We start from the raw sequence: 454326 nt of genomic DNA, 5'->3' as shown, positions 1-454326 counted from the left end.
GCCAGGATCGCCCCGTCGCGCATCACCGCCAGGTGTTCGCGGCGGATCACGTCCCGGTTCCCGGTGGCGGTGACGAACACGTCCCCGACCGGGGCCGCGGTCTCCATGGTCGCGACCGTGTACCCCTGCATCACGGCGTCCAGCGCCTTGACCGGGTCCACCTCGGTGACGACCACGTTCGAGCCCATGCCCCGGAACCTCTCGGCCAGTCCCCGGCCGCAGTAGCCGAACCCGGCCACGACGACGGTCCGACCGGCCAGCAGGGTGTTGGTGGCGCGCAGGATCCCGTCCACGGTCGACTGCCCGGTGCCGTAGCGGTTGTCGAACATCCGCTTGGTACGGGTGTCGTTGACCGCCACCATCGGCAGCCGGAGCTCGCCCTCCGCGCTCATCCTGCGCAGCCGGATCACCCCGGTGGTGGTCTGCTCACACCCGCCGAGGACCCCCTCCAACAGCTCGGGACGGCTCACGTGCGCGGTGTTGACCAGGTCGCAGCCGTCGTCCAGCAGCAGGTGCGGCCGGGACTCCAGGACGGTGACCAGGTTGCGGTCGTAGGCGGCCGTGTCCATGCCCGCCCACGCGTGCACGGCCACCCCGTACTCGGTGACCAGGGCGGCGGCGGTGTCGTCCTGCGTGGACAGCGGGTTGGAGGCGGCCAGCCACACCTGCGCCCCGCCCGCGCGCAGGACGCGGAGCAGGTTGGCGGTCTCGGCGGTCACGTGCAGGCACGCGGCCACCCGCAGCCCTTCGAGCGGGCGTTGGTCCGCGAACCGGGCGCGGACGCTGCGCAGGACCGGCATGGAGCGTTCGGCCCATGCCACACGGCGGACCCCGGCCTTCGCGAGGCCGAGGTCCGCCACCTCGTGTGAGGGAGGAGTCATCTGAGTAAGGACTCGCCCCTAGTAGCGGTAGTGGTCGGGCTTGAACGGCCCGGACACGTCCACGCCGATGTAGGCGGCCTGCTCCTTGGTGAGCTCGGTCAGCTTGACGCCGAGCGCGTCCAGGTGCAGACGGGCGACCTTCTCGTCGAGGATCTTCGGCAGCGTGTACACGTCGGTCGGGTACTCGTCGGGCTTGGTGAAGAGCTCGATCTGCGCGATGACCTGGTTGGTGAAGCTGTTGGACATCACGAAGCTGGGGTGGCCGGTGGCGTTGCCCAGGTTCAGCAGGCGGCCCTCGGAGAGCACCAGGACGGACTTGCCGTTGTCCTGGGTCCACTCGTGGACCTGCGGCTTGATCTCCTTCTTGGTGATCCCGGGGACCTTCGCCAAGCCGGCCATGTCGATCTCGTTGTCGAAGTGGCCGACGTTGCCGACGATCGCCTGGTGCTTCATGCGCAGGATCTGGTCGGCCATGATCACGTTGAAGTTGCCGGTGGTGGTGACGAAGATGTCGCCGACCTCCAGCACGTCCTCCAGCGTGGTGACCTGGAACCCGTCCATCGCGGCCTGGAGGGCGTTGATCGGGTCGATCTCGGTGACGATGACGCGGGCGCCCTGGCCGCGCAGCGCCTCGGCCGAGCCCTTGCCGACGTCGCCGTAACCGCAGATCACGGCGACCTTGCCGCCGATGAGCACGTCGGTGGCGCGCATGATGCCGTCCGGCAGCGAGTGGCGGATGCCGTACTTGTTGTCGAACTTGCTCTTGGTGACGGAGTCGTTGACGTTGATCGCCGGGAACGACAGGCTGCCGTCACGCTGCATCTCGTAGAGGCGGAGGACACCGGTGGTGGTCTCCTCGGTGACGCCCTTGATCTCCTTGGCGATGTTGGTCCACTTGCCGGAGTCCTTCTTGAGGCTCTCCTGGAGGAGGGTCAGGACGACCTCGAACTCCTCGCTGTCGGCCGTGGACGGGTCCGGGACGGCACCGGCCTTCTCGAACTCGGCGCCCTTGTGGACGAGCATGGTGGCGTCACCGCCGTCGTCCAGGATCATGTTCGGGCCCTCGCCGGGCCAGGTGAGGGCCTGCTCCGTGCACCACCAGTACTCCTCCAGCGTCTCGCCCTTCCAGGCGAAGACGGGCACGCCCTTGGGGTCGTCGACGGTGCCGTCGGGGCCGACCACCACGGCGGCCGCGGCGTGGTCCTGGGTCGAGAAGATGTTGCAGGAGACCCAGCGGACCTCGGCGCCCAGGGCGACGAGCGTCTCGATGAGGACGGCGGTCTGCACGGTCATGTGCAGCGAGCCCATGATGCGGGCGCCCGTGAGGGGCTTGCTGTCACCGAACTCGGCGCGGGTGGCCATGAGACCGGGCATCTCGTGCTCGGCGAGACGGATCTCGTTGCGGCCGAACTCGGCCAGGGAGAGATCTGCGACCTTGAAGTCGAAAGCCATGCGTTCCTCACTCGTCAAGTCATGGTTGCCACCCGATTCTAGGCCCGCGGCCACCCTCCGCACACAAACCTCACACAGAGATGTCAGATTTGCGCTTCAGGACGGTGGCGGTGGGTTAGGGTCACCTGCATGGCCGCCCTCGACGACGACCCCACAGCGCCCGGACCGCACGGCGCTCCGGTCCCCATCTCCGCCGCCGCCGAGCGGGTCGGCAGCACCGCCCGGATGCTGCGCTACCGCGAGGGTCTCGGTCTGCTCCCCCGCACACAGGAACAGCCCACGGGGCGCGGCCACCGGCACCGCCGGTTCACCGAGGAGGACCTGCGCACGATCGCGGGCGGGCTGGAGCTGGAGCGCGAGTTCGACATCCCGCCCGCCGCGCTCGCCTTCGCCCTGCGGGTCCTGGCCGAACCCGAGGTGCTGGCCCGGGTGCGCGCGCACGGCGAGCGTCTGGGTCGGCTGGCCGCCGCCCCCACCCGCGCGCTGGACTTCGAGAAGGAGAAGGCCATGCGCCTCCTTCACGCACGTCGCCCGACCCCCCAGGGTCCCGGGACGCGCGGCGGCCGTTCCGGTTGACCTGAGGCCACGGCCGTCACCGGACACCCAGACCAACCGTTCGGCATGTTTTGGCAAAGACTCCACGGGCTACGGATGAGACCGTGGACAGCCAACTCGGAGACACGCCCTGGGAAACACTCCCCGAGCGCGTGCGCGCAGACCTCAGGGACGTCGACCTCCTCCGGACGGTCTGGGCCCACCGGCGCCAGGACCGCCCCCACCAGCGGCACGGCGCCGCGCGGCGGGAACTGACGCGGGACCGCGTCCGCGAGTGGGGTGGCGGCGCCGACCTCACCGACCTGCTGCTGACCGGCGAGTCCGTGTCCGGAGAGCCCATGACCGGACCCCACGTCGCCGCGCTGGCGGGACGGGTGGCCGAGCTTCCCCCCGGAGGGGAACGCCGGGGCGTGCCCGACGGCCCCCCGTTGCGCCCGCTCCGGACGGCGCTGTCCACCGAACACACGCTCCGCCTGGCCCGGGCCGCGACCGTCCCCGCCCACCCCGTGGTGCGGGCCGCGCACACCTACGCCGAGTGCGTGCGGGTGGCGGCCGAGGCCTCCGGGGAGGAGACGCACGGCGCCGGGGCCGCCTGGACGCTGCCGTGGGTACTGGCCTCACGGGTCCTCCAACGGGCCGACCTGCCCCCGCTGCTCCTCGACCCCGGCACCCCTCCGCCCGACCCCGCGGGCAAGCACGACCCCGAGGAACCGCTCGCGCCCCTGGTCTCCCACATGGCCCGGCTGGTCACGGGCGCCCTGCGCGACGAACTCGCGTGGCATCCGGAGGAGGCGGTCGCGACGGGGCGGCCGGTTCCCCCGCTGACCGCCGTGACGCGGCGCCGCGTCCTGGAGCACGTGCGTTCCCGGCGCGGCTCGGTCGCGCTCCTGCTGAGCGCCCTGGACCCGGCGGCGACCACCACCGTGACCTCGGGCGACGGCGGCCGGGGCGGAGACGCCGCGCACTGGTGGACCTGTCTGGAACTGCTGGCGGACGGGGTCTCACTCGCCCTGTACGTGGTGGTCCGGGACGTGGGCAGCCCGCCCTCGGGGGTGCTGGCGGTCACCGCGCACGCGCGCCTGGCCACCCCGGAGGGGGTTCGGCGGGCGCTGGAGATGTCCCGGAGCGACAGCGTCACCGTCCTGCCGACGGACTGCGTGGACGACCGCTGGCCCCAGGTACGGGACCTCGTGGACGAGGCGGTGTCGCGCGCCGTGCACGAACTCACCCGCGGGTGAGCGGGGCCGCCCGTCAGCCGCTGAGGCCCAGGATCAGCAGGAGCAGCAGCAGGATGATGATGGTGACCAGCACCGCCGGGATCACCCAGCCCTGCTGGAGGATCGAGTCCTGCTGGCTCGGCCGCTGGTGCGGCGTGTAGGTCTGGTTCGGGTTGACCGCCCCGGTCATCATCGGGTTGGCGCCCTGGTGCATGGCGTGCGGCTGGTGGTGCGGGCCCGGCGCGCCCGGCCTCGGGTTGGACATCCCCGGGTGGGCGCCGAAGCCGCCGTGCCGGGGGTCCGAGTTCACCGGGTGGCCGCCCATCTGGCCGGGGCGGGGATTCGAGGTCCCCGGGTGCGCGCCGAAGGGGCGCGGGTTGGACACGCCGGGCGGGTACCCCATGCCCGGCTGTCCGCCGGTGTGCGGGTACTGCGGTGCCTGCGGGTGCACGGGGGGCAGCGGGTTGCCGTTGAGCAGACCGGTCTGCGCCACCCGCTCTCCCTGCTTGAGCGCGTCGTCGGCGTCGTTCGAGGGGCCGACCGGGCCGTCGTGGCCGAGCAGCCGCATGAGCAGGGTCTGGGCGTTCGGGCGGCGGTTCGGGTCCTTGTCCAGGCACGACTCGACGATCGGCCGCAGAGCGTCGTCGACCCCGTCCAGGTCCGGCGGGGCGCTCACCACACGGTGCACGACGGCCGGGACGGTGTCCGAACCGAACGGCGCGCGGCCGGTCGAGGAGAACGCGATCACGCAGCCCCAGGCGAAGATGTCGCACTTGTCGGTGATCCCGCGGCCCTCGATCTGCTCCGGCGCCATGTAGGAGGGCGTGCCGACGATCGAGTTGGTCATCGTGGCGGTGCCGTCGTCGACCCGGGCGATGCCGAAGTCGATCACGCGCGGGCCGTCCGGGCCCAGCAGCACGTTCCCGGGCTTGAAGTCGCGGTGGACGATCCCCGCCTTGTGGATGGCCACGAGCGCCGTGGCGGTGGAGACGGCCAGGCGCTGGAGCGCGGCGCCGCGCACCGTCTTGCCCTTGGCCACCGTCTCCTGGAGGTCCTTGCCCGGAACGAACTCGCTGACCACGTAGGGAGGGTCACTGTCGAGCTGGGCGTCGATGATCGCCGCCGTGCAGAAGGACGCGACCCGCTGGGCGGCCCGCACCTCCTTCTCGAACCGCTTGCGCAGGTCGGCGTCGGCGGACCACTGGTCGTTGAGGACCTTGACCGCGTACTCGTCGCCGTCGCGGTCCTCAGCGAGGTAGACGACCCCCTGACCGCCCTTCCCCAGCCGTCCGGTCACGCTGTATTCACCGAAAGCGGAGGGGTCGCTCGGCAGTAGCGATTCGGGACCGGGCATCGATGTCCTCCTGGGAGGTGGGCTTGAGCGGGGGCGCAGCATCAGGTTAACGGGCACGGGACGCCGGGTGGGGCCGCGACCGGTCGCGGCCCCGCAGGTGTCCCCTCACCCGGACGTACCGGATATGACTGCCGGAACGCGGAGTTCGTTCCGTTCCCCACCCAACCTTTTCCGCCCGTTCAGGAGAGCGTGCGCGCCTCGTCCACCAGCAGGACCGGAATCCCGTCGCGGATGGGGTAGGCCAGGCCGCTCTCGTCGCAGACCAGTTCGTCGGTCTCCGGGTCGTGGCGCAGCGGGGCCTGGCTCTGCGGGCAGGCCAGGATCTCCAGCAGCCAGCCGTCGATCTTCGTGCTCATGGTTCTCGTTCCTCGTGTGATGGCCGTGTCAGGCGCGGACGATGGCCAGGACCTCGTCGCGCAGGCGCGCCACGGCGGTGTCGTCAGGGGCCTCGACGTTGAGCCGCAGCAGCGGCTCGGTGTTGGAGGCGCGCAGGTTGAACCACGCGCCGTCCGGCAGGGTGACGCTGAGGCCGTCGAGCTCGTCGACGGTCACCCCGTCCCGGTCCCCGAACGCGGCGCGCACCGCGGCCATGCGGCCGTCGGCGTCCTCGACCCTGGAGTTGACCTCGCCCGAGGCCGCGTACCGGGAGTACTCCTCCGTGATCCGCGAGAGCGGACGCTCGTCCGCACCCAGGACACGCAGGACGTGCATGGCCGCGAGCATACCCGTGTCGGCCTTCCAGAAGTCCCGGAAGTAGTAGTGGGCGGAGTGCTCCCCGCCGAAGATCGCACCGGTCTCGGCCATGGTCGCCTTGATGAAGGAGTGGCCGACGCGGGTGCGCACGGGCTTCCCGCCGCGCTCGGTGACGATCTCGGGGACCGCCGCCGAGGTGATGAGGTTGTGGATGACGGTGCCGCCGGGCTCGCGCTTGAGCTCCTCGGAGGCGACCAGGGCGGTGACGGCGGACGGGGAGACGGGCTCGCCCCGTTCGTCGATCACGAAGCAGCGGTCGGCGTCGCCGTCGAAGGCCAGGCCGAGGTCGGCCCCGGTCTCACGGACCCTGGCCTGGAGGTCGACCAGGTTGTCGGGGTCCAGGGGGTTGGCCGGGTGGTTGGGGAAGGTGCCGTCCAGCTCGAAGTACAGGGGGACGACGTCCAGCGGCAGGCCCTGCTCCAGGACGGCGGGGACGGTGAGGCCGCCCATGCCGTTGCCCGCGTCCACGACGACCCTGAGCGGGCGGGACCCGGAGAGGTCGACGAGCTGGCGGAGGTAGTCGGCGTAGCCGGGCAGCAGGTCCCGCTCGGTGACGGTGCCCTTCGGGCCCTCGTGGGCGTCGGGGTCCTCGGCGCCGGACAGGAAGTCCTCGGCGAGTCGGCGGACGTCGGCCAGGCCGGTCTCGGCGCTGATCGGCGCGGCGCCCGCGCGGCACATCTTGATGCCGTTGTACTCGGCCGGGTTGTGGCTGGCGGTGAACATGGCACCGGGCAGGTCCAGGGAGCCCGAACCGTAGTAGAGCAGGTCGGTGGAGCCGAGTCCGGCGAAGACGACGTCCACGCCCTGGGAGGTGACGCCGTCCGCGAAGGCACGGGCGAGCTCCGGCGAGGAGGGTCGCATGTCGTGGGAGACCACGACGGCGGGCCCACCGGCCACCCGGGCGAAGGCGGCGCCGACCGCGTGGGCGATCCCGGCGTTGAAGGTGTCCGGGATCACACCGCGTACGTCGTATGCCTTGAAGATGCTTCCGAGGTCAGCCACGTCTGCTCCGGCCAGGTCGATCCTGCGACGAATTCGGTCCAGCGCCCCGTTGTTCGAGCGCCGTACAAAACTAGCAAGAGCGGGCCGGGTCAGCCGTTCGGGTGGTGCGGCGGGCGTTGCTCGCCCCGGTCGGACTTGACCACGCGCAGGTGGCCCCGGCGCAGCGTCTCGTGACCCTCCCCCACGGGTTCGCCGGGGGACGGCTCTTGACGCGCGGGCGGCCGCGCCGCCTCACGTACGGCGTCGGCGAGGGCCTCCAGGTCGTCACTGCCGGGACCTCCTCCCGACGTCTCGACCGGAAGCCGAACGACCTCCCAACCACGCGGCGCGGTCAACCGTTCGGCGTGGATCGCGCACAGGTCGTAACAGTGCGGTTCCACGTAGGCGGCGAGCGGACCGAGGACGGCGGTGGAGTCGGCGTAGACGTACGTGAGCGTGAATACGGCGGGCTGCCTGCACGCGGTGCGGGAACAGCGTCGAACATGGCTCACAGCGTTTGACTGTATGCCTTTACCGAGGGACACGCCAGCATCGTCCCATGACCTGCACAGTTTTTGGGCGACTGTTCTTGACCCGGGAGGGTCGACGTCCGATTCTTCCGAGGCGCCAGGACTTCGCGCAGGGCCCGTGATGGCTTAGTCTCGAAGTGTGCGACGAGTGCGCCTTTCCAGTGGCCAACCAGACAGAGTGCGGCGCCGGGACCGCCGGGGCCGGGGCATCCGCGGCCCTCTCGTGCCCTCCGACCTGCCCGTCTCCCGCAGTCGGGCGCAGGCCTTCGACGACCTTGTCCTGGACGCCGTCGAACGCCTGGAACGCCTGTGGGCGCGTGAGCTGGCGAACGTCGACTTCCTCGTGGAGGACGTTCCCCCGATCCCGCCCCACGGCGACCTGACCGAGGCGATCCCCTTCTCCCGACTGGAGAGCGAGCCCACGGGCCGCGCGCGGATCATCGTCTACCGGCGCCCCGTGGAGATCAGGACCAAGGACCCCGAGGAGCTGGCCCTCCTCGTCCACGAGACCGTGGTCGAGGAAGTGGCCAACCTGCTCGGCGTCGAACCCGAGTCCGTGGACCCGGAGAACTGATCACACCTCGTCGAGCGACCTCTCCAGCTCGTCGAGGCAGGACCGCCAGCCCTCCGCCGTGCGCTCGGCCCACTCCCTGCCCGTGAACGTGTGCGCCAGCACCAGGTGTCCGTCCTCACCGACGGTGAGGCGCATCTGGTGCTCGCCCGTCTCCGGGTCGAACTCCCGGAAGCCGAACGCCCGTGGCGGGTCCACCTCCGTGACCACGGCGGTCAGGTCGCCGCCCTCCTCGTCGGCGAAGACGATCTCCCCACCGACCCTCAGGTCCAGCCGGTCGACCGTCATCGGATACCACCGGCTCAGCTCGGCGGGCTCCGTGAGGGCCCGCCACACCCGCTCCACGGGTCTCCCGAGGTCACGCTCCAACGTCAGCGTCCACCGGTCGTCCCCCAACGACGCCAGCTTGGTCTCACCCATGTCCGCCCCCTCCGGCCGATCCCTCTCGCAGACCTCACTACCCACATCCACCCCACCACCTACCCCGCGCCCCTCCTCCACCTGTGTGGGAGGGGGTTCGCACGGGGGCCGAGGGGACCGGCGGTCAGGGGACGATGCCGGTCATGCTGTCGCGGACCACGGGAAGCTGGACCCTCACCGGGGCGGGAGTGACGGGCAGGACGCTGACGCCGTCGCCCGAGCGCAGGACGCGGGCGGCGTAGACCGGGCCGGAGTCCTCCAGCAGCTCCAGGCGGACCGCGTAGCCGTCCTCGGGGTCGGCCCCCGAGGGGACCCCCCAGCCCTCGGTTTCCGTGCCGAACACGTGGGTGGTTCCGGCGGCGACCTCGGCGCGGACGGCGTCGCCCATGCTCCCGTCGGCGGCGATCGGGGTGGCCACCACCCTGGCGTCCCGGTCCAGGGCTCCCAGGACCAGTTCCACGTCGACGTCCTCGGGCATGTCCGGGATGACCGCCGTGGTGTCGAGCGGACCGGTGAGGGGGTCCGCGGCGGCCGTGTAGGCGGTCTCCACGACCTTCTTGCCGTCCACGGCCTCCGCGACCACCCCGGCCACGACCGGGCCGTCAGCCTCGACGACGACCGTTCCGGGCGCCTCGGCCAGCGCGCCCTCCAGGGTGAGCCAGGCGGAGGCCGCCGGCGGGACGTTCAGGACCAGGGGTTCGTCGTCGGTGCCGTTGGGCTCCTCGGTCACCACGCGAACGCGGGCCTCGACCGGAGCGTCACCGGGGGCGGCCACGAACAGGCGGCGCGTGCCCTCTCCCCCGGGCACACCGGGGATGACGTGCTCCTCGTCGGGCGCACGGGTCGGCGGGACCCAGTCGCTGTTCCCCGAGGAGTGTTCCGCGAGCAGGGACGCGGCGACGCGGCCGGTGCTGGTGCGCACGTGGACGCCGAGCGAACCGGTGCTCTGGATGAGCTCCGTGACGTCGAGCTCGGTCGACTCCCCCGGCCCGAGATGGATGCCCCGGCTGTCCGGGGAGTAGGACGGCCCCTCCATGGTGTAGAGGTCGATGCTGACCGTGGCCCGGAAGTCCTCCGGGTTGGCCAGGTGCACGGTGAGGGTCTCCAGGTCGACTCCGTCGGGGTCGTCCGCGCCGGGAAGGGCGAACCAGGTACCGATCGACGGGGCGGCGCAGCGGACCTCGGTGATGCCGTCGTCGGAGACGGTGGTCTGCGCGGCGTCGAGCCCGGAGGCCAGGGAGCCCTCGGCGTGCAGGGCGGTGGGCCGGGTGGCGTCCCCGGTGTCGGTGCTCCAGACCCGCCCGGGTTCGGTGAGCTCCTCCCCGAGCGTGTCGGTGTCGGGCTCGTCTCCGTCCACCGGGGACAGCGGGACGGCCCACAGCTGACCCTCGTCGTCACGGCTGACCCGGGGGGCGAAGGCTGCGATCGAGCTGTCGGCGTCGTCGGAGGGCTCGTGCGGGGCGGGGCAGACGCGTGCCGCCAGGTCCGGACGGACGGTGTCGGGCTCGGACACGCCGAGCTCGGCGTTGACCGGCCGGATCACGAACGCCACCCCGAACAGGGCGAGCAGCGCCAGCGCGACCAGCCCGAACAGGGCGAACCGGTTCTCCACGATCAGTCGCATGTCCTACCCCTCGTCCTCGGTGCCCGCGCGGCGCCTGGACGCCCTGCGGGTCCCGGCCCGTCGTGTGCCCCGCGTGCCTCGGCGCCTGCCTCGGACGGCGGGGATGGAGCCGGTGGTGGTCGGGCCGGGATCCGGTTCCGGCTGTTCCTCCGGCACCTTCTCCGTCGCCTTCTCCGTCGCCTTCTCGGGAGCCTTCTCCGGTGCCGCGCGGCGGGACCTCCCCGTACGGCGGGGACGCCGGGGGCGGGGCATCGGGGTGGCCTCGATGAGCCTGCGCTCCTCCTCCGTCCGCACGCCGGGGGCGGCGAGCACCGCCACGATCAGCAGCAGCGCCCCCTGGGTGATCCGCCAGGCGGTGTGGACGAGGTCCGTGTGCCACACCCGCAGCTCGCCGCCGTGCACCGGCAGGGCCCACGCCTGGGTCCCGTTCTCGGTGTCGACCGGGGTGAGATCGTCCCCGTCCAGGGTGGCCCGCCATCCGCCGTCGGCGGGTTCCGCGAGGGCGAGACGGCGGCCGGTGTGGCCCTCACCGATCTCGGCCGTGAGCTGGTCCGCGGAGCCCTCCACGCGCAGGGCCTCGGCTTCGAGGCCGTCCTCGGAGACCGTCCGCAGCACGCCGGTGGGTTCCGCGATCCGCCAGAGGCCGTAGTGGTCGGACAGCGACTGCCGTCCGAGCCCCGGGGTGCCGTCGAGGGTGTCGACCATGGTGGCGTCGGCGGGCCCTCCGAGCTCGGGACGCGGGTAGAGCACGTACTGGACGCCGTGGTCGAGCAGGGTGACGAGTTGGTCGCTGCCCTGGCCCGCGGCCAGCTCCGCGACGGCCTGGTCCATGGCGGCGCGGGTCCGGGGTTCGGGAACGACGCGCTCCTCCCCCAGCCGGGGTTCGCGGCCCCGGACCACCACGTAGTCCACGCCGCCGTCCTCGGCGGGGGTGACGATGACGGTGCGGGGCTCGGTGCCGTCCGCGCTCACGCTCTCCAGGGCCCCGGGCACGGAGCGGGGCGCGTTCGCGGTCATCGGCCCGTCCACGCCCTCCCACATCCACAGGGCCGCCGCCGAGACGGGCGTGGCCAGCGCGAGCAGTGCCACGGCCAGCGCGAAGTACCTCCGGAGGCCACCGAGGCGGATCATGTTCCCGAAGGCGCGGGCCGCCGTGGCCGCCGTCAGGAGGACGGCGGTGGCGGCGAAGGACAGGGCGACGCCGGGCCAGACCAGGGCGGGCGGGCCACCGAAGTAGGGCTCGATGACGATCCTGCTGGTCAGGACGGCGACGAGCATCCCGAACAGGGCGAGGCTCCAGCCCGCCGCCACCAGCATGCGGTTGCGGAGCAGCAGCAGGGAGCACAAGGCGGCGGCGATGAACCCGGCGGTCACCCAGACCGGGGGCGTTCCCGGGCCGCCCGGGGAGAGCATGAGCAGTTCCGTGGGGGTCGCCCCCGGGTTGGACAGCTCGGGCCGGTGCAACCCCGCCTCCAGCAGCCACAGGCTGGGGTGCATCAGGAGTTCGAGGGTCCACGGCATGAGGAGCACCGCGGGTGTGCCCAGGCTGATGCCCATGCTGACGAAGATCCGGCGGCCGAGGTGCCCGAAGGCGACCGCGACCAGGACCCCGGTGACCAGGCACAGGAGCCAGACGACGGGCACGAAGGCGGTGGCGACGGTGAGCGCCAGGCCCAGCCCCCAGGCGGCCCGGCGCGAGGGCTTGGGCGGCATGGAGACCAGGCGGACCAGCAGCAGGCCGAGGACGGGCAGCAGCGCGTGGACGAGGGCGGTGCCCAGCCTGCCCTGCGCGACGGCGCCGGTGGCCATGGGGAGCAGGGCGTAGGCCCCGGCCATCCACAGGCGGGCCGGGCGGAAGCGCAGCACCTCGCGGGCGAGCAGGTAGGAGGTGAGCCCGGCCAGCGGCACGCAGCCCAGGAGGATCACCATGACGGCGATCCACGGCTGCCCGAAGGTGAGGGTGGACAGCAGCGCGAGGAACCCGACGTAGGGCGGGACGGCCCCGGACGAACCCACGCCGCTGTCCGGGTGGCCGGCCAGGTAGAGGTTCCACAGGTCGAGGGCGTTTCCGGTGACCGGGGGCAGGGCGCCTCCGGCGAGCATCCCGCCGAGGAGGAGGGAGCGCTCCGCGATGATCGTCACCACGGTCAGGCCGATGACCAGCAGGACGCCCGGTTGGAGGACCACGCGGCGCAGGAAGGACGAGGAGTCGTCGGCGGGGCCGTCGTCCTCCTCGCCCGGGGGCGCGGTGACCGCCTGGTGGCGCCCTGCGGTGTCGGCCATCCGTTCCCCGGTGAGGATGCCGGTGACGGCGTCCGCGAACTGCCGTATGGCCACCCCCCGGGCCAGGAACGGCCGGATGGCGCTGTAGGTGCGGCGGCGGTCGCGGCGGCGCCGGAACCGGGCCCGGGCCAGGCGGAACGGCCGACCGTAGACCAGGGTGATCGCGGCGGCCTCGTCCAAGGCGTTGGCCGGTTGCTTGATGAGCAGGTACATGACCACGCGCAGCAGCGAGCCCACGGAGTTGCGCAGCAGCGCGAACACCATGCCGCCGACGGGCAGGTTGGCCAGCAGCACGAACACGGCGTGTCTGCGGTCCACGCGGCGCGGGTGGTTGCGGGTGGCGGTGATCTTCCTGCGGCGGCGGGCCGAGGCCTCCGCGTGGTAGGCGACGGCGTCGGTGACCAGGCGGACCCGGAGCCCGGCGCCGCCCACCCGCCAACAGAAGTCGATGTCATCGCGGAACAGCGGCAGCGCCGGGTCGAACCCGCCGAGGCGTTCCCACACGTCGCGGCGGACCAGCATGCCCGCGCTGGAGACGGCCAGGACCTGGCGGGTGCCGTCGTGCTGGCCGTGGTCGAACTCCCGCTGCTCCAGCCCGGTCTCGCGGCGCCCGGCGCCGTCGATGGTGACGCCCGCCTCGACGAGGAGGCGGCGGTCGAACCAGTCGCGGAGCTTGGGGCCCAGGACCGCGCTGCGGGGGTCCTGGTCGGCGGCGGCGAGCAGGTGTTCGAGTGCGTCCTTCTCCGGGGTGAGGTCGTCGTGGATGAGCCAGATCCACTCGGTGGCGTCGTCCTCGAACCCGTGCACCTCGGTGGTGGACCTGGGCAGGTCCAGGGCGGCCTTGACGGCGTCGCCGTATCCGGTGCGGGCGGGCAGGTCGATGACGGCGTCGGCCGGAAGGTGGTCGGCGAGGACGTCGGGGCTGCCGTCGGTGCTGCCCGTGTCGGCGGCCACGACCCGCTGTACGGCGCGGGTCTGGGCTCGGAGCGCGGACAGGGTTTCCGACAGCCATCGTGAGCCGTCGTGGGACACGATGACCGCGGTGACGACGTGGCGGGCGGAATCCAGGTCAGGCACGGCTGTGGTCGGGTCTCTCCGGGAGAAGGGGCGGGCCCGTGCGCGGGCCCGGGGTGTGCCGACCGGAGCGGTCGGTGGGCGCCTCAGTGCGCCGGGGCGGTTCGCGGACGCGAACGCGGGTCATCACGATACGCCACCGCACACCATTACGGATCATTTTGGTCGGGGACGTGAGGGGCGACCATAGCGGTGCATTCGGCGCCGAGCGGACCTCACGGACCAATCAGGCCCAAGGGCCCGAAGGGTACGGAACATGAAAAAGGCGCGCCCGGGCTCGTGGCCCGGGCGCGCCGTGACGCGTACCCCTACAGCATGTCCGCCAGGAAATCGAAATCTCCCCCGGCGGCCTTCTTCAGCCTTCGGCGCTCGCGCTCGGAGAGTCCCCCCCAGATGCCGAAGCGTTCGTCATGCTCCAGCGCGTACTCCAGGCACTCCGCACGTACCTCGCACGACTGGCAGACCTTCTTCGCCTCCCGTGTCGAGCCGCCCTTCTCGGGGAAGAACGCCTCCGGGTCGGTCTGCGCGCACAGGGCACGTTCCTGCCAGCCCAGATCTTCGTCCGAGCCGTGCGCCAGCGGGATGACCTCGCTCATGCGCACCTCCTGTAGCCCCCCAATAGATGTCCCCGACCCTTTTCGTCCCCCAGGTCGGGTGGAAATCCCACATTGGAATTACACGCGTGCGCTTCACTGTGAGTCAAGCGCGCTGCGTGGTAATCCACTGAATATCATGTAACGAACCTCCAGCGGCAGGCCCGCGATGTCCGTTCTGTGGATTACCACGCAATTCACGTACCTTCCCAAGGCGTGGAGAGCGCGGCGATCAGGGCCGGTTCAGCGCTGGCCGTCGTTGCCGTACCAGTTCTGCTGGCCGTCGTTGCCGCCCTGTCCTTGCTGGTCAGAGCCGTATCCGGCACCGGAGCCGTACTGGGCGCCGTAGCCGCCGCCGCTCTGGTCGGCGGCCTCGGCCCCGTTGTTCTCACCGGAGTTAAAGAATGGTTCAACTCCGGGGGCGGCCTGGGGGTCCTGCCCCTGCTGGCCCTGGGCCTGGGCGGCCGGGTCCTGGTACCAGCCGTTGGCGATGGCGTCCTGGGCCTGCTGGTCGGCGGCGGGCTGCGGCGCGTACTGCGACGGGTCGTAGGCCTGGCCGTAGGCCGCCTGCTGCTGGGCGGCGGCGTCCTGACCGTAGGCGGCCTGCTGGCCGGAGGGGTCGTAGTTGTACGCCTGCTGCTGGCCGGAGGCGTCGTAGCCGTAGGCCTGCTGGGCACCGGTCCCGTACGCCTGCTGCTGAGCAGCCGCGTCGTAGCCGTAGGCCGCCTGCTGCTGCGCGGCGGGGTCGTAGCCGTAGGCCTGCTGGGCACCGGTCCCGTACGCCTGCTGCTGAGCAGCCGCGTCCTGGCCGTAGGCCGCCTGCTGCTGCGCGGCCGGGTCCTGGCCGTAGGCCTGCTGGGCACCGGTCCCGTACGCCTGCTGCTGAGCGGCCGCGTCCTGACCATAGGCGGCCTGCTGCTGCGCGGCGGCGTCGTAACCGTAGGCGGCCTGCTGCTGCGCGGCCGGGTCCTGGCCGTACGCCTGCTGGGCGGCGGCGTCGTAGCCGTAGGCCTGCTGCTGGGCGGCCGGGTCGACCGTCTGGTAGCCGGTCTGGGCGAAGGACTGCTGCGCACCGGTCGCGGGCGCGAACGGCTGCTGGTTGTACACCTGCTGCTGCGGCTGCGCGCGGGGGACCACGGTGGGGTCGTTGAAGATCTTGATCAGGTAGAACCCGAAGAAGCCGAGCACGGCGCCCTGCACCGCGCGGCCCAGGAACCCGGCGAAGGCGACGCCGCCCTCACCCGGACGAATGTCGATGAAACCGCTGATCAGGGCGATCAGGCAGAACAGCAGACCGACGCCGACCAGGATCATCGCGGTCAGGATGACCGGGAAGGAGCTGGGTCGGGTCCGCTCACTGGTCAGTACCAGGGCGATCGCGGCCGCGAGCAGAAGGGTGACGGTGAATCCGTAGAAGTCCCCGCCGTTCGCCACCATCGCCAACGGGAAGCTGTAGCCCTGCGCGCTGGAGCTGATGATCACCGAGATGAGCCCGGCCAGCATGTGGACGCCCAGGGCTCCCAGCAGGACCCAGGCCCCGGGCAGGCGCAGGCGGTCGAGTGTTTCGTTGTTCAAGAGAGGTTCCCCTCTGCTGCTTCGCCGTCGCGTCGGAGGAAGCTTGGCATATCGTCGGGCTGTCGGGTGAATCGGCCGGAATGCGCTCGAAAGGACGTGGGGACACCGAACGCGGGGCCGATGAAGTGGGATGGCGACCACCGCCCGAAGGTTCACACACCGTCGGTACCGGTTCGGTCACGCTGGATCGTACCCACGCAGGGGCAGACGACCCATACTCGCCCCCAGCCTGCCAGACTTGGGCGCATGCGGATAGTCGTACCGGCTGGCGGTATCGGCGGCGCGCGTTTCCTCCGTGGCCTCAAGGCCGCTATGGGAATCGACGCCGCGACCGAATCCGACCAGGCCACAGACCACCAGATCACCGTCATCGGGAACACCGGTGACGACATCACCCTCTTCGGTCTCCGGATCTGCCCGGATCTGGACACCGTCATGTACACCCTCGGCGGCGGGATCAACGAGGAACAGGGCTGGGGCCGCACCGACGAGACCTTCACGGTCAAGGAGGAGCTCGCGGCGTACGGGATGAAGCCCACCTGGTTCGGGCTGGGTGACCGCGACACCGCCACCCACATCGTCCGGGCTCAGATGATCGCCGCCGGATACCCGCTCTCCGCGATCACCGCGGCGCTGTGCGACCGCTGGCAGCCGGGCGTCCGCCTCCTCCCCATGACCGACGACCAGGTCGAGACGCACGTGATCGTCGACGACGAGGACGGGCGCCGGGCGATCCACTTCCAGGAGTGGTGGATCCGACACCGGGCCGCGCTGCCCGCCGAGCAGATCATCAGCATGGGCGCCGAGAAGGCCAAGCCCGCCCCCGGTGTGATCCGCGCCATCCGCAACGCCGACGCGGTGATCATCCCGCCGTCCAACCCCGTGGTGAGCGTGGGTTCCGTCCTCAACATCGAGGGCATCCGCGAGGCGATGGCGGGCAAGACCGTGGTGGGTGTCTCACCGATCATCGGCGGCGCCCCCGTGCGCGGCATGGCCGACGCCTGTCTGACCGCCATCGGTGTGGAGACCAGCGCGGGCGCGGTGGCCGAGCACCTCGGCTCCGACCTGCTGGACGGCTGGCTGGTGGACGAGGCCGACGCCGGCACCCGGGTGGACGGCGTGGAGGTACGGTCCCGCCCGCTGTACATGAACGACCCGGAGACCACCGAGGCGATCGCCCAGGCCGCCCTGGACCTGGCCGTCGAGCTCTCCGAGCGCGGGGAGCGGGCCCGGTGAGCATCGAGACGCGGACGGAGCGGAACCGGGTGGACGGACCACGGGTGAACGAGCTGCGGGTGCGCGGACTGCCCGGCATCCCCGAGGTGCGCGCGGGCGACGACCTGGCGGCACTGGTCACCGAGGCCGTGGCCGCTTCCGGCCAACCCCTCGTGGACGGCGACGTCCTGGTGGTCACCTCCAAGATCGTCAGCAAGGCCGAGGGGCGCTCCCAGCCGGGCGACGACCGTGAGGCCGCGATCGACGCCGAGACCGAGCGCGTGGTGGCGCGGATGGGCCACATCCGGATCGCCCAGCACCGGTCGGGCCTGGTCATGGCCGCCGCCGGGGTGGACGCCTCGAACGTCGCCCCGGGCACCGTGCTCCTGCTGCCCGAGGACCCCGACGCCTCCGCGCGCGCCCTGCGCGCCCGGCTGGCCGAGCTCCTGGGCGTGCGCGTGGGCGTGGTGGTCTCGGACACGTTCGGCCGCCCGTGGCGGATGGGCCAGACCGACGTGGCCATCGGCGCGGCCGGGATCACCCCGGTGCAGGACCTGCGGGGCACCACCGACGCCCAGGGCAACGTCATGGAGGCCACCATCAACGCGGTGGCCGACGAGGTGGCCGCCGCCGGTGAGCTGGTCAAGGGCAAGACCTCCGGGATTCCGGTGGCCGTGGTCTCGGGCCTGGTCGGGATGGTCACCGAGGAGGACGGCCCCGGAGCGGCGGAGCTGGTCCGCCCGGCCGACGACGACCTGTTCCGCTACGGCTCCAGGGACGTGGTGGCGGCCCGGCGGACGGTGCGCTCCTTCACCGACCGGCCGGTGGACCCGGCCCTGGTGCGCCGTGCGGTGGCCACCGCCGTGACCGCACCCGCCCCGCACCACACGACTCCCTGGCGCTTCGTCCTGGTGGAGTCGCCGGACACCCGCGAGCGGCTGCTCGACGCGATGCTCGCGGCCTGGGTGGAGGACCTGCGGCGGGACGGGTTCACCGAGGAGCAGATCGCGCGGCGGACCCGGCGCGGCGACGTGCTGCGCGGCGCTCCCACCCTGGTGGTGCCGTTCCTGGTCGCGGACGGCGCGCACCCGTATCCGGACGAGCGCCGTGCGGACGCCGAGCGGTCGATGTTCCTCGTGGCCATGGGCGCGGGCGTGCAGAGCCTGCTGGTGGGCCTGGCCATGGAGGGCCTGGGCTCGGCGTGGATCTCCTCCACGATGTTCTGCGCCGACGTGGTGCGCGAGGTCCTGGAGGTGCCCGAGGACTGGCGTCCGATGGGCGCGGTGGCCGTGGGCTACGCGGCCGAGGCGCCGAAGGAGCGCCCGCCCCGGGACCCGGACGCCTTCATGGTGGTCCGCTGACCCCCACGTCGGAGGCGGCGCGTCCTCCGTCGTGACCCGACCCCGTCCCGGCATGCTGGGGCGGGGTCGGGCCGTCGGGGGGAGCCGGGATGTCCGTTGAGCACTACGTGATCGTCACGCTGGTCGTGGTGGTCGCGGTCGTCGTGGGCCAGCTGGTCGCGGGGCGGATCAGGATCCCGGGAGCGGTGGTCCTGGTGATGCTGGGCATGCTCCTCGGGGTGGTGCCGTGGATGGACTCCATGGCCATCCCACCGGAGGTCGTCCTCCTGGTCTTCCTGCCGCCGCTGATCTACAACGCGGCGTTCTTCTCCTCCCCCAGGGACATGCGGGACCTGGCGCGGCCCATCATCGTGATGTCGGTGGGGATGACGTTGGCGACGGCGTTCGGCCTGGCCGCCGTCGTCCACCTGCTGATCCCGGACGCGGGCTGGCCGGCCGCGATCGCGCTGGGCGCGGCGATCGCGCCGACCGACGCCGTGGCGGCCTCCGCGATCCTCAAGCGGGCGGGCACCCCGCGCCGGGTGCTGACCATCCTGGAGGGCGAGTCCCTGATCAACGACGGGGTCGCCCTGACCATCTTCAGCCTGGCCGTCACCGCCATGATGCGTCCGCTCACCCCGGGGGACGCCCTCTTCGAACTGGGCAAGGTCGTGGTGGGCGGGCTCCTCTACGGGGCCGTGGTCGCGGTGGTGATCGCGTGGGGGCGTGGCCGCATCCAGGACCCCTCCCTCCAGCTGATGACGGTGCTCATCACCCCGTTCGTGGCCTACATCCCCTCCGAGATGGCGGGGTTCTCCGGGGTGCTGTCGGCGGTGGTGGCCGGGTTCTACCTGGGTACGCACGGCGAGGGTCTGCTGCCACCGCGGGTACGGGTGAGCGGGCAGACCATCTGGAGCACCCTGGTGAGCCTGTTGGAGGCGATGCTGTTCGTGCTCCTGGGCTTGCAGCTGGACTCCGTCGTGCGGTCGGTACGGGAGAACTTCGCGTTCGTGCAACTGCTGGTGGCGGCGCTCGTGGTGACGGTCACCGCGATGGTGCTGCGCATGGTGCTGATGTTGTTCCTGACGTCGTTGCAGCGCTTCGTGTCACGGTCCCGGTTGGACGTGTCGGGCTTCCGGGAGCGCGTGGCGATCGGCTGGAGCGGGATGCGCGGGGCGATCTCCCTGGCGATCGCGCTGTCGTTGCCCGCCACCCTGGGCGGGCAGGAGTTCTCCGAGCGGGGCGCGCTGATCTTCATCGCCGGCGTCGTCGTGATGGGCACGCTCGTGGGGCAGGGCACGACACTGCCGTGGCTGCTGCGCAGGCTGCGACTGACCGACGAGGGCACCCGTCACCGGGAGTTCCTGCGGGCCGAGTACGAGATGGACTGCGCCGCCGTGCGCAAGGTGGACGAGATGCTCACCGGGGGTGACCTCGACGACCGGTCGGCGGACGCCATGCGCGACAGGTTCAGCAAGCGGATCGGCCACGTGAAGGGGCTCCTGGACGGGGGCGGCCTCGACCGGGTGAAGGAGGACGCCCGGGACCGCAGGGAGACGCTCGCCCAGATCAACCAGGCCCGACGGGACTCCCTCACGTCCCTGTACCGCTCGGGGGACATCGACCACGACGTGTTCACGAAGCTCGCCCGGGACATGGACATCCGGGACAGCGGGAGCGGTCAGTACGGAATGTGACTGGTACCGGGTGCCCAAGAAAACCGCAAACTTTCCTAACCATTTCCGTTGACTGTCGCGGAACGTAACTTTAAAGTTTCCTAACAATTACCGGCTCACAGAGCACGCCTTCGTCACCCCGCTCGGCGAAAGGAACACTCCCCATGCTCAGCCCCCGTAAGACCAGGCTCGCGATCCTCAGCGGCCTCGCCGCGGTGGCCACCGCGTTCGTCACCTCGGTCGGCGCCCTGACCCCCGAACCCGCGCAGGCCTCGACCGCCCCCGTCGAGACCCAGCAGACCAGCCAGTGGCTCACCGGCTACTGGCACAACTTCAACAACGGCTCGACCGTGATGCCGCTCTCGGAGATCCCCGCCGAGTACAACCTCGTGGCGGTCGCCTTCGCGGACAACCATCCGCAGCTCGACGGCGGCATCACCTTCAACCTGGCCAGTGACGAGCTCAACGGCTACACCGACGCGCAGTTCCGCGAGGACATCGCCGCCATCCAGGCCCAGGGCCGCAAGGTGATCATCTCCGTGGGCGGCGAGCTCGGCCACGTGAACGTCACCAACCCCACCCAGGCGAAGAACTTCGCGGACACCACCCACGCGCTCATGCAGGACTACGGGTTCGACGGCGTGGACATCGACCTGGAGCACGGCATCAACGCCGAGCACATGACCAGCGCCCTGCGCGACCTCAGCGGCAAGGCGGGCCCCGGGCTCATCATCACGATGGCGCCCCAGACCATCGACTTCCAGAGCCCCAGCGCCGGGTACTACCAGCTGGCCAGCAACATCTCCGACATCCTCACCATCGTGAACATGCAGTACTACAACTCGGGCAGCATGCTCGGTTGTGACAGCAGCGTGTACCAGCAGGGCACCAGCGACTTCGTCGCCGCGCTGGCCTGCATCCAGCTGGAGATGGGCCTGAGCCCCGACCAGGTCGGCCTGGGCCTGCCCGCCGTGCCCTCCGCCGCCGGAGGCGGCTACCTCGCCCCGAGCGGGATCATCTCGGCCCTGGACTGCCTGGAGACCGGCACCAGCTGCGGTTCGTTCTCCCCCACCACCCCGTACGGGCCGATCGGCGGCGTGATGACCTGGTCCATCAACTGGGACGCCACCAACAACTACGCCTTCGCCAACGCCATCTCGGCCCGACTGCAGTAGCCCCCCGAACCCGCGGGTCCACTCCCTCCCCGCGGCCAGCGCCCCGTCGCCTCACTCCCATCCCCGACGGGCCGCGCGAGAAAAAGGGGCGGGACGCCACCCCCGGCGTCCCGCCCCTCCTTCGTGCCCCACTCCCGAGGAGTGGATCAGGCCCCCGCCGGGAAGGTCAGTTACCCCGCCCCCGTCTGAAAGGAAACCCATGGATCGTCTCTGGGACGTCGACCCCTCAGCACGCTTCGCGAGGCGTCTCGGCAGGACCGCGGCGGAACTCGGCGCCAGCAGGGACAACGACGACTGCCCCGAGATCTGGGAACTCGACAACGGCGACGTGGCCGTGGTCGGTCGCGACGCCACCGAACTCCTCCGCGACCGGCTTCCCGCGGATCTCAGGGTCGGCGGCGACGAGCGCCTGGTGGTCATCCCCGGGAGCATGCTCCGATCCGCCAAGGACGACATCCCCGACGCCTGACCCGGGGGTGCGGGGCGCTCTCGGGCGTCCCGCACCCCTCCGTGGCTGGTCAGGCCATGGGCAGCTGTGGGCGCAGGATGCTGGCGGCCACGCCGTCGCTGGCCTCCGCGACGCGGCGGCGCTCCTCCGGGACCGGCCCGTAGGTGGTGGTGCGCTGGCGGACCGGTCGGCCCGTGGGCTCGACCAGCGCCTTGATGTCGCTGATGGTCTTGTACGAACCCTGGCCGGAACCGGCCATGCGGCTGATGGTCTCCTCCATCAGGGTGCCGCCGACGTCGTTGACTCCCCCGCGCAGCAGCTGGCGGAAGGTGTCCTCGGCGAGCTTGACCCAGGAGCCCTGGATGTTGTCGATGCTCCCGTGCAGGAGGAGGCGGGCCAGGGCGTGCACCGCGCGGTTCTCCCGGACGGTCGGCCCCGTGCGGGCCAGCCCGGCGAGGTAGATCGGCGCGTTGGTGTGCACGAACGGCAGCGGGACGAACTCCGTGAAGCCCGGCCTGCCGTTGCGCTCCATCGACCGCTCCTGGAGCGAGCGCAGCAGCTTGATGTGCGCCACCCAGTGGTGCGGGGAGTCCACGTGCCCGTACATCATCGTCGACGTGGTCGGGATGCCCAGGTCGTGGGCGCTCGTGATGACCTCGATCCACTCGCTGGCGGGGAGCTTGCCCTTGGTCAGCACCCACCGGACCTCGTCGTCGAGGATCTCGGCGGCGGTCCCCGGGATGGACCCCAGCCCGGATTCGCGGGCGCGGGTCAGCCAGTCGCGCACCGACAGGTTGGTACGCGCGGCGCCGTTGACCACCTCCATCGGGCTGAAGGCGTGGACGTGCATGTCGGGGACGCGCTCGCGGACGGCGGCGGCGATGTCGAAGTAGGCGGTGCCGGGCAGGTCCGGGTGGATGCCGCCCTGCATGCACACCTCGGTGGCCCCGGCCTTCCAGGCCTCCTCGGCGCGGTCGGCCACCTGGTCGAGGGAGAGGGTGTAGGCGTCGGCGTCGGTGCGCCGCTGGGCGAAGGCGCAGAAGCGGCAGCCCGTGTAGCAGACGTTCGTGAAGTTGATGTTCCTGGTCACGACGTAGGTGACGTCGTCCCCGACGGTGTCGCGGCGGACCCGGTCGGCCAGGTCGGTGAGCGCGTCCAGGGCGTCGCCGTCGGCGTGCAGCAGGGCCAGCGCCTCGGAGTCGCCGAGTCCGGCCGGGTCGCTCTCGGCGCTGCGCAGGGCGGCGGCGATCTCGGGGTCCAGGCGTCGGGGCGCGGCTCCCTCGCGGTCCACACCGGAGGCGAGTTCGTCCCAGTCGCCGTAGACGGCGTCGAAGTCGCCGCGCCGGTCGCCGGTACGGCCCTCACCGTCGATCTCCGTGTGCAGGTCGGTGCGCCCCGAGGAGACCAGGACCGCCTCGGGCTCCTGCCAGGGACGGCCCACCAGGGGCGCGTCCGCACGGGCCAGGCCGGTCTCCGGGTCCACGAGCGCGTGGACGTGCTCGCGCAGACGCGGGTCGACCCAGGGTTCCCCCGCCCTGATGTACTCGGGGTACACCGTGAGGCGTTCGCGCAGGTCGAAGCCCTGGGCGGCGGTACGGGCCGCGAGGTCGTCGATCTGCGGCCAGGGGCGTTCGGGGTTGACGTGGTCGGCGGTGAGCGGGGAGACCCCGCCCCAGTCGTCGATACCCGCGCGGATCATCAGCTCGTACTCGTCCACGCCTCCCCGGTCCGCGCCGATGAGGTTGGGCGGGGCCTGTACGTGGGCCTTGGGGCCCATCACGAGACGGGTGACGGCGATGGTGGCGGCCATCATGTCGCGTTCGGCGTCGGGGCGGTGCATCATCGCGGTGTCCGGCTTGGCCCGGAAGTTCTGCACGATGACCTCCTGCACGCCGCCGTAGCGGCGGGAGACCCCGCGCATCGCGAAGATCGACTCGGCGCGGTCCGCGACCGTCTCACCGATCCCGAGCAGGATGCCGGTGGTGAAGGGGACGCTGGAGCGTCCGGCGTCCTCCAGGGTGCGCAGCCGTACGACGGGGTCCTTGTCGGGGCTGCCGTAGTGGGGCTGGCCCTTCTCGGTGAACAGCCGCCGGGAGGTGGTCTCCAGCATCATCCCCATGGAGGGGGCGACGGGCTTGAGCCGCTGGAGGTCGGACCAGGTCATCACCCCGGGGTTGAGGTGCGGGAGCAGCCCGGTCTCCTCCAGGATCATGATCGCCATGGCGCGCACGTAGGAGAGGGTGTCGTCGTAGCCGCGCGAGTTGAGCCACTCGGCGGCCTGCTTCCAGCGGTCCTCGGGCCGGTCGCCCAGGGTGATGAGGACTTCCTTGCAGCCCAGGGCGGCGCCCTCGCGGGCGATCTCCAGGACCTCGTCCGGCGACATGAAGGGCGCGTCCAGACGCCCGGGGACGGTGGCGAAGGTGCAGTAGTGGCAGCGGTCGCGGCACAGGCGGGTCAGGGGGACGAAGACCTTGCGGCTGTACGTGATGACGCCGGGGCGACCCGCCGCCTCCAGGCCCGCGTCGCGGACCCGTCCCGCGTACTCCAGGAGTTGGTCGAGGTTCTCGTCGCGGGCGTGCAGCAGCACCTCCGCCTCGGTGACGTCGAGGGTCTTGCCGTCCCGGGCGCGGGCCAGGGCCCTGCGCATGGCGGACGCGGTCGGTGTGGGAATGGGGGCAGGGTCGTTCGCACCACTCATAAGCGATCACCCTACGCGTCCGGCCGTTCCCGTTCGCGGGCGCCACCCGGTCGGGCCTGTGGACAACCCGGGAGGGCGGGGGTCCGCGGCATAGGCTTGGGGGGTGCTGACTCGGCTTCGACGGAACTCCTGGGTGCGCCTGGCCCTGCTCGCGCTGGTGTGCGCGTGCGCGGGCGCCGCCCTGTACGCCAACTGGACGCAGGCGCGGACCGCCGTGTCCGAGCTCCCGCTGTGGGTGCTGCCCGCCGCGGTGCTGGCGGGGATGCTGGGGCTGGCGGCGCAGATGATGGCGTGGCGCTCGTTGCTGGCCGGTCTGGGCTCGCCGTTGCCGACGGCGGCGGCCGCCCGGGTGATGTTCGTGGGCCAGCTCGGCAAGTACCTGCCGGGGTCGGTGTGGGCGTTCGTGGCCCAGGTGGAGCTGGCCCGTGACTGGAGGGTGCCGAGATCGCGCGGGGCGGCGGCGACCCTGCTGGCGATCGCCGTGACGGTGGCCGTGAGCCTGGCCGTGGCGGCGGTGGCCCTGCCGCTGTCCTCCGCCGAGGCGGCCCGGCGCTGGTGGTGGGCGCTGGCCGCCGCACCGCTGCTGCTGGTCTGTCTGCACCCGAGGGTGCTGGGGTGGGGGGTCCGGCTGGCGGCGCGCCCGTTCGCGCGGTTCCGTGAGGTGGCGGAGGCGGGTCCGCTGGAGATCGGCGGGCGTTCGGTCGCGGCGTCGGTGGCCTGGACCCTGGTGGCGTGGGTGCCGTTGGGCTCACACGTGTGGTTGCTGACCTGGGCCGTGGGTGGCGAGGCCCTGAGATCGGTGGGCCCGGCGGTGGGCGCCTACGCGCTCGCCTGGACGCTGGGGCTGCTGGTGGTGTTCGCACCCGCCGGGTTGGGCGTGCGCGAGGTGGTGCTGGTGGTGGCGCTGGCCCCGGTGGTGGACGCGGGCGCGGCCCTGGTGGTGGCGGTGCTGTCCCGGCTGGTGATGACGGTGGCGGACGTGGGTTGGGCGGGGTTGTCGCTCCTGCTGTCCGGACCGCCGGAGTCCGCTGCCGCCGATGCGGAAGGTGATGGGAGAGACGGGAGAGAGGGGAGAGAGGGGAGAGAGGGGAGACCCGTCCGGGGTTCGGGGTCGGCTCAGGAGCCGGGGGTGTCGGGCCCGGGTCCGAAGGCGCGCACGGGCTCCGAGCAGGACCCCGAGTAGGACCGCCCACCGGAAGGGGCGCCAGGGGCGGCCCGTCCACCGGTGATCCACGGGCCGGGCGGACACCGGGGCCGGGCGAAGCGAGACCCGGGGGCCGTACCGGGCTTCACGTGGTTCAAGGGCCGGGCGGGCACCGGAGCCGGGCAGAGTAGGGGCTCCGGGGTCCGCGCGAGGCCAGGCCCGGACCAGCGTCCGCGAAGGAGTCGTCTCCGGCACGAGGAGGCCCGGGAGCCGAGGGAACCGGGCACGGGGCCCGAAGGCGGACCGTGAGCCCGGTGCGCCCGGAGCGGGGTCCGCGAAGGCCGGGAACACCCGTGCAACAAAACAGGAAAGAAACCTTCCTTTGCGCGTGGGTGCGGCCTATGCTCATGCCGTATGAACTGGGCCCCCCGCTTCCCACGTGTCCTGTCCGCCCTCGCCGTGACCCTCACACTGGCACCGGCCACCCTCGGCGCGGCCGATCCGGCGGCCGATCCCACCCCCGAAGGCCCCTCCCACGCGTACGTGAAGCCCGCCGAGGTGGCGTGTGACCAGGGCGCCGGAACCCTCACCGTGGTGGGTCAGCTCTTCCCCGTGGTGAGCGACTCCCCCGACGGCCAACCCGAGTTCTCCCTGAGTCTGGCCGCCGAGCTCGCGTCCGAGGAGGAGACCGAGGACGAGACCGAGGACGAGACCGAGGGAGAGGAGGGGACGGCCGACCTCGAACTCGAACTGGTGCCGAACCCCGAGCCGCTGCCCGGGATCAGCGCCGAGGAGATGGGCGCGGCCGCCGAACGTGCCGGAACCCTCACCGCCACGCTCTCCGGCAGCGACGGCAGGCTGCTGACCGGTGACGATCCGCCCGCCCTGGCCTGGGAGGACTGGGAGCCGCCGCTGGGCTTCTACGAGGTGCGCGTGGCCACCGAGACCTTCGCCCTACCCGGGTTCGGGGACTGCTCGGTGACCGCCGCGACCCCGGTGAGCAGCGTCCAGGTGGGTACCGAGGACGAACTGGAGGAGCAGCGGGCATCGGGCGTGGACGAGTCCTCCGGCCTGCGCGAGTACCTCCCGTGGGTCCTCCTGGGCGTGGGTGTGCTCGGCGCCGTCTGCATGCTGGTGCCCGCCGTGCTCCACCTGCGCCGCCGCCGGGCGTCCTGAGGTCAGGCGGACAGCAGCCGGTCGGTGTAGGCCCTCCAGTACGGTTCGGCGTCCACCGGCCGGACTCCCGCTCTGAGCCGGGCGGGCGTGCCCGGCTCGTAGAAGGCGGCCAGCGCCCGGGCGAGGTCGGCGGTGTCCCCCGGTTCGCAGAGCAGCCCGTCCACACCGTCGCGCACGTGGTCCGCAAGGGTGCCCGCACGGGTGGCGATCACCGGCAGACCGTGTTCGTGCGCCAGCCACACGTTCTGGGTGGCGGTGGCGGACCGGTAGGGCAGCACCAGGGCGTCGGCCCCGGCGAGCAGCCCTGGCAGCTCGTCGGCGGGCACGTACCCCTCGCGGAACCGGACCCGGTCGGCCACGCCGAGCTCCTTGGCCAGGTCGGCCAGGTCGGCGGACCCTCCCCAGAACTCACCGGCGACGGTCAGGGTGACGTCCTGTGGAGCCCCCTCGGCCAGCGCGCGCAGCAGTACGTCCACCCCCTTGTACGGGCGGACGATCCCGAAGAACAGCAGGCTCCGGTGCTCCTCCGCCCCTCCGGCGGGCGCCCCGCCGGTGTCGGGCAGGTGCGGCGGCATCTCCGCGACCACGGGGCGCGGTCGGCCGGGGCCGAGCAGCCCCTCGGCGAGGCGGCCCTGTTCGGCGGAGTGGGTGAGCACCCCGTCCACCCGGCGCAGCAACGCGCGGACCAGGGAGACGTCCACCGCCCGGCGCTCGTGCGGCAGCACGTTGTGGCACAGCGCCACCACCCGGGTCCCCCGCCTCCGGGACCTGATCCCGGCGAGGAGGCCGAGGTAGGCGGGCACCTGCACCGGTGAGAACAGGGTGAGCACCACCAGGGCGTTCTCGTCCGCGAGCCGGCGTCCCGTGCACCACCAGCCGTCCGGCCGGTACCAGGCCAGATCGTGGCGGGTGTCCGGGTAGGGCTCCCCCTCGGGGTCGGTGATGGTCTGCGTGCCCGGGTAGAGCGCCGCCGGGTACTGCGCCCGCCACGACTCGATACCCGTCTCGTGGCCGAGGCCGCTCAGCCGGTGCGCGAGTTCGGTGGTGTGCCGGGCCCCGCCGCCCTTGTAGGGGTGCGCGGGTCCCACGAGGGTGGTCCTGCCGGTCACGGGTGCTCCCTGGAACGGACGATGAGGTCGGCCAGGAGCGCGATCGCCGCGATGATCAGCCCGGTCATCAGGATCATGACGGTGTTGTTGGGCATGTAGAGCGGGTTGCGGACCTGGTCGTAGACGAACTTGGCCGCCCCGATCCCCAGCAGCCACAGGGCGGGCGGCATGAGGACCTTGAGCGGGTTGAAGTACATGACCATGCGCAGCACCTGGAGGATGTACCGGTAGGCGTCGCGCACGAAGTGGAACTTGGACGTGCCCGCCCGCTTGGCGTACTCGATGGGCACGTACCTCAGCGGGTGCTGGTTGGACAGGAACGCCAGCGTGATGGTGGTGACGCAGGAGAACCCCGGGGGCAGCAGCCGCAGGTAGGGGCGGGCCACGTCCCGGCGGAACACCCGGAGCCCGGAGTTGAGGTCGGGGATGCGGGTGTTGGTGAGGCGTTCCGCGACCTTCCGGATCATCCACTTGGCGGGGACCCGCAGCGCCTTGTGCGATCCCATCTCCTGGGTGCGCGCGCCCACGACCTGGTCGATCTCCGGGTCGTTGTCGAGCATGGCGACGAACTCGGGGATGCGCTCGTTGGGGTAGCTCATGTCGGCGTCGGTCCACACCACGAACTCGCCGCGCGCCCGCTGGCTGCCGATCCGCCGCACGGTGCCCGCGCCGCCGTTGTGGCCGAAGGGGACCACCCGCATGTGCGGGAAGAGGCCCTCCACCTCGCGCAGCCGGGTCAGGGTCGCGTCGGTGGAGGCGTCGTCGACGGCGAGCAGTTCGTACCCGTACCCCGAGGAGTCCATCGCCGAACAGATCCGTTTGATCTCGTCGACGACGTGCTCCTCCTCGTTGTAGCAGGGGAGGACGATCGTGACCCGCACCGGCGGGGCGTCGTGCTCCGGGGCTCGGCCTTGGGCGTCTGCGTGGCTCATGGTCCTTCTCAGCGGGGTGGTCGGGGAGGAGTGGGTCTCACGCCGGATCGTTCGTGGCGGGCAGGACGGCGGTCCACACGCTGCCGTTGAAGGTCCAGTGTCCGGTCGGGGGTTCCATGAGGGTACTGGGGTCCATCCGGGCGACGACGTGGAAGTGCCGTTGGGGTTCCACGGCGGAGTCGGTGAGCGCGTCGAGCGGTTCCCAGTCGGGGGCGGCCAGCACCGCGTCCCGGCCCCGCTGGTGCACGGCGGCGACGACCCTGTCCACCGCCTCCGGGGAGGGGTCGTCCAGGGCGGCGGTGGGCACACCGCAGACGTTGCGCAGCAGCGGCATGTAGTTGCCCGCCATCCCGGAGTCGACCACGATGACCGAGGCGTCGGGTGGCAGGGACGCGCAGAGGTCCTCCGTCGCCGCCACGGTGCCCACGTCCTGCCGGTACCCCATGATCCCCGACGCCGAGGTGATCGCGCCGGGCCCGAGCATGGCGACCGCGGAGCCGGCTGCCACCACGACCGGGAGGGTGCGGACCATCGAGGTGGCGCGGGTGTGGCGGACGGAGTTCTCGCAGTAGCGGGTCAGCCAGGCCAGGAACCAGACCGCGAACAGCACGAACGCGGGGATCACCAGCACGATCAGGCGCCTGCTGGCCCAGGGGTGGTCAGGTGTGATGGCGGGGCGCAGGAGCGTGGTGGAGACCGTCCACACGAGCAGCATGGCGGGCAGCAGCCACTGGAGGTCGCGGCGCAGGGTGAGGCGGCGCAGGACCAGGGCCACGCCCAGGGAGGCGAACAGCACGGTGCTCAGGCCCACGTACCAGCCCACCCAGTACAGGCTCATGTCGTAGTAGGTGCGGCTGCCCTCGATCGGCAGTCCCTCGATCTCCTGGACGGAGGCCACCCACTGGTCGGTGAAGTCGCTGCCGTGCCCGTAGTCCGGCCAGAGCAGTGGGCGGACGGCGAAGCCGACCATGACGAGCAGCGCGAGGAGCGCCATCGCGTTGGGCAGCCAGCGGACCCGTTCGGTGTGCGGCAGCCCGAACCGCCACAGGGCGGCGGTGAGCGCGACGGTGGCTCCGATGACGGCGGCGCTGATGAGCAGGAGGGGGTTCAGGGAGTCGGACAGGTACTCCAGGTACGGCAGTGAGTAGCCGTACCCCGCGACCAGCCCGTAGCCCACGCCCACGCCGAGCCCGGTGAGCAGGGGAAGCGCCTGCCCGCGCCGGGCGACCAGCAGCAGGCCGACGAAGCCCACCACCGGCAGGAGGTCGCGGATCGCGTCGATGCGCACCAGCACGCCGAGGCCGAACACCAGCCCGGCCACCAGTGCCAGCGCCTGGGGTGCTCCCCAGCGGTCGGTGAGGGACCGTCGGCGGCTCAGGGCGTCGAAGGCGAGGACCATGCCGCCCAGGAGCAGGATCTGCGCGAGGGGCTCGCTGTAGGTGAACCGGCTGACCCACTGCTGGGGCAGGCAGATCGCCAGGATCAGGGCGGCCAGCGGGGCCCAGCGCGCGCCGACCAGACGGGCGGTGAGACCCGCGAAGGTGAGCACGCCCAGTGCGCCCAGCACCGGGGTGGTGACCAGCATGCCGTCCAGCCCGCCGAGCCAGTAGCCGACCGCCAGCACCAGTGGCGCCCCGGCCATGAACTGCGGCCAGATGACGTCGTCGCGCTGGTAGTGGGCGAGGCTCTGGTAGCTCAGGGCCGGGTCGTCGCCCGCGATGAGCTCGCGCTGCTGCGGGATGGGCAGGAAGCCGTTCTCCGCGATCCAGGCCGTGTACATGGCGTAGGAGGCCGGGTCCCGCCGGATCACCAGGGCCTCGGCGTGGTAGGCGATCTGGACGGCGGCGAAGCCCACGGTGACGAGCAGGACCGCGACCACCGGCCACCAGGGCACGTCCTCCTCGTCCGGCGGGTCCGGGAGCAGGCGCGGCACCAGGGCGCACGCCGCGACCACGGCGGGCAGTCCCAGGACGAGTCCGGCCAGCGGGGTGAACTGGCCGAGGACCAGCAAGGGGAAGGCGACGAGGAGCCAGGCCGAGAGGGCGATCGCGGGGAGCGCGGTCACACGGGCGAGGAGCCGTCCGGGAAGCAGGCGCATGAAGGCAACTCTGGCACTTCGCCCTTCGATACGCACACTCCGTCCTCAACCATGGCGCGACCGTGACAAAGGGGGTCGCGTCCGGAGGGGCGGGCTGACGGGCGGGAGGAATGATCCGACGCACGACCTAGCATGGGCGCCATGTCCGACTCTCCCGCGCGGCTCTGGCGCGCCCTCGTCTCCGCCGATCCGACCCGACCGTTCGTGACCTCCTACGACGATCTCGGGGACCGGATCGAACTGTCCCGGGCCACTCTCGACAACTGGGTGTCCAAGACCTCGAACATGCTCGTGGACGGCTTCGGCACCCAGCCGGGTGACCGGATCTCCCTCGCCCTGCCGCCGCACTGGCAGTCGCTGGCGTGGGTGCTGTCCTGCTGGTCGGTGGGGGCGGCCGCGGTGCTCTCCGAGGGCGGCGCGGCGCCCGAGGTCGCGGTGGCCGGGCCGGACCGCGTCGCGGCGGCCCTGGACAGCGGCGCGGAGGAGGTCGTGGGCACCTCCCTGGACCCGTTGGGCCTGCCGCTGCGCGAGGTCCCGCCGATGGTCACCGACTACACCGTGGAGGTGCGCGGGCACGGCGACCACTTCCCCGCCTACCCGGTGGACGCCGCCGAACCGGCCCTGGAGTCCGCGGGGCGCACGCTGACCGGCGCCGAGGTCGTGGCGGCCGGGCAGGCCCTGGCCAAGGCCTGGGACCTGGGTGAACGCGACCGCCTCGCGGTGGTCACGGCCCTCGACGCGCCGCTGGACTCCTTCGGCGCGGACCTGGCCGTGGTCACCGCCGCCGTCGTCTCCGGGGCTCCCCTGGTACTCACCCCGCCGCCCGCCGAGGACGGACTCCAGCGGTTCCTGGACCGGATGGGCGCGGAGGGCGTGACCGTCCTGTACGGCACCGAACCCGCCGGGGACCTGCCCTTCCGCCGGGTGGCCCGGTAGGAACCGCGGCGGCCCCCGCCTACGTCCCGTGGGCGGGGCGCCAGCCGCCTCCGTTCCGGCGCGACTCCGAGGGTGACCGGTCGGCCCCCTCCGCCTCCCGGGCCCGTTCGGCGGCCCGGTCCCTCCGTGCGGCCTCCCGCTGCTCCTTCTGCGCCCTGCGCGCCGCGCGCTCCTCGCGGGCGGCCCGTTCGGCCTCGGCCCGGTAGAGGTCGGCGGCCTGTGCGGCGAAGTCCGGGTGCATGGTGTCCCCCTGCTGGTCCGTGTCGGCCGGGAGGCTCCTCCCGGCTGGTTCCAGACTCCGGCTAAGGCACCCGGCCGCACATCGGGAGACTTCACCAGATGACGGCGCCGTGCCCCGCCTCAGAAGGGCGCGGGACACGGCGTGGGGACGTCTGAGGTACCTCAGAGGACAGGCGGGGGGTGGGGGCCGCAGGGCGGGCCGGGCTCAGGACTCCCGGTAGTAGGCGTCCGCGATGGTCCCGGCGCGCTTCGACTCGTCGTAGGTGTACACCTCGCGGCCGTCGACGAACACGCGCTGGGCGCGGCTCATGATGTCGAGCGGGTCGCCGGACCACACGACGACGTCGGCGTCCAGACCGGGCCGCAGGGACCCGACCCGGTCGTCCAGGCCCATGATCTCGGCGGGGTTGACGGTGAGCGCGCGGATCGCGGAGTCGCGGTCCATGCCCTCCTTCACGCACAGGATGGCCTGGTACACGAGGAACTCGATCGGGATGACCGGGGCGTCGGTGGTGAGGGCGACCTTCACGCCCGCGCGGTCCAGGATGCCCGGGTTGGCCAGGGTCCGGTTGCCCACCTCCACCTTGGAGCGGCTGGTCATCAGCGGTCCGGTGATGACGGGGATGCCGCGCTCGGCGATCTCGTCGGCCAACAGGTGGCCCTCGGTGCAGTGGTTGATGATGAGGCGGTAGCCGAACTCGTCGGCCAGGCGCATCGCGGTGTGCATGTCGTCGGCGCGGTGCACGTGCTGGCACCAGGGCACCTCGCCGTCGAGCACCTGGACGAGGGTCTCCAGGGTGTTGTCGCGGTCGAAGGGCGTACCCTCCTGGACGGCGTGGTCCCGCTTGGCCTTGTAGTCCTGGGCCTTGGTGAAGGCGTCGCGGATGACCGCGGCCACGCCCTGCCTGGTGGAGGGGAGGGTGTCCTTCTTGCCGTAGACGCGCTTGGGGTTCTCACCGAGTGCGCTCTTGACGCTGGCGGGCTCCTTGAGGAGGCGGTCCTCGACGCTGCGGCCCCACATCTTGAGGGCGACGGTGCGGCCGCCGATGGGGTTGCCGGAGCCGGGCTTGATCACCGAGCTGGTGACGCCTCCGGACAGGGCGTCCGCGAAGCCCTGGTCGGCGGGGTTGATGGCGTCGATGGCGCGCATGCGGGCGCCGTTGGGGTCGGTCATCTCGTTGGTGTCGTCACCGGCCCAGCCGATGGTCTCCTCGTGGATACCCACGTGGCCGTGGGCCTCGACGAAGCCGGGGAGGACCCACTGTCCCGCGGCGTCAACGATCTCAGCGCCTTCGGGGACGGTGACGTCGGCGGCCGGTCCGACGGCGGCGATCTTCCCGTCGGAGATGAGGACGGTGCCCCCGTCGATCGGGTCGCCGTCGACGGGCACCACGTATCCGGAAGTGATTGCGATATCCATGGCGGGCAACCTAGCCCATGGACGGTCACGTTCCCAAGGGTGTTCAGTGACCGATCACCCAACGACCGCTCATCCCTCGGGCCAGCGCGCGGTGAGGAGTTCGGACTCGGGGGCGAGGTCCACACTGGCCTCCTCAATGGAGTCGCGCACCATGCGGCAGTGGCCGACGTCCTCGGTGTCCCCGGTGAGCTCACCGCCCTGCGCGGCGAAGGCGTAGACCATGCTGGGGCGGTCCGCGAACTCCATGATCCGGAACGCGCCGCCGAGCCCCGGGTGGTGCGGGGTCTCCTCGGGGATCACGGCGAGGCTGAGGATGCCCGCCTTGACGAGGTCCCCGAGGAAGTCGCGCTGTCCGTTGAGAACGTCGGCTCCGCCCTGGGGCCGCTGGAGCACGGACTCGTTGAGGACCACGCGCAGGGCGGGGCCGTCCGGTCCGGTGGTGGCGGCGCGTTCGGCCATCTCGTCCTCCACCATGGCCTCGATCTCCTCGCGGTCCAGGTTGGGGTGGCGCGGTTCGAGGATGGCCCGCGAGTACTCGCGCGTGCGCAGGAAGACGGGGACCGCCATCGGCTGGTGCTCCCAGAGGCGGGCGGCGTGCGTGCCGAGCTCGCTCATGTCTCCGAACTCGCTCGGGAAGGCCTCGGCCTGAAGGGTGATCGCCCAGGCGTCGACCAGCTGGTGTTCGGTGCCGAGCGCGGTGTCGACCCGTTCGACCAGCGATCGGGCCGGGCGGCAGTGCGCGTCCTCGACCTCGCGGAGCTTGTCGTCGGTGACCCCGACGTTCCTGGCGAGCTCGGCGCGTGAGAGACCCCGGTCGGAGCGGGCACGCAGCACCCGCGCCCCGAAAGGGAGCCACATCGCCGACGGCAACACGGTGTTCACGCCCATAACCTCTCCCGTCCTAGGCCGGTCAGCAGACACCTGTGGAGGGCAGGTGGTGGCGTACCCTCTGTGCGACGCCCCAGCCCCTGTGGTCCGACCTTCTCCCGGTTCGGGGCGGCTGGTCAAGCGACCGGGCGGGTGCGGCCATCCGTGATAAGTCCGCACAAATCCGTTGATGTCGCCCCAGCGCTGTCGAGTGTTTCCCCCGATTGGAAGGTCCGTTGGTCTACTTCGCCCTCTTCCTCGCCCTCCTGTCGCTCGTCTTCTGGGTCTACGTGCTCTTCGACGTCATCGGCTCCGACTCCGCGAGGATCCGACTCCTGCCCAAGCCGGTGTGGGCGGTGATCGTCCTGTTCCTGCCCAAGGTCGGCGCCGCGCTCTGGTTCCTGCTGGGCCGCCCGCCGCGCGACCCCGCGCTCGCCCAGGGCCCCGCGGGTCCGCCGCCGCCCTTCCCCGAGTACGAGCACCCCGGACGCGCCCGTGCCGTCTCCCCCGAGGAGGACGAGGCGTTCCTGCGGCGCTGCCGTGAGCGCGCCGAGGAACAGCGCCGCCGCGCCAGGGAGATCCAGGAACGCGAGTCCCGGGAGCGCCGGGAGCGCGAGCACGGTGGCCGCGAGGAGAGGGGGCGTGAGGCCGGAGGCGCGTCCGGCTCGGAGGACGCCACCCTCGACGGGGACGAGGACCCGATCGGACCCTCGTCCTGATCCTCTCCCCCGAAGACCCCCGGAACACGCCGGATCCACGATCGGGCCAGCCCACGGGACCGGCGCCCACCCGTCCGCAGTAACCTGTGTGCCGCCCCGCCGCGAACCCGACCCCGGAAGTGAACCGATGAACCGCTTGACCCTGCCGGTAGCGATCCTCGCCTCCACCGCCCTCCTCGCCACGGCCGCGTGCCAGAGCGAACCGGAGTCGCCGGAATCCCCCGAGGCCACGGAGTCGGAGGTGGAGGTTCCCGACGTCGACGGCGCCACCCTGCACACCAGCGAGGGCGACATCGAGGTGGAGTTCTTCGCCTCGGACGCTCCGCGCGCCGTCACCAACTTCGTCGAGCTCGCTGAGGGGGACGGTCCGAAGAACGAGGAGACCGGTGCCGCCGAGTTCTACGACGACACGGTGTTCCACCGCGTGATCGACGGGTTCATGGTCCAGGGCGGCGACCCGACCGGGACCGGTCGCGGTGGCCCCGGCTACCAGTTCGAGGACGAGTTCGAGTCGGGTCGCGAGTTCGACGAGCCGGGTCTGCTGGCCATGGCCAACTCGGGCCCCGACACCAACGGCTCGCAGTTCTTCCTCACGGTGGCGCCCACACCGCACCTGACCGGCCTGCACACCATCTTCGGCAAGGTCGCCGACGAGGAGTCGATGGAGGTCCTGGAGGCGATCTCGGTCGTCGAGACCGACGGAGCCGACCGCCCCACCAGCGACATCGTGCTGGAGTCGGTCACCGTCAAGCACGCGGGAGACTGACCTCCGCACGGCAGACCCGACGGCGGCGGCGGTGCCCTGAGGCACCGCCGCCGCCGTCGTCGGGTCACACGTCCGTGGTCGTCAGCGCCGCCGCTTGGCCCTGGCCGCGCGGGCGCGCTCCACCGCCGGACCGATCGCCTCGACCAGCCGGTCGACGTCCTCCTCGGTGGACGTCCGCCCCAGTGACAGCCGCAGACTGCTCAGGGCCGTGTCCGGGTCGGCGCCGGTGGCGAGCAGCACGTGGCTGGGCTGGGCCACCCCGGCCGAGCAGGCCGATCCGGTGGAGCAGGAGATGCCCCTGGCATCGAGCAGCATCAGCAGGGCGTCGCCCTCGCAGCCGGGGAAGGACAGGTGGGCGATCCCCGGGAGCCGCAGCTCCGGATCGCCGTTGACCACCACGTCGGGCACGACGTCCCGGACCCGGGCCTCCAGTTCGTCGCGGAGCGCGGTCAGGTGCTTGGCGTGTTCCTCGCGCCCGCGGACGGCCGCGTCCACGGCGGTCGCGAGTCCGCGCGCGAGCGGGGCGGAGAGAGTCCCGGAACGGATGTCGCGCTCCTGGCCGCCTCCGTGCAGCACGGGGGTCGGGGCGAGTCCGCGGGCGACCACCAGGGCTCCGGTGCCCACCGGACCGCCCAGCTTGTGGCCGCTGAGGGTCAGCGCGCTCACGCCGCTCGCCGCGAAGTCCACCTCCCGGGCGCCCACGGCCTGTACCGCGTCCGTGTGGAAGGGGACACCGTACTCGGCGGCGACGGCGGCCAGCTCGCGAACCGGCTGCACGGTGCCGATCTCGTTGTTGGCCCACATCACGGAGACCACGGCCACGGAGGCGGGGTCGCGCCCGATCGCCGCGCGCAGGACCTCGGGGGCCACCCGGCCCAGGGCGTCCACGGGCAGTTCCTCGTACACGGCGCCCTGGTGGTCGGCCATCCAGCGCGCGGGGTCGAGCGCCGCGTGGTGTTCGACGGCGCTGACCAGGATGCGGGTGCGCCGCGGGTCCTCGGCGTTGCGGGACCAGTACAGGCCCTTGACCGCGATGTTGTTCGACTCGGTCCCGCCCGCGGTGAAGACCACCTCGTGCGGGGTGGAGCCGACCGCCTCGGCCACGCGTTCTCGGGACTCCTCGACGGTACGCCGAGCGGCCCGTCCGTGGCCGTGCAGGGACGATGGGTTACCGAGCGCGCCGAGCTGGGCCGCCACATCGGCGATCACCTCGGGGCGGACATCGGTCGTGGCTGCGTGATCCAGATACACCATGGCGCATTCCAGGATACGTACGACCACATCCGCCCCTACCCCCCTGCCCCTCCTCTTTCGTCAACGGAGACCGCGGGGCGGGTCCGCCGCACCCGCCCGCCGTCGAGCCGCCGCACCCCGCCCTGTGCGGTCGCCCCGCCCGACTCCTTGTCCACAGGCCCACCACGACCTCCTCCGCACCCGACCACGGACCGATAACCTTGGACCATGCCTGACTCCGTGCCCACGCCGTCCGCCTCGCCCGCCACCCCCGCCGGGGAGCACTGGTCCGCGCCCGTCGCGCGGCAGCCGGTGCGCGCCCGCGTCTCCCTGCCCGGATCCAAGTCCGTCACCAACCGGGCACTGATCCTCGCCGCGCTCTCCGAGACGCCGTGCGTGGTGCGCCGCCCCCTGGTGAGCAGGGACAGCGAGCTCATGGTGGACGCCCTGCGCGCCCTGGGCACCCGGGTCACCGAGATCCCCTCCGACGACCCCGGGGTCCCGGACCTGTCCGTCACCCCGGTGGCCCCCCGGGGCCCGGCCAGCGTGGACGTCGGCAACGCGGGCACGGTCATGCGCTTCGTGCCGCCGCTGGCGGCCCTGGCCTCCGGGGACGTGCGCTTCGACGGCGACCCCCGCGCCCGTGAGCGGCCGGTGGACGAGCTGCTCGGCGCCCTGCGCGCCCTGGGCGCCGACATCGACGACGAGGGGCGCGGCGCCCTGCCGATGACCATCCACGGCACCGGTGCCGTGCGCGGCGGCGAGGTCACCCTGGACGCCTCGGGGTCCTCCCAGTTCGTCTCCGCGCTGCTGCTCAGCGGCGCCCGTTTCACCGAGGGCGTGCACGTGCGGCACGAGGGCCCACCGGTCCCCTCCCAGCCGCACCTGGACATGACCGTGGAGATGCTGCGCGCCGTGGGCGTCCGGGTCACCACCGGCGAGAACTCGTGGAGGGTGGAGCCCGGGCCGGTCCGGGCCTCGGAGATCACCGTCGAGCCCGACCTCTCCAACGCCGCGCCCTTCCTGGCCGCCGCCCTGGTCAGCAAGGGCGAGGTGACCGTCCAGGGGTGGCCGGAGCACACCACCCAGCCCGGCGACGCCCTGCGCGATCTGTTCACCCGGATGGGCGGCGAGGTCTCCCGCTCCGGTGCGGACCTCACCCTGCGCGGCACCGGCGAGATCCACGGGATCACCGCCGACCTGCGGGACGTGGGCGAACTCACCCCCACCATCGCCGCCGTGGCGGCCCTGGCCGACTCCCCCTCCCGCCTCACCGGGATCGCCCACCTGCGCCGTCACGAGACCGACCGCATCGCGGCGCTGGCCGCCGAGATCAACCGCCTGGGCGGGGACGCGGAGGAGCTCTCCGACGGGTTGCTCATCCGGCCCCGGGCCCTGCACGGCGGGGTGTTCCACTCCTACGACGACCACCGGATGGCCACGTCCGGCGCGGTGATCGGGCTCGCGGTGCCCGGGGTGGAGGTGGAGAACATCGCCACCACACGCAAGACGCTGCCCGACTTCCCGGGCCTGTGGTCGGAGGTCCTGGCATGAGCCGCACGCGGGGCGGCGGACGCCACCTGGACGAGGACGACATCCGTGTGCGCGCCCGGGGCGGCTCCAAACCCCGCACCCGTAACCGGCCCAAGCACGAGAACGCCGTGGAGGGCCTGGTCACCGCCGTGGACCGGGGCCGGTACCGCTGCCTGGTGAACGGTGTCCCCGTGGTGGCGATGAAGGCCCGCGAGCTCGGCCGCGGGTCGATCGTGGTCGGTGACCGGGTGGACGTGGTCGGTGACCTGTCCGGGAGACCCGACACCCTGGCCCGCGTGGTGCGGGTGCGCGAGCGCGCCTCCGTGCTCAGACGCACCGCCGACGACACCGACCCGGTCGAGCGCGTGATCGTCGCCAACGCCGACCAGCTCGCCATCGTCTGCGCCCTCGCGGACCCGGCACCGCAGCCGCGCTTCGTGGACCGCTGTCTGGTCGCCGCCTACGACGCCGGGCTGGAACCGCTGCTCTGCCTGACCAAGGCCGACCTCGCCGCACCCGACGAGATGCTGGGCACCTACAAGCCGCTCGGGCTCCCCTACGAGGTGCTGAGCCCGGAGGGTGACCTCGACGAGCTGCGTTCCCGGCTGACGGACCGGACCACGGTGTTCGTGGGCTCCTCCGGTGTGGGCAAGTCCACTCTGGTCAACCGGCTGGTCCCGGGCACGGACCGCGCGGTGGGCCACGTGAACGCCGTCACCGGCCGTGGCCGCCACACCTCCACCTCCGCGCTCGCGCTGCGGTTCGAGGGCGGTTGGCTGATCGACACCCCGGGCGTGCGCAGCTTCGGCCTGGCACACGTCTCCCCGGAGGAGATCGTGTCGGGGTTCCAGGACCTCTCGGAGCTCGCCGCCGACTGCCCGCCCGCCTGCTCCCACCAGCCCGACTCCCCGGAGTGCGCCATCGGCGCGGCGCTGGCGCGCGGCGAGGTGGACGCCGAACGGGTGGCCTCACTCCGCAGGCTCCTCAGCAGCCGCGAGGGCGACGACGACACCGAGAACGCCCCGCCGACGGGCCCCCACTCCTGACGTCCCGGCGAGTGGTCGGAGGCGGTGCGCGCCAAGGGGGCACCCGAGAACTCAGGCGGTCCGCGCTCCGGTGTAGTCGGCGGGCAGGCGGTGCTCGCGGCCCCAGGCGCCCAGGGGCTCCAGCGCGCGGTTCAGGCTGCGGCCGAGGTCGGTCAGCGAGTACTCCACTCGGGGCGGGACCTCCGCGAAGTCCTCACGCCGCACGATCCCGTCGTCCTCCAGCTCGCGCAGGTGCGAGGCGAGCACCTTCTCCGTGATCCCCGGCAGGGCCCGGCGCAGCTCACCGAACCGGTGCGGCCGCTCGTCGAGCGCCCACAGCACGAGCACCTTCCACTTGCCGCTCACCACGTCCATCGCGGCGTCGATCCCGCAGTGATACCCGAACTGCCCCTGCTTGGCGGCCATGTCCCCACCCCGTTCACCTGCTCGCTTACCCCGAAGTGCGCGCCCACTTCGAAGTGCGTACTTGTCCCGCTTCGAGCGCGGTACAAGCCTAGACACATGACCAACGACAACAAGCCCCGCGTCGTCCTGCTCGGACTCGGCGCGATGGGCACCGCCCTCGCCAAGGCCTGGCTGAACGCCGGGCACCCCCTGACCGTCTGGAACCGCACCGCCGCACGGACCGAGCCCCTGCGCGCGCTCGGCGCCGACGTGGCCCCCACCGCCGCCGAGGCCGTCGCCGCCGGAACGCTGGTCGTCACCTGTCTGATGGACGACGCCTCCGTCGGCACGGCCCTGGACGGGGCCGACCTCGTCGGCAAGGACCTGGTGGACCTCACCACGGGAACCCCGAAGGAGGCGGACGCCCGCGCGGAGTGGGCGCACGACAGGGGCGCCCGCTTCCTCAGCGGCGGCATCATGTCGAGCCCGTCGATGGTGGGTGTCCCCGAGGCCGGGGGCTACGTGTTCTACAGCGGCTCCCGCGAGCTCCTGGACCGGTACGAGTCCGCGCTGGCCGCCGTCCTGGGCGTGCACTACACCGGCTCCCGCCCCGGCTCGGCGGCCCTGTACGACATCGCGCTGCTGAGCGCCATGTACGGCATGTTCGCCGGGGTCACGCACGCCTTCGCCCTGGTGCGCGACGAGGAGATGCCCCTGAAGGAGTTCTCGGGTCTGCTCACCTCGTGGCTCACGGCGATGCTCATGTCCAACGACACGGTCGCGGACCAGCTCGACAGCGGTGACTACACCAGGGACGTGCAGGCCAACCTGGCCATGCTGGTCTCCGGCTTCCGCACCTTCGAGGTCGCCGCGCGGGAGCAGGACGTGGACTTCCGCCTGCTCGCGCCCTACCTGGAACTGTTGGAGGAGCGTCTGGGCCAGGGATACGGCGACGAGGGCACCGCGGGTGCCGTCGGGCTGCTCGCGAAGCGCTCCTGACCGGCCTCAGAGGTCGACGGTCCCGCCGCAGCGCCAGTAGTGGGTGCGGTCGCTCTCCATGAACCCCTCGTCGACGAGGCTGCGGCGCAGCACCACGTGGTCCGCGCTGTACCGGCGCAGGACCGCGTTGAGCTGGTCCTCGGTGTAGCGCACGCCGGGTTCGAAGGCCCGCGCGACGTGGTCGAGGAGGACGAGGCGGTCGGGGCGCCGGACGGGGACGGACGTGATCCTGCCCCGGGGCATGTACGCGCGCAGCACCTCGGCGCGTTCGGCCCGCCCTGGCCGCTCCGTCACCCGCGCCTCCTCACGGTCCACCAGCAGCATGCCGTGCACGACCGTCTCCACCCGGTGGGCCGCCTGGTCGGGGTCCACGGGCTGGAGCGCGTACGAGACGGTCAGTCTCAGGCTGACGTCCGCCACCGCCTCGGCGGTGGCGGGCGGCACCTGCGGGCAGTGCTCCGCCAGGGTCCAGGCGATACGTTCCCGCAGCGCGTCCAGGAGCGGCGCCGCCCGGGTGGTGAGCACCGGGAGGAGCTGGTCGTCCCCGGTGACCACCGCGCGCAGCAGCGGATTGTCCCGCGCGGCGAGCAGGACCATCCGGGTGGTGCGGCTGACCGCGTGGGCGGGGTCGTGGCCGTCGGCCGCCAACATCGCCTCGACGGTGTCCAGGAGCGCGGTGACCTCCCTCACCACCACCGCCTGGAGAAGGCCCTCCTTGCTGCCGAACACGTTGTAGAGGGTCTGCCTGGACACGCGGGCGGTGGCGGCGACGTCGATCATCCGCCGCTCGCCCCAGTGCCCCGCCAGCACCTCGGTGTAGGCGGCGTCCATCAGCCGTTCACGAACCCCGGTGCCCTCCCGGGGCCGTTTCTCTCCGCTCACCCCACCATCCTCGCACCCGTTCCCCGGGGCCGTCCTCCCCCTAACACTCTGGTCACGCCGGGGGCGGCGCTTTGGGCATGTTCGTGCCCGGGACGGTAGCGTTACCGGCCATGGTGTCCTTTGACGATGATCTGCGGCTGGCCCACGTGCTCGCCGACGCTGCCGACGACATCGCGGTGAAGCGGTTCCGCGCCCTCGACCTGGTGGTCGACACCAAGCCGGACCTCACCCCGGTGACCGAGGCCGACCGCATGGTCGAGGAGACCCTCCGCGGGGTGCTCTCCCGCGCCCGACCGCGCGACGCGGTCGTGGGCGAGGAGTACGGCCGCAGCGGCAACAGCAACCGCGTGTGGGTCATCGACCCCATCGACGGCACCAAGAACTACGTGCGCGGCGTCCCCGTGTGGGCCACGCTCATCGCCCTGCTGGAGGGCGACCGCCCGGTGGTCGGCGTGGTGTCGGCCCCGGCGCTGCATCGCCGCTGGTGGGCCTCGAAGGGAAGCGGCGCCTGGACCGGCCGCAGCCTGTCCAAGGCCTCCCGCTGCCAGGTCTCCAAGGTCCAGGAGCTCTCGGACGCCTCGCTGAGCTTCTCGTCGTTGAGCGGCTGGGAGGAACAGGGGCGGCTGGAGTCGTTCCTGGGGCTGACGCGGTCCGTGTGGCGGACCCGCGCCTACGGTGACTTCTGGTCCCACGTGATGGTCGCTGAGGGCACGGTGGACATCGCAGCCGAGCCCGAGCTCTCGCTCTGGGACGCGGCCCCGCTGCCGATCATCCTGGAGGAGGCCGGCGGTCGCGCCACCAACCTGCGCGGTGACGGTTTCGAGGACGGCGGCCCCTTGGTGTGCACCAACGGCGCCGTCCACGACCAGGCGCTCACCTGGCTCAACGGCGGTCCGACCCCGTTGCGCCGTCCGGAATAGCCACCGGCAACCACGAAAAGCACCTGCGCGATTACTTTCAGTAGTAGCGTGCGCTGTGTGCTGACCAAGACAACGCATCGACGCCGCGCTGTCGCGCTGTGCGCGGCGGCCCTCCTCCTGGCCACGGGGTGCGGCCAGGGCCACGGCCAGACCCCGCAGCAGCTCAGCGAGATGATCGCGGACACCGTGCGCGACTCCGCCGCCTCGGGCCCGCTCGGGCTCGGCGTGCCCGACACCCTGTTCGACCCCGCCCGCTACACCTGCTCCCCCGCCGTGGACCCGGGGCTCCCGGGCGGCTGGCGCAGCGAGGCCCCCCGCAAGGCCGTGGCGGACGGGGATCCGGTGGAACTGGGTCTCTCCGACTCCGAGGGCGGGCACTCCGGCCCGGTCGCCGCCACGGTGACCGACCCCGCCGGGGAGAGCTCCACTGCCGAGGCCGACCCGTCCGGCGGCGACTGGGCCCGCCTGGACTACCCGGACGCCTTCGACGGTGCCGCGGATCTCACCACCGGCGTGTACACGGTGGTGTGGTCGGACGCGGGCACCGGAGCACCCATCACCTGCGACGGCTTCGAGGTCGAGTAGGCCGCCCCCTTCGTCGTGACCCCGTGTGGCCGGGAACGGCCAAGAGAATAATCCTCCCGGTCTGAACCGAAACCCCCCGCAATGGCGATGGGTCTGGTGAAACCCCGCGCAACGCGGGGCGACCCGGCGCCGCCCCTCGCCGCGCCGGGCTCCACAGACACACGGGAAGGGGCTCCATGCTGCGTTCCCTCAAAGCTGGGATCGTGCTGGCCTTCGCCGGTTCCCGAGCCAACGTGGCCCGAACCATCCTCTCCTGCGCGGGCATCGTCGTCGGTGTCGGCGCCCTCATCATGGTGGTCACCGCCGGCGAACTCGGCCAGCGCTACGCCACCGCCTTCGGTGAGGCCAACGCCGGTCGGGCGGCGACCATGGAGGTCACCGTCTTCGACAAGGTCACCGACCTCGACGCGTTCGAGGAGGACCTCGGCCGCGCGGGCGGGCTGGAGGTCTCGGTCCACACCCGGTCCGAGTCCCCGCCTCCGCTCCGCCAGGGCGACCAGGTCTTCGGCGACGTCGACATCATCGGTGTCGACGTCGCGCTCGGTGACATCCGCCGGATCAACCTGACCCAGGGCCGGTGGTTCACCGAGGCCGACCTGGAGTCGCGCGCACCGGTGCTGGTGGTCAACGAGGCCCTGGCGGAGGAACTGGGCGACTTCGCGGACGTCCAGCTCGGCAACGGCCGCTGGTCGGACGTGCGAATCGTCGGCGTCACCCAGGGTTCCGTCTACGAACGGGGCTGGTACAGCGCCTACCTGCTGAACGCGCCCTCCACCGGGGAGATCCTCTTCGGCCCCGAGTGGTCCCCAGAGAGGCCCACGGCCTCACAGGTCACCTACGTGACGCGGATCGACCCCGCGGACTCCGCCGCCGCGGAGATGGACTTCGGTGAGGAGTTCACCGACCGCCTCGTCTCGGCGAGCTGGCGCTGGGGGGTCGACAGCCGGGACAGCCTGATGGCCTACCGCACCGACAACTCGGAGATGACCGACGAGCTCATCGGCTACCTCTCGATCGGGCTGATCGGGGTCGCGGTGATCACCCTGTCCACGGGCCTGCTCGGCGTCCTCAACGTCGGACTCGTCACGGTCCGGGAGCGGCGCCGGGAACTGGCCACCTACCGGGCGCTCGGCGCGAGCCGGTTCACCCTGTTCGTGGCCGTGGTGATGGAGGCGGTGGTGGTCGCGGTCGTCGCCGGTCTGATCGCCCTCGCCCTGTCCTGGTTGCTGGTCGCCGTGGCCTCGGTGGTCATCGGAAACCTCATGTGGCTGCCACCCGACATCAGCATGACCGTTCCGCCCTCCGCCGCGCTGGTCGGACTGGGCAGCGCGGCCGTCGTCGGGCTCTTGGCCGGGATCATCCCCGCGATCCGGGCGCTGCGCGCGTCCGTCGTCGCCGGGCTGCGGGAATAGGAGACACAAGTGAAGAAGTGGATCATCATCGGCGCGGCCGTCACCCTGGTGCTGGGACTGCTCGGTTCGGGCTACTTCCTGCTGTCCAGCTTCGGAGGTTCCGGAGCGGACGAGGAGGAGTTCCTCGGTGAGGCGGCGGTGGACGTCGGCGGCGCCCCGATCGAGGTCGAGCTGGGCACGGTGAGCTCCCTGCTGGTGCTCGACGCCACGGTGCGCCCGGAGCCGGGCAGGGCGCTCAAGGCCCCCAAGGGCGGCACCGTCACCCACCTGTGGCTGAACAACGGCGACGCGGTGGAGAACGGCGCTCCGATCATCAACGTGAAGGTGCCCGCCGAGACCACCGCGGGCGCGGACGAGGAGGGCGAGGAGGCCGCCGCCTTCAGCGAGGTCTCCCTGTACGCGCCCACGGCCGGGACGATCAAGGGCATGGGCGACGTGCAGGTCGGTGACGTCCTGGAGCCCGGCGCGACCGTGGCGACCGTCGCCCCGGACCAGTTCCGAGCGGTGGCCACGGTCCCCGCGAACGACCTGTACCGGCTCTACGAGGACCCCGACGACATCATGCTGAAGATCGACAAGGGTCCGCCCGCCTCGGAGTGCTCGTTCATCTCCCTGGGTTCGGGCGAGGGCGGCGCTCCCGCCGAGCAGTCCGCGCAGGACGAGTTCGGGGAGGAGACCGAGGGTGGCGGAGGCGGCGCCGAACTGTCCTGCCGCGTCCCCGCCGACCTCCAGGTGTTCGACGGCGTCCAGGGGCAGATGTCGGTGAGCACCGGCGAGGCCGAGGACGTCGTGGTCATCCCGGTGACCGCCGTGCGCGGCACCTCCGAGGAGGGCGAGGTGCTCGTGGTGGCCGAGGACGGCTCCGAGGAGCCCCGCGAGGTCACCCTGGGCCTGTCCGACGGCCAGTTCGTCGAGGTCACGGGTGGTCTGGAGGTGGGCGACACCATCATGGACCCGGTGCCGCTGGACCCGCGCTTCGACGTCCCCGGTGCGGAGTCCGAGGAGGACTTCGACGAGGAGTTCCACGGGATGGGTGGCTAGATGACCGCCGACGCTCCCTACCCCTCGGTCGTGGCGCCGCGCCGACCCGGCCCCCCGCTCCTCCAGGTGCAGGACCTGACCAGGCACTTCATGGTGTCGGGGACCCGGATCGACGTGCTGCACGACTGCACCTTCGACGTCGCCCGGGGCGAGGTCGTGGCCATCGTGGGCCAGTCGGGGTCGGGCAAGTCGACCCTGCTGAACGTCCTGGGTCTGCTGGACAAGCCGAGCACCGGCTCGTACGTGTTCGACGGCGTGGAGACCACGCCCCTGCGCGAGGGCCGGATGTCGCGGCTGCGCGGCGACGGGATCGGTTTCGTGTTCCAGCAGTTCCACCTGCTGGAGCGGCGCTCGGCCCTGGCCAACGTGGGCGTTCCGATGGTGCTCGGCGGTGTGCCGGTGCTGCGCCGCCGCAGCCGTGCCAAGGAGCTGCTGGAGTCGGTGGGGCTGGGGCACCGCCTCAACTCCCAACCGCACCAGCTGTCCGGCGGTGAGCAGCAGCGTGTGGCCCTGGCACGGGCGCTGAGCCGGGAACCCGCGCTCATCCTCGCGGACGAGCCCACGGGCGCCCTGGACGCGGCCAGCAGCACCATGATCATGGACCAGCTGATCGACCAGGCCCGGGAGCGCGACGCGGCGGTGGTCGTGGTGACACACGACTCCAAGGTCGCTGAGCGCGCCGACCGCGTGGTGGAGCTGGTGGAGGGCCGCACCCGCTGAACCGGACCCCGGTGCCGCCTCTTCCCCAGGCGGCACCGGGGAACGCTCCTTTCCCCATGGCGTGGGAACACGAAGAAAGCGCCGGGTGGATTTCTCCACCCGGCGCTTCTCTTTCTTGGTAGCGGGGACAGGATTTGAACCTGCGACCTCTGGGTTATGAGCCCAGCGAGCTACCGAACTGCTCCACCCCGCGTCGTTGTGATCTCTACTTTAGGGCCTTTCGCCCCAGGTGGCAAATCGGCTCTTTGTGAAACTGAACCGATCGGAGATCCACCCGTTCGTCCCGGTCAGCTTCCCGACCGGGCCTATTGGCTACTCTACCAGGCTTTCCTCGCGGTCCGCACCGGCATTTTCGCCGCGCACACATATTGGCGACCGAAGAGCCACCGATATGCGCTTCCCGAATCACCTGTCGGAACAGATGGCCGGGAAAAGCACCGGACCCGGGATTTCTCCCGGGTCCGATCTTGGTAGCGGGGACAGGATTTGAACCTGCGACCTCTGGGTTATGAGCCCAGCGAGCTACCGAACTGCTCCACCCCGCGTCGTTGTGTCTTCAGATTAGCGCGCCCCGGCGGGAAAGCCAAATCGACCTGCGCGGGCCCTCCCCCGCCCGGCCTCCCGCGCCCCCGGACACGGGAACGGGGCGGGACCCGGCAGGTCCCGCCCCGTCGTACTCGGCGCGCGCCCCGAGGGGCGGTCGGTACGGCTACGGACTAGTTGCCCGCGGCCTCCTCCAGGGCCTCAAGGGCCTCACGCAGGCGCTCGTTGGCCTCGTCGTTCGACTCCTGGGCCTCCTCCCAGGCCTCGACCGCCTCGTTGAGGGCCTCGGTGAGGTCACTCGGGTCGCCTCCGCCCGAGCCGCCCTCAGAGGTCTCCTCCTCGGAGGTGCCCTCCTCCGTCTCCGGGTCGGGCAGCGGGCCCTCTCCGCCCTCGAACAGGTTGTTCAGGGCGTCCTGGAGGTTGCTGCCGATGGCGACCTCCTCGCCGAAGCCGACCATGACCTGCTGGAGCAGCGGGAAGGACGCGGCTCCGCCACCACCGGCCTGCACGTAGAGGGGCTCCACGTAGAGCAGGCCGCCGGCGAACGGCAGGGTCAGCAGGTTGCCCCGGGTCACCTCGGCGTTGGACTGCTCCAGCGGGAGCAGGACCTCACGCACGTCGGCGTCCGAGTCGAACGCGTTCTGCACCTGGCCGGGGCCGAAGATCACCGTGCTCCGGGGCAGCTCCAGCAGCTTGAGCTTGCCGTAGTCCTCGGACTCCGGGTTGCTGTCCACCGCCATGAACGCGGCCAGGTTCTCACGACCGCGCGGCACGAACGTCGTGGTCAGCGAGAAGCTGGGCTCGTCGGCACCGGGGTAGTTGATGGTCTGGCGGTAGGGCGGCTCGGAGACCTCGCCCTCCTGGGTCGGGTCGTTCGGGACCGACCAGAAGTCCTGACCGCCGTAGTAGGCGGCGGCGTCGGTGACGTGGTACTCACGCATGATCTCGCGCTGCACCTTGAACAGGTCGTCCGGGTAGCGCAGGTGCTGGACGAGCTCGTCGCTCATCTCGTCCTTGTCGGTGATGGCGCCCGGGAAGGCACCCTCCCAGGTCTTGAGGACCGGGTCCTCCTCGTCCCAGCCGTACAGGGTGACGGTTCCGTCGTAGGCGTCGACGGTGGCCTTCACCGAGTTCCGGATGTAGTTGACCTCGTTGCCGGGCAGCGCGCCGACCTGCTGCGCCGAACCGTCGGTGAAGGTGTCGGTCACCGCCTGCGTGAAGTCGATCCGGTTGGCGTACGGGTAGCCGTCGGAGGTGGTGTACCCGTCGACGATCCACAGGACCCTGCCGTCGACGACCGCCGGGTAGGGGCGGCTGTCGACCGTGAGGAAGGGAGCGACCTTCTCCACGCGGTCCAGCGGGTCGCGCTCGTAGATGATCCGCGAGTCGCTGGTGATGGCGCTGTTGAGCAGGATGCTCGTTTCCTGGTACTTGATCGCGTACAGGATGCGGTCGAAGAAGTTGTTGAGCTCGACGCCGCCGTCGCCCTCGTAGCGGTTGTACTCCTGGGAGTCACCGCCGGTGCTCTCCTCGGCGCCCTCGTCCGTGGCCTCGGCGTCCTCGGCGGGGGCCTCCTCGGCGGGACTCTCCTCCGCGCCGTCGGCGGGCGCGCGGGCCTCGTCCGGGCTCGGGCTCGCGTCGACCGCGTCCTCCAGCGTCGGGACCTCGGGTTCGTCCGAGGCGGGGTCGACCGGGTGGTCGTACTCCTCCTCCGCCTGGACGATGACGTACTCGGCGCCCTCGCGGCCGTAGTAGATCCTCGGCTCGTACTCGCCCGCGACCTCGCTCAGTTCACCGCGCGGCGGGATGTTGTACTCGGTGAAGACCGGACGGCCCTCGTTGTCGATCAGGTTGCCCGCGGCGGCGACCATGCCGAAGCCGTGGGTGTAGATCAGGTGGCGGTTGAGCCAGTTGTCCTGGTCGGCGGGCGGGCCGTCCAGCTCGCGGACCGCGACGATCGTGTCGATGAGGTTGCCCTCGGCGTCCGGGTAGCGGTCCACCTCCAGCACGTCCGGGAACTGGTAGAAGCCTCGGACCTGCTGCATCTGCTGGAAGGTCTGCGAGACCACGGCCGGGTCGGCCAGACGCACGCTGGGGATGGTGTCGGCCTCGGCCGCCAGCTCCTGCGGGGTGAGCTCCGTGGTGGCGTCGTAGGTCTCCACCTCGGCGTCGGCGATCCCGTACGCCTCGCGCGTGTTCTCGATGTTGCGCTCGATGTACGGGCTCTCCAGGCGCTGCTCGTTCGGGTCGACCTGGAAGCGCTGCACGATCTCGGGGTAGGCCACACCGACGACCACGCCGGACAGCACGAGCAGTCCGAGGGAGGCCACCGGGATCATCGTGTTCTTGAAGACGATGTTGGCGAAGAACAGGACCGCGCAGATCACCGAGATGACGGTGAGGATGGTCAGGGCGGTCTTGACCGCGTTCACGTCCGTGTAGGAGGCACCGAACGTGTAGCCGCGGTCGGAGAACACCAGCCCGTAGCGGTCCAGCCAGTAGGAGCCCGCGCGCAGGAGTACGAACAGGCCCAGCAGCACCGACAGGTGCACGCGGGCGGCGGGGGTGGCGCGCTGCCCGGAGTCGTTCTGGAGGCGGACGCCGCCGTACAGGTAGTGCACGATCACGGCGGCGATGAAGGCCAGGATGACGGCCGCGTACAGGTAGCCGAGCAGGATGCGCAGGAACGGGTAGGTGAACGCGAAGAACGCGACGTCCATGCCGAACTCGGGGTCGTTCACCCCGAAGTCGACTCCGTTGACGAACTGCAGGTAGGAGCGCCAGTCACCGCTGGCGGCCGCTCCGGCCAGGAGCGCCAGGGCGCCGACGGCGATCCAGAAGAAGAGCTTGCGGTGCGGGTCGATGGACTGCCGGTAGCGGTCCAGGCCCTGCTGCTCCAGACTCATCGGTCTGACACCGGGCCGGGCCCGGTACGCGAAGAAGATGCTCGCGCCGACGATGACCGCCATCACGAGCGCCGCTACGGCGAAGAGCAGGACCCGGGTCCACAGCTCGGTCAGGAAGACCGAGGTGTAGCCGACGGAGCTGAACCACTTGAAGTCGGTCCAGAAGTTCGCGGCGAACATCAGTCCCGCGATGATGACGACCACGGTCGCCGCGACTGGCGCGAGCAACCTTGATCGGCGAGGCATACGCGCAGGTGGTGCGCCGGGCGATCGGAAGCTCACGCCTCCCCCTCGTTCTGGCTTGGTAGGTGCGTTGGTTGCGCGTGTGGCGCCTTCATTACTGAAAACTTAATCGGTGGCCGTCGGGTTCCCGAAATCACCCTCCACCCGGTGACAAGGCTGCATCGTTGGTGTATCGGAGTCGCAACCGGAGGGCACCTTGCGACCCTACTGCCGCCGAACGGGCCCGGCGAGGTTCCCACATCGGGGACCATGGAAACGTGTCGAACATTCGCGAAGCAGTCATGGACCTGGAACGCCACGCCGCCGAGCAGGGGTGGGACCGCCCGTTGGGCCTGTACGCCCTGGTCCCCACCTCGGAGCTGCTGGCGGCGGAGCCCGCTCTGGCGAGCATGCTGGGGATCGCCTCCCCGGCCGACCCCGACGAGCTGACCCCGGTCGAGCAGGAGGCGCTGTCCCCGGACGTGCCGTTGGAGGAGGCGTTGGGGCGCATCCTGTGGCCGGAGGGCGTGGCCGGGTGCGCACTGGTCATGGAGCGCCTGGTGGTGAAGGGCTCGGACGAGACCCTGGCCGCCGGTGAGGACCCCTCCGCCTCCGGCAAGGAGACCGAGGAGATCCGCATGGTCGCGGGCGTGCTGCGGGACGGTTCGCGGCACTGCGCCATGCGGATGCGCAGCCACGACAGCGAGACCGAGGTGCTCAACGGCCCGGACCTGATCCCGGCCCTGACCTCAGCGCTCGCCCTGACCCTCGACCTGGACGAGGAGCTCCCCGAGAAGGAGAGCTGACCCCACCCGTACGAAGGACCCCCGGACCACACGGTCCGGGGGTCCTCTCATACCCACATGTTCGCCTCAGCCCCAGGCGTGCTTCCTCTCTGTACGCCCCGGCCCCTCTGCAAAGGCGCCGAACACGCATCGAAGCGAAGCGGAGATGCAAGGAAAACACTGCTACTCGCAGCGCGGCAGTTCGCCCTCTCCCCCGCGGATGACCTCCAGGGCGTCCATGGCGTCGGTGAGGGTCTCGACCCGGACGACGTCGAGGTCGCCGTAGGCGGCGGACTGGGAGATCTGGGAGCAGCTGTCGGCGGCGACGAAGAAGTACTCGGCGCCGTCGCGCTTGGCGCTCACCATCTTCTGCGGGATGCCACTGACCCCGCCGACCTGGCCGTCGGAGGTGATGGTGCCGGAACCGGCGATCCTGGCTCCTCCGGTGATGCTGTCCTCGCTGAGGCGGTCGATGATGCCCAGGGAGAACATCATGCCCGCGCTGGGGCCGCCGATCTCGCCCACGGAGATGGAGATGTCGACGGGGAAGTCCATGTCGTCCGCGATGAGGACGCCCACGGCGGCGTTGCCCTCCTCGCCCGCGACGGTGTCCATGTCGACCTCGACCTCCTCGCCGTCGCGCTCCAGGACGAGGGAGACCGGTTCGCCGGACTCGCGGTCTCCGACCCGTTCGACCACGTAGGAGCTGCCGACCAGTTCCTCGGTGTCGGCCCCGGTGGTGTGGGTGGGCACCTTCTCGCCGTCCACCTCGATGATGCGGTCGCCGGGCTCGACGACGCCGTCGGCGGGCATGTCCGCGACGGTGTCGGCCACCAGCGGGACCGCCTCGTAGTCGATGTTGAGCTGGTTGAGGGCGGCGGCGGTGGCGTCGGTCTGCGAGTCGTTCATCTGGACGGTCTGCCGCTCGGTGACCTCCTCCTGGGAGCGTCCGGCCGGGAACAGCAGTTCCTCCGGCAGGACGGCCTGGCTCGGTGAGAGCCACGCGGTCACCAGCGTGAAGAGGTTGAGCCGGTGGTCCGGTCCGCCCGCGTACTGGACGGTCACCATGGAGAGCGATCCGTCGTGCTCGTAGTTCTCGGCGCCCTCGACACCGATGACGGGCGCGCCGTCCTCCTGCTGTCCCAGGGTGTCCAGGGTGACGCCCGGGGCCGCGACGAGGTAGGGCATGGGCAGGTGGAGACTGCCGTACCCGAGCCCGGCAAGCAGGACGAGAGCGGCGACAAGGGTCATGACACGACGAACCATGCTGACACCTTAGAGCCCTTCGGGACCTGGACGGGAGGACTCAGGGCGAGCCGACCCACTCCGTCCCGCCGTCCTCGAAGGCCTGGTTCTTCCAGATGGGCACCTGGGCCTTGAGGTCGTCGATGAGCCTGCGGCAGGCCGCGAAGGCCTCCTCGCGGTGGGCGGCGGAGGCCGCGACGACCACGGCGAGGTCACCGATCTCCAGGTCCCCGACGCGGTGCGTGGCGGCCATCCGCACGACCGGGCGGTCCGGGGCGGTGGTGTCGCTCAGCACCTTCTCCATGACGACGCGCAGCTGCGCCTCGACGGTCGGGTGGGCCGAGTACGAGAGGGCCGCGACGTCGCGCCCGTGGTCGTGGTCGCGCACGGTGCCGATGAAGACGGCCGTGCCGCCCGCCCTGGGGTCGGCCACGGCCGCCAGGACCTCGTCGACGGACAGGGGCGTGTCGCGTACGGCCGCGAGAGTGATCTGATCCACCCGGGAACCGTATCAAGCGGCACGGATCAGGACTTCCCGCGCTTGCGCAGATGGCGGATGGCGGCGGCGGTGCCGATGGCGGCGGCCGCCGCACCGGCCGCGCCGGCGGCCGTGATGGTGACCTCCTTGCGGCCGAGGCTGCGCCCGGCGATGGCGTGCTTGCCGCTCTTGGAGTCCAGCAGGGCGGCCAGCGCCGACTCGTTGTCGTGGTCGGGCTTCCACCCGGCCTCGCGCAGGGAGGCGCCGTCCACCACGCAGGGGTAGACGAGGAACTTGATCTCTCCGGCGGCGGCCGGGGTGATGCGGGCCTGGTGGAGGCGGCGGACGGCCCCGAAGGCGAGGTTGGCGGGCACCTCGAAGTGCTTCATCCCCGCGATCTCCTCCACCTCCCCCTGGGTGAGTGAGCCCTCGCTGGCCACGGCGACGACCCCGTCGGTGCCGGTCACCTCGTGCAGGGCGCAGAAGGCGAGCGCGGAGGCGAGGTCGTCCTCGTGGCAGAACTGCCAGTGCTGTTCGTGGCCCTTGACGGTGAGCAGCCGGGGCGCGGAGAAGTGGCGGCTGAGGAGGGTGTCCAGCTCGGGGCCGACGAGCGGCGCGGGGCGCACCACGGTGACGCTCAGGCCCGGGTGGGCCCTGCGGGCGCGCTCGGCCAGCTCCTCGACCTCGGCGAAGTCGCCCATGAGGCCCTCGCTGTTGTCCGAGACGCGGGTGGCGTTCTCGGGCAGCGGGACCGGGTTGTCGGGGGCCGCGCCGTAGACCATGGTGCTGGTGATGAGGAGGACGCGCGGGACGCCCGCGGCGGCGGCCGCCGTCAGGACGGTCTGCGCGGCCCGGATGTTGTGCGCCCGGCGCGACGACGGCCTGGTCTCCAGCGAGCGGTCGTCGGCGGTGTGCACGAGGACGTCGATCCCGTGCAGGCGGGAGACCAGGCCCGGGTCCTGGACGTCCGCGATGCGCCAGGTCACCCCGCGCAGGTCGGCGAACTCGTCGTCGATCGCCACGACCTCACGCGCCGAGATGGAACCTTCTGGGGCGGCCAGGCGTTGCACGAGGAGTCGGCCCACTCCGGAGGCGGCACCGGTGACCGCCACCACCATGCCCGCCCGATCCGAGGGGCTGTGCTGTGGGCGAACCTGGCTGCTTTCGGTATTCACTCCGGGCGACTCCCAGCTAACGTGACAGTGGAGACCAAACCTAATCCTGCCTGAGGTCTGATTGTGAGCGACCTGCCTTTCGGTTTCAGCATGCCGAACGATCCCGATGACGAGTCCGGACGCCGTTCAGGCGACTCCGGCTCGGGTGCCGGCAGCGGCGGCCCGGGCGGGGGGAACCCCGGAACACCGGACGGATTCCCGTTCGGTGACCCGCAACAGATGGCCAACATGCTCCGCCAGTTCGCGGACATGATGTCGTCCCAGCCCGCCCCCGGTGCGCCGGAGGCCGGTCAGACGTCCCCGACGTCCGGCATCAACTGGGACATGGCCAAGAACATCGCGCGGCACGCGGTGTCCCAGAAGGGGGACCCGAGTGTGCCGCCCGCCGACTACGCACGGATCGAGGAGGCACTGCGCCTCGCCGACCTGTGGCTCGACCAGGCTACCGACCTGCCCTCGGGGCTCCAGACCGCCCAGGCCTGGAGCCGGTCGGAGTGGATCGAGAAGACGATGGACTCGTGGGCGCAGCTGTGCGACCCGCTGACCGCCAAGACGGTCCAGGCCATGGGGCAGAACCTCCCTGAGGAGATGGCTTCCATGGCCGGTCCGCTGCTGGGGATGATCCAGCAGATGGGCGGCATGATGGTCGGCCAGCAGGCCGGTCAGGCCATCGGTGAGCTGGCCCAGGAAGTGATCGGAACCACCGACATCGGCCTTCCGCTGGCCGGTGAGGGCAACGCCGCCCTGCTGCCCTCGGGGGTGGCCCGCTTCAGTGAGGGCCTGGAGATCCCCGAGGACGAGGTGCGCCTCTACCTCGCCGCCCGTGAGGCGGCCGTGCACCGCCTGTACTCGCACGTGCCGTGGCTGCGTTCCCACGTGTCCCGGTTGGTCGAGGAGTACGCGGCCGGGATGTCGTTCGACGTCAGCGGCCTGGAGGACAAGCTCGGCGGGGTCGACCTCTCCAACCCGGAGGCGCTCCAGGAGGCCCTGTCCGGCGGGCTGGGTGGCGAGGGACTGCTCCAACCGGAGGACACCCCCCAGCAGAAGGCCGCGCTGAAGCGCCTGGAGACCACCCTCGCCCTGATCGAGGGCTGGGTGGCGACCGTGGTGTCCTCGGCCGTGTCCGAGCGGCTGCCGCAGTCGGGAGCCCTCGCGGAGACCACCCGGCGCCGCCGCGCCACCGGTGGGCCCGCCGAACACACCTTCGCCGCCCTGGTCGGCCTGGAGCTGCGCCCGCGCCGTCTGCGCGAGGCCGGAGCCCTGTGGGCCGCGCTGGAGGAGGCCCGTGGTGTGGAGGGCCGGGACGCCGTGTGGCAGCACCCGGACCTGATGCCGACCGCCGACGACCTGGACGACCCGGACGCCTTCGTGCACGGGCGCAGCGAGTTCGAGGGCACGGACTTCGACATCTCGTCGCTGACCGACCCGGACGGCTCCGAGCGCCCCCGGCCCGGCGACGACGACGAGGACGGCAAGTAGGTGACTCTGCACGCCGACGCCCGGTCGGTGCTGGACGCGTGGACCGCGCCCGACGCCGAACAGGAGCAGCTGCGCCGTTCCTACCTGGGGCACCTGGACGCCCACGGTGACGCCATGTGGCGTACCTGCCTGCCCGGGCACCTGACCGCGAGTTCCGCGATCGTCTCCGCCGACGGTTCCCGGGTGGCCCTGGTGCTGCACCGCGTCCACCGGATGTGGTTGCAGACCGGGGGCCACTGCGAGCCCGAGGACACCACCCTGGGCGGCGCCGCGCTGCGGGAGGCCACCGAGGAGTCCGGGATCCGGGGTCTGACCCTGCTGCCGGAGCCGGTGCGGCTGGACCGCCACGCGGTGCCGTGCGGCGGGGGCAGTTTCCATCTGGACGTGCAGTACGCGGCGGTGGCTCCGGCCGACGCCGTGCTGGTCCGGGACCCGGAGGAGTCCGCCGGGCTGGACTGGTTCCCGGTGGAGGCCCTGCCCGAGCCCAGTGACGACTCCGTCCGGGCCCTGGTGGACGCCACCGTCCGCGCGCACCGGCGGATCACCGCCGCGAACTGAACCACGAGGGGCCCGCCCGGAGGAGATCCGGCCGGGCCCCTCGTGGTGCGTACCCCCGACGCCCGACGGAACGGAACAGACCATGCACCTCCGGCCCGCTGTGAGGCGTTCGCCGTGTCCCTGATCACCGTGGTCGGCATGCTCGGCGGGCTGGTCCTGGTCCTGTTGGCCAGACGGGTCCGCAAGGCGGCCGACAGCCTCCTGGCCGACGAACGCGCCGGGCTGGTCGGTCCGCGTGAGGTCGCCCGCGCCCGGGTGGAGCAGAAGCGGCGTTCGCTGCGGCTCGGGCAGGGTGTCGTCGGGTTCATGGGGGTGCTGCTGGTCGCGGTCCTGGGCCGTGCCGCCGTCTCGGGATCGTGGGGCGGGACCACCACCTACTACGCCGCCGTCTTCGGGGTGCTGCTCGTGGTGAGCGCCGTGGTGCTGGTGCGCGTCGCCGCCGACGTCAGGGCCTCCGAACGGGAGCTCGACGCGTCGGGTGACTGAGGGACCCTACTCCTCGAAGGCGACCTCGTCGGGTTCGAGGGCCTCGTCCGGGTCCTCGTCGTCGCGGTCGGAGCGGCTGCCCGCGCTGAACCCCTCCAGGTAGCCGCGGGCGCGGTCGGCCTTGGGGTAGCGCCGGACCAGGTCCCAGAAGTCGCGACCGTGGTGCGGGATGCGCAGGTGGGCCAGCTCGTGGACGAGGACGTAGTCCACCACCCACGAGGGCATGCCGGCGACGCGGCGGGAGATGCGGATGGTGCGGGTGTCCGGGGTGCAGGAACCCCAGCGGGAGTTCTGGTTGTCGACCCAGCGGACGCTGTCCGGGAGGTGGGTCCCGTCCAGGTAGCGTTCGGCCAGTTCGACGGCGCGGTCCTGGAGTTCGCGGTCACCGGGGTGCCTGCGGCCCTCCCGGGCGCGGAGCTTCTGCAGCATCTGGTCCACCCAGCGCTTTTCCTCTGCGCGGGAGAACGTCGCGGGCACGAGGACGACCGTGGTGTCCCCGTCCCTGTAGGCCGACACGGTGCGGCGGCGACGAGGACTGCGTCGTACCTCGACTTTGGTGTTCGAGGGCACAGTGTTTACGGTATCCGAGGTGGGCCCTCGCGAACAGGTGTGGGTTGTCCGGATATGTGATTTCTTTCGCGCCGTGTCCGGCCCGGGCCTTCGGGGGCGGAATCGGGGTCCCGTCGCGGATTCCCCTCTGACCAGGGGGCTTCAGGCCTGGTGAGACAGGACACACTGGGACCGGATTCGGGGCCTCCCGCTGGTTTTGGTTACACAAACGAGACCGAACGGCGCGTTCCTGACGCCCTTCGGTCTCGTTCGTTCACTCACTTGTCAGTCCGCGTCAACATAGCCTTGACCACGCGATTTCCATGATCGCCTGCTCCGCACGGCGCTCCTCGCGCTGCCGGGCGCGCAGCTGTCGGGCGCCGAGCCGTCTGATCTGAAGGTCGCGGGGCTCCTCGTCGGTGCGCTCCACCATCTGCATGAGTTCCTGCATCATCGTTTCGAGTCCTCTGGGTTTCGTGGGTTCTTGGGGTGTTCAGGCCGCGACGGGCGCGGGGTTCTTGCGGGGACGGCCACGGGGGCGCTTGCGCGCCACGACCTGACCGGAGACGAGCAGCTGCCCGCCCCAGACGCCCCACGGCTCACGCCGTTCGAGCGCGTCCGCCAGGCACTGCTCCCGGATGGGGCAGGAACCGCAGATCGCCTTGGCCGCCTCGACCTCCGCGGGGGACTCCGCGAAGAACAGGTCCGGCTCCATACGGCAGGGAATGTCGACCTCGCCCAGCTGGGGCGCTTCCAGGACCGACGCGAGCATCGGTGCCCTCCAAGATCTTTGATCGTTCGTACAACGCGGTCGGTGTTCAGTCACCGGAACGGGTCCGGTGAGGGACCTGGACTTGCGATGCCGCCGCCTGTTCCCGCGCCCCTGGGGGACGGAGAACGAACGGAGATACAAAGAAAGCCGCGGCCCCTGTGTCGGGGTCCGCGGCCACGGTCGAGGATCTCGGCCTGTGCTGCTCTAGGCCGGAATCTTCCGTGGACACTCCCCCGATGCGCCGTAGCGCGGGGTTTCGTGCGATGCCTCGATGACGCCACCGGTGAACTTGCCGCGATCAAGGGCAGGCTCGGACTCGTGGCGCGGCTCGCCGATGACGCCGGACTCGGACACACCGGTCCCCTGGAACACGAGGCCAGATCCGATGAGCTGGACCATGCCGAGGGACTGGATGCCGTTCTGGGCGCTCGGACGACCGCCGATGGTGCTACCGCTCAGGCCGATGCCCGACACGACTCCTGTCGGGAACGGACGCCAAGCGGCCTCGGAAGCGAGGGACAGCGAGGTCATCGAGTTCATCTCCGTGGTGGTCATTTGATCGGGCACCTCCTTCGAAGTCGGGCACAGGGTCTCGCACCTGTACCGAGAGCGGTTGGTTCGACGAGTACACACTACGGGCCGCCCACAAAGATCGGCAACCCATTTTTGACCTGGGAAAACGTCCGCATCCGGCCAGAACTCACCGGGAATGACGAAGGGCCCGGGAACGTTGCCCCGAGCCCTGTGGTGCCGGTCCGTCAGGACCAGCCCTCCGCGTCCACGACGCGGATCATGCCCTCCTGCACCACGGAGCAGACGAGCTGGCCGTCGCGCGTGTAGACCAGGCCCCGCGCCAGCCCCCGGGCGCCCTGGGCGGTCGGGGACTCCTGCGCGTACAGCAGCCACTCGTCGGCGCGGAACGGGCGGTGGAACCACATCGCGTGGTCGAGGCTGGCCATGGCGATCCCCGCGAACGACCTCCCGTGCCGGAGCAGCACGGTGTCCAGCAGGGTCATGTCCGAGGCGTAGGTCATGAGGCAGACCTGGGTGAGGCGGTCGTCCGGCAGCTCGCCGTCCACCTTGAACCACACCGGGTTGGTGGCCGTGCGCAGCTCCGGGTCGCGTTCGGCCTCGAACGACATCGCGCCCACCGGCCGCATCTCGATGGGGTGCCACTGCACGAAGTTGGGGACCTTACCGAACGCCTCGCGCAGCCGCTCACGGGTGCTGAGCAGCTCCTCGGGCGGCGGGACGTCCGGCATGGGGATCTGGTGGTCCAGTCCGGGCTCCTCCTTGTGGAAGGAGGCCGAGAGTGTGAATATCGCCTTCCCGTGCTGGACGGCCACGACCCGGCGGGTGGTGAACGAACGCCCGTCGCGGACCCGGTCCACCTCGTAGACGATCGGCACGGTGGGGTCGCCGGGCCGTATGAAGTAGGCGTGCAGTGAGTGCACGTACCGTTCGGCGGGCACGGTCCGGCCCGCGGCCACGAGCGCCTGCCCGGCGACCAGTCCGCCGAAGACCCGCTGCGGCCCCTCCGCCGGGCTGATCCCCCGGAAGATGTTGACCTCGATCCGCTCCAGGTCCAGGACCCTCAGCAGGTCGGCCAGCGACTGGCCCCTGCGTTCGGCGTCGTGTTCACTCATCCTCGTCCTCTCCGTCCCCGGCCTCCCCCGCCGGTTCCCTCCCCGCGACCAGCGCGAGCACCGCCTCACCGTAACGGTCGAGCTTGGTCGGACCCACCCCGGACACCGCCGTGAGCTGGGAGACGCTGGAGGGTTCCTGCTCGGCGATGGCCTGGAGGGTGGCGTCGGTGAAGATCACGTAGGCGGGCACCTTCTGCTCCTGGCAGGTGCGCTTGCGCCAGTCGCGCAGCCGTTCCAGGAGGGCCTCGTCGTAGGTCGAGGGGCAGTCCACGCACCGGCCCAGCTTGCGCTCGGTGGCGTCGGAGAGCACGTTCGAGCAGACCCGGCAGCGCGCCGTTCCGCCCTTACGCCGGTCGCGGCGGTTCGCGGTGGAGGGCGAGGCCGGGCGCAGGCCGTCGAGGAATCGGGAGGGCTTGCGGGACTTGCGGCCGCCCGGGGAACGCGAGAGGGACCAGGACATGGCCAGGTGTTCGCGGGCGCGGGTGACCCCCACGTAGAAGAGCCTGCGCTCCTCCTCCACCTGTTCGTCGGTCTCGGCGTAGATGATGGGGATCATGCCCTCGGTGAGGCCCACGAGGAAGACCGCGTCCCACTCCAGGCCCTTGGCGGAGTGCAGGGAGGCGATGGTCACGCCCTCGAACCCGGGCGCGTGCTCGGTGGCCATGCGCGTCTCCAGCTCCTCGACGAACGTGCCCATGGTGGCGGGGCGTCCGTCGGGGCCGGGCCTGGCGGCCATGTCCTCGGCCAGCTGGGCGAGCGCGGACAGCGACTCCCAGCGCTCCCGGGCCTGGCGGCCCTCGGGCGCGCTGTCGGTGAGGCCCATCTGGGAGAGGAGGCCGCGCACCGTCGCGACCAGGGGTTCGGCCACCTCGTCGGCGGCGGCGTGCCGGGCCCCGCGCAGGGTGTGCACGGCCTGCTTGATCTCGGGGCGCTCGAAGAAGCGGGTGGTGCCGCGCACGGTGAACGGGACGCCCTCGTCCGCGAGGGCCTGCTCGTAGGAGGCCGACTGGGAGTTGGTGCGCACCAGCACCGCGATCTGGCTGGCCGGGGTGCCGTCCTCCAACAGGACGCTGATCTTGCGTGCGACCCCGGTGGCCTCGGCGGGCTCGTCGTCGTACTCCTGGTACAGCGGGTCCGGTCCTTCGGGGCGCTGCGCCTGGAGGGTGAGGTGGTTGGCGGAGGTGGTGTCCCTGGCCTGCGCGATGACGTGGTTGGCCACCCGCACCACCTGGGGCGTGGAGCGGTAGTCGCGGACCAGCCGGACGACGGTGGCGTGCGGGTAGCGGTTGGCGAACCCGGTGAGGTAGCTGGGGGTGGCCCCGGCGAACGAGTAGATGGTCTGGCTGGGGTCGCCCACCACGCACAGGTCGTCGCGGTCGCCCAGCCAGGCGTCCAGGAGGAGCTTCTGGAGGGGGTTGACGTCCTGGAACTCGTCCACGACGAAGTACCGGTACTGGTCGCGGACCCGCTGGGCGATGGCCGGGTACTCGGTGATCATCCCGGCGGTGAGTTCGAGCATGGACTCGAAGTCGAGGAGGTTGTGCTCGCGGCACAGCTCCTCGTAGGCCTCGAAGACCCGGGCGACCTCGCCGGCGTTCATGGGGGCCTGCCGCCCGGACTTGGCCACGGCCTTGTCGTAGTCGCTGGGCCGCACCTGGGTGACCTTGGCCCACTCGATCTCGCTGGCGAGGTCGCGCAGCCCGAGCCGGTCCGGCTGCTGGCCGACCGAGTTGGCGGCGCGCGCCACCACCGAGAGCTTGCTCTCGATGAGCTTGGGCTTCTCCCCGCCGATCACCTGCGGCCAGAAGAACCCGAGCTGGCGCAGGGCGGCCGCGTGGAAGGTGCGGGCCTGGACCCGGGGGGCGCCCAGGGAGCGGAGCCGACCGCGCATCTCCCCGGCGGCGCGGGCGGTGAAGGTGACCGCCAGGATCTGCTGTTCGGAGACGACCCCGCTGGCGACGGCGTGCGCGATCCGGTGGGTGACGGCCCTGGTCTTCCCCGTTCCGGCACCGGCGAGGATGCACACGGGGCCGCGCAGGGCGCGCGCCGCCTCGGTCTGTTCCGGGTCCAGTCCCTCCAGGACGCGGTCGGGGTCCATGGTGCTCCTGAATCTGGTTGGGGAGGCTGCGTCCGCCGGGGCGGCTGACTCGCCGTGGGCGCACAGTCTCTCAAGTATCGGTCGTCACCGGGAGCGGATGGGCCGGGTGCGCGGGTGTCGGCGGCGGCGCTTCCCCGAGCTGCGCGAACAGTCCGGGTGAGACATTCCAGAACCAGGAGGCCCTGTGAGGCGTCCCACGTTGTGTCGATCGGTCATGGGAAGCGGCGGGACCCCCTTGGTGTTGGAATGGGGGTACTGATCCCCGAACATGACCGTCGACCAGGAAGACGTGAGCGAGATGACGAGTACGGGCACCGAACGATTCACGATGTACAGCACCCCCTGGTGCGGGTACTGCAAGCGCCTCAAGAGCCAGCTCTCCCGTGAGGGCATCGCGGTGCGCGAGGTGAACATCGAGGAGAATCCGGAGGCCGCGGAGTACGTCATGAAGGTCAACAACGGGAACCAGACGGTCCCGACGGTGGTCTTCAGCGACGAGACCGCGATGACCAACCCGTCCCTCGCTCAGGTGAAGAAGAAGTTGGCCGAGCTGTCCTGAGGACTAACGGCGCGGGCCGCCCTGGTGCGGCCCGCGCGGCGGGACCCCCTCCCCCAGGGGGCGGACACCCCCGCGTTCCGTACGGCGGCGAGGTCGGCACCGTAGCGCGGACGATGACGGGGAGTGTTGAGTTGGGGGACGATATGAGGCCTCATGACGTGGCGGTCACCGACACGGTGACCGTCGAAGTGGTGCGGCGCACCCCTAACGGGTGGCGCGTGGGCACCGAGCAGCACGGGCACGATGCGCCTGACCTGGTCAGCGCCATGGTCCTGGCGGATCTCCTCACCTCCGAGGCGGGGACCGGCCGTCCCCGCACGCAGGCGCCCGGCCGGGCCCCGGAGGGGGCCTCCGAGGTGGAGCGGCTGCGGCACACGATCACGCAGCTGGAGCACGCGCTGCACTCGCGGGTCGTGGTGGAGCAGGCCATCGGCGTGCTGGCGGAGCGGCACACGATGCCGCCGCGCGAGGCGTTCGAGAGACTGCGCTCCTCGGCCAGGTCGCGTGGCAGGAAGGTCGCCGACCTGGCTCAGGACGTGGTGGACAGCAGCACGAGTCCGCTGACCGTCCTTCCGGACGAGCTGACCGGGACCGGGACCGCCTGAACCGCCCCGGGTGACTCGGCCCGGGTCGCGGGTCCCGGTGGAGCGGGCCCGAGGGTGTGGGCCGCGGGCGTCCGGTGCGGGGGGACGGACGGCCCGCGGTTCCGGTCCGCCCGTGCGCGCGGTGACGGTTCCGTCGCCGCGGCTCACCAGCCTCCGGGCAGCTCCGCGCCGTACCAGTGCTCGATCAGCGTGCGCGCGATGGAGACCCGGCCGGGGAGGCTGACCTCCTCGGAGTGCACGGCCTCGGCCAGTGCGGCCCGGGTGAACCAGCGGGTCTCCGCGATCTCGTCGTCGGTGCGTTCGGTCTCGCCCACCGCGCGTGCGGTGTAGCCCATCATGAGGCTGCGCGGGAACGGCCACGGCTGGGAGGACACGTAGCGGGGCGACTCCACGACCACGCCGGCCTCCTCCGCGACCTCGCGGATCACGGCCTGTTCCAGGGACTCGCCCGCGTCGACGAACCCGGCCAGCACGGAGAAGCGCTTCGCGTCCCAGTGGGGGTTGTTGCCGAGCAGGCACTCCTCCTGGCCGTCGCGTTCACGGTGCACCAGCATGATCACGGCCGGGTCCATCCGGGGGAACTGTTCGGTGCCCTCCTCCTCGCAGACGCGGACGTGACCGGCCTTCTCGATGCGCGTGGGTGCGCCGCAGCGGGGGCAGAAGCCGTGGCTGGCGTTCCAGTTGGCGAGGGCGATGGCACGGGTGAACAGGCCGGTGTCGTGGTCGCTGAGGATCGCGCCGACCTCGCGCAGGGACGCGGGTTCGGCGACGGGATTGGGCTCCAGCTCCTGGTGGGAGCGCACGGCGAAGTAGGCGCGGTCGCCGTCGCTGCCCAGGAGGTAGCGCTCGCCCAGGGGCGCGTGGTGGGGGTCGGTCAGGACCAGTTCCCGGGTCTGCCCGGTGGTGACGAGGGCGCGCGACTGCTTGGCCATGAGCGCCTGCCAGCCGTAGCTGCCGGGTTCTCCGCCCTCCAGGACGAGGACGCGGGTGCCGGGGTCGGCCCAGGCGGCGGCGAGCCAGGCGTCGTCTCCGCGCCGGTGTCCGGCGGGGTCGACGGTGGACCGGGCGAGCAGGGGTGTGGCTTCGGTTTCCATGGGACCTTCCGACGTGGTGGTTCTCCCCCAGGTGTAACGCCTTCGGGGGGTCCGCGCACTCCCGTTGGGCAAACCCGCGCGGCCGCCGCCCGGACTGCGGCGGCCGCGAACGGATCCGGGGCGGGGGCTCAGGCGTCCGTGGCGGCGCCGAGCTCCTCCCACAGGTGGGCGACGCTCTCCGCGCCCTTGAGCAGGAGCGGCGTCTCGACCTTCTCGTTGGGGGCGTGGATGCGGTCCTCGTTGAGGCCCACGGCCACGAACACCAGCGGCGCCTCCAGGATGTCCGCGATGTCGGCCTCGGGGCCGCTGCCGCCCTCGCGGGTGAAGAGGACCTCCTTGCCGAAGGCGCGCCCCATGGCGGAGCGGGCGGCCTTCAGGGCCGTGGAGGACAGGTCGGAGGCGCAGGCGCGCACGCCCGGCCCGCCGAACTCCAGCTCGGTGCGGACGCCCTCGGGGGTGGCGGCCTCCACGTAGGCGCGGACGCGGTCCTGGATCTCCAGGGGTTCCTGGCCAGGGACGAGGCGGAAGCTGATCTTGGCGTGGGCGGAGCGGGGGACGATGGTCTTGCCGCCCGCGCCGGTGTGCCCGCCCCACATGCCGTTGATCTCGGCGGTCGGCCGCAGCCAGACGCGCTCCAGGGTGCTGTACCCCTTCTCCCCGCGCGCGGCGGTGGAGGCTGCGGTGGCCAGCCACTCGGCCTCGTCGAAGGGCAGTCGTGCGATGAGCTCGCGCTCCTCGGCGCTGGCCTCGACGACACCGTCGTAGAAGCCGGGGATCGCGACCCGGTCGTCGGCGTCGTGCAGACCGGAGAGGACGTCGCTCATGATCTTGAGCGGGTTGGGCACGGCGCCGCCGAAGGAGCCGCTGTGGAGGTCGCGCTCGGGGCCGTACAGGCTGATCTCGACGTCGGTGACGCCGCGCATGCCGACGCACATGGACGGGGTGTCCGCCGCCCACATGGTGGTGTCGGAGATGACGGCGACGTCGCAGCGCAGGCGCTCGCGGTTGGCCTTCATGAGGTCCGCGAAGTGGACGGAGCCGGACTCCTCCTCGCCCTCGACGAGAAACTTGAGGGTGACCGGCGGGGCCTGTCCGCCGGAGGCGGCCAGGGCGGCGCGCACGCCGAGGGCATGGAAGAGGACCTGGCCCTTGTCGTCGGAGGCGCCGCGCGCGTACAGGGAGGTGCCGCGTTCGGTGGGGACGAAGGGCTCGGTCTCCCACTCCTCCAGGGGGTCCACCGGCTGCACGTCGTGGTGGCCGTAGACGAGCACGGTCGGCGCTGCGGGGTCGGCGGCCGGCCACTCGGCGTACACGGCGGGCAGGCCGGGGGTCTCCCAGACCTCGACGGTGGGGAACCCGGTGGCGGTGAGGTGGTCGGCCAGCCAGCGGGCCGAACGGCGCACGTCGTCGTGGTGCTCGGGGTCTGCGGAGATCGAGGGGATCGCCAGCCACTCCTTGAGCGAGGAGAGGAACTCGTCCCGGTGGGCCTCGATATAGGCGCGCGCGTCCATCAGCCGTCCTTGTCCTAGACATCCTTGTCAGGATCGACCTTAGAACCTGGACAAAGAGGACTTGACCTCGCGACTCCTTGTCACGGGGGTGGACTGCGCCGACGATGGGTCGTACACAGTGCGTCCAACGAGGACGAGTGCGTGGACCTGATCTTCCACGCCCTGTCGGAGACCACGCGCGACGACATCCCGTACCACCGGTGGAGGGGGAGCTGTCGGTGCGGGTCCGGCCCCGCCGATCATCACGGCGCGGCCCGAGACGGAGCGCTCCGACCAGACCGAGGCGCCCGGCGCGTAGCGCCTCGGACCACCACGAAGGGATCGAACCGATGGCTGTCACCAGTGTTGACAAGGACTTCGAGAACCAGACCCTCACGCTCACCTGCGACCTGCACGCCACCGTGGAGCGGAGCTGGGAGCTGTGGTCGGACCCGCGCCAGCTGGAGCGCTGGTGGGGGCCGCCGACCTACCCGGCGACGGTGGTCCTGCACGAGTTCACGCCCGGGGGCGCCGTCACGTACTACATGACCGGCCCCGAGGGCGACCAGCACCACGGATGGTGGCAGGTGGAGAGGGTGGAGGCGCCGCGTTCGCTGGAGTTCACGGACGGTTTCGGGGAGACACCGGGCGACCCGGGCGACCTGCCCGTCGCCTCCGTGCGGGTGGACATCGGTGAACACGGCGGCGGCGTCCGCATGACCGTGCGCACCACCTTCGCGTCCACGGAGGCGATGGAGCAGATGCTGGACATGGGTATGGCCGAGGGCATGCAGGAGGCCATGGGCCAGATCGAGGACGTCCTCGCCTCCTGACCCGGACGGACCCGCACCAGGCGCCCCCGCACCGCGACGACGGTGTGCGGGGGCGCCGCGTGTCCGGGGCCGGGATCAGCCCCGGGCGGCCTCGCGCTCGGTGAGCAGGTCCGGCAGGGCGGCGACGGAGTCCAGCACGTGGGTGGCCCCGGCCGCGCGCAGGGTGTCGGCGTCGTGGGCGCCGGTCAGGACCCCCGCGACGAGTCCGGCCCCGGCACTGAGCCCCGTGCGCACGTCCGAGGCGGTGTCACCGGCCACGGCCACCGCCGCCACCGAGGAGACCCCGGCGCGCAGGGCGGCCGCCAGGACCATGTCCGGGTGGGGGCGGCCCCGCCCGCCCACGTCCGACGGGCACAGGGTGTGGTCCACCAGGTCCCGCCAGCCGAGGGCCGCGAGGATTCGGTCCTGGGTGTCGCGGGCGAACCCGGTGGTCAGAGCGACGACGCGGCCCTCTTCGCGCAGACGGCGCAGGGTCCGCTCCGCTCCGGGCAGCGGGGCGCAGTGGCCCCGGTCCACCAGGTCGGCGTACGCGGTCTCGAAGGCGGTGTTGGCGTCCCGGGCGCGCTCCTCGTCGCCGCCGGTGAGGTGGCGGAACACGGTGATCTTGGATTCGCCCATGGTGGCGCGCACGTGCGCGAGGTCGGACTCGGTGAAGTCCGGCAGGGCGGCGCGGAAGGCGCGCTCGACCAGGCCGTCGTCGGCGACGGTGGTCCCGGCCATGTCCAGCACGACCAGTTCGGTGCGGACGGGGTTCTCGGTCATGGTCACCATTCCAGTTGGTCCGCGGTGGTCTCGGCCAGGGCGGGGGCGCAGGTCATGCCCCGGCCGCCGGGCCCGGTGACCAGCCACGCGGAGTCGGCGACGGGGGCGCGGTGGACGACGCGCGCGGTGTCGACGCACTGGGCGTAGACCCCGGCCCAGCGGCGGCGGACCGGCGGGACCGGGCGGCCGAGGAGGCGTTCGGCCACCCCGGCGAGGTGTTCGTAGGGGTCCTCGACGGTGTCGAAGGAGAAGGGGTGTGCGTACTCGTGGGTGTCCCCGATCGTGAGGGAGCCGTCCGCGCGCTGGACCATGAGCAGCTGCGTGCCGTGGTCGCGGGCGGTGGGCGGCTGGGGCTGCCCGTCGTTGAGGGCGTCCAGCTCCGCGCCCCGGTAGGCCGGGTAGTAGCGGAAGCTGTCAGCGTCGGCCACCGAGGTGGTGAGGGCCTCGTCCAGCGGGGCGGTCTGCATCATCTGGAGGCGGACCCGGCGCACGGGCAGGTCGGGCGCGAGTTCGCGGACCAGGCCGCCGAGCCAGGCGCCGGTGCAGAGCACGACCTGGTCTCCGTGGTGGACCTCGCCGTGGTCGTCGCGGATGGCCCCGGGCGCGGGGAGGTCCCGGACCTCCCGGCCGGTGAGCAGGGTGTACCGACCGCTGCGGGCGAGCTCAGCCTGGAGGGCGCGCTGGGCCACACGGGGCTCGACCTGGGCGTCGCGGCGGCACCACAGGCCGCCGAGGAGGTCCCCGCGCAGGGCCGGGTTGACCTCGCGGACACGGTCGGGGGTGAGCAGTGCGAACCCTCGCCGCTCCGCCTCAGGGCCCCGGGCCGCGGCCTCGGCCACGGCCAGCTCGGCGTCGGTGGTCACGGCGGTGAGCGAACCCGAAGGGCGGAAGCCCAGGTCGGGGACGCGCTCAGCGATCCCCTCCCACAGTTCCCGGGCCCGTAGCGCGGTCTCCAGTTCCGGTCCGGAGGAGCGGCCGCTGACCCACACCAGGCCGAAGTTGCGGACGGAGGCGCCCCGGGCCGCGGCCTCGCGTTCGATGTGGACGACCTCATGGCCCCGGGAGACGGCCTGCCAGGCGTGCATGGTGCCGAGTACCCCGGCGCCGACGATGATCACTCTCATGCCCCGAGCGTGGCGGGCGCGGGTGGAGCGGCCGGTTCCCGGCGGGGAAGCGCGGGTGAACCGGCCCCGAACTCTGTCCCGACCGGCGGGGCGAGGGACGGTTTCCGCGTGAACACCCCGTGTGAACAGGGAACCTTCTACGCTGACCGGGACTCTGAGTCAAGGGGCGGGAAAGGCCCGCCCACTCGCACAGGAGGCCCGCGTGAGCAACAACCCCCAGATCGCCGCCAGGTTCGGTGACCTCTTCGACACCCTGGACACCGACGGCGACCAGGCCGTGACCTGGGCGGACTACCAGAGGCTCGTGAACCGGTACCTGTCCGGCTACGGCATGGAGGCGTCGGCGCCCAGGGCCGTCGCGATCCAGGAGGCGTACGAGTCCCTGTGGGGCACGCTGGTGCGGACCTCCGCCGAGGTGCGCCTGAACCGCGAGCAGTTCGTGGACGCCATGCAGGAGGCCACGGAGGACCGGAGCCGGTGGAACACGGCCGAGGCCGTCGCGGAGGCCGTCTTCGACCTGCTGGACGGGGACGGTGACGGCACCATCAGCCAGGAGGAGTTCCTGGTGTACGCCAAGGCCCTGGGCGCCCAGGAGGAGGACGCCCGCAAGCGGTTCGCCCACGTGGACACCGACGGGGACGGCGACATGAGCCGCGAGGAGTTCGTGCAGTCGGCCCGCCTGTACCTGTTCGGTGACGACATCGACTCCCCCGGCGGCTTTGTCTTCGGCATCGTCTAGTGCGCCGCCCCGGTCAGGTGGTCCGCGCCCGGCTGACCGGGGCAGGAGCTGGTCCGGAAGTCCCCTCTCACCCCTCACTCCGGAAAGCGGCTCCCCGCCTTCCGCGCCTGGTGGAAGAGATCGAAGAGGGTCGCCTCGATCGCCATGTCCGCGATGGTCCGCAACGTGTCGTCGGACCAGGGTTCGAGGTCGGGAAGGCGTGAGGAGGCGTCGCTCCTCATCGTCGACATGACCGTGTCCAGGTTGGCGCGACCGAAGCACCAGAGGATGGTCTCCGCGTCCGGCGTCCAGCCTTCGCTCCCGCTCGTTACCATGCGGTCCAGGTAACCAGATCTCGCCTGTTCAGCGGGGTTGCGACAGTCCGGCAGGCTGGGCGGGCAGCGGAGGGGGCGATGAGGGAAGCGGGGTCCTTGGGCCTGTGCGGAACGGTGAGCCGTGTCGCGGCCGGTCAAGGAAAGACGGCAGCGAAGGTGGGTCCGGCCCCAGGTCTGTGCGGAGCGGGCTTCGTGTCGCGGCCGGTAGGTGGCCAGCGAAAAGCGGCGGCGAAGGTGGTCGTTCCTCCGGGTCTGCGCGGAACGGTGAGCCGTGTCGCGGCCGGTCAAGGAAAGACGGCAGCGAAGGTGGGTCCGGTCCCGGGGCTGCGCGGAACGGGCCTCGTGTCGCGGCTGGTCAAGGTGAGTGGCGAAAAGCGGCAGCGAGGGCGGGTGAGGGTTTGTGTAGCACACCCGTGCGACCTTTTTGGGGTTATCCACAATGGTCGGGCGACCATTTCTCCTGGCCAATGGGAACGCTTTTATGGCCACTCGGCTATAGTGCCACAAAGAGCTATTGGCCTACTATGGGAATATGGATCTCCTTCCCGCAGCACCCGCCTCTTCCACCGGGTCCACCCCGGTGGAGGAGGCCGTGCGCGCTGCCCGGGAACAGGCCACCGCCTTCTTCACCCGCGACCTGGCGCCCGGATGTGAGGGCGAGGTGCTGGACCAGGCCACCCGCCTGTGGGAAGAGCTCGACCAGATCAAGTTCCACATGGTCACCGCCCTGGCCCGTATCGAGGCCAGTGGGCAGCTTCTGGGTGAGGGTGGTCAGCGCGACCTGGCGAAGTGGATACGACACTCCTTCGGTATTCCCGCCGCCCAGGCCAACGAAATGGCGACCGTGGGACGCTCCGCAATACGTGAGACTTTCCCGGGAACCACGCGGGCCATGGAAGCGGGTGAGCTTTCCTTCGGAGAAGCCGCCGCAGTGGTGTCGGGGGTGGAACGGGCGGTGGAGAAAAGGAACCCCGCCGACAACCCCGACCCCGACCTGTTCCGCGCGAAAATGGAACACGGGCTGCTCGCCTTCAAACAGGAACGCCCCCACACCTGCGTGGCGGGGCTGGGTAGGGCCGCCCTGCAGATGGGGGCCAGGCTCGACCCGAACCGGATCGAACGCGACCACGAAGCCGCCCACGCCGAGCGGGGCGCGATGCTGTCACGGACCTTCGGTGGGAGTTTCCTGTTCCAGGCGTGGGGGTCGGCCGCTGACGCGCTGCGGTTGGAAGCGGTGTTGGAGGGTTACGCCAACCCGCACCACCCCGAGGAGGGTGTGGGTCGGGCGCAGCGGGACTATGACGCGTTCTTCAACGCGGTGGGCCACGCCCAGACCCACCAGGGGTGTGAGAAGCCCTCCACCCCGGCGGCGCTGATCAACATCCTCATCCCCGCCACCACCCTGGCCGGGAACGAAGGCCAGGACCCGGCGACCACGCGGGAGGGGCGGGTGGTCCCCACCAGCGCGGTGCGGGAGCTGCTGGGGGAGAGTCTGGTGCGGCACCTGATGGTGGAGCACCGCAGTGGTGCGGTGCTGGACGTGGGGCACGAGTACCGGACCGCGACCCCGCAGATCAAAGCAGCCGCGTACCTGGGGCACACCACCTGCGCGTGGCAGTACGGGTGTGATGTGCCGTTGAAGTGGACGCAGGCCGATCACATCGTGGAGTGGTGGCAGGGCGGGCGTACCAGCGCGGACAACATCCAGCCCTTGTGCTCGACTCATAACCGGTTGAAGCACCGGTGGGGGCTGCGCAAGGACCGCAGGATGTGGGCTGGCCGCAACCGGGGCCGACCACCCACCCCACCAGGCCTACCGGGCCTACCGGGCCGGGTGCCAGCACCACGCCCACCCCGCGAATAACCCCCGAACCCCGGCCCCCTACCCCCGCACGCCCTACCGCACTTCTGCACGCCCGCCCGCACTTCTGTGTGCCTGGAGTGAGAGGAACCCCGTCATGCCCACACCCGACACCCCCACCCAGGGCGTGACAGCCCTGGGTCCAGGCCCGCAGACAGGCGCGAACACTCCCCCCGACAGCACGTCCCGCCCTACGGACCACCGACCCCGACCCCGCTCGCTCCCTCGCTACCGCAGTTCCGTTGGGGCGGGTGACCGGCCGCGACACGACACACGCTCCGCACAGGCCCGAGGACACACCCACCCTCGCTGCCGCAGTTCCGTTGGGGCGGGAGATCGGCCGCGACACGATGCACGCTCCGCACAGAGCTGGGGACACACCCACCCTCGCTGCCGCAGTTCCGTTGGGGTGAGTGACCGGCCGCGACACGACACACGCTCCGCACAGACCCCAGGAAACACCCGCCTTCGCCGCCGCAGTTCCGTTGGGGTGAGTGACCGGCCGCGACACGACACACGCTCCGCACAGACCCGGGGACACACCCGCCTTCGCCGCCGCAGTTCCGTCCGGGTCAATGACCGGCCGCGACACGAAGCCCGCTCCGCACAGAGCTGGGGACACACCCACCTTCGCTGCCGCAGTTCCGTCCGGGTCAATGACCGGCCGCGACACGATGCACGCTCCGCACAGGGCCGAGGACACACCCACCCTCGCCGCCGTAGTTCCGTTGGGGCGGGTGACCGGCCGCGACACGACACACGCTCCGCACAGACCCCAGGAAACACCCGCCCTCGCTGCCGCAGTTCCGTCCGGGTCAATGACCAGCCGCAACACGAAGCCCGCTCCGCACAGACCCAGGGACACACCCACCCTCGCTGCCGCAGTTCCGTCCGAGTGGATCGGGCTCCGTCATGTCCGGGGGCATCGCCCGAGCGCTCAGCAGGGTTCGGGGATATTGGTGATCAGGGCCGCCAGTCCATCCGCGTCCAGCAGGTCGGCGGGGCGCACGGTCTCCCCGGCCCGCACGTAGTGGAACGCCGCGCGAACCTCCTCCAGCTCCACCCCGGCCAGGTCGGCCCAGGCCAGACGGTAGGCGGCGAGCTGCACGCCGACCGCCCGACGCTCGACGTCGTTACCCGGCGGCCGACCGGTCTTCCAGTCCACGACGTCGTACCGCCCGGTCTCGGCGTCATGGAACACCGCGTCCATCCGGCCACGGATCAGCCGGTCACCGATGACCGTCTCGAACGGCACCTCGACCTCGGCCGGAATCCGCGCGCCCCACTCGCTCTCCTCGAACCGGCGCTGGAGTTCGGCCAGGTCCTCGTCCTCACCGGCGGTCTCGTCGGCGGCCCCCGGCAACTCGTCCAGCAGCGTCGCGTTGTGGCCGAACCGCTGCTCCAACCACGTGTGGAAGGCCGTGCCCCGGCGCGTGTGCGGCGCGGGTGGCCTCGGCAACGGACGGCGGATCTGCCGGGCCAGCGCGGAGGGATCGCGCGCCAGCCAGACCATGGAGGACACGGACAGGTGGTCGGGCAGCTCCACCTGGACCGGCCCCTCCCCCGGACCCTTGGCGGCCCGGTCCCGGTGGGCGAGCAGCAGTTCGGTGTCGCGCTCCCAGCCCTGGAGCCTGCGGCGCAGCCCCTCGGGGGGCTTCCTCGGCCCGGCCGGTTTCCCCTCACGCAGACGCGCACGCGCCTGCTCGACCAGCTCCGCACCGGCCAGGATCTGGGCACGGCGGGAGTCGGCGGGGGGCTGTTCCCCCGGGGTCGGCTCGCGCTCCGGTACCGAATCCGGGTCCAGGTCGGGCTCGGGCTCGACGATCGCGTCGAAGTCGGGCGCCGGGACCTCGTCGAACTCGGGGTCGTACTCCGGCTCGTACTCGAAGTCCGGTTCCGGGCCGAACTCGAAGTCCGGCACGGGCTCCGGCACGGCCGGGACCGGCAGCAGCACCGGGGCGGGCTCGGCGGAACCCGAGGCGGCGGGCACGTCCTCGGGCGGCCAGACCGCCGAGGACTCCTCCTCGTCGTGCGGGTTGGTGTCCTCCGGGTCCGGCGGCGGATCCCAGCGCACCACTCCCCCGGCGCCCTGCTCACAGGCCTCCCGGATCTCCTCCAGGAACTCCGAGGGCCCGCGCGGGGTACTGCCGGTCCGTCCCCACCAGTGACCGGTGCACACCAGCTCGTAGGAGGCCCGGGTGACCGCCACGTACGCCAGCCGCCGCTCCTCCATCAGGTGGCGGGCCTCCTCGGCCTCCTTGAAGGCGGCGATGTCCTCCTTCTCGACCCCGCGCAACGTGGGCAGGCTGGAGCGGTCGCCGCGCAGCGGGTACGGCAGCTGGTGGTCGGCCTTCAGCCAGGCGTGGGAGTCGCGGGCCTTGGCGGGGAAGAGCGGCGCGCGGGCTCCCGCGCTCACCCCGGGCACGATCACCACGGGCCACTCCAGGCCCTTGGCGCCGTGCATGGTCATGAGCTTCACGCTGTCCGAGCCGCCCACGCGCTCCCCCGGGCTGAGGGCGCTCTCGTTCTCCTCGGCCGCGTTGAGGTAGCCGAGGAAACTCCCCAGGGTGGGGTCCTCGGAGTTGCCGACGAAGCGGACGGCGTGGTCCACGAAGGCGTCCAGGTCGGCGCGGGCCGAGAGGGGGTCGCGGTTGGTGCGGGCGCCCACCTCGATGTCCAGGCCCAGCATCCGCTCGATCTCGGTGATCAGGTCCGGCAGCGGCTGCCCCACGAGCTTGCGCAGGGTGCGCAGCTCCTCCGCGAGACGGCCGAGGCGTTCGTAGGCGGTCTCCGAGTAGTTCTCGGCGGGACCGGGGTCGTCGACGGCGTCCACGAGACTGCCGCTCTCAGCGGTGAGGTCCAGGACGGTGCGGCGCAGCAGGTCCTCCGACTCCTCGTGCGCCCCCTCCTCCGCTGCCGGTCCGGTGAGGTCGCGGCGGGTGTGCCGGGCCAGCTCGGTGGCGCGGGTGCCGAGGGCCGCGAGGTCACGGGGGCCCATCCGCCAGCGCGGACCGGTGAGCAGGCGGGCGAGCTCGTTCCCGGCGGAGGCGTCGTGCACCACGCGCAGGGTGGCGATGATGTCGCGGACCTCGGGCACCAGCATGAGCCCGCCCAGGCCGACCACCTCCACGGGGATGCCGCGCGCCTCCAGGGCGTCGCGCAGCGGCGGGAACTGGGACCTCTTACGGCACAGCACCGCGACGTCGCCGGGGCTGACCCCGCCGTCGGGCCCCCCGCCGGACTCGCTCTCGGGCCACACCAGCCCGTCCGGGGCGAACACCTGGCCACCCGGCCGGTCGGCGTCGGCACGGAGCAGGTCCCGCACGTGGTCGGCGATCCACTCGGCCTCCTCGGTCTCCGTGGCGAACAGCCCCGCGCGTGCCGTGCCGCGCCCCTGCCTGGCCTGGCTGGGGTGCAGCACCGGGACGTCGGCCGCCTCGGCGCGCAACGGTTCCGAGATGCGCTTGGCCACCCGCAGGACCCGTTCACCGTTGCGGAAGCTGAAGGTGAGGCGGCGGACCGGAGCGGGGCGTCCGGGCGCGACCGGGAAGTCGGTGGGGAAGCTGGTGAGGTTGGCGGCGATCGCCCCCCGCCACCCGTAGATGGACTGGCAGGGGTCGCCCACGGCGGTCACCGCGTGCCCCTCACCGAACAGCGCCCGCAGCAGCACCAGCTGGGCGTGGCTGGTGTCCTGGTACTCGTCCAGGAGCACCACGCGGAACCGGCCGCGCTCGATCAGCCCGACCTCGGCATGGTTCTGGGCGATGCGGGCGGCCAACGCCATCTGGTCCCCGAAGTCCATCGCCTCGCGCGCGTGCTTGGCGTGGTCGTAGCGGTCCACCAGCGGGAGCAGCTGCTCGCGGCGGCGCTGGGTGTCCACCAGGTCCCGGGTGGGCTGGGTGGGTTTGCGCGACATCGCGTCCACCCCGGCCTGGATCCAGCGGCCCACGCCGCGCACCTGGTCGGTGGTGGTGAGGTGGTCGGAGATCTGCCCGGACAGGTCGAGGACCCGGCGGGTGACGGTGTCCGCGCCGACGTTCACGTGCTCCATGGGGCCGTCGTACTCACCGACGATCCGGGCGGCCAGCTGCCAGGCCTGGCCCTCGCTGAGCAGACGCGACGTGGGCTCGACCGCCTCGCGCAGGGCGTGGTCGGCGACGATCCGTCCCGCGTAGGAGTTGTAGGTGGAGACGGTGGGCTCGCCGTCCAGCAGCTCGTCCGGGAACTGCTCGGTGTCGCGCAGCTGCTCCAGGCGCTTGCGCACGCGCTCGGCCAGCTCGGCGGTGGCCTTGCGGGTGAAGGTCAGCCCGAGGACCTGTTCCGGGCGCACGTGGCCGTTGGCGACCAGCCACACGACGCGGGCCGCCATGGTCTCGCTCTTGCCCGAACCCGCGCCGGCGATCACCACCCCGGGCTCCAGCGGCGCCGAGATGACCTGGGCCTGCTCGGCGGTGGGTTCGGGGCGCTTGAGGAGCCGGGCCAGCTCGGCCGGGCTGAAGCGGGGCCTGTGGGGGTCGGGGGATGCGGAGGCGGGGGTCCCGGGGATGGGTTCAGACATGTCGGCCCTCGTCCTGGACCGGGCAGCAGGCGCGCACGGCGCACGCGTTGCACCCGGTGTTGCGGGTGGCGGCGAAGCGGGACCCGCCCATGCCGGTGGCGACCTCGCGGACGAGGGTCTGCGCCCATCCGGGGTCGGGGTCCTCGCCCAGCGGGGGCTGGGCCTGCTCGCGCGCCTTCTTGCTGAGTGCGGCCTTGCCGACCTGGACGAGGGCGGCGCCGCCGGGTTCGGCCAGGCCGAGCTTGGCGAAGGCGCCCCGGAGCACGGCCATCTGGTAGACGCCGAGCTGGGGGTGGCGGGCCAGGTCGTCGGCCTTGGTGCCGCCGGTCTTGATGTCCACGACCACGGCGCGGCCGTCGGAGTCGCGTTCGAGGCGGTCCACGCGGCCGGTGATCTCGATCCCGCCCACGTCCACCTTGAAGCCCTCCTCGGTGACGACCAGTTCGCGGTCGTTGACGGCGTCCCAGGTGATGAACTTGCGGACCATCTCGTCGGCGCGGTCGCGCTGCTTGTCGGACTGCCAGGGGCCGCCGAAGTCGAGGTCGGCCCAGATCTCGTCCATGCGGGCGCCGACCTCCTCGGCGGTGCCGCCCTCCGCCACCAGGACGGCGACGGCGTGCACGACGGTGCCCAGCGCGGAGGCGGAGTCGCCCGAGGAGGCCCCGGCGGCGCGCTCCAGCAGCCACCGCAGCTGGCAGTTGGTGAAGCTCTCCACCTGGGAGGGGGACACCCGGATGGTGTCCTCGGGGTCGGAGAGCGGTCGGGCGTCGGAGAAGGGGGTGAGCGCGTACCACTCCGCCGGGTCGGCGCCCCGGACGCCCTCCTCGGCCAGGCGGGCCAGGTGCGCGGCGGCGGCGGTGCGCAGGGGGTCGGGCGCCTCGGGGTCGGTCACCACCGAGCGCAGGTCCGCGACGAGCGCGGGCAGGGAGAGCCAGCGGCGGCCGGTGCTGACCGGCTCCGGGTCGCCCAGGCCCATCTCGTTGAGGAAGCGGGAGGGGCGTTCGTCGGTGTCGTCACCGCCCACGCAGGTGACGTAGAGGGAGCGGCGGGCCCGGGTGAGGGCCACGTAGAACAGGCGGCGCTCCTCGTCCAGGAGTTTGGAGGCCAGGGCGGCGCCGAAGGAGTCGGCGGCGTGGCTGCCGGAGTCCACCAGCTCCTCCACGCCGAGCAGGGAACCGCGCAGCCGCAGGTCCGGCCACTCTCCTTCCTGGGCGCCGGCGACGACGACCAGCCCCCACTCCAGGCCCTTGGAGCGGTGTGCGGTGAGGATGCGCACCGCCTCGCCCTCGGGGGCGCGCTCAGCGAGGCTGTCGCCGGGGATCTCCTGGGCGGCCAGGTCCTCCAGGAACCCGTCCGGGGTGCCCGGCGGCAGGCGGTCGCAGTAGCGGGCCGCGCTCTCGAACAGCGCCACCACGGCGTCCAGGTCGCGGTCGGCGGCGGCGCCCCGGCGGCCCCCGGCCAGGCTGGCGCGCATGAAGCGGTCAGCGAGGCCGCTGTCCCGCCACAGCTCCCAGAGGACCTGTTCGGCGTCGGCGCCCTTGGCGGCCAGCTCCCGGACGGTGCGCAGGGCGTTGGCCACGCGCAGGGCCGGGGCGGCCACGGCGGGGTCCACCAGGGTGAGTTCACCGGGGTCGCGCAGGGCGTCCACGAGGAGCCGCGCGGAGGGCCGGTATCCGGTGTCCTCGGTCCCGGCGGTGGTCTCGTCGGTCTCCGCGTTCGCGACCCGGTCCAGGTCCAGGCGGCGCAGGGCGCGCACCAGTCGGCGCAGCCGCACCGAGTCCGCCTCCCCGAAGGGGCTCATCAGGAGCTCGCGGGCGGCGTCGTCGTCCAGCTCCTCGGGGCGCAGGCCGTGGCGGATCAGGCCGAGCAGGGGGCGGACGATGGGCTCGGCCGCCACCGGGAGGTCGTCGGAGCCCACGACCACCGGCACCGAGGCGGCGGCGAGCGCGCGGCGCAGCACCGGGAGCTGGCGGCTGGAGGAACGCACCAGGACGGCCATGTCCGACCACGGCACCCCGTCCACCAGGTGGGCGCGGCGCAGGGTGTCCGCGATGACCGCGGCCTCCTGGGTGGAGCTGTCCGCCATGAGGACGTGCACCTCGCCGTCCGGGACGCCCTCGGCCGGAACGAGGTCGCGGTGCGCGTTGACCCGGCCCCGAGCGGAGGCCACGGCGGGAAGGCGGCGGGTGAGGCCGCGTGAGGCCGCGAGGAGGACGGAGCCGCTGCGACGGCAGGTGCGCAGCGCCACGACCGGGGCGTCTGCGCGCCGCAGCGTGGGGAAGCGGCGCGGGAAGTCGAGGATGTTGTCCACCTCGGCGCCGCGGAAGCCGTAGATGGACTGGTCGGGGTCGCCCACCGCGACGAGGTCGCGGCCGTCCCCGGCCAGGGCCCGCAGCAGCTCCTCCTGGGCCGGGTCGGTGTCCTGGTACTCGTCGACGAAGACCACCTCGTGGGCGGCGCGCTCGCGCTCCTGCACCTCGGGGTCGGAGAGCATGTTCGCGGCCACCCGCACGAGCTCGGCGTAGTTCAGCGTGGGGACCGGAGCGATGTCGAAGCGGCCGTTCATCCGGGACAGGAACCCGGCGGCGGCGGTCCAGTCGTCGCGGTCGCGCTCGGCGGCGGCCAGGGCCAGCTCGGCGGGGCCCAGCCCGCGTTCCTGGGCGCGCATGAGGAAATCGCGCAGCTCCTCCGCGAACCCGCGTGTCTCCAGGGCCGGGCGCAGCCGCTCGGGCCACTCCTCGGCGCCGTCCTGGAACTCCCAGTTCAGCAGCTCGCGGACCTCCATGAGCTGCTCGGGCCCGGACAGCAGACGGGGCGGGGCGTCGCCCATCCGCTGGAACTCACGGCGGATGAGGGCGTAGGCGTAGCTGTGGAAGGTGAGCGCGAGGGGCTCCCTGGTGGTGCGCCGCAGGCGGCCGGTGATGCGCTCGCGCAGCTCCTGGGCGGCCTTGCGGCTGAAGGTGAGCACCAGGATGCGGGAGGGGTCCACGCCCCGGTTGTCGATCCGGTCCACCACGGCCTCGACGATGGTGGTGGTCTTGCCGGTCCCGGGACCGGCCAGGACCAGGAGCGGACCGCCGGGGTGGTCGACCACGCGCTGCTGGTTCTCGTCCAGCACCGGAGGCGGCAGCACCTGGTGGGCGCGCCGCACAAGACGGTACGGGGATGTGTTCACGCCTCCAGTTCACCAGAGGTCGACGACCATCGCGGACGCCACGGCGGCGCCCGGCACCCCCGTCAGGCCCCGCTTCCCCCGTCCCATCGGGCTTCCCGCATGTCCACCCGGTCGCCGCTCGGGCGCATCGGTGTGGCCTCGGCCGCGTAGTGGGATCGGGCACGTACGAGGTGCCCCTCGGCGGGGCGCCCGTCCGAGCGCACCACCCGCCACCAGGGCACCGCCCCGCCCCAGCGGGACATCACCGACCCCACCTGCCGGGGGCCGCCCCGACCGACGTACTCCGCGATGTCGCCGTAACTCATGACCCGGCCCGGCGGGATCCGTTCGACCACCGAGAGGACCTCCTCGGTGTACTCGTCGACGGGCTCCGACTCGTCCTCGCCGGGTTCTCGGGGGTGGGGCTCGACCATGCGCCGAGCCTATCCACCCCCGCCGACACCCGTCGGCGTCGGCTACTCGGACACGACGTTCATGTGGGTGCCCCACGCCAGCTCCGGGTCGCGCCTGCGCGCCGCGCGGGCCTGCACCAGCCCGTAGGCGCCCAGGGCGGCGATGATCGCGCCACCCACCCACGCCGTGATCGCGGCCCCCAGGACGTCGGTGTAGCCCAGCGCCCACGGCAGGACGAACAGCAGGACCCCGGCCGCCGTCACGCCGAGTTCGGTCACCAGCGCTCCGGGCCTGGTCAGGGACATCGTGGCCATGACGATGACCGCCAGGCCCACCAGGAGGAACGTCGCCCCGGAGAAGCCGTACATCCCGTGCCCGACCCAGCTCAGACCCACGGCGAGTCCGAGGACGACCGTGGCCACGTCCGCCCAGCGTCCCTTCTCACGCATCACGCCACCTCCTCGCGGCAGGGGCCGGTGCCGAGGGTCGGCAGCGCGCCCCGTGCGTGATTCGTACCCGTCTATCCCACTTGGTAGGGCTTCGGGCCAGGGAAAACTCCACCCGGAAACACGAAGGGCGGCGCCGGTGCTCCGGCGCCGCCCTCTCGGTTCGCTAGTACTCGGGCAGGCTCGGGTCGACCTGGTTGATCCAGGCCAGCACGCCGCCGCCCACGTGCACGGCGTCGGAGAACCCGGCGGCCTGCACGGCGGCCAGCGCCTCCGCCGAGCGCACGCCGGACTTGCAGTGCAGGACCACGCGCTTGTCCTGGGGCAGCTGCTCGAAGGCCTTGCCGTTGAGGAACTCGCCCTTGGGGATGAGCGTGGAGCCCGGGATGCTGACGATCTCGTACTCGTTCTTCTCGCGCACGTCCACGAGGAAGATCTCGTCGGGCTTGTTGTCCAGCAGCTCCTTGAGCTCCGGAGCGGTGATGGTGGAGCCCGAGGCGGCCTCGGTGGCCTCCTCGGACACGGCGCCGCAGAAGGCCTCGTAGTCGATGAGCTCCGTGACCGGCTCGGTGTCCGGGTCCTTGCGGACCTTCACCTCGCGCCAGGTCATCTCCAGGGCGTCGAAGATGAGCAGGCGGCCGACCAGCGGGTCACCGATGCCGGTGATGAGCTTGATCGCCTCGTTGACCATCACCGAGCCGATGGACGCGCAGAGCACGCCCAGGACGCCGCCCTCGGCGCAGGAGGGGACCATGCCGGGCGGCGGGGGCTCCGGGTAGAGGTCGCGGTACTGCGGCCCGTACTCGTTCCAGAAGACGCTGACCTGACCGTCGAACCGGTAGATCGAACCCCACACGTAGGGCTTGTTCAGGATGACGGCGGCGTCGTTGACCAGGTACCGGGTGGCGAAGTTGTCCGTGCCGTCCAGGATCAGGTCGTAGCCCGCGAGGATGTCCAACGCGTTGTCGGACTCCAGGCGGTCCTGGTGCAGGATGACCTCGACGTTGGGGTTCACGTCCTTGATGCTGTCCCGGGCGGACTCCGCCTTGGGACGGCCGACGTCGCTCTGCCCGTGGATGATCTGACGCTGGAGGTTCGACTCGTCGACGACGTCGAAGTCGATGATGCCGAGCGTGCCCACACCGGCGGCGGCCAGGTAGAGCAGGGCCGGGGAACCGAGACCGCCCGCGCCGACGACCAGCACCTTGGCGTTCTTCAGGCGCTTCTGGCCGTCCATGCCCACGTCGGGGATGATCAGGTGGCGCGAGTAGCGGCGCACCTCGTCCACGGTCAGCTCGGCGGCTGGTTCGACCAGCGGCGGCAGCGACACGGTGACTCCTCATGACTGTTCGGATCGCTCCGCGTCCACCTGGGGGGCGGTGCGCGGAGCTGCTTGCAGTTATACCCAACCTAACGGGTGGGGTATTCCATTCCCACCCCGGGTGGGCGTGGTACTCGTCGCTTCCTGACCTCCGTCAACCACCGAGGCCCGGGAGTTCATTCCACGCGGTGCGCGGCGGTCGGCCGCGCGGCTCCCCTTGCCCCGACACCCGGCGCGGGTAGTGTCACTCGTACGCTCCGCGACGATGTTGGGAGGACCCGGTGGCAACTGACAGTGGGAACCGACGCACCGCCCCCGTGGAGGAGGACCCCGCCTCGGCGGTGCCCGAGGCCGACGCGGCCGAGCAGCGCGAACGGGCGGACGACGGCGAACCCCGTGAGGACTGGACCGAACGGGCCTCGGAGGAGAACTTCGACCAGGCGGACGAGGCCGACGTGATCGAGCAGGTCCGGGAGGCCGGACAGGACGAGGACGAACGCCGCTGACCACGGGCGTCCCTCCGTCCTCACCGCCCACACCGAACCTACGCCGGAGTAGGATGAGAAAAAAGCTGCGGGCCGCGTCACAGAGCCGAGGCCGGGCCCGACAGCGTCAGCCACGCAGATGTCCGGTGAACGGCGTGCATCTGCAATGCCGAGTTCGGAGGGTGTGGGTGTGACAGCTCCATCAGACGCCCGCGCCCGGGGCACGCGACTGCCCCGGGTCCGGCGCCGCCGCCAACTCCTGGCAGCGGCTCAGGAGGTCTTCGTCGCCCGCGGCTACCACGCCGCGGCGATGGACGAGATCGCGGACCGCGCGGGAGTCAGCAAGCCGGTCCTGTACCAGCACTTCCCCGGGAAGCTGGAGCTCTACCTGGCCCTTCTGGAGGAACACTCCGAGGCCCTGGTCGAGAAGCAGCGGGAGGCGCTGGAGAGCACCGACGACAACCGTCAGCGCGTCACCGCCAGTTTCCAGGCCTACTTCGACTTCGTCGCGGGCGACGGAGAGGCGTTCCGGCTGGTCTTCGAGTCCGACCTGCGCAATCTCCCGGCCGTCCGGGAGAAGAGCGAGCAGACGTTCCAGCGCTGCGCGGAGCTGATCGGCAAGGTGATCCGCCAGGACACCAGCATCTCCGACGACGAGGCGCACCTGCTCAGCATCGCGCTGGTCGGCATGGCCGAGACCAGTGCCCGGTACTGGCTGAACAACCACGGCGCGATCCCCAAGGACGCCGCCGAGCAGCTGGTGGCCCGGCTGGCCTGGCGCGGGATCAGCGGCTGGGACCTGACCCGGCCCGCCGACGAGGACGAGACCGGGGACTGACCCCCGGGCCGCACACGTCACGGCCCCCGGAACACGATCGTGTTCCGGGGGCCGTTCTTCTTTTTCCGCAATTACGCCCCGGCATTGTCCCGAATCACCGGTCGAAAAAGAACCACAGAATGGCCATTCCTCGTCCAAGACTGGGCAATCAACGCGACACCGGCATTCGGAACGGTTCAATTATCGTGCGACGGGTATCGCGGAACTGAGAAGTAACGCGCTTCTCTTCGCCGTATCCGCCCGGCACCGGCAACCGGTCAACCGGACGGAACCGACGATTCGGGGGTGAGGACGTATGGACATCGGTCAGGGCCTGATGGACGCCTGGCAGACGGTGGCGGGTTTCGTGCCGTTGCTGCTGGGCTTCCTGGTGATCCTGGTACTGGGCTGGATCATCGCCTGGTTCGTGGGGAAGGGCGTCGCCAAGGGCCTGCACAGCGTCGGTCTGGACCGCGCACTGCACCGCGGAGGCGTGGGCGAGTACTTCGAGCGCAGCCGCTGGACCGCCAGCGAGCTGGGCGGGAAGATCATCTACTACGTCGGCCTGTTGTTCGTGCTGACGCTGGCGTTCAACGTCTTCGGACCGAACCCGGTCAGCACGCTGCTCAACGACGTCATCGCCTGGATTCCGCACGGCATCGTGGCGCTGGTGATCGTCGTGGTGGCGGCCATGATCGCCAAGGCCGTCCGGGACCTGATCACCGGTGCCCTGGGAGCGCTGTCCTACGGCCGCTTCCTGGCCAACGTGGCGGCCGTGGCCGTCCTGGCCCTCGGTGTCATCGCCGCGCTGAACCAGATGGGCGTGGCCACGACCGTCACCCTTCCGGTGCTGGTCGCGGTGCTCGGCACCATCGGCGGCATCCTGGTGGTCGGCGTCGGCGGCGGACTCATCCGGCCGATGCAGTCCCGCTGGACGAACTGGCTGGACGCGGCCGAGCGCGAGACCGCCCGCGTGAGCGGCGGCGAGAGCAGCTACAAGGCGGGACGCGAGGCGGCCATGGGCCGACCCGGCGCCACCGCGGAGGAGGGCTCCAAGGAGGAGGCCTCCAGCCTTCCGGGGCAGCGCGGGAGGGGCGGTGAGCCCACCTCGTAGCCGCGAGGGAACAGAGCAGCAGTAGAGGGCGGGGCCGTCGGCCTCGCCCTCGTCGTGTGTGCGCCGCCGGTGCGGCGCCCCGTCACAGGAACTCGGAGTCCCGCAGCTCCTGCCGGGACAGGCTCTCGATACGTCGGAACGCCAGCACGCCCGTGGCGATCATCGGCAGGAACGCCAGCCAGAAGACGACGCTCCTGGGACCGGTGAACACCATCGACACGAGCGCGACGACGAAGATCAGTGCGAAAAGCGCGAAGTCGACGCGATCCTGTTGGATCAGGACGCCGACCGGTGGGCGCGCCGCCCCATGCCGACCGCTCCTCATTCGCTTTCCTTTCTCGCGGCTCTTCGGGCCGCTCCGCCGGTCACGGTGCCCGGGTACCGCCTCGCCCCTGGAACACCGAGAATGCCACGTTGCATTCCGCAGGCCACTGGAACCGGCGCGGTGCGCCGATCCGGGTCGGGCCGTCGTGGTTCACCGGTGCCAATTCAGCGTACGCCCAAGAGGCGGCTTCCGCCGGAGAACCAGAAGGGCGATGACAGCGAGAGGAATCGCGTCGCAGATCACACCCGCCTGCGGACGTCACCAACCTAGCGGACGAAACCACGGTCCTTCGCCAGTCGGCAGATCGCGAGAATACGGAGTGTCTCCCAGTCATAGCTGGCGTCCTCGGAGTCCCAGCCGCGTTCGAGGCAGCCGTCGAGGAATCCGTGCAGGTACGTTCCGAGCGTGTTGGCGGTGAGCTCGGCGCCGCCGGAGACGATGCCTTCGCACACCTGTGCGGCGTGCTGGTCCAGCTCAGCGCTCATCCAGGGAGGCACCGGCGCGTCGAGGGGGCCGATCTTGTGGAAGTCACGGGTGAGTCCGGCCAGCGGGTGGCGCACGGAGGTCCCACGGGGCATGGAAGTACCTACTCGCGTGGTCAGGAGACGGGAAACTCCATCGACTCTATGTGCGCCGAGCCAATGGATCGTAACGAATGTGTTGGAAATTACCCGCTCTTGACCAAGTGGGACCAAGTCCCGGTCAAACTCCCGAGAAGGCGGCAACCACCACCGGACGGGCGATCCGGACGCCTATTCGGCCAGACCCATGGCGGAGAGTCGGGCCGCGTGCCCCTCCGTGAGCGAGGCGAACATCCGGCTGACGGCGGCGAGGTCGCCCAGACCCGAGTCGCCCGCCCTCCCGTTCCGCTCGGCCACCTTCGGGTCACGCGCCAGCAGCGCGGCCAGCCGGGGCCGGTCCACGGCCACCGCCTGCGCCTGGCTCAGCGCCTCCCCCACCAGGCGACGGGCCCACAGGGACAGGCGCCCGGCCAGCTTCGGGTCCTCCGCGAGTGCGGCGCGCACCTGGCCTGCGACAAACTCGGCCCGCTCGGTCTCCGCCAGCACGTCCTCGACGAGGGCGCGGGTGTCGGCGTCGGCCAGCTCGGCGACCCTGCGGTAGAAGTCACCCGCGATGCCGTCACCGACATAGGTCTTGACCAGGCTCTCCAGCCAGCTCTGCGGTTCGGTGCGCTCGTGCCAGGCGTCCAGCGGCCGCAGGAACGGGGCCATGGCCTCCTCCGGGTCCACCCCGAGCTCCGCCAGGCGCCGGTGGAGCGCCTGGTAGTGGTTCTGTTCCGTGGCGGCCAGACCGGCCAGCTGACCCTTGGTCCGCAGCGAGGGCGCCAGACCGGCGTCGTCGGCCAGACGGAAGAAGGAACCGAGCTCGGCGTAGGCGAGCAGGCCGAGCAGATCGATCACGCCGGGATCGGCAGAGGAGCCTTGGGTCATGCCCGTCAGGGTATCGTCCGGCCCCTCCTGCACCCAATCGGGGACTAAACGCCTCCTGGGAACGGTTGCACCGGCTGGGAGCGGGTACGGTCACGCCCGTCGGAGCCCGCCACGCGGCGGGGTCCACAGCACAGTGACCAGCTATGTGCACCGGGCTAACCAGCAGCTAGACTCAGCGTGATGACCGGCGCGCACGATCGCGGCGCCGCGTCCCGCACCCCCGCGACGCGGGCCCTCCCGCGCGCACCTTCCGGCGCCGCGGACGCGGGCGCCCAGCGACGTGCCAGCCGGACACCACAACGTGTCCTCACGAGCAGTGCGGCGTGAGGGAGCAACGGCCCACGCGCCCAGCTACGCACCGCACACGACAATCCAGCGGATGGAACCGAGACATCGTGACCAGGGAACCCCCCGGGCCGCGCGGGTCCAGTCGGCAGCGCCACCGGGGCTCCCTCGCCGAAGCGGGAACCGGTGAGCCGCGCCCTCCGCGGCGGCCAGAAGCCGCCCGCGACCGCACCCCGCCGCGGCCACGAACAACGCTGCGGCCCGCCTAGATGGAGGCTTGAGCCCTGAGCAGCACAGAAGCATCAACGACACCCACGACCACCTTCCGCGACCTCGGCGTGAGCCCGGAGATCGCGGACGCCCTGGAGGCGGAGGGGATCATCTCCCCGTTCCCGATCCAGGAACTCGCCCTGCCCATCGCGCTGAACGGCAGCGACATCATCGGCCAGGCGCGCACCGGCACCGGCAAGACCCTCGCCTTCGGTCTTCCGCTGCTCCAGCGCGCGCAGGACAAGCCGGGCACGTCCAAGCGGCCCCGCGCCCTGGTCGTCGTCCCCACCCGTGAGCTGGCCATCCAGGTGGCCGCCGACCTCACCACCGCCAGCAAGCGCAGCGGCGGCCGCATCCTGACCGTCTACGGCGGTCGCTCCTACGAGCCGCAGATCAACGGGCTCAAGGAGGGCGTCGACGTCGTCGTCGGCACCCCGGGCCGTCTGCTCGACCTGGAGAACCAGAAGCACCTGCGGCTGGACGAGGTCGCGGCGGTGGTCCTGGACGAGGCCGACAAGATGCTCGACCTCGGTTTCCTCCCGGACATCGAGCGCATCCTCAAGAAGATCCCGACCGAGCGCCAGGTGATGCTCTTCTCGGCCACCATGCCGAGCGAGATCGTCACGCTCTCCCGGAACTACCTGCGCCAGCCCACCCACGTGCGGGCCGGCGACGACAACGAGATCGACGGCTCGGCCATCACCAAGCGGATCGCCCAGCACGCGTTCCGCACCCACCAGATGGACAAGCCCGAGATGCTGGCCCGGCTCCTCCAGTCCGAGGACCACGGCCAGAGCATGGTGTTCTGCCAGACCAAGCGGGCCTGCGACCGCGTCGCCGGGGAGCTCAAGGACCGCGGCTTCGCCGCCGCGGCCGTCCACGGTGACCTCGGCCAGAGCCAGCGTGAGCGCGCCCTGCGGGCCTTCCGCAACGGCAAGATCAACATCCTGGTCGCCACCGACGTGGCCGCCCGCGGACTGGACGTCGACGACGTGACCCACGTGGTCAACTACGAGACGCCCGAGGACGAGAAGACCTACACGCACCGCATCGGCCGCACCGGCCGCGCGGGGCGTACCGGTACCGCGGTCACGTTCGTGGACTGGCAGGAGATGCCGCGCTGGAAGCTGATCAACGGCGCCCTCGACCTGGACTTCCACGAGCCCGAGGAGACCTACTCCACCTCGCCGCACTTCTTCGAGTCGCTGCGCATCCCCAAGGGGACCAAGGGCAAGCTGGCCATGGACAAGCGCGGGGAGCACGCCGGTCTGGAGGCCGAGGAGGTCGAGGACATCGGTGACACCGGGCAGCCGCGCGGCGGCGACCGGGGCGGCCGCAAGGGCCGTGGTGACCGCAAGGAGCGCGGCGAGCGCGGTGAGCAGGGAGGCCGTAAGGCTTCCACCACCCGCGACCGCGACCGCGGCCGTTCGCGCCGACGCACCCGCAGCGGTGAGAACGTCGGCCACTCCGAGGGCACGGCGGAGAAGGCCGCGGTGAAGGCCGACGTCCCCGCCAAGGGCCCGGAGCAGTCCGGCGAGGGTGACGGGGCCCGCCGGGTCCGCCGTCGTCGTCGCACCCGGGGCGCCGTGCGCCGCGACCCCGAGAACACCTGAATCACCTGATCCGAGAACGGTCGAATCCGCGTCGGGTACCCCCGGACCGGTAGTCCCATCGTCTAGGGTGGCCCGACGTGAGTACACCTGAGTTCCTCGATCCGCCGCCGGGTGTGCGGCGCACGGACCTGCGTCTTTCGTATGGTCCGGTGGCCGCACTCCGGGCCCAGCCCACCTCCGGCGGCACAGTCCTCGCCCCCGCTGTCCTGGTGCACGGTTTCACCGGCAGCAAGGAGGACTTCATCGCCCTCCTCCAGAGCCTGGCCCAGGCCGGGCGGGAGGTGGTGGCGATCGACCTGCCCGGCACGTACCGTTCGCCGGGCCCCGAGACCCTCACCCCGCCGCCCGGGGTCGAGCTGCCCGACTACCGCCTTTCCTCCCTGGGCGCGGTGGTCGGAGAGGTGCTCGACGTCGTCGGCGACGGCGGCCCCGTTCACCTGGTGGGGCACTCCTTCGGCGGCCTGGTCTGCCAGGAGGCGGCGCTGACCGAGCTCGCGCCGCTGGCCTCCCTCACCCTGATGTGCTCCGGCCCCGGTGCCCTGAGCGGCCCCGCGGCGGACCGGGCACGCAACCTCATCGCCGCGCTGTCGATGGACCCCACCCCGGAACGGCTCCGGACGCTGTGGGACGAGCGCTTCGCCGCCGAGGCGCGCGCCCGCACGGCCAAGCCCGAGGTCGTGGACTTCCTGCGCGAGCGGTTCCTGGACACGAGTGCCCTGGCCTTCATCCGGATGGCCGAGGACCTGCTGGGCGCCCGGGACCGGATCGACGAACTGGCCGGGGTCGACCTCCCCGCCCTGGTCCTCTACGGCGAGAACGACGACGCCTGGCCGCTGGCCGAGCAGGACGGCATGGCCGAGCGCCTGGGCGCGCGTCGGCTGGTGGTTCCCGGCGCGGGCCACTCCCCCAACGTGGAGGCCCCCGAGACCACGTCGAGCGCGCTCACGGACTTCTGGAACGAGACGGAGTCCGTCGGTCGGCGCTGAGCCCCGTCCGCGGACTCGTGGCAGCTGGAAACGGCCGGGTGGCCGCCCCCGTGGGGAGCGGCCACCCGGCCGTTCGCGGGTCCGGAGGGATCAGACCCAGGAGTCGAAGTTGCGGCCCTCGGCCTCGACCGTGGTGGACGGGCCGCGGTCCGGGAGGACGCGGGTGTCCGGCGGCAGGGACAGCAGGCCCTCTCCGATGGACGCGAGCTGGGTGGTGTAGTCGATGTACGTGTTGCCGACCATGCCGGGCTCGCCCTTGCGGAGGATGTCACCGCTGAACACGGCGCCGAGCTCGCTCACGTAGTAGCCGACGGAGCCGTTGGTGGTGCCGGGCAGGGCCAGGACGTCGATGTGCAGGTCACCGATGTCCAGGGCGCCCTCACCCTCGACGTCGATCTCGGGGCGGTGCTCCGCGCCGTGGAGGCGGCGCCAGGCACGCATCTCGCGGGGGTGCAGGGCGATGTCGGCCTCGGTCTCCTGGGCGATGGCCAGGGCCGACTCGATGTGGGGGCTGTAGCCGTTGGTGCAGGCCACCAGGTAGACCTCGCGGTCACCGACGGCCTTCAGGATCGCCTCGGCGTCGTGGGCGGGGTCGATGACCACGACTCCGTCCTTGTCGGCCTCGATGATCCACGTGTTGCTGATGATGTCGTACTTCTCGCCGTCGAACTCGAAGGTCCCGGCGGTGCGGACACGGGTGACGCCGTCGGAGTCGGGGCCGGTGACTCCGACCTCCACCGCCTCGTCGTCCTCGTCCTCGTCCACGGACCCGGCGGCGGTCTCGTCCTCCGCCTTGTCCTCGTCCTCCGCCTCGGCGTCGGCCTCGGCGGCGGTCTCGTCGGCGTCGTCCTCGGACTCACCGGCCCCGTCGGCCTTGGCGTCGTCGTCCTCGGTCTTCTCCGCGTCGGTCTCCTCGGACCCGGAGTCCTCGGCGTCGGGCTGGTCCTCGGCCCTGACGTCCTTCTCCTCCGCCTTCGCGTCCTCGGACCCGACCGCGTCGGTCTCGGTCTCCTCGGTGGTGTCCTCCGCGACCTCCGCAGCGGAATCGGTGGCCTCCTGGCCGTCCTGCTTCTTCGGCTTCCGCTTCCAGAACACGGCTACAGACCTCTCATCCAGGGGTAAGTGCTACAACACTGCGACCATTCTCGCGTCCCCGCGCAGTGGTCCGTACCGTACCGAACACCGGGCTCCGGCGGCAGGTCACCCCACGATCAGCGGAACCCCGGTCGCGGGGGCCGTGAGCTCCTCGAACGCCTCGGGCGCCGTGGTGCGGCAGCCCAGCCGGTGCCCGGTCAGGGATCCGTGGTCGTCACTGGATCCGGTCACCACCACACCCAGATCGGCGGCGACGCCCCGCCAGAACTTGCGCTGGGTCCGGTTGTGCGAGGGGTGGTCGGCCTCGATCCCGCCCAGACCGGCCGCCGCCATGCGCTCGGCCAGCGCCACCGGAACGGCGCCGTTGGTGGCGCCCTCGGCCCGCCCCGGGTGGGCCAGGGAGCAGACCCCGCCCGCCTCCCGGACCAGTTCGACGGCGCGGACGGGGTCGATCGCGTACCGGGACGCGTAGGCGGGGCCGCCCGAACCGATCCACTTGTCGAAGGCGTCCTGCACGTCCCGGGCCGCGCCCGCCTCCACCACCGCGCGTGCCAGGTGGGGGCGGCCGATGGTGTTGGCGTCGGCGTACTCCGGCTCGCCCGCCCCGGCGATCTCCAGCACCCGCTCCCAGGTCACGTCCACGCCGTGCTCCTGGAGTTTGCCCACCATCTCCTCGGCCCGCGAGGCCCGGTCCGACCGGACGCGGCGGAGCTCGGCGGCCAGACCGGCGGAGTCGGGGTCGAACAGGTAGGAGACCAGGTGGACGCTGGAGCCCTCATAGGCGCAGGACAACTCCATGCCGGGGACCAGGGTGAACCCGGACGGCAGGTGCTCCGCGGCCTCCCCGATCCCGCCGACCGTGTCGTGGTCGGTCAGGGCGAGTACGTCGAGTCCGGCGGCGACCGCGTACGCGATGACCTCGGCTGGGGCGTCGGTTCCGTCGGAGACCGAGCTGTGGGAGTGCAGGTCGATACGTGTCACCGGGCGATTGTACGTAAGCGGGGGCGTTCCCCGCTCGGTACGGGGACCCGACCCCGGTCAGTCCTGTTCGCCGTCGACCACCAGGATCCGGCTGAGGAACGGGCTGGGCGCCCCGAACGGCGGTTCCAGGGCGACGCCGCCGTCCCGGAGGTCGCGCAGGTCGCGCAGTGAGCTGACCTCGCACATCACCAGACCGGTGTCGGCGGAGGCGAAGACCAGCCACAGCCAGTGGGAGAGCGCCTCACCGGCGTAGGCGGCTCGGTCGCGCCCCACGTCCAGGTTCCACAGCGCCATCTCGTGCCCGTCGAAGCGCACCTTGGCGTCGGGCGGGCCGGAGTCGAAGCCGTGGCCGGGGTCGGGCCCCTCCAGACCGGCGATGCGGGCGCCCAGGCCGATCCCCGGGTCCTCCGCGACGATCACCGCCTCACCCACGCCGCCGAGCGGGTTGGGGCCGGACAGGGCCACGGCCACCGCCAGGGCGCCGCTGCGCTCGTCCCCGACCTCCGCGAACCCGGTGACCACCCACCCCGTCGGCAGCGGCCACGGGACCCACACGGGGACCCCGGCCTGTGCGAGGAGAGTGTCGAGTGCGGCGGGGCCGGGTGCTCGTACGCCCTGGAGGGGTGCCACCGCCCCGTGGGCGTCACACCTCCACGCGCTGGTCCACAACCCCGGGGGTTGTACGGCGCGTCCGCAACGTGGACACGAGGGCTGGGCTTTCATGTCCTACGTTTTTACCCGAGTGGTGTCCTGCGAAAACGCGGAGCGGGCGGGGTGCGATCGCACCCCGCCCGCTCCGGAACCTGAGGACCGACGGCCCCCCGTTCACTGCCTACTGCTGCTGACGCTTCCGGTTCGCGGTGATCCGGCCGCGCTCCTTCTGGTCGAGGATGACCTTGCGGATGCGGACGTTCTCCGGCGTCACCTCGACGCACTCGTCCTCACGGCAGAACTCCAGGGCCTGCTCCAGGGAGAGCTTGCGCGGCGGCACCAGGCGGACGAGCTCGTCGCCGGTGGCCGAACGCATGTTGGTGAGCTTCTTCTCCTTGGTGATGTTGACGTCCATGTCGTCGGAGCGGGAGTTCTCCCCGACGATCATGCCCTCGTACACCTCGGTGGTCGGCTCGACGAACAGCGTGCCGCGCTCCTGGAGGTTGAACATCGCGAACGCGACGGCCACACCGGCGCGGTCCGCGACCAGGGAGCCGTTCGGCCGGGAGCGGATGTCACCGAACCAGGGCTCGAACTTCTCGAAGACGTGGTTGGCGATACCGGTGCCGCGCGTCTCGGTGAGGAACTCGGTCCGGAAGCCGATGAGGCCGCGGGACGGGACCAGCCAGTCCATGCGGACCCAGCCGGTGCCGTGGTTGACCATGTTCTCCATACGGCCCTTGCGGACGCTCAGGAGCTGGGTGATGGCGCCCATGTACTCCTCGGGCGCGTCCACGGTGAGGCGCTCGACCGGCTCGTGCACCTTGCCGTCGATGTTCTTGGTGACCACCTGCGGCTTGCCCACGGTCAGCTCGTAGCCCTCGCGGCGCATCTGCTCGACCAGGATGGCCAGCGCCAGCTCGCCGCGGCCCTGTACCTCCCAGGTGTCAGGGCGCTCGGTCGGCAGCACGCGCAGGGAGACGTTGCCGACGAGCTCCTTCTCCAGGCGGTCCTTGACCAGGCGGGCCGTGACCTTGGCACCCTTGACCTTGCCGACCAGCGGCGAGTTGTTGGTGCCGATGGTCATGGAGATGGCGGGCTCGTCCACCTTGATGAGCGGCAGCGCCACCGGGTTCTCGGGGTCGGCGAGGGTCTCGCCGATCATGATCTCCTCGATACCGGCGATGGCAGCGATGTCACCGGGGCCGGCCTTCTCGGCGGGCTTGCGCTCCAGACCCTCGGTCATGAGCAGCTCGGTGATCTTGACCTGCTGGGTGGTGCCGTCGGTGCGGATCCACGCGACCTGCTGGCCCTTGCGGAGCTCGCCCTGCTGGACGCGGACCAGGGCCAGGCGGCCGAGGAAGGGGGAGGCGTCCAGGTTGGTGACGTGGGCCTGGAGGGGCGCGTCCGGGACGTACTCGGGGGCCGGGATCGTGTCCAGGATGGTGGAGAACAGCGGAACGAGGTTGTCGTTGTCGGGCACGGTGCCGTTGGCGGGGCGCTCCAGGGAGGCCTTGCCGTCACGGGCGCACGTGTAGACGATCGGGAACTCGATCTGCGACTCGTCGGCGTCCAGGTCCATGAACAGCTCGTAGGTGTCGTCCACGACCTCGGCGATCCGGCTGTCGGGCCGGTCCACCTTGTTGATCACGAGGATGACGGGGAGCTTGGCCGCGAGGGCCTTGCGGAGCACGAAGCGGGTCTGCGGAAGGGGGCCCTCACTGGCGTCGACGAGGAGGACGACACCGTCCACCATCGACAGACCGCGCTCGACCTCGCCACCGAAGTCGGCGTGGCCGGGGGTGTCGATGATGTTGATGACCACGTCCTCGCCCTCGGGCGTGGTGTAGTGCACCGCGGTGTTCTTCGCGAGAATGGTGATGCCCTTCTCGCGCTCCAGGTCGTTGGAGTCCATCACACGGTCGTCGACATCCTGGTTCTCCCGGAAGACTCCGGACTGCCAGAGCATGGCGTCAACGAGGGTCGTCTTGCCGTGGTCGACGTGAGCCACGATGGCGACGTTGCGCAGGTCACTGCGGCGGGCGGAGCCCTCGACGGGCGTAGCGCTGGACATGCTTAAGTCTCGATCTCCTGTACTGGGTAGAGACCGCAGAGTGCCACGGCCCGTAGCCAGTTTATGCGGTCATAGCGGGCTGGTTGGGAAACGTACAGGTCACCCCGGTTAGTTTCGTCACCCTGGAAGGGGTGCGGACCGGGGTCCGCCGATCGCCCGGAATCCCTGTCAGGAAGGGCTTTCGTGCGTTCGGAGGAGCGGGGGGAGCGCCTCCAGGAAGGGGACGTCGGCGGGCATCCAGTCGAGGTCGCGGAGCCCCTCCGCGGGCACCCAGCGGACCTCCCGGTGCTCCAGCGCACGGGGTTCCCCGGCGAGGAGTTCGGCCCGCAGCAGGCGCAGCACGGCGGGGCGGGTGTGTCCGTCGGAGGGCGCGGGGAAGGGCACGTCGGCGCCGACCGGTTCCCCGGCTCGGACGGTGACGCCCAGTTCCTCCCGGCACTCGCGGACCAGTGCCTGGGCGGGGGTCTCCCCCGGTTCGGTCTTGCCGCCGGGGAACTCCCACAGTCCGCGCAGGCGCTCGGGTTCGGCTCGCTGGGCGGCCAGGACGCGTCCGTCTCGGATGATGGCCGCGCCGACCACGATGAGTGTCTCTCCCACGGGGAACCACCCTAGGCCCTCGCGACGAACTCAGGGGCTGTCGAGGCCCCCTCCCGCCCCGGTGCCCACGCCGCCGGGGTCGGCCGCCGCGAGGTGCCCGCGACGGTCGGCCCCGGAGGCCTCCCCGCTACGCCTCCACGGCGGAGGCGTTCAGCACCCCGGGGATCCGCAGCAGCCTGCCCTGCCGGTCGCTGACGTAGACCGCGTCGTGGGCGTGGTCCAGCCCGATCCCGCAGACCTGGCCGAGACCGTCCGCCGCCGCGCGTTGGAGGCCCTTCTCCTCGCCGTCGGTGCGGACGACCTCGTGCAGTCTGCCGCCCGCCGGGTCGGCCACGTAGGCGTGACCCGAGCCGTCCAGCGCCACGCGGATGCTCTGTCCCAGGGCGGTGGCCACCCGCTGCGGGGTGGCCTCCTCCGCCGACAGGTCGACCTCGTACAGCTCGCCCCGGTCGTACTGGCCGACGTAGGCCCGGTCACCGTTCAGCGCCACCCCGGCGGCCCTCGGCACCGGCCAGCTGCGCCGCCGCTCCGCCGAACCGCCGTTCAGGTCGTACTCGACCAGCCTTCCGGCCCCGAGGTCGCTGACGTAGACCCGGTCGTTCGCCGGGTCCACCGCGACGCCGTAGGCGTACACACCGTCCACGACCGTCACGGGTGCGGCGGAGGGGTCGGAGAGCCTCACCGTGATCAGGCGCCGGTTGTTGTGGTCGGTGAGGTAGGCCCTGTCCCCGGGCAGGTCCAGCGCCACGTCGTTGGTGTCCCCCAGGCCCTCCGCGACCCACTCGGTCTCGCCGCTGTCGAGGTCCACTTTGTGGAGCCGACCGCCGCGACCGCGCTCGACCACGTACGCCTTCCGGCGGTCCGGGTCCAGTGCGAGGCCCTCGGCCCTGCCCAGCCCCGTGGCGACCTCGTCCGGGGTCGCCTTCGGGACCTCCGGTCGCGCCAGGTCGACCTTGTGGAGGGGGTGGTGCTTCTCCTCGAAGACCAGGTTCTCCAGCTCGAAGACCTCGTGCTCCCCTGCCAGGGTGGAGACGACCTCGGCCTCGCCCCTCTGCATGAAGGGTTTGCCGTCGTCGGTCAGGTCGAAGGCCTCCTTCTCCTGGCCGGTCTCGTTGAGTTTCCACGCGAGGACCCTGGAGTACCGCGGGTTCTGTGACTGGGGTCCGGCGGGCCGCACCTCCTTGACCTCGACCGGCTCGGGGTAGTAGAGCGCGACCCAGCCGCCGAAGGTGATGGGGAACTCGTAGTCGAACCGGCGCACCTGGCGGCGCTGGGTGGCCAGCACGTCGACCCGGCTGCCGACCTCACCGCTCAGGGTGGACGACGTCTTGAACCCGGTGGTGAGTGAACCGCTGACCGAGCCGGTGATCCCGAGCATCAGCTGGGCCGACAGCTCCCCGGTGCCCGTCGCGGTCCCCGTGGCCGTGGTCGTGCTCGTGGTCTGCGACTGGGACTCCGTGTCGACGCCCTGGTTGTCCTTGCTGTTCTTCAGGGTGGTCTTCTGGGAGTTGTTCAGGGCCATGCTCTTCTGGAGCTGCTGTTGCAGCGAGGCGGTGGCCTTCGCGCCGAAGGTGAGCTGGACCTGCCCCTGGAGCGACCAGCTGATGGTGTTCGAGATGGAGAACTCGACCGTGTGCGACCAGGTCGTGGGGGTCGGGTCGGTCCGGTTGACGTACGTCTGCTTGGAGACGACGTCGGGCGGCGGCTGCGTGATGTCGCCGCGCTCCTCGACGAGGGGCACGCCGACCGTCATGTAGGCGCGCCACTCGCGTTGGTGGGCCGTGTCCTCCCGGTCGGGGAAGTCCCCGAACCGCCCCTTGTTCAGGGAGAACCCGGTGGGGTACACGTACCGGTCCTTGCCGTCGGAGGTCTTCCGCTCCGCCTTTCGCCTCAGTTTCTCCCGGTCCCGTTCCAGGATGACCGGCGCCTTGGCGGCGATGTCGAGTTCCTTGAGGTTCCGCCCCGTCATCGGGTGCCGGATGAAGCGTTCTCCGAGACGGGTCGTGCTCACGTGGTTCTTGGTGGGGCCGCCCATGGCCTTCTCCTTTTCTCGTGACGGAACTCAGGTGGTGGTGCCGATTCCCGAATGGCGACCGGGCGTCATTCCCTGGGCGGCTCGCGGTCGAAGCCCCTGACGTTCGCCGTCGACTCCTCGTTGTCCTTCTTCAGCCCGTCCCGTTCCTCGGCGCTGATCCTCGGTTCGTCCTCCTCCTCGACCTCCACCCGCACCCTGCTGAAGGCCTGGTCCTTGGCGGCGGAGGCCGTTCCGGCGGTGGACTCGGGGTCCTCGCTGGCGTCCTGCTGCTCGGCGGCGACCGTCCGGGTGTTCCCGAACAGCGGGGTGACGAAGTTGGTCAGGATCTCCAGCGCCTCCGGCGAGGTCTCGCGCACGAGCTTCGGATCGCGCTCCACCTCGGGGATTCCGTCGAAGAGCTCCGGGTCCACGCCCTCCCACTCGGGGCGGGCCCCCGGGACCCTTCCGTGCACGTTCCGGGCGGACTCCTCGGCGGACCCGGCCTCGTTCCCGCCGGTGCCGAAGATGTTCTTGAAGGTCATGGCCCTCTCCCATTTCTGCTCTGGTCTCTCACGGGATCACTGCTACTGCGAGGCCTCGCTTTCGCACCACCGGGTTTCGATCGAAGGGTTCACCGCGCACCACTGATGAGGGCGAATCGCCACGGGGCGCATTCACCGGATTTCACTGATGAGTCGGGGGGTCGAGGGTGACGTCATTTCCGGGACGGGGACTCCGCGCCCGTCCATACCCCCATGATGAACCATGTACGCGGTTCATGCATGCTTTTTCCGGACAGAAACCCACCAGCCTCGCAATTGGTCTGCAAAGTCTGGAATAAGAACCTCACGAATTAGATAGACCTATGTCCGGACATGCGAATTTCGAGGGCGCGCCGGGTCGGCCGAGGCGAAGCGGGGTTCAGTCCCCGAGGGGTCTGAGCAGCCGGTGGGCGAGGGAGGTGTGCCGCCGCCCCGAGGAGGCGTTGGCGACCGCGCGGTCCAGGGCACGGCGCGAGCCCACCAGCACGACCAGCCTCCTGGCCCTGGTGATCCCGGTGTAGAGCAGGTTGCGTTGGAGCATCATCCACGCCGAGGTGGTGACCGGGATGACCACCGCCGGGTACTCACTGCCCTGGGAACGGTGCACGGTCACGGCGTAGGCGTGCGCGAGCTCGTCGAGCTCCGCGAAGTCGTAGGCGACCTCCTCGTCCTCGTCCGTGCGCACGGTGAGCTCCTGGGCCACCGGGTCGATGCCGGTGACCACCCCCAGGGTCCCGTTGAAGACGCCGTTCGCGCCCTTGTCGTAGTTGTTGCGCACCTGGGTGACCTTGTCCCCCACCCGGTACACCCGGCCACCCAGCCTGCGCTCGGGTACGTGTTCCCCCGGCGGGGTCAGCGCGGCCTGGAGCGCGGCGTTGAGGTTCACCGCACCGGCCGGTCCGCCCTTCATGGGGGTGAGGACCTGCACGTCACGGCGGGGATCCAGGGAGAAGCGCCGGGGGATGCGCCGCGCGACCACGTCCACCACCGTCTCGGCGGCGTCCTCGGCCTCCTCGCACGCGAACAGGAAGAAGTCGGACATCCCCTGGAACTCCGGCGGCTCCCCCTGGTTGATCCGGTGCGCGTTCGTGACCACACCGGACTGCTGGGCCTGGCGGAACACGTGGGTCAGGCGCACGCGGGGGACGGGCGAGCCCTCCTCCATCAGGTCGCGCAGGACCTGCCCGGCGCCCACGGACGGCAGCTGGTCCACGTCACCGACGAACACCAGGTGCGCCCCGGGCGGAACCGCCTTGACCAGCTTGTTGGCCAGGACCAGGTCGAGCATGGAGGCCTCGTCCACCACGAGGAGGTCGCAGTCCAGCGGGTTGTCGCGGTCGTGCGCCGCCTCACCGCCGGGGCGCAGTTCGAGGAGCCGGTGGACGGTGGAGGCCTCGTGGCCGGTCAGCTCGGTCAGGCGCTTGGCGGCCCGTCCGGTGGGGGCGGCCAGGATGATCCTCGCGTCCTTGACCGACGCCATGGTGACGATGGAGGACACGGTGTAGGACTTGCCGCAGCCCGGACCGCCGGTGAGCACGCAGACCTTCCTGGTCAGCGCGGTGCGCACCGCCTCGCGCTGGGCCCGCGCCAGGGTGGCCTCGGAGCGCCGGTCGAGCCAGTCGAGGGCCCGGGGCCAGTCCACGTCGGTGAAGGCGGGCAGCCGTTCCAGCGGCGTCTCCAGCAGGGACCGCAGCCCGCTGGCCAGTCCGATCTCGGCACGGTGGAAGGGGAGCAGGTAGACCGCGCGAACCGGCGCGCCCTCCGGTCCGGGCACGGTCTCGCGGACCACGCCCTCGGCGGCGACCAGCTCGGCCAGGCACTCGATGACCAGCCCCGCCTCCACCTGGAGGATCTTCACGGCGGCGGAGATGAGCCGTTCCTCGGGCAGGAAGCAGTGCCCGTCGCCACTGGACTCCGAGAGGGTGAACTGGATGCCCGCCATCACCCGCTGCGGGCTGTCGTGCGGGATGCCGACCGCCTGGGCGATGGTGTCGGCGGTCCGGAAGCCGATGCCCCACACGTCCGAGGCCAGCCGGTAGGGCTCCTCCTGGACGACCCGGATGGAGTCGTCGCCGTACCTCTTGTAGACCCGCACCGCCAACGAGGTGCTGACCTGGACCCCCTGGAGGAAGACCATCACCTCCTTGATGGCCTTCTGTTCCTCCCAGGCGTCGGTGATGAGCCCGGTCCGCTTGGGGCCCAGCCCGGGTACCTCGATCAGCCGGGCGGGCTCCTCCTCGATGACGTCGAGGGCGTCGGTGCCGAAGTGGTCGACGATCCGCTCGGCCATTCGCGGCCCGATCCCCTTGATGAGCCCGGAGCCGAGGTAGCGGCGGATGCCCTGCACCGTGGCGGGCAGCACGGTGGTGAAGTCGTCCACGTGGAACTGGCGGCCGTACTGGGGATGCGATCCCCAGCGGCCGTACATGCGCAGTGACTCGCCGGGCTGGGCGCCGGGGAGGGAGCCGACCACGGTGAGCAGGTCGGGGCCGCCGCGCCCGGTGTCGACCTTGGCGACGGTGTAGCCGCTCTCCTCGTTGGCGAAGGTGATCCGTTCCAGGACGCCCTGGACCACCGCCCGCGCGGGCGCCGACATGGCGTTCTCCGTCCTCTCAGCGGCCGTCCGTACCGGGGAGCGGTGGGGCGTCGTCCCCCAGGACCGCCAGCACGCGGTCGCGGTCGGCCCGGCGCAGGCCCCCGGCCACCCGGGTGTAGGAGTGCGCCAGCATCTCCAGCAGTTCGTCGTCGGGGACGGTGCCGTCCAGCAGCACGGAGTTCCAGTGCCGCTTGTTCATGTGCCAGCCCGGTGTGACGGCGGCGAACCGTCCGCGCAGCTCCAGGGCGAGTTCGGGCTCGCACTTGAGGTTGACGGTGGCGCCCCGCTCTCCCGGGCCTTCGGTGAGCAGGGCGAACATCTTCTGGTCGGCCACCTTGTACACGAGTGCCCCCGGCCCGAAGGGCTCGCTCTCCCCGGCCTCGGGAAACCACAGCGCGGCGTCGATGAACTGTTCCGGTGTCATGCCCTCTCCCCCCGTCCGCTTCCGAGCCTGCCAGACCGCACCGACCTTCGGGAGCCCCTCCCCCGGCCTGTGGACAACTCTCCCGGCGCCGCACGGGGACGGGCCGCGGCGGGGGCCCGCGGATATGATCCGGCTCTCACCTCCCCACGGCCGGTTGGAGTGCCCATGAAGGCGCGCGGTGTACGCAGACTCGCCCCGCTCGTGCCGGGGGACCCCCTGGAAGTCGGCGGGCACCGGGTGCGCGGCCGGGTCGGTTCGGGGGGCATGGGCACCGTGTACGCCGCCGAGTCACCCGGCGCGCACGGCTACCTGGCCGTCAAGGTGGCCCACCCGGAGCTCGCCCGCGACCAGCGGTTCCTGGAGCGGTTCACGCACGAGGCGCGCCTGCTCGCCAAGGTGGACAGCCCCTGCGTGGCGCGGTTCGTGCGCGCGGACGTGGGCGCCCGGCCGCCGTGGATGATCACCGAGTACGTGCCGGGTCCGACCCTGCGCCACCACGTGGAGCGGTTCGGGCGGCTGCGCGGCGGGATGCTGCTGGGGCTGGCGGCGGGCGTGGCGGAGGCCCTGCGCGCCGTGCACGCGGCGGGGGTGGTGCACCGCGACCTCAAGCCCGGCAACGTGGTGCTGTCCGGTCGGGGGCCCAAGCTCCTGGACTTCGGGATCGCGCACGCGGTGGAGGACCCCGACCCCACCAAGTGGCGGCGGCTGCGCCGGATGCGCCGCGCCTACCGGGCGCTGGGGATGCCCTCACCGGCGGGTCTGTCGGACGAGCGCACCGCCCGGATGCTCGACCGTCGGGGCACCCCCGGGTGGATCAGCCCGGAGCAGTACCGGCGCCAGCCCACCACGCACGGGTCCGACGTGTTCCTGTGGGGCGCGACGGTGGCCTTCGCGTCCGTGGGCCACGACCCGTTCGGGACCGCGCCGCCCAGGGAGATGGCCCGGAGGGTGACCGCTGAGGAGCCCGACCTGCGGTACCTGCCCGTGGGGCTGGAGAAGCTGGTGGTGGCGGCGCTGAGCAAGGACCCCGACGACCGTCCCCGCTCCGGGGAGCTGCTGCGGGCCGTCCTGGACCTGGAGGGCCCGGAGGGCGGGGTCCGCACCCCGGCGGGCGCGGGGGACGGCGGTGTGCGCGGGCTGCTGGAGCGCCACTGGACCAGGGTCGCGGTGCGGCCGCCGCTGCCGCCCCGCGAGTGGTCGGGGCTCAGAGGAGGCCGAAGTAGGCGCGGCTCTCCTTGGACCACATGAAGGCCAGCATGGCGGCGGCGAAGCCCAGCGGGACGATCGCGAGGAGCTCACCCGAGAGCAGGGCCCACAGCAGGATGCCCGCGGCGGCGCCCTGGAACAGCAGGGCGCTCCAGAAGACCCCCACCGTGCGGCGGCGCAGGCGGGTGGCGACGAGGACGGACAACGTCCCGTAGACCCCCGTCACCAAGGCCATCAGCCCCATGTACGAGCGCATCATGTCGGCGTCGAAGGCCAGGTCCACGCCCTGCTCGGCGGCGAGCGCGGCCTGCTCGTCCAGGGCCTCCTCCATCACCTCGGCGGGCGCGGACAGCCCCATCACGAAGAGGAGCAGGAGCAGGAGGCCGCTGACGCCGCCGATGAGCATCAGCGTGCGGACGGTCACGACCCGGCGGGGCATGGGTGCGTCGGGACGCAGGGCCTCCAGATGGGGGGCGTCGAAGTCGGGCATCCCCCGTTGCGAGGGCACCCCGCCCTGTCCCGAGTCGGGGTCGTACGGGTCCTGGCCAGAGGGAAACACGGACGTCCTCCGAGGGAATCGAGCCGACTGTCCCCTCCATGGTAGGGGCGTGCCGTCGTGGGGGCGCGGGCCGGAGGCGCCCGGGCGCGCGTCGGTCCGAAACCGGCTACGGACCGCGACCGCAATCGAACCCCGGCCACGCTGGGCTATCGTCTCAGGGCGAGAACCAGCCTGCACACGGAGATTCCGCAAATCGTAACCCCCCGTCCCGTGTCCTCACCCCCGTCCCCATCTAGGGTGAAAAAACTCCGACCCCTCCCGCCCCCGGGGCGGAATCCCCGCACAGTCCCCCAAAGGAGTCACAGCAGACATGTCCAGACTCGTGCGCGCCACCGGCGCACTGATCCTGACAGGCGCGCTGGTGGTGCCCCTGGCCCCCGCGGCCAGCGCGTACGCACCCACGGACACCCCTGACAGCGACGCCGCCTTCACCCTCACCCTGCTGCACGGCAACGACCCCGAGTCCGCGCTCCTGCACGCCTCGGCCGACCCGGACTTCGGCGGCGCCGCGCGCTACACGACCCTGCTCAACCAGCTCCGCGACAGCGAGACCGCGGGCACCGGGGCCGGAGACGGCGAGGCCGCCCACCGCGGCGTGGTCGCCGTGAACTCCGGCGACCTGTACCTGCCCGGACCGGAGTTCGCCGCCTCACGGGAGGAGGGCGCGCCGTTCTACGACGCGATCGCCACCTCCTTCGCGGAGTACGACGCGGTCTCCATGGGCAACCACGAGTTCGACTTCGGCCCCGACGTGTACGCCGAGTTCATCGGCGCCCTGCCCGAGAGCACCCCCGTGGTCGCCGCCAACGTGGACGTGTCCGGCGAGGCCGCCCTGGCCGCCCTGGAGGCCGAGGGCCGGATCGCCCCGAGCACCGTCGCCGAGGTCGAGGGCGAGCGGATCGGCATCGTCGGCGCGCTCTACCCGCCCCTGGCCTCCATCACCAGCCCGCGCGACGTCGTGGTCGACGAGGTCGTCGGCCCGGTCCAGGCCGAGGTGGACCGGCTCACGGCGGAGGACGTCGACAAGATCATCCTCATCTCGCACCTCCAGAACATCACCTACGAGGAGCGGGTCGCCAAGGAACTGACGGGTGTGGACGCCATGGTGGCCGGTGGCGGCCACGAGGTGATGGCCAACCCCGACGACGCCCTGGTCCCCGGTGACGAGGTCACCGTCCACCCGGGTTCCGGTGAGCCGCTGTCCTACCCGCTGGTGGTGGACAACGCCGACGGCGAGACGGTGCCCATCGTCACCGCGGGCTCGAACTACAAGTACGTGGGCCGCCTGGTCCTCAACTTCGACGCGGCCGGCGACCTCCTCTCCGTGGGCGACCGCTCCGGCCCGGTGCGGGTCTCCGGCACCGGCGCCGACGCCGTGGAGCCGCACCCCGAGGTCGAGGCGCAGGTGACCAAGCCGGTCACCGACTACGTCGCGGAGCTGGCCGAGACCGAGGTGGCCCAGAGCGAGGTCGCCCTGGACGGCACCCAGAACCCCGGTGTGCGCACGCAGGAGACCAACCTGGGCAGCCTCATGGCCGACGCCCTGCTGGACACCGGTCGGCGCAACGCCGACGAGTACGGCGTCCCCGAGCCGCAGATCGGCATCCAGAACGGCGGCGGCATCCGCAACGCCTCGGTGATCCCGGCCGGTCCGCTGACCGTGCTGGACACCTACTCGGTCGCGCCGTTCGCCAACCAGGTGGCCGTGGTCCCCGAGATCCCGCGCGGCCAGATCAAGGAGCTCCTGGAGCGCGGTGTGGCCTCCGCGCCCGCCGCCGACGGCGGGTTCATGCAGGTCGCCGGGGTGAACTTCGCCTACGACCCCGAGCGGACCGCGCAGGTCGTCACCGAGGACGGCGAGGTGACGACCCCGGGTGAGCGGGTCCGCAACGCGATCCTGCACGACGGCACGGTCATCGTCGAGGACGGCGAGGTCGTGGACGGCGACGCCATCTCGGTCGTCACCAACGACTTCTCGGCGGGCGGCGGCGACATGTACCCGTTCCGCGGCGCCGACTACACCGTGGTGGGCTCCACCTACCAGGGCGCGCTGGAGCGCTTCCTCACCGGGACCCTCGACGGCCGGATCAGCGCCGAGGACTACCCCGAGGGCGGCGCCAACCGCATCGTGGTAGGGGAGAAGGCCACGGTGCCCTCCGGCGGTGACGACGACGATGACGACGACACCGACCCGACCGAGCCGCCCGCGTCGCCCGGCCCCAGTCCGAGCCCGAGTCCGAGCGCCAGCCCGACGGACGGTCCCTCCGGTGGGCCCACCGACGGCCCGGGCGACGGGAAGCCCGGCGACCCGGACGACAAGAAGGGCGGCACCCTGCCGGTCACCGGTGGGGCCCTGACCAGCCTGGTGATCGCCGCCGTGGTCGCCATCGGCGCCGGTGGAGGAGCCCTCTACCTGAGCCGCAGGCGCGGGTCGGCCGCGGGAACCGGCGGGATCGAGGGCTGATCCCCTCCCGTTCGCCCGCGCCGAGCGCGGACGCCGAACAGTGAACGCGGGCCCGTCCGAGTGGACACTCGGGCGGGCCCGCGTCGTCGTGCTCGGGCGGTCCTGGGACGGGGGTCAGCAGCGCGGCAGCCCCTCGATCGGCTTCCAGGGCTCGCCGTTCCGGAAGGCGGTGGCGCTGACGAAGACGTCGCGGTTGCCCGTGTCGTCGTCGGTCAGCGCCCACCAGGTCGAGTAGCCCTCCTCGCCGTCGGAGTGCGGCTCGCCCTCCACCTGGCAGAAGAAGTAGTGGCGCCCGGCCCAGAGCCAGCCGCCCGTGGGGTACCGGCTCTCCTGGGACCAGTAGGTCCGGGCGTCGCGCCAGGTCGTGTAGTAGTGGCGGCGGGAGAACGGGGTCGCCGCCGGTTCGTTGGCCGGTTCGGCGGTCGGCTCGGCGGTCGGCTCGGCCACCGGTTCGGCCGGGGGTTCTGCGGCCGGGGCGGACGTCGGCTGGGCCGTCGGCTGGTCGGCCGGGGCGGTGACCGGCTTGTCGGTCGGCCCGTCGGCCGGTCTGTCAGCCGGTCTGTCAGCCGGTCGGGGCGGTCCCGCGTTCGGTGCGTCGTCCCGGGGGTTCACCGGGACCTCGACCCGGACGGCCTCCGCCACGGTGGTCCCGGAGGCCGGGGCCGCGAGAACGGTCGGGAGGCAGACCGCGAGGGCCAGGGCCAGGGTGAGTCCGGCGGGGGTGCCCCGCCGCCACGTGCCGGGCTCCGACGACGCCGCCGACTCCCGCCACCCCCTGGGTCGGGTCGGCCCCTTCGGGCCGCCGGGTCGGTTTCCGGCCTTCTCTTCGCGACGCACCATCCGCACTCCTCGCGTACCCCCGGACCGGGATCGGGGTCCGAGTGGGGTGACGGGTCCGGTGGAGGTGCGCGCCCTGGGGCCCGCCAACCACCACCAACACCACCATTGCCACCCCTATCATCACTCAGAGTGTTCAAGAGGACACGTCACGACGCGGCAGATTCGTCGGAAGAGGGTTCAGCAACCGGCGAAGGACCTGGCGTCGCGGGTCATGTCGTCGCGCTCGGACTGGTCCATGCCGCTGCCCTCGAACCAGATGAACACGATGTGGCAGGCGTTCTGGGCGTCGACCATGTCGTTGTCGTCCTCCTCCGCCTGGGCGCGCAGGTTCACGATGACGATCGAGGCCGTCAGGATGTCGTCGAAGTCGATGACGCGGGCGAGGTTGGTGTCCATCGCGCTCGTGCAGGAGAGGGCCTCCTCCTCCCCGCCGCCGCAGAGGTCGTCGGTCACGTCCCGACCCGCCTCCAGGTCGTAGTCACCGCTGAGCTCGGAGATGACCTCCTCGACGGTCACCTTCTCCTGGGGCTCCTCCGTGGGAGGGTCGCTCGGCTCCCGGGTCGGTTCGGCGCTGGGGAAGGGGTCCTCGGTCGGACTCGGGGACTCCTCGGGCGCGGGCGTGGGAGAGGGGGACGGCGAGGGCTCCGGTCCGGGCTCCCGTTCGGCGGCGATCCGACCGGTCACGACTCCGCCCAGGGCGAGCCCGCCGCCGAGGAAGGAGGCTCCGGCCAGGATGGCGATGACGGCGAGCACAGCGACCACGCCGGTGCCGTACCGGCCCCGGGGGCGAGGTGCCTGGGGAAAGGGCGCCTGGGGAGGCGGCCCCTGGGGAGGGGAGCCGAATTCGTTTCCGCCCGGGGGCGGCGGCTGGGGATTCACGTCCTGGCTCCTCTGCTGTCCGGGAGTTCTGTCGAAGGGCACTCCTACACCCCGCGTTCCAGCTTCCCAGTTTCACCAAGAACGTGCAAAGAAAGAGCTCCTGGTAGCCATTTGCACTATTTGACCGGTATGTGATTAGCGTATTTTCGGCCAACCTTGGGCCATCCGGCGCGCATAATAGGGAAATGCGCCACCCTGGACCTACGATCGGCTCCATGACCTGCGTTTTGCTGGCCGAAGACGATGTCTCGATCTCCGAGCCTCTCGCGCGCGCACTACGCCGCGAGGGTTACACGGTAGACGTGACCGTCAACGGCATTGAGACACTCGACCGCGCCCGTGCGGGAGACATCGACCTCATGGTCCTGGATCTCGGGCTCCCCGAAATGGATGGCCTTGAGGTGGCACGTCGGCTCCGCGCCGAGGGTCACGGAACGCCGATCCTCATCCTGACCGCCCGAGCGGACGAGGTCGACACAGTCGTCGGCCTCGACGCCGGTGCCGACGACTACGTGACCAAGCCGTTCAGGCTCGCCGAACTCCTGGCCCGCGTCCGCGCCCTGCTGCGGCGCGGCGGAGCCGAGGTGCCGGTGGTCCACGGAGTCCGCATCGACAACGACTCGCGCCGCGCCTGGCTGGGCGACCGCGAGCTCCAACTGACCACCAAGGAGTTCGACCTGCTGCGCGTGCTCGTGCGCGACGCGGGCAAGGTGGTCACCCGTGAACAGATCATGCGGGAGGTGTGGGACACCAACTGGTGGGGGTCGACCAAGACCCTCGACATGCACATCTCCTGGCTGCGCCGCAAACTCGGTGACGACGCCAACCAGCCTTCCTACATCACGACCGTCCGGGGCGTGGGGTTCCGGTTCGAACGAGACTGACACGACCTTGGGTTCGACGCGCTTGCCAGTCGACCGCCCAGGGGGTCGGACGGACGTGAGGTGACATGCGCAGGCGGATGGTTTTCTCCACCCTGGTGGTGACCGTCATCGCCGTCATGCTGCTCGGGCTGCCCCTGGGTGCGCTCACCTACAAACTGGTGCACGACGAGGCCAGTCGGCAGCTTGAGGGCGAGGCCGAACTGATCGGCGCCGAGAGCGACAACATGCTGGAGCTCCACGGCGAACTGGATCTGGCCGAGTTCGACCGGGAACACCCAAACCGGTTCGTCCGCATCACACCCGCGGGCGAACCGACCGCCGTGACGGCGGGCGATCCCGCGTTGAACCCCGAGGCCGTGGACTCACCGCGCCTGCTCAGGGCCACCGTCACCACCGGCCGCGACACCAGGGTCGAGGTGTGGAGTGACGGCGAGGACGTCCAGGAGAGCGTCGTCCGCGCCTGGCTGGGCATCGCCTCGCTCTCCCTGCTGGCCATCGGGGTCGCCGTGGGCCTGTCCATGTTCCAGGCCCGCCGCCTCACCCTGCCGCTGGTCGATCTGGCCGCCACCGCCGAACGGCTCGGCTCCGGGGTCACCACGCCCTGGGGACACCGCTACGGCATCCCGGAGGCCGACCGCGTCGCGGAGGTCCTGGACCGCAGCGCCGAACGCATCGCCGGGCTCATCGCCACCGAACGCCACTTCGCCACCGACGCCTCGCACCAGCTCCGCACACCGCTGACCGCGCTCACCATGCGGCTGGAGGAGATCATCGCGGAGTCCGACAACGCGCAGGTGGTCCGTGAGGAGGGCGAAGCCGCCCTCGCCCAGACCGAACGCCTCGTGGAGACCGTCGAGAGCCTGCTGGGCCGCGCCCGCAAGAGCCAGAACCCCGAGGTGGAACCGGTGGAGCTCGACCCGGTCCTCAACCACCTCCAGGCCGAGTGGTCGCCCGTCTTCCAACAGGAGAAGCGCCGACTCCTCGTCACCGGAGACCCCGGACTGACCGCCATGACCGTCCCCACCGACCTCGCACAGATCCTCGCGACACTGGTGGAGAACGCCTACAAGCACGGTGCGGGGACGGTGACCATCCGCCGCCTCGACACCGGTCAGTCCGTCCGGGTCGAGGTCAGCGACGAGGGTGAGGGTGTCCCCGAGCACCTGTCCGGGCGGATCTTCGAACGCGAGGTCAGTGGCGGCGGCGGTACCGGTCTGGGGCTCGCCCTGGCCCGCCACATCGCGGAGTCCGAGGGGGCGAGGGTGGAGCTGGTCCAGACCCGGCCGACCACCTTCGCGCTGTTCCTGCCCGCCGGGGCCGGGGGGCTGTCAAAGATGACGGGGCCCGTCTGATCGTGCTTCTTGGGCCTCCGCTTCGCTTCGGTGCGTGTTCGGGCGCCCCCCTTGTGGCAAAGGTTCAGGGCGGGACTCACGCCCGTGGCTGAGCCGGGCCGTTGGCTCCTCGGCCGAGGCTGAGGAGCCACGCCCGCTCGCCCAGCCCCGGGCTCACGGCGAAGTGCGAACAGCACACATCGATGCGGGGCCTAGTTGGCGCTGGCGTGGGCGGTGGAACCCTGGGCGGCGGGGGCCTCGCCCCGGACCACCAGGTCACTCCACAGCCCGCGGACCCGCTCCAACCCGTAGACGGACGTCACCTCCGCGCGGGCGCGCTCGCTCTCCTCACCGAACCGGCCCTCGGAGACCGTCGCGTGGATGGACTCGGCCATGGCCACCGCGTCGTCGTGGATCCAGTGCGGGTCGTAGATGGTGTCCGAACCCGGCCACGCGAGGAGGGCCGGGACCCCGCCGGAGGCCGCGCACTCGGCCGGAGCCAGGTGGAACGACTCGTCGTCACTGGTGGACAGCACGATCCCCACCCGGCGCAGCCAGGTGGCCACGTCCGGCCCGAAGCCGTCGAAGACCACACCGGAGGCCAGGCTCTCGTCGCGCTGGATGCGCCGGTACACCCGCTCGAAGTAGGAGCGCTCCTCCGGCCGGTTCCAGATCCACCAGTACTCCCACGGCTGCTTCGTCTTGACCGACAGCGTGTAGCGGGGGTCCATCCGGCGCAGCTCCGAGAGCACGTCCAGTCCCCGGTCGAGGCGCTTGCGGGACGGCGCGATGCCGATCATGCCGAGCGAGTACTCGGCCCCGGCGAGCTTGGGGCGGTCCAGCTGGCGGTCGTCCACCCAGTTGGGCAGCACCACGACCTTCTCGGCGGGCCAGCCGGTGATCTCACGGGTGAGGTCGGCGTAGTGCGGGCTCACGCAGACGACCGCGTCCACCTTGGCGATCTCCAGGCGGCGCGGCCACTCCGCGTACAGCTCGAAGCGGTGCAGGCGCACGATCAGCCGCTGGTCGGGGCGCTTCCACTTGGCGTAGAAGAGCGCGTTGGGCCCGCACCACTCGCAGATGACCACGTCGGCCCAGGCGGCGAGCTCCCGGGACCGGTACTGGTCGTGGGTGCTCAGCCCCTCCCACTCGTCGATGCGCACGTCCAGGCCGGGCAGCGAGTCCAGGTACTCGGCCAGGCGGGTGAAGAACTTGAGGTCGTGCCCGGCGATGACCACCTTGAGCGGGCGCTCCGGGTCGGTGCCCTCGGGGGCGGCGGGGATGGCCTCGGCCAGGTACCCGCGCAGGCGCTCGGCCGCGCGTTCCAGGGTGTGGTTCGCGGCGGCGGCCCGGCAGCGTTCGGCGGCCTCGGCGTAGACGGCGCGGTCGTGGTAGGCGCGGGCGATCACGGCGGCCACCGAGGCGGTGTCCTCACCGGCGAACAGCGGGTAGTCCGCGCCCAGCAGGGCCTCGTGCATGGGCGTGCGGTTGAGGACCACGGGCAGGCCGAGCGCGCCGAGTTCCAGGACCTTGGTGGACAGCTCCAGGCTGGCGTCCATGTCCGGGTCGCGCCAGGAGAGGCCGAAGTCGCACTCGGCGGACTGGCGGAGGGCGTCGGCCCGTGCCATGCCGCCGCGCCAGTCGACGTGCGGGGTGCTCTCCAGGGCCCTGCGCATGCGCTTGGCCCAGTCGGCGGGTTCCGCGTGGATCTTGTCACCGATCATCACCAGCTCGGAGTCCACCCCGAGGCGGGCCAGCTCCTCGGGCAGGCCGGTCATCTCCAGGGTGTTCCAGCGGGGCGCGAACTTGCCCGTGTAGGCCAGGCGGGTGCGCGCGTGCGTCTGCCCGTCGGCGGCGATCCCCTCGGGCACGGCCGCGACGGGCGGGAACAGGACAGAGCGGCCACAGGCGGCGGGGACCGTGGACTCCAGGAAGGCCCGCAGCTCCTCGGTCTGGCAGAGCACGAACCGGGAGGCCAGCGCGATGTCGGTGAGCTCGGCGGTGGCGGTCGCGGAGAGTTCCCCGACGCTGTGCGGGAAGTCCGTGAGGTACGTCCACAGCCTCCCCGACAGGCTCTCCTCCTGGGCGGCCAGCCCGGCGAGCCGACGGCCCCGGACCACGACCAGGTCGAAGGGCCTGCGGGCGTGCATCCCGCCCATGAGTTCCACGGCCTGCTCGGGCGTGAGTCCGCGAGGTCCGAGGTCGGACAGGAGCTTGTCCTCGTAGGGGCGGATCAGCCTGACCGCGGGGTTCGCGGTGAGCGGCGCCGTGAGCCGGTCGGTGCGGACCTGGGCCTTGAGCAGCAGGGTGACCTCGCAACCCGCCGCCGCCAGGGCCTGCGCCATCGACTGCGCCCAGATCGCCGAGCCGTCGATGATGTTCAGGTCCACGTCCCCGTACAAGAGTGCGCGCGGAGGAGCTGTGCTCACGTTCTTCCCTTCGGATGCTGATGGGTGGCCCGAGTCTTGCGTACTACCGCGCCGCGCGCGTCCGTCGGGGGCGGACCGGGCGACGACCGGTCGGGCGGCGTCACGGTGGTCAACCGACCGCGCCCGTCGAGGCGTCGGCGTGGGTGGGTCCCTCGTTGTCGCCGTCGGTGCCGGAGCCGTGGTCCGGGCCCAGGGCCAGGAGCCGGGTGCCGCGCCGGTTCCACTCCGCCGGGAGCCAGCCCCGGCGCAGGAGGTCGGTGCGCGCCAGCTCCGGGGTGACGGAGGTGACGAACACGTACTGTCTGCCCCCGGTGTCGCGGTCGAAGAAGCCCCGCTCCCCCATGCCCGGGGCGCCCGGGTCGTCGGAGTCGGGCGTGCCGACGGCGTCCGCGTCCGAGCACTCGGCGGCGCAGGCGAGGTCGGCCAGGCGGTGGCGGCCCACCGGACCGGTCCACAGGTGCGCCCACGGCGAGGTGGCGCGTTCGGCCAGGGCCGCCCAGTGCTCCGGTTCGAACCCGCCGACCTGGGAGCGGGTGCCCTCCCGGGTGAGTTCCTCGGGGGTGTCGGGCGCGATGGTGCGGACCGTGCGCACGGTGAGGCCCTCCGACCGCAGGCGCTGGACCCCGGGCATGCGCGCGGCGGTGTCGGGGACGACCACCTCGGCGGGGCGCAGGCGTGAGCCGAGGAGGTCGGCGGCGAGGCGTTCGGCCTCGGCCTCGGAGGCCGGGTCGGCCAGGACCGCGACGCCCCTGCCGCTCAGCGGGAGTTCGGTGCCGGGCGTGCCCGACGCGAAGTCGAGGCCCTCCAGGAGGGCGGCCAGCCGGACGGGGGCCGCCTCGTCGAGGAAGACCTGGCGCAGCATGGCCCGCACCTCGCGGGGCGTGGGCGGTTCCGCGCGCAGCCGGGGCACGGTGACCGCGAGGTCCTCGGTGTCGGGCGCGGGCACGGCCGGGTGCGAGACCACCCGGGTGCCGCAGGCCCAGGCGCGGCGGCGCAGGCGCAGGTCGCCGTGGCCCGACTCGGGGATCACGGCGACGTTGGCGGCGCGCAGGGCGTCGGGCAGGTCCGGGGAGTCGGCGTCCACCACACCCGCGCCGAGGTCCACGAGGACGTCGGGGACCGGCTGGTCCGGGGAGGTGCGGACGAAGACCGCCTCGGGGCCGGAGACGAGTTCGGCGGCCACCGGGTTGAACTGGTGCAGCGGCACCCCGGCGTCGCCCTTGTGCACGCGGTCGAAGCCGAGCTGGCGCAGGGCGGGCGGGGCGGGTGCGTCGTCGAGCAGGACCGTGGGGATGCCGCGCGCGGCCGCAGACTCCAGCACCCAGTGCAGGGCGCGGGTGCGGTCGACGGCGGCGGGGTCGCCCACGTGGGCCCACGGGGAGCCGGGCGCGGCGGCCGAGGACGACACCAGGAGCAGGTCGACGTCGACCGCGTCCATGACGATCTGGGCGTCGTGCGGGCGCAGCGGAACCGTACGGAGGTAGGGGTCCACGGCCTTCTCCACGGCCGGGCCGAGGACGGTGGCGACGACCAGCAGGTCCTCGCGGCCTCCGCTCAGCCCGGTGAGGAGGCGGGCCTCCTGCCGGTCGGCGTCGAAGGAGCGGACCGGCTCGACCCCGCGGCGCTGGGCGTGGTTGGTGCTGCCGCTGCGGCGCCACAGCCGGTAGAGGTCGCGCGGGAGCCTGACCAGGGAGCGGCCGGGTCGTTTGGCGGCGGCGGTGAGCGCGCGGCCCACCTGGAGGGAGGTCGATCCCTCAAGCGAGGCGAGGCGGGCCTGCGCCTCCTGGAGCTGGGCCTCGCGCTCGGCCAGGGCTTGCCGAAGCTGTTCGGTCTGGCTCTGTTCACGCCGTTTCACGGTCTGCCACCTTGTGCTCGGTTCGGGAAACCTCGGGTCGGGACACCGGGGTGTCCGTGGTGTGGTCCGGGTGCCGGGGGGCGCCCTCGCGGATGGGGGACACGGCCGGTCACCGCGACCACTGGGTGAGGACGGCGGCGATGCGCTCGCCCGAGCGGCCGTCCCACAGCGGTGGCACGTCACCGATCCGTTCCCCGGTCCGGCCGTCCAGGACCTTGCCGAGGGTCTGGAGGAGGTCGGCCTCCGTGACCAGCTGGTTGGTGCCGTGGGTGATGGTGATCGGGCGTTCGGTGTTGGGGCGCAGGGTCAGGCAGGGGACGCCGAGGATCGTGGTCTCCTCCTGGACCCCTCCGGAGTCGGTGACGACGGCGGCGGCGCCCCGGGTGAGGGCGACGAAGTCGAGGTAGCCGAGCGGTTCGAGCAGGCGCACGCGCGGGTGGTCGCCCAGCCCCGCTCGGTCGAAGGCGGCCTTGCCGCGCGGGTGCACCGGCATGACCACGTCGGTGAGGTCCGCGATCTCGTGCAGCCGCTCGGTGAGGAGGGCGACGTTGGCCGGGTCGTCGACATTGGCGGGGCGGTGCAGGGTCGCGGCCACGTACCGCTCGGGCAGGTCGAGGCGGGCGCGCAGGGCGTCGGCGTCGAAGCGGTCGAGGTTGCCCAGGAGCGTGTCGATCATCGGGTTGCCGACGAGGTGGACGCGGTCCGGGGAGATCCCCTCGGTGGCCAGGTGGCCGACGGCCTCGGGGCTGGTCGCGAAGAGGAGGTCGCTGAGCTGGTCGGTGACCCGCCGGTTGATCTCCTCGGGCATGGTGTTGTCGAAGGAGCGCAGGCCCGCCTCGACGTGCGCGACGGGGATGCCGAGCTTGGCGGCGACCAGGGCGGCGGCGACGGTGGAGTTCACGTCGCCGTAGACCACGACCATCCCGGGCGTGTTCGCGGTGAACTCGCGCTCCAGGCCGACCATGAGCGCGGCGGTCTGGGCGGCGTGCGAACCGGAGCCGACACCGAGGTCGACGTCCGGGGTGGGCAGGCCGAGGTCCCGGAAGAAGACGGCGGACATGCGGTCGTCGTAGTGCTGACCGGTGTGCAGGACCGTCTGGTGCGCGCCCCGCCCGCGCAGGGCGGAGACGACCGGCGCGGCCTTCACGAAGTTGGGGCGGGCCCCGACCACGTGCACGATCCCGGTGTCCTGGCTGCCAAGAGGCGCACTCGTTGCCACGGCTGTTTCCTTCTGCTTCTGGTGGGGGTGTCTGCTGTGCTGGTGTGGGCCGGGGCCCGGCCGGGCGGTCGGTGCGCGCGGTCCGGGTGACGGAGTTCTTTGCCCCAGCCGTCCCGTCCGTGTCGCCGTGTTGTCACCATCCGGCCACGTCCACGTGGTTGTGTGACTGACCGTGCATGACTCCCAGATTTCCGAACCCCGTGTTCCGCGTTCGCGCGTCCTCTGGCCGAGGGCGGTGACCTTCACCGCGACGCTGGCCTGGCACCACCTGCGTTCCGATCCGGCCCGCCTGCCGCTGCTGGCACTGCGGCTGATGCCCGGCCCGGTGCGGACCCCGGCGCGTGCCGTGTCCGCCCGTTCGGGCGCGCTCCCGCGCGCCTACTCCCTGTGGGACCAGGGACGGCGCGCGGAGGCACGCGAGGTGCTGCTGTCCGCCGCCACGAACGCCTCGCCCCGCAGGGTGGGACGCCTGGTCGCGGCGGCACTCGCCGCCGGTGACGCCGACACAGCTCGTGACCTGGTCGAACGTCTTCCTCCGGGGCCGCACAGGACCTCGGCGGAACATCGGACGGCCCTGGCCACGGGGCGTGCCGTCCCCGCGTCCCCGTCCGTTTCGCCTGACCGTCACGGGTTCACGTTAACCCGCGGTGCGCCAACGCGGCCTGACGACACGGTGAACGCTCAGCGACCGGCCACCGGCACGGATGACGGCGGGCGCTGGCGGGTGGCGGCGGACCCGGGGCGGCCCGGGGCGGGGATCCGGGTGCTGCATCTGGTCACCAACGCGCTGCCGCACACCAACGCTGGCTACACCCAGCGCACGCACCGGATCGCGGTGGCGCAGCGGGAGGCCGGGATGGACGTGCACGTGGCCACCCGGGCCGGGTATCCGCTGACCAAGGGGGTACCGGACCCGCGCACGCTGGTGTCGCTGGACGGTGTGGCCTACCACCGGCTCCTGCCGTGGGCGGCGCCCCGGGACCACGCCGACGAGCTGGAGTCGGGGCTTCGGCTGGCGTCGGAGCTGGTGGAGGCGGTCCGCCCGGACGTGCTGCACGCCGCCAGCAACCACCACAACGCGCGGCTGGCCCTGGAGCTGGGCCACCGGTTCGGGCTGCCGGTGGTCTACGAGGTCCGGGGGTTCCTGGAGGAGTCCTGGCTGTCCCGGGATCCGTCCCGCAGCGTGGACGATGCCTTCTACCAGGTAGAACGCGCCAGCGAGACCGAGTGCATGCTGGCCGCCGACCTGGTGGTGACGCTCGGGGAGGCCATGCGCGCCGACATCGAGGCGCGCGGGGTGCCCCGGGAGCGTCTGCTGGTGGTCCCCAACGCCGTGGACGAGTCGTTCCTGGAGCCGCTGCCGTCGGGGGACGAGGTCCGCCGGGGGCTGGGCATCGGACCGGACGAGTTCGTGGTGGGCACCACCACGAGCTGTTTCGGTTACGAGGGTCTGGACGTGCTCCTGGACGCGGTGGCGTCCATGCGTGAACGGGGCGAACGGGCCCACGCCCTGGTGGTCGGCGACGGGCCGGAGCTGGCCACGCTGCGTGACCGCGCCCAGCGGCTCGGGCTGGAGGGCGCGGCGCACTTCCCGGGGCGGGTCCCCGCCGACCGGGTCCGCCACCACCACGCCGCGCTGGACGTCTTCGCCGTGCCACGACTCGATGAACGCGTGTGTCGCTTGGTGACACCGTTGAAGCCGGTGGAGGCCATGGCTGGTGGGCTTCCCGTTGTCGCGAGTGACCTTCCCGCACTGCGAGAGATCGTGGAACCGGGGGTGTCCGGTGAGTTAATTCCGGCGGGCGAATCGGCACGTCTAGCTGATGTCCTCACAAATCTCGCCTACAGTCATCCAAAGCGGACGTCCTACGGTCAAGCTGGTCAGAAGCGTGTCGGGGCCAACCGAACGTGGACCGAGGCCGCATACCGCTACAGCCAGGCGTATCGGGTTCTTATTCGAAAAATGTCCGAACCAGGACAGATCCCGTAACCGAGGACAACGTCTACCTACACTCGGACGTCCAGCACTCCGAATGGTGGATCCAAGGCAGTCCTCGACTATTTGCGCCCGTTCACGAAATGAATGCGAGTGTGACCGCGAAGTGGATGCCGCAGCCTCCAACCCAGTCCCTGTCCCCGAGCAGAGCTCCGGTTCGGCCAGCGATCTCGTCGTCCTCGGCCTCGGTTACGTCGGTCTCCCGTTGGCGGCGGAGGCCGTCTCGGCGGGACTGAGGGTGACCGGATTCGACGTGAGCACGAGAGTGGTCGACGGTCTCAACGAGTCCGTGTCGCACATCGACGACCTGTCGACGGACGACGTCGCCTCGATGCTGGCCCGAGGGTTCAGCGCGACCACCGACCCGGCGTGCCTCGCCACGGCGCGCACCATCGTCATCTGCGTTCCCACGCCGCTCTCCCCGGAGGGCGGCCCGGACCTGGGCGCGGTCACCTCGGCCTCCAGGGCCATCGCCGCGCACCTGTCCCCGGGCACCCTGGTGATCCTGGAGTCCACCACGTACCCGGGCACCACCGAGGAGGTCGTCCGGCCGCTGCTGGAGGAGTCCGGCCTGGTCGCCGGCGCCGACTTCCACCTGGCCTTCTCGCCCGAGCGCATCGACCCGGGCAACCCGACCTTCGGCGTCGCCAACACCCCGAAGGTGGTCGGGGGCCTCACCGAGGAGTGCGGCGAGGCGGCCGCGGCGTTCTACGGGAACTTCGTGAACACCGTGGTCCGGGCGCGCGGCACCCGTGAGGCCGAGATGGCCAAGCTGCTGGAGAACACCTACCGGCACGTGAACATCGCGCTGGTGAACGAGATGGCCGTCTTCTGCCAGGAGCTCGGCATCGACCTGTGGGACTCGATCTCGGCGGCCGCCACCAAGCCGTTCGGCTTCCAGGCGTTCTACCCGGGTCCGGGCGTGGGGGGTCACTGCATCCCCATCGACCCGAACTACCTCTCCTACAAGGTCAAGACGCTCGGCTACCCGTTCCGGTTCGTCGAGCTGGCCCAGGAGATCAACGGGCGGATGCCCGCGTACGTGACCCAGCGCGCCCAGGAACTGCTCAACGAGTCCGGCCTGGCGCTGTCCAGGTCCAAGGTCCTGCTGCTGGGCGTCACCTACAAGGCCGACATCGCCGACCAGCGGGAGTCGCCCGCGCGCCCGGTGGCCCGCAAGCTGGCCGCGAAGGGCGCCACGCTGACCTACCACGACCCGCACGTGGACTCCTGGGAAGTGGACGGGACGGACGTGCCGCGCTCCACCGACCTGGAGCGGGCGATGGCCGAGGCCGACCTGACCATCCTGCTCACCGACCACGCCGACTACCGGCCCAAGCTGCTCACCGAGTACGCGCGGCTGCTGCTGGACACCCGGGGTGTCCTGCGCCGCTCGGACCCGGAGGCCGACGCCGTGGCCGAGGTTCCCTCGCAGGCGCGCCGCCGCGTGCAGCGTGAGGGTGTCCAGGTCCTCTGACCAGCCGCTAGATCCGGTACCACCGAGGCACGCCGCTTCGGACGCCACCGCGCGTTCGACGGCGTGCCTTCGTGCGTTCACGGTGACCCAACGAAGGGTTCACCGGAATCACCCCACGCGTCCACTCAGCTTTCCTCGGCGTGTTTCCGCTGGTGAATACCGTGTCGTTCAGCTGATTCCGCACCCTCGGGGCGGATCATCGAATACGGACGAGTCGTACAAACGGTGACATAAGTAGGTGAACCCGATGCACGCGCTTGTGGCCACGATTGTGCACCACCCCGAGGACGCCCGGATCCTGCACCGACAGATCCGCGCCCTCGTGGACGCCGGACACACCGTGACGTACGTAGCCCCGTTCCGGGAGTGCGGGGTGACCCCGTGGGACCAGGTGCGTTCCGTGGACGTACCCCGCGCCTCGGGCCGCGACCGCCTGTCCTCGCTGAGGGCGGCCCGGTCCGCGCTGGCGCGTCTGGCGCCGGAGGCCGACCTCCTCCTCTTCCACGACCCCGAGCTGCTGCTGGCCCTACCGGCCAAGCGCCCGGTGACGGTGTGGGACGTCCACGAGGACACCCCCGCCGCGCTCCTCACCAAGTCCTGGATCCCCGAACGTCTGCGCAGACCGCTCGGCGCCGTGGTGCGCCGGTTCGAGCGCCGCGCGGAGCGCAGGATGCGCCTGCTGCTGGCCGAGGAGGGGTACCGGCCCCGCTTCCGGGGCGCCCACCCGGTGGTCCCCAACACCACCGAGGTCCCCGAGACCCCGCTCCGGCCGCCCGGCGACGACCGGGTCGTGTACCTGGGCCAGCTCTCCAGGGCCCGGGGCGCCCACGACCTGATCGAGGTGGGCCGCCAGCTGCGCGACCACGGCGTGCGCCTGGAGGTCATCGGCGGCGCCGACCACGAGATCCGGCCGCTGCTGCGCGACGCCCACCAGGAGAACGCGCTGCACTGGTACGGGTTCGTACCCAACGACCGGGCCCTGCGCATGGCCGCGGGCGCCCTGGCCGGGATCAGCCTGCTGCACGACACCGACAACTACCGGCACTCCCTGCCCACCAAGGTCGTGGAGTACATGGCCCACGGTCTGCCGGTGGTCACCTCACCGAACCCGATGGCGCGGGCCCTGGTGACCCAGCGCCCGGAGGGCCCGGCGGGCCTCATGGTCCCGTTCCAGGACCCGTCGGCCGCCGTCCGTGCCGTGCTGGAGCTCCGCGACGACCGGGTCCGGCGCGAGGAGTACGCGCGCACCGGCCACCGGATCGCGCAGACCTCGTTCCACTGGCCGGTGCAGGCACGCCTGTTCGTGAAGCAGCTGGAGGAGTGGGTCACCGAGGCCAGCGGGCCGCGGCCGTCGATACCGCGCCCGCGCGTGCCCCGGCCGGGCAGCCGCCGTCCGGCGCCGCTCGCTGAGTGAGTGAGCTCACCAATGGTTCCCTGGTGAAATATCTTCCTGGCAAACCAGGTTGTGCTCGGTAGCCGGCCCCCAGCGGCATGCCCTGAACCGCTCAAGCACAGCTGAGGTTTCCCTATGAGTGACGCTCTCGTTCTGGCCAAGGACGCGCAGGACCTTCTGTTCCGCAGCGCCCGTACCGCCAACTCCTTCACCGACGAACCGGTGACCGACGAGCAGCTGCGCGCCATCTACGACCTGGTCAAGTTCGGCCCCACGGCGATGAACAACCAGCCCCTCCGGGTGACCGCCGTCCGCTCCCCCGAGGCCCGGGAGCGCCTCGTCAAGCACATGGCCGGGAACAACGCCCCCAAGACCGCCAAGGCCCCGCTGGCGCTGGTGCTGTCGGCCGACAGCTCCTTCCACGAGCACTTCCCCACGACCTTCCCCGTCCTCCCGGACGCCCGTGAGAACTTCTCCGGCATGCCGGTCGAGGCCCGTGAGGACATGGCCCTGCGGAACGCGTTCCTCCAGGTCGCCTACCTGATCGTCGGCGTGCGCGCCGCCGGTCTGGCCGCCGGGCCGATGACCGGCTTCGACGCCGAGGGCCTGCGCGAGGAGCTCTTCGGCGCGGACTCCACCCAGACCCCGCTCGTCGTCATGAACATCGGCCGTCCCGGGCCCGACGCCTGGTTCGACCGTCTCCCCCGCCTCGACTACGAAGCGGCCGTCACCGAGATCTGATCCTCCGTGGCGGGAAGGGGCGGGGCGCCGCACGGGCGCCCCGCCCCTTTCGCGTGTCCGGGACCCCGGTGGCCGGTCGGGCCGCTCCGGGTGTCAGATGACCGGGGGGCGGCCGGCGCGGGTCATCCGCCAGGCGGTGCGCCAGCTGATGGGCGTCCGGCGTCCCGCGTCCTCGCGCCAGCCCTCGCGGAAACCGGAGAACCACGACTTCAGGGCCTCGCGGTCCCGCTCGCGCAGGACGGTCAGCCCCACCCAGGTGCCCAGGTAGGCGAAGGCCAGGGGCCACGGCAGGTTGCGGCGGGCCAGCCACACCCGGTTGCGGGCGTTGAGCCGGTAGAAGTTCTCGTGCCGGGTCGGCGCCACCGCCGGGTGGTACATCACGGCGTCGGCGTCGTACTCGATCGTGTACCCGGCGTCCATGATCCGCCAGGCGAGGTCGGTCTCCTCGTGGGCGTAGAAGAACTCGCCGGGGAGGCCGCCGCCCTCGTCGAAGGCGGTCCGGCGCACCGCGCTGGCCCCGCCGAGGAACGTGGTGACCACGCTCGACTTGCGGGAGTCGCCCACGCGCAGCCGGGGCACGTGGCGGCGCTGGTCGGGGCCGCCGTCCGGGTCCGCGATCCGGAACGAGAGAGCGCCCAGCGCGGGGTCGGCCGCGAACCGGTCGCGCACGTGCCGGGCCAGGTCCATGGACCGGTACCAGCCGTCGTCGTCCAGGAACAGGACCACGTCGCCGCTGGTCGCCCGCACGCCCTCGTTACGGCCGGCGGGGATCCCCACGTTCTCCGGAAGCCGCACCGTGGTGACGCCCTCGGGCAGCTCGGGCAGGTCCGCGCCGTTGCCGACGACGACCACCTCGACGTCGGCGTCCTGCTGCTCGAACACGCTCGTGATCGCACGCCGCAGCTCGGCCGGGCGGTTGCCCATGGTGAGCAGAACACAGGACAGTGTGGGCTTTCCGGGCACCTGGGAACTGCTCCGTTCGGCTCTGGGCGCACGGTTGTCGTGCGCGGAGGGCGCGCCGGAGCCTTGCGATGGAGGGATCACGGGTGTGGCCATGGTTGCGACCGTTCAGTGGACGACGTGCGGCTGACAGGTGGACACATGCCAACGTTCGCAGAAACAGACTAACGAAAGAATAAAAGCGACGTGTACGGAGCCGTGGACGGGGTAACGTCCACGGCTCCGTCAGTGACGTCGAGCGTCGGCGCCCCGCTACTCCAGGCGGCGGGAGGCGAGCACGCTCACGAAGTGCGCGAAGCTCATCAGCACCGCGACGGCGGCGCAGGCCACCACCAGGACGCGGGTCGCCAACAGGTCCCCGAGGAAGAGGTCGGCCACGGCCGCCACCACCACGATCAGGGACAGCTCCACCGCCTGGATCAGGCGGTGGACCTTCAGCGCCGAGGCGAGTCGGCGAGCCAGGCTCAGACCCGAGGACTTCGGCCGCATGGCCTCCTCGGTGATCTTCTCCGGCAGCCCGGCCTTGGCCCGGGCCACCACCACGTTGTCGGTCTCGGCCTTGATCAGGACGACGCCGAGCGCGGCGGCCATGCCCAGGATCACCCAGCCGCCCGACTCGAACTCGCCCTGGGCACGGATGCCCAGGCCGACGAGCAGGGCGACCTCGGACACGTAGTGCCCGATGCGGTCCAGGTAGATCCCCGCCACGCTGGTGCGGCCCGTGTACCGGGCCACCTCTCCGTCGGAGCAGTCCAGCAGGAGGTAGATCTGCACGAACACGGCGGCGAGGACCGCCGACCACAGACCGCCGAAGGCCACGATCACACCGGCGAGCACGCCGAACACCATCATCAGGTAGGTGATGGGGTTCGGTGGCACGCGCAGCCGCACGAAGAGGGTCGACAGGTACGGGGAGAGGTCCCTCATGTAGAGACGGCCCGCCCAGTGCTCCTCGTTGACGCGCTCCTTGATCCCCGCGGGCTGGCCGCCCGCGCGGACCTCAGCGACCGACGGCTTCGACATAGTCCGCGACACTCCGCCCGATCTCGTCCTCGGAGAGGTTCAGGTGTTCAAGGATGGTGAACCGACCCGGGCGGGTGCCCGGGGCGTGGGCCACCGCGCGTGCGAACGAGGCCTCGTCGAGCCCCACGTCGGAGGGCACGATCGGCAGCGAGTGGCGGAGCAGGCAGGACCTGATCTCCTCCAGCCGCGCCTGCGGCCAGTCCAGGTGCTTCACCCGCAGGTAGGACGCGAACAGCGCGCCCAGACCGGCGAGCTCGCCGTGGTTGCTGGTTCCCGGGTACAGCTGCGTGACGGCGTGCAGGATCTCGTGGCAGGCGCCACTGGCCGGACGGCTGGAACCGGCGACCGACATGGCCATCCCGGACAGCACCAGACCCTCGGCCAGGACCTTGAGGAACCCGTCGGAGTCGATGGAGTCGGGGCGGTGCAGGACCGCCTCGGCCGCCACGCGGGCGAAGGTGACCGCCATGCCGTCGACCGGCTCGCCGTTCACCCTTCCGGCCAGTTCCCAGTCCTCGATGGCCGAGATGTTGCTGACCACGTCACCGACGCCGGACCGGACCAGGTGCGGGGGGGCCGCCTGGACGTAGTCGACGTCGATGACCACGGCGATGGGCATGGTGACGCCGATCGACGGCTTGCCGCCCTCGTGCTCCAGGGAGCTGACGGGGGAGGCGATGCCGTCGTGGGCCAGGTTGGTGGCCACGGCCACCATCGGGATGCCCGCCATGGTCGCGGCGAACTTGGTGACGTCGATGGTCTTGCCGCCACCGATCCCGGCCACGGCCTCGTACGCGCCGGAGCGCAGCTTCTTGCCCAGTTCGGTCGCGGCGTCGACGGTGCCTTCCTCGACCTGGAAGACCTCGCACTGCGGCAGGTCCAGGTCAGCGGCGATCTGCGCGCCCTGCCCCGGGCCCACGGCCACGGCGATGCGTCCCTCGGTCGCGATGCGGCGGTCGGCCAGCACCGTCCCGAGCGAGGCGATGGCTCCCCTGCGGACGTCGATCGCCAGCGGGGAGGGAAGCATTCGGGCTAGTAGTGGCACGCGATCTCCCTCGCCTTGGCCAGGTCGTCGTGGTTGTCGACCTCGACCCAGTCGACCTTGCCGATGGGGGCGACGGAGATCTTCTCGCCGCGGCGGACGAGCTCCTGGTAGCCGTCCTCGTAGTACAGCTGCGGGTCGCGCTCCCAGGTGGCCTTGAGGGCGTCGGCCAGGCGCGGGGCCAGCGAACCCTCGATGAGGGTGGCGCCGATGTACTCACCGGCGGCGGTCGCGGGGTCCATGAGCTTGGTGATGGTGCTGAGGTGACCGTCCTCGTCGAGGGTCACCTTCATCTCCTCGTCGGCCAGGTTTTTCACGTTGTCCACCGCGAGGAGGAGTTCCGGCCCCCGGGCGGCGAGTAGCGTTTCCTCGACACTGACGGGGTGGACGGTGTCGCCGTTCACGAGGAGGACGCCCTCGGAGAAGAACTCACGCGCGGTCCAGAGGGAGTAGGCGTTGTTCCACTCCTCGGCCTTGTCGTTGTAGCTGAGGGTGAGCTTGACGCCGTGGCGCTTCTCCAGCGCCTCCTTGCGCTCCTCCACGGCCTCGGCACGGTAACCGACCACGACGACGACGTCGGTGAGCCCGGCGGCGGCCAGGTTGCGCAGCGAGATGTCCATGATGGTCGTCTCGCCGTCGACTGGAACCAGGGCCTTGGGCAGGGTGTCGGTGTAGGGACGCAGACGGCGCCCCGCGCCTGCGGCGAGAACCATTCCGAGCATGAGGGCGTGTTCCTCCTTAGTTCGAGGAGGCTGTCACGCCTCCCCGTTCGTTCCGGCGGCCGGTTGGCCCCCGTCTCCCTGGCGGGCGATCGGGTGATCCCCCAGGACGTCGGCGCCGTCGCCGCCTTCCGTCGCGGTACCGACGCGGACGTCGGTCACCGGTGTGGCGCTCCAGGTGCGCACGGCCTCGCGAACGAGCAAGATCGCCAGGTATGCGGCGAGTATGCCGTAGGCGGCGGTGAGGGCGGAAAACGCGCCCCCGACCGCGATGACGAGCATGCGGCCGTCCCAGCCGAGCGCGGCGCGCCGTACCCGTTCCGGCCGGTGCACACCGACCGCGGGACGTGCGACGTCGTCACGGTGGTGGCAGACGACCGTCACCAAGAGTACGAACACCAGGGGACCGGGCACACCGGACGCGAGCCCGACCACCGCCAGGTAGCTGTACTCGGTGACGCGCAGGAGCGGAGGTACGAGCCAGTCGTACCGCCCGTCGTGGGGGTGGCCCGAGGCCAGACCGGACAGTAGCAGGGCAGCGACCGGTGCGAACAGGGTAATGCCTGTCAGCCGTCCCCCGTCCGCCGCCATCAGGACGAGCACGACGACGGCCCCGGCGACCGTGGTGAGCAGCGGCGGGGCGAGGCCCGGCACCAGCCTTCCCAGCAGCGCCCCCATGTGACTGTCATCACGGAGGAACCTGAGGTCGGGGACGGTCGGCAGGAACCTCTCCCGCTCGGGCACCTCCCCCGCGCTCACGGACGGGCCTCCCGCGAGGAGGGGTCGACCAGTTCGCCGGTGATCGCGATGACGCAGCCGACCACGAGGCTGAGGAAGGCGATCCGCGCGTCGAAGGCGACGGTGGCGACGGCGATGACGAGGAACCGGGTGGGCTGGCCGAAGACCATGATCCGGCGGGCCAGGTGGGCCAGGGAGAGGCCCCCGGCCGCCTCAGCGGACTCCGCCCCGACGGTCGGCCGGGCCCGGGTGACGGTCTCCGCGGCGCCGTCCCGGGGCGGGGGCACCCTGGGGCCGGGGATTCGGAGGCCCTCAGGGCGACGCTGTGAGGGCGGGGCGAGAGGATTCGGGCTCGAGGGCGCCGGAGGGGCCGAGCGGGCCACCAGGAGCGCGTCACGCAGGGCCAGGGCGATCAGCGCCCCGGCAGCCCACCCCCAGGCGCTGGCGAACCCGGCGGCGGCCGCTCCGAAGGCCAGGCCGACGTAGACGACGTACTCACGGAGCGGGGCCACCATGGACACGGTCCAGACGGTGAGCGCGTCCCGGCGGTGGGCGCGCATCCGGGCGCGGACGGCGTCACAGCACAGGATCAGCCCGAGCAGGGCCGATCCGGCCGCGGCGCCGACGTCGTCGGCCCGGCTGAACCAGACCGCCGCGCCGACCGCCACCACGAGGCTGATCCGGGTCACCCCCGAACGGGTGACGTGCCTGCGCTCCAACATGCGCGCGGTCACCCGCGCCACCGTGCCAGTCATGTCCGTGCCCTCCCAGTATCAACTGAGAGTCACCGTCGCCCACGCTCTGTGCGCAATCAACCACTGACACGCGTATGGCGCCGGTCGTCCCCACTTCGGCCTTTACGGACAGTTCCAGACACGAAAGAGCGCACCTCCGGAACAGTCCGGGATGCGCTCTTTCGGATGAATCAGGCGGCCTGTCCGCCGTCCTTGCCCTCGTTGCCGTCCTTGGGCTGCTCCGGGGCGGGGTCGGCGGCCTTCTCCTCGGCCTCGACCTTCTTCTCCGCCGCCTCGGCGCGCTTCTTCTTGGCGGCGTCCTTCTTCTTGCGCTCCTCGATCTCCGCCTTGGTGTCCTCGTTGTAGGCGGCCAGCGCGGAGTCGATGTCGGTGTCCAGGGCGAGCGCGCCGCCCTTGATGTACAGACCCCGGTTGCAGAAGCGGCGCAGGTCCTTCTCGTTGTGCGAGACCAGCACCATGGTGCGCTCGTTGGCGAGCATGCGGTCGATGGCCTCGTAGCACTTGCGCTTGAAGGCCTTGTCCCCGACCGCGAGGACCTCGTCCACCAGCATGATCGGGTGCTCCAGCTGCGAGATGAGCGCGAAGCCCAACCGCACCTTCATACCGCTGGAGTAGTGCCGGACCGGGGTGTCGATGAACTTCGGCTTGACCTCGGCGAAGTCGACGATGTCCTCGAAGCGCTCGTCGATCTCCTTCTCGCTCATGCCGTGCAGCGAACCGACCAGGTACACGTTCTCGCGCCCGGTCAGGTTGTCGTTGAACCCGGCGCGCAGCTCCAGCAGCGGGGCCACCTTGCCGTGCACGCTCACCTTGCCCTCGTCGGGGAGGAGCACCCCCGCGATCATCTTGAGCAGGGTCGACTTGCCGGTGCCGTTCTTGCCGACGATGCCGACGCAGTCGCCCTTGGCGATGTCGAAGGAGACGTCGCGCAGCGGCCAGAACTCGTTGCCCTCGGCGTTGGGGTCGCGCTTGCTGCCGTGGATGAACATCTCACGGAGGCTCCGCTTGCGGCGGCGGTTCACGGCGAACTTCACACCGAGGCCCTGGGCCTCGATGACCGGACCGCTGGCGACCGCGGCCTCGTAGGTGGACGCCATCACAACTCCTTCAGAACGGACATCTCCAGGCGCCGGAACGTCCAGTACCCGATGACGAGCATCAGGATGGAACCGACCACCGCAGAGGTCAACGCGAGCGGGCTCGGCGTTAGTTCCGCGTACCCGGGGAACCACACCGTTCGGTGCATCTGGAAGATACCCATCAGCGGGTTCAGCTCGTAGACCGTCTTCGCCCAGCCCGGCGCACTGGAGTCGAGCACCATCGCGGCCGGGAACAGGATCGCCGAGCCGTAGAACAGGATGCGAGTCAGGATACGCGTCAGCCGTTCCACGTCGCGGAGCAACACGTTGACCGCGGACAGGAACAGGGTCACGCCCAGGCCGAACATGAAGGTCAGCACGACCGCCAGCGGCAGCCAGAGGAACATGCCCTCCCAGCTGAACCGGCCGCCCAGAGCGAACACGAAGATCAGCAGGACCGGCCAGGTCAGCAGGTACTCGATGAACTTGGTGCCCACGGTGGCCATGGGGAAGATCTCACGGGGGACCTTCATCGTGGTGATCAGCTTCGAGTGCGTGATCATCGCGCGCGGCGCCTCGCTGAGGATCGCACCGAAGGTGGTCCACGGCAGGATCCCCGCCACGAGGAAGAGGATGTAGCCGCCGGGGGCCCCGTCCGGCATACCGCGATCCGCCTGGAGCACGATGCCGAAGACGAACCAGTACACCAACGTCAGCGCGAGGGGTTCCAACATCGTCCAGGCGTATCCCAGCACGGACTGCTGGTACTTGACCTTCAGGTCGCGCCGGACCAGGAGGCCGACGACCTTCCGGTTCTCCCAGACGGCCAGCGTCCTTGACGCCACCGCCACCTCCAAGGTTTGAGATCGTCCGGATCACGATGTGCCGGACGTCGCGTCTACGAACTCGCCTGCGCGCACCGACCGTCTGCTCGGTCGGTTCCTCACCGGACCGGAAGAGGGGGCATCCGGGCGACCGGGGGAAGTCGCGCACCGCGCCCGGCTCCACTACCGAATCAGAGGAGGTAGCGACCGGGCACGCCCAACAGGCGTCCATAGGTTACCGCTGCATGGGACAGACCGTGCCAACCACGTGCCGTGCCAGCCTCATTCGTATTGTTCGCGACCAAGCACGGAAGTCCCCCGATCCGGCGCGACCGCCGGTCAGGAACGAGGGGGGCGTGGACGAGGATGCTGTGCTGTACTCGATCCGAATCCCTCCGCGAAGGCGCCGAACCCGGGCCGAAGCGAAGCGGGGGCCCGAAGAGAAAGAGAATCCCATGCGCGTGATCGCGGCCGTGCTGGCCGGAGGGGTCGGCTCACGGATGGGCGCCCCCTCCCCCAAGCAGCTGCTGCCGTTGGCGGGTCGCCCGATCATCGAGCGTTCGATCGCGGCCTTCGAGGCCAGTCCCGTGGTGGACGAGATCGTCGTGCTGATGGTGGACGGGTTCGTGGGCCGGGTCGAGGAGATCGTGGCCGACGCGGGTTTCACGAAGGTGACCCGCGTGCTGCCGGGCGGGGCGACCCGGACGGACACGTCCTTCGCGGCGCTGGCCGCGATGGCGGAGGCGGACGACTCCGACCTGGTGCTCCTCCACGACGCGGCCCGCCCCCTGGTGCGGCCGGAGACGATCGCGGCCTGTGTCGCGGCGCTCGGTTCGGCCGGGGCCGTGGGGGTGGCGGTGCCCAGCGCGGACACGGTGGTCGAGGTGACGGCGGGGAGCGACGGCGGCGAGGTGATCGTCCGGACCCCGGACCGTTCCCGGCTGCGCAGGATGCAGACGCCGCAGGGGTTCCGGCTGGGGGTGGCCCGGCGCGCCTACGAACTGGCGATGGCCGATCCGGAGCTGGTGGCCACCGACGACTGCGGGGTGGTGCTGCGGTACCTGCCCGAGGAGGAGGTCCGGATCGTGACCGGGGACGAGAGCAACGTCAAGGTGACCAACCCGGGTGACGTGGAGGTCGCGGAGACGCTGCTGCGCCGGGCAGGGGAGAGCGCCGGTCCGGGGGCCGCGTCGTGAGCGGGGTGTTCGAGGCGACCGAGGTGATCGGCCACCGTGGCGCGGGCCGGGGTGTGGTCGACGGGGCGCTGGAGAACACGCCCGCGTCGTTCGAACTGGCGGCCCGCACCGGCGCGGACTGGATCGAGATCGACGTGCGCCGCACGGCCGACGACCGGCTGGTGCTGTTCCACAACGCGGCGCTGGACGACGGCCGGGCGATCGTGGACCTGACCGAGGCGGAGTGCCGTGCGGAGGGTCTGGTCGGCCTGGAGGAGGGGTTGGCCGCGATCCCGCCCGAGCTGGGGCTGGACGTGGACGTGAAGACGGTCATGGAGGACGGGGTGGACGCCCCGTCGCGGCGGACGCTCTCCCTGGTCCTGCCGTTCCTGCGCCGCGAGGCCGGACGCCGGAGGGTGTTCGTGTGCTCCTTCGACCCGGGTCTGTTGCTGGGGGTGCGCGAGGGCGCGCCGGGGGTGGCGACGGCGTGGATGCCGTACGTCCGCAACCCGGCGGACAGCGCGATCCCGGGCGCGGTGGGTATGGGCTGTCCGGTCGTGGCGGTGGACGCCCGGGCCCTGGGTCTGGCGGAGGACGGGCCGAAGCCGGGCCGTCGCACGCTGGAGTACACGGTGGAGACGGCGCACCGGGCCGGGCTGGAGCTGATCTCCTGGTGCCCGGACCCGGTGGACGCGGCGCGGTTCGCGGCGGCCGGGATGGACGCCGTGGTCGTGGACGACGTGCCGGGCGCGGTGGCGGCGCTCGGTCCGGCCGGGAACCCGGGGTAGGGGCCCGCTCAGATCCGGTCGAGGAGTTCGGCCTTCTTCTCGCTGAACTCCTCGTCGGTGAGCAGGCCCTTGGCGTGCAGGGCGCCGAGCCGTTCGATCTGCTCGAAGATCCACGCGGTGTCCGCGCCCGTCGTCACTTCGGCGGCGGGTTCGGGACTGGTCCCCACGGGAGCCCCCGCGCCGTCGTCCGGCCGCGCGTCGCCGCCCCCGGGGAGGTTCACGGTGAGCCGGGGGGCGCGCACGGCCTCCACGGCGCTCCGGGCGGCGTCCTTCCACCACTCCGGGTCGACGGGGCCGGGCCGGGTGTCCGCGTCGGCGACCTCGCCGGAGCCCAGCGCGTGCCTCTCGGCGCCGCGCGCCCACCGGTGCGCGGTGACGGTGGCCGCGAGCAGGAAGACCTGGTGGATCTCGTTGCCCTCCTCACCCGCGCGCAGCAGGTTGAGGTCGTTCCTGGGCTTGGCCGAGGCCTCCAGCGCGCTCTGCTCCGTGACGATCCGGACGAAGCCCCAGCCCGTCTCGTCGAGGGGCGCCCACTCGGCGGCGCGGATCTCCGCGAGGTCGTACTCGCGGCGCTGTTTCTTCTTCTTGTAGCCGCTCGCGTAGATGCCCGCCCAGACCAGGGTGAGGCGGTCGCCCTCCAGACGCGCGGTGCCCTCACAGGTCATGATGTGCAGCGGCAGGGCGGGGACCAGGCGGGTCGGGGTCGCGGGGTGGGGCTCCTCCGCCTGGCTCGCGGCGAAGCGGAGCTGGTCGGCCAGGTACTCCGCGACCAGTTCGGTCTTGGCGGATCCGGTGAGCCGGAAGGGCTGGGCCTTCTCGTCGAGCATCGCGCCGACGGCCTCGTAGGGGTCCATGCGCTCGTGCAGCCGCAGGTTCATCACCCAGCCGTTCTTGCGGCCGGCTCCGGGACGGAAGTCGACCTCGCGGACGGCCGCGACGGGTACCTCCAGGGTGCCGAGGAGTTTGAGCAGCGGGCTCCTGAACCAGCCCTTCGTCTCGTACCGGATGGAGACCGACTCCCCGTCGAAGCCCCAGGCGGCCTGGTCGCCACGCAACTCGTCCATTGACACCTTCTCCAGTTCTCAGCAGCCCACTGACCCCTGCCTAGCAGAACGTCCGCCCCCGTTCGAGGGCGGACGTCGTCCACTTGTGGCCGATGCGGCCTCCGCGCGGCGGCGCGGGCGGGTACCGGTCAGGCGTTGCCGGAACCGTTCGCGGGCTCACTGCTGGTGCGGGCGGTGCGGGAGTCCGCGCCGAGCCCGGGCGGGCTGGTGATGAAGCCGACGCCCCACGACATGTGCATGGTGGCGAGCGCGACCGGGATCAGCGGCCACGAGGACGCGGGCAGGCCGCGGGTGAGCGGCGCCGAGGCGGCGGTGATCAGGGCGAGGTAGGCGGCGGGCACGAGCCAGAGCGGCCAGAGGAACACGCCGCCGACCAGACCGGCCGCGATCCCCGCCACCGCCACCGGCGGGGCCAGGTAGCGCAGGTTGATGGTGCCCCGGTGCTGGCGGGCGACCACGCGCCGCCAGCGCCCGTAGTGGAAGTACTGCTTGGCGAGCAGCCGGACGTTGCGGCGCGGTCGGTAGGAGACCCGCATCCGGGGCTGGAACCAGACGGTGCCGCCGGTGGTGCGGATGCGGTGGTTCATCTCCCAGTCCTGCGCCCGCAGGAACGCCTCGTCGTAGCCGCCGACCCGCACCAGGGCCGAGCGGCGGAAGACGCCGAGGTAGACGGTGTCGGCGGGACCGCCCTCACCGCCGGTGTGGAAGCGGGCGTTGCCCACCCCCACCTTGGAGGTCATCGCGGCGGCCACGGCGCGCTCCCAGGGCGTGGTGCCCTCGGCCGCCATGATGCCGCCGACGTTGTCCGCCCCGGTCTCCTCCAGGGTCTCCACGGCCACCCGGAGGTAGTCCGAGGGCATCATCGCGTGCCCGTCGATCCGGGCGACGACGTCGTGCGTGGAGGCGCCGATGGCGGCGTTCAGCCCGGCGGGGGTCTTCCCCGTGGGGTTGTCCACCACCTTCACGCGCGGGTCGGCCGCGGCGAGGCCGTCGGCCACCTCGCGGGTGCGGTCCGAGGAGGGGCCCACGCCCAGAACGACCTCCAGCTCGCCCGGGTACTCCTGGGCGAGGACGTGCTCCACCGCTGCGGCGAGGTGGCGCTCTTCGTTCAGTACGGGCATGACGACGGAGACAGGCGGCCAGGACACGGGCACTTCCCAAGGTCAAGACTGTCGGGACTGCGTGACACCGTGAGGGCTCCAGGGGCGCTCGGGCCCCGGGCTCGCTCGACGGTGGCGCGGCCTCAACGGTACTGCACGCGGAACCGCCGGACGGCCGCGTCGTCCGGGTGTGCGGGAGTGGCGCGCGGGGAGGGCGTGTCGGGACGTCCGGGCCCCGGAGAACTCCCCCGCTGATCACGGCGTCCCACCCAAAGGGGAGAACAACACGCCGAGGGTTGACATCTCGCACCCTTCGGCCGATCGGGTGACAACCTAGATACCCAGGTACCTGGATGCCTAGGACACCGTAGAACGGGTGGGACGGGGACGCCGATGAGCGACGAGGACGCCGGACGGCAGAGGAACACGGGCGAGTTCCGACGGGCACGCTCGCAGCCTCAGCCACCCGGTCGGCGGCGCTCGTCACGGTCCGGTCGGTTCACCGTCCCCGAACCGCGCGTGCGCCGCCGCCGCAACGGCCTGGTCCTGATGAGCGTGCTCTCGGTGCTGGTCCTGCTCGCCTCCGGGACCTCGTGGGCGATCACGGGGTGGATGTCCGGGGCGCTGAACCGGTTCGACGTGTTCGGCGGTCTCTCCGAGGGCGACCGTCCGGAGGAGACCGGCGGGTTGACCTTCCTCGTCATCGGCTCCGACAGCCGGGACGAGATGAGCAAGGAGGACAAGAACGCGCTCAGCGTGGGGTCCACGCCGGGGCAGCGTTCGGACAGCATGATGCTGGTCCGCCTCAACCACGAGCGCGACCACCTCACCGTGGTGGGCCTCCCCCGCGACCTGTGGGTGGACATCCCCGGCGAGGGCGAGGACAAGATCAACGCGGCCTACGCCTACGGCGGCCCGCAGCTCGCCGTGCAGACGGTGGAGTCCGTCACCGACGTGCGGATCGACCACTACGTCGAGGTGGACTTCAACGGGTTCGTGGAGGTGGTCGACGCCCTGGAGGGGATCGACGTGTGCCTGCCCGAGCCCATCAACGACCCCAAGGCGCACCTGGACATGCAGGCCGGGACGCACCGGGTGGACGGCGCGGAGGCGTTGGCCTTCGCCCGCACGCGGGCCACCCCGCGCGGCGACCTGGACCGGATCGACCGCCAGCAGCAGGTGCTGTCGGCCATGCTCGACCGGGCCATGAGCACCGAGACGCTCTCCGACCCGCGCAAGCTGACCGCGTTCCTGGACAGCGCGCTGACGTCGGTGACGGTCGACGAGGGGCTGGACACCAGCACCATCAACGACCTCGCCTACCAGATGCGCGACGTCGACCTGGGGAACGTCACCTTCGCGCAGGTGCCCATCGCGGACATGGAGCACTGGACGCCGCGCGGCGACGTGGCCCTGCTGTGGGACGAGACCGCCGCCCGGGAGATGTTCGCGACGATCAACGCCGACCGCCCCCTGTCGGAGCCCGAGGAGGAGCCGGAGGCCGCCGAGGAGGACGGCGAGCCGGTCCCCTCCGACATCAGCCTGCGGGTGTTCAACGGCACCGCCACCCCGGGGCTGGGTTCGCAGATGGACTCCCAGCTGTCGACGGCCGGGTTCGACGTGACGGACGGCGCCGAGAACTGGAGCAGCCGCGACGTGGCCACCACGGAGGTCAGGTTCGGGCCGGGGCAGGAGCAGGCCGCCGAGTACCTGGCGGGCACCCTCCCGGGTTCACAGACCGTGGAGGACCGGACCCTGGACGAGGACCTCCAGGTCGTGATCGGATTCAACTACACGACGTTCGAGGCCCCCCGGGTCGAGGCGACCGAGGCGGCGCCGGAGGAGGAGCCCTCCGCTAGCGCCGAACCGGCCACCACGACCGCGAAGGACAACATCTGCGGGTGACCCCGCGAAGAAAGGGACACGTGCTCCGCCACCTGGTCGGTCTGCTCTCCGGAATCGCCCTCGCACCCGTGCTGTGGGTGGGTGTCGCGTGGTCGGCCGACCTCCTCCCGAAGATCACCCAGGGCGAGGTGACCGTCGCCACGGTGTTCTCCGTGGTGGTGCTGTGCCTGGTGGGGATCGTCGGCGCCTACCTCGTGGCGTCCGGGTTCTCCCCGCTGGCGGCGGGCGCCTCCGGACTCCTGCTCGTGGCCCTGTGCCTGTGGCCGGTGGTCGCGCGGGACACGGTGGAACCGGCCCTGTACTGGCTCAACGAGGAGAGCTTCCTCTACCCGAACGGCGCGGGGCTCGGTGTGGCGCTCCCCCTGGGCGTGCTGCTGCTGGTCTCCGCGACGACGCCGACCCGGTGGCGGGCGGCCGCCGACACCGGCCCGTCGGGCCTCCCTGCCGCCCGTGTGGTGGCCAGCCACAGCCGCGAGGAGTTCCAGCGGGGCGGGCGGCCCCCGGCCGAACCGGCGTACGACGGCGAGTCGGTCACCCTGGTCGACCCGAAGCGGGTCTGGAACGACGGCGGACCGGCGGGCGACACCGTTCCGGACGTGCCGCCGCCCTCCTCACCCGTGCGGCGGTACGACGATCCCAGCAGGACCACGACACCGTTTCGTCGCGGAGAGAGCGGCGCGGTGTGGACCCCGGTGGACGAGGATCCCGGTCACAGCGGGTCGTTCGGGGACGGACGCTACTAGTCGGCACCAGGGTGTGTGACACCGCACGAACCCCGACAGTCCTCCCCCGGTGCCGAGCGACCCCAACCCGCCGGTAATCTGACCGCCTGACTGTTCACGTGTTGTTCGGTCACGCGCCAGACCCCGACGCGTAGGGTGATGCACCGTCCCCCACGGACTACCCGTCGGCCGAACCATGTCCGTTTTCTGCCCTCATGCGGGATGTGAGCCGCCACCAGCGGGCACACCAGCTGGTGAGGCGCGTGCGGAAGCAAGGAAGGAACACCAGTGGTCGAAGCGGAACGTATGCGGGTCTCCGTCATCGGAACCGGCTATTTGGGCGCCACCACGGCCGCCTGCCTGGCCGAGATGGGCTACGAGGTCATGGGCCTCGACGTCGACGAGGCCAAGATCAGCATGCTGCGCTCCGGCAGGGTCCCCTTCTACGAGCCCGGACTCGACGAGCTGCTCACCGCCAACCTGGAGACCGGTCGGCTGCGCTTCACCACGGACTTCGCGGAGACCGCCGAGTTCGCCGACGTGCACCTGATCTGCGTGGGCACCCCCCAGCGGGACGACTCCGGCGCCGCTGACCTGCGGTACGTCAACTCCGCGGTGGACCAGCTCGCCCCGCACCTGACCCGGCCGACCGTGGTCGTGGGCCGCTCCACCGTTCCGGTGGGCACCGCCGCCACCCTGGCCGCCCGCCTGGCGGCGCTCGCGCCGGTCGGTGCGGAGGCCGAGCTCGGCTGGAGCCCGGAGTTCCTCCGTGAGGGCTTCGGCGTGGAGGACACCCTGCGGCCCAACCGGATCGTGATCGGCACGGACTCCTCCCGGGTGGAGAAGACGGTCCGCGCCCTCTGGCAGCAGCAGGTGGACGAGGGCATCCCCTTCCTGGTCACCGACCTCCAGACCGCCGAGCTGGTCAAGGTGTCGGCCAACGCGTTCCTGGCCACCAAGATCTCCTTCATCAACGCGATGGCCGAGGTGTCCGAGGTCGCGGGCGCGGACGTCATCCAGCTCGCCGAGGCGCTGTCCTACGACGACCGCATCGGCGGGAAGTTCCTCGGCCCGGGCCTGGGCTTCGGCGGAGGGTGCCTGCCCAAGGACATCCGCGCGTTCATGGCCCGCGCCGACGAGCTCGGGGTGGAGCCCGCGCTGTCGTTCCTGCGCGAGGTGGACGCGATCAACCAGCGCCGCCGTGCGCGCACGATCGACATCGCCCGCCAGCTGATCGGCGGCAACTTCGCCGGGCGCACCGTGACGGTCCTGGGTGCGGCGTTCAAGCCGAACTCGGACGACATCCGCGACTCACCGGCGCTGGACGTGGCCTCGACCATCGCGTCCCTGGGCGCTCGGGTGACCGTGTACGACCCGGCCGCCCTGGAGCGTGCGCGCGAGGCGCACCCGGAGCTGAACTACGCGGACTCCATGCTGGAGGCCGCGCGGGGGGCCGACGTGGTCCTGCTGCTCACGGAGTGGGCGGAGTTCCGCGAGGCCAATCCGGAGGAGCTGGCCACGGTGGTGGCGCAGAAGAGGATCGTGGACGGGCGCAACGCCCTGGACCCGATCTACTGGCGCGCCTCCGGCTGGACCTACCGCGCACTGGGCCGCCAGTAGCGCACGCACCGAACGGGCCGTCCCCTGGGGGGCGGCCCGTTCGTCGTGTGCGCCCGACCCATGATTGACTTCGCACCGTAGTCATACGGTGACCCTTGGTACTCCCAGGGGTCCAGTCGAACGGAGTCCGATGTCGAAGTTCCCCTTGGTGGTCGGTGCCGTCCTCGCCCTGATGGTGGCCACCACCGCCTCCGCCGCCCCCTCGGGCCACCCGGCGCCCGGCTCCCCGCGCGCCGCTTCCCACCTGGGGCAGCCCTCCTCCGCGGGCAACCCGGAGACGGAGTACGAGCTGCTCAGGAACCTGTCCCCGGTGGAGTACCTGGACCGCTGGTGGACCGTCGAGGGCAGCTGGAACCGGCCCGGACACGACGCGGTGGTGGCCGACGCCCAGTCCCTGAAGGAGCTCCAGGAGCTGCCCTCGGGCTGGATGCTGGACCGCGTCGGTTCCCCGTGGGGCTCGTTCCTCGCCCACGCGCCCGCGCCCGCCTCCCGGCACGCGTCGTAGCGCCCCCGGCCCGACCGGCCCGGAACAGGGCCACTGCTCCTGGCGGTTCGCCTCGTCCACCTTCTCGCGCAGCCACTCGGGGATGGACCCCTCAGCCCGAGGGACACGCCGGTATGTACGTACGTCAAAATGTTAGGCTGGCGGCATGAGCCAACGTGAGGACCTGCTGGTGGGCGCGAAGAAGTGCCTGGCGGAGAAGGGCTACACCAAGACCACCGCCCGGGACATCGCCGCCGCCTCCGGCGCGCACCTGGCGTCCATCGGATACCACTTCGGGTCCAAGGACCGCCTCATGAACACCGCCGTGATCGAGGCGACCGGCGAGTGGGGCGACGTCTTCGTCGCGGCCGTCGCCCGGGCCCGGCCGGAGACCGCGCGGGACCGGGCCCGGCTCCTGCTCGGCACGCTGTTCGAGACCCTGCCCGAGCACCGCGACCTCATGGTCTCCAGCGTCCAGGCCTTCGGCCAGGCCCAGTTCGACGAGGCCATGCGCGCGAACCTGGCCGAGGGGATCGCGGAGGCCCGCCGGGAGTTCAGCGCCCTGATCCTCGGCGTCCCCGTGGCGGAGGTCGACCCCGGGACCGCCGCGGGCCTGGGGTCGATGGTCTACAACCTGGTCACCGGGTACGTCCTCCAGTACCTGGTCGACCCGGACTCCCTGCCCACGGTCGACCAGGCGATGGACGGGCTGCGCGCGCTCCTGCCCGAGTGACCTACCGGCCGAACCCCATGGTCCGGCCGCCGTCGGCCACCTCGCGGCGCAGCCGCTCGCCCTTGGCGTGCGCCTGCTCCCTGAGCTCCTCCTGGAACACGGTCATCCGCTCGGCCAGCCGCTGGTCGTGCGCGGCGAGCTGGCGCACGGCCAGCAGACCGGCGTTGCGGGCGGCGCCCACCGCGACGGTGGCCACCGGGACCCCGGCGGGCATCTGCACGATGGACAGCAGCGAGTCCATGCCGTCGAGGTACTTGAGCGGCACCGGGACGCCGATGACCGGGAGGGTGGTCACCGAGGCCAGCATCCCCGGCAGGTGGGCGGCGCCGCCCGCACCGGCGATGATCGCCTTCAGGCCCCGGCCGGCGGCCTCCGAACCGTAGGAGATCATCTCGTGCGGCATGCGGTGCGCCGAGACCACGTCGGCCTCGAAGGGGACCCCGAACTCCGTGAGCGCGTCGGCCGCGTCACGCATCACCGGCCAGTCGGAGTCGGACCCCATCACGATGCCCACCACGGGTTTGCTGTCGGTCACTTCTGGTCTCCTCGCAGGTAGGAAGCGGCGTCGCGGGCGCGCTCCAGCAGGTCCTGGTAGTCGTCGCCCATCACGGTGACGTGCCCGATCTTGCGGCCCGGACGCACGTCCTTGCCGTAGAAGTGCACCTTCACCTCGGGGTCCTTGGCCATCACGTGCAGGTAGCGGCGGTAGACGTCGGGGTCCTCGCCGCCCAGCAGATTGGCCATGACGGTGTAGGGGGCGTTGGTGCGCGGTGAACCCAGGGGCAGGTTCAGGACCGCGCGCAGGTGCTGCTCGAACTGCGACGTGCGGGCACCCTCGATGCTCCAGTGGCCGGAGTTGTGCGGGCGCATGGCCAGCTCGTTGACGACCACGTCGTCGGCGGTCTCGAACAGCTCCACCGCGAGCACGCCCGTGACGTCCAGGGCGTGCGCGATCTCGATGGCCAGCTTCTGGGCGCGCAGGGCCAGCTCCTCGGCCAGGCCCGGCGCGGGGGCGATCACCTCGTGGCAGATCCCGCCGCGCTGGACGGTCTCCACGACGGGGTACACGGCGACCTGCCCGTGCGGCGAGCGGGCCACCTGGACGGCGAGCTCGCGGGAGAAGTCCACCTTCTCCTCCACGAGCAGCGGGACGTCCTCGGCGGCGGCGCGGTCCACGACCTCGCGGGCCTCCTCGGGGCCGTCGACGACCCACACGCCCTTGCCGTCGTAGCCGCCGCGCGCGGCCTTGAGCACGACCGGCCACCCGGTGTCCCCGGCGAAGCCGGTGACGTGTTCGAGGGTGGTCACCGCCCGCCAGCGCGGGGACGGCGCGTCCAGTTCGGCCATGCGGGTACGCATCCGCAGCTTGTCCTGGGCGAAGCGGAGGGCGTCGCGGCCGGGCCTGAGCAGCCCGCCCGCCTCCTCCACGGCCCGCAGGACCGGTTCGGGCACGTGCTCGTGGTCGAAGGTGACGACGTCGTTGGCCTTGGCGAAGGCCAGGACGTCGTCGAGGCCCCGGTCGTCGCCCAGGGTGACGTCGCCGCAGACCAGGGCCGCGCTGTCCCGGGGATCGGCGGCCAGGACGGAGAAGTCCACTCCCAGTCCGATGCCCGCCTGGTGGGTCATCCGGGAGAGTTGGCCTCCGCCCACCATTCCCACACGGGGGACGATGCGGTTACGCTCGCTCACAGTTCCTCAACTCAATGCTCGTCAACCGCGGATGCGGGGCGGCCCCGCGCACGGCGGAACCTGGCCGTTCGGCTCGGAACCCGCGGCCGGGGTGTCTCTCGAAGGCCCCGGATAGAGTCTAGGGCGTGCGGGTGCGCCACCCCAGGGCCCACTCCCCCGCCGCCGTGACCCCCACAAGGACCCGGAGGGCGCAGGCCATGCGCGAGTTCCTCTCCCGTCGCCCCCGGCTGGCCCGGCTGGCCTCCGAGGTCGGCAAGTTCGGCTCCGTCGGCGCGATCGCGTACGTGGTGCAGCTGACCGCGACCAACCTGCTGTGGGCGGGCGGCATGGGGTCGATGGCGGGGCAGGTGGCGGGCACCTCGTGCGCCATCGCGGTGGCCTTCGTGGGCAACCGGTTCTGGACCTTCAACGACCGCGCCAGCACCGGCCTGGGCCGGGAGACCTTCCTGTTCCTGGTGATGAACGGCGTGGGGATGCTCATCCAGGTGGGCTGCCAGGCCTTCTCGCTGTACGTGCTGGGCCTGGAGGGCACCCTGGCGCAGAACGTCTCCGGCAACGTGGTGGGGGTGGGGCTGGGGACGCTGTTCCGCTTCTTCGCCTACCGCACCTGGGTGTTCCCGCCCGATCCCGTCCCGGACGCCGCCCGGTCTCAGACCTGAGCGGCGGCGCTGCGGCTGCGGACCCCGTGGCGGCGCGCCATGGTGCCGACCAGGAGCAGGTAGAGCCCCACCTGCACCACGGCCAGGCCGAGGGTCATCGGGGTGTTGGTGCCCAGGGGCAGGCCCCCGCCGAGCACGACACCGGTACCCACCTCGTCCAGGCGGCCCTCCACGGCGCACACGCCGAACTGGACGAGGCTGTTCACCACGTGCAGGCCGATCGCGGCCTCCAGGCCGCCGGTGCGCCAGGTCACCCAGGCCATCCCCAGGCCGAGGACGGCGAGCGCCGCCGTGTTCCACAGGTCCCCCGGGTGGGTGGCCGCGTACAGGGCCGCGAACAGCGTCCCGCCCGCCAGGATCGCGGGCCACGGGGAGCGCAGCACCCGGGAGAACGCGGTGTCTCCCGCGGGTGACCCCAGCGAGCCGACGAGCTGCATGACCATCCCGCGCAGCGTCATCTCCTCGGCCACGGACTGGAGCGGGACCAGCAGCACGATGACGAGCATCGCCGCCGCGAGGACCTCGACGCTTCCGTAGTCGACGGTGATCGGCAGGTCGGTGGGCCCCTCCCCGGTGAACGCCAGGAGCAGCGCGGTGCCCGCGGTGACGGGGACGGCCGCCGTGAACACGCAGCGGGCCAGCCAGCGCCAGCGCAGGTGTCCGGTGACCGAGAGCAGGGAGCCGGGTCTGCGCCACTGCACGACGCGGGCCACGAAGAGTGTGACCGGTGCCAGCAGGGCTATCGCGGCCAGACCGAAGGCCAGCCCGGCGATCTCGCCCACCCGGACCGAGTCCGGGGCCAGTCCGCTGCCGCCGAGGATCGCGACGATGGTCATCACGACCACCACGCCGACCCACAGGAAGAACAGCAGGACGGCGAAGACCAGGAGCGCCAGCGGCGGCACCCACCAGCGGAACCTCGTGGTCCGGGCGAGCCTGTGATACGACTCACCCTCGGGGATCTCCGCGCAGGCGAAGAGGTTCGGCCGCACCGGACGCGGTGGTGGCCAGGCCCACACCGAGGGGTCCGGGGTCAGGGCGGGGTGCCCACCGGGCGGGGTCTGACGTGCGCCGCCGGGCGGCCAGGCCCAGGTCTGCTCCTGGGTGTGGCCACCAGAAGTCTGCCCCTCCGGCCCCTCAGGCGCGGCGGGCCAGGACGAACCAGGCGGTGGCGGCACATTTCCCATCGTGCGCTGAGACTACTATCCGGGCATGTATCGCCTGCGTTAAGGCCACGCCGTTATCGCCTGGTCACGGTACGGGGCAGAAGCCCCGAAGGCCCCCGGACGGCGGAATAGCGGACCGCCCCTCCCCTGTTGGAACTAGTGGTCCTGCGGGCGGTCACTCCGGCGACTCCACAGGCCAACCACCCCGTCCCGCTGACCTACGATTGAGTACATGTCCTCCACACCAACCACCGAGCAGGTCCACGAAGCCCTGGCCACGGTGCAAGACCCGGAGATCCATCGACCCATCACCGACCTCGGCATGGTCAAGAGCGTCGAGATCGGTGACGACGGCGCGGTGCACGTCGGTATCTACCTCACGGTGGCCGGGTGCCCGATGAAGGGCCGCATCGAGAAGGACGTGACGGGAGCGGTGACCAAGGTCGCCGGCGTCACGAAGGTCACCGTCGAGCTCGACGTCATGAACGAGGAACAGCGCAAGGAGCTCCAGACCAAGCTCCGCGGCGGCCAGGCGGAGAAGGAGATCCCCTTCGCCAAGCCGAACTCCCTCACCAAGGTCTACGCGGTCGCCTCGGGCAAGGGCGGTGTCGGCAAGTCGTCCGTCACCGTGAACCTCGCCGCCGCGCTCGCGGCCCAGGGTCACAAGGTGGGCGTCGTCGACGCCGACATCTACGGCCACTCGGTGCCACGCATGCTCGGTGCGTCGGACTTCCCGACCAAGGTCGAGGACATGATCCTCCCGCCGACCGCGCACGACATCAAGGTCATCTCGGTGGGCATGTTCACCGAGGGCAACACCCCGGTGGTGTGGCGCGGCCCGATGCTGCACCGCGCCCTCCAGCAGTTCCTCTCCGACGTCTTCTGGGGCGACCTGGACGTCCTGCTGATGGACCTGCCCCCGGGCACCGGTGACATCGCGATCTCCGTCGCCCAGCTCCTCCCGGCCGCCGAGCTGATCGTGGTCACCACGCCGCAGCAGGCCGCCGCCGAGGTCGCCGAGCGCGCGGGCGCGATCACCGCCCAGACGCACCAGCGCATCGCCGGTGTCATCGAGAACATGTCCTACTACCAGCCGGAGGACGGCGGCGAGCCCGTCCACCTCTTCGGCCAGGGCGGCGGCCAGACGGTCGCCGACGCGCTGACCAAGACCCTCGGCGCCGAGATCCCGCTCATGGGCCAGGTGCCGCTGGACACCCGTCTGCGCGAGGGCGGCGACGAGGGCCAGCCGCTGGTCCTGACCCACCCCGAGGCCGAGGCCAGCAAGGTGATCGTCTCGATCGCGGAGAAGCTGGTCGGCAAGCCGCGCGGGCTGGCCGGGATGCAGCTCGGCATCTCCCCCGCCGGTCGCTGACCGACCCCCGGGTCGACTGGAAGACACGCGTACGGCCCCCGGATCCCTGCGGATCCGGGGGCCGTCGTGTTTCTCCGGGGTCGGCGGTCGCCGGTCAGTCGCCGGAGCCGAGGGTGACGGTGACGGTCTCCCGTTCGCCGTCCCGCTCGTACTCGATCTCGACCTCCTCGCCGGGGGTCCGGTCGCGCACGAGGGCCTGGAGCTCGCCGTGGGAGTCGACCCGGCGGCCGTCGAAGGTCACGATCACGTCGCCCGGCTCCAGCCCGGCCTCGTCCGCGGGGCCCCCGGACTCGACGGCGCGGGGGTCGTCCGCGATCACCGCGCCGACGACCGAGCTCTCCTGGTCGAAGGTGACCCCGAGGTCCGCGTAGGTGGTCTCGCCGTGGTCGATCATCCGGGTGACGACCTCCTCCGCCTCCGTGGAGGGGATGGCGAAGCCCAGCCCGATGCTGCCGCCCTGCTGCTCGCCCATGAATCCGCCGCCCATGGTGATGATCATCGAGTTGACGCCGATGACCCGCCCCTGGATGTCCACGAGCGGACCGCCCGAGTTGCCGGGGTTGATCGCGGCGTCGGTCTGGAGGGCGAAGAACTGGCTCTCGCCCTCGTCCGAGCTGACCGGCCGGTCCTTGGCGCTGATGATGCCCTGGGTGACCGTCCCGTCCAGGCCCAGCGGGGCGCCGATCGCGATGACCTCGTCACCCACGACCGCCTCCTCGGAGTCACCGAACTCCAGCGGCTCGACCTCGTTGGGCTCCTCCAGCTGGAGGACGGCCAGGTCGGAGCTGGGGTCCGAGCCCACGACGGTGGCCGCGCTGGTCTTGCGGTCGCTGTACTCGATGACGATCCCGTCCTCCTCCAGCGGGGCGGAGACGTGGTCGTTGGTGACGACGTAGTCGTCCGCGATGACGAAGCCGGAGCCGGTCGCCCCGACCCGTCCGCCCGCGCTGCGCAGGGAGACCACGCTCGGACTGACGCGCTGCGCCACGCCCGCGATGGTGTCGGCGGCGCGCTCGGGCGCCTCGGGCGGGGGTTCGTTGATGGTCGGCCCCTGCTGGGAGTCGGGGGCCGCCTGCTGGCCGGAGCCGAGCAGGCCCCCCGCGAGGCCGCCCGCTCCGCCCGCGATGAGGGCGACGACCAGCATTCCGCTCAGCGCGGCCCAGGCGGGGACTCCGCGTCTGCGGCGTCCGGCCGAGGGGGCGGGGGCGGGCTGGCCGTACCGGGTGGGGGCCCCGGGAGGGGCAGCGAAGTGTCCGTGGGTCGGTGCCTGCTGGGTCGGCTGGCCCTGGTGGGAGGTGTGCCCCTGGGGCTGCTGTGACTGCTGGGTCTGGTGGGAGGCGGGGGTCTGTGCTGCGGGCTGCCCTTGGGACTCGTGGTACGCCTGCGGTCCCTGAGCCTGTTGGCCCCGCCCGGTGGGCTGCCCCGGGAGGGAGGGCTGGCCCTGGTGTGACGGGTACGCCTGCGACCCCTGGGACTGCTGGGGCCACTGCTGGGCGGGGACCTGGCCGGAACGGTCTCCGGGCGGGGGCGGCTGGGGGTTCGTGGGGTCCGCGCCGCCCTGGCCCACCGGGGGGTCCGGGTGGGGAGGCTGGCCTCCCTGCGGGTGCGGCGGGGCGATCCACGCACCGGCGGGGCCCCGCGGAGGTTCGGCGGGCACCTGCCCGGGGGCGGGCGCGTCCGGCGCGCCCGGCTGGGGTGCGCCACCGTTCGGCGGGGGCGGGGTCCACCCCTCGGCGGGTTCCGAACGGTCGTTGTCCTGACTCAAGACCTGCTCCGTTTGTCGCTCGGCTTTCGGTCCCGGCACGCGCCGCGCCGGTCGGCCGGGCCTACAGCAGGCCCAGCCGGGACAGACCTCTCAGCACCCTGGCCCAGAAGCCGGAGTCCTCGGGGCCTGGCAACGCGGCCACCGCCGAGGAGGCCAGGTCCGCGGGGGCGTCGGCCAGGACCGTGTAGACGAATCCGTTCGCCTGCCACACGCTCTGGTACTGGCCCGCGTCTCCGCCGAAGATCGTGTCGTGCCCTGTTGTGACGCCGCCACCCCCCGTCCCGGTTCCGGTGTATCCGTTACCAAGTGTGGAGGGATGTTCGGTTCCCAGCTTGCCACGCTGGACGAAGACCGAGACCTGGGAGAGCCCGTCCGAGTAGACCGCGTGGACCACCCGCTCCCCCTCGTAGCGTTTGGAGCGGGTGTCGACCAGCCTCAGGTCCCAGGTCAGGTGCTCGGGCAGCACCCACCCGGCCTCCCGGAGCTCCTGCCGTTCCCCGTCGTCGAGGGCGTCGCCCCAGGGTGAGTCCCCGAGGGCCTCGTCCGGCCAGGCGCCGTCGCCCAGGTCGAGGTCGGTGAGGTGGCTGCTGAACGCCTCGTCCCCCGAGCGGTCGTACACCACGTGCCCCAGCAGGAGGTGGGTCTCGTCGTCCACCCAGAAGCGTCCGGCCACCGTGGAGTCCGCGCGCAGCGCCTCCACCAGGTGCGCCGGACGGCCGTCGAGGCGTTCCCGCCCCGCGTCGACCACCTGGTAGGTCTCCTCCAGCACGGCCAGCAGCCGCTCGTCGAGGGACTCCAGTGCGGAGGAGCTGAGCACGACGAACGCCGACTCGGTGTCCTCCTCCCCCAAAGGGGACATGGCGACGCCGGAGTCGGGGCGGTTGACCACACTGAGGTCCACCCCGTCCCGTCCCCGTGGTCCGCGTACCTCGCGGACCGCGGTGTAGGCCACCCGGCCGTGCGCGTCGGAGGCGCGTTCCAGGACGGCCATGCCGTGGTCCTCACCCTCGGCCGGGACCGCGGTGGCCTCCGGGTGGACCGCGCCGGTGAGCACGAGGGCGCACAGCAGCGCGGCGACGACCGCGGGGGCGGGGGCGGAGTTCGGTCCGAGAGAGGGTCTGCCAGCCCTCACCGGGTCGTTTCGGTCGAGGCCGAGGACGGGGATCCCTCGGCCGCGACGGGCAGGGGCTCGAACGGCGGGTGGTCCGTGGGCAGCGGTTCCACCACGGGGATCTGGCGGCTGGTCACCGCGTGCTCGACCGCGAAGTCGGCCAGGTGCGGCTCGACGATCGGGGTCTCCTCCCCCTCACCGCCCGCGACGAACGCGCTCCCCAGGAGCGCCGTCGCCACCGCCAGCCCCGCGACGGCGTAGCGTCCGCCGGAGAAGTGCGGCAGCAGGCCGGAGAACCGGTCGCCGCCCCGGGGTTCCGGCCTGGGCGGGACGTACCGCTCCGGCTGGGTGCGCGGCTGGGTCCTCTGCCGACCGGGTGACGCGGTGTCCGGGGTGGGCGAAGCCTCGCCCCGGTGCACCGGTTCGCTCGGGCGGGTCGGCCCGCCCACTCCCATCAGGGGTCCGCCCGTGGGGAACCCGCCCAGGGGGCGGGAGTGGCCCAGCGGCGGGCTGGACCCGAAAGGGCCGGGGGGCGGAGGGTCCGAGGGGCCGCGATCACCCCGATCACGTGCCCCCGGGCCGCCCGGGCCGCCGAGGCCCGGCTGGGACATGAGGCGTCCCATGAAGTCCATGTCGGGTTCGGGTTCGCCGAGCCCGGTCAGCCTGCGCTTGAGTCTGCGCATCATGTCGGCCTCGAACCGGCACGACTCGCACTTGGCCAGGTGGATGAGGGCGCGCTCGTGGTCGGCGGCGCCCAGTTCCCCGTCGATGAGCGCCGACAGGCGCTCCCCGAGGTGGTCCATGCTCATTCCGCCTCCCCGTGCATCACGTTGGCAGTGGCGCCGCCGGTCCCCTCGGTGCCCCCCTGGGCCCCGTTCGCGGCCGCCAGGGACCTGCGGTGCTCCAGGGCGCGGCGCAGCTGGGCGCGGCCCCGGTGGATGCGGCTGCGGACGGTGCCGAGCTTGACGTCGAGGGTGGCCGCGATCTCCTCGTAGGAGAGCCCCTCGATGTCGCAGAGCACGACGGGGGCGCGGAACTCGGCGGGCAGGGCGTCCAGCGCGCTCTGGACGTCGGCGTCGAAGTGCCGGTCGTCGTAGCGCTGGGCCGGTGAGGGCTCGCGGCCCTCCAGGCGTTCGTCGGCGTTGTCGGCCAGCCCCTCGAAGCGGATGCGGGCCTTGCGCCGGGCCATGTCGAGGAAGAGGTTGGTGGTGATGCGGTGCAGCCACCCCTCGAAGGTGCCGGGGGTGTAGTTGGCGAGGGAGCGGAACACACGGATGAAGACCTCCTGGGTGAGGTCCTCGGCGTCGTGCTTGTTCCCGGTGAGGCGATAGGCCAGCCGGTAGACGCGCGGCGAGTGGACGCGCACGACCTCTTCCCAGCTCGGGGGTTCCCATGCCTCGAACTCGACGGCAGGGCCGGTCTCTGGCACCGCTGCTCCCTTCATCCCGCTGAGTTCACCACGCGAGGACAGGTCGGGGGGCGTTCACTTCGTGGCGATCAACGTGCGTTCATCCCGATTCAACGTCGGAGGGCGCCGATTAAGTTCCCGCCACCACACTCGGAGTTCCGGCTGGTTCAGGCTAGTCTTTTGCCCAGGGACATACCTGGCCGCGACCACCATTCTACGGTGGGTGACGATCCCCCGGTCAGAACGCCTGGCCATGACATTCAGCAGTGCTTGGGAGGCCGTCATCAGCGCAGAAGAGAGCGTCGCCCGGACCGCGTGGGTCCGGACCGAGCAGGCTCGGTTCGAGGAGTCCGCCATGGGGGACGGACCTCTGGCGGACGCCTACGACGCGGGGGTACGCGCCGCGGCCTCGCCGGTGGACGCGGCGACGGGGGCCGCGCTGCGGTTCCTCACCGCCGCCATCGGGGCCCGTTCGGTGGTGGAGATCGGCACCGGCTGCGGGACCTCCGGGATCTGGCTGCTGCGGGGGATGGTCCCCGAGGGCATCCTGACGACCGTGGACGTCAACGCCGCGTACCAGGACTACGCGCGCTCCGCCTTCTCCCGGGCGGGGTTCGGCGCGGGCCGGGCCCGGCTGATCCGGGGGACGGCGCTGGACGTGCTGCCCCGGCTGACCGACGGCGGGTACGACATGGTGTCGGTCGACGCCGACCAGGCCTCCTACCCCGCGTACCTGGAGGAGGCGCTGCGACTGCTGCGGCCGGGCGGGGTGCTGGTGTTCAACAACGTGCTGACGGCGCCCACCGAACCGGACAGCCCGCTGCGGGTGCCGGACCCGGCGGAGATCGCGGTGCGCGAGGTGATGCAGCGCATGCGCGAGGACGAGGCGTTCATCCCGCTGCTGGTGCCGGTGGGTGAGGGGCTGCTCGCCGCCATCCGCCCCTAGACCGTGTTCCGGGATCCTTCCGCGCTCGCGGCCCGTGCGGCCGGGACCCGTCGGAGGGGGCGCCGCCGGTACCCGGACACACGTCGGGCCCGGACGGAGGGGGTGTCCGCCCGGGCCCGTGGTCGGTCGGCGCCGACCGGGACGCCTACCTCGCGGCGAGCCAGCGGAGCAGGGTCCGGGTGGCGAAGGCCGTGCCGCCCTTGGTGAGCAGGCCGCTCTCCTTCATGGACCGGCCCGGACCGGCGATGTCCAGGTGGGCCCAGGGCAGGCCCCCGGTGAACTCGCGCAGGAACAGGGCGGCGTCGGTCGCCCCGGCCGGACCGAAGTCACCGCCGCGGGTCCCGATGTTGGCCAGGTCCGCCACCCGGGATCCGGTGGTCGGGACGTAGTCCTCGGTGAGCGGCATCCGCCACAGCGGCTCGCCCGACTGCTCTCCGGCGGTCTCGATCTGCGCCGCGACCGTGTCGTCGGTGCTGTACAGGGCGCCCGTGCCGGTGCCCAGCGCCAGCTTGGCGGCGCCGGTCAGGGTGGCGACGTCCACCAGCACGTCCGGCTCGAGGCGGGTACTGGCGTAGCCCATGGCGTCGGCCAGGACCAGGCGGCCCTCGGCGTCGGAGTTGAGCACCTCGACGGTCCGGCCGGTGTAGGTGGTCAGCACGTCACCGATACGCGTGGCGTCACCGGAGAAGGCGTTCTCCGCGAGGGCGAGCAGACCGGTGACCCGGACGCCGGCGCCCACGGACGCCAGCGCCGACAGGACGGCCAGCACGATCGCCGCGCCGCTCATGTCGGTCTTCATGAGCTTCATGTTGTCGTTGGGCTTGAGCGAGAGCCCGCCGGTGTCGAAGGTGATGCCCTTGCCGACCAGCACCACGTGCGCGGTGGGGTTCTCCGGCGTGTAGCCCAGCTGGACCAGCCGGGGCGGCCGGGAGGAGCCCTGGCCGACACCGAGGATGGCACCGAAGCCCTCGTCACCCAGGTCCTTCTCGTCCCACACCCGCACGTCGAGCCCGACCCGGTCGGCGGTCTCGCGCGCCCGGGTGGCCATCCACTCCGGGTCCTTGGTCAACGAGGGGGTGTTGATCAGGTCCCGGGCGAGGGCGGTCGCCGTGGCCAGGGTGGTGCCCAGGGCCAGGGGCGCCGCGAGGGCGGCGGCGTCACCGACCACGTCGATCACCGGCGCGGGGCGCTGGGACCTCGGGGGTTCGGTGGTCCTGTAGGTGAAGGTGTACGAGGCCAGCAGGGCGCCCTCGACGAAGGCCGTGGCGGCCTCGCCGTCCGCGCCGGGCCAGGCCAGGGCGACGCGCTCGTTGCCCCGTGCGGCCCGGGAGAGGGCGGCGCCGGCCTTCCGGAGGTCGGCGGGGCTAGCCGAACCGACTCCGAGAAGGGCCAGGCGGACCAGGCCCCCGTCCCGGGACACCGGGAACTGGCAGAGCTCACCGGACCCGCCGGTGAGTGCGTAGTGCGCGAACAGCTCCGCGAGCGACGACGGAAGGACCTGTGTCAGTCCGCCGTCGGTGACCCCTTCGACCGCCTCGGGGCCTTCCTCGCCCGCGAGTACGGGGAGGACCAGCAGGTCCGCGGTGGATTCGGCGAGGGTCCCCGGTACGGGGTGGATCTCCGTGGCGAATGGCACAGGCCGCTCACAATCGTTCACTCTTCGGGGAGGTTCACGCAGGTGGGAGGTGTGGAACCTCGGGGGTCATCAGGGCGTTCCGGCCCAGGTGGGGGACTATTGGTGCCGGTTAACCGACGACGCCCCGAAGCGCGTCCCGGAGCTCGGTCGCCTCGTCCGGCGTGAGCTCCACGACCAGACGGCCGCCGCCCTCAAGCGGGACCCGCATGATGATGCCGCGACCCTCCTTGGTGACCTCCATCGGCCCGTCGCTGGTCCTCGGCTTCATCGCCGCCATGCCATTCCCCTTTCTAGGTGTTCCTCGCAGGTGACCGGGGCCGACCCACAGCACCGACGCCCGATCCGCAGGGTCGTCTCGGCTCCGGAGCCGTCGGCCGGTTCCGGGTGACTCGCGCCCGTGTGGCTTGAGGGTCGGGAATCACTCTTCGACCATTATCTCGGAGGTTGACCCCTGGGTGTGCGCCAGGCGACAGCCGGGGCACCTCCGTGAGCGCCCACCGGCGAGGAATCGTTGGTCAGTAAGGTTATATCGGTCTCGACCGAAACCCGCGCGGTGTGCGGGCGTCCGTGCGGCCTCCGCCCCGGGCGGTCCCGGCCGCGGCGCGGGCCCTCCGGCCCGCTCAGTCCAGCGCGCCGGTGGAGACCATCCGCGTCCCCTCACGGGTCACGGAGGACCACTCGGCGTTGAGCCCGTCGCCCTCGGCGGGCCAGAGGGTCAGTTCCGACTCGTCCACACAGCGGTCCTCGGGGTCGGAGGTCTCGGTGTAGGCGTACACGAGGCGGTCGCCGTCGCGTGCCGACAGCTCCAGGGTCCCGGAGCAGGAGAAGGTGGTCCAGGCGGTGCTGCCGCGTTCGGCGCCCTCCTCGATCCGCACCTCGGCGTCCCACTCGGCGACGGGCTGGCCCTCGGTGTCCACCTGGCTCATCCGCCCCGACCAGGCCCCGACGAACTCCTCGGGGTCGGACATGGTGGTGACGGTGTCCTCGGGGGCCCCGTCCAGACGGGACCAGGCCGCGAAGCCGCCCCCGCCGATCAGGAGCAGCGCGGCCAGGGCCACGGCCGTCCTGGCGAACTGGCGGCGGCGCCTGCCCGTGTGCCGGGTCGATCGGGGCGGCGGCCAGAGGGACATCTGGCGCACCGGGGTGGAGGAGTTCCCGGGCTCGTCCTCGGAGCCCGCCCGGAGTTCGGGTGCTGTGTCCATCCTCGCCATCCTCACGACGGTCCACCCGCTCCGGCGGAGCAGGGGTACGCATGTACAGCGACCGAGAATAGATCACCCGAACGCACCACATCCGACCAAGAACGACAAGACGGATGTGATGCACGGCATAGGAGACCCGGGCGTGCCGGGGCCCCTCCGGGCCTCCAGGCGGGGTCAGGACCGGTCGTCGGCCCGACCGCCGACCGAGGCGTCGTCAGCCTCGGGGGTGGTTTCGGACACGATTTCGGGGGAGGTTTCGGGGGTCGCCTCGGGGTCGGCACCGAAGTCGGACGCCGGAGCGGCGTCCGAGGGCGCGTCCTCCGCGCGGGCGTCGGCCACGGTGGGCGCGGGGACGAGGGTCACGCTCTCGACGTCGTCGGTGGCCCCGTCGAGCTCGTCCTGGCCCGGCAGGTAGGCGCCCGGGCTCGGTCCCGTGCCCCGGGGCACGTAGGACGGGTCCAGGCGGGCCAGCCGCCACTCCAGGTCCTCGATCCGCTCCTCGCGCTCGCGCAGGGTGGACGTGAGCCGCACCAGCAGCTCGTCGACGGCGCGCACGTGGTACCCCCACATGGACAGCGGAACGAGGAGACCGGCCAGGTCACGGGAGCCCACCGGGCGCCCCTCCGGCAGGTTCAGCGGAGGGAAGTCGGCCTCGAACCGGGCGAGCTGCCCGCCCTTGCCGAGCACGACGAAGACCACGCCGACGAGGACGGCGAGCGCGGCGGCGGCGACCAGGATCAAGATGAAGAAAGGCACGGGACCGATCGTGCCACACCGCCGCACTCCCCAGGGAGCGCCGGGCATGGGAGACTCGGCGGGTGTCGAACGCACCCTTCCGAGTCCTGACCCCGACCGCGCCCGGCGCGGACGCGGGGGATCCCGCCCCCTCCGAGGACGGTCCGGGGAACGGCGCCCCCTGGACGGTGGACGCCGGTCACCGGCCCCCCGCCGCCCGGGTCGAGGCCCTCGTCGCGGAGGGGCACACCGTCCTGGTCCGCTGCACGCGGCCGGACGGCGGGGAGCCGCGCACGGACCTTCCCCCGGCGCCGCCGGGGATCGTGGGCGCGGTCCCGGTCGCGGCGGCCGAGGAGGTGGCCCTGGCGACCGTGTACGCCTGGACGGGCGCGAGGGTGTTCGTCACCGACCACCCGGAGCGGGTCCGGCGGGCCCTGGACATGGTCGCCTCGGTGCGCGGCGATCGCCCGCCCGCCGCCGTGCGCAGGGGGCTCGCCTGAGCGGCGGCTAGCTGGAGGGGCCTGCCTCGTCGCGCTCGAACCTGTTCTCCAGGTGCAGGTGCGCCTGCTGGATGATCCGCACGGCCTCCTCCGGGTCGTCGGTCACGTACAGGAGCTCCATGTCGTGGTCCGCGACGAGGCCGTGCTTGAGCAGGCTGTCCTCCACCCAGCCGCGCAGGCCGCCCCAGAACTCGGTGCCGATCAGCACCACGGGGAACCGGGTGATCTTCTTGGTCTGGACGAGCGTGATCGCCTCGAACAGCTCGTCGAGGGTCCCGAACCCGCCGGGCAGCACCACGAAGGCCTGCGAGTACTTCACGAACATCGTCTTGCGGACGAAGAAGTACCGGAAGGTCATCCCCATGTCGATGTACGAGTTGAGCGACTGCTCGAAGGGGAGCTCGATGCCCAGGCCCACGGAGAGCCCGCCCGCCTGTTGGGCGCCCTTGTTGGCCGCCTCCATCATGCCGGGGCCGCCGCCGGTGATCGTGGCGTACCCGGCCTCGGCGAGCCGCGCCCCGACCTGCACGCCGAGCTCGTAGAACTCGGAGCCGGGCTTGATCCGCGCCGAGCCGAACACGCTCACGGCGGAGGGGAGCTCGGACAGCAGCCCGAAGCCCTCCACGAACTCCGACTGGATACGGAGCACGCGCCAGGGGTCGGTGTGCACCCAGTCGGCGGGGCCCCGCCGGTCGAGGAGCCGTTGGTCGGTGGTGGTGTCGGGGATCGCGCGGCCGCGGTAGGTGAGCGGTCCGGCACGCCTCACGTTCTCTTCTTCCGTCATGCTCGTAAAGCTATCCATCCGTGGCGGGACCACACCCGAACGACGCGTGTCGGTCCGGTGACCGGTAGCGGACACGGAACCGCCCACCAGGGCCGGGGCCCCGGCGGGCGGTTCGCTGTCCGGGTTCGCTCAGCGCCGTCCGGTGAGCCAGGCCACCATGCGCTCCTCGGCCTCGCGGATCTGCGTGATGCTCGCGTACTCGTCACGCGTGTGGGCGAGCATCGGGTCGCCGGGGCCGTAGTTGACCGCGGGCACCCCCAGCTCGGAGAAGCGGGAGACGTCGGTCCACCCCAGCTTGGCGCGGGCCTGCCCCTCACCCACGGCGGTGACGAAGGCCGCCGCCGAGGGGTCGTCCAGACCGGGGCGGGCCGGGGCGGAGGAGTCGGTGACCGTCACCTCGAAGCCCGCGAACACCTCGCGCAGGTGCGCCTCGGCGTCGGCCGGGGAGCGGTCGGGGGCGTACCGGTAGTTCACGCGGACCACGCACTCGTCCGGGATGACGTTCCCGGCCACGCCGCCCTCGACGAACACCGCGTTCAGCCCCTCGTGGAAGGTCAGGCCCTCCACCTCGGGCTGGCGGGGCGTGTAGGCGCGCAGCACGTCCAGGATCGCCCCCGCCTTGTGGATGGCGTTCTCGCCCTTCCACGAGCGCGCGCTGTGCGCCCGCCTGCCGTAGGCCGTGACGTCCACGCGCATGGTGCCCTGGCAGCCGCCCTCGATGACGCCGTCGGTGGGCTCCATGAGGATCGCGAAGTCACCGGCCAGCCACTCCGGGTGGTTCCGGCTGAGGCGGAGGAGGCCGTTGCGGACGGCGTCCACCTCCTCGTTGTCGTAGAAGACGTAGGTGACGTCGTGGACCGGCCCGGTGACCAGAGCGGCCAGCTTGAGCTGGACGGCCACGCCCGACTTCATGTCGGTGGTGCCGCAGCCGTAGAGGCGGTCGCCGTCCACGTGCGAGGGGACGTTGTCCACGATCGGCACGGTGTCGAGGTGCCCGGCGATCACCACGCGTCGGTCCCGCCCGAGGTCCGTGCGGGCCACGACGGCGTCGCCGTCCCGGGTCACGGTCAGGTGGGTCAGGGCGGACAGGGCGTTCTCGACCGCGTCGGCGAGGGCCCTCTCGTCCCCGCTCTCGGAACGGATGTCCACGAGGGCGGCGGTCAGGTCCGCCACGTCCGAGGTCAGGTCCAGCATGGTGTCGCCCCGTTTCGGTGAGGTGAGTGGATGGGTCTCGCGCATGGCCACCCTAGAACAACGGCGGGGCGCCCTCCCCGGATGGGAGGACGCCCCGGACGTGGGCGCGCGGTGCGCGACCGGGCGCGGAGCCTAGGCGTTGACGCCGTGCTCGCGCAGGAGGTCGTTCAGGGCGAGCTTGTCGTGCTCCTGGCCCTCTTCGAGGCGCTTGAGCACCAGCAGGACCGGCATGCCGAACTCGCCGCCGGGGAAGCTCTTGGTCCGGCTGGAGGTGACGCACACCGACCAGGCCGGGGCCTCGCCCCGGGCCAGTTCCTCGCCCGTCTCGGCGTCGAAGACGCGCGTGGAGGAGGTGAGGATGGTGCCCGCGCCGAGCTTGGCGCCCTTGCGCACGCGGGCGCCCTCGACGACCATGCTGCGCGAGCCCAGGAAGGCGTCGTCCTCGATGATCACCGGGGAGGCCTGCGGCGGCTCCAGGACGCCGCCGACACCCACGCCGCCGGAGAGGTGGACGTTCTCACCGATCTGCGCGCAGGAGCCGACCGTGGCCCAGGTGTCGACCATGGTGCCGGAGCCGACGTAGGCGCCGATGTTGGTGAAGGACGGCATGAGCACGACGCCCGGGGCCAGGAAGGAACCCCAGCGGGCGATGGCGCCCGCGACGACGCGGACGCCGTCGAAGCGGGTCTTCAGGGGCATGCGGTCGTGGTGGTAGAAGTCACCGACGTGCGACTCCTTCATGTCCAGGACCTTGAAGCCGAGGAGGATGGAGCGCTTGGCGCGCTCGTCGACCACCACGTCGTCCGTGGCGGGGTCGACGAAGGCCACGCGGGCCTTGCCCTCGTCGATCTGGTCGATGGCGCCGGTGATGACGGCGCGCGCCTCGGCGTGGTCGGGGGTCAGTTCGGAGCGCCGCTCCCAGAGTTCGTCGATCTGGTCGGGCAGCGGACTGGTGTACGAGCTGGTCATGTGAACCCACGTTAGCCGCTCGTCCGGGGTGGGTCGTCTGCGCCCCGCCCGCTCCGGATGAGCCTTTGGCCACTCGTGCCGACGGCCTCCCCGGGCCGGGGCCGACGGCGGTCCGGAGACGGGCCGGGTGGCCCGGTCACGAGGCGGAACACACGTTCCACGAGGGTTCCCGTCCACGGTTCGCGGCGCAGACTACAATTTCGCGCAGGCTCGTCCGGGAACCGCCTCCGACAGGGAACCCGACGCGCCCAGCACACCGCCTCGGCCCTCCCCTCGGGTCCGCGACCGGTGGGCTCCACCCGTCGCCGACCCTTGGTTCGCCCGTGCCCAGTAAACGCAGGACGTTCTCCGCGTTCGCCAAGATCCTCCTCATCCTCACCTTCGTCTGCGGGCTGTTCGTGGGCGGGGCCTACTACGTGCTGACCACGTTCGAGCCGCTGGACACGCGCGAACGCCCCGAGCCCGGCTGCCGTCTGGCGCTCCCCGAGGGCCGCTACGACATGGAGATCACCCAGGCGGCGAACGCGGCGACCGTGGGCGGCGTCGCCTTCAGCCGCGACCTGCCGGAGGAGGCGGTCACGGTGGCGTACGCGACCGTGTGGCAGGAGTCGACCTTCTACAACGTCGAGTACGGGGACCGCGACTCGCTGGGCCTCTTCCAGCAGCGGCCCTCGCAGGAGTGGGGCGACCCCGAGGAGATCCTGGACCCGGTGTTCTCCAGCCGGTCGTTCTACGACGAGCTGGAGGAGGTCGGCGGATGGGAGGACCTGCCCGTTTACGAGGCCGCCCAGCGGGTGCAGCGCAGCGCGCACGGGTTCGCCTACGACCAGCACGAGGAGCTGTCCTCCGGGATGGCCGAGGCCTTCACCGGGCGCGGCGGAGCAGCGGTGACCTGCTGGTTCGACGAGGCGACCCTGGAGTCGCTGCGGGCGGGGGACGCGGACACCGCCGGGGCCGAGGAGGAGATGGCCCGGGTGTTCGGCACCGACCCGGCGGAGCTCCCCGTGCCGGAGGGGCAGGAGGGGCGGACCGGTGACCTGGGCTGGGCGATGGCCCACTGGGCGGTCGTGCACGCCGAGGAGTACGGGCTCACGTCGGTGTCGTACGGAAACCAGCGGTGGCGGGCCTCGGAGGGCATGGACGGCGCGCAGAACTGGACCGAGATCGAGGACGCGAGCCAGGACACGGGCGGCCGCGTCGTCCTGAGGTAGGGCCGCCCCCGGACGGAACGGGTCCGTCTCCGGGGGCGTTCCGAGCGGCGGCGCGTTCCGTGGCCGGGGGCCCGGACCGCACCGCCGGACATCACTCGGCCAGGCGCTTGGCCGCGGCCTCGACCCGCTCGTCGGTGGCGGTGAAGGCCACGCGGACGTGGCGCTCGCCGGTCGGGCCGTAGAAGGCGCCGGGGGCCACCAGGACGCCGCGCTCGGCCAGCGCCTCCACCGCGCCCCACGAGTCGTGGTCGGGGTGGCTGGCCCACAGGTACAGGCCCGCGTTGGAGTGCTCGACGCTCCACCCCGCGCCCTCGAAGGCCGCGCGGAGCCGCGTGCGACGGGCCCGGTAGCGCTCCTTCTGCTCGGCGGCGTGCGCGTCGTCGTCCAGGGCCGCCCTCATGGCCGCCTGCACGGGCGCGGGCACGATCATGCCCGCGTGCTTGCGCACCGCGAGGAGTTCGGCCACCAGGTCGGGGTCGCCCGCCACGAAGGCGCCGCGGTACCCCGCGAGGTTGGAGCGCTTGGACAGCGAGTGGACCGCGAGGAGGTTCTCGTGGGAGCCGCCGCACACGTCCGGGTGCAGGATCGAGACGGGCTCGGCGTCCCAGCCCAGGTCCAGGTAGCACTCGTCGGAGGCGACGATCGTGCCGCGCTCACGGGCCCACTCGACCACCTTGCGCAGGTGGTCGGCGCCGAGGACGCGGCCCGTGGGGTTGGCGGGCGAGTTGACCCACAGCAGCTTGACGTCGGCCGGGCCGAGGGCGGTGAGGCTGTCCGAGGCGACGGCGGTGGCCCCGGCGATGCGCGCGCCCGCGTCGTAGGTCGGGTACGCCAGTTCGGGGTGGACGACCGTGTCGCCGGGGCCCAGGCCGAGCAGGGTGGGCAGCCAGGCCACGAGTTCCTTGGAGCCGACCGTGGGCAGGACCGCGCCGTCCGCGACCCGGACGTCGTGGCGGCGCTCCAGCCAGCCCTGGATGGAGGCGCGAAGTTCGGGGGTGCCCCAGGTCAGCGGGTACCCGGGCGAGTCGGAGGCGTCGGCGAGCGCCGCGCGCAGGTTCGCGGGCACCGGGTCCACGGGGGTGCCGACCGAGAGGTCGACGATCCCGTCCGGGTGGGCGGCGGCCGTTCTCTTGTACGGCGTCAGCCGGTCCCACGGGAAGGTCGGAAGCCGATCGGTCACCGGTCGACGTTCACCCATCGGTGCACTCTCCATTCGGTTCTCGGGCCGTTCAGGTCTCGGTCGGGCCCCACACAACAGCGTCGCGCCGACCCCGGGTGGGATCGGCGCGACACGTCACGTCGGCCACGCGACCTCTGCGCCAAGGGGTCGCGCGCGGCTCACTCGGCCTGCGGGGGCAGCTTGGCGACGATCGGGTGGTCGCGGTCGATCTTGCCGACCTTGGAGGCGCCGCCGGGGGAGCCCAGGTCGTCGAAGAAGTCGACGTTGGCCTTGTAGAACTCCGACCACTGCTCGGGCAGGTCGTCCTCGTAGTAGATGGCCTCCACCGGGCAGACCGGCTCGCACGCGCCGCAGTCCACACACTCGTCCGGGTGGATGTAGAGCATGCGGTCACCCTCGTAGATGCAGTCCACGGGGCACTCGTCAATGCACGCCTTGTCCAGCACATCAACACAGGGCTGCGCGATGACGTAGGTCACGTCGTACTCCTTGTCTCACCCCCGCTAACCCGCGGGGAGGCGGGGACCTTCAGAGGGCACCGGCACCGGTTCCGACGTGCGGGCGTCGTTCGTGGTCCGGGCTCTGTAAAGCGATTGGCACAGATGTCGTACTCCTAGTATGGCGTCGGAGAACACCCATCGCACACTCGGGGGGTTGGAAACCATGCACCTGGGCGGTCGACTCGTCCACAGGATCACTCCGGAGGACCTCGGCGCAAGGGTCTCCGTGCGAATCACCCGCGCCGAGGGCGGCTTCACCGATATCGTCGGCGTGGTGGAGTCCTGGACCGACGGCGTGCTCACGCTGCGCAGGAGGGACGAATCGACGGTGGAGGTCACCGAGGCCGACGTGGTCGCGAGCCGTGTCGTTCCCCCGGTACCCCCGCGTCGGCCCCGCTAGGGGGCGAGGCGCCCACAAGCTGGAATTCTTCGGCCTTTCCGGGGTAGGACAGGCACAGCCCGGGACGGTGAACCCCCAACCGTGACCCCGGGCCGACAACGGAGCACCGTACCCGGCCGTCCCACCCCCGGACGGGCCGGGCACGAGGTACGCGGGGAGGTGGCGCCCATCATGAGGGAGGCAGTCGCGTCCGCACTCGCCGAGCTGGCCCGGCGGGACGAGCGGGCCGCCGACCTGGCACGACTGGCTCTCGACACGCTCGCCCCCGAGCAGGAGATCCAACGGCTCAACCAGCACGCGGTACAGCGGTTCTGCTGGTACGAGCTCCCCATGCGCTTCCAGGACTCGGCCGACGACCGGCTGTTCGCGGCCCGTTCCCTCGGCCACCTCTTCCAGCTCCTGAAGCTGAACCGGTACGCGGACGTGTGCCGGGCCTCGGAGACCGCCACCCTGCTGGCGCTGTACGACGCCGACCACACGGCGGGCCTGGCCATGTACGAACGGCTCATGTGGGAGTCCGGGGTGGAACCGCCGGACCTCCCCGAACTCACCTGGGGCACCAGCGTGGGCGACGTGGAGCTGCACGCCCGGGGGGAGACCGCCGCCGCGCTCGAACTCGCCATCACGCTCGGGGACATCCGCCCCGGGAAGAGCGGCTGGCGGCCCGCCCAGGAGCGGTTCGCCCGGTCCTTCCTCACCCAGCCCGACCACCGGGGGCTCAGCCACCTCGACCGGGTCCGCGAGGAGCGGGTCCGGGCCTGGATCTCCTCGTCCGCGCACCCGCACCGGCAACGGCTGTGGCCGCTGGTGGGTCAGATCATCGCCGGGGCGGACGTGCCGCGCGGTTCGACGGCCGCGATGGCGCCGCTGCAACGGATGCTGGACCTGGCCGCCGACGGGATCGCCCTCACACAGATCGGGTACATTTCCCCCGGCGTGGTCAGGCAGCTGTGTGAGGACTTCGGCTGGACCACCACCCCGGAACCGCCGCGCAGCGAGACCGACGCCACCCAGATCATCGCCCTGCACCAGGTACTGCGCACGATGCGCGCCGTCCGCCGGTCCGGGCGCCGACTCGAACTCACCCGGCGCGGGCAGCAGCTGCGCGAGGACCCCGAGGCGCTGTGGCAGGCCGCCACCGAGACGCTGTGCCGGACCGGCGGCATCCAGCAGGCCGCCGCCGAGACCCTGCTCGGGATGCTGCTGGGCCGCTCGCCCCAGGGGCTGGGCTCGCACGCCCGCCCGGCCACCTCCGACGCCGAGGCGGCCGAGCGGACCCTGACCGAGTCCGGGTGGCGACCGGTGGACCCGCCGGTGGCCGCCGGACGGCACGCCGCAGCGCACCGCCGCACCGCGGAGACCGCCTCCGACCGGGTGCGCGCCATGGTGATGGCGGTGGGCTGGCTGCTGGAGGCGCTCGGGCTGGTCACCGGGGACGACTCCGACGGCCGCAGGGAGCTCACCCCGGCGGGGCGCGCGTTCGCGGTGGCGTGCCTGCACAAGTCGGCGGTCGCGCCCCGCGCGGTGGTCTGAGGCGGCGTCCGCGCCCCGGACACCCGATGCCATACTTCCCCTCGGCCAGCGCCCCGGGGACGGGTGCGGCCGTCGATCCGGGGAGGCACCCATGTCGCGTCAGGTCACCGTCGTCACGGGCGGGAGCCGGGGCATCGGCGCGGCCACCTGTGCCCGGCTGGCACGGGACGGCCACGACGTGGTTCTCGGATACGCCCGTGACGAGGCCGCCGCGCTGCGGACCGCGGAGCGGGTGCGCTCCGCCGGGGGCCGGTGCGCGACCGTGCGTGCCGACACCTCGGAGGAGGCGGGGGTGGAGCGGATCTTCGACACCGCCGTCGCGGAGTTCGGCCGGGTGGACGGTCTGGTCAACAACGCGGGGGTGACCGGTCCGCTCGGCGCGTTCGCGGACGTGTCCACCGAGGACCTGCGCCGCGTGGTCGACGTGAACCTGCTGGGTTACCTGTTGTGTTGCCGACGCGCCGTGCGGGAGATGAGCGCGGGCGGGGGCGCGATCGTGAACGTCTCCTCCGCCGCGGCCACCCTGGGCAGCCCCGGCGAGTACGTGCACTACGCCGCGACCAAGGCGGCCGTCGACACCCTCACGGTGGGGTTGGCCAAGGAGCTGGGACCGGTGGGCGTGCGGGTCAACGCGGTCTCCCCCGGCATCACCGAGACCGACATGCACGCCGCGATGGGCGCTCCCGACCGCCCCGTCCGGGCGGCGTCGCGCATCCCGCTCGGTCGTGCGGGGCGTCCCGAGGAGATCGCCGGGGCGATCGCCTGGCTCCTGTCCGCGGACGCCTCGTACACGACCGGCACGGTCCTGAGGGTCGCCGGAGGAATGTAGGGCGAGGTCAGGGCGGGGACCCGGTGGGTGAGGCACCCGCTGCGAGGAGGTGCGCGCCAGGGCCTAATCTGGAGCGCGAACCACCCGCGACCAGCAGGAGCATCATGCCCACGCCCGAGCCGCCGCAGCCGGCGGACCCCGACGCCGTGACCGTTCCCGACAGCGAGGCGGACCCCGGCGAGCGGGAGCGCGCCGCCGACCCGTGGTCGCGGATGCCCGACGACGCCCTGAACGCCTCGGGGGTCGGCTCCGACCACGCGGACGGCGGGGACGACGCGGAGGGCACCGGTTCCGCGCCGGATCGCGGGGCCGACGGGGGCTCCGACGCGGGAGGGGACGCGCCCGAGCGCGCGGAGAGCTGGGCGGACTTCCTGCCGAGCCCGGTGTTCCTGCTGCTGCTCGGCCTGGCCGGGTTCGCGGGCTGGCTGTCCTGGACCCACGCCGAGCTGGACTGGGCCGCGGAGGGGACGTCGGTCACCCCGCTGATCCCGCCGCTGCTGATCCTGTTCGGGTGGATCGTCTCCGTGGCCGTGCACGAGTTCGCGCACGCCCTGGCCGCCTACCTCGCCGGGGACCGCTCCCTGCGCGGCAGCGCCTACCTGCGGTTGAACCCGTTCGCCTACCGTGAGGCCTTCGGCGGCCTGGTGCTGCCGATCGTGTACCTGGGGGTCGGCGGGTTCGGCCTGAACGGGCCGCCCACCTACGTGGACTGGGACCGCGTGCCGAGCCGGGGGCGCCGGGTCATGGTGGCGCTGGCCGGGCCGCTGGCCAGCCTGGTGCTGTCGGCCGTGCTGGCGCTCACCGTCTCACTGCTGGTCCCGGTCGGCCAGGACACCACGAACTGGGCGATCTCCTCGCTGGCCTTCCTCGCCATGGCCAACATGACCAGCGCGGTGGTGAACCTGCTGCCGCTCCCCGGTCTGGACGGGTACCACGTGCTGGCCGCCTTCCGGGGCGCCGGGTGGACGGAGTTCGTCCGGGTCAACGGCCTGTTCTGCTCGATCGCCGTGTTCGCCGTCCTGTGGCTGCCGGTGGTCCGGGACGTGTTCGAGAAGGCGGGGTACGCGCTGTTCGACCTGATCCTGCCCAACCCGACCATCCCCGGGATGATGTTCCACGGGAAGCTGCTGCTCCAGTTCTGGGCCTAGCCGGGCCTAGATCGCGTTGGTGACCGCGGGGGTGGGGCGCGGCGGCAGGACGAGGCTGCGCATCACCCCGACGGCCAGGGCGATCATCGAACCGAACAGGAAGACGTAGTTGGCCGGTTTGGCGGAGAACACGATGTTCCCGCCGGTCAGGTAGCCGACCATGGCCAGCATGACCACCAGGTAGCCGACCGCGAAGGCCACGGCACCGGACTGGCGGCGGCTCCCCCACCCGGCCAGACGGCACAGGGCGTACACCACGGCCAGGTAGGCGACCACCGCCACCACTCCCCCGACCTGCTGGGAGAGGCCGAGGTCCCAGAAGTGGGAGACCCAGCCCATGGCGAAGCCGGAGAGCACGCCCACGCCCAGGCCCGTGACCAGCAGCACCGCGAAGGAGAGCACGGTCATCGCGGACGACGCGAACGGGTGGGGGCTGCCGTGCGGCACCGGGGCCGGGCTCGCCTCGTTGTCGGGAGTCTCAGGAGTGGTCACGGAAGACGAGGGTAGGCGCTCCCGGGCGGGAAGGTGGCACGCTCCCCCCGCCGCACCACGTCACAGCCCGGCGAACAGGTCCGACTCGTAGCCGCCCTCGTCCGGACGGGGCGGCGACCCCAGCAGCAGGGTGAAGTACTCGACGGCGTCGATCTCCTGGGCGATGTCGTTGGACAGCGCGAACCGCTCCCCGTCCACGGTGATCTGGGTGGCGTGCGCCCGCATCGCCAGGGCCTTGGCCGCCCAGTGGTCGGAGGCGTCGATCCGGGTGGTGACGATCGCGTCGGGGGTGCCCCGGGCGATGTCCGACACCTGCTTGGGCGGGGTGAAGGGCCCCGCCTCCTCGTTGAGCCGCGCGATGGACTCCTCGATGCGGGACACCGGCTGGGCGATCGCGTAGAGCTTGCCGACCCGCCACGGTGTGCCGGGCATGGCCCGCTCGTTGGCCTTGGCGCAGGCGCGGCGGGTGATCCGGTGGGCCTGCACGTGGTCGGGGTGGCCGTAGCCCCCGTGTTCGTCGTAGCTGACCAGCACGTGCGGGCGGACCTCGCGGATGATCTCGGCCAGGCGGCGGGCCGCCTCCTCGACGTCGGCGCCCCAGAAGGCGCGGGGGTGGTCGTTGGTGGGGCCGCCCGCCATCCCGGAGTCCCGGTAGTGGCCGGTCCCGCCGAGGAAGCGGTGGTCGCGCACGCCCAGGGCCACGCAGGCCCTGTCGAGCTCCCCGACCCGGTACTCACCCAGGGTGTCCTCGCGGTCGGAGGTCAGGTGGGCGAGATCGGCGGGGATGACCTCGCCCTCCTCGCCCAGCGTGCAGGTCACCAGGGTGACCCCGGCCCCCTCGGCCGCGTACTTCGCCAGAGTGGCACCGGTGACGATGCTCTCGTCGTCCGGGTGCGCGTGCACCATCATCAGTCGCCTGTCCATCACGCAGCGAACAATACCGGGCGGATACGTGCGTCCCAGCCCAAACGCGACCATCCACCCGACGGCGGAGGCCTCTCATGACGGGCGAGGGCCACGGGGGCGGCCGGGGCGTGCCATGGGACACAATCGGCGTATGAGCTTTCCTCGCCAACAGGCAAGAACCCAGCGCTTCACCATCGGAGTCCCGCGCTCGTTCCAGATCTCCCCGGACGGGGAGCGCGTCCTCTTCCTGCGCGGGCGTGACGGTACCGACCGGGCGACCTGCCTGTGGTCGTACTCCGTGGAGACCGGTTCCGTGTCGGTGCTGGCCGACCCCAGGGACCTGGGCGCCGACGACGAGAACCTGCCCCCGGAGGAGCGGGCCCGCCGCGAGCGGATGCGCGAGCACGGCGGCGGCATCGTGTCGTACACGGTGGACGACGCCTTCACCCGCGCCGTGTTCACCCTGTCCGGCCGGGTCTTCTACGTGGACCTCGTCGGGGACGACGCCGCCCCGCGTGAGCTCCCCGTGGCCAGCCCGGCCGTCGACCCCCGCGTCGCCCCCGCCGGCGACCGGGTGGCCTACGTCCACCAGGGCGCGGTCCGCGTGGTCGACATCGCCGACGGCGGCGACCCGGACCGGGACCGCGTCCTCGTGGAGCCGGACGGCGAGCACGTCACGTGGGGTCTGGCCGACCTGGTCTCCGCCGAGGAGATGAGCCGGGTACGCGGATTCTGGTGGGCCCCGGACGGGAGTTCACTGGCCGTCAGCCGGGTGGACGAGTCCGAGGTGAACCGCTGGTTCGTCGGTGACCCGAACCACCCCGGCCAGGAGCCGCAGCCGCTCCGCTACCCGGCCGCCGGAACCGCCAACCCGGACGTGCGGCTGGCCGTGCTCGCCGTGCCGTCCGCGACCGCGTACCGGCGCGACGGCCTCCCCGAGCCCACGCCGATCGAGTGGGACCGCGAGGCGCTGCCGTACCTGCCCACCGTGGGGTGGACCACCGGACCGGACGGCAACCCCGTCCTGGTGTTCACCGCGCAGAGCCGCGACCAGCGCACCCTCACCCTGTTCAGCTCCGACCCCGCCACCGGCCTGGTCTCGGCGGTCCGTACCGAGAGCGACGACGTGTGGGTGGAGATCATGCCGGGCGTGCCCGCGTTCACCGCGTCGGGCGACCTGGTGTGGATCGGCCGCGACGGTGCCCGGGGCGAGCGCCGGGTGTTCGTGGGCGGGAGCGCGGTCAGCGCCGAGGGCGTGTACGTGCGCGGTGTGGTCGACGTCGACGGCGACCGGGTGCTCTTCACCGGTTCGCCCGCGGGGCGCCCGGGCGACGTGTCGCTGTGGCTGGCCGACACCCGGCTGGGCACCTGTGCCCCGCTGGAGCTGCCGGGCGGCCCGGACGACGGCCACGGCGGGCTGCGCTCCGGTCGGCTGCGCGGGGACACCCTCGTGGCGCAGCACCGTTCGATGGACTTCACCGGGGTGCGGACCCTGGTGGTGCGGGACGCCAGCCGGGAGACCCGGCGCGCCCACGGTGAGATCGAGAGCCTGGCCGAGACCCCCGAGCTGCCGGAGGTCCGGGTGCACACCTGGACGGCCGGTGACGGGATCCCCACCGCGCTGGTGCTGCCGTCCTGGTACCGCGAGGGCGAGGACCCGCTGCCGGTCCTGGTCGCCCCCTACGGCGGCCCCCACGCGCAGCGGGTGCTCAACGCGCGCGGCGCGTACCTGTCCTCGCAGTGGTTCGCGGAGCAGGGCTTCGCGGTGCTCATCGCGGACGGTCGGGGGACGCCCGGGGTGGGCGTGGACTACGAGCAGGCGGTCCACCACGACCTCGCGGAGCCGGTCCTGGAGGACCAGGTGACGGCGCTGGAGGAGGCGGCGGAGCGGTTCGGCTGCCTGGACCTGACCCGGGTGGGCATCCACGGCTGGTCGTTCGGCGGGTACCTGGCGGCGCTGGCCGTGCTGCGTCGCCCGGACGTGTTCCACGCGGCCGTGGCGGGCGCCCCGGTGATCGACTGGGCCCTGTACGACACGCACTACACCGAGCGCTACCTCGGCACGCCTCAGGAGGAGCCGGAGGTGTACGAGAGGACGTCGCTCATGGCGGACGCCGCCAAGCTGGAGCGGCCGCTGATGCTGGTCCACGGCCTGATCGACGACAACGTGGTGTTCGCGCACACGCAGCGGCTGTCCGAGGCGCTGCTGGCCGCCGGCCGCCCGCACACGGTGCTGCCGCTCACGGGCGTGACCCACAGCCCGTCGGACCCGGTCACGGCGGAGAACCTGCTGCTGTTGCAGGTGGACTTCCTGAAGCAGAACCTGAAGGGCGCGTAGGCCCCCGGCCGTGGCCCCGGTCCCTCACTCCCGTGCGGGAGTGAGGGACCGGGGCCACGGCGTGTTCGCGCCGGGTCAGGGCCGTCGCGTGCGAACGGGGTCGGGAACGGCCCGACACCCGGTTCAGGGGCGGGTCGCCTGGATCTCGGTCGGCTCGGGGACCTCGACCTCCACCGGGAGGTCGAACCGGAGGAAGTCCAGGTGCTGCGTGTAGCTCCGCGGTTCGCCGCTCTCGGCCACCGCGTCCGGGTCGGGCACTCCCACCACGACGAAGCGAACCGGGTACCCCTCCTCGGAGACCCAGAGGTCGAACTCGACCTCCACGGGGCCGTGCGAGAGCTCCACGAACTCGTGCTCGAACGTCCCGGTGTAGTGGTGGCCGCCGCGTTCCAGCGGGTCCACGTCGCCCAGCAGCTCCTCGGGGATCTCCGCGTCACCGATCGTGCCCCGGCCCTCGTAGGTGACCTGCGCCCCCTCGGCCGTGAGCCCCTCCAGGGTGCGGAGCTTCCGCTCCCAGAGGTCCCGGGGCGCCTCGGTCTCGGTGCTCCCGGGGCCAGGGTCGCGGAAGTAGCGGCGTTCCCCGCCCCCGATCACACCCGTGTTCTCGGGGGCGAAGTGCACGAGCTCGGACAGGTCGTCACCGTAGGACAGCTCACCGTTCGTGCTGGGTCCGAAGTGGACCGTCCGGGACATGGCGGGCTGCGGCTCCTCCGTGTACCGGTAGTGGGCCTGTGTCTGGTCACCGATGTCGTTCGTGTAGAGGCGGTCGTAGGTGGTGAAGCTGGACGCCCCCAGGGCGAGCTCCACCGCGTCGGCCACGACCGCGTCGATGTCCTCGGGCACCTCGGCCACGGCGGGGCCGGTGCGCTCCTCCTCGACGGCGTCCCCCGCCGCGTCGTCGGTGTCCGGACTTCCGGCGCCGACCGGGCTCCCTACGGTGCTGATCAGCGCCCCGCCGCCGATCAGAGCCCCGACCAGCACGGCGGCGGTTCCGGCGAGCAGGAAGGGCCCGAGCGCGCGGCGCGGGCGGCCCACGGGGCGGAGTCGCGGAGCACTCACCCCGGTCCACTCGGCGGCCAGCAGCCCGGACACCGCCGTGACCGGGTCCTCCCCCACGGTGAGCTCCTGGAGGAGCTCCAGTGCGGTGGGGCGCTGGTCGGGCTCCTCGGACAGGGCGCGGCGGACCAGCGCGTCGAGGTGCGCCGGGACGGTGCCCGTCGCGCCCCCGCCCGTGGCGGCGAAGCGCACCAGCGAGCCCCAGGCGTACACGTCGGCGTATCCGGTGACCCCGGCGGGGTCGGCGGAGCGCTGCTCGGGAGCGGCCCACCGCGGGGCGGAGACCGGCTGCCCGGTGGCGCGCGCGACCCCGAGGTCCACCACCCGGGGGCCCTCCGGGGACATGACCACCCGGTCCGGGTCCAAGGCCAGGTGGAGCGCCCCGGCCGCGTGCCCCGCGGCCACGGCCTCGGCGAGTCCGGCGGCGAGAGCGGTGAGCATGCCACCGTGCAGCGGACCGTGCTCGGCCACGTGCGCGGCGAGGGTGAGCCCGGGGGTGTACGCGGAGGCCAGCCAGGGTCGGGCAGCCTGGGCGTCCGCGCCCCGGTGGCCGGCGACGCAGAGGGAGCGCACCCGGGCCAGGCGGTCGAACTCCGCCTCCAGCCGGGCGCGCGCCTCGGGGGTCTCGGCCGACGGAAGCACGCGGATCACGGAGGCCGCGCCGGAGTCGTCCGTCGCGAGCAGGACCGTGCCCGCCGCGTCCCGGGAGATCCGACCGATGACCCGGTGGCCGCCCAGCGACGCCGGGTCGCCCTTGGCCGGACGGTCCACGCCCGGTGGCAGGTGGTCACGGTCGGGGGTCGGTACGGCGGCGGACGGGCCAGCAGAAGGGTTCATGGGGGAGGTGCTTCCGGTCGGAGGAGGGGAACGCGGAACCAGTATGGGCCCGGCAGATCTGATGCGGTCCGCGCCGGGGTGGTTCACGCCGTCACGCTCGGTCTCCGGCGGAGGTCCCGAGCCCCGCCGGAGCGGGAGCCCGGTCCGGGTCTAGCCTGGGGGTATGCGCTCGTACACCCCGTTGCTGGCCCTGGTGGCCGACCTGCTCTGCGTGCTCGTGTTCGTCGTGGTGGGCAAGGCCGACCACGCGACCGGCCTGGGCCCGGCCGAGGTGGCCGCGACCGCGTGGCCGTTCCTGGCCGCCCTGGCCCTGGGGTGGGTCGTCACCCTGGCGTGGCGCTCCCCTGGCCGGATCTGGCCGACCGGTGTCCTGGTGTGGGCCGTGACCGTCGTGGGCGCCATGCCGTTGCGCCTGCTCAGCGGGGAGGGAGCACCCCTGTCCTTCGTCGTGGTGACCTCGCTGTTCCTGGCCGCGACCATGCTCGGCTGGCGCGCCGTGACCCAGCTGGTCTCCCGGAGGAAGCGACAGACGACGGCCTGAGGGGGAAGACTGGGGGTGTACACCCGTCTCCGCACCCTCAGGGAGCCCCCCGTGTCCGATCCCGTCACCGCCGCCGTCGTCGCCGCCCTCGCCACCGCCTCGGCCACCAAGCTCGGGGACGGCCTCGGGGAGGGCGTGGTCTCGACCTTCAGGTCCCTGTACCGGGCGGTGACCAAGCGGTTCCGCTCCGAGCCGGAGGCCCTGGAGGCGCTGGACGACCTCCGGTTGGAGCAGGACGACGCCGAGGCCGTGGAGACCGTCTCCGTGCACCTGGAGCGGGCCGCGCGCGAGGACCCGGAGATCGGGCGGCTCCTGGCGGAGCTCCGCTCGGCGGTACAGCAGATCAACCAGGAGGGCGAGGGTTCCGTGGTCAACCAGATCCACGGTGACGTGAGCGGGTCGGCCCGGGTGATCCAGGGCCGCGACTTCCACGGGGGCATCCACCTCTAGGGGCCGCGCCCGGTCGGGGACGGTGTGACCGGCTCGGGTGGCCGTGGGCGGTTCGTAAGCTGGAGGCGATGAACGAGCACCCCGCCACCGAGGCCACCACCGTGATCCCCGTCGAGCACCCCTCCGGGGAGGACGAGGCCCGTGAGGTGGGCGTCGGACCGTGGGAGGGGACCTGGCCCGAGGGCGACCAGTACGACCCGGAACTGCTGGCCAACGGCGACCGCCGCAACGTGGTGGACCACTACCGCTACTGGCGGCGCGAGGCGATCGTGGCCGACCTCGACACCGTCCGGCACGAGTTCCACGTGGCGGTGGAGAACTGGTCGCACGACTTCAACATCGGTTCGGTCGTGCGCACCGCCAACGCCTTCGGCTGCGCGGCGGTCCACATCGTCGGCAAGCGGCGCTGGAACCGGCGGGGCGCGATGGTGACCGACCGCTACCAGCACGTCCACCACCACCCGGACACGGAGTCGCTGGTGGCCTGGGCGGCCGAGCGCGACCTCGTGCTGGTCGGGGTGGACAACCTGCCCGGAGCGGTCCCGCTGGAGACCCACCCGCTCCCCCGGAACGCCGTTCTGGTGTTCGGTCAGGAGGGTCCGGGCCTGTCCGAGGAGGTGCGGGAGGTCTGCGCCGCGGTGCTGTCGATCGCCCAGTTCGGGTCGACCCGGTCCATCAACGCCGGCGCGGCCGCCGCCGTGGCCATGCACGCCTGGGTGCGGGCGCACGTGTTCGACCAACGGCTGACCTAGGGCCCGACCACCCCTCGTCCGTGATTGTCCCGTGATCTAACATGGGCGGGTCGCGCCCCCTACCAGGAAGTAGCCAGGATGAGTCCGATCGTCACCTCCACCGCCCGCTCCGCCACCCTCGACGACGTGCCCGGGGTGGCCCGGGTGCTCAGCCGCTCGCTGCACGACGATCCCCTCTTCCGGTGGCTGTTCCCCGACGACGAGCAGCGCATGGCCAGGGTCCGCCGGTTCTTCGCCCTGACCGTCGGCTACGGCTACGTGCCCGCGGGCGACACCCGGGTCACCGAGCTCGCTGAGGACGCGGGGGCCGCGCCGGTCGTCCGCGCCGCCGCGCTGTGGGCCCAGCCGACCAGCAACCCGGAGGGCCCGATGGTGTCCGTGCGCACCTGGCCGCACTGGGGTCCGCTCATCGGCCGCGCCCGCCTGGCCGCGTTCGTCCGGATCTTCGCGGAGTGGAAGATGGCCGCCCCGCAGGAGTCGCACCTGTACCTGGCCGCGTTGGGCGTCGACCCGAGCGCGGCGGGCACCGGGCTGGCGGGCGGGCTGCTCACCTCCGGGCTGGACCAGGCCGACTCCCACGGGCTGCCGGTCTTCACCCAGACCCTCAACGACAAGAGCGTCGGCTTCTACGAGAACTTCGGTTTCCGCTGCGTGCACCAGGTTCCGCACGAGGGTGTCGGCACCAGCTACTTCCTGCTGCGTCCCGCCTCCTGACACCCCGGTCGCGCCCTTCCCGGAAAACCGCCCACCCGTGATGATTCCGTGATCTAGCATGGGCGGTGACGACCCCGGGACGAGGGAGACTGCGCAGATGACCCCGATGGCCACCACCGTCAAGTCGGTCCGCACCGCCACGATGGACGACGTCCCCGGGGTGGCGCGGGTCCTGAGCAGGGCCTTCTACCACGACCCCTTCTTCCGCTGGCTCTTCCCGGACGACAACCGCCGGATGGCCCAGACCGCCCGTGCCTTCGCCCTGATCGCCGGGTTCGGGAGCATTCCGGACGGCCACACCACGGTGTACGAGGTCAAGGAGGATCCCGGACGCGCCCCGGTGGTGCGCGGCGCCGCCCTGTGGACCCCGCCCGAGGTGTCCGGCGACCGGCTGCCCGTGATGCTGCGGTCGCTGCCGCACTGGCTCGAACTGGTCGGCCTGTCCCGCCTGCCGGAGATGGTCCGGTACCTGGGCGAGCTGCGGGCCTCCGAGCCCGAGGAGGCGCACTGGTACCTGTCGGTGCTCGGCACCGCCCCCGTGGCGCGCGGGACGGGCGTGGGTGCGCGGCTGCTGCGCGCGGGCCTGGCCCGGGCCGACGCGGACGGCGTCCCGGTCTACCTGGAGACCATGAACTCGGCCAACATCGGCTACTACGAGAGGTACGACTTCCGGGTGGTCCGCGCGATCAACGACCCGTCGTTCCCCTCCACCTACTGCATGCTCCGCCCCGCCGTCTGACCGTCCGACCGTCTGTCGGTACTCGCTGGAAGAGTGAGGGGCATGCTGATCGCGATGGCCGGGCTGCCCGGCACCGGCAAGAGCACGCGGTCGGCGCCTGGGCGCATGGACGGGACACGGAACGGGCCGCACCCCGAGGGGTACGGCCCGTCCTGACGAGCGGGGTCGGACTAGCCGATGCCCTTGCTGAGCGAGCCCAGCAGGTCGCGGTTGAGCTGCGAGATGGTGTCCAGCGGGATGCCCTTGGGGCAGACCGCCGCGCACTCACCGATGTTGGTGCAGCCGCCGAAGTCCTCGTGGTCGTGCTGGTTGATCATCTTCACCACGCGCGAGGCCCGCTCCGGCTGCCCCTGCGGGAGCATGCCGAGGTGGGTGACCTTCGCGGCGGTGAACAGCATGCCGGAGGCGTTCGGGCAGGCCGCCACGCAGGCGCCGCAGCCGATGCAGGTCGCGGCGTCGAACGCGCGGTCGGCGTCCGGCTTCGGGATCGGGTTGGCGTGGGCGTCCGGCGCGGTACCCGTGGGGGCGCTGATGAAGCCGCCCGCCTGGATGATGCGGTCGAACGAACCACGGTCCACGACCAGGTCCTTCACGACCGGGAAGGCCTTGGCCCGCCACGGCTCCACCGTGATGGTGTCGCCGTCGTTGAAGCTGCGCATGTGCAGCTGGCAGGTGGTGGTGACCTCCGGGCCGTGGGCCTCGCCGTCGATCACGACGCCACAGGCACCACAGATGCCCTCACGGCAGTCGTGGTCGAAGGCGACCGGGTCCTCGTTCTCGAGAGTGAGCTTCTCGTTGAGGACGTCGAGCATCTCCAGGAAGGACATGTCCGGCGAGACGTCCGTGAGCTTGTACGTGACCATCCGGCCTTCGTCGTCACGGCCCTTCTGGCGCCAAACGCGCAGGGTGATGTTCACTTGTAGCTCCGCTGCTTCATCTCGACGTACTCGTACTCCAGGGCTTCCTTGTGGAGCACGGGCTTGCTGTCAACGCCACCGAACTCCCACGCGGCGACGTAGGCGAACTCGTCGTCGTGGCGCAGGGCCTCGCCGTCCTCGGTCTGGCTCTCGGCGCGGAAGTGGCCGCCGCAGGACTCGCGGCGGTGCAGGGCGTCGATGCACATGAGCTCGCCCAGCTCCAGGAAGTCGGCCACGCGGTTGGCCTTCTCCAGAGCCTGGTTGAGCTCCTCGTTCGTGCCCAGCACCTTGACGTCGCGCCAGAACTCGGCGCGCAGCTCACGGATGAGCTCGATCGCCTTGCGCAGGCCCTCCTCGTTGCGCTCCATGCCGCAGTAGTCCCACATGATGTGGCCGAGCTCCTTGTGGAAGGAGTCGACGGTGCGGGAACCGTTGATGGAGAGCAGCTTGTCGATGCGGGAGGTGACCTCCTCCTTCGCCTTGACGGCGTCGGGGTGGCTCTCGTCCAGCTTCTCGAACGGGCCGTCGGCCAGGTAGTCGTTGATGGTGTTCGGCAGGACGAAGTAGCCGTCCGCCAGACCCTGCATCAGCGCGCTGGCACCCAGGCGGTTGGCGCCGTGGTCGGAGAAGTTGGCCTCACCGGTCACGAACAGGCCCGGGATGGTGCTCTGGAGGTCGTAGTCGACCCACAGGCCACCCATGGTGTAGTGCACCGCCGGGTAGATGCGCATCGGAACCTCGTACGGGTTCTCGCCGGTGATGCGCTGGTACATGTCGAACAGGTTGCCGTACTTGGCCTCGACGGCGTCGCGGCCCAGACGGGCGATCGCGTCGGCGAAGTCCAGGTAGACGCCCAGGCCGCCGGGGCCGACGCCGCGGCCCTCGTCGCAGACGTTCTTGGCGGCGCGGGAGGCGATGTCACGCGGCACCAGGTTGCCGAAGGCCGGGTAGATGCGCTCCAGGTAGTAGTCGCGCTCGCCCTCGGGGATCTGACGCGGGTCGCGCGTGTCGCCACCCTCCTTGGGCACCCAGATCCGGCCGTCGTTACGCAGCGACTCGCTCATCAGGGTCAGCTTGGACTGGTAGTCGCCGCTGACCGGGATGCAGGTCGGGTGGATCTGCGTGTAGCAGGGGTTCGCGAAGTGCGCGCCCTTGCGGTGGGCACGCCACGCGGCGGTGACGTTGGAGCCCATGGCGTTGGTCGACAGGAAGAACACGTTGCCGTAGCCGCCGGTGGCCAGGACCACGGCGTCGGCGAAGTGCGTCTCGATCTCGCCGGTGACCATGTCACGGGCGATGATGCCGCGCGCCTTGCCGTCCACGACGATGACCTCGAGCATCTCGTGGCGGGTGTTCATCTGAACGGTGCCCGCCGCGATCTGCCGCTCCTGCGCCTGGTAGGCGCCGATCAGCAGCTGCTGACCCGTCTGGCCGCGCGCGTAGAACGTACGCGAGACCTGCACGCCGCCGAAGGAGCGGTTGTCGAGCAGACCGCCGTACTCACGGGCGAACGGCACGCCCTGGGCCACGCACTGGTCGATGATCTCGACGCTGGTCTGGGCCAGGCGGTAGACGTTCGACTCACGGGAGCGGAAGTCGCCGCCCTTGACCGTGTCGTAGAACAGGCGGTGGATGCTGTCGCCGTCGTTGCGGTAGTTCTTCGCGGCGTTGATGCCACCCTGCGCGGCGATGGAGTGCGCGCGGCGGGGGCTGTCCTGGTAACAGAACGAGATGACGTTGTAGCCCGCCTCGCCCATGGTGGCGGCGGCGGCCGCACCGGCCAGGCCGGTGCCGACGATGATGACGGAGAGCTTGCGCCGGTTCGCGGGGTTGACCAGCTTGGCCGAGAAACGGCGCTGGTCCCAGCGCTCGTTGATCGGGCCCTCGGGCGCCTTCTCGTCGCGGATCGGGGCGCCCTCGGTGTAGAGGTCGTTCTCAGACATTTACTTCACCAGTCCAAAGGTGACCGCCAGGGGCGGAAGCAGGAAACCGACCGTCACGACCAGCGCGATCGCCACGGCGACGGCGTTGATCTTGCTCTGGCGGCTGGCCTTGTTGACACCGAGCGTGGCCATGCCACTCCAGATGCCGTGCCGCAGGTGGAAGCCCACGGCGATGACGGCCAGGACGTAGAACAGGGTCACGAACCAGAACTCGGGCTGGAACCCGTTCACCAGTCGTTCGAAGGGACTGTCGGACTTGCCGCCGGGAGCGATGACGTTCACCGTGAGGTGGAGGATGTGGAAGATCACGAAGAGCGCGATCAGCACACCTCCCCAGCGCATGGTGTAGGAGGCGTAGGTCCGCTGGACCCGCTTCTTCACCACGTAGCGCTGCTCACGGGCGTTGCGCGCGCGGATCGTCAGAACCGCGGCGGAGTAGATGTGGATCAGGATGCTCGCGAGGAGCACGATCCGGAAGACCCAGAGGAAACCGCTCTCGGGAAGGAGCGGGTACCCGATCTCACGCAGTGCGTGCGCATAGCTGTCGAAGGCCTCCTGGCCCGCGAAGACCTTCAGGTTGCCGTACATGTGCGCGATCAAATACAGCACAAGGATCGCACCGGAGGCCGCCATTGCTGACTTGAGCGCCACCGTGGACCCGTAGGCCGTAGACCGCTTCTTGGTCAAGGTACTGTTCGCCACAGCCTGCCACTTTAAATTCGAGTTAAGTCTGACGTCCAAGTCATCAGGACCCTGGTGTCGATAGCCGTAGGCTATGGACCATGCAGTTCCAACAGCTGGCCTACTTCGTCGCTGTGGCCCGCACGCGCCATTTCACCCGCGCAGCAGAGCTTTCTCGCGTCGCCCAGCCGAGTTTGAGCAAACAGATCCGGAGCCTTGAGCGCGAGTTGGGCGCGCCGTTATTCAGTCGTGCTCGGGGAAACATCACACTCACACCCGCAGGTGAGGCCCTGCTTCCGCTGGCCCAGCGCATCCTCACCGACCTGGAGACGGCCCGCCGGGAGGTCGCGGAGCTGGCCGGGGTCCGGCGGGGCCGGGTCCGGTTGGGGGCGACGCCGTCGCTGTGCGCCGGGTTGCTGGCCGACGTGCTCTCGGACTTCCACAGGCGCTTCCCCGGGATCGAGCTGCACGTGGAGGAGAGCGGCTCCCGCGACCTCATCCGGGATCTGGGGAGGGGGGAGCTGGACCTGGCCCTCATCATCCTGCCACTGCACAGCAGCGACCCGGACTTCTCGACCACCCCGATCCTGAGGGAGAACCTGGTGGTGGCGAGCCCGACCTCGCGCCCCTCCCCCAACGGGCGGGCGTCGATCCGCATCACGGAGCTGGAGCACCGTCCGCTGGTGATGTTCCGGCGGGGTTACGACGTCCGCGAGGCGACGCTGCGCGCCTGCCGCGCGGCCGGGTTCGAGCCGGACCTGGCCGTGGAGGGCGGCGAGATGGACGCCGTGCTGAGGTTCGTGGAGGCGGGGCTGGGCCTGGCGGTGGTGCCGAGCATGGTGCTGCGCAACCGCCCCGGCCTGAGGGGCACTCCGCTGGCCCGGCCGAGGCTGCTGCGCACGGTGGCCCTGGCCCGGCGCAAGGACGTGGAGCCGTCCCATTCGGCGGAGGCCTTCCGCCGCCACCTCAACGAGTACCTGTTGGCGATGTCGCCGGAGGACCTGGGCCCGGACCTGGAGGTGCTGATCTCGGCGGCCGACGCGGGCGACCCCGGCCACGAGCGCCGGTGGGAGGGGCCGGGCGGCGGTACGCGGGTCGACGGGGATCCCACGGACTGACGCGGAGCCGCGGGCGGACGCGGCTCCGGCAACCCCTGGCACTCCCGGAACGGGTTCCGGCCCGCTGACCTGCTGATCCCGCGTCCGTGCCGATCCGGTATCGGCCACTTCGCGCCGCTCTGTCACCGACCCTCCTCCGAACCGGGGTTCCTTCGCCGCGCGGCCCCTCTGGGTGACCCTTGGTGGCACCCGCCGCTCCACCGGCCGTCCCCCACCGGATCCGCGCGGGAGACAGGCATCCCCTATGCGGAACGTGGTCGCCATGAGTCTCAGTTCGATTTCCCTGAAGCAGGTCGTCTCGGTCGCCGTCGTCGCGGTCACCGCGGCGGTGGCGCTCAGCCCACCGAGGCTGGCCCTGGCGCTGGTCTTCGCCGGGCTCGCCGTCCTCGCGCTCGCGGTCGCCTTCGCCGTGGACAGAGAGCGCAGAACCCTCGCGGAGAAGATGGAGGAGGTGCGCGTCCAGCTGGACGAGATGGCGCTCGACCGCCGTGACGAGGTGGGCGCGGCGCGCGACCGCGACGTGCGGGTGCGCCAGACCATCCAGGAGGCCGCCGACGCCTGCGCGGACCGGACCGTGGAGGGCTGGGCCCGGTACGAACGCCAGCAGGCGAGGAGGTCGGCGTCCCGGACCCCGGACGCGGGGGCGGACGGGCGCTCGGGCGGAGGTTCGCACCGGAGCCCGGGTGGCGGCTCCGGTCGGGACTCGGACACGGCGCGAACGCCGGCGGAACGGAACCTCTCCGAGGCCCAGGACCTGCTCTGGAACGGGTACAGCTCCCTGGGGCTGGAGCGGTTGCGCCGTCTCGGCGCGGACCACGAGGCCACCCCGTCCGTGCGCGCCGAGGCGCACAAGACGCTCTCCAACTGGCACCGTGCGACGGGGCAGCCCGACAACGCCCGCGACCACGCCCACCTGGCCGACCTCGCCGCCCCACGCGCCGCCCGGGGAGCCTCCGGCGTCCCCTCGCTGCTGACCGCGCGCATCCGCGCGCCCCGTGCGGCCCGGCACTTCGACGTGGTGCTGATGTCGGACTTCCGCCTGCCGGGCGGCAGCACCGGAAGCAACGTCCAGGAGATCACCGCGCAGCGTGACGCGGGGCTGACCACCGGCCTCGTGCACCACCCCGTGCTCCGCGCCGACCAGTCCCGCGGGGTGAACCCCAGGATCCTGGCCACCGTGGACAACGACCGGGTCCGTTTCGTGGCGCCGGACGAACGCGTCACCTGCGATCTGCTGGTGGTGCGGTTCCCGCTGATCGGTCAGCACCCGATGGACGTCCTTCCGTCGGTGGAGGCCGCGCGGCGGATCGTGGTCCTCAACCAGACCCCGAACCGCCGGTACGGGGCGGGGGCGGAGGAGTCCGGGCACGGGGAGCACGGGGAGGCCGCCCCGAACGAGGCGTGGGACGTCGCGCGCTGCGTGGAGGGGTTCACCGGCATGCTCGGGGAGCACAGCTGGTACCCGGTCAGCGCGCGGGTGCGTGAGGCGATGGTCCTGCACCACGCCTCGGAGATGGCGGGGGTTCCGCTGGCGGACGAGGACTGGACCAACATCATCGACCTCGACGCGTGGCGGCGCGGCGGGCGCCGGAACCCGGACGGCCGTGTGCTGCTCGGCCGCCACTCGCGGGACGACCGGGACAAGTGGCCGGAGGACCCGGCCCTGCTGGCGGCCGCGTACCCGGCGTCGCCCGGGTGGGAGACACACGTGCTGGGCGGGACGAGACACGCCGAGCGCACGCTGGGCGGGCTGCCCGAGCACTGGACCGGGCACGCGTTCGACGCGATGGGCGTCCGCGAGTTCCTGCACGGGCTGGACGCGTACGTGTACTTCACGGGTCAGGGGTACCTGGAGTCGTTCGGCCGGGCCCCGTTGGAGGCCATCGCGGTCGGACTCCCGACCGTGCTCCCGCACGCGTTCGCCCCGGTCTTCGGGGACGCCGCGCTCTACGCGGAGCCGGAGGGCGTCCGCGGGGAGATCGAGGCTCTGATGGGCGACGAGGAACGGTACGCCCGACAGGTGCGGACCGGTCACGAGGTGTTGCGTGAGCGGTTCAGCCGTCAGACGCATCTGCGCAGGCTCGCGGAGCTGGGGGTGCGGGTCCCGGCGGAGTTCGTGGAGGCGCCGAGGGCGCTGCTGGTTCCCTGACCCGGAGTGGGGTCGGGCGGAGGGGGTGAGGGGGCGTGGCTCCCTCACCCCCTCCTCCGCATTAACACAGGAATCCTGGAAACCGAAAAGGGCAATGGTTACATAAGGGATTTCTGACTATAAGTAGCAGCAAAAGACAAAGGAATAGTGGCGCACATCACAACAATTCCGAGCCGTTTTCCCCGACCTGGAACGTGACCGTGATCACAACGGCCTAGCGTTGCGTAGCAGACCGGTTCGCTACTGCTTCCCCCGCAGCACTGCTCGCCCACAGCGATCCAGCATCCGGGAGCGGTCACGGCCACCGGAGGCACGGGTCCGCGCCCCGTCTTCGGGTCCGACCGCTCTCCACAGGAGGTGGAGACCACGGTGACCCCCACTCACGACGCGCGCCCCGGCGGCGGCCGGGCACGCCTGAGCCAGCGAACACTGCGCACCGACCGATGGTGGCTGGGCCCGACCCTGACGACGTTGGGCCTGGCCGCCTTCCTCGTCTACGGGGCGGCCCGGGTGTTCCAGCAGGACCACTACTGGGTCCAGGAACACCACTACCTGACCCCCTTCTACTCCCCCTGCCTCGCCCAGCAGTGCGTCCCCGACGCCTCGCTGTTCGGGCGGCTGCCGTGGGAGTTCCCCCCGATCCTCCCCTACGCCCTGCTCAGCCTGCCGATCCTGCTGCTGTTCCGGGTGACCTGCTACTACTACCGCAAGGCCTACTACCGCTCGGTCTGGCAGGCGCCCACCGCCTGCGCCGTGCGCGAGCCGCACCGGACCTACACGGGTGAGACCCGCCCGCTGATGCTCCCCCAGAACGGCCACCGGTACTTCTTCTACTTCGCCGGAGCCATCGTCCTGGTCAACACCTGGGACATGCTCGTCCCGTTCTTCCACGGCACGGAGGGCGGGTTCGGCATCGGGCTCGGCAACCTCGTCATGCTCACCAACGTGGTGCTGCTGTGGGGCTACACGTTCGGCTGCCACTCGTGTCGGCACATCATGGGCGGCCGACTGCGCAGCTTCGCCGGGCGGCCGGTCCGCTACTGGCTCTGGTCCCGCGCCTCCGCGCTGAACAACCGGCACATGCTGTTCGGCTGGCTGAGCATCGCGTCGCTGATCGCCACGGACGCCTACGTCGCGCTGGTCGCCAGCGGCACCATCACGGACCCGCGCATCCTCAACTGAGCGTGAAGGAGTACACGCGCCCCATGCCCCCCACGCCCGGCCTTTCCTCCAGGCTCTCCCCGACGTCCAGGATCTCCCCGACCTCACCCGGGTCACCGTCACCGGCCACGGCCGCGGGACGCACACCACCCTCCGGAACCACCTCCGCCGACGAGCCCTCGCCGCGGTCACGTCGCGGTGAGGGGGACGGGATCACCCGGCACCGCTACGACGTCGTGGTGATCGGCGCGGGCGGCGCCGGGCTCCGCGCCGCGATCGCCGCCCGGGAACAGGGAAAACGCACCGCGATCGTGTCGAAGTCGCTCTTCGGGAAGGCCCACACGGTGATGGCCGAGGGCGGCGCAGCGGCCGCCCTGGGCAACACCAACGCGGCCGACAGCTGGAAGGTGCACTTCCGCGACACCCTGCGCGGCGGCAAGTTCCTCAACGACCCGCGCATGGCGGAACTCCACGCCAGGGAGGCCCCCGAACGCATCCTGGAACTGGAGTACTGGGGCGCGCTGTTCGACCGCACCGAGGACGGTCGGATCAGCCAGCGCAACTTCGGCGGGCACGAGTACCCCCGCCTGGCGCACGTGGGCGACCGCACCGGGCTGGAGCTCATCCGCACGCTCCAGCAGCGGATCGTGACCCTCCAGCAGGCGGACGCGGCGGAGTTCGGTGATCCGGACGAGCGGCTGACGGTGTTCGCCGAGACCGCCGTGACCAGTCTGATCAGGGAGGGAGGGGACGACGGACGGATCGTCGGCGCCTTCGGCTACCGCCGGGTGGACGGCGGGTTCGTGCTGTTCGAGGCCCCCACCGTCATCCTCGCCACGGGCGGCATCGGCAAGGCCTTCCGCACCACGTCCAACTCCTGGGAGTACACCGGCGACGGGCACGCCCTGGCCCTGCGCGCGGGAGCCTCGCTGATCAACATGGAGTTCGTCCAGTTCCACCCCACCGGCATGGTCTGGCCGCCGTCGGTCAAGGGCATCCTCGTCACCGAGTCCGTGCGGGGTGACGGCGGCGTGCTGCGCAACTCCCGGGGCGAGCGGTTCATGTTCGACTACGTGCCCGACGTCTTCCGGTCGCAGTACGCGGAGACCGAGGAGGAGGCGGACGGCTGGTACGACGACCCGGCGCACCACCGCAGGCCGCCGGAGCTGCTGCCCCGGGACGAGGTGGCCCGGGCGATCAACAGCGAGGTCAAGGCCGGACGGGGCTCCCCGCACGGGGGCGTGTTCCTGGACGTGTCCTCGCGGCTGCCCGCCGAGGAGATCCGGCGGCGCCTGCCGTCCATGCACCACCAGTTCAAGGAGCTGGCGGACGTGGACATCACGGCCGAGCCGATGGAGGTGGGGCCCACCTGCCACTACGTGATGGGCGGGGTGCGGGTGGACGCCGACACCGCCGCGTCGGACGTGCCCGGACTGTTCGCCGCCGGGGAGGTGGCGGGCGGGATGCACGGCTCCAACCGGCTGGGCGGGAACTCGCTGTCCGACCTGTTGGTGTTCGGGCGGCGGGCGGGACTGGGCGCCGCGGCGTACGTGGACGCGCTGGAGGCGGGCCACGAGGACCGCGCCCGGAGGAAGGGCGCGCTGGAGCGGGCGACGGCGGAGGCGGTCGCCTCGTCGCTGGCACCGCTCAAGCAGGGGGCCGGGGAGAACCCGTACGCCATCCACTCCGAGCTCCAGGACACCATGAACGACCTGGTCGGGATCATCCGCAAGGGCCCGGAGGTGGAACGGGCCCTGGAGCGGCTGGCCGGGCTGGCCGGGCGGGTGGACGTGCTCAGCGCCCCGGGAGACCGGGTGTACAACCCCGGCTGGCACCTGGCGCTGGCCCTGCCCAACATGCTCCTGGTGTCCGAGGCGGTGGCGCGGGCCGCGCTGGAGCGCACGGAGTCGCGCGGCGGGCACACACGGGACGACTGTCCGGAGATGTCGCCCGAGTGGCGCCGGGTGAACCTGTCCGTGCGCGCGGTCGACGGGCGGGTGGAGCTGGAGCGGACCCCCGTCGCGGACATCCCCGGTGAGCTGCTCGCCCTCTTCGACCGGGACGAGCTGGCCAAGTACCTGACCAAGGAGGAGCTGCCCGACGAGGAGCAGGACCGGGCGGGTGCCGGAGATCCCGGCGGGACTCACGGGGCGGACGGCACGGGCGGTGGCGACGGAGCAGGGGCGAGCGAGGAGGGCACGTCATGAGCGAGCGGACGTTCCGGGTGTGGCGCGGCGGACCGGACGGGGAGCTGACCGAGTACCGGTTGGAGGTGAACGAGGGCGAGGTCGTCCTCGACGTGCTGCACCGGCTCCAGGCCACCCAGACCCCGGACATGGCGGTGCGGTGGAACTGCAAGGCGGGCAAGTGCGGCTCCTGTTCGGTGGAGATCAACGGTCGGCCCCGCCTGTCCTGCATGACCAGGATGAGCGTGTTCGAGGACGACGAGGTCGTCACGGTGACCCCGATGCGCACCTTTCCCGTGGTCCGTGACCTGGTGTGCGACGTCTCCTTCAACTACGCCAAGGCCCGGGAGATCCCGTCGTTCACCCCCGCCCCCGGGACGGAGCCGGGCGACTTCCGGATGCGGCAGTCGGACGTGGAACGTTCGCAGGAGTTCCGCAAGTGCATCGAGTGCTTCCTGTGCAACAACGTGTGCCACGTGGTCCGTGACCACGAGGAGAACAAGGAGCACTTCTCGGGGCCGCGCTTCCTGATGCGGGTCGCCGAGTTGGAGATGCACCCGGAGGACACGGCGGACCGGCGCCGGACGGCCCAGGAGGAGTTCGGGCTCGGCTACTGCAACATCACCAAGTGCTGCACGGAGGTGTGCCCCGAGGGGATCCACATCACGGACAACGCCCTGATCCCGTTGAAGGAGCGCGTGGTGGACCGCAAGTACGACCCGCTGGTGTGGCTGGGGTCGAAGATCGGCAGACGGCCGAAGGACACCCCGATCGCCCCGAACGTCCGACGCCCGGAGGAGGGCCGGGGAACGGCGGAGTAGGCGGAGGAACGGGGTCGGCGGAGCCCGGTGGGAGGAGGGGCCGGAAGGAGTGTCGGGCGGTGGGCGTCCCCGCCGCCCGGCCCCTTCCGCCGCGCGGTCACGGACGCGGGTTCCGGGGCTGTCGGTCCTCGGGGATCGTTCTCGACTTCGGTCGGACCACGGTATAGCTTGACCGTTCCGACACCGGTGTCGCCTCTCCCCGAGCCCCGGCTGGGCGGGCGACGACCGGATCGGGGTACGGGCGGGGGACGTGCCATGGCCGGGGAGTACAGCCTCAAGGACCACTTCGACGGGGTCAGCGCACGCGTCCTCGGGGAGTCGGTCCACCGGGTGTACGCGGGCTTCGACGTCGACGGGTACGTGGCGGAGGTCGAGGGGCTGGTCGGGCCGCTGGAGCTCAAGGAACGGGTCCTGGTGATGGCGAGGGGCCTGCGCGACCGCCTGCCGGAGCACGTCCCCGACGCCGTCGGCGTGCTGGTGGCCTCGCTGGGGGACGACGCCCTCGGTGAGGGCGAGGGCATGTTCAACGAGGGCTTCCACCTGATGGCCGTGGCCCGGTTCGTGGAGGAGTACGGGCTGGACCACCCGGAGGTCTCGCTGCCCGCCCTGCTGGAGATCACCAAACGCCACACGAGTGAGTTCGCCGTGCGTCCGTTCGTGCTGCGGCACTACGAGACCACGATGGAGCTGATGCGGACCTGTGCCCTCGACCCCGACCCCAACGTGCGCCGGTTCGCCAGTGAGGGCATCCGACCGCGACTGCCGTGGGCACGCAGGTTGACGAGGTTCGTCGAGGACCCGGCCCCCGTGCTGGAGGTCCTGGAGGCGCTGAGGTCGGACCCGTCGAAGTTCGTGCGCACCTCGGTCGCCAACAACCTGAACGACGTGTCGAGGGAACACCCCGGGCTGGTGCTGGACGTGGCGGAGCGGTGGACCCGGGAGAGCCCGACCCCGGAGACGGCGTGGACCGTCCGGCACGCCCTGCGCACCCTGGTGAAGAAGGGCGACCAGAGGGCACTGGCGCTGCTCGGGGCCACGGGCGGTGAGCGGGTGACCGCGGAGGGCCTGACCCTGAGCCCGCAGGTGCTGGAGCTGGGCGGGGCGCTGTCGGTGCGGGTCGACCTGGTGAACGGGGACGACCGGCCGCACACGGTGATCGTCGACTACGTGGTTCACCACGTGCGTGCGAACGGGGGACGCAGCCCCAAGGTGTTCAAGTGGACGACATTGGAGCTGGGCGCCGGGGAGCGGAGGACCCTGGAGAGGAGGCACCCGGTGCGGCCCGTCACGACCCGGACCTACTACCCGGGGGAGCACCTGGTGGAGGTCCAGGTGAACGGGCTGGTGAAGGCGGAGGCCGGGTTCGGGCTGATGCTGACCCGCACCCCCTGACGAGGGCGGGAACCGGCGCGCCTCCGGCCCCCCGGGGTCTGAGGGGGTGTGGCCGACCGCGCGGGGCGCCGCCCCGAGGCGTCAGAAGCCCCGGGTGGACCACTCTTCGAGGTGGTTGGCGGCCTCCGCGATGGTGGTGGACTCGCCGTGGCCCGGGTGGACGATGGTGTCGCCCGGGAGGGTGATCAGCTGGTCGCGGATGGACGCGATGATCGTCGGGAAGTCCGAGGAGGGCTGCCCGGTGGCTCCGGGGCCGTCGGGGAAGAGCGTGTCTCCGCTGAAGACCACGCCGAGTTCCGGGGAGTGGAACGAGACGCCGCCGGGGGTGTGGCCCGGGGTGTGGAGCACGTTGAGCTCCACGTCTCCGGCGCGCAGGACCTCGCCGTGCAGGAGCGGGGCGTCCGGTTCACGGTAGGGGTGGACCTGGTACCACAGCTCGGAGTCGTCCGGGTGGAGGAGGATCGGGCAGTCCGTGAGGTCGGCGAGGGCGACGGCGGCGTTGATGTGGTCCGGGTGGCCGTGGGTGCACACGATGGCCATGAGTTCACGGTCGCCCAGGCCGCGGGCGATGCGCTCGTGGTCGTGGGCGGCGTCGATCACCACAGCGCTCTCGTCGTTGCCGACGATCCACACGTTGTTCTCGATGTCGGACTCGGCGCCCTCGACGCTGAAGACACCCGAGGTACGCAGCTGCTGGATGGGGGTCACACTCTCACCGCCTCACGTTGGGGCTTCGAGCCTATCCCTCCGGGGGCGTCGGCACATGCGGTTGCGCGTCGAAGTCCCGGCGTAGCGCGTAGGGCTGGATGAGGCCCAGACCGTGGGCGTGTCGGGCCCGGACCTGCACCACCTGGAGGCCCTCCTCGTCGCTGAGGCTCTCGGCCAGGGCCTCGTCGATGAGGACCGTGCCGGGCCGCGCGAAGGAGGTGAGTCTGCTGGAGCGGTTGACGGTGGTGCCGAAGACGTCCCCGTGCAGGGTGAGGACCGGGCCGTAGGCCACGCCGACCCGGACGTCGGGGACCTCCACGTGGGTCTTCACCCCGGAGGCCAGGCGCAGGGCGATGTCCGCGGCCTGGAGGGGCGAGTCCGCGACGTAGAGGACCTCGTCACCCAGGGTCTTGACCACGCGTCCGCCGCCGGAGGCGACGATGTCGGCGGCGGTGGCCTCGAAGCCCTCCACGACGCCCGCGAGTTCGACCTCGTCGAGCTCGCGGCTCAGGGTGGTGAAGGAGACCAGGTCCGCGAAGCCGACGATCAGCGGGTAGTAGTTCGGCACGATGTCGTTGTTGTTGGACATCACCGCGAGGGTGCGCGCCGTGGAGGCGGCGAGCTGGCGGCGCCAGATGTGCAGCAGGAGGCGCTCCACGTCGGGCAGGAGCTCCTTGACCTGGTTCATCAGGGGGCTGGCGGAGTCCTCGTTCTGGAAGATGAGGGTGCTCAGGATGCTGGTCTGCCAGTCCGCGAGTCTGGCCATGGTCTGGCCCATGGCGCGGGCGAAGCGGACCACGCCCTCCTCGTCGAGGAGCCCCTCCTTGAGGAGGGAGTTGGTGATGCGCAGCGCCTCGACGTCGCTCTCGGCGAAGATCACCGAGTCGTCGCCCAGGGTGGGAAAGCCCAGGGCGCGCCAGACTCGTCCGGCCAGTTCGGGGTCGGCTTCGGCGAGCTCGACCGCCTGTTCCCTGGTGTAGACCGCTTCACCACCGAGCAGGACGGACTCGATCGCTTTCGGGTCAGGACGCGACGGCATACGTTCTCTTTCACGGCCTTACCGCACGGGGGCGGTGTGGGATGCACCTCCAGCTTACGCCGATGGTGCGCCGGGGTCAGGTTCCCGACGGGTACTCGGGCCGCTGGGCCGCGTTGACCTGGCGGTAGATCTCCGACTGGAACCACTGGGGTCTGGGCACGCGCTGGAGGACCATGCCCTCCTGCTCGGACGCCGACTGGATGGACAACGTTCCGTACCGCATGATCCGTTCCCAGAGGCTGATGTTGAAGGAGACATCGTTGACCCTGGTGAGCGGCATGTCCCGGCCCTGTTTGGAGATGATGCCGTCACGCATCATCAGCCGCCGGTTGGTGAGGATGTAGACCGTGGTCGCCCACTTGAGCATGGGGACGAACCAGAAGGCCAGGGCGGCGACGACCCCGACCGCCACCACGACGCCCGCGGCGATCAGGCTCCAGTCCTCGGACCAGGGGATGAAGAAGAGGGCGGTGCCGACGACACCGATGATGAGGATCAGCGCGACGAACTCCCCGGCGAGGAGGGTCCAGTGCTGCCGTGCGACGTGGACGAGTTCCTCGTCGTCGGAGAGATAGCGGTCCGCGATAGCCATAAAGGTGATGATGGCACACGATTCACTGGCCCGGCCGGACGTGCACGACGTCCCCGGCGCTGAGCGCCCGCCCCTCCACGAGGAGTCGCGCCTGGTCGTCGACGCCGGTCGCGGTGCCGTCGAGGTAGGTGTCCCCCGGCAGGTGGACGCGGACCCGGCGGCCGATGGTCACGCACACGTCCCGGTACTCGTCGGCCGGTTCCCAGGCGGAGTAGCGCCGCTCGAACTCCTCCAGGACGGCCACGAGGAGGGTCTCCCGGAGGGTGTCGGCGCCCTCGGCGCGCAGGGAGGTGGCGGTCTCCACCGGGAGTTCGTCGCGCGTCTGGGAGACGTTCAGCCCCATGCCGACCACGATTCCGGGGCGGCCGGGGTCGGAGAAGTCGGCCTCGGCCAGGATCCCGGCGAGCTTCCGCTCCCCCAGGAGCAGGTCGTTGGGCCACTTCAGCCGTGTCTCCAGGCCGGTCGTCCTGCGGACGGCGGCGACGGCCGCCAGTCCCATCAGCGGGGACACCCAGCCGAGCTCCTCCGAAGGCACCCCGGGACGGACCAGCAGCGAGAAGGTGAGCGCGACCCGCGGCGGTGTCGTGAACCCGCGCCCGAGCCTTCCCTTCCCGGCGGTCTGGTGCTCGGTGACCAGCACGGTCCCCTCGGGGGCGCCTTCCTTGGACCTCGCGACCAGTTCGGTGTTGGTGGATCCGGCCTCGGGGACCACCTCGACCCGTCGCCAGAGCCCGCCGGGCCGGATCACCGCCGAGGTGATCGCGGCCCGGTCCAGGGGAGGGATCTCGTTCATCCGTCCATTACAGCAGTCAGCCGGTGTTCTGGAGACCGGCGGCGACACCGTTGACGGAGAGCAGGAGCAGCCGTTCCAGGTGCTCGCTGTCCTCTTCGGAGAGGGACTCGGCCTCCTCGCCGCGCAGCGCCTCCAGGGCCCGGAGCTGGAGGTGGCTGAGCGCGTCCACGTACGGGTTGCGCAGGTCCACGGCGCGGGACAGGACCGCGCGGTTCTCCAGCAGGCGGCTGTGGCCGGTCACCCTGAGGACGAGCTCGCGGGTCAGGTCGTACTCGCGCAGGACCGTCTCGCTGAGTTCGGGCCGGTCGCCCAGGGCGAGGTAGCGCTCCGCGATGGTGCGGTCGGTCTTGGCCAGGCTCATCTCGGCGTTGTCCAGCAGCGACGCGAACAGCGGCCACTCGCGGTAGGCGGCCTGGAGGACGGGCAGGTCGGCCACGGCGGCCAGGCCCGTACCGAGGCCGAACCAGCCGGGCAGGTTCACGCGTGTCTGGGTCCACGCGAACACCCACGGGATCGCCCGCAGGTCGCCCAGGCCCCGGGCGGCGCCGCGCCGGGAGGGACGCGAGCCCAGGCGGAGCTCGCCGAGCTCCTCCAACGGGCTCACCTGGGAGAACCACACCGCGAAGTCGTCGGTGTTGATGAGCGACAGGTACGCCTCCTGGGCGGCCTCCGCGATGGTGTCGGCGTGGCGCCGGTAGCGCTCGGCAGCGGCGCGCTCGTGCTCCTGGACGGCGTCGGTGGAGGCCATCAGGACGGCGTGGCCGACCTGTTCGATGTGGCGGCGGCCGATCGCGGCCTGTCCGTAGCGGGCGAAGATGACCTCGCCCTGCTCGGTGACCTTGAACCGCCCGTCGACCGAGCCCGGCGCCTGGGCGAGCAGGGCGCGGCTGGCCGGACCGCCGCCACGGCCCAGGGAACCGCCGCGGCCGTGGAAGAGGGTCAGGCGCACGTCGTGCTCGCGGGCCCACGCGGACAACCGGGCCTGGGCGTCGTAGAGGCGCAGGGTCGCGCTGACCGGCCCCACGTCCTTGGCGGAGTCGCTGTAGCCGAGCATCACCTCCAGGCGCCGGTCGTTGTCGGCCAGGCGCCGGCGGACCGGCGGGAGGTCGAGCATCCCGGCCAGGACCCGGGGCGAGGCCTCCAGGTCGGCGCCGGTCTCGAAGAGCGGGATGACGTCCAGGACCGGCACGCGCTTGGGCGGCAGGGCGTAGGTGGCCAGCTTGTGGACGGCCTCGATGTCCTCGGCGGAGCGGGTGAAGCTGACGATGTAGCGGCGGCAGGCCTCCACACCGAAGCGCTCCTGGATCCAGGAGACGGTGCGGATGGTGTCCAGGACCTCCTCGGTGCGCTCCGAGAGGGGACCTCCGGCCTCCAGTTCGGCCAGGGCCGCCGCGTGGACCTCGCTGTGCTGGCGGATCTCCAGTTCGGCCAGGTGGAAGCCGAAGGTCTCGGCCTGCCAGACGAGGTGCTGGAGGTCGCCGTAGGCCTGGCGGACCGCTCCGGCGGCGGCGAGGGACTCCTGGACCAGGCGCAGGTCCGCGAGGAACTCCTCGGCGTCGGTGTAGGCGAGGTCGGCGTCGCGTTCGCGGGTGGCGCGCAGGCGGGCGGTGGCCAGGAGCAGGAGCTGGCGGTGGGGCTCGTTGGGTGAGCGCTGGGTGATCTCGCCCATGAGCGCGGGCTGTCCGGCCTTCGCCTCGGAGAGGGCGTCCAGGAGCGCGGGGCTGGCCGGGGTCAGGTTGGAGTAGACGGTGAGGGCCCGAGCGATCCGGCCGGAGGCCGTTTCGAGGCCGCGCAGGATGTGCTCGGACTGGATGGTCATCGCCTCGCGGGTCACCTCGTGGGTGACGAAGGGGTTGCCGTCCCGGTCCCCGCCGATCCAGCTGCCGTAGCGCACGAAGGGCGTGGCGCGGGGCGGGCGGGTGCCGGTGCCCTCGGGGTCGATGGCGGTGTCGAGGGTCCGGTAGACCTCCGGCACGATCGCGAAGATCGTCTCGTCGAAGGCGGCGAGGGCGGTGCGCACCTCGTCGAGCGGGTCCAGCTTCGTGTAGCGCAGCTGGGAGGTGCGCCAGAGGAGGTCGATCTCCTCCAGCAGGCGGCGGTGCGCCTCGGCGGCGGCGCCGCTGCCCTCGTGCGCGGTGTGCAGGTCCTCCAGCTGGGCGCTGATGCGCAGGATGGAGGTGGAGACGGCGCGGCGCCGGGCCTCGGTGGGGTGGGCGGTGAGGACGGGGTGGAACTCCATGCCCTCGATCAGCGCGTTGAGGCGCTCCTCGCCGCCCTCGCCCTCGCGGACGGCGCGCACGGCGGCGGCCAGGGACTCGCGGGGCGGGTTGTGGGCGTCGTCGCGTTCGCGCAGGGCGCGCATGCGCTGGTGTTCCTCGGCCAGGTTGGCCAGGTGGAAGTAGACCGTGAAGGCGCGGGCGACCTGCTTGGCGCGTTCCAGGGGCCAGACCGCGACCAGGCGGGTGATCTCCTCGGTGGTGACGGTGCCGTCGCGGGCACCGATCACCGCGTGTCGGAGTTTCTCGACATCGTCGAGCAGGTCCGCGCCGCCGCTTTCGGCGAGAACCGTTCCGAGCATCTCACCGAGCAGCTTGACGTCATTCCTGAGCTGTTCGGGGACTTCCTGGCGGGCACTGTCGCGTTCTGCGCTAACCGCTGTCATAGGGCCGACCCTACAGAGATCACGCCTGGCGGCATGTGCGCGGGGGCGGTTTCCCGCAGTTTTGCCCAGGCGTTAACCGGTGTTCTACAAACGGGCGCAATTCACAATTACTCACTTTTCTCGGGCATCCTTTACACACCGCGATTCCCGGGGGCCGCGCCTCGACACTCGGGCCCCGGGAGGCCGGACCTACTGACGAGTAACCCGGGCCGCGTGACGATGAACCAGACCCCCGGAGCTAACCTGGGCTGTTATGGCCACAGAAGCCCCTGAACCGCTGTCCGCGGCTGAGATCGACATCCACACGACCGCGGGCAAGCTCGCGGACCTGCGACGACGCAGGTACGAAGCCGTGCACGCCGGCTCCGAGCGGGCTGTCGAGAAGCAGCACGCCAAAGGCAAGATGACCGCTCGCGAGCGGATCGACGCACTGGTCGATCCGGGCTCGTTCGTCGAGTTCGACGCGCTGGCCCGGCACCGCTCGACCAACTTCGGCCTCGACGCCAACCGCCCCTACGGGGACGGTGTGGTCACCGGCCACGGAACCGTCGACGGCCGCCCCGTCGCCGTCTTCAGCCAGGACGTCACCGTCTTCGGCGGATCACTGGGCGAGGTCTACGGCGAGAAGATCTGCAAGGTCCTCGACCACGCCCTCACGAACGGGTGCCCCGTCGTGGGCATCAACGAGGGCGGCGGCGCGCGCATCCAGGAGGGCGTCGTCGCGCTCGGCCTGTACGCCGAGATCTTCAAGCGCAACACCCACGCCTCCGGCGTCGTCCCGCAGATCTCCCTGATCATGGGCGCCACGGCCGGCGGGCACGTCTACTCCCCCGCCCTCACCGACTTCGTCGTCATGGTCGACGAGACCTCCCAGATGTTCATCACCGGACCCGACGTCATCAAGACCGTCACCGGCGAGGACGTCTCCATGGAGGAGCTGGGCGGCGCCACCGCGCACTCCACCAAGTCGGGGGTCTCCCACTACCAGGGGGCCGACGAGCAGGACGCCATCGACTACGTGAAGTCCCTGTTGTCGCACCTGCCCGACAACAACCTGGAGGAGGCCCCCCGGCTGGCCCCCGAGGACGACCCGGGCGACGAGACCACCGACACCGACCTGGCCCTGGACACCTTCGTCCCGGACTCGGCCAACCAGCCGTACGACATGAAGCGGGTCGTCGAGTCGGTCCTGGACGACGGCGAGTTCCTCGAGGTACACGCCCAGTTCGCCACCAACATCGTGGTGGGCTTCGGGCGGGTCGACGGCCAGTCCGTCGGCATCGTCGCCAACCAGCCCATGAGCTTCGCGGGCTGCCTGGACATCGACGCCTCCGAGAAGGCCGCGCGGTTCGTGCGCACCTGCGACGCGTTCAACGTCCCCGTCCTCACCTTCGTGGACGTGCCCGGCTTCCTGCCCGGCACCGACCAGGAGTGGGACGGCATCATCCGCCGGGGCGCCAAGCTGCTGTACGCCTACGCCGAGGCCACCGTCCCGCTGATCACGGTGATCACCCGGAAGGCCTTCGGCGGCGCCTACGACGTCATGGGCTCCAAGCACCTGGGCGCCGACGTCAACCTGGCCTGGCCCACCGCCCAGATCGCGGTCATGGGCGCGCAGGGCGCGGTCAACATCCTGCACCGGCGCACCCTCGCCGCCTCCGACGACGTCGAGGCCGAGCGGACCCGCCTGGTCGGGGAGTACGAGGACACCCTGCTGAACCCGTACTCGGCGGCCGAGCGCGGCTACGTGGACGGGGTCATCCTGCCCTCGGAGACCCGGGTGCAGGTCACCAAGGCGCTGAGGGCGCTGCGCAACAAGCGCAGGCAGCTCCCGCCCAAGAAGCACGGGAACATCCCGCTGTGAGCGCGCCCGAGAAGCCGTCCCCGCACCTGGTGGTGGTCAGGGGCGAGCCCACCGAGGAGGAGCTCGCCGTCCTGACCGCCGTGCTCACCGCCCGCGCGGCGGCGGCCCGGGCCGCCGCCGGGGCCCCCGAGCCCGAGCGGCCCGTCTCCGGCTGGCGGGACCGCGCGCGGGGCATGCGCACACCGCCGCGCCCCGGCCCCGGCGCCTGGCGCCTGAGCACCAGGTGACCCCTGACGTGCTCCCCCGATACCCAGACCCTTCGTCGAGCGGTCGGCGTGTGACCCGCTCCGTGCTCCAGCTGGAGGATTTCCACCGTGCGTAAAGTTCTGATCGCCAACCGAGGCGAGATCGCCGTGCGGATCGCCCGCGCCTGCCGCGACGCCGGGATCGCCAGCGTCGCGGTCTACGCCGAACCCGACCTCGACGCCCTGCACGTCAAGGTCTCCGACGAGGCGCACAGCCTGGGCGGCTCCACCCCCGCCGACTCCTACCTCGACATCGGCAAGCTCCTGGCGGTGGCCGCCTCCTCCGGCGCGGACGCCGTCCACCCCGGCTACGGGTTCCTGGCCGAGAACGCCGACTTCGCCCAGGCCGTCATCGACGCCGGGCTGACCTGGATCGGCCCGCCCCCGTCGGCGATCACCGCCCTGGGCGACAAGGTCCAGGCCCGACACATCGCGCAGAAGGTCGGCGCCCCGCTGGTCGCGGGCACCCCCGACCCGGTGGAGTCCGCCGAGGAGGTCGTGGCCTTCGCCCGGGAGCACGGCCTGCCGATCGCGATCAAGGCGGCCTTCGGCGGCGGCGGACGCGGCCTGAAGGTGGCGTACACGCTGGACGAGGTGGCCGACGCCTACGAGTCGGCGGTGCGCGAGGCGGTGACCGCGTTCGGTCGCGGCGAGTGCTTCGTGGAGCGCTACCTGGACAAGCCGCGCCACGTGGAGACGCAGTGCCTGGCCGACACCCACGGCAACGTCGTGGTGGTCTCCACCCGTGACTGCTCCCTCCAGCGCCGTCACCAGAAGCTGGTGGAGGAGGCGCCCGCCCCGTTCCTGTCCCCCGACCAGATGGAGCGCCTGTACAGCGCCTCCAAGGCCATCCTGGCCGAGGCGGGCTACGTGGGCGCGGGCACCTGCGAGTTCCTCGTCGGGGTGGACGGGACCATCTCGTTCCTGGAGGTCAACACCCGCCTGCAGGTCGAACACCCGGTCACCGAGGAGGTCACCGGCATCGACCTGGTCCGCGAGATGTTCCGCGTCGCGGACGGCGAGGAGTTGGGCTACGGCGACCCCGAGGTGCGCGGCCACTCCTTCGAGTTCCGGATCAACGCCGAGGACCCGGGGCGCGGATTCATGCCCGCCCCCGGCACCATCACCGCCCTGAACCTGCCCGGCGGACCCGGCGTGCGGGTGGACACCGGCTGCGAGGCCGGGTTCACCGTCCCGCAGGCCTTCGACTCGATGGTCGCCAAGCTGATCGTCACGGGGCGCACCCGCACCGAGGCGCTCCAGCGCTCCAAGCGGGCCCTGGCCGAGTTCGCGGTGGGCGGTATGCCCACGGTGATCCCGTTCCACCAGGCCGTCGTCGAGGACCCGGCGTTCGCCCCGGCCGACCCCGACCAGCCGTTCGGGGTGTACACCCGCTGGATCGAGACCGAGTTCGAGAACACCATCGAACCCTGGGCGGGCGAGCCCGGCACCGCCGAGGCCCCCGAGCGGGAGACCGTGACCGTGGAGGTCGGCGGCAGGCGCGTGGAGGTCGTCCTGCCCGCGTCGCTGGGCGCGGCGGCGGCCCCGGCGGCCGACAACGGCGGGAAGCGCAGGCGGTCGGCCCGCAGGGGCGGCGCGGCGGCGGTGGCCAGCGGTGACTCCCTCGTCTCCCCGATGCAGGGCACCGTGGTCAAGCTGGTGGCCCAGGAGGGCCAGCAGGTGGGCGAGGGCGAGACCGTGGTGGTCATCGAGGCCATGAAGATGGAGCAGCCGCTCACCGCGCACCGGGCCGGGGTCGTGACCGGCCTCAAGGTCACCCCGGGCGAGACCGTGGGCAACGGCGCCGTGGTCTGCGAGATCAAGGACGCGTAGGGCTCCGGGCCCCCGGTCCGTGGAGGGGAGGCACCGCGCCGGTGCCTCCCCTCCGGCGTCTCCCGGGGGTGATCCTCGTCGCGTAGGACGCCGGGAAGATCCAGCCCAGTAGGGGCTCCCGACGGCACCTTCGGGAAGAACGTCCGATTGTGTATGGAAAAGGTAAGTGATCCGGGTTAGTGTTCTCGACTGTGACGAACATCTGGGGACTGACGCGAAGGTGGCACATCGACCTGTGCCGCTTCAGCAGCCACGCGTGTAGCTAGGTCCACGCGCGCCCGTGCCTTCCGCCGGGCAGCGCGCCGCTCACCCTTCCCAGGTCACCCATCCCGGTGATGCCCGACCGATCCCCTGCGCCGAGCTCCCGCGGCCCGCCACGCCGACCCGTGACGTCGTACGTGTGCGCCCGGCCACCCATCCCTGGAGTCATCCTTCCGTGTCTGAGCAGACCACAGTTCCCAGACGTAAGCCGCGTTTTCCCTTCGCCGCACAGGTCTTCGCCGGTGTCGTCCTCGGCATCGTGCTCGGTGTCGTCGCCCTCCAGATCGGTCCCGTCGGTGACGGTGAGCCGAACTGGCTGGCCGTCACCCTGGAGACCGTCGGCTCGACCTTCGTGGCGCTGCTGCGCACGATCGTGCCGCCGCTGATCGTCCTCGCCGTCATCTCCTCCATCGCCAACCTGCGCAACGTCGCCAACGCCGCGCGCCTGGCCTGGAAGACCCTGCTCTGGTTCGCCATCACCGCGCTGGTCTCCGTGGCCATCGCGATCGCGATCGGCCTGACCCTGCGCCCCGGCCTGAACAGCGCCGTGGACGCGGGCACCGCCGCCGAGCCCTCCACCACGGGTTCCTGGCTGGCCTTCATCGAGAGCATCGTCCCGGCCAACTTCCTGGGCCTGGCGGCGAGCACCTCCGCCGCCGACGACGGCTCGCTGAGCACGTCGCTGTCGTTCAACGTGCTCCAGCTGATCGTGATCGCCGTGGTCCTGGGCATCGCCGCCGTGAAGGTCGGCAAGCCCGCCGAGCCCTTCATCGCGTTCACCTCCTCCACCCTGGAGGTCGTGCTCAAGGCCCTGTGGTGGGTCATCCGCCTCGCCCCGATCGGCACCGTCGGTCTGCTGGGCAACGCCGTCTACAGCTACGGCTGGACCACGATCGGCGCGCTCGGCCAGTTCACCGTCGCGATCTACCTCGGCCTGGCCCTGGTGCTGTTCGTCGTCTACCCGCTGGTCGCCCGCCTCAACGGCCTCTCCCCGGTCAAGTACTTCACCGGTGTGTGGCCCGCCGTCCAGCTCGGTTTCGTGTCGCGCTCCTCGCTCGGCACCCTGCCCGTCACCCAGCGCGTCGCCGAGCAGAACTTCGGCGTCCCGCGCCACTACTCGGCCTTCGCGGTGCCGTTCGGCGCCACCACGAAGATGGACGGCTGCGCCGCGATCTACCCGGCGATCTCCGCGATCTTCGTCGCCCAGTTCTTCGGCGTCGGCCTCGGCGTCACCGACTACCTGCTGATCGTGTTCGTCTCGGTGATCGGCTCGGCCGCCACGGCGGGCACCACCGGCGCGACCGTCATGCTGACCCTGACCCTGTCCACGCTGGGTCTGCCCCTGGAGGGCGTGGGTCTGCTGCTGGCCGTCGACCCGATCCTGGACATGGGCCGCACCGCCACCAACGTGGCCGGTCAGGCGCTGATCCCCGCGATCGTCGCCAAGCGCGAGGGCATCCTCGACGTGGTCCGCTACAACGCCCCGCGCGGCACCACCGGCTTCGTCCCCGAGGACGAGCCCGGCACCGCCACGGGTGACGCGATCGCCGCCGAGCGGGCGGAGGCCGAACGCGCCGCCGCCGAGGCCTCCGAGGAGGCCGACCTCGCGGAGTCGGCCGCACGGAGCTAGCTCCCCGCAGCAGACGACGAGGCCCGCCGGATTCCGCCCGGCGGGCCTCGTCGTGTCCCCGGGGGGCGCACACCGCGATCAGCGGGGATCCGGAGTCGGCGGCCGGTCGCGGGAACTGTGGCGGCCTCCTGTTCGTCCTGTGGTTGAGGGAGGCGAGAGGATCGACATGTTGCGCCGCTTGGTAACACCCACAGTGCTGACCGCCGGGCTCGCGGCGGCGATGGTGACGGCCGGGGCGGCATCCGCCACCGCCGACACCGGGACCGAACCCCCGCAGACGCAGGACATCGTCGCGGAGCTGGAGAACGACGGGGTCTTCGTCGACCCGTCGATCGAGGGCTTCCCGAGCGGTGACGAGGCGGCCCTGGAGGCGGCCGTCGCGAACGCGGACACCCCCGTCTACTACGTGCTCCTACCGCGTGAGGTCACCACCTCCGAGGCCGGGGTGAACACCATCATGGAACCGGTGATGGCCGAGGTCGGTGACGGGGCGTACGGGGTCCTCGGCGGGAGCGAACACTTCTTCGTCACCTCCCCCAACCTGGAGGACACCACCGCCGTCCGGGACGCCGCGCACTCCGCGAGCCCCACCAACCCGACGGACGCCCTCGTGGCGCTGCCGCAGGCCGTCCAGTCCACCGAGACCGCCGACGAGGCCCCGGCCGGGGGCGGCGGCTCCGGACTGGTGCTGCTCACCGTCCTCGTGCTCGTGGCCGCCGCGGGCGGCTGGTACGTGTACAACGCCCGCAAGAAGCGCGAGGCCGAGAAGGCCAAGCAGCTCCAGGAGATCAAGCAGATGGCCACCGAGGACGTCGTCCGCCTCGGTGAGGACGTCGCCCGTCTGGAGATCGACCTGTCCCAGGTGGACGACGCGACCCGCGAGGACTACTCCCGGGCCATGGACTCCTACGACCAGGCCAAGGCCCAGCTGGACACCATCCAGGAGCCCGACCAGGTCAGGCAGGTGACCAGCGCCCTGGAGGACGGCCGCTACTACATGTCCGCCACCCGGGCCCGGATGAACGGCGACCCGGTGCCCGCGCGGCGCGGCCCCTGCTTCTTCAACCCGCAGCACGGGCCCTCCACCGAGGACGTCACCTGGGCCCCGCCCGGGGGCTCCCCCCGGTCGGTCACCGCGTGCGCGGCCTGTGCCCAGGCGGTGCGCACCGGCGGGCAGCCGGACGTGCGCATGGTCGAGGTGGACGGTGAACGGCGTCCGTACTACGACGCCGGTCCCGCGTACTCGCCCTACGCCGGCGGCTACTTCGGTATGAACATGATGATGGGCATGTTCACCGGCATGATGATGGGCTCCATGATGGGGTCGATGATGGGCGGCGGCATGATGGACGCCGGAGGGGACATGGGCGACGGCGGCGGAGGCGACTTCGACGGCGGCGGCGACTTCGGGGACTTCGGCGGCTTCGACTTCTAGGGAGTGTTTTTTGGATGCTTTCGCTGGTGGCGGCGGAGCCGCCATCGATGCGAGCGGCCGTCCAGGCAATCTCTCGCAAGCCGTGGAGTGAAGCTGCCCCTACTGTGCGCTGCTACGCAAGCTCCGCAGTGTCGCACAGCGGGGGCCCGCCCGGGTTTGGCTGTCCGAGCTTCATCGGCGCAGCGAGAGGCAGCCTGGTGGTCGCGAGCGCGGAATGATCCAAAAAACACGACCTAGTCGGGCGCCACACACGGAAGGGCCCCGGGGGAGGTGAACTCTCCCGGGGCCCTCCCGTGTTCCTACTCCCGGCCGACGGGTGTCGGGGAGTCCTGGTGGACGCCCTCCACCCAGCGCCGGACCGCCTCGGCGGTCTCCACGGGCGCGGACTCGGTGGTGTCGAGCAGCATGACGGGCGGCCGCAGCCTTCCGGCCTCCTCCGTCAGCCAGTCCTGGTGGTCCAGGGTCTCGTCGATCCGGGCCTCGTCCCAGCCGCGCCAGTCCGGGCGGGCCCTCAGCCTCGCGGCGAGCGCCCGGGGGTCGCAGGTGAGCGCGAGGTAGTGGACCCCCGAGAAGAGGGCGCGCTCGGGCAGGTGTTCGAGTTCGGGCGGGGCCACGGTCCCGCACAGCACGACGGGCCGCCCGCTCTGCTGGACCATGGCGGCGGTGCGCAGCCAGGTCGAGCGGAACAGGCGGTGGTCGTCGGCGGGGTCGCGCAGGCCGCCCACCCACAGCAGGTCCTGTTCGAGGACGACGAACCGCTCGGACAGACGGGCCAGGAGTTCCCGGGCCACGGTGGACTTGCCCGTGCCGCTGGGCCCCGTGACGCACAGGAGCGGCAGCCTCAGGAAGGGACGGGTCAGACCGCAGAAGGAGCAGCGGAGCAGGTGCTCCCCCGCTCCCGTGTCGGGTTCCCCGTCCCACTCCCCGCAGTGTGTACAGATCAGCGGGTGCACGGCCGTCACCTCTGCGGCTAGTCGAAGAGCTGTTCCAGGAACCCCTTGCGGCGACGGCGGTAGGGGCGGGGGGAGTCGTTGTACCCGCCGCCGCCCCGGTAGGCGGCCGGGGAGTCCGCGTAGCCGCCGCCGTAGCCGCGCGGGGAGTCGGGGTAGCCGCGCCGCTGGCCGGGGCGCTGGCCCGGGTAGGGCTGGGGGGAGTGCGGGTCGGGCGGGACGGCACCGTAGTGGCGCTGCTCGGCGGAGACGACGCGCTCCAGCTCGCCACGGTCCAGGAAGATTCCCTGGCACCCGTCGCACCGGTCGATGTGGACGCCCTGACGGTCGTAGGTACGCATCTGGCTTTGGCACTTCGGACAGATCACCCGGAAAAGGTACTCCCGGGGGTGTCAAGGGGATGTAAGGAATCCGGGCCCGCCGTGTGTCCTGCACGTGATCCACACGGCGGGCCGGGCCCGCGTTCCGGGGAACCCGTCGACTACTCCGGGGAGGCGAGCATGAGCGAGCGGGCGGCCTCGGTGACGCTGCCGGACAGCGAGGGGTACACCGAGAAGGTGTGCGCGATGTCGTCCACGGTCAGGCGCTGCTGCACCGCGATGGACACGCCCAGGATGAGTTCGCTGGCGCGCGGGCCGACGATGACGCCGCCGAGGACGATCCCGGTGTGCTGACGGCAGATGAGCTTGACGAAGCCGTCCTTGACCTGGTTCATCTTGGCGCGCGGGTTGGTGTTCAGCGGCAGGGTGACGGTACGGCCGTCGATCCGCCCGCTGCGCACGTCGTCCTCGCTGGCGCCGACCGCCGCCAGCTCGGGGTGGGTGAACACGGTGGAGGCGACGGTGGAGAGCTGGAGCGGGGACACGGCCTCGCCCAGCGCGTGCCACATGGCGATGCGCCCCTGCATGGCCGCCACCGAGGCGAGCATGTTCACCCCGGTGCAGTCACCGGCGGCGTACACGCCCGGGACGGTGGTGCGGGAGACCCGGTCGACCTCGACGAACCCGCCCCTGCCCAGGCGGACCCCGGCCTCCTCCAGGCCCAGCCCCTCCGTGTTGGGGATCATGCCGACGGTCATCAGGCAGTGGCTGCCGTCCACGGTGCGGCCGTCGGAGAGGGTCACCCGGACGCCGTCCTCGGTGCGCACGACCGACTCGGCGCGGGTCTGGCTGAGGACCGTCATGCCGCGTCGCATGAAGACCTCCTCCAGTACCTCGGCGGCGTCGGAGTCCTGCGTGGGCATGACCAGCTCGCGGGAGGACACGAGGGTGACGTCGGAGCCCAGGGCCTGGTAGGCGCTGGCGAACTCGGCGCCGGTGACGCCGGAGCCGACCACGATCAGCTTCTCCGGCAGCTCCTCCAGGTCGTAGAGGTGGCGCCAGGTGAGGATGCGCTCGCCGTCCGGCTTGGCGGTGGGCAGCTCGCGCGGGTGCGCGCCGGTGGCGATGAGCACGACGTCGGCGCGGATGCGGCGGTCCCCGACGGCGACGATGTGCGGGTCGACCAGCCGGGCCTCCCCGATGACCACCTCGACGCCCTCCTTGACCAGGCGGGCGCGGGTGTCGTCGGACTGGGCCTGGGCCAGGCGCTTGATCCGCGAGTTGATCTGGTCGATGTCGACCTCGACCGGCTCCTTGTGCTCCTCGGCCGCCGGGATGTGGATGCCCAGGCTGCCCGACTCGCGCACGTACGTGGTGCGGGTGGACGTGGCGATGAGGCTCTTGGAGGGGACGCAGTCGGTGAGGACGCAGGAACCGCCGATTCCGTCGCGCTCCACCACGGTCACGTCCGCGCCCAACTGCGCGGCGACCAACGCCGGCTCATAGCCCCCGGGCCCGCCACCGATGATCACGACCTTCGTCACGCTGCTTCACTCCCTCTGCGGGCGATGCGGCCTACCCGTTCCCGGTCCGGGGCGATGTTCGGGCATGGCAGGGCACCACCTGGTTGTCTCGCTTCCCTCCATTGTCGGCCATGCCGGGTGTCGATGACCGCAGCCACCCCCGGTCAGCGCACGGTGCCGGGTGGGGACGGGCCCGTCGGACCCCCTCCCGAGCTCGGAGAATGCGACGAAGGACACGTGGACCGGGGCGCTCGACGCACCCGAGGTCACACGTACATTCCGCCCTTCGGACACCCTGCGTTGCGCTCCGGTGTCAACTGACTACAGAGCGGTAGTATCCGACTTGTGAGTGAATCAGAGCAGCCGCCCCGAACCACGGGCGAGGCGAAGCAACTGGCGGACTCCGCGGCGAAGGAGCTGTTGGCCCGGGCCGGTGCCGACAGTTTCGACGCCCTGGTGGTGCTCGGCTCCGGCTGGGCTGGCGCGGTGGACACGCTGGGCACGCCCGACATCGAGATCGACGCGACCGAACTGCCCGGGTTCGTGCGGCCCACGGCGGAGGGGCACAGCGGCAGGATCCGCAGCATGTGGGTGGGCGACAAGCGCGTGGTCGTGTTCGTGGGACGCGTCCACCTCTACGAGGGGTTCGGCCCGATGGTGGCCGCGCACGCGGTCCGGACGGGGATCGCCGCGGGCGCCCGGGTCGCGGTACTGACCGGCTCCGCCGGGTCCCTGCGCACCGACTTCCAGCCGGGCCAGCCGATCGTCGTCCGGGACCACGTGAACCTCACCGCGACCTCGCCGCTGGCCGGTCCCGACTTCGTCGACCTGACCCACGCCTACAGCGAGCGCCTGCGCGGCGTCATCCACGAGGTGGACGTGACACTGGCCGAGGGCGTGTACGTGTCGACGACGGGCCCGCAGCTCCAGACGCAGACCGAGCTGAAGGTGCTGCGGCAGGCGGGCGCGGACGTGGTGGGGCGGTCGATCGCGCTGGAGACCATCGCCGCCGTCGAGATGGGGGCCGAGGTCCTGGGCCTGTCGATGGTCAGCAACGACGCGCTGGGGTCCGTGCTGGAGCCGTTCGAGCAGGAGCGCGCCCTGGAGGTCGTCACCCAGCGGGCACGGCGGCTCGGTGAGCTGCTGAACCGGGTGCTGGAGGCGGCCTGAGGCACGGCGGCCCCGTTCCGGGGTCGGACACGGACAGCACGAAGCCCGGCCGAGGCCGGGCTTCGTCGTGCTGGGCGTCCGCGATCCCGTGGGGACCGCGTCCGGAAGCGGCTGGGGCACCCTCGACCGGACCCGAAACGTCCGGTACCGGCGTGGCGAGCGTACATCCCGAGGCCATGGGATGGACGGCACCGAACGTGGGTCCGGTCGAAGGTGGTGCTTTCCCCGGTGCCGCCCAGCGCCCGGGATCCCCGCAGACCCCGTTGGACTGGCGCTGACAGCACCTTCTCTTCCCGATATTCAGTTGAACCGCGCGCGTTGCCCTGGGAGGGGGATCCGGGTGGGTGGCCATCCGCGCGAAGCCCGCCCACCCGGAACGTTCTCCCTTAGGCATGCCTAACCTAACCAGAACCCCGGGGGGTGCGTCAACCCCGCGTCCGGCGCGTCCGCCCGGCCTCGGGCCGACGGCCCGCCCCGGCCCCGACAGACGACGGACCCGGCCCCTCGCACGGTGCGGGGGCCGGGTCCGATCCGGGACGAACGGGCTGGTCAGGCGATGAACAACACGGCCACGAGGAGCACCAGCGGCACGCCCAGGACGACGATGACCTCGACCGGCACCATCGTCTGCGGGCGGTCCTCGGCGCCCAGCGCGGCCGGGCCCTCCTCATCGATCTCCTTGATGGGGCCGCGCAGCGGACGGGCCCGGTACTTCTCCGCGTCACGGCGGAGCTCACGGGCGACCAGGTCCACCGGGCGCATCGCGGTGGGGTCCCTGTCGTCGTCGTGGTCCAGGTAGCCCGACTCACGGCGCATGTTCTCCCGTACCTTGGCCCGCTTGGTCTCGCGCAGCGGCCAGGACCGGTAGACGTGCTCCGGGGTGTGCACCCGCAGCACGTCCACCACGTCCACCCACTGCACGGCGGCCCACGGCACGAAGGTCTCGCGCAGCGGGTTGACCATCCGGACGCCGCGCTCGGTGGAGACCACCCGGGGGCGCAGCCACGTGGCGTAGACGGCGGCGACGCTGAACACCAGGACGGCCCCGGCGATCCAGGCCATCCGGTCCTGCCCGCGCAGCACCAGGTCCAGCAGCAGTAGGACCGCGACGACGATCCAGACGATCGCCAGCACCCGGGAGGAGGTCGAGTAGTGCGTGGTGACCCCCTCGGAGGATCCGGCCATCAGTGCGTCGCCCACTTCAGCTGCGCGAACCCGGGCTTGATGGTGCCGTTGATCAGCGCCAGCCGCTCGTCGAACGGCAGGAAGGCCGACTTCATCGCGTTGACCGTGAACCACTGGAGGTCGTCCCAGTCGTACCCGAAGGCCTCGCTCAGCTTGGCGAACTCCTCCGACAGGGTCACCCCGCTCTGCAGGCGGTTGTCCGTGTTGACCGTGACCCGGAAGCGCAGGTCCCGCAGGAGGCTGATCGGGTGGTCCGCGATGGACTCGGCGGCACCGGTCTGCACGTTGGAGCTGGGGCACATCTCCAGCGGCACGCGCTTGTCCCGCACGTACTGGGCCAGGCGCCCCAGCACCGGCACACCGTTCTCGTTCTCGGTGATGTCGTCGATGATGCGCACGCCGTGGCCGAGCCGGTCGCAGCCGCACCACTGGAGCGCCTCCCAGATGGAGGGCAGTCCGAAGGCCTCACCGGCGTGGATGGTGAAGTGGAAGTTCTCCCTGCGCAGGTACTCGAAGGCGTCCAGGTGGCGGGTGGGCGGGTTGCCCGCCTCCGCGCCCGCGATGTCGAAGCCGCTGACCCCGGCGTCGCGGTAGCGCACCGCCAGCTCCGCGATCTCCGACGAGCGGGCCGCGTGGCGCATGGCGGTCACCAACTGGCCGGTGCGGATGCTCCGGCCCGCGTCGGCGGCGCGCTTCTCCCCCAGTTCGAGCCCCTCCTGGACGGCCTCCACGACCTCCTCCAGGGTGAGGCCGCCCTCCAGGTGCTGCTCGGGGGCGTACCGCTGCTCCGCGTAGACCACGCCGTCGGCGGCCAGGTCCTCCGCCGACTCGGCGGCGACGCGCACGAGGGCGTCACGGCTCTGCATGACCGCCGTGGTGTGGGCGAAGGTCTCCAGGTAGCGCTCCAGCGACCCGGAGTCCGACGCCTCGCGGAACCAACGCCCCAGCTCGGCCGGGTCGTAGGTGGGCAGGTCCCGGTAGCCCGCCTCCTGCGCGAGCTCCACCACCGTGGACGGGCGCAGCCCGCCGTCGAGGTGGTCGTGCAGGAGCACCTTGGGCGCCCGGCGGATCTGTTCGACTGTGAGTGGCTGGTTCATCCACTCAGGATGCCACCAGGCGGCGAGGGCACCCGACACGGCGACACGAAGTTACCGACGATCCGGCAGAAGCCGCCCGGTGGCCACGTTGGCGGAGGTCCGGGCGCCGTTGGTGCGGGGCGGCGGAAGGGCCGTCAGGCCAGGGCCTCGCTGTCCGAGCGCACACCCTCGGGGGCGTCCTCCCACAGGGAGGTGAGCGCGGTGGTCACCATCAGGCGGGTGCCCGCGCCGATCGCCCGCTCGTCGGCGTCGAAGGTGCCCCGGTGCAGGTCCAGCATGTCGCCGCTCCAGTCCGGGGAGTGGGTGCCCAGCCGGGCCAGCGCGCCCGGAGCGTGCTCCAGGTACCAGGCGAAGTCCTCCCCGCCCAGGCTCTGCGGGGTCGGCGTGACCGCGTCGGCGCCCAGGGCCAGGGTGGTGGCCTCGCGCATGATCTCCACGCTGCGGGACTCGTTGATGGTGGGCGGGACGCCCCGGCGGTAGGTGACCTCGGCGTCGGCGCCGTAGGCCGAGGCGACCGACTCCACCAGGCCCTTGAGGATGTCGGGGGCGGCGTGCCAGGCCTCGTCGTCGAGGCACCGGACGGTGCCCTCCGCGACGGCGTCGTCGGGGATGACGTTGGGCGCCGAGCCCGCGCTGATCCGGCCCCACACCAGGCTGAACCCGGCCCGGGGGTCGACCCGGCGGGACAGCGCGGCGGGCAGCTCGGTGACGATCTTGCCGAGCGCGTAGACGAGGTCCGAGGTCAGGTGCGGGCGCGCGGTGTGCCCGCCCGGGCCGGACAGGCGGACCATGATCTGGTCGCAGGCGGCGGTGATGCCGCCGGTGCGCAGACCCACCTTGCCGACCATCTGGCGGGGGTCGCAGTGCAGGGCGAAGACCCGGTCCACGCCCTCCATGCCACCGGCCCTGACGACCTCGACCGCACCGCCGGGGAGCTCCTCGGCGGGCTGGAAGAGGAGGCGGACGCGGCCGGGCAGCGCGCCCGCCCGGTCCTGCTGGGCGAGGAAGATCCCCGTGGCCAGCAGGACCGTGGTGTGCACGTCGTGCCCGCAGGCGTGGGCGACGCCGGGGACGGTGGAGCGGTAGGGGACGTCCTTCTCGTCGGTGAGGGGAAGTGCGTCGATGTCGGCGCGCAGGGCGACCATGGGGCCGGGGCCGTTCCCGATGTCGCAGATCAGGCCGGTGCCCTGGGGAAGGGTCCGGGGGGCGAGCCCCGCCTGGCGCAGGCGCTCGGCCAGGCGGCCCGTGGTGCGGTGTTCCGCGAAGGCCAGCTCCGGGTGCATGTGCAGGTCCCGGCGGAATCCCGTGAGCTCCCGCTCATGGCGCGCCAGAAAAGCCGTCAACTGCTCCGGCAGGTCACGTCCCTGCATGCGAGGGTCCCCATTTCGTTACTTCTATCGCGCGCCGACAAATGCCGCGCGGGCGGTGTCCCCCTCGAACTCGGCTGAGAGCAGGTCCACGACGTCTTCGAGCGAACCGCCGTCGGCGACCACCGCTCGCTGACGCTCGTAGGAGGCACCCTTGTCCAGGATCTCGGTGACCAGGTCCAGGTCCTCCGCGCAGCCCAGGCGGGCGGCGACCGGCGCCAGTTCGCGGACCAGCTCGTAGAGGTCGTCGCGGATCGGAACGGTGGTCCCGTGTGAGTCCGTGATGACACGAGCGTCGAGTCCATAGCGGGTGGCCCGCCACTTGTTGTCCTTCACCACCCAGGACGGCGGGCTGGGCAAGCTGTACCCGCGGTCGAGCTGGTGATCGAACAGCTCCACCAGACACTGGGAGAGAGCGGCGGCCATTCCCACCTCGCGCAAGGTGGGAATCCCGTCGAACATCCGGATCTCGATGGTGCCGAAATCCGGGTGCGGACGGATGTCCCACCAGACTTCCTTGATAGAGGCGATGGTACCCGCATTGAGAAGGGTTTCGAGGTAATCCTCGAAAGCGGGCCACCCGGGGAGGTTCGGCGGGGGCCCCGAGGTGGGGAGCGCGCCGAAGACAATCGAGCGCGCGGAGGCCAGTCCCGTGTCATGACCACCCCAAAACGGGCTAGAAGCACTCAAAGCCAGAAAATGTGGGAGATACTTCGCAAGTGCGTTCACAATGGGAATAGCCTTCTCCTGGCCGCGCACCCCCACGTGGACGTGTACACCGCAGGTCAGGATCCTGCGGGCCAGCCACTGCATCTGCTCGACCAGCTCCCCGTACCGCTTGCCGGGGCTCAGCTCCTGGTCCCGCCAGTGGTCGATCGGGTGCGTGCCGGAACAGGTCAGCGTGGCACCGCGGGGTTCCAGCACCTCCCGCATCCGCGCCACGTTGCGACCGAGGTCACCCTTGGCCTCCTCGACCGTCTCGCAGATCCCCGTGACGACCTCCACCTGGGACTGCATCAGCTCGTGCCGCAAGGGGGGCACCGCGGCCTCACTGCTGAGATCCGGGAGTTCGGCGAGGAGCTGCCCCGCCTCCTGTCGCAGGTGGCGACTGTTCCGGTCGACGAGTTGGAGTTCCCACTCGACCCCGAGTGTCGCGCGCTCGGACGATTTGAATGCGATTCCCATCTGACCTCCTGGTGTGGGACAGCCCTTGTGACCGACGCACCGCTGGTCCCGGAGAACCGGTCATCCGGGACAGAGGAGGACTACCCGTCTCACACCGCGCGCATACGGAATCAACCCACAGTAAAAAACGACTTCTTTCCGATCCTTTTCCGTTTCCGTGGTCATGTGCGCCGAATGCGCACCGCCACCGCCGCGACACCCGCCGCCATCACCGCCCCGACCAGCGACAACCCCAGGGCGAGCAACCGCTGGGCGAGTCGTCGCTCGGCCAGTGCCTCCGGGCTCGGTCGCAGAACCGGGCGCGGACGCGTCCAGTCCATGCCGTTCTCCTCCGGCAGCGGGAAGGACCCGGTGTAGGGCGGCAGCACCGGCAACCAGGTGGCCGTCCAGGCCGCGCTGAACATGACCACGCGCATCACCAGGTTGATCCAGACCAACAGGCCGACCAGCACGGCGAAGGACGCGTACACCGGGTTGCCGAGGGTCCCCGCCAGCAGCTGCGTGGCGACGTTCTTGAGGATCTCGAACGCCACCGCGCCCAGCAGGGCGCCGCGCCACATCACGGCGGTGGGCCGGCCCACCCCCGACAACAGGGAGAAGGCCAGCACGAACAGGCACGTGTTCACGCCGATCGCGATGACCAGGGCCAGCCCCCGCAGGGACAGGTTGGCCACCACCGACCCGTCCAGCCCCACCAGGGACAGCAGCCAGACCGTGGCGGTCTGCATGAAACCGGTGAAGGCCACCGTGAAGACCAGGGCGGTGCCCAGGGCGACCATCACCAGCAGGTCCACCAGCTTGCGCACCAGGACGTTGGGGCCCTGCCGGAGGCTGTTCAGCCAGATCGTGTGCAGGGCCTCCCGCAGCGCCGACACCGAGTTCAGCCCCGCGTACAGCAGGCCCAGCAGACCCACGACGCTCGCCCCCACCCGGGCCCCCGCGATCTGCTCCATGGGCAGTTGCTGCGACAGCCCCGGCAGCACCTCGTCCAGGGCCGTCTCCAGGTAGTCGGTGAGCTCCACCTGCTGGGAGGCGAGGAAGCCCACCACGGCGAAGGCCAACGCCAGGAGCGGGAAGAAGGAGAGGAAGGTGAAGTAGGTGACCGCCCCCGCCAGCTGGGTGCCGTTGCGGTCCGAGTAGCGCTCGTAGGCGCGCACCAGGTGGTCCACCGACGGGTACCGGCGCCGCAGACCCCAGTAGCCGTCCATCGCCGCGTTCTGGTAGCGCTGGGCGGTCTCCTTCGCGCGTGTCCTCTTCTCACCTCCGCTCCGCTTCGGGTCCGGCGGTACCCCTTTGGGCCCTCCGCTCCGCTTCGGCCCGGCGTCCGGCGCCTTTGCAGAGGAACCTTCGGCACCTCCGGTGTGACGACTCGTTCCTCGCAATCCCACCTGCGGCCGTGGCCGGGGCGCGTGGTCGGAGTCGACGGTCGTGGCTGGGGTGGGCAATCGGGTCTCCTCCTGTGGCTGGGGCGGGCGATCGGGGCGGGCGGTGGGTGTCGTCGGGTCGGCAACCCTAGCGCCGGGGACCTCTCGGGAGGAAAGCCCCACGCCCGTCCGGTACCGAGGTGGGGGCAGACTTGGACCCGGTGTTCACCGAGGAGAGCGGGGGCGGGACGTGGGGGTCACCGGGGCGCGGGTGCGCGCGGTGTTGGGGGCGCGGACCACGGGACCGGTCGGGGACTGGCCCGAGGGGCGGGACGACGACGCCCTGCGTGCGGAGTACACGCGTCTCTTCGGGGCCGAGCCCGCCGGACTGTGGCACGCGCCCGGGCGGCTCGCCCTCATGGGCGAGCACACGGCGGCCAGTGGCGGGGCCGCCCTCTACGCGGCCCTGCCCTGGGGCGTGACGGTCGCGGTGGGCACCGACGCGGACGGTGCCACGCGTGTGGCGACCCCCAGCGGCCCGCTGGGCGGCCGGGCCCCCGCGGCCCGCGCGGCGACCCGTGCCGTGGACGAAGCGCGCGAGAGCGGGCGTCTGGGCGCCGACAGGGGCGTACGGGTGCTGATCGGCTCGAACCTGCCCGAACACGCCTCCTTGGGACACGCCGCGGCGGTCGGGGCGGCGGTGTCCCTGGCCCTGGCCGACCTCGCGGGGGCCGACCGGCCCACCGGCGTGGCCCAGGACGCGCGTGCCGGGCACGCGGTGCGGGTGAACCTGGCCAGCGGCCGGACCACGGTCCTCCCGTTCGACCTCGAAGGGGCCGGGCTGCGGCTGGTGGTGCTGGAGACCGGCGCGCTGCCGAGGCGGGACCCGCGACCGAGGCGCGCCGCCGAACTCGCGCGGGCCCAGGACACCCTCGGCCCGCTGCGCTCCGTCCAGGACCTGCCCGGGGCGCTGCGCCGACTCCAGAACCCCGTGCTGCGTCACCGGGTGGAGTACGCCGTCACCGAGGTCCACCGGCTCAACGCGGCGGTCGGGCTGCTGCGCGCGGGCCGCGCGGCGGAGACCGGGCCGATCCTGTCCGCCTCGCACCTGTCCCTGCGGAGGTTCGACCTGCCCCTGCCCCCGGTGGAGCTGGCGGTGGAGACCGCCGCGCGGGCCGGGGCCCGGGGCGCGCGTATGTCGGGCTGGGCGGGGACGGCGTTCGCGCTGGTCGCGGAGGAACGCGTGGCGGATCTGGGGTCGGCGGTCCGGGACGCGTTCGCGGAGAAGGGGTGGCCCCCGCCGCGCGTCCGTGCGGCGTTGCCCTCGGACGGGGCCGTGCGGAGGGCCTGAACGGGCCGCCGGAGGACATCGGATCGAACCGGACTACTCTGTCAGCGATCACAAGGGACGTACGACACACACCCGAGCGACACATGGCACGGAGCGGATAGGCGATTCGATGGCTGACCGACGGCACCGGGAAGGGCCGGGCTCGACCGGTGGACACGACGACGCGGGCGTGTTCCGGCGCGGGGGCGACCCAGACAGTCCGGACGAGTTCGAGAGGCTGTACCGCCCCCGTGAGTCCGAACAGCGGGTGGTGGGCGACACCCGACGACTCCCCCCGGCTGACCGGGTCCCTCCGCACCGCCCGAGGAAGCGCCGGACGCACAGCGCCGGGCGCGAGTACGACGGGCGCGGGCACCAGCGTCGCGCCCGGGAGCGCCGCAAGAAGACCGCGCGGAACACCGCGATCCTGGTCCTGGTCCTGCTGTTGGTGGTCCCCGGGGCCTTCTACCTGTGGGCCGACTCCCGGCTGGAGCGGGTGGACGCCCTCCAGGACTACGAGGGCCGCCCGGACCGCCAGCCCGGGACCACGTACATGATCGTCGGCTCCGACAGCCGGGACGGTCTGGACGACGACCAGATCCGCGACCTGGCCACCGGCCGCGCCGAGGGCCGCCGCACGGACACGATCATGGTGCTCTACATGCCGCGCGACGGCGAGCCGACCATCGTCAGCGTGCCGCGTGACTCCTACGTCCCCATGGCGATCCCCGGCTACGCGGACAACAAGATCAACACCGCCTTCGCGGACTCCGTGTGCGGCACCGGCGAGGACGGCGAGGAGGTCTGCGGCGGCCCGGCCCCGCTGGTGCAGAGCTTCGAGCAGGCCTCGGGCGTGCGGATCGACCACTACGTGGAGATCGGCATGGGCGGCTTCGTGGACCTGGTCGACGCGGTCGGCGGCGTGGAGCTGTGCCCCGAGGAGCCGATGGCGGACCCGAAGGCGGGCCTGGACATCGCGGCGGGCTGCCAGGAGATGGACGGCGGCACCGCGCTGGGCTACGTGCGCACCCGCGCCACCGCCCGCGCCGACCTGGACCGCATCCAGCGCCAGCGTGAGTTCTTCTCCGCGCTGATCCAGGAGGCCAGCGCCCCCTCCACGCTCTTCAACCCCTTCAAGTCGGTGCCGCTGGTGCTGGCGGGCACCGACACGTTCATGGTCGACGAGGGCGACAAGCTCCGTCACCTCGCCAGCATGCTGCTGGCGATGCGCGGCGGCACCCAGACCACGGCGGTTCCGGTGGGCGACACCCCCACGCTGGACGGTGTGGGCTCGGTGGTGCTCTGGGACGAGGTGCGGTCCGAGCAGATGTTCGAGGCCATGCGCACCGGGGAGGCCATCCCCGAGGACGCCATGCAGGACTGACCCCGGGAACGAGCGAAGGGCCCGTCACCGGAGTGACGGGCCCTTCTTCGTGACGTTCCGTACTGTGCGCGCCTACCCCCCAGCGGGCGCACGGCCGGCACGTCGGCTCGTGGTGGCCGGAGGGCGAAAACCCCCTCTGGCCTGCCGGTTCTCACCGGCGTGTCTCCACAATAGGTCAAAGTTCGCGAAAGGGGCGAATCGTGCTCACGTGTCCTACGTCGCACACGGTGTCCGAGGACCCCCTCCGACCCCGTCATCCTCCCACCTCCCACGCACGGATGTGGGCCGAACACGGGAAACACTCCCGGGAACTTCCGCGTTCCACGCGCCCCGAACCCCCGCGAACACCGCGTTTCGTGCGTCTCGCCCCGCCCCCGGGACCCCCGGGGACGACGAGGCCCGGGCGCCCCCTCACGGGGACGCCCGGGCGTGGCCAAGGTCTCACCGCGCCGGTCGGCTCAGGACCGCCGCGACGAACCGGGACCTAGGTCGTGTTTTTTGGATCATTCCGCGCTCGCGACCACCAGGCTGCCTCTCGCTGCGCCGATGAAGCTCGGACAGCCAAACCCGGGCTGACCTTCACTCATCGTCTTGCGAGAGATTGCCTGGAGACCGCTCACATCGATGGCGGCTCCGCCGCCACCAGCGAAAGCATCCAAAAAACACTCCCTAGGCGAGACGCTTGCTCAGGTTCTCGTCCAGAGCGGCGAGGAACTGCTCGGTGGTCAGCCACTCCTGCTCGGAGCCGACCAGCAGGGCCAGGTCCTTCGTCATCTGGCCGCCCTCGACGGTCTTGATGACGACGTCCTCGAGGGTGTTCGCGAACTCGACGACCTTCGGGGTGTTGTCCAGCTTGCCCCGGTGCTCCAGACCGCGGGTCCACGCGAAGATGGACGCGATCGGGTTGGTCGAGGTGGGCTTGCCCTGCTGGTGCTGGCGGTAGTGACGGGTCACGGTGCCGTGGGCGGCCTCGGCCTCGACGGCGCTGCCGTCGGCGGTGCGCAGGACCGAGGTCATGAGGCCGAGCGAGCCGTAGCCCTGCGCGACGGTGTCGGACTGGACGTCACCGTCGTAGTTCTTGCAGGCCCAGACGTAGCCGCCCTCCCACTTGAGCGCGGCGGCGACCATGTCGTCGATGAGGCGGTGCTCGTAGGTGATGCCCGCGGCGGCGAACTTGTCCTTGAACTCGGTCTCGAAGATCTCCTCGAACACGTCCTTGAACATGCCGTCGTAGGCCTTGAGGATGGTGTTCTTGGTGGACATGTAGACCGGGTAGTTCCGGTCCAGGCCGTAGTTGAGGCTGGCCCGCGCGAAGTCCTCGATGGACTTGCGGTAGTTGTACATGCCCATCGCGACGCCGCCCTCCTCGGGGAAGTTCGCGACGTCGAACTCGACCGGCTGGCTGCCGTCGGCCGGGGTGTAGGTCATGGTGACCGTGCCGGGGCCGGGGACCTTGAAGTCGGTGGCCTTGTACTGGTCGCCGTGGGCGTGGCGGCCGATGATGACGGGCTTGGTCCAGCCCGGCACCAGACGCGGCACGTTCTCACAGATGATGGGCTCGCGGAAGACGACACCACCGAGGATGTTGCGGATGGTGCCGTTGGGCGACCGCCACATCTTCTTGAGGCCGAACTCCTCGACGCGGGCCTCGTCGGGGGTGATGGTGGCGCACTTCACGCCGACGCCGTACTTCTTGATGGCGTGGGCCGCGTCGATGGTGATCTGGTCGTCGGTGCGGTCACGCTCCTCGATACCGAGGTCGTAGTACTTGAGGTCGATGTCGAGGTACGGCAGGATCAGGCGGTCCTTGATGAAGGACCAGATGATCCGGGTCATCTCGTCGCCGTCGAGCTCGACTACGGGGTTTTCGACCTTGATCTTGGCCATGGCTGTGTGGCTGTCCCTTCAGTCCTCGCTACCGCCTCGTGCGGCGGAGAGTCGGGGCCGGTTCGTGGCCGGTCCCGGTCCGCGCGCGCGGCAATCCCTGATCCCGCCCGGTGTCCGTGCTGCCCGGGAGGCGGAGCTTGTCAGTGTCGCGGTATCTCGACATCAAGCTTATTCGACGCCTAGGAGGAGAGTTGCGGCGCCACCCAGGCCAACACGATCAGAAGGACCGCGAGCGCCACCAGCGTGAACAGATCGACCCATCTCCGGCGTACCGCGAGCAGTCCGATCCAGTCCTTGGGCAGCAACAACCTGAAGGTGGCCGCGAGCAGCAGCGCCGCCGCGATGATCGCCGGTCCGCGCTTGAAGTAGGCGGCGGCCACCACGACGATCCCCGCCGCGAGCGCCGACAGCACCAGCGCGTAGGGCACCTGGGAGAGCCAGTAGGGCACCTTCGGACGGCCTCGGCCCTCCGACCCGCCGTCCGGGGTGCCCCCGTCCGACCGCGCCACCTGCGTCTGCTCAGCGTCGTCCACCGCGTCCCGACCCGTTCGCTTCCGAATTGCCTGGCCGCCGCGCGGCCCGTACCCACGGCCCCTCCCCGGTCGGCTGGCACAGACCGGCCACACGTCGAGGAGGAGCTGTCCGAAACCGAACGGCACCCCAGTGTGACTCATGTTCCTGGTGGTTCCGAACGCCCCGCACAAACAGGGGCGCCGTCATCCTGGAGGGACCGAGTTCATACTAGTGAACCGCACGGCCGAAGCCCCAGGGCTCACGGAAATGGACTTGTCTCCCTCGGGGGCCTCCCGTGACCGTTTCCTACTTCCGGTGCGGTCACAGAGCCGTATTTCCCCGCCTTATCCGCCTAACTCCGAAGTAAGCGCGTAGAACACGTACCAGCCGGGTAACCAAGGTGGAGATGAGCGCACCGGTGAGCGAGGACGACCCCCATGAAGCCCACGCGACGTGTAGACCGATCGGCCACCCCCCGACAGCCACCTCTCCACCACCGTAGGCCGCACCCCCACCGACCGCGCCCCAGCAGCCCGGGAGGAGTCACCGTGGACGGTCCCTACCTTCGGTTGGAGGAGACCGGTGACATCCGCCCCCTCCCCCACGAGGTCACCACGGTCGGCCGCGGCGAGGGGGCCGACATCCGACTGACCGACCCGAGTGTCTCCCAGCTCCACGCCGAACTGGTCCGGCGCGGGCCCTACGTCTACGTCGTCGACCTCGGCCTTTCCCGCAACGGCACCCGGGTCAACGGGCGGCCCATCGCCCGCCGCGTGCTGGAGGAGGGGGACGTGGTGAGCTTCGGCGGCGCCCGCTGCCGGATCGGCGGCCTGCCCAGTGAGCAGCTCAGCCCCGACATCGAGCTCCGCAGAGGGGCGGCCCCCGAGCTCACCCGCCGCGAACTGGACGTGCTCACCGCCCTGTGCCAGCCCGCGCTGTCCGAGGAGGCCTTCGTGGCCCCGGCCACAGCTCGCGACATCGCGGAGGCCCTGGTGGTCACCGAGGCGGCGGTCAAGCAGCACCTGCTGCGGCTCTACCAGAAGTTCCGCATCCCGGAGGGGCAGAACCGGCGCACCCGGTTGGCGAACGAGGTCGTCGCCCTCGGTCTGGTCCGCCCGATGCCCGTGGGAGGACGCACCCGCCGAGCCAGCTGATCACAGTCGTCCACCCGTGAGCCCGGGATTCACCGGCGGGCGGCCCGCACGGTTTCAGTCAGGGCGCTGAACTCGGCGCGCACCCGCGCGATGTCGGTCGCGTTCGCGGGGTCGAGAGCCTCACGGCGGCGGACGCATGCGCGTCGGCCTTCGCTCGCCTTCGCGATCACTCGCTCATCGGGGGCGTCCTTGGCCTCTTCATGAGCGATCAGGGCGCTGTAGGCGCCCATCGCGCCGTGGATCGCCTCCAGCGCGGCCTCGTAACGGGCCAGCTCGGTACCGGACCATGACTGTTCGTTCGGGGAGTTCTCACTCATGACGTCCACCTTGCCTTGGGGAGGGGCGGATACCGGGGTCGCGCCGTCGTGCGTCGCGTGTTCGCCGGTCGGCTGAGGATACGCCGTCGGCCATGAAGGAGCCGGTCCCGAGCACGCCCGTAGGACCGGCAAGGTCATCCCCGCGTGCGCGGGGAGCAGAGTACGGACACATCCTGGTCTCCCGATCAGCGGGGTCCATCCCCGCGTGCGCGGGGAGCAGATGAACAGGCGGGTCATGTTGTGCACGAACGGGGGACCATCCCCGCGTGCGCGGGGAGCAGCGCCTGCGTGTGTTGCCCATCTGCTCAGCGAAGGGACCATCCCCGCGTGCGCGGGGAGCAGACTCTTTGACCTGGCAACTTACCAGCGGCAAGTGGCCGTTTTTCCAACTTCTCGAAATACAGACACTGGGAACATACGGACAGCAATCTCCATAGGGCTCAGCGCTTTCCGAACCTGCGTGGGTTGGATGTCTTGCTCCGGCCGAACCGGGACTCCTTGGGACGCTACATCAGGACCAACCTTCCCAGCGTGCCGATTTCACCACCGGTCGGCGTTCGGCCGCCCCACCGACGACTGGTCGCGGACCTCGACTGCGGCGACGGACGCTACACACAGCGCATGGGCCTGTCCCAGCACACATGATCGTGGGGCCCGGTGGCGTTGTTACCTCCGAGACCCTGTCCTTCTTGTGTTGGGCTAGGCCAGGATGCCGATGTTGTGGGCCAGAGCCGGGCCAACGGTGTCCAGGACGTGCAGACCCTCCTGGTTGCCTCACTTATATACATGAGTCAACCCTGTGAGTGAAGAACGCGCCCTCGCTCGACTACTCGATCAGTCCCTGGCCGGAATGCGGTAGTCGAGGACGAACTGATCCGCTGCCATGATCGTGTCGCACACTTCGACCACCAGCCCCGCCGTGGTCACAGCGTTGCGAGTCAGGTGAATGACCACGGATCCGGGGCTCAGGCCCAGCGCGCTCGCCTCCTGCTTGGTGGACAACCGCGCCCGCACCGTCTCGGTGTACTCGGAGAACTCGTGGCCATGTTCCTCCAAACGCGCGTAGATACCACCGCCACCGGGGTTCTCCTGGAACAACTCAGGGATGTCCCGGGCAACCTGCCAGGGCAGGTACGACGTGGCCTCCTCTGTTGCGGTGCCGTCGCTGAAGTACAGCCGCCGACGGGCGAGAACCTTCTCATCCCTGCCCACGCCGAGGCGCTCCGCGATTTCAAGGGGCGCGGTCACCGGCCCAACAGAGAGAACCTGGACACTGGGCTTCACCCCAGCCTGCTCACTCTCCGCGATGTAAGCGGCCTTCCCAGCTCGGCGGTGCGAGCGCCGAAACCGGTCCGAGGACTTGCGGGTGACCGGAGGCCGGGACTTGACGAAGGAACCCTTGCCCTGGAATGTCTCCACCAGCCCGGAGGTGCGCAACTGGGCGATCGCCTTACGGACCGTGCCCGACGAAACGCCATAGCGTTCCACCAGCGCGGTCTCGCTCGGAACCTCCTCAGCGGGAGCCAACCGACCGCTCCTGATCTGCTCCTCGATGTCGTCAGCGATCTGGAGATACCGGGGCTTACCGGACCTTGCCCCTACAGCGCTCGTCATAGTCCTTCCATGCCTCCTATGCTCATGTACATGGGTAACAGCACTGGGGACCGGCCGTCAACGCCGCTGCATTCCGTGTCCGTCGCAGGGGCCGTCATCAGTGACGACGGCCGGTTTCTCGCGATCCGTCGTGCGGACAACGGACGGTGGGAACTTCCTGGTGGCGTCCTGGAACTCTCGGAGACCCCGGAAGAAGGGGCGCGCCGTGAAGTCTGGGAGGAGACCGGCATCCATGTCGAAGTGGACCAACTCACCGGGGTCTACAAGAACACCACCCGGGGCATCATCGCCCTGGTCTTTCGCTGCAAACCGTCCGGAGGCACGGAACGACCTTCCGCCGAGTCGACCACGGTCGCCTGGCTCACACCCGACGAAGTCACCGAGCGCATGACCGAGGCCTACGCGATCCGCCTCCTCGACGCACTGGACCCCAACACCCCGCACGTCCGCAACCACGACGGGCAGTGTCTGACACCAGCCTCATAGCTGAACCCGGCCACGCTTCCACGCCCCCTCCTAACCTTCGATCACAGACCTGGGGGCCTAGCGAGGTCGCCCGCTACCGCAAGTAGAGCTACAGCACCCCCAGAACTGCGTCGAGGTTGCCGACCTCCCGACAGGAGCGGCGGTCCGCGACACGCAGAACCGCGCGGCCGGTCACCTCATGTTCCCGACAAGTGAGTGGGCAGCGCTCCTGCGCGCCTCCACCAGGAAGCCGCGCACGTAGGCTCACACCGCCAGCGGAACCGCCTGAGGGGACGGCCCCGTCCGGGACCGCCCCCTCGGAAAACCCACCTGGAACTAGAGCCCGGCGGCCTGGCGTTCGGCGGCCTCGACCACGTTGACCAGGAGCATCGCCCGGGTCATCGGACCCACGCCACCCGGGTTGGGCGACACGTGCCCCGCGACCTCGGGGACGTCCAGGGCGACATCCCCGACCAGGCCGTCGTCAGTACGCGAGACGCCCACGTCCAGCACGGCCGCACCGGGCTTGACCATGTCCTTGGTGATGATCCCCGGCACACCCGCACCGGCCACGACGATGTCCGCCCGGCGCGTGTGCTCGGCCAGGTCACGGGTACCCGTGTGGCACAGGGTGACGGTGGCGTTCTCCGACCGTCGGGTGAGCAGCAGCCCCAGAGGACGACCCACGGTCACCCCCCGTCCCACCACGACGACCTCGGCGCCCTTGATCGGCACCTCGTAGCGGTTGAGTAGCTCCACGATGCCGCGCGGGGTGCACGGCAGCGGCGCCTTCTCCATGAGGACCAGTTTGCCCAGGTTGACCGGCTGGAGGCCGTCCGCGTCCTTGGCCGGGTCGATCAGCCCCAGCACCCGGTTCTCGTCCAGCCCCCGCGGCAGGGGCAGCTGCACGATGTAACCGGTGCAGGCCGGGTCCTCGTTGAGCTCGTGGACGGCCTGCTCCACCTGCTCCTGGGTGGCGTCGGCGGGCAGGTCGCGGCGGATACTCGCGATACCCACCTGGGCGCAGTCGCGGTGCTTGCCGCGCACGTAGGAGTGGCTGCCCGGGTCGTCACCGACCAGGACGGTGCCCAGACCGGGGACGACGCCCTTCGCGTGCAGCTTCGCCACCCGCTCCGCCAGTTCCTCCCTGATGGCCTTGGCGGTGGCCTTGCCGTCCAGAACGATCGCGCTCATGCGTAGCTCCTCGCTGACTGGTTAGTGGAAGAAGTGGCGGGTACCGGTGAGGTACATCGTGGCCCCGGCCGCCTCGGCGGCGGCGACCACCTCGGCGTCGCGGACCGAGCCGCCGGGCTGGACCACGGCGCGCACGCCCGCCTTGGTGAGGATCTCCAGCCCGTCCGCGAACGGGAAGAAGGCGTCGCTGGCGGCCACGGAGCCCCGGACGCGTTCCCCGGCGCGGGAGACCGCGAGACCGGCGGAGTCGACCCGGTTCACCTGACCCATGCCGACGCCCACGGTGGCGCCGTCGGAGGCGAGCAGGATCGCGTTGGACTTGACCGCGCGCACCGCCTTCCAGGCGAAGACGAGGTCAGCGAGGAGTTCCGCGTCGGCGGGCTCCCCGGTGGCCAGCGTCCACGTGGCCGGGTCGTCGCCCTCGGCGTCGATGACGTCGGTGTCCTGGACCAGCAGGCCGCCGCTGATCTGGCGGGTCTCCACACGCGGACCCTGGGCGGGGTCGGAGACCACCAGCAGGCGGATGTTCTTCTTACGGGACAGCGTCTCGACGGCCTCGGCGGTGAAGCCGGGGGCGACGACCACCTCGGTGAAGACCTCGAAGATCTGCCCGGCCAGCTCGGCGCCGACCTCGCGGTTGGTGGCGATGACCCCGCCGAACGCGGAGACCGGGTCGCTGGCGTGCGCCTTGCGGTGCGCCTCGGCGTTGTCGGCGCCCACGGCGATCCCGCACGGGTTGGCGTGCTTGATGATCGCCACGCACGGCTCGTCGAATTCGTGGGCGGCGCGCAGGGCGGCGTCGGCGTCGACGTAGTTGTTGTACGACATCGCCTTGCCGTGCAGCTGCTCGGCCCCGGCCAGGCCGCTGGGGGTGGCCTCGGTGTACAGCGCCGCCTTCTGGTGCGGGTTCTCGCCGTACCGCAGGGCCGCCTGGCGGGTGTGCACGGAGGCACGGAAGGCGGGCCAGCCGGTGCTCTCGGCCTCGGCGTCGGGGGCGTAGGTGCCCGCGAACCAGTCGGCGACGGCGCCGTCGTAGGCGGCGGTGTGCTGGAAGGCCAGCCCGGCCAGGTGCTTGCGCTGGTCCAGGGTGTGGCCGCCCGCACGGACCGCTTCGAGGGTGGCGCCGTAGCTGGCGGGGTCGACCACGATCGCCACGCTGCCGTGGTTCTTGGCCGAGGCGCGCACCATGGCGGGTCCGCCGATGTCGATCTTCTCGATGCAGTCGGCCTCGGAGGCTCCGGAGGCGACGGTGTCGGAGAAGGGGTAGAGGTTGACCACGACCAGGTCGAAGGGGGCGATGCCCAGTTCGCGGATCTTCGCGACGTGGTCGGGGTTGTTCTGGTCAGCGAGGAGACCGCCGTGCACGGAGGGGTGCAGGGTCTTGACCCGGCCCTCCATGATCTCCGGGAAGCCCGTGACGTCCTCGACGGGGGTGACGGGGACGCCGGCCTCGGTGAGGCGGGCGGCGGTGGAGCCGGTGGAGACGATCTCCACCCCGGCCGCGGCCAGGCCGAGGCCCAGCTCCTCCAGGCCGGTCTTGTCGTACACGCTGATCAACGCACGCCTGATGGCCTGCTGGGTCACCGGGACTCCTTCGTGTCGGTGCGGCCGAACCGCACGTGCCTGCCGTCGATGGTCCAGCCCTCGCGGGCGAGGCGGCCGACCGTGTCGACCAGCATGCGCCGTTCCACGACCTTGATCCGCTCGTGGAGGCTGGACTCGTCGTCGCCGTCCTCGACGGGCACCGCGACCTGGTCGATGATCGGACCGGAGTCGACGCCCTCGTCGAGGAAGTGGATGGTGGTGCCGGTGACGCGGACACCGTGGGCCAGCGCGTCACGCACGGCGTGCGCGCCGGGGAAGGAGGGCAGCAGTGCCGGATGGATGTTGACGGCCTGGTGGCGGCCGATGACGGCGGGCCCGAGGATGCGCATGAACCCGGCGGAGACCACGAGGTCGGGTTCATGTTCCGCGATCCGGTCGGACATGGCGGCGTCCCAGGCGGACCTGTCGGAGAAGGAGCGGAAGGGGACGACGAAGGTGGGGATTCCGACCGCGTCAGCGACCTCCACGCCCCGTGTTCCCTCGCGGTCCGTTCCCACTGCGACGATCTCGGCCCCGTAGGAGGGGTCCTTCGCGGCTTCCGTCAGGGCGGCCATGTTGCTGCCCGTCCCCGATATGAGAACCACCACTCGCGCGGACAAAGCGTGCGTCTCCCTCATGTGTTGAAGAACGGTGCGGGGACCGGGTCCCCACTCCCGGGGGCGCCGGGGGACGGCACAGCATCCGGGATGCGCGTACGCCTGGTACGGACGCCAGGCCTGGGCCTCGTCGGCCCGTCCGCGTTCCCACCCTATCGGGCCGGGTAGCGTCTACCTCACGCGGACCGGGCCGTCTCCGCCTCCGGTGGAGGCCTCGGAGGGGTCGCGGTCCCGTCTCACCAACGCCACGCGATCCGCTCGGGCGAGCGGACCACGGCGCCCCACGGTGCGGGGCGTCCCCGAAGGAGTGAACCTGTGACCGACAACAGCCCGGAGCCCCGTGCCGACGGCCAGCCGCCCAGGGTCGAGCGAGGAGGCCTGTGGGGGCTGTTCCTGGGCCTGGCGGGCCTGCTCTTCCCGCCGTACGGCGTCGTGCTGTCCGTGTTCGGTGTGGTGCAGGGGTTCCGGGCCCGGCGCGCGGCGCGTTCGCACGGGTCGCAGGCCCCGGGCGCGCTGATGAGCGTGGCCCTGGGTGTGGTCGGGATCGTCGTGTCCTCGGCCATGATCTCGGTCCTGTTCGTCTACCAGGACCAGGCCTCCGCGTACCGCGACTGCTCGGCCAGATCGCACACGGTGTCCACCCAGAAGGACTGCGACGAGGCGTGGGAGTCGGACACCGGGCTGCCCCCGGTGATCCTCGGCGGCTAGCCGCGGCGACAGCGCTCCGCGAAGGGGGCGGTGGGATCTCTCCCACCGCCCCCTTCGTCGTTTCGGGTGCCTTCGTCCGACTCCGGGTGGTATCGCCCCACGTCATCGCCGGTTTGCGGACATCACCACATGGGAAAAGCGCGGTTTCCCAAACCACCAGCCACAGCCAAAGGGATTACACTTAGTATGCAATCGTTCACTAAAAGTGCTGCCATGTCTGTGTGGAGAGGACCCGATGGACACCGACGTCCCAGGCCCGTCCGGACCGGAACTGAAGGAGTACACCGCGCTGCTGAGGCGCCGCTGGCGCCTGGTGGGCGCCGGAGTGCTCGGCGGGCTGGTCCTGGCCACCGCCGGGCTGTTCGCGGTTCCCTCGACCTACACCTCCGTGGCGGCCGTGCAGGTCCAGCCGACCGAGATGGCCGAGTTCACCGGGGAGCGGTCCGGCCGCCTCACCGGGGACGTCAACCTCGACAGCGAGGCCCAGGTGGCCGTCTCCGACCAGGTCACCCGGGGCATGGCCGAGGCTCTTCCGGGCGACCCCTCCCCCGCCGACCTGCGGGAGCGGATCGAGGTCACCGTCCCCTCCAACAGCAACATCCTCGAACTCCACTACTCCGCACGCTCCCCCGAGGCGGCCCGGGACGGCGCCGACGCCCTCGCCACCGCCTACCTGGAGCACCGGGCCGAGCGGACCCGCGCCCTGGTCAACGCACGGCTGGACGCCCTGCGCGAGGAGCAGGAGGGCCTGTACGAGCGGCTGTCCGAGCTGGCGGCCGGGGACTCGGACGCCGCGCGGGTGAGCGCCGACGCCCAGGCGGACGCGCTCCGCCAGGAGATCAGCGACCTCGGCAACGGCATCAGCCCGCTCAGCGCCCTGCTGGAAACGGTCTCGCCCGGCCAGGTCATCACCCCGGCCGAACTGCCCGAGTCCCCCTCCTCCCCCGTGCCCGCGCTGTGGCTGGTCGCCGGGGTCGCCCTCGGCCTGCTCACCGGGCTGCTCGCGGCGGTGGTCCGCGACCGCCTGGACCCGCGCGTGCACGACACCGAGGACACCGCCCGCGTCGGCGCCGTCCCCGTCCTGCTGGACCTGTCCTCCGCGAGGACCGCCGACGGCTCCGGCCCCGGTCTGCTCACCGACGCCGAACCCGGCGGCCAGCACGCCAACGAGTTCGCGCACCTGGTCCGCGCCCGCCTCACCGGGAACACCCCCGTGGCCGCCGCGACCGCTGACGACGCCGACGACCGGCCCGCCCCCGGACAGGTGCTCGTGGTCACCGGCACCACCCCGGGGCGCGCGGGCACCGCCGCCGCCGTGAACCTCGCCGCCGCCCTGGCCCGGACCGGCTCCGAGACCCTCCTGGTCTGCGCGGACCCGCGCACCGACACCGCCGGGGAACTCCTCGACCTGCCCCAGGGGCCCGGCCTGGCCGAGGTCCTGGTGGACGGGGAGGACCCCGCCGACCTGGAGGCGCGCCCCACCGCCGTGCCGCGCCTGCGGGTGCTCCGCCACGGCCGCCCGGGAACCGTCGCGCCGATCCAGGGCGGCGCCGCCGAACTGGTGGAGCTGCTGCGCCCGCGCGCCGCGTTCGTGGTGGTCGTGACCGCCTCCGTGGTCGAGAGCGCCGACGCCCACGCCCTGGCCGGGTCCGCCGACCTCCTGCTGCCCGTGGTCGAACTGGGCCGTACCCGCCGCGCGGACCTGACCGGCCTGGTCGCCGCCGGTGCGCGGTTCGGGGTGACCGTCCCGGGCACCGTCACCGTGTCCCGCCAGCCGAACCCGGTCCCCGTCTCCGCGTCCGCTCCCGCTCCGCAGGAGTCCGCCGAGGCCCCGGAACCGGGTCGGGCCAGGTCGGCCGCGAAGGCCGACAAGGCCGGGAGCGGTGCCGTCGACGCCCCCACCGACACCGAGGTCGCGGAGGCCACTGAGGCCGCCGAGTCCGCTGGTGCCGCTGAGGGCACAGAGTCCGGCGAGTCCACTGAGGCCGCCGAGGCCGCTGCGGCTGGCAAGGCCGACGCCGAGTCTGAGGTTCCGACGGGGTCCAGCGCCAAGTCCGCCAAGGCCACGGAGTCCTCCGAGGCAGTTGAGGCCTCCGGGGTCGCTGAGTCCAAGAGGCCTGTCGAGACCGCCGGGGCCACGGAGGCCACCAAGCCCGCCGAGACCGCGGGTGCTGCTGAGGGCACGGAGTCCTCCGAGCCCGCTCAGACCACCGGGGTCACTGAGACCGCTGCGGCCAACAAGACCGCCGAGGTCGACGAGCCTGCCGAGACCGCTGAGGTCTCCGTGACCAGCGAGGCCGACGACGCCGAGGCCGAGGTTCCGACGGGATCGAACGGCACCAAGCCCGCCAAGGGCACGTCCGCCACGTCCGCCAAGAAGAAGGCGACCAAGCACAGGCCCGCGGCCGCGGGGTCACGGTCTTGACCGGCCGGGGCGCCGCCGTCGGCGGCCGACACGTGCACGGTTCGGCCTGGCAGGTCGCGCCGCGACGCGGGGGCGCCCCGGTCACCGGGTACCCGCTGGTGTGGCTCCTGGCCGGGTACCCGCTGTGGTGGGCACTGGGGATGGGGCAGTTCGCCTACTGGCTCTTCGCCGTCCCCATGCTGGCCGAACTGGTGCGCCGCCACCGGACGGTGGGGCTGCGCGTCCCGCCCGGCTTCTGGCTGTGGGGGCTGTTCCTGGTGTGGGCGGTCCTGGGCCTGACCCTCGTCCCGTTGGAGATGCCGGGGACGGTGCCGGAGAGCGGCGGCTACGCGGGCGCCCTGCTACGGGTGATCAACTACCTCGTGCTCACGGTGCTGCTCCTCTACGTGGGCAACCTGACCGAGCGCGAACTCCCGGTCCGCGTGGTGGTGTGGGCGCTGGCGGTGCTCTGCGTGGTGACGGTCGCCGGGGGCTACCTCGGGATGCTCGCGCCCCGGTTCGAGTTCACGGCGCCGCTGGAGTACCTGATCCCGGGGTCCCTCGCCAAGGACCCCTACATGCAGACGCTGATCCATCCCGCCTCCGCCCAGGTCATGGACGTGTTCGGCGGGATCGAGTCGGCCCGCCCCAAGGCTCCATGGGAGTACACCAACGTGTGGGGCTACATGCTGTCCCTCCTGCTGGTGTGGGTCGTGGTGGGCTGGTTCGTCCAGGGTTCGGCGTGGACCCGGCTGGGTGCACTGGCACTGGTCGCCGTGTCCGTGGTCCCGGTCGTGCACTCCCTCAACCGCGCCCTGTGGGCCGGGCTGGCGCTCTCCCTGGCGTTCGGCGCGGTGCAGGCCGTGCGCCGGGGGCGCGTGGTCCTAGTCGGCGCCGGGGCGGTGGCCGTGGTCGCTGTGCTGATCGCCCTGGCCCTGTCCCCGCTCGCGGACGTGGTCCGGGCCCGCGCCGACAACCCGCACAGCGACGACGGGCGGGCGGCGACCAACTCCGCGTCCGTCGAGGCCGCCCACCTGTCCCCGGTCAACGGCTGGGGCACCACCCGGGAGGCGCTGGGCAGCTCCGACTCCATCGCGATCGGCCCCACGGCCGAGTGCCCCGGATGCGGCCAGCACGTGATCGGCAACGCCGGTCAGCTGTGGATCACCCTGATCTCCAGCGGCTGGGTGGGCACCGTGCTGCTCTTCGGGTTCTTCGCCTGGGTGGCGTGGCGCTACCGCGCCGCGTCCACTCCGGTCGGTCAGGGAGCACTGCTGACCGTCCTGCTTCTGTTCTGGTACATGTTCTTCTACGTCGCGCTGATGTCCCCCCTCGCCGTCACCATGATCGCCGTCGCCCTGCTCTGGCGCGGCGAGGAACCGGTGCTCCGGCGACGCGGGACCGCGCACACCGGCGGGGGTGCCTGGTGAACAGCGAGACCACCTATCTGACCGACCTCGCGGCGGTGCTGTGGCCCTGCGGGGGCCTGCTCGGCACCGGCGACGGGGCGGTGCGCCGGATGGCGTACCGCAACCGGGGCAACCAGTACCTCCCGGTGCCCAACGCCCACAACCCGCGGGTGATCCTGCCCGCGCACAACCGTTCGGCGGCCACGCGGGGGATCACCTCCTTCGCGCAGGGGCACTCCCTGCGCGAGCGGCTGCGGACCCTGCTGCTGACCAGCGCCTTCGCCACCGGGGTGGCGCCGCTGCTGCTGCGCGACCGCCTGTTCGTGGGCGCGGGGCCGGGGATCGAGCACGCGCTCACCACGGCCCTGGACCGCGAACTCGCCATCGCGATCCACGTGGGCCCGCCGCGCGCCAACCGCAAACCGGTCCTGCTCCTGCTCACCCCGGGCGGGCGCACCATCGGCTACGCGAAGGTCGCCGTCAACGACCTCACCGCGCGCCTGGTGCACGCCGAGACCCGGGCCCTGCGCCACCTCTCGCAGGCCCGGCTCCGGGACGTGACCGTGCCCCGGCTGCTCTACGACGGCGAGTGGAACGGCCACCCGATGCTGGTGCAGGAGGCGCTGCCGGTCGGCCACCAGACGGACCGGCCGACCCGGCACCAGCTGCTGCGCTGCGTCACGCAGATCGTGGGGCTGGCCCAGGTGCGCGAGCGCAGACTCTCGGAGAGCCCGTACCGCAGGACCCTGGACGAGCGAATCGCCAGGCTCGGCGCGCGTCCCGAGGCCACTCCCCTGCGCACCGCGCTGCACCGGCTCCCCGACGTGTCCCTGCCCTTCGGGGCCTGGCACGGCGACCTGACCAGGTGGAACATCGCGAGCACGGCGCGTCGCGCCTTCGTTTGGGACTGGGAGCGGCTCACCATGGACGCACCCGCGGGGTTCGACGCCCTGCACTTCGACCTCAACGAGTGCGTGCAGGCCGGGGTGCACCCGGGTGTCCACCGGTGGCTGGACAGCGGCACGCGCCTGCTCCGCGATCCGATGCTGGCGGGCTTCGGCCTGCGGGACCACACCGTGTCCACGGTGATGGCGCTGTACCTGATCGACCTCGCCACGCGTTACCTGCACGACCGCCAGGCGGAGTCCGGCAGCGGCATGGCCGCGGTCGACGACTGGCTGCTGCCCGCGCTGGACGGACTCCAGGAGAGGGCTGCCCATGAGGCCGTCCGGTCCGTCTGACGGCCGCGCCGGGCCGCCCGGCACACGCACGAAGTAGCAGCCGCGCCCGCTCCGCGGCTGGCCGACATCAGCCCGGTCCCCGTCCCGGACGGGGGCCACGCACACTAGGAGCTCGCGATGCCCCGGGCCACCTCGCCCCTGAACCGCCTGGCCGTCCCGGCTCGGCGGGCCCTGCTGCCGCTCGCGGACGGGTTGGGCGGTGTCACCAGCGCCGCCCGAGCCGTGCCCGACTTCCTCATCTGCGGGGCCCAGCGCTCGGGCACCACCTCGCTCTTCAAAGCCCTGTCCCAGCACCCGGGGGCGACCGGACCGGTGCTGCGCAAGGGGGTGCACTACTTCGACACCGGCCACCACCACGGGCCGGACTGGTACCGGTCGCACTTCCCGCTGCGCGCCTCGCTGCGGCCCCGATGGGGGCGGCCCCGGGTCCGGGTGTTCGAGTCCAGCCCCTACTACCTGTTCCATCCGCTCTCCGCCGAACGGATCGCCAAGGAGCTGCCGGACGCGCGGATCGTGGTGATCCTGCGCGACCCCGTCGAGCGGGCCTACTCGGCGCACGCCCACGAGACCGCGCGGGGGTTCGAGACCGAGCCGTTCGCGCGCGCCCTCGAACTGGAGGAGAAGCGGTTGGCCGGAACCGAGGAGCGGCTGGTGGAGGACCCCGGCCACCACTCCCACGCGCACCAGCACCACGGGTACGTGGCGCGGGGCCGCTACGCGGACCAGCTGGAGCGGATGGAGGCGGCGGTGGGGCGCGAGCGCATGCACGTGGTGGACTACGCCGACCTGTTCGACGGCGGTCCCCGCGCGCTGGGCGGGATCCTCGACTTCCTCGGTCTTCCGCCGGGGCGGGATATCTCCCTGGGCAGGCACAACGCCCGCAAGCGCGCGGTGATGCCCGAGACCCTGCGCGCCGAGCTCACCTCGCGTTTCGCGGACAGTGACGCCCGGTTGGCCGCCTGGTGGGGGCGCACCCCCTCGTGGTGCGCGTGACCCCCACGGGGACGCGTTCCGGGAACGGCCTGGGCCGCGTCCTGCGCGGCGGCGCGGTGAACATGGCAGGGGCGGTGGTGAGCGCCGCGCTCAACCTCGCTCTGATCGTGGCGATCACCCGGGCGTTCTCGCAGGAGACGGCCGGGCTGCTGTTCTCGGCCACCTCGGTGTTCCTGATCATGGCGGCGGTGGCCAACGCGGGCGCCCCGGACGGGCTGGTGTACTTCATCGCCCGGATGCGGGTGTTCGGCCGCCCCGAGGGCGTGCCGGTGCTGCTGCGGCTGGCGCTGGGCCCCGCCGTGCTGGCGTCCTGCCTGGTCGCGGCCGGACTGATGGTCTTCGCGGGGCCGCTGGCCGAGGCGCTGGGGTCGGAGGAGGCCACCGCCTATCTGCGGACGCTGGCGCTCTTCCTGCCCTTCGCCGTGCTCGCCGACTCCGCGCTGGCGGCGACCCGCGCCCACCACGACATGTCCGTGACGGTCGTGGTGGACAAGGTGGGTCGGCCGCTGGCCCAGCTGGGGCTGGTGGGGATGATCGCGCTGTCCGGCTCGGCCGGGCTGCTGGCCCTGGCCTGGGCCGGTCCGTACCTCCCGGCGGCGGTGCTGGCGTGGTTCTGGCTGGGCCGGATCGTGCGCCGGGCCGGGCCGTCCGACCCGGCGCCAGCCGACCCGGAGCCGACCGAGCCGCCACCGGTCGGTCCCGAGAACCGCGACGAGCGGGTCACTCCGGCGGTGTTCTGGTCGTTCGCGCTCCCCCGCGCCCTGGGCGGGGTCGCCCAGATGGGGGTGCAGCGCGGCGGGGTGGTGATGGTGGCGCTGCTGAACGGGCTGGCCGGGGCGGCGGTCTTCACGGCCGCCACGCGGATCATGGTCGTCGGACAGTTCGGTACCCAGGCCGTGCTCTACGCGGCCCAGCCGCGCTTCGCGGAGCTCCTGGCCGCGCGCGACCACGCGGCCGTGCGTTCGCTGTACCAGGCGGGGACGGCCTGGCTGGTGTGCCTGAACTGGCCGCTGTACCTCACCGCCCTGGTGTTCGCCCCCGAGGTGATGCGGCTGTTCGGGGACGGGTACGCGGCCGGGGTGCTGGCTCTAGTCATCGTGTGCGCGGGCCAGCTGACCGCCCAGGTGCTGGGGATGGGCGACCTCGTCCTGACGATGACCGGGCGCACCGGGCTCAACCTGCTCAACAACGTGATGTCGCTGCTGGCCAACGTGGCGGTGTGCGTGCTCCTGGTGCCCGCGTACGGGGCTGCGGGCGCGGCCGTCGCCCTGGTGGTCTCCGCCCTGGTCCGCAAGCTCCTGCCCCTGTGGCAGCTGCGCTCCCTGGTGGTGCTGCACCCGTTCAGCCGTCCGGTGCTGGCCGCGACGGGCAGCGCCCTGGTGTGGTTCGGCGCGCTGCCGCTGCTCCTGGACGCCGCGACCGGCGGCGGGGTCCCGGTCCTGGCCGCGGCGGTGCTGGTGGGGGCCCTCGGGCACCTCGGCACGGTCTGGCGGCTGCGCGACCGCCTCGAACTGCGGAGGTGAACCCGGTCCGTCCGCCCACCGTGTGCACGACACCCACAAGCCGACACTCAGAGTAATGGATTGATCACATTATGTCTGCACGACCGGTTCTCCTGGTGGCCTCCAGCGGCGGCCACCTCACCCAGCTGCGGTCCCTGCGCCCCTGGTGGCGCGGGCGGGAACGCGTGTGGGTCACCTTCCGCACCCCCGACGCCGAGTCCTCGCTCACCGACGAGTCGGTGCGCTGGGCGTACCACCCCACCACCCGCCACCTCGGCAACCTGCTCCGCAACACCGGCCTGGCACTGCGGACGATGCGGGAACTGCGCCCCGCCGCCGTGGTCAGCACCGGCGCCGGGGTGGCCCTGCCGTTCTTCGTCCTGGCCTGGCTGATGCGGATCCCCACCGTCTACATCGAGGTGTACGACCGCATCGACACCCCCACCCTCACCGCCCGGCTCTGCAAGCCGTTCACCCGGCTGTACCTCGCCCAGTGGGAGGAACAGCGCTCGTTCATGCCGACCGCCATCACCGTAGGACCGCTCCTGTGACCGAACAGACCACACGACCCACCCAGAGCCCCGAGGGCAGCGACCACCCCGACGTGGTCGTCAGCCTCGGCACCGACCACCACTCCTTCGACCGCCTCGTGCGGTGGATCGACGACTACGCCCGCCGCAACCCCGACCTGAGCGTCCTGGTCCAGCACGGACACAGCCGGGCGCCGGAGAAGGCCTCGGGCACCCCGTTCCTGTCCGGAGAGGAGCTGTCCGAGGCGATGCGCTCGGCCTCCGTGGTCGTCACGCACGGCGGCCCCGGAACCATCACGCAGGCGCGGGCCGCCGGGCACCTGCCCGTCGTGGTGGCCCGGGACCCCGAGCTGGACGAGCACGTGGACGAGCACCAGCTGTTGTTCGTCCGCAGGGTCGAGGACGCGGGACGGGTGCGTGCCTGCGCCACCGCCCAGCAGCTGCACGCGTTCATCGACAAGGCGCTGGAGTCCCCCGAGGACTTCCGGGTGGACCCCGCCGCCGAGGACGGCCCCGACCGCGCCGCCCGGCGCGCGGGCGAGCTGATCGACCTGCTCACCGACGACCGGGACGACGCCGCGCGCAGGGACACGGGCGACCGGGCGACGGCCGGGGCTCCGACCGACACCTGGCCCGCCGTGACCGTGGTCGTCCCCACCCGGGACCGGCCCGAGCTGCTGCGCCGTACCCTGCGCGCGATCGTCGAGCAGGACTACCCGGGGCGGATCACCACCATCGTGGTGTTCGACAACGACCAGCCCGACCCCACCCTCGCCCACGGTGAGGGCGACCGCCCGGTCCGCGTGGTGACCAACACGCTCACCCCGGGGCTGGCCGGGGCGCGCAACACCGGTGTGCTCGGAGCGGACACCGAGCTCGTGGCCTTCTGCGACGACGACGACACCTGGATGCCCGAGAAGCTGCGGGCCCAGGTGGAGATCATGCGCGACGAGCCCGACACCGACATGGTGTGCTGCGGCATCCAGGTGGTCTACGACCGGGTCGAGTCGGAGCGGACCCTGGACCGCACCAGCGTCACCTTCTCCGACCTGCTGCGCTCCCGCCTGACCGAGCTGCACCCGTCCACCTTCCTGATCCGGCGCCGGGCCATGATCGACGGCTGCGGGACGGTGAGCGAGGAGATCCCCGGCAGCTACGGGGAGGACTACGAACTCCTGCTGCGGCTGGCCCGGCGGGGTCCGATCCGCAACATCCCCGAGCCCGGCGTGCGGGTGCTGTGGCACCGCAAGTCGTTCTTCTCGGAGCGCTGGCAGACGATCTCCACCGCACTGCGCTGGCTGTTGGAGCGCTATCCCGAGTTCGCGCTGGTGCCGCGCGGGTACGCGCGGATCGCGGGACAGATCGCCTTCGCGGAGGCGTCGGCCAAACGGCGCGGCCAGGCGCTGCGGTGGATCGGCCGGACCCTGCGCCGCCGACCGTTGGAGGCCCGCGCCTACCTGGCCCTCCTGGTGGTGTGCGGGGTCCCGCCCGCGTGGATCCTGCGCCTGCTCCACCTGCGCGGCAAGGGGCTCTGAGGCGCGCCACCCGGGTCGTTCCCCCGCTCCCGTACGGCGGAACGACCCGGGTGGTTCGGGTGGTGCCCGGTCGGACCCCCCTCGGCGTCGTCCTCTTCGCTGAGAGTGAGGGCGGCCCCGGTGCCCGTTTCGGTGCCCGGCCCGGAGGCCACCGCGTCGAGCGGGTGCGCCAGGACGCACCCGCCACGAACCGTCCGGGTGTCCGCTCTCCCGGGGTCCGGAGGTCGATCGCTCCCCGGTGCGGGCTGACGAGGCCCGGTGCGGGCCCGGTCCCGCGACGGTCGCGATGGTGGCCTGGAACATCCGCTCCCAGACGGGCGGTCCGACCCGACCGATAACCTCTCCCTCGTGCCCCGCACGGGGTCGGGGCGCGCACACGACGACACCGGGGGGACGCCATCTTCGAAGCGAACACGACCGAGGTGCCCGTGATCAGGGAGGCCGCCAGCGAGGACGTGGCCGGGGCCGCCGACACCCTGGCCGAGGCCTTCCGGGACTATCCCTTCACCCGGCACACGATCTCCGCCGACGACCACCTCGCGCGCCTCCGCGAGTTCCAGCGGCTCTTCCTGGCCGAGGTCGGCCTGCCGCACGGCCGGGTGTGGGTGAGCGAGGACCTGTCCGCCGTCGCCGTCTGGTCCACTCCCGACTCGGGCGGGGCCGACGAGGTGATGGCCGGGATGCTGCCCACGCTGGTCAACCTCGCGGGTGACCGCGCCGACGCCTTCGCCTCGGCGGAGGAGGTCATGGAGGCGCACCGGCCGAAGGAGCCGGTCTGGTTCCTGGGCACCGTGGGGGTGCGGCCCGGGGCGCGGGGCCGGGGGCTGGGCCGGGCCGTGGTCCGCGCCGGTCTGCGGGAGGCGGACGCGGAGGGCGTGCCCGCCTTCCTGGAGACCTCGACGCCGGAGAACGTCCGGCTCTACGAATCGCTGGGGTTCGCGGTCACCGCCGAGTACGAACTGCCCGACGGAGGCCCGCGCACCTGGTCGATGTTCCGGCCGGTGGGCGGCTGAGACACACCGGGGCCGCCCCGGTGGCACCGGGGCGGCCCCGTCCGTGCTCAGTCGCGGGTCACCGCGTACTCCGCGAGGCGCCGGACGCGCTCGGGCAGGTTCACGTAGGGGTCCTTGCCCGCCTGCTCGAACCCGCGCCGGGCGTGCTCGTTGGCCAGGATCCGGAAGTCGCAGTCGGCACCGACCTCGCTGTCCCAGAGTTTGACGGCACGCACCCGCTCGTAGCGTCTGAGGACGTCCGGGACGTCCGTGTACCACTTCGTGGTCTCGCTGGCGCCGATGTCGGTGGTGCCCATCTCACCGATCATGACGGGCTTCTGGGGGTCGATGCCGTGCTTGGGGCCCTCCTGCTGGATCCACTCGTAGGTGGGGGCGAGGGCGTCCTCGAAGGAGTCGACGTGGTTCCAGTCGTTCATCTTGTCGCAGCCGGTCATGTTGTACGCCTCCCAGCTGATCCAGTCGACGTAGTCGTTGCCGGGCCACAGTCCGGGGAGCCGGTCCAGGTTGCCGGGCCACCCGGTCACGTTCCAGACCCAGATGGCGTTGTCCGCGCCCTCGGAGCGGTAGAGGTCGACGATGTGCCGCCAGGAGCTCACGAACTCCTCCGGGGTGCCCCGGTTGTTGTAGCGGGCCTTGCCGTCGGCCTCGTGGTCGAAGGTGACGAAGTACGGCACGTCGAGTTCCGCGATGGCCCGCGCCTGGGAGCGCAGTGAGGAGTCGAACTCGCCCGCGATGATGTCGCGGTAGGCGATGTCGGAGCGCCCCTGGGTGAAGCGGCGGGCCTCGATGTTGGTGTGCACGAAGCGGCCCTCGGCGATCATGCGCCGCTCGCGGTCGCCGGGGACGTCGGGCTGGTCGATGCCGCGCCAGGTGTAGACGATGTCCATGTCGCGGTCGACCGCCGCCTCCAGCGCCGCCACGTCGTCTCCGTCGGGGCTGGCGCCCCACCAGACGCCGCAGGAGGGTTCGAGGATGTCCGAGACCGTGCACTGGGTCTCGACGGTGGAGGGCAGTCCGAGGAACGACGCCGAGTTCGGGACGGAGGGGCTCTGCCGTGGCCGGTCCTCCGTCGGTGCCGCGGCCTCCGTCGGGCCCTCGCCCACACTCGTCAGCCCCAGGGCGAGGAGTACCGCCCCCGTCGCAGCCATGCCTCGTACCGGTCCGCCCACCATGGTCAACCGCCCCCTAGTTCCCCCGATGACAACACAGAGTGTTCACGTAATGACAATACGTTATGTATCCCCCGTGCAACACCCTGGGAACCAGGTAGCGGACATCAGTACCCATAGCGACCGCGCGTGGGAGCGGTGACCGCCTCGACCAGACACCGGCGCCAGGGGGCCAGTCCGCGCCGCCAGCCGTGGTCGGCCCGGACGCCGACAGGGCCCGCCTGGAAGCGCATCGGGTTGCCGGAGACGGCGTGCCCCGCCGCGAGTTCCACCCCGTCCCCACCCAGGCGGAGCGGGTCGCCCGCGTGTCCGGCGAAGGCGGCGACGCGCCCGAACTCGCCCTCCGGGTCCGCCACGAAGTCCTCGTACCGCACCCTCAGGGTCGGGAGGCCCTGGCGGGCCAGCTCGTCCAGCGTGGAGTTCTGGGTCATCCACTGCACCGCCGAGCGCCCCGCGGAGTAGCGCGCCATCTCCGGCTCGGAGCTGCCCGGAGCGGCGTCCGGGCGGGCCACCCGCTTGCTCCAGGAGTGCGCCACCGCCCGGGGGTCGCGGACGACGTGCAGGAGGCGCATCCCGGAGCCGTACCGCCAGCGCAGACAGGCGGCCAGGGAGGCGTGCTTGCTGGCGTCCACGATCACCCGCGCCCCGCTGACCTCGGCGACGGCCGCGTAGAGCCGGTGGTAGAAATCCGTGTAGCGCGCGCACCGGGCCGCGAGGGCGCCCTCCCCCGCCGACCCCTGGAGCAGCCCCGGGAGGAAACGGGTGCGGTCGACACCGTCCTTGAGGCGCAGCACCGACTCCACGTCCAGGCGCTCCCAACCGCCGAACGCCCGCTTGCCGACGTCACCCCAGAAGCCGCAGTCGGCGAACGCCAGGCCGCACCCGCAGCGCTCGTTCTCCACCAGCCCCCGGCGCCACAGGTGCACGACCTCACCGACGGAGCAGAACCCGGGCAGCTCACCAAGGAGGCGTTCGATCAGCGTGGACCCGGAACGGCCCATCCCGCCGACGAACACCAGACGATATCCATCCACGACCCCAGGCTATTACCTTTGGTCATGAAGCATGAACACAAAGTGACGCGACTGTCGGGGCGCACGGGAACGGCCCCGGGCGGGAGGGGTACTCCCGGCCCGGGGCCGTCCGTCACTCGTCAGTTCCGCCGGGTGTGGACGCGCGGGGTCTCCACAACCCCGCGGGTTACAGGCCCTGGACGTTCAGCAGCAGGTTCACGGTGCCGCTGGGAACGCCGCTGAGCTTGTCCGAACCACCGTTCTCGGTGAGCCAGTCCAGGATGACGCCCTGCTCGTCGTCACCGAGGGAGCTCTTGTACAGAGCGGCGGCGCCGGCCACGTGCGGGCTGGCCATCGAGGTGCCGGAGTAGCTGTCCGTGCCGCCACCGGGGATGGTGGACTCGACGTCGACGCCGGGGGCGTAGATGTCGACGGCCGGGCCGTAGTTGGAGAAGGACGCGGTGGCGTCGGAGTCGTCGGAGGCACCGACGGTGACCACGCCCTCGGCGCCGCCCGGGGAGACGTTGTCCGCGTCCTGGCCCTCGTTGCCCGCGGCCACGGCCACGAACACGCCCGAGTCGGCCAGGGCGTTGACGGCGTCGTCCACGGCCTGCGAGGCCGGGCCGCCCAGGGACAGGTTGGCGACCGCGTTGGCGTCGGCGTTCGCGGCGACCCAGTCGATGCCCGCGATGACGTCGTCGTAGGTGCCGGAGCCGTCGTCCCCGAGGACCTTGACGCCGTAGAGCGAGGCGCCCGGCGCCACACCGTAGCTGTCGGAGCCCACGGTGCCCGCGACGTGCGTGCCGTGGCCCTGACGGTCACCACCGTCACCGCCGGTGGCGTCGAAGCCGACCTCGGCCCGACCGCCGAAGTCCGGGTGGGAGTCGTCGATGCCGGTGTCGATGATGTAGACGGAGGTGCCGCTGCCGTCGGACTCCGTGGTGTAGGAGCCGTCCAGCGGCAGGTCCTCCTGGTCGATGCGGTCCAGGCCCCACGGGACCATGGTGGTGGCCTCGCCGACCTGCTCGATGTAGGCGACGCCGTCCTGGGCGCGCAGCTCCTGGACCTCGGCGTCGCTCAGGGCCGCCGAGTAACCGTTGATGGTCTCCTCGTAGGTGTGGTTGACCTGGTCGGCGGAGATGCCGAAGGCCGACGGGGAGACCGAGCTGGCGTTCATGGTGTCCTCAAGGACCACGAACCAGTCACCGCCGGAGGCGGAGGAGCTCGTGTACACCGGCGCGAGCTCGGAGGCGCCGGCGGTGGCGCCGCTCAGCGCCAGGGGAATGGTGAGGGCGCTGACCGCGACAGCGCTGAACGCGACCCTGCGAGTGGGGTGCTTCTTCACGCGGTTCCTCCTTGTGGGGGTTTCCATAGTGGGAGTACGCGACAGGTCATAACCGTGCGTATTGGCTCGATTGCGACCCTGTACGCGATTCGCACACTTTAGGCAGACTTGACCCCGGATTGCCAGAGGCTGAGAGAATTTTTCTCAACGATCACTCTCCGCGCTCCTATCCGATAGGCCAGAATCGCTCCGTTCGAGGTGACACTCTGGTTGGTCCTCGCCCCTGCACACGGCCCTAACGCCGGGTAACTTGAGCTCCTCCAGGCACACCAATGACCCGGAACCGATCGGCACCGAGGACCAGAAAAAGTGCTCCGAGGATTCACACCCTGAAATGTCCGCGTAAGAAACCGGGGCCCGAGTGGTCCGGTCCGGACAGCCCGCGAACACCACTCGGAACACACGAAACGGGGCCGCCGAAAGGCGACCCCGTGAGGAATGTTTGGCTATTCAGCGGGTACGTCTAGTCAGCTTTGACGACCATTCCGGCGCCCACCGTGGTGTTGGTGGCCTCGTCGATCAGGATGAACCCGCCCGTCTGCCGGTTCTTGGTGTACTCGTCCACGAACAGGGGCTGGGTGGAGCGCAGCCGCACCCGGCCGATCTCGTTGAGCGCCAGGTGGTCGGCGCCCTCGTCCCGGTGCAGCGAGTTCACGTCCAGCCGGTAGCGCAGGTCCTTGACCACCACCTTCGCGGTCCTGGTCGTGTGCTTGACGAGGAGCCTGGAACGCGGCGTGAGCTTGCGCGCGTCCGTCATCCAGCACACCATCGCCTCGATGTCCTGGGACACCGTGGGGGTGTTGTTGGGGCGGCAGATCATGTCGCCCCGGGAGATGTCGATCTCGTCCTCCAGCAGGAGGGTGACCGACATGGGCGAGAACGCCTCCGCGACCTCGCCGTCCGCCGTGCGGATCTTCGCGATGCGCGTGGAGAGCCCCGAGGGCAGGTGGGTGACCTCGTCCCCGGGCTTGAGGACCCCGCCCGCGAGCTGGCCCGCGTAGCCCCGGTAGTCGTGCAGCTCGGGGTCGTCCGAGCGGTGCGGCCGGATCACGTACTGCACCGGGAAGCGCGCGTCGATCAGGTTGCGGTCGGAGGCGATGTGCACGTTCTCCAGGTGGTGCAGCAGGGAGCCGCCCGTGTACCAGGGCATGTTCTCGGACTGACTGACCACGTTGTCGCCGTGCAGGGCTGAGATGGGCACGAACGTGAGATCGCGCGCGTCCAGTTTGGCGGCGAACTCCGCGAACTCGGCCTTGATCTCCTCGAAGCGGTCCTGGGAGTAGTCGACCAGGTCCATCTTGTTCACCGCGAGCACCAGGTGCGGCACCTGGAGCAGGGTGGTGAGGAAGGCGTGGCGGCGGCTCTGCTCCTGGAGGCCCTTGCGGGCGTCCACCAGGATGATCGCGAGGTCGGCGGTGGAGGCGCCGGTGACCATGTTCCGGGTGTACTGGATGTGCCCGGGGGTGTCCGCGATGATGAAGGTGCGCCGGGGCGTGGCGAAGTAGCGGTACGCCACGTCGATGGTGATGCCCTGCTCGCGCTCGGCGCGCAGTCCGTCGGTGAGCAGCGCCAGGTTGGTCTGCTCCTCGCCCCGTGCGGCGCTGGTGCGCTCCACGGCGTCGAGCTGGTCCTCGAAGATGGACTTGGAGTCGTACAGCAGACGGCCGATCAGCGTGCTCTTGCCGTCGTCGACGGAGCCCGCCGTGGCGAACCGCAGGATGTCGTTGCTCATGGTGCCTGTCCTATGCGCGAAGTGTGGGGCGGTTCAACAACCGTGGGGACGGGAAGCGGTGGGAGCTCCAGGCGCCGGGAGCGTTCTGCAAGACGAGTCGAGCCGCCAGCGAGGAACGAGCCAGGCGCGGACGAGGACGAAGAACACTCCCTTCCAGGCGCATGGAGACCCGGCCGAAGCGGACCGGAGGCCCAGGAAGACTCCGGACGCCTGGAGACCGGGCCGAAGCGGAGCGGAGGCCCAAAGAGACACGGCTAGAAGTAGCCCTCGCGCTTGCGGTCCTCCATGGCTGCCTCGCTGGCCCGGTCGTCGGCGCGGGTCTGGCCGCGCTCGGTGATCCGGGTCGCGGCGATCTCCGCGATGATGTCGTCCAGCTCCACGGCCGAGGACTTGACCGCCCCGGTGCACGTGAGGTCACCGACGGTGCGGTAGCGCACGGTCTCGGTGAAGGGGACCTCGGTCTCGTCGCGCTGGATGAGCGGAGAGTCCGCGAGAAGGATGCCGTCGCGCTCGAACACGCTCCGCTCGTGGGCGAAGTAGATCGAGGGCAGCTCCAGCTCCTCACGCTGGATGTAGCCCCACACGTCGAGCTCGGTCCAGTTGGAGATGGGGAAGACCCTGATGTGCTCGTCGCGGTTGATCCGGGTGTTGAACACGTTCCACAGCTCGGGGCGCTGGTTCTTGGGGTCCCACTGGCCGAACTCGTCACGGAAGGAGAAGACCCGTTCCTTGGCCCGGGCCTTCTCCTCGTCACGGCGGGCGCCCCCGAAGGCGGCCGTGAAGCCGTTCTCCTCGATGGCCTCCAGCAGAGCCGAGGTCTGGAGGCGGTTGCGGCTGGCCCAGCGGCCGGTGGGCTCGGTGACCTTGCCCGCGTCGATCTGCTCCTGGACCGAGGCCACCACCAGCCGGACCCCGGCCTGGGCGACCCTGCGGTCCCGGAACTCGATGACCTCGTCGAAGTTGTGCCCGGTGTCCACGTGCATGACGGGGAACGGGACCGGGGCGGGCCAGAAGGCCTTCTCCGCCAGGCGCAGCATCACGATGGAGTCCTTGCCGCCGGAGAAGAGCAGCACCGGCCGCTCGAACTCCGCCGCCACCTCACGCATGATGAAGATCGCCTCGGCTTCGAGGACGTCCAGCTGGGAGAGCTGGTAGCGCCCGAGCGCCTGCTGACTCGCCTGACCCATGGAATCCGCCTTAGAAATACCGACACTCACGTCCAGTTCCGCGGCGGTGGGTGCTGCGGTTCAGCCCCCCGCGTGCGGACCGGCGCTGTCAAGGTCCGCGCCGTCGCGGATGCTTGCCAACAACATACCCGACAATTCCGATCGGCATACAAGGACATCGGGGAGTAGCGGGTCGGCTACGTTGTAGCGCAGCTCCGAGCCGTCGATCCTGGAGGTGTGCAGACCCGCCGCGCGCGCGACGGCGACCGGCGCGGCGCTGTCCCACTCGTACTGGCCGCCCGCGTGCACGTAGATGTCGGCGATCCCCAGCAGCACGGCGCAGATCTTGGCGCCCGCCGACCCCATGGGGATCACCTCGGCGCCCATCTGCGTGGCCATGCGCTGGACGAACGCCGGCGGCCGGGTCCGGCTGGCGGTGATGCGCAGCCGCTGCCCCTCGGGGCGCTCCTCCGGCAGCCACGGCGGATCGACCGTGGACAGGCAGCTGCCCTGGGCGGGCAGCGCGACCGCCCCGGCGACCAGGTCGCCGTTCTCCCACAGCGCCACGTGCACCGCCCAGTCGGTGCGGCCGGGCTCGGAGAACTCGCGGGTCCCGTCCAGCGGGTCGATGATCCAGACCCGCCTGGCCCGCAGCCGCGACTGGTCGTCCGCGCCCTCCTCGGACAGCACCGCGTCGCTCGGCCGCAGCCGCCCGAGCGCGGAGAAGAGGAACTCGTGCGAGGTGCGGTCACCCAGGGTGCGCAGGACCTCGGGCTCGTCGAATCCGTGGCGGGCGCGCAGGCGCAGCAACAGCTGCCCGGCCTCGCTCGCCAGGTCCCGAGCCACCTCATGATCGTTTCGGATGTTGTTCACCGGCTAGTATGCTCCCGCCCCACGGATCACCGCTGACCACGTCTTCCACAGGATCTGGATGTCCAATGTCAGCGACCAGTTTTCCACGTACCGCAGATCCAGACGGACCGATTCCTCCCAGGAGAGGTCGGAACGGCCGCTGACCTGCCACAGGCCCGTCATCCCCGGTTTGACCACCAGCCGACGGCGGACGTCGTGCCCGTACTGGGCGACCTCCTCCGGCAGCGGGGGCCTCGGGCCGACGAGCGACATCTCACCGCGCACCACGTTGACGAGCTGGGGAAGCTCGTCGAGCGAGTAGCGGCGCAGCCACGCCCCCACGGACGTGACCCTGGGGTCCCTACGCATCTTGAAGAGCACTCCGTCGTGCTCGTTCCGGGCTCGGAGGATCGCCTTGAGGGCGTCCGCTCCGACCACCATCGTACGGAACTTGTACACGGTGAACTCGGTGCCACCCCGGCCCACGCGCGTCTGCCGGAAGAAGACGGGTCCGCCGCCCTCCGAGCGGATCAGGACGCTCAGGACGAGGAAGAGGGGCGAGAGCAGCGCCAGCGCCAGTGCGGCGGCGCAGCGGTCGAAGGCGCCCTTGACCACGCGGCGGGTGCCCTCCAGCTCGGGGTGTTCCACGTGCAGCAGGGGCAGGCCCGCCACGGGACGGATGGTGGTGCGGGGCCCGGCCACCTCCATGAGGGCGGAGGCCACGGTGAGGTCGGTACCGGTCTTCTCCAGCTCCCAGGCGAGGCGGCGCAGTTCCACCCCGTCCATCTCCGGGCAGGCCAGGACCGCGACCGTGTCGGCGCCGACCAGCGCGGCGGCGTCGGCGGCGTCGGTGAAGGAGCCCAGGACCGGGCAGCCCTCCACCTCGGTGACGTCGGACTCGTGCGAGGGCAGGCACACGCCCACCACGCGCATGCCGTGGTAGATCTCGTCGCGGAACCGCCGGATGAGGTCGCTCGCCGAGACGCTGTAGCCGACGACCACGACCCCGCTCATACAGGCTCCGGAGCGGCGCCGCCGGTGCAGCGCCTTGCGGCGCGCGTAGCGCAGGCCCAGGGAGAGCAGGACGATCAGCGGGAGTGCGATCAGCACGTAGCCGCGCGCGAGGTCGAACTTGACGGCGTAGGCGCCGACCGCCACGGTCGCGGCCAGGATCGCACCGGCGACCGCGACCCTGCGGTACTCCTCGGTGCCGACCCCCAGGAACCGCCGTTCGTATCCGCCGCCGAGCCGGACGAAGACGACCCAGACCGGTGGCAGGACCAGGGAGAGCAGCAGGTAGGGCGTGGTGGTTCCGGCCAGGAGGGCGTCGTGGAAGCGGACCGCGCTCCCGGCCAGGGTCGCCACGAGGGCGGCGGTCAGGTCCAGCGCGACCAGGCCGAGGACGTAGGGACGGAGCCAGGTCTCGGCCCGGGGCCCGGTGTTGACCGGGATCCGCCGGATCCCCCGGACCGGCGTGCCCGGCCGCGGCCGGTGCTCCCGTCGCGGCGCGGAGGACTGTCCCTGGACGGTCCCACTGGTTGTGACCACGTTTCCCCCAAGACCACTTAAGGCTGCGAATGCTCACCATGGGTGACCACCCCTGGGCGCGCGCCGACGGCGCGAAGGTCAGGGATGAATGTCTCTCCGGGCACAGAACGGCTGCCGTCAACCCGAACAGTAACCAAAAGTAGTCGAAAAGTCGCTCTGGGTGTCGGCCTGTTGGGGAAGAAGTCCCGTTCCCACCAAGAATGTGTCTCCCCCGAGACCGTCCGGGGTCGATTTAAGGGGACACGGCGGGTCCGGAATCTGTCATGACCGAAACCCTGAGCTGAACGTGACCGACTCAGGCGAGCGCGGGATCCATCACGGCGGCCAGCCTGAGGTGGGGCTCCGCCTCCCCGTGCCGCCCCATCCGCTGGAGGGTGCGACCCAGCAGCAGGTGCGCGTAGGCGTCGTCGGCCGTCTCCCCCAACAGCGCCTCCAGGACGCCCCGCGCCCGGTTGAGCTGCGCGGACCGGTAGTAGGCGCGGGCGGCCAGGAACCGGACGCCGCGGTCCCCCGCGTGGCCCTCCATCAGCGGCCGGAGCAGTTCGAGCGACCCCAGCGGGTCGCTCCGCTCCAGCAGGGACTCCGCGCGGCGCAGACGAAGGACCTCCTCCGGCAGTTCCCTCGGCGTCCGCCGGGAGGCCTCGGCCAGGAAGTCGCGGATCACCCCGGCCTCGTGCGCCCCGGCCAGGGAGGTGCCGTTCGCGACGAAGGTGGGCGAGGTGCGCACCCCGTCGGCGCGCCCCGTGAGCAGCAGTTCCCGGACCGTCTCCTCGCCGCCGCCCGCCGCCAGCAGCGCGGGGCCCCGGGGGAAACCGGCGGCGACGGCCACCTCCTCCAGCACCCGGGCGTCGGAGATGTCCCGGGCCGCCACGAAGTGGGCGCGCACGACCCCCTCCGCCACGGCGTCCTGGAGCGCGGGGCCGCCCTCCTCCTCCGCCAGTGCGATGAGCCGCTGGGCGTCGTGGCTGCTCGCACGCCAGGCGGCGCCCCAGCGGTCGGCCGACCCCTCGGCGCGGGCGATCCCGGCGACCCGGTCCCGGTTCTGGGCCGGGGTCAGGTACGGGGCGCAGGCCCGCAGGGACTCGTCCAGTCGGGGGTCGCGCACCACCTCGGCCAGGGGTTCGGCATCGGCGGGCGCCGACGGGTCGATGCGGTAGGGGCGCCACACGACCTCGGTCCCGGCGTCCGCGAGTTCGAGGCGCCGTCGGCCGATGTAGGCCCAGGGGCAGACCACGTCCGCCCAGATCTCCACTCTCATGCCGTCAACATAAACGACACCTGTCGATTAAGCAACAGCTGTTGTTTTATCCCGTAGACTCGGAGGATGAACCCGGACGACCCCCGCGTGCGGCGCACCCGCGACCGGCTGCGCGCCACACTGCTGTCCCTGGCCTCCGAGCAGGAGCTCGACTCCCTCACGATGGCCGCCGTCGCGCGCCGCGCGGAGGTCAACCGCGCCACGGTCTACCAGCACTACGCGGACCTCGACTCCCTGGTCGCGGACGCCATGGAGGACGCGGTCTCCCACGTCTCCCGCTGCGCCGAACTGTGTCCCCTGGACGCGCCGCGCGAACGCGCGCCGGAACCGCTGGAGGAGTTGTTCGCGCACGTGGCCGACCACGCCGTGCTCTACCGCAGGATGTTCTCCGAACGGGGCGGGGCCCGCCTCAGCAACCGCCTCCGCGACCGGATCACCGAGGTGCTGACGGCGCGCTTCGCCGAGGGGGCCCGACCGCCCGGGTACGACGACGTCCCCGCGGCGTTCCACGCCGCCTACCTGGCGGGGGCCCTGGTCGGGGCGATCGCCCACGCGGCCGCGGGCACGGGGTCCCCCGGTGACGACGCCCTGGCCACCTGGCGCCTGCTGCGCGGATGACCGGGCACGCGGATCAGGCCGCGGTGTGGAAGATGTTCTGCGCCCGGCCCAGACCGTCCCTGAGGATGGTCCGCACCGCGTCGGCGGCCCGCTCCACGTTCAGATCCAGCTCGGGAGCCTCGGTCGAGGAGAAGTCGCGCAGCACGTAGGCGGCCGGGTCCATCCGCCCGGGTGGACGGCCCACGCCGAACCGGACCCGCAGGTAGTCCGGGCCGGACAGGGAGGCGGTGGCGGACTTCAGCCCGTTGTGGCCGCCGGACCCGCCGCCCTTCTTGAGCTTGAGGGCCCCGAAGTCGATGTCCATCTCGTCGTGCACGACGATGATCCGCTCCATGGGGACCTTGTAGAACTTCGCCAACCCGGAGATCGGCCCGCCGGACACGTTCATGAAGGTGCGCGGCTTCGCCAGGACCACGGGGGCGCCCTCGATCCGGGTCTCCACGACCTCGGCGTGCGCCTTGTGGACCTTCCAGCGCTCACCCTTCTCGGCGGCCAGGGCGTCCACCACCATGAACCCGGCGTTGTGCCGGTTGCCCGCGTACTTGGGGCCCGGGTTGCCCAACCCGACCACCAACCAGCGCTCCGCCTCGGCCATGTCCTCGCCGTCCCCGCTCTTCCGGATACCCAACATGCTCAACACTCTCCACATGCCGACCGACACTATCGGCACCCGAACCGCACCCCCACACGCCGAACGCGCGGCCCCCGGATCGGGGACCGCGCGTTCTGGGCTGTGTGGTGCGGGACCGCGCCTACTCGGCGACGGCCTCCTCACCGGCGGCCTCGGTGCTGGTCTCCGGCTCCTCCTCCACGCGCGGCGCGGAGACGGTGAGCAGGATCGACTCGGGGTCGGTGACCAGGGAAACGCCCGAGGGCAGCTTCAGGTCGGCGGCGGTCGGGGTGGTGCCGACCTCCAGGCCGTTGATGTCGAACTCGACACCATCGGGGATGTGGGTGGCCTCGGCCTCCACGGTCACGGTGACGAGCTCCTGGTTGAGCACGCCGGGAGCCTTGACCTCACCGGTGAGGGAGACGCTGATCTCGACCTCGACCTTCTCGCCCTTGGAGACGACGAGCAGGTCGACGTGCTCCAGGAAGCCCTTGATGGCGTCGCGCTGCACGCTCTTGGGGAGGGCAAGGTTGTCCTTGTCCAGGCCGTCGAGGCGAATCAGGACGTTCGGGGTCTTCAGGGCGAGCATGAGCTCGTGGCCCGGCAGGTTCAGGTGGCGGGGCTCGGTGCCGTGGCCGTAGAGGACGGCCGGCACCTTACCCGCGCGGCGGGCGCGACGGGAGGCGCCCTTGCCGAATTCCGTGCGGGGCTCGGCAGCGATACGTACCTCGGACACGACAAAACTCCTCGGGTTCAACCCCGCAGCACGGGGAACACGACTCCAGTAGTACGAACGATTCTCGCCCTCGGCGAAGAATTGCGACGGGGTCACCCAGCTCGCTGAGGACTCGACCGCCCTGGTTCCAGGCGTGCCCGGCGAGCCGTCACCGGACCCGTCCGGCCCGGGAACGCTCGTCGCGCACCCCTGCCCGCGTTGATCCCGGGCGGAGACACAAAAGGAATCCACCCGGACACGGGGACACTCGGCCAAGTCTACTGTCTCTGGTGACGACTCCGTACATGGCCCGTCCAGGTCCGGCCGGAGGGCACCCGCGCCCGGCGCGGGTGCCGACGACGACGCTGGTCGAACAGGCTCGTGACCGAACCTAGTCGAACAGGCTCGTGACCGAACCGTCGGTGAAGACCTCGTTGATCGCGCGGGCGACCAGCGGCGCGATCGAGAGCTGCGTGAGCTTCTCGAAGGCGCGCTCCTCGGGGACGGGGAGCGTGTTGGTGATGACCACCTCGGAGATGCGCGAGTTCTGGAGCCGCTCGGCGGCCGGGCCGGACAGCACACCGTGCGTGGCCGCGACCAGGACCTTCTTGGCGCCCTGCTCGAAGAGGGCCTCGGAGGCCTTCACGATGGTGCCGCCGGTGTCGATCATGTCGTCGACCAGGACGCACACGCGGTCCTTGACCTCACCGACGACCTCGTGGACCTTCACCTGGTTGGCGACGTCCGGGTCACGGCGCTTGTGGATGATGGCCAGGGGAGCGCCCAGGCGGTCCGCCCAGCGGTCGGCGGTGCGCACGCGGCCGGCGTCCGGGGAGACCACGGTGATCTCCGCGTGGTCGACCTGGCTGGCGATGTGGTCGGCCAGGATCGGCAGCGCGAAGAGGTGGTCCACCGGGCCGTCGAAGAAGCCCTGGATCTGGTCGGTGTGCAGGTCCACCGCCATCATCCGGTCCGCCCCCGCGGTCCGGAACAGGTCGGTGACCAGGCGCGAGGAGATGGGCTCGCGGCCCCGGTGCTTCTTGTCCTGGCGGGCGTAGCCCAGGATCGGGGTGACCACGGTGATCCGCTTGGCGGAGGCGCGCTTGAGCGCGTCCACCATGATCAGCTGCTCCATGATCGACTCGTTGACCGGGTCGGCGTGGCTCTGGATGACGAACGCGTCACTGCCGCGCACCGACTCCAGGTACCGCATGAAGATCTCGCCGTTGGCGAAGGTGTCGAACCGGGTGGGGACCACCTCTATCCCCAGCTCCTTCGCCACCTCCTCGGCCAGGGCCGGGTGCGTACGCCCCGAGAACAGCATCAGTTGTTTCTGGCCGGTGGCCTTCATGCCGGTCACGTGTTTCTCCCCCACAGTCACTGCTTGTTCGCGGCGTCGGCTCTGTGCCGTTCCGCCTGCTCCGCCGCCTCGGCGGGCGGAGTTCCCGGACGCTTGCGCCGCGTCCAGCCCTCGACGTTACGCTGCCGGTGTCCTTCGGAGATCGCCAGGGCACCGGGCGGGACATCGTCGCGGACCACGGTCCCGGCCCCGGAGTAGGCTCCGTCGCCCACGGTCACGGGAGCGACGATGGTGTTGTCGCTGCCGATGCGGACGTGGTCACCGATGGTGCTCCGGGACTTGTTGACCCCGTCGTAGTTGACGAACACCGAGGAGCAGCCGATGTTGCTGCCCACGCCGATGTCCGCGTCCCCGACGTAGGTCAGGTGCGGGATCTTCGAGCCGGTGCCGACGTTCGAGTTCTTGACCTCGACGAAGGCTCCGGCCTTGGTCCGCTCGGCCAGGCGGGTGCCCGGCCGCAGGTAGGTGTAGGGGCCGACGGTGGCCCAGGGGCCGATCTCCGCCCCGTCCGCGGTGGTCTCGCGGACCTTCGCGCCGTCACCGACGAGGGTGTCGCGCAGGTCGGCGCCGGGGCCCACCTCGGCGTCCTCACCGATCCGCGTGGTGCCGTAGAGGCGGCTGTTCGGGTGGACCACGGTGTCCGCACCAATGCTGACCTGGGCGTCCACCCAGGTCGTCGCGGGGTCGACGATGGTCACGCCGGACAGCATGTGCCCGGTCAGGAGACGGTCGTTCAGGACGCGGCGCGCCTCGGAGAGCTGCACCCGGTTGTTGACGCCCTGGACCTCGTTCCAGTCCTCGGCGCTCCAGGCGTCCACCCGGTGCCCGTCGCCGCGGAGCAGGCCGACCGCGTCGGTGATGTACTCCTCGCCCTTGGCGTTGTCCGTGGACAGGCGCTGGACGACCTTGTTCAGGAGGGCGCCGTCGAAGGCGTACATCCCGGAGTTGATCTCGTCGACGAGGTGCTGTTCGGGCGTGGCGTCGGCGTGCTCGACGATCTCCGTGAAGGAGCCGTCGGCGTCGCGCACGATGCGCCCGTAGCCGTGGGGGTCGGGGACGCGGGCGGACAGCACGGTGACCGCGTTGCCCTCCTTCTCGTGCGCCGCGACCAGCGACGCGAGCGTCTCGCCGCGCAGCAGGGGCGTGTCCCCGCAGGTCAGGACGACGGTCCCGGAGAGTTCGACGCCCTGGGCGGCCAGGTCCTCGACCGCCATGCGCACGGCGTGGCCGGTGCCGTTCTGTTCCTCCTGCACCGCCGTGACGGCTTCGGGGGCGACCTCGGCCAGGTGGGCTCGCACCTGGTCCCGGGCGTGGCCCACGACCACCACCGTGTTGCCGGGATCGAGTTCTCTGGACGCGTGGAGCACGTGGCCGAGCATGCTGCGGCCGTTGAGTTCGTGAAGGACCTTGGGAAGCTTCGACTTCATTCGGGTGCCCTCACCCGCCGCGAGGATGATCACGGCAGCCGGACGGTTCACGCTCACTGGAGGAGACCCCTCGTGATAGCTGGCATATGAACGTCGGCTCACCCTTCGGCGGCGCGACCCGCATGCCGCGCGGGCGGCCGTCGGATGACCAGCGGCCGACATGGGAAGGATACATGTGTGTCACCGGCACACATCAGGCACGTGAGGGCGCAGCGCGCGCGGCGCCCGGCGGACGCCCGCAGGAGCGGGCCAGCCGGACGCCGGTGTGAGTTGTGCCGCCGTCCCTCTCCCGTGCCCGGCACGGGGTGCGTCCCGTCCCCTCGGAGGGGCGGTCGCGCGACGGCGGGAGTTGCTCCCGGACCAGGGCTCGAACCTGGACGATGGGGACCAAAACCCCAGATGCTGCCGATTACATCATCCGGGAACGCTCCGGACGCTCGTCCGGACGCTCGACACCAACATAGCGCCTCCACCCGGGGGCTTGCCAAACCTACGGGGTCGTAGGTTACGGTTACGTAGGAATAGGTTGGGCCGTCCCGCCGGGTGCACCGCACCCGTGACGCCGTCCCGACCGGCGACGACGTTCTCCGTGACGAGGTGCAAGACCCATGACCGCCGCTCCCGAGGTGCCGACCGAAGGCGCCGAGAAGCCCACCGGGACCGCCACCGACGCCCCCAAGCGCGAGGCGATCCCCGAGTACGAGCCCGAACTGCGGGGCAAGGCCGAGCGCTACACCGTCTTCGCCTTCGTGTTCGTGCCCCTGATCGCGCTGCTCGCCGCGGTGCCCTTCTTCTGGGGCTGGGGCCTGTCGCTGCTCGACATCGCCATCGCCGCGGTCTTCTACGTGATCAGCGGCCTGGGCATCACCGTCGGCTTCCACCGCCACTTCACCCACGGCTCCTTCAAGGCCAAGCGCCCGCTGCGGATCGCGCTGGCGATCGCGGGCTCCATGGCCATCGAGGGCAGCGTCATCAAGTGGGTGGCCGACCACCGCCGCCACCACAAGTACGCGGACGCCGAGGGCGACCCGCACTCGCCGTGGCGCTTCGGGGACGACTGGAAGTCCGTGGCCAAGGGCATGTACTACGCCCACATGGCGTGGATGTACCTCGACGAGAAGAAGACCTCGCCGCGCCGCTTCACCCCGGACCTGCTCAAGGACAAGGACGTCGTCCTCGTCGACAAGCTGTTCCTGCCGATCGTGCTCTTCTCGCTCTTCGCCCCCGCCGTCATCGGCGGCCTGGTCACCATGTCCGTCTGGGGCGCGGTCACCGCGTTCTTCTGGGCGAGCCTGGTCCGCGTCGCGCTGCTGCACCACGTGACCTGGTCGATCAACTCCATCTGCCACACCATCGGCGAGGAGAACTTCGAGGTCCGCGACCGCTCCCGCAACGTGTGGTGGCTGGCCATCCCGTCCTTCGGTGAGTCCTGGCACAACCTGCACCACGCCGACCCGACCTGCGCCCGCCACGGTGTGCTCAAGGGCCAGATCGACATCTCCGCCCGGGTCATCTGGGCGTTCGAGAAGTTCGGCTGGGCCACCAAGGTGCGCTGGCCCAACAACGAACGACTCGCTGCCAAGCGGGTCAAGGTCTAGGATCAGTAACCATCATGGGAGCAGCCGACAGCGAGCAGAGGACCCGAGTGCGCCGCAAGCGCATGACGGGCAAGGAGCGTCGGCAACAGCTGTTGGAGATCGGCCGGGAGCTGTTCGCCGAACGCGGGTTCGACGCGACCTCCGTTGAGGAGATCGCCGCGCGGGCCGGGGTGTCCAAGCCCGTGGTCTACGAGCACTTCGGTGGCAAGGAGGGCATCTACGCCGTCGTCGTCGACCGGGAGATGCGCACGCTCCTGGAGATGATGGGCGAGGCCCTCACCGCCGACCACGCCCGAAGCAAGATCGAGAAGGCGGCCCTGGCCCTGCTGCGCTACGTCGAGGAGGACAGCGTGGGGTTCCGGGTGCTCACCCGCGACTCGCACGTGGCCTCCGGGACCGGCAGTTTCGCGAGCCTGATCAACGACATCGCCAGCCAGGTCGAGCACATCATGGCGGACGAGTTCTCCGAACGCGGCTACGACCCGGCGCTCGCCCCGATGTACGCGCAGGCCCTGGTTGGTATGTGGGCGCTGACCGGCCAGTGGTGGCTGGAGGTGCGCAAGCCCAAGCGTGAGGTGGTGGCGGCGCACCTGGTCAACCTGGCCTGGAACGGGCTGTCCGCGCTGGAGTCCAAGCCGAGACTGGACACACGCCGCAAGCGTTGACCGTGGCCCCGGCCGCGGGAGAGTCACCAGTGGGGCGGGTATTCGTATACCCGCCCCACTATCTTGATGTCAAGAGATATGCTGGTGCCATGCGCGATGAGGTGGATGGGCTGATCGAGGCGTGGCGCTCCGAGCGGCCGGACGTGGACGTGACACCCCTGGAGGTGTTCAGCCGGGTTTCCCGGCTCGCCCGCCACCTCGACCGTGCCCGCCGCACCGTCTTCACCGAGCACGCCCTGGAGCCCTGGGAGTTCGACGTCCTGGCCGAGCTCCGCCGCTCCGGCCCGCCCTACGAGCTCAGCCCCGGGCGCCTGCTGCGGGCCACCCTGGTCACCTCCGGAACCATGACCAACCGCGTGGACCGGCTGGCCGCCGCCGAACTCGTGCGCCGCCGCCCCGACCCCGCCGACAAGCGCGGCGTGCTGGTCCGGCTCACCGCGAGGGGCGCCGAGCGGATCGACGCCGCCCTGGCCTCACTCCTCAGCTACGAGGAGACCCTTCTGGCCCCGATGCCCGCCGCCGAGCGCGAACAGCTGGCATCGTTACTGAGAAGCCTTCTCGCGCCCCTCGACAGGAGCCCGTCCGGCCCGCAGGGGTGAGGACGCGGCAGGGGCGCGCCGTCACGGGCCCTGGTTGGAGAGCACGTTGAGAATCCGTTGGATGGCCGCCGTCGCCGCGACCCTCGTCGTCGTCGGCTGCTCGGGTGAGGACGCGGGGGAACCCGCCCCGGCGCCGAACCACTACCTGTCCCTGGGCGACTCGCTGACCGTGGGCGTGCAGCCGGACGAGCAGGGGCGGACCCGGGAGACCCCGGAGGGGTACACCGACGTCCTCTACCGCTCGTTGAAGGACACCGACTCCACGCTCCGGCACGAGCGCATGGGCTGCGGCGGGGAGGACACCACGACCTTCGTCGGCGGCGGCATCCCCGGGTGCGACGACCGTTACGAGGAGGGGTCCCAGCTCGACCAGGCCGAGGACTTCCTTCGGGAGCACGGCGACGCGGTCGGCCTGGTCACCCTCACCATCGGCGGCAACAACTTCACCGGCTGCGTCGAGGGCGTCCACGAGGAGGCGCTCGGCATCGACGGGATCAGCGTCGACGAGGCCTGCGTGACGGACGGCCTGGAGCGCCTGGAGACCGAGGTGCCGGTGATCGCGGAGCGCCTGGTCGAGGCGGCCGACCCGGGCACGCGGATCGTCGGGATGACCTACTACAACCCGTTCCTGGCCCTCGCCCTCCTGGAGGACCCCGACACGGCGGGCGACGCGAGCCTGTCCGCCCGGACGGCGGAGATCCTCGACCGGGTGAACGCGTCGCTGACCGCCTCCTACGAGGCGGCCGGGATCGACGTGGCCGACGTGGACACCGCCTTCGACGGCTCCGACACCGAGGTCCCCGCCGACAGCGCCACGGGCATGCCGGTCAACCTCCAGCGGATCTGCGACCTCACCTGGATGTGCGACACCGCCCGGGGCCCGGACATCCACACCAACCTCGCCGGCGCCCAAGCCATAGCCGAGGCCTTCCAGGCCCGGATCCGCTAGGACACGGAGCCGCTTCGACCACCCATGAACTCGATGAAACTCCTCCACCGGACGGGACCGGCCCTGTCCTTGGCCCTGCTTCTCTCCTCGTGCGCGCTCACGGACGACCAGGCGGAGCCGCCGCCAGAGGCGAAGGAGTCCTTCGTCCCCTACAGCTGGGTCTCCGCGACCCTTGAGCACAAGATCGTCCTGCGACTGGTCGAGGAGGAGTTCCTGGAGAGCATCGAGGACTACGTCGACTGCGGAACGGGTTGAGCGGTCAGGCGCTCTCGGGCAGGGACCGCTCGATGAGCTCCACGATCTCGGGGGCGTCCGGCACGGTGGCGGGGCGGAACCGGTGCACCTGGCCGTCGGGGAGCACCAGGAACTTCTCGAAGTTCCACTTCACCCGCCCGGCACTGCCCTCCGCGTCGGGGGCGTTGGTGAGCTCGGCGTAGAGGGGGTGCTGGCCCCGTCCGTTGACCTTCACCTTCTCGGTCATCGGGAAGGTCACCCCCCACGTCATGGAGCAGTACTCCGCGATCTTCTCCTCGCCGCCGAACTCCTGGAGGAACTGGTTGCTGGGGAGGCCGATCACGGTGAACCCCCGGTCCTCGTAGCGCTTCTGGAGCTCCTCCAGCGCGCCGTACTGCGGGGTGAGCCCGCAGCGGGACGCCACGTTCACCACCAGGCGCACCTTCCCGGACCACTCACCGAAGGTGGTCTCCCGGCCGTCGATCATGGTCACCGGGATCTCGTCCAGGCCAGCCATGGCGTCTCCTCCTGAGTTCGGAACCGTACGGGCAGCCTACTGCCGGTAGAGGGCGACCAGCAGGCCGTGGCGCGGTTGGTCGTCGTCGGCCTCCTCCGTCTCCGCGACCAGGGCGAGGAGCGTGTCCTGGAGCCGCCCGGCCTGCTCCGGGGTGAGCCGCAGGTGGCGCAGGGCCAGCAGCGGGTCGTCCGGTGCGGCGGCGAACTCCTCGGAGACCGCCCGGAGCATCGCGGCGGCCGGACCGGGTCGGGCGTCCGCGATCTCGACGCCGCCCGACGTGCGCCGGTAGTACTGCTCGGTGCCGCCCCGCACCCGCCTGCTCTCGGAGGCTTCCACCATCCCGGCCGCGAGGAGCGGCTTGAGGTGGTGGGAGACATTGCCCTTGCGGGTGTCCAGGGTCTGGGCGAGCTGGCTGACGGTCGCGGGCCGCTCCCCGAGGACGAACAGCATCCGCTGGCGGAGCGGGTGCGCCAGCGCCTTGAACTGCTCCGGGGAGGAGATCGGCTGGGGGTCGTCGTTCATGACCTCAAGGGTCAAGAACTCTTGACGCTTTGTCAAGCCGCGTGCTCTACTGAGCGCCCCCACCCCCCATCCCAGGAGCACCATGGACCCCGACCTGATCGACGAGCTGGTCACCGAGTCCGGCCGCCTCGTGGCCCGGAACTACGTCTTCCCCGAACTCGCCGAGCGGCTGCGGCGGCTCCTCGCCGAGCGGCACGTCTCGGGCCACTACCGCCGGGCGGACGGCCCCGCCTCACTGGCGGAGCTGGTCACCGCCGACCTCCAGTCCCTGAACGGGGACCCGCACCTGCGTCTCCAGCACCACGAGGACGAGATCCCCGACCTGCCCGACGACTCGGGGCTGATCGAGGTCATGGCCCGCGAGGCGCGGGAACGGTGCGGCGGGGTCGCCCGGGTCGAGCGGCTGGACGGCGGTACGGCCCTCCTGGAGCTGCGGCCGCTGCTGTATCCGATGTCGATGGCGGCGGCCCAGCTGACGGCGGCGCTGCGGCTGGTCGCGGAGGCGGACGCACTCGTCATCGACCTGCGGCGCAACCGGGGCGGTGACCCCGCGACGGTGGCGTTCGTCTGCAGCCACCTGTTCGACGAGCCCACCCACCTGCACACGATGTACTTCGGTGACGGCGGGGCACCCCGGCAGTCCTGGACGCACGCGGTGGCCGGGCCCGTGTTCGGCGGCCGGAAGCCGCTGGCGGTGCTGACCGCCTCCGACACCTTCTCCGGCGCCGAGGAGCTCGCCTACGACCTGCAACAGCACGGGCGGGCCACGGTCGTGGGCGAGCGCACCAGGGGCGGCGCCCACCCGCGCGAGGGCTTCCGGCTCCACCCCCACCTGGAACTGGCGGTGCCGACCGGCCGTCCGGTCCATCCGGTCACCGACACCAACTGGGAGGGCACCGGGGTGCTGCCGGACCTGCCGTCGGGCGCCGAGGGCGCCCTGGCGGCGGCCCTGGCCCACCTGTCGCGCTGAGCGGTCAGTCCCCGATCAGCTCGGCCTGCTCCAGCCAGACCATCTCCAGCTCCTCCTTCTCGGAGGCGAGGGTGCGGGCCTCGGCGTCGAGGTCCGCGAGCCGGGTGTAGTCCTCGGCGGCCGCCGCCATCTGCTCGTGGAGCTGTTCCTCGCGCTTGGCGATCTTGTCCATCCGCCGTTCGACGCGCTGCATCTCCTTCTGGGCGGCGCGGCGCTCGGCCTGGGACACGGCGGGGGCGGCGGCGGGCGCCTGGACGGCGGTCTCGGAGGCGCCCAGCGGCACGGTGACCTCGCCCGCGCTGGCCTCCCGGCGCTCCAGGTACTCGTCCACGCCTCCGGGCAGGAACGCCAGGCTCCCGTCGCCCATCAGGGCGAGCACGCGGTCGGTGATCCGCTCCAGGAAGTACCGGTCGTGGCTGACCAGGACGAGGGAGCCCGGCCAGCCGTCGAGGAGGTCCTCCAGCTCGGTCAGGGTCTCGATGTCGAGGTCGTTGGTGGGCTCGTCCAGCAGCAGCACGTTGGGCTCGTCCATGAGCAGGCGCAGCAGCTGGAGGCGGCGCTTCTCACCGCCGGACAGGTCACCGATCGGCGTCCACTGGCGCTCGCCACGGAAGCCGAACTTCTCCAGCATCTGGCTGGCGGTGTAGTCGCGCTTGCCGATGGTGATGTGCTCGCGCACGTCCATGACGGCCTGGAGCGGGCGCGCGGTGGGGTCGAGTTCCGCGACGTTCTGGGACAGGTGCGCCAGCTTCACGGTCCGGCCGGTGCGCACCGTTCCGGAGTCGGGCTCGCGCTCCTCGGCGAGGATCTTCAGGAGGGTGGACTTGCCCGCGCCGTTCACGCCGACCAGACCGACCCGGTCACCGGGGCCCAGCTGCCAGGTGAGCTCGTCCAGGAGCGTGCGGTCGGGGATGGAGACCGAGACCTTCTTGAGGTCGATGACGGTCTTGCCCAGCCGCGAACTGGCGAAGCGGACCAGCTCCACGGAGTCGCGCGCCGGCGGCTCGTTCGCGATGAGCTGGTTGGCGGCCTCGATGCGGAACTTGGGCTTGGAGGTGCGCGCGGGCGCTCCCCTGCGCAGCCAGGCCAGTTCCTTGCGCATGAGGTTCTGGCGGCGGTCCTCCTCGGCGGCGGCCTGGCGGTCCCGCTCGGCCTTGGCCAGCACGTAGGCGGCGTACCCGCCCTCGTACCTCTCGACGGTGCCGCGCCCGACCTCCCAGGTGCGGGTGGTGACGGCGTCCAGGAACCACCGGTCGTGGGTCACGACCACGAGGGACTCCGGACGGCCGCGCAGGTGCTCGGCCAGCCACGCGATGCCCTCGATGTCGAGGTGGTTGGTGGGCTCGTCCAGGATGATGAGGTCGTGGTCGTCCACCAGCAGCCGCGCCAGCCCGGAGCGGCGGCGCTCGCCGCCGGACAGCCCGGACATGGGCACGTCCAGGTCCCAGCCGCCGAGCAGGCCCCGGAGGATGTCGCGGATGCGCGCGTCCCCCGCCCACTCGTGCTCGGCCCGTCCGCCCAGCACGAACTCACCGACGGTGCTGTCGGGGAAGACGTCCCGCTGGTGCAGGAAGCCGACCCGCAGCCCCCGGTTGTGCACGACCCGACCGGAGTCGGGCTCGGTCCGCCCGGCGAGCACGGAGATCATCGTGGACTTGCCGCCGCCGTTGCGGCCGACCACCCCGATGCGTTCGCCCTCGTCCACGCCAAGGGACACCTTGTCGAGGAGTACGAGCGGCCCGTAGGCCAGGGACACGTCCTGAAGGTTGACCAGATTCGTCATCCCTTCCATTGTGCTGCCCCCGCGACGGTGAACGGACCGGCTGACCGCCAGGAACGACACTTTTCGCTTCTCGGCCCATTTCGCCACCGATCGCCGCACGGAAGGGCTACTCTTCTGCCCTGTCCTCGGCACCCCCGCTTGCGAGCCACCCCCCGGAGGCCCGCATCGCAGGACGGCGTGAACCGAAAGGGGAGCCCATGCGCTCCGTCCGTGCCGCCGTCGCGGCCGTACTCCTCACCGCGTTCCTCGTACCCGTACCGGCGCACGCCGCGTCCACCACGGGTGCCCTGATGATCACCCACGTGCGGCCCAACGCCGCCGGGGCTGACGTGAAGAACAACAAGCAGACCAACCTCAACGGCGAGTACTTCGTCGTGAAGAACGTGTCGAAGAAGACCGTCGACCTCCGGGGCCACGTCCCGGACATCACCTCGAACACCTACGGCCGGGCGCTGCCCTCGTACAACCTTCCGGCCGGGGCCGTCGTCCACGTGCACACCGGCTCCGGGAGGAACCACAGGGACGCCAAGGGCACCCACCACGTCTACCGGGGCTACGCGCGCCACGTGCTGCCCAATGACGGCACCGGGCGCAACCCCGACCTCCGGCTGAAGAAGCCGGGCAGCAAGGACGACAACAAGGCCGCGGGCACGTTGAGCAGCTGCAACTGGGGCAAGGCGGCGGACGGGAGAACGTACGCCTGCTAGGGCGTGTCCGCCGGACACGCCCTGGGGCGGGACGCCCGGGGCCGCACCACGCGAGGCCCCGGGCGGGTCCACTACACCAGGAAGAACTCCCGGGCGGACTTGGCGATCCCCTCGACGTCCAGACCGTGGAGCCGGTCGTGGTCGGCGGCGGTGCCGTAGGCGCGGACCTCCGCGCGGCGGGACACGCCCAGGGACATCTGGCGGTGGCGGCGGTCGGCCAGGGCCTCGGACACCTCGTGGGCGGAGGTCCCCTTCAGGTAGGGCTCCACGATCAGCACGTCGGCGTTGCCCGCCGCCCCGGTGAGCGAGCTGAGGCCCTCGTGGTCGAAGGGGCGGACGGTGGAGGTGTGGGCGACGGTGACGTCGAGGCCCGCGGTGGCCTCCAGCACCCGGTCCAGCATGGGCCCGACCGCCACCACCACCCCGGCGGAGCGGGAGGAGCCCGTGCGCAGCACGTTCAGGCGGGGGCCGACGGGCAGCGCGGCCTTGTTGGTCTGGGCGGACAGCCGCAGGTACACGAGGTCGTCCCCGGGCACCGCCCTCTCCATCATGGTCCGCACCTCGTCGGGGTGGCCCGGCACGTGCACGGTCCAGCCGGGCAGGGTGTCCAGGAGCGCCACGTCCTCGGGCGCCTGGTGGGTGCGACCCTCGGCCGAGGCGTCGTGGGAGGCGCCGATGCTCACCAGGATCGCGCCGGCGTCCTGGTGCGCGAGGGAGATCTTGATCTGCTCGAAGGGGCGCTCGACCAGGAACGGCGTGTAGCTGTGCACGACGGGGCGCATACCGGAGAGCGCGAGGCCGCCGGCGACGCCGATCATCGCCTGTTCGCGGATACCGAGGTCGATCACGCGCCCCGGGTGGCGGGTGGCGGCGCGGCGGAACATGTCCGCGGAGATGGCCGCTAGGACCAGCGCGACCCGGGGGTCGCGGTCGAGTGCCTCGTGGGTGGCGGCGGCGAAGGTGTCACGCATGACCTGGCTCGCTTTCAGTTTCCGTTGCGGACGCGGGCGACGACGGCCAGCGGCCGTCCGGAGCTGGTGCGGGTGAAGGCGTGGTGGAGGGCGTCGTGGTCGCGGCCGCCGACCTCGCGGGTCTCCCAGCCCTCGACCTCGAACCGGCGCCCGACACCGCCGGGCCAGCCGTGGGTGGCGGAGGCGTTGTCGATGACCACGACGGTCAGGTTGTCGGTGCCCAGGCGCGCGGCGGCGGCGATGGCCTCGTGGTTGCTGCCCTCGTCGAGTTCGCCGTCGCCGACCAGCACCACCACGCGGGGTTCGGTGCCGTCAGCGCGGCGCACTCCCTGGGCGCGCAGTCCGAGGGCGGTGCCCAGGCCCAGCGGCAAACCCTGGCCGAGGGACCCGCTGCCGATCTCCGCACCGGGGACCAGGACGCGGTCCGGGTGGTGGCCCAGCGGGGAGCCGAAGGCGGTCCAGCCGCGCAGGGTGGGCACGTCGAGGAAGCCCTTGGCGGCGAGTACGGCGTAGAAGGCGGCCGGACCGTGTCCCTTGGAGAGGAGGAAGCGGTCCCGGGCCGGGTCCTCGGCGGTCTCGGGCGAGACGTCGAGGACCCGGTCGTAGAGGACCCAGAGAACGTCGAGGGTGGAGTGCGCGGCGGCGTTGTGCTTCTCGTCACCCTCCATGAGCCCGATCAGCGCAGGGAGGTCGGCGTACCTGGAGAAGGTGGCTGGCGTCGTCATGCCACCAGTGTTCTTCCTCAACCATGGTTGAGGTCAATGGCGGAAATCGCCCGAATCGGGACGACAAAGCCAGTGATATGCGTCACACGACGGTGGTTCCCGGGACGTCGCCGTCGGCCGCGATGACCTGCTCGCACAGACCGGTGGCACGCAGCGCGGACACCACTCCGGCCTCCCGTTCCGCCACCGCGACCGGGTCCTCTCCCCCGCCGCCGACCAGGAAGGCGCACGTGGGCCCGGATCCGGACACCAGGGCACCGAGCGCACCGGCGGCGCGGCCCGCGTCCAGGGTGCGTCGGAGCTCGGGCAGCAGCGAGAGCGCGGCGGGCTGGAGGTCGTTGCTCAGCGAGGCGCCCAGGGCCACAACGTCACCGCTGGCCAGGGCCTTCTCCAGAGCGGCGTCCAGACGCGGTTCCGGGGCGTCGGGACGCAGCCGGTCGTACTCACCGAACACGTCGGCGGTGGACAGGCCGCGCGGGGACAGGGCGAACACCCACCGGTACCGCCCGGGGCTGGCCATCGGTTCAAGGAGTTCACCGCGCCCGGTCCCCACCGCCGTGTCACCGACCAGCCCGAAGGCCACGTCGCTGCCGAGTCGGGCGGCGAGGCCGAGGAGGCGCTCCCGGGACAGGTCACAGCCCCACAGGCGGTCGCAGGCCACCAGCGCGGCGGCGGCGTCCGCGCTGCCCCCGGCCATGCCGCCCGCCACCGGGATGCGCTTGTCGAGGTGGATGTCCACGGGGAAGCCGACGCCCGTCTCCTCGGCCAGCAGGATCGCGGCGCGGGCCGCGAGGTTGCTCTCGTCCAGCGGCACCCTGGCCAGGTGGGACTCCGACTGCCCGGTGGCGGTCAACGCGGTGAGGGCACGCGGCCGACGCGGCGACGCCGCCTTGACGGTAACCTCATCGAACAGCGAGACGGCGTGGAACACGTTCACGAGGGCGTGGAAACCGTCCTCGCGTCTGGGCCCCACCGCCAACTGGAGGTTCACCTTCGCGGGGACCCGCACGGTTACGGTGGTATCAACGGTCACGAGTCCCCAATCGTAAAGGAACCCCCACCTTGCGTGAACACAGACCCCTCCACGGGGCGCGCCGTGTTCACCGCCTCCCACCGGCGCGGACCTCCGCGCCCGGGAGGGCGGGTCCCCTTGATCCAGGGTTCGTCACCACTGTCATGTCAGCTACCGCCCGACCCCCGAACGACCCGATCCGGTCCGTGAGTGGGAATCAGGGCACAAACACCGCTACCTTGGGGCAAGGCGGGGTTTGGACACCGTCGGGGAGGGTCGCTTGCCGTCGGATGGGCTCCCGAAGAACCTGGAACCGCTGGCCGCCGGAGATCCGGCCACCATCGGTCCCTACGTGCTGTCCGGGAAGCTGGGCAGCGGCGGCATGGGCACCGTCTACCTGGGCAGCACGCCGGAGAAGAACAACCAGGTAGCCATCAAGGTCATCCGTCCGGAGCTCGCCTTCGACGAGCAGACCCGGGCGCGCTTCCGCGACGAGATGGAGAACGCCCGCAAGGTCGCCTCCTTCTGCACCGCCAAGGTGCTCGACCACGGGACGTTCGAGAACCGTCCCTACATGGTCACCGAGTACATCGCGGGCACGGCCTTGGCCGAGCACATCGCCGAGCACGGGCCCCTGGACTCCTCCACGCTGCACGGCTTCGCCCTGGGCGTGGCCGCGGCGCTCGCCGCCATCCACCGCACCGGGCTGGTCCACCGGGACCTCAAGCCCGCCAACGTCCTGCTGTCGCTCTCCGGCCCCCGGGTGATCGACTTCGGCATCGCGCGCGCGATGAACACCGCGACCAACCACACCCAGACCGGCATCGTCATGGGCAGCCCCGGCTGGATGGCGCCCGAGCAGCTGCTGGAGGAGAAGGTCACCACCTCGGCGGACATCTTCGCCTGGGGCTGCCTGGTGGCGTTCGCGGGCAACGGCACGCACCCCTTCGGCAACGGCGACGCGATGACGCTGGGCAAGCGGGTGCTGTTCGCGGAGCCGCAGATCGGCAACCTGGACAGTCCGCTGGACCGCCTGGTGACCCGCGCCCTGGCCAAGGAGCCGGGCCGCCGCCCCACCGCCCAGGACCTGCTGCTGGAGCTCGCGGGCGGCGAGGACACCAGCAACCCCAACGACATGGTCTCGCACGCCCTGCACCAGTCGTGGCGGCCGAACCTGCCCCCGATGCCCCCGGGCATGCCGCACCCCGCGCACCAGACCATGTCGGGCATGCGCCATCCGGCGCCCGGCCACTACCAGCAGCCCCCGCCGCCGATGCCGCCGCCCGCGCACCAGACCGGCAACTACACGCGGTCGCAGCACGTGCCGCCGCCGGTCCACCCCGTCGCCGGTCACCCGGCCGGTCCGCACCCGGTCACCCACGGCCAGCAGCAGCGTCCCGCCCCGGCGGGTCCGCCCCCCGCGCAGCACCCGGCCGCCACCGGCCCCATCCCGATGGTGCCGCCCCCGGCCGAGCAGCAGCAGCGGGGACCCCAGCCGTACGTGCCGCCGGTGCCGCCGCCCCCGCACCGGCCCGCCGCGCCCGGCAGGAGGGGCGGTCTGTTCTGGGGTCTGCTCGCGGGCGGTATCGCCCTGGCCGTGCTGCTGGTGGTCGTGGCCGTCCTCGTCCTCAACCGGCCCGGGTCCGGTGCGAGCGACCAGAACACCCCGCCGGCCAACCAGGGCAGGGAGGATCCCGCCCCGGACCCGAACGTGCCCGACGACGGTCTCGGCAACATGGACCCGGAGATGCCCGACCCCTCCGACACCGACGGGGAGAAGGTGTCCGAGGACGGCACGGTCCGCTACACCGCCGAGGTGCGCTGCCTGGAGGCGATCCCGGGCCGGTCGAGCATCGAGGGCGGGGTGTACTGCGTGGCCGACCTGGCCCTGGAGAACCTCGGCAGCGACGAGATCGTGTTCAGCTCGGCCGAGCAGCGCCTGGTCACCGAGAGCAACCGGTGGATCACCGCCGACACCCCCACCTCCGAGGAGAAGAAGGGCACCCTCTGGGAGCCGGTTCCCCCGGGCGCGGAGGCCCGGGGTGACCTGGTGTTCAGCGTGAGGTCGGGCGAGGAGCCCTCCAGCCTGGTCCTCACCCACTCCGAGGACGCCGACGACACGGAGATCCGTGTGTCCGTCACCCAGGACTGACACGGGGCTCCCCGAGACGGGGCCCCGGAAAAGCGTCGGGCCCGGCACACACCGTGTGCCGGGCCCGCTCACGTCAGGAGCGCCGCGGGGCTACTCCCACTCGATGGTGCCCGGGGGCTTGCTGGTCACGTCCAGCGTCACCCGGTTGATCTCGCGGACCTCGTTGGTGATGCGGTTGGAGATGCGGGCGAGCACGTCGTAGGGCACACGCGACCAGTCGGCGGTCATCGCGTCCTCACTGCTCACCGGGCGGAGCACCACGGGGTGGCCGTAGGTGCGGCCGTCACCCTGGACGCCCACCGAGCGGACGTCGGCCAGCAGCACGACGGGGCACTGCCAGATGTCGCGGTCCAGCCCGGCGCGGCTGAGCTCCTCGCGGGCGATCGCGTCGGCCTCGCGCAGGATCTCCAGGCGTTCCCGGTTCACCTCACCGATGATCCGGATGCCCAGGCCAGGGCCGGGGAAGGGCTGGCGCCACACCATCTCGGGCGGCAGGCCCAGTTCCTCACCGACCTTGCGGACCTCGTCCTTGAACAGCTCGCGCAGCGGCTCCACCAGCGTGAACTGGAGGTCGTCGGGCAGGCCGCCCACGTTGTGGTGCGACTTGATGTTCGCGGTGCCGGTGCCGCCGCCGGACTCCACGACGTCCGGGTACAGGGTGCCCTGGACCAGGAACTCGACCTCGGCGCCGTCCTCGCCGCTCTCCGCGACGACCTCGCGGGCCGCCTGCTCGAAGACGCGGATGAACTCGCGACCGATGATCTTGCGCTTCTCCTCGGGGTCGGTCACCCCTGCCAGCTCCGAGAGGAACTGCTCCTCGGCGTCGACCACCTTGAGCTTGGCGCCGGTGATCGCGACGAAGTCCTTCTCGACCTGGTCGGCCTCGCCCTTGCGGAGCAGGCCGTGGTCCACGAACACGCAGGTGAGCTGGTCGCCCACGGCGCGCTGCACCAGGGCGCCGGCGACGGCGGAGTCGACACCGCCGCTGAGCGCGCAGATCACGCGCTTGTCACCGATCTGCTCGCGGATGCGCTCCAGCTGCTCCTCGACGATGTTCACCATCGTCCAGGTGGGGCGGCAGCCCGCGCCCTCGTAGAGGAAGCGGCGCATCAGCTCCTGGCCGTGCTCGGTGTGCATGACCTCGGGGTGGAACTGGACGCCGAACAGGCGGCGCTCGGTGTCCTCGAAGGCGGCGACCGGGGCGCCCGCGGTGCTGGCGGTGCTCTTGAACCCGGCCGGGGCCTGGACCACGGAGTCGCCGTGCGACATCCACACGCTCAGGTCCTCGGGCAGGCCCTCGAACAGGACGGAGTCGGCGCTGGCGGTCAGCGCGGTGCGGCCGAACTCGCTCAGGTCGGTGCGGTCCACGACCCCGCCCAGGGCGCGGGTCATGGCCTGGAAGCCGTAGCAGATACCGAAGGTCGGGACCCCGGTCTCGAACAGCTCGGCCCCCACGCTCGGGGCGCCCTCGGCGTACACCGAGGAGGGGCCACCCGAGAGGATGATGGCCTTGGGTTTCTTGGCGAGCATCTCCTCGACCGGCATGGTCGAGGGCACGATCTCGCTGTGCACGTGGCATTCCCGGACCCGTCGGGCGATCAGCTGCGCGTACTGCGCACCGAAGTCGACGACGAGGACGGTGTCGAACGTGCTGTCAGCACCAACGGACACGACGGAGGACCTTCCGCAGAAAAATGTGGATGTCCGTCCAGTCTAGGCCGTTCACCACGGTCGGGACGCACCGACGGGTGTGCCGCCCGGCACGCGGACCGGGTGTCCGGACCGGGTGTCCGGAGCGCTCAACCCGCGAACCCTCCGGGGTTGGCGGACTGCCAGCGCCAGGTGTCGCGGCAGGCGTCGTCCACGGTCAGCTCCGCCTTCCAGCCCAGGTCGCGGGAGGCGGCCGAGGGGTCGGCGTAGCAGACGGCGATGTCGCCGGGGCGCCGCCCGGTGACCGTGTACGGGACGGGCGACCCGGTGGCGCGCTCGAAGGCGCGCAGGCTCTCCATGACGGAGGTGCCCTGGCCCGTGCCGAGGTTGTAGACGCGGTGGCCGGGGGCGTCGGTGAGGTGGTCCACGGCGGCCAGGTGGCCCGCGGCCAGGTCCACCACGTGCAGGTAGTCGCGGACTCCGGTGCCGTCCGGGGTGTCGTAGTCGTCCCCGTACACGTTCAGGCGCTCGCGGCGTCCGGCGGCGACCTGGGCGATGTAGGGGAAGAGGTTGTTCGGGACGCCCTGGGGGTCCTCACCGATCAGGCCGCTGGGGTGGGCCCCGATCGGGTTGAAGTAGCGCAGGGAGACGATCCGCCAGCGCGGGTCGGCGGCGGCCAGGTCGTCCAGGATGCGCTCGGCGAACAGCTTGGTGTTGCCGTAGGGGTTGGTGGTCGACAGCTCGGCGTCCTCGGGGATCGGTACGCGCCGGGGGTCGCCGTAGACGGTGGCGGAGGAGCTGAGGACGAGGTCGCGCACCCCGGCCTCGTCCATGACCTCGCAGAGGGTCAGCAGGGCGTCGAGGTTGTTGCGGTAGTAGCGCAGGGGCTGCTCGACGGACTCGCCCACGGCCTTGAACCCGGCCAGGTGGATGACGGCGTCGATCTCGTGCCGCTCGAAGACGTCGCGCACGGCGTCGGCGTCGGTGCAGTCGACGCGGTGGAACGCGAGCGTGCGGCCCGTGATCCGCTCGACCCGGCGCAGGGCCTCCTCGTGGCTGTTGACGAGGGAGTCGACGACCACGACCCCGTGCCCGGCCTGGAGGAGTTCGACCGCGGTGTGGGTGCCGATGTACCCGGCGCCACCGGTGAGCAGTACGTTCATCATCGCTTCCCTGGGATGGGCGGTGCGGACCCTCCCAGGATAGGGGCGCGCCGCGACCCATCGCGGGTGACCCTCGCGACGTGTCGGATCGCCCCGGGAACACGGGGGGCGAGCGCCGCGTGCGGTGCCCGCCCCGTCGTGTGTCGTGCGGTGGTCAGCTCCGGCCCGGCGAGGTGCTGCGCCGGGTGTCGATCCGCAGGACCTGCGGGTCGTGGTCGCTGACCTGGTCGTGGAACTCGGAGTTGATCCGGGCGATCTCGTAGTCGACCCGTCCGGCCAGGGCGCCGTTGACCAGGATGTGGTCGAGGGCCTGGGAGTTGCCGTCGAAGACGTAGTTGTAGCCCTCACCCTCGCCCAGGTCCGCCATGGGGTTGGTGAGCGCGCCGTCGCCGGTGAGGATGTCCAGGGTCGTCGAGAACTGGAAGTCGTTAAGGTCGCCCATCACCACCAGGTTGGCGTCGGGATCGGCGGCGAGGAGGTCGTCCGCGAACTCGCGGACCAGGGTGGCCTGCTGGTGTCGCTGGGTCTCGGTCACCCGGCTCGGCGGCTGGTTGACGCCGTGCAGGGACTCGTCGCCGCCCTTGGCGTTGAAGTGGTTGGTGACCACGTACACGTCGCGGTTGAGCGCGCGGAAGTGGCCGACCAGCGGCTTGCGGCTGGAGTTCCAGGCCTCGTCCCCGGGCGCGATCCGCCCCGGGGAGACGGACAGCCCGACGCCGCGTTCGCCCTCCACGACCTCGACGGGCGTGGTGGCGTCACCGCCCTCGACGTCCACGAACTGGACCCTGGCGGGGTTGAAGAGGAAGGCGTTGCGGATGTTCCCGCCGGGGACGCCGCCGTCCTTCTTGTCCTCGGGGCTGATCTCCCGCCACTCGTAGGCGGGGCCGCCCGCCGCCGCGATGGCGTCGACGAGGCGGTCCAGGGTGACGTCGGCGGCCACGACGCCGTCGTCGGTCTCGCTGCTGTTGTCCTGGATCTCCTCCAGTCCGACGATGTCCGGCGCGCCCAGGTAGCTCACGAACCCCTCGGCGAGGGCGTCGAAGTCCGCCTGGTCGTCCGCGCCGCCGAGGTTCTCGACGTTGTAGGTGGCCACGCCGATCTCGTGCCGCGCGGTGTCGCGGACCGCGACGCGCTCCAGGTCACCGGGGACGTGGTCGCCCAGGGTGGTGGCGCGGATCAGGTAGCCGCCGAACCGGCTGTAGGCGACGGGGCCCTCGGTGACGCCCGCGAGGGTGTCACCGACGTTGGCCTTGGGGAAGGGGCTCACGTCGCGGTCGAGCAGCGACTCGATCTTCACGCGGCCGCTGTTGGGGTCGTCGTAGGAGCCGTAGTGCACGCCGCCGTTGGGGGTGCGGTTCGCGTCGGGCCGGGTGGTCACCCACAGGGCGTGGTAGCCGTCGGTGGCCCCGACGACGGGGGCGTCCTCGACGCGGACGGTCATGTGCTCGTGGGCGGCCCAGAAGTCCAGGGCGTACTCGTCGGGCCGGAGTTCGAGCTCGGTGACGTCGCCGCCGTGGTCGGGGGCGTACGCCTCGGGGATCGCGTCGGCGTCGAGCAGGACCGCCTCCGGCAGGTCGTTGCCCCGGGAGAGGGTGGTCCAGCGGGCCTTCTCCAGCTGGGTGGCGGTCTGCGCACCCGCCTGGGGGCGGTACTCGCCCACCTGTCCGGCGGCCAGGACCTCGTCACCGACCGCGACGTCGGGGGTGGTGGAGCCGGTGAGGACGAAGAGCGCCTCGCTGGTGCGCGGGTCGCCGTCGCCCTCGGTGTCCTGGAACCAGAACCCCCGGGCGCTGCCGAAGGCGTTGACTGCGGTGACCACGCCGGGCAGGCCGGTCACCCGCTCCCCCGCGTACGGGGAGGTGCGGGTGGTGCCCTGGACGTCGTGGATGCGCAGGTCACCGGGTTCGACGGGCTCCTCCGGCCCTCCCCCGCCGGGGCCCTCGACGGTCTCGCCCGCGCCGTTGGTGGGGGTCGGCTCGCCCACGGTGAAGTCGGCGGAGTTGTCGCCGGAGTGGGTGAACCCCCCGTCGCGCGAGGCGGAGGTGGTGTTGCCGGTGCCGGGCGCGGGTGCCCCGGCGTGGACCACGGCGTCGCCGTAGCCGACGACGTCGACGATCGAGCCGTCCTCGGCGCAGGTCGCGGCGGTGCGGCACTCGACGGGGGTGGTGCCCGACACCAGGAGCACGGCCCCGGCGGAGGCCGACATGTTGGTGTTGCCGGTGTCGTCGGGGGTGGGGAGGTCGGTGGTGCCGCCCGCGCCCGCCGCCTGGCGGACGAGGTGGTGCTCGCCCGCGGCGACGCTGCCGCTGAGCGGGGTCACCTGGACCCGGGTGTTCGGTCCGGGGCGCGCGGGCAGGTACTGCACGCTCCACCCGGTCAGGTCGACGTCGGCGGCGGTGGGGTTGCCCAGCTCGACGAAGTCGTGGCGCAGCTGCGCGCCGCTGTTGCCACCACCGCCGTAGACCTCGCTGATCACGGGGGTGTCGGCGGAGGCGAGGGCGGGCAGCGGAGCCAAGAGGCCCGCTCCCAGGGCGGCGGCCGCGAGCGCGGCGGCGGAGGCGAGGGATCTCCGGCGGACCGGGACCGTGGCTCTGGAGGGGGTTGGGGACACGCCTGCTCCGGTTTCTGCGGGGAATGGGGGGATCCGTGCGGCCACATCATCGCCGCCACGGGTGTCCGCTTGAAGGAGTGCGCGTGAAATGAAGGCGTCCCGGTGTCCGATTGTTGTGATCCCACGACGGTCGGCGGCCCGGACCCCGGTGTGATCCTCCAAGGTCCGGGCCGCCGTCACCCCGCTGGTCCGGTCCGGTCCACAGCTGTGGGCCGACCGGGGCGGTCTACCCGCCGATCCCGGCGCGGCCCGCGTTGCCCAGGTACACCAGGTACTCGGCGGGGTCCAGCGGGTTGCCGTCGGTGCGGGTCCGGTGAGGGGGCCGCCCCCGTACCGGCCGGTCGCCCGCCGGACGGCTGACCCACACGCCCTCGCCCCGGGTGGCCCCGGCGAGCGCCGCGCCGACCGGGTGGGCCTCGCCCGCCCCGACCTCGCCGGTCACCCGCCAGGTGTCCCCCTCGGCCTCGGTCTCCCGGACCCGGGCCCCGTGCCCGCCGAGCAGGGAGAGCACCGAGCTGAGTTCGGTGGCGGGCACCGACAGTTCGAACGCGTGCACCGGCTCGAACACCCGGCTCCCCGCCCGCTCCAGGGCCCGCAGGGCCACCATCGGGACCAGCAGACGGAAGTGCGCCGCCTCCGCGAGCGGGGCGACGTAGCCGCTCCGCACCAGGGTCACCACGCAGTCGGTCACCGGCCAGCCGTACAGCCCCTGCCCGAGGGCGTCGCGTACGGCGTCCTCCACCGCCCGGTCGTAGGCGGGCAGCAGCGCCCCCAGTTCCGTCTCACGCCGGAAGACCACACCGGACCCCTCCTCCCCCGGGTCCACGCGCAGCCCGACAGTGACGGGGCCGCCGATCTCCCGGGTGAGGCGGACCGGCTCGACCGCCGTACCGGAGCCGGACGGGCGTTCGGCGTGCACCACGCTGCTGTCCGCGAAGACCGCCTCGACGCCGAAGTCCTCGGCCAGGGTGGCGGCCACGACCTCCTTCTGCACCTCGCCGTGGAGGAGCACGGACAGCCCCTCCCCCGGTACCGTGCGCAGCCGGATCAGCGGGTCCTGGTCCGAGAGCGCGGCCAGCGCCGAGTGGAGCCGGTTCCCGTCCTCCGGGCGGACCGGCCGGACCACCGACTCCAGGGCCGGGCGCGCCAGCGGCGGGGCGTGGACGGGGCGCCCGATCCGGTCACCGACCCGCAGCCCGGGCAGACCGCGGATCCGGCCGATCCCGCCCGCCGTGAGGGGCCGGTCCCGTTCGCCCTCGGATCCGACGACCTCCAGACGCGTGAGGCGTCCCTCGTGCGGTTCGCCGTCGGCGGGGTCCGCCCGCTCGAACCCCACCCGCTCCCGGGTGCGCAGGGATCCCTCGTACAGCCTCAGGTAGCCGGTCTTCTCGACGGTCGGTGAGCGCTCGATCGCGAACACCGTGCCCCGGGGCTCTCCTGCGGCCTCCCGTCCGGCACCGTCGCCCCCGTCCGGTCCGGGCCCGGGGCGGGCGGGCAGCAGGTCCGCGAGGGCCGCCGTCAGTTCGGGGATTCCCGCACCGGTGATCGCGGAACCCGACAGCACCGGGTGGGCCAGGCCGCGCAGCACCTGGGCGCGCAGCGTGGACCGCAGGGACTCGGGGCCCGGGAGCGGCCGGTCCTCGACCAGCGCGGCCAGGAGCCCGTCGTCGTGTTCGGCGAGGAACTCGGCCGTGCTGGCGGCGTGCCCGGGGTCGCCCAGGTCGAGGGCGGCCACCCGCGCGCGTGCGGTACCCGCGTCCGTGACGGTGTCCAGGGCGAGGGCGCGACCGGTGAGGCGGCGTCGGACCTGCTCGAAGACGCGCGCGGGTTCGGCGCCGCCCCGGTCGATCTTGTTGACGAACAGCAGCACCGGCAGGCGCATCTCCCGCAGCACCCGCATGAGCAGGCGGGTGTGCGGCTGCACGCCCTCCACGGCGGACAGCACCAGGACGGCGCCGTCGAGCACCGCGAGGGCACGTTCGACCTCCGCGACGAAGTCGGCGTGGCCGGGGGTGTCGATCAGGTTGACCTGGACGGCGCCGACCCGGAAGGACGCCACGGCGGTGCGCACGGTGATGCCGCGTTCGCGTTCGATCCGGCCGGTGTCGGTCTGGGTGTCGCCGGAGTCGACGCTGCCGAGCCGGTCGGTGGCACCGGCGTCGAAGAGCAGGCGCTCGGTGAGGCTGGTCTTACCCGCGTCGACGTGCGCGAGGATTCCGATGTTCAGGGTGGTCACGTGCGGTTCCCAGGAGAGTTTCGATCCGGATGGTGGTCTCGGAGCTTCCGTGGGATCGCCGCATGCCGTCGGCCCTTCTGTCGTCGGTTCTGATCAGGGAGATCATGCGGAAAAGGGTGCGGGGCGCGCAAGGGGTTTTCCCGCGCGCCCCGCACCCTCCGCCGGGTCGGCCCGGCTACAGCCGCGGGTCGACCGGCTCGGTCTCCAGGGCGAGCACCGCGAACACCGGTTCGTGCACGCGCCACAGCGGCTCACCTGCGGCCTGGCGGGTCAGGGCCTCCAGCCCGAGCTTGTGCTCGCGCATGGCCAGGCCGTTCTTGCGGCCGAGTTTGCGGTCCCTGAGCACCGCGATCCGCTCCGGGTCGGTGTAGTCGGCCCCGTAGATGATCCGCAGGTACTCGGGGCCGCGCACCTTCAGCCCCGGCAGAGCCAGGCCCTTGCGGCCCTTCGCCCGGGCGCCGAGCAGGGGCTTGACCACCATGCCCTCCCCACCGTGGTCGACCATCTCGCGCCACCACGCGGCGGCGGCCGCGCAGGAGGCCGGTTCGGTGGTGTCCACGACCAGGTAGCGGGTGGCCTGGACCATCCCACCGGTCCCGGCCAGCTGTTCGGCCACGCCCATGTGCCAGAGGTGGTCGGCCTCGGTGTACTCCTTCCCCTCGGCGGCCAGGAGCGCGAACGGGGCGTAGCGGAGCCCGTCCGCCCCCTCGGTGTCCCAGGTGTAGCGGCGGTAGACCTCGCTGAACGCCTCGGTCTGCTCGGTGCGGCGGGCGATGGTCGCGGCGAGCCCGCCGACGTCCACGCCCCGGGCGGCCGCCGCCGACAGGGCGGCGGAGGCGGCGGGCAGGGAGGCCCGGGCGGCCGCGCCCACCGAGGCGTACTGCTCCCGGATGAGCGCGTGCGCCTTGGCGGACCAGGGCAGCATCTCGCCGTCCAGGGCCAGCCAGTCGGTGCCCAGCCGGTCCCAGAGCCCGGCCTCGGTCACCGCCCGCCGCAGCCGGTCCACCACCTCGGCCTGGACCTCGGGGTCCCGGAAGAAGGGGCGTCCGGTGCGGGTGTAGACGGTGCCGAGCTCCCCCGGGACGAAGCGGCGCGCGGCGGCGGCCCCGTCGCGGCACAGCACGGCCACGGCCCGCGAGCCCATGTGCTTCTCCTGGCAGACCACCTCGCCCACCCCGGAGCCCCGGTAGGCGGCGAAGGCCTCGTCGGGGCGCTCCAACAGTTCGGGGTCGGCGGCGGTCGGGGCCGGGGCCATGGTCGGCGGCAGGTACACCAGCCAGCGGGGATCCACCGAGAACCGGCTCATCACCTCCAGGGCGGCCATGGCGCTCTCGGGGTCGGCGCGCACGGTCCCGTACCCGGTCTCGACGACGAGTCCGGCGTGGGGGTCGCCCACGCCGACGTCCTTGATGTCGACGACCCGGCCGGTGCCGTCCTCGTCGCGCTCGGGCGGGGTCTCGACCAGGGGACGGACCGGCTCGTACCAGGTGCGCTCGGCGTCCACGTCCACGATCTCCCGTTCGGGGTAGCGCAGCGCGGTGAGCCTGCCGCCGAACACGCAGCCGGTGTCCAGGCAGATGGTGCGGTTGATCCACTCGGCCTTGTTCGTGGGGACGTGCCCGTAGACCACCGTGGCCCGGCCCCGGTACTCGCGGGCCCAGGGCAGGCGGACGGGGAGGCCGAACTCGTCGGTCTCACCGGTGGTCTCGCCGTACAGGGCGAAGGAGCGCACCCGCCCCGAGGCGCGGTTGTGGTACTCCTCTTTGAGCCCGGCGTGCGCGACCACCAGGTCGCCTCCGTCCAGCACCAGGTGGCTGACCAGGCCGTCGCAGAACTCCAGGACCTCCTTGCGGAACTCCTCGCTCTCGCGACCCAGCTGCTCCACGGTCTCGGCCAGGCCGTGGGTGAGTCGGCCCTTGCCGGTGCTGAGGTGGCGGACCAGCTTGTTCTCGTGGTTTCCGGGCACGCAGAGGGCGTCGCCGTCGGAGACCATCCCCATGACCAGGCGCAGGACGCCGGGGCTGTCGGGGCCCCGGTCCACGAGGTCACCGACGAACACCGCCGTACGGCCCTCGGGGTGCCGGGCGCCGACCGGCCGTCCCCGGTCGTCGCGGCGCAGCTGGTAGCCGAGCCGCGTCAGCAGGCTCTCCAGCTCGGAACGGCAGCCGTGGACGTCACCGACGATGTCGAAGGGGCCGGTGAGCTCGGTCCGCTCCGGCCAGGGGCGTTCCAGCTCGATCCGGACGGCGTCGATCTCCTCCTGTCCCCTGAGGACGTACGTCCGCCGGATCCCCTCTCGGGACATCCGCTTGAGGCCCTCCCTGAGGTCGCGGCGCTGACGGCGGATCACGTGGTCCCCGAAGTCGCGGTCGGGGCGGGCGCGGTTGCGGGCGCGCGCCACCGACTCGGGCACGTCGAGGACGATCGCCGTGGTGAGGACGTCGTTGTCCTTCGCGATGCGGACGAGCTGGTCGCGTGCCCTGCGCTGGACGTTGGTGGCGTCCACCACGGTGAGCAGTCCGCGCCGCAGCCGGATGTCCACGATCGTGCCCAGCAGGGCGAAGGCGTCGGCGGTGGCGGTCTGGTCGTTCTCGTCGTCGCTGACCACGCCCCGGCAGAAGTCGGAGCCGATCACCTGGGTGGGCTCGAAGTGCCTGGCCGCGAAGGTGGACTTGCCCGATCCGGAGACCCCGACCAGCAGGACGAGCCCCATGCGGGGCACGCCGAGCACGCGGGGCTCGCGGGCGGCCTCGTCGTTCGGCTCGTTCACTTGGTGAAGACTCCCATCTGGGTCGGTGCGCCGGTCTCGGGGTGTTCGGGGCCGACCGGCAGGTGTCGGACGGTGTAGCCGTGTTCGGCGGCGACCCGGTCGGCCCAGGCGGCGAACTCGGCGCGGGTCCACTCGAAGCGGTGGTCGGCGTGCCGGAACTCCCCTTCGGCCAGTCCCTCGTAGTGGCGGTTGTACTCGATGTTGGGTGTGGTGACCACGACGAGCCGGGGTGCGGCGTCGCCGAAGACCACCTGCTCCATGGCGGGCAGCCGGGAGGGGTCGAGGTGCTCGACGACCTCCATGAGCACCGCCGCGTCGTGGTCACGGAAGCGCCGGTCCCGGTAGACCACGGAGCCCAGCAGCAGTTCGGGGCGGGTCCCGGGCCGCGATCGCTCCTCGCGGCGGGTGTCGGAGTCCGCGAAGAGGGGCCGGTGGCGCCTGCCGCCGTCCGGGTGGCAGCCCTCGCAGAGCCTGCGGTGGGCGATCTCCAGGCTGCCGAGGTGCACGTCCACGCCGGTGACGCGCTCCAGGGAGTGGTCGCGGACCAGCCGCTCCAGCAGACGGCCCCCACCGCAGCCGAGGTCGATGACGCTGGTGGCCCGTTCCGCGCCCAGGACCGCGGTGACCGCGCCCGCGCGCTGTTCGGCCAGGGAGGGCTCGCGCTCCTCCACGGCCGGGTCGCGCGGGAGGGCGGCGGCGTTCGCCCCGGGGGCGCCGTCCTCGTCGTCCGGTCCGGACCCGGGGTCCCCGGCCTCTTCCAGCCGGGCCAGGGCGGTGCGCACGTACGTCTCCCGGCGCGCGAGGTAGCGGCGGGTGATCCAGGCGCGTTCGGGGTGTCCGGCCAGCCAGCCCGCGCCCGCCTCGTCGACGACGCCGTCGACCGGGGCCCCGCCCGCCCGCAGGAGCTTGTCGATCTCGGTGGAGTCCACCCAGTAGTGCTTGTGGCCGTCCTCCATCGCGGGCAGCAGCACGTACAGGTGGCTCAGCGCCTCGGACAGCCGCAGCGTGCCGGTCAGGGTGAGCGACAGGTGGTGCGAGTCGCCCCAGCCGGGCAGTTCGGGGTCGAGCGGGACCGGGATGGCCTCCACCGACCAGCCCAGGGGCTCGAAGAGCGCACGCGCCCTCTCGGGGCCGGGGCGGCAGGGCACGGCGGGCAGGTGCAGGACCAGCGGAAGGGGTGTGCGCGCCAGTTCGGGGCGGCGCTCGCTCGTCCCCCGGATCGCGGACCGCAGCACCCTGCCCAGCGCCACCGTGAACAGCGAGGAGGAGGCGTAGGGGCGGTCGTTGACGTACTGCGCGAGGGCGAAGTCCGGGGTGCTCACCGACGTCCGCGAGCGCAGCAGCGCCCGCGGGTCCACTTCCAGGAGCAGCGCGGCCGTACAGCGTTCGTCGGTGGCCTCGGGGTAGAAGACGTGCGCCGTCCCGAAGGACTGCTCGAAGCTCTGCGCCTTGTCGGGGTGCTTGTGCAGCAGGTGTCCGAGGTCCGTCGCCGGTTGGGCCGTGGTGGTGATCGTCAGTAGCACCCGTGCATTGTTTCCGACCGGGCCGGTACCGACCAGTGCTTTTCGGACCGGCCTCGGTCGGGTTCAGACCCCGGCGGTGTCCCGGTTTCGTCGGGAGCGGGTGGTCAGCAGCGCCGCGAGGGCGACCGACACGGGGAGGGAGACCAGGGTCATGAGGTACCAGGGCACCCACGGGCTGGTGGCGTTGGCGAAGTCCGGGAACCGGTCCCACAGCCAGAAGTCCAGGTGGATGGCCGCGTTGGTGGAGAGCACGGTCAGGACGAGGTAGAGCGGCAGGGAGTACAGGACGACGGCGAGGGGGCGGGGCACGCGCGTCAGCCGCAGCAGGAGCAGGGCCAGAGCGGGGGCGGAGAGCACGGTCACGGCCCTGGCGGCGATCCCGGCGCCGATGTTGGCCCCGACCACCTCGTCGGACTGGAACGCGACGAGGAGGGTGCTGAGCAGAAAGCCGAGGCCTTCGGCCAGGAGCGCCGCGCCCACGCCCACGGAGAGGCCGAGGAGTGCGGCGCGGATCGGGGAGATCGCTTCGGGGGTCGTCTTGGTCATAGGGCCAGTCTGTGCCGCCGCCGCCCGCCCCGCATGAGTACTCCTACTCAACCCCGCCCGGCGCACCCGTTCCGTCCTCCCCGGGCGCGGGTCGCGGATCCACCCCGAGCTCGGACATGGCCAGGGCCGCCTCGGTGCGCGCGGGGCCGAAGAAGGCCCAGGGCACGTCGCAGACGTACCGGCCGACCATGCCCAGGTGCCAGCGGGCCAGATCGGGTTCTCCCGCCCGGTGGAAGGCCCAGCCGAACAGGTGGTGGGCCTGGATGTCCCGCACGTGCGGAACGGCCGCCGACGCCCACCCCTGGGCCAGCTCGAACAGCTCGCGGACGGCGTCGCCGTGCAGGCGTCCCATCGCCATGGAGGTGATGTAGGCGCTGTTGCCCTCCCGGACGAGGCGGCGCTGCTCGCCGCGCAGGTACTCGGCGTGGGCCAGGGCGAGGACGGACGGCAGCGGGCTGCCCTCGGGCGCGGTGTCGGCGGCCGCCCCGGCCGCGGCGAACATCTCCTCCGCCGATCCCCCTCGGGTGGGGGCCAGGGAGCGGACCCGCGTCACGTGCGCCGGGTACAGGTGCGGTGCCCGGGAGGACGCTTCGGACCAGGCCCTCTCGCGTTCCTCCCGCTCCCCCAGCCCCATCGCCACGGTCTGGAGCGCGGACCAGGGGGCGGCGTCGTCGGGGTTGAGCCGGGCGGACTCCGCGAGGGGGTCCCGCGCCTCGTGCAGGGCGGCCTCGAAGGCCTTGCGGTCGGCCTGGGCCGCGCCCGCTCCCCCGGAGGGCAGGGCCACGGCGCGCGCGAGCAGGGCGTGGCCGAGCCACAGCATCGTGTCGGCGGGGTCGGCCCCCTCACCGACCAGCCCGGCGATCTCGTCGGGGCTGTCCACGGCTGCCCGGCCCAGGGCCTCGGCCTGGTACGCGCGGGCCTCGGGGTCCTCCCTGGTCTCCACGAGCAGGGTCGCGCCCGCCTCCGCGTCGCCCGCACGCACCGCCTCGCAGGCCGCGCGCAGCAGGGGGTCCGTTCCGTAGGAGGCCGACAGGAGCACCGCCTCCAGGTCGGTGCCCTGGAGGCCCCGTCCCGGTTTCCATCCGAATCGCCACATGCCAGCGAGGTTAGGACATGCGGCGCGGAACACGGACGGGGCGCGGTGGCAGGTGCCACCGCGCCCCGTTCCGGGAACCGGCGTGCGGGTCCCGTACGCCGACCGCTAGGCCTTCGTGGACTCCGTGGACTCCGCGGTCCCGGGGGCCTCGGTGTTCTTCGAGGGCTCCTCGGGTGTGGCGGGAGCTGCGGGCTCGGCGGCCTTCGGCTGCTCCTCACCGAGCGGGGCGACCAGGCCCTTCGCCTTGTCACGGCGGTGGTTGACCACCTGGAGGGCGATGAGCACGACGCCCGCGACCGTACCGGCGGCGATGAACAGGTCCGGGGAGACCTGGACGGACAGCAGCGACTCGGTCCAGCCGCTCCACTCGGGGGCGATCAGGACCAGGGCGGCGGAGAGCCCCAGGGCGATGCGCTCGCCGAGCAGGGTGCGGCGCAGGAAGAAGCCCTCGATCGCCATGGCACCGGCCGCCAGCGCGACCGATCCGGTGGCGATCGACACCACCAGGTCGATGACCGGCCCGTCCACCTCCATGAGCGACGAGTACGCCATCAGGAGCGGGATCAGGTAGAGGCCCTTGGCGAACTTCCACGAGGACACGCCGGAGCGCATCGGACTGGAGTTGGCGATGCCCGCCGCCGCGAAGGCCGCGAAGGCCACCGGCGGGGTGACGTTGGAGTCCTGGCTGAGCCAGTACACGATCATGTGCGCGACGATCAGCGCCAGGCCGAGCTGCTCCAGCGCCGGACCGGCCAGGATCACCAGCACCACGTAGGACGCGGTCACCGGCAGGCCGATGCCCAGGATCAGGGAGGCCAGGGCGACCATCACCAGGGTCATGAAGAGGTTGCCCGCGAAGGCGTTGACCAGGACGTCGGAGAAGACCAGGCCCAGGCCGGTGAGCCCGACCATGCCGACGATGATGCCCGCCACGGCGCACGCTACGGAGACCGGCAGGGTGCTGCGGGCCGCCATCACGAACACCTCCAGGAAGTCCTTGAGGCTGAGGCGACTGCTCGCGCGCAGCATGGCCACCACGAGCAGGGCGCCGCAGGCGGCCAGACCGGCCTGCGTCGGCGGCACGTAGTTGAGCAGCAGGACGATCAGCAGGATCAGCGGGGCCATGAAGTGCCAGCCCGCGCGCATCACGATCGCGAAGGTGGGGACCTCGTCCTTCTCCAGCGGCCGGATGTTGTTCTTGCGGGCGAGGATGTCCACGAACAGGAACATCAGCGCGAAGTACATGATCGCGGGGATGATCGCGACCTTGACGATGTCGGCGTAGGGGATGCCCAGCCGCTCCGCCATGAGGAACGCGCCCGCGCCCATGATGGGCGGCAGGACCTGGCCGCCGGTGGAGGCCGCGGCCTCCACCCCGGCCGCGTCGTGCTTCTTGTAGCCGACCTTCTTCATCAGCGGAATGGTGAAGGGGCCCGTGGTGACCACGTTGGCGATGGCACTGCCGGAGACCGAACCCATCAGGGCGCTGCCGAGCACCGCGCCCTTGGCCGGGCCGCCGACCATGCGGCCGGTGAGGACGTAGGCCAGACCGACGAAGAAGTTGCCGCCGCCGGTCTTGGACAGCAGCGCGCCGAACAGGATGAAGACGAACACGAACGTGACGACGACCCCGAGTGTGAGCCCGTAGATGCCGTCGTTGCCCAGGTAGGCGTGGGTGGAGATGCGCTGGATCGTGACGCCCGAGTGCCCGAAGTCGCCGGGGATCAGCGGACCGACCCAGGCGTAGTAGATGAACCCGGCCACCAGCAGCACCATGACGAGGCCGACGGAGCGCCGGGTGGCCTCCAGCAGGACCACGATCGCGACCAGACCCATGATCCAGTCCAGGTCCGTGTAGGCGCCCGCGCGGCGGGCGAGCTCCGCCTGGTACACGATCGGGTAGAAGCTGACCACCACGGTCGCGACGACCATGACGAGGTCGAGGACCGCCCCCAGCACCAGGGCGACCGGGTTCCCCTCCACCGTCGACTTCTTGAACGGCGGCATGATGATGAAGACCATCAGCATGACCAGCATGAGGTGCATGAGCCGCTGCTGACGCGCGTCCAGGCCGGAGCGCAGGGCGATCCAGAGCTGGAAGGCGGTCAGGGCGATGCCCAGGAGCAGGATGATCCCGCCCATGGCGAGCCCGAACCGGCCCTCACCCCAGCGCTCGGCGGCGATCCGGCGCCAGAACGGCGGGGCGTCGTCGCCGAGGCCGTCGACGTCCGGCAGGGCGTCGGCGGAGGTCCCGGTCCTGCGGCCGCCCTTGCCGAAGCCGACCTCGGACGACTCCTCGGCGGCGGTGGGGGTGGCGGCGTCGTCGCGACCGTCCCGCTCCGTTTCCTCCGGCGTCGGGGGCGCGTCACCCCGCACCTGTGGTTTCTCAGCCATGTTCTTCCTCGGGTTCAACAGACGGACCGCGCGGGGCGTGAGAACACGGTGACCACGCGGCGGAGGGTGCTTCAGGCGGGGGGAGGACCTGACTTCGGGGACTGCTACTCGTCGCAGACCGGCTGCGGTGAGCGGCCGACCAGCAGGACGAGTGTGGAGATCCGGGCGGGCTCGACGGCCACCCTGCGGGAGGTGAGGCACGGGGAGAGCCGCACCTCGGTGTCGGGAGTGCGGAGCCGGTGGTCCACCGAGGCGGTGCCCACGCGGATCGCGAGCTCCGGGCCGACGTGGCGGTTCATGTCCTCGATGACCCACCACTCGCCGTCGGCGCGGCCGGTTCCCTGACCGGGGATCTGGCCCATGCCCGCGCCGAACTGGCGCAGGCGGGTCGAGTCGGCGACCAGTTCGCCGTCACGGACCTCGATGTTCTCCTCGATCGGCAGGTGGTCGATCGAGTGCACGTAGGAGACGGTGAACTGCTCGCCCTCGGCCAGCGGCAGGTGGCCGAGGCGGTCGCCGTCGACGCTCAGGCGCAGCGCCGGCCACACGGGGACGAGCGCGGCGACGACCAGTGCCGCGCCCAGCCCCGCGCCGACCCACAGGGCGGCGCGGCGGAGCACGGAGATCCGTGGACGCCGGGGTCCGGCGTCCACGGATCGTCCCACCGCGGTCGGTTCCATCGGTGTGTGCGACCTACTCTTCGTCGGTGTCCTCGGCGGCGCTGTCGCCCGCCTCGGTGCCCTCGGGACGCAGGTCCTCGGGGATCTCGACGCCCTGCTCCTCGTAGAAGCGGATGGCGCCCGGGTGGACGGGGACGGGGCTGTTCTCGATCGTCTCCGGGACCAGGTACTCCTCGCCGGGGGCGTACACGCCGACCACCTGGTCGATGTTCTCGAACATCGCCTTGGTGATCTCGTAGGCCTGGTCCTCGTTGAAGCTGCCGGGCACGACCAGGGCGTTCCAGACGGCGATCGTCGACACGTCGTCCTCGATGCCGGGGTAGGTGCCGCCCTTGACGACGTGCTCGGTGTAGCCGCCGTAGCCGCTGACGATCGCGTCGCGCTCGTCGTCGCACATCTCGATGAGCGCGATGTCCTCGGTGGTGCCGAGCTCGGTGATGCCGGAGTGGCCCTCACCGACGACCCAGGAACCGGCGTCGAGCTGGTTGTTGGTCAGGGCGTTCGCGGTCTCCGCGTAGCCGAGCTGCTGGATCTCGACCTCGCTGGGGCCGATCTCCAGCGAGTCGAAGACCTGGTTGGTGGTGGCCTCGTTGCCGCTGCCGATGTCGCCGACCGAGTAACGGGTGCCGATGACGTCGGAGAAGCAGTCGAAGCCCTCGCTCTCCTTGATGCTCTGGAGCGTCACCGCGTGGAAGACGTTCGGGTACAGGACCGCGAGCGAGTAGGTCTCGACGGGGTCGCCCTCGAAGTCGCCGGTACCGGTGAAGCCCTGGTCGGCGGCGTCGCCCTGGACGATGGCCAGGTGGCTCTCGCCGGAGCCGAGCAGGCGGATGTTCTCCACGGAGGCGCCGGTGGCCTCGACGGAGGCGGACTGGCCTTCGAGGTTGTCCCCGATGATGCCCCGGAGGGCGCCGCCGATCGGGTAGTACACACCGGTGGTGCCGCCGGTGACGATGCTGAGGTTGTTCTGGACTTCGCCGCCACCGAGCTCGATGTCCTCGGCGGCCTGCTCGGCGGGCTGTGAGCAGGCGGCCAGCATGAGCACGCTGGCGGGGATGGCGACCAAAGACAGTGTGGAGCGTCGCATGGTTGTGGGGGTCCTCTCGGGGTGCTTCGTGCGTCAGGGGGCGCGGGAGTGCCGGGGGATACCCGCTCGCCGGGCCCGGAACCCGGGTTCGGCTCCGGCACGCGGGCCGCGGGACGCAGTCGTGGCCCCCGCCCCGCCGCCGCGAGCAACGTAACCGCCATCACGTCGAAACCCGCAGGACCCGAGAAGGGATTTGAGCCTCTTCTGAGGTTTCGCACTCGTTGGTATCGTTCGACCATGGCGTCCTCCGTCCCCCAGCGTCTCTGGAGCGTCACCGGGTTCGTGGCCGCCTGCGCGGTCGTGGTCACGGTGCTCACCTGGGCGTCTCCCCTGCACCCGGCTCCCCTTCGGCTGTCCGTCGGAACCGGCGGCGCGGGCGGGGTCTACCACGTGTACGGCAGCGGTCTCGCTCAGGTCACCGCCGCCCGGCAGGACACCTGGATCACCGCTCTGACGACCGCCGCGAGCGTGGAGAACAACCTCCTGGTCGCGGACGGGACGCTGGACGTGGCCTTCACCCTCTCCGACGTGGCCGCCCTGGCCGTGGACGGCAGGGAACCCTTCGAGCGGCCCCTGCCGATCTCGGCGATCGCCCGCCTGTATGACAACCACACGCACGTGGTGGTTCGCGCGGATTCCCCGGTGGAGGAGATCGCGGATCTGGCCGGGGGCACGGTGTCGGTGGGTTCGGCCGGGTCGGGCACCGAGATGATGGCCGACCGGCTCCTGGAGCTGTCGGGGCTGACGGCGTTGCCCGAAGGGAGGCGCCCCGACTCCGACGGGGAGGTGGAACGTCTCCAGCTGTCGATAGGCGACTCGGCCCGGGCGCTGGAGGAGGGGCGCGTGGACGCGTTCTTCTGGTCCGGGGGGATACCGACCCAGGCCGTCGGTGACCTGGCCGAACGGATGCCCGTGCGCCTGCTGGACCTGGCCGAGCACGTGCCGGGGCTGACCGAGCGGTACGGGGAGTACTTCACGGAGCTGCCGGTCCCCGCCGGGACCTACGCGGACGTTCCGGCGGTCAGGACGATCGGGGTGCCGAGCCTGCTGGTGGTGAACACGGCGATGCCGGACCACCAGGCGGAGGAGTTCACCCGGCTGCTCTTCGAGTTCCAGGCCGACCTGGTCGAGATCCACCCGGTGGCGCTGCACCTGCACCCGCGCTCCGCGATCTCGACCCTGCCGGTGCCGCTCCACCCGGGCGCCGTCGACTACTACCGGTCGGTCAAGTACGCCAACGACCGGCCACCCCCCGAGGCCATGGAGCCCTCCGGAGCACCGTCCCCGGCCCTGGGCCCCTGAGGAGGGCTCCGGAACCTGTCCGGCAGCGTCTCGGAGTTCGCTCCGGACGATGGAGGGGAGCGCGGTCCACCCCGAAGCTGAGAGGGGCGGGTGCTCCTCGGGCACCTGGGGCCACGGATGCCCGCTCCGGCACCGAGGGCCGGGGAACGCTAGGCACCTTCCAAGGACCCCTCCGCCTTGGGCTCGGTCTCCACTCCGTTCTCGTCTCCGGTGTGACCGGCCAGGCGGAGCCTCAGGCGGGCGTCGATCCCGTTCGGCTCCCGGGAGGTCAGGGTGAGGCCCGCTCCCTGGAGTTCGAGGAGCGTGACCACGATGGACAGTCCCAGCCCGGAACCGCCACCGCCGCCGTCCCGCCAGAACGCCCGGGTGGCCTGGGCGAGCTGGTCGTCCGGGAGCCCCGGGCCGTCGTCCACCACGTGCAGGTCCAGGTGACCGTCCTCCCCCTCCCCCACCGGTTCGCCCACGTGGACGGTGATCCGCACCCCCGACCCGCCGAACTTCAACGCGTTGTCGATGAGCGCGTCCAGGGCCTGGTCCAGGGTCCCCTCCACGCACCGCACCATGGCCGACTCCGACCCCGTGCACTCCAGCACGGCGCCCGCGCGGTCGGCGATGGGCCCCCACGCCGCCACCCTCAGCTCCGCGACCTCCCTCGCGTCCTCCCACACCATGGAGTGCTCCGCGTCCTCGGCCTGCGCCAGGGTGAGCAGGCTGTCGCAGATGCGGGTGAGCCGGTCCACCTCGTCCAGGGCCAGCCCGTGCTCCCGCAGCCCCTCGTCGCCCAGGTGCCGGGCCAGGCCCCCCACCCGCAGGCGCAGCGCCGCCAACGGGTTGCGTACCTGGTGCCCCGCGTACGCCACGAAGGTCCGCTGGCTCTCCAGCATCGAGGTGATGGTGTCGGCCATCTGGTTGAAGGACTCCCCCAGCCTGCGCAGCTCCTCGGGCCCCGCCGCCGTACGAACCCGGGTGTCCAGGCTGCCGCCGCTCACCGCCCGGGTGGCCTGGGCCAGGTCGTCGATGGGCCGCAGGATCCACCGGGTGAGCGGACCGGCGACGGCGATACCCGCCACCATCAGGGCGGTCACCACCAACCAGGCCACGAACCACTGTCCGAGGGTGGCGCGGCGCAACGCGCTGGTCGGAGAGGCGGTGACGGCCGCCCCCACCACCTCGCCCGAGCTGCCGATGGGCTCGGCCACGATGAGCGGCCCGTCCTGCCAGGGCCAGACCACGCTGTCCGCGGCCCTGCGGTTGCCCGCCAGCGCCCCCCGGACCGCGTCCGGCAGCGGCTCCTCGCTGTCGGGCCAGCCCTCCGGGTCCAGGTCCGCGAGGGTGAGCCCGGGACTGGAGGAGGCGACCACGTCGCCGTCCCGGTCCACCACCACGGCCGTGATCCCGTACACCTGCTCGTAGACCGTGAGCTCGCTGACCAGCCCGGACAGCGCACCCTCGGACCCCGACAGCACCCCGGGCTCGGCCAGACCGGCGAAACGGGCGGTGTCGTTGATCCGGTCGAGGACCATGTCGGAGGTGCCCCGGGCCGCGATGTTCCCGCACAGGGGGAAGGCCAGCGCCAGACAGGCGACCACGAGCAGGGAGACGTAGACGGTGACCACGCGCCGGTGCATCAACGTGCCCCTTTCGCGCGCGGGACCCCCGTGACGCAAGGCCCCGACCCGCGCCAGACCGAACCCCTCACCGGGAGGCCGGGGCCGCCGCGGCCCCGGCGGTCGTGTACTCGGCGGTCACCAGCTGGTAGCCGACCCCGCGCACGGTCCGGATGAGCCCGGGCGAGCCCAGCTTCGAGCGCAGCGTCCCTATGTGCACTTCGAGGGTGCGCAGCGTGCCCGGCCAGGCGGTCTGCCAGACCCGGAGCAGCAGGTGTTCACGGGAGACCACCCCGCCCACCTCCCGCAACAGGACCACGAGCAGGTCGAACTCCTTGCGGGTGAGCTCCACGGGACGACCCGAGCACACCACGGAGCGCGTGGACAGGTCCACGCGCAGTGGCCCGGCTTCCAGCACGGTGCCGACCCGCCCGCCGGTACGGCGCAGGACCGCCTCCATCCGGGCGCACAGCTCCTCGATGGCCAGCGGCTTGACCACGTAGTCGTCGGCGCCGGAGCGCAGCCCGAGGATCCGCTCGCGCTGCTGGCGCCGGGCGGTGACCATGATGATCGCGGTGTCCCCGAAGTCCTGGCGCTCACGGATGCGCTGGCACAGCTCCACGCCGTCCATGTCGGGCAGCCCGAGGTCGAGCAGGACGATGTCCGCGGGAGGCGCGCTCAGGGCGCCCCCCGCGGTCCTCACCTGGTCCACCTCGTAGCCGTACGTCTCAAGCGCGCCGGCGAGGGCGTCGGCGAGGCGCACGTCGTCCTCTACAAGCAGCACCTTGATCATGGGCGGGGGTCCTTCGGAGGGTGAACACGACAGGGAGCAACTCCACGCACCCTAACCCCACGATGTGCCACAAACCACAACGGCCGGATCAGTGATCAGCAACAATACGAACCGGCCGAAGGACCCCGCGCCCCGGGATCACCGGTCAGGAACGGCCTCCCGGCCTGCCCACGTGCATGTCCGGCACGATCTCCGGAGCACCGTGCTGGACCGCGTCGGCCTCCTGGTCGGTGTCCTGTTCCTGTGCGGCGCGCTCGGCCTCGATGCCCTTGCGGTAGTACTCCACCTCGCGCTCGACCTGTTCCTTGGTCCACCCGAGCGGTTCCGCCATGAGCGCGGCGGCGGACTCGGCGGCGGCGATCCCCCGGTCCCAGGTCTCGAAGGTGATGCGGGTGCGCCGGGACAGGACGTCCTCCAGGTGACGGGCGCCCTCGGCCTCCACCGCGTAGACGACCTCGGCCCGCAGGTAGTCCTCGCCGCCCTTCAGCGGCTCGCGCAGGTCGGGCCGCTCCCGGATCAGGTCGAGGACGTCGTGCACCCCGGAACCGTACCGGCGCAGCAGGTGCGAGACCCGGGAGACGTGCAGCCCCGAGTCCCGGGCGAGCCGGTGCCGCTGGTTGTACAGAGCCGCGTACCCGTCCGCGCCCACCAGGGGCAGCTTGTCCGTGACCGAGGCCGGGACCGCGCCCCCCAGCCCGTGCGCGACCGCGTCCACCGCGTCCTTGGCCATGACCCGGTAGGTGGTGTACTTGCCGCCCGCGATGAGGACGAGCCCCGGCACGGGGTGCGCCACCGTGTGCTCGCGGGAGAGCTTCGAGGTCTCCTCGGACTCCCCGGAGAGCAACGGCCGGAGCCCGGCGTAGACGCCCTCGACGTCGTCGCGGCCCAAGGGCGTGCGCAGCACCTGGTTGACGTGGTCCAGGACGTAGTCGATGTCGGCCCGCGACGCCGCCGGGTTCTCCTTGTCCAGGTCCCAGGGGGTGTCGGTGGTGCCGATGATCCAGTGGCGGCCCCACGGGATCACGAAGAGCACGCTCTTCTCCGTCTGGAGGATCATCCCCGACGAGGCCTGGATGCGGTCCCGGGGCACCACGAGGTGCACGCCCTTGGACGCGCTCACGTGGATCTGGCCGCGACCGCCCACCATCTCCTGGATGTCGTCGGTCCACACACCGGCGGCGTTCACCACCTGCCGCGCGCGGATCTGCTTCTTCTCGCCGGTCTCCAGGTCGGCGGCGGTCGCCCCGACCACGTGCTCGCCCTCGCGCAGGAACTCGACCGCCTGGACCCGCGAGGCGATCCTCGCCCCGAGCCCGGCGGCGGTGCGCAGAACGGTGGTCACGAACCGGGCGTCGTCCACCTGGCAGTCCCAGTACTGGACCGCCCCGGCCAGGGCGCTGCGCTTCAGTGCCGGGAAGACCCGCAGCGCTCCGGACCTGGTCAGGTGCCGGTGGGAGGGCAGACCCCGGTTGTTGCGCGAGGTCATCGCCAGGGTGTCGTACAGGGTGACGCCCGCGCCGATGTAGAACCGCTCCCAGTGGTGCTGGAACGGGAAGAGGAACGGCACCGGGCGGACCAGGTGCGGTGCGATGGTGGTGAGCAGGAGCCCGCGCTCGTGCAACGCCTCGCGGACCAGCTCGAAGTCGAGTTGTTCCAGGTAGCGGAGGCCGCCGTGGATCAGCTTGCTGGACCTGCTGGAGGTCCCCGAGGCGAAGTCCCGTGCCTCGATCAGGCCCGTGGAGAGCCCGCGCGAGACCGCGTCCAGCGCGATGCCCGCGCCCACGATCCCGCCGCCCACCACGAGGACGTCGAGCTCCTCGTCCGCCATCGACGCGAGCGCCTCGGTGCGCCCCTTCGGCCCCAACCAGGTGGTCGCCATGGATGGTCCTCCCTTTCGATCGGTGTCCCACCAAGGCGCATACCCGGAGTGGTGGGGCCCCAGGCTAACCGGAGGCCGTCAGGGACGTGGGTTGCCACACCCCATACCGCCGGTTTACCTCCGAGACGGGGCGGAACGGGATCAGGCGGCGTCGGCGTAGGCGTGCGCGTAGGCCAGGACGTCGCTGACGTAGGCGGAGGAGCGGTTGTACTCCAGGACCGCCGACTCCCAGTCCTGCGCGGAGGCGAGGTCGCGGCCCTCCCCGCACAGGTAGCGGGCGGCGGTCAGGGCGGCGTCGTCGACGTTGTGCGGGTCGGGGCTGCCGCCCTCCAGGGACTCGCCCCACCGGGCCCAGGTGCCGGGGATGAACTGCATGGGGCCGATCGCCCGGTCCCACTCGGTGTCGCCGTCCAGCTCGCCGCCGTCGGTGTCCGGGATGGCCTGCGTGTTGTTGGTGCCGTCCAGCGGGATGCCGATGATGTCCACGGTGGTGTTGCCGTCGGGGCCGAGCTCGCCACCCGCGTAGGTGCCGTGGCGGGACTCGACGTAGCCGATACCCGCGAGCGTGGGCCAGGACAGCTGGCACGAGGACTGGTCGGCGTCGAGCACCAGCTGGGCGCTGGCGTAGCCCTCCAGGGCCCGGCGCGGGATGCCGGTGTTCTCCGAGACCTCGTCCAGCCACTCGTCGCTGGGGCGCAGCGCCTCGGCTGGTCTGGACTGCTCGTCCGCGCCGAGCGCCGACTCGGCCGGGTCCCCGTTCTCCCGGGCGGTCACCCCGGTCTGGGCCGGCGGGCCGGTGAGCTGGTCGTGCGGCGGGGTCTCGATGGTGCCGACCTCCGGGGTGGCCTCGGCGGTCGGCGCCTCCCAGTCGTTGAGGGCGGTGGAGACGCGGCCGACCAGGACCACGACGCCCGCCGTCACCAGCAGGCAGACGACCAGCGCGAGGCTGACCGCGATCGCCGGTCCGCGTCGGCGCCGCCGACGGTGCCCCGCACGGTCCGCCGCGGCGGCGCGGGGCTCCTCCTGGGCGCGGGGCTCCTCGGAGGAACCGGACACCCGGGGGGCACCGGACTCACTGTCACCCATGCAGTCCTCCAAGAGAAAGTCACCATCGGATCACGAGACTGAAAAACACGCACCATAGTGGCACACTGTGGCCGCCCGGACGCACCCCCCTTGGACGACACGGGGGGCGCCCCGGTTCACCGGGACGCCCCCACGACACTCATGTCGGGTCCGACCTGCGGGGAGACCCCCGCCGCCGCTCCCTACCTGTGCGGGTTCACCACGACCTCGACCCGCTGGAACTCCTTGAGGTCGGTGTAGCCCGAGGTGGCCATGGTCCGACGCAGCGCGCCCATGAGGTTCATGGAGCCGTCGCTGCTGGAGGCCGGACCGTGCAGGATCGACTTGAGGTCACCGATGGTGCCCACCTCGACCCGCTCGCCGCGCGGCAGCTCGTTGTGGTGCGCCTCGCTGCCCCAGTGGTAGCCGCCGCCGGGCGCCTCGGTGGCGCGGGCCAGCGGGGAACCCACCATGACGGCGTCGGCGCCGCAGGCCAGGGCCTTGGCGATGTCACCGCTGCCGGTCATGCCGCCGTCAGCGATGACGTGCACGTACCGGCCGCCGGACTCGTCGAGGTAGTCGCGGCGGGCCGCGGCGACGTCACCGATGGCGCTCGCCATGGGGACGGCCACACCCAGCACCGAACGGGTGGTGTGGCCCGAGCCGCCGCCGAACCCGACCAGCACACCGGCGGCACCGGTGCGCATCAGGTGCAGGGCGGCGGTGTAGGTGGCGCAGCCGCCGACCACGACGGGCACGTCGAGGTCGTAGATGAACTGCTTGAGGTTGAGCGGCTCGGCGCGACCCGAGACGTGCTCGGCCGAGACCGTGGTGCCACGGATCACGAAGATGTCGACACCGGCGTCCACGACGGCCTTGTGGTACTGGGCGGTGCGCTGCGGCGACAGCCGGGCGGCCGTGACGAGACCGGCGTCACGGATCTCCTCGATCCGGCGGCCGATCAGCTCCTCCTGGATCGGCGCCGCGTAGATCTCCTGGAGACGCTTGGTCGCGGCGACGTCGTCGAGCTCGCGGATCTCCTGGAGCAGCGGCTCCGGGTCCTCGTAACGGGTCCACAGACCCTCCAGGTCCAGGACGCCGAGGCCGCCCTGCTCACCCACGGCCACGACGGTCTTGGGCGAGGCCACACTGTCCATGGGGCTGACGACCAGGGGCGTCTCGAACCGGTAGGCGTCGATCTGCCAGGCGATCGACACCTCCTCCGGGTCGCGGGTCCGTCGTGCGGGCACGATCCCGATCTCGTCGAGCTCGTAGGCGCGACGCCCGTTCTTGCCCAGCCCGATCTCCACCTGAGCCAACTGTTCGATTCCCCTCTGACGTGCGGCGCCGGTCGGTCGACCGTCGCGTGACCGCGGACGCGAGTCTATCCGGCCGTGGTCGAACCGGTTCCGGCGCCGCCCCCGCGCGGACTAGCGCGCGTTGTAGTTCGGCGCTTCCACGGTCATCTTGATGTCGTGCGGGTGGCTCTCGCGCAGCCCCGCACTGGTGATACGCATGAGCTGGCCGCGCTCGCGCAGCTCGGGCACGGTGCGGCTGCCCGCGTACCACATGGACTGGTGCAGGCCGCCGACCAGCTGGTGGGCCACGGCGGACAGCGGGCCGCGGAACGGCACCTGGCCCTCGATGCCCTCGGGGACCAGCTTGTCCTCGGAGGAGACGTCGGCCTGCGCGTAGCGGTCCTTGGAGAAGGAGCGGCCGCGCATGGCACCGAGCGAACCCATGCCCCGGTAGGCCTTGAACTGCTTGCCGTTGATGAAGATGAGCTCGCCCGGGCTCTCCTCGACACCGGCGAGGAGGCTGCCGAGCATGACGGTGCTGGCGCCGGCGACGATCGCCTTGGCGATCTCGCCGGAGTACTGGAGGCCGCCGTCCGCGATCAGCGGGACACCGGCGGGGCCGCAGGCGAGCCCGGCCTCCAGGATGGCGGTGAGCTGGGGGGCGCCCACACCGGCGACGACGCGGGTGGTGCAGATGGAGCCGGGGCCCACCCCGACCTTGACGGCGTCGGCACCGGCGTCGATGAGCAGCTGGGCACCGGCGCGGGTGGCGACGTTGCCCGCGACGATGTCCGCGCGGGAGTTGGCCTTGAGCTTGGCGACCATGTCAGCGAGACCGGAGGAGTGGCCGTGCGCGGTGTCGACCACGATGAAGTCGACCCCGGCGTCGATGAGCAGCTTGGCGCGCTCCTCGGCCTCGGTGCCCACACCGACGGCGCCGCCGACCACGAGACGCCCGTTGGAGTCCTTGGTGGCGTTGGGGAACTGCTCGCTCTTGATGAAGTCCTTGACGGTGATGAGCCCGCGCAGGCGGTTCTGGCCGTCGACCAGGGGCAGCTTCTCGACCTTGTGCTCGCGGAGCAGCTCGAAGGCGCGTTCGCGGCTGACCCCGACGGGGGCGGTGACGAGGTTCTCGGTGGTCATGACGTCGCGGACCAGCCGGGAGCGGTCGTCCTCGAAACGCATGTCGCGGTTGGTGACGATGCCCACCAGGGAGCCCTGGGCGTCGGTGACCGGGACACCGGAGATGCGGTAGTGGGCGCAGAGGCGCTCGACCTCCGCGAGGTCGTCCTCGGGGTGACAGGTGACCGGGTCGGTGACCATGCCCGCCTCGGAGCGCTTCACGAGGTCGATCTGGGCTGCCTGGTCCTCGGCGGAGAGGTTGCGGTGCAGCACCCCGGCGCCGCCCTGGCGGGCCATCGCCACGGCCATGCGGGCCTCGGTGACGGTGTCCATCGCGGCGGAGAGCAGGGGAATGCTGAGGGTGATGTTGCGGGAGAGCTTCGTGGTGGTGTCCACATCGCCCGGCTGGAGGTCCGAGTAGGCCGGTACCAGCAGGACGTCGTCGTAGGTCAGACCCGGCGGAAGCAGCTTCCTCCCGTAGTCGCTGTGGTCCTGGCTCATGACACAACCTCCGCTGTTCCCGGCGACAACTGCGCGGATCGCCCCCGCGTGTCGTCTCATCCTAGGTCGTCGTCCGGCACCGCCCAGGTGGAATGCGATGTTCGCCCGGTCACCTCGGTCACGAAACGGCCACCGCCCTCACCCAGGACAGCAAGCCAGCCACCCCCAGTCATCCCGCCCCAGCCACACCCCCGCAGATAGAGGGGTCAAGGCCCATCCCCGCAATGGCGGGGAGCAGTCCTACATGCCAAGCACTGCCTACTCGATGCCAGGATCATCCCCGGCGCGCGCGGGGAGGCAGGGGACACCCACGCGTCCCACACCCGCCAGCTGGGGGTCATCCCCGCACGTGCGGGGAGCAGCGGGTGGTCGCCCGGGGTGGTTGTTCGGGGTGGGGGTCATCCCCGCGCGTGCGGGGTGCAGCGACAGTCACCTCCCCCTACTCCAGGGTGGTGGGGTCATCCCCGCGCGTGCGGGGAGCAGGAGATCAACTCCACGTGCGGCGAGGTCCTGCTGGGGTCATCCCCGCGCGTGCGGGGAGCAGACCACCGAAGGTGTGGACTCCTCGAAGTTGTGGGGGTCATCCCCGCGCGTGCGGGGAGCAGCCCGGGGCCGTACGGCCCCGGGCGGCTTCGTCGGGGTCATCCCCGCGCGTGCGGGGAGCAGTCGCTGGCATGGCGCTCGCCGGGAACATTCTGGGGGTCATCCCCGCGCGTGCGGGGAGCAGTCTCGCTGACCTGCGGGTCTAGTGGCGGCGGGGGGTCATTTCTGCAAGTTGTTGCGAATCAGACAAATCCCCACACACCTTCCATGACCCTGTGAGCGAGCCCCTCAGCGGGGGTAGCGGCAGTAGCCGCGTTGGCGGGGGCGAGCCGGGCACCGGCGCTTCCCGGGGCGGGAGGCACGGTGCTCAGGGGAGGACGCGGTTCGCCAGGGCCACCTTCCGAAGCCGAGCAATAGCTCGGTGCTGGGCAACCCGTACCGCACCTGCCGACATGCCAAGGAGATGTCCCGTCTCGTCTGCTGTAAGTCCTGTGATCACCCGCATGACCAGCAGCGTGCGCTGCTGTTCGGGCAGTTCGTCGAGGAGGGCCCGGGCCCGCTGGGCCTCGGACACGCGGACCGCCGACTCCTCGGGGCCGGGGCCGTCGTCCGGCTGTTCCGGCACGGTGTCGGTGGGAACCGTCTCCACCCGACCGGCCACGCGGAGGGTGTCCGCGACCTTGTGCGCGGCGATGCCGAACACGAAGGAGGCGAAGGGCCTGCCCCGGTCCTGGTAACGCGGGACGGCCGTGAGGAGGGCGATGCACACTTCCTGCGCGACGTCGTCCGAGTAGTGCGCCAGGCCCGAGACCCGGGCCAGACGGGTCCGGCAGTACCGGACCACCATGGGTCTGACCTCGCGCAGGAGGGAGTCCATGGCCCCGTCGTCGCCCCGGACGGCGAGTGAGCCCAGACGGTTCAACCCCGTGTCACGCGGAGCGGGGTCCGCCTCCTCGTGCCCTGGGGGCGTACCTGGCCGCTGCGCGGTAACGCCCTCGCGGGCGCCTGCATCCGTCACGTTAGGAATGATGCCCGCAGTTGGGGACCCAACCACTCCAATCAGCAACTACAGAATGGTCACATTTTGGGAAAATAGCCCGAAAACGGTACGTAGTTGCGGGTGTGAAACGGCTCTCCCGTGGTAGTGGACGGGGGTGGGACGACGGCGCGCCCCACCCCCGGACCGGGTCCTCACGGACACCGACCAACGTCCCTAGTGGGCGTGGCCGTGACCGTCGTCCGCGTCCTCCTCGGGCTTGTCCGCGACCAGCACCTCGGTGGTCAGCAGCATGCCCGCGATGGAAGCGGCGTTCTGGACGGCCGAGCGGGAGACCTTGACCGGGTCGAGGATGCCCTCGGCGGTCAGGTCGCCGTAGGTGCCGGTGGCGGCGTTGTAGCCGTGACCGACCTCCATCTCGGAGACGCGGTGGGTGACCACGTAGCCCTCGGCGCCCGCGTTCTCCGCGATCCACCGGGCGGGCTCGACCAGCGCGCGGCGGACGATCGCCGCACCCGTGGCCTCGTCGCCGGTCAGGCCGAGGTCGTCCAGAGCGGTGGAGGCGTGCACCAGGGAGGCGCCGCCACCGGCGACGATGCCCTCCTCGATGGCCGCGCGAGTAGCCGAGATGGCGTCCTCGAGACGGTGCTTCTTCTCCTTGAGCTCGACCTCGGTGGCCGCGCCGACGCTCAGCACGGACACGCCGCCCGCGAGCTTGGCCAGGCGCTCCTGGAGCTTCTCGCGGTCCCAGTCGGAGTCGCTCGCCTCGATCTCCTTGCGGATCTGGCGAACGCGGTCCTCCACCTCGGACTGCTCGCCGCCGCCGTCGACGACGGTGGTGGTGTCCTTGGTGATGGTGATGCGGCGGGCCGAGCCCAGCACGGACAGGTCCGCGTTCTCCAGGGTCAGGCCGACCTCCTCGGAGATGACCTGGCCGCCGGTGAGGACGGCGATGTCCTGGAGCATGGCCTTGCGGCGCTCACCGAAGCCGGGCGCCTTGACCGCGGCCACGTTGAGGGTGCCGCGCATGCGGTTGAGCACCAGGGCGCCCAGGGCGTCGCCCTCGACGTCCTCGGCGATGATCAGCAGCGGCTTCTTGTTCTGGACGACCTGCTCCAGCAGCGGGAGCAGCTCGTTCAGGTTGCCGATCTTGCCCTGGCTGATCAGGATCTGCGCGTCCTCCAGGACGGCCTCCTGACGGTCTCCGTCGGTGACGAAGTAGGGCGAGATGTAACCCTTGTCGAACTGGAGGCCCTCGGTGAAGTCGAGCTCCAGACCGAAGGTCGGGGACTCCTCCACCGTGATGACGCCGTCCTTGCCGACCTTGTCGAAGGCCTCGGCGATGAGGTCGCCGATCTGGGCGTCCTGCGCGGAGTTGGTCGCCACGTAGGCGATGTCGGCGCGCTCCTTGATCGGCACGGCGCGCTCGAGCAGGATCTCGGAGACCCGGGCGGCCGCGGCGTCGATGCCCTTCTTGAGGGACATCGGGGAGGCGCCGGCGGCGACGCTGCGCAGGCCCTCGCGGACCAGCGCCTGCGCCAGCACGGTGGCGGTGGTGGTGCCGTCACCGGCGGCGTCGTTGGTCTTGGTGGCGACCTCCTTGACCAGCTGCGCGCCCAGGTTCTCGTAGGGCTCGTCCAGCTCGATCTCACGGGCGACGGTCACACCGTCGTTCGTGATGGTGGGGGCACCGAACTTCTTGTCGATGACGACGTTGCGGCCGCGCGGGCCGAGCGTCACCTTGACGGCGTTGGCGAGGCGGTCCACGCCCCGCTCGAGGGCGCGGCGGGCGTCGTCCTCGAACTCCAGGATCTTCGGCATGTGTGAGTACTTCCTCTAACGGTTCGGGTCGAAAGAGAACATCCCGCCCCGCCCGGCTTCAGGGCCGACCGGTGCGGGATGTTCGAAGGCTCTGCGCCGAGAGCTACTTCTCGACGACCGCGAGGAGGTCGCGGGCGGAGAGAACCAGGTACTCCTGGCCGTCGTACTTGACCTCGGTGCCGCCGTACTTGCTGTAGAGAACGACGTCGCCGACGTTCACGTCGAGGGCGACGCGCTTGCCGTTGTCGTCAAGGCGACCGGGACCCACGGCCAGGATCTCGCCCTCCTGGGGCTTCTCCTTGGCGGTGTCCGGGATGACCAGACCGGAGGCGGTGGTCTGCTCAGCCTCCAGGGTCCTGACCACGACGCGGTCCTCGAGCGGCTTCAGCACGGTCTTGGTGGCGGTCGACACGGTGTGACCTCCCCCTTCAAAGTCTCGGTGTATCTGACGTCGGCCCATGCGTGAGCACGGACCAACCACGTAAAAGGGGCGACCGCGGCGGCCTGTCGTCGCGGGTGCCAGACCGGCCTCGTCGCGTTTAGCACTCTACCCCCGAGAGTGCCAGAATGGAAATGTGGCGGGGCTCCGGACCCTGGGGCGGACCCGCCACCCGTCGTGCCCACAGCAGGAGGTTCCATGCGCGTTCCCGCGTTCTCGGCGCTGCTCACCGACGCGGGACGGGAGGTCCTCGCCGGGGTGGACCCCGCCGCCGCGGCCAGCAACCCCCTCGCCGCCGCTTCGCGGCTGCGCGCCGACCCCCGGGTCGCCGCACTCGACCCCGACCTCCCCGTGTCCGAGCTCGTCAACGCCGTGATGACCCAGGTGGGCCTGCGGGAGCGGGGCCGGGCCAAGTTCGGGGAGAACGCCGCGCGCATGTACTTCACCCCGAACGGGCTGGAGCAGTCCACCCGCCGGACCGTGGCCGAGTACCGCGCCGAGCGCACCGCCCGGCACCTGCCCCCCTCGGTGGCCGGGGGCGCCGTCGCGGGCGACCTGTGCTGCGGGATCGGCGCGGACCTGCTGGCCCTGGCCGGTCGGGGCGTGCCGGTGGAGGGCGTGGACGCCGACCCCCTGACCGTGGCGGTGGCCCGGGCCAACATCGAGGCGCTGGGGCTCACGGAGCACGCCCGCGTCCGGGAGGGCGACGTGAACGCGGTCGCGGTGGGCGACCACCCGCTGCTGTTCTGCGACCCGGCTCGGCGCGGAGGGCGGGGCCGGGTGTTCGACCCGGCCGCCTACTCGCCGCCGTGGGACGTGGCCACCCGGCTGGCGGAGGGCGCGAAGGCCGCCTGCCTGAAGGCCGCCCCGGGTATCCCGCACGAGGTCCTCTCCCCCGCCGCCTCGGCCGAGTGGATCTCGGTGGACGGCGAGCTGAAGGAGACCGCGCTGTGGTTCGGCGGGCTGGGCTTCGGCCCGGACGGGCCGCGACGGCGCGCGACGGTGCTGCACGAGCGGGCGGGCCTGCTGGCGAGCGAGGGCGCGGTGGCGCACCTGGACGAGGAGCCCGACCTGGGCCCGGCGCCGGTGGCCGCCGCCCGGCGCTACCTGTACGACCCGGACCCGGCCGTGGTCCGCTCCCACCTGGTGGCGGAGGCGGCGGCGCGGGTGGACGGCGCGCTGCTGGACGAGCGGATCGCGTACTTCACCTCGGACCGGGCCGAGCGCTCACCGCTGTGGCGGGTGCTGGAGGTGCTGGAGTTCGCACCGTTCTCACTGAAACGGGTGCGCTCGTCGGTGCGTGCGCACAAGGCCGGAACGGTAACGATCAAGAAACGCGGTTCGGCGGTGGACACCGAGAAACTCCGGCGGGATCTGCGCGCCTCGGGACCGGAATCGGTGACTGTCGTCCTCACGCGAATCGGTGAGAAACCGTTCTACCTGCTGTGCCGTGAAACAGAGGCGGCATAGGCCCTCCGGAGGCCCCGTGCCCGCCCGCGCCCGGGTGCGACGCGGGCCACATTCGGAGCAGGGCACGCAGACCATATCGTTATCTCCCACACCCATATCTTTCGCGGACCCCTGGGGTCGCGCCGGACTGTGTCGTTAAACTGGCGCCGCAGATTTCTTTCCCTTCTCATGGGTTCTCCGGAAGGCCGTGCTCGTTCGATTCGCCCAGCGGTTCGGTCGGCACCGGACCCACGCCCCCCGTGTATACACACAGTCACACTTCGGTCACATTGGGGCGCAGGCGGCGCGGTGCAACGACCGCCCGGGGACCATCGAGAACCCGTCCGCGCGACCACCGTGCGGCGAAGTGGGCGGGAGCGCCAGAACCATAAGGAGCACCTCGGTGGAACAGACCAATCACAACTTCCTCAATGGGGGAGGTCAGGCCGGAGTCTCCGACCGGATGCGTGACCTGCTCTCCCAGGCCGCCCAGGAGCACGTCTCCGAGCAGAAGTCCCAGGGTGCCGTCAGCGAGGAGATGCGCCAGCGCCTTGAGGGCATGGAGTGGCTGCTCCGCGAGCTGCGCGAGCGGGAACTCACCGCGCTCGCCGAGGCGATCACCACCGTCGACGGTCGGATCGACGACTTCCTGGCCCGCCCGCCCGAGTGGGCCGAGGCCCTGGCCGAGCACATAGAGGTGGTCGGCAGGCAGGTCAAGCCGCTGTCGGAGATGTCGTCCCTGAGGGCCGACACCCAGCGCGTGGCCGGGCACCTGGACACCGCCCTCACCCGGCTCCAGCGCATGGCCGAGACCGGCAACCGCACCTCCGAGCAGGTCACCGAGATCGGTGAGCGCGTCACCGAGCTGGGCGAGACCGTCGGCACCCGCCTGGACGCCCTGGACCGGGCCCTGGCCGACCTCGGCACCCGCGCCGAGGCGATCGAGACCTCGCTGTCCGCCCTGGACACCACCCTGGGCGAGCGTCACGAGGAGCTCAGCGCCACCGTCCGCACCACCCTGGCCGAGGGCCGGGAGCAGCTGGCCGAGGCCATCTCCGAGAGCCGCTCGACCGTCGAGACCGCCGTGAAGGAGAGCCGCGAGGCCCTCGAAGTCGCCGGTCAGGAGCACCGCGAGGCCCTGGAGGGCGCCACCGCCGAGCTCGGTGAGCGCGTCACCACCGGCCTCACCTCCTCCCTGGAGGAGCGCACGGCCGAGCTGCGCGGCTTCGTCGAGGAGCGCACCGCCGAGCAGCACGAGACGCTGCTCTCCCGCCTCCAGGAGAACACCGGCGAGCTGGGCGAGCGCACCTCCGCGCTGGCCGAGGAGCTGGGCGCCCTCGCCACGGCCTCCGGCGAGCGCCACGACACCCTCGCGCAGGAGCTGAAGGACCACGCCGCCGCCTCCGTGAAGCGCCACGAGGAGATCACCGGCAAGGTCACCGAGAGCGTCGGCCACCTGAACACGCAGGCCGAGGAGAACCACGCCGAGGCCACCGCGGCCGTCGCGGACGTCACCGGCTCGCTCGCCAAGCTGCGGGAGAACCACGAGAAGTCCCTGAACGACCTGCGTTCGCACGTGCGCCAGCGTCTGGCCGAGCTCGACGAGCAGATCGAGCTGGGTCGCACCGAGACCCGCGAGCACGCCGAGAGCACCGCCGAGGGGCTGCGCGAGGCGCTGACCAAGCGCACCGACTCCCTCTCCACCCGCATCGCGGAGGACGCCGCGAAGGTCGCCGCCGACCTGGCCGAGCTGCGCGCGTTCGTCCAGGAGGACAACGCGAAGCTGGCCTCCGACGCGGAGGACCGGCACCAGACGCTGACCGAGGCGCTGACCGACCAGGCCGACGCCCACCGGACCGCGCTCGACGAGCGGCTGGACCGCCACCGCGAGAGCCTCAACGGCAAGGTGGACAACCACCTGTCGCAGATCACCGGCAAGGTCGACCACGAGCTGGGCCGCCTCACCGACCGGTTCGACACCTTCGAGGGCCACTTCGAGGGCAGCTTCGAGGGCGTCGAGGGCAAGATCGACCGGGTCGACGGCCGGATCGACGGCCTCAACGGCCGCCTGGACGGCATCGACGGCCGGGTCAACGGCGTCGAGGGGCAGTTCGAGGGCGTCAGCGGTCACTTCGAGGGCGTCGACGGCCGCATGGAGGCCATCGACGACCGTCTGGAGGCGCTCAACCAGCGCCTCAACCAGCTGCCGCAGACCCTGGAGGTCAGCGAGCTGCACCGCCGCCTCACCGAGCTGGTGGACCGTCCGCTGCTGGACCACACCGGCAAGCTCGACGAGATCGACTCGCACGTCACCACGGCGGTGGACCCGGTCATCCGCGAGCTCAAGCAGCGCCCGGACCGTCACGAGCTGGAGGAGACCGTCACCGAGGCGGTCGAGAACTCGCACGACGACATCACCAAGCGGTTCTCCTCCCTGGAGGAGACCGTGCTCGCCCTGGCCGAGGCGCTGCTGCGCCCGGGCCGCGACGGCAAGAAGAAGCGCCGCCGCGACGAGGACGACGAGGAGTAACCACGCGTCAGCGTGAACGAGGGGCCCGGGGCGGTGACCGTCCCGGGCCCCTCACGTGCGCCGGGCTCGGTTCTCGCCCGGTCGGCCCGGCCTAGATCGTTGATGTGAAAAGTGTGTGCCCTGGTCAGTGGTCGTAAGCGATCAGCGACCGCTTGACCGGGGCGCCGATCAGCCAGTTGTGCCAGATCACCGCGTTCAGCGCGCAGACGCGCTGGCACACCCTGGCCCACAAACCCTCAGTGGTGCGTGCCTGGTGGCGTTCCAACCCGAGTTGGTTCTTCAACGTCCAGATCACCGCCTCGATCCGCTGACGCAACCACCCCGGGAAAGCGTGGTCGGGCTCGTCCTTGCGCGAGGGGCGGACCAGAACGTGACCCAGACCAGCAGCGGCCTTCTCGATCCCGGCCCCGGCGAACCCTTTGTCGCACACGATCGGCACCGGCCCCGGCCCGGGGGCGCAGCCCTGCACGTGGAGCAGGTGCAGCGCCTGCTTGCGCTCGTCCAGCTCCTTGGGATGGGCCAGGGAGAACGCGCACACCGACCCCTCGGCAGTGGTGATCAGCATGAGCTTGGCGCCCCAGTAGAACGCGTGGTGGGACTGGTCCATCCCATACCCGGCGATCTCGCCCAGGCCGGAGCGGTTGACCGTCACTCGTGAGGCACCGCAGCGCACCGGGGTGCCATCCATCAACCGCAGTTTCTCGTGCCAGGTAGGTGCGACTCGGGCGAGCCACCGAGCTGCTTGGAGCAGGGCCGGGGCCGTCGCACGCAGGTGGCGGTTGTACTCGGACTGGCTGGGCAGACGCGGGAAGAGATGGCCGATGCGTGCTGGTGCGGCGCGCATCCAGTGCCGCTCGGAATCATGGCGCAGCAGGACCTGGGCGATGGCCACACAGACCAGTTCGGCGTCAGTGAGCAGGCGGGGCCGCCCCGCCCGTCGGGGTCGGTTCGCTGAAGGGAGCACCTCATCGTCCAGATGGACGTAGAGTGCTGTCAGAAGGGCGTCGAGGTCTTTGGTCACACTCTGATCCTTGACGCCCTTCGTCATGCCCGCAGGGAGTTCAGGGATTTCACATCAACGATCTAGGGGACGAGGACGATCTTGCCGAACTGCTCTCCGGCGGCCAGGGCCCGGAAGGCCTCGCGGGCCTCTGCGAGCGGCAGCACCCGGTCGATCACGGGACGCAGACCGGTGCGCACGCACATCTCGGTGAGGGCGGCCAGTTCCTCCTTGGTGCCCATGGTGGAGCCGAGCACCCGCAGCTGGAGGAAGAAGACCCGGGTGAGCTCGGCGGAGGGGGCGTCGCCGCTGGTCGCCCCGCAGGTGACGACGGCGCCGCCCGGCTTGAGCGAGTGGACGGAGTGCTTCCAGGTGGCCTGGCCGACGGAGTCGAAGACCACGTCCACCTTCTCCGGGAGCCGCTCCCCGGAGGGCAGCGCCGTGTGGGCGCCCAGTCCGAGGGCGAGGGCACGCTTCTCCTCGCTCCTGCTGGTGACGTACACGCGGTGCCCGACCTGCGCGGCCATCGCGATGAGGGCGGCGGAGACCCCTCCCCCGGCGCCCTGCACGAGGACCGTGGAGCCGGGTCGCAGGTCGGCCTTGCCGAAGAGCATGCTGTAGGCGGTCAGCCAGGCGGTGGGCAGGCAGGCCGCCTCCTCGAAGGACAGCTCCGGGGGCTTGGGCACGAGGTTCCCGCGGGGAACGAGCACCTTCTCCGCGAGGGTGCCGTCGTGGATCTCCGACAGGAGGGAGAAGCGCGGGGAGCGGCCCGGCTTCGGCGGTTCCTGGACCACCCCGTGCACGATGACCTCGTTGCCGTCCTCGTCGATCCCGGCGGCGTCCCCGCCGAGGACCATCGGGAGGCGGTCCTCGCTCAGCGCGACGCCGCGCAGGCTCCACAGGTCGTGGTGGTTGAGCGCGGCGGCCCTGACCCGGACGGTGGTCCACCCCTCGCGGGGCGCGGGGTCGGGCCGCTCACCCGCCTCCAGCCCGGACAGGGGGTCGTCGAACGAGATGCGTGCAGCCGAGATCGCGAACATACCGGCACCCAACCACAGCGGCCCCGCGCCGCTCCCCGCCGGGTGCGCCGGTCCGATGCGTGGACACACGTCGGGCCCCGCCGGTCCGGTGACCGGCGGGGCCCGACGGAGGGGCTACACGGCCAGCGGGGACTCCACCGGCAGCGAGGTGTCCGTGGCGAGGTCCAGGGTGGACGGCGGCAGGCCCGCCGCCACCACCTCGGCGCCCAGGGCCGCGATCATCGCGCCGTTGTCCGTGCACAGGCGGGGGCGCGGGACGCGGAGTTCGATCCCGGCCTCCTGGCAGCGCTGTTCGGCCAGTACGCGCAGTGCGGAGTTGGCCGCCACTCCGCCGCTGATCACGAGGGTGCTCACGCCGTGCTCCACGCAGGCGTCGACCGCCTTGCGGGTGAGCACGTCCACCACGGACTCCTGGAAGGCGGCGGCGATGTCGGCCACCACCAGCGGTTCGCCCCGGCGGTCGGCGTCCTCCACGTGCCGAGCCACGGCGGTCTTCAGCCCGGAGAAGGAGAAGTCGTACGTGCCGTCGCCCCACTTGCCGCGCGGGAAACGCATCGCCTTCGGGTCGCCCCGCTGGGCCGCCTTGTCGATGGGCGGGCCGCCCGGGTAGGGGAGCTCCAGCAGCCGCGCGACCTTGTCGTAGGCCTCCCCGGCGGCGTCGTCGACGGTGTCACCGAGCGAGACCACGTCGGTGGCCAGGTCGTTGACCAGGAGCAGCGAGGTGTGACCGCCGGAGACCAGGAGGGCGATCGAGGGCTTGGGCAGGGGCCCGTGCTCCAGCTGGTCCACGGCGACGTGACCGACCAGGTGGTTGACCCCGTAGAGGGGCTTGCCGAGCGCCATCGCGTAGGCCTTGGCGGCGGAGACGCCGACCAGGAGGGCGCCGGCCAGGCCCGGTCCGGCGGTCACGGCGACGGCGTCCACGTCGGACAGCCTCACCCCGGCGGAGTCCAGGGCGCGGCGCACGGTGGGGGTCATCGCCTCCAGGTGGGCGCGGCTGGCCACCTCGGGCACCACGCCGCCGAAGCGCACGTGCTGGTCGACGCTGGAGGCCACCGACTCGCCCAGCAGCTCGCAGCCCCGGACCAGGGCCACGCCGGTCTCGTCACAGGACGACTCGATCCCCAGGATCAACGGCTCACTCATGGCTTCCCTTCTCCGCGACGCGGCGCATGACGATCGCGTCCGCCCCCTTGTAGTAGCCCCGGCGCACGCCGATCGCCTCGAAGCCGAAACGTGTGTACAGGTCCTGGGCGCGCGGGTTGTCCGAGCGCACCTCCAGGAACATGTGGGTGACGCCGCGCGCGGCGGCCTGGTCGAGGAGTTCGGTGAGCAGGGCCCGGCCGATCCCCCTCCCCCACGCGTGCTCCGCGACGGCCATGGTCTGGACGTCGCCCTCGGGCGGGACGAACCGAAGCCCGGCGTAGCCCGCGAGCCCGGCCTCCGACTCGGCCACCACGTAGTGGCGGGTGGAGGCCTCGGCCAGTTCGTCGCGGAGCGTGTTCTCGCTCCAGGCGTCGAGGGGGAACAGGGCGCGTTCCAGGTCCATGACGGCCGGTACGTCGGCGGCGGTCATCTGGCGCAGCGCCACGGGAGCGGTCACCTCACCCACTGGCGCACCTTCTTCGGGGCTCCGGGCTCGACCGCGTCGGGGCGGCGCAGGTAGAGCGGGGCGGGTTCGGGCAGCTTCTCGCCGCGGTGCAGGCGCAGCAGGGCGAGCTCGGCCATCGCGGCGGCGTCGGGGTGGAGCGGTTCCAGGGCGGCGGTGTCCTCCGCGCCCAGCACGTCGGCGTACATGCGGGCGCCGTCACCGACCAGCGGCAGGCCGCCGGTGTCGATCTCGGCGGGCCGGTCCACCCGGACCTCGCCCACCCGGGTGAGGTGGTCGTCGTAGCGCGCCCAGAACACCTCCTTGCGGCGGGCGTCGGTCATGCCCAGGAACGGCCCGGTCCTCCTGGTGGCGAAGGCCAGGGCGTCCAGGGTGGCGACCCCGTGGCAGGGGACGTCCAGGGCGTCCGCGAGGGCGTACGCGGTGGCCAGGCCCACCCGCAGGCCGGTGTACGGGCCGGGGCCCATGCCGACCGCGATGTGGTCGAGGTCGCCCAGCACCAGCCCGGACTCGGTGAGCAGGTTCTGGATGGTGGGCGCGAGGAGTTCGCCGTGGCGACGGGCGTCCACCGAGCTGGCGCTGGCGCGCAGCAGGAAGGAGCCGTCCGGGGTGGTCTCCCCGATGGCGGCGGTGACCGCCGGGGTGGCGGTGTCGAAGGCCAGGAGCAGCACGGGTGTTCCGCCTATCCGTTCCCGGCGGCGGTGCCGGGCAGGTCGATGTCGGTCCACCGCGCGCCCACCGGGCGCAGGTGGACGGTGCGGGTGTCGTCGGAGTGGCGTTCGATCCGGATCTCCAGGCGGTCGTCGGCCAGACCCTCGGCCACGCCCTCACCCCACTCGACGACGGTGACGGACTCGCCCAGGGTCATGTCCAGGTCGATGTCGTCGACCTCGTCGGGACCGCCGAGCCGGTAGGCGTCCACGTGCACGAGGGCGGGGCCGCCGACCAGGGACGGGTGGATTCTGGAGATGACGAACGTGGGCGAGGTGACCGATCCCCGCACGCCGAGGCCCTGGCCGAGCCCCTGGGTGAGGGTGGTCTTGCCCGCTCCCAGCGGCCCGGAGAGGATCAGCAGGTCCCCGGGGCGGGAGAGTGCGGCCAGGTCACGGCCCAGAACGCGCATGTCCTCGTCCGTCGCGGCGGTGACCGCGTGGACGTGGGACGCGGTGGTGGCTGTGGTGTCTGTCATCGCTCTCACAGGTTGGTCCGTGTGGTGGTCAGCGCCGGAGCGCGCCGAAGGTCCCTCTTCACCCAGGTTAGGCCGGGTGGAGAAGGTTCGTGACCGATATCGGGGACTGCGTCAGCCGACGTACTCGCGCGGTACCCGGGCACCGATCCGCGTGATGATCTCGTACGGGATGGTGTCCAGGACGTCGGCCCAGTCCTGCGCGGTGGGAACGCCCCGGCCCGGGTCTCCGAACAGGACCGCGAGGTCGCCCGCGCGCACCGGATCGTCTCCGACATCGACAACGAACTGGTCCATGCAGACTGTTCCCGCGATGGTGCGGCGGGCGCCGCCCAGCTGGACCGGGCCCCGGTTGGTGGCGGCGCGGGGCACCCCGTCCGCGTAGCCGAGCGGCACGAGGGCCAGGGTGGTCTCCTCCTGGGTGACGTACCGGTGACCGTAGGAGACGCCGCTGCCCGCGGGGACGCGCTTGGTGAGTGCGATCCTCGATTCGAGGGTCATCGCGGGGCGCAATCCGGGCACGTCCAAATCAGGGATTGGGCAGAGTCCATAACTCGCGATTCCGCCCCGCACCAGATCGAACCGCGCCTCCGGCAGGGTCAGCAGCGCGGCCGAGTTGGAGATGTGCCGGACCTCCGGGTTCAGCCCCGCCTTGTCCGCCACCAGGAGCGCCTCGTGGAAGACGTCCAGCTGCGCCTGGATCGACGGGTGACCGGGCTCGTCCGCGCAGGCGAAGTGCGACCACAGGCCGGTGACCCGGACGGTGCCCTCCTGCTCCGCGAGGGCGGCGGCCTCGACCACGGAGGCCCAGTCGCCCCGGTTCACGCCGCCCCGGTTCAGGCCGGTGTCCGCCTTGAGCTGGACCCGCGCGACCCGGCCCAGACGGCGGGCCTCGGAGACCACCGTGTCCAGCACGGCGCGGTCGCTGATCCCGAGGTCGATGTCGGCCTCGATCGCCTCCCCCACCGGCTCCCCCGGGGGGATGATCCAGGACAGGACGGGCACCGTGACGCCCGCTCGGCGCAGCTCCAGCCCCTCCTTGATGAGCGCGGTCCCCAGCCAGGTGGCTCCGCCCGCGATCAGGGCACGCGCGGCGGGGACCATCCCGTGGCCGTATCCGTCGGCCTTGACCACCCCCATGAGGGGCGTCCCCCCGGCCAGTTCACGGAGCAGCCGGGCGTTGGAGGTGATCGCGTCGAGATCGACGCGAGCGTGCGCGAAAGGAGCCATACCCACAGTGTTCCACGCGTGGGTTACCGCTGCGGAGCTGCGGGTATGTGGCCTACGACCGAGTTCGAGCCCTATTTTGGGGATATCGGGATGAACGAAATCGGAAGTGAACGAGCCGTCAACGTGACCCGGCTCTGGTCCGGCGGCCTGGCCACCGCGGTGGTCGCCGCACTGGTCATCTTCGCCGGAACCCTGGTGGTTCGCGGGGTCTTCGGCGTCCCGGTGCTGGCACCGGAGGAGGCCGGGAACCTGGGTGACGCCGGAACGGTCGGTTACGCGCTCCTGGCGGGGCTGGTCGCGCTGCTCGCGACCGCACTGCTCCACCTGTTGCTGCTGTCCGCGCCCCGGGCGCTCTCGTTCTTCGGCTGGATCGTCGGTCTGGCCACGGCCATCGCGGCCGTCACGCCCTTCACGCAGGGCGCCGAGATCTCCAGCCAGGTCGCGACGGGCCTGATCAACCTGGTCTGCGGTATCGCCATCGCCTCGCTGCTGCGGGGCGTCGGCCGGACCGCGGTGATCAGCCGGGTCCCCCGACAGGCCAGACGCGAGGAGGGCCCGGCACTGCGCCACGAGGGTGTCCTGCCCGACGTCGAACGGCGGGAGTACGACCCCACGCGCTACCGCGCGATGGAGGAGGACGCCGAGTACGACGCCGCTCGCGACCGCGCCGAGGCCCAGCGCGCGGAGGAGGACCGTGCCCGTCACGGCACCCGCGACGACTGACCGGAGATACGACACCGCCGGGGGCGGGGACCCGAGAGGTCCCCGCCCCCTTCGCATGCCAGGATTCGCAAGGCAGAAGCACCGAACCAGCCGACGCACCCCCGCGTCGCACCGTGCGAAACGTCCGACCCGGGAGGGGCTGGAGACCATCGAGGAGCTCGCCAACAGAGAGAGCCCTTCTGGCGCCCCTCGAGGACGGCACTCACGAAACCGTCGTGACAGAATTCGGCGTAGTCCGTGTCGGCCCTCAACCACCCGCAGCACAGACCATATTCGACACATCGGAGCCACCAGGACCATGGACCAGTTCAGCCCCGAGGAGCAGGCAGTACTCGAACTCCTCCTGAACAACGGGGACCAAGTCCCCCCGAACAGCGCCAGGAACTTCCCGGAGATCGTCGAGGGCATCATGAGTCTGTGGGCGGACCACCGCCGCAGCGACCGCGCCTGGCCTCCGGAATTCGTCGAGGAGGCCGCAAGACTCCTTCGGAAGCCAGGAAACCGCCACGGATTCTCCACCTACTTCTACACCTGTGAGAAGTACTCCCTCCGCAGAAGAGGGGACGGATTCCAGAGGGCCTGCTACCTCCGAAGCAAGATCCAGATCCTGACTGACGACTTCGTACCCTTCGCCGACCTCATGCACCCGGACGACTCCGGAGAGCTGGAAAAGGTCGACAGGCTCTACACCCAGGACGCTCACGACATCGCCCCCATCCCACCCGAGGAGATTCCTGAGTGGGTCCCCGATTCCCACTGGTGGTGGCATGCCCCCAGCCGCCTCGACATGAGCCAGCAGGAAATCGAAGAGAAAATCCACGACTACTCCCTCAGTGACTTCCACACCGAGGATGAGGAATTCCCCGAGAACACATCCCGGTGACATTGAACGCGAGATCAGGATTTCCGAAAATACAGAAATTCCTCTTCGCGCAGCTCCAAAGCCTCCCCCACCCCAGGAACCCGGCGAGGACCGCGCCGCCCGGCCCACCCTGATCGGATACACCCCCATGAACACGACGCCACCAAGCCCACAACCCCCCACAGTGTCATCACCACAGGACTCCAATTCAGAGAAACTTGAAGAGGCGCTCAGGTGGTCAGGAATGAGCGCGGATGAGATATCCCAGATAAAGGGGAAGGCAAACACAAAAAAGCGACCATGGCAGCGCCTCTCGGCCGCAGTTGTGAAAAACGATTTTCCAGAAATGGGCTCTACCGGCCCAAAAGCCGAAGCAGTGAAACCCGCAATGGCCAAGGCCCTGGATTTCGCCTTCGAGAAGGCCCCCGACTTCAAAGAATGCGCCTACAGGTACGAGTATTTCAAGGCCTTCTACGATGCCAAGATGGACGCCCTCCAGGACAACCACAGCCACTTGTCAAGAGTTGACCTGCTCAAGGAGGCAACCAATCAGATCATCCAGTCGGAAGAAGACATTCGCCAGGCGCTCACATCCGACATTCGTCAGATCAAAAAAGCAAGAGGCAACGGGCAAGCGACAGTTGACATCACACTGAGCGATGAGGAGATTGTCGCCTCACTCCGAAAGCAGGCCGCACTGATCGGGATGGGCCCGGACACCTCAACGGCATACCATGCCAGGAAACACTTTATGGAACTTCCCGCCGAGGAACGAGATGGCCTGCATCCAGTCGAGGCTTATCTCAATAGCCTGGAAAAGACCATCAAAGAGGGAGACCTGACAAGCCTCCAGCGCGGTGAGAATAACGTCAAAGCTTCCTTCTCAAGGAATATACCGCCCGGCCGGGGAAAAATCCCCCGGGACGGAACCTCGCAACACAACAAGATCTTCGCTGCCCTGTTCGTCAAGAAATCAGGAGATACCAGGGCACTGACCATGCACAGCAAATCGGAGCCAGAAGGCTATGAACCAGGTTAGGCACGAGGAGCAGGAAGTAATCGAACGCCTTGCGAGGAACGCGGACGACGTCCCCCCGGACTCCGCACTGAACTTCCCAGGGATCGTGGACGACATCGTGTCCCTGTGGGTACAGCATCGCCGCCAGGATCGCGCGTGGTCTCCGGACTTCGTGAAGGAGACTGCCAGGCTCCTCAGGAAGGAGGGGAACCGCCACGGGTTCTCGGCCCACTACGGCACGTGCCACATGTACGCCCTCCGCAGCTCGGGAGAAGGGTTCCCGAACGCGTGCCATCTCCGGACCGACATCCAGATCATCATCGACGATTTCGTCCCCTTCGCCGACCTCATGCATCCGGCCGACTCCGACGCACTGGACGTGGTCGACGCGATCTTCGTCCGTCAGGCCGACGACATCGTGCCGATCCCGCCCAAGGAGATCCCGTGGTGGGTTCCCGAGTCGCACTGGTGGTGGCGCGTTCCCACTCGCGATGACTGGACCGAGGACGAGATCAACGCCAAGATCAACGACTACTACGACGACGACTGGGATTCCTGATGACCGACGGCAACCCCTCCCCGGTGGAGACGCGGCTCCAGCGGGACCTCGCTGAGGTGAACGCCCTGGGCCGGGGCGGCGTCCGCGTCGACCTGAGCGCCGGGTCCAAGGCCGTGGTGACGGCCCTGCGCGAGTCCGCCGACCGGATCGGTTTCGACTCCCCGATCAACGCCGCGGTGCACGTCATGCGCCGCCTGGACGAACTCCCTCCGGCCGAGCGCGGGAACCCGATCCCCTCGTACCACGCCTCTGCCTCGGAGTCCGTGCGCACCGGGCGCGCCAGGTCCGGGGGTGTGGACGAGGGTGTGTTGCGCCTGGTCTTCGAGCGGGTCGCCCCCCTGTCCCCGTCGGCCACGGTCACCCTGTCCACCCAGGTGGAGATCATGGGCGACGGCACGGCCTACCTGGCCGAGCACGGCTGGCCCTCGTTCCCGCAGCGCCCCGTGCACGCCTTCTCCGGCAGGCCGGAGGAGCTGCTGGAACAGGCTCGGGTCGGCCTCGCTGACCCGGAGGCGCCCCTGGACCAGTCGTTGCTGTTGTTGTGGGGAGCCCGGATCGGTTCGGCCGACCTCGTCGGCACGCAGGAACAGCGGCTCTCGGTCGCGGAGCGCGCCGCGGTGCGCGGCGGGGAGATCCGCAGGACGGTGGCCCGCGCCGAGCAGCTGGCCTCCGGTCCCGAGTGGTACGCGGCCTGCCTGTACCGCTCCATGCTGGAGAACCTCTTCGAGGGCTTCCTGGGCGCGGTGACGTTCGCCGTGGTCAAGGCGGAGGACATCGACGACGTCGACGAGGAGCTGAAGGAGGGGCTGCCGCAGGCCGAGGGCGCCGTTCCCGAGGCGGTCCCGGCCGGGGCGCCCGAGGGGCACTGGTGGTGGCGGGCTCCGTTCGCCCGTTCCTGATCCACCCCCGGGGAGCGGGACCCGCCACGGGCCCGCTCCCGGTCAGGCGCCCATGACCAGGGACTCGGCGTGTTCGGGGCTCAGGCAGTGCTCGATGACCATGACGGCCGCGCCGATCACGCCCGCGCTCTCACCAGCCTTGGACGAGGCGATGCTCAGGTTCTCCGTGGCCAGCGGCAACGAGCGCTGGTAGATGACCTCCCGGACCCCGGCGAGCAGGTGGTCCCCGGCCATGGCCAGCGCACCGCCGACGACGATCACCGACGGGTTGAACATGTTGACCGAGGCGGCCAGCACCTCACCGACGTCGCGGCCCGCCTGGCGCAGGGCGCGCAGCGCCGGGACGGACCCGTTGCGGGACAGTTCCACCACGTCGCGGGCGCCCGAGGCGGGGACCCCCTCGGCGGTCAGGGCCTCCGCGAGCGCGTGTCCGCTGGCCACCGCCTCCAGGCAGCCGGTGTTGCCGCAGCGGCAGGGCCGGTCGGCCCCGCTGGGCACGTGGATGTGCCCCATGTCCCCGGCGGCTCCCTGAGCACCCCGGTAGACACTGCCCTCGCTGACGATCCCGCAGCCGATGCCCGTGGCGACCTTCACGAAGAGCAGGTGGCTCGCGGTGGGCCAGGCGACGTGGTGTTCACCGACGGCCATGATGTTGACGTCGTTGTCTACCAGCACGGGCCGGTCGATGCGGCCGCGCACGTGGCCGGACACGTCGAAGCCGTCCCAGCCGGGCATGATCGGCGGGTTGACCGCGCGCCCGGTGGAGTGCTGGACGGGGCCGGGCAGGCCCACGCCGACGCCGAGCAGGTCCGCGGTGCCGTGTCCGGATGAGGCGAGCAGGGCGAGACCGTGGTCCACCACCCAGTCCAGGACGGCTTCGGGGCCCTGCGCGATGTCGATGTCGGCGCGGTCCTCCGCGAGCACGGTCCCCGACATGTCGGTGAGGGCGAGCCGGGCGTGGGTGGCACCCAGGTCGGCGGCGAGCACGACGCGTGCGTCCGGGCGGAACGAGAAGGTCGTGGGCGGTCGCCCGCCGGTGGAGACGGCTTCCCCGGCCGGTCCGATGAGCCCGCTGGCCAGGAGCGCGTCCACGCGCTGGGTGACCGTGGAGCGGGCCAGACCGGTGACGGAGGCCAGCTCGGAGCGGGTGCGTGGACGTCCGTCGCGCAGCAGCCGGAGCAGGGTCCCGGCGCCGGGCGCGGCTGTGGCGGCCGGGGTTCGCTGTGGAGCTGTCAGCGCGTCTTCCGTCATGGGACCAGTGAAGCACAGGATCTATTGAGTGGCCGTCATTCATCTATTTTGTCCACATCCGGCAACTTATGCTTGACCTTCGACATAAGTCAGACGTAACGTCTCGGTCATGTCAGTGAAACAGGTCACAGGTCTGGGCGGTTCGCCGGGGCACACCGCCCCCTCGGCCTACCGCGCCGCGGTGATCGGAACCGGCTTCATGGGCCGGGTCCACACCCACGCCGTCCGCGCCTCCGGCGGCGAGGTCGTCGGTGTGGCGGGGTCCTCCCCCGCCAGGGCCGAGGACTTCCGCGCCGCCCACGGCCTCGCCCGGGCCCACGCCGACCCCCTCGAACTGATCCACCGACCCGACGTCGACGTGGTGCACGTGTGCACCCCCAACCATCTGCACGCCCCTCTGAGCCTGGCCGCCCTCGCGGCGGGCAAGCACGTGGTCTGCGAGAAGCCGCTGGCCACCGACGCCGAGACCGCCCGCGGCCTCACCCGGGCCGCGCACGAGGCCGACCGGGTCGCCGTCGTCCCCTTCGTCTACCGCTTCCACCCCATGGCCCGTGAGGCCCGCGCCCGGGTCGCCTCGGGCACCGTCGGCCGGATCGGCCTCGCCCACGGCGGCTACCTCCAGGACTGGCTCCTCCACCCCGAGGAGGACAACTGGCGCGTCGACCCGAAGATCGGCGGCCCCACCCGGGCCTTCGGGGACATCGGCTCGCACTGGTGCGACATGCTGGAGTTCGTCACCGGCGACCGCATCGACGCGGTGAGCGCCCAGACCTCCCGGTTCAACGAGCACCGGGGCGAGGCGGGCCGCGCGGTCACCACCGAAGACCTGGTGACCCTCCAGTTCTCCACCGAGGGCGGGGCCGTGGGAACCGCCGTGATCAGCCAGGTCTCCCCCGGCCGCAAGAACCAGCTGGTGCTGGAGGTCTCCGGCACCGAGGGCTCGCTCCGCTTCGACCAGGAACGCCCCGAGACCCTCTGGGCGGGCGGGCGCGACCGCTCGGCGGTCATCTCCCGCGACGACGCCGACCTCGGTCCGGACGCGGCCCGCATGGTCACCCTCCCGGTCGGCCACCCGCAGGGCTACCAGGACTGCTTCAACGCCCTGGTCGCGGACACCGGCGCCGCCGTCGCGGGCGGGGAACCCGAAGGACTCCCCGTCTTCGCGGACGGACTGCGGGCCGCCGTGCTCGCGGAGGCCGTGCTGGAGTCGGCCCGCGAGCGCCGCTGGGTCGACGTCCCCCGGACGGACCGTTAGGTGCGCGCCCCAGTGGTCCGATCCGCCCAGGTTTGTACGAAAGACCGAGACCCCCTCGGCCGCGACGACCTGGAACGGTTACGGACCGTGAACCCAGGGGCCTCAACAGGTTACTCAGTGCCCCTGGTCAACGGAACCGCCACGACGGAGAATGCCAGCGAGTCGTCTCGCCCAGGTTCCTCCCTGCCCCCGACGAAAGGTGCCGCCGTGGACTGATCACACCGATGAGGCGGCCACCCCCCGCTTCCGAACGCGATAGCAGGAACTCCCCGACGGATCGCCGCACGCGGCCCACCGTCCCTGCCGTCGGCGCCGGCACGCCGCACGGACTCATCGACCCCCCACCCCCAGGTGAGGTTTCCCGTGATCAAGAGACCCCTACGAACGCTGGGCGCGCTGACGGCGAGCATCGCGTTGGCCCTCGGGCTGACGTCGGTCCCGGCCCAGGCCGACGCCGTGGAGGAGGAGCCGTTCACCGCGCTCATCTTCTCCAAGACCACCGGCTTCCGACACGACTCCATCCCCTACGGCGTCGCCCTCTACGAGGCACTCGCGGAGGAGCACGGCTTCGAGACCGAGCACTCCGAGGACGCCGACATCTTCAACCCGGAGGACCTGGCCCGCTTCGACGCGGTCATCTGGCTCTCCACCACCGGCGACGTCCTGGACGAGGGCCAGCAGGCCGCGTTCGAGGAGTACGTCCAGGACGGCGGCGGGTACGTCGGCGTCCACTCCGCCTCCGACACCCACTACGACTGGGAGTGGTACGGCGACCTGGTCGGCGCGTACTTCGCCAGCCACCCGCCCGGCACCCAGGACGCCGAGGTGATGGTCAACGACCGCGCCCACCCCTCGACGTCCATGCTCCCGGCCAGCTGGGACCGGCACGACGAGTGGTACGACTACGACGTCAGCCCGCGCGGTGACGTCCACGTCCTGGCGGGCCTGAACGAGGCCTCCTACGAGGACGTCGTCGACCCGGCCGGACAGATGGGCTTCGACCACCCGATCGCCTGGTGCCAGGTGTACGACGGCGGCAGGTCCTGGTACACCGGCGGAGGCCACACCGTCGAGTCGTACTCGGAGCCGGAGTTCACCGCCCACCTGCTCGGAGGCCTCCAGTGGGCCGCCGGACAGGTCGAGGGCGACTGCGGCGCCACCCAGTGGGACAACTTCGAGAAGGTCACGCTCGCCCAGGGCGAGGAGAACGTCGGCGAGCCCATGGGCATGGCCGTGCTCCCCGACGGCCGGATCATGCACACCTCCCGCAACGGCCAGGTGTCCATGTGGTCCCCCGAGACCTACAGCACGAACGCGCTCGCGGACGTCCCGGTTTACGACCACGACGAGGACGGGCTCCAGGGCATCGCGCTCGACCCGGACTTCGAGGAGAACGGGTGGGTGTACCTGTACTACGCGCCCGTGATCGACGGCGTCCCCTCGGGCGCCGCACCGGAGAACGGTTCCCCGGAGGACTTCGAGCCCTTCGAGGCGCACAACAACCTGTCGCGCTTCCAGTTCGTGGACGGTGACGAACCCTCCCTGGACCTGGAGAGCGAGCAGGTGATCCTGGAGGTCGAGGCCACCCGGGGCATGTGCTGCCACGTCGGCGGCGACATCGACTTCGACCCCGACGGCAACCTCCTGCTGTCCACCGGCGACGACACCAGCGCCTTCGGTTCGGACGGGTTCAGCCCGCACGACGAGCGGGAGAGCCGCAACCCGGCCTTCGACGCCCAGCGCGGCTCGGCCAACACCAACGACCTGCGCGGCAAGCTGATCCGCATCTCCGTCAACGAGGACGGCGGATACGACATCCCCGAGGGCAACCTGTTCCCGCCGGAGACCTCCGACGCGGACCTGACCCGCCCCGAGATCCTCGCGATGGGCCTGCGCAACCCGTTCCGGTTCTCCGTGGACCAGAACGACGGCAGCGTCTACCTGGCCGACTACGGACCGGACTCACCCGTGGCCGACCCCGAACGCGGCCCGGAGAACACGGTCACCTGGCACCACATCACCGAGCCGGTCAACATCGGCTGGCCGTACTGCATCGGCAACAACTCCGCCTACAACAAGTACGACTTCGGGTCCGGCACGTCCGGGGAGCCGTTCGACTGCGACGCCCCGGTCAACGAGTCGCCGCGCAACACCGGGCTGACGGAGCTGCCCCCGGTCACCCCGGCGTCGATCTGGTACGGCTACGACGAGTCCGAGGAGTTCCCGCACCTGGGCACCGGCGGCGGCGCCCCCATGGGCGGCCCGGCCTACGACTTCGACCCCGAGCTGGACTCGGACAACAAGTGGCCCGAGTACTACGACGGCGTCCCGCTGCTGTACGAGTGGAGCCGCCAGTGGATCAAGCAGGTGCACCTGGACGACGAGGGCGGTGTCCTCGACATCACCGAGACCGTCCCGGACATCGACCTGGCCAACCCCATGGACATGGAGTTCGGCCCGGACGGCGCCCTGTACGTGCTGGAGTACGGCTCCGGCTGGTTCGGCGGGGCGGAGGACTCCGCGATCTCCCGCATCGACTACTCCGGGTCGGGCGACAGCCCGGTGGCCCGGATCGGCACCAGCGCCACCTCGGGTCCGGCGCCGCTGACCGTGGAGTTCTCCGGTGAGGGCTCCTTCCACCCCGGCGGCCTGGCCTTCGACTACGCGTGGAACTTCGGGGACGGCACGACCTCGACCGACCCCGCGCCCACGCACACCTTCGAGGAGGCGGGCCGGTACAACGTCAGCCTCACGGTGACCGACACCGAGGAGCGCACGGGCACGGCCACGGTGACGATCACCGCGGGCAACACCGCGCCCAAGGTCGCCTTCGACTCGCCCCGCGACGGCCAGTTCTTCGACTGGGGCGACGAGATCCCGTTCGACGTGACCGTGGAGGACACCGAGGACGGGTCGATCGGGGACGGGATCGACTGCGGCGAGGTGGACGTCACCTCGTCGCTGGGCCACGACAGCCACGCCCACCCCTGGACCCAGTACGAGGGCTGTGAGGGTGTCAGCGTCACCGGGACCGACGGCGGTCACGGCCACGACATGAACATCTTCTGGGTCCTCCAGGCCGAGTACACCGACCGCGGCGGGGACGGCGTTCCGGCCCTCACCGGCAGCGACGGGATCAAGCTCAACCCGTCGCGGATGCAGGCGCAGTACTTCACCGGCAGCGAGGGAGTGGTCACCGACTCCACGGAGGACCCCAACGGGGGCCTGCGCAACCTCGGCGGCATCCACCACGGCAGCTGGGTCTCCTACGACCCGGTCAACCTGCACGGGGTCGAGCAGATCGGCTTCCGTGTGGCCTCGGACGGGGCGGGCGGCACCATCGAGGCCCGCGCCGACTCCCCCGACGGTGAACTGGTCGGCTCGGTCGACGTCGCACCCACCGGCGGCTGGCAGGAGTGGACCGACGTCACGATGGACGACGTCACCGACCCCGGCGGCACCATCGACCTCCACCTGGTCTTCGTCAACGACGGGGCCGGGGACGAGGCGCTGTTCAACGTCAACTACTTCGACGTGAACGCCGACCACGACGGCGGCCACGAGGACGGGCCCGAGACCGAGCTGACCAGCCCGGCCGACGGCGCGACCTTCGAGGCGGGCGAGGACGTCCCCCTCTCGGCGGAGGTCACCGACCACGGTGACGCCGGGATCGAGGAGGTGGAGTTCCTCGTGGACGGGCAGCCGGTCGCCACGGTGGCCGAGGGCCCCTACGAGGCCTCCTGGACCGACGTCCCCGAGGGCGAGTACGCGGTCAGCGCCGTGGCCACCGACGGCGAGGGCCGCACCGGCGCCTCCGCCACCCACACCATCACGGTCGGGGACGAACCCGCCCCCGTGGAGTGCGCGCCGCCCAACCTCGACGACGGCTACCGCGCCCTGTGGGACGGGGAGTCCCTGGACGGCTGGAACATGGCCGGTCCGGGCAGCTTCGAGATCGTCGACGACGGTGACGGGTGCGTCCTCCAGACCGAGGGCGGCATGGGCCTGCTCTGGCACGAGGACGAGCTCGGCTCCTACCGGATGAAGCTGGACTACCTCACCCACGAGGAGTCCGACAACTCCGGTGTCTTCGTCGGCTTCCCCGACCCGGGCGACGACCCGTGGGTCGCGGTCAACGAGGGCTACGAGATCCAGATCGACCCGTACGGCGCCCCCGACGGAGACCCCCTCACCCAGACGGGGGCCGTGTACACGTTCCAGGCCGCCTCCTCCCACCCGGAGGTCGTGGGCGAGTGGAACACGATGGAGATCGAGGTCGACGACCCGATGATCCGCGTGTGGATCAACGGCGAGCTGGTCAACGAGTTCGAGAGCACCGACCCCGCCCGCGACCTCTCGGCCGGACGCGTCGGGCTCCAGAACCACGGCGCGAACGACCTCGTGTGGTTCCGCGACGTGCAGGTCACCGACCTGGAGGACGAGACGGAGACGTTCACCTTCGCCGAGGTCCACGAACGGGTCGGGGAACTGGCCGAGGCGGGCGGTCTGACCGCCTCCGAGGCCACCCGGCTCACCCGTCAGCTGGAACTGGCCGAGCACCACGTGAGCGTGGGTCGGCCCGCACAGGCCGGACGCTCGCTCGACCGGTTCCGGACGACCGCCGAGACCGTGGCCGACCCCGACACCCGAGAGGAGCTGGGGCGCCTGGCCGACGGCCTCGAACACCTGACCGCACCACCCGAGTAGCTCCGGATCAGCAGTAACGCGACGAACCGTGGCGGGGCCGGACCCCGGCCCCGCCACACCCCCGCGGCGTCGCTCGCACGGCACGCGCCGCCCGTGACCCGGCCAGTGTCAACCTGACAGGAGGTGCCCGTGAGCACCGATCCCTTGAGCAGCCAGCAGGGGAAGACCCCCTCCCCGGACAGGACCGAGGGGGTTCAATCCTCGAACTCCAACCCCACCACCTGGTGGCTGACCGGTGGCTCCGTGCTGCTGGTCGGCGCCGTCGTCGCCTCGGTGGTGCTCTTCTTCGGGGGCGGGGACGACCAGGTCTCCCCGGACCCGGCCCGGGTGGCGGAGCTGGAGGCCTCCGCCGACGCCCGCCACGTGGACCAGGTGTCCAGCCTGATCGGCCACACCAGGGCCGCGCACGAGGAGCTGGTCCCGGCCCTGGAGTCCCTGAACGGGGTCCTGCCCGCCGACGGCTCCGCGCCCTCCGAGGACTTCCCGGACGACGAGGAGATCGACGGCTGGCTCGGCACGGTCCGCGACGCCGGAGCCCACTTCGAACTCGACGACTCCGGCCGCACCGACTTCAACGTCACCCTCTCCGGGCTGGACGGTTCGGTGGACCTGCTCGGTTCGGCGGTGAGCGCCTACGCCGCCGCCGCTCGGGCCGACGAGGACCAGCGGACCGAACTGCTGGACCTCGCCGCCGACCTGCGCGACCAGGCGGTCACGGCCTGGTCGGTGGCGGCCACCCAGCTCGACATGGTCAGTGTCGACGCCGGACACGGCCACATCCACCTGTACCTGCCCTCCGAGCCCGGCAGCGGCGCCCTCCAGCCGGACGAGGCCGAGGAGGGCGAGGGGGCGACCGGGGACGGTCCGCCGCCCGGCCACGACGGCCACTGACACGAGGTCCACCGGGACGAGCACGACAACCAGCAGGGGAGCACATGACACGCATCGGAGTGTGGTTGGTCGGGGCGCGCGGTTCGGTCGCCACCACGGCCGTCCTGGGGGCGCTGGCCGTGCGGGCGGGCGCCGCCGAGCGGACGGGGTGCGTGACCGAGCGCCCCGAGTTCGCCGACGCTGGCCTGCCCGGCCTCGGTGACCTGGTCTTCGGGGGTCACGACGTCTCGGACACCCACCTGTCCAAGAGCGCGGAGCCGCTGGCCAGGTCGGGCGTGGTCCCGCCGCACCTCCCCGAGGCCTTCGCGGACGAGCTCGACGCCGTGGACCGGCGCGTCCGCCGGGGCGTGGAACCGCGTCCCGAGGGGTTCGCCCGCTGTCACACGGACCGCCTGGAGCAGGACCTGCGCGCGTTCGCGGAGGACGAGGCGGTGGAGCGCGTCGTGGTGGTGGACCTGTCCAGCACCGAGCCCCCGCCGGAGCGGGTGCCCGAGCTCTCCGCGCCCGACCTGCTGGAGGCGGCCCTGGACGCGGGGACCGCACGGATCCCGGCGAGTTCGGTGTACGCGTACGCGGCCCTGCGGGCGGGGTGCTCCTTCGTGGAGTTCACTCCGAACGCGGGGCCGCGCCCGCCCGCGCTGGCGGCCCTGGCCGAGGAGCTGGGGCTGCCGTGGGCGGGATCGGACGGCAAGACCGGGGAGACCCTGGTCAAGAGCGTGCTCGCGCCGATGTTCGCGGCCCGGGCGCTGCGTGTGCGCTCGTGGTCCTCCCTGAACCTCCTGGGCGGCGGCGACGGGGCGACCCTCTCCGACCCCGCGAGCAACGACAGCAAGACCGCCTCCAAGGCGCGGGGCCTGGAGCACCTGCTGGGGCACCCGGTGGACGGGCCCCTGCACATCGACTACGTGCCCGACCTGGGCGACACCAAGACCGCCTGGGACCACGTGTCCTTCGAGGGGTTCCTGGGCGCCCGGATGAGCCTCCAGTTCACCTGGTCCGGCTACGACTCGGCGCTGGCCGCGCCACTGGTCCTGGACCTGGCCCGGCTGGCCGCCCACGCCCACCGGACCGGTCGCGCGGGACCGGTCCCGGAGCTGGGCTTCTTCTTCAAGGACCCGGCCGGGAGCGACGTGCACGGGCTGGCCGCGCAGTGGGAGGCGCTCACCGCCTGGTGCGCCGGACCGGCGGAGGGGGCGGGGCGCGGATGAGCCGGAAGCTGGGGTCCCTGGCCCGGCTGGTGCGCCTGCCCGCCGCGTTGACCGTGCTCGGTGACTCCCTCACCGGTGCCGCCGCGGCCGGTCGGCTGGGCCGACCGAGTACCTGGGCGCTCCCCGCCGCCTCGGTCTGTCTGTACTGGGCGGGGATGGCCCTCAACGACTACGCCGACCGCGACCTCGACGCGGTCGAGCGCCCCGAACGCCCGCTCCCCTCGGGGGAGGTGTCCCCGGGTGAGGCCCTGGCGGTGGCGACCGGGCTCACCGCCGCCGGGGTGGGGATCGCGGCGCTGGCGGGGGGCGGCCGGTCCGCGCTGGTGGCGACCGCCCTGGCCACCACGGTGTGGACCTACGACCTCGTCCTGAAGCCCACACCGCTGGCCCCGTTGGGGATGGCGGTCAACCGGGGGCTGGACGTGCTGCTGGGTGCCGGTGACCGGACCGGCGCGGCGGTGCTGCCCGCCGCGGCGATGGCCGCGCACACCTACGGGGTGACGACGCTGAGCCGGGGCGAGGTCCACGGCACCCGCCCGGAGGTGGCCGCCGGGGCGCTGGCCTGCACCCTGACCGGCGCCGTCGTGGCGGCGTACCCGTCGCGCACGGCCCCCGCCACGGCGCGGGGCGCGGTGGGCGAGCTGGCCGCCGGGGCCTTCGCGGGCTCGTTCGCGGCCACGGTCGGGCTGGCCCAGGCCCGGGCGGTGGCCGAGCCCAGCGCCGACCACGCGCGGGAGGCGACCGGAATCGGCATCCGGGGGATGATCCCGCTCCAGGCGGCGCTGCTGTCCCGGTACGGGGCGGTGGGCACGGCCTGCGCGCTCGCGGCCGGGGCCCCGGTCACCGCGCGGGCGGCCAGGGCGGTGTCGGTGACATGAGCGAGCACCTGAGGCTGGGGTACGGGACGAACGGGTTCTGGGACCACCGGCTGGACGACGCCCTGGCGATCATCGCCGACCTCGGTTACGAGGGGGTCGGGCTGACCCTGGACCACCCCCACCTGGACCCGTTCTCGTTGGACGTGAACGCCCGGGTGGCGGCGGTCGCCCGCAGGCTGGACGCGCTGGGCCTCGCGGCGGTCGTGGAGACCGGCGCCCGGTACCTGCTGGACCCGCGCCGCAAGCACGAACCCACCCTGGTCTCCGACCGGGACCGGGACGTGCGGGTGGACCTGCTGCGCCGGGCGGTGCGGGTCGCCCACACCCTCGGCGCGGAGGCGGTGTCCTTCTGGTCGGGGATCCTGCCCGCCGGGGCCACCCGGGAGCAGGGTCGGGACCGGCTCCTCGACGGGGTGGAGAAGGTCCTGGTGACGGCGGACGAGCTCGGCGTGGACCTCGCGTTCGAGCCCGAGCCGGGCATGTTCGCGGAGCGTCTGGAGGACGTCCTGGAACTGCGGCGCGCGCTGGGCGACCCCGCGCGGCTCAGGGTGACGTTGGACGTGGGGCACGGGGTGTGCAACGAACCCGACGGCCCCGAGGGCGCGGTGGCCCGGGCCGGGGAACTGATCGCCAACGTGCAGCTGGACGACATGCGTCCCCGGGTGCACGAACACCTGGAGTTCGGTGAGGGCGACCTCGACCTGGCCGGGGTGCTGGGCGCCCTGGACCGCGCCGGGTACACCGGACTGGCCTCGGTGGAGCTGCCCCGGCACGGGCACGCGGCACCGCTGGTCGCGGAGCGCTCCAAGCGGGCGCTGGACGCGGCCTGGGCCCGGGTCCTGGCGGAACGGGGTGAGCGGCAGTGAGCGGCACGCGTGGTCGGACCGGAGGGAGCGGGACCGTGGTGGACGTCGGGGACCTGTTGGCGGAGGGCGCCCGCGCGGAGCTGGCCGCGCTCCGCGCCGAGCTGGCCGAGCGCCCGGAGCGCGTCGCGGTGCTCTTCCCCGCCGCCGCCCGCCGGGTGGCGCGCGGCGCCGGGCCCTCCGGCGATCCCTCCGGGACGGCCGGGCCCACCCTCGACGACCTGGTACGCGCGGACCTGCTGCGCCAGGTGGCCCGCGTGCTGTCCCCCGCCGACCTGGCCAGGGAGGTGGACGCCCTCTACGAGTACGGCGACGCCGAGGAGCGCCGCGCCGTCCTGCACGCGCTCGGCCGCCTCGACACCCGGGAGCCCGAGGTGGCCGCCACCGCCCGCCGCCTGCTGGCCGACGCCCTGCGGACCAACGACACCCGGCTGGTCGCGGCGGCGGCCGCCAGCGGGGCCCAGGCCCTGCTGGACGACCACTCCTGGCGCCAGACCGTGCTCAAGTGCCTGTTCGTCGGAGTGCCGCTGCGCCTGGTGGCGGGGGTGGACGAGCGGGCCGACGCCGAGCTGGCCCGCATGTGCGCGGACTTCGCCCGCGAGCGCGAAGGCGCGGGCCGGGCGGTACCCGCCGACGTCCACCGGGTGCTGGACCGCTTTCCCCGGACCACCGGCACGGACGGCCCCGAGGGTCCGGACCCCCGCTCATAGGAGGCACCATGCGTATCTTCGACCCGCACATCCACATGACCTCGCGGACCACCGCCGACTACCGGGCGATGTACGACGCCGGGGTGCGCGCCCTGGTGGAGCCCGCGTTCTGGCTGGGGCAGCCGCGCACCAGCGTGGGCTCCTTCCGTGACTACTTCGACGGCCTGGTCGGATGGGAGCGCTTCCGGGCCGCCCAGTTCGGTATCCGCCACCACTGCACCGTCGCGCTCAACCCCAAGGAGGCCAACGACCCCCGCCTGGCCGGGGTGCTCGACCTCCTCCCCCGCTACCTGGCCAAGGACGGGGTGGTGGCCGTGGGCGAGGTGGGGTTCGACTCGCGCACCTCCGAGGAGGAGAAGGCCTTCCGGCACCAGCTGGACCTGGCCCGGGAGTTCGGTCTGCCGGTGCTGGTGCACACCCCGCACCGGGACAAGGTCGAGGGCACCCGGCACACCCTGCGGCTGGTCGAGGAGTCGGGGATCGCCCCGGAGATGGTCCTGGTGGACCACCTCAACGAGACCACCGTGGAGATGGTGCGCGACTCCGGGTGCGTACTGGGCTTCTCCATCTACCCGGACACCAAGATGTCCCCGGAGCGGATGGTGCGGGTGCTGTCCGAGTGGGGCCTGGACCGCATGGTGGTGAACTCGGCAGCCGACTGGGGGCACAGCGACCCCCTGACCACCCTGTACACGGGACAGCGGATGCTGGCGGCCGGGTTCACCGAGGACGACGTGGACCGCGTGCTGTGGCGCAACCCCGTGGAGTTCTACGGGCGCAGCGGCCGCCTGCTGCTGGAGGACGGCGCGGGACCGGCGGCCGGAGCCACCTTCTCGGGCAACTCGATCCTGCGCGGCGAACGCCCGGAGGCGGGTCCGCCGGAAGGCGCGGCGGAGGACCCGCGAGGGGGCGCCGCATGAGGTTCCGGCACCCCGACGGCACCGTCGTCCACCTCGCGTACTGCACCAACGTCCACCCGGCCGAGGACCTGGACGGAGTCCTGCGCCAGATCCGGGTGTTCGGCGGCGGGGTCCGCGCTGCCCTGGGCACCGACCGGCTCGGTCTGGGCCTGTGGCTGCCCGCGCCCCTCGCCCGCGAACTGGCCGCCTCCCCCTCGCTGACCGACCGCCTGCGCGCGGGGCTGGCGGCGGCCGGTCTGGAGACCGTCACCCTCAACGCCTTCCCCTACACCGGGTTCCACGCGCCGGTGGTCAAGCACGCCGTGTACTCCCCGGACTGGACCGAGCGCGCCCGTCTCGACTACACGGTGGACTGCGCGCGGGTGCTCGCCCGGCTCATGCCCGACGACGCCGCGCGGGGCAGCGTCTCCACCCTGCCCCTGGCCTGGCGGGAGCCCTGGGACGCCGACCGTCTGGCCGCCGCCCGGGCCCACCTCACCGAGCTCTCCGCCGTGCTGGACGGGCTGGCCGACGCCGGGCGCCCGGTGCGGGTCGGACTGGAGCCCGAGCCCGGCTGCGCCGTGGAGACCACCGGGGACGCCGCCCGCCTGCTCGCGGACCCGCCCCCGCACGTGGGCGTGTGCCTGGACACCTGCCATCTGGCGGTGGGGTTCGAGGAACCCGGCGCCGCGCTCGACCGCCTCACGACCGCCGGACTGCCGGTGGTCAAGACCCAGGCCTCGGCCGCCGTGGAGGCACCCGACCCGGCCGACCCCGCGACCCGTGCCGCCCTGGCCGCCTTCACCGAGGACCGGTTCCTGCACCAGACCCGCGAACTGGCCGACGGCCGTCTCCGGGCCCGGGACGACCTGCCCGAGGCCCTCGCCGGGCCCCGTCCCCTCGGCGGAGGCGGCCCCTGGCGCACCCACTTCCACGCGCCCCTGCACTCCCCCGCCGCCGCTCCCCTGCGCGGCACCACCGACCACCTCGACCGGACCCTCTCCCTCCTCCTGGGCCCCGACGGCGCCCGCACCGACCACGTGGAGGTGGAGACCTACACCTGGACGGTGCTCCCCGAGGACCGGCGGCCCGACGGCGAGGAGGGACTGATCGCCGGGATCGCCGCCGAACTGGCCTGGGCCCGCGACCGGCTCACCGCGCTCGGGCTCACCCCGCTCTGACGGCCGACCACCGCACGCCACGGCCCACCCAGGAAGGACCGCTCCATGACCAGCCGCCTCCTCGTCGTCAACGCGGTCGGGCTCACCCCCCGCCTGCTCGAACACGCCCCCCGCCTGAGCTCCCTGGCCGATCGCGGGTGGCGGGCCCCGCTGGACACCGTCCTGCCCGCCGTCACCTGCACCGTGCAGTCCACGTTCCTGACCGGGACCGCCCCCGCCGAGCACGGCGCCGTCGCCAACGGCTGGTACTTCCGGGACCTGGGCGAGGTGTACCTGTGGCGCCAGCACAACCGGCTGGTCCAGGGAGAGAAGGTGTGGGAGACCGCCCGCCGCCACCGGCCGGACTTCCGGACCGCCAACGTCTGCTGGTGGTACGCCATGGGCGCCACCACGGACTGGACCGTCACGCCCCGGCCGGTCTACCACGCGGACGGCCGCAAGTCCCCGGACTGCTACACCCGGCCGGTCGGACTGCACGACGAACTCACCTCGGAGCTGGGCCCCTTCCCGCTCTTCAACTACTGGGGGCCGACCGCGTCGATCCGCTCGACCGAGTGGATCGTGGCCGCCACCCGCAGGCTGTTGCCCCGGGCCGACCTCACCCTCTGCTACGTCCCCCACCTGGACTACGACCTCCAGCGCTTCGGCCCGGACTCCGAGGAGGCCCGGCGGGCGGTCCGCGACCTCGACGCCGCGCTCGCCCCGCTGCTGGACGACGCCGAGGCCGCCGGGGCGGCCGTCCTGGTGCTCAGTGAGTACGGGATCACCCCCGCCGACCGGCCCGTGCACGTCAACCGGCTGCTGAGGCGGGAGGGGCTGCTGGAGGTGTACACGCAGGAGGGCATGGAGTACCTGGACCCGTGGGCCTCGCGGGCCTTCGCGGTCTCCGACCACCAGTGCGCGCACGTGTACGTCCGCGACCCCGCCGACCAGCCGAAGGTCGCGGAGCTGCTGCGGGAGCTGGACGGGGTCGACCTCGTGCTGGACCGCGAGGCCCAGGCCGGGTACGGGCTCGATCACGAGCGCTCGGGGGAACTGGTCCTGTTCGCCGAACCCGGGGCCTGGTTCACCTACTACTACTGGCTGCGTGACGGGTCGGCCCCCGACTTCGCGCGCGGCGTGGACATCCACCGCAAGCCCGGCTTCGACCCGGCCGAGCTCTTCCTGGACCCCGCCGATCCCCTGGTCAAGGCCAGGGCGGCGGCCAACCTGGTCCGCAAGAAGGCGGGCCTGCGCTACGCGATGAACGTCGTCCCCCTGGACCCGGGCTGTGTCCGGGGCACCCACGGACGCCCGCACGACGATCCCCTGGACGGGCCCCTCGTGCTGTGCACCGACCCCTCGCTCTCCCGTGACCGCGTCGCCGCCACCGAGGTGCGCGACCTCATGCTCGGCCTCGTCGGTGTGCCGGCACCGGCGGGGCCGACCCCGCGCTGAACCGACCGGCGAACCGGGGCCGCGGCCGTCCGGCCCGGCCCCACCCCCCGACACTCTGGAGGCAGCCCGATGACCCGACCGGTCACCCTCTTCACCGGCCAGTGGGCCGACCTGCCCTTCGAGGAGGTGTGCGCGCTCGCCTCCTCCTGGGGCTACGACGGCCTGGAGATCGCCTGCTGGGGCGACCACCTGGACGTGACCCGCGCCGCCGTGGACGACGCCTACGTCCGGGAGCGACGGGAGGTCCTCGAACGCCACGGCCTCGGCGTGTGGGCGATCTCGAACCACCTCCTCGGCCAGGCGGTGTGCGACGACCCGATCGACCACCGTCACCGTGACGTCCTGCCCTCCCGGGTCTGGGGCGACGGCGAACCCGAGGGGGTCCGCCAGCGCGCGGCCGAGGAGATGAAGCTGACCGCCCGGGCCGCCGCGAGGCTGGGCGTGTCCACGGTGGTGGGCTTCACGGGGTCCGCGATCTGGAAGTACGTGGCGATGTTCCCGCCGGTCGGCGCGGACGTGATCGAGGCGGGCTACCGGGACTTCGCCGACCGCTGGAACCCGATCCTGGACGTGTTCGACGAGGTGGGCGTGCGGTTCGCGCACGAGGTGCACCCGTCGGAGATCGCCTACGACTACTGGTCGACCCAGGCGGCGCTGGAGGCCGTGGGGCACCGGGAGGCCTTCGGGCTGAACTGGGACCCCAGCCACATGGTGTGGCAGGACATCGACCCGGTCGGCTTCCTGTGGGACTTCCGCGAGCGGATCTACCACGTGGACTGCAAGGACGCCCGCAAGCGGGTGGGCAACGGCCGCAACGGGCGCCTCGGCTCCCATCTGCCGTGGGGCGACCCGCGCCGGGGATGGGACTTCGTGTCCACCGGTCGCGGTGACGTGCCGTGGGAGGCGTGCTTCCGCGTGCTGAACTCGATCGGGTACGAGGGGCCGATCTCCGTGGAGTGGGAGGACGCGGGGATGGACCGGCTGGCCGGGGCAGCCGAGGCGGTGCGGTTCGTGCGGGCCAACGCCTTCGACGCGCCCGAGGCCTCCTTCGACTCCGCCTTCGGGTCGGACTGACCGCTCCCGGGAGGAGGGGCGTCCGGTGCCACGGGGTGACCCGTGGCACCGGACTCACATCATCGGTGCGATGACCACCCGGTACCGTCCGCCGTCCGCGGTGACCACGTCATGGCGGAAGTCGTTGGTCCGGTTGACCGAACGCTGCACCGCGTCGCTGCCGAAGGCACTGGTGTCCACCGAGGGCAGGTGCTCCCGGAGGGCGCGGACCGCCTCGTCCACGGACAGGGCGGTCCCCCGGTGTTCGGGGGTGATGCGTCGGCCCCCGTCGGTGAGCCGACTGATCGCGATCCGGAACATACCGGGTCTCCCTGCGCTGCCGGGGGAAGGTCACCGGCATTCTCCCCCATACTCGGCGGACTGGCCAGTGGGGTCAGAGCCAGGCGACCTTGGAGTCCTCGAGGTCGTAGCGCGCGGAGACGATCTCCAGCTTGCCCTCGGTGACGAACCTGCCCAGCTCACTGTCGTCGCGCAGGCGCTGCGCGATGTGCTCGGCGTTGGCCCGGACGCAGGCGTCGAGGAAGTCCACGCCGTCGTCGGGGGTGGACTCCACGACACCCAGGATCTCCGCGACCAGTCCGCCGATGTGGCCGTGCGGGAGCTGGCCGGTGCGGTGGGCCTGGACCGCGGCGTCGACGGCGCCGCAGGTCTGGTGGCCCATCACGACGATGAGCGGCGTGTGCAGGTGCTCCACGGCGTAGGTGAGGCTGCCGAGCACCGAGCCGTCGAGGACCTGGCCCGCCGAGCGGATGGTGAAGAGGTCGCCCAGCCCCTGGTCGAAGACGAGCTCCGGGGGGACCCGGGAGTCGGCGCAGCCGAGGATGGTCGCGAAGGGGGCCTGGCCGTTGACCAGCTGCTCACGGCGGGGTCTGCCCTCGTTCGGGTGTCTGGACAGGTACTGCGACCAGCGCTGGTTGCCCTCCTTGAGGAGGCGCAGGGCCTCCTGCGCGGTCTGGGCGACGGGTGCGGCGGGGGCCGTGTCGGCCCAGGCCAGGGAGGCGGGGATCGTGGTGGCGACGGCGGCACCGACACCACCGAGCAGCGACGCCTTGAAGGCACCGCGACGGGTTATGGCCATTTGGGGCTCTTTTTCCGTTTCACGAACAAAATGACTTTTGCCAGCAAAGCGGGTAAAAGCTACTCCTGGTGTGCGAGCCCCTACAAGGGGATTAACGGGTCCCTAACGACAGTTGGCCACATTCAGCCATCCGGGAATCAGACGCGCCTCCGGTCAGGAGCCGTACGGCCGGGAACCAGGGTTGCCTACCGACCGTTCGTTCAGTAAACAGGTTCCCAAGGTGGGCGACCCGGCCCGACCAGGCGGCCCCGCGCACGTCCGCCCCCGTCAGGAGGTAGATTCGACAACCGTGTCCCGATCTTCCGCACCCGAACCAGCCACCCCGAGACAGACCGGCAGGCGCCGCTCCGGACGTCCGGGGCACGACGCCGACTCCGTGCTCCGCGTGGCCGCTCGCGTGTTCAACGAACGCGGCTACGACGGAACGAGCATGGAGGATCTGGCCCGCGCCCTCGGCGTGACCAAGTCCGCGATCTACCACCACGTCACGGGCAAGACCGAACTCCTGCGCCAGTCCCTGGACCTGGCCATGGACGCGCTGTTCGAGGTCACCCGCGAGGAGGGCGCGACCACCGGACCGGCCATCGCTCGGCTCGAACACGTGCTGCGCGGCAGCGTCCGGGTGCTCGTCGAGGAGCTGCCCCACGTCACCCTCCTGCTGCGGGTGCGCGGCAACACCGAGGTGGAGAAGCACGCCCTGGAACGGCGCCGCAGGTTCGACCACCTCATCGCGGACCTGGTCCGCGAGGGCGTGGTCGACGGGGACATCCGCAGCGACGTCGACCCGGCGGTCGCCTCCCGCCTGCTCTTCGGCATGGTCAACTCGGTCGTCGAGTGGTACAAGCCGGACCGCGGCATGTCCTGCGAGGAGATCGCTGACTCCCTGTGCCACATCGCCTTCGAGGGGTTGCGGTCGCACCGGGACTGAGCCACCCCGGCGGCCCCGGCGGCCCCACTGGCCACATCAGGCCAGCGGATCGGCGGCAGAACCCTGGCCATCGGTGACGGGGGTCCCTACGCTCCATGAACAGGGGTCACGACTGTGACCCACGTCATGGAAAGCAGAGAACAGGGACCGTGTCCGATCTCCTCCCCCAAGGCTGGATGACGCCCTCGATCGCCTACGCCATCTCGGCCGTCGGCGCCTTCCTGGGCCTCTCCTTCGCCGCTAGGGCCCGCCGTACGACCGGCTTCTTCCGATGGCAGTGGCAGGCGCTGGCCGCGGTCTCCCTCGGCGGGATGGCCGTCTGGGCGATGCACTTCGTCGCCATGCTCGGCTTCACCATCCCCGGCACGCCGCTGCGCTACGACGGCCTCCTGACCGCCGTCAGCGGCGTGATCCCCGTCCTGGTCTCGGTCCTCGCCCTCCAACTGGTGCTCCGAGCGGCCACCGCCGTCCGCGTCCTGGCCAGCGGACTCCTGCTCGGCTCCGGGATCGTCGCCATGCACCACGTCGGCGTGGCCGCCATGAACCTCCACGGCACCCTGCACCACGACCCGTTCACGGTGGCGCTGTCCGCCGTGATCGCCGTGGTCGCCGCCACCGTCGCCCTGTGGTGCGCCGTCCAGCGGTCCGGGCCGATCGCGACCGTCCTCGCCTCCCTGGTCTTGGCGGGCGCGGTCACCGCCACGCACTACACGAGCATGGCCGGGACACACGTCGTCCCGGCCGACTTCACCCCCGTCTCAGCCCCCGACGGCGCCAAGGCGTGGGACCTGCTGCTGCCGGTGATCACCGGCCTGTTGGTCCTCCTGCTGATCTGCAGCCTCTTCCTCCTGCTCGGTGACGACGAGGAGTACGAGCGCGGGAACCGTCCCTCGCCCCGGGCGGCGGAGCACGGGGACGCCGAGGAGGCCTACACCCCCCGGCACGGCGTCCCCGCGGTTCCCCGGCCCGGGGACGACGTGTGGACCCGGCGCCGCTGAGCGCCAGCGGGAAAACCACTGGCACCGCGCCGAGGCCCTGTCCTAGGGTCGGTGCGTGCCGTGCGGTCCGCGCCGGCCGCTGACGAGAGGAGCACGCCATGGCCCGCCTCATGCCTGGCCCCGGTATCCGAACCTCGATCGTCAGCGAGCCCTAGGTCGCGTCCAGCGGCGGCTCGCGCTCCTCAGAGAGAGCACTGTGAGTCACCACAGCACGAACACCACATCCGAAGAACACCCCGCCCACCCGCTCTCGGTCCTGGGCTGGAACCCCCGCGTCGAGGCGGCCTTCGACGCCGTCGCCCACGGCCGACCGGAGGTCCTGCTCCCCGCACGGGTCTCCGAGGCCCGCCGGGGCGCCGTCGGCGTCCGCCTGCCGGGGCACGAGACCGCCGCCCTGTCACCCGCGGTGCGCAGGGCGGCGGAGGCCGACCCCTTCACCGCTCCGACCAGCGGCGACTGGGTGGCCGTCCGCAGGTCCGGCGACACGTGGCTGGTGGAGGCGGTCCTGGAGCGCTCCGGAACCCTCGTCCGCCAGGGCGTGGCCAAGGACTCCCACGACCAGGCCCTGGCCGCCAACGTCGACGCCGTCCTGATCTGCGAGGCGGCCGACCAGGGCCCCAACGTGGGGCGTCTGGAGCGGTTCCTCAGCCTGGCCTGGACCAGCGGCGCCACGCCGGTCGTGGCCGTCACCAAGGCCGAACTCGCCGGTGACCGCCTTCCCGAGGTGGTCGAACTGGTCGAGTCGGTCACCACCGGCGCCGAGGTGCACACCGTCAGCGCGCACACCGGCCTGGGGCTGGCGGCGTTGTCCGCCAAGCTGCGTCCCGGGGCCACCTGGGTCCTGCTCGGCACCTCCGGCGCCGGGAAGTCCAGTCTGCTCAACGCGCTGGCGGGGCGCACCGTCATGGAGACCGGCGGGATCCGTGACGATCGGCGCGGCCGCCACACCACCACGCACCGTCAGCTGATCCCCATGCCCGGGGGCGCGCTGTTCCTGGACATCCCGGGGGTGCGCCGCATCGACGTGCCCGGGGACGGGACCGGTGTGGACCGCACCTTCTCCGACGTCAACGATCTGGCCGAGCGGTGCCGGTTCCGGGACTGCTCCCACGGCGCGGAACCCGGGTGCGCGGTCAGGGCCGCCGTGGACGACGGGGAGCTGGACTCCGGGCGCCTCGAACGCTGGTTCAGGCTGCGCCGCGAGGCCGAGTGGAACCGGTCGAGGGGCGACGCCCGCATGCGTGCGGAGCGCCGTAAGGAGTGGAAGCGCAACACCCGCGAGGGCCGGGAGGCGGGCCGCCTGAAGCGCGGCCACTGATCCCGTTCGGGCCGGTCAGAACCCGAAGGCCCGGCGGGCGTTGTCGGCGACGATCCCGGCCAGCTCCTCCTCACCGAGCCCCTTGGTCTCGGCCAGCACCCGCAGGGTGAGCGGGATGAGGTAGGGGGCGTTGGGGCGGCCCCGGTAGGGCTTGGGGGTGAGGAAGGGGGCGTCGGTCTCCACCAGGACCAGCTCGGGCGGGGCGACCTTGGCCGCCTCGCGCAAGGGCTCGGCGCTGGCGAAGGTGACGTTCCCGGCGAAGCTCATGAAGTAGCCCCGCTCGGCGCACACCCGGGCCATGTCGGCGTCTCCGGAGAAGCAGTGGAAGACCACCCTCTCCGGCGCGCCCTCCTCCTCCAGGACGCGGAGGACGTCCTCGTGCGCCTCGCGGTCGTGGATCATGAGCGCCTTGCCGTGCCTCTTGGCGATGGCGATGTGGCGGCGGAACGACAGCTCCTGGGCGCGGGCGCCCTCGGGACCGGTGCGGAAGGTGTCCATCCCGGTCTCTCCGACCGCCACCACCTGCGGCAGCGCCGCCAGCGCGTCGATCTCGGCCAGCTCGGCCTCCAGGGCCTCGGTCCCCCCGGCGGGGCGGGCCTTCCCCGCCCAGTCGGTGTCGTCGGCCTCCACTCCCTCGGCGCCGTCGCCGTGCACCACGCGGGGGGCCTCGTTCGGGTGCAGGGCCACGGCGGCCCACACCCTGCCGGGGTGCCTCGCGGCGGTCTCGGCCGCCCAGCGGGAGGAGGGGAGGTCGACGCCCACCTGTACGAGCGGGGTCACGCCCACGGCCTCCGCCGCGGCGATGATCTCCTCGACCTCGGGGGTCTGCATGTCCATGTGGGTGTGGCTGTCGGCCACCGCGACCCGCAGCGGCTCGGGTGCCGGGGGCGGGGTCTGCGCGTTGCGCTCCCTGACCGCACTGCCCTTGCGTCTGCCCATGTCATGCCCCCATCACGTGTACTGCGTGCGCCGTGGTGATTCTAGGCGGCCCGCGCCCTCGGATCGGCCGGTCATTGATTCATCATTGACTCAATGATTTAATACATTGAGTCAATCGGAACCGACAGGAGACGCCCGTGCCACCCCCCGCTCCGCAGACGGTGATCGACACCGTCCACCACCTGACCGGCCCCTACCTGCCCGTCGCCGTGCTGCTCGTCGCGCTGGTGGTCCTCGGACTGCCGCTGGCCCGCCTCGCCTCCGGACCGACCGGAAACGGCCGGGGAGCCCGCACGGCCCTCCTCCTGGCCCTGGCCGTCGCCGCGATCGTCACCGCCGAGCTGTTCACGCCGATGCGCGGCTGGCTCGGCATCACCCTGCTGGCCGCCGTGGCCGCCGCCGGACTCGTGGCGGTCCTCCGCGCGAGGCGGGCCGCCGCCCTGCGCGAGGAGGTCACCGCCGAACCCCCCGAACCGGGGATGACCGCCGGGGCCTGGTGCGTCGCCGTCCTGCTGGGGTTCCTCACCGCCACCACGGTGGCGGTCGCCGCCTTCCTGCTCCTCGGTGGCGACGGCTTCATGGAGACCCAGTCCATCCAGGTCAGCGTGGTCCTGGCCGCCGTCGTGGTCGGTGACCTGACCGCCAACCAACTGCTGCGCCTGCGCACCCGCACCCGCCGCGCCGAACTCCGGCCCCGGGGGCTGACCACGGTCCTGCCGCGCCGCACGGCCCTCGGCGTCCTGGTCCTCGGCGGACTGGTGTCCCTGGCGGCGTTCGCCGTGGCCTACGGCGAGTACCGCATGGCCAAGCTGGCCCAGTGCTACCCCGGGCGGGACCTGGCCGTCTCCCACGCCCCCGACACGCTCGCCCTCGGCATGATCGGGGCGGTCGCGCTGGCGACCACGGCGCTGGGTGCGTCCGGGGTCGTCGTGGCCGCCGCCCGTCCCGCGATCGCCTCTCTGGACCCGGCCCGGGACCACGCGCTCCGACGACTGTCGGCCGCGCGCACCGCGGGAGCCGTCGTGGCCGCCCTGCTGGTCCTGGCCGGGGACCTCGTCCCGGGCGCCGCCTACGGATTCCTGCCCGTGGACCCCGCCTGTCAGCCGGGTTCGCTGCTCGACTCCGCCGACCCCGGGTGGCTTCCCGGGTCCCACCATCCCGGCGCCGTCCTGGTGGTCGTCGGTGCCGCGGTCTCCGTCACCGCCTGCCTCGTGTGGGCGGCGGCCTCGTGGCGGTCGGCCCGGCGGGCGCTCACGCCCTTCCACCCGGACGTCCGGGACACCACGGCGGTCTCCGAGGGCGACACGACGGAGCGGGCCCGATGATCATCGAGGTGGACTCCCGGCACCCGCTGCCGCCCTACGAACAGATCCGCGTGCAGATCCTGTCGCTGGTCCTCTCCGGGGAACTGGCCCCCGGGACCCGCCTGCCCACCATCCGCCAACTCTCCGGCGACCTCGGGGTGGCCCCCAACACCGTGGCCCGCGCCTTCCGGGAACTGGAGGCGGCGGGGGTGCTCTCCAGCAGGAGGAGGCACGGCACGTCGGTCACCGAGGACGCGGTGGAGCGCGCCGCTCCGCTCGGTGAGGAGGTGCGCGGCCGTTCCGCCCCGCGCCCCGCCACCGGCCCGGACGACCTGGAGGCCGCCGCCCTGGCCTACGCCGAACGCGCACGGCTCCTCGGACACGGTCGGGAGGAGGCCGCGCGGGCCCTGGAGCGGGCCTGGGAACGGGGCTGACCGGGGCCCGGAGACGAAGGAGGCGGGCGCCGGTCCACGTGGACCGGCGCCCGCCTCGGCGTCGGGTCGGAACCTACTCGGCGTCACCGGCCAGGCGCGCCAGCTCCTCGTCCACCACGGACGGGTCGAGCTTGGTGAACAGCGGGGTGGGACGGCTCAACGGGGTGCCCACCGCGATCGGCGCGGACTCCCAGCGGGCCGCGTTGTCGGCGTAGTCACCGGTGATCACCGGGTAGTCCACCTTCTCCTCGGAGCCGCCGATGGTGTCGTGACCGGACTCGATGCGCGGCATCCCGGTCCAGGTGCCCGTGCCCCCGAGCATCGCGTACACCTTGTTGGCCGACTCCGGCAGGAACGGCGTGAGCAGGGTGTTGGCGTCGCTGACCAGCTGGAGGGAGACGTGCAGGACCGTCGCCATCCGCTCCGGGTCGGTCTTCTTGAGCGCCCAGGGGGCCTGGTCGGAGATGTACTTGTTGGCCTCGGCCACGGTGCGCATGGCCTCCTGGAGACCGGCCTTGAACTGCGACCTCTCCAGACGGGCGCCCACGGTGGCGAAGGCCTCCCGGGAGGCGGCCAGGACCGCGCGGTCCTCGTCGTTCAGCTCACCGGCGGCGGGGATCTCACCGAGGTTCTTGGCCGCCATCGAGATGGAGCGGTTGACCAGGTTGCCCCAGGCCGCCACCAGCTCGTCGTTGTTGCGGCGGACGAACTCGGCCCACGTGAAGTCGGTGTCCTGGTTCTCCGGGCCCGCGGCCATGATGTAGTACCGCAGCGCGTCGGCGGAGTAGCGCTCCAGGAAGTCACGCACGTAGATCACGACGCGGCGCGAGGAGGAGAACTTCTGCCCCTCCATGGTGAGGAACTCGCTGGAGACGACCTCGGTGGGGACGTTCAGCTCACCGAACGGGCCGACCTCGCCGCCCTGGTCGCCCTTACCGCTCGCGCCGAGCAGGATCGACGGCCAGATGACCGAGTGGAAGACGATGTTGTCCTTGCCCATGAAGTAGAAGGACTCGTTGTCCTCCCCCTGCCACCAGCGGCGCCAGGCCTCGGGCTCACCGATGCGCTCGGCCCACTCGATGGACGCGGACAGGTAGCCGATCACCGCGTCGAACCAGACGTAGACGCGCTTGGCGGCGTTGTCGCTCCACCCGTCCAGCGGGATCGGCACGCCCCAGGTGAGGTCACGGGTGACCGCGCGCGGCTGGAGGTCCTCCACCAGGTTCAGGGAGAACTTGAGGACGTTGGGACGCCACTCGCCCTCCTTGCCCTTGAGCCACTCGGTGAGGACGTCCGCGAAGGCGGGCAGGTCGAGCATGAAGTGCTCGGTGTCCACGAACTCCGGCGTCTCGCCGTTGATCCGCGAGCGGGGCGAGAGGAGGTCGATCGGGTCGAGCTGGTTCCCGCAGTTGTCGCACTGGTCGCCGCGCGCGCCGTCGAAGCCGCAGATCGGGCAGACGCCCTCGATGTAGCGGTCGGGCAGCGTACGGCCGGTGGACGGGGAGATCGCGCCCTTGGTGGTGCGCGTGAAGACGTAGCCGTTCTCGTAGAGCGTGGTGAACAGCTTCTGGACGACCGAGTAGTGGTTGCCGGTCGTGGTGCGGGTGAACAGGTCGTAGGACAGACCGAGCGCGACCAGGTCCTCCGCGATGATCCGGTTGTAGCGGTCGGCCAGTTCCCGGGCGCTCACGCCCTCCTGGTCGGCCAGCACCTGGATCGGGGTGCCGTGCTCGTCGGTGCCGCTGACCATCAGCACGCTGTTCCCCGACATTCGCTGGAAGCGCGAGAAGACGTCGGAGGGGACCCCGAAACCGGAGACGTGGCCGATGTGGCGCGGGCCGTTGGTGTAGGGCCAGGCGACCGCGGTCAGGATGTGGCGATTCGACGACATGCCTCAAGACTAAAGGTGGCCCGGGGCGTCCGAGCACCAAACGGCGCTCCGGAGGCCGCTCGTCCACAGGGGCGACCACGTGATTCCCCCGGAAGGGTGCCTACCCGTATGCTCTGCTGGATGGAGCCGCGTGCCCCCGGGGCACCGGCCCGAGCCAGCACGACCCTCCAACCCGGCCTGAGGCGGTGGTCACCACGGTTACCCGTGCCCTACCCCGCCCTGCCCTGCGGACCGGATCGCTGATCACCAGCGTGGTCCTGCTGGTCATCCTGTCCTTCCCCGTGGCCTCCGGCCTCTCCGGGGAGAGGGACACCGTCGCCCTGCCCTCACACGGAGGGCACAGCGCCCCCGAGCGCGACGCCGCGCAGGCCCCCGACGACGACCCCTCGGGGACGTCGGAGGAGGCCCACCCGTACCGCGGGACCGAGACGGTCTCGCTCGGGCCGCCCGTCTCCGTCTGCGACCAGCGGTCGGTGCTCCGGGACCTGCCCGACGCCGTCCCCGCGTGCGCACTGCGCCTGGCGGTGTGGGACCAACCCTGGTGGCCGCTGCCCCTGCCGCACCACGACCCCGTTCCCGAACGGGTCGACGCGGAGGAACTGCCGCCCACCCGGGCACCGCCTCTCACCGCGCACACCCTCGTCTGACCATCCCGGTCGGCCGCCTCCCGGAGCCGCGACGGCGCCGGGAACGGCCTCACGCACCCCCCGCCCGGCGCCGCCGGGCACGCGACCGGTACCCACCATCCGCAGTGAGAGGTTCACCCCTTGTCCAGTCAAACGGGAGCCGGGGCGCGCTGGACACGCGCGCTCATCTCCCTCCTCGTCATCCTCGTCGCGTTCGGCGCGGCGTGGTTCATCCCTCCGCGCCTGGGTCTCGACCTCAGCGGCGGCACGCAGATCGTCCTGGAGACCCAGGACGGCACCGACGGCACCCAGGCCAACTCGGAGAACACCGACAAGGTCGTCGAGGTGCTGCGCCAGCGCATCGACCGCCTCGGTGTGGCCGAGGCGACCATGTCCCGGTCCGGTGAGAACCGGATCATCGTCGAGCTCCCGGGCGTGCAGGACCCGGCGGAGGCCGCGCAGATCGTCGGCCAGACCGCCCAGCTGTCCTTCCACGAGGTCCTGGGCGTCGGCGAGCAGGGCGGCCAGGGCGTCCAGGCACCCGGCGGCGGCGACTTCGCCAACGCCCCCGCGGACGAGGCCCGCGCCCCCTCCGACGGCCAGGACGGCGCCCCCGAGGGCGCTCCCGAGGGCGGCGGCGAGCTGCCCGAGGGTATGGAGGGCATGGAGGGCCTGGAGGACATGCTCGGCGGCCAGGGCGGCATGCCGCAGGCCCCGGCGGGCCCGTCGGCGGAGAACCCCGAGGACGTCGCCCTGACCCTGCCCGACGAGCAGGGCAACATGCTCCAGCTGGGTGAGACCTTCATCCAGGGCGACCGGGTCTCCACCGCCGACGCCGGTCTCGACAGCGCCAACCGCGCCCAGTGGGTCGTCAACGTCAGCTTCCGCGGCGAGGGCCGCGACCAGTGGCGCGAGCTCACCGGCCAGGCCGCCTGCTACAACGACGGCGACCCCCGCCGCCGCGTGGCGATCGTGCTGGACGACCAGATCATCTCCGCCCCGCAGGTGGGCCTGGAGATCGGCTGTGACGCCGGTATGTCCGGTGGTCAGACCACCATCAGCGGCAACGACTTCACCAGCGAGAGCGCCAACGAGCTGGCCGTGCTGATCGAGGGCGGCTCGCTTCCGCTGCCGGTCACCGAGGTCCAGCGCCAGACGGTCGGCCCGACCCTCGGTGCCGCCGCCATCGAGGCCAGCGCCATCGCCGCGCTCCTCGGTATCGCCTTCACCGCCCTCTACATCACGGTGGTCTACCGGCTGGTGGGCTTCCTGGCGTCGATCGCCCTGGCGTTCTACACGCTGATCGCCTACGGAGCGCTGGTCGCCTTGGGGGCCACACTGACCCTGCCGGGTCTGGCCGGTTTCGTGCTGGCGATCGGTATGGCCATCGACGCGAACGTGCTGATCTTCGAGCGCGCGCGTGAGGAGTACCAGCGCCAGCAGCGGACGTACGAGGCGAACAAGTCCGCCGGGATGAAGGACGCGGGCGAATCCGAGGGGTCCAAGGCCGAGAGCGGCGCCCTGGCCCGACGTCGCCGCCGCGCCATCGCGCCCAGCCTGGAGAAGGCCTTCGTCCAGGGCTCGCAGAAGGCCTGGAGCGCGGTGCTCGACACCAACGTCACCACGCTCCTCGCCGCCGGTCTGCTGTTCTTCTTCGCGTCCGGCACGGTGCAGGGCTTCGGCGTCACGCTGAGCATCGGCACCATCGCCTCGATGGTCTCCGCGCTGATCATCGCGCGCGTGTTCGTCGAGTGGGCCGTGCGCCGCGCGGTCATCAAGAAGCACCCGTCGGTCACGGGGCTCAACCGCATCGGCCCGATCCGCACCTGGCTGGTCGAGAAGAACCCGCAGCTGATGGACTTCCGCCGCGTCGCGCTCATCGCCGCGGCCCTGGTCGTGGTCGCCGCGATCGCGGCCCCGCTGGTCCGCGACACCAACCTGGGCGTGGAGTTCACCGGCGGCCGGGTCATGGAGTACGAGATCACCGGCGACGAGACGCTCTCGGTCGACGAGGCGCGCTCGCTCATCTCCGGTCTCAACTTCCCGGGTTCGGACACGGCCGTGGTGCAGGAGTCCGGTGACGGCGACATCGCCGTGCGCACCGGTGACATCTCCGACACCGAGGCCGCCACCATCGCCGACGCTCTCTCCGAGGAGACCGGCGGCGTGGAGCTGGTCAGCGACGAGCTGATTGGTCCGAGCATGGGCGACGAGCTGCGCAACCGGGCCCTGATCGCCCTGGGCGCGGCCCTCGCCCTTCAGATGATCTACCTGGCCTGGCGCTTCCGCTGGTCCTTCGGTGTCTCCACCATGCTGTCGCTGGCCTTCAACATGGTGCTGGTCATCGGGCTGTTCATCTGGCTGGGCAAGCCGATCGACGGTGTCTTCCTCGCCGCGATCCTGAGTGTCATCGGCTTCACGGTCAACGACACGGTGGTGGTGTTCGACCGTGTCCGGGACGAGTGGGCGAGGGACGACAAGTCCTCGTTCAAGGAGATCGCCAACCGCGCGGTGCTCAACACCCTGCCGCGTACGGTCAACACGACCGTCGGCGCGTGGATCATCCTGAGCTTCCTCACCTTCCTCGGTGGGTCCTCGCTCCAGGACTTCTCCATCGCGATGCTGGTCGGTCTGACCACCGGTGTGGTCTCCACCGTGTTCGTCGCGGTGCCGCTGGCCATCTGGCTCCAGAAGTGGGACCGGACGCCGGCCCCGCACGTGCTCAAGGAGCGCAAGGCCAAGGAGAAGGTGGCCGCCAAGGCCGCCCGCGACGCCGACGACGGCGCCGTGGTCTGATCCGCTCCACTGGCAGAGGAGGGGCCCCGGTCCGCGCGGTGTGCGCGGACCGGGGCCCCTCCCCGTCCCGGGGGTTCGTCCCGTCAGCCCTGGGTCGGCACGGGGGCGCCCTCGGAGGCCTGGACCAGCACGAAGCCCTGGCCCTCCAGGGAGAGCTGGAAGGCCTCACCGCTGCCGCGCCCGACGATGGCGCCCGCCTTGACCGTGCGCCGGATGCCGGTCCGCAGCGTGCTGGACCAGGCCACGGCGGCGTCGGTGTCGACGAAGGTGGGCTGGTCGATGTTGAGCAGCACCGGCGTGCCGTGGCAGGCGACCGCCACCCGGCCGTGTCCGCTGAACACCGTGTTGAACAGGCCCCCGGCCATCATCCCGGCGCCCTGGACGCGGCGGATGTCCCACTCCAGGCTCGGTTCGAAGGCCAGCACGTTCTCCCCGCTGACCGTGATGGAGTCCCCCTCCAGGTCGATGAGGTGGACGTCCCAGGCGTCCCGCGCCAGGAAGACGTCGCCCTGCCCGGAGACCCGCATCAGCGGCATGCCCTCACCGGTGAAGGCCTTCTTGAAGAACTTCCCCACGCTCCCCGCGCCCTGGTAGGAGAAGTCGATGTTGCCCTGGTAGGCGACCATGGAGCCCTGCCGGGCGAGGAACTCGCCGTTCAGGCCCACCCTCAGCATCTTGTGGTTCTGGAGGTGCATACCGGGCCGCTGGGTCTCCTGGGCCTGCTGGAAGAGTGCGCTGCGCATGGTGGGATCCTCGTTCCTGTCTCCGGTTACTGCCAGGTTCGACGCTCCCCGTCCGAAAAGGTTCCGACCAGGGACGAAACTCTCACTCGGCCTCGACGACCCCGTGCACCAGGTCGTACACACGACGCTTGGGCACCCCGGTCTCCTTGGCGACCCGGGTGATCGCCTCCTTGCGGCGCACGCCCTCCTCCTCCAGCGCGGCCACGGCCTCCACCAGGTCGGTGTCGCTGGTGCGCTCGGCCCGGGGGCGGGCTCCCTCCACGACCACGGAGATCTCGCCGCGCACCCCCTCGGCGGCCCACGCGGCCAGCTCCCCGAGGCCGCCCCGGCGCACCTCCTCGTAGGTCTTGGTGAGCTCGCGGCACACCGCCGCCCTGCGGTCCGCGCCGAAGGCCCCGGCCATCGCCTCCAGGGTCGCGGCGATCCGGTGCGGACTCTCGAAGAACACCATGGTGCGGCGCTCGTCGGCCAGCTCGCCCAGGTACCCCTTCAGGCCCTTGCGCGGCGGGAAGCCCTCGAAGCAGAATCGGTCGGTGGGCAGTCCGGACACCACCAGGGCGGTGGTCACGGCCGACGGACCGGGGATGGCGGTGACCGTGATCCCCTCGTCCGCGCAGGCGGCGGCCAGACGGTAGCCGGGGTCGGAGACCCCGGGCATCCCGGCGTCGGTGACGACCAGGACCTCCTCGCCGTTCCGGAGGTCGTCGAGCAGTTCCTCGCTCCGGCGGGTCTCGTTCTGGTCGTAGTAGGAGACGATCCGGGCACCGGTCGAGCCGCCCAGCCGGAGCCCCACACGGGAGGCGAACTGCTTGAGCCGACGGGTGTCCTCGGCCGCGATCACGCGCGCGTTCTCCAGCGCGTGCAGCAGTCGGGGCGGTGCGTCCTCCTGGTTCCCGATGGGAAGGCCCGCCAGCACGAGCCTCCCGACTCGCCGCGTCCCGTCAACGTCCTCAACCACTGTGATCCCCGTCCTGTCGCGCTACGGTTGGCTCTATCGCGCCACCCGAAACCCGGTTTCGCGGCCCGTCCGCAACGGACCCCATCTCTGACCCCAACCTACGAGCCGAGATGACCACCACCGCACTTCACAGCGAGGTACCGCCCTCGAACCCCCCGGCCGCGGCCCAGCCGCCCACGCTCCGTTCCCGTTTCTCGCCCCGCCTGCCCAGCCCCTGGTGGCTCGGGTGGCTGGGCGCCCTCGTCGTCGCGGGCTTCGCGGGCGCGCTGAGGTTCTTCAACCTCGGCCAGCCCGACCGCATCTACTTCGACGAGACCTACTACGCCACGGACGCCCACGCCCTCTGGGAGTTCGGGTACGAGCACGACACGTTGGAGAACTCCGACGACCTGCTCAGCCAGGGTGACCCGAACATCTGGACCGGCGCGGGCGACTTCATCGTCCACCCGCCCGTCGGCAAGTGGATGATCGCGCTCGGTGACTGGCTGTACTCGATCATGCCGTTCGGCTCGGCCGTGACACCCGAGGGCTGGCGCGTGGCCTCGGCCGTGGCCGGGGTCCTCTCGGTGCTCATCCTGGTGCGGCTCGCCACCCGGATGACCCGCTCGGTGCTGCTCGGCTGCACGGCCGGGCTCATCATGGCGCTGGACGGGCTGCACTTCACGCTCAGCCGCATCGCCATGGTGGACATCTTCCTCACCCTGTGGATCCTGGCCGGGTTCGCGTGCCTGGTGATCGACCGGGACAGGACACGGGAGCGGCTGGTGCGGCTCGCGGAGGCCGGGGTCGACGTCACCACCGTGGGCTGGCTCGGGATGCGCTGGTGGCGGCTGGCGGCGGGGCTGTGCTTCGGTCTGGCGATCGGCACCAAGTGGTCGGCGCTGTTCTTCGTGGCCGCCTTCGGGCTGCTCACGGTGGCGTGGGACTACGGGGCCCGGCGCAGCGTCGGGCAGCAGCGCCCGCTGGGCCGGTGGTTCGGCTTCGACGCCGTCCCCGCGTTCGTGCAGACCGTGGTGGTGGCGGGCGTCGTCTACCTGGTCTCGTGGTCGGGCTGGCTCCTCACCCGGGGCGGCTACAACCGGGACTTCGCGGACGGGCTGCTCCCCGACTGGGTCCCGGGGGTCCTGCGCTCCCCCGTGGAGGCCATGTGGAGCCTGTGGGACTACCACGGCCGCATGATGAACTTCCACTCCAACCTGAGCAGCGACCACTCCTACATCTCCGCGCCGTGGGAGTGGCTGATCATGCGCACCCCGGTGCTGTTCCACTACAACGGCCAGGCCGTGGGGTGCGACACGGGGAACTGCGTGACCTCGGTGGTGTCCATCGGGACGCCGGTCGTCTGGTGGCTCAGCATCATCGCGGTGACCGTGATGTTCGGCTGGTGGATCACCTTCCGGGACTGGCGCGCGGGCGCGGTGCTGCTCGCCATCGCGGCGGGGTGGCTGCCGTGGTTCGCCTATCCCGAGCGCCCCATGTTCCTGTTCTACGCGCTGCCGATCCTGCCCTTCCTGGTCCTGGCGATCGTGCTGGCGCTGGGGCTGGTGATGGGGGCCGGCGAGGACAGTCCCCGGTTCGCCCCGTACCTGCGGGCGCTGGGCGGGGTGGTCTTCGGTGTGGTGGTCCTGCTGACCATCGCCCACTTCGCGTATCTGTATCCCGTCTTGTCGGCGTATCCGATACCTGAGGAGACCTGGCGGGACCGACTCTGGTTCGACGTGTGGGTGTACGGCCGGGACGCTTCCTGACGCTCTCCGGGGAACGGGTAATACCGTTCCCCGGAACACATCTCCATTAGTGGTAGAAGGGCGGGAAAGCAACAGTTTCGAGTTGCCGAAACAGGACACTCCGGAATCCCGGATTCCTGCCGGAAAGGCCTCGGCAGGGCACCACTTCCCCTGGTACTGTCTGCAACTGGTTGCTGTTGTTGTTTCCATGGATGCCCAAGGCGCCTCGCGGAACTTCACGTGGGCGCTTGTCGATTCGGGATTACCCTTCGTCGGTTGGCGCCCGGCGACCCGGGACCAGCAGGGTGCGGTCCCGCCGTAGTCCCCAAGGGAGAGCACATGGCTCAGGGCACCGTGAAGTGGTTCAACTCTGAGAAGGGTTTCGGGTTCATCGCCGTCGAGGGTGGTCAGCCCGACGTGTTCGTGCACTACTCAGCGATCGCGGGCACCGGCTTCCGGAACCTGGAAGAGGACCAGAAGGTCGAGTTCGACATCATCCAGGGCCCGAAGGGCCCGCAGGCGGCGGACGTTCGCGCGGTCTGACCGTCACACGTGCGTCTTCCCAGCCCTCCGCTCCGTGAGCGGGGGGCTGGACCGCGTTCCGGGACCGTCGGCGGTGGTCGGGGGCGTGGCGCCGCGCCGGTGGCGGCCGGGGGGGTGGGCGGTTACCGAAGCCCGGCGAGACCGGTTAACCTGCTTGAAGCCGGTCGGTACACCAAGAGCGAGGACTGAACATGTTCGGCATCAGTGGGGGAGAGTTCGTCCTACTCCTTCTGCTCGCTCTCCTGATCTTCGGCCCCGACCAGCTCCCCAAGGCCGCCCAGCAGGTCGGCCGGGTGCTGCGCCAGCTCCGCACCATGGCCAACTCCGCCTCCGCCGACATCAAGGAGGGGCTCGGCCCGGAGTACAAGGACTTCGACGTCCAGGACCTCAACCCCAAGCGCTTCATCCAGAAGCACTTCTGGGAGGAAGAGGAGGAGGAGACGGGACGCAGACCCGCCTCCCAGCTCAACGGCAAGCGTCCGCCCTTCGACGACGAGGCCACGTAGGCCCCGTCCTCAGCCGACGAGCATCAGGAAGAACGCTCCCAGCGCGAGCAGCACCACCGACCCGATGATGATCGCGGGCGATCCGAGGGCGACGATCAGCACCTCCAGCGTCACCGCTCCGCCCAGTGCCGCGGCGATCCACGGCCACCGGGCCCGGGGCGCCCAGTCGTGGCGGCGCTCGCGGGCCGTGGTCACCAGGAACGCCAGCCCGATCAGGAGCCAGAAGCCCAGGTGGGCGGCGATCCGCGTGCCCGGCTCGACGTAGTCGGCCATGCCGCCGACGATCATGACGTAGAAGACGGTCCCGACGGCCAGGCGCCAGAAACCCCGGCTCCGTTCCACCGGGATGACCTTGCTCCTGGCCCGTGTGGTGCGCCGGAAGCGTTCGGCGGCGACCGGTGGTTCGTGCTCCCCCGGTCTCGGTTCCGGCGGCGGCCCGGCGCGGTGCGGCCTCCGCTCGGGTTCGGTGGGGCGGACGTAGCCGCCCGCCGGCTCTGGTTCCTCTGGCTGCTGGTATCCGCCTGGGTACTGGGGGGAGTCGGACACGGAGGTTCCGCCCCTTCACGGTCGGTCCGGACCTGACTGTCCTGTTGTCGTACCGGGCTCCTACCCGTCACGGTCGGGGGTCAAATCCCCGACACGCGTGTTCCGGGAACGCGGAAGGGGTCCGCCGACGTCGTCGGGCGGACCCCCTGCACGTGAGTTCACTGAAGAGCGTTCAGCGTGCGCTGGTTACCACCAGCTCCAGCCGTTGCCCTTGCGAGAGGCCTTCGCGTGCGTGGTCATGGCATCCACCTTTCCATCGATGTCTCCGGCCCATCCCGCAACCAAGATGTCCCATCCGGGCGGGCTTCACAAGACCCGTGTTCGAATATTCGTCATTCCGTGGTCGACCTACGACCAAAGTTTGCAGCAGTGGCGTACGAAAGCCCACTGGAGTCGCTGTTGTCGCAGTTCAGGCAAGTTCCCTTTGCCCACGCCAAACACACCCTCCCCGATGACCTGCAAAAACAAGACCGGCGCGGAGCAAAATCCCCGAAGGCGAACATAACAGAGTGTGATGCTATCGCTATTGCGGTTTGGGCGCTGGAAAACCACGCAATCGCTCTCGCGCGGGCCGGGAATCGACGTGGGACGCGCACAGACACCGGGACAAGGCGTAAGAAACCGACACAGAACATCGCTTCTTGGGCGTATCACCAGAAGACGGGCGATCACGCTTCGTGTCGAAGGGGGGACGCCCACCCGCGTGGAAACCGGTTCCTTCACCCACGCCGGGGCCGGGTTTCGGTCTCTCCCTTACGGAGGTAATCTCCGCCGCTTTTCACCGGGGAACGTCGCGCCCGTCCGCCACCGGAGGCTGTGGTCAGCCGAGCGCCAGGCCGCCCGCGATGAGCGCGGCACCCGCGGCGACAAGGCCGATGACCAGGCTCGCCGCGCCCAGGGGGATGAGCAGCCGCAACCGGTTGGGGGCCTGGGGGTCGCGGCCGACCACCGACAGGAAGAACCCGGCCGGGATGAGGATTGCGGCCAGGAGGACCAGGTCCCCGAGGAGCCGCCCCCAGTCCGGAACCGTGGGCTGGTCCAGCAGGAGCCGGACGACCAGGCCGAGGATCACCAGGACCCCGGCGTGCGCGTGCCCCGCGCGGAAGTAGGAGCGCTGGAGTTCGTTGGCGGGGAAGGCGCCGTTGACGACCCGGAGCAGGAACGTGCCGCCGTAGGCGATGCCGACCACGGTGAGCAGGACGGCGCCGGACGTGATGAGCGTTGCGGCTGACATGGGTCACTCCTGTGCTGGTGAGGGGGGTCGCCCCGAGGGGCCGAAGAGGAGTCCGGCGCTGCGTCGGGTGACGGACAGCAGATCGGCGTCCCCGAGAAGCGCGCGCACTCCGGAGTTGTCGAGGTTCCCGGTGAGCGCCAGGGTGGCGATGCCGTGCACGATCGACCAGCCCGCCACCACCCCGGCGGCCGGATCGTCGGCCGCCCTCCCCCCGTCGGACACCGACGCCACTCCGGAGCGCAGTTCGCCGAAGGCCGCGTCACGCGCGGCGGAGAGGGCCGGGTCGTCCTGGTCGAGCAGGGTCGGCGCGAACATCACCTGGAAGTGGGCCGGGTGCTCCATGGCGAAGCGCACGTACTCGACCCCGGACTCCAGGAATCCCCCGTCCGCCTCCCGGTTGGCCGCCAACCTGCGGGCCAGCTCGGTGAAGCCCTCCGTGGCCAGGGCGTTGAGGACGCCCTCCCTGCTGCCGAAGTGGTACCTCGGTGCCGTGTGGCTCACCCCGAGGTCGGCCGCGAGCGACCGCAGGCTGAAGGCGTAGGGGCCCTCCTCCTCGATGACCTCCGCGGCCCGCGCGAGCACGGCGGTACGCAGGTTCCCATGGTGGTATCCGTCTGCCATGAGTGGAACCATACACCGGAAAGTTTCCACTGTATAGATTCGGTCGTGTCGATCCGAAGGCGCCGACCCATAGGACATCCGGACCTACCGGGGTACTCTGGGGTACACACCGGTCACCCGACTCAGGGTATAGACGCTTCGCCGGTGACACTCGGGGCTCCGGTCCGGACGACCGCCCGCCACAGGGATCAGCAGCATTCGTCCAGTGCGACCAGGGACACAGTCGAAGGGCCCGGTTCGGTGAACCGGGCCCTTCGACTGTGTGCGGGAGAGCGTACCCGGGAGAACGAAACGACCCCGCGAGGAGGCCGAAAGCCCCCGAACAGGGTCGACCCAGAGCCACCCGGGGGTCCCAGGGGGTCGCCCCCCTGAGGGAAAACGAAACGACCCCGCGAGGAGGCCGAAAGCCCCCGAACAGGGTCGACCCAGAGCCACCCGGGGGTCCCAGGGGGTCGCCCCCCTGAGGGAAAACGAAACGACCCCGCGAGGAGGCCGAAAGCCCCCGAACAGGGTCGACCCAGAGCCACCCGGGGGTCCCAGGGGGTCGCCCCCCTGAGGGAAAACGAAACGACCCCGCGAGGAGGCCGAAGGCCCCCGAGCAGGGTCGTCTCAGAGTGAAGTGGAGCTATGGGGATTTGAACCCCAGACCCCCTCGATGCGAACGAGGTGCGCTACCGGACTGCGCCATAGCCCCTGAAGACGTTTGAAAGACTATCAGGAGATTGCGGGTGGTCCGAACCGAAGCTCCGGGGTCAGTCTCCGGCGGCCCTCAGGCGGGCGTCCGCGTACTGGTCGTAGACCTGGCTGCGGCGCTCGATGAAGGCGATGATCTCGGCCTCGCGCTCGGCCTCGCGGGCCTCCTCCGCCTCGGCCCGGCGCGCCCTCAGGACCGCCTGGCGGCGTGCCCTCGCCACGGCCTCGCGGCGCTCGGCGTCGGCCTTGGCGGCCTCGCGCAGCAGGGCCATGTGTCCGACGAGCAGCAGGACCGGCGGGGCCATGACCCACCAGGGACCGAGGCCGAAGGCGACCGCCACGACGGTGCCGACGTTCAGCAGGGTGAGCACGGTGGTGCGTCGGCGCCGACGGGCGATGACGCGGGACCGGGGCTCGTGGCCGACGCGTTCGACGGCCGGGCGACTCCGCTCGGGAGCCTCCTCCTCGGCGCCGTGGTCGTCCCTGACGGCGGGGCGGCGGATCACCTGGGTCTCGGTGAGGTCCGGGTCCCCCTCGTCGTCTGAGTCGTCCTCAGCGCGCTGCTCGTCTTCCTCGTCGGCCTCGGACGCCTCGACGTCCTCGTCCTCGCGGCGGCCGTCCTCGGGGACGGTGTCCACCGCGTCCTTCCGCAGCAGCATCGGGACGAGGACGATGAGCCAGACCACCACGATGGCCAGGTACAGAGGAGAGCTGCTCATCACCCCTCCTCACGATGACGGCCACTGAACGTTGGTCGACACTTCGTCGACACCGCCCCGCGTGTGGCTGGACGTACTCCCGGAAGTAGAGACGTCCTCCGGCTGGACATCGTTCCTGGCCCTCGTCGGACCGGGGTCGATTCCCGTGTGCCATATCCACGCGTTGCCCGCATCGTCAATGCGTCTATGTTCCGCACGGTACGACCCCGTGTCCATAAATGCGCCACATTCCGACCGGAGTGTCGCAAGATTGTGGACCCTCAGTTTCGGTCGTCACACCCTCCTGAACGAAAGAGCAGGTCAGGCGATGACTGCGGAGCGCAGTGCCAATTCAACGCAAAGTAATGAATCATTGTGCTTAAAGAGGGGTTTAAGATCCGGACGCATCCGTGATCGTGCCATGTTCAGTTCGATCCCGGGTGCGGACTCGCCGGATCCCACGGATCACCGCGACCGTTCGGGCCCTGTGGCCCCAATGCGGAACCAGGGCCGGAACCCCCCACCTCGGGCGGACCGGAAGGCGTTCCGTCGTACCAGCGCCGCAGCACGCCACGGGGTACCTCCTCCGCCGTGAGGCCGTAGCAGATGTGGTCCCGCCAGGCACCGTCGATGTGGAGCTGGCGTCTGCGCACCCCCTCGTCGCGGAATCCCAGCTTGGTCACCACTCGTCGGCTGGCGCGGTTCTCGGGACGGATGTTGGCCTCGATCCGGTGGAGTCCGACAGTGAAGAAGGAGTGGTCGACGGCCAGGGCGACGGCGGTCGGGGTGATGCCCCGACCCGCGTAGGCGCTGTCGACCCAGTAGCCGACCTGCGCGGACCGTGCCGAACCCCACACGATGGCGCCCACGGTGAGCTGGCCGACGAAACGGCCCTCGTAGGTGATCGACCACGGCATCGACAGGCCCTGCCTGGCCTCGCGGCGGATGGCCTGGAGCATGGCCACGTAGGGCGTCAGCCCGGTGGTGCGCAGCGGCATCTCCGGGTAGGTGGGCTCCCAGGGCCGCAGCCACTCGGCGTTGCGCGCCCGGGTGTCCCGGAGCACGGGGGCGTCGCGAAGGCGCAGAGGGCGAAGCGCGATCGGCCCCTCCTGAAGGGTGGCGGGCCACCCCTGTCTGCGGTTCACGTCCGTCCTTCCGAGCCCTCCGGACCGCCCTGCGCGGTCGCGCCACCGCCCCTCGGTACTCGTGGAGCACCCGGTGTCGGTGACGCCTTCCAGTATTCCACTCCGACGGCGTGAGGTGGCGGGCGTCACCCTCACGGCACGAGAATCGGATGTTTCCTAACTCCATTCACGCCAGTACCGAAAACAGGTACCAGGTCAAGGAATTCTCCACCTCCGGAATGCCCCCGATGTGATTCCGGTCATTGTCCGGTGTCATTCGGGCCGGGGGTGGTCTCCGCCACGGAGCTGGTCGATCGCGTGGCCCAGAACCGGCTCCAGCACGTCCATCCCGTCGCGCACACCGCCCCTGGAACCGGGCAGGTTCACCACGACCGCCCGGTGTCCGGAACGCTCCGCGATCCCCGCCAGGCCGCGCGAGAGGATGGCGGTGGGAACACCCTTCTCCCGACCGGCCGCCCGCAGCGCCTCGGCGATACCGGGGATCTCCCGTGTCAGAAGGGGCCGCGTCGCCTCGGGGGTGAGGTCCTGGGGGGTCAGCCCGGTGCCACCGGTGGTCAGGACGGCGTCCACGCCCTCGTCGAGCGCGCGCTCGATCGCCTCGGTGACCGGCGCGCCGTCCGGCACGACCCAGGGCCCGACGACCCGGCAGCCCATGGCCCGGAGGCGTTCCGCGATCACGGGCCCGGAACGGTCCGGGTAGACCCCGGACGCCGCGCGGTTGGACGCGGTCACCACCGCGACCCGGTGCACGGCGTCACTCACCGCGCCTCCAGTGGCCCTTCTTCCCGCCGGTCTTCTCCTCGACCCGCACCCGGGTGACCTCGGCCTCGGGGTCGATCGCCTTGACCATGTCGACCAGGCCGAGGGCGGCGGTCATCACGCAGGTGAGCGCCTCCATCTCGACACCGGTGCGGTCGGCGGTGCGCACCGTGGCGCTGACGTCCACCCCGTCGTCCGTCACCGTCAGGTCCACGTCCACGCCGTGCACGGCGATCGGGTGGCACAGGGGGACGAGGTCCGGGGTGCGCTTGGCCCCCTGGATGCCGGCGATCCGGGCGACGGCGAGGGCGTCGCCCTTGGGGACCGCTCCGTCACGCAGGGCGGCGACCGTCTCCGGGTTGAGCAGGACCCGGCCGGTCGCCGTGGCCGTGCGGGCGCTCACGGACTTGGCGGAGACGTCCACCATGCGCGCGGATCCGGACTCGTCGAGGTGCGTGAGGCCGGAGGGGTGCGCCTCCGGGCGTGGGGTGTCGGTCATCGCTGTGGAGCCACTCATCGTCTCGTGCGGGCTCGCGGCCGCCCGGAACGGTCGGCCACGGGGTCGCGTGGTGACGCGTCCAAGGACGACCGTACTCCTCCGGGACGACACCCGCCGCCGTCAGTGCTCGGGCAGGACCAGGACCTCGACCAGGTCACCGGCGGCCAGCTCGGTGACCTCCTCGGGGACGACCAGGAGCGCGTTGGCCTCGGCCAGCGCGGACAGCTGGTGGGAGCCCTGCCGCACCGCCGGGGCGACCGCGGGCACCGGGTCCAGGGCGGTGGGGTCGGAGAGCACGGCACGCAGGTAGGAACGGCGGTCGCGGGGCGAGCCGACCGGGGTGGCCAGCCGTGCCCGCACGCTCGGCAGCGGCTTCGGGGGCAGGCCGCGCAGCCTGCGCAGGACCGGCCGGACGAACAGGTGGAAGGACACGAAGGCGCTCACCGGGTTGCCCGGGAGCGTGAGGATCGGGGTGTCGTCCGGACCGATCGCGCCGAACCCCTGGGGCTTGCCGGGCTGCATGGCCACCTGGGTGAACTCGACGGTGCCCTTGGTGGAGAGCACCTCCTTGACCACGTCGTAGGCGCCCATGCTCACGCCCCCGGTGGTGACCACCACGTCAGCGCGGATCAGCAGGTCCTCCAACGTGTTCCACACGGTGACCGGGTCGTCGCCGACGAAGCCGTGGCGGTACACCTCGCAGCCCTCGTCGCGGGCGGCGGCGGCCAGCATGTAGCTGTTGGACTCGTAGATCTGCCCCGGGCCGAGGGGGCGGCCGGGCTCGACCAGCTCCTCACCGGTGGAGAGCACCACCACGCGCGGCCGGGGGCGGACCGGGACCGAGCGGCGACCGACCGCCGCGAGGACACCCATCTCCCCCGCCCCGATCCGGACCCCGGCGCTGAGCACCGTCGCGCCCTCCCGAACGTCCTCGCCCCGGCGCCGGACGAACGCGCCCTCCCGCGCGGGGCGGTCGATCGCCACCTCCACGGTGCCGCCGTCGGTCCACTCCACCGGGACCACGGCGTCCGCGCCCTCGGGCATGGGCGCCCCGGTCATGATGCGGGCGCACAGCCCCGGCCGGATCGCCGCGGGGTCCGCGTCGCCCGCCGGGATGTCGGCCACGACCCGCAGCCTGACCGGGGAGTCGGCGGTGGCCCCGGCCAGGTCGGCCGCGTGCACCGCGTACCCGTCCATCGAGGAGTTGTCGAAGCCCGGCAGGGACACCGGGGAGACGACCGGCTCCGCGAGCACCGTTCCGTGCGCCTGGAGCAGGTCCAGCTCGGTCGGCTCGGGTGCGGCGACCAACCCCAGGAGGTCGGAGATGTGCTGTTCGACGCTCTTCATGAGGTCCTTCCGGGTCGTGGACGCGCTGGGGGCCTCCCCCGCCACGGGAGGAGGCTCCGGACCCATTGTGACCATCCCGGGAGCCGACGTCCCGGACCCGGGCTCCCGGGTCAGCCCCGGAGCCGCTCCTGGCGGTCCAGGAACTCCCGCAGCCAGGGCAGGAGCTCGTCCGCCAGATCCGGGCGGCGGCAGGCGAACTCCACCACGGTGCGGATGTACTCGGCCTTGTTGCCGGTGTCGTAGCGGTTGCCGCGCAGCAGCACGCCGTGGACGCCGCCGCCCTGGTCGGGACTGGTCCGGGCCAGTTCCTTCAGGGCGTCCGTCAGCTGGATCTCGCCGCCGCGTCCGGGCGCGGTGTCGTGCAGGACGGGGAAGACCGACGGGTCGCACACGTAGCGGCCGATGATCGCCCAGCGGCTCGGCGCCTGTTCGGGGGAGGGCTTCTCGACGAGGTCGGTGACGGTGACCACGTCGTCCTCGTCGGTGGCCTCCACCGCCGCGCAGCCGTAGAGGGACACCTGCTCGGGCTCCACCTCCATGAGCGCGACGACGCTGCCGCCGTGGGTCTGCCGCACCTCGATCATGCGGCGGAGCAGGTCGGCGGACTCGATGAGGTCGTCACCGAGGAGCACCGCGAAGGGGTTGTCGCCCACGTGGGCCTCCGCGCACAGCACGGCGTGGCCCAGGCCCCGGGGCTCACCCTGGCGGACGTAGTGGACCTGCGCGAGGTCGCTGGACTCGCGGACCGAGTTGAGCTTCTCCTTCTCGCCCTTGGCGGCCAGCGCCTCCTCCAGCTCGTAGGCGCGGTCGAAGTGGTCCTCGATGGAGCGTTTGCTGCGCCCGGTGATCATCAGGACGTCGCTGAGCCCGGCTTCGACGGCCTCCTCCACGACGTACTGGATCGCGGGCTTGTCCACGATCGGCAGCATCTCCTTCGGGGTGGCCTTGGTGGCGGGCAGGAAACGGGTGCCCAGCCCCGCCGCCGGTACGACCGCCTTGGTCACGGCGGCGTCGGTGCGGGGTCGCTTCTGGTCGGTGTCGGCGCTCATGAACGGCACTTTAGGACAGACAACCCCGATTACGTGGACCGATGACTTCCCGTGGCCGAGAAGTCCCCGTCGTTTCGGGCGAAGTCGTGGTAACCGCAACCGAGTGTTCACCCCTCCGGGGAGGCGGGGGCCGGGTGCCACACTGAGGCCCATGGGTGCCACGAACGAACACGACCGCGACGCCAAGCGCGCACTGCGCGCCCGCCTGCTCTCCGCGCGGCGGGAGAGGGACGCGGCGGAGCGCTCCCGTGTGGGTTCCGCCGTCCGCGACACCCTCATGGAACTGCCGTGGCTGGCCATGGGCGGAACCGTGGCCTGCTACTACTCCGTGGGAGGCGAGCCCGGCACCCGGGGGCTGGTCAACGCGCTGTGGAAGCGCGGCACGTACGTGCTGCTGCCGGTCTTCCTGCCCGACGGGACGCTCGACTGGGCGGCCTACGAAGGTCCGGACGGACTCGAACCGGCCGGACACGGACTGGTGGAGCCGACCGGGCACCGCTACGGCCCCGAGGTGCTGGGCCGCGCCGACGCGGTGGTCTGCCCGGCCGTGGCGGTGGACCGGAGCGGGACGAGGATGGGGCGCGGCGCGGGCTGCTACGACCGCGCGCTGCCGCTCCGGGGCCCGCACACGCCCGCGATCGCCGTGGTCCACGACGAGGAGTTCGTGGACGCGCTGCCCGCGGAGCCGCACGACCGGCCGGTGGACGCCGTCGTGACCCCGGGCGGCGGGCTCCACGTGTTCGACCCCGTCTCGGCGGTCTGGCCCGGCGGCGCCCCGGACGGCCGGCCCCGGTGAGGCCCGTGCGCCCCGGGACACGGGGCCGGGGGGATTAAGGCGACGGGGCGGAACGTTATGGCTGGCGGTCGTGTCCCGGACCTGCCCCGGAACGCGCGCACCCCGCGGCCCCCGGCCCGGCACCGCCCGGCTCACGGGACACCCGGCGCCGCAGCGGTGAGGGGTTGTCGCGGCCGTGGTCGGCGAACGCGTACTATTTAGCAGTCAACGGGTGTGAGTGCCAGCAAGGAGGACCCGGAACAGTGCCTACGTACCAGTACGCGTGCACCGAGTGTGACGCCCAGATGGAGGTCGTGCAGAGCTTCAGCGACGACTCGCTGACGGTCTGCCCCGAGTGCGAGGGGCGCCTGCGCAAGGTGTACTCCGCGGTCGGCATCGTCTTCAAGGGTTCGGGCTTCTACCGCACCGACAGCGGTAAGTCCACCACGAACAGCTCCGCCCTGACCGGTTCCAACACCGACGGCGGCACCGAGGGCAAGGGCGAGAAGTCCGCCGACTCCGCCAAGCCCTCCTCCGACTCCGGCGGCACCGGCACCCCCGCCGCCGCCTCCACCGCCAGCACGGGCGGCAGCGACAAGTCGAGCAGCAAGAGCACCAGCGGCAGCACCGCCGCGACCAGCAGCTGAGCCACCGCACCGTTGACCGTGGCCGCGCCGCCGAGGCCCCTCGGCGGCGCTTCTGTTGTCTCCGGGGCCCCCGGGCACTGCGGGGTCCGGGCGGAAATCCGCCCTGTGGACAACCCTCCCGGGCCGCCTCCCCCGGCCTAGCGTTGGAGGCATGAGCAACCCCCCGCCCCCGTTCCGGCTCCGGCGCGGCCCGCTCCGCCTCCTCGACCGTCACCGCCGCGCCATCGCCTCGGTCCTGACCGCCCTGGCCGTGGTCTGCGCGGTCCTCGTCCTGCGACCCCCACCCCAGCCCGAGGCGGAGGTGCTCGTCGCCGCCAGGGACCTCGACGCCACCGCGCCGCTGTCCGGGGACGACCTCACCCCGCTCGTGATGGCCGAGCGCTCCGTCCCGGACGGGGCCCTCGCCCCCGGGGACCCGACGTCCGGGCTCTCGCTGAACGCTCCGGTGCGCCGGGGCGAGGTACTGACCGACGCCCGGCTGAGCGACCCCCCGGCGCTCCGCTACGGCGCCGACATGGTCGCGGTCCCGGTGCGGGTGGCCGATCCAGGGGCGGTCGGTCTGCTCTCCCCCGGCAGCCGCGTGGACGTGCTCGCGGCCACGGGCGCCGACGGGTTCGGCGGACCGCACCCCGGACCCGGGCACGCCGTCGAGGTCGTCGGGGACCGGCCCGTACTGGCGGTCCCGGCAGAGGAGGGGCCGAGCGGGGAGGTCGGGGCGCTGGTCCTCATCGCCGCGACCAGCGAGGAAGCCAGAGCCCTGGCCGGGCACGCGACCACCTCGCGACTGTCTGTCACGATTCGCGGTTGACCGATGACCAGGGGTGGTGAAAGCTGTCCCGGGCGCCCCACCGGGCGCATCCATCACTCACGAACACGTAGGGCAGTTCCATGGAAGGCTTCAAGAAGTTCCTGCTCCAGGGAAACCTGGTGCAGCTGGCGGTCGCGGTCGTCATCGGCTCCGTCTTCGCCGGCCTCATCTCGGCGTTCACCGAAGGGTTCATCACCCCGCTCCTGGGGATCTTCGGCGGGATCCCCACCTTCGCGGACCTCTACTTCGAGATCAACGGCAGCAGGTTCCTGTACGGGGCCTTCGTCGACGCCCTGGTCTCCTTCCTGATCACCGCCGCGGTCCTCTACTTCCTCGTGGTCCTGCCCATGGGCAAGCTGATGGAGAAGTTCATCAAGGCCGAGGAGGCCACCACCCGCGAGTGCCCGCACTGCTTCTCGGAGATCAACAAGAAGGCCAGCAAGTGCGCCCACTGCACCAGTGAGGTCACCCCGGAGACCGTCTCCTAGTGCGTTCAGGGGCCCGCACGGCCCCCGTTCCGACACACGTGAGGGCGGCCCCGCGGGGCCGCCCTCCGGGTCGCTGGCGGCCGGTCCGGGACCGGCCGCGCGCGGTGCTCTAGCCCTCGTACTCCCAGTGCCAGGGCTCGAAGGGGCTGGACTTCGCCCAGGCCGGGTGGATCCAGTTGTACTTGGCCCCGTGCTCCTCCATCCAGTTCCACCGCTCCGAACGGAAGTTCTGGATGCCGCAACCGAGGTCGATCGCCTGGCCCAGACCGTGGTTACTGGTACCGGGCACGGCCGCGAAGCCGGGCGGCTCCTGGGCGTAGACGCGGTGCTGGTTCGGCAGGTCGCGGTAGGCGCTGGTGATGCAGATGTTCTCGCCGAACTCCTCGACGTACTCGACGTTCAGCTGGAGGAACTCGACGGCGGCGTCGGCCCTCAGGAACTTGTCGTCGTACAGCGAGCAGAGTGCCTCCTGCGGGAGCAGCCCGTTGGGGTAGCCGCCCGCGTTCGAGGCCGCGCTCGGGTCGCAGTCGGCGGCCGCCATGTACGCCTCCGGGTCCAGGCCCCGCGACTCCAGCTCGTCCGTGAGCTCGTTCATGCTCGTCTCGGACTGTTCGCGCAGCGAGTCCACCTCGGCGGCGAGCTCGGCCTGTTCGAGCTGCGTGAAGGTCTGGAGCTCCTGGGCCTCCCCCGCCAGGTCCACCTGCTCCGCGCGGAGGTTGGTGGCGTCCTGGATGAGCGCCTGGTTGTCCTCGGACAGCTTGGCCGCGTAGGACTGCGTCTGGAGGTCGTCGTCGAGGTCGCCCGCCGCGAGGAGTCCGAGGACGCCGGCGTCGGGCTGCTGGTACATGGTGCTGGCCAGCTGGGCGAGCGGTTCGCGCATCTCGGTCAGGTCGCCCTCGATCTGCTGGAGCTCGTGGAGCGTGGAGATCAGGTCCTCCTGCGCCTCCTCCAGGGCGTCCTGACGCGCGACGTACTCGTCGGTCGCCTCCTCCAGGGCGTCGGCGGCGGACTCGGCGCGCTCGCGGAGGTCCTCCAGGCTCGCCTCGGCTGGCGGAGCCAGGGGTACGGACCCCGGCACGACGAACAGGGACGTGACCAACATGAGTGTCAGCGCCTGCGCGATCCGGACCCGGTGGTGTGCCCCCAGGACGGTCAGCACCCCGCTACCCGGTACGCGGGACCTACGCCGCGCCGACTCGGAAGTGAACGGCACGAATGATCCTCCGGCTGCATTTTCCTCGAACACCTACTCGTGGCCGCAAGGCAACGTACTACATGTCCACATGCGGACACACTGGACAGTGCGGCCCGACGGCCGAACCCGTGGACGGTTGGCCGCCGCCCTCCCGGCCGTCTCGCACGGCCTCTGGAAGAAGGCCTGGTCGTCGGGGTGCGATGACCGCTCACACCCGCCCGCCCAGAGTGACCGAAGCGCGCGGGCGGCTCTCATCACGACACGCGAAATGAACAACATCACACCGCAACCAGGACAACCAATCGTAGGTCAGCGTACTGTGCCGCGCACGCAGAGTGCCTCGCCCGCACCGCCCCAACACCAATCGACACCCCACGCACACCCATCCTGGGTTAGGCTTGGCCCCGTGGCCGGGTAACGTCCGGCCCTGGCATCACCCATGGCTCCATAGCTCAGGGGATAGAGCACCGCTCTCCTAAAGCGGGTGTCGCAGGTTCGAATCCTGCTGGGGCCGCCTCAACGGAAGGGCGCCCCTCTCGTCGGTCGAGAGGGGCGCCCTTCCGTCTTTTCCCGCGTCTGGAATCCGTCCCAACCCCGTCAAGACGTCACAAGTCCCCACGAGACCCTCCCCGGCCGCGAAAAAGTTGCCGGACCCCTCCGTGTCGGGCGGCGGCCCCCGCCCCCTTCCGAGCCATCATGGACAGCGAAGGACCAGGCAGGACGCGTGCGTGGCACGGACGGGGGTGGCCGGATGGCGGACGGGAACGACATGACCGAACTCGGGGCCGACGACAGGGGGCGCCAGCGGGGCGGGTCGCCCTCCGCGATCTCCGGGGCGCTGAAGAAGGACCCCCAGCCCGGACCGCAGCACTGGGGCGGTCCCCGGCCCCGCAGGGCCGATCCGGACCGCTTCTTCCCCCGGAAGTTCCCGCGCCTGTCCCCGAAGGACGTCTGAACCGGACCCGGCGGCGAGGGCCGCGCCCAGGTGGCCCAGCTCACAGGAATCCGCGCCAGGGGGCCAGGACGATCTCGCTGAACTTGGCCGCGAACGGGCGCCCCCGCCACTCCTCCTCGGTCAGCTCCCGGGCGTTGGTGAGGTCGGTCTCGAAGACCTTCTCCAGGTGCCGGGCCACGCCCTCGTCGAAGATCTCCACGTTGATCTCGTAGTTGCCGGTGAGGCTGAGCCGGTCCACGTTCGCGGTGCCGATCGTGCTCCACCGGCCGTCCACCGTCGCGGTCTTGGCGTGCACCATGGCGTCCTCGTACAGCCAGAGCCGCACCCCGCCCCGCAGCAGCTCCGAGTACCGGCCGCGCGCCATCCAGTCCGCGACGACGTGGTTGGAGTTCTCGGGCACGAGCACGTTGACGTCCACGCCACGGCCCGCGGCCTCGATCAGGACGTTGGCGAGCTCGCGGTCCGGGATGAAGTAGGCCTGGGTGAAGATCACCCGCTCCTTGGCCCGGTCCACCGCCTCCAGGAACATGGCCCGGATCGGGTAGATGATCAGCTCGGGGACGTTGCGGTGGACGCGGATGCGCGAGTCCCACTCCGCCTCCCCCAACCCCTGCAGCTCCGGCTGGTCCGCGCGCCGGTTGGTGTTCCAGAAGTCCACGAAGGCGTTCTCCAGCTCCCACACGACCGGGCCGACGACCCGCAGGTGGGTGTCGCGCCACTCGATGGCGTAGGTGGAGCCCACGTTGAACCCGCCGACGAAGCCCGTCTTCCCGTCCACCGTGAGGATCTTGCGGTGGTCGCGGCCGGACTTGCGCACGTTAAGCAGGAGCACGCCGGGGCGGAAGGCGGGGTAGCGCATGACCCGCACGGAGGGCGGGAAGCGGAAGAAGGAGCGCGGCACCACGAGGTTGGCGAAGCCGTCGTAGATGACGTACACCTCGACCCCGCGCTCGGCCGCCTCGATCAGCGCCGCCTTGAACTCCTGCCCCACAGCGTCGGCCTTGAAGATGAAGGACTCGAACAGGACGCGGTGGCGGGCGCCCCTGATCGCGGAGAGCATGTCCTCGAACAGGTCCTCACCGTAGGTGTAGACCGTCGCGGTGGTCTCCCCCACGGGCACCGAGGCGGGATCGGTGCGGGGGAAGTTGGCCCGGTGCGGCCGGACCCTCTTGCGCCACTGGTCGATCCCGACGAGGGTCGCGACCACGGCGACCTGGGTGGCCAGCAGCCCCAGCAGCCCCCGTCTGACCCAGGTCGTGATGGTCGAGCGTGTCAGCATGCGGTCGCCTCCCGAACAGACCGTCCGCCGCGCCCCCGGAACGGCGGCCACCCCGGCACCAAGGTGGAGCACCACCGTAACCCGGCGCCCACCCCGGCCCCGGGCACGAACCGCGTTCCGGGGCGAACCAGGCGCCGCTGCCCGTCCGTCCCGAACCTGGACATAAGACCGCGAACAACCCGGGGCCCGCCGTGCCCGGGGTCAGGTGTCCTCGCGGCGGCGGAGCACGAGGAGTTCGGTCGTGGGGCTCTCCCGGCGGCCGCGCACGAGCCTGCGGTCCACCCGGTACAGGAGCGCCCCGGCGAGCCACCCGGTCGGCGCGGTGACGGTGGCGGCGCGCAGGACCCCGCCCCAGACCTTGCGCCACGGCAGGGAGGCGTCGACCTGGGCGTTCATCAGCATCAGCATGGGCACCCGGCGCACGATGTCGAACCCGGCCTTGTCGGCCAGCGACGCGATCGTCTCCAGGGTCCGGTTGACCTGGTGCTCTCCGCGCTGTTCGGGGCGCTGGAGGCAGTTCTCAGAGATCACCAGAGTGCCGCCGGGACGCACGACCCGGCCCAGGGAGCGGAAGGCGGCGGCGTACCGGTCGTCGTCGGTGATGTGGAAGAGCACGTCCATGCAGGAGGCGGCGTCGAAGCTGGCGTCCTCGAAGGCGTCGAGCTCGGACACGTCCTGGCGGAGGAAGCGGTGGTCCGGGAAGCGGCCGCGCAGGCGTTCGACGGCGGCGTCGGTCATGTCGCAGCCGGTGACGTCACCGACGCCCAGGCGCTCCCACTGGCTCACGTAGAACCCGGTGCCGCTGCCCGCGTCGAGCACGCTGGCGCCCTCCAGCCCCAGCTGGCCGACCTCGCGGAGGAAGACCTCCTCGCGCACCCGGTACATCCAGGTGTTGAAGGGCCGTCCGAGGGCGCGGTAGCCGACGCCGCTCTCGGTCCAGTCACCTTCGAGCCGGTGTTCCCAGAAGTCACGGAGTTCACTGTGCGTAGCCATGCGACCACTTTCACATCGCGGTCCGTCGTTGTCCTGCCGCACCGCCGTGGTCCCACCGGCGGGTTCACCGGGTCGGCGGCGATCCCGCGTCCACACCCGTGGACACGTCCGAATCGCCCCCGTCAGCTGCTAAGAAAGAGGAATCCACCCGCCCCGGGACGTTCGCGGCCTTCGCGCGGAAACCCGCCGCGCCGACACGGGACGGGTGCCCCACGCCGTTCTGTCACCCTCCGCTGTTAGAACGTGTGGCACACCCCCCGGCCACGACGGAAGGCTCCCCGCCATGATCCAAGAACACCTCACCGACCACGCCGGACTCCCCGTGGTCGACTTCCTCGACGCGCAGGCGGACGAGCACTACCTCCACCTGGCCGGCACACGACCCGCGTCCGGAAGCGCGACAGGCCCCCGCTCCACGCAGCACGCGCGCATGGAGGAGGCCAGGAAGGACCCCGGATCGGTGGCGTGGCGGCTGCGCCTCGCTGGCTACGCCGAGGAGTTCGTGCCCTACCTGGACCGGTTCTTCGCGGAGGTGGACACCTCCCCGGTGACGGCACTGGTCATCGGTGACTGGGGGTTCGAGGACGGCTGCGACGTCTCCTCCCTCGAACTCCGGGACGCCCTCATCCGCCACGTGGACGCCCTCCCCGCGCTGCGCTCGCTGTTCCTCGGCGACGTCACCTTCGAGGAGAACGAGATCTCCTGGATCCACCAGTGCGACCTCGCTCCCCTGCTGGAGGCCTACCCCCTGCTGGAGGAACTGACCGTCCGGGGCGTAGGTGACACCTACAGCGGAGGAGAGACGCTCTCCCTGGCGGTCGGCGGCCACCGGTCCCTGCGCTCGCTCACCGTCCAGAGCGGCGGCCTGCCCGGCCGGGTGGCGCGCGAGGTCGTCGCGGCCGACCTGCCCGCGCTGGAGCGGCTGGAACTGTGGCTGGGCATGGCCGACTACGGCGGCGACACCGTCGTCGAGGACCTGGCGCCCCTGCTGCGCGGGGAGGCCCTGCCCGCCCTGCGCCACCTGGGTGTGCGCAACGCACCGCGCACCGGCGACTGGCTGCGGGCCCTGGCCGGGGCCCCGCTCACCGCCCGCCTGCGCTCGGCGGACCTGTCCCTGGGCACCCTGCGCGACGACGACGTGGAGGACCTGCTGGCCTCCGTACCGGCCTTCGCCCACCTGGAGAGCCTGGACCTGCACCACCACTTCCTGAGCGAGGACGGGGCCGAGCGTGTGCGGACCGCGTTCACGGAGGCCGGGGTCCGCGTCGACCTCTCCGACGGACGCGGGTCCCCGACCGACGAGAACGTCCACTACTACCCGGCCGTCGGGGAGTGAGCCCCGCCGTGTCCGTCCCCGTCCCCGTCCCACTCCCGACAGGATCCCCATGCCCAACAGCAGCCATCTGACCGAGTACGCCGGACTGCCCGTGGTGGAGTTCACCGGGTGGGAGACCATCCGCCGGGAGTTCCACATCGCCATGTCCTGGGCGAGCAACCGGAGGGAACGCCACCCCGACCTGCCGCCCTCGTACGAACCGCTCTTCCGCGCGATCGCCGCTCCCGGCTCCGTGGCGTGGCGGCTGCGCGCGGAGGAGGCCGGATACCACCGGCGGGCCGCGCAGACCCTCACCGAGTACCTGGACGAGTTCGAGCAGCTCGTCCCGAGGGACGAGGTCCGGGCCCTGGTGGTCGGACACGTCGAGGAGCAGGTCGAGGGCGGCGGAACCCTCCTCGACGAACTGGTCGGCCGCGTGTTCGCGTACACCAACCTCCGTTCCCTGTTCTTCGGGGACGTCATCCAGGAGGAGAACGAGATCTCCTGGATCGAGCACGGCGACCTGGGGCCGCTGCTCGCCGCGCTCCCCCACCTGACGGCCTTCACCGTGCGCGGCGGCAGCGCCGACCTCGACCTCACGATCACCGAGCCCCACGGGCTGAGGAGCCTGACCGTGCAGTCCGGCGGGCTCCGCCCCGAGCTGGTCCGGACCGTGTGCGCGGCGCCCCTGCCCGAGCTGGAGCACCTGGAGCTGTGGCTGGGCGACGAGGAGTACGCCGGTGAGCACACCACCGTCGAGGACCTCGCCCCGGTCCTGTCCGGCACCGCGTTCCCGAGGCTGCGCTCCCTGGGCCTGCGCAACGCCGACAACGCCGACGACTGGGTGGCGGCGCTGGCCGGGGCCCCGGTCACCGCGACGCTCACGGAGCTGGACCTGTCGCTCGGGGTCCTGACGGACCGGGGCGCCCGGATCCTGCTGGACACCCCCGTCTTCCACGGTCTGCGCCGCCTCGACCTGCACCACCACTACCTGTCCGAGGAGACGGAGGGGCGGCTGCGCGCCGCCCTCACCGCCTCGGGGGTCGAGCACGACCTCTCCGAGCGTCTGGAGCCCGAGGAGAACCCCTACGCGGAGGGCGGCCTCTCCTACTACACGGCGGTCTCCGAGTGAGCCGGGACCGGTCGCCCCTCGACCGTCCGCTGGTGGTGGTGTGCGTTCCGGGCAACCGCCGCCTGGCGCTGTTCACCGAGGCGGCGCGGGCGGCCGGGCTCCCCGACCCCGTCCCGCTGGACTGGCGCGACCTCGCGGACCCGGCGGCCGGTCCGGTCACCCTGCCGGAGGGCGCGCTGGTGCGCGTGGACTCGGCGGGTGAGGACGCCGCCACCGCCCGCCTGCTGCGCGGCTGGCGGCACGACCCCGACCTCCACCGGGTCGAGGGCGGCGCCGACCAGCACCGCGGATTCGTCCGCGCCCTGGGGCGGCTGTCCGAGGCCGTGGCGGCCACCCCCGGGGCGCACCTCCTCCAGGACGCGGACGACCTGGCCGACCTGTGCGACAAGCGCCGTTGTCACGCGCGGCTGGACGCGGCCGGTGTCCCGGTCGCCCCGGCCCTGCCCGGACCGGTGACCGGGTACGACTCCCTTCGATCGACGATGGCCGGGTCCGGCTGGCGGAGGGTGTTCGTCAAACCCGCGCACGGCTCGTCGGCCGCCGGGGTGGTCGCGCTGGCCACCGCCCCGCGCGGGCGGGTCCGGGCGGTCACCTCGGCCCACCTGGTGCGCGCGGGCGGGTCCGTCGAGCTGTACAACGCGCTGCGGCCCCGCTCCTACACCGACGAGGCCGACGTGGCGGCGATCGTGGACGCGCTCGCCCCCGACGGCCTGCACGTGGAGCGCTGGGTCCCCAAGGCGGGGTTCCAGGGGCGCGTGATCGACCTGCGCGTCCTGGTGGTCGCCGGGCGGGCCACGCACACGGTGGTGCGCTCCTCGCACTCACCGATGACCAACCTGCACCTGGGCAACGCCCGGGGCGACCTGGTGGCGCTGCGCGCGAGCATGGGCCCGCGCGCCTGGCGGGCGGCCACGGCCACGGCGGAGGCGGCGGCGGGGGTCTTCCCGGGCACGCTGCACACCGGGGTGGACCTGCTGGTCTCACCCGGCTGGCGCGGCTTCACGGTCTGCGAGGTCAACGCCTTCGGCGACCTCCTGCCCGGGGTCCTCCACGAGGGGCGCGGCACCCAGGCCGAACAACTGCACGCCCTCGCCACCGGCCGGTTCCCGATCCCGGCACCGCACCCGACACCCGAACACGCACCCACCGGGGAACGCCCTTGAACACCGACGCCGCCTCCGGCCTCCCCACGCCGGACATGAACACCGTGGTGGGCACGCACGACATCCTGCTGCTCACCCTGGACACCCTGCGCCACGACGTGGCGGTCGAGCTGGCCGAGGCCGGACGCACCCCGAACCTGGCCCGGCTCCTGCCGCCGGGCGGCTGGGAGGAGCGGCACTCCCCCGCGAGCTTCACCTACGCCTCCCACCTGGCCATGCTCGCCGGGTTCCTGCCGACCCCGGCCGCGCCGGGTCCGCACCCGCGCCTGTTCGCCGCCGCGTTCCCCGGCAGCGTCTCCACCGCCCCGGGGACCTGGACCTTCGACACCCCCGACCTCGCCTCCGGTCTGGCCCGGGAGGGGTACCACACGGCCTGTGTGGGCGGCACGGGCTTCTTCAACCGCAGGTCGGAGCTGGGGTCGGTGCTGCCGGACCTGTTCGAGGAGAGCCACTGGGAGGAGTCGTTCGGCGTGGCCGACCCGCACTCCTTCGAGAACCAGGTGGCCCGCGCGGTCGAGGTGAGCGCCGCCCTGCCAGCGGAGCAGCCGCTGTTCCTGCTGCTCAACGTCGCCGCGCTGCACCAGCCCAACTGGTTCCACCTGCCCGGGGCCACCCGGGAGGACGGGGACACCCGGGCCAGCCACGCGGCCGCCCTGGAGTACGTCGACCGGCACCTGCCGCCGCTGCTGGCCGCGATGTCCGCCCGGCGCCCCTGCTTCGCCATCGTGTGCTCGGACCACGGCACCGCCTACGGCGAGGACGGCTACACCGGCCACCGCATCGGCCACGAGACCGTCTGGACCGTCCCCTACACCCACGCCGTGCTGCCCCACGGCACCGAGGAGGTCGCCGCGTGAGCATCACCCCGATGGCCGAGCCCGTCCGCGCGGACTCCCCCTACCGCTCGTACGTGTACGCCTACCCGCACAAGAGCGCCTACCGCCCCTTCACCGAGCGCCCCCGCCTGGACGACCTGTGGGCGCGCGAGGACGCCAGCGCCCTCTCGCTGTACGCGCACATCCCCTTCTGCGAGATGCGCTGCGGGTTCTGCAACCTCTTCACCCGCTCCACGCCCCCGGCCGAGCAGGTCACCGCCTACCTGGACGCCTTCGAGCGCCAGGCCGAGACGGTCGCCGCCTGTCTGCCGGAGAACGCCGCGTTCGCCCGCGCCGCCCTGGGCGGGGGCACACCCACCTACCTCACCGCCGACGAACTGACCCGCGTCTACGACACGGTCGAACGCCACTTCCCGCTGGACCCGCGCGCGGTCCCGGTGTCCGTGGAGACCTCCCCCGCGACCGCCACCCCGGACCGCCTCCAGGTCCTGGACGCGCGCGGGATGACCCGGATCAGCATGGGCGTGCAGAGCTTCCTCGACTCCGAGGCGCACGCCGCCGGCCGCCCGCAGAAGCGCGCGGAGGTGGACCGGGCGCTGGCCGACATCCGCGAGCACGCCCGGGCCGACCTCAACCTGGACCTCATCTACGGCATCGACCGCCAGACGGCGAAGACCTGGGCGTACTCGCTGGACACGGCGCTCTCCTGGGAGCCGGAGGAGGTCTACCTCTACCCGCTGTACGTCCGGCCGCTCACCGGGTTGGGCCGCCGCGCCCGAGCCTGGGACGACCACCGGCTGGCGCTGTACCGGCAGGGCCGCGACCACCTGCGCGAACGCGGCTACGAGCAGGTGTCGATGCGGATGTTCCGGAGGGCGGACGCCCCCGAGCCCCTGGCCTCCGCCTCGGACCACCGCTGCCAGACCGACGGCATGGTGGGGCTGGGCTGCGGCGCCCGCTCCTACACGGCCACCACCCACTACTCGTTCGACTACGCGGTGGGGGTGGGCCGGGTGCGGTCGATCATCGCGGACTACGTGGGGCGCGACGCCGCCGACTTCGCGCGCGCGGAGGTCGGGTTCGTGCTGGACGGGGACGAGAGCAGACGCCGCCACGTGCTCCAGTCGCTGCTGCGCGTGGAGGGGCTGGCGGTCGCCGACTACACGGCCAGGTTCGGCGCGCACCCGGCGGCGGACTTCCCGGCGGAGTTCGCGGCCCTGGCGGAGCGCGGCTGGTTGGAGGACGGAGCCCCGGACGCCGCCACGGTCCGGCTCACCGAGGAGGGGCTGGCGCACTCCGACTCCGTCGGCCCCGACTTCTTCTCCGCGCGCGTCAACCGCCTGACCGCCGAGTACGAGGCGTCATGAGCTCCACCGTGGACCTGCCCGACCCGCTGCGGCGGCGTCCGGACACCGCCCTGCCCGCGCACCTCACCCTCCTGTACCGGGGGCCCCTGGCCAGCTGCGACTACGACTGCCCGTACTGCCCCTTCGCGAAGCGCCGGGACGGCCCCGAGACCCTGCGGGCGGACCGGGCCGCCCTGGAACGGTTCACCGACTGGGTGGCCGGGAGCACCGGCACGCGCCTCTCGGTGCTGTTCACACCGTGGGGCGAGGGGCTGACCCGCTCCTGGTACCGCCGCGCCCTCACCCGGCTGAGCCACCTGCCGCACGTGGAGCGGGTGGCGATCCAGACCAACCTCAGCGGCCGCACGGCCTGGCTGGCCGACTGCGACCGCGACTCCGTCGCCCTGTGGACCACCTACCACCCGGGCGAGGTCGGGCACGACCGCTTCCTGGGCAAGGCGCGTGAACTCATCGCGCTCGGGATCCGGTTCAGTGTGGGAGTGGTGGGGCAGCCCGAACACCTGGCGGCCGCGCGGCGCATGCGCGCCGACCTCCCCGAGGAGGTGTACCTCTGGGTGAACGCCGCCGAGGGGCTCACCTACACGGACGCCGAGGCCGAGGTCTGGCAGGCGATCGACCCCCACTTCCACTACAGCCGCGATCCGCACCCGAGCCTGGGGATGCCCTGTCGCACGGGTGACAGCGTGCTGTCGGTCGACGGCGACGGCGAGGTGCGCCGCTGCCACTTCGTGGACACCCCGCTCGGCAACCTCTACGACGGCTCCTTCGCCGCCGCGCTCGGCCCGGGTCCGTGCCCGCTCACCAGCTGCGACTGCCACATCGGGTACGTGCACCTGGAGACCCTGGACCTGTACGACGTGTTCCGCGGCGGGGTGGTCGAGCGCGTCCCGGCCGTCCTGCCCCCGCGCGCTCCCGGGAACCCTCCGGAGGCCTGACACCGGCCGGTTCCCCGCAGGCGGACGGCCGCCCCGGCCTCAGCGCGCCTCCGGGATCGGGATGGTGACGCAGCCGGTCCCGCCCAGGTCCAGGACCACGCCCTCCGGGGTGCGCACCAGGCGGAGCACCAGCACGGCGCAGTTCGGGCAGCGGGCGACCAGTCCGGGGCCGTCCGCGTACACCAGCAGCTGGGCGCACACGCCCTCGTCGCCGCAGAGGGCGCACCGGCGCACGGCGGTGGTCAGGTCCACGCTGAAGACCTCCGACAGCGGCCCGGCGAGCACGTTTCCGTCCAGGATGGTCGGTCCGGTCATCGTCCGCCTCCGCTGCCGTAGCGTTCGGTTCTGATCCTGCGCGGGTCGTGGCCCAGCGCGACGAGGCCGTCCGCGACGGTCTCGACGAACCCGGTCGGCCCGCACACGTAGCACTGGGGCGCGAACTCGGCCGGGAACCCGTGGGTGTTCAGGTCGGCCACGCCCAACCGCCGGGGTCCGCGCGCCGCCCCCGGCGGGGCCTCCCGCGTGTAGGCGAGGAAGACGTCCACGCCCGGGTCCGCGGCGGCACCGAGCTCCTTGGCGTAGTAGCGGTCCTCGGGAGTCCGCAGCGAGTACAGGACGCGGAACAGGGCCCGGCTCCCGGTGCGTCGGCGTTCGCGCACCATCGACGCGAGCGGGACCACGCCGGAGCCGCCGCCGATGAGCACGACGGGGTCGGTGGCGTCCGTCCGCCAGACGAACCAGCCCCCCAGGGGCCCGCGCACCCACACGCGGTCCCCGGGCCGGAAGTCCCGGACCAGGTACGGGGAGACCTCCCCGTCGGGTGCCAGCTGGACGGTGAGCTCCAGGCGGTCCGGCCCGGAGGCCGACGCGACGGAGTAGGAGCGCTCGGCCGTGTACCCGTCCTCCGCCCGCAGCTGTACGTCCACGTGCTGTCCGGGCCGGTGCCCGGTCCAGCCGGGCACCGAGAGCACCAGCGTCCGGGCGGTGGGGGTCTCCCACCGGTCGGACTCCAGGACCGCGGGCGTCCACGAGGGCACCGGTCAGTCACCCCGGTAGCGCTGTTCACGCCACGGGTCGCCGTAGTCGTGGTAGCCGCCCTGCTCCCAGAACCCGGGTTCGTCCTCGTGGGTCAGGGTCAGGCCCTTCACCCACTTGGCGGACTTCCAGAAGTACAGGTGCGGAACGAGCAGGCGGGCGGGCCCGCCGTGCTCGGCGGGCAGCGGTTCCCCGTCGAAGGTGTGCACGACCCACGCCCGCCCGTCCGTGAGGTCCTCCAGCGGCAGGTTCGTGGTGTAGCCGCCGTAGGAGTGGGCCAGCGCGAAGTCGGCGGCGCTCTCCACGTCCGCCAGCAGCGTGTCCAGGGAGACGCCGACCCAGTCGGTGTCGAGCTTGGACCAGCGGGTGACGCAGTGGATGTCCACGCGCGGCCGTTCCTGGGCCAGACCCATGAACTCGTCCCAGGTCCAGCTGTGCGCGGCCCCGGTCTCGGCGGTGACGGTGAAGGCCCAGTCGTCGGTGTCGACGCGCGGCGTGGGGCCCACGCTCAACACCGGGAAGTCGTCGGTCTGGTACTGCCCTGGCGGAACGCGGTCGGATGCGGCGTCACGCCGACCCTGGAACCCGCGCGTGAACATGTTCATGCTCGCCCCCCTGTCGTGAGACGTTCGCACCGGACCCGGCGCGCACGGCGGACGGTCTAGCGGACCCCGGCGCCGGTGGACCGCGCGGCCTGCTGGCGGGGCACCGACGAACGGGTGCCGAGGACGTCGCTGAGGAAGTCGCCGGCCAGCACCAGGGCCGCCCGGTTCGCGTGGGTGTCGCGCATGCTGTCCACCATCATGAAGTCGTGGATCATGCCCTGGAAGCGGACCGCGGTCACCGGTACCCCGGCCTCGCGGAGCCTGCGGGCGTAGGCCTCTCCCTCGTCGCGCAGCACGTCGGCCTCGCCGTTGAGCACGATCGCGGGCGGCAGGCCGCGCAGCTCCTCCAGCGAGGCCCGGAGCGGGGAGGCGTAGACCTCCCGGCGCTGTGCGGGGTCGGGGGCGTACTGGTCCCAGAACCAGATCATGCCGTCCCGGTTCAGGAAGTACCCGAAGGCGAACTGGTGGTAGGACGCGGTGTCGAAGTCGGCGTCGGTCACCGGGTACAGCAGCGCCTGCCCCCGGAGCGGGACGTCTCCGCGGTCCTTGGCCATGAGCGCCAGCACGGCGGCCATGTTTCCGCCGACCGAGTCTCCGGAGACCGCCATCCGCCCGCCGTCGAGGTTCCTCTCGGCGCCGTGGCGCACGACCCACTGGGCGGCCGCGTAGTTCTGCTCGATCGCGGTCGGGTACCGGGCCTCCGGTGAGCGGTCGTACTCGGGGAAGACCACCGCGGCGCCGGTGCGGGTGGCCAGTTCGCGGACCAGGCGGTCGTGGGTGTCGGCGCTGCCGAAGACCCAGCCCGCGCCGTGGATGTAGAAGATCACCGGCAGGACACCGGTGGCGCCCGCCGGGCGGACGATCCGGATCGGCACCTGGCCGGTGGGGCCGCCCTCGACGGTGATCCACTCGTCGGTGATCTCCGGTTTGGGCACCCCCTCGCCGCTCTGCACGCCCTCCAGGACGTCCCGGCCCTCCTCGGGAGGGAGCTGGTAGATGAAGGGCTCGTTGGCGTTGGCGTCGGCGAACTCCTGGGCTTCCCTCTCCAGGACCACCCTGTTCTCGGACATGTCTTCTCCACGGGAACGGCGTCAAGGGCCGGGTCTCCGAGCGCGCGCTCCGCCCCGGAACCCGGGGTTGGGGATGCCCGTCCCCCTCAGCCGGGTAACCGGGTTTTCGCAACATTGGACGCCCGCAAGCCAGAAATTGGCGGCGCCGCGACCGGTCCCCCGGCGATCTGCCGCCCGGGTGTGAGATGCGCCGAAACCCCTTCGAATCCGTCACTGCCCGACGCCATAATGTGCCCATGGCCCTTCCTCGCGTGATCGCCACCGACCTTGACGGAACCCTCCTCGACCAGAACGGTCAGGTCTCCCCCCGCAACCACCGCGCCCTCACCGCCGCCGTGGAGGCCGGGATCAGGGTGGTCATCGTGACCGCCCGTCCGCCGCGCACCACCGAAACCTTCGCCGCCATGTTCGACTGCGCCGCCGTGGTCTGCGGCAACGGCGCCCACACGCAGCTGCCCGGGGAGGCCGAGCCGCTCGTGCGGGCGATCGACCGCGACACCTCGGGAACGATCGTGGAGAAGCTGCGGCACTCCCTGCCCGGTCTCGGGTTCGGGGTGGAGACCGGCACGGACTTCTACCACGACACCGACTACCACCTGGAGCCGTGGATCCGGAGCGAGTGGGTCAAGGGCGTGCTGGAGGGCACCGACGCCCTGCTGGCCGCCGCGACCCCGGTCACCAAGCTCATCGCCCGGTCCAAGCAGTACCCGGTGCAGCAGATGTACGAGGCGTCCGTGGCCGCCGTGGGCACGCTCGCGGAGCCGACCTACTCGGGCGGGGCGGGCCTGGTGGAGATCAGCGCGGTCGGGGTCAACAAGGGGAGCACCCTGGCGATGCTGTGCGAGCGCTGGGGGGTGGACCGCGAGGAGGTCGTGGCCTTCGGGGACATGCCCAACGACCGTTCCTCGCTGACCTGGGCGGGGACCGGGTACGCGATGAGCAGCGGGCACCGCGACCTGCTCGACCCCGCTCTCGGCCTCAGGGTGGCCCCGTCCAGCTTCGAGGACGGCGTGGGCCGCGTGGTGGAGGAGATCCTGGAGCGGGCCTGACCGACGGACCCCGGGGAATATTCACTGGCCGGGACCGCGGTGCGGCTCCTACGGTGGCGGGGTCCGTTCCACCTCCGTCCCCGAGGAACCGCCGTGCCGCATCCCGCCCAGCTCGTGTCGTCGCTCTCCGCCCCCGAACGCCTGTCCCTGTTCGCCAGGGCCGTCACCTCGGGGCCCGAGGGCCTGGACCGGGGTGAGGTCCGGGGCACCGCCAGGCACCTGGCCCGGCTCCTCCGGGACGGGCTGGTACGCGAGGAGGGCACGCGGATCGTCGCCGTGCCCGAGATCTTCGCGGAGGCCATGCGCGCGCACCAGGAGGGGACCAGGTCCACCGATCCCGTGGACGCGCTCTTCCACGAGGGGCGGCTCACCTCGATGCCCGCCAGGCGCGAGCTGCGTCTGGCGGCCCTCCGCCGTATCACCGGGCGCCTGTTCGCCCCGGAGCTGGAGTACACGGAGAAGCAGGTGAACACGGCGATCCTGACCTGCTTCGACGACCCCTCCACCCTGCGCCGGTACCTGGTCGAGGAGGGCTTCCTGGAGCGCGAGGACGACGGCAGCCGCTACCGCCTCGCACAGGGGTAGGGGAAGGGTCCGGTCAGAAGCCCTCGGGGTCCGGCCGCTCTGATGCCATGGTCAGTGGCGCTCTCTCCCCCCGTACCCCTCCGCAGCAACGGTCTCCGAACCCGGACGCACGCGGAAGCGGGCTCCGGATCCTCAGATCCCGAGCCCGCCTGGCTCAGTTCCTCCACTTGACCAGCAGCTCAATGACCGACCGCCACGCGTCCGGGTCCCGCGTCAAAGCATCTGCTTGACCAACGAAGGCCCCTCGAACTCTTCGGGGATGGCGTCCATGAGCACTTCATTGACAGTCTGGCCAAGCCACTGGTTCGAGTTGCGACGGACACCCTGTCGTTTGAACCCGGCCTTCTCGTAGGCGCGGATCGCTCCGGAGTTGGGTTCGATGACGGTCAGGTACACACACGCCAGGTTGGTGACGTGGAAGGCGTAGTCCAGAACGAGCCGGGTGGCCTGGGTCCCGACGCCCTTACCGCGAGCTTCCCCCAAAGCGACGACGTACTCGCCGTTCCGCCTCATGGGGTCGACATAGACCTGAGCAGCTCCGACGGGAACAGGGCCTTCGCCGGTGAGATCGTAGACAGTGAACTTCAGCTGCCGGTCACTGGAGTTCTGGTAGCTGTCATAGAAGAGCCTGCCCACCTCGAACGGTTGGGGAGTCTGGCGGTTGTAGCCCACGATCGTCGGGATCGTGTTCTCCCACCTCCAGTACAACTCCTTGAGATCCTCACGTAGCGGGCCGATCCCTGCCCTGGTGTCTCGCAGCCAGATCACCGGAGTGTCGTTCATTCGGTGTCCTTATGTCCTTCCGGGGTCACGTAGAGCCGTGCGTAGCTTTCCGCCGCCAGTTCCGAGGGAGCCGCTCCGTCCAGAGTCTCCACCCATGCGTGGACGGTGATCGGGTCAGTGCTGAGCCCGTGACACCACCGAACACCCTTCCCCGCGAACGTCAGGAGCGCGACGACCGCGATCGACTCTTCCAGACAGGCAGCCCGAACAGGGCTGAACAGACTCACCCGCCGGATGGCATGGACCGCCTGAAGAACCGTCTCCACAGACGCAGGGGGGCGGGGTTTGGCTGTGAGGGCACTCGCGAGCTGGACCATACGTGCCATGCGGCGATGCCGTGGTCCTGCGTTCTGGCAAGCAAGCGTGAAGGTAAGCGCACCTCCAGCCGCAGCGAGCCAGGTCACTGGAGCCCGTCGGGGCGGGTCCAGGGCGACAGGAATCTCGCTGGTCCCCCAGTTCGGGCGCCAAGGTGGAGTTGATACAGGCCTTGGCCACGGTTGAGGACGGGTCGTTGTACGCAGTGTCCCAGCCGCGCAGAGCTCTTCCGCGAGGAGCCCTCCCACCTCGTTGGACAACGCTGCCACGGCTGAGAGGTCGCCTGTGTCAGCCAGTTCGCGCCACCAGTGCGCGTACGGCCCGATCAACGTGCGTACCTTCCCCGTGGCGTAGTCAATGACCACGACCGCGTAACCGAGATCGCAGGCAACCACCGAGCGCGGGGAATTGGTGGAGTGAGATATCGGAACCTGCGGAATGCCCCCGTTTATGGCAACGCCGCCTACGAGGACCGGTAGTTCTCGCGGGGAAACCAACACTTGGCGTTCGACCCCGGCCACATTCGAGCACCCCAATCGGGGGGCGCGCCCGGTGGGCACGCTGCCGCCCAAGGTCGCCGCGACCTGGCCCTTCGAGTGCAACGCTGACAGCGGCCTGGATGAACCCGAAGATGTCAGTGGACCGGGCAATCGGACCAAGTTCACCACCTCGCGCAACCACTAACAGTAGTGTCATGGTGCCTCTTAGTGATCAACCGTGAGGAGCGAACATGCTCAACCCCAAACACCTCGCTGCGGTGGGCCTCGGCGTCGCCGCAGCCGCCCTGGGCTTGGCCCTGGCCGGCCCGGCCCAGGCCTCGCAGCAGGAACCCGAAGCTACCGTCGTGGAGGGTGTCGAACCGCCCGTGGGCAGGGTGATCGACGCTCTCCCGAGCGACCGCAACATCAAGAGCGATGTCGTCCCGGTCAACTGGAGCCGCTGACCCGTGTTCGGCCGCCGCAGGAGCCGCCCCGCCCCCGGGGCGGCTCCCCCCGCACCCCGTCACCAGGCCGAGCCGGTCAACGGCTTCACGATCCTGGACAAGGTCAGCGCCCTGCCCATCTCCACCTGGCGCTATGACACCGAGCCCGCCCACGTGCGGCACCTGGGCCCCATGGCCCAGGACTTCCACGCCGCCTTCGGCCTGGGCCAGGACGACACCACGATCCCCATCGTGGACGCCAGCGGCGTCGCCCTGGTCTCCGTCCAGGCCCTGCACAAGCTCATCGAAGAACTGAATGACGAGGTCAAGGCGCTCCGCGCCGAAGTCGAGAACCTCCACACCCCCTCCACGTGACAACAGGCCCCAACAGGACCACGGCCTGATCCGTCCTCCTGGCCGTCGAGCGCCCCGCAATGCACCGTTGCGGGGCTCTCAGCGTTCACCGGCGGGTCCTGACCACCGGCGAAGCTACTCACGGGTTACTTGTCCTGTTACCGGGCCGTTCGGGAGAACCACCCCCATCGGCTCCGTCATCTGGTGTGACCGCCGTTGGCTCTCTTCTGTACCTGCCCGGCGTAAGCCGCGTAGACGCTGCCCGAGCGGTCGGACCAGCGAGAGGACGTCCGAGGAGCTAGGCCCAGCAGGTGGTGTAGGACGCTGGCAGGTAGTTCAGCGGACAGGTCGAGCAGGGCTCCCACACGGCAGTGGCGCGCGTAGATGCCCAATGCGCGCATCCTCGTGCCGAGATGGGAAGGGCTCATGTGCTGGTCACGATGAACACCGGGGAACAGCCACGGGGTCGCTGTGGAACGGCTGGTGACGTAGCGGTTGGAGCGCGAGGACGTGTGCTGGTCGAGCAGGTCGGCCACCGGCTTGTGGAGAAGCAGCGGTGTGGTGCCGAAGATGACGCCGGTGCCTTCGGCCTCTGTGGTGATGTGCTCAGTGGTCAGCGCGGCGACGGAGGCGATGGGCTGGGCGTAGAGCAGGATGAACAGGCCAGCGACCCGGTCACGCGTTTGGACGGAGTCGTCGTTGAGTAGTCGCTCGACCAGCGCGCCGCGTTCTTGCTGCCCCGTCGCCGGGGCCGCGGACCGTTTGCTGTAGGCGGGGATCTCCACCGCCCCCCTGTTCCCGCTGCTGCCTGGGAGAGTGCTCGGCGCAGGGCGGGAAGGTCGATGAGGCCGAGTTCGTGAAGGCGCCCGTCCATGAGTCCGAACAGGTCCGGGAGGGCGTCACGCAGCCCGCAGTAGTGATCGGATGTCGCATCACCCTTGGTCGTCCGAGCGAGAAGGCTCGGAGGAAACAGGTCGCTCATAGCCTGAGCGAGGACGGGCTTGTAACGGACAGGGCTCGGTAGAGCGCGGACCGGGATTCTCAGGTATGTGTCGATCAGGTGGGAATCGGTGTAAGGGTTGTGCAGCTCAACCCCCGTGGCTCTGGCCACCTGAACATCGGAATGGGCGCTCCGCCCGATCTCGCTCATGGCGTGAAGAATGTGGTCACCAACCGCCGTACCCGTGGAGATCCCTGGCAGGGAGGCAGGGGCCGGACTCCGACTTCGGTGATGGGCCTCGTTCGTGAACCAGGCGGGCAGTGGCTCGACCAACCCCTGCTGAGATCGGATCGAGCGCCATACGTGAACGAACGACGTGTTGCGGAGCTGCGCCCATTGGGCGGTTTCTTGCATGGCACGGCGGATGTCGCCTTGGCTCATCAGGTCGTTCACGATCTCCAAAGGGGTGGTGAAGAGGTTGTCGCCCCCGTCCCCGGTCATGTGGAGAGCACTGCCAAAGCGGCTGAGCCATGCGAGTTGGTGGCGAAAGAACGCGAACGTGACGGTCGAAGGAGCTGGTTCGTCACTCGCGGGGATGTCCGCGAAGTTCTGGTACGGGACCTCGTTGGGTCCGCAAGGAAGGAAGTACCTGCTGATTCCACCACTCTCGGCAGCGGCGTGAGCATAGTCCAGGTCGCCACCGGTCGTGACACCTGCGGGATGGCCGGTGACCACAGGAAAACTCCCCTGTTGGTGAGCGGCAACCAGTGCGAGCGCGGTCGAGTCGAAACCGCCGGAGAAATCCGACGTGACGGTGCCCGCGGCGGCCAGACGAACATGAACGGCACCTTCGAGAGCGCTACGAAGGTTGTGAGCGTGAGGAGCCCCTGGAATCCTGCGAGGTCGCCAAGTCGGGAGGGTTCGCCGGTGCCCCGAAGGCGCCAGGTCGAGACGATGTCCGGCCGGGACCGGGGAACAGTGGCGGGACCTTCATGTCCCCCAAACCACCTCATCGGGCATCCTCTCGGCCACCAGGGCGTTCGAAGGAACCCCTCCGAACGCCCCTTGCGAGGGCCACTAGTTGTAGACCTCGCGCTTGTTCTCGTTGGCGCTCTTCCTACCGCCGAGCGTGAGTTCAGCGGTGTCCCCCATGTCCACGACGAGATCGTCCATCTCGGAAGGGTCTTCCATGACTGCTCCTCCTCTCACATTCCTCGTTGTGGTGGTGGAGAGGTAACCCTCCGCCATCGGTAACCACATGGGAACGCGGAAAGGCGAGGTGAGACCAGAGTGAGCGCGATTCAGTTCGGATTCACTCAGGTACTCACGTCATCGGTCCGTCATAATCGACTCCATGTCCACCCCCGGCGGCTTTCCGGCCGCGCTCACACACTGGCGCACACACCGCGGGCTGACGAAGAGGGCCCTCGCCCAAGTGATGGGATTTGACCCCTCCTACCTGAGTCACATCGAGGCGGGCCGCTACCCGGCCAGCGAGGGTTTCGTACGGCTCGCGGAACGGAGGCTCTCGACCGGGGGCGAGCTGTGGCGGATATGGCGGGACGAATCCGGTCCCACCGCAAGCTCCGCTGGCTCTGGTGGACTGTTCGTCGACACGGACCACGCCGAACTCCGCTTCCAGGACGGGATCTACACGGCGCGGATGCGTCGGCGTGTGGTGAACGGCGGGGACGAGCCGGTGAGCCGGTATCTGGTCCGCATCAGCGTGGACCGGTACCCGGGCAGCCCAAACGGTCCAACGAGCTGTATCGGAACCATCCCCTCACTTGGGAGGGCCTTCGCCTTACCGCCTCCTGTGACGGGGAACCGATGCGTTGGACCGCCAAGCACGACCGGGACTCCTTCAAGGAGGTGTGGCTCAGGTTCGAGAACGAGGCGGGGATGTTCCCGCTCTACCCGGGGCAGAGCGCGACTCTCGAATACTCGTACATCGTCAGCGAGGACCAGTGGGGCCAGTGGTTCCAACGAGCGGTGCGGCTGCCGACTCGTGCGGTCAGTGTGGAGCTGGACTTTCCTGCCGAACTCACCCCTTCGGCCTGGGGCACCGAAACTTCCACCACCGCCGAGGCGGTCCCTCTACGCTCTCCCATACACAGGGCGGAGCAGTCAGAGCGTGTGCGCTTCTCCTGGCATACCGACGGCCCCCCGATAGGCGCCAGGTACCGCTTGGAGTGGCGGTGGCGAACGGGTCAAGAGCCCGTACACACACGTCCCTCGCTGCGGAAGGCCAGCGATCGGATGGTCGCGGCCGGAATCGTCCAAGAGGGCCACCCAGCGTTGGACAACCCGGCAGCGCCGTTCGATCTGCCCCAGGAGTCGGCCGAAGCCGAAGAAGTGGTCGACCATCTCCACCGCGCGATTCAGCGGGTGCGGGACCATCACCACTTCGGGAAGGGCATGGGCCTGGCCGCGCCACAGATCGGAATCACGAGGTCCGCCGCGATCGTCCTGCCTCCCGACCCGGACGCCGCACCCGTGGTCCTGCTCAACCCGCGTGTCATCGACACCTCAACGGAGTCGGACACCCAGTACGAGGGCTGTCTGAGCTTCTTCGACGTACGCGGACTGGTGCCACGCCCACGAAGCGTCGAGATCGAGCACACGCAGCCCGACGGCGGCACTGTGATCACCGTGTTCACCGACGCCATGGCCCGTCTCGTCGCCCACGAGGTGGACCACCTTCACGGAGTGGTATATCGAATCCGCATGCCCGAAGGTCTACGGCCCATCCCCGTGGAGGAGTATCGGGGCACCGGCCGTTCATGGAGCTACGAGGGATCAGGCTGAACCGGTACTACGCATCATCAGCGGACGGCTTGACCAGGCAGAACTCGTTGCCCTCGGGGTCACGCAGAACCTGGAACGAGCCCTCCTCGTCGGTGACCACCTGCCCCACGGTGGTGGCGCCCTGCTCCACGACGGAACGGACGGACGCGGAGAGGTCGTCGACGACCACGTCGGCGTGGACGCGGTTGGGGCGGGCCTTGGCCTCCTCGGTCGGCTGGAACGCCAGCCGGGGCTGTCCCGCGGCTCCGTGGAGAACGGCCCAGCCGTCCGACTGGGCCTCGACCTCCCCACCGAGCACGAAGGCCCAGAAGCGGGCGAGGGCGAGCGGGTCGACGGCGTTCACGACCCACTGGGCGACGGATCCGACAGTCATGCTGGCACAGTAACACCGCGTGAGGCGTCCGCCCGGGCACCGAACCCGGGCGGACGGGTGGCTAGTGGAGGACCTTCAGGCCGACGACGCCCGCGACGATGGCGAGCAGGCACAGGGCCTTGGGCACGCTGAAGCCCTCACCGAGGACGAACATGCCGATGAGCGCCGTACCGACGACACCGATGGACACCCAGACGGCGTAACCGGTACCGAGGGGAATGGTGCGCAGGGCGAAGGCCAGACCGGCCATGCTCAGGGCGAGGGTGACACCGAAGATCACCGAGGGCCACAGACGGGTGAAGCCCTGTGAGGAGTGGAGCGCGGCGGCCCACGCGGTTTCGAGAAGACCGGAGATCACGAGAACGATCCAGGCCATGACCTGTTACCTCCCAGACGTGCGAGCTGTGGTCCGCGCCGTCTTGTCTTGACCGGGTACGGCGCCCCTCGTCCGGAGTCTCAGGTACTCGCAACCTACAACCACCCGTGCGGGGTGGTGCTTCCAGGGTGGGTGGTCAGACGTGTCACCACGGGGTCAGGGCCGGGTGCCGTCGACTTCCTCGTGGTAGGTGCGGCGGGTGCGCTCGGTGTGCTCGCTCATGAGTGCGCGGGCCCGGTCCGTGTCGCCGCGCTCGATGACCTCGACCAGCTGCTCGTGCTCGTCCCAGGAGGCGGAGCCCCGGATCCGGGCCACCGGGGCGTAGTACCAGCGGACCCGGCGGTCCACCTGGGCGGCGAGTTCGGTGAGCACCCGGTTGCCGGAGGCCTCCGTGACGGCGCGGTGGAAGTCGGCGTTGGCCTTGACCACGGCGTCGGTGTCGGCGCGCTCGGCGGCGGCGCGGCCGGTGGAGACCAGCTCGCGCAGGCGGCCGATCTGTTCCGTGGAGGCGTGCTCGGCGGCGAGCCGGGCGGACTCGGCCTCCAGCATGGCGCGCACGGCCAGGAGCTGGTCCGCCTCGCTCTCGGTGGGGGTGTGCACGAACGCCCCGTAGCCGGGCCGCAGGTCCACCCACCCCTCGTTGCTGAGCCGCTGCATGGCCTCGCGGACCGGCTGGCGCGAGACCCCCAGGGTGCGTGCCAGCTCGGTCTCCACCAGGTGCTGGCCCGGGGAGAGCGCACGCGTGGTGATGAGGTCGAGAATGGCCTCGTAGACGGCCTCGCGCAGCGGAACCGGGCGCTGGATGCGTCCCGCGACGGCGTTCAATCCCTCCGAGGGCATGAGGAGTCTCCAGTGTCCGGCTGCACGGTCAGGGTCGTTGTAGACAGTGTACGAAGTCCGTCGCGCGCGTGGGTCACGCTGGCACCCCGACGAGTTCGACGCGGCCGGGGGCCCGGCCGGGCGGAACCACCGCGAGGGCGTCGGCCACGGCGACGGCGCGCAGGTCGGCGGAACCGCTCGCGGGCAGTTCCACCGCGAGGTCGCGGCTGACCCGCACCGGGACCAGCCGGGTGTCGCGGGGGTGCGGGCGCACGTCCCCGACCAGCCGGACCCGCCGTCCCGTGTGCGCGGGGTCCCGCCGACCGGCCCGTCCGCTGAGCACGGGCACCAGCAGGGTGAGGGCGGCGGCGAGGGCGGCCCCGGGGTTGCCCGGCAGTCCCACGACCACGGCCCCCGAGGGCAGGACGGCGAGCAGTTGCGGGTGGCCGGGTCGGCAGGCCACACCGTCGACCACGAACCTGGCGCCGAGTGCGGTCAGCGCCGTGCGCAGGTGGTCGGCGGGGCCCGCCGAGGAGGAGCCGCAGACCGCCACGGTGTCCGTCCCCACCACGGAGTCCAGCCGCTCCTCCAGGGCCCCGGCGCGGTCGGGCACCGCGACTCCGGGTTCGCCGTGCCCGCCCGCCCAGGCCACCAGCCCGGGCAGGACCGGGCCGATGGCGTCGCGGACGGCACCCGGGCGCGGCACCCCCGTGTACACCACCTCGTCCCCGGTGACCAGGACGCGCACGCGCGGGCGCAGCACCCGGAGGGTGTCACGGCCCAGACTGGCGGCCAGCCCCAGGAGCGCGGGGGTGACCGGGCTGCCCGCGCGCGCGGCCACCGTCCCGGCCAGGGTGGTCTCGCCCCGGCGCCGGAGGTGCCGCCCGGGCGCCACCTCGCCGCCCAGAAGCGGGGCGGGCCGTCCGGACGCTGCCGTGGCGTCCTCGTGGGGGAGGACGGCGGTGGTGCCGTCCGGCACCACGGCGCCCGTGGCGGTCTCCACCGCCTCTCCCGGCTTCAGGCGGACGACCGGCCCCCGGTGACCGGCGAGCGACCGACCGAGTACGAGCCAGGGGCCCGCACCGCAGACGGCGTACCCGTCCATGGCGGCGCTGTCCAGGGCGGGGACGTCGATGGCGGAGACGAGGTCCGCGCCCAGGGTCGCTCCCCGGGCGTCGGCCAGGGGCACGTCCACGGCCCGCGCCCCACCCGCCTCACCGACCTCCCGGGCCAGCTCGCGGGCCCGGGGCCAGGGGGTGGGCGCGTGGGTTCCGGACGGGCGGCGGTCACGAAGAAGCGGAGAAGTTTCCCAGGCACCCGAGTCGGGCATTCCTTCTCTCCCTGCCGTGGTGAGGGGACGGATGCGATCGAGCATACTGTATACAGTATGGAATAGGAAGGAGTCCTCATGCGCATCGCCATCCTGGGCGCCGGAGCCATCGGCGCCTACGCGGGGGCCGCCCTGCACCGCGGCGGAGCGGACGTCCACCTCATCGCCCGGGGCGCCCACCTGCGCGCCCTGCGCGAGCGCGGCGTCCGGGTCCTCAGTCCCCGTGGCGACTTCACCGCACGCCCGCACGCCACGGACGACCCGACCGAGGTCGGCCCCGTGGACGCCGTCCTGCTCGGCCTCAAGGCCCAGCACTACGCCGACTGCGGTCCGCTGCTGCGCCCCCTCCTCGGCCCGGCGACCGCCGTGGTCGCCGCGCAGAACGGCATCCCCTGGTGGTACTTCCACGGCGTCGAGGGGCCGCTCGCGGGCCACCGGATCGAGAGCGTGGACCCGGCCGGGGCGGTCAGCCGCGCCATCCCGGTCGAACGCGCCGTCGGCTGCGTGGTCTACGCGGCCACGGAGATCGTGGAACCGGGCGTGGTCCGGCACATCGAGGGCACCCGGTTCTCCATTGGCGAGCCGGACCGCTCCGACTCCCGCCGCTGCCGCGACCTCTCCGAGGCGATGACGGCGGGCGGGCTCCGGTGCCCGGTCGAACCCGACCTCCGCGTGGACGTCTGGGTGAAGCTCATGGGCAACATCGTCTTCAATCCGCTGAGCGCGCTCACCCGCTCGACCATGGCCCAGATCTGCCGCCACCGCTCCACCCGCGACCTGGCCCGCACCATGATGAACGAGACCCTGGACGTGGCGGCCCGACTGGGCGTGCGCACGGACGTCTCCGTGGAGCGCAGGCTCGCGGGCGCGGAGCGGACCGGGGACCACCGCACCTCCACCCTGCACGACCTCGAACGCGGCCGTCCGATGGAACTGGACGTGATCCTGTCCGCCGTGGTCGAGCTGGCCGACCTCACCGGCGCCCCGGCGCCCACGCTGCGCGCGGTCGACGCCGTGGCCGGTCTGCTCAACCGGCGGGTCTCCGAACCCGCCCTCGCCTAGCGCCCGGCCCCGCACCATTGCCCGTTCCTCCAACATTGCATACAGTATTCCCTTTGAGGCCACGAACCCCGAGCGAGGCCACATGCGCCGTTCCGCAGACCACTCCAACCCCCTCGACCGACTCACCCGACCCCTCGTCCGCGAACACGGAGAACTCCGACCGGCCACGTGGGAGGAGGCCCTCGACCGCGCGGCCGCCGGCTTCCGGGCGGGCGTCGAACGCCACGGACCCGACTCCTTCGGCATGCTCTCCTGCGCCAGGGCCACCAACGAGATGAACTTCGTCGCGCAGAAGTTCACCCGCGTCGTCGTCGGCACCAACAACGTCGACTCCTGCAACCGCACCTGCCACGCGCCCAGCGTCGCGGGCCTGTCCGCCGCCTTCGGCTCCGGCGGCGGCACCTCCTCCTACGCGGAGATCGAGGACACCGACCTCATCGTCGTCTGGGGCGGCAACCCCCGCTTCGCCCACCCGATCTTCTTCCAGCACGTCCTCAAGGGCGTGCGCAACGGGGCCCGGCTCTTCGTCGTGGACCCCCGCCGCACCCCCACCGCCGAGTGGGCCGACCGCTGGTTCGGGCTCAACGTGGGCACGGACATCCCGCTCGCGCACGCCGTGGGCCGGGAGATCCTGCACGCCGGACTGGCCAACGAGTCCTTCGTCGAACGCGCCACCAGCGGGCTCGACGAGTACCGCGCGCTGGTGGAACCGTGGACGCTCGCCGCCGCCGAGGCCGAGACCGGCGTCCCCGCCGAGGCCATCCGGGAGCTCGCCCACGCCTACGCCCGCGCCGAACGCGCCCAGCTGTGCTGGACCCTCGGCATCACCGAACACCACAACGCCACCGACAACGTCCGCGCGCTGATCAACCTGTCCCTGCTCACCGGGCACGTCGGGCGGCACGGGTCCGGGCTCAACCCGCTGCGCGGCCAGAACAACGTGCAGGGCGGCGGCGACATGGGCGCCATCCCCGACCGCCTCGCCGGGTTCCAGGACATCCTGGACGCGGAGGTCCGGGCCCCGTTCGAGCGCGCCTGGGGCCGCTCCATCCAGGGCCGCAAGGGCCTGAACCTCACCCAGATGTTCGAGGCGATGGAGGAGGGGGAGCTGAAGACCCTCTACGTCATCGGTGAGAACCCCGTCCAGTCCGAGCCCGAGACGCACAAGACCACCGCCCGACTGCGGGCCCTGGACCACCTGGTGGTCCAGGACATCTTCCTCACCCGCACCGCCGAGCTCGCGGACGTCGTCCTCCCCGCCAGCGCCGCCTGGTGCGAGTCGGACGGCACCTTCACCAACAGCGAGCGGCGGGTGCAGCTGGTCCGCAAGGCCCTGGACCCGCCGGAGGGCGCCAGGGACGACATCGAGATCATGTGCGCGCTGGCGACCCGGCTCGGACACGACTGGGAACGCCCCTCGGCGGAGGAGATCTGGGACGAGGTGCGCTCGCTGTCCCCCATGCACCGGGGCATGAGCTACGCGCGCCTGGCCGAGCACGACGGCATCCAGTGGCCCTGCTACTCGGAGGACACGCTGGAGCCCAGCTACCTGCACTCCCGGCTGTGGTCGAAGGACCCGCGCGAGCGGGGCGAGCCCGCGCCGTTCGGGATCGTCGGCCACTCGCCGCCGGTGGACCTGCTGGACGAGGACTTCCCGTTCCGGCTCACCACCGGACGCCGCCTGGACGACTACAACACCGGCGTGCAGACCTCGGGCTTCTCCTCGCCGCTGCGCCGGGGCGAACTGCTGGACCTGTCCCCGGAGGACGCCGCCAAGCTGGGGATCGAGGACGGCGAGACGGTCCGGGTGACCTCGCGGCGCGGTTCGGTGCTGGTCCCGGCGTCGGTCACCGCGTCCATGCGGCCGGGGCTGGTGTTCATGACCTTCCACTTCCCGCACCAGGTGGACACGCAGCTGCTCACCATCGACGCCACCGATCCGATCGCCGGGACCGCCGAGTACAAGGCGGCCGCGGTGCGGATCGAGCGGGTGGGGCCGCGTCCTCCGGAGCGGCGACGGGAGGTTCCCGACCAGGTGCCGGGCTGAGACCCGCGTGCCGAGGCGGGCCGTCCCCGGTGGGACGGCCCGTCCGGGGTGCCCGTAGGACCCCCACCCTCACGAACCCACTCGGGAACCAGGGTTGTCATTCCGGAGGACCACTCTTACTGTCTTCTGTATACAGAATCCTGTGATCTGTCCTACACACGATTGAGGTGATCCGGGCGTGGACCTGCGACTTCTGGACGAGGTGGCCACCGACGCCGAACGCGACGCCGTCGACACGCTCCTGGGGGCGCCCGCGTCCGGCTGGGAGGGCGGGACCCGTCAGGACTCCGACCTGCGCTACGCACGTGGCGGGCACGCCGCACGCGACCAGCGCGACCTGCTCCTGCCCGCCCTGCACGCCGTCAACGACCGCGTGGGCTGGATCAGCCGGGGCGCGCTCAACCACATCTGCCGCAGGCTCACCGTCCCCCCGGCCGAGGCCTACGCGGTGGCCTCCTTCTACGCGATGTTCGCCCTGCACGAGCGCCCCCGCCGAGTCGTGCACCTGTGCACCGACATCGCCTGCGCCGCCTCCGGTTCGGGCGCGCTCCGCGAGCGCCTGGCCGCCCGCCTGGGCCCGCCCGGCGGCCACTCCGACGACGCCGGGGCCCCCGGCACCACCTGGCACGAGAGCCCCTGCCTGGGGATGTGCGAGCGCGCCCCGGCGGCGCTCGCCCTCGAAGCGGGGAGCCCCGCGCGGTACGCCGTCGCCGCCCCCGCGACCCCCGACGCCCTCGACTCCCTCGCCGAGGCCCCGCCCACGGAGCCGGAGTCCGCGACCGGCTCCGGGGACGACACCACCGGTCCCGACGGCACCGCCAACGGCTCAGCGAACGCCGACCCGCCGGCCCCGGTCGGCGCCGTCGACGCCGTCAACGGGCACTCCCCCGACAGCCACCGCCCCGGCACCACCACCTACGCCGCCGACCCCCTCCTCGGCGGCGCCCCCGAACCCGACCCGGCGGCCGCGGTCCCCGACGCCGGTTCCCCCGACCACGTCCTGCTGAGCCGGATCGGCCGCGTGGACCCCCTCAGCCTCGACGACTACCGCGCGGCGGGCGGGTACGCGGCGCTCCGCGAGGCCCTGCGCCTCGGCCCCGCCGGGGTGATCCGCGAGGTCACCGACTCCGGGCTGGTCGGCCGGGGCGGTGCCGCCTTCCCCACCGGCCGCAAGTGGAGCGCCACCGCCCAGCAGCCGGACACCCCGCACTACCTGGTGTGCAACGCCGACGAGAGCGAGCCCGGCACCTTCAAGGACCGGGTCCTCATGGAGGGCGACCCCTTCTCCGTGGTCGAGGCCATGACCGTCGCCGGGTACGCGATCGGCGCCCGCACCGGCTACCTCTACATCCGGGGCGAGTACCCGCGCGCGCTGCGCCACCTGGAGAACGCCCTCTCCCAGGCCCGGGAGCGCGGACTGCTCGGACCCGACGTCCTGGGGTCCGGCTTCTCCTTCGACATCGAGATCCGGCGCGGCGCGGGCGCCTACATCTGCGGCGAGGAGACCGCCATCTTCGGCTCCATCGAGGGACAGCGCGGCGAGCCCCGCACCAAGCCGCCCTTCCCCGTGGAGAAGGGCCTGTTCGGCAAGCCGACCACGGTCAACAACGTGGAGACCCTGGTCAACGTGCTCCCCGTGCTCCTCATGGGCGGTCCGGCGTACGCCGCTGTGGGAACGAAGGGCTCCACCGGGCCCAAACTGTTCTGCGTGTCCGGCGGCGTGCGCCGCCCCGGCCTGTACGAACTGCCCTTCGGGGCCACCCTGGGCGACCTCGTCGAGGCCGCGGGCGGGATGCCCGAGGGGCGGTCCATCCGCGCCGTGCTCCTGGGCGGGGCGGCCGGGACCTTCGTCCGGGGCGACGAGCTGGACATCCCGCTGACCTTCGAGGGGGCGCGGGCCGCCGGGACCTCGCTGGGTTCGGGCGTGGTGCTGGTCCTGGACGACACCGCCGACCTCGGCGCGACCCTGGCGCGCGTGGCCGCCTTCTTCCGGGACGAGTCCTGCGGACAGTGCGTGCCCTGCCGGGTGGGCACGGTCCGCCAGGAGGAGTCGCTGCTGCGGCTGCGCTCCGGCGCCTCCCCCGCCCAGGAGCTGCCGCTGCTCCGGGAGGTCGGCCTGGCCATGCGGGACGCCTCCATCTGCGGCCTGGGCCAGACCGCGTGGAACGCCGTGGAGTCCGCGATCGACCGGCTCGGCCTCTACTCCGAGTCCGACGGCACCGGCTCCCCGGCCCCCGACAGCCCACGGATCACCGACCCGCACACCCCAGCCCCGGGCGACCGGGCTGCGACCGAGGAGGCCCGATGACCGTCCCCGTACTCCTGCCCACCCCCCGACGCCTGATCGACGCGACCATCGACGGCGCGACCGTCCGCGTGCCGGAGGGCACCACCGTCCTGGAGGCCTGCGCCGCCGAGGGCACCGAGGTGCCCACCCTCTGCCACGGCGACACGCTCACCCCCCGCAACGCCTGCCGCGTGTGCGTGGTGGAGGTGGAGGGCGCCCGCACCCTCGCCCCGGCCTGCTCCCGCAAGCTGGAGGAGGGCATGAGCGTGGCCACCGACTCCGAGCGGGTGCGGCACAGCCGGAAGGTGGTCCTCGAACTGCTGGGCTCCTCGGTGGACCTGTCCACCACCCCGAAGGTCGCCGGGTGGATGGACCGCTACGAGGCGGAGCCGGAGCGGTTCGGCCCCCGGGCCGAACCGGCGGCGCTCGGCGTCCGCGACGCCCGGCGCGCGGGCGAGCACGAGCCCGGCGACGGCGCGGAGGCCGCCACGGTCGAGCAGCCCCCCAAGGTCGACAACGACCTCTACGTGCGCGACTACTCGAAGTGCATCATGTGCTACAAGTGCGTGGACGCCTGCGGCGACCAGTGGCAGAACACCTTCGCGATCGGGGTGGCCGGGCGCGGGTTCGACGCCCGCATCTCCACCGAACACGACGTGGAGCTCCCCGACTCGGCCTGTGTGTACTGCGGGAACTGCATCGAGGTCTGCCCGACCGGGGCGCTGTCGTTCGCCACGGAGTTCGACATGCGCGCGGCGGGCACCTGGGACGAGGAGAGCCAGACCGAGACGACCACGGTCTGCACCTACTGCGGGGTCGGGTGCAACGTCACCCTGCACGTCCAGGAGAACGAGATCGTGAAGGTGACCTCGCCGCACGACAACCCGGTGACGCACGGAAACCTCTGTATCAAGGGCAGGTTCGGCTTCCAGCACGTACAGCGGCGCGGCGACGGCTGAGGCCCGGGGCGGTGACCGGGGTCTCTCCGGGCCGCCTGTCCTCCATACGCCGATTTGACGCTTCGTCCCCTCGACACCGAATGTCGGGAAGAGTAGACCAGTAAACGCACTCGGGCACCGGAAGGCGGTGGTGGGGAATGGGACGGGTGACCGCCCGTGAGAAGGTCCTCCGTATCAGGGAGGGAGTCGAGAGCGAACGCGTCGACACCCTCGTGGTGGAGGAGCCGCTGGAGATCAGGCTGGACGGCGCCCCGTTGAGCATCACCATGCGGACCCCCGGGAGCGACTTCGACCTCGCCGCCGGGTTCCTGGTGAGCGAGGGGGTGGTCTCCGAGGGGCCCGAGGTCACCGCCATCCGGTACTGCGCGGGGGCCACCGCGGACGGGTCCAACACCTACAACGTGCTGGACGTGTCCCTGGCCCCGGGGGTGGCGCTCCCCGACACCTCGCTGGAGCGCAACTTCTACACCTCCTCCTCGTGCGGGCTCTGCGGCAAGGCCAGCCTGGACGCCGTGCGCACCAAGGCGCGGTGGCCGGTGGCCGACGACGGCCTGCGGATCGACGTGCCCACCCTCACCGTCCTCCCGGACCGGCTGCGTGAGGCCCAGCGGGTGTTCGACCGCACGGGCGGCCTGCACGCCGCCGGGCTGTTCACCGCCGACGGCGAGCTGCTGGCCGTGCGCGAGGACGTGGGGCGGCACAACGCGGTCGACAAGCTGGTCGGCTGGGCCCTGCGCTCCGACCGCCTCCCGCTGAGCGAGACCGTGCTCATGGTGTCGGGGCGCGCCTCCTTCGAGCTGGTCCAGAAGGCGTGGATGGCGGGCATCCCCATGATGGCCGCCGTCTCGGCCCCCTCGTCCCTCGCTGTCGACCTGGCCACGGAGGCGGGCATGACGCTCGTCGGCTTCCTGCGCGGCAGCTCCATGAACGTCTACACCGGAAGGCATCGCGTTCTCCTGGAGAGGGCGCTCGCGTCCTCGGCGGCCCCAGGGGCGACGCGCCCTCCGGAACGGTAGACGCGGACCTGGTTGGCGCGTTCCAGCCCCCCGCACCAACCAGGTCCGATACCGGCCCACCCGGGGCGGCGGCACCGGCCGCCGCCCCGTCGCGGTGTCCGGTCGATCCGACCGGCCGTCTCAGCCCAGGAGTTCCCGGGTGAGGCGGGCGGTCTCGCTCGGGGTCCGGCCGACCCGCACCCCGGCCGCCTCCAGGGCCTCCTTCTTGGCGGCGGCCGTACCCGAGGAGCCGGAGACGATCGCCCCGGCGTGGCCCATGGTCCTGCCCTCCGGGGCGGTGAAGCCCGCCACGTAGCCGACCACGGGCTTGGTGACGTGTTCCCGGACGTACGCGGCGGCGCGCTCCTCGGCGTCGCCGCCGATCTCACCGATCATCACGATCAGATCGGTGTCCGGGTCGGCCTCGAAGGCCGCCAGGGCGTCGATGTGCGTGGTGCCGATGATCGGGTCGCCGCCGATCCCCACCGCCGTGGAGAAGCCGAGGTCCCGTAGCTCGTACATGAGCTGGTAGGTGAGCGTGCCCGACTTCGAGACCAGGCCGATCCGGCCCGGTTGGGTGATGTCGGCCGGGATGATGCCCGCGTTGGACTGTCCCGGGCTGATGAGGCCGGGGCAGTTGGGGCCGATGATCCTGGTGCGGTTGCCGCGCTCGGTGGCCAGGCGCCAGAAGGCGGCGGTGTCGTGGACCGGGACGCCCTCGGTGATGACGACGGCCAGACCGATCTCCGCGTCGACCGCCTCCTCCACCGCGTCCCGGGTGAAGCGGGGCGGCACGAAGACCACGGTGACGTCCGCGCCGGTGGCCTTGACGCCCTCCGCCACGGAGCCGAAGACGGGCACCTCGGTGCCGTCGAAGTGGACGCCCTGCCCGGCCTTGCGCGGGTTCACGCCACCAACGACGTTGGTGCCGGACGCGAGCATGCGCCGGGTGTGCCTGGTGCCCTCGGCGCCGGTCATGCCCTGGACGAGCACCCTGCTGTCCCTGTTCAGAAAGATGGCCATGGGGGTTTCTCCTGTCGAAGGGGGCGGTCAGTTCCGCGCGGCGAGTTCGGCGGCGAGCCGGGCGGCGCCGTCCATCGTGTCCGCCTGGCGCACGGCCGGGTGGGCGCGGGCGGTGAGGATCTGGCGCCCCTGCTCGGCGTTGTTGCCGTCCAGGCGCACGACCAGCGGCTTGCCGACGTCCTCGCCCCGGCTCTCCAGGAGTTCGAGGGCCTGGACGACGCCGTTGGCCACGGCGTCGCAGGCGGTGATCCCGCCGAAGACGTTGACGAGCACGCTCCGGACGGCCGGGTCCCCGAGGATCACGTCGAGGCCGTTGGCCATGACCTCGGCGGAGGCACCGCCGCCGATGTCGAGGAAGTTGGCGGGGCGCACGCCGCCGTGCTCCTCCCCGGCGTGCGCGACCACGTCCAGGGTGGACATCACCAGTCCGGCGCCGTTGCCGATGACGCCGACCTCGCCGTCGAGCCGCACGTAGTTCAGGCCCCGTTCCCGGGCGCGGAGTTCGCGTTCGTCGGTCCCCGCGCCGTGGGAGAAGGGGGTCCGCTCGGGGTGCCGGTAGGCGGCGTTGTCGTCCAGGGTGACCTTGCCGTCGAGGGCGACCACCCGGCCGTCGGCGGTGCGGACCAGCGGGTTCACCTCCACCAGGGTGGCGTCCTCGCCCACCATGACCTCCCACAGGGCGGCGATGGCCGTGGCGGCCCGGTCCCGGACCTCCTCGGGCAGCCCGGCGGCGGCGCAGATGCCCAGCGCCTCCTCCCGGCCCACTCCCCGGGAGCCGACCGGGGTGCGCACGACCGCGTCGGGCTCGGCGGCGGCGACCTCCTCGATCTCCATGCCGCCCCGCGCCGAGCAGATGGAGAGGAACTCGCGGTGGGCGCGGTCGAGCAGGAAGGAGAAGTAGTACTCCTCCGCGATGTCGCTCGCCTCCTCGACGAGGACGCGGTGAACCGTGTGACCCCTGATGTCCATGCCGAGGATCTCCTCGGCCCTGGCCCGGGCGTCAGCGGGCCCCTCGGCCACCCGCACGCCTCCGGCCTTCCCGCGCCCACCGGTCTTGACCTGGGCCTTCACCACGACCCTCCGGCCGAGGCGTCCGGCCACCGCCGCCACCCGTTCGGGGGTGTCGGCGATCTCGCCCTCGACCAGCGCGACCCCGTACTCACCGAAGATCTGTTTGGCCTCGTACTCGTGGAGATCCAACGCTCCTCCTCCGTCCGCTCGTCGCCCCCTTCCAGTGATACTCCACATTGTATGCAGTATTCAATAGGCATTGTTGTCGGGATGCCTCTTCACAAGCCCTCCGGGACTTTGCATACTGCATACAAGGAGGTCGCCATGTTCCCCCGCCATCTGCCCGGACCACCGCCCCGACCCGCCCCGGCGGAGCCGGAGCCACCGCCCGCCCCCGCGTCGGAGGCCGCCGAGGTGCACGACTGGCGGGGCAGGCGCTACACCGTCGGCCCCTCCGCGCGTCGGCTCACCGGAGCGCCCCGCTCCGTGCTGCTGGCCCGCGCCCTGCTCGCGGTCGGGGCGGTGGGCGTCCTCCAGTTCGGCTACGGCGCGGCCGTGCCCCTCCTGACGGCCGCTCACGGCTGGACCCCGGCCCAGGCGCTGACGCCGTTCCTGGTCTGGGCCCTCGTCCAGGGCTGCCTCGCCCCGGTGCCGCGCCTGCTCCGGACCCGGGGGCTGCTCCGCCCGGGCGCGGCGATCTGTGTCGGGGCCGCGCTGTGTGCCGTGGCCGTGTACACGGTCGGGCACGCCACGGACCCGCTGACCGCCGTGGCGGGGTACGGGCTGCTCGGCGGCGTGGGCGCGGGGCTGGTCTACCACTCCTGTGTGGACCTGGTGGGCGGCTGGTTCCCGGACCGTCCCACCGTGCGCCTGGGCGCCGTGGGCGGGGCCTTCGCCCTGGGCGCGGTGCCGCTGCTGCCCGCGCTCGCCCTGGGGCCGCCCTCCGGAGACCCCGGCCCCGCGGCCACGGCGCTCGCGTTGGCCGTGCTGGTCCTGGGTGCGGCGGGCGGCGTCGGCCAGCGCGGCGCCCCCGCGTACTGGTGGCCCCCGGGGAGCGACCCCCGCGCGGCGGCCCTGCGGCGCGGCGCCGACCCGCCGGCCGCGCGTGACTTCAGCGCGGGCCAGGCCTGGGCGAGCGGGCGCTCCCTGCACGCCCTGCACACGATCGTGGCGCTGTCCGGGACGGTCGGGCTGTTCACCCTGGTGGTGCTCCCACCGCTCCTGTCGGGCCTCGGTCGAGATCCGGCGGAGATCGCGGCGGCCGTCACGGCGTTCGCCCTGGGCAGCGGGGTCGGGCGGCTCGCGGCGAGCGGAGCGGCCGAACGCGCCGGACGGCGCCGGACCCTCACCGCGCTGCTGGCCGCGACCGCGCTCGGGCAGGCGGCCCTGGCCGCGTCCGCCCCGGACGGCCCCCTGCCGCTCCTGCTCGCCGCCGTCCTCGTGGTGGGTGCGGGCACCGGTTCCTGTTACCCGCTGACCCGGGCGATCACGGAGGGGCACTTCGGCAGGGGCCAGCACCGTGGCACCGGCCAGCACCACGACACGGTGCGGGTCAGCGGGTCCGGCCGGTTCCGCGCCCAGGAGGACGACCCCGCCCGTTCGGCCGACCTCGCGGGGCTGGTCCACGGCTCCAAGGCGGTCGGCGGACTGCTCGGCGTGGGCGGCGCGATCGCGCTCCTCACCCTGGCCCCGGACTCCTCGCACACCGTCGCCCTGGCCGCCTCCGGCCTGCTCACAGCCGTGGCCGCCCTCCTGGCCGCACGCCTGCGCCGCCCCCTGCCGATCCGGACGCTCCCTCCGGGGGCCGGGACAAGTCGGCCCCCCGGGGTCTGGACAGCGCGGCGCCGGAGTGTTCCAATGTGATGCACACGGTATACAGTATCCGATCTTCACGTGATCACACGCTCCGTACCCTCAGCACGAAAGGGGTCGTCGCACCGATGGCCGAAGGCAAGGTACCCACCGAAACGAACAGCGACAGCAGCACGATCTCCGGCGGCCACCTGGTCGCCAAGGCCCTCAAGGCCGAGGGGGTCGACGTCGTCTTCACGCTCTGCGGCGGCCACATCATCGACATCTACGACGGCTGTGCCGACGAGGGCATCGACGTGATCGACGTCCGGCACGAGCAGGTCGCCGCGCACGCCGCCGACGGCTACGCCCGGATCACCGGCAAACCCGGCTGCGCGGTGGTGACGGCGGGCCCCGGCACCACGGACGCGGTCACCGGCATCGCCAACGCCTACCGCGCCGAGAGCCCGATGCTGGTCATCGGCGGCCAGGGCGCCCTCAGCCAGCACAAGATGGGCTCGCTCCAGGACCTGCCGCACGTGGACATGATCAACCCGATCTCCAAGTTCGCGGCCACCGTCCCGCACACCGAACGCGTGGCCGACCTCGTCTCCATGGCCTTCCGCGAGGCCAACAACGGCGCCCCCGGCCCGTCCTTCCTGGAGATCCCCCGCGACGTGCTGGACGCCAAGGTCCCCGTGGAGCGGGCGCGCGTGCCCGCCGCCGGGCACTACCGGGCCTCCACTCGCCAGGCGGGCGACCCGGCCGCCGTCGAGCGCCTCGCGGAGCTGATCGTGCGCTCCGAGCGGCCCAGCATCCTGCTCGGCAACCAGGTGTGGACCACCCGGGCCACCGACTCCGCCGTCGAACTGGTCCGCGCCCTCAACATCCCGGCCTACATGAACGGCGCCGGACGCGGCACCCTCCCGCCCGGCGACCCGCACCACTTCCAGCTCTCCCGGCGCTACGCCTTCAGCAACTCGGACCTCATCATCATCGTCGGCACGCCGTTCGACTTCCGGATGGGCTACGGCAAGCGCCTCTCCCCCGACGCCACCGTGGTGCAGATCGACCTCAACTACGCCACCGTCGGCAAGAACCGCGACATCGACCTCGGCATCGTGGGCGACGCCGACGTCATCCTGTCCTCCGCGCTCCAGGCCGTCTCCGGCTACGGCGACACCGGGGCGCAGGGCCGCAAGGGCTGGCTGGAGGAGCTGCGCACCCAGGAGCAGGCCGCACTCGACAAGCGCGCGCACCTGCTGACCTCGGACTCCACCCCGATCCACCCCTACCGCCTGGTCAACGAGATCAACCAGTTCCTCACCGAGGACTCCGTGTACGTGGGCGACGGCGGCGACATCGTCACCTTCTCCGGCCAGGTGGTCCAGCCGAAGTCACCGGGCCACTGGCTGGACCCGGGGCCGCTCGGCACGCTCGGCGTCGGCATCCCGTTCGTGATGGCGGCCAAGTACGCCCGCCCGGACAAGGAGGTGGTCGCGCTCTTCGGAGACGGCGCCTTCAGCCTCACCGGCTGGGACTTCGAGACCCTGGTCCGCTTCGACCTGCCCTTCGTGGGGATCGTCGGCAACAACTCCTCGATGAACCAGATCCGCTACGGCCAGATCGCCAAGTACGGCGCGGACCGGGGCGAGCTCGGCAACACCCTGGGCGACGTCCGCTACTCGGAGTTCGCGAAGATGCTCGGCGGGTACGGCGAGGAGGTCCACGACCCGGCCGAGATCGGCCCGGCCCTGCTCCGCGCCCGCGAGTCCGGCAAGCCCTCCCTGATCAACGTCTGGATCGACCCCGAGGTGTACGCCCCGGGGACCATGAACCAAACGATGTACAAGTAGCCCGGAAGGAGAGTCATGGGCAAGGCACTCGACGGGGTCCGCGTCCTGGACATGACCCACGTCCAGTCGGGACCGTCCGCGACCCAGATCCTCGCGTGGATGGGCGCCGACGTCGTCAAGCTGGAGGCGCCCTCGGGCGACATCACCCGGCGCCAGCTCCGGGACCGCCCCGGCGTGGACAGCCTGTACTTCACGATGCTCAACTCCAACAAGCGGAGCATCACCCTCAACACCAAGAGCCCCGAGGGCAAACGGATCTTCCTCGACCTGGTGCGCCGCAGCGACGTGCTGGTGGAGAACTTCGCGCCGGGCGCCCTGGACCGGATGGGGTTCACCTGGGAGGTGCTCGCGGAGGCCAACCCGCGGCTGGTCTACGCGTCGATCAAGGGGTTCGGCCCGGGCGCGTACGCCGACTTCAAGGCCTACGAGGTGATCGCCCAGGCCATGGGCGGCTCCATGAGCACCACCGGGTTCGAGGACGGCCCGCCGCTGGCCACGGGCGCGCAGATCGGTGACTCGGGCACGGGAATGCATACAGTGGCCGGTATCCTGGCCGCGCTCTACCAGCGGGTGCACACCGGCCGGGGCCAGCGCGTCCAGGTCGCCATGCAGGACGCGGTGCTCAACCTGTGCCGGGTCAAGCTGCGCGACCAGCAGCGGCTCGCCCACGGCCCGCTCTCCGAGTACCCCAACGACGACTTCACCGACGAGGTCCCCCGCTCCGGCAACGCCTCCGGCGGCGGACAGCCCGGCTGGGCCGTGCGCACGGCGCCCGGCGGACCCAACGACTACGTGTACGTGATCATCCAGCCCGCGGGCTGGGCGCCCATCGCCCGGCTCATCGGCCGCCCCGAGCTGGCCGAGGACCCCGAGTGGGCCACCCCCGAGGCCCGGCTGGACAAGCTCGACAAGGCCTTCGCCCTGATCGAGGAGTGGTCCGGGGAACTGCCCAAGTGGGACGTGCTCTCCGCGCTCAACGAACACAACATCCCGTGCGGGCCGATCATGTCCACCCGGGAGATCATCGAGGACCCCACCCTGAGGGAGAACGGCGTGGTCACCGAGGTCGACCACCCCGAGCGCGGCAGCTACCACACCGTGGCCTCGCCCATCCGCCTCTCCGACTCCTCGGTGGACGTCAGCCGGTCCCCCCTGCTCGGTGAGCACAACCCCGACATCTACCGCGACGAGCTGGGCCTGACCCCCGAGGAACTGGCGGAGCTCTCATCGAACGGAGTGATCTGAGCGCATGGCCGTCTTCACCCCCGAACGTTCCGACCGCGACCCCTCCCCGGTCCGCGAGGTCCTCGACCGGGCCCGCGCCGAGGGCCGGACCGCGCTCACCGCCCCCGAGGGCCGCCTCCTCGCGGAGGCCTACGGCATCCCCGTCCCCGGCGAGGCGCTGGCCCGCAGCGCCGAGGAGGCCGCCGCCCTGGCCACCGAACTCGGCCTCCCCGTGGCCGCCAAGATCGTCTCCCCCGACATCCTGCACAAGACCGACGCGGGCGGCGTGGAGATCGGACTGAACAGCGCCGAGGAGGTCGCCGCGGCCTACGAGCGCGTCACCGCCAACGCCCGCGCCCACGACCCCGACGCGCGCGTCGACGGCGTACAGATCCAGCAGATGGTCCAGGGCGGTCTGGAGGTCCTGGTCGGCGCCACCACCGACCCCACGTTCGGCAAGGTCGTGGTGTTCGGGCTGGGCGGCGTCCTGGTGGAGGTCCTCAAGGACGTCTCCTTCCGTCTGGCCCCGGTCAGCCGGGAGGAGGCGCTCACCCAGGTGGGCGACATCCGGGCCGCCGAGGTCCTGGACGGGGTCCGGGGCGCCGAGGCGGTGGACCGGGAGGCCCTGGCCGACCTCCTGGTGCGCCTGTCCGAGCTGGTCACGGACTTCCCGGAGATCGCGGAGGCCGACCTCAACCCCGTGTTCGCCTCCGCGTCCGGGGCCGTCGCCGCCGACCTCCGGTTCGTCCTCGACTTCGAGCCCGCCGAGGGGCCCCGCACCTTCGGGCGGGAGGAGATCCTGGCGTCCATGGAGCGCATCTTCAAGCCGCGCTCCATCGCCGTGATCGGCGCCTCCAACGAGGAGGGCAAGATCGGCAACTCGGTGATCCGCAACATCGTGGACGGCGGGTACCGGGGCGCCATCCACCCCGTCAACCCGAAGTCGGCCGAGGTCAACGGCCTCACCTCGTACAGGTCGATCACCGACGTGCCCGGCGACGTGGACGTGGCGGTCTTCGCGATCCCGGCGAAGTTCGTCGCCGGGGCCCTGGAAGAGGCCGGGCGCAAGGGGGTGGCGGGCGCGATCCTCATCCCGTCCGGGTTCGCGGAGACCGGTGAGCAGGAGCTCCAGGACGAGGTGCTCGCCGTCGCCCGCAGACACGGGGTCCGGATCCTCGGACCCAACATCTACGGCTACTACTACACGCCGGAGAAGCTGTCCGCGACCTTCTGCACCCCCTACGACGTGGCCGGGGGCACCGCCCTCACCTCGCAGTCCGGCGGGATCGGCATGGCGATCCTGGGGTACAGCCGCAGCACGCGCACGGGTGTGTCCGCGATCGTGGGCGTCGGCAACAAGGCCGACATCGACGAGGACGACCTGCTCACCTTCTTCGGCCAGGACGAGAACACCAACGCCGTCGCCATGCACCTGGAGGACCTCAAGGACGGCCGGGCGTTCGTGGCCGCCGCCCGCGAGGTGGTCCCGAAGAAGCCCGTGGTGGTGCTCAAGGCCGGCCGGACCTCCGCCGGGGCCCGCGCCGCCGGGTCCCACACCGGGGCGCTGGCCGGGGACGACAAGGTCTACGACGACATCCTCCGCCAGGCGGGCGTGGTCCGGGCCCCCGGACTGACCGAACTCCTGGAGTTCGGCCGCGCCCTGCCGGTCATGCCCGCGCCCGGCGGCGAGAACATCGTGATCATCACCGGTGCGGGCGGCTCGGGCGTGCTGCTCTCCGACGCCGTGGTCGACAACGGGATGTCGCTGTACGAGATCCCGCCGGACCTGGACGAGGCCTTCCGGGCCTTCATCCCGCCGTTCGGGGCGGCCGGGAACCCGGTGGACATCACCGGGGGCGAGCCGCCCTCCACCTACGAGAAGACCATCCGCCTGGGGCTGGAGGACCCCCGCGTCCACTCCCTGGTACTCGGTTACTGGCACACCATCGTCACCCCGCCGCTGGTCTTCGCGGACGTGGTGATCGACGTGGTGAGCAAGGCCCGGGCCGCCGGGATCGACAAGCCGGTGGTGGCCTCCCTCTCGGGTGACACCGAGGTCGAGGCGGCCAGCCAGCGGTTGTTCGAGCACGGGATCGTCGCCTACCCCTACACGACCGAGATGCCGGTGAAGGTTCTCGGCGCGAAGTATCGCTGGGCCCGCGCCGCCGGACTACTCTGACCGAATGCCCGGCCGGTGCCACCGGCCCCGGCCGGGCCAGCACGACACACGACCGAGACCAGCCACTCGCCACACACCGAGCACACGAGCCACACCCGCCCGGCGGCCCCTGGAGCCGCCGCCGCAAGGCCGCCGGGCCCCTGGCCACCGCAGGGGACAGCCACGTCCAGCCACGGTGACCCCCAGCCACGTGTCCACCACGATCAGGGAGGTGCCGCACCACCCGGGGGCGACATGCGAACCACCGACTCGCATTCGCACACACACGGAGTACCGCCTTGGATTCCTCACGCCCCGAACCCGACTCCTCTGAACCCCCGGCGCCGTCCGGGACCCAGCGACCGCACGTCCCGGCCCAGCGCCGGGCCCACCCGTCCGAGACCGGCCCCGCCGCCGAACCGGTCACCGCCTCCGCCGACGCGCCCTCCGACCCCCCGGCCGACGCCACCGCCGCTCCCCCGCAGGAACAGCGGTACTGGAAGGCGGGCAAGCTGGAGCCGATGCCCATCCGGGAGCTCCCCAAGGCTCCCCCGTCCATCCACATCCTCGGCCCCACGGTGTTCCTCGTCGCCCTGGGCGTGGGCATGGGCGAGTCCTACATGTGGCCGCGCCTCGTCCTGGTCTTCGGACCCGAGATCCGCTGGCTGTTCCTGATCGGCGTCTCCCTCCAGGCCGTGGTCATGCTGGAGATGTCGCGCTACGCGATGGCCACCGGGGAGAGCATCTTCTACGGCGCCGCACGCGTGTTCAAGCCGCTGATGTGGTTCTTCTTCCTCACGGCGATCCTGGTGTACATCTGGCCGGGCCACCTCTCGGCGGGAGCCTCCGCCTTCGAACGGGTGACCGGCATCCCCTGGCAGGCCACGGCGGTGGCCGGGATGGTCCTCGTCGGCGTGGTCTTCACCCTCGCCAAGGTCATCTACGACCTGCTGGAGAACCTGCTCTCCATATGCATCGGCCTGCTGGTCGTCGGCACGTCCGTGGTCGCGGCGATGGTCGGCAACCTGTCCGACCTCACCTCCACCATCAGCGGGATGTTCTCGTTCGGGTACTTCCCCGAGGAGGCCATGTCGGCGGCCTGGTTCCCCATCGTCGTCGGCGCCATCGCCTTCGCCGGACCCTCCGGCATGCAGCAGATGTGGTACACCCTGCACCTGCGCGACAAGGGCGCGGGCATGGGCGCGCACATCCCCCAGATCCGGGGCCTGCGGCACGCGGGCGAGCAGGAGGCCGTCCCCTCGCGCGGCTTCATGTTCGACACCTCGGACCCGAGGGAGATGGAGAAGTGGAAGGGGTGGCGCCGCTGGGTGACCTTCGACGCCCTGGTGCTCTTCTGGGGCATCACCATGCTGGTGACGATCTCCTTCACCGTGCTGGCCCAGTCGGCGGCCCGTTTCGACCCGCAGGTGGCGCAGCTGATCCGGGACGGCGACCGGGAGGCCTCGCTCGACGCGATGGCGGGTGCCTTCTCCGCCGCCGGGAGCCCCGTCCTCGGCACGGTGTTCTTCCTCTTCATCGCGTTGATCGGCATCAACGCCACCCTGGGCCTGTTCGACTCCTTCTCGCGCGGCCAGGCCGACATGACGTACAACTTCGTGCCGGGCGCCAAGAAGATCGGGCTGTCGAAGCTGTACGGGATGTTCCTGTGGGGGCTGATCGCGTTCGGCACCGTCATCCTGCTGTTCGGACCGGCGGACGGACCGGCGGCCATCCTGGACGTGCTGGCCTTCCTGTCGGCCTTCGCGATGGGCGCGTACTGCGTGGTGCTGCTGCTGGTGAACAACATCGCGCTGCCCAAGCCGATCCGCCCGGGGATCGTCTCCAACGCGATCATCGCGCTGGCCGCCGTGTTCTACCTCGGGGCGCTCTTCTACTCGCTCATCGCGTTCGGGGTGGTGGTCGACTGATGCCCGCCACGTCCGCCCTCCGCCTGGGAGGCACCCCGCCCAACCACCTGGAGGTCGCGCTCCCGGGGGCGGCCATCGGCGTGGTCGCCGGCCTGTTCGCCACGGGAGTGGGGATGGCGGCGGGGCTGCCCCTGGCCATGACCGGCACCGCCGGGCTGGCTCTGGGCCTCCCGCTCGCCGTGCTCGGCGCCGTGTACAGCGTGCTGCTGGCGCGCGGGGTCTTCCCGATCGGGGCGGTGGCCCCGCTGGCCCTGTACTGGCTGGTCGGGTTCCCCGCCGCCCAACTGTTCGACGCCCACATGGTGGCGTGGGTGATCGGTGACGGCCCCGCGCTGCGCGAGCCGCTCCTGTCGTTCCTCGCGCTCCAGGCCATGCTGAGCTTCGGCTTCACCATCGGCTTCCTGTGGCTGCACGAGCGGGTCATGCCGCACTGGCTGATGCGCGTGCGCGACCACAACCCGGTGGCCGAGTCCCTGTTCCAGCGGTACCTGGTGCACGCGGCCCACCTCAACCGCCGACGCGACGGGCGCAGGGCGCGTCGGCCCCGACGTGGTCGCGGGCGCCCGGACTGATCCACGTCCGTTCGAGGAACGGGAACCGAGCTGACGGCCCCGGCGGGCCCCCACCCGCCGGGGCCGTCAGCGGTGTGCGGACGCGCTCTCCGAGGGGCGTCTCCCCAGGCGGGGCGGGGCGCGGGCCGCCCGTCGACCGTTCGTCGCGTCAACCGACCGTTCGTCGCACGGTGGGCGACCGCTCGACGCTCCTCGTCCGCGTTCGGCGCGCGCCCCGGCACGCCCCCCTGCTCAGGCCGGGTGGCCCTCCTTACAGTGCTGGGTAACGCACGTCACACGAACCGGTCATTCCAGGCGAACCCGCTCGACGCGGGAACGCGACCGGACGCGGCACCTTCCCCGCCATCCCCCCGGAGGTTCACGAAACATGGCACACGACAGCCCCCCGAAGGGTCCGACACCACCGGACGGCAACGGCGGTGGCGACGTACCCATCACCGACGCGGCGTACGTCGCGATGCACGCCGACCCGCGGTTCGTCGACTTGAAACGGCGCCTGTACCGCTTCATCTTCCCCATGAGCATCGCCTTCATGGCCTGGTACCTGCTCTACGTCCTCATGTCCGCGTTCGGCCGCGACGTCATGGGCACCGTGCTGTTCGGCAGCGTCAACGTCGCCCTGGTCTTCGGCATCCTCCAGTTCGTGTCCACCTTCGGGATCGCCGTCCTGTACACGATGTACGCCAACCGGAACTTCGACTCGCTCGCCACCGAACTGCGCGACGAACTCCAGAACGGTTCCTCGACGGACCAGGAGGACGGCCGATGATGCTCGCTCAGGAGGCGGTCAGCGAGAGCAGCCGCATCGTCACCCTCGTCCTCTTCGCCCTGATGATCGCGGCGACGCTCGGCATCACCGTCTGGGCCAGCCGCAACACGCGCTCGGCCACCGACTTCCACTCCGGCGGACGCGGCTTCTCCCCGCTCCAGAACGGCCTGGCCATCGGCAGCGACTACATGTCCGCCGCGTCCTTCCTGGGCATCGCGGGCATGATCGCGCTCTTCGGCTACGACGGCTTCCTCTACTCCATCGGCTTCCTCGTGGCCTGGCTGGTCGCCCTGCTGCTCGTCGCGGAGCTGCTGCGCAACTCCGGCCGCTACACCATGGGCGACGTCCTCTCCTACCGGATGCAGCAGCGCCCGGTGCGCACCGCGGCCGCGGTCTCCACCGTGGTCGTGTCGATCTTCTACCTGCTCGCCCAGATGGTCGGCGCGGGCGCGCTCATCGCCCTGCTGCTCGGCATCCAGGAGGGGCAGACCTTCCTCGGCATGGACGCCCCGACCGCGAAGATCGTCGGGATCGTCGTCATCGGTCTGCTCATGACGATCTACGTGGCCTTCGGCGGTATGAAGGGCACCACCTGGGTGCAGATCGTCAAGGCCGTCATCCTGATGGCCGGCGCCGCGCTGCTGACCCTGCTCACGCTGTCGCTCTACGGCTTCAACCTGGGCGCCCTGATGACCGACGCGGCCAACGCCAGCCAGGCGGCGGCCGACGGCGACGCGGCCGCGTTCCTCGAACCGGGCCAGCGCTACGGGGTCGTCGTCGAGGGGGACGCGCTCCAGACCCTGTGGAACAAGCTGGACCTGATCAGCCTGGGGCTGGCGCTGGTCCTGGGCACCGCCGGTCTGCCGCACATCCTCATCCGCTTCTACACGGTCCCGGACTCCCAGAGCGCCCGCAAGTCCGTCAACTGGGGCATCGGCCTCATCGGCGCGTTCTACCTGATGACCCTCGTGCTGGGCTTCGGCGCCGCCGCCCTGGTGGGCTTCGACGCCATCACGGCGCAGGACGCGGCCGGGAACACGGCCGCACCGCAGCTCGCGTCGGTGGTGGGTGAACGCATCGGCGGCGAGATGGTCGGCGCGGTCCTGCTGGCCGTCATCGCCTCCGCCGCCTTCGCCGCGATCCTGTCGACGGTGGCGGGCCTGGTCATCGCCTCCTCGTCCTCGCTGGCCCACGACTTCTACAACTCGGTCATCCGCAAGGGCAAGGCGACCGGAGCCGAGGAGGTCAGGGTCGCGCGGTTCTCGGCCATCGGCGTCGGCGTGGTGGCGATCGTGCTGGCGATCTTCGCGCAGAACCTCAACGTGGCCTTCCTGGTCTCGCTGGCGTTCGCGATGGCCGCCTCCGCGAACCTGCCGACCCTGCTGCTCAGCCTGTTCTGGAAGCGCTTCAACACGGCCGGGGCCCTCGCGGGCATCTACGGCGGTCTGATCAGCGCCGTCGGCCTGGTGTTCTTCTCGCCCGTGGTCTCGGGCTCGGAGTCCGCGCTCATGCCCAACGTCGACTTCGCCTGGTTCCCGCTGCCCAACCCGGCCCTGGTGTCGGTGCCGATCAGCCTGGTCTGCGCGATCGTCGGAACGCTGATGTCCAAGGAGCGCGACTTCGACAAGTTCGCGATGCTCCAGGTCCGTGCCCTCACCGGCGCGGGCGCGGAGAAGGCCGGCAGCCACTAGGTCACCGCTCTCCCGTTGACGGGCCCGTCGCCTCCCCGGGCGGCGGGCCCGTCCCGTGCACCTTCCGTGACCAGCGACGCACAGCCCGGAACGAAGAGGAAAAGCGAGGGTCAGCACGTGAGCGCCGACACATTTTGCGGGGATAGGATCGGTCCGTGTCCTATCGGTGGCTGTCGCGGCTTTCCCCCTCCCGGCGCCCCACGTCCTCGGAACGCCGGGCGAGCGTCGAGTTGATGCGCCAGGTCCACGCACTGGGAGCCGACCTCCGGGACGGCCTGCACGGGCGCGGCGCGCACTCCGCCGCCCGCCGTCTGCGCCAGGTCCTGGCGGTGGACGGGGTGCTCCTCGCCGACCTCGACGGAACGGTCGCCTCCCATGGGAGGTGCCCGGCCCCCGCCGAGGTCGAAGCCCTGCTGTCCCAGGTCTTCGAGTACGGCGGCGGCGCCCGTTCCCGGCTGCCCGACGGCACCTCGGTGTGCGCCGTCCCGCTGACCGTCGCGGACGAGCTCTCCGGTGCCCTGGTGGCCTCGGGCCACCCGGTGGAGGCGGACGTGGAGGCGGCCGCCGCGCTGGTCTCCGACTCCCTGGACCACGCCGCCCTGCGCCGGGCCCGCGCCCGCATCGCCGCCGCCGACCTGCGCACCCTGCGCGCGCAGATCTCCCCGCACTTCGTGCACAACGCGCTCGCCGTGATCGCCGCCCTGGTGCGCACCGATCCCGACCGGGCCCGCCACCTGCTGTCGGACTTCGCGGACTACCTCCGGTACGGGTTCTCGGAGAAGGGCGACTACGCCACGGTCTCCGACGAGCTGGAGGCCACCCAGACCTACCTCGAACTCCAGCGGGCCCGCTTCCACGACCGCCTCGACATCACCGTGCGGATGGCGCCCGAGGTGCTGCCCGTCGCCATCCCCTTCCTGGTCGTGCAGCCGATCGTGGAGAACGCGATCCGGCACGGGCTGGAACGCAAGGAGGGGACCGGGCACATCAGCGTGTCCGGGTTCGGCGAGGGCCCCCTGTGCGTCATCGAGATCGAGGACGACGGGGTGGGCATGCACCCCGAACTGGCGCGCGCCCTGCTGGCGGGCACCGGCCCCGAGTCCCGCGGCGTCGGTCTCGCCAACGTCGACCAGAGGCTGCGGGCGGTCTACGGACCCGAGTACGGTCTGGTGATCGAGACCGCTCTGGGAGAAGGGACGAAGGTGACCGTGCGCGTACCGAGGTTCGCCCCCGGGGTGGTGGTCCGGTGAAGCCCGAACTCCGCGTGCTGGTGGTGGAGGACGAGTCCTCCACCCGGCAGGAGATGGCCTCCCTGCTGGGTGACATGCCCGAGGTGGCGGAGGTCCTGGTGGCCTCCAACGGCGCCACCGCCGTCCGCCTGCTCGGCACGACCAGCATCGACGCCGCCTTCCTCGACATCCTCATGCCCGGGTTGGACGGCATGGACGTGGCCCGGGTGCTGAGCGTGATGTCCGAGCCGCCGTCCATCGTGTTCGTGACCGCCTCCGAGGCGCACGCCGTGGAGGCCTTCGGTATCGGGGCCGTGGACTACCTGCTCAAGCCGATCCGGCCGGAGCGGCTGGCCGAGGCGGTGGGGCGGATCGCCCAGCTGCGCGGGTCCGGCGGTGTGTCCTCCCCGGCGGAGGACCTGCACGTGGTGCAGATCGACACCGGGCGCAGGACCGTCTTCGTCAAGCGCGACGACGTGCAGTTCGTGGAGGCGCAGGGCGACTACGTGCGGCTGCACACGGCGGACGGCACGCACCTGATCCGCCTGTCGCTGTCGTACCTGGAGGAGGTGTGGGCCGCCGCCGGGTTCATCCGCGTGCACCGGGGGTTCCTGATCGCCATCCCGTGGGTGCGGGACCTGCGGGTGACGTCCTCCTCCGGGCTGGTGGCCGGGACCCCGGCCGGGGACGTGCCGGTGAGCCGCCGCCACAGCCGCCGACTCCGGACCCAGCTCATGGAGGCGGCCCGACGCGACCAGCTGGGCCGTTCGGCCCGCCCGCCGGGAGCGGTCAAGGAGCAGCCGTGACCGCCGGGGGTGGGGTGTGAGCCCGCGCCGTGAGAAGCTCACCAGCCCGCAGACGCGCATCGCGCTGGCCCGTGGCAACCGTCCCGCGCACCACCTCATCCCGGTGCCCGCCCCGGTGGACACCGAGGCGGCGCGGCGGCTCTTCCGGGCGCAGCGGCGCACGGCGGTGCGCACGGTCCTGCTGCTGGCGGTGGTGCTCTTCGGGCTGAGCGGGGCCTTCGCCCTCTTCCCCGAGCTGGGCCGGACCCGCCTGGTCGGGGTCCCGGTCTCCTGGCTGCTGCTGACGGTGGCGGTGTACCCGCTGCTGTTCGGGCTGGCCCTGTGGCACGTGCGCGCGGCCGAGCGCCTGGAGGACCGGGCCGAGGGCGGCGGCGCCGGACCCGACGGGAAGCCATGACCACGGCCGTTCTGGCGATAGGCCTGGTCCTGGTCACCAGCCTGGTCATCGGGGTGTACGGGGTGCGGGCGGCCCGCTCCACCTCGGACTTCCTGGTGGCCTCCCGGCGCGTGTCACCGAACTGGAACGCCCTCGCGATCGCCGGTGAGTACCTGTCCGCCGCCTCGGTGCTGGGCCTGGCCGGGCTGCTGCTCAAGAACGGGCTGGGCACCATGTGGTACGCGGTGGGGTTCACCGCGGGCTACGTCGCCGTGGTGGCGCTGGTCGCCGGGCCCATGCGCCGCTCGGGGGCCTTCACCGTGCCGGACTTCGCCGAGTACCGGCTGGGCGCGCCCCGGCTGCGCAAGCTCTGCGGGTGCGTGGTGCTGGTGATCATGCTGCTGTACCTGGTTCCGCAGTTCAAGGGGGCCGGGGTGGTGCTGAGCCTGGTCAGCGGGACCCCCTACTGGGTGGGCGTGCTGCTGGCGGGCCTGGTGGTGAGCGGGTCGATCGCGGCGGGCGGGATGCGCTCGGCCACCTACGTGCAGGCGTTCCACTACGTCGTGAAGCTGGCTTTCCTCGCCGTGCCCGCGATCTTCCTGGTGGTGCACGCGGGCGCCGAGACCCGCGCCGAGGCGCTGCACCCGGAGTGGGGCACCCACTTCCCCCGGACCACTCCGGTGGAGTTCACCGTGGCCACGGAGTTCAGCCTGGACCACGCGGTCACCGTGACCACCCCGGACGGTCGGGAGCTGGAGCTGGCCGCCGGAGGGCACGCGGTCGAGCAGGGCACGGAGTACGTGTTCCCGGAGGGCGCCACCATCCCGCACCCGGCCGGGCTGCCGGAACTGGGCAATGAGCGGTGGAGCACCCCGCTGCTGAACGTGGGCGGCTACCCGCTGTTCGAAACGTGGTCGACGCTGCTCGCCATCACCCTCGGCTGTATGGGGCTGCCGCACGTGATCATGCGGTTCCACACGAGCCCGACCGCGCGGATCGCCCGCCGGGTCGCGGTCGGCGTGATCGCGCTGCTGGGGCTGTTCTACCTGTTCCCCACGGTCTACGGCCTGCTGGGCCGGGTGCTCACGCCGCAGCTGGTGATGCTCCAGGGCACCGACACCGTGGCGGTGGTGCTGCCAGCGGAGGCCGTCCCCGGTTCGGTGGGCACGCTCCTGACCGCGCTGGTCGCGGCGGGGGCCTTCGGCGCGTTCCTGTCCACGTCCTCGGGTCTCCTGCTGGCGCTGGCCGGAGGGCTGTCCCACGACCTGTTCCAGGGGAGCGTGCCGCGGCTGCGGCTGGCCGTGGCGGTCGGCGCCTGCGTCGCGGTGCTCCTGGCGCTGCCCGCGCAGATGATCGACATCAACGTGCTGGTCGTGTGGGCGTTCACGGTGGCGGCGTCCACCTTCTGCCCGCTGTTGGTGCTGGGCATCTGGTGGCGGCGGCTGACCCTGCCCGGGGCGGCCGCGGGGCTGATCGTCGGCGGGGTCACCGCGACCGGTGCGGTCGGCTGGTCGATCCTGTTCAGCACGCCCGAGGGCTGGGTGAGCGTGCTGCTGGCGCAACCGGCGGCCTGGACCATCCCGCTGGCCTTCCTCACGATGACGGTGGTCTCCCGGTTCACCCGCCCGCCCGAGTGGGCCGAGCACGCGGTGCTGCGCCTGCACTCTCCCTAGGTCGTGTTCCGTGGATCCTGCATCTCGGATCTGTGGCTCTGACGCTCGGTGCGCACCCGGTGCGTGAGCCGCAGATTCGAGCTCCGAAGAGGAGTGGGACCCGATCCGCCCTCTGCTGCCCACCGATGACTGCCCGCTGTGAGCCCCGACCGCAGTACCGGCGTGGTCTGCTGGCGACGCCATCTTCGACGGACGCATCCGAGGTGTGCGTCAAACCCGAACGGTGTGAGCGTTGTTCTCAGCCCGCGCGAGGGAACATGCGCTCGACGGCGGCCACCAGTGCGGCGCGGCGGGCGGCGACGGAGGGGGCCGCGGCCTGGCCCGCGGCAGCGGCGGCGATTTCGGGCTGACCCGCCCAGGTCATGGCGATCTGGTTGATCAGGGCGAGGACGTCGACCGGGTCCCAGGCCGGGTCGAGCGACCCGGAGCGCTGAGCGTCGCGGAGTTGGTCGAGCTTGCCCGCGACCGTGGCCTGGAGGCGGCTGGCGGCGCTGCCTGCGGGCTCGACCTGCTCCAGGCGGCCCCACATGATCAGGCGGTAGTGGTCCGGACGTGCCGTGAAATGGTCGAAGAGGGTGCCGACATAACCGGGCAGGTCGGTCGGGTCCAGCTGCGTCGCCTCGACGAGCGCGGTCGTCTCGCGTTCGGCGACGTGCGCGTAAAGGGCTTCCTTGCTGCGGAAGTAGGCGTAGACACGTTCCTTGCTCGTCCTGGCCTGCTTGGCTATGCGGTCCACGCGGGCACCGGCGATCCCGTGCCGGGCGAACTCCTCCTTGGCCGCGGCGACGATCCGCTGGCGCGTGGAGTCGGCGGACTCACCAGCGATGGCGGCGTCCGGGGTCTGGCCAGGGTTGGTGGAGGAAGGCATGAGCCCAGGATAGGCGACCGAACCGTTCGGTATTGCGTTGCATACCGGAGGGGCGTAGGGTCACACCAAACAGTTTGGTTTGGTCGGCTGCGGGATGCCGACACGACACGAGGAGCGACTGCATGCAGCACCGAAGCCTGGGACAGCAGGGACTACGCGTCTCCGCGCTCGGACTGGGCGTGATGGGGATGTCCATGGCCTACGGCCCCTCGAACGACGAGGACGGCATCTCCACCATCCACCGCGCCCACGAACTCGGCGTCGACTTCTTCGACACCGCCGAGATGTACGGCCAAGGCACCGGCAGCAACGAGACGCTGCTCTGCAGCGCGGTCAAGGACTTCCGCGACGAGGTCATCCTGGCCACCAAGTTCGGCTTCGACATGACCGGCGAGACGCCGGGGAGCGGTGTCAACAGCCGCCCCGAGAACATCCGCGAGGTCGCCGAGAACAGCCTGCGCTACCTCCAGACCGACTCCATCGACCTCTTCTACCAGCACATCTCCGACCCCGACGTACCGGCCGAGGAGGTCGCTGGCACTGTCGGTGACCTGATCACCGAGGGCAAGGTGCGGTACTTCGGCCTGAGTAACGTCGGCCCGCAGTACATCCGCCGCGCCCACGCCGTCACCCCGGTCACAGCCCTTCAGTATGAGTACTCGGTCTTCGAACGCGAGGTGGAGGACGAGATCCTGCCGGTCCTGCGGGAGTTGGGGATCGGCCTGGTGCCGTACTCGCCGCTCGGCCGCGGCTTTCTCTCCGGCGTGGTCAGGCCCGCCGACGAGTATCCCGAGGGCGACATGCGCCGCTGGGACGAGCGCTGGCAGGGCGAGAACTACGTCTACAACCTGAACGCCGCCGAGCAGCTCCGAAAGCTCGCCGCCGCCCGGGGCATCACCCCCGCCCAGCTCGCTCTGGCCTGGCTGCTGGCCCAGGGCGAGGACGTCGCCCCGATCCCGGGCACCCGCAGCGCCGCACGTCTGGAGGAGAACGTCGGCGCCACCGACGTGGAACTCACCGAGACCGATCTGGCCCGCATCCGGGAAGTCCTCCCCCAAGGCTCCGCAGGCAGCCGCTTCCCGGCCTCGATCATGGCTGGCTACCGCACCGCCTGACAGCCCGTCCACCAGGTTCGACGGCCCCGGGCATGCGGCGGCGAGCAGCTGCCGCATGCCCTCCCAGTCGGGCTGGAGCAGTACACCTGGGCGCCGTTTCCTGAACGGGTCGGGTCGCGGAGCCGGGTCCGGGTCGAGGCCACCTGCACGGTCCCATCGAAGATCGCGGCCCGCCTGTCGTAGCGGGCCGCGACCGCCCGGGACGCACGCGCCTGCCCACCGGGATGTGAACGAGTGCGCGGTCCACTCCTGCCTCCGGCGACTCCGCGAGTTCGAGCGTCCCGTGTCGGGTCAGTGGAGCAGGGGCATGAGGTAGATGACCTCCCAAGCCTCGAAGACGGCGATGACGAAGAGCACCAGGACGATGACGGGATAGAGGCGCAGGTTGACGCCGAGGCCCGCCCGGTACCCCGCCCGTTTGGACGGCAGTCCGAGTCGCTGGTACCCGAAGGTCGATCGCCAGAGAATGATCGCGCCCAGCGCCGCCAGGATGTAGGCCTGGAATTCGATGATCAGGACGGGGATATGGGGGATGAGGGCGATGGCGGCGTCCGAGGATGTCGGTGTGAGCCACATGCCGATCTCCATGGCTCGGTAGACCGTGGCGACGACCCCGAAGAACGGGATGACGAGCGAGGGAATCGTGGTCGTGAGCAGGGCGGCAAAGGTGAGGTTGAAGATGAACGTGCCCAGGGCAGCCGACACGAAGTCGCCGTTCACGTAGGCGGTGACCACGAAGTCCGCGGGGCCGGGCAGATCCAGGAAGGCTTGGGCGCGTTCGAGCCCCCTCTCCTGCAACCGGTGAGGAGTGGTTGGTGGCCATGTTGGACGCTGCGAAGGCGTGGCACCAGCATGTGAAGGGGTGACCAGAGACCTCAGTCCCTAGACCATGATCGCGCGAACACCAACGGGCCCCGTCTCCTAGCCTGGCGGGGCCCGTTGCACGCGGCCTCTATTCGGTGATGGCCAGCAGGGCGGCGGCCCACTCTGCCCCGGTGAATCCCAGAGCACCGAGGTCGCGGTTCTGGGTGTCGCGGACCAACACACTGCGCCCCTCTGCGATCTCCACGCAGGCAGCTTCGTTGGCGCTGTAGCTGGACTTGCGGAATGTGAGGTGGGGGTGTTCGGGCATGGGGGCTCCTCTAGTTGGTGTGCAGGAGGGCGAACCATTCAGGGCCAGGGAACAGGAGGTGGCCGTGGTCTGGGAACTTGGAGTCCCGGACCGCGACACCGGCAGCGAGGTCAGCTACTTCCACGCAGTTCTCCTGTCGGCCGCTGCTGTAAGAGGACTTGCGGTAGCGGGCCACCTCAACGCAGTTGTTGCGGTCGCTGTAGCTGGAGTTGCAGAAGGCGAGTCCGTCGGTGTGGGGGTGCATCCTGGGGACCTCCGCTGAGAGTGGGGACACTGACTGACTCATACACAGTCCTTCCCGCCTCTACACCCATGCTCGAAGAAGAACGTCCCGAATCGTGTCCGACGGCGGACAACCAACCCCTGCATCCTGGCCGCTCGGCTCAGATGCACGGTGGTCTTGGGACATCGAGTTATAGAGGGGTCCAGCTCTGCTCGCTGGACCCCTCTGTTTGGCCAGCTACGCGCTCTGGGTAACCATGTTCAGCGCTGCCTGCCACTCAGTCGCGCTGAACAAGAGGTGGCCGAGCTCGCGGTTCTGGGTGTCTCGTACAGCTGACACTCCGGGCAGATCAGCGACCTCGACACAGTTCTGCGACTGGATCTGGCTGTAGGAAGACTTGCGGAACAGGCTGTCTGGGATCGAGTTCATCATCAGTTCCTAGGTGATCATTGCTGTCAGGCGCTCTACGGTCTCATCTGGGGTTAGGGCCGCGATGCGTAGGTGGCCGAAGACGTGGCGGTACCTTGCTACCTCATCAGGTTCCTCCAGGTACAACCCGTCAGTGTCAGTCTCCAGATACACGACTGTCGGGTCGATCGCCTCAGGGAAGTCCATGATGACAAACGGTCCACCCAGGCCTGGCGTCAGACGGTAAGCAGGGGTCATCTGGATGGTGGTCGTCCCTACCGTCGAAACCTCCAGCAAGTACTCCACCTGCCGTTTCAACGTATCGGGATACTCAGCGGCCAGCGAAAGCAGGGCTCCCTCTGAAAACACAGCCCACATCTCTGGTGGATCGCTACTCAGGATTCGCTGACGTTCGATTCGCGCATCAACCGCACGTTGAACGCTGTGCACGTCGCGGACGCGACCTGCTTTCGCGAGTGCTCTGACGTAATCGGGGACTTGAAGCAGCCCCGGGATCACGAGAGGTTCCCAGGTACTGATCACGCTAGCTTCGGCCTCGAAGCCGATGAACTTGCCAGAGAGGACATCTCTGTAGCGGGTCCACCAACCGCTTTCACGTGACTGACGTACCAGGTTCAGGATCTCCTCGCGCTCCCGCTCGTCCGTCACCAAATAGGCGTCGAGCAGGGCACGCACCTCATGTACCTGAGGTCGCTTCTTCACCCCAGATTCGATGTTGCTGATGGTGGTACGCGACATCTCGGCAGCTGGGGCTGCCTCATCAAGGGTCATGCGCGCGGCATCTCGGCGTCGCCGGAGCTCGTCAGACAGACGTCGGCGGCGGACGGTGGGGCTGTATCGCTGCGTCATCGCTCTCCCGGTCGCTGGTCGCACAGCAAATCCTAGATCCTTCGATCCTTCGAACTGGACATTCATGGATTTCCCGGACGGGATTTCAGGTTGACCTTGAAAATCGGAAATTCAGGTTCCATGATGATGCTAACTCGAAATCCCGACTGGGCTTCCGACCCGGCAACCGTCCCAGGAGGTGTGCGTCCATGGCGCCCCGATCCCTGAAACTCTCCGCGCTGGCATGCGTGTGCCATCTCGCGTCTGTGGCGTTCCATCGCCGTCGTCCCAGGCAGGCCGCGCGTGTGCGGGCCTTCGCCGCAAACCCTCCCCACCGAGCCATGTCTCGTTCTCGGGGTCCGTTGATCCCCTCGCCCCGAAGGCCGATCGACTCCATCCCCTTGCAGGTCCTGGAGGCTGTCCTGTCCGGGCTGCGACGGTTGGCGGTGGCCACGTGAGCGTGTTCTCCCCCGAACTGACCCACCGCGAGACCACAGTTCCCCTGGCGAGCTTCATCAAGCCCTTCCATGCCCACTACTTCTCCCGGGCCGTTGGCACCCCGTTTCGGAAACGCAAGTACTCCTTCGCCGGACTCCCCGGCCTGATGCCCCTGGTCCGCGCGTTCCTGGACACCAGCGCCGCCGAACGCAGCACGGACTACCGGTACCTGTTCACCCTGCTGGGCTCGGAGCTGGCGAACAACTCCCTCGCGCACTCGCGCTCCAGCGACCACGGCAGCACCTACACGCTCACCGTCGACCGAGGCGCGACCGGGATGACGCTCACCTGTCAGGACCAGGGCAGCCGCCTCCCCCTTGAACCGGGCACGTTCACCGCGGCTGACCTGAACACGCTCGACCCGGAATCGGGCCTGGGGAGCGGCCAGGGCATCGGTTTGGGCCTGGTGAACGCGTTGGCGGACCGGTGGGGCGACAACGGCAACCCGAAGTTCCGGCAGGTCTGGTTCCACCTCTCCTACGACCTGGCTGACAACCCGTGGACCCGGATCGAGGGAGAGTGCTGATGTTGGACGTGGACACCAGGGACCTGCTGGCCGTGGCCGAAGACGCCCTGACCGCACCGGCCCATCTCACTCCCGCGCAGGTGGACGTGTGGCACAACCACACCCTGCGCAACCGCCTCCCCCTGGTCCTGGAGGCCCTACGGATCGCCCGACAGGAGAGCAACGCCGAGATGGCGATGCAGCTGATCGACCAGGCCATCCACGACCACCCCGCCCCCACACGGGTACCCGGCAACAGGCCCGTGGCGGGAACGGTTCCGAAGCAGAACAACCCCCACACGGAGTCGCTGCCGGTTCCGGAGCACGTGCTCTGCGCCCTGCTCCACAAGCACTGGTCGATGACGGTGGAGGGAAAAGCCCCGCACGAGATCTACGTGGCCCACCGCCCCCTCGGCTGGACCGGTGACGGCGACCCCTACGAACGCATCACCGCACCCAACCGCACCGAACTCCTGCGACTGCTCGCCCACCGCCACCTCGGTGTCCATCAGCGCGACCCCGAACCCCCAGCCGCTGCGTGAGGGTTCCAACGAAAAAGCTCTGGCGGGTGCGTCAACACCCCCAGAGCAGGCCGACAACCACCCCTGGTTAAAGAAAGCAGATTGCCGACATGGCCATTGTGCCGCACACCCCTGCCCTCGACCACACGAACAGCCCACCCGACAACGCGCCCCGGTGGGAGTGCCGGGTCTACCCCGGTCAGCTCTCCCAGACCAGCCAGGTTCGCGCCGACCTCGCCTTGGACCTCGACCGGATGACCAGCCTTCCGGCCGAGGCGAGGGAAGACATGGTCTTGTGCGTGAGCGAGATGTTCGCCAACGCCTGCGAACACTCACGCTCCGGACAGGACCCCGACGGCAGGGTGGTCCGGACCCTGGACACGCCCAGGGCGGGAACGGTCCGGATCTCGATCATCGACGACGGCACCCGAACCGACACCACCAGCAGCACTTTCCCGAAGGTCCCGCGCCGTCGCACAAGGAGGGACTGGGAGCGGGCCGAACGCGGCCGGGGCCTGCTCATGATCGGTGAACTGGCATCGAGGTGGGGCACCCGGCCGGTGCTGGACTTCCCGTTCTGCGCCGGGATCGGCACTGTCATCTGGGCCGAGTTCACCCTCCCCGACCTGACCACGGCTGGGGGCGCCCGATGACCGGCAGCGCTCAGATCAGCACGGAAGTACGCTCGGTCCTGGCCGCACCCCGAGGCCACCGCTTCCCCCGCCCCGCCGCACGCCCGAAGCGAGGGTCCGCCCCTTCCTGGGGCGTCCGGGTTCCGTCAGGGGCGCCCCAGGAACCGGAATCGCACCAGGCCCGTCAGGAACGACTGCTCCGCCAGATGCAGGACAACCCCCGGGTGGCCTACATGCTCGAACACGGACCCGTCCCGCACTGGGTGCACGTCGCCCGCCAACAACGCGAACGCGCGGCCCGGGAAGCCCGGGAAGCCCAACAGGCCGCCGCCCGGATCCAGCCGGAACCCGTGCTTCCCCGGGGTCGCCACCGTGCGCCCCGCCGGTGGTGGGGATGGCCCGCCACCGCCATCAGCTCCACCCTCCTCCTGGGCCTGAACGCCCTGGAGATCGCGGGCCAGAACCTCCCACACCACGTCGGCATCCTGGCCTGACCCGACGAGAGAACGGGACCCGGTGACGACCTCGTCACCGGGCCCCGCCCGTCCCCGCCCATCCCCCGCCCGATGGGCGGTACTGATGGCCCCGGGGCCGAAAGGCCTTGGTCCGCCGAGTCGGCGGTTGGTAGGTTCACAGCACCCCCGCGCGAACCCACCACCGGAGGACAAAGTGCCCCACGCTTCCCCCCGCCAGAAGAAGACGTCCCGGTTCACCGCGCTGACCGCCCTGGTCACGGCCACCGTCCTGCTCGTCCCCGGCACCGCCAGCGCCGAGATGGGACAGGTACGCACGGAGAGCCAGGAGGTCATCATCACCGACGAGGGCGTCTTCGAGGTCGGCGCGGACGTGGAGAGCCTGGAGGCCTTCCTGGAGGAGAACCCCGAGTACGCCCCGACCGTGGAGGACCCCGACCGCGTGGGCGCCCGGGCCACCGAGTCGCTCCCCATCACACACGGCACGCTGACCACGCGCACCACCGGGTGCGACAGCGCGACGGTCACCTACAAGAAGACGACCGGATCCCGGCTGACCATCAAGTTCTCCATCGCGCAGCTCGGCAGCCTCACCCGCAACGGCCCCACCCTCAGCATCAGCGCGGGCCAGACGCGGAGCTTCACGGCCAACCTCTCCCCCATCGGCAACGTCCAGGGCCGCATGGCGGTGGACGAGCAGAACAAGACCTTCGTCAACAAGTTCATCAGCTGCCGCTAGGTGCCGGGCGGCCACACGAAGCGGGTGCGGGCACCGTAACGCCCGCACCCGAGGTTCAGCCTCGCGTCGCGAGTCTCATGGCGGCCAACCGATTGAGTGAGACGTTCTGCTCCGCGGCCTCGATCACGAGCTGGCGGTGCAGTTCCGGAGGGACCCGGACCTGGAACTTTCCGGAGTAGTTCCGTTCCCCGATCGGCAACGGCGGACTCGCACCCGAAGAGATCATGTCCTCGACCGTGTCGGCAGCCAGCCGACGGATGCCCGCGAAGGCTTCCGAGCTCTCCGGCGCGACCCAGGACAGGGACGGGAACTCGGCGACGGCCCCGACATAGGACTCGTCCTCGGCCGACCATTGGACACGGTAGGCGTAGTGCTCGAATCTGTTCACCGTTCCCCTCCCATCTCTCGATCGCGGCGAGAACCTGTCTCACCTGATGGGCCTTCGCCGCGCCGTGGTCGTTCTGAATATTCACCCGCGGGTCCCCCGACCAGGGCATCCTGTACACCCGTCGCGAGGTCCCACTCTGCCGTGTGCACCGAAGTAGTGCTCGTACAGCTTCGCGCGGTCCGTGAAGCGGACTGACTTCGGCTGATCCCGCATACGTACGAGGATCTTCTCAACGCTGCCCATGCAGTGGGAGTATCACTATTGATACTGCCACCAGCTTCCTGATGTGGGAGGCACGAAGGGCCTGGGCCGCGTCAGCATGCGCGGTTGCGGGTTCCACCCTGGGGAACCGGCGCACCCCGTAGCATCACCGTGTGAACAGACCACGCCACGGGCGGTCACGGAACCTCTCGCCGCCGCCCCCACCCCCGTCACCACCCCGGCACCGGCACGCACGGAGAAGGACGGCCCCCGGCACCCACCGGCGGGCCTGGTCGCTCCTCACCCTGATGGCGGGCGCGCTCGTGCTCGCCTGCGGCCCCGCCCCGGCCTTCGCCGAACGGGCCGACCCCTCCGTCAGTGTCGGCCCGTCGGGGGTGCGCGTCGACGACGGCACGTCCCAGGTGGACGTCGGCCCCACGGGCACCCAGGTGGACACCCCGGACGCCCACGTCGACGTCCGGCCCGGATCGCACGTCCTGGTGTGCGCCAACGGGGTCCGCGTGGTCGTCCACACGGGTCAGGCTCCGTCGTGCCCCCAGCCCCCGCCAGCTCCACCCGCCCCACCGGTCCCACCGCCCGCGCCGCCTCCCGTGGAGGAGCCCGCCCCGCCGCACGAGCGGACCGTGCCCGAGGCGGCCCCGGCCCTGCCCGAACCGACCGCGCCCGTCCCACCCGAACCGGAGCCCGAGGCGGAGCCCACCGCACCCGCCCCGGCCGAGGCACCCCCGGAGGCCCCGGCCTCCGAACCGCCCGCCGAGTCCTCGCCGCCCGCCCAGGCGCTCCTGGTGGACGCGGGCCCGCCCGTCGCGTCGCCGTCGTCCTCGGCGTTCACCCCGCTGCGCACGATGGTGGTCGTCGCGATCGTCGCGGCGGGCGCCTCGGTCGTCGGGGGCCGCGCCGTGGCGACCCTCTCCGCCGAGTGACACGCGGCCCGTCCCGCCGGATGACCCCGGCGGGACGGGCCGCGTCGGCTACGGGAGCTCCAGCGTGGAGTCGGACCGGTCGAAGCCCGCCAGGGCCTCCTCCATCGAGCCCGCGTCGTTGGCCAGAACCCCGTTGTACGGGTTCCCCATGAACAGCAGCAGCGCGATCGTGCCGAACACGAACACCAGGTTCACCGCCGCCCAGAAGAAGGCCACCCCGGAACCCTTCCGGATCATGGCGAACGGCAGCACCGCGATGACCACGGCCGTCAGGGCCGACACCGCCAACAGGGCCGCCGGGATCTGGTCCCCCGCCGCGTCGGCGCGCTGGCTGCGCGCGTCGCTGAGCTTGGTCACCTCCTGGCGGGCGGTCAGGCGGTCCAGCCCGTCCCCGGTGTCGGACACCGACAGGCCGCGCACCGACGCCGCCAGCAGGGCGAGATCGTCGTCACCGCCGGGGCTGAGCTCCCCCTTGGTCTCCATGAGCGGCCAGTCATCCTCCACCACCGTCTCCAGGTAGGTGCGCAGATGGCCGCGCACGGCCTCGCCCTCCTCCCCGGGGAACGCGGTGCTGCTCCAGTACAGGGCCTGGGCCGCCCCGGCCTCGGAGATCAGGTCGTCCTCGGCCGACTTGTAGTCCTCCCAGCCGATGACCACGGCCATCGCCGCCGCCACGAGGTACAGGGACAGCACACAGGGAGCGATGACCACACCCACCGCACCCTCCGCGAAGGATCCGGAGAGCCGGAACCGCCAGGCGACCAGGGCGGCGCCTCCGACCATGGCGACCAGGACGGCGAGGGCGACGAACAGCGTGGGCAAGGAGGCTCCCGGGGGGTTCTCGACAGAGGACGGACCATCCTTAACACGCGGCGCCGCGCCGGTAGCGGGAAAAACACAAAGCGTCACCGGGCCGTGCCCACGCCCTGTCGGCATCTGTCCCCTATGTCATGACCTGCCCGGACACGACGAAGAGGGGCGCGGGCACCGTGGTGCCCGCGCCCCTCTCGGGAGGTGACCGGCCGTTCGCGCGGAAGGGGGACCGGCCGGGAGGGCGCTACTTCTCCAGACGGCTCAGCAGCGCGTGGTACTCGTCCCAGAGCTCGGCGGGCAGGTCGTCACCGAAGGTCTTGAAGAACTCGGGAACCAGGGCGGCCTCCTGCTTCCAGACGTCGGTGTCGACGTCGAGGACGAACTCCATGTCCTCGGCGGAGATGTCCAGGCCCTCGGTGTCGATGCCGTCGGCGGTCGGCAGGTAGCCGATCGGGGTCTCGACGGCGGCGGCCTCGCCCTCAAGGCGGTCCACGACCCACTTGATGACGCGGCTGTTCTCACCGAAGCCCGGCCACACGATCTTGCCGTCGGCGTTCTTCTTGAACCAGTTGACGTAGAAGATCTTCGGCAGCTTGGACGCGTCGGCCTGCTTGCCGATCTTCACCCAGTGGGCGAAGTAGTCGCCCATGTTGTAGCCGCAGAAGGGCAGCATCGCGAACGGGTCGCGGCGCAGCTCACCGACGGAGCCCTCCTGGGCCGCGGTCTTCTCGGAGGAGACGTTGGCACCCAGGTACACGCCGTGCTGCCAGCTGAAGGACTCCGACACCAGCGGCACCGCGCTGGCGCGGCGGCCACCGAAGAGGATCGCGGAGATCGGGACGCCCGCGGGGTCCTCCCACTCGTCCGCGATGGTCGGAGCCTGCCCGGCCGGGGTGGTGAAACGGGAGTTCGGGTGGGCGGCGGGCTCACCGGACTCGGGCGTCCACGGACGGCCCTTCCAGTCGGTGAGGTTGGCCGGGGCCTCCTCGGTCAGGCCCTCCCACCACACGTCGCCGTCCTCGGTGAGCGCGACGTTGGTGAAGATGCTGTTGCCCCAGAGGGTCTCCACCGCGTTGGCGTTGGTCTTGGCGCCCGTGCCGGGAGCGACGCCGAAGAAGCCGGCCTCGGGGTTGATGGCGCGCAGCTGGCCGTCGGCGCCGAAGCGCATCCAGGCGATGTCGTCGCCGACGGTCTCGACCTTCCAGCCGGGGATGGTCGGCTGGAGCATGGCCAGGTTGGTCTTGCCGCAGGCGCTCGGGAAGGCGGCGGCGACGTAGTGGGACTTCCCGGCGGGCGAGGTCACCTTGAGGATGAGCATGTGCTCGGCCAGCCAGCCCTCGTCGCGGGCCATCACCGAGGCGATGCGCAGCGCGTAGCACTTCTTGCCGAGCAGGGCGTTGCCGCCGTAGCCGGAGCCGTAGGACCAGATCTCGCGGGTCTCCGGGAAGTGCGAGATGTACTTGGTGGAGTTGCAGGGCCAGGCGACGTCCTGCTGGCCGGGCTCCAGGGGGGCGCCGACGGAGTGGACGGCCTTGACGAACTCGCCGCGCTCCTCGATCAGGCGCAGGGCGGCGGAGCCCATGCGGGCCATGATGCGCATGGAGACGACGACGTAGGCGGAGTCGGTGATCTCGACGCCGAGCTGGGAGATGTCCCCGCCCAGCGGGCCCATGCAGAAGGGCACGACGTACATGGTGCGGCCGCGCATGGAGCCCTTGAAGACCTCGCCGAAGGTGGCGCGCATCTCGTCGGGGGCGATCCAGTTGTTGGTGGGACCGGCGTCCTCCGCACGCTCGGAGCAGATGAAGGTGCGGTCCTCGACCCGGGCGACGTCCGTCGGGTCCGACTTGCAGTAGAAGCTGTTCGGGCGCTTCTCGGAGTTGAGGCGGGTGAAGGTGCCCTGCTCGACCAGCTGGTCGGTCAGGCGGGTCCACTCCTCCTCGGAGCCGTCACACCAGACGACCTCGTCCGGCTGGGTGAGCTCCGCGACCTCACGAACCCAGGAGGCGAGTTCCTCGTTCTTGGTCGGGGCGGCGCCCACATCAGTACCCACGTCAGCAGTCACAACGGCTCCTCATCGCACTTACGAGATCCCTCGAATCATGAACGACGAGTGCCGAAGCTGACCAATTGGACTAGGCCAATGGTCTATACGCGTAGGCGCGACGGGGCTGATTCCACTGCACAGCAGGGGATTCGGGTGGTTCAGGTACGTGCCGCGACGTGTCCGCGCGGGGCGCGCTCCGGCACTGCTCGGAGCCGCTTTCCCCTGTTCTGCGGGCAGGACCGCGACCCGAGGCGACACACGGTGCTGTTCGTCACACAACGGACGCGGGACGCGAATCCCCGGAATAGACCTCTGGCGGGATCAGCGGACGATCGCGACCGGCCCCCGGGCCCCGTGCAGGACCGAGTGGCTCACCGAACCCAGCAGGAGCCCGCGGAAACCGCCGCGCCCGCGCGAGCCCACCACGACGAGATCCGCCGGGGTGGCCTCCTCCAGGAGCGCGACCACCGGGTGCGCGCGCACCACCCGCGTCTGGACGCGGACCTCGGGGCGCAGCAGCCGCAGGTCGGTGAGCTCCTCGTCCAGGGCGTGCCGGGCCGCCTCCGCGGCCGTGGCGTCGTCGAACAGCTCGGGCGGGATCGGCCCGGTGGCCGCCGCGAAGGCCACCAGCGGCTGCCAGGCGCTCACCGCGACCAGATCGGTGTCGGCGAACTCCGCCTGGGAGAAGGCGAACTCCAGGGCGTGGCGGCTGGGTTCGGAGCCGTCCACCCCCACGATCACCCGGCTGCGGACCCCGTGCGCGGACGCGTGGTCGCGGGGCAGCACGATCACCGGGACCGGGGAGCGGGCCGCGAGTTCGATGCCGACCGACCCCACGAAGGCGGCGGCGATCCCGCTGAGCCCGCGCGAGCCCACCACCACGGCCACCGCCCCGGGGTCGGCCGTCTCCGTGAGCAGCGCCTCCGCCGGTCGCGAGAAGGAGACGCGGGTCTGCACGGCGAGCTCGGGGAACAGCCGGGACGCCCAGTCCCCGGCGTGGTCGAGCAGACGTCGGGCACCCGCGCCCGGCCCGTCCTCGGTGTGTTCCCCCGTACCGCCCCAGACTCCGAGGTCCTCGGTGGCCAGCGGGTTCGCCGCGGCGACGATCCGCACCCCGAGACCGCGGAGCGAGGCCTGGTGCGCGGACCACTCCAGGGCGTGCCTGCTGGAGTCGGTGCCGTCCACCCCCACGATCACCCATCGTGTCGTGGCTGCGCCGTTCATCACGTGCGCCCTTCCGTAGGTCGTCGATACCCCCGCGGCTCCGGACCTACCGGCCGGTGTCCCGTGGTGTTCCACGATGATGCCGCTCGAACACGCACCCGTGGATAACAGTGCCGCCGCGAGTTGGCTGACGTAGGGTCCCAGAACGGCCCGTGTCCCCGCGACGACGGAACGTGCGGACGCCCTGGTGCGTCCGAGAGTCATACACGAGTCAGCTGCGGACACTGGGGGCGCGATGCCTTACTCGAACACCGCGACACTGCACTGGGACCACCGGGACGGGCGTGTCGCCGCCGTGGTCGCCTCCATCGTCTACAGCCTGTGGACCGTCGAGGTCGTCCTCCCCGCCGGACCGGGCACACCCGCCGGGGCCCTCGCGGATCCCCACTCCACGCTCGGACAGTTCCTCGACAGCGCGCACCGGACCGCCGCGATCCTGGTGATCCTCGCGGCCGGGCTGGGTCTGGCCCTGGGCGCCCGGCGCCCGCGCCGCTGGCTGACGTTCTCCTGGTGGTCGATGGCCGTGTTCGGCGCGGCCTCGCTTGCGGCCTCCCTGCTGCCCGGCCGCTGCGTGGTGTCCACGGACGCCGCGTGCACGGTGGAGTCGCTGGTGGAAGGGGTCCGGGGGGCGACGGTCGTCCAACCCGTGCTGGCCGTGGTCGCCACCCTGGCCGCGCTGCTGGCCTCGGCGGCGCTGACCTGGGACCGCAGGCGGGCCGGGGAGCGCGCCTGGGTGGTCCTCGCGCTCATCACGCTGGCCCAGGCGGTGGCCGCCGCGGTGGTCCTCGTCCTGGCCGCGCTGGTGTACGCCTCCTCGGGGGACGGTTCGCCCGGGGTCGCCCTGGGCCTGGCCGAGCGCGCCCACCTGCTGACCGTGGCCCTGTGGCTGCTGGCGGCCGGTGCCGTGCCGGGGCAGTGGAAGCGCGCGCGCAAGCTCAACGACACCGGGCACCCGACCAACTGACCGGTGGCTGTCGGGGCGCGGCCTGCGGGGCTGCGGAACCCCGGGGCCGGGCCGTCGCGGTTCGGGCGTCCGGGGTCCGGGTCCGCGCGGATCCGGTTCCCGGGGCTCCGGGGCGCGCCCGCCCTCTGCGTCTCTCACGCGGAACGGCGCTCCTCTCCCCCGCACGCGTACCCGAGCCACTCGGTGTAGGCCTCCAGCGCGGCCCGGGTGCCGGGAGCGTCCGGCCCCAGGTCACGCTCACACTCGCGGTGGAGTTCCGCCAGCCGCGCCAGGGCGGTGGCCTCGTCCGAGCGCAGGGTGATGACGAGGGCCCGGAACATCACGGTCAGCCCGTGGTCGGGGCCCAGCGCCCGGCGGAAGTCGTCGAACAGCGCGGTGATCCGCCGCTGCCCCTCCTCCCCCTGGAGGTCGCCCTCGGCGGCCAGGCGCAGCCGCACCAGGAGCACGTTCGGGTGGAGCGGGCCCAGCTCCCGTTCCCAGCGCTCCCGCAGTTCCCTGTGCACGCCGACCGCCTCGGAGTCGCCCCGGGCCTCCAGGACGAGCGCCCGGGCGAAGAGGGTCGCGGGGTGGTCGTCCCCGTGCAGCCGCCGCAGGACGGGAAGCAGCGCCTCGGCCTCCGCGAGGGCTCCGTCCAGGTCACCGGTGGTGACCCGGGCGGCGGCCACCAGGAAGCGGGCCTCCGCGGTGGCCTCGTGCTCGGCTCCCAGGATCCGCTCCAGGTCACCGGTCAGCCCCTCCACCTCGGCGCCCGCGGCCTCCGTCTCCGCCAGCAGGAACAGCAGACGGGCCCGGCCGACCCGGGCCAGCAGGGTGAGGCGGTGGTCCGCCGGGAGGTGGCGCTCCAGGTCGGGGAGGAGCTCCCGGTAGTCGCGCTCGGCGGCGAGCAGGTCACCGGCCCCGGTCCGGTGGTGGGCGAGCAGGCGCCGGGTGTTGAGGACCTCCCTGTGGTGCGCGGGCTGGACCGCCTCCCGCGCCGCGAGCAGGTCCGCACAGGCCCCGGCCGCCCCTTCGTGGTCGCCCGCCTCGGCCCGCCAGCGCACGAGCTGGACCCGGGCGGCCAGGGTGTCGGGGTGTCCCGGTCCGTGCACCCGCTCCCGGGCGGCGACCTGGTCCGCGCAGGCCCGGGCGGCGCCGGTCGGATCCCCCGCCCGTGCGTGCCAGCGGATCAGCTCCGCCCGGGTCTCCAGGACGTCCTCGTGGTTGGGCCCGAGCGCCCGGCGCCGGCGGATGAGGAGTTCGGCGTAGGCCGCCACGGTCGCGGCGGCCCGGTCGGTCTTCCCCGTCCACCAGGCGAAGCGTTCGTAGGCGGCCAGCGCGCCCGGGTCGTCGGCTCCCCTCGCCTGCCCGACCGTCTCCGCCAGACGGCCGTAGCTGTCGGCGGCCAGGTCGGTGAGGTCGGACTCGCCCCACAGGCGCGCGATCTCCGCGTGCAGGGCGAGCATGTGCGGGTGCAGGGGCCCGGCGCTGTCCGAGAGCTGACCGGCCGCGCCGCTGAGGGCGATCGCCGCCCCGGCCGGGTCGTCCTCCCGCTCCTGGCACAGCGCCATGTGCACACGCAGGGTCAGGGCATCGGGGTGGTCGGCCCCGAACCGTTCCTCCGCCTCCGCGTGCAGCGCCCCGAGCTCGTCGGCGGAGCCGCGTTCGACGGCCCGCCGCACCCGCCGGTCGAACGCCCCGTCGCCGGTCCCGACCGGTTCCCGCAGTTCGTCGAGGACGACACCCCTCATGCTGTTCCCCCTTCGCGCGTCCGTCCGCACCAGATCCGACGACGGAACCGGCCCCGGGGTTGCACACACCTTCCGAAGGGTTCAGGCGAGGGGGTCGGGGAGCGGGCGGGTGTGCACCACGTGCAGGGAGCTCACCGCACGGGTCAGGACCACGTACAGGCGGTTCACACCGCGCTCCTCCGCCTCGACGATCGCGGCGGGTTCGGCCACCACCACCGTGTCGAACTCCAGGCCCTTGGCCAGGCTGGCCGGGACCGCCACCAGACGGGCGCCGTCCATCCCGGCATCACCCAGGAGGGGGGCGTCCACCCCCTCGGCGGCCAGGGCCACGCACAGCTCCGGCAGCTGGTGGTCGGCGGCGATCAGGCCCACCGACCCCTCGCCCCGGAGCGCGCTCCGGCAGGAGTCCGCCAGCGCCGGGGCGATGCCCTCGGCGGCCGGGACCAGCCTGAGGGCGCCCGGGGAGCGCCGGACCGCGACCGGCGCGCCCAGCCCCGGGGCGATGGAGGGCAGGAGCCGCGCGGCGAAGTCGATGATCTGCGCCGGCACGCGGTACCCCCGGTTCAGGGCGTGGAGGTGACCGGTGGGCTTGCCGAGGTGTTCCAGCAGCGTCGTCCAGTTGCGTGCCGCCGAGGGGCTGGTGCCCTGCGCGATGTCCCCGAGCACCGTGAGCGAACCCGCCCCCGCCCGGCGGCCGATCGCCCGGCACTGCATGGGGCTCAGGTCCTGGGCCTCGTCCACGACCACGTGCCCCAGCCCCGGGACGCGTTCGATCAGCGCCGTGGCCTCGTCCACCAGGGCCAGGTCCTCCTCCGACCAGAGCGCCGACTTCGGGCCGCGCGGGCTCCCCGGCAGGAGCAGGGCCCGCTGCTCCTCGGCCGTGAGCAGGCCCTCCGCCGCGCGGGCCAGGCGCTCGGGGTCGGTGAGCAGCCCCAGCACCATCCTGAGCGGGTCCACCTTGGGCCACAGGGCGGTGACGGCGGCGCGCACCGCCGGGTCCCGGCGCACCCGGGTGTGGGTGCGGTCGTCGCAGACCTGGCCCTCGGCCTCCATCAGGGTGAGGACGGCGTGCGCCATGCGGTGGGACAGGAGCTCGCGGCCGGACCCGTAGGCCACGCCGCGCTCCGCGAGTTCGTCCAGCAGCGGGCGCAGGTCCTCCGGGTACAGCCGCCAGCGGCGCGAACCCTGGCGGACCATCACGGTCTCCTCCGGAGTCCGCAGGTGCGCCCACAGGTCGCGGCGGAGCACCTCGGCCATGGCGGCGGAGCCCTTGGTGCGCGCGGCCTCGGGGGTCTCCGTCCGGCGGACCCACCCCCGGGCGGGCCGCAGGCGCTCCGGCAGGTCCCGGGTGAGCAGCTCGTTGACGGTGGTCTGGTGGACGTCCACCTCGCCCAGGGCCGGGAGCACGTCCCGGATGTACGAGAGGAACGAGCGGTTGGGGCCGATGATCGCCACACCGTAGCGGGAGAGGCGCTCGCGTTCGCTGTACAGGAGGAAGGCGATGCGGTGCAGGCCCACGGCGGTCTTGCCGGTGCCGGGAGCACCCTGGACGCACAGGGTGGTCTCCAACGGGGCCCGGACCAGGACGTCCTGTTCCGGCTGGATGGTGGCGACGATGTCGCGCATGGGACCGGTGCGGGGGCGCTCGATCTCGGAGTTGAGGAGCTCGCCGCCCAGAGCGGCCTCGGGGGCGTCCGGGCCGATCATGAGGTCCTCGTCCTCGAACGCGGTGAGGACCGACTCGGGTTCACCGTCCTCGCCGGTCAGGGTGCCGAACCCGTAGCGCCGACGGACCCGCACGTCCATCCGGTCGCTGGGAGAGGCCTGGTAGTAGGCGACGCTGATCGGCGCGCGCCAGTCCAGGACCACGGGGCGGCCCCGGCCGTCATGGACGTGGCGGCGGCCGATGTGGACGCGGTCGGGGTGTTCGGAGGGGGTGTCGTCGAGGAAGACGGTGCCGGGCTCGAAGTCCATCCGCCCGAAGTACAGGGGGGCGCCGGGGACGTCGGCCAGGGCGGCCAGGCGGCGTTCGCGACCGCGCCGCAGGGCGGCGTCGGTGACCTTGTCCTTGGCGGCGTCTCCGAACAGGAGCTCGGTGGCGTCGACCGTCTCGCGCATGCCGCGCAGAGCGGCGCGGGCGTCGCTGAGCGCCCGCCGTTCGGCGATGATCTCGGGGTCGGCGGGCACGGCTGAGGGATCGTTCGTGGTCATGGGGACCTCGTGGTTCGGCGGGACAGGACGCGACCTCACGCGTGCGCGCGGTCCCGCCCCGGTCGCCGCAAGGGCCCGGTTCGTTCCGATCCATGAGCGCGCACCACGACCCGGGGGGTCGGTGATGCCGAACCTGTGAGCCTACAGCTACCAGACGCCGGAGCGGTCCGGGGTGAGCATCGCGTCCTGGACGCTGTCCCAGCGCACACGGCCGAGACCGCCGCCGATCTCCACGTCCTCGATGACGGCGTCGATGGTCCGCCGGTCGTACTCGTCGGTGAGCTCGACACCGCCGTCGCGGTAGTCGGAGACCAGTCCGACCACGTACTGCCGCAGGTCGGTGACGCCTCTGCGGGCGGCGGCGCGGGCCTGTTTGTCCCAGCGAGCGTCATGCGGGATCCATGACGCGACGACCTCGGTGGGGGTGGGGACGTACTCGTTAGGAGTGGCCATAGGGTCACGGTAGCCATGAGGCGGGGAGCACGGGGCCGTTAGCCGGATTGTCCGGCGGGCCGCCGCACCTCGGGCGTCGACGCGCACGCGACCCCGCGAGGACCCCCGCGCCCCGAGGACCCCGCCCCGACTCGGTGCGGAGGGCCCGGGTGTCGTCGAGACCCCTGTGGCCGCATGTGGCCCCGCCCCCGCCGCCGAACGCGCGTCGGCCTCCCCGACCGCGCAGACGGCCGGGGAGACGCGGAACGCGCTCAGGTCTTGCGCAGGCGCACCCGGCTGACGCGGTGGTCGTCGCCCTTGAACAGCACGAGGGTGGCCCGCCCCCGGGTCGGGCGGATGTTCTCCACGAGGTTGACCTCGTTGATGGTCTCCCAGGTGTTGGCGGCGAACTCCAGCGCCTGGGCCTCCTCGATGGTGGTGGCCATGTGGTGGAAGTAGGAGCGGGGGTCGGAGAAGGCGGTGCGCCTCAGCTCCCGGAACCGTTCCAGGTACCAGCTGCGGACGTTGTCCACCTTGGCGTCGACGTAGATGGAGTAGTCGAAGAAGTCAGCGACCGCCAGCCGTCCCGCGGTCGCGGGCTGGAGCACGTTGATGCCCTCGACGATGAGGATGTCGGGGCGGTGCACGGTCTGGCGCTCACCGGGCACGACGTCGTAGTGCAGGTGGGAGTAGACGGGGATGTCGAGGCGGTCGGCTCCGGCCTTCATCTCCGACACGAACCGGACCAGCGCGCGCCGGTCGTAGCTCTCCGGGAACCCCTTGCGGCGCATGAGCCCGCGCGACTGGAGGACCGAGTTCGGGTGGAGGAAGTTGTCCGTGCTGACGAGCTCGACGTCGGGGTGGTTGGGCCACTGGGCGAGCAGGGAGCGCAGCAGGCGCGCCGTGGTGGACTTGCCCACGGCGACGCTGCCCGCCACGCCGATGATGAACGGCGACGGCCGGTCCGACTCCCCGAGGAAGGCGCGCACCGCGGCGTGCCGCTGCTGCGTCGCGCCCACGTAGAGGTTGAGCAGACGGGAGAGCGGCAGGTAGATGTCGCGGACCTCGTCGAGGGAGGTGGGGTCGTTGGTACCTCGCAGGTCGCTGAGGTCGGCCTCGGTCAGGGACAGGGGCGTGGAGGCCCGGAGTGCGGCCCAGGCCGCTCGGTCCAGTTCCACGTACGGCGAGGAGATGCCGTTCTTCGTCGCGTGAGACACGGTTGACCACCTTAGACGAGGCGCTCCCCCACTCCGGGCAGCCGGTCCCCCGATTGTCCGACGCGGGACGGGAACGTGCGGGACACCACACGTACACGCGGGCGACACGCGAGGTTTTTTGGGTGGGTTCGTCGGGGAGGAACCGGTTCCACTCGGCGCCCTCCCCTACCCTCCCACCTGCGTGGTCCACCTCGGATACACCAAATGGTCTATACCGCCACCTGGGAAAATGACTATTGGTATGTACCACTGGTTGGTCGATTCCGGACATCTTTTGGCCTACGCTGGCGCCCATGTGCGGAATCGTTGGCTACGTCGGGCCGCAACCGGCGCTTGAGGTCGTCGTGAACGGCCTCGCGAGGTTGGAGTACCGCGGATATGACTCCGCGGGTGTCGCTGTGCTGGGTGAGGGAACCCTGCGCTCCGAGAAGCGGGCGGGCAAGCTCGCCAACCTGCGCCAGGCCCTGGAGGAACACCCTGTCTCCGGTGAGGGCGCCGGGATCGGTCACACCCGTTGGGCCACGCACGGTGCGCCCAACGACGTGAACGCCCACCCCCACGTCGACAACGACAACCGGGTGGCCGTCGTCCACAACGGCATCATCGAGAACTTCGCCGCCCTCCGGGCCGAGCTGGAGGAGCAGGGCTGCAAGTTCCTGTCCGAGACCGACACCGAGGTCTCCTCCCACCTGCTCAGCAAGGAGCTGGAGCGGCGCGGCGACGGTGACCTGCCCGGGGCCATGCGCGAGGTGTGCAAGCGCCTGGAGGGCGCCTTCACGCTGGTGGCCGTCTCCACCGACGACCCCGACCTGGTCGTCGCGGCGCGCCGCAACTCCCCGCTCGTCGTCGGTCGCGGCGAGGGCGAGAACTTCCTGGCCAGCGACGTGGCGGCGTTCATCGCCCACACCCGCGAGGCGGTCGAGCTCGGCCAGGACCAGGTCGTGGAGCTGCGCGCCGACTCCGTGCTCGTCACCGACTACGAGGGCAACCCCGTGGACGTGCGCGAGTACCACGTGGACTGGGACGCCTCGGCGGCGGAGAAGGACGGCTACGACTACTTCATGCTCAAGGAGATCGTCGAGCAGCCCAAGGCTGTCGCGGACACCCTCCTGGGCCGGGTCTCGGTCGACGGCCAGCTCACCCTGGACGAGATGCGGCTGACCCCCGCCGAGCTGCGGTCGGTCGAGAAGATCGTCATCATCGCGTGCGGCACGTCCTATCACGCGGGCCTGATCGCCAAGTACGCGATCGAGCACTGGTGCCGGATCCCCTGCGAGGTGGAGGTCGCCAGCGAGTTCCGCTACCGCGACCCGATCCTGGACCAGCAGACCCTGGTCATCGCCATCTCGCAGTCCGGCGAGAGCATGGACACCCTGATGGCGGTCCGCTACGCCCGCGAGCAGCGCGCCCGCGTGCTGGCGATCTGCAACGTCAACGGCTCCACCATCCCGCGTGAGTCCGACGGCGTGCTGTACACGCACGCCGGTCCGGAGGTCGGGGTGGCCGCCACCAAGACCTTCCTCACCCAGCTGGCCGCCTGCTACCTGATCGGCCTGTACCTGGCCCAGGTGCGCGGGATGAAGTTCGGTGACGAGATCAACGCCGTGATCGCGCAGCTGGCCACCATGCCGGAGCAGATCGAGCGGGTCCTGGACTCGGTGGAGCCGGTCCGTGAACTGGCCCGCTCCCTGGCCGACGAGAAGACCGTCCTGTTCCTGGGCCGCCACGTGGGCTTCCCCGTGGCGATGGAGGGCGCGCTCAAGCTCAAGGAGCTGGCGTACATGCACGCCGAGGCGTTCGCCGCCGGTGAGCTCAAGCACGGCTCGATCGCGCTCATCGAGGACGGCCTGCCGGTGGTCGTCGTGGTGCCCTCGCCCAAGGGGCGCAGCGTGCTGCACGACAAGATCGTCTCGAACATCCAGGAGGTGCGCGCCCGCGGCGCCCGCACCATCGTGATCGCCGAGGAGGGCGACGAGTCGGTGCGTCCGTACTCGGACTCGCTCATCGAGATCCCGGCGGTGCCGACCCTGCTCCAGCCGATCGTCGCGACGATCCCCATGCAGGTGTTCGCGTGCGAGCTCGCCCTGGCCAAGGGCAACGACGTGGACCAGCCCCGCAACCTCGCCAAAAGCGTGACCGTGGAGTAGGTCGTGACACGTGCGGGGCGCGTCGCACGGGGGTCCTCCCCCGGCGGCGCGCCCCGTTCTCGTGGTCAGTGCAGGGCGTGGGCCGTGTGGCTGGCCCGGGCCGCCACGACGTCGGCGTGGGTGGGCAGCACCCCGTGCAGGTCCAGGACGTCCAGGATACGGCTCAGCTGGCGGGGCGGGCTCGCGACCAGCAGGTGGCGCTGGGAGCCGGCGGCGATCCGCAGGGCGCCGACCAGGGCGTTGACCCCGGAGGCGTCGATGAAGGCCACCTCGGAGAGGTCCACGACGGTACAGTTCTCGACCACGGAGGAGGCCAGCCGGGCGTACACGCCCTCGGCCGTGGCGATGTCGATCTCGCCCTTGAGGTGAACGACGGACATGCCGTCGCAGCGGAAGCGCTCCTGGTCCGGATCCAGTACGGCCACGCCTTACTCCCGTGTTCGGGGCCGGTGGGGTCTGTGCCGCCGTCGGTCAAATGCCGACATGCCTTGACAGCCTACTCGGACCGGCGGACTCCACAGCTGTCCCGGAACGCGGTCGCCGCCCGTTTCCCGAGGAAATCGACGGACCGTCAGAACGGATCAGAACCGCAAATCGCCCAGACGATCTTTCCGTGACCGTCCACGGGATTCCAACCCCATTCGCGACTGAATGCGGCCACCAGCCCGAGCCCGCGCCCCGACTCGGCGAAATGGTGCGCCTCGACCCGGACCGGTCCGCGCGGGTTGGGGTCCGCGACCATGCAGACCACGGCGCCGTCCCGGGGGAACGGCCGCAGCTGGAGGGTGACCCGGGTGTGCTCGGGGAGGTCGTCGGAGACCGCGTGACGGCACGCGTTGCCGACCAGTTCGGAGATGACGAGCCGGAGGTCCTCGGCCAGCCGCGAGAGCCCCCACGCGGACAGGTTGTCGGCGCCGAACTCCCGCGCCGACCGGACCGAGTCCGGTACCGCGCCGTAGCAGGCCGCAGCGCCACCGGGGGCGCGGGTGCTCTCCCCGATGCCCAGTCGGCCGAGCGACGGGTCCCACCACCCGCCCCGGGTCGTCTCGGGCGTGCGCACCCGGGAGTGCGGACCCCAGGATGCCCCGGCGTGCAGCTCCGAAGGCACCAGCTCTGTGTTCATCACGGTCCTCACGGATGATGTCGGTTCGCGCGTCCGGCCTGCGCCGCGCTCTGCTCCGGCATACGTGTTCCTTACATACGCAAACCACAGATGCACGTGCAGCGCAACGTTCGGCAACACTATAGGAAGCCCTCCCCCTTTCGGTAGGCCCCCTCACGAAGAATTCGTCCGCCCGTCTTCCGGGATTCTCGCCGGTACCCTTCACTGGGGTTCGAATCGGCGCTCGACGCCCCTGTCCCGGAAGAACGACATCGGTATACTGAGCGGTCGCTCCCGCCAATACCACTCCATAGGGAGGCGAAGTGGTAGCAGACCCAACGCCGAACCACCAGGTCACACAGGATTTCCTGGCCAATTCCAGTGGTGGTCCCACCGTGCTGCGCATTCTGCTCGGCACCCAGCTGCGGCGCTTGCGCCAGGAGAAGGGCATTTCCCGGGAGGACGCCGGGTACGCCATCCGGGCGTCCCACGCCAAGATCAGCCGGATGGAGCTCGGCCAGGTCAGCTTCAAGCACCGCGACGTCGACGACCTGCTGAAACTGTACGGAGTGCGGGAGCCGGAGCAGCGCGAGGCGCTGGTCGGGATGATCTCCAGCGCCAACGCCCAGGGTTGGTGGCACAAGTACGGCGACGTGCTGCCGCAGTGGTTCGGCGTCTACGTGGGCCTGGAGGAGGCCGCGTCGGTCATCCGTACCTTCGAGGTCCAGTTCGTGCCCGGACTGCTCCAGACCGAGGCCTACGCCCGCGCGGTGATCCGGCTCTCGCGCACGGCCACCTCCGAGGAGGACGTCAACAGCCGTGTGAACATGCGCATGCATCGGCAACGGCGTTTCACGTCCGCCGCGGGCGATCCGCCGCGCCTGTGGGCGGTCATCGACGAGGCGGTGCTGCACCGTCCCTTCGGTGACCCCGAGGTCATGCGGGAGCAGGTCGAGCACCTGTTGGAGATGGCCAGCCGCCCCAACATCACCATCCAGATCGCCACGTTCGCCATGGGCGGCCACCCGGCCGCGGGCGGCCCGTTCAGCATCCTGCGGTTCCCCACGCCGCAGCTGCCGGACGTGGTCTACCTGGAGCAGCTGAGCAGCGCCCTGTACTTCGACAAGTTCGACGACACCAGCCGCTACGCGCAGACCATGGACCACCTGGCCACCCAGGCTCCCCTCCCGGGCCAGACCCCGGACCTCCTCCAGGACTTCCTCAAGCGCTACGGGGGTTAGGGCGGGCCGGTCCGCCGGGCGCCGCCCGCGCACAGCCACCGCGACCGGCCCGCCCCGTCCCCGCCGATCCCCCGCGCCCCGGACCCGCACCCCCCGCGACCCCGTGAACGCCCTGCGTACCCACGGGGTCGCTTTCGTGTCCGCCTTCGGCCACGACTGGGAAACAATCCCGGAACACCGAACCTTCTGCGCCTCCGGCACGTTAGTCCTGACATGCGGTTCCTTCGATGCCATCGCCGCGCACCGATCGGGGGTTGATTACGGATGCAATCACCGATGCACGTGCATGGACTACGCTTTGGCCTCGTATGGGGACAAAGGGATCACCCGCCAATAAACCGCCCGTCCCTGGACAGGACGGACGGTGCCCGGGTGGTCGGGTCCGACGGTCACGGCGTGCCGGAGCCGTCCGCGGACACCCCGCTCACCAGTCCCCGAACTTCCAGGAGGTTGAGGATGCAACCGATCTACAACGGCGTCCCCGCGGACCGGTTGGAGGTCGCATGGACCAAGAGCAGTTGGAGCAACCCGGACGGCAACTGCGTGGAGGTCGCGACCCTGCCCGGCGGTGACATCGCCGTACGCAACTCCCGTGATCCCCAGGGTCCCGCGCTGGTGTACACGCCAGCCGAGATCAGGGCCTTCGTCCGGGGCGCCAAGACCGGCGACTTCGACGCCCTCCTCGACTGACCCGAGCGGTGCCGGACCCAACGCACCGCACCCTTCCGAACCACGGCGCCCGGGGCCCTCATCCCCCACCACAGACCATCCCGGGACCCGTGTCCGCGTCGTCGGCCCCGTGGTCGACACACCCGTCCCACGGCGGCCTCCTTCCGTCCACGACGCGGACACGGACGGAGCCCGGCACCCACCAGGGTGCCGGGCTCCGCTGTTCTCCAGCGCCCGTCCGAACGGGCCCCGCTCCCGCTAGATCGGTGAGCGGTCACCGACAAGCCAGAGCAGCGAGTCCACGTGGTGGTCGGTGTCCCCTGCCCACCGGGTGGTGTCGCGCGTCCAGGGTTCGACATCGACCGGAAGCGCCCGCACCGCGCTCACGTAGCGGGAGCTCCCTCCCGTCAGCGAGTGTCGGAGCCAGCGATGACTCCTCGACCACGAGCTTCCCTCAGTCTCCAACGAGCTCGGCGCGCACACGCCACCCCTCATCCTCGCGAGTGAGCACCGGGCTCAGGTCGGGGTAGCCGGGCCGACCCTTCCGACGCCAGTCCTCGACCCACATGCTCAGACACTCCAGCGACCCGGAAGCTCCGCCGTGCAGGGCGCTGCCCGCGTCCACGGCCGTGAACACCGCCGCACCATCGGGGTCCGCGTACCCCACACCCCAGAGATGGCCGCCCAAGCCCAACACGCTGATCTCCTCGGGGCGGCGGGCGTAAAGGTAGGCGGTCAGGTCCACGGCCGACTCCCCCGCTTCCAACACACCGGCCCGCGCAGTGCCCTCGTCGGCCAACACCTTGAGCAGGCCACGTGCGGCTTCGCCGTCCCGACCCGCCCAGGGCGCGGAGATCCACAGGTCCAGGCCGTCATCGGAGCGCACCAGGGCGTCGACTCCACGCGGTGGGACCAGCCACTGTTTCAGCTCCACGTCGTGCATCTCCACGTAGCGCCCCGCGCAGAGCTCCACACCTTCCGGTCCGAGTTCGGGGTCCACACGAGCGCGCAGGATCGCGGCGCTGCGCACACTCGGCGCCAGTTCGACGGGGGTGACGATCACGGCGTTCGGCGCCGCTTGCTCCACCCAGGCCCGAGGAAGGAGGCTCGGTGTCGTCCAGGCCACGACCCGATCGAAATCCCCCATCCCCGGAGCACCCAGCGCGCCGTCACCAGTGATGACGGCGACATTGGTTCGCCTTTGGGATGAGTGCAGGTCACGTGCCCTGGTGGTGAGCTCCGCAACCACGTCCACCGACACCACCGAACCCGCCGGTCCCACGAGCTGGCTCAGCAGCGCGCTGGAGAAACCCGAGCCGGTACCGATCTCCAGCACTCGCATCCCGGCCCGCACCTCCAGCCGTTCCAGGAGCTCGGCGATGGCCGAGGCCGCCGTGCTCTGCGTGACGAGGTTCCCGTCCGGCCGAAGCGTGTAGCGGTCCTCGTCGACGGCCGCGAGAGCGGCGGTCACGTTCGTCTTGTCCATCGATTCCCTTCACCAGTGGTGGTCATGTCCGTTGCAGCAACAGGTAGGGGCGGTCGGGTTCGGAGGGCTCACCGACGGGGGCCCCTTCCACCTCGATCCAGGCATGCGCCGCGTAGGGCATCAGACGGGCCCCGATGCACCAGTCCACAGAGCGCCGTGTCAACAGTGCGGCCAGCGCGGCCGCGAGGGAGTTCTCCAAGCAGGCCGCACGACCGGGGAACCAGCGCGCGGCGCGGCGAACCGCCACCACGAGAGCCTCGGCTTCTCCAACGGTGGCCGAACACACCGCCCGGCGCCGGAGTGTGCCGACGAGCGCCACGCTGCGTTCGAGGGGCAGGCGCAGCAAGAGGACGGCCAAGACGAATCCGCACAGTCCGGCACAGCGGTAGCGCAGTCGTGGAAGCGCGGAGGACGGTGGGGGAAGGGCCATGTGCGAACTCAAGGAGTGCTCTCCTCCCGCAGCAGGCCGCGCTCGCACAACGCGGCACGAAGGGATCGGATGTCCTCTAGCAGGCGGTCTTCCGAGACCCTCAGTTCCTCGGCCAACCGTGTCGCCGTGTCCTCCGGGGACATGCCCTGGCTAAGGGAGCGCCATATCGCCGCAGCGGTGGGGTTCAGTCCGAAGAACCTGCTCGAAGACAGGTCCAGCAGCATCGCACCGTCTTCAGTGCTCGCTTGTCGGACACCGGGGGCGGAGCCGAATCCGGTCATTGCTCTCCTTCCAGGTCGACGGAGCGCACCGCAGGATGGGCCGGAGCACGGTCGAGCCCGCGCAACCACACCTCGGCGGACACGACTTCGGCGATTGCGGCCATCGGCGCGTATCCGCCGCCGATGGCCCGTTCCAGATCAGCCTTGATCAGATGAGGTTGGAGGATGCCCAGATCCGCCAGGCGCGAGTTGTCGATCAGACTGCGCAGCCGAACGGCGTTGCGGCGAACCCCGTGGTACTCGCATGCCCCGTAGTCACCTTTGGTCCGGCGTTCATACAGCTCGGCGGGTAGACACTCGGCAAACGCGGCCTTCAGCAGCGGCTTGGCCTGGAAGACCGAGACTCGTTCCACTGCGGGTACCGACAGGCAGGCCGCCACGACCTGGTTGTCGAAGAAGGGCGCGGCCACCCGCACGCCCAAGTGGGCGGCGATGTCCGCGAACAACCGGGTGTCCGCGGCATGCCGACGCAGCACGCGCAGCGCGTGCGCGTCGACCCCGTGGGAGTCGTCCACACCTTCCGCAGCGTGGCGGAGCCGTTCCGCCACGGTGGCACGGGCTTTCGAGGTGCCCCACTGCGCGGACGGCCCGAGGTGGGCCCAGGCGATATTGCGTTCGACCCGAGGGCCGTTGCCCCGGAAGCCGCCCGAAGGAGGCGCCTCCAGCCGTGTGGCGAGGGCCGTGAGCGCTTCGGCGTAGGGCGTGCGGGAGGCCCTCCAGGCGGAGCGCATGATCCGGTGTACCGGCCGGTGCCTCATCCTGGCCCAGCCGCGGGTCTCACGAACCCACCAGGGCAAACCGCTGATGCGGGTCAGGGCAGTGAGGTAGGTGAGCGGGGCTCCCAGCACCGCGTCCCCGCCATCTCCGACCAGGTGCGGGGTGGCTCCGGACGCAGGCAGCAGGCGGACACGGTCTCGGGCGGAGATCACCGTGTCCAGACTCGGATGATCGGTGAGCGGAACGTCGTCCATATCGGTGAAGGGCAGGGACGCTGTGTCCCCCTTCACGATGACCTGTTCCAACCCTGATGCTCTGGAGGCGAGCAGCGCCGCGTAATCAGCGTCATCGTCATTGACTGCGAACGGGTCCGTGTAGGTCAGCGCCGGTAGTGGATCATCTCGGTGGCGTGCGGCCAACAGCGCGAGCGTGGACGAGTCCATCCCTCCGGAAAGGTCCGCGGTCACCGTGTTCGCCCCGCTGACCCGTGCACGTACAGCGGTTTCCAAGGCCTCGCGGAGGGCCTCCGCCCCCTCCCGGAACGATGCCCGGTGCCACGCCGGGCTTCGAGGAGCGAGGGACACGTTCACCTCGTTCAGGAGCAGTACCCGATCCGGCGGTACCTCGTTGACTCGTCCGTAGAGGGTGCCTCCCGGGAGGCCGGTGTGGAAGTCCGGGCAGAAGAGCCGGGCAGCGAGAGCGTCCGGATCCAGGTCGGCGGTGGAACCGCGAACGAGTGCCAGCGGTGTGGACGCGAACTCGATGCCTTCCGAGTCTTCCCGGTACCACAGGCGGTGGAGTCCGGCCAGGTCCGTGGCAAGGGCCGTCTGCCCGCCCTGGGAAACGATCGCGCAGTAGGAACCACTGAGTGAGGCCGTGCTGCCCGCCGCCTCACACAGGGAACCGCCACGGGAAAGGGCTTCTCGGAGCTCTTCGTCGGTCGCCAGGCACTCGCCCAGGAGAAGGGCGGAGCGACCACGGGCGGCCGTGTGTCGGATCAAGGGCTTGGGCCACGCCCCGAGTAGTCGCACCCGAGTACCCGGGGTCGCGCCGGATCGGCGCGCGCTGGAACCGACCAGGTACCTCGTCACCGCCACAGGATCGCCTCCCCACGGGCGTGCCGCCCCAACGAGTGGGGCGGCACGGTTTCGGTCAGTAGTAGCGGGAGGTGTTGAGGTCCGCCGTGTCCTGCGCCCCGTTGCCGAGGATGACCTCACGAGCGTCGCCGAGGTCGATCAACACCGGGGGCTCGTACGCCTCTTCTTCCTGCATGTTCACTCCCTGAGAGTCCGAGAGGACGGGCTACCTTCGAGCACGATCAGACTATTCCTGGAAACTACCTTGGTCAAGGAATAGCTAGATGTTCTCTCGTGGCCGGCGGGACGGGAACCAGATGACGAACGTCAGGCGTGCTCGCGGACCAGGTCCGCGAGGAAGATGCGCGCCTCGTCGTCGTAGATCGCGGCATCGGCGAACAGCTGGAAAATCCTCAGGTGGAAGTCGATGTCCCGCGGCTCCGTGATCGACCGGTGCGTGGTGAAGCTCTCCACGGACACCTCGTACTCGTCACGGATGGTGAAGGCGTTGATGGGGACTTGCGGCACGGGTACGTTCCACGGCAACACGCCGAGCCGCACGTTCGCCAGCGTCGCGATGTTGGCCAACCGGTCCGCTTGGGCGGCCATCGTCGCCGAGCCGCCCATGCTCCACCGCAGGGCCGCTTCGGTGACCACGAAATCGAAGCGCCGTTCGCTGTCGAAGAGAACCGCTTGACGATCCAACCGGGCGCTCACCGCGCGTGCGACATCGGTTCCCGCCATGGACAGCGGCTGACTGAAGACCGCACGCGCGTATTCGGCGGTCTGTAGTAGTCCTGGAATCATCGTGGGCTGGAAGACCCGGGTATGCGTCGTACGACGGGCTTTCCTGCCGACGTCCTCCTGGGCCCGGTGAAGCCCTCGCTTACGCAGCATCCGCAGGGAGCGATAACGATCATTGAGCTCACCGGCCCGGGTCTCCAACTCTCCCCGCAGTTCCTGGGGCACACGATAGAGATCCAGGAGAAGCAACACGTCTTCCAGGGAGGGGGTGGCTCTGCCGGTCTCGACCTTGGAGACCTTGGACTGGCTCCACCCGAGCCTCTCGGCGACGACCACCCCGGACATGCCGGAAGCCGCGCGAAGCCGCCGAATCTCTTCGGCCAGCTCCGCGCGGTCACGTTCGAACGATGCAGGTGTGTCCATCAGCCCCGGTGATACTGCGGTCGTGCTCTCCAATACTCGTTGAAGGGTACGGCCCCTGCCATGGCCAGGTCACGCTGGGCTCGGTAGTGCTCCAGATCAGGCACGTCCACCAGGTCCTTGCCGAGGTACTCGCCATCGCCCCGGTAGTTCATGCGCACCACGTGAGTGTCGTCGAAGAACCAGAAGTCCTCGTCGACGAGACCGTCGGGGCGTCCCTTCTCGGCGGTGTCGAGGATGAAGATCTCCTCCCCCGCCTGGGAGTTGAAGACGTAGCCCCACTCCATCTCGCGGCGCAGGTAGTCGGTGAGAGGACTGCGAACGACATGGACGCGGAATCGTCGGATCCCCCTGCTCACATCCGCCGCCACTTTGCGCATGTACGGGGTGGTGACACCGATCTTCGGACAGGGTTCACCCGCGAGGTACGCCCGTTGGGCGTCGGCTTCCGACTCCGGGTTGTACACGGGCAGGGTCTCCAACCGAAACACACTCCTGGCGGCCTTCTCGAAGAAGCCGTCGAAGTCCTCGTTACTCAGTGTCGACATGGATCCCCTTCAGCACGTTGACGGGCACCTCCACCACGCTCTCTCCGGACGGGAGATCGAGTTCGGCAAGGATGTCCGGATCATCGATGACGTATCCCTGCACGAGGTAGGTTTCCCGACCTGTCGCGTATACAGCCGGGCAGTTGTCGTCCTCACAACCACCGCTGATCTTCGTGAACTTCACAGGCATCTCCTTCAGAGGGCTTGCTCGAATAATTATTCCCGCAAGCCTGAACCATCAAAGAATATGACCGGATGTGGCCATCTACTCGTCGTTCCGTGACCACGTCGCGAAGCGCCGGGGCGATCCGTCGACAATCGGGGCAACGTCGGCGACGGCTCTGGGACAACCGAGCGACGTGGGACAACTGGAAGAAGTAGGGATGCCTGTGCAGACCATCGAGATCCGGGCGCCACAGTGCTCCTGCCCAGTGACGACTAGCCCTGTCTATTGGCAGTGGGAGCGGAGCGGGGTCTGCCCTGGCGGGGTGGGTGAACGCGCCCGGACGCCATGAGGCTCACCGATGCCGAGTGGGCCCTGCCCGCTCCGCTCCTGCCCATCGATGCGCCCAAAGGAAAGAAGTGGGCCGATCACCTCAAGGTCATCAACGCGATCCTGTTCCGCGCCCGCACCGGGATCCCCTGGAGGGACCGGCCCGACCGCAACGGTCCCTGGGAAACCGCCGCCGGACGCCACCGCCGCTGGTCCCTGGACGGCACCTGGCAAAGGATCGCCGACCGGCTTCGCATCGACGCCAACAGCGGCGAAGAGCTCATCGCGAGCGTCGACTCCACCACCGTGCGGGCCCACCAGCACGCCGCAGGGGCGGCCGCGAAAAAGGGGACACGACCCGGGACGAACCGGACGGGGTCGAAGCGCTGGGGCGCTCCGGGGGCGGACTGACCACCAAGATCCACCTGCTCGCCGATCAGCACAGGCGTCCCCTGGTACTGGCCACGCCCCCGGGCCAGCGCGGGGACAGCCCCATGTACGAGCCCTTGATGAGCGCTCTGCGGCTGCCCCGCAGCAGTGGCCGTCCGCGTACCGGCCGGACCGGGTCCTGGGAGACAAGGCCTACTCCAGCCGGGCCAACCGGGAGCACTCGAGGCCCGCGGAATCACAGAGACCATCGCCCAACCCCGCGACCAGCGTGAGCACCGCCGACGTCAAGGGTCGGCGGGCGGCAGGCCCCCGGCCTTCGACCGGGTGGCCTACCGCGACCGCAACACCGTGGAGCGGGCGATCAACCTGCTCAAGCAGAACCGGCGGTCGCGACCCGCTATGACAAGCGGGCCGCGAACTTCGACGTGACCGTGCAGGTGTCCTCGATCAGGATCTGGCTCCGCGACCTGACCCGTTCAAAAACACTCCCTAGAGGCGGGTCGGGTCGACCAGGCCGTTGGCGCCGACCGGGGCGTTCTCCCACGGGAAGTGGGTGGCTCCGAGGGCGGGCTTGAGGTCGAACAGCCAGGCGGCCTTCTCGTCGTACTTGGCGAAGAAGGGCTGGCCGACCAGCTCCGGGTCGCGCGCCTGGATGAAGTGCAGGACGAAGACCTTCTCTCCCATGATCTCCGTCACGCCGTCCACACAGACCTTGCCCGGGGTCGCGGACATCGACGGGCCGCGCACGGTCCGGGCGAGGCCCGAGACCTTCTGGTACGCGCCCCGGAAGATGTCGTAGGCCTCGGCCAGCGGCACCGCGAAGTAGTCCTGCGGGCCGGTGTCACGCTCGACGAACATGTAGTAGGGCACCATGCCGTGGCGCAGGTGCGTCCGCCACATGTCCTCCCACGTGGCCGAGGAGTCGTTGATCGTGCGGATCAGCGGGGCCTGGGTGCGGATGACCGCCCCCGTGGCGCGGATGCGGCGCACGGCCTCCTGCACGAGCTCGGACTTCATCTCGTTCGGGTGCGAGAAGTGGGCCATGAACGCGAGGTTCTTGCCCGAGGCCACGACCTTCTCGAACAGGCGGAGCGTGTCGTCCGCGTCCGGGTCGGTCGTGAAGCGCTGCGGCCAGTAGGCCAGCGCCTTGGTCCCGATCCGGATGGCCTCCAGGTGCTCGATCTCCAGCAGCGGCTCGATGTAGCGGGAGATGACCCCCTCACCCATGATCATCGGGTCGCCGCCGGTGAACAGGACGCTGGTGACCTCGGGGTGCGAGCGCACGTAGTCGACCATCTGGTCGATCTCGCCGGACGCGAACTTGAGGTCGGCGTCACCGACGAACTGCGCCCACCGGAAGCAGTAGGTGCAGTACGCGTGACAGGTCTGGCCCTGCTTCGGGAAGAAGAGGACCGTCTCCTTGTACTTGTGCTGGATACCCGGGATGGGCTCCTCGTTGCCCGTGGTGGGCACGTTGAGGTCCATCTGCCCGGCGGGGTGCGGGTTCAGCTTGGCGCGGACGCCGTTGGCGGCCTCGTTGAGCTCCTTGCGGCCAGCGCCGGAACTGATGAGGTCCGCGATCCTGGAGACGTCGTCCGCGGGCAGCATGTCGGCCTGCGGGAAGACCAGGCGGTAGATCGGATCGTCGGGAGCGGCGTCCCAGTCGATCAGCTCGTCGATGACGTAGCTGTTGACGCGGAACGGCAGCACGTGCGCGACCGCTTTGACCGCGAGCTGCTCGTCAGCCGCGAGACCGGCTCTCGCCGTGAGCTCGTCAAGGTGTTTCGTCGTGTAGGCACGAAACCGACGTCCGGCGGACGCGGACTGTGCCACGTCTGGCGTTACGCTCACGCCTCTCCTCTCCTGCGGTTGGACAGGGGCCCGCCCTCATGGAGCAGGGCAGCCCTGAGCCGGTGGCTCCGGCATACGGGTACCGGGGAACCACCTGGGGATGAAAAATCAGTTATCGGCTGTGACCAGAGTGTTTCCGGCGGACCAGCCAGCGAGCGGATATACCCCGTCTAGGGGCTTTGTACCCACTCTGCGTAATATCCAGCCCTGACCTGGACATACAGGAAGTATCCTCGCATGACCGCACGAACGTACCGTCCGAAGGCAGCGGCGGAGCGACCCGATAACGTGTCACCACATCACCCCGTGCGGCCCCGAAAGGGCGCGGTCACCCGTGCCGTGAAACGGCGCCGAGCTGCGCGGACGGCACGCCGCACCCGCCCACCAGCACCAACCGACCGTGTGAGGAAGCTGTGACTGGCACACCCGACGCGGACGCACCGGTACCGCGTACGTCACCGCCCATCATCGCGGTGGACGCCATGGGCGGCGACAACGCCCCCGGGGAGGTCGTGCGCGGCGCCGTCAGGGCCGTCCGTGAGCTGGGCCTGCGGGTCCTGCTCGTGGGGCGCCGGACCGAGATCGCCGCCCAGCTCGCCGAGGAGGGCGCCCTGCGCGACGTCCCGGTGGTGCACGCCGAGGACAACCTCGCCATGGACGAGGGGGCCCTGGCCAGCTGGCGCCGGCCCCGCTCCAGCGCCGCGGTGGCGTGTCGGCTGATCCGGCGGGGCGACGCCGACGCCCTGGTCTCGGCGGGTTCGACCGGCGGAATCGTGGCCACCTCCACGGTGCGGCTGCGAACCCAGCCCGGGGTGCTGCGACCGGCCCTGGCCGTGACCCTGCCGACCGGACCGGTGCCGACGATCATGGTGGACGCCGGGGCCAACGCCGACGCCAAGCCCGAGATGCTGGTCCAGTTCGCGCACCTGGGGTGCGCCTACGCGCAGACCGCCTTCGGGGTGGAGCGGCCCCGCGTCGGCGTGCTCAACATCGGTTCCGAGCCGGGCAAGGGCAACAAGCTGATCCGCAGGGCCAGCGAACTGCTGGCCGCCGAGGGATCCGAGTCCATGGACTTCCGGGGCAACATCGAGGGCCACGACCTGATGCTCGGCAGGGTGGACGTGGTGGTCACCGACGGCCACACCGGCAACGTGGCGCTCAAGACCATCGAGGGGACCGCCGCCTTCACGATGAACGCCGTCAAGGACGCCCTCACCTCCTCCACCATGGCCAAGGCCGGGGCGGTGCTCCAGCGCGGCGCCCTGCGCAGGCTGCGGGAGCGGTTCGACAGCGAGACCTACGGCGGCGCCGCCCTGCTGGGTCTGAACGGCACCGTGGTCATCGCGCACGGGGACAGCCACCCGGAGGGCATCGCGCAGGCCTGTCGGCTCGCCCACGACCTGGCGGGCGGGCGGATCGGTGACCAGATCCGCCGCCGGGTGCCCCAGCGCTCCCCGCACTGGCTCCACCGCCGCTCCGAGGAGCGCTGACCCGGATCCGGGCGGCCGCGCCCGGTCCGGTCCCGGGACTCGTTCAGCCCCGGAGCCGTTCAGTCCCGGGAGGCTCCGAAGGCCCGCACGTAGGCCTCCTGCTTGGGGGTCTCCACCGCGTGCGGGGAGTAGTGCTCGCGTACGAAGGACACGGCCTCGTCGGCGGGGACCCCGTCCAGCACCGCGAGGCAGGAGAGCGCGGTCCCGGTCCGGCCCCGCCCGCCCAGGCAGGCCAGCTCCACCCGTTCCCCGTCGGCGCGCTCCAGGGCCTCGCGGAACCCCGCGAGGGCGTCCTCGTCCTCAGCGGGCAGTCCGAAGTCCGGCCAGCGCACCCAGCGGGCGGACCACAGGAAGGTCGGCGGCTCGTGCTCCAGCAGGTAGACCCCGAACCCCGGTGTCGGACCCTGCGGCAGCGGGTAACCGAGGCCCCTGCCACGGACCAGGCGGCCGGAGGGCAGTCTCAGCACGCCGGGGGCGTCGGGGTTCCACGCTTCGCTCATGGAGGGGAGCGTATCCGGCGGAGCCCCGGCGAATCGGCGTCCGGGAGGACCGTTTGAAACCTGTCGGGAAGGGGATAGGCGGTCGGTAGTCTTAGGGGCATGGCCGACCCGCAGGAAGTACTCTCGCGACGGGTCCAGTCCGCCCTCGGCGCCGCCTTCGGCCCCGAGTACGCCGACACCGATCCCGTCGTCCGCCCGTCCCAGTTCGCTGACTACCAGGCGAACGCCGCACTCGCGCTCGCCAAGCGCCTGGGCCGCAAGCCCCGCGAGGTCTCCGCGGCGATCATGGAGCACCTCGACGTCGCTGACGTGTGCAGAGACATCGAGGTCAGCGGGCCGGGCTTCATCAACCTCACGCTGCGCGAGGACTGGATCGCGGACCAGGCGCGCCAGCTCCTCGACGACCCGCGCATGGGCGTTCCGGTCCAGGAGCGCCTGAACATCCCGGTCGACTACTCCGCGCCCAACGTGGCCAAGGAGATGCACGTCGGCCACCTGCGCACCACGGTGGTGGGCGACTCCCTGGCCCGCACCCTGGAGTTCCTGGGCCACAACGTCATCCGGCAGAACCACATCGGTGACTGGGGCACCCCCTTCGGCATGCTCATCGAGCACCTGCTGGAGGCCGGGGAGGACTCCGAGGAGGCCGACCTCCTCACCACGGACCCCAACGCCTTCTACCAGGCGGCCCGGACCAAGTTCGACTCCTCCGGCGAGGGCGCGGACGACTTCGCCGCCCGCGCGCGCCGCCGGGTGGTCGCCCTCCAGAGCGGCGACGAGGAGACGCTGCGCCTGTGGCGCGAGCTGGTGGGCCTGTCCCGGGTCTACTTCAACAAGGTCTACGCCAAGCTGGGCGTCACCCTCACCGACGAGCACCTCGCCGGTGAGAGCAGCTACAACGCGATGCTCGCGGACGTGTGCGACGAGCTGGAGTCCAAGGGCATCGCGGAGATCAGCGACGGCGCCCTGTGCGTGTTCCTCGAAGGCTTCACCGGCCGCGAGGACAAGCCGGTCCCGCTGATCGTCCGCAAGAGCGACGGCGGCTACGGCTACGCCACCACGGACCTGGCGACCGTCCGGTACCGGGTGGACGACCTCAAGGCCGACCGCATCCTGTACGTGGTCGGCGCCCCGCAGGCCATGCACTTCAAGATGGTGTGGGCCACCGCCCGCGCGGCCGGATGGCTGCCGGAGAGCGTCGAGACCACGCACGTGCAGATCGGCAACGTGCTGGGCCCGGACGGCAAGATCCTGCGCACCCGCAGCGGCGCCCCGGTCCGGCTCGTGCAGCTGCTGGACGAGGCGATCGAGCGGGCGGCGGCCGTGGTCGCGGAGAACCGCCCCGACCTGGACGCCGAGAGCCAGGCGGAGATCGCCCGCAAGGTCGGCATCGGCGCGGTGAAGTACGCGGACCTGTCGGTCTCGCACGACACCGAGTACGTGTTCGACTTCGACCGCATGCTGGCGCTGACCGGGAACACCGGCCCGTACATCCAGTACGCGCAGGCCCGGATCCGCTCCATCTTCCGCAAGGGCGGGGTGGACCCCCGGTCCGTCGACGGGCGGATCACCGTCTCCGAGGGCTCCGAGCGGGACCTCGCGCTCAAGCTGCTGGGCTTCGGGGCCGTGGTGGAGCAGGTGGGCGACCACCTCCAGCCGCACCGGCTGTCCACGTACCTGTTCGAGCTGGCGCAGACGCTCACCGCGTTCTACGAGCACTGCCCCGTGCTGACGGCCCGGACCGACGCCGAGCGCGAGTCGCGGCTGGCGCTGGTGTCCGTGGCGCTGCGCGTGCTGGTCCAGGGGCTGGACCTGCTCGGCGTGGAGTCGCCCGAGCACATGTAGCGCGTCGGCGCGTGTACGTCGGGAGGGTCGGGGCCACGGGCTCCGGCCCTCCCCTTCGTGTGTGCGGCTCTCCGCCCCAAGGGGTCTCCCGGACGGGGCGAGTTGAAAATCTCGCCGCAGGTCAGAGGCGAACCAGGGGTTCTGGTCGGGCGTCGGACCTACAGTATGTGGACGAATGTCTCATACCGGACACAAAGGGAGTTAACGCCCATGACATCCACCCCCGAGTTCGGCCCGGGCCCCGGTACCTGGCACCTCGACCCGCTGCACTCCAGCCTGATCTTCGTCGCCCACTACCTGCGCTTCGGCCGGGTCCAGGGCACCTTCGGCAAGGCCGACGGGCAGGTCCGAGTGGCGGAGGACCCGGCCCGTTCCTCGGTGGAGGTCGTGATCGAGTCGGACAGCGTCAACACCGGCGTCAACGCCCGCGACGCGCACCTGCGCTCCGCCGACTTCCTCGACGTGGAGCGGCACCCGGAGATCCGCTTCACCTCCACCCGCCTGGAGCCCGGCAGGAAGCGGAACTCCTTCCGCCTGCACGGCGACCTCGCCATCCACGGCACGGCGCTCCCCGTCGTCCTCAACGGCGAGTGGGTGGGCGAGGCCCCCGACTACGCCTCGCCCGACGACACGTACGGCCACTTCTTCTCCGCCACGACCCAGATCAGCCTGTCCGACTTCGGGGTCGGCGACGGCGGGCCCGTGCCCTGGGGCGGCCGCCTGGTCGGGGACACCGTGGACGTCGTGCTGGAGGTCCGCCTCCAGGACCAGGACCCCGCGCCGTTCCTCAAGCAGATCGGGCACACCCCCTGACCCCCGTGGCCAGGGCGCGCGCCCGATCCCGTCCGCTGCCGTCCGGCACCCGAGCCGAGCCCGGACACCGGAGCGGCACCGCACTCAGCCCCTGATCAGGGCCTCCACCTCGTCCCGCGAGGCCATCGACGAACTGGCTCCGTGCCGTCCCACGGAGATCGCGGCGGCGGCCGCGGCGAACTCCATCGCCTCCCGCGCCGACCGGCCCTCGGCCCGGGCCACCGCGAACGAGCCGCAGAACGTGTCACCGGCCGCCGTGGTGTCCACGGCCTCCACCCGACGCGCCGGAACGTGCACCGGCTCCTCGCCCCGACGCCCGAACAGCGAGCCGTCCTCGCCCAGGGTCAACAGCACCTCGGGCACCCTCTCCAACAGCGCCGCCAGCGCGGCGCGCGGTTCGGTGTGCCCGGTGATGGCGGCGGCCTCGTGCTGGTTGGGCACGAGCACGTCCACGTTGGCCAGGAGCTCGTCCGGGAGCTCCCGCGCGGGGGCGGGCGTCAGGTAGACCGGCACGCCCAGGCCCCGACCCAGCCGCGCCCCGGCGACCACGGCCTCCATCGGCAGCTCCAGCTGGAGCAGCAGCGCGGCGGCGCCGGCCACCCGCGCCTCGTCTCCGTCGACCGCCCCGGCCTCGGCGTTGGCGCCCGGCACCACGATGATCCGGTTGCCGCCACCGCCGTCCACGGCGATGTGCGCCACCCCGGACACGCCCGGGACGGTGCGCAGACCGGAGGTGTCGATCCCGCTGGACACCAGGTTGGCGCGCAGTTCGGCACCGAAGGCGTCGTCTCCGACCGCCCCGAGGAAGGCCACCTCGGCCCCGGCGCGCGCGGCCGCGACCGCCTGGTTGGCGCCCTTGCCTCCGGGGACCTGCCGGAAGTCCGTGCCGGTGACGGTCTCGCCGCCACCCGGGACCGTGTCCACGTAGGCCACCAGGTCCATGTTGACGCTGCCGAGGACGGCGACGCGCGGCACGGCGCTCACTTCGTTACCCACTTCTCTGTTCATTCCCCAGGTCACTTCTTGGGCCGGTCGACCGGCTGGCTGTCCGCACCGTCGAGGGCGACGATGACGGGGGCGTGGTCGGAGGCGCCCTTGCCCTTGCGCTCCTCACGGTCGATGCTCGCACCGGTCACCCGGGCCCTCAGCGCGGGCGAGGCGAGCACGAAGTCGATGCGCATGCCCTTGCGCTTGGGGAAGGACAACCCCTTGTAGTCCCAGTAGGTGTAGACGCCGGGGCCGGGCGTGTACTCGCGCACGACCTCGGAGAACCCGGCGCCGACCAGCTCGGTGAAGGCGGTGCGCTCGGGTTCGGTGACGTGGGTGAGCCCCTCGAAGGCGGCCATGTCCCACACGTCGTCGTCCTGCGGGGCGATGTTGAAGTCACCGACGTAGGCGATCTGGGCCTCGGGGTCCTCGGCCAGGCGCGCGGCGCCCGCCTCGCGCAGGGCCTCCAGCCAGCGCAGCTTGTACGCGTAGTGCGGGTGGTCGATCTCCCGGCCGTTGGGCACGTACAGGCTCCACACCTGGACGCCGCCGCAGGTGGCGGCGATGGCGCGGGCCTCACGCTCCTCGGGGTCGCCGTAGCCCGGCTGGCCGGGGAAGCCGATCCGGACGTCCTCCAACCCCACGCGCGAGGCGATCGCGACCCCGTTCCACTGGGAGAGGCCGTGGTGGGCGACCTCGTACCCGCGGTCGGTGAGGACCGACGCGGGGAACTGGTCGTCGCGGGCCTTGGTCTCCTGGATGGCGAGGACGTCGATGTCGCTCCGGTCCAGCCAGTCGCCGATCCGCTCGGCCCTGGCCCGGGCACTGTTCACATTCCATGTCGCGATACGCACAGCCAAAGGCTAGAGGATCGCGCCGACGGACCGCCCCGACCTGGCCGGACACGCGGGTCGGGCCGGTGCGGACAGGGGGAACCCCGGTGCGGCCGTCCTCCGCACCGGGGTTCGGCGACTCCCGGCATGAGCTCGGTTGGTTTCCGTCGCGCTTCGTTGGACGGCCGGGCCCCTCGAACGGTTCGCATCGTGCGCAAGGTTTTTCCCGCCTTCCAGGTACCGGGACCCTCATGGGTATCGGACCCACACCCTCCGGGTAGGCCTGTGGTGGAGGCCACACAGACCCTCCCCCCAGGTGAGGTGAGCGTGTCATGTCGACGGACGATCCCCGCGAGGCCCGGCGGGTGGCCGAACGCGCCAGGGAGGGCGGAGGGAACCGGCCGAGTTTCGCCAAGGAGCTGTACCTGGGCCGCCTGCGCCTGGACCTGGCCGATCCCCCGTACCCGGACGAGCCGGAGACAGAGCGGGCGGAGGCCTTCCTCGCCCGGCTGCGCGAGGTGTGCGAGGACGTCGACGCACCCCGTATCGAGCTGGAGGAACGCGTCCCCGACGAGACCGTCGCGGCCCTGCGCGGGATCGGCGCGTTCGGGATGCGGATCCCCGCCCGGTACGGCGGACTCGGCCTCTCCCAGCTCCACTACGACCGCGCCCTGACCCTCGTCGGCTCCGTCTGCCCGGCGGTCGCCGCCCTGCTCTCCGCCCACCAGTCCATCGGGGTCCCGCAGCCGGTCGCCCGGTTCGGCACCGAGGAACAGCGGCGGGCCTACCTGCCCCGCTGCGCCGAGGGGGCCGTCAGCGCCTTCCTGCTCACCGAACCCGACGTGGGCAGTGACCCCGCACGGCTGCGCGCCACCGCCACCCCCGCGGACGGCGGTGCGGCGTACCTGCTGGACGGGGTCAAGCTGTGGACCACCAACGGCGTGGTGGCCGAGCTCCTCCTCGTGATGGCGCGGGTGCCCGAGGGACCCGGGCACCCGGGCGGGATCACGGCGTTCGTGGTGGAGGGCGACTCCCCCGGCGTCACCGTGGAGCACCGCAACCGCTTCATGGGCCTGAAGGGCCTGGAGAACGGGGTGACCCGCCTGCACGGGGTCCGGGTGCCCGCCGACCAGCGGATCGGCGCGGAGGGCGAAGGGCTGCGCATCGCGCTGTCCACACTCAACACCGGACGCCTGTCCCTGCCCGCCCTCTGCGTGGGCGCGGGCAAGTGGGCCACCGGGATCGCCCGTGAGTGGTCCCGTGAGCGCGTGCAGTGGGGTCGCCCGGTGGGCCGACACGAGGAGGTCGCCAGGAAGCTGTCCTTCATCACGGCCACCACCTACGCCATGGAGGCCGTGCTCGACCTGACGGGGCGGATGGCCGACGACGGGCGCCACGACATCCGCGTGGAGGCGGCCCTCGCCAAGCTCTGGACGTCGGAGATGGCGTACCGGGTCGCCGACGAGCTCGTCCAGGTGCGCGGCGGGCGCGGGTACGAGACCGCCGGATCACAGGCCGCGCGGGGCGAGCGCGGGGTGCCCGCCGAGCAGCTGCTCCGCGACCTGCGGATCAACCGGATCTTCGAGGGAAGCACGGAGATCATGCGGCTCCTGATCGCCCGCGAGGCCGTGGACGCGCACCTGGCCGTGGCCGGGGACCTCGTCGACCCCGACGCCAGCCGGTCCCGGAAGGCGAGGGCCGCCGCCAGGGCGAGCGGGTTCTACGCCCGGTGGCTGCCGACCCTGGTGGTCGGCCGGGGCCAGGTGCCGTCGGCCTTCGAGGAGTTCGGCCCCCTCGCCCAGCACCTGCGCTTCGTGGAGCGCGCCTCGCGTCGGCTCGCGCGCTCCACCTTCTACGCGATGTCCCGCTGGCGCGGAGGGCTGGAGACCCGGCAGGGCTTCCTCGGGCGCGTGGTGGACGTCGGCGCCGAGCTCTTCGCGACGAGTGCCGTGGTCGTGCGCGCCCGAGCCGACGCCGACGCCCACCCCGAACGGGGCACCACACCGCTGGAGGTGGCGGACGTGTTCTGCCACCAGTCCCGGCTGCGGGTCGACGCCCTCTTCGAGGGGCTGTGGTCCAACACCGACGAACTGGACGGAAGGGTGGCCCGCCGCCTGATGGCCGACTCCTACACCTGGCTGGAGGAGGGCGTTCTGGACCCGTCGCTGCCCGGGCCGTGGATCGCGCCCACCGACCCGGGACCGTCCGTGCTCGACGACCTGCACCGCCGGATGGGCTGAACCCGAAGATGTCGTCGGCGGCGGATACGGTGACCAGATGGCCGCACCACACCCCCGCCGCGACGCGGAGATCTCACTGCCGCAGGCCCGCCGGATCGCCCTGGCCGCCCAGGGCTTCCACGATCCCCGGCCGGGCTCCACGCCCACGCTCGCCCACCTGGCGCGCGTGGTCCGGCGGGTGGGCCTGCTCCAGATCGACAGCGTGAACGTGCTCGCGCGCAGCCAGTACCTGCCGGTGTTCGCCCGGATCGGCGCCTACTCCCCCGCCCTCCTGGACCGGGCCACCACCACGAGCGTCGGTGACAGCCCGGCCCGGCTGGTCGAGTGCTGGGCGCACGAGGCGAGCCTGGTGCCGCCCGCCACCCACCGCCTCATGCGGTACCGGATGGAGCTCAACCGCGCCCAGTCGAACGTGGGGTGGATGAACGGCATCCGCGAGGACAGGCCCGAGCTGGTCAAGGCGGTGCACGAGGAGGTGGCCCGGATCGGCCCGGCCACCGCCCGGGAGGTCGAGGCGGCGCTGGCCCACGACGTGCCGCGCGCCAAGGACCACTGGGGCTGGAACTGGTCCGAGATCAAGCGGTGCCTGGAGTACCTGTTCTGGATCGGTGACCTCACCGCGAACGGCCGCAACACCCAGTTCGAGCGCCGCTACGACCTGCCCGAACGCGTCCTGCCCGCCGAGGTGCACGCGCTCCCCCACCCCACCTCGGAGGAGGCCCACCGGGAGCTGGTCGCCATCGCGGCCCGCGCCCACGGGATCGCCACCGAGCCCGACCTGCGCGACTACTTCCGGCTCAAGGGCGCCGGGTCCCGCGCCGCCGTGGCCGACCTGGTGGACTCCGGAGAACTGGTCCCGGTCACCGTGGAGGGCTGGGAGCGCCCCGCCTACCTGCACCGGGACGCCCGCGTCCCCCGCAGGGTGGACGCCCGCGCCCTGCTCAGTCCGTTCGACTCCCTGGTGTGGACCCGCGACCGCGCGCAGGAGCTCTTCGGGTTCCGCTACCGCCTGGAGATCTACGTGCCCGCCGCCAAGCGGGTGCACGGCTACTACGTGCTGCCGTTCCTGCTGGGCGACGACCTCGTGGCCCGGGTGGACCTCAAGGCGGACCGCGCCTCGGGCACCCTGCTCGCCCGCCAGATCACCCTGGAGGACGGCGCCCCCGCCGACACCATGCCGGAACTGGTGGAACAGCTGGAGGAGATGGCGGCCTGGCTCGGCCTGGAGAACGGCGTCGGCGGCGAGGGGCTCGCCCACCCCGCCCGCTGACGGCGGGCCGCGCACACGTGGTGCGCGGCCCGTCGGGGTCCGGGGGTCAGACGCGTTCGACGATGGTGACGTTGGCCTGGCCGCCGCCCTCGCACATGGTCTGGAGGCCGTAGCGGCCACCGGTCCGGTGGAGCTCGTTGACCAGCTTGGTCATCAGGATCGAGCCCGTGGCGCCCAGCGGGTGGCCCAGGGCGATGGCGCCACCGTTGGGGTTCACCCTGGCCGGGTCGGCGCCGAGCTCCTCGGTCCACGACATCGGGACCGGCGCGAAGGCCTCGTTGATCTCCGTGACGTCGATGTCGTCGATGCTCAGACCGGCCTTCTCCAGGGCGATCCGGGTCGCCGGGATCGGGGCGGTGAGCATGTAGACCGGGTCGTCCCCGACCAGCGACAGCTGCACCACGCGGGCGAGCGGGGTGAGCCCGTGCCGCTCCACGGCGCGCTCGGAGGCGATGAGCAGCGCACCCGCGCCCACGGAGATCTGGCTGGCGATCGCGGCGGTGAGCTCCCAGCCCTCACGCAGCGGCTTGAGCCCGGCCATCTTCTCCAGGGTGGTGTCCGGGCGCACGCCCTCGTCCCTGGTCACCCCCGCGAGGGGGGCGATCTGCGCGTCGAAGTACCCGGCCTCCTGCGCGGCGGCGGCCCGGCGGTGGCTCTCCAGCGCGAACTCCTCCAGCTGCGCGCGCTTGTAACCCCACTTCTCGCACATGAGCTGGGCCCCCCGGAACTGGGAGATCTCCTGGAAGCCGTACCGCTCGATCCACCCCTGCCCGTACAGCGGGAGGTCATTGTCGAGGGCGAACTGGACGTTGGCGCCCATGGGGACCATGCCCATGTTCTCCACGCCCGCCGCCACGACCAGGTCCTGGGTGCCGGACATGACGCCCTGTGCGGCGAAGTGAATGGACTGCTGCGAGGATCCGCACTGGCGGTCGATGGTGACGGCGGGGACCGACTCGGGCAGTCCGGCGGACAGCCACGCGGTGCGGGCCAGGTCCAGGGCCTGCGGACCGGCCTGGCTGACCACGCCCATGATGACGTCCTCGACCGCGGCCGGGTCGACCCCGGTGCGCTCGACGAGCTCCTTGAGGACGTGGGCACCCAGGTCCGCCGGGTGCACGGCGGCCAGGGCACCCTTCTTGGTGCCGACGGGGGTGCGTACCGCACCGACGATGTAGGCCTCAGCCACTGGGTCCTCCAAGGGGCGTGGGATGTGACGTCCTATAGAACCGAACTGTATTCGGTTTGAGTCCCCAGGCAAGCCCCCGGCCCCGTCTTGCGAACGTCCGCGCAGGTCTCAGTCCGTGCGGTCGCCCCAGCGCCCGGCCTCGTCACCGAGGGTGGTGCCGGTGACCCGCTCCAGGACGTCGAACACGTCCGGGTGCTCGTCGGGGCCGAAGTCGGAGAGCAGCGAGCGCAGCGCCGTCCGCTGCGCCTCGTACAGCTGCCGCACGGCGTCCTCCCCGCGCCAGTTGAGCTCCCAGGGGGCGCTGTCGTCGACCAGGTAGCCCGCCTCCAGCAGTTCCTGGTGGGTGTCGGCCCAACGGGAGGCGCTCAGGCCGGACATGCGCACCAGGTCGTCCACGCCGAGCGGCCCCTGGACCCCGATGTGGCTGAGCGCCCAGCAGGCCTCCGCCGAGACCTCCAGGCCGGAGGCCTCCCGCAGCCGCTGGTACATGGTCTCCGTGCCCTCGGACCCGCAGGCCTCGTAGATCTCGCGCTCCACCTGGTCCATCGCGCTGCGGCTCGGCGTGGCCACCGGGGCCACCGTCTCGTCCAGGTCCGGCGTCCTGATGGTCGTGCGCAGCACGTCCTGCCGCAGGAAGAGGGCGAGCACCAGGCCGACGAGGGCGACCGGCACCGCGCACAGGAAGACGGTGTCGATGGCGTCGGCGTAGACCTCCAGGAAGCTCGCCTGCACCTGCGGGGGCAGGCGGTCGATGGCGCCCGGGTCGCTCTCCAGCGAGGTCGCGTCCACCCCCGGCGGGAGGTCGATCGCCCCCGCCCGCGCGGCCAGGTCCGAGGCCAGCTGTCCGGCGAAGACCGATCCGAACACCGCCGTGCCGAAGGAGCCGCCGATGGACCGGAAGAAGGTCGCTGACGAGGTCGAGACCCCCAGGTCGTCGTAGGAGGAGGCGTTCTGCACCACCAGGACCACCACCTGCATCACCAGGCCCAGCCCGGAGCCCAGGACGAAGAAGTAGACGCCCATCTCCCACAGGGAGCTGTCCGGCCCCATGCCGGACATCAGGAAGAGGCCGATCGAGGTCAGGGCCATGCCCGCGACAGGGAAGACCTTGTACCGGCCGGTCCGGGTGACCAGGCGGCCGCTGGTGATCGAGGTGATGAGCATGCCCATGACCATGGGGAGCAGGTGCAGCCCCGAGGCGGTGGGTGAGAGGCCGTGCACGATCTGGAGGAAGAGCGGCAGGAACGCCATCGAGCCCATCATCGCGAAGCCCACGCAGAAACCGATGGCCATGGCGACCACGATGGTCGGGTTCCGGAACAGGCTGAGCGGCATCACCGGGTCCGGGGCGCGCCGCGCGGTGAGCCACCACCCCACACCGAGCACCAGCCCCGCGGCCGCCAGGGAGAGGATCTGCCAGGACAGCCAGCCGTAGACCCCGCCGCCCCAGGAGGCCACCAGGGTCAGGCAGACGGCGGTGGCGGCCAGCAGCGTGATGCCCGCGTAGTCGATGTTCCGGCGGCCGACCGGGTCCTGCCGGGGCAGCACGGCCACGACGGTGAGGAAGGCGAGCAGCCCCAGCGGCAGGTTCACGTAGAACACCCACCGCCAGGACAGGTGGTCCACGAACAGCCCGCCCAGCAGGGGCCCGGCCACGCTGGAGACCCCGAAGACCGCGCCGAACAGCCCCTGGTACTTGCCGCGCTCCCTGGGTGAGACGACGTCACCGATGATCGCGGAGGCCAGCACCATGAGCCCGCCGCCGCCCACGCCCTGGAGGCCCCGGGCCAGCACCAGCTGGAGCATGTCCTGGGCCAGGCCGCACAGCACGGAGCCCACGAGGAAGATCGCGATGCACGCGAGGAACAGGCGTTTGCGGCCGAACTGGTCACCGAGCTTGCCCCAGAGCGGGGTGCTGGCCGTGACCGCCAGCAGGTACGCGGTGATCACCCAGGACAGGTGGTTGAGCCCGCCGAGGTCGGAGACGATCGTCGGCAGCGCCGTGGAGACGATGGTCTGGTCCAGCGCCGAGAGCAGCACGGCCAGCATGAGGGCGGTCATGATCAGCGCGATCCGCCCTCCATGGGACTCGCGCTGGTCGGCGGGGCTGTGTGTCATCGAATCGCCTCCCGGGGTCGGGCCGGCCGACTCCGCACGGCCCGGCTGCTGGTCCACCCTAGGAACCCGCACCCGCCGCGCCTCCGGGAGCCGCGCGGAGGTCCCGGAACTTTGCTCCGGCTTGCCCCCCGTACTTCAAAACCGAACGCGGTTCGGTTACCGTGTGGGAACACAGTGATCCCCGACACCCTCGGAGCTGAGCATGAAGCGGGAACTCTTCGACGCCGACCACGACCTCTTCCGCGAATCGGTGGCCGAGTTCCTCAAGCGGGACGTCGTCCCCTTCCACGCCCAGTGGGAGAAGGACGGGATCGTGCCCCGGGAGGTGTGGGTGAAGGCGGGAACCGTCGGCCTGCTCGGCCACGGCGTCCCCGAGGAGTTCGGCGGCACCGGGATCGACGACTACCGGTACAACCAGATCGTCAACGAGGAGATCTGCCGAGCGCACGCCAGCGGCCTGGGCATCACCCTCCAGAACGACGTCATGGCGCCCTACATGGTGGGGCTGACCACCGACGAGCAGAAGCGCCGCTGGCTGCCCGGCTTCGCCAGCGGCGAGCTGATCACCGCGATCGCCATGACCGAACCCGGCACCGGCAGCGACCTCCAGGGGATCCGGACCTCCGCCGTACGCGACGGCGACGAGTTCGTCGTCAACGGCGGCAAGACCTTCATCACCAACGGCATCAACGCCGACCTCGTCATCGTGGTCTGCCAGACCGACCCCGACGCCGGGGCGCAGGGCTTCTCCCTGATCGCCGTGGAGCGCGGCACCCCCGGTTTCGAGCGCGGCCGCAACCTCGACAAGGTCGGCATGAAGGCGCAGGACACCGCCGAGCTCTTCTTCGACGACGTCCGCGTACCGGCCGCCAACCTCATCGGCACCGAGGGCCAGGGGTTCATCCACCTGCTCCAGAACCTGCCCCAGGAGCGGCTGTCCATCGCCACCTGCGCGGTCGCCTCGGCGGACTACGTCCTCCAGCACACCATCGAGTACTGCCGGGAGCGGACCGCCTTCGGCCGGTCGATCGGGCGCTTCCAGAACACCCGTTTCGTCCTGGCCGAGTTGGCCACCGAGGTGGACCTGGGCCGGACCTACGTCGATCGCGGGGTCCAGCTGCTCAACAAGGGTGAGCTCACCGTGGAGGACGCCGCCAAGGCCAAGTGGTGGACCACCGAGATGTGCAACCGCGTCATGGACCGGTGCCTCCAGCTTCACGGCGGGTACGGGTACATGATGGAATACCCCGTGGCACGGGCCTGGCAGGACTCCCGCGTGCAGACGATCTACGGTGGCACCACCGAGATCATGAAGGAGATCGTCGGCAGGGGCCTGGGCCTGTAGGACCCCCGAACCCCGAAGGGACCGGTCGTGAGCGGATCGTGGGACGGCCTCATCGTGATGGGCCTGCTGGTGGTGCTCCTGGTCATCGCCGTGCGCAAGCTGAGGCCCAAGGTCCACATCCCCTGGGCGACCAGCGGCATCGTGGTCTTCTTCGTCTTCGTGTGCCTGCTGCTGTGGGCCAACTCCTACCGCTGAGCACCCGCGCGGACACACCGAGGGCCCGCCGCCCCGGCTCCTCGACCGGGTCGGCGGGCCCTTCGGCGTCCGGGGGGATGGACGGGTCCGGCGCACGGTCCAAAGGCGGGTGAGGACCGTACGGGGCGGACCCGGCCGTGATGGTCTGACGAGGGCATGGTCGGGCCGGGGTCGGTTCCGGTGTCGGTCAGGGCGCGTACGGGTCGAAGTCGATCCCGTCGGGCACGGCCTTGGCCAGGGCGTCGGCGAACCGCTCGTCCTTGAGGTCGAGCTGGGCCGCCCCGTAGTCGGCGGTCACGAAGATCTCCCGGATCCCCTCGGGATAGCCCTCCCAACCGACCAGGTCCGGGTACTGCCACACGCCGTAGTGGTTCTCCGGCGGGTCGTCGTGGTCGGCGGCGAACCGGAACGCGTGGGTCGAGGCGCCGTCCTTGTGGTAGACGATCTTGGGGTGGGTGCCCTCCCACCGGACGTCCTCCGCCGCGCGGGTGTCGTAGTCGCCGTGCGCCGAGGCGGACACGTACCGGGCCTCGTCCTCGAACACCCACACGACGACGTGCTCCAGGTCGTGCCGGTGCCCGCAGCAGCCGTGCATGATCTGGTCCTTCTCGAAGTAGAGCGCGTACATGTAGGCGCACCACCCGCTGCCGTCGCAGCTGGACCGGGAATAGGAATTGGTGTTGTCGAGGTCCGACTGGTCCCGGCAGTTTCCGTTCAGCGCACCCGAGGTGTTCAGGCCCTCAGCGACAGTTCCGTCGGGCCCGATGGCGGGGGTGGAATAGCAGCCGTCCGTGTCGTAGTCGAAGGCGGGCTGCCATTTCGCCTCGGCCTCGGAGGAATGGGCGGGAAGCGCCGTCGGCGGTTCGGCGAAGGCCGGCGAGGCCATCGCGACCACCAGGGCCAGCGCACCGAGGATCGGGACACCACCCCGCACCGGAAGACGAAGGGAACCCGGGAACCTCTTGGGACTTTGTCCCATGAAACCCCAAGAGGAACCCGGAGTCACTTTCGCGCCGTGCTCACGCAATGCGCGCACCACCATTCTCCGAGCCGATCTTGTCCTTTACCACTGAATAAAGTAACCAGCCGACTACAGACAAACAAGACGGGTTCGGCGCCTTTTTTTCCTGCCCGGAAACAGGTTTACCGCGACACTGTCCCCGACCAGCGAAGAAGGGTGCCCGCGCCGGTCAGAGCCGTCCCGCGTCGATGATGCGTTGGAGGAACCGACGGGTGCGCGGCTCGGTCGGGTCGCCCAGGACCCGCTCCGGCGGCCCCTGTTCGAGGATCCGCCCGCCGTCGAGGAAGCACACCGTGTCCGCCACCTGCCGGGCGAACCCCATCTCGTGCGTGGCCAGGAGCATGGTCATCCCGTCCTCCCTCAGCCCGCGCACCAGGTCCAGCACCTCTCCGACCAGCTCCGGGTCCAGGGCGCTGGTCACCTCGTCCAGCAGGAGCAGGCGCGGAGAGTTGACCAGGGCCCGCACGATCGCCACCCGCTGCTGCTGACCGCCCGAGAGCCGGTCCGGGTACTCCCCCGCCTTGTCCAGCAGGCCGACCCGGCCCAGGAGGGCGCGCCCCCGTTCCTCGGCCTCCGCGCGCCGCCTGCGGTGCACCCGGCGCGGCGCGAGGGTGACGTTGTCGAGCACGGACATGTGCGGGAACAGGTTGAACGACTGGAACACCATGCCGATCCGTCGGCGGACGCGGTCCGGGTCCACCCGGGGGTCGGTGACGTGCTCGCCGTCCAGGTGGAGGGAGCCGTCACTGATCGGTTCCAGCAGGTTGGCGCAGCGCAGCAGGGTGGACTTGCCGGACCCCGAGGCGCCGATCAGCACCACCACGCCGTGCTCGGGCACGTCGAGGTCGAGGCCGTCGAGCACCACGTCGCCCCGGAACTCCTTGCGGACGCCGCGCGCCCGCAGCACCGGCGAATCGCCCTCCAGTCGGGAGAGCCGTTCGAGCTCACTCACCGCGCCCCCTCCGAGGACTGTCTGCGGGCGGCCCGTACGGTCACCCAGTCGGTCACGGCCACCAGCGGGATCGCCATGAGCACGAACAGCACCCCGGCCACCACGTAGGGCGTGAAGTTGTAGGTCTGCGCGGTGGCGATCTGCGCGGCCCGGATGGCGTCGATCGGTCCGGCCAGCGAGATCAGCCCGACGTCCTTCTGGAGCGCCACCATGTCGTTGAGCAGCGGCGGCGACACCCGGCGCACCGCCTGCGGCAGCACCACCCAGCGCATGGCCTGAGCGTAGGTGAGCCCGAGCGAGCGGGCCGCGGCGATCTGGCTGGGGTGGATCGACTCGATGCCCGCACGGAACACCTCCGCGATGTAGGCGCCGTAGGTGATGACCAGCGCGATCCCGCCCAGGACCAGGACGCTCGGCGTGCCCTCCAGCCGGAGTCCGGGCACGCCGAAGGTCATCAGGTACAGCACGATGATCAGCGGAGCGCCCCGGAACCCGTACGTGTACGACGCCGCCAGGGCCCGCAGCGGGAAGAACACGGGTCCGCGCAGGGTCCGCAGGATCGCCACGACCAGCCCCAGGGCCAGTGCTCCGAGCGCGCAGAACACCAGGACCCGCAGGTTGAGCCAGAGCCCGGTCAGGACCGCCGGGAGGGCGTCCCGGGCCACGCCGAGGTCGAAGAAGGTCTCCCGCACCCGCTCCCACCCCGGCGAGCCGACCACGACGGTGACCAGCACGGCCCCCAGCGCCGCCGTGGACAGCGCGCCGACCAGGACCGAGCGCACGCTCTGGCGTCGGCGGAACGTGACGCGCTCGGCCTCCAGGAGGCTGGGGACGCGTGGCTCCCTCGGTCCGGTCACGACAGTTCGGGGGCGTCGGCGGCCTCGGCGAGCCACTCCTGTTCGAGCGCGGCGAGCGTGCCGTTCTCCCGCAGGGTGTCCACGGCTTCGGACACGCAGTCCGTCAGGGGGGAGTCCAGGTCGAGGACCAGCCCGAACGACTCCTCCTCCGACTCCGACTCCGCCTTCGGCAGCTGGCCGACGATCTCGGCGTCCTCCAGCTCGGCGGAGGTGACGTAGAAGGCGGTGGGCAGGTCGAGGACGACCGCGTCCACCTGGCCGTTCTCCAGGGCCTGCTTGGCGTCGTCGTTGTTGTTGAAGACCAGGGGCTCCTGCTCCGGGTCGATGCTCGCGACCAGGGCGTCGTAGCTGGTGGTGCCCACCTGGGCGCCGACCACCAGCCCCCGGAGGTCGTCCAGGTCCTCGGCCCCGGCGGCCTCGCCGTCGGAGAGCGCCACCACCGCCTGCCGGACGTCGTAGTAGGGCGAGGAGAAGTCGACGGCCGCGCGCCGCTCCTCGGTGACGGAGAACTGGTTGACGTCGAAGTCGTAGCCCTTGGGTCCGGGGGCGATGGCGTTGTTGAAGGTCACCACGGTCCACTCGACCCGGTCCGCCGGGTACCCCAGCTCCTCGGCCACCGCGTGGGCGACGGCCGACTCGAACCCCTCGCCGTTGGCGGGGTCGTCCCCAACGAACCACGGCGGGTAGGCGGGGCTGTCGGTGCCGATGGTGAGCGTGCCCTCGGTGAGCGTGGGCAGCGCCCCGGGCTCGCACGCGGCGGCGTCGCCCCCGGCGTCCTCCGCGGCCTCCTCGGGCGAGCAGGCGGTGGCCAGGAGCACGGCCGAGGCCGCGACCGCCCCGAGGCGGACGAAGGGCGGAAGGAGGGGACCACGGGATCGGGGCCGCAGGGGCATGGGGTACTCCGGAAGCTCAGGCGGGGGACGATGATTTCCCCACATTAGCGACCTGAGCAGTGGACAACCAGGTCTGCTACGTCACGCTCGCCCGCCGGTCCACGGCCGTCCCGTCGCACGACCCCTCCTCGACGGGCCCGAGTCGCGAGGTGCTCTCCACGAGGGAGTCCAGCCTCGCGCGCGCGGTGAGCAGGTCGGAGACCGCGTCACTGAGCCGTTCGCGTTCGCGGTGCAGGTCGGGGAGCATCCCCGAGCAGGAGGGGGCCAGGGTCCCACCGTCGTCGGCCATGCAGGGCAGCAGCCGGCCGATGGTGGCGGTGTTCAGTCCGGCGGCGAGCATCAGACGGATGCCCCGCACGGTGGCCGCGTCCTCGTGGACGTACTCGCGGTACCCGCTGGGCCGCCGCTCGGGCCGGAGCAGGCCCTGCTCCTCGTAGTAGCGCAACGAGCGGACGCTGACGCCGGTCAGCCGTGCCAGCTCCCCGATCCTCATGTGATGACCGCCACTCCCGGTTGACCCTCACGCCGATGTCAGGGTCCAACCTATCCGGCATGACGAACACGCACCCGTCCACCCGACACTCCACCGAGATCACCGTCATCGGCCTGGGCCCGATGGGCCTCGCGCTCGCGGAGGCCCTCCTCAGAGCGAACCGCTCCCTGACGGTCTGGAACCGCACCGCGGCGAAGGCCGACGGCCTCGTCCGACGAGGGGCGCGCCCGGCGCCCACCGCCGCCGACGCCGTGGCTGCGAGCCCCGTCACCGTCGTGTGCCTCAGCGACTACCCGGCCGTCGACGGGATCCTCGACCTCCTCGGCCCGCTCGACGGCCACACGCTGGTGAACCTCAGCAGCGGCACCCCGGCCGAGGCCCGGGCCACCGCCGACCGGGCGGCCGGCCTCGGGCTCGACTACCTCGACGGCGCGGTCATGGTCCCGCCCCCGCTCGTCGGCCACGACGGATCGGTCCTGCTGTACGACGGTCCCCGCGAGGTCCTCGACCGGCACCGGGAGATCCTGACGGACCTGGGCGAACCCCGCCACCTCGGCGCCGAGCCCGGCCTCGCGGTGCTCCACAACGCCGCCATGCTCGGGATGATGTACGCGACCCTGAACGGCTTCCTGCACGCCGCGGCCCTCGTCGGATCCGCGAACGTCCCCGTGACGGACTTCGCGGAGCTCGCGCTGGGCTGGTTCATGCCCGTGGTGCTGTCCCCCGACGGGATCGCGGAACAGGCGCCCCACCTGGACGCCGGGCACTACCCGGGGGACCTGGGAGGCATGGGGATGAACCTGAACGCGCTGGAGCACATCACGCGCACGAGCGAGGAGCAGGGGGTCCACTCGGAGCAGCCCCGGATGCTCGCACGGGTCGCGGAGCGGGCGATCGCCCGGGGCCACGGCGCCGACAACTACTTCGCGGTGTTCGAGGTCCTGAGGAAACCCGACCCGGACGTCCTCTGACCCACGCGCCCGGGCCGCCCGTCCACGTTGGCGGGCGGCCCGGGCGGCCTACGCGTCGTCGTCCTTCTCGGCCTCTCGGACCTCGGCGTGCATGGGCATCTCGAACCAGACCGCCTTGCCGTCCGGCGTGGGCCGCGAACCCCAGCGGCTCGCCAGCTGCTCCACCAGGTAGAGGCCGCGACCGCCCTCGTCGTCGGCGGCGGCGCTGCGGATGCGCGGCAGACGCAGGTCGTGGTCGAAGACCTCCACCCACACCGCGTTGGCGCCACGGCGCAACCGGAGCAGGAACTCCTTGTCGGCGGGGTCGTCGGAGGACTCGTCCTCCTCCGCGACCGCCTCCAGGAGATCACTCCAGTCCTCGTCGAACTCGTCGGCCGCACCGCCCGCGCTGAGGGGGGTCTCCGAGTCCAGGACGCCGCTCCCGGTGAACTCGCGGTGCACGGGGTGCGGGGTGGCGTGGATGACCACGTTGGTGACGATCTCCGAGACCAGCAGACAGGCGAGCTCGGCCTGGTCGCGGTCGACCCCCCACTCCTTGAAGGTGTCGGCCGCCAGGTGCCGGGCGGCGCCCACGGTCGAGGCCTCGGAGGGGAACCAGCCCTCGCGCAGCGCCAGCTCCTCGGAGTGGGTGCGCACCACCATCAGCGCGGTGTCGTCGTCCAGCACGCCGGGCACGCTGTGCACGGCCGCCTCGGCGATCTGGTCCACGTCCTTGTCCGCGACCTCGGCCACGCGTTCGGTCATCCGGGCCAGCGCGCGCTCCGGGTCCGCCTTACCCCCGACCGGCCTGCGGTCCACCAGGCCGTCGGTGTACATGACCAGGGTGGCGCCCAGGGGAAGCCGCAGGTTGGCCTGGTGGTAGACGATGTCCTCGCCCGAACCGCCCTTGGCGCGCACGCCCAGCATGCGGTCGGTGACCTCCAGGTCGAGGGTCTCGACCGACTCGGAGGTGATGAGCAGCGGCGGCGCGTGCCCGGCGTTGGAGTAGGACAGCTCGCGGGACCAGGCGTCGTAGACCATGTACAGGCAGCTGACGCTGGGGATCCACACGCCGCCCCCGCTGTCGGGGATACCGAGCTGGCGGACCCACTCGTCGAGCTCGCGCAGGATATCGGCGGGCTCCCGGTCGGCCTGGGCGAAGGCGCGCAGCGCGGCGCGCAGCTGGCCCATCACGGCGGCCGCGTGCGGGCCCCGGCCCTCGACGTCACCGATGACGAGGCCGACACGTCCGGCCGAGAGCGGGATGGCGTCGTAGAAGTCGCCGCCGACCTGGGTCTGGATGCCGTGCCCGTGCCCCTGGAGGGGGCCGGCGGGGAGGTAGCGGTGCGCGACGGTCAGGCCGTCCAGGGAGGGGAAGTCGCTGGGCAGCAGGCTCCGCTGGAAGGCCACCGCGGTGCTGCGCTGCTCCTCGAAGAGCCGGGCGTTGTCGATCGCCAGGGCGACCCGGGAGGCGATGGCGCCGACCAGGTCGCGGTCGAAGCCGCCGTAGCTGCTCTTCTGCCGGGGCGAGAGCCCGGACAGGGCGAGGGTGAGCACGCCGAGGACCTCGCCGCGGGCCCGGAGCGGGGCGGCGATCGCGGAGGTGACACCGACCTGGCGGGAGACCCGGTCGGAACGGTCGTTGGGAGAGTTCTCGAAGAGGTAGTCGCTGGTGACCACCGTCTCCAGGCGGCGCATCGCCTGCGTGACGAAGTGGCGTTCGGGGTAGCGGACCTCGTCCCCGACGTCGAACCACGTGTTGGCCGGGGGCGACCAGCCCTCGGCGTGCACGGACACCTGTCTGACCAGGCGGTCGCGGTCGTAGAGGTCGATGAAGCAGTGGTCCGCGAACTGCGGCACCAGGATCCCGGCCACGCCCCTGACCGTGGAGTCGAACTCCAGGGAGCTGGCCAGGCGGCTGCCGATGCGTTCGAGCAGGCCGTACTGTTCCTCGACCCGGCCGCTGCGCAGCGCCTCACGGGCGATGAGGGTGATCCCGTCGATCTCCCCGGACTCGTCGCGCATGGGCACGGCCTGGGCGCGCACGTGGATCCACGAAGAGTCGCCCTTGAGCACGGCGAACGTGCCCTCCCACGGCTCGCCGCGCAGCACGCGCCGCGCCAGCTCGGAGGCGTGTTCGCGGTCGGACTCGTGGATGCCGATGTCGAGCAGCGACAGGCCGACGTAGTCGCGCCCGCCGACGAACCCGAACAGCTCGCGGGCGTACGGGTTCCAGTATCGAAGGAGGCTGAACCGGTCGATGACGACGATCGCGATCTGGGCCTGGTCGACGACCTCGGCCGTGACGAGCGCGTCGCTCTCCCGGAAGGGCTCACCCCACCGTGTCATCTAGCCGCCACCTCGCCGTCATGAGCTGCACACATGCCCGCTCCGGGTACCCCGAACGACCGCACCTTGGGGCGAGCGTAGCAACACAGTCAACGTTCCCGCAGCGCAATGAGACAATCCCGATGAGCAACCAATCAACGTGGACGAACGTTTCACGGCTTGGCGACGAAGATGTGCCCGGCGACGTCCGCCGGGAGCTCGGTGTCCTCGCCGTCGCCGATGACGCGCACGCCGTCGTCCGAAGCCTTGAGCACGACTTCCTGTCCCGGTTGTACCCCGGATTCGCGCAAGGTGAGCATGATGTCCGCGTCCGGCTGGAGTTGTTCGCTGATACGGCGCACCGTCACGGTGGTCTCCGAGTCGGAGGCGGCGTCGATCATCGGCACGATGGAGTCGTCGGTGAACGGCTCGGGGGCGTAACCCTCCAGGCCCAGCTCCTCCAGTCCCGGGATCGGGTTGCCGTGCGGGCACACCGACGGGGCGTTGAGCAGCGTGACCAGACGCTCCTCGACGGCCTCGGAGATGACGTGCTCCCAGCGGCAGGCCTCGATGTGGACGTCCTCCCACGGCAGCCCGATGACGTCGACGAGCAGGCGCTCGGCGAGCCGGTGCTTGCGCATGACGTGGGTGGCCAGCCTGCGACCCTCGGCGGTCATCACCAGGTGACGGTCGTTCTCGACCTTCAGCAGGCCGTCGCGCTCCATGCGGGCGACGGTCTGGCTCACCGTGGGGCCGCTCTGGTGCAGGCGCTCGGCGATCCGGGCCCGAAGCGGGACGATGCCCTCCTCTTCGAGCTCGAAGACCGTACGGAGGTACATCTCCGTGGTGTCGATCAGCCCGTGTGCGGTCAAGACTCCCCTCCCAAGGCTCTGCGCCCGACGCGCGGTCACGTGCGGGCACGGCAGGTCTCTCACAACACAGGCCGGGACCACGTGATTCCCTGGGGCCAAGTGGGGACCGGGGCGTCCGCAGGACCGCGGGAGCGACCACCGATGCGTCCAGCATATCGCGGCGCGACGGGCGTGGATTTCGACACTGTCTCACGATACGGACACCCGGGGCCGTGGCGACCCGCGCGACACAAGGGTCCAAGGTCACAGGCGTGCAGGTGACCCGCCCGATACGGGAAGTATCCGAAAGACCCTTGCGCGACCGCCGTACGGCCCCGACCTCTCGAACCCGCGTTCGACGCGACCAACGTCACCTCGGGGCGAGCGCGGATCAGGGCGCGAGGCGCTCGATCTCCCAGGCTCCCCCGACCCGCAGGTAGCGGAACCGGTCGTGCATGCGGTCCTCACCGCCCTGCCAGAACTCCACCTCGCCGGGAACCAGGCGATAGCCGCCCCAGTAGGTGGGTCTCGGTATGGGTTCGTCCGCGCCCCACACCGAGTCGAACTCGTGGAACAGCCGATCCAGCTCGGGGCGGTCGGCCACCGGCCGCGACTGGCGCTCGCTCGCCCAGGCGCCCAGCTGCGAGCCCCGGGGGCGGGTGGCGAAGTAGCGGTCGTTCTCCTCGTCCCCGAGCCGTTCCACGCGTCCGGCCACGAGGACCTGGCGCCGGATCGCGTGCCAGGGGAAGACCACGCTCGCGCGCGGGTCGGCGTCCAGGGCCCGGCCCTTGCGCGACGTGTAGTTGGTGAAGAACCGCAGCCCCGTGCTGTCGTAGCCCTTCATCAGGACCGTCCGCGACCGGGGCATCCCGGAGGGCTCCACCGAGGAGAGCACCATCGCGTTGGGTTCGGCCAGGCCGGACTCGTAGGCCTCACCGAACCACAGGTGGAACTGGGACATCGGGAGGGCGGCCAGGTCACGGCGGCGCAGGGGCTCGCCCAGGTACGGCTTGCGCAGTTCCGCGGGGTTCTGGTGGTCCACACGAGGCATACTCTCACGTCGGCCCTCACCCGCCCCCGGAGGCCAGGGGCAGGCACTCGGCACCGGGTTCGACGGTGTTCGCGTTGCGCATGCCGCACCGCTGGACCACGTGCTGGCGCTGCCTGTCGTCGGTCTCGGGGTTGACCACCTCCGGCCCCACCAGCACCAGTTGGACCATGCGGCCGTCGAACCAGTTCCCGTCGTTCTCGGCGTCGAACTCGATGTAGCCGGAGACTCCGGTCAGGTTCCGGGTGCCCTTCACCCCGCTGTGCAGGGCGTCCCGCTGGTCCTCGTACTGCTCCTGGGTACGGAGGAAGGGGGGCCGGTCCAGGCCGACCCACCGCAGCGGGCTCCTGGCCGTGAGCTGCTCCGTGGTGAGCCCGGTGGTGGGAAGCGCCTCGGAGACCACCAGCAGGGCGTCGCTGGCCACCGCCGCATGCGCGATGGAGGGCAGTTCCCTCTTGGGGGCGGCCCTGACCCCTCCCTCACCGCCGTCCTCGTCCTCGTCGCTGAACAACTCCCCCTCCAGGGTCCGGATGTCGCGATAGAACCCCTGGTCACCCCCACCGGGCCGACCTCCCGGCCCGCCCCAGGCACCGCTCGGCGCCAACGGCGTGTAGAACACCGAGTGGTGGTCGGCGTTGTTGCCGATGAGCTCCTCCTCGTCGGAAACGAACTTGGAGACGTCGTCCCCGCCGAAAATCGTCATGCGGCCGTCCACGCAGTCCTCTCCGCCCGTGCGGGTGAACCGGCGGTAGAACTCGGTGAAGTCGTCGGAGCGGCCCGCGTAGTAGAGCAGGTCAGGCGGGTCGTCGTCGGTACACAGGCGCTCCAGCTGCTGTTCGTAGGTGGTGTCGGCCTCCGAGTCCCCGTTCTGGTAGAGCAGCACGCCCCGGCCGTCGTACTCGTCCCGGCCCAACCCCTCCGCGCCCTCCCACACCCGGCCGCCGCGCTCCTCGAAGGCGGCGATGAACTCCCTTGCCAGATGCGGTCCGTACTGTTCGTGCTGCCCGCCCTCGGCGTCCGTCTCACCGCTGGCGATGGCGACGGCGGTCCCGTGCGGCTCCAGTCCGCGCTCCACACCGTCGGCCCCGCGCCAGGGCACCCCGTACCGGGCCCAGTGCGCGGACTGCTCGGCGATCCTGGTGTTGGCGGGGGAGACCGGGAAGTAGAACTCGCTGTGCTCGCGGGCGCCGGACTGGGCGACGTCGTCGAAGGTGGCTGTGGTGCCCACCATCGTGAGCGAGGCGTCCCCGACCTCCTTGATGGCGTCGCTGTTGGGCACGACGCTGTGGCCGAAGCCGACCGCGGCGATCGGTCGGTCCATCCCGAGCCGCTCGTCGTCGGCGCGCTCCACGATCTCCTTCGCGGCCACCATCGAGTGCTCCCAGTTCCGGCCGGCGTTGGCGATGAGCAGCCTGATCCTGGGATACCTGGCGTCCCTGATCCGGTTGTGCTGTTCCTGCTGGTAGGCCATACCGAGGAGCTCGCCCTGGCTGCCGGAGAGCGAGGGGTCGTCGGGGTCGGCCACGTCGAACTCCGCGAGGTGGGCGATGGTGACGTAGGGCTGTCCGCTGGCCTCCACCTCCCTGTTCTGCTCGTGGATGCGCTCGGTGACCTCGGTCAGCCGCTCGTG

Annotated in this window: 407 protein-coding genes, 4 tRNA genes, 7 pseudogenes, 1 CRISPR repeat array and 1 riboswitch (2 of these 420 running past the window's edge); of the genes and pseudogenes, 184 read left to right on the top strand and 234 right to left on the bottom strand. The window is 71.4% G+C overall.

The window, feature by feature from the left end:
• Together ahcY (AC0VYM_RS05570) and ahcY (AC0VYM_RS05565) are read right to left on the bottom strand one after the other, a co-directional pair.
• Positions 1-881, bottom strand: partial view of an adenosylhomocysteinase gene (gene ahcY, locus AC0VYM_RS05570; protein ID WP_475459694.1) — the 5' portion only. 382 nt of this gene lie to the left of the window's left edge; 881 of the gene's 1263 nt are visible here — the first part of the coding sequence; its start codon is at positions 879-881; the stop codon falls past the left edge of the window.
• Positions 882-899: 18 nt separating this feature from the next.
• Positions 900-2333, bottom strand: coding sequence for an adenosylhomocysteinase (gene ahcY / locus AC0VYM_RS05565; protein WP_475459691.1), 1434 nt, complete (start codon positions 2331-2333; stop codon positions 900-902).
• 129 nt (positions 2334-2462) lie between these two features.
• Between ahcY (AC0VYM_RS05565) and AC0VYM_RS05560 the strand changes: the two genes are divergently transcribed.
• Entirely contained in the window at positions 2463-2909 is a 447-nt protein-coding gene (locus tag AC0VYM_RS05560) for a MerR family transcriptional regulator (RefSeq protein WP_475459689.1), read from the top strand.
• A gap of 83 nt (positions 2910-2992) precedes the next feature.
• Positions 2993-4126: a hypothetical protein gene (locus AC0VYM_RS05555; protein ID WP_475459686.1), complete on the top strand. Its 1134-nt coding sequence runs from the start codon at positions 2993-2995 to the stop codon at positions 4124-4126.
• 13 nt (positions 4127-4139) lie between these two features.
• Here the strand turns inward: AC0VYM_RS05555 and AC0VYM_RS05550 are convergent, their stop codons facing one another.
• The 4 genes from AC0VYM_RS05550 to AC0VYM_RS05535 all read right to left on the bottom strand — a co-directional run bounded on the left by AC0VYM_RS05550 (position 4140) and on the right by AC0VYM_RS05535 (position 7705).
• Positions 4140-5459, bottom strand: coding sequence for a serine/threonine-protein kinase (locus AC0VYM_RS05550; RefSeq protein WP_475459683.1), 1320 nt, complete (start codon positions 5457-5459; stop codon positions 4140-4142).
• Positions 5460-5638: 179 nt separating this feature from the next.
• Positions 5639-5815 (bottom strand): Trm112 family protein, encoded by a 177-nt coding sequence (locus tag AC0VYM_RS05545; protein WP_357768719.1) that lies wholly within the window; start codon positions 5813-5815, stop codon positions 5639-5641.
• 28 nt (positions 5816-5843) lie between these two features.
• Positions 5844-7214: a phosphomannomutase/phosphoglucomutase gene (locus AC0VYM_RS05540; RefSeq protein ID WP_475459680.1), complete on the bottom strand. Its 1371-nt coding sequence runs from the start codon at positions 7212-7214 to the stop codon at positions 5844-5846.
• Positions 7215-7303: 89 nt separating this feature from the next.
• Positions 7304-7705, bottom strand: coding sequence for a DUF3499 domain-containing protein (locus tag AC0VYM_RS05535; protein ID WP_017542446.1), 402 nt, complete (start codon positions 7703-7705; stop codon positions 7304-7306).
• Between the two features lie 196 nt (positions 7706-7901).
• On the opposite strand from AC0VYM_RS05535, the gene AC0VYM_RS05530 reads away from it, so the two are divergent.
• On the top strand, positions 7902-8297 hold the full coding sequence (locus AC0VYM_RS05530) for a metallopeptidase family protein (protein WP_378744850.1): 396 nt from the start codon (positions 7902-7904) through the stop codon (positions 8295-8297).
• Here AC0VYM_RS05530 and AC0VYM_RS05525 read toward each other — a convergent pair whose 3' ends face one another.
• From AC0VYM_RS05525 to AC0VYM_RS05505, 5 genes are all read right to left on the bottom strand, one after another.
• Positions 8298-8714: an SRPBCC domain-containing protein gene (locus AC0VYM_RS05525; protein ID WP_475459677.1), complete on the bottom strand. Its 417-nt coding sequence runs from the start codon at positions 8712-8714 to the stop codon at positions 8298-8300. It lies immediately after the preceding gene.
• 124 nt (positions 8715-8838) lie between these two features.
• Positions 8839-10338, bottom strand: a complete 1500-nt coding sequence (locus AC0VYM_RS05520; protein WP_475459674.1) for a DUF5719 family protein — start codon at positions 10336-10338, stop codon at positions 8839-8841.
• 3 nt (positions 10339-10341) lie between these two features.
• Positions 10342-13698 carry a glycosyltransferase gene (locus tag AC0VYM_RS05515; protein WP_475459671.1) on the bottom strand — a complete coding sequence of 1119 codons (3357 nt, stop codon included), beginning with the start codon at positions 13696-13698 and terminating at the stop codon, positions 10342-10344.
• A gap of 305 nt (positions 13699-14003) precedes the next feature.
• On the bottom strand, positions 14004-14291 hold the full coding sequence (locus AC0VYM_RS05510; RefSeq protein WP_014908913.1) for a WhiB family transcriptional regulator: 288 nt from the start codon (positions 14289-14291) through the stop codon (positions 14004-14006).
• A 240-nt stretch (positions 14292-14531) separates the two neighbouring features.
• Positions 14532-15863 carry a hypothetical protein gene (locus AC0VYM_RS05505; RefSeq protein ID WP_475459669.1) on the bottom strand — a complete coding sequence of 444 codons (1332 nt, stop codon included), beginning with the start codon at positions 15861-15863 and terminating at the stop codon, positions 14532-14534.
• A gap of 246 nt (positions 15864-16109) precedes the next feature.
• On the opposite strand from AC0VYM_RS05505, the gene cofD reads away from it, so the two are divergent.
• From cofD to AC0VYM_RS05480, 5 genes and pseudogenes are all read left to right on the top strand, one after another.
• Positions 16110-17099 (top strand): 2-phospho-L-lactate transferase, encoded by a 990-nt coding sequence (gene cofD / locus AC0VYM_RS05500; protein WP_475459667.1) that lies wholly within the window; start codon positions 16110-16112, stop codon positions 17097-17099.
• On the top strand, positions 17096-18439 hold the full coding sequence (locus AC0VYM_RS05495; RefSeq protein ID WP_475459664.1) for a coenzyme F420-0:L-glutamate ligase: 1344 nt from the start codon (positions 17096-17098) through the stop codon (positions 18437-18439). Before cofD ends, AC0VYM_RS05495 begins: the two co-directional genes overlap by 4 nt.
• Before the next feature lie 89 nt (positions 18440-18528).
• A complete protein-coding gene (locus tag AC0VYM_RS05490) occupies positions 18529-20115 on the top strand; it encodes a Na+/H+ antiporter (protein WP_475459662.1) in 1587 nt (528 codons plus the stop codon).
• 143 nt (positions 20116-20258) lie between these two features.
• Positions 20259-21263: pseudogene (locus AC0VYM_RS05485) on the top strand (chitinase); the annotation flags it as partial.
• Positions 21264-21468: 205 nt separating this feature from the next.
• Positions 21469-21738 (top strand): hypothetical protein, encoded by a 270-nt coding sequence (locus AC0VYM_RS05480; protein ID WP_475459659.1) that lies wholly within the window; start codon positions 21469-21471, stop codon positions 21736-21738.
• 49 nt (positions 21739-21787) lie between these two features.
• Here AC0VYM_RS05480 and AC0VYM_RS05475 read toward each other — a convergent pair whose 3' ends face one another.
• On the bottom strand, positions 21788-24415 hold the full coding sequence (locus AC0VYM_RS05475) for a bifunctional FO biosynthesis protein CofGH (protein WP_475459656.1): 2628 nt from the start codon (positions 24413-24415) through the stop codon (positions 21788-21790).
• 103 nt (positions 24416-24518) lie between these two features.
• Here AC0VYM_RS05475 and AC0VYM_RS05470 point away from each other — a divergent pair, with 103 nt between their 5' ends.
• Together AC0VYM_RS05470 and AC0VYM_RS05465 are read left to right on the top strand one after the other, a co-directional pair.
• Positions 24519-25598 carry a lysylphosphatidylglycerol synthase domain-containing protein gene (locus AC0VYM_RS05470; RefSeq protein ID WP_475459654.1) on the top strand — a complete coding sequence of 360 codons (1080 nt, stop codon included), beginning with the start codon at positions 24519-24521 and terminating at the stop codon, positions 25596-25598.
• A 375-nt stretch (positions 25599-25973) separates the two neighbouring features.
• Positions 25974-26735: a hypothetical protein gene (locus tag AC0VYM_RS05465; protein ID WP_475459651.1), complete on the top strand. Its 762-nt coding sequence runs from the start codon at positions 25974-25976 to the stop codon at positions 26733-26735.
• A gap of 2 nt (positions 26736-26737) precedes the next feature.
• Here AC0VYM_RS05465 and AC0VYM_RS05460 read toward each other — a convergent pair whose 3' ends face one another.
• From AC0VYM_RS05460 to AC0VYM_RS05450, 3 genes are read right to left on the bottom strand one after another with little or no spacing between them, the layout of a single operon-like run.
• Positions 26738-27844: a glycosyltransferase family 4 protein gene (locus AC0VYM_RS05460; RefSeq protein ID WP_475459649.1), complete on the bottom strand. Its 1107-nt coding sequence runs from the start codon at positions 27842-27844 to the stop codon at positions 26738-26740.
• On the bottom strand, positions 27841-28776 hold the full coding sequence (locus AC0VYM_RS05455; protein WP_475459647.1) for a glycosyltransferase family 2 protein: 936 nt from the start codon (positions 28774-28776) through the stop codon (positions 27841-27843). The genes AC0VYM_RS05460 and AC0VYM_RS05455 overlap by 4 nt, the downstream gene beginning before the upstream one ends.
• 37 nt (positions 28777-28813) lie before the next feature.
• Positions 28814-30874: a hypothetical protein gene (locus AC0VYM_RS05450; protein ID WP_475459645.1), complete on the bottom strand. Its 2061-nt coding sequence runs from the start codon at positions 30872-30874 to the stop codon at positions 28814-28816.
• Between the two features lie 132 nt (positions 30875-31006).
• On the opposite strand from AC0VYM_RS05450, the gene AC0VYM_RS05445 reads away from it, so the two are divergent.
• A complete protein-coding gene (locus AC0VYM_RS05445; RefSeq protein ID WP_475459642.1) occupies positions 31007-31810 on the top strand; it encodes a TIGR03089 family protein in 804 nt (267 codons plus the stop codon).
• A 19-nt stretch (positions 31811-31829) separates the two neighbouring features.
• Here AC0VYM_RS05445 and AC0VYM_RS05440 read toward each other — a convergent pair whose 3' ends face one another.
• The 3 genes from AC0VYM_RS05440 to AC0VYM_RS05430 form a co-directional block, all read right to left on the bottom strand.
• Positions 31830-32051, bottom strand: a complete 222-nt coding sequence (locus tag AC0VYM_RS05440) for a hypothetical protein (RefSeq protein ID WP_475459640.1) — start codon at positions 32049-32051, stop codon at positions 31830-31832.
• A 204-nt stretch (positions 32052-32255) separates the two neighbouring features.
• Positions 32256-33470, bottom strand: coding sequence for an amidohydrolase (locus AC0VYM_RS05435; protein ID WP_475459637.1), 1215 nt, complete (start codon positions 33468-33470; stop codon positions 32256-32258).
• 69 nt (positions 33471-33539) lie between these two features.
• On the bottom strand, positions 33540-34358 hold the full coding sequence (locus AC0VYM_RS05430) for a helix-turn-helix domain-containing protein (protein WP_475459634.1): 819 nt from the start codon (positions 34356-34358) through the stop codon (positions 33540-33542).
• A 215-nt stretch (positions 34359-34573) separates the two neighbouring features.
• Between AC0VYM_RS05430 and AC0VYM_RS05425 the strand changes: the two genes are divergently transcribed.
• The gene (locus AC0VYM_RS05425) at positions 34574-35056 is read left to right on the top strand and encodes a PLD nuclease N-terminal domain-containing protein (protein WP_475459632.1); all 483 of its coding nucleotides are present in this window, start codon (positions 34574-34576) and stop codon (positions 35054-35056) included.
• 127 nt (positions 35057-35183) lie between these two features.
• Positions 35184-35822, top strand: coding sequence for a peptidylprolyl isomerase (locus AC0VYM_RS05420; RefSeq protein ID WP_475459629.1), 639 nt, complete (start codon positions 35184-35186; stop codon positions 35820-35822).
• 81 nt (positions 35823-35903) lie between these two features.
• Here the strand turns inward: AC0VYM_RS05420 and AC0VYM_RS05415 are convergent, their stop codons facing one another.
• Entirely contained in the window at positions 35904-37076 is a 1173-nt protein-coding gene (locus AC0VYM_RS05415) for a cysteine desulfurase family protein (RefSeq protein WP_475459627.1), read from the bottom strand.
• Between the two features lie 207 nt (positions 37077-37283).
• Between AC0VYM_RS05415 and aroA the strand changes: the two genes are divergently transcribed.
• Positions 37284-38609: a 3-phosphoshikimate 1-carboxyvinyltransferase gene (gene aroA, locus AC0VYM_RS05410; protein WP_475459625.1), complete on the top strand. Its 1326-nt coding sequence runs from the start codon at positions 37284-37286 to the stop codon at positions 38607-38609.
• Positions 38606-39634, top strand: a complete 1029-nt coding sequence (gene rsgA / locus AC0VYM_RS05405) for a ribosome small subunit-dependent GTPase A (RefSeq protein ID WP_475459623.1) — start codon at positions 38606-38608, stop codon at positions 39632-39634. Before aroA ends, rsgA (AC0VYM_RS05405) begins: the two co-directional genes overlap by 4 nt.
• Positions 39635-39685: 51 nt before the next feature.
• On the opposite strand, the gene AC0VYM_RS05400 is transcribed toward rsgA (AC0VYM_RS05405), so the two are convergent.
• The gene (locus AC0VYM_RS05400) at positions 39686-40039 is read right to left on the bottom strand and encodes a winged helix-turn-helix transcriptional regulator (protein WP_475459621.1); all 354 of its coding nucleotides are present in this window, start codon (positions 40037-40039) and stop codon (positions 39686-39688) included.
• Between the two features lie 96 nt (positions 40040-40135).
• Here AC0VYM_RS05400 and AC0VYM_RS05395 point away from each other — a divergent pair, with 96 nt between their 5' ends.
• Positions 40136-41017, top strand: a complete 882-nt coding sequence (locus tag AC0VYM_RS05395; RefSeq protein ID WP_475459618.1) for an NAD(P)-dependent oxidoreductase — start codon at positions 40136-40138, stop codon at positions 41015-41017.
• Positions 41018-41023: 6 nt separating this feature from the next.
• Here AC0VYM_RS05395 and AC0VYM_RS05390 read toward each other — a convergent pair.
• Both AC0VYM_RS05390 and AC0VYM_RS05385 read right to left on the bottom strand, forming a co-directional pair.
• Positions 41024-41236, bottom strand: a pseudogene (locus tag AC0VYM_RS05390) (DUF2087 domain-containing protein); the annotation flags it as partial.
• Positions 41237-41323: 87 nt separating this feature from the next.
• A pseudogene (locus AC0VYM_RS05385) lies at positions 41324-41848 on the bottom strand (TetR family transcriptional regulator); the annotation flags it as partial.
• 161 nt (positions 41849-42009) lie between these two features.
• Here AC0VYM_RS05385 and hisN point away from each other — a divergent pair.
• From hisN to AC0VYM_RS05360, 5 genes are all read left to right on the top strand, one after another.
• The gene (hisN, locus tag AC0VYM_RS05380) at positions 42010-42819 is read left to right on the top strand and encodes a histidinol-phosphatase (protein WP_475459615.1); all 810 of its coding nucleotides are present in this window, start codon (positions 42010-42012) and stop codon (positions 42817-42819) included.
• A 57-nt stretch (positions 42820-42876) separates the two neighbouring features.
• Complete coding sequence (locus AC0VYM_RS05375) at positions 42877-43404, top strand: hypothetical protein (RefSeq protein WP_475459613.1); 528 nt, start codon at positions 42877-42879, stop codon at positions 43402-43404.
• Between the two features lie 176 nt (positions 43405-43580).
• Positions 43581-44816 (top strand): ABC transporter permease, encoded by a 1236-nt coding sequence (locus AC0VYM_RS05370; RefSeq protein WP_475459610.1) that lies wholly within the window; start codon positions 43581-43583, stop codon positions 44814-44816.
• 9 nt (positions 44817-44825) lie between these two features.
• Positions 44826-45857, top strand: a complete 1032-nt coding sequence (locus tag AC0VYM_RS05365; protein WP_475459607.1) for a permuted SH3 domain-containing protein — start codon at positions 44826-44828, stop codon at positions 45855-45857.
• Positions 45858-46577: an ABC transporter ATP-binding protein gene (locus tag AC0VYM_RS05360; RefSeq protein ID WP_475459604.1), complete on the top strand. Its 720-nt coding sequence runs from the start codon at positions 45858-45860 to the stop codon at positions 46575-46577. It begins immediately after the preceding gene.
• Between the two features lie 116 nt (positions 46578-46693).
• Here the strand turns inward: AC0VYM_RS05360 and AC0VYM_RS05355 are convergent.
• The 3 genes from AC0VYM_RS05355 to AC0VYM_RS05345 all read right to left on the bottom strand — a co-directional run bounded on the left by AC0VYM_RS05355 (position 46694) and on the right by AC0VYM_RS05345 (position 50272).
• Positions 46694-46770: transfer RNA gene (locus AC0VYM_RS05355), tRNA-Met, on the bottom strand.
• Between the two features lie 275 nt (positions 46771-47045).
• Positions 47046-47122: transfer RNA gene (locus AC0VYM_RS05350), tRNA-Met, on the bottom strand.
• A gap of 171 nt (positions 47123-47293) precedes the next feature.
• Complete coding sequence (locus tag AC0VYM_RS05345) at positions 47294-50272, bottom strand: UPF0182 family membrane protein (protein ID WP_475459601.1); 2979 nt, start codon at positions 50270-50272, stop codon at positions 47294-47296.
• A gap of 254 nt (positions 50273-50526) precedes the next feature.
• Here AC0VYM_RS05345 and AC0VYM_RS05340 point away from each other — a divergent pair, with 254 nt between their 5' ends.
• The gene (locus AC0VYM_RS05340) at positions 50527-51054 is read left to right on the top strand and encodes a PPA1309 family protein (RefSeq protein ID WP_475459598.1); all 528 of its coding nucleotides are present in this window, start codon (positions 50527-50529) and stop codon (positions 51052-51054) included.
• A 162-nt stretch (positions 51055-51216) separates the two neighbouring features.
• On the opposite strand, the gene AC0VYM_RS05335 is transcribed toward AC0VYM_RS05340, so the two are convergent.
• From AC0VYM_RS05335 to AC0VYM_RS05325, 3 genes are read right to left on the bottom strand one after another with little or no spacing between them, the layout of a single operon-like run.
• Entirely contained in the window at positions 51217-52284 is a 1068-nt protein-coding gene (locus tag AC0VYM_RS05335; RefSeq protein ID WP_475462950.1) for a YlbL family protein, read from the bottom strand.
• Positions 52285-52339: 55 nt separating this feature from the next.
• Positions 52340-52777 carry a molybdenum cofactor biosynthesis protein MoaE gene (locus AC0VYM_RS05330; RefSeq protein WP_378748042.1) on the bottom strand — a complete coding sequence of 146 codons (438 nt, stop codon included), beginning with the start codon at positions 52775-52777 and terminating at the stop codon, positions 52340-52342.
• A 26-nt stretch (positions 52778-52803) separates the two neighbouring features.
• Complete coding sequence (locus AC0VYM_RS05325) at positions 52804-53871, bottom strand: NAD-dependent epimerase/dehydratase family protein (RefSeq protein WP_475462949.1); 1068 nt, start codon at positions 53869-53871, stop codon at positions 52804-52806.
• Positions 53872-53994: 123 nt separating this feature from the next.
• Here AC0VYM_RS05325 and AC0VYM_RS05320 point away from each other — a divergent pair, with 123 nt between their 5' ends.
• From AC0VYM_RS05320 to AC0VYM_RS05310, 3 genes are all read left to right on the top strand, one after another.
• On the top strand, positions 53995-55410 hold the full coding sequence (locus tag AC0VYM_RS05320; RefSeq protein WP_475459596.1) for a zinc-dependent metalloprotease: 1416 nt from the start codon (positions 53995-53997) through the stop codon (positions 55408-55410).
• Positions 55411-55968: an NUDIX hydrolase gene (locus AC0VYM_RS05315; protein ID WP_475459594.1), complete on the top strand. Its 558-nt coding sequence runs from the start codon at positions 55411-55413 to the stop codon at positions 55966-55968.
• Positions 55969-56082: 114 nt separating this feature from the next.
• Positions 56083-56454: a hypothetical protein gene (locus tag AC0VYM_RS05310; protein WP_475459591.1), complete on the top strand. Its 372-nt coding sequence runs from the start codon at positions 56083-56085 to the stop codon at positions 56452-56454.
• A gap of 6 nt (positions 56455-56460) precedes the next feature.
• Here the strand turns inward: AC0VYM_RS05310 and AC0VYM_RS05305 are convergent, their stop codons facing one another.
• The 6 genes from AC0VYM_RS05305 to AC0VYM_RS05280 all read right to left on the bottom strand — a co-directional run bounded on the left by AC0VYM_RS05305 (position 56461) and on the right by AC0VYM_RS05280 (position 61519).
• Positions 56461-57024 carry a M48 metallopeptidase family protein gene (locus AC0VYM_RS05305; RefSeq protein WP_475459590.1) on the bottom strand — a complete coding sequence of 188 codons (564 nt, stop codon included), beginning with the start codon at positions 57022-57024 and terminating at the stop codon, positions 56461-56463.
• A 274-nt stretch (positions 57025-57298) separates the two neighbouring features.
• Positions 57299-57457, bottom strand: a complete 159-nt coding sequence (locus tag AC0VYM_RS05300; RefSeq protein ID WP_475459588.1) for a hypothetical protein — start codon at positions 57455-57457, stop codon at positions 57299-57301.
• A 39-nt stretch (positions 57458-57496) separates the two neighbouring features.
• Positions 57497-57775 carry a WhiB family transcriptional regulator gene (locus AC0VYM_RS05295; protein WP_475459586.1) on the bottom strand — a complete coding sequence of 93 codons (279 nt, stop codon included), beginning with the start codon at positions 57773-57775 and terminating at the stop codon, positions 57497-57499.
• Between the two features lie 204 nt (positions 57776-57979).
• A complete protein-coding gene (locus tag AC0VYM_RS05290) occupies positions 57980-58330 on the bottom strand; it encodes a hypothetical protein (protein ID WP_475459584.1) in 351 nt (116 codons plus the stop codon).
• Between the two features lie 203 nt (positions 58331-58533).
• Entirely contained in the window at positions 58534-59421 is an 888-nt protein-coding gene (tesB, locus tag AC0VYM_RS05285) for an acyl-CoA thioesterase II (protein WP_475459582.1), read from the bottom strand.
• On the bottom strand, positions 59414-61519 hold the full coding sequence (locus tag AC0VYM_RS05280) for an ATP-dependent DNA helicase UvrD2 (RefSeq protein ID WP_475459580.1): 2106 nt from the start codon (positions 61517-61519) through the stop codon (positions 59414-59416). The genes tesB and AC0VYM_RS05280 overlap by 8 nt, the downstream gene beginning before the upstream one ends.
• 268 nt (positions 61520-61787) lie before the next feature.
• Between AC0VYM_RS05280 and AC0VYM_RS05275 the strand changes: the two genes are divergently transcribed.
• Together AC0VYM_RS05275 and AC0VYM_RS05270 are read left to right on the top strand one after the other, a co-directional pair.
• Positions 61788-62078, top strand: a complete 291-nt coding sequence (locus tag AC0VYM_RS05275; RefSeq protein ID WP_017542395.1) for a mycoredoxin — start codon at positions 61788-61790, stop codon at positions 62076-62078.
• A gap of 143 nt (positions 62079-62221) precedes the next feature.
• Positions 62222-62683, top strand: coding sequence for an ANTAR domain-containing response regulator (locus AC0VYM_RS05270; protein WP_475459577.1), 462 nt, complete (start codon positions 62222-62224; stop codon positions 62681-62683).
• Positions 62684-62826: 143 nt separating this feature from the next.
• Here the strand turns inward: AC0VYM_RS05270 and nudC are convergent, their stop codons facing one another.
• Together nudC and AC0VYM_RS05260 are read right to left on the bottom strand one after the other, a co-directional pair.
• Positions 62827-63777 carry an NAD(+) diphosphatase gene (gene nudC / locus AC0VYM_RS05265; RefSeq protein ID WP_475459575.1) on the bottom strand — a complete coding sequence of 317 codons (951 nt, stop codon included), beginning with the start codon at positions 63775-63777 and terminating at the stop codon, positions 62827-62829.
• A 128-nt stretch (positions 63778-63905) separates the two neighbouring features.
• Positions 63906-65288, bottom strand: coding sequence for a dipeptidase (locus AC0VYM_RS05260; RefSeq protein WP_475459573.1), 1383 nt, complete (start codon positions 65286-65288; stop codon positions 63906-63908).
• Between the two features lie 329 nt (positions 65289-65617).
• Here AC0VYM_RS05260 and AC0VYM_RS05255 point away from each other — a divergent pair, with 329 nt between their 5' ends.
• Positions 65618-66100 carry an SRPBCC family protein gene (locus AC0VYM_RS05255; RefSeq protein ID WP_475459571.1) on the top strand — a complete coding sequence of 161 codons (483 nt, stop codon included), beginning with the start codon at positions 65618-65620 and terminating at the stop codon, positions 66098-66100.
• A 75-nt stretch (positions 66101-66175) separates the two neighbouring features.
• Here AC0VYM_RS05255 and AC0VYM_RS05250 read toward each other — a convergent pair whose 3' ends face one another.
• The gene (locus tag AC0VYM_RS05250) at positions 66176-66871 is read right to left on the bottom strand and encodes a phosphonatase-like hydrolase (RefSeq protein ID WP_475459569.1); all 696 of its coding nucleotides are present in this window, start codon (positions 66869-66871) and stop codon (positions 66176-66178) included.
• Entirely contained in the window at positions 66865-67980 is a 1116-nt protein-coding gene (locus tag AC0VYM_RS05245) for a TIGR03364 family FAD-dependent oxidoreductase (protein WP_475462948.1), read from the bottom strand. The genes AC0VYM_RS05250 and AC0VYM_RS05245 overlap by 7 nt, the downstream gene beginning before the upstream one ends.
• Positions 67981-68188: 208 nt before the next feature.
• Between AC0VYM_RS05245 and AC0VYM_RS05240 the strand changes: the two genes are divergently transcribed.
• The gene (locus AC0VYM_RS05240) at positions 68189-68725 is read left to right on the top strand and encodes an EF-hand domain-containing protein (protein WP_475459566.1); all 537 of its coding nucleotides are present in this window, start codon (positions 68189-68191) and stop codon (positions 68723-68725) included.
• 74 nt (positions 68726-68799) lie between these two features.
• Here AC0VYM_RS05240 and AC0VYM_RS05235 read toward each other — a convergent pair whose 3' ends face one another.
• Entirely contained in the window at positions 68800-69039 is a 240-nt protein-coding gene (locus tag AC0VYM_RS05235; protein WP_475459563.1) for a hypothetical protein, read from the bottom strand.
• Between the two features lie 532 nt (positions 69040-69571).
• On the opposite strand from AC0VYM_RS05235, the gene AC0VYM_RS05230 reads away from it, so the two are divergent.
• On the top strand, positions 69572-70903 hold the full coding sequence (locus AC0VYM_RS05230; protein ID WP_475459561.1) for an HNH endonuclease signature motif containing protein: 1332 nt from the start codon (positions 69572-69574) through the stop codon (positions 70901-70903).
• Between the two features lie 934 nt (positions 70904-71837).
• Here AC0VYM_RS05230 and AC0VYM_RS05225 read toward each other — a convergent pair.
• The 5 genes from AC0VYM_RS05225 to moeZ form a co-directional block, all read right to left on the bottom strand.
• Positions 71838-75458, bottom strand: a complete 3621-nt coding sequence (locus AC0VYM_RS05225) for a UvrD-helicase domain-containing protein (RefSeq protein ID WP_475459559.1) — start codon at positions 75456-75458, stop codon at positions 71838-71840.
• Positions 75451-78609: an ATP-dependent helicase gene (locus AC0VYM_RS05220; RefSeq protein ID WP_475462947.1), complete on the bottom strand. Its 3159-nt coding sequence runs from the start codon at positions 78607-78609 to the stop codon at positions 75451-75453. Before AC0VYM_RS05220 ends, AC0VYM_RS05225 begins: the two co-directional genes overlap by 8 nt.
• Before the next feature lie 86 nt (positions 78610-78695).
• Complete coding sequence (locus AC0VYM_RS05215; protein WP_475459557.1) at positions 78696-79046, bottom strand: MGMT family protein; 351 nt, start codon at positions 79044-79046, stop codon at positions 78696-78698.
• Positions 79047-79088: 42 nt separating this feature from the next.
• Positions 79089-79475: an SPW repeat domain-containing protein gene (locus tag AC0VYM_RS05210; RefSeq protein WP_475459554.1), complete on the bottom strand. Its 387-nt coding sequence runs from the start codon at positions 79473-79475 to the stop codon at positions 79089-79091.
• 163 nt (positions 79476-79638) lie between these two features.
• Positions 79639-80802, bottom strand: a complete 1164-nt coding sequence (gene moeZ / locus AC0VYM_RS05205; RefSeq protein ID WP_475459552.1) for an adenylyltransferase/sulfurtransferase MoeZ — start codon at positions 80800-80802, stop codon at positions 79639-79641.
• Between the two features lie 272 nt (positions 80803-81074).
• Between moeZ and AC0VYM_RS05200 the strand changes: the two genes are divergently transcribed.
• The 3 genes from AC0VYM_RS05200 to AC0VYM_RS05190 all read left to right on the top strand — a co-directional run bounded on the left by AC0VYM_RS05200 (position 81075) and on the right by AC0VYM_RS05190 (position 83209).
• Positions 81075-81299: a hypothetical protein gene (locus tag AC0VYM_RS05200; protein WP_475459550.1), complete on the top strand. Its 225-nt coding sequence runs from the start codon at positions 81075-81077 to the stop codon at positions 81297-81299.
• Between the two features lie 169 nt (positions 81300-81468).
• Complete coding sequence (locus tag AC0VYM_RS05195) at positions 81469-82116, top strand: TetR/AcrR family transcriptional regulator (RefSeq protein ID WP_475459548.1); 648 nt, start codon at positions 81469-81471, stop codon at positions 82114-82116.
• Positions 82117-82411: 295 nt separating this feature from the next.
• Complete coding sequence (locus AC0VYM_RS05190; RefSeq protein WP_475459546.1) at positions 82412-83209, top strand: membrane protein; 798 nt, start codon at positions 82412-82414, stop codon at positions 83207-83209.
• 82 nt (positions 83210-83291) lie between these two features.
• On the opposite strand, the gene AC0VYM_RS05185 is transcribed toward AC0VYM_RS05190, so the two are convergent.
• From AC0VYM_RS05185 to AC0VYM_RS05175, 3 genes are all read right to left on the bottom strand, one after another.
• A complete protein-coding gene (locus AC0VYM_RS05185; protein ID WP_475459543.1) occupies positions 83292-83534 on the bottom strand; it encodes a hypothetical protein in 243 nt (80 codons plus the stop codon).
• 266 nt (positions 83535-83800) lie between these two features.
• The gene (locus AC0VYM_RS05180; RefSeq protein WP_378747907.1) at positions 83801-84112 is read right to left on the bottom strand and encodes a DUF6401 family natural product biosynthesis protein; all 312 of its coding nucleotides are present in this window, start codon (positions 84110-84112) and stop codon (positions 83801-83803) included.
• A gap of 174 nt (positions 84113-84286) precedes the next feature.
• Positions 84287-84985 (bottom strand): ferritin-like fold-containing protein, encoded by a 699-nt coding sequence (locus AC0VYM_RS05175; protein ID WP_475459540.1) that lies wholly within the window; start codon positions 84983-84985, stop codon positions 84287-84289.
• A gap of 623 nt (positions 84986-85608) precedes the next feature.
• On the opposite strand from AC0VYM_RS05175, the gene AC0VYM_RS05170 reads away from it, so the two are divergent.
• Complete coding sequence (locus AC0VYM_RS05170; RefSeq protein WP_475459538.1) at positions 85609-87153, top strand: DEAD/DEAH box helicase; 1545 nt, start codon at positions 85609-85611, stop codon at positions 87151-87153.
• Positions 87154-87266: 113 nt separating this feature from the next.
• Complete coding sequence (locus AC0VYM_RS05165; RefSeq protein ID WP_475462946.1) at positions 87267-88139, top strand: alpha/beta fold hydrolase; 873 nt, start codon at positions 87267-87269, stop codon at positions 88137-88139.
• 90 nt (positions 88140-88229) lie between these two features.
• Here the strand turns inward: AC0VYM_RS05165 and AC0VYM_RS05160 are convergent, their stop codons facing one another.
• From AC0VYM_RS05160 to AC0VYM_RS05120, 9 genes are all read right to left on the bottom strand, one after another.
• Positions 88230-89234 carry an MBL fold metallo-hydrolase gene (locus AC0VYM_RS05160; RefSeq protein WP_475459536.1) on the bottom strand — a complete coding sequence of 335 codons (1005 nt, stop codon included), beginning with the start codon at positions 89232-89234 and terminating at the stop codon, positions 88230-88232.
• Between the two features lie 105 nt (positions 89235-89339).
• On the bottom strand, positions 89340-90215 hold the full coding sequence (locus AC0VYM_RS05155) for a PHP domain-containing protein (RefSeq protein WP_475459533.1): 876 nt from the start codon (positions 90213-90215) through the stop codon (positions 89340-89342).
• A gap of 57 nt (positions 90216-90272) precedes the next feature.
• Positions 90273-90938 carry a DUF6758 family protein gene (locus AC0VYM_RS05150; protein WP_475459530.1) on the bottom strand — a complete coding sequence of 222 codons (666 nt, stop codon included), beginning with the start codon at positions 90936-90938 and terminating at the stop codon, positions 90273-90275.
• Positions 90939-91047: 109 nt separating this feature from the next.
• Positions 91048-92940 carry a translational GTPase TypA gene (typA, locus tag AC0VYM_RS05145; protein ID WP_475459527.1) on the bottom strand — a complete coding sequence of 631 codons (1893 nt, stop codon included), beginning with the start codon at positions 92938-92940 and terminating at the stop codon, positions 91048-91050.
• Between the two features lie 168 nt (positions 92941-93108).
• Positions 93109-93537 (bottom strand): (deoxy)nucleoside triphosphate pyrophosphohydrolase, encoded by a 429-nt coding sequence (locus tag AC0VYM_RS05140; RefSeq protein WP_475459524.1) that lies wholly within the window; start codon positions 93535-93537, stop codon positions 93109-93111.
• Between the two features lie 127 nt (positions 93538-93664).
• A complete protein-coding gene (locus AC0VYM_RS05135) occupies positions 93665-95572 on the bottom strand; it encodes a Vgb family protein (RefSeq protein ID WP_475459521.1) in 1908 nt (635 codons plus the stop codon).
• Between the two features lie 65 nt (positions 95573-95637).
• Entirely contained in the window at positions 95638-96093 is a 456-nt protein-coding gene (locus tag AC0VYM_RS05130) for a hypothetical protein (protein WP_475459518.1), read from the bottom strand.
• Positions 96094-96472: 379 nt separating this feature from the next.
• Complete coding sequence (gene recD2 / locus AC0VYM_RS05125) at positions 96473-98689, bottom strand: SF1B family DNA helicase RecD2 (RefSeq protein WP_475459515.1); 2217 nt, start codon at positions 98687-98689, stop codon at positions 96473-96475.
• 16 nt (positions 98690-98705) lie between these two features.
• A complete protein-coding gene (locus AC0VYM_RS05120) occupies positions 98706-99113 on the bottom strand; it encodes an MmcQ/YjbR family DNA-binding protein (RefSeq protein ID WP_475459512.1) in 408 nt (135 codons plus the stop codon).
• A gap of 165 nt (positions 99114-99278) precedes the next feature.
• Between AC0VYM_RS05120 and AC0VYM_RS05115 the strand changes: the two genes are divergently transcribed.
• Complete coding sequence (locus AC0VYM_RS05115) at positions 99279-100361, top strand: serine/threonine-protein kinase (protein WP_475459509.1); 1083 nt, start codon at positions 99279-99281, stop codon at positions 100359-100361.
• Here the strand turns inward: AC0VYM_RS05115 and AC0VYM_RS05110 are convergent.
• Complete coding sequence (locus AC0VYM_RS05110) at positions 100318-100809, bottom strand: hypothetical protein (RefSeq protein WP_475459506.1); 492 nt, start codon at positions 100807-100809, stop codon at positions 100318-100320. The genes AC0VYM_RS05115 and AC0VYM_RS05110 overlap by 44 nt on opposite strands.
• A 379-nt stretch (positions 100810-101188) precedes the next feature.
• Between AC0VYM_RS05110 and AC0VYM_RS05105 the strand changes: the two genes are divergently transcribed.
• Entirely contained in the window at positions 101189-103342 is a 2154-nt protein-coding gene (locus AC0VYM_RS05105) for a 5'-nucleotidase C-terminal domain-containing protein (protein ID WP_475459504.1), read from the top strand.
• A 114-nt stretch (positions 103343-103456) separates the two neighbouring features.
• On the opposite strand, the gene AC0VYM_RS05100 is transcribed toward AC0VYM_RS05105, so the two are convergent.
• Together AC0VYM_RS05100 and AC0VYM_RS05095 are read right to left on the bottom strand one after the other, a co-directional pair.
• Complete coding sequence (locus tag AC0VYM_RS05100; protein ID WP_475459502.1) at positions 103457-104182, bottom strand: hypothetical protein; 726 nt, start codon at positions 104180-104182, stop codon at positions 103457-103459.
• Positions 104183-104359: 177 nt separating this feature from the next.
• Positions 104360-104944 (bottom strand): hypothetical protein, encoded by a 585-nt coding sequence (locus AC0VYM_RS05095; RefSeq protein WP_475459500.1) that lies wholly within the window; start codon positions 104942-104944, stop codon positions 104360-104362.
• Between the two features lie 332 nt (positions 104945-105276).
• On the opposite strand from AC0VYM_RS05095, the gene AC0VYM_RS05090 reads away from it, so the two are divergent.
• Together AC0VYM_RS05090 and AC0VYM_RS05085 are read left to right on the top strand one after the other, a co-directional pair.
• Positions 105277-105945 carry a response regulator transcription factor gene (locus AC0VYM_RS05090; RefSeq protein WP_026128827.1) on the top strand — a complete coding sequence of 223 codons (669 nt, stop codon included), beginning with the start codon at positions 105277-105279 and terminating at the stop codon, positions 105943-105945.
• 65 nt (positions 105946-106010) lie between these two features.
• The gene (locus tag AC0VYM_RS05085; RefSeq protein ID WP_475459498.1) at positions 106011-107297 is read left to right on the top strand and encodes a sensor histidine kinase; all 1287 of its coding nucleotides are present in this window, start codon (positions 106011-106013) and stop codon (positions 107295-107297) included.
• A gap of 191 nt (positions 107298-107488) precedes the next feature.
• Here AC0VYM_RS05085 and AC0VYM_RS05080 read toward each other — a convergent pair whose 3' ends face one another.
• The 3 genes from AC0VYM_RS05080 to wecB form a co-directional block, all read right to left on the bottom strand.
• A complete protein-coding gene (locus AC0VYM_RS05080; RefSeq protein ID WP_475462945.1) occupies positions 107489-109678 on the bottom strand; it encodes a glycosyltransferase in 2190 nt (729 codons plus the stop codon).
• A 136-nt stretch (positions 109679-109814) separates the two neighbouring features.
• Positions 109815-111560: a hypothetical protein gene (locus AC0VYM_RS05075; protein ID WP_475459496.1), complete on the bottom strand. Its 1746-nt coding sequence runs from the start codon at positions 111558-111560 to the stop codon at positions 109815-109817.
• A gap of 109 nt (positions 111561-111669) precedes the next feature.
• Positions 111670-112779, bottom strand: a complete 1110-nt coding sequence (gene wecB, locus AC0VYM_RS05070) for a non-hydrolyzing UDP-N-acetylglucosamine 2-epimerase (protein WP_475459494.1) — start codon at positions 112777-112779, stop codon at positions 111670-111672.
• 235 nt (positions 112780-113014) lie between these two features.
• On the opposite strand from wecB, the gene AC0VYM_RS05065 reads away from it, so the two are divergent.
• From AC0VYM_RS05065 to AC0VYM_RS05050, 4 genes are all read left to right on the top strand, one after another.
• A complete protein-coding gene (locus AC0VYM_RS05065) occupies positions 113015-114769 on the top strand; it encodes a glycosyltransferase family 4 protein (protein WP_475459491.1) in 1755 nt (584 codons plus the stop codon).
• 112 nt (positions 114770-114881) lie between these two features.
• Positions 114882-116252 (top strand): nucleotide sugar dehydrogenase, encoded by a 1371-nt coding sequence (locus tag AC0VYM_RS05060; protein WP_475459489.1) that lies wholly within the window; start codon positions 114882-114884, stop codon positions 116250-116252.
• 247 nt (positions 116253-116499) lie between these two features.
• Positions 116500-117666, top strand: coding sequence for a glycosyltransferase family 4 protein (locus AC0VYM_RS05055; protein ID WP_475459487.1), 1167 nt, complete (start codon positions 116500-116502; stop codon positions 117664-117666).
• Between the two features lie 114 nt (positions 117667-117780).
• Entirely contained in the window at positions 117781-118386 is a 606-nt protein-coding gene (locus AC0VYM_RS05050) for a malonic semialdehyde reductase (protein WP_475459485.1), read from the top strand.
• 93 nt (positions 118387-118479) lie between these two features.
• Here AC0VYM_RS05050 and AC0VYM_RS05045 read toward each other — a convergent pair whose 3' ends face one another.
• The 8 genes from AC0VYM_RS05045 to AC0VYM_RS05010 all read right to left on the bottom strand — a co-directional run bounded on the left by AC0VYM_RS05045 (position 118480) and on the right by AC0VYM_RS05010 (position 125559).
• The gene (locus AC0VYM_RS05045) at positions 118480-119310 is read right to left on the bottom strand and encodes a glycosyltransferase family 2 protein (RefSeq protein ID WP_475462944.1); all 831 of its coding nucleotides are present in this window, start codon (positions 119308-119310) and stop codon (positions 118480-118482) included.
• Between the two features lie 288 nt (positions 119311-119598).
• Positions 119599-120369, bottom strand: a complete 771-nt coding sequence (locus AC0VYM_RS05040) for a CDP-alcohol phosphatidyltransferase family protein (RefSeq protein WP_475459482.1) — start codon at positions 120367-120369, stop codon at positions 119599-119601.
• Positions 120347-121396, bottom strand: a complete 1050-nt coding sequence (locus AC0VYM_RS05035; protein WP_475459480.1) for an iron-containing alcohol dehydrogenase family protein — start codon at positions 121394-121396, stop codon at positions 120347-120349. The genes AC0VYM_RS05040 and AC0VYM_RS05035 overlap by 23 nt, the downstream gene beginning before the upstream one ends.
• A gap of 5 nt (positions 121397-121401) precedes the next feature.
• On the bottom strand, positions 121402-122133 hold the full coding sequence (locus AC0VYM_RS05030; RefSeq protein ID WP_378742396.1) for a phosphocholine cytidylyltransferase family protein: 732 nt from the start codon (positions 122131-122133) through the stop codon (positions 121402-121404).
• Positions 122134-122166: 33 nt separating this feature from the next.
• Positions 122167-122808: a DUF5941 domain-containing protein gene (locus tag AC0VYM_RS05025; protein ID WP_475462943.1), complete on the bottom strand. Its 642-nt coding sequence runs from the start codon at positions 122806-122808 to the stop codon at positions 122167-122169.
• A 77-nt stretch (positions 122809-122885) separates the two neighbouring features.
• On the bottom strand, positions 122886-123623 hold the full coding sequence (locus AC0VYM_RS05020; protein ID WP_475459477.1) for a hypothetical protein: 738 nt from the start codon (positions 123621-123623) through the stop codon (positions 122886-122888).
• Positions 123624-123793: 170 nt separating this feature from the next.
• Positions 123794-124720 (bottom strand): ABC transporter ATP-binding protein, encoded by a 927-nt coding sequence (locus AC0VYM_RS05015; protein ID WP_475459475.1) that lies wholly within the window; start codon positions 124718-124720, stop codon positions 123794-123796.
• Positions 124720-125559, bottom strand: a complete 840-nt coding sequence (locus AC0VYM_RS05010) for an ABC transporter permease (RefSeq protein WP_475459472.1) — start codon at positions 125557-125559, stop codon at positions 124720-124722. Before AC0VYM_RS05010 ends, AC0VYM_RS05015 begins: the two co-directional genes overlap by 1 nt.
• A gap of 422 nt (positions 125560-125981) precedes the next feature.
• Here AC0VYM_RS05010 and AC0VYM_RS05005 point away from each other — a divergent pair, with 422 nt between their 5' ends.
• Together AC0VYM_RS05005 and AC0VYM_RS05000 are read left to right on the top strand one after the other, a co-directional pair.
• Positions 125982-126722, top strand: coding sequence for an IspD/TarI family cytidylyltransferase (locus tag AC0VYM_RS05005; protein WP_475459469.1), 741 nt, complete (start codon positions 125982-125984; stop codon positions 126720-126722).
• Complete coding sequence (locus AC0VYM_RS05000) at positions 126719-127489, top strand: glycerophosphodiester phosphodiesterase (RefSeq protein WP_475459467.1); 771 nt, start codon at positions 126719-126721, stop codon at positions 127487-127489. Before AC0VYM_RS05005 ends, AC0VYM_RS05000 begins: the two co-directional genes overlap by 4 nt.
• Positions 127490-127497: 8 nt before the next feature.
• Here the strand turns inward: AC0VYM_RS05000 and AC0VYM_RS04995 are convergent, their stop codons facing one another.
• Entirely contained in the window at positions 127498-128553 is a 1056-nt protein-coding gene (locus AC0VYM_RS04995; RefSeq protein ID WP_475459464.1) for a DUF4429 domain-containing protein, read from the bottom strand.
• A 128-nt stretch (positions 128554-128681) separates the two neighbouring features.
• A complete protein-coding gene (locus AC0VYM_RS04990) occupies positions 128682-129701 on the bottom strand; it encodes a glycosyltransferase family 2 protein (protein WP_475459461.1) in 1020 nt (339 codons plus the stop codon).
• A 345-nt stretch (positions 129702-130046) separates the two neighbouring features.
• On the opposite strand from AC0VYM_RS04990, the gene AC0VYM_RS04985 reads away from it, so the two are divergent.
• The 5 genes from AC0VYM_RS04985 to AC0VYM_RS04965 all read left to right on the top strand — a co-directional run bounded on the left by AC0VYM_RS04985 (position 130047) and on the right by AC0VYM_RS04965 (position 135117).
• A complete protein-coding gene (locus tag AC0VYM_RS04985; RefSeq protein WP_475459459.1) occupies positions 130047-131558 on the top strand; it encodes an LCP family protein in 1512 nt (503 codons plus the stop codon).
• 20 nt (positions 131559-131578) lie between these two features.
• A complete protein-coding gene (locus tag AC0VYM_RS04980) occupies positions 131579-132301 on the top strand; it encodes a YIP1 family protein (protein ID WP_475462942.1) in 723 nt (240 codons plus the stop codon).
• A gap of 267 nt (positions 132302-132568) precedes the next feature.
• Positions 132569-133900 (top strand): UDP-glucose dehydrogenase family protein, encoded by a 1332-nt coding sequence (locus AC0VYM_RS04975; protein WP_475459456.1) that lies wholly within the window; start codon positions 132569-132571, stop codon positions 133898-133900.
• A 130-nt stretch (positions 133901-134030) separates the two neighbouring features.
• Positions 134031-134405, top strand: coding sequence for a hypothetical protein (locus AC0VYM_RS04970; protein ID WP_475459453.1), 375 nt, complete (start codon positions 134031-134033; stop codon positions 134403-134405).
• A 145-nt stretch (positions 134406-134550) separates the two neighbouring features.
• Complete coding sequence (locus AC0VYM_RS04965; RefSeq protein ID WP_475459450.1) at positions 134551-135117, top strand: TetR/AcrR family transcriptional regulator; 567 nt, start codon at positions 134551-134553, stop codon at positions 135115-135117.
• A gap of 1 nt (position 135118) precedes the next feature.
• Here the strand turns inward: AC0VYM_RS04965 and purE are convergent, their stop codons facing one another.
• Positions 135119-135652, bottom strand: coding sequence for a 5-(carboxyamino)imidazole ribonucleotide mutase (gene purE / locus AC0VYM_RS04960; RefSeq protein ID WP_475459448.1), 534 nt, complete (start codon positions 135650-135652; stop codon positions 135119-135121).
• Entirely contained in the window at positions 135649-136806 is a 1158-nt protein-coding gene (locus tag AC0VYM_RS04955; RefSeq protein ID WP_475459446.1) for a 5-(carboxyamino)imidazole ribonucleotide synthase, read from the bottom strand. The genes purE and AC0VYM_RS04955 overlap by 4 nt, the downstream gene beginning before the upstream one ends.
• Positions 136807-137003: 197 nt before the next feature.
• Between AC0VYM_RS04955 and AC0VYM_RS04950 the strand changes: the two genes are divergently transcribed.
• A complete protein-coding gene (locus AC0VYM_RS04950; protein ID WP_475462941.1) occupies positions 137004-137465 on the top strand; it encodes a GtrA family protein in 462 nt (153 codons plus the stop codon).
• Here the strand turns inward: AC0VYM_RS04950 and AC0VYM_RS04945 are convergent.
• A complete protein-coding gene (locus tag AC0VYM_RS04945; RefSeq protein ID WP_475462940.1) occupies positions 137456-138457 on the bottom strand; it encodes a lysostaphin resistance A-like protein in 1002 nt (333 codons plus the stop codon). The two genes, AC0VYM_RS04950 and AC0VYM_RS04945, sit on opposite strands and share 10 nt — an antisense overlap.
• 406 nt (positions 138458-138863) lie before the next feature.
• Here AC0VYM_RS04945 and AC0VYM_RS04940 point away from each other — a divergent pair, with 406 nt between their 5' ends.
• The gene (locus AC0VYM_RS04940) at positions 138864-140003 is read left to right on the top strand and encodes an Mrp/NBP35 family ATP-binding protein (RefSeq protein ID WP_475459444.1); all 1140 of its coding nucleotides are present in this window, start codon (positions 138864-138866) and stop codon (positions 140001-140003) included.
• A gap of 94 nt (positions 140004-140097) precedes the next feature.
• Here AC0VYM_RS04940 and AC0VYM_RS04935 read toward each other — a convergent pair whose 3' ends face one another.
• The 4 genes from AC0VYM_RS04935 to sigE all read right to left on the bottom strand — a co-directional run bounded on the left by AC0VYM_RS04935 (position 140098) and on the right by sigE (position 144323).
• Positions 140098-141768: a S1C family serine protease gene (locus tag AC0VYM_RS04935; protein ID WP_475459441.1), complete on the bottom strand. Its 1671-nt coding sequence runs from the start codon at positions 141766-141768 to the stop codon at positions 140098-140100.
• 61 nt (positions 141769-141829) lie between these two features.
• Positions 141830-142900, bottom strand: coding sequence for a sigma-E factor regulatory protein RseB domain-containing protein (locus AC0VYM_RS04930; protein ID WP_475459438.1), 1071 nt, complete (start codon positions 142898-142900; stop codon positions 141830-141832).
• Entirely contained in the window at positions 142897-143688 is a 792-nt protein-coding gene (locus AC0VYM_RS04925; protein ID WP_475459436.1) for an anti-sigma factor family protein, read from the bottom strand. Before AC0VYM_RS04925 ends, AC0VYM_RS04930 begins: the two co-directional genes overlap by 4 nt.
• Positions 143685-144323 carry an RNA polymerase sigma factor SigE gene (gene sigE, locus AC0VYM_RS04920; RefSeq protein WP_475459434.1) on the bottom strand — a complete coding sequence of 213 codons (639 nt, stop codon included), beginning with the start codon at positions 144321-144323 and terminating at the stop codon, positions 143685-143687. The genes AC0VYM_RS04925 and sigE overlap by 4 nt, the downstream gene beginning before the upstream one ends.
• A 319-nt stretch (positions 144324-144642) precedes the next feature.
• Here sigE and AC0VYM_RS04915 point away from each other — a divergent pair, with 319 nt between their 5' ends.
• Entirely contained in the window at positions 144643-145233 is a 591-nt protein-coding gene (locus AC0VYM_RS04915; RefSeq protein ID WP_475462939.1) for an O-methyltransferase, read from the top strand.
• A gap of 145 nt (positions 145234-145378) precedes the next feature.
• Here the strand turns inward: AC0VYM_RS04915 and AC0VYM_RS04910 are convergent, their stop codons facing one another.
• From AC0VYM_RS04910 to AC0VYM_RS04895, 4 genes are all read right to left on the bottom strand, one after another.
• Positions 145379-146869, bottom strand: coding sequence for a leucyl aminopeptidase (locus tag AC0VYM_RS04910; RefSeq protein ID WP_475459431.1), 1491 nt, complete (start codon positions 146867-146869; stop codon positions 145379-145381).
• Positions 146870-146978: 109 nt separating this feature from the next.
• A complete protein-coding gene (locus tag AC0VYM_RS04905; protein ID WP_017542172.1) occupies positions 146979-147146 on the bottom strand; it encodes a DUF3117 domain-containing protein in 168 nt (55 codons plus the stop codon).
• 343 nt (positions 147147-147489) lie between these two features.
• Complete coding sequence (locus tag AC0VYM_RS04900; RefSeq protein ID WP_475459428.1) at positions 147490-148071, bottom strand: hypothetical protein; 582 nt, start codon at positions 148069-148071, stop codon at positions 147490-147492.
• Positions 148072-148245: 174 nt separating this feature from the next.
• Positions 148246-148827, bottom strand: coding sequence for a hypothetical protein (locus AC0VYM_RS04895; RefSeq protein ID WP_475459426.1), 582 nt, complete (start codon positions 148825-148827; stop codon positions 148246-148248).
• A gap of 62 nt (positions 148828-148889) precedes the next feature.
• Between AC0VYM_RS04895 and AC0VYM_RS04890 the strand changes: the two genes are divergently transcribed.
• Complete coding sequence (locus AC0VYM_RS04890; protein WP_475459424.1) at positions 148890-149306, top strand: hypothetical protein; 417 nt, start codon at positions 148890-148892, stop codon at positions 149304-149306.
• 7 nt (positions 149307-149313) lie between these two features.
• Here the strand turns inward: AC0VYM_RS04890 and AC0VYM_RS04885 are convergent, their stop codons facing one another.
• The 3 genes from AC0VYM_RS04885 to AC0VYM_RS04875 all read right to left on the bottom strand — a co-directional run bounded on the left by AC0VYM_RS04885 (position 149314) and on the right by AC0VYM_RS04875 (position 152253).
• Complete coding sequence (locus AC0VYM_RS04885) at positions 149314-150090, bottom strand: LOG family protein (RefSeq protein WP_475459422.1); 777 nt, start codon at positions 150088-150090, stop codon at positions 149314-149316.
• A gap of 129 nt (positions 150091-150219) precedes the next feature.
• Positions 150220-151284: a succinyl-diaminopimelate desuccinylase gene (gene dapE / locus AC0VYM_RS04880; RefSeq protein WP_475462938.1), complete on the bottom strand. Its 1065-nt coding sequence runs from the start codon at positions 151282-151284 to the stop codon at positions 150220-150222.
• A gap of 132 nt (positions 151285-151416) precedes the next feature.
• A complete protein-coding gene (locus AC0VYM_RS04875) occupies positions 151417-152253 on the bottom strand; it encodes a 2,3,4,5-tetrahydropyridine-2,6-dicarboxylate N-succinyltransferase (protein WP_475459420.1) in 837 nt (278 codons plus the stop codon).
• Positions 152254-152576: 323 nt separating this feature from the next.
• On the opposite strand from AC0VYM_RS04875, the gene AC0VYM_RS04870 reads away from it, so the two are divergent.
• Complete coding sequence (locus AC0VYM_RS04870) at positions 152577-153464, top strand: hypothetical protein (protein WP_475459417.1); 888 nt, start codon at positions 152577-152579, stop codon at positions 153462-153464.
• Positions 153465-153555: 91 nt separating this feature from the next.
• Here AC0VYM_RS04870 and dapC read toward each other — a convergent pair whose 3' ends face one another.
• Together dapC and fdxA are read right to left on the bottom strand one after the other, a co-directional pair.
• On the bottom strand, positions 153556-154662 hold the full coding sequence (gene dapC / locus AC0VYM_RS04865) for a succinyldiaminopimelate transaminase (protein ID WP_475459415.1): 1107 nt from the start codon (positions 154660-154662) through the stop codon (positions 153556-153558).
• Positions 154663-154802: 140 nt separating this feature from the next.
• Complete coding sequence (gene fdxA, locus AC0VYM_RS04860) at positions 154803-155123, bottom strand: ferredoxin (RefSeq protein ID WP_014908468.1); 321 nt, start codon at positions 155121-155123, stop codon at positions 154803-154805.
• Between the two features lie 184 nt (positions 155124-155307).
• On the opposite strand from fdxA, the gene AC0VYM_RS04855 reads away from it, so the two are divergent.
• From AC0VYM_RS04855 to AC0VYM_RS04840, 4 genes are all read left to right on the top strand, one after another.
• Positions 155308-155544 carry a putative acetyltransferase gene (locus tag AC0VYM_RS04855; RefSeq protein WP_475462937.1) on the top strand — a complete coding sequence of 79 codons (237 nt, stop codon included), beginning with the start codon at positions 155308-155310 and terminating at the stop codon, positions 155542-155544.
• 171 nt (positions 155545-155715) lie between these two features.
• Positions 155716-157077 (top strand): hypothetical protein, encoded by a 1362-nt coding sequence (locus AC0VYM_RS04850; protein ID WP_475459412.1) that lies wholly within the window; start codon positions 155716-155718, stop codon positions 157075-157077.
• Positions 157078-157168: 91 nt separating this feature from the next.
• Complete coding sequence (locus tag AC0VYM_RS04845; RefSeq protein WP_475459410.1) at positions 157169-157906, top strand: SDR family NAD(P)-dependent oxidoreductase; 738 nt, start codon at positions 157169-157171, stop codon at positions 157904-157906.
• Positions 157907-158010: 104 nt separating this feature from the next.
• Positions 158011-159054, top strand: coding sequence for a site-2 protease family protein (locus AC0VYM_RS04840; protein WP_475459407.1), 1044 nt, complete (start codon positions 158011-158013; stop codon positions 159052-159054).
• A gap of 6 nt (positions 159055-159060) precedes the next feature.
• On the opposite strand, the gene AC0VYM_RS04835 is transcribed toward AC0VYM_RS04840, so the two are convergent.
• Positions 159061-159546 carry a hypothetical protein gene (locus AC0VYM_RS04835; protein ID WP_475459404.1) on the bottom strand — a complete coding sequence of 162 codons (486 nt, stop codon included), beginning with the start codon at positions 159544-159546 and terminating at the stop codon, positions 159061-159063.
• A 60-nt stretch (positions 159547-159606) separates the two neighbouring features.
• Positions 159607-160473 (bottom strand): N-acetyl-1-D-myo-inositol-2-amino-2-deoxy-alpha-D-glucopyranoside deacetylase, encoded by an 867-nt coding sequence (mshB, locus tag AC0VYM_RS04830; RefSeq protein ID WP_475459402.1) that lies wholly within the window; start codon positions 160471-160473, stop codon positions 159607-159609.
• A 130-nt stretch (positions 160474-160603) separates the two neighbouring features.
• Between mshB and AC0VYM_RS04825 the strand changes: the two genes are divergently transcribed.
• Positions 160604-162790 carry a S9 family peptidase gene (locus tag AC0VYM_RS04825; protein WP_475459400.1) on the top strand — a complete coding sequence of 729 codons (2187 nt, stop codon included), beginning with the start codon at positions 160604-160606 and terminating at the stop codon, positions 162788-162790.
• 123 nt (positions 162791-162913) lie between these two features.
• On the opposite strand, the gene AC0VYM_RS04820 is transcribed toward AC0VYM_RS04825, so the two are convergent.
• On the bottom strand, positions 162914-164683 hold the full coding sequence (locus AC0VYM_RS04820) for a serine/threonine-protein kinase (RefSeq protein ID WP_475459397.1): 1770 nt from the start codon (positions 164681-164683) through the stop codon (positions 162914-162916).
• A 163-nt stretch (positions 164684-164846) separates the two neighbouring features.
• Between AC0VYM_RS04820 and AC0VYM_RS04815 the strand changes: the two genes are divergently transcribed.
• The 5 genes from AC0VYM_RS04815 (at position 164847) to AC0VYM_RS04795 (ending at position 167879) form a co-directional block, all read left to right on the top strand.
• On the top strand, positions 164847-165224 hold the full coding sequence (locus AC0VYM_RS04815) for a DUF3054 domain-containing protein (protein ID WP_475459395.1): 378 nt from the start codon (positions 164847-164849) through the stop codon (positions 165222-165224).
• Between the two features lie 51 nt (positions 165225-165275).
• Positions 165276-165674: a hypothetical protein gene (locus AC0VYM_RS04810; protein ID WP_475459393.1), complete on the top strand. Its 399-nt coding sequence runs from the start codon at positions 165276-165278 to the stop codon at positions 165672-165674.
• Between the two features lie 68 nt (positions 165675-165742).
• Complete coding sequence (locus AC0VYM_RS04805; protein WP_475459390.1) at positions 165743-166426, top strand: TrmH family RNA methyltransferase; 684 nt, start codon at positions 165743-165745, stop codon at positions 166424-166426.
• A 78-nt stretch (positions 166427-166504) separates the two neighbouring features.
• Entirely contained in the window at positions 166505-167140 is a 636-nt protein-coding gene (locus AC0VYM_RS04800; protein WP_475459388.1) for a GNAT family N-acetyltransferase, read from the top strand.
• A gap of 97 nt (positions 167141-167237) precedes the next feature.
• Entirely contained in the window at positions 167238-167879 is a 642-nt protein-coding gene (locus tag AC0VYM_RS04795; RefSeq protein WP_475459386.1) for a GNAT family N-acetyltransferase, read from the top strand.
• 170 nt (positions 167880-168049) lie between these two features.
• On the opposite strand, the gene AC0VYM_RS04790 is transcribed toward AC0VYM_RS04795, so the two are convergent.
• The 3 genes from AC0VYM_RS04790 to AC0VYM_RS04780 are packed head-to-tail and all read right to left on the bottom strand — an operon-like array spanning position 168050 to position 171390.
• A complete protein-coding gene (locus tag AC0VYM_RS04790; protein ID WP_378742306.1) occupies positions 168050-168796 on the bottom strand; it encodes a succinate dehydrogenase/fumarate reductase iron-sulfur subunit in 747 nt (248 codons plus the stop codon).
• A complete protein-coding gene (locus tag AC0VYM_RS04785; RefSeq protein ID WP_475459384.1) occupies positions 168793-170739 on the bottom strand; it encodes a fumarate reductase/succinate dehydrogenase flavoprotein subunit in 1947 nt (648 codons plus the stop codon). The genes AC0VYM_RS04790 and AC0VYM_RS04785 overlap by 4 nt, the downstream gene beginning before the upstream one ends.
• The gene (locus tag AC0VYM_RS04780) at positions 170740-171390 is read right to left on the bottom strand and encodes a succinate dehydrogenase cytochrome b subunit (protein ID WP_475462936.1); all 651 of its coding nucleotides are present in this window, start codon (positions 171388-171390) and stop codon (positions 170740-170742) included.
• A 131-nt stretch (positions 171391-171521) separates the two neighbouring features.
• Between AC0VYM_RS04780 and AC0VYM_RS04775 the strand changes: the two genes are divergently transcribed.
• From AC0VYM_RS04775 to AC0VYM_RS04750, 6 genes are all read left to right on the top strand, one after another.
• Positions 171522-172538, top strand: a complete 1017-nt coding sequence (locus AC0VYM_RS04775; protein WP_475459381.1) for a LysR family transcriptional regulator — start codon at positions 171522-171524, stop codon at positions 172536-172538.
• A 262-nt stretch (positions 172539-172800) separates the two neighbouring features.
• Entirely contained in the window at positions 172801-174687 is a 1887-nt protein-coding gene (locus AC0VYM_RS04770; RefSeq protein WP_475459379.1) for a glycosyltransferase family 1 protein, read from the top strand.
• Positions 174688-175056: 369 nt separating this feature from the next.
• On the top strand, positions 175057-175869 hold the full coding sequence (locus tag AC0VYM_RS04765) for a hypothetical protein (RefSeq protein WP_475459376.1): 813 nt from the start codon (positions 175057-175059) through the stop codon (positions 175867-175869).
• A gap of 23 nt (positions 175870-175892) precedes the next feature.
• Positions 175893-178055, top strand: coding sequence for a fumarate reductase/succinate dehydrogenase flavoprotein subunit (locus tag AC0VYM_RS04760; RefSeq protein ID WP_475459374.1), 2163 nt, complete (start codon positions 175893-175895; stop codon positions 178053-178055).
• Positions 178052-178855 (top strand): succinate dehydrogenase/fumarate reductase iron-sulfur subunit, encoded by an 804-nt coding sequence (locus AC0VYM_RS04755; RefSeq protein ID WP_475459372.1) that lies wholly within the window; start codon positions 178052-178054, stop codon positions 178853-178855. Before AC0VYM_RS04760 ends, AC0VYM_RS04755 begins: the two co-directional genes overlap by 4 nt.
• Positions 178856-179110: 255 nt before the next feature.
• The gene (locus tag AC0VYM_RS04750; protein WP_475459370.1) at positions 179111-180247 is read left to right on the top strand and encodes a DNA alkylation repair protein; all 1137 of its coding nucleotides are present in this window, start codon (positions 179111-179113) and stop codon (positions 180245-180247) included.
• Positions 180248-180328: 81 nt separating this feature from the next.
• Here the strand turns inward: AC0VYM_RS04750 and AC0VYM_RS04745 are convergent, their stop codons facing one another.
• The 5 genes from AC0VYM_RS04745 to AC0VYM_RS04725 all read right to left on the bottom strand — a co-directional run bounded on the left by AC0VYM_RS04745 (position 180329) and on the right by AC0VYM_RS04725 (position 185957).
• Entirely contained in the window at positions 180329-180955 is a 627-nt protein-coding gene (locus AC0VYM_RS04745) for an MBL fold metallo-hydrolase (RefSeq protein WP_475459368.1), read from the bottom strand.
• A 31-nt stretch (positions 180956-180986) separates the two neighbouring features.
• Complete coding sequence (locus AC0VYM_RS04740) at positions 180987-181994, bottom strand: adenylate/guanylate cyclase domain-containing protein (protein WP_475459365.1); 1008 nt, start codon at positions 181992-181994, stop codon at positions 180987-180989.
• Between the two features lie 76 nt (positions 181995-182070).
• Positions 182071-182586, bottom strand: coding sequence for a PH domain-containing protein (locus AC0VYM_RS04735; protein WP_475459363.1), 516 nt, complete (start codon positions 182584-182586; stop codon positions 182071-182073).
• Positions 182587-182608: 22 nt separating this feature from the next.
• Entirely contained in the window at positions 182609-183379 is a 771-nt protein-coding gene (locus AC0VYM_RS04730) for a biotin--[acetyl-CoA-carboxylase] ligase (RefSeq protein ID WP_475459360.1), read from the bottom strand.
• 16 nt (positions 183380-183395) lie between these two features.
• The gene (locus AC0VYM_RS04725) at positions 183396-185957 is read right to left on the bottom strand and encodes a phosphoenolpyruvate carboxylase (RefSeq protein WP_475462935.1); all 2562 of its coding nucleotides are present in this window, start codon (positions 185955-185957) and stop codon (positions 183396-183398) included.
• Between the two features lie 337 nt (positions 185958-186294).
• On the opposite strand from AC0VYM_RS04725, the gene AC0VYM_RS04720 reads away from it, so the two are divergent.
• The 5 genes from AC0VYM_RS04720 to AC0VYM_RS04700 all read left to right on the top strand — a co-directional run bounded on the left by AC0VYM_RS04720 (position 186295) and on the right by AC0VYM_RS04700 (position 193309).
• Complete coding sequence (locus AC0VYM_RS04720) at positions 186295-187905, top strand: acyl-CoA carboxylase subunit beta (RefSeq protein WP_475459357.1); 1611 nt, start codon at positions 186295-186297, stop codon at positions 187903-187905.
• The gene (locus AC0VYM_RS04715; protein ID WP_475459354.1) at positions 187902-188132 is read left to right on the top strand and encodes an acyl-CoA carboxylase subunit epsilon; all 231 of its coding nucleotides are present in this window, start codon (positions 187902-187904) and stop codon (positions 188130-188132) included. The genes AC0VYM_RS04720 and AC0VYM_RS04715 overlap by 4 nt, the downstream gene beginning before the upstream one ends.
• An 87-nt stretch (positions 188133-188219) precedes the next feature.
• Positions 188220-189983, top strand: coding sequence for an acetyl/propionyl/methylcrotonyl-CoA carboxylase subunit alpha (locus tag AC0VYM_RS04710; RefSeq protein ID WP_475459352.1), 1764 nt, complete (start codon positions 188220-188222; stop codon positions 189981-189983).
• 436 nt (positions 189984-190419) lie between these two features.
• Positions 190420-191874 carry a dicarboxylate/amino acid:cation symporter gene (locus AC0VYM_RS04705; RefSeq protein WP_475459350.1) on the top strand — a complete coding sequence of 485 codons (1455 nt, stop codon included), beginning with the start codon at positions 190420-190422 and terminating at the stop codon, positions 191872-191874.
• A gap of 193 nt (positions 191875-192067) precedes the next feature.
• Positions 192068-193309, top strand: coding sequence for a chemotaxis protein CheA (locus tag AC0VYM_RS04700; RefSeq protein WP_475462934.1), 1242 nt, complete (start codon positions 192068-192070; stop codon positions 193307-193309).
• Between the two features lie 299 nt (positions 193310-193608).
• Here the strand turns inward: AC0VYM_RS04700 and AC0VYM_RS04695 are convergent, their stop codons facing one another.
• The 3 genes from AC0VYM_RS04695 to AC0VYM_RS04685 all read right to left on the bottom strand — a co-directional run bounded on the left by AC0VYM_RS04695 (position 193609) and on the right by AC0VYM_RS04685 (position 196123).
• The gene (locus AC0VYM_RS04695; protein WP_475459347.1) at positions 193609-194262 is read right to left on the bottom strand and encodes an AAA family ATPase; all 654 of its coding nucleotides are present in this window, start codon (positions 194260-194262) and stop codon (positions 193609-193611) included.
• Between the two features lie 17 nt (positions 194263-194279).
• On the bottom strand, positions 194280-194627 hold the full coding sequence (locus tag AC0VYM_RS04690; protein ID WP_475459345.1) for a TFIIB-type zinc ribbon-containing protein: 348 nt from the start codon (positions 194625-194627) through the stop codon (positions 194280-194282).
• Between the two features lie 113 nt (positions 194628-194740).
• Complete coding sequence (locus AC0VYM_RS04685; RefSeq protein WP_475459343.1) at positions 194741-196123, bottom strand: NAD(P)H-quinone dehydrogenase; 1383 nt, start codon at positions 196121-196123, stop codon at positions 194741-194743.
• Between the two features lie 324 nt (positions 196124-196447).
• On the opposite strand from AC0VYM_RS04685, the gene AC0VYM_RS04680 reads away from it, so the two are divergent.
• Entirely contained in the window at positions 196448-197272 is an 825-nt protein-coding gene (locus AC0VYM_RS04680) for a purine-nucleoside phosphorylase (protein ID WP_475459341.1), read from the top strand.
• A 549-nt stretch (positions 197273-197821) separates the two neighbouring features.
• On the opposite strand, the gene AC0VYM_RS04675 is transcribed toward AC0VYM_RS04680, so the two are convergent.
• From AC0VYM_RS04675 to AC0VYM_RS04655, 5 genes are all read right to left on the bottom strand, one after another.
• On the bottom strand, positions 197822-198472 hold the full coding sequence (locus AC0VYM_RS04675) for a PH domain-containing protein (protein ID WP_475459340.1): 651 nt from the start codon (positions 198470-198472) through the stop codon (positions 197822-197824).
• Positions 198457-199554, bottom strand: coding sequence for an adenosine deaminase (locus AC0VYM_RS04670; RefSeq protein ID WP_475459338.1), 1098 nt, complete (start codon positions 199552-199554; stop codon positions 198457-198459). The genes AC0VYM_RS04675 and AC0VYM_RS04670 overlap by 16 nt, the downstream gene beginning before the upstream one ends.
• A 134-nt stretch (positions 199555-199688) precedes the next feature.
• A complete protein-coding gene (locus AC0VYM_RS04665) occupies positions 199689-200924 on the bottom strand; it encodes a M20 family metallopeptidase (RefSeq protein ID WP_475459335.1) in 1236 nt (411 codons plus the stop codon).
• Positions 200925-200948: 24 nt separating this feature from the next.
• Positions 200949-202106 carry a glutamate--cysteine ligase gene (locus AC0VYM_RS04660; RefSeq protein ID WP_475459332.1) on the bottom strand — a complete coding sequence of 386 codons (1158 nt, stop codon included), beginning with the start codon at positions 202104-202106 and terminating at the stop codon, positions 200949-200951.
• A 161-nt stretch (positions 202107-202267) separates the two neighbouring features.
• Positions 202268-203314, bottom strand: coding sequence for a YihY/virulence factor BrkB family protein (locus AC0VYM_RS04655; RefSeq protein ID WP_475459330.1), 1047 nt, complete (start codon positions 203312-203314; stop codon positions 202268-202270).
• 406 nt (positions 203315-203720) lie between these two features.
• On the opposite strand from AC0VYM_RS04655, the gene AC0VYM_RS04650 reads away from it, so the two are divergent.
• Both AC0VYM_RS04650 and AC0VYM_RS04645 read left to right on the top strand, forming a co-directional pair.
• Positions 203721-204821 carry a galactokinase family protein gene (locus tag AC0VYM_RS04650; RefSeq protein WP_475459328.1) on the top strand — a complete coding sequence of 367 codons (1101 nt, stop codon included), beginning with the start codon at positions 203721-203723 and terminating at the stop codon, positions 204819-204821.
• A gap of 109 nt (positions 204822-204930) precedes the next feature.
• Positions 204931-206184, top strand: coding sequence for an LCP family protein (locus tag AC0VYM_RS04645; RefSeq protein WP_475459326.1), 1254 nt, complete (start codon positions 204931-204933; stop codon positions 206182-206184).
• A gap of 669 nt (positions 206185-206853) precedes the next feature.
• Here AC0VYM_RS04645 and AC0VYM_RS04640 read toward each other — a convergent pair.
• Positions 206854-208071 (bottom strand): NADP-dependent isocitrate dehydrogenase, encoded by a 1218-nt coding sequence (locus AC0VYM_RS04640; protein ID WP_378742246.1) that lies wholly within the window; start codon positions 208069-208071, stop codon positions 206854-206856.
• Positions 208072-208250: 179 nt separating this feature from the next.
• On the bottom strand, positions 208251-208604 hold the full coding sequence (locus AC0VYM_RS04635; protein ID WP_475459324.1) for a DUF3017 domain-containing protein: 354 nt from the start codon (positions 208602-208604) through the stop codon (positions 208251-208253).
• A 528-nt stretch (positions 208605-209132) separates the two neighbouring features.
• Between AC0VYM_RS04635 and AC0VYM_RS04630 the strand changes: the two genes are divergently transcribed.
• The gene (locus tag AC0VYM_RS04630; RefSeq protein ID WP_475459321.1) at positions 209133-209738 is read left to right on the top strand and encodes an FHA domain-containing protein; all 606 of its coding nucleotides are present in this window, start codon (positions 209133-209135) and stop codon (positions 209736-209738) included.
• A 29-nt stretch (positions 209739-209767) separates the two neighbouring features.
• Here AC0VYM_RS04630 and AC0VYM_RS04625 read toward each other — a convergent pair whose 3' ends face one another.
• Positions 209768-210055 carry a hypothetical protein gene (locus AC0VYM_RS04625; protein WP_475459319.1) on the bottom strand — a complete coding sequence of 96 codons (288 nt, stop codon included), beginning with the start codon at positions 210053-210055 and terminating at the stop codon, positions 209768-209770.
• Between the two features lie 834 nt (positions 210056-210889).
• Positions 210890-211669, bottom strand: a complete 780-nt coding sequence (locus AC0VYM_RS04620; RefSeq protein WP_475459317.1) for a GntR family transcriptional regulator — start codon at positions 211667-211669, stop codon at positions 210890-210892.
• A gap of 24 nt (positions 211670-211693) precedes the next feature.
• Here AC0VYM_RS04620 and AC0VYM_RS04615 point away from each other — a divergent pair, with 24 nt between their 5' ends.
• Both AC0VYM_RS04615 and AC0VYM_RS04610 read left to right on the top strand, forming a co-directional pair.
• On the top strand, positions 211694-212155 hold the full coding sequence (locus AC0VYM_RS04615; RefSeq protein ID WP_475462933.1) for an NUDIX hydrolase: 462 nt from the start codon (positions 211694-211696) through the stop codon (positions 212153-212155).
• A gap of 154 nt (positions 212156-212309) precedes the next feature.
• Positions 212310-212396: pseudogene (locus AC0VYM_RS04610) on the top strand (hypothetical protein); the annotation flags it as partial.
• A 74-nt stretch (positions 212397-212470) separates the two neighbouring features.
• Here AC0VYM_RS04610 and AC0VYM_RS04605 read toward each other — a convergent pair.
• From AC0VYM_RS04605 to purN, 3 genes are read right to left on the bottom strand one after another with little or no spacing between them, the layout of a single operon-like run.
• Positions 212471-213328, bottom strand: a complete 858-nt coding sequence (locus AC0VYM_RS04605; RefSeq protein ID WP_475459315.1) for a bifunctional methylenetetrahydrofolate dehydrogenase/methenyltetrahydrofolate cyclohydrolase — start codon at positions 213326-213328, stop codon at positions 212471-212473.
• A 21-nt stretch (positions 213329-213349) separates the two neighbouring features.
• Positions 213350-214912, bottom strand: a complete 1563-nt coding sequence (gene purH / locus AC0VYM_RS04600; protein WP_475459313.1) for a bifunctional phosphoribosylaminoimidazolecarboxamide formyltransferase/IMP cyclohydrolase — start codon at positions 214910-214912, stop codon at positions 213350-213352.
• On the bottom strand, positions 214909-215520 hold the full coding sequence (gene purN / locus AC0VYM_RS04595; RefSeq protein ID WP_475462932.1) for a phosphoribosylglycinamide formyltransferase: 612 nt from the start codon (positions 215518-215520) through the stop codon (positions 214909-214911). The genes purH and purN overlap by 4 nt, the downstream gene beginning before the upstream one ends.
• 324 nt (positions 215521-215844) lie before the next feature.
• On the opposite strand from purN, the gene AC0VYM_RS04590 reads away from it, so the two are divergent.
• The 9 genes from AC0VYM_RS04590 to AC0VYM_RS04550 all read left to right on the top strand — a co-directional run bounded on the left by AC0VYM_RS04590 (position 215845) and on the right by AC0VYM_RS04550 (position 226864).
• A complete protein-coding gene (locus tag AC0VYM_RS04590; RefSeq protein WP_475459311.1) occupies positions 215845-216237 on the top strand; it encodes a DUF4190 domain-containing protein in 393 nt (130 codons plus the stop codon).
• Between the two features lie 235 nt (positions 216238-216472).
• On the top strand, positions 216473-218662 hold the full coding sequence (locus AC0VYM_RS04585; protein WP_475459309.1) for a chain length determinant family protein: 2190 nt from the start codon (positions 216473-216475) through the stop codon (positions 218660-218662).
• Positions 218659-220071, top strand: a complete 1413-nt coding sequence (locus tag AC0VYM_RS04580) for a ligase (protein WP_475459307.1) — start codon at positions 218659-218661, stop codon at positions 220069-220071. Before AC0VYM_RS04585 ends, AC0VYM_RS04580 begins: the two co-directional genes overlap by 4 nt.
• Positions 220068-221291 (top strand): phosphotransferase, encoded by a 1224-nt coding sequence (locus AC0VYM_RS04575; protein ID WP_475459305.1) that lies wholly within the window; start codon positions 220068-220070, stop codon positions 221289-221291. The genes AC0VYM_RS04580 and AC0VYM_RS04575 overlap by 4 nt, the downstream gene beginning before the upstream one ends.
• Positions 221292-221408: 117 nt before the next feature.
• A complete protein-coding gene (locus AC0VYM_RS04570) occupies positions 221409-222284 on the top strand; it encodes a sulfotransferase family protein (protein WP_475459302.1) in 876 nt (291 codons plus the stop codon).
• Entirely contained in the window at positions 222254-223807 is a 1554-nt protein-coding gene (locus AC0VYM_RS04565; RefSeq protein ID WP_475459300.1) for a lipopolysaccharide biosynthesis protein, read from the top strand. Before AC0VYM_RS04570 ends, AC0VYM_RS04565 begins: the two co-directional genes overlap by 31 nt.
• Positions 223808-223878: 71 nt before the next feature.
• A complete protein-coding gene (locus tag AC0VYM_RS04560; protein WP_475459298.1) occupies positions 223879-224337 on the top strand; it encodes a UDP-N-acetylglucosamine--LPS N-acetylglucosamine transferase in 459 nt (152 codons plus the stop codon).
• Positions 224334-225851, top strand: coding sequence for a glycosyltransferase (locus AC0VYM_RS04555; RefSeq protein WP_475459296.1), 1518 nt, complete (start codon positions 224334-224336; stop codon positions 225849-225851). The genes AC0VYM_RS04560 and AC0VYM_RS04555 overlap by 4 nt, the downstream gene beginning before the upstream one ends.
• Before the next feature lie 428 nt (positions 225852-226279).
• Positions 226280-226864 carry a GNAT family N-acetyltransferase gene (locus AC0VYM_RS04550; RefSeq protein ID WP_475462931.1) on the top strand — a complete coding sequence of 195 codons (585 nt, stop codon included), beginning with the start codon at positions 226280-226282 and terminating at the stop codon, positions 226862-226864.
• Between the two features lie 47 nt (positions 226865-226911).
• Here the strand turns inward: AC0VYM_RS04550 and AC0VYM_RS04545 are convergent, their stop codons facing one another.
• The 8 genes from AC0VYM_RS04545 to AC0VYM_RS04510 form a co-directional block, all read right to left on the bottom strand.
• A complete protein-coding gene (locus AC0VYM_RS04545; protein ID WP_475459294.1) occupies positions 226912-228012 on the bottom strand; it encodes a glycoside hydrolase family 26 protein in 1101 nt (366 codons plus the stop codon).
• A 128-nt stretch (positions 228013-228140) separates the two neighbouring features.
• A complete protein-coding gene (locus tag AC0VYM_RS04540; protein ID WP_475462930.1) occupies positions 228141-229034 on the bottom strand; it encodes a sulfotransferase in 894 nt (297 codons plus the stop codon).
• Positions 229035-229233: 199 nt separating this feature from the next.
• Complete coding sequence (locus tag AC0VYM_RS04535) at positions 229234-230391, bottom strand: S8 family peptidase (RefSeq protein ID WP_475459292.1); 1158 nt, start codon at positions 230389-230391, stop codon at positions 229234-229236.
• A gap of 463 nt (positions 230392-230854) precedes the next feature.
• Complete coding sequence (gene cysN / locus AC0VYM_RS04530; protein ID WP_475459289.1) at positions 230855-232123, bottom strand: sulfate adenylyltransferase subunit CysN; 1269 nt, start codon at positions 232121-232123, stop codon at positions 230855-230857.
• Between the two features lie 254 nt (positions 232124-232377).
• Positions 232378-233310, bottom strand: a complete 933-nt coding sequence (cysD, locus tag AC0VYM_RS04525; protein WP_475459286.1) for a sulfate adenylyltransferase subunit CysD — start codon at positions 233308-233310, stop codon at positions 232378-232380.
• Positions 233311-233370: 60 nt separating this feature from the next.
• Positions 233371-234162, bottom strand: a complete 792-nt coding sequence (locus tag AC0VYM_RS04520; protein WP_475459284.1) for a 3'(2'),5'-bisphosphate nucleotidase CysQ — start codon at positions 234160-234162, stop codon at positions 233371-233373.
• A gap of 3 nt (positions 234163-234165) precedes the next feature.
• A complete protein-coding gene (locus AC0VYM_RS04515) occupies positions 234166-235689 on the bottom strand; it encodes a sugar transferase (RefSeq protein ID WP_475459282.1) in 1524 nt (507 codons plus the stop codon).
• 295 nt (positions 235690-235984) lie between these two features.
• Positions 235985-236947: a DsbA family oxidoreductase gene (locus AC0VYM_RS04510; RefSeq protein ID WP_475459280.1), complete on the bottom strand. Its 963-nt coding sequence runs from the start codon at positions 236945-236947 to the stop codon at positions 235985-235987.
• Between the two features lie 66 nt (positions 236948-237013).
• On the opposite strand from AC0VYM_RS04510, the gene AC0VYM_RS04505 reads away from it, so the two are divergent.
• On the top strand, positions 237014-237565 hold the full coding sequence (locus AC0VYM_RS04505; RefSeq protein ID WP_475459278.1) for a TetR/AcrR family transcriptional regulator: 552 nt from the start codon (positions 237014-237016) through the stop codon (positions 237563-237565).
• 13 nt (positions 237566-237578) lie between these two features.
• Here AC0VYM_RS04505 and pth read toward each other — a convergent pair whose 3' ends face one another.
• The 4 genes from pth to glmU form a co-directional block, all read right to left on the bottom strand.
• On the bottom strand, positions 237579-238214 hold the full coding sequence (pth, locus tag AC0VYM_RS04500) for an aminoacyl-tRNA hydrolase (protein WP_475459275.1): 636 nt from the start codon (positions 238212-238214) through the stop codon (positions 237579-237581).
• Positions 238215-238317: 103 nt separating this feature from the next.
• The gene (locus tag AC0VYM_RS04495; RefSeq protein ID WP_475459273.1) at positions 238318-238911 is read right to left on the bottom strand and encodes a 50S ribosomal protein L25/general stress protein Ctc; all 594 of its coding nucleotides are present in this window, start codon (positions 238909-238911) and stop codon (positions 238318-238320) included.
• A 370-nt stretch (positions 238912-239281) separates the two neighbouring features.
• Positions 239282-240250, bottom strand: a complete 969-nt coding sequence (locus tag AC0VYM_RS04490; RefSeq protein ID WP_378742186.1) for a ribose-phosphate diphosphokinase — start codon at positions 240248-240250, stop codon at positions 239282-239284.
• A gap of 17 nt (positions 240251-240267) precedes the next feature.
• On the bottom strand, positions 240268-241734 hold the full coding sequence (gene glmU / locus AC0VYM_RS04485) for a bifunctional UDP-N-acetylglucosamine diphosphorylase/glucosamine-1-phosphate N-acetyltransferase GlmU (protein ID WP_475459270.1): 1467 nt from the start codon (positions 241732-241734) through the stop codon (positions 240268-240270).
• A 551-nt stretch (positions 241735-242285) separates the two neighbouring features.
• Here glmU and AC0VYM_RS04480 point away from each other — a divergent pair.
• The 5 genes from AC0VYM_RS04480 (at position 242286) to AC0VYM_RS04460 (ending at position 245743) form a co-directional block, all read left to right on the top strand.
• Positions 242286-243275 (top strand): acyl-CoA desaturase, encoded by a 990-nt coding sequence (locus AC0VYM_RS04480; protein ID WP_475459268.1) that lies wholly within the window; start codon positions 242286-242288, stop codon positions 243273-243275.
• Between the two features lie 14 nt (positions 243276-243289).
• The gene (locus AC0VYM_RS04475; protein ID WP_475459267.1) at positions 243290-243940 is read left to right on the top strand and encodes a TetR family transcriptional regulator; all 651 of its coding nucleotides are present in this window, start codon (positions 243290-243292) and stop codon (positions 243938-243940) included.
• 89 nt (positions 243941-244029) lie between these two features.
• Entirely contained in the window at positions 244030-244539 is a 510-nt protein-coding gene (locus AC0VYM_RS04470; protein ID WP_475459265.1) for a MarR family winged helix-turn-helix transcriptional regulator, read from the top strand.
• 61 nt (positions 244540-244600) lie between these two features.
• Complete coding sequence (locus tag AC0VYM_RS04465) at positions 244601-245488, top strand: GDSL-type esterase/lipase family protein (protein ID WP_475459263.1); 888 nt, start codon at positions 244601-244603, stop codon at positions 245486-245488.
• A gap of 33 nt (positions 245489-245521) precedes the next feature.
• Positions 245522-245743, top strand: a complete 222-nt coding sequence (locus AC0VYM_RS04460; RefSeq protein ID WP_475459261.1) for a hypothetical protein — start codon at positions 245522-245524, stop codon at positions 245741-245743.
• Between the two features lie 4 nt (positions 245744-245747).
• Here AC0VYM_RS04460 and AC0VYM_RS04455 read toward each other — a convergent pair whose 3' ends face one another.
• The gene (locus AC0VYM_RS04455; RefSeq protein WP_475459259.1) at positions 245748-246239 is read right to left on the bottom strand and encodes a glutathione peroxidase; all 492 of its coding nucleotides are present in this window, start codon (positions 246237-246239) and stop codon (positions 245748-245750) included.
• 36 nt (positions 246240-246275) lie between these two features.
• On the bottom strand, positions 246276-246761 hold the full coding sequence (locus AC0VYM_RS04450) for an ArsR/SmtB family transcription factor (protein ID WP_475459257.1): 486 nt from the start codon (positions 246759-246761) through the stop codon (positions 246276-246278).
• Positions 246762-246843: 82 nt separating this feature from the next.
• Between AC0VYM_RS04450 and AC0VYM_RS04445 the strand changes: the two genes are divergently transcribed.
• Positions 246844-247731 (top strand): S41 family peptidase, encoded by an 888-nt coding sequence (locus AC0VYM_RS04445; RefSeq protein WP_475459255.1) that lies wholly within the window; start codon positions 246844-246846, stop codon positions 247729-247731.
• 4 nt (positions 247732-247735) lie between these two features.
• Here AC0VYM_RS04445 and AC0VYM_RS04440 read toward each other — a convergent pair whose 3' ends face one another.
• Complete coding sequence (locus AC0VYM_RS04440; protein WP_475459253.1) at positions 247736-249514, bottom strand: ABC-F family ATP-binding cassette domain-containing protein; 1779 nt, start codon at positions 249512-249514, stop codon at positions 247736-247738.
• A 197-nt stretch (positions 249515-249711) separates the two neighbouring features.
• On the opposite strand from AC0VYM_RS04440, the gene AC0VYM_RS04435 reads away from it, so the two are divergent.
• A complete protein-coding gene (locus tag AC0VYM_RS04435) occupies positions 249712-250221 on the top strand; it encodes a lamin tail domain-containing protein (protein ID WP_475459250.1) in 510 nt (169 codons plus the stop codon).
• Between the two features lie 71 nt (positions 250222-250292).
• On the opposite strand, the gene AC0VYM_RS04430 is transcribed toward AC0VYM_RS04435, so the two are convergent.
• From AC0VYM_RS04430 to AC0VYM_RS04420, 3 genes are all read right to left on the bottom strand, one after another.
• Positions 250293-251192, bottom strand: coding sequence for a transketolase family protein (locus AC0VYM_RS04430; RefSeq protein WP_475459248.1), 900 nt, complete (start codon positions 251190-251192; stop codon positions 250293-250295).
• Positions 251193-251206: 14 nt separating this feature from the next.
• Complete coding sequence (locus AC0VYM_RS04425) at positions 251207-251917, bottom strand: thiamine pyrophosphate-dependent enzyme (RefSeq protein WP_475459246.1); 711 nt, start codon at positions 251915-251917, stop codon at positions 251207-251209.
• A gap of 82 nt (positions 251918-251999) precedes the next feature.
• Positions 252000-252950 (bottom strand): 4-(cytidine 5'-diphospho)-2-C-methyl-D-erythritol kinase, encoded by a 951-nt coding sequence (locus AC0VYM_RS04420; RefSeq protein ID WP_475459243.1) that lies wholly within the window; start codon positions 252948-252950, stop codon positions 252000-252002.
• A gap of 259 nt (positions 252951-253209) precedes the next feature.
• On the opposite strand from AC0VYM_RS04420, the gene AC0VYM_RS04415 reads away from it, so the two are divergent.
• A complete protein-coding gene (locus AC0VYM_RS04415; RefSeq protein ID WP_475459241.1) occupies positions 253210-255081 on the top strand; it encodes a serine/threonine-protein kinase in 1872 nt (623 codons plus the stop codon).
• Between the two features lie 90 nt (positions 255082-255171).
• Here AC0VYM_RS04415 and guaA read toward each other — a convergent pair whose 3' ends face one another.
• From guaA to AC0VYM_RS04360, 11 genes are all read right to left on the bottom strand, one after another.
• On the bottom strand, positions 255172-256752 hold the full coding sequence (gene guaA / locus AC0VYM_RS04410) for a glutamine-hydrolyzing GMP synthase (protein WP_475459239.1): 1581 nt from the start codon (positions 256750-256752) through the stop codon (positions 255172-255174).
• Positions 256753-256880: 128 nt separating this feature from the next.
• Entirely contained in the window at positions 256881-257894 is a 1014-nt protein-coding gene (gene galE / locus AC0VYM_RS04405; protein ID WP_475459237.1) for a UDP-glucose 4-epimerase GalE, read from the bottom strand.
• A 154-nt stretch (positions 257895-258048) separates the two neighbouring features.
• Positions 258049-260505, bottom strand: a complete 2457-nt coding sequence (locus AC0VYM_RS04400; RefSeq protein ID WP_475459236.1) for an endonuclease/exonuclease/phosphatase family protein — start codon at positions 260503-260505, stop codon at positions 258049-258051.
• 226 nt (positions 260506-260731) lie between these two features.
• Positions 260732-262741, bottom strand: a complete 2010-nt coding sequence (locus AC0VYM_RS04395; RefSeq protein ID WP_475459234.1) for a GTP-binding protein — start codon at positions 262739-262741, stop codon at positions 260732-260734.
• 175 nt (positions 262742-262916) lie between these two features.
• Complete coding sequence (locus AC0VYM_RS04390; protein ID WP_475462929.1) at positions 262917-265454, bottom strand: polynucleotide kinase-phosphatase; 2538 nt, start codon at positions 265452-265454, stop codon at positions 262917-262919.
• A 53-nt stretch (positions 265455-265507) separates the two neighbouring features.
• A complete protein-coding gene (locus AC0VYM_RS04385) occupies positions 265508-267034 on the bottom strand; it encodes a 3' terminal RNA ribose 2'-O-methyltransferase Hen1 (protein ID WP_475459232.1) in 1527 nt (508 codons plus the stop codon).
• A gap of 63 nt (positions 267035-267097) precedes the next feature.
• Positions 267098-267580 carry a hypothetical protein gene (locus tag AC0VYM_RS04380; protein ID WP_475459229.1) on the bottom strand — a complete coding sequence of 161 codons (483 nt, stop codon included), beginning with the start codon at positions 267578-267580 and terminating at the stop codon, positions 267098-267100.
• A 43-nt stretch (positions 267581-267623) separates the two neighbouring features.
• Positions 267624-268676: a PLC family EF-hand domain-containing protein gene (locus AC0VYM_RS04375; protein ID WP_475459226.1), complete on the bottom strand. Its 1053-nt coding sequence runs from the start codon at positions 268674-268676 to the stop codon at positions 267624-267626.
• Positions 268677-268781: 105 nt separating this feature from the next.
• Positions 268782-271070, bottom strand: coding sequence for a TRAP transporter permease (locus AC0VYM_RS04370; protein ID WP_475459224.1), 2289 nt, complete (start codon positions 271068-271070; stop codon positions 268782-268784).
• Positions 271071-271174: 104 nt separating this feature from the next.
• The gene (locus tag AC0VYM_RS04365) at positions 271175-271750 is read right to left on the bottom strand and encodes a DUF1850 domain-containing protein (protein WP_475459222.1); all 576 of its coding nucleotides are present in this window, start codon (positions 271748-271750) and stop codon (positions 271175-271177) included.
• A 13-nt stretch (positions 271751-271763) separates the two neighbouring features.
• Complete coding sequence (locus tag AC0VYM_RS04360; RefSeq protein WP_475459220.1) at positions 271764-272837, bottom strand: TAXI family TRAP transporter solute-binding subunit; 1074 nt, start codon at positions 272835-272837, stop codon at positions 271764-271766.
• Positions 272838-273074: 237 nt separating this feature from the next.
• Between AC0VYM_RS04360 and AC0VYM_RS04355 the strand changes: the two genes are divergently transcribed.
• The gene (locus tag AC0VYM_RS04355) at positions 273075-274139 is read left to right on the top strand and encodes a TAXI family TRAP transporter solute-binding subunit (RefSeq protein WP_475459218.1); all 1065 of its coding nucleotides are present in this window, start codon (positions 273075-273077) and stop codon (positions 274137-274139) included.
• Positions 274140-274288: 149 nt separating this feature from the next.
• On the opposite strand, the gene AC0VYM_RS04350 is transcribed toward AC0VYM_RS04355, so the two are convergent.
• The 9 genes from AC0VYM_RS04350 to groES all read right to left on the bottom strand — a co-directional run bounded on the left by AC0VYM_RS04350 (position 274289) and on the right by groES (position 286177).
• A complete protein-coding gene (locus tag AC0VYM_RS04350) occupies positions 274289-275767 on the bottom strand; it encodes a sensor histidine kinase (RefSeq protein ID WP_475459215.1) in 1479 nt (492 codons plus the stop codon).
• Positions 275768-275834: 67 nt separating this feature from the next.
• Positions 275835-276539: a response regulator transcription factor gene (locus tag AC0VYM_RS04345; protein WP_475459213.1), complete on the bottom strand. Its 705-nt coding sequence runs from the start codon at positions 276537-276539 to the stop codon at positions 275835-275837.
• A 145-nt stretch (positions 276540-276684) separates the two neighbouring features.
• Positions 276685-278418, bottom strand: coding sequence for a glycerol-3-phosphate dehydrogenase (glpD, locus tag AC0VYM_RS04340; protein WP_475459210.1), 1734 nt, complete (start codon positions 278416-278418; stop codon positions 276685-276687).
• 141 nt (positions 278419-278559) lie between these two features.
• The gene (locus tag AC0VYM_RS04335; protein ID WP_475459209.1) at positions 278560-279504 is read right to left on the bottom strand and encodes a lytic transglycosylase domain-containing protein; all 945 of its coding nucleotides are present in this window, start codon (positions 279502-279504) and stop codon (positions 278560-278562) included.
• A 182-nt stretch (positions 279505-279686) separates the two neighbouring features.
• Entirely contained in the window at positions 279687-280793 is a 1107-nt protein-coding gene (locus AC0VYM_RS04330) for a GuaB3 family IMP dehydrogenase-related protein (RefSeq protein ID WP_475462928.1), read from the bottom strand.
• 120 nt (positions 280794-280913) lie between these two features.
• Positions 280914-282404, bottom strand: coding sequence for an IMP dehydrogenase (guaB, locus tag AC0VYM_RS04325; RefSeq protein WP_475459206.1), 1491 nt, complete (start codon positions 282402-282404; stop codon positions 280914-280916).
• A gap of 333 nt (positions 282405-282737) precedes the next feature.
• Positions 282738-283131: a CRISPR direct-repeat array (repeat unit 29 nt; unit sequence GGGGTCATCCCCGCGCGTGCGGGGAGCAG).
• A gap of 183 nt (positions 283132-283314) precedes the next feature.
• The gene (locus AC0VYM_RS04320) at positions 283315-283869 is read right to left on the bottom strand and encodes a sigma-70 family RNA polymerase sigma factor (RefSeq protein WP_475462927.1); all 555 of its coding nucleotides are present in this window, start codon (positions 283867-283869) and stop codon (positions 283315-283317) included.
• A 291-nt stretch (positions 283870-284160) separates the two neighbouring features.
• Positions 284161-285765: a chaperonin GroEL gene (groL, locus tag AC0VYM_RS04315; protein WP_475459203.1), complete on the bottom strand. Its 1605-nt coding sequence runs from the start codon at positions 285763-285765 to the stop codon at positions 284161-284163.
• Between the two features lie 103 nt (positions 285766-285868).
• On the bottom strand, positions 285869-286177 hold the full coding sequence (gene groES / locus AC0VYM_RS04310) for a co-chaperone GroES (RefSeq protein WP_017543880.1): 309 nt from the start codon (positions 286175-286177) through the stop codon (positions 285869-285871).
• Between the two features lie 225 nt (positions 286178-286402).
• Here groES and AC0VYM_RS04305 point away from each other — a divergent pair, with 225 nt between their 5' ends.
• Positions 286403-287674 (top strand): class I SAM-dependent methyltransferase, encoded by a 1272-nt coding sequence (locus AC0VYM_RS04305; protein WP_475459200.1) that lies wholly within the window; start codon positions 286403-286405, stop codon positions 287672-287674.
• A gap of 382 nt (positions 287675-288056) precedes the next feature.
• A complete protein-coding gene (locus AC0VYM_RS04300) occupies positions 288057-290183 on the top strand; it encodes a coiled-coil domain-containing protein (protein ID WP_475459197.1) in 2127 nt (708 codons plus the stop codon).
• A gap of 124 nt (positions 290184-290307) precedes the next feature.
• Here the strand turns inward: AC0VYM_RS04300 and AC0VYM_RS04295 are convergent, their stop codons facing one another.
• The 7 genes from AC0VYM_RS04295 to alr form a co-directional block, all read right to left on the bottom strand.
• Positions 290308-291204, bottom strand: a complete 897-nt coding sequence (locus AC0VYM_RS04295; RefSeq protein ID WP_475453480.1) for a transposase — start codon at positions 291202-291204, stop codon at positions 290308-290310.
• 62 nt (positions 291205-291266) lie between these two features.
• Positions 291267-292223: a zinc-binding dehydrogenase gene (locus AC0VYM_RS04290; RefSeq protein WP_475459194.1), complete on the bottom strand. Its 957-nt coding sequence runs from the start codon at positions 292221-292223 to the stop codon at positions 291267-291269.
• Positions 292224-292337: 114 nt separating this feature from the next.
• Positions 292338-293369 (bottom strand): tRNA (adenosine(37)-N6)-threonylcarbamoyltransferase complex transferase subunit TsaD, encoded by a 1032-nt coding sequence (gene tsaD / locus AC0VYM_RS04285; RefSeq protein ID WP_475459191.1) that lies wholly within the window; start codon positions 293367-293369, stop codon positions 292338-292340.
• Entirely contained in the window at positions 293362-293799 is a 438-nt protein-coding gene (rimI, locus tag AC0VYM_RS04280; RefSeq protein ID WP_475462926.1) for a ribosomal protein S18-alanine N-acetyltransferase, read from the bottom strand. The genes tsaD and rimI overlap by 8 nt, the downstream gene beginning before the upstream one ends.
• A 23-nt stretch (positions 293800-293822) precedes the next feature.
• Positions 293823-294503, bottom strand: a complete 681-nt coding sequence (tsaB, locus tag AC0VYM_RS04275; RefSeq protein WP_475459188.1) for a tRNA (adenosine(37)-N6)-threonylcarbamoyltransferase complex dimerization subunit type 1 TsaB — start codon at positions 294501-294503, stop codon at positions 293823-293825.
• Positions 294504-294514: 11 nt separating this feature from the next.
• Complete coding sequence (gene tsaE, locus AC0VYM_RS04270) at positions 294515-295021, bottom strand: tRNA (adenosine(37)-N6)-threonylcarbamoyltransferase complex ATPase subunit type 1 TsaE (protein WP_475459185.1); 507 nt, start codon at positions 295019-295021, stop codon at positions 294515-294517.
• 111 nt (positions 295022-295132) lie between these two features.
• Positions 295133-296248, bottom strand: a complete 1116-nt coding sequence (alr, locus tag AC0VYM_RS04265) for an alanine racemase (protein ID WP_475459183.1) — start codon at positions 296246-296248, stop codon at positions 295133-295135.
• A gap of 90 nt (positions 296249-296338) precedes the next feature.
• Between alr and AC0VYM_RS04260 the strand changes: the two genes are divergently transcribed.
• From AC0VYM_RS04260 to AC0VYM_RS04240, 5 genes are all read left to right on the top strand, one after another.
• On the top strand, positions 296339-296971 hold the full coding sequence (locus AC0VYM_RS04260) for a DUF6069 family protein (protein WP_475459180.1): 633 nt from the start codon (positions 296339-296341) through the stop codon (positions 296969-296971).
• A gap of 298 nt (positions 296972-297269) precedes the next feature.
• Positions 297270-297854 (top strand): hypothetical protein, encoded by a 585-nt coding sequence (locus AC0VYM_RS04255; RefSeq protein WP_475459177.1) that lies wholly within the window; start codon positions 297270-297272, stop codon positions 297852-297854.
• Positions 297855-297981: 127 nt separating this feature from the next.
• The gene (locus AC0VYM_RS04250; RefSeq protein ID WP_475459175.1) at positions 297982-298872 is read left to right on the top strand and encodes a hypothetical protein; all 891 of its coding nucleotides are present in this window, start codon (positions 297982-297984) and stop codon (positions 298870-298872) included.
• A complete protein-coding gene (locus tag AC0VYM_RS04245) occupies positions 298859-299410 on the top strand; it encodes a hypothetical protein (protein ID WP_475459173.1) in 552 nt (183 codons plus the stop codon). The genes AC0VYM_RS04250 and AC0VYM_RS04245 overlap by 14 nt, the downstream gene beginning before the upstream one ends.
• Positions 299410-300309, top strand: coding sequence for a hypothetical protein (locus AC0VYM_RS04240; protein WP_475459171.1), 900 nt, complete (start codon positions 299410-299412; stop codon positions 300307-300309). Before AC0VYM_RS04245 ends, AC0VYM_RS04240 begins: the two co-directional genes overlap by 1 nt.
• Before the next feature lie 42 nt (positions 300310-300351).
• Here AC0VYM_RS04240 and AC0VYM_RS04235 read toward each other — a convergent pair whose 3' ends face one another.
• Positions 300352-301560 (bottom strand): ROK family protein, encoded by a 1209-nt coding sequence (locus tag AC0VYM_RS04235; RefSeq protein WP_475459168.1) that lies wholly within the window; start codon positions 301558-301560, stop codon positions 300352-300354.
• Between the two features lie 115 nt (positions 301561-301675).
• On the opposite strand from AC0VYM_RS04235, the gene AC0VYM_RS04230 reads away from it, so the two are divergent.
• The 11 genes from AC0VYM_RS04230 (at position 301676) to AC0VYM_RS04180 (ending at position 316663) form a co-directional block, all read left to right on the top strand.
• Positions 301676-302815 carry a Gfo/Idh/MocA family protein gene (locus AC0VYM_RS04230; protein ID WP_475462925.1) on the top strand — a complete coding sequence of 380 codons (1140 nt, stop codon included), beginning with the start codon at positions 301676-301678 and terminating at the stop codon, positions 302813-302815.
• A 363-nt stretch (positions 302816-303178) separates the two neighbouring features.
• Entirely contained in the window at positions 303179-307522 is a 4344-nt protein-coding gene (locus tag AC0VYM_RS04225) for a ThuA domain-containing protein (protein ID WP_475459165.1), read from the top strand.
• A 129-nt stretch (positions 307523-307651) separates the two neighbouring features.
• Positions 307652-308413 (top strand): hypothetical protein, encoded by a 762-nt coding sequence (locus tag AC0VYM_RS04220; RefSeq protein ID WP_475459163.1) that lies wholly within the window; start codon positions 307652-307654, stop codon positions 308411-308413.
• A gap of 44 nt (positions 308414-308457) precedes the next feature.
• Positions 308458-309621 carry an inositol-3-phosphate synthase gene (locus AC0VYM_RS04215; RefSeq protein ID WP_475459161.1) on the top strand — a complete coding sequence of 388 codons (1164 nt, stop codon included), beginning with the start codon at positions 308458-308460 and terminating at the stop codon, positions 309619-309621.
• Complete coding sequence (locus AC0VYM_RS04210) at positions 309618-310499, top strand: SCO3242 family prenyltransferase (protein WP_475459159.1); 882 nt, start codon at positions 309618-309620, stop codon at positions 310497-310499. Before AC0VYM_RS04215 ends, AC0VYM_RS04210 begins: the two co-directional genes overlap by 4 nt.
• Positions 310496-311365, top strand: coding sequence for a sugar phosphate isomerase/epimerase family protein (locus tag AC0VYM_RS04205; protein WP_475459157.1), 870 nt, complete (start codon positions 310496-310498; stop codon positions 311363-311365). Before AC0VYM_RS04210 ends, AC0VYM_RS04205 begins: the two co-directional genes overlap by 4 nt.
• Positions 311362-312072 (top strand): EboA domain-containing protein, encoded by a 711-nt coding sequence (locus tag AC0VYM_RS04200; protein WP_475459155.1) that lies wholly within the window; start codon positions 311362-311364, stop codon positions 312070-312072. The genes AC0VYM_RS04205 and AC0VYM_RS04200 overlap by 4 nt, the downstream gene beginning before the upstream one ends.
• 8 nt (positions 312073-312080) lie before the next feature.
• Entirely contained in the window at positions 312081-312992 is a 912-nt protein-coding gene (locus tag AC0VYM_RS04195; RefSeq protein WP_475459153.1) for a TatD family hydrolase, read from the top strand.
• Positions 312989-314152 (top strand): metabolite traffic protein EboE, encoded by a 1164-nt coding sequence (gene eboE / locus AC0VYM_RS04190; RefSeq protein ID WP_475459151.1) that lies wholly within the window; start codon positions 312989-312991, stop codon positions 314150-314152. The genes AC0VYM_RS04195 and eboE overlap by 4 nt, the downstream gene beginning before the upstream one ends.
• 45 nt (positions 314153-314197) lie before the next feature.
• On the top strand, positions 314198-315589 hold the full coding sequence (locus AC0VYM_RS04185) for an alkaline phosphatase family protein (RefSeq protein WP_475459150.1): 1392 nt from the start codon (positions 314198-314200) through the stop codon (positions 315587-315589).
• A gap of 69 nt (positions 315590-315658) precedes the next feature.
• Positions 315659-316663 carry a sugar phosphate isomerase/epimerase family protein gene (locus AC0VYM_RS04180; protein WP_475459148.1) on the top strand — a complete coding sequence of 335 codons (1005 nt, stop codon included), beginning with the start codon at positions 315659-315661 and terminating at the stop codon, positions 316661-316663.
• 54 nt (positions 316664-316717) lie between these two features.
• On the opposite strand, the gene AC0VYM_RS04175 is transcribed toward AC0VYM_RS04180, so the two are convergent.
• A complete protein-coding gene (locus tag AC0VYM_RS04175; protein ID WP_475459146.1) occupies positions 316718-316963 on the bottom strand; it encodes a hypothetical protein in 246 nt (81 codons plus the stop codon).
• Between the two features lie 73 nt (positions 316964-317036).
• On the bottom strand, positions 317037-317741 hold the full coding sequence (locus tag AC0VYM_RS04170; protein ID WP_475459144.1) for a carbonic anhydrase: 705 nt from the start codon (positions 317739-317741) through the stop codon (positions 317037-317039).
• 289 nt (positions 317742-318030) lie between these two features.
• Between AC0VYM_RS04170 and AC0VYM_RS04165 the strand changes: the two genes are divergently transcribed.
• The 3 genes from AC0VYM_RS04165 to rsgA (AC0VYM_RS04155) all read left to right on the top strand — a co-directional run bounded on the left by AC0VYM_RS04165 (position 318031) and on the right by rsgA (AC0VYM_RS04155) (position 320985).
• Entirely contained in the window at positions 318031-318669 is a 639-nt protein-coding gene (locus AC0VYM_RS04165; protein ID WP_475459142.1) for a TetR/AcrR family transcriptional regulator, read from the top strand.
• A 149-nt stretch (positions 318670-318818) separates the two neighbouring features.
• On the top strand, positions 318819-319667 hold the full coding sequence (locus tag AC0VYM_RS04160; RefSeq protein ID WP_475459139.1) for an MHYT domain-containing protein: 849 nt from the start codon (positions 318819-318821) through the stop codon (positions 319665-319667).
• A gap of 196 nt (positions 319668-319863) precedes the next feature.
• Positions 319864-320985 carry a ribosome small subunit-dependent GTPase A gene (rsgA, locus tag AC0VYM_RS04155; RefSeq protein WP_475459137.1) on the top strand — a complete coding sequence of 374 codons (1122 nt, stop codon included), beginning with the start codon at positions 319864-319866 and terminating at the stop codon, positions 320983-320985.
• 15 nt (positions 320986-321000) lie between these two features.
• On the opposite strand, the gene AC0VYM_RS04150 is transcribed toward rsgA (AC0VYM_RS04155), so the two are convergent.
• Positions 321001-321924 carry a TatD family hydrolase gene (locus AC0VYM_RS04150; RefSeq protein ID WP_475459135.1) on the bottom strand — a complete coding sequence of 308 codons (924 nt, stop codon included), beginning with the start codon at positions 321922-321924 and terminating at the stop codon, positions 321001-321003.
• Positions 321925-322061: 137 nt separating this feature from the next.
• Between AC0VYM_RS04150 and AC0VYM_RS04145 the strand changes: the two genes are divergently transcribed.
• Both AC0VYM_RS04145 and AC0VYM_RS04140 read left to right on the top strand, forming a co-directional pair.
• Positions 322062-323249, top strand: a complete 1188-nt coding sequence (locus AC0VYM_RS04145) for a hypothetical protein (RefSeq protein WP_475459133.1) — start codon at positions 322062-322064, stop codon at positions 323247-323249.
• A complete protein-coding gene (locus AC0VYM_RS04140) occupies positions 323246-323662 on the top strand; it encodes a GntR family transcriptional regulator (protein ID WP_475459130.1) in 417 nt (138 codons plus the stop codon). Before AC0VYM_RS04145 ends, AC0VYM_RS04140 begins: the two co-directional genes overlap by 4 nt.
• A gap of 73 nt (positions 323663-323735) precedes the next feature.
• On the opposite strand, the gene metG is transcribed toward AC0VYM_RS04140, so the two are convergent.
• Positions 323736-325553 carry a methionine--tRNA ligase gene (metG, locus tag AC0VYM_RS04135; RefSeq protein ID WP_475459127.1) on the bottom strand — a complete coding sequence of 606 codons (1818 nt, stop codon included), beginning with the start codon at positions 325551-325553 and terminating at the stop codon, positions 323736-323738.
• Positions 325554-325738: 185 nt separating this feature from the next.
• Here metG and AC0VYM_RS04130 point away from each other — a divergent pair, with 185 nt between their 5' ends.
• Entirely contained in the window at positions 325739-326200 is a 462-nt protein-coding gene (locus tag AC0VYM_RS04130) for a hypothetical protein (RefSeq protein ID WP_475459125.1), read from the top strand.
• Positions 326201-326320: 120 nt separating this feature from the next.
• Positions 326321-328975 carry a protein translocase subunit SecD gene (secD, locus tag AC0VYM_RS04125; protein ID WP_475459124.1) on the top strand — a complete coding sequence of 885 codons (2655 nt, stop codon included), beginning with the start codon at positions 326321-326323 and terminating at the stop codon, positions 328973-328975.
• An 83-nt stretch (positions 328976-329058) separates the two neighbouring features.
• On the opposite strand, the gene AC0VYM_RS04120 is transcribed toward secD, so the two are convergent.
• A complete protein-coding gene (locus tag AC0VYM_RS04120) occupies positions 329059-329718 on the bottom strand; it encodes an AIM24 family protein (protein WP_475459122.1) in 660 nt (219 codons plus the stop codon).
• Positions 329719-329800: 82 nt separating this feature from the next.
• Positions 329801-330676 carry a 16S rRNA (cytidine(1402)-2'-O)-methyltransferase gene (gene rsmI, locus AC0VYM_RS04115; RefSeq protein WP_475459120.1) on the bottom strand — a complete coding sequence of 292 codons (876 nt, stop codon included), beginning with the start codon at positions 330674-330676 and terminating at the stop codon, positions 329801-329803.
• 110 nt (positions 330677-330786) lie between these two features.
• Here rsmI and AC0VYM_RS04110 point away from each other — a divergent pair, with 110 nt between their 5' ends.
• The 3 genes from AC0VYM_RS04110 (at position 330787) to AC0VYM_RS04100 (ending at position 333452) form a co-directional block, all read left to right on the top strand.
• Positions 330787-332424, top strand: coding sequence for a dolichyl-phosphate-mannose--protein mannosyltransferase (locus AC0VYM_RS04110; RefSeq protein WP_475459118.1), 1638 nt, complete (start codon positions 330787-330789; stop codon positions 332422-332424).
• Between the two features lie 318 nt (positions 332425-332742).
• A complete protein-coding gene (locus AC0VYM_RS04105; protein ID WP_017543917.1) occupies positions 332743-332946 on the top strand; it encodes a cold-shock protein in 204 nt (67 codons plus the stop codon).
• 191 nt (positions 332947-333137) lie between these two features.
• Positions 333138-333452, top strand: a complete 315-nt coding sequence (locus AC0VYM_RS04100) for a sec-independent translocase (RefSeq protein ID WP_475459115.1) — start codon at positions 333138-333140, stop codon at positions 333450-333452.
• A 9-nt stretch (positions 333453-333461) separates the two neighbouring features.
• On the opposite strand, the gene AC0VYM_RS04095 is transcribed toward AC0VYM_RS04100, so the two are convergent.
• From AC0VYM_RS04095 to galU, 10 genes are all read right to left on the bottom strand, one after another.
• Positions 333462-333998, bottom strand: a complete 537-nt coding sequence (locus tag AC0VYM_RS04095; RefSeq protein WP_475459112.1) for a hypothetical protein — start codon at positions 333996-333998, stop codon at positions 333462-333464.
• Between the two features lie 820 nt (positions 333999-334818).
• Positions 334819-335232, bottom strand: coding sequence for a hypothetical protein (locus AC0VYM_RS04090; RefSeq protein ID WP_475459110.1), 414 nt, complete (start codon positions 335230-335232; stop codon positions 334819-334821).
• 3 nt (positions 335233-335235) lie between these two features.
• Entirely contained in the window at positions 335236-335853 is a 618-nt protein-coding gene (locus tag AC0VYM_RS04085) for a TetR/AcrR family transcriptional regulator (protein WP_475459107.1), read from the bottom strand.
• Between the two features lie 620 nt (positions 335854-336473).
• A tRNA-Ala gene (locus AC0VYM_RS04080) sits at positions 336474-336547 on the bottom strand.
• A gap of 58 nt (positions 336548-336605) precedes the next feature.
• Positions 336606-337265, bottom strand: coding sequence for a divisome protein SepX/GlpR (sepX, locus tag AC0VYM_RS04075; RefSeq protein WP_475459105.1), 660 nt, complete (start codon positions 337263-337265; stop codon positions 336606-336608).
• Between the two features lie 404 nt (positions 337266-337669).
• Positions 337670-338389, bottom strand: a complete 720-nt coding sequence (locus tag AC0VYM_RS04070) for a GNAT family N-acetyltransferase (protein WP_475459103.1) — start codon at positions 338387-338389, stop codon at positions 337670-337672.
• A 252-nt stretch (positions 338390-338641) separates the two neighbouring features.
• The gene (locus tag AC0VYM_RS04065) at positions 338642-339151 is read right to left on the bottom strand and encodes a MogA/MoaB family molybdenum cofactor biosynthesis protein (protein ID WP_475459101.1); all 510 of its coding nucleotides are present in this window, start codon (positions 339149-339151) and stop codon (positions 338642-338644) included.
• Positions 339144-339647 carry a cyclic pyranopterin monophosphate synthase MoaC gene (moaC, locus tag AC0VYM_RS04060; RefSeq protein WP_475459098.1) on the bottom strand — a complete coding sequence of 168 codons (504 nt, stop codon included), beginning with the start codon at positions 339645-339647 and terminating at the stop codon, positions 339144-339146. The genes AC0VYM_RS04065 and moaC overlap by 8 nt, the downstream gene beginning before the upstream one ends.
• 120 nt (positions 339648-339767) lie before the next feature.
• Positions 339768-340994, bottom strand: a complete 1227-nt coding sequence (gene glp, locus AC0VYM_RS04055) for a molybdotransferase-like divisome protein Glp (RefSeq protein WP_475459096.1) — start codon at positions 340992-340994, stop codon at positions 339768-339770.
• 110 nt (positions 340995-341104) lie between these two features.
• On the bottom strand, positions 341105-342043 hold the full coding sequence (galU, locus tag AC0VYM_RS04050; protein ID WP_475459095.1) for a UTP--glucose-1-phosphate uridylyltransferase GalU: 939 nt from the start codon (positions 342041-342043) through the stop codon (positions 341105-341107).
• Positions 342044-342194: 151 nt separating this feature from the next.
• Between galU and AC0VYM_RS04045 the strand changes: the two genes are divergently transcribed.
• The 4 genes from AC0VYM_RS04045 to AC0VYM_RS04030 all read left to right on the top strand — a co-directional run bounded on the left by AC0VYM_RS04045 (position 342195) and on the right by AC0VYM_RS04030 (position 344761).
• A complete protein-coding gene (locus tag AC0VYM_RS04045) occupies positions 342195-342839 on the top strand; it encodes a 5-formyltetrahydrofolate cyclo-ligase (protein WP_475459093.1) in 645 nt (214 codons plus the stop codon).
• Positions 342840-343081: 242 nt separating this feature from the next.
• On the top strand, positions 343082-343465 hold the full coding sequence (locus tag AC0VYM_RS04040) for an FmdB family zinc ribbon protein (RefSeq protein ID WP_475459091.1): 384 nt from the start codon (positions 343082-343084) through the stop codon (positions 343463-343465).
• A 151-nt stretch (positions 343466-343616) separates the two neighbouring features.
• Positions 343617-344273 carry an SAF domain-containing protein gene (locus tag AC0VYM_RS04035; protein ID WP_475459089.1) on the top strand — a complete coding sequence of 219 codons (657 nt, stop codon included), beginning with the start codon at positions 343617-343619 and terminating at the stop codon, positions 344271-344273.
• An 80-nt stretch (positions 344274-344353) separates the two neighbouring features.
• On the top strand, positions 344354-344761 hold the full coding sequence (locus tag AC0VYM_RS04030) for an MscL family protein (protein WP_475459087.1): 408 nt from the start codon (positions 344354-344356) through the stop codon (positions 344759-344761).
• A gap of 109 nt (positions 344762-344870) precedes the next feature.
• On the opposite strand, the gene AC0VYM_RS04025 is transcribed toward AC0VYM_RS04030, so the two are convergent.
• Entirely contained in the window at positions 344871-345974 is a 1104-nt protein-coding gene (locus AC0VYM_RS04025; RefSeq protein ID WP_475459085.1) for a D-alanyl-D-alanine carboxypeptidase family protein, read from the bottom strand.
• Between the two features lie 423 nt (positions 345975-346397).
• On the opposite strand from AC0VYM_RS04025, the gene AC0VYM_RS04020 reads away from it, so the two are divergent.
• Both AC0VYM_RS04020 and AC0VYM_RS04015 read left to right on the top strand, forming a co-directional pair.
• Positions 346398-346470, top strand: a tRNA-Arg gene (locus AC0VYM_RS04020).
• 237 nt (positions 346471-346707) lie between these two features.
• A complete protein-coding gene (locus AC0VYM_RS04015) occupies positions 346708-346911 on the top strand; it encodes a hypothetical protein (RefSeq protein ID WP_475459083.1) in 204 nt (67 codons plus the stop codon).
• A gap of 40 nt (positions 346912-346951) precedes the next feature.
• Here AC0VYM_RS04015 and AC0VYM_RS04010 read toward each other — a convergent pair whose 3' ends face one another.
• Together AC0VYM_RS04010 and AC0VYM_RS04005 are read right to left on the bottom strand one after the other, a co-directional pair.
• On the bottom strand, positions 346952-348190 hold the full coding sequence (locus tag AC0VYM_RS04010; RefSeq protein WP_475459080.1) for a phospholipase D-like domain-containing protein: 1239 nt from the start codon (positions 348188-348190) through the stop codon (positions 346952-346954).
• A gap of 201 nt (positions 348191-348391) precedes the next feature.
• Positions 348392-349183: a class I SAM-dependent methyltransferase gene (locus tag AC0VYM_RS04005; protein WP_475459077.1), complete on the bottom strand. Its 792-nt coding sequence runs from the start codon at positions 349181-349183 to the stop codon at positions 348392-348394.
• 283 nt (positions 349184-349466) lie between these two features.
• On the opposite strand from AC0VYM_RS04005, the gene AC0VYM_RS04000 reads away from it, so the two are divergent.
• Genes AC0VYM_RS04000 through AC0VYM_RS03975 form a run of 6 tightly spaced genes read left to right on the top strand, consistent with a single transcriptional unit; the run spans position 349467 to position 355931 of the window.
• Positions 349467-350519, top strand: a complete 1053-nt coding sequence (locus tag AC0VYM_RS04000) for an STM4015 family protein (protein WP_475459074.1) — start codon at positions 349467-349469, stop codon at positions 350517-350519.
• A gap of 49 nt (positions 350520-350568) precedes the next feature.
• Positions 350569-351630 carry an STM4015 family protein gene (locus AC0VYM_RS03995; RefSeq protein ID WP_475459071.1) on the top strand — a complete coding sequence of 354 codons (1062 nt, stop codon included), beginning with the start codon at positions 350569-350571 and terminating at the stop codon, positions 351628-351630.
• Complete coding sequence (locus AC0VYM_RS03990) at positions 351627-352793, top strand: STM4014 family protein (RefSeq protein ID WP_475459069.1); 1167 nt, start codon at positions 351627-351629, stop codon at positions 352791-352793. The genes AC0VYM_RS03995 and AC0VYM_RS03990 overlap by 4 nt, the downstream gene beginning before the upstream one ends.
• A gap of 35 nt (positions 352794-352828) precedes the next feature.
• Positions 352829-353650 (top strand): STM4013/SEN3800 family hydrolase, encoded by an 822-nt coding sequence (locus tag AC0VYM_RS03985; RefSeq protein WP_475462924.1) that lies wholly within the window; start codon positions 352829-352831, stop codon positions 353648-353650.
• 11 nt (positions 353651-353661) lie between these two features.
• Positions 353662-354996 (top strand): STM4012 family radical SAM protein, encoded by a 1335-nt coding sequence (locus tag AC0VYM_RS03980; protein WP_475462923.1) that lies wholly within the window; start codon positions 353662-353664, stop codon positions 354994-354996.
• The gene (locus tag AC0VYM_RS03975; protein WP_475459066.1) at positions 354993-355931 is read left to right on the top strand and encodes an STM4011 family radical SAM protein; all 939 of its coding nucleotides are present in this window, start codon (positions 354993-354995) and stop codon (positions 355929-355931) included. Before AC0VYM_RS03980 ends, AC0VYM_RS03975 begins: the two co-directional genes overlap by 4 nt.
• 39 nt (positions 355932-355970) lie before the next feature.
• Here AC0VYM_RS03975 and AC0VYM_RS03970 read toward each other — a convergent pair whose 3' ends face one another.
• From AC0VYM_RS03970 to AC0VYM_RS03955, 4 genes are read right to left on the bottom strand one after another with little or no spacing between them, the layout of a single operon-like run.
• The gene (locus AC0VYM_RS03970; protein WP_475459064.1) at positions 355971-356246 is read right to left on the bottom strand and encodes a DUF6510 family protein; all 276 of its coding nucleotides are present in this window, start codon (positions 356244-356246) and stop codon (positions 355971-355973) included.
• On the bottom strand, positions 356243-356968 hold the full coding sequence (locus tag AC0VYM_RS03965; RefSeq protein WP_475459062.1) for a ferredoxin reductase: 726 nt from the start codon (positions 356966-356968) through the stop codon (positions 356243-356245). Before AC0VYM_RS03965 ends, AC0VYM_RS03970 begins: the two co-directional genes overlap by 4 nt.
• A 3-nt stretch (positions 356969-356971) precedes the next feature.
• Positions 356972-357571, bottom strand: a complete 600-nt coding sequence (locus tag AC0VYM_RS03960) for a sulfite oxidase-like oxidoreductase (protein WP_475459060.1) — start codon at positions 357569-357571, stop codon at positions 356972-356974.
• Between the two features lie 56 nt (positions 357572-357627).
• Positions 357628-358641: an alpha/beta hydrolase gene (locus AC0VYM_RS03955; protein WP_475459058.1), complete on the bottom strand. Its 1014-nt coding sequence runs from the start codon at positions 358639-358641 to the stop codon at positions 357628-357630.
• Positions 358642-358877: 236 nt separating this feature from the next.
• Here AC0VYM_RS03955 and AC0VYM_RS03950 point away from each other — a divergent pair, with 236 nt between their 5' ends.
• Positions 358878-359690, top strand: a complete 813-nt coding sequence (locus tag AC0VYM_RS03950; protein ID WP_475459056.1) for an HAD family hydrolase — start codon at positions 358878-358880, stop codon at positions 359688-359690.
• A 93-nt stretch (positions 359691-359783) separates the two neighbouring features.
• A complete protein-coding gene (locus AC0VYM_RS03945; protein ID WP_475459054.1) occupies positions 359784-360275 on the top strand; it encodes a DUF2087 domain-containing protein in 492 nt (163 codons plus the stop codon).
• A 213-nt stretch (positions 360276-360488) separates the two neighbouring features.
• On the opposite strand, the gene AC0VYM_RS03940 is transcribed toward AC0VYM_RS03945, so the two are convergent.
• Entirely contained in the window at positions 360489-361058 is a 570-nt protein-coding gene (locus tag AC0VYM_RS03940) for a GNAT family N-acetyltransferase (RefSeq protein WP_475459052.1), read from the bottom strand.
• Positions 361055-361462, bottom strand: a complete 408-nt coding sequence (locus AC0VYM_RS03935; RefSeq protein WP_475459050.1) for a lasso peptide biosynthesis B2 protein — start codon at positions 361460-361462, stop codon at positions 361055-361057. Before AC0VYM_RS03935 ends, AC0VYM_RS03940 begins: the two co-directional genes overlap by 4 nt.
• A 641-nt stretch (positions 361463-362103) precedes the next feature.
• On the opposite strand from AC0VYM_RS03935, the gene AC0VYM_RS03930 reads away from it, so the two are divergent.
• Complete coding sequence (locus AC0VYM_RS03930; protein ID WP_475459047.1) at positions 362104-362316, top strand: hypothetical protein; 213 nt, start codon at positions 362104-362106, stop codon at positions 362314-362316.
• Positions 362317-362319: 3 nt separating this feature from the next.
• A complete protein-coding gene (locus tag AC0VYM_RS03925; protein WP_475459045.1) occupies positions 362320-362670 on the top strand; it encodes a tail fiber domain-containing protein in 351 nt (116 codons plus the stop codon).
• 176 nt (positions 362671-362846) lie between these two features.
• Here the strand turns inward: AC0VYM_RS03925 and AC0VYM_RS03920 are convergent, their stop codons facing one another.
• From AC0VYM_RS03920 to AC0VYM_RS03910, 3 genes and pseudogenes are all read right to left on the bottom strand, one after another.
• A complete protein-coding gene (locus AC0VYM_RS03920; protein WP_475459042.1) occupies positions 362847-363434 on the bottom strand; it encodes a hypothetical protein in 588 nt (195 codons plus the stop codon).
• 53 nt (positions 363435-363487) lie between these two features.
• A pseudogene (locus tag AC0VYM_RS03915) lies at positions 363488-364534 on the bottom strand (albusnodin/ikarugamycin family macrolactam cyclase); the annotation flags it as partial.
• Positions 364535-364666: 132 nt separating this feature from the next.
• The gene (locus AC0VYM_RS03910) at positions 364667-364780 is read right to left on the bottom strand and encodes an albusnodin family lasso peptide (protein ID WP_475459040.1); all 114 of its coding nucleotides are present in this window, start codon (positions 364778-364780) and stop codon (positions 364667-364669) included.
• 163 nt (positions 364781-364943) lie between these two features.
• Between AC0VYM_RS03910 and AC0VYM_RS03905 the strand changes: the two are divergent.
• Both AC0VYM_RS03905 and AC0VYM_RS03900 read left to right on the top strand, forming a co-directional pair.
• A pseudogene (locus AC0VYM_RS03905) lies at positions 364944-365048 on the top strand (hypothetical protein); the annotation flags it as partial.
• A 371-nt stretch (positions 365049-365419) separates the two neighbouring features.
• Positions 365420-366397 (top strand): peptide deformylase, encoded by a 978-nt coding sequence (locus tag AC0VYM_RS03900; protein ID WP_475459037.1) that lies wholly within the window; start codon positions 365420-365422, stop codon positions 366395-366397.
• A 7-nt stretch (positions 366398-366404) separates the two neighbouring features.
• On the opposite strand, the gene AC0VYM_RS03895 is transcribed toward AC0VYM_RS03900, so the two are convergent.
• From AC0VYM_RS03895 to AC0VYM_RS03880, 4 genes are all read right to left on the bottom strand, one after another.
• On the bottom strand, positions 366405-366770 hold the full coding sequence (locus AC0VYM_RS03895; RefSeq protein ID WP_475459035.1) for a VOC family protein: 366 nt from the start codon (positions 366768-366770) through the stop codon (positions 366405-366407).
• Between the two features lie 61 nt (positions 366771-366831).
• A complete protein-coding gene (locus tag AC0VYM_RS03890; protein WP_475459032.1) occupies positions 366832-367146 on the bottom strand; it encodes a DMT family transporter in 315 nt (104 codons plus the stop codon).
• A 32-nt stretch (positions 367147-367178) separates the two neighbouring features.
• A riboswitch (guanidine-III (ykkC-III) riboswitch) is annotated at positions 367179-367245 on the bottom strand.
• 57 nt (positions 367246-367302) lie between these two features.
• Positions 367303-367986, bottom strand: a complete 684-nt coding sequence (locus tag AC0VYM_RS03885) for a GntR family transcriptional regulator (protein ID WP_475459030.1) — start codon at positions 367984-367986, stop codon at positions 367303-367305.
• 73 nt (positions 367987-368059) lie between these two features.
• A complete protein-coding gene (locus tag AC0VYM_RS03880) occupies positions 368060-369295 on the bottom strand; it encodes a molybdopterin molybdotransferase MoeA (RefSeq protein WP_475459027.1) in 1236 nt (411 codons plus the stop codon).
• Between the two features lie 78 nt (positions 369296-369373).
• On the opposite strand from AC0VYM_RS03880, the gene AC0VYM_RS03875 reads away from it, so the two are divergent.
• From AC0VYM_RS03875 to fdhD, 5 genes are all read left to right on the top strand, one after another.
• Positions 369374-370357 carry a 2-dehydropantoate 2-reductase gene (locus AC0VYM_RS03875; protein WP_475459025.1) on the top strand — a complete coding sequence of 328 codons (984 nt, stop codon included), beginning with the start codon at positions 369374-369376 and terminating at the stop codon, positions 370355-370357.
• A gap of 82 nt (positions 370358-370439) precedes the next feature.
• Positions 370440-372404: a molybdopterin oxidoreductase family protein gene (locus tag AC0VYM_RS03870; RefSeq protein WP_475459023.1), complete on the top strand. Its 1965-nt coding sequence runs from the start codon at positions 370440-370442 to the stop codon at positions 372402-372404.
• A gap of 178 nt (positions 372405-372582) precedes the next feature.
• Entirely contained in the window at positions 372583-374712 is a 2130-nt protein-coding gene (locus AC0VYM_RS03865; RefSeq protein ID WP_475459021.1) for an NAD(P)H-dependent oxidoreductase subunit E, read from the top strand.
• Positions 374709-375650, top strand: a complete 942-nt coding sequence (locus AC0VYM_RS03860) for a 2Fe-2S iron-sulfur cluster-binding protein (protein ID WP_475459018.1) — start codon at positions 374709-374711, stop codon at positions 375648-375650. Before AC0VYM_RS03865 ends, AC0VYM_RS03860 begins: the two co-directional genes overlap by 4 nt.
• A 137-nt stretch (positions 375651-375787) precedes the next feature.
• Positions 375788-376666, top strand: a complete 879-nt coding sequence (gene fdhD / locus AC0VYM_RS03855; protein WP_475459017.1) for a formate dehydrogenase accessory sulfurtransferase FdhD — start codon at positions 375788-375790, stop codon at positions 376664-376666.
• A gap of 120 nt (positions 376667-376786) precedes the next feature.
• On the opposite strand, the gene sucD is transcribed toward fdhD, so the two are convergent.
• Complete coding sequence (gene sucD, locus AC0VYM_RS03850; protein ID WP_475459015.1) at positions 376787-377668, bottom strand: succinate--CoA ligase subunit alpha; 882 nt, start codon at positions 377666-377668, stop codon at positions 376787-376789.
• A gap of 27 nt (positions 377669-377695) precedes the next feature.
• On the bottom strand, positions 377696-378868 hold the full coding sequence (gene sucC, locus AC0VYM_RS03845) for an ADP-forming succinate--CoA ligase subunit beta (RefSeq protein WP_475459013.1): 1173 nt from the start codon (positions 378866-378868) through the stop codon (positions 377696-377698).
• A gap of 135 nt (positions 378869-379003) precedes the next feature.
• On the opposite strand from sucC, the gene AC0VYM_RS03840 reads away from it, so the two are divergent.
• From AC0VYM_RS03840 to AC0VYM_RS03785, 12 genes are all read left to right on the top strand, one after another.
• A complete protein-coding gene (locus AC0VYM_RS03840) occupies positions 379004-380542 on the top strand; it encodes an MFS transporter (protein WP_475459011.1) in 1539 nt (512 codons plus the stop codon).
• Between the two features lie 77 nt (positions 380543-380619).
• Entirely contained in the window at positions 380620-382326 is a 1707-nt protein-coding gene (locus AC0VYM_RS03835) for a thiamine pyrophosphate-binding protein (RefSeq protein ID WP_475459009.1), read from the top strand.
• Positions 382327-382341: 15 nt separating this feature from the next.
• Positions 382342-383571 carry a formyl-CoA transferase gene (frc, locus tag AC0VYM_RS03830; protein ID WP_475459006.1) on the top strand — a complete coding sequence of 410 codons (1230 nt, stop codon included), beginning with the start codon at positions 382342-382344 and terminating at the stop codon, positions 383569-383571.
• Positions 383572-383575: 4 nt separating this feature from the next.
• Positions 383576-385729 (top strand): acetate--CoA ligase family protein, encoded by a 2154-nt coding sequence (locus AC0VYM_RS03825; RefSeq protein WP_475459004.1) that lies wholly within the window; start codon positions 383576-383578, stop codon positions 385727-385729.
• 278 nt (positions 385730-386007) lie between these two features.
• A complete protein-coding gene (locus AC0VYM_RS03820; RefSeq protein ID WP_475459001.1) occupies positions 386008-387636 on the top strand; it encodes an Nramp family divalent metal transporter in 1629 nt (542 codons plus the stop codon).
• On the top strand, positions 387636-388208 hold the full coding sequence (locus tag AC0VYM_RS03815; protein WP_475458998.1) for a hypothetical protein: 573 nt from the start codon (positions 387636-387638) through the stop codon (positions 388206-388208). Before AC0VYM_RS03820 ends, AC0VYM_RS03815 begins: the two co-directional genes overlap by 1 nt.
• Positions 388209-388575: 367 nt before the next feature.
• A complete protein-coding gene (locus AC0VYM_RS03810; RefSeq protein WP_475458996.1) occupies positions 388576-388977 on the top strand; it encodes a DUF485 domain-containing protein in 402 nt (133 codons plus the stop codon).
• Entirely contained in the window at positions 388974-390668 is a 1695-nt protein-coding gene (locus tag AC0VYM_RS03805; protein ID WP_475458994.1) for a solute symporter family protein, read from the top strand. Before AC0VYM_RS03810 ends, AC0VYM_RS03805 begins: the two co-directional genes overlap by 4 nt.
• A gap of 233 nt (positions 390669-390901) precedes the next feature.
• A complete protein-coding gene (locus AC0VYM_RS03800; protein ID WP_475458991.1) occupies positions 390902-391918 on the top strand; it encodes a sensor histidine kinase in 1017 nt (338 codons plus the stop codon).
• The gene (locus AC0VYM_RS03795; protein WP_475458990.1) at positions 391915-392703 is read left to right on the top strand and encodes a LytR/AlgR family response regulator transcription factor; all 789 of its coding nucleotides are present in this window, start codon (positions 391915-391917) and stop codon (positions 392701-392703) included. Before AC0VYM_RS03800 ends, AC0VYM_RS03795 begins: the two co-directional genes overlap by 4 nt.
• 16 nt (positions 392704-392719) lie before the next feature.
• Entirely contained in the window at positions 392720-393100 is a 381-nt protein-coding gene (locus tag AC0VYM_RS03790; RefSeq protein WP_475458987.1) for a hypothetical protein, read from the top strand.
• Positions 393097-394752 (top strand): sodium/solute symporter, encoded by a 1656-nt coding sequence (locus AC0VYM_RS03785; protein ID WP_475458985.1) that lies wholly within the window; start codon positions 393097-393099, stop codon positions 394750-394752. Before AC0VYM_RS03790 ends, AC0VYM_RS03785 begins: the two co-directional genes overlap by 4 nt.
• A gap of 238 nt (positions 394753-394990) precedes the next feature.
• Here the strand turns inward: AC0VYM_RS03785 and AC0VYM_RS03780 are convergent, their stop codons facing one another.
• Entirely contained in the window at positions 394991-395620 is a 630-nt protein-coding gene (locus AC0VYM_RS03780) for a TetR/AcrR family transcriptional regulator (RefSeq protein WP_475458983.1), read from the bottom strand.
• Positions 395621-395742: 122 nt separating this feature from the next.
• On the opposite strand from AC0VYM_RS03780, the gene AC0VYM_RS03775 reads away from it, so the two are divergent.
• Entirely contained in the window at positions 395743-396735 is a 993-nt protein-coding gene (locus AC0VYM_RS03775) for an aldo/keto reductase (RefSeq protein ID WP_475458980.1), read from the top strand.
• Between the two features lie 291 nt (positions 396736-397026).
• Here AC0VYM_RS03775 and AC0VYM_RS03770 read toward each other — a convergent pair whose 3' ends face one another.
• The 5 genes from AC0VYM_RS03770 to AC0VYM_RS03750 form a co-directional block, all read right to left on the bottom strand.
• A complete protein-coding gene (locus AC0VYM_RS03770; RefSeq protein ID WP_475458977.1) occupies positions 397027-397533 on the bottom strand; it encodes a hypothetical protein in 507 nt (168 codons plus the stop codon).
• 154 nt (positions 397534-397687) lie between these two features.
• Entirely contained in the window at positions 397688-397867 is a 180-nt protein-coding gene (locus AC0VYM_RS03765; RefSeq protein WP_475458975.1) for a DUF397 domain-containing protein, read from the bottom strand.
• A gap of 10 nt (positions 397868-397877) precedes the next feature.
• Positions 397878-398111: a DUF397 domain-containing protein gene (locus AC0VYM_RS03760; protein ID WP_475458972.1), complete on the bottom strand. Its 234-nt coding sequence runs from the start codon at positions 398109-398111 to the stop codon at positions 397878-397880.
• A gap of 216 nt (positions 398112-398327) precedes the next feature.
• Entirely contained in the window at positions 398328-398522 is a 195-nt protein-coding gene (locus tag AC0VYM_RS03755; RefSeq protein WP_475458970.1) for a DUF397 domain-containing protein, read from the bottom strand.
• Positions 398523-398528: 6 nt separating this feature from the next.
• The gene (locus AC0VYM_RS03750) at positions 398529-399368 is read right to left on the bottom strand and encodes a helix-turn-helix domain-containing protein (protein WP_475458968.1); all 840 of its coding nucleotides are present in this window, start codon (positions 399366-399368) and stop codon (positions 398529-398531) included.
• A gap of 433 nt (positions 399369-399801) precedes the next feature.
• Here AC0VYM_RS03750 and AC0VYM_RS03745 point away from each other — a divergent pair, with 433 nt between their 5' ends.
• The 5 genes from AC0VYM_RS03745 (at position 399802) to AC0VYM_RS03725 (ending at position 402715) form a co-directional block, all read left to right on the top strand.
• Positions 399802-400371, top strand: coding sequence for an ATP-binding protein (locus AC0VYM_RS03745; protein ID WP_475458965.1), 570 nt, complete (start codon positions 399802-399804; stop codon positions 400369-400371).
• Positions 400371-400892, top strand: a complete 522-nt coding sequence (locus AC0VYM_RS03740) for a hypothetical protein (protein ID WP_475458963.1) — start codon at positions 400371-400373, stop codon at positions 400890-400892. Before AC0VYM_RS03745 ends, AC0VYM_RS03740 begins: the two co-directional genes overlap by 1 nt.
• A gap of 89 nt (positions 400893-400981) precedes the next feature.
• Positions 400982-401524 carry an ATP-binding protein gene (locus AC0VYM_RS03735; RefSeq protein WP_475458961.1) on the top strand — a complete coding sequence of 181 codons (543 nt, stop codon included), beginning with the start codon at positions 400982-400984 and terminating at the stop codon, positions 401522-401524.
• A gap of 185 nt (positions 401525-401709) precedes the next feature.
• On the top strand, positions 401710-401997 hold the full coding sequence (locus AC0VYM_RS03730) for a hypothetical protein (protein ID WP_475458959.1): 288 nt from the start codon (positions 401710-401712) through the stop codon (positions 401995-401997).
• A gap of 175 nt (positions 401998-402172) precedes the next feature.
• A complete protein-coding gene (locus AC0VYM_RS03725) occupies positions 402173-402715 on the top strand; it encodes a hypothetical protein (protein ID WP_475458957.1) in 543 nt (180 codons plus the stop codon).
• Positions 402716-402770: 55 nt separating this feature from the next.
• Here the strand turns inward: AC0VYM_RS03725 and AC0VYM_RS03720 are convergent, their stop codons facing one another.
• Positions 402771-403103 carry a type II toxin-antitoxin system HicB family antitoxin gene (locus AC0VYM_RS03720; protein WP_475458955.1) on the bottom strand — a complete coding sequence of 111 codons (333 nt, stop codon included), beginning with the start codon at positions 403101-403103 and terminating at the stop codon, positions 402771-402773.
• A 509-nt stretch (positions 403104-403612) separates the two neighbouring features.
• Between AC0VYM_RS03720 and AC0VYM_RS03715 the strand changes: the two genes are divergently transcribed.
• Positions 403613-404248 (top strand): hypothetical protein, encoded by a 636-nt coding sequence (locus AC0VYM_RS03715; RefSeq protein ID WP_475458952.1) that lies wholly within the window; start codon positions 403613-403615, stop codon positions 404246-404248.
• 48 nt (positions 404249-404296) lie between these two features.
• Here the strand turns inward: AC0VYM_RS03715 and AC0VYM_RS03710 are convergent, their stop codons facing one another.
• The 3 genes from AC0VYM_RS03710 to AC0VYM_RS03700 all read right to left on the bottom strand — a co-directional run bounded on the left by AC0VYM_RS03710 (position 404297) and on the right by AC0VYM_RS03700 (position 408332).
• A complete protein-coding gene (locus tag AC0VYM_RS03710; protein WP_475458950.1) occupies positions 404297-405070 on the bottom strand; it encodes a bestrophin-like domain in 774 nt (257 codons plus the stop codon).
• Positions 405071-405305: 235 nt separating this feature from the next.
• The gene (locus AC0VYM_RS03705) at positions 405306-407114 is read right to left on the bottom strand and encodes a phosphoenolpyruvate carboxykinase (GTP) (protein WP_475462922.1); all 1809 of its coding nucleotides are present in this window, start codon (positions 407112-407114) and stop codon (positions 405306-405308) included.
• A gap of 315 nt (positions 407115-407429) precedes the next feature.
• Positions 407430-408332 (bottom strand): universal stress protein, encoded by a 903-nt coding sequence (locus AC0VYM_RS03700; protein ID WP_475458947.1) that lies wholly within the window; start codon positions 408330-408332, stop codon positions 407430-407432.
• A 235-nt stretch (positions 408333-408567) separates the two neighbouring features.
• On the opposite strand from AC0VYM_RS03700, the gene AC0VYM_RS03695 reads away from it, so the two are divergent.
• Complete coding sequence (locus tag AC0VYM_RS03695; protein WP_475458945.1) at positions 408568-409296, top strand: DUF998 domain-containing protein; 729 nt, start codon at positions 408568-408570, stop codon at positions 409294-409296.
• Positions 409297-409430: 134 nt separating this feature from the next.
• Here AC0VYM_RS03695 and AC0VYM_RS03690 read toward each other — a convergent pair whose 3' ends face one another.
• The 4 genes from AC0VYM_RS03690 to coaA all read right to left on the bottom strand — a co-directional run bounded on the left by AC0VYM_RS03690 (position 409431) and on the right by coaA (position 414844).
• The gene (locus AC0VYM_RS03690) at positions 409431-411023 is read right to left on the bottom strand and encodes a tetratricopeptide repeat protein (RefSeq protein WP_475458942.1); all 1593 of its coding nucleotides are present in this window, start codon (positions 411021-411023) and stop codon (positions 409431-409433) included.
• An 81-nt stretch (positions 411024-411104) separates the two neighbouring features.
• Positions 411105-413234, bottom strand: a complete 2130-nt coding sequence (locus AC0VYM_RS03685) for a HelD family protein (RefSeq protein WP_475458940.1) — start codon at positions 413232-413234, stop codon at positions 411105-411107.
• Positions 413235-413381: 147 nt separating this feature from the next.
• Positions 413382-413687 (bottom strand): hypothetical protein, encoded by a 306-nt coding sequence (locus AC0VYM_RS03680; RefSeq protein WP_475458938.1) that lies wholly within the window; start codon positions 413685-413687, stop codon positions 413382-413384.
• Positions 413688-413938: 251 nt separating this feature from the next.
• Positions 413939-414844 (bottom strand): type I pantothenate kinase, encoded by a 906-nt coding sequence (coaA, locus tag AC0VYM_RS03675; RefSeq protein ID WP_475462921.1) that lies wholly within the window; start codon positions 414842-414844, stop codon positions 413939-413941.
• Positions 414845-415176: 332 nt separating this feature from the next.
• Here coaA and glmS point away from each other — a divergent pair, with 332 nt between their 5' ends.
• A complete protein-coding gene (gene glmS, locus AC0VYM_RS03670; RefSeq protein WP_475458935.1) occupies positions 415177-417030 on the top strand; it encodes a glutamine--fructose-6-phosphate transaminase (isomerizing) in 1854 nt (617 codons plus the stop codon).
• 65 nt (positions 417031-417095) lie between these two features.
• On the opposite strand, the gene AC0VYM_RS03665 is transcribed toward glmS, so the two are convergent.
• Positions 417096-417455, bottom strand: coding sequence for an STAS domain-containing protein (locus tag AC0VYM_RS03665; RefSeq protein WP_475458933.1), 360 nt, complete (start codon positions 417453-417455; stop codon positions 417096-417098).
• A gap of 146 nt (positions 417456-417601) precedes the next feature.
• Positions 417602-418153 carry an ATP-binding protein gene (locus AC0VYM_RS03660; protein ID WP_475458931.1) on the bottom strand — a complete coding sequence of 184 codons (552 nt, stop codon included), beginning with the start codon at positions 418151-418153 and terminating at the stop codon, positions 417602-417604.
• 374 nt (positions 418154-418527) lie between these two features.
• Here AC0VYM_RS03660 and AC0VYM_RS03655 point away from each other — a divergent pair, with 374 nt between their 5' ends.
• Positions 418528-419373, top strand: coding sequence for a helix-turn-helix domain-containing protein (locus AC0VYM_RS03655; protein WP_475458928.1), 846 nt, complete (start codon positions 418528-418530; stop codon positions 419371-419373).
• 456 nt (positions 419374-419829) lie between these two features.
• Positions 419830-420063, top strand: a complete 234-nt coding sequence (locus tag AC0VYM_RS03650) for a DUF397 domain-containing protein (protein WP_475458926.1) — start codon at positions 419830-419832, stop codon at positions 420061-420063.
• 237 nt (positions 420064-420300) lie between these two features.
• On the opposite strand, the gene AC0VYM_RS03645 is transcribed toward AC0VYM_RS03650, so the two are convergent.
• The 9 genes from AC0VYM_RS03645 to AC0VYM_RS03605 form a co-directional block, all read right to left on the bottom strand.
• Complete coding sequence (locus AC0VYM_RS03645; RefSeq protein ID WP_475458924.1) at positions 420301-420429, bottom strand: hypothetical protein; 129 nt, start codon at positions 420427-420429, stop codon at positions 420301-420303.
• A 67-nt stretch (positions 420430-420496) separates the two neighbouring features.
• Positions 420497-421528, bottom strand: a complete 1032-nt coding sequence (locus AC0VYM_RS03640) for a methyltransferase domain-containing protein (RefSeq protein ID WP_475458921.1) — start codon at positions 421526-421528, stop codon at positions 420497-420499.
• A gap of 22 nt (positions 421529-421550) precedes the next feature.
• The gene (locus AC0VYM_RS03635; RefSeq protein WP_475458918.1) at positions 421551-421970 is read right to left on the bottom strand and encodes a lasso peptide biosynthesis B2 protein; all 420 of its coding nucleotides are present in this window, start codon (positions 421968-421970) and stop codon (positions 421551-421553) included.
• Positions 421967-422182 (bottom strand): PqqD family protein, encoded by a 216-nt coding sequence (locus tag AC0VYM_RS03630; RefSeq protein WP_475462920.1) that lies wholly within the window; start codon positions 422180-422182, stop codon positions 421967-421969. Before AC0VYM_RS03630 ends, AC0VYM_RS03635 begins: the two co-directional genes overlap by 4 nt.
• A gap of 53 nt (positions 422183-422235) precedes the next feature.
• Positions 422236-423987, bottom strand: coding sequence for an albusnodin/ikarugamycin family macrolactam cyclase (locus AC0VYM_RS03625; protein ID WP_475458916.1), 1752 nt, complete (start codon positions 423985-423987; stop codon positions 422236-422238).
• Positions 423988-424108: 121 nt separating this feature from the next.
• Positions 424109-424228 (bottom strand): lasso RiPP family leader peptide-containing protein, encoded by a 120-nt coding sequence (locus AC0VYM_RS03620; protein WP_475458913.1) that lies wholly within the window; start codon positions 424226-424228, stop codon positions 424109-424111.
• A gap of 131 nt (positions 424229-424359) precedes the next feature.
• Positions 424360-425199, bottom strand: a complete 840-nt coding sequence (locus AC0VYM_RS03615; protein ID WP_475458911.1) for a helix-turn-helix domain-containing protein — start codon at positions 425197-425199, stop codon at positions 424360-424362.
• Entirely contained in the window at positions 425199-425744 is a 546-nt protein-coding gene (locus AC0VYM_RS03610) for a DUF6879 family protein (RefSeq protein ID WP_475458908.1), read from the bottom strand. Before AC0VYM_RS03610 ends, AC0VYM_RS03615 begins: the two co-directional genes overlap by 1 nt.
• Positions 425728-425928 carry a hypothetical protein gene (locus tag AC0VYM_RS03605; RefSeq protein ID WP_475458906.1) on the bottom strand — a complete coding sequence of 67 codons (201 nt, stop codon included), beginning with the start codon at positions 425926-425928 and terminating at the stop codon, positions 425728-425730. Before AC0VYM_RS03605 ends, AC0VYM_RS03610 begins: the two co-directional genes overlap by 17 nt.
• A 327-nt stretch (positions 425929-426255) precedes the next feature.
• Between AC0VYM_RS03605 and AC0VYM_RS03600 the strand changes: the two are divergent.
• Positions 426256-427091, top strand: a pseudogene (locus AC0VYM_RS03600) (IS5 family transposase); the annotation flags it as partial.
• 25 nt (positions 427092-427116) lie between these two features.
• Here the strand turns inward: AC0VYM_RS03600 and AC0VYM_RS03595 are convergent.
• The gene (locus AC0VYM_RS03595; RefSeq protein WP_475462919.1) at positions 427117-428460 is read right to left on the bottom strand and encodes a KamA family radical SAM protein; all 1344 of its coding nucleotides are present in this window, start codon (positions 428458-428460) and stop codon (positions 427117-427119) included.
• A 431-nt stretch (positions 428461-428891) separates the two neighbouring features.
• Between AC0VYM_RS03595 and plsX the strand changes: the two genes are divergently transcribed.
• The gene (gene plsX, locus AC0VYM_RS03590) at positions 428892-429968 is read left to right on the top strand and encodes a phosphate acyltransferase PlsX (protein ID WP_475458903.1); all 1077 of its coding nucleotides are present in this window, start codon (positions 428892-428894) and stop codon (positions 429966-429968) included.
• A 59-nt stretch (positions 429969-430027) separates the two neighbouring features.
• On the opposite strand, the gene AC0VYM_RS03585 is transcribed toward plsX, so the two are convergent.
• Entirely contained in the window at positions 430028-430468 is a 441-nt protein-coding gene (locus AC0VYM_RS03585) for a protein-tyrosine phosphatase family protein (RefSeq protein WP_475458901.1), read from the bottom strand.
• 99 nt (positions 430469-430567) lie between these two features.
• On the opposite strand from AC0VYM_RS03585, the gene argS reads away from it, so the two are divergent.
• Both argS and AC0VYM_RS03575 read left to right on the top strand, forming a co-directional pair.
• Positions 430568-432313, top strand: a complete 1746-nt coding sequence (gene argS / locus AC0VYM_RS03580) for an arginine--tRNA ligase (RefSeq protein ID WP_475458899.1) — start codon at positions 430568-430570, stop codon at positions 432311-432313.
• A 210-nt stretch (positions 432314-432523) separates the two neighbouring features.
• On the top strand, positions 432524-433126 hold the full coding sequence (locus tag AC0VYM_RS03575; protein WP_475458897.1) for a YceI family protein: 603 nt from the start codon (positions 432524-432526) through the stop codon (positions 433124-433126).
• A gap of 84 nt (positions 433127-433210) precedes the next feature.
• Here the strand turns inward: AC0VYM_RS03575 and AC0VYM_RS03570 are convergent, their stop codons facing one another.
• Both AC0VYM_RS03570 and AC0VYM_RS03565 read right to left on the bottom strand, forming a co-directional pair.
• A complete protein-coding gene (locus AC0VYM_RS03570) occupies positions 433211-434134 on the bottom strand; it encodes a ribokinase (protein ID WP_475458895.1) in 924 nt (307 codons plus the stop codon).
• Between the two features lie 8 nt (positions 434135-434142).
• Positions 434143-434967 carry an exodeoxyribonuclease III gene (locus AC0VYM_RS03565; protein ID WP_475458892.1) on the bottom strand — a complete coding sequence of 275 codons (825 nt, stop codon included), beginning with the start codon at positions 434965-434967 and terminating at the stop codon, positions 434143-434145.
• Positions 434968-435278: 311 nt separating this feature from the next.
• Here AC0VYM_RS03565 and AC0VYM_RS03560 point away from each other — a divergent pair, with 311 nt between their 5' ends.
• Positions 435279-437186 carry an acyl-CoA dehydrogenase family protein gene (locus AC0VYM_RS03560; protein WP_475458890.1) on the top strand — a complete coding sequence of 636 codons (1908 nt, stop codon included), beginning with the start codon at positions 435279-435281 and terminating at the stop codon, positions 437184-437186.
• Positions 437187-437223: 37 nt separating this feature from the next.
• Positions 437224-438456 (top strand): winged helix-turn-helix domain-containing protein, encoded by a 1233-nt coding sequence (locus AC0VYM_RS03555; RefSeq protein ID WP_475458888.1) that lies wholly within the window; start codon positions 437224-437226, stop codon positions 438454-438456.
• 46 nt (positions 438457-438502) lie between these two features.
• Here the strand turns inward: AC0VYM_RS03555 and AC0VYM_RS03550 are convergent, their stop codons facing one another.
• Both AC0VYM_RS03550 and AC0VYM_RS03545 read right to left on the bottom strand, forming a co-directional pair.
• A complete protein-coding gene (locus AC0VYM_RS03550; RefSeq protein ID WP_475458886.1) occupies positions 438503-439645 on the bottom strand; it encodes an acetyl-CoA C-acetyltransferase in 1143 nt (380 codons plus the stop codon).
• Positions 439646-439753: 108 nt separating this feature from the next.
• Positions 439754-441763 carry an MDR family MFS transporter gene (locus tag AC0VYM_RS03545; protein WP_475458884.1) on the bottom strand — a complete coding sequence of 670 codons (2010 nt, stop codon included), beginning with the start codon at positions 441761-441763 and terminating at the stop codon, positions 439754-439756.
• A gap of 202 nt (positions 441764-441965) precedes the next feature.
• Between AC0VYM_RS03545 and AC0VYM_RS03540 the strand changes: the two genes are divergently transcribed.
• Both AC0VYM_RS03540 and AC0VYM_RS03535 read left to right on the top strand, forming a co-directional pair.
• The gene (locus AC0VYM_RS03540) at positions 441966-443108 is read left to right on the top strand and encodes an acyl-CoA dehydrogenase family protein (protein ID WP_475458882.1); all 1143 of its coding nucleotides are present in this window, start codon (positions 441966-441968) and stop codon (positions 443106-443108) included.
• Positions 443109-443135: 27 nt separating this feature from the next.
• Positions 443136-443303: a hypothetical protein gene (locus AC0VYM_RS03535; protein ID WP_475458880.1), complete on the top strand. Its 168-nt coding sequence runs from the start codon at positions 443136-443138 to the stop codon at positions 443301-443303.
• Between the two features lie 187 nt (positions 443304-443490).
• Here the strand turns inward: AC0VYM_RS03535 and AC0VYM_RS03530 are convergent, their stop codons facing one another.
• The 5 genes from AC0VYM_RS03530 to AC0VYM_RS03510 form a co-directional block, all read right to left on the bottom strand.
• A complete protein-coding gene (locus AC0VYM_RS03530; protein ID WP_475458878.1) occupies positions 443491-444237 on the bottom strand; it encodes an NPP1 family protein in 747 nt (248 codons plus the stop codon).
• A 256-nt stretch (positions 444238-444493) separates the two neighbouring features.
• Entirely contained in the window at positions 444494-445276 is a 783-nt protein-coding gene (locus AC0VYM_RS03525) for an amino acid ABC transporter ATP-binding protein (protein WP_475458876.1), read from the bottom strand.
• The gene (locus tag AC0VYM_RS03520) at positions 445273-446133 is read right to left on the bottom strand and encodes an amino acid ABC transporter permease (protein ID WP_475458874.1); all 861 of its coding nucleotides are present in this window, start codon (positions 446131-446133) and stop codon (positions 445273-445275) included. The genes AC0VYM_RS03525 and AC0VYM_RS03520 overlap by 4 nt, the downstream gene beginning before the upstream one ends.
• The gene (locus AC0VYM_RS03515; protein ID WP_475458873.1) at positions 446130-447026 is read right to left on the bottom strand and encodes an ABC transporter substrate-binding protein; all 897 of its coding nucleotides are present in this window, start codon (positions 447024-447026) and stop codon (positions 446130-446132) included. The genes AC0VYM_RS03520 and AC0VYM_RS03515 overlap by 4 nt, the downstream gene beginning before the upstream one ends.
• Positions 447027-447102: 76 nt before the next feature.
• Positions 447103-447519 (bottom strand): MerR family transcriptional regulator, encoded by a 417-nt coding sequence (locus AC0VYM_RS03510; RefSeq protein ID WP_475458870.1) that lies wholly within the window; start codon positions 447517-447519, stop codon positions 447103-447105.
• A 59-nt stretch (positions 447520-447578) separates the two neighbouring features.
• Between AC0VYM_RS03510 and AC0VYM_RS03505 the strand changes: the two genes are divergently transcribed.
• Positions 447579-448490 carry an NAD(P)-dependent oxidoreductase gene (locus AC0VYM_RS03505; protein ID WP_475458868.1) on the top strand — a complete coding sequence of 304 codons (912 nt, stop codon included), beginning with the start codon at positions 447579-447581 and terminating at the stop codon, positions 448488-448490.
• A 48-nt stretch (positions 448491-448538) separates the two neighbouring features.
• On the opposite strand, the gene AC0VYM_RS03500 is transcribed toward AC0VYM_RS03505, so the two are convergent.
• From AC0VYM_RS03500 to AC0VYM_RS03485, 4 genes are all read right to left on the bottom strand, one after another.
• The gene (locus tag AC0VYM_RS03500; protein ID WP_475458866.1) at positions 448539-450818 is read right to left on the bottom strand and encodes a SpoIIE family protein phosphatase; all 2280 of its coding nucleotides are present in this window, start codon (positions 450816-450818) and stop codon (positions 448539-448541) included.
• Positions 450819-450970: 152 nt separating this feature from the next.
• Positions 450971-451669, bottom strand: coding sequence for an iron-dependent transcriptional repressor DtxR (locus AC0VYM_RS03495; RefSeq protein WP_475458864.1), 699 nt, complete (start codon positions 451667-451669; stop codon positions 450971-450973).
• A 370-nt stretch (positions 451670-452039) separates the two neighbouring features.
• Complete coding sequence (pdxH, locus tag AC0VYM_RS03490) at positions 452040-452690, bottom strand: pyridoxamine 5'-phosphate oxidase (RefSeq protein ID WP_475458863.1); 651 nt, start codon at positions 452688-452690, stop codon at positions 452040-452042.
• A 25-nt stretch (positions 452691-452715) separates the two neighbouring features.
• Positions 452716-454326: the 3' portion of an ABC transporter substrate-binding protein gene (locus AC0VYM_RS03485; RefSeq protein WP_475458861.1), read on the bottom strand. It continues 2013 nt past the right edge of the window; the window shows 1611 of its 3624 coding nt (coding positions 2014-3624); its start codon lies off the right edge, out of view; it ends in the stop codon at positions 452716-452718.

The organism is Nocardiopsis sp. iso_237 (assembly GCF_056173345.1).
Note: the sequence above shows the minus strand (reverse complement) of the source record. Positions and strands in the feature narration are given on the sequence as shown.

Excerpts from the sequence above, each read along its gene's own strand:
- ahcY (WP_475459691.1), bottom strand. The coding sequence starts at position 2,333 with ATGGCTTTCGACTTCAAGGTCGCAGATCTCTCCCTGGCCGAGTTCGGC.
- AC0VYM_RS05560 (WP_475459689.1), top strand. The coding sequence starts at position 2,463 with ATGGCCGCCCTCGACGACGACCCCACAGCGCCCGGACCGCACGGCGCT.
- AC0VYM_RS05550 (WP_475459683.1), bottom strand. The coding sequence starts at position 5,459 with ATGCCCGGTCCCGAATCGCTACTGCCGAGCGACCCCTCCGCTTTCGGT.
- AC0VYM_RS05545 (WP_357768719.1), bottom strand. The coding sequence starts at position 5,815 with ATGAGCACGAAGATCGACGGCTGGCTGCTGGAGATCCTGGCCTGCCCG.
- AC0VYM_RS05525 (WP_475459677.1), bottom strand. The coding sequence starts at position 8,714 with ATGGGTGAGACCAAGCTGGCGTCGTTGGGGGACGACCGGTGGACGCTG.
- AC0VYM_RS05520 (WP_475459674.1), bottom strand. The coding sequence starts at position 10,338 with ATGCGACTGATCGTGGAGAACCGGTTCGCCCTGTTCGGGCTGGTCGCG.
- AC0VYM_RS05510 (WP_014908913.1), bottom strand. The coding sequence starts at position 14,291 with ATGAGCGAGGTCATCCCGCTGGCGCACGGCTCGGACGAAGATCTGGGC.
- cofD (WP_475459667.1), top strand. The coding sequence starts at position 16,110 with ATGCGGATAGTCGTACCGGCTGGCGGTATCGGCGGCGCGCGTTTCCTC.
- AC0VYM_RS05490 (WP_475459662.1), top strand. The coding sequence starts at position 18,529 with ATGTCCGTTGAGCACTACGTGATCGTCACGCTGGTCGTGGTGGTCGCG.
- AC0VYM_RS05480 (WP_475459659.1), top strand. The coding sequence starts at position 21,469 with ATGGATCGTCTCTGGGACGTCGACCCCTCAGCACGCTTCGCGAGGCGT.
- AC0VYM_RS05475 (WP_475459656.1), bottom strand. The coding sequence starts at position 24,415 with ATGAGTGGTGCGAACGACCCTGCCCCCATTCCCACACCGACCGCGTCC.
- AC0VYM_RS05465 (WP_475459651.1), top strand. The coding sequence starts at position 25,974 with ATGAACTGGGCCCCCCGCTTCCCACGTGTCCTGTCCGCCCTCGCCGTG.
- AC0VYM_RS05455 (WP_475459647.1), bottom strand. The coding sequence starts at position 28,776 with ATGAGCCACGCAGACGCCCAAGGCCGAGCCCCGGAGCACGACGCCCCG.
- AC0VYM_RS05450 (WP_475459645.1), bottom strand. The coding sequence starts at position 30,874 with ATGCGCCTGCTTCCCGGACGGCTCCTCGCCCGTGTGACCGCGCTCCCC.
- AC0VYM_RS05445 (WP_475459642.1), top strand. The coding sequence starts at position 31,007 with ATGGGCGCCATGTCCGACTCTCCCGCGCGGCTCTGGCGCGCCCTCGTC.
- AC0VYM_RS05440 (WP_475459640.1), bottom strand. The coding sequence starts at position 32,051 with ATGCACCCGGACTTCGCCGCACAGGCCGCCGACCTCTACCGGGCCGAG.
- AC0VYM_RS05435 (WP_475459637.1), bottom strand. The coding sequence starts at position 33,470 with ATGGATATCGCAATCACTTCCGGATACGTGGTGCCCGTCGACGGCGAC.
- AC0VYM_RS05430 (WP_475459634.1), bottom strand. The coding sequence starts at position 34,358 with ATGGGCGTGAACACCGTGTTGCCGTCGGCGATGTGGCTCCCTTTCGGG.
- AC0VYM_RS05420 (WP_475459629.1), top strand. The coding sequence starts at position 35,184 with ATGAACCGCTTGACCCTGCCGGTAGCGATCCTCGCCTCCACCGCCCTC.
- AC0VYM_RS05415 (WP_475459627.1), bottom strand. The coding sequence starts at position 37,076 with ATGGTGTATCTGGATCACGCAGCCACGACCGATGTCCGCCCCGAGGTG.
- aroA (WP_475459625.1), top strand. The coding sequence starts at position 37,284 with ATGCCTGACTCCGTGCCCACGCCGTCCGCCTCGCCCGCCACCCCCGCC.
- rsgA (WP_475459623.1), top strand. The coding sequence starts at position 38,606 with ATGAGCCGCACGCGGGGCGGCGGACGCCACCTGGACGAGGACGACATC.
- AC0VYM_RS05400 (WP_475459621.1), bottom strand. The coding sequence starts at position 40,039 with ATGGCCGCCAAGCAGGGGCAGTTCGGGTATCACTGCGGGATCGACGCC.
- AC0VYM_RS05395 (WP_475459618.1), top strand. The coding sequence starts at position 40,136 with ATGACCAACGACAACAAGCCCCGCGTCGTCCTGCTCGGACTCGGCGCG.
- hisN (WP_475459615.1), top strand. The coding sequence starts at position 42,010 with ATGGTGTCCTTTGACGATGATCTGCGGCTGGCCCACGTGCTCGCCGAC.
- AC0VYM_RS05370 (WP_475459610.1), top strand. The coding sequence starts at position 43,581 with ATGCTGCGTTCCCTCAAAGCTGGGATCGTGCTGGCCTTCGCCGGTTCC.
- AC0VYM_RS05360 (WP_475459604.1), top strand. The coding sequence starts at position 45,858 with ATGACCGCCGACGCTCCCTACCCCTCGGTCGTGGCGCCGCGCCGACCC.
- AC0VYM_RS05345 (WP_475459601.1), bottom strand. The coding sequence starts at position 50,272 with ATGCCTCGCCGATCAAGGTTGCTCGCGCCAGTCGCGGCGACCGTGGTC.
- AC0VYM_RS05335 (WP_475462950.1), bottom strand. The coding sequence starts at position 52,284 with ATGACCCTTGTCGCCGCTCTCGTCCTGCTTGCCGGGCTCGGGTACGGC.
- AC0VYM_RS05300 (WP_475459588.1), bottom strand. The coding sequence starts at position 57,457 with ATGATGCAGGAACTCATGCAGATGGTGGAGCGCACCGACGAGGAGCCC.
- AC0VYM_RS05295 (WP_475459586.1), bottom strand. The coding sequence starts at position 57,775 with ATGCTCGCGTCGGTCCTGGAAGCGCCCCAGCTGGGCGAGGTCGACATT.
- AC0VYM_RS05290 (WP_475459584.1), bottom strand. The coding sequence starts at position 58,330 with ATGACCACCACGGAGATGAACTCGATGACCTCGCTGTCCCTCGCTTCC.
- tesB (WP_475459582.1), bottom strand. The coding sequence starts at position 59,421 with ATGAGTGAACACGACGCCGAACGCAGGGGCCAGTCGCTGGCCGACCTG.
- AC0VYM_RS05280 (WP_475459580.1), bottom strand. The coding sequence starts at position 61,519 with ATGGACCCCGACCGCGTCCTGGAGGGACTGGACCCGGAACAGACCGAG.
- AC0VYM_RS05275 (WP_017542395.1), top strand. The coding sequence starts at position 61,788 with ATGACCGTCGACCAGGAAGACGTGAGCGAGATGACGAGTACGGGCACC.
- AC0VYM_RS05270 (WP_475459577.1), top strand. The coding sequence starts at position 62,222 with ATGAGGCCTCATGACGTGGCGGTCACCGACACGGTGACCGTCGAAGTG.
- nudC (WP_475459575.1), bottom strand. The coding sequence starts at position 63,777 with ATGGAAACCGAAGCCACACCCCTGCTCGCCCGGTCCACCGTCGACCCC.
- AC0VYM_RS05260 (WP_475459573.1), bottom strand. The coding sequence starts at position 65,288 with ATGGACGCGCGCGCCTATATCGAGGCCCACCGGGACGAGTTCCTCTCC.
- AC0VYM_RS05255 (WP_475459571.1), top strand. The coding sequence starts at position 65,618 with ATGGCTGTCACCAGTGTTGACAAGGACTTCGAGAACCAGACCCTCACG.
- AC0VYM_RS05250 (WP_475459569.1), bottom strand. The coding sequence starts at position 66,871 with ATGGTGACCATGACCGAGAACCCCGTCCGCACCGAACTGGTCGTGCTG.
- AC0VYM_RS05235 (WP_475459563.1), bottom strand. The coding sequence starts at position 69,039 with ATGGTAACGAGCGGGAGCGAAGGCTGGACGCCGGACGCGGAGACCATC.
- AC0VYM_RS05230 (WP_475459561.1), top strand. The coding sequence starts at position 69,572 with ATGGATCTCCTTCCCGCAGCACCCGCCTCTTCCACCGGGTCCACCCCG.
- AC0VYM_RS05225 (WP_475459559.1), bottom strand. The coding sequence starts at position 75,458 with ATGTCTGAACCCATCCCCGGGACCCCCGCCTCCGCATCCCCCGACCCC.
- AC0VYM_RS05215 (WP_475459557.1), bottom strand. The coding sequence starts at position 79,046 with ATGGTCGAGCCCCACCCCCGAGAACCCGGCGAGGACGAGTCGGAGCCC.
- AC0VYM_RS05210 (WP_475459554.1), bottom strand. The coding sequence starts at position 79,475 with ATGCGTGAGAAGGGACGCTGGGCGGACGTGGCCACGGTCGTCCTCGGA.
- AC0VYM_RS05190 (WP_475459546.1), top strand. The coding sequence starts at position 82,412 with ATGGACATCGGTCAGGGCCTGATGGACGCCTGGCAGACGGTGGCGGGT.
- AC0VYM_RS05185 (WP_475459543.1), bottom strand. The coding sequence starts at position 83,534 with ATGAGGAGCGGTCGGCATGGGGCGGCGCGCCCACCGGTCGGCGTCCTG.
- AC0VYM_RS05180 (WP_378747907.1), bottom strand. The coding sequence starts at position 84,112 with ATGCCCCGTGGGACCTCCGTGCGCCACCCGCTGGCCGGACTCACCCGT.
- AC0VYM_RS05175 (WP_475459540.1), bottom strand. The coding sequence starts at position 84,985 with ATGACCCAAGGCTCCTCTGCCGATCCCGGCGTGATCGATCTGCTCGGC.
- AC0VYM_RS05150 (WP_475459530.1), bottom strand. The coding sequence starts at position 90,938 with ATGAAAGCCCAGCCCTCGTGTCCACGTTGCGGACGCGCCGTACAACCC.
- typA (WP_475459527.1), bottom strand. The coding sequence starts at position 92,940 with ATGTCCAGCGCTACGCCCGTCGAGGGCTCCGCCCGCCGCAGTGACCTG.
- AC0VYM_RS05135 (WP_475459521.1), bottom strand. The coding sequence starts at position 95,572 with ATGGGCGGCCCCACCAAGAACCACGTGAGCACGACCCGTCTCGGAGAA.
- AC0VYM_RS05130 (WP_475459518.1), bottom strand. The coding sequence starts at position 96,093 with ATGACCTTCAAGAACATCTTCGGCACCGGCGGGAACGAGGCCGGGTCC.
- recD2 (WP_475459515.1), bottom strand. The coding sequence starts at position 98,689 with ATGTCGGCGCCCGCGCGGGCGGTGGTCCAGGGCGTCCTGGAACGGATC.
- AC0VYM_RS05120 (WP_475459512.1), bottom strand. The coding sequence starts at position 99,113 with ATGACACCGGAACAGTTCATCGACGCCGCGCTGTGGTTTCCCGAGGCC.
- AC0VYM_RS05115 (WP_475459509.1), top strand. The coding sequence starts at position 99,279 with ATGAAGGCGCGCGGTGTACGCAGACTCGCCCCGCTCGTGCCGGGGGAC.
- AC0VYM_RS05110 (WP_475459506.1), bottom strand. The coding sequence starts at position 100,809 with ATGCCCGACTTCGACGCCCCCCATCTGGAGGCCCTGCGTCCCGACGCA.
- AC0VYM_RS05105 (WP_475459504.1), top strand. The coding sequence starts at position 101,189 with ATGTCCAGACTCGTGCGCGCCACCGGCGCACTGATCCTGACAGGCGCG.
- AC0VYM_RS05100 (WP_475459502.1), bottom strand. The coding sequence starts at position 104,182 with ATGGTGCGTCGCGAAGAGAAGGCCGGAAACCGACCCGGCGGCCCGAAG.
- AC0VYM_RS05090 (WP_026128827.1), top strand. The coding sequence starts at position 105,277 with ATGACCTGCGTTTTGCTGGCCGAAGACGATGTCTCGATCTCCGAGCCT.
- AC0VYM_RS05085 (WP_475459498.1), top strand. The coding sequence starts at position 106,011 with ATGCGCAGGCGGATGGTTTTCTCCACCCTGGTGGTGACCGTCATCGCC.
- AC0VYM_RS05055 (WP_475459487.1), top strand. The coding sequence starts at position 116,500 with ATGCACGCGCTTGTGGCCACGATTGTGCACCACCCCGAGGACGCCCGG.
- AC0VYM_RS05050 (WP_475459485.1), top strand. The coding sequence starts at position 117,781 with ATGAGTGACGCTCTCGTTCTGGCCAAGGACGCGCAGGACCTTCTGTTC.
- AC0VYM_RS05045 (WP_475462944.1), bottom strand. The coding sequence starts at position 119,310 with ATGGGCAACCGCCCGGCCGAGCTGCGGCGTGCGATCACGAGCGTGTTC.
- AC0VYM_RS05040 (WP_475459482.1), bottom strand. The coding sequence starts at position 120,369 with ATGTCGAAGCCGTCGGTCGCTGAGGTCCGCGCGGGCGGCCAGCCCGCG.
- AC0VYM_RS05035 (WP_475459480.1), bottom strand. The coding sequence starts at position 121,396 with ATGCTTCCCTCCCCGCTGGCGATCGACGTCCGCAGGGGAGCCATCGCC.
- AC0VYM_RS05030 (WP_378742396.1), bottom strand. The coding sequence starts at position 122,133 with ATGCTCGGAATGGTTCTCGCCGCAGGCGCGGGGCGCCGTCTGCGTCCC.
- AC0VYM_RS05025 (WP_475462943.1), bottom strand. The coding sequence starts at position 122,808 with ATGGGGGCGCTGCTGGGAAGGCTGGTGCCGGGCCTCGCCCCGCCGCTG.
- AC0VYM_RS05020 (WP_475459477.1), bottom strand. The coding sequence starts at position 123,623 with ATGACTGGCACGGTGGCGCGGGTGACCGCGCGCATGTTGGAGCGCAGG.
- AC0VYM_RS05015 (WP_475459475.1), bottom strand. The coding sequence starts at position 124,720 with ATGGCGTCCACCTACGAGGCCGCGGTCGCCAGCGGTCCGGTCATCGAG.
- AC0VYM_RS05005 (WP_475459469.1), top strand. The coding sequence starts at position 125,982 with ATGCGCGTGATCGCGGCCGTGCTGGCCGGAGGGGTCGGCTCACGGATG.
- AC0VYM_RS04995 (WP_475459464.1), bottom strand. The coding sequence starts at position 128,553 with ATGGACGAGTTGCGTGGCGACCAGGCCGCCTGGGGCTTCGACGGGGAG.
- AC0VYM_RS04985 (WP_475459459.1), top strand. The coding sequence starts at position 130,047 with ATGAGCGACGAGGACGCCGGACGGCAGAGGAACACGGGCGAGTTCCGA.
- AC0VYM_RS04970 (WP_475459453.1), top strand. The coding sequence starts at position 134,031 with ATGTCGAAGTTCCCCTTGGTGGTCGGTGCCGTCCTCGCCCTGATGGTG.
- AC0VYM_RS04965 (WP_475459450.1), top strand. The coding sequence starts at position 134,551 with ATGAGCCAACGTGAGGACCTGCTGGTGGGCGCGAAGAAGTGCCTGGCG.
- AC0VYM_RS04950 (WP_475462941.1), top strand. The coding sequence starts at position 137,004 with ATGCGCGAGTTCCTCTCCCGTCGCCCCCGGCTGGCCCGGCTGGCCTCC.
- AC0VYM_RS04940 (WP_475459444.1), top strand. The coding sequence starts at position 138,864 with ATGTCCTCCACACCAACCACCGAGCAGGTCCACGAAGCCCTGGCCACG.
- AC0VYM_RS04925 (WP_475459436.1), bottom strand. The coding sequence starts at position 143,688 with ATGAGCATGGACCACCTCGGGGAGCGCCTGTCGGCGCTCATCGACGGG.
- sigE (WP_475459434.1), bottom strand. The coding sequence starts at position 144,323 with ATGAAGGGAGCAGCGGTGCCAGAGACCGGCCCTGCCGTCGAGTTCGAG.
- AC0VYM_RS04915 (WP_475462939.1), top strand. The coding sequence starts at position 144,643 with ATGGGGGACGGACCTCTGGCGGACGCCTACGACGCGGGGGTACGCGCC.
- AC0VYM_RS04905 (WP_017542172.1), bottom strand. The coding sequence starts at position 147,146 with ATGGCGGCGATGAAGCCGAGGACCAGCGACGGGCCGATGGAGGTCACC.
- AC0VYM_RS04900 (WP_475459428.1), bottom strand. The coding sequence starts at position 148,071 with ATGGACACAGCACCCGAACTCCGGGCGGGCTCCGAGGACGAGCCCGGG.
- AC0VYM_RS04885 (WP_475459422.1), bottom strand. The coding sequence starts at position 150,090 with ATGACGGAAGAAGAGAACGTGAGGCGTGCCGGACCGCTCACCTACCGC.
- dapE (WP_475462938.1), bottom strand. The coding sequence starts at position 151,284 with ATGCTGGACCTGACCTCGGACGTGGCGGACCTGACCGCCGCCCTCGTG.
- AC0VYM_RS04875 (WP_475459420.1), bottom strand. The coding sequence starts at position 152,253 with ATGACCAGCTCGTACACCAGTCCGCTGCCCGACCAGATCGACGAACTC.
- dapC (WP_475459415.1), bottom strand. The coding sequence starts at position 154,662 with ATGGGTGAACGTCGACCGGTGACCGATCGGCTTCCGACCTTCCCGTGG.
- AC0VYM_RS04855 (WP_475462937.1), top strand. The coding sequence starts at position 155,308 with ATGCACCTGGGCGGTCGACTCGTCCACAGGATCACTCCGGAGGACCTC.
- AC0VYM_RS04850 (WP_475459412.1), top strand. The coding sequence starts at position 155,716 with ATGAGGGAGGCAGTCGCGTCCGCACTCGCCGAGCTGGCCCGGCGGGAC.
- AC0VYM_RS04845 (WP_475459410.1), top strand. The coding sequence starts at position 157,169 with ATGTCGCGTCAGGTCACCGTCGTCACGGGCGGGAGCCGGGGCATCGGC.
- AC0VYM_RS04840 (WP_475459407.1), top strand. The coding sequence starts at position 158,011 with ATGCCCACGCCCGAGCCGCCGCAGCCGGCGGACCCCGACGCCGTGACC.
- AC0VYM_RS04825 (WP_475459400.1), top strand. The coding sequence starts at position 160,604 with ATGAGCTTTCCTCGCCAACAGGCAAGAACCCAGCGCTTCACCATCGGA.
- AC0VYM_RS04820 (WP_475459397.1), bottom strand. The coding sequence starts at position 164,683 with ATGAACCCTTCTGCTGGCCCGTCCGCCGCCGTACCGACCCCCGACCGT.
- AC0VYM_RS04815 (WP_475459395.1), top strand. The coding sequence starts at position 164,847 with ATGCGCTCGTACACCCCGTTGCTGGCCCTGGTGGCCGACCTGCTCTGC.
- AC0VYM_RS04805 (WP_475459390.1), top strand. The coding sequence starts at position 165,743 with ATGAACGAGCACCCCGCCACCGAGGCCACCACCGTGATCCCCGTCGAG.
- AC0VYM_RS04800 (WP_475459388.1), top strand. The coding sequence starts at position 166,505 with ATGAGTCCGATCGTCACCTCCACCGCCCGCTCCGCCACCCTCGACGAC.
- AC0VYM_RS04795 (WP_475459386.1), top strand. The coding sequence starts at position 167,238 with ATGACCCCGATGGCCACCACCGTCAAGTCGGTCCGCACCGCCACGATG.
- AC0VYM_RS04785 (WP_475459384.1), bottom strand. The coding sequence starts at position 170,739 with ATGTCTGAGAACGACCTCTACACCGAGGGCGCCCCGATCCGCGACGAG.
- AC0VYM_RS04775 (WP_475459381.1), top strand. The coding sequence starts at position 171,522 with ATGCAGTTCCAACAGCTGGCCTACTTCGTCGCTGTGGCCCGCACGCGC.
- AC0VYM_RS04770 (WP_475459379.1), top strand. The coding sequence starts at position 172,801 with ATGAGTCTCAGTTCGATTTCCCTGAAGCAGGTCGTCTCGGTCGCCGTC.
- AC0VYM_RS04760 (WP_475459374.1), top strand. The coding sequence starts at position 175,893 with ATGCCCCCCACGCCCGGCCTTTCCTCCAGGCTCTCCCCGACGTCCAGG.
- AC0VYM_RS04755 (WP_475459372.1), top strand. The coding sequence starts at position 178,052 with ATGAGCGAGCGGACGTTCCGGGTGTGGCGCGGCGGACCGGACGGGGAG.
- AC0VYM_RS04750 (WP_475459370.1), top strand. The coding sequence starts at position 179,111 with ATGGCCGGGGAGTACAGCCTCAAGGACCACTTCGACGGGGTCAGCGCA.
- AC0VYM_RS04740 (WP_475459365.1), bottom strand. The coding sequence starts at position 181,994 with ATGCCGTCGCGTCCTGACCCGAAAGCGATCGAGTCCGTCCTGCTCGGT.
- AC0VYM_RS04735 (WP_475459363.1), bottom strand. The coding sequence starts at position 182,586 with ATGGCTATCGCGGACCGCTATCTCTCCGACGACGAGGAACTCGTCCAC.
- AC0VYM_RS04730 (WP_475459360.1), bottom strand. The coding sequence starts at position 183,379 with ATGAACGAGATCCCTCCCCTGGACCGGGCCGCGATCACCTCGGCGGTG.
- AC0VYM_RS04725 (WP_475462935.1), bottom strand. The coding sequence starts at position 185,957 with ATGCTCGGAACGGTTCTCGCCGAAAGCGGCGGCGCGGACCTGCTCGAC.
- AC0VYM_RS04720 (WP_475459357.1), top strand. The coding sequence starts at position 186,295 with ATGGCCACAGAAGCCCCTGAACCGCTGTCCGCGGCTGAGATCGACATC.
- AC0VYM_RS04670 (WP_475459338.1), bottom strand. The coding sequence starts at position 199,554 with ATGAACCAGCCACTCACAGTCGAACAGATCCGCCGGGCGCCCAAGGTG.
- AC0VYM_RS04665 (WP_475459335.1), bottom strand. The coding sequence starts at position 200,924 with ATGCAGGGACGTGACCTGCCGGAGCAGTTGACGGCTTTTCTGGCGCGC.
- AC0VYM_RS04660 (WP_475459332.1), bottom strand. The coding sequence starts at position 202,106 with ATGGGAATCGCATTCAAATCGTCCGAGCGCGCGACACTCGGGGTCGAG.
- AC0VYM_RS04655 (WP_475459330.1), bottom strand. The coding sequence starts at position 203,314 with ATGGACGGCTACTGGGGTCTGCGGCGCCGGTACCCGTCGGTGGACCAC.
- AC0VYM_RS04645 (WP_475459326.1), top strand. The coding sequence starts at position 204,931 with ATGGCTGACCGACGGCACCGGGAAGGGCCGGGCTCGACCGGTGGACAC.
- AC0VYM_RS04640 (WP_378742246.1), bottom strand. The coding sequence starts at position 208,071 with ATGGCCAAGATCAAGGTCGAAAACCCCGTAGTCGAGCTCGACGGCGAC.
- AC0VYM_RS04625 (WP_475459319.1), bottom strand. The coding sequence starts at position 210,055 with ATGAGTGAGAACTCCCCGAACGAACAGTCATGGTCCGGTACCGAGCTG.
- AC0VYM_RS04620 (WP_475459317.1), bottom strand. The coding sequence starts at position 211,669 with ATGACGAGCGCTGTAGGGGCAAGGTCCGGTAAGCCCCGGTATCTCCAG.
- AC0VYM_RS04615 (WP_475462933.1), top strand. The coding sequence starts at position 211,694 with ATGTACATGGGTAACAGCACTGGGGACCGGCCGTCAACGCCGCTGCAT.
- AC0VYM_RS04605 (WP_475459315.1), bottom strand. The coding sequence starts at position 213,328 with ATGAGCGCGATCGTTCTGGACGGCAAGGCCACCGCCAAGGCCATCAGG.
- AC0VYM_RS04585 (WP_475459309.1), top strand. The coding sequence starts at position 216,473 with ATGGACACCGACGTCCCAGGCCCGTCCGGACCGGAACTGAAGGAGTAC.
- AC0VYM_RS04570 (WP_475459302.1), top strand. The coding sequence starts at position 221,409 with ATGCCCCGGGCCACCTCGCCCCTGAACCGCCTGGCCGTCCCGGCTCGG.
- AC0VYM_RS04560 (WP_475459298.1), top strand. The coding sequence starts at position 223,879 with ATGTCTGCACGACCGGTTCTCCTGGTGGCCTCCAGCGGCGGCCACCTC.
- AC0VYM_RS04545 (WP_475459294.1), bottom strand. The coding sequence starts at position 228,012 with ATGGCTGCGACGGGGGCGGTACTCCTCGCCCTGGGGCTGACGAGTGTG.
- AC0VYM_RS04540 (WP_475462930.1), bottom strand. The coding sequence starts at position 229,034 with ATGGGCCGTTCCGGGTCCACGCTGATCGAACGCCTCCTTGGTGAGCTG.
- cysN (WP_475459289.1), bottom strand. The coding sequence starts at position 232,123 with ATGAGCAACGACATCCTGCGGTTCGCCACGGCGGGCTCCGTCGACGAC.
- cysD (WP_475459286.1), bottom strand. The coding sequence starts at position 233,310 with ATGGGTCAGGCGAGTCAGCAGGCGCTCGGGCGCTACCAGCTCTCCCAG.
- AC0VYM_RS04510 (WP_475459280.1), bottom strand. The coding sequence starts at position 236,947 with ATGAGAGTGGAGATCTGGGCGGACGTGGTCTGCCCCTGGGCCTACATC.
- AC0VYM_RS04505 (WP_475459278.1), top strand. The coding sequence starts at position 237,014 with ATGAACCCGGACGACCCCCGCGTGCGGCGCACCCGCGACCGGCTGCGC.
- pth (WP_475459275.1), bottom strand. The coding sequence starts at position 238,214 with ATGTGGAGAGTGTTGAGCATGTTGGGTATCCGGAAGAGCGGGGACGGC.
- AC0VYM_RS04480 (WP_475459268.1), top strand. The coding sequence starts at position 242,286 with ATGACCGCCGCTCCCGAGGTGCCGACCGAAGGCGCCGAGAAGCCCACC.
- AC0VYM_RS04475 (WP_475459267.1), top strand. The coding sequence starts at position 243,290 with ATGGGAGCAGCCGACAGCGAGCAGAGGACCCGAGTGCGCCGCAAGCGC.
- AC0VYM_RS04470 (WP_475459265.1), top strand. The coding sequence starts at position 244,030 with ATGCGCGATGAGGTGGATGGGCTGATCGAGGCGTGGCGCTCCGAGCGG.
- AC0VYM_RS04465 (WP_475459263.1), top strand. The coding sequence starts at position 244,601 with ATGGCCGCCGTCGCCGCGACCCTCGTCGTCGTCGGCTGCTCGGGTGAG.
- AC0VYM_RS04460 (WP_475459261.1), top strand. The coding sequence starts at position 245,522 with ATGAAACTCCTCCACCGGACGGGACCGGCCCTGTCCTTGGCCCTGCTT.
- AC0VYM_RS04455 (WP_475459259.1), bottom strand. The coding sequence starts at position 246,239 with ATGGCTGGCCTGGACGAGATCCCGGTGACCATGATCGACGGCCGGGAG.
- AC0VYM_RS04450 (WP_475459257.1), bottom strand. The coding sequence starts at position 246,761 with ATGAACGACGACCCCCAGCCGATCTCCTCCCCGGAGCAGTTCAAGGCG.
- AC0VYM_RS04445 (WP_475459255.1), top strand. The coding sequence starts at position 246,844 with ATGGACCCCGACCTGATCGACGAGCTGGTCACCGAGTCCGGCCGCCTC.
- AC0VYM_RS04440 (WP_475459253.1), bottom strand. The coding sequence starts at position 249,514 with ATGACGAATCTGGTCAACCTTCAGGACGTGTCCCTGGCCTACGGGCCG.
- AC0VYM_RS04435 (WP_475459250.1), top strand. The coding sequence starts at position 249,712 with ATGCGCTCCGTCCGTGCCGCCGTCGCGGCCGTACTCCTCACCGCGTTC.
- AC0VYM_RS04430 (WP_475459248.1), bottom strand. The coding sequence starts at position 251,192 with ATGCGTGACACCTTCGCCGCCGCCACCCACGAGGCACTCGACCGCGAC.
- AC0VYM_RS04425 (WP_475459246.1), bottom strand. The coding sequence starts at position 251,917 with ATGACGACGCCAGCCACCTTCTCCAGGTACGCCGACCTCCCTGCGCTG.
- galE (WP_475459237.1), bottom strand. The coding sequence starts at position 257,894 with ATGAACGTACTGCTCACCGGTGGCGCCGGGTACATCGGCACCCACACC.
- AC0VYM_RS04390 (WP_475462929.1), bottom strand. The coding sequence starts at position 265,454 with ATGGGGCTCGTCCTGCTGGTCGGGGTCTCCGGATCGGGCAAGTCCACC.
- AC0VYM_RS04380 (WP_475459229.1), bottom strand. The coding sequence starts at position 267,580 with ATGACCAAGACGACCCCCGAAGCGATCTCCCCGATCCGCGCCGCACTC.
- AC0VYM_RS04375 (WP_475459226.1), bottom strand. The coding sequence starts at position 268,676 with ATGTGGCGATTCGGATGGAAACCGGGACGGGGCCTCCAGGGCACCGAC.
- AC0VYM_RS04370 (WP_475459224.1), bottom strand. The coding sequence starts at position 271,070 with ATGGCTGAGAAACCACAGGTGCGGGGTGACGCGCCCCCGACGCCGGAG.
- AC0VYM_RS04365 (WP_475459222.1), bottom strand. The coding sequence starts at position 271,750 with ATGGAACCGACCGCGGTGGGACGATCCGTGGACGCCGGACCCCGGCGT.
- AC0VYM_RS04360 (WP_475459220.1), bottom strand. The coding sequence starts at position 272,837 with ATGCGACGCTCCACACTGTCTTTGGTCGCCATCCCCGCCAGCGTGCTC.
- AC0VYM_RS04355 (WP_475459218.1), top strand. The coding sequence starts at position 273,075 with ATGGCGTCCTCCGTCCCCCAGCGTCTCTGGAGCGTCACCGGGTTCGTG.
- AC0VYM_RS04350 (WP_475459215.1), bottom strand. The coding sequence starts at position 275,767 with ATGCACCGGCGCGTGGTCACCGTCTACGTCTCCCTGCTCGTGGTCGCC.
- AC0VYM_RS04345 (WP_475459213.1), bottom strand. The coding sequence starts at position 276,539 with ATGATCAAGGTGCTGCTTGTAGAGGACGACGTGCGCCTCGCCGACGCC.
- glpD (WP_475459210.1), bottom strand. The coding sequence starts at position 278,418 with ATGGCGACCACCTGGTTGGGGCCGAAGGGGCGCACCGAGGCGCTCGCG.
- AC0VYM_RS04335 (WP_475459209.1), bottom strand. The coding sequence starts at position 279,504 with ATGGGTGACAGTGAGTCCGGTGCCCCCCGGGTGTCCGGTTCCTCCGAG.
- guaB (WP_475459206.1), bottom strand. The coding sequence starts at position 282,404 with ATGAGCCAGGACCACAGCGACTACGGGAGGAAGCTGCTTCCGCCGGGT.
- groL (WP_475459203.1), bottom strand. The coding sequence starts at position 285,765 with ATGCCGAAGATCCTGGAGTTCGAGGACGACGCCCGCCGCGCCCTCGAG.
- AC0VYM_RS04305 (WP_475459200.1), top strand. The coding sequence starts at position 286,403 with ATGCGCGTTCCCGCGTTCTCGGCGCTGCTCACCGACGCGGGACGGGAG.
- AC0VYM_RS04290 (WP_475459194.1), bottom strand. The coding sequence starts at position 292,223 with ATGTTCGCGATCTCGGCTGCACGCATCTCGTTCGACGACCCCCTGTCC.
- tsaD (WP_475459191.1), bottom strand. The coding sequence starts at position 293,369 with ATGAGTGAGCCGTTGATCCTGGGGATCGAGTCGTCCTGTGACGAGACC.
- rimI (WP_475462926.1), bottom strand. The coding sequence starts at position 293,799 with ATGACCGCCGCCGACGTACCGGCCGTCATGGACCTGGAACGCGCCCTG.
- tsaE (WP_475459185.1), bottom strand. The coding sequence starts at position 295,021 with ATGACAGACACCACAGCCACCACCGCGTCCCACGTCCACGCGGTCACC.
- alr (WP_475459183.1), bottom strand. The coding sequence starts at position 296,248 with ATGGCTCCTTTCGCGCACGCTCGCGTCGATCTCGACGCGATCACCTCC.
- AC0VYM_RS04260 (WP_475459180.1), top strand. The coding sequence starts at position 296,339 with ATGAACGAAATCGGAAGTGAACGAGCCGTCAACGTGACCCGGCTCTGG.
- AC0VYM_RS04255 (WP_475459177.1), top strand. The coding sequence starts at position 297,270 with ATGGACCAGTTCAGCCCCGAGGAGCAGGCAGTACTCGAACTCCTCCTG.
- AC0VYM_RS04250 (WP_475459175.1), top strand. The coding sequence starts at position 297,982 with ATGAACACGACGCCACCAAGCCCACAACCCCCCACAGTGTCATCACCA.
- AC0VYM_RS04245 (WP_475459173.1), top strand. The coding sequence starts at position 298,859 with ATGAACCAGGTTAGGCACGAGGAGCAGGAAGTAATCGAACGCCTTGCG.
- AC0VYM_RS04240 (WP_475459171.1), top strand. The coding sequence starts at position 299,410 with ATGACCGACGGCAACCCCTCCCCGGTGGAGACGCGGCTCCAGCGGGAC.
- AC0VYM_RS04235 (WP_475459168.1), bottom strand. The coding sequence starts at position 301,560 with ATGACGGAAGACGCGCTGACAGCTCCACAGCGAACCCCGGCCGCCACA.
- AC0VYM_RS04215 (WP_475459161.1), top strand. The coding sequence starts at position 308,458 with ATGACACGCATCGGAGTGTGGTTGGTCGGGGCGCGCGGTTCGGTCGCC.
- AC0VYM_RS04210 (WP_475459159.1), top strand. The coding sequence starts at position 309,618 with ATGAGCCGGAAGCTGGGGTCCCTGGCCCGGCTGGTGCGCCTGCCCGCC.
- AC0VYM_RS04205 (WP_475459157.1), top strand. The coding sequence starts at position 310,496 with ATGAGCGAGCACCTGAGGCTGGGGTACGGGACGAACGGGTTCTGGGAC.
- AC0VYM_RS04195 (WP_475459153.1), top strand. The coding sequence starts at position 312,081 with ATGCGTATCTTCGACCCGCACATCCACATGACCTCGCGGACCACCGCC.
- eboE (WP_475459151.1), top strand. The coding sequence starts at position 312,989 with ATGAGGTTCCGGCACCCCGACGGCACCGTCGTCCACCTCGCGTACTGC.
- AC0VYM_RS04185 (WP_475459150.1), top strand. The coding sequence starts at position 314,198 with ATGACCAGCCGCCTCCTCGTCGTCAACGCGGTCGGGCTCACCCCCCGC.
- AC0VYM_RS04180 (WP_475459148.1), top strand. The coding sequence starts at position 315,659 with ATGACCCGACCGGTCACCCTCTTCACCGGCCAGTGGGCCGACCTGCCC.
- AC0VYM_RS04175 (WP_475459146.1), bottom strand. The coding sequence starts at position 316,963 with ATGTTCCGGATCGCGATCAGTCGGCTCACCGACGGGGGCCGACGCATC.
- AC0VYM_RS04170 (WP_475459144.1), bottom strand. The coding sequence starts at position 317,741 with ATGGCCATAACCCGTCGCGGTGCCTTCAAGGCGTCGCTGCTCGGTGGT.
- AC0VYM_RS04150 (WP_475459135.1), bottom strand. The coding sequence starts at position 321,924 with ATGGGCAGACGCAAGGGCAGTGCGGTCAGGGAGCGCAACGCGCAGACC.
- AC0VYM_RS04140 (WP_475459130.1), top strand. The coding sequence starts at position 323,246 with ATGATCATCGAGGTGGACTCCCGGCACCCGCTGCCGCCCTACGAACAG.
- metG (WP_475459127.1), bottom strand. The coding sequence starts at position 325,553 with ATGTCGTCGAATCGCCACATCCTGACCGCGGTCGCCTGGCCCTACACC.
- AC0VYM_RS04120 (WP_475459122.1), bottom strand. The coding sequence starts at position 329,718 with ATGCGCAGCGCACTCTTCCAGCAGGCCCAGGAGACCCAGCGGCCCGGT.
- AC0VYM_RS04110 (WP_475459118.1), top strand. The coding sequence starts at position 330,787 with ATGACCACCACCGCACTTCACAGCGAGGTACCGCCCTCGAACCCCCCG.
- AC0VYM_RS04105 (WP_017543917.1), top strand. The coding sequence starts at position 332,743 with ATGGCTCAGGGCACCGTGAAGTGGTTCAACTCTGAGAAGGGTTTCGGG.
- AC0VYM_RS04100 (WP_475459115.1), top strand. The coding sequence starts at position 333,138 with ATGTTCGGCATCAGTGGGGGAGAGTTCGTCCTACTCCTTCTGCTCGCT.
- AC0VYM_RS04090 (WP_475459110.1), bottom strand. The coding sequence starts at position 335,232 with ATGTCAGCCGCAACGCTCATCACGTCCGGCGCCGTCCTGCTCACCGTG.
- AC0VYM_RS04085 (WP_475459107.1), bottom strand. The coding sequence starts at position 335,853 with ATGGCAGACGGATACCACCATGGGAACCTGCGTACCGCCGTGCTCGCG.
- sepX (WP_475459105.1), bottom strand. The coding sequence starts at position 337,265 with ATGAGCAGCTCTCCTCTGTACCTGGCCATCGTGGTGGTCTGGCTCATC.
- moaC (WP_475459098.1), bottom strand. The coding sequence starts at position 339,647 with ATGACCGACACCCCACGCCCGGAGGCGCACCCCTCCGGCCTCACGCAC.
- glp (WP_475459096.1), bottom strand. The coding sequence starts at position 340,994 with ATGAAGAGCGTCGAACAGCACATCTCCGACCTCCTGGGGTTGGTCGCC.
- galU (WP_475459095.1), bottom strand. The coding sequence starts at position 342,043 with ATGAGCGCCGACACCGACCAGAAGCGACCCCGCACCGACGCCGCCGTG.
- AC0VYM_RS04045 (WP_475459093.1), top strand. The coding sequence starts at position 342,195 with ATGGGTGCCACGAACGAACACGACCGCGACGCCAAGCGCGCACTGCGC.
- AC0VYM_RS04035 (WP_475459089.1), top strand. The coding sequence starts at position 343,617 with ATGAGCAACCCCCCGCCCCCGTTCCGGCTCCGGCGCGGCCCGCTCCGC.
- AC0VYM_RS04030 (WP_475459087.1), top strand. The coding sequence starts at position 344,354 with ATGGAAGGCTTCAAGAAGTTCCTGCTCCAGGGAAACCTGGTGCAGCTG.
- AC0VYM_RS04015 (WP_475459083.1), top strand. The coding sequence starts at position 346,708 with ATGGCGGACGGGAACGACATGACCGAACTCGGGGCCGACGACAGGGGG.
- AC0VYM_RS04010 (WP_475459080.1), bottom strand. The coding sequence starts at position 348,190 with ATGCTGACACGCTCGACCATCACGACCTGGGTCAGACGGGGGCTGCTG.
- AC0VYM_RS04005 (WP_475459077.1), bottom strand. The coding sequence starts at position 349,183 with ATGGCTACGCACAGTGAACTCCGTGACTTCTGGGAACACCGGCTCGAA.
- AC0VYM_RS04000 (WP_475459074.1), top strand. The coding sequence starts at position 349,467 with ATGATCCAAGAACACCTCACCGACCACGCCGGACTCCCCGTGGTCGAC.
- AC0VYM_RS03995 (WP_475459071.1), top strand. The coding sequence starts at position 350,569 with ATGCCCAACAGCAGCCATCTGACCGAGTACGCCGGACTGCCCGTGGTG.
- AC0VYM_RS03985 (WP_475462924.1), top strand. The coding sequence starts at position 352,829 with ATGAACACCGTGGTGGGCACGCACGACATCCTGCTGCTCACCCTGGAC.
- AC0VYM_RS03980 (WP_475462923.1), top strand. The coding sequence starts at position 353,662 with ATGGCCGAGCCCGTCCGCGCGGACTCCCCCTACCGCTCGTACGTGTAC.
- AC0VYM_RS03975 (WP_475459066.1), top strand. The coding sequence starts at position 354,993 with ATGAGCTCCACCGTGGACCTGCCCGACCCGCTGCGGCGGCGTCCGGAC.
- AC0VYM_RS03970 (WP_475459064.1), bottom strand. The coding sequence starts at position 356,246 with ATGACCGGACCGACCATCCTGGACGGAAACGTGCTCGCCGGGCCGCTG.
- AC0VYM_RS03960 (WP_475459060.1), bottom strand. The coding sequence starts at position 357,571 with ATGAACATGTTCACGCGCGGGTTCCAGGGTCGGCGTGACGCCGCATCC.
- AC0VYM_RS03955 (WP_475459058.1), bottom strand. The coding sequence starts at position 358,641 with ATGTCCGAGAACAGGGTGGTCCTGGAGAGGGAAGCCCAGGAGTTCGCC.
- AC0VYM_RS03950 (WP_475459056.1), top strand. The coding sequence starts at position 358,878 with ATGGCCCTTCCTCGCGTGATCGCCACCGACCTTGACGGAACCCTCCTC.
- AC0VYM_RS03940 (WP_475459052.1), bottom strand. The coding sequence starts at position 361,058 with ATGAACGACACTCCGGTGATCTGGCTGCGAGACACCAGGGCAGGGATC.
- AC0VYM_RS03930 (WP_475459047.1), top strand. The coding sequence starts at position 362,104 with ATGCTCAACCCCAAACACCTCGCTGCGGTGGGCCTCGGCGTCGCCGCA.
- AC0VYM_RS03910 (WP_475459040.1), bottom strand. The coding sequence starts at position 364,780 with ATGGAAGACCCTTCCGAGATGGACGATCTCGTCGTGGACATGGGGGAC.
- AC0VYM_RS03900 (WP_475459037.1), top strand. The coding sequence starts at position 365,420 with ATGCGTTGGACCGCCAAGCACGACCGGGACTCCTTCAAGGAGGTGTGG.
- AC0VYM_RS03895 (WP_475459035.1), bottom strand. The coding sequence starts at position 366,770 with ATGACTGTCGGATCCGTCGCCCAGTGGGTCGTGAACGCCGTCGACCCG.
- AC0VYM_RS03890 (WP_475459032.1), bottom strand. The coding sequence starts at position 367,146 with ATGGCCTGGATCGTTCTCGTGATCTCCGGTCTTCTCGAAACCGCGTGG.
- AC0VYM_RS03885 (WP_475459030.1), bottom strand. The coding sequence starts at position 367,986 with ATGCCCTCGGAGGGATTGAACGCCGTCGCGGGACGCATCCAGCGCCCG.
- AC0VYM_RS03880 (WP_475459027.1), bottom strand. The coding sequence starts at position 369,295 with ATGCCCGACTCGGGTGCCTGGGAAACTTCTCCGCTTCTTCGTGACCGC.
- AC0VYM_RS03875 (WP_475459025.1), top strand. The coding sequence starts at position 369,374 with ATGCGCATCGCCATCCTGGGCGCCGGAGCCATCGGCGCCTACGCGGGG.
- AC0VYM_RS03870 (WP_475459023.1), top strand. The coding sequence starts at position 370,440 with ATGCGCCGTTCCGCAGACCACTCCAACCCCCTCGACCGACTCACCCGA.
- AC0VYM_RS03860 (WP_475459018.1), top strand. The coding sequence starts at position 374,709 with ATGACCGTCCCCGTACTCCTGCCCACCCCCCGACGCCTGATCGACGCG.
- fdhD (WP_475459017.1), top strand. The coding sequence starts at position 375,788 with ATGGGACGGGTGACCGCCCGTGAGAAGGTCCTCCGTATCAGGGAGGGA.
- sucD (WP_475459015.1), bottom strand. The coding sequence starts at position 377,668 with ATGGCCATCTTTCTGAACAGGGACAGCAGGGTGCTCGTCCAGGGCATG.
- AC0VYM_RS03840 (WP_475459011.1), top strand. The coding sequence starts at position 379,004 with ATGTTCCCCCGCCATCTGCCCGGACCACCGCCCCGACCCGCCCCGGCG.
- AC0VYM_RS03835 (WP_475459009.1), top strand. The coding sequence starts at position 380,620 with ATGGCCGAAGGCAAGGTACCCACCGAAACGAACAGCGACAGCAGCACG.
- frc (WP_475459006.1), top strand. The coding sequence starts at position 382,342 with ATGGGCAAGGCACTCGACGGGGTCCGCGTCCTGGACATGACCCACGTC.
- AC0VYM_RS03825 (WP_475459004.1), top strand. The coding sequence starts at position 383,576 with ATGGCCGTCTTCACCCCCGAACGTTCCGACCGCGACCCCTCCCCGGTC.
- AC0VYM_RS03815 (WP_475458998.1), top strand. The coding sequence starts at position 387,636 with ATGCCCGCCACGTCCGCCCTCCGCCTGGGAGGCACCCCGCCCAACCAC.
- AC0VYM_RS03810 (WP_475458996.1), top strand. The coding sequence starts at position 388,576 with ATGGCACACGACAGCCCCCCGAAGGGTCCGACACCACCGGACGGCAAC.
- AC0VYM_RS03805 (WP_475458994.1), top strand. The coding sequence starts at position 388,974 with ATGATGCTCGCTCAGGAGGCGGTCAGCGAGAGCAGCCGCATCGTCACC.
- AC0VYM_RS03800 (WP_475458991.1), top strand. The coding sequence starts at position 390,902 with ATGCGCCAGGTCCACGCACTGGGAGCCGACCTCCGGGACGGCCTGCAC.
- AC0VYM_RS03785 (WP_475458985.1), top strand. The coding sequence starts at position 393,097 with ATGACCACGGCCGTTCTGGCGATAGGCCTGGTCCTGGTCACCAGCCTG.
- AC0VYM_RS03780 (WP_475458983.1), bottom strand. The coding sequence starts at position 395,620 with ATGCCTTCCTCCACCAACCCTGGCCAGACCCCGGACGCCGCCATCGCT.
- AC0VYM_RS03775 (WP_475458980.1), top strand. The coding sequence starts at position 395,743 with ATGCAGCACCGAAGCCTGGGACAGCAGGGACTACGCGTCTCCGCGCTC.
- AC0VYM_RS03765 (WP_475458975.1), bottom strand. The coding sequence starts at position 397,867 with ATGCCCGAACACCCCCACCTCACATTCCGCAAGTCCAGCTACAGCGCC.
- AC0VYM_RS03760 (WP_475458972.1), bottom strand. The coding sequence starts at position 398,111 with ATGCACCCCCACACCGACGGACTCGCCTTCTGCAACTCCAGCTACAGC.
- AC0VYM_RS03755 (WP_475458970.1), bottom strand. The coding sequence starts at position 398,522 with ATGATGAACTCGATCCCAGACAGCCTGTTCCGCAAGTCTTCCTACAGC.
- AC0VYM_RS03750 (WP_475458968.1), bottom strand. The coding sequence starts at position 399,368 with ATGACGCAGCGATACAGCCCCACCGTCCGCCGCCGACGTCTGTCTGAC.
- AC0VYM_RS03740 (WP_475458963.1), top strand. The coding sequence starts at position 400,371 with ATGTTGGACGTGGACACCAGGGACCTGCTGGCCGTGGCCGAAGACGCC.
- AC0VYM_RS03735 (WP_475458961.1), top strand. The coding sequence starts at position 400,982 with ATGGCCATTGTGCCGCACACCCCTGCCCTCGACCACACGAACAGCCCA.
- AC0VYM_RS03730 (WP_475458959.1), top strand. The coding sequence starts at position 401,710 with ATGCAGGACAACCCCCGGGTGGCCTACATGCTCGAACACGGACCCGTC.
- AC0VYM_RS03715 (WP_475458952.1), top strand. The coding sequence starts at position 403,613 with ATGGCGGGCGCGCTCGTGCTCGCCTGCGGCCCCGCCCCGGCCTTCGCC.
- AC0VYM_RS03700 (WP_475458947.1), bottom strand. The coding sequence starts at position 408,332 with ATGAACGGCGCAGCCACGACACGATGGGTGATCGTGGGGGTGGACGGC.
- AC0VYM_RS03695 (WP_475458945.1), top strand. The coding sequence starts at position 408,568 with ATGCCTTACTCGAACACCGCGACACTGCACTGGGACCACCGGGACGGG.
- AC0VYM_RS03690 (WP_475458942.1), bottom strand. The coding sequence starts at position 411,023 with ATGAGGGGTGTCGTCCTCGACGAACTGCGGGAACCGGTCGGGACCGGC.
- AC0VYM_RS03685 (WP_475458940.1), bottom strand. The coding sequence starts at position 413,234 with ATGACCACGAACGATCCCTCAGCCGTGCCCGCCGACCCCGAGATCATC.
- AC0VYM_RS03680 (WP_475458938.1), bottom strand. The coding sequence starts at position 413,687 with ATGGCCACTCCTAACGAGTACGTCCCCACCCCCACCGAGGTCGTCGCG.
- glmS (WP_475458935.1), top strand. The coding sequence starts at position 415,177 with ATGTGCGGAATCGTTGGCTACGTCGGGCCGCAACCGGCGCTTGAGGTC.
- AC0VYM_RS03660 (WP_475458931.1), bottom strand. The coding sequence starts at position 418,153 with ATGAACACAGAGCTGGTGCCTTCGGAGCTGCACGCCGGGGCATCCTGG.
- AC0VYM_RS03650 (WP_475458926.1), top strand. The coding sequence starts at position 419,830 with ATGCAACCGATCTACAACGGCGTCCCCGCGGACCGGTTGGAGGTCGCA.
- AC0VYM_RS03640 (WP_475458921.1), bottom strand. The coding sequence starts at position 421,528 with ATGGACAAGACGAACGTGACCGCCGCTCTCGCGGCCGTCGACGAGGAC.
- AC0VYM_RS03630 (WP_475462920.1), bottom strand. The coding sequence starts at position 422,182 with ATGCTGCTGGACCTGTCTTCGAGCAGGTTCTTCGGACTGAACCCCACC.
- AC0VYM_RS03620 (WP_475458913.1), bottom strand. The coding sequence starts at position 424,228 with ATGCAGGAAGAAGAGGCGTACGAGCCCCCGGTGTTGATCGACCTCGGC.
- AC0VYM_RS03615 (WP_475458911.1), bottom strand. The coding sequence starts at position 425,199 with ATGGACACACCTGCATCGTTCGAACGTGACCGCGCGGAGCTGGCCGAA.
- AC0VYM_RS03610 (WP_475458908.1), bottom strand. The coding sequence starts at position 425,744 with ATGTCGACACTGAGTAACGAGGACTTCGACGGCTTCTTCGAGAAGGCC.
- AC0VYM_RS03585 (WP_475458901.1), bottom strand. The coding sequence starts at position 430,468 with ATGAGCGAAGCGTGGAACCCCGACGCCCCCGGCGTGCTGAGACTGCCC.
- argS (WP_475458899.1), top strand. The coding sequence starts at position 430,568 with ATGGCCGACCCGCAGGAAGTACTCTCGCGACGGGTCCAGTCCGCCCTC.
- AC0VYM_RS03575 (WP_475458897.1), top strand. The coding sequence starts at position 432,524 with ATGACATCCACCCCCGAGTTCGGCCCGGGCCCCGGTACCTGGCACCTC.
- AC0VYM_RS03570 (WP_475458895.1), bottom strand. The coding sequence starts at position 434,134 with ATGAACAGAGAAGTGGGTAACGAAGTGAGCGCCGTGCCGCGCGTCGCC.
- AC0VYM_RS03560 (WP_475458890.1), top strand. The coding sequence starts at position 435,279 with ATGTCGACGGACGATCCCCGCGAGGCCCGGCGGGTGGCCGAACGCGCC.
- AC0VYM_RS03555 (WP_475458888.1), top strand. The coding sequence starts at position 437,224 with ATGGCCGCACCACACCCCCGCCGCGACGCGGAGATCTCACTGCCGCAG.
- AC0VYM_RS03545 (WP_475458884.1), bottom strand. The coding sequence starts at position 441,763 with ATGACACACAGCCCCGCCGACCAGCGCGAGTCCCATGGAGGGCGGATC.
- AC0VYM_RS03540 (WP_475458882.1), top strand. The coding sequence starts at position 441,966 with ATGAAGCGGGAACTCTTCGACGCCGACCACGACCTCTTCCGCGAATCG.
- AC0VYM_RS03515 (WP_475458873.1), bottom strand. The coding sequence starts at position 447,026 with ATGCCCCTGCGGCCCCGATCCCGTGGTCCCCTCCTTCCGCCCTTCGTC.
- AC0VYM_RS03510 (WP_475458870.1), bottom strand. The coding sequence starts at position 447,519 with ATGAGGATCGGGGAGCTGGCACGGCTGACCGGCGTCAGCGTCCGCTCG.
- AC0VYM_RS03505 (WP_475458868.1), top strand. The coding sequence starts at position 447,579 with ATGACGAACACGCACCCGTCCACCCGACACTCCACCGAGATCACCGTC.
- AC0VYM_RS03500 (WP_475458866.1), bottom strand. The coding sequence starts at position 450,818 with ATGACACGGTGGGGTGAGCCCTTCCGGGAGAGCGACGCGCTCGTCACG.